This is a genomic window from Salegentibacter holothuriorum (genome assembly GCF_900168045.1).
GTDB lineage: Bacteria > Bacteroidota > Bacteroidia > Flavobacteriales > Flavobacteriaceae > Salegentibacter > Salegentibacter holothuriorum.
The window spans coordinates 1-435,703 of record NZ_FUYY01000003.1 but is presented as its reverse complement, the minus strand read 5'-3'; the positions used below and the strand labels follow the sequence as shown (position 1 = coordinate 435,703).

At 36.3% G+C, this 435,703-nt stretch carries 381 protein-coding genes, 11 tRNA genes, 1 other RNA gene and 1 pseudogene; 141 read left to right on the top strand and 253 right to left on the bottom strand.

The features are described from left to right. Positions 1-784 precede the first annotated feature (784 nt). The 4 genes from thrS to rplT all read left to right on the top strand — a co-directional run bounded on the left by thrS (position 785) and on the right by rplT (position 4,027). Positions 785-2,731 (top strand): threonine--tRNA ligase, encoded by a 1,947-nt coding sequence (gene thrS, locus B5X51_RS10480; protein WP_079721116.1) that lies wholly within the window; start codon positions 785-787, stop codon positions 2,729-2,731. A gap of 23 nt (positions 2,732-2,754) precedes the next feature. Continuing rightward, entirely contained in the window at positions 2,755-3,306 is a 552-nt protein-coding gene (gene infC / locus B5X51_RS10475) for a translation initiation factor IF-3 (RefSeq protein ID WP_079721115.1), read from the top strand. A 36-nt stretch (positions 3,307-3,342) separates the two neighbouring features. Next, positions 3,343-3,540, top strand: a complete 198-nt coding sequence (gene rpmI, locus B5X51_RS10470; protein WP_079714698.1) for a 50S ribosomal protein L35 — start codon at positions 3,343-3,345, stop codon at positions 3,538-3,540. 142 nt (positions 3,541-3,682) lie between these two features. Then, on the top strand, positions 3,683-4,027 hold the full coding sequence (gene rplT / locus B5X51_RS10465; RefSeq protein ID WP_079721114.1) for a 50S ribosomal protein L20: 345 nt from the start codon (positions 3,683-3,685) through the stop codon (positions 4,025-4,027). A 254-nt stretch (positions 4,028-4,281) separates the two neighbouring features. Here the strand turns inward: rplT and B5X51_RS10460 are convergent, their stop codons facing one another. From B5X51_RS10460 to tgt, 6 genes are all read right to left on the bottom strand, one after another. After that, positions 4,282-4,704: a secondary thiamine-phosphate synthase enzyme YjbQ gene (locus B5X51_RS10460; protein WP_079721113.1), complete on the bottom strand. Its 423-nt coding sequence runs from the start codon at positions 4,702-4,704 to the stop codon at positions 4,282-4,284. A gap of 183 nt (positions 4,705-4,887) precedes the next feature. Further along, a complete protein-coding gene (locus B5X51_RS10455; RefSeq protein WP_079721138.1) occupies positions 4,888-6,180 on the bottom strand; it encodes an asparagine synthetase B in 1,293 nt (430 codons plus the stop codon). 37 nt (positions 6,181-6,217) lie between these two features. After that, positions 6,218-7,783, bottom strand: coding sequence for a replicative DNA helicase (gene dnaB / locus B5X51_RS10450; protein WP_079721112.1), 1,566 nt, complete (start codon positions 7,781-7,783; stop codon positions 6,218-6,220). Positions 7,784-7,950: 167 nt separating this feature from the next. After that, on the bottom strand, positions 7,951-8,904 hold the full coding sequence (locus B5X51_RS10445) for an acetyl-CoA carboxylase carboxyltransferase subunit alpha (protein ID WP_079721111.1): 954 nt from the start codon (positions 8,902-8,904) through the stop codon (positions 7,951-7,953). A 101-nt stretch (positions 8,905-9,005) separates the two neighbouring features. Beyond that, a complete protein-coding gene (locus B5X51_RS10440) occupies positions 9,006-10,082 on the bottom strand; it encodes an LptF/LptG family permease (RefSeq protein ID WP_079721110.1) in 1,077 nt (358 codons plus the stop codon). A 3-nt stretch (positions 10,083-10,085) separates the two neighbouring features. After that, entirely contained in the window at positions 10,086-11,216 is a 1,131-nt protein-coding gene (gene tgt / locus B5X51_RS10435) for a tRNA guanosine(34) transglycosylase Tgt (protein ID WP_079721109.1), read from the bottom strand. A 320-nt stretch (positions 11,217-11,536) separates the two neighbouring features. Here tgt and B5X51_RS10430 point away from each other — a divergent pair, with 320 nt between their 5' ends. The 3 genes from B5X51_RS10430 to B5X51_RS10420 all read left to right on the top strand — a co-directional run bounded on the left by B5X51_RS10430 (position 11,537) and on the right by B5X51_RS10420 (position 14,361). Further along, positions 11,537-12,385, top strand: a complete 849-nt coding sequence (locus tag B5X51_RS10430; RefSeq protein WP_079721108.1) for a transketolase — start codon at positions 11,537-11,539, stop codon at positions 12,383-12,385. Between the two features lie 107 nt (positions 12,386-12,492). Further along, on the top strand, positions 12,493-13,446 hold the full coding sequence (locus B5X51_RS10425) for a transketolase family protein (RefSeq protein ID WP_079721107.1): 954 nt from the start codon (positions 12,493-12,495) through the stop codon (positions 13,444-13,446). A 312-nt stretch (positions 13,447-13,758) separates the two neighbouring features. Then, positions 13,759-14,361: an outer membrane beta-barrel protein gene (locus tag B5X51_RS10420; protein ID WP_079721106.1), complete on the top strand. Its 603-nt coding sequence runs from the start codon at positions 13,759-13,761 to the stop codon at positions 14,359-14,361. Between the two features lie 91 nt (positions 14,362-14,452). Here the strand turns inward: B5X51_RS10420 and B5X51_RS10415 are convergent, their stop codons facing one another. Continuing rightward, on the bottom strand, positions 14,453-15,358 hold the full coding sequence (locus tag B5X51_RS10415) for an FKBP-type peptidyl-prolyl cis-trans isomerase (RefSeq protein WP_079721105.1): 906 nt from the start codon (positions 15,356-15,358) through the stop codon (positions 14,453-14,455). 80 nt (positions 15,359-15,438) lie between these two features. Here B5X51_RS10415 and B5X51_RS10410 point away from each other — a divergent pair, with 80 nt between their 5' ends. The 3 genes from B5X51_RS10410 to B5X51_RS10400 all read left to right on the top strand — a co-directional run bounded on the left by B5X51_RS10410 (position 15,439) and on the right by B5X51_RS10400 (position 16,998). Then, a complete protein-coding gene (locus B5X51_RS10410; protein WP_079721104.1) occupies positions 15,439-15,834 on the top strand; it encodes an RNA-binding S4 domain-containing protein in 396 nt (131 codons plus the stop codon). Beyond that, positions 15,818-16,417: a methyltransferase domain-containing protein gene (locus B5X51_RS10405; protein WP_079721103.1), complete on the top strand. Its 600-nt coding sequence runs from the start codon at positions 15,818-15,820 to the stop codon at positions 16,415-16,417. The genes B5X51_RS10410 and B5X51_RS10405 overlap by 17 nt, the downstream gene beginning before the upstream one ends. A gap of 80 nt (positions 16,418-16,497) precedes the next feature. Further along, entirely contained in the window at positions 16,498-16,998 is a 501-nt protein-coding gene (locus tag B5X51_RS10400) for a phosphoribosyltransferase family protein (RefSeq protein ID WP_079721102.1), read from the top strand. On the opposite strand, the gene B5X51_RS10395 is transcribed toward B5X51_RS10400, so the two are convergent. Continuing rightward, positions 16,993-17,511: a shikimate kinase gene (locus B5X51_RS10395; protein WP_079721101.1), complete on the bottom strand. Its 519-nt coding sequence runs from the start codon at positions 17,509-17,511 to the stop codon at positions 16,993-16,995. The genes B5X51_RS10400 and B5X51_RS10395 overlap by 6 nt on opposite strands. Positions 17,512-17,636: 125 nt before the next feature. Between B5X51_RS10395 and B5X51_RS10390 the strand changes: the two genes are divergently transcribed. From B5X51_RS10390 to B5X51_RS10380, 3 genes are all read left to right on the top strand, one after another. After that, positions 17,637-17,709: transfer RNA gene (locus tag B5X51_RS10390), tRNA-Lys, on the top strand. Positions 17,710-17,827: 118 nt separating this feature from the next. Next, a tRNA-Lys gene (locus tag B5X51_RS10385) sits at positions 17,828-17,900 on the top strand. 170 nt (positions 17,901-18,070) lie between these two features. Continuing rightward, a tRNA-Leu gene (locus B5X51_RS10380) sits at positions 18,071-18,154 on the top strand. A 12-nt stretch (positions 18,155-18,166) separates the two neighbouring features. Here the strand turns inward: B5X51_RS10380 and B5X51_RS10375 are convergent. Together B5X51_RS10375 and B5X51_RS10370 are read right to left on the bottom strand one after the other, a co-directional pair. Beyond that, positions 18,167-19,543: an aldehyde dehydrogenase gene (locus B5X51_RS10375; protein WP_079721137.1), complete on the bottom strand. Its 1,377-nt coding sequence runs from the start codon at positions 19,541-19,543 to the stop codon at positions 18,167-18,169. Positions 19,544-19,547: 4 nt separating this feature from the next. After that, on the bottom strand, positions 19,548-20,351 hold the full coding sequence (locus tag B5X51_RS10370) for an SDR family oxidoreductase (RefSeq protein WP_079721100.1): 804 nt from the start codon (positions 20,349-20,351) through the stop codon (positions 19,548-19,550). Positions 20,352-20,455: 104 nt separating this feature from the next. Between B5X51_RS10370 and B5X51_RS10365 the strand changes: the two genes are divergently transcribed. Genes B5X51_RS10365 through B5X51_RS10345 form a run of 5 tightly spaced genes read left to right on the top strand, consistent with a single transcriptional unit; the run spans position 20,456 to position 25,274 of the window. After that, positions 20,456-21,349 carry a MerR family transcriptional regulator gene (locus tag B5X51_RS10365; RefSeq protein WP_079721099.1) on the top strand — a complete coding sequence of 298 codons (894 nt, stop codon included), beginning with the start codon at positions 20,456-20,458 and terminating at the stop codon, positions 21,347-21,349. A 7-nt stretch (positions 21,350-21,356) separates the two neighbouring features. Continuing rightward, the gene (locus tag B5X51_RS10360; RefSeq protein ID WP_079721098.1) at positions 21,357-22,817 is read left to right on the top strand and encodes a phytoene desaturase family protein; all 1,461 of its coding nucleotides are present in this window, start codon (positions 21,357-21,359) and stop codon (positions 22,815-22,817) included. A 3-nt stretch (positions 22,818-22,820) separates the two neighbouring features. Then, positions 22,821-23,660: a phytoene/squalene synthase family protein gene (locus B5X51_RS10355; protein WP_079721097.1), complete on the top strand. Its 840-nt coding sequence runs from the start codon at positions 22,821-22,823 to the stop codon at positions 23,658-23,660. A 1-nt stretch (position 23,661) separates the two neighbouring features. Continuing rightward, positions 23,662-24,111 carry a sterol desaturase family protein gene (locus B5X51_RS10350; RefSeq protein WP_079721096.1) on the top strand — a complete coding sequence of 150 codons (450 nt, stop codon included), beginning with the start codon at positions 23,662-23,664 and terminating at the stop codon, positions 24,109-24,111. A 26-nt stretch (positions 24,112-24,137) separates the two neighbouring features. Beyond that, positions 24,138-25,274, top strand: coding sequence for a lycopene cyclase family protein (locus B5X51_RS10345; protein ID WP_079721095.1), 1,137 nt, complete (start codon positions 24,138-24,140; stop codon positions 25,272-25,274). Positions 25,275-25,276: 2 nt separating this feature from the next. Here B5X51_RS10345 and B5X51_RS10340 read toward each other — a convergent pair whose 3' ends face one another. The 5 genes from B5X51_RS10340 to B5X51_RS10320 all read right to left on the bottom strand — a co-directional run bounded on the left by B5X51_RS10340 (position 25,277) and on the right by B5X51_RS10320 (position 32,076). After that, complete coding sequence (locus B5X51_RS10340; RefSeq protein ID WP_079721094.1) at positions 25,277-25,840, bottom strand: TlpA family protein disulfide reductase; 564 nt, start codon at positions 25,838-25,840, stop codon at positions 25,277-25,279. Between the two features lie 214 nt (positions 25,841-26,054). Further along, entirely contained in the window at positions 26,055-28,322 is a 2,268-nt protein-coding gene (locus B5X51_RS10335) for an aconitate hydratase (RefSeq protein ID WP_079721093.1), read from the bottom strand. A 491-nt stretch (positions 28,323-28,813) separates the two neighbouring features. Beyond that, positions 28,814-29,779: an AAA family ATPase gene (locus B5X51_RS10330; protein ID WP_079721092.1), complete on the bottom strand. Its 966-nt coding sequence runs from the start codon at positions 29,777-29,779 to the stop codon at positions 28,814-28,816. A 10-nt stretch (positions 29,780-29,789) separates the two neighbouring features. Continuing rightward, the gene (locus B5X51_RS10325; protein WP_079721091.1) at positions 29,790-31,247 is read right to left on the bottom strand and encodes a peptidylprolyl isomerase; all 1,458 of its coding nucleotides are present in this window, start codon (positions 31,245-31,247) and stop codon (positions 29,790-29,792) included. Continuing rightward, entirely contained in the window at positions 31,210-32,076 is an 867-nt protein-coding gene (locus B5X51_RS10320) for a peptidyl-prolyl cis-trans isomerase (RefSeq protein ID WP_394331564.1), read from the bottom strand. Before B5X51_RS10320 ends, B5X51_RS10325 begins: the two co-directional genes overlap by 38 nt. Before the next feature lie 214 nt (positions 32,077-32,290). On the opposite strand from B5X51_RS10320, the gene B5X51_RS10315 reads away from it, so the two are divergent. Together B5X51_RS10315 and B5X51_RS10310 are read left to right on the top strand one after the other, a co-directional pair. Further along, positions 32,291-32,746 carry an SRPBCC family protein gene (locus B5X51_RS10315; RefSeq protein ID WP_079721135.1) on the top strand — a complete coding sequence of 152 codons (456 nt, stop codon included), beginning with the start codon at positions 32,291-32,293 and terminating at the stop codon, positions 32,744-32,746. Between the two features lie 61 nt (positions 32,747-32,807). Then, the gene (locus B5X51_RS10310; protein WP_079721090.1) at positions 32,808-33,332 is read left to right on the top strand and encodes an OmpH/Skp family outer membrane protein; all 525 of its coding nucleotides are present in this window, start codon (positions 32,808-32,810) and stop codon (positions 33,330-33,332) included. 86 nt (positions 33,333-33,418) lie between these two features. Here the strand turns inward: B5X51_RS10310 and guaB are convergent, their stop codons facing one another. The 13 genes from guaB to ggt all read right to left on the bottom strand — a co-directional run bounded on the left by guaB (position 33,419) and on the right by ggt (position 49,877). Further along, positions 33,419-34,891, bottom strand: coding sequence for an IMP dehydrogenase (gene guaB / locus B5X51_RS10305; protein WP_079721134.1), 1,473 nt, complete (start codon positions 34,889-34,891; stop codon positions 33,419-33,421). 95 nt (positions 34,892-34,986) lie between these two features. Further along, positions 34,987-35,973, bottom strand: coding sequence for an ABC transporter ATP-binding protein (locus tag B5X51_RS10300; protein ID WP_079721089.1), 987 nt, complete (start codon positions 35,971-35,973; stop codon positions 34,987-34,989). Between the two features lies 1 nt (position 35,974). Then, on the bottom strand, positions 35,975-37,639 hold the full coding sequence (locus tag B5X51_RS10295; protein ID WP_079721088.1) for an ABC transporter permease: 1,665 nt from the start codon (positions 37,637-37,639) through the stop codon (positions 35,975-35,977). After that, positions 37,620-38,663 carry a Fe(3+) ABC transporter substrate-binding protein gene (locus B5X51_RS10290; RefSeq protein WP_079721087.1) on the bottom strand — a complete coding sequence of 348 codons (1,044 nt, stop codon included), beginning with the start codon at positions 38,661-38,663 and terminating at the stop codon, positions 37,620-37,622. The genes B5X51_RS10295 and B5X51_RS10290 overlap by 20 nt, the downstream gene beginning before the upstream one ends. A 151-nt stretch (positions 38,664-38,814) precedes the next feature. Next, on the bottom strand, positions 38,815-41,247 hold the full coding sequence (locus B5X51_RS10285) for a TonB-dependent receptor (protein ID WP_079721086.1): 2,433 nt from the start codon (positions 41,245-41,247) through the stop codon (positions 38,815-38,817). Next, positions 41,228-42,592: an HTTM domain-containing protein gene (locus tag B5X51_RS10280; protein ID WP_079721085.1), complete on the bottom strand. Its 1,365-nt coding sequence runs from the start codon at positions 42,590-42,592 to the stop codon at positions 41,228-41,230. The genes B5X51_RS10285 and B5X51_RS10280 overlap by 20 nt, the downstream gene beginning before the upstream one ends. A gap of 7 nt (positions 42,593-42,599) precedes the next feature. Continuing rightward, complete coding sequence (locus tag B5X51_RS10275; RefSeq protein WP_079721084.1) at positions 42,600-43,712, bottom strand: imelysin family protein; 1,113 nt, start codon at positions 43,710-43,712, stop codon at positions 42,600-42,602. Positions 43,713-43,769: 57 nt separating this feature from the next. Continuing rightward, the gene (locus tag B5X51_RS10270; RefSeq protein ID WP_079721083.1) at positions 43,770-44,972 is read right to left on the bottom strand and encodes a DUF4856 domain-containing protein; all 1,203 of its coding nucleotides are present in this window, start codon (positions 44,970-44,972) and stop codon (positions 43,770-43,772) included. A 129-nt stretch (positions 44,973-45,101) separates the two neighbouring features. Continuing rightward, a complete protein-coding gene (locus B5X51_RS10265; protein ID WP_079721082.1) occupies positions 45,102-45,965 on the bottom strand; it encodes a hydroxymethylglutaryl-CoA lyase in 864 nt (287 codons plus the stop codon). A gap of 86 nt (positions 45,966-46,051) precedes the next feature. After that, the gene (locus B5X51_RS10260) at positions 46,052-46,669 is read right to left on the bottom strand and encodes a LysE family translocator (RefSeq protein ID WP_079721081.1); all 618 of its coding nucleotides are present in this window, start codon (positions 46,667-46,669) and stop codon (positions 46,052-46,054) included. Positions 46,670-46,672: 3 nt separating this feature from the next. After that, positions 46,673-46,921 (bottom strand): hypothetical protein, encoded by a 249-nt coding sequence (locus B5X51_RS10255; protein ID WP_217699540.1) that lies wholly within the window; start codon positions 46,919-46,921, stop codon positions 46,673-46,675. Then, complete coding sequence (locus B5X51_RS10250; RefSeq protein ID WP_079721080.1) at positions 46,922-47,941, bottom strand: quinone-dependent dihydroorotate dehydrogenase; 1,020 nt, start codon at positions 47,939-47,941, stop codon at positions 46,922-46,924. A gap of 235 nt (positions 47,942-48,176) precedes the next feature. Continuing rightward, complete coding sequence (ggt, locus tag B5X51_RS10245) at positions 48,177-49,877, bottom strand: gamma-glutamyltransferase (protein ID WP_079721079.1); 1,701 nt, start codon at positions 49,875-49,877, stop codon at positions 48,177-48,179. A gap of 98 nt (positions 49,878-49,975) precedes the next feature. Here ggt and pepT point away from each other — a divergent pair, with 98 nt between their 5' ends. Next, complete coding sequence (gene pepT, locus B5X51_RS10240) at positions 49,976-51,217, top strand: peptidase T (RefSeq protein ID WP_079721078.1); 1,242 nt, start codon at positions 49,976-49,978, stop codon at positions 51,215-51,217. A 25-nt stretch (positions 51,218-51,242) separates the two neighbouring features. Next, positions 51,243-51,836: a YdeI/OmpD-associated family protein gene (locus tag B5X51_RS10235; protein WP_079721077.1), complete on the top strand. Its 594-nt coding sequence runs from the start codon at positions 51,243-51,245 to the stop codon at positions 51,834-51,836. 180 nt (positions 51,837-52,016) lie between these two features. Here B5X51_RS10235 and yajC read toward each other — a convergent pair whose 3' ends face one another. From yajC to B5X51_RS10215, 4 genes are all read right to left on the bottom strand, one after another. Next, on the bottom strand, positions 52,017-52,343 hold the full coding sequence (yajC, locus tag B5X51_RS10230; protein ID WP_070053409.1) for a preprotein translocase subunit YajC: 327 nt from the start codon (positions 52,341-52,343) through the stop codon (positions 52,017-52,019). 3 nt (positions 52,344-52,346) lie between these two features. Then, entirely contained in the window at positions 52,347-52,811 is a 465-nt protein-coding gene (locus B5X51_RS10225; RefSeq protein ID WP_079721076.1) for a DUF1573 domain-containing protein, read from the bottom strand. 48 nt (positions 52,812-52,859) lie between these two features. Continuing rightward, positions 52,860-53,804: a transcription antitermination factor NusB gene (gene nusB / locus B5X51_RS10220; RefSeq protein ID WP_079721075.1), complete on the bottom strand. Its 945-nt coding sequence runs from the start codon at positions 53,802-53,804 to the stop codon at positions 52,860-52,862. 82 nt (positions 53,805-53,886) lie between these two features. Then, positions 53,887-54,990, bottom strand: a complete 1,104-nt coding sequence (locus B5X51_RS10215; protein ID WP_079721074.1) for a Glu/Leu/Phe/Val family dehydrogenase — start codon at positions 54,988-54,990, stop codon at positions 53,887-53,889. A gap of 136 nt (positions 54,991-55,126) precedes the next feature. On the opposite strand from B5X51_RS10215, the gene B5X51_RS10210 reads away from it, so the two are divergent. The 4 genes from B5X51_RS10210 to B5X51_RS10195 all read left to right on the top strand — a co-directional run bounded on the left by B5X51_RS10210 (position 55,127) and on the right by B5X51_RS10195 (position 60,409). Next, positions 55,127-56,884, top strand: coding sequence for an ABC transporter ATP-binding protein (locus tag B5X51_RS10210; RefSeq protein ID WP_079721073.1), 1,758 nt, complete (start codon positions 55,127-55,129; stop codon positions 56,882-56,884). Between the two features lie 75 nt (positions 56,885-56,959). Beyond that, positions 56,960-57,340, top strand: a complete 381-nt coding sequence (locus tag B5X51_RS10205; protein WP_079721072.1) for a PUR family DNA/RNA-binding protein — start codon at positions 56,960-56,962, stop codon at positions 57,338-57,340. 80 nt (positions 57,341-57,420) lie between these two features. Then, positions 57,421-59,943, top strand: coding sequence for a M14 family metallopeptidase (locus B5X51_RS10200; RefSeq protein ID WP_079721071.1), 2,523 nt, complete (start codon positions 57,421-57,423; stop codon positions 59,941-59,943). A 70-nt stretch (positions 59,944-60,013) separates the two neighbouring features. After that, positions 60,014-60,409 carry a hypothetical protein gene (locus tag B5X51_RS10195; protein ID WP_079721070.1) on the top strand — a complete coding sequence of 132 codons (396 nt, stop codon included), beginning with the start codon at positions 60,014-60,016 and terminating at the stop codon, positions 60,407-60,409. Between the two features lie 3 nt (positions 60,410-60,412). Here B5X51_RS10195 and B5X51_RS10190 read toward each other — a convergent pair whose 3' ends face one another. Beyond that, positions 60,413-60,748 carry a tRNA-binding protein gene (locus B5X51_RS10190; protein ID WP_079721069.1) on the bottom strand — a complete coding sequence of 112 codons (336 nt, stop codon included), beginning with the start codon at positions 60,746-60,748 and terminating at the stop codon, positions 60,413-60,415. Between the two features lie 160 nt (positions 60,749-60,908). On the opposite strand from B5X51_RS10190, the gene B5X51_RS10185 reads away from it, so the two are divergent. Together B5X51_RS10185 and B5X51_RS10180 are read left to right on the top strand one after the other, a co-directional pair. Then, entirely contained in the window at positions 60,909-61,478 is a 570-nt protein-coding gene (locus B5X51_RS10185) for a thioredoxin family protein (RefSeq protein WP_079721068.1), read from the top strand. Positions 61,479-61,608: 130 nt separating this feature from the next. Further along, on the top strand, positions 61,609-62,250 hold the full coding sequence (locus B5X51_RS10180) for a peroxiredoxin (RefSeq protein WP_079721067.1): 642 nt from the start codon (positions 61,609-61,611) through the stop codon (positions 62,248-62,250). Positions 62,251-62,472: 222 nt separating this feature from the next. Here B5X51_RS10180 and B5X51_RS10175 read toward each other — a convergent pair whose 3' ends face one another. The 5 genes from B5X51_RS10175 to B5X51_RS10155 all read right to left on the bottom strand — a co-directional run bounded on the left by B5X51_RS10175 (position 62,473) and on the right by B5X51_RS10155 (position 71,439). Then, the gene (locus B5X51_RS10175; RefSeq protein WP_079721066.1) at positions 62,473-63,405 is read right to left on the bottom strand and encodes a peptidylprolyl isomerase; all 933 of its coding nucleotides are present in this window, start codon (positions 63,403-63,405) and stop codon (positions 62,473-62,475) included. Between the two features lie 51 nt (positions 63,406-63,456). Then, positions 63,457-65,085: an amidohydrolase gene (locus tag B5X51_RS10170; RefSeq protein WP_079721132.1), complete on the bottom strand. Its 1,629-nt coding sequence runs from the start codon at positions 65,083-65,085 to the stop codon at positions 63,457-63,459. Between the two features lie 177 nt (positions 65,086-65,262). Then, positions 65,263-66,390 carry a hypothetical protein gene (locus B5X51_RS10165; protein ID WP_079721065.1) on the bottom strand — a complete coding sequence of 376 codons (1,128 nt, stop codon included), beginning with the start codon at positions 66,388-66,390 and terminating at the stop codon, positions 65,263-65,265. 266 nt (positions 66,391-66,656) lie between these two features. Next, positions 66,657-68,387: a TonB-dependent receptor gene (locus B5X51_RS10160; RefSeq protein WP_079721064.1), complete on the bottom strand. Its 1,731-nt coding sequence runs from the start codon at positions 68,385-68,387 to the stop codon at positions 66,657-66,659. Between the two features lie 34 nt (positions 68,388-68,421). Then, positions 68,422-71,439, bottom strand: coding sequence for a tetratricopeptide repeat protein (locus B5X51_RS10155; protein ID WP_079721063.1), 3,018 nt, complete (start codon positions 71,437-71,439; stop codon positions 68,422-68,424). Positions 71,440-71,599: 160 nt separating this feature from the next. Here B5X51_RS10155 and B5X51_RS10150 point away from each other — a divergent pair, with 160 nt between their 5' ends. After that, the gene (locus B5X51_RS10150; protein ID WP_079721062.1) at positions 71,600-72,283 is read left to right on the top strand and encodes a cell division ATP-binding protein FtsE; all 684 of its coding nucleotides are present in this window, start codon (positions 71,600-71,602) and stop codon (positions 72,281-72,283) included. 140 nt (positions 72,284-72,423) lie between these two features. Here the strand turns inward: B5X51_RS10150 and B5X51_RS10145 are convergent, their stop codons facing one another. The 5 genes from B5X51_RS10145 to B5X51_RS10125 form a co-directional block, all read right to left on the bottom strand. Next, complete coding sequence (locus tag B5X51_RS10145; protein WP_079721061.1) at positions 72,424-73,617, bottom strand: IS4 family transposase; 1,194 nt, start codon at positions 73,615-73,617, stop codon at positions 72,424-72,426. A gap of 439 nt (positions 73,618-74,056) precedes the next feature. Beyond that, complete coding sequence (locus tag B5X51_RS10140) at positions 74,057-74,317, bottom strand: YgjV family protein (RefSeq protein ID WP_079721060.1); 261 nt, start codon at positions 74,315-74,317, stop codon at positions 74,057-74,059. 139 nt (positions 74,318-74,456) lie between these two features. Then, on the bottom strand, positions 74,457-76,256 hold the full coding sequence (gene typA, locus B5X51_RS10135) for a translational GTPase TypA (protein WP_079721059.1): 1,800 nt from the start codon (positions 76,254-76,256) through the stop codon (positions 74,457-74,459). 143 nt (positions 76,257-76,399) lie between these two features. Further along, entirely contained in the window at positions 76,400-76,597 is a 198-nt protein-coding gene (locus B5X51_RS10130; RefSeq protein ID WP_079721058.1) for a hypothetical protein, read from the bottom strand. A gap of 43 nt (positions 76,598-76,640) precedes the next feature. Further along, positions 76,641-77,126, bottom strand: coding sequence for a DinB family protein (locus B5X51_RS10125; RefSeq protein WP_079721057.1), 486 nt, complete (start codon positions 77,124-77,126; stop codon positions 76,641-76,643). A 194-nt stretch (positions 77,127-77,320) separates the two neighbouring features. Between B5X51_RS10125 and kdsA the strand changes: the two genes are divergently transcribed. The 4 genes from kdsA (at position 77,321) to B5X51_RS10105 (ending at position 82,078) form a co-directional block, all read left to right on the top strand. Next, entirely contained in the window at positions 77,321-78,139 is an 819-nt protein-coding gene (gene kdsA, locus B5X51_RS10120) for a 3-deoxy-8-phosphooctulonate synthase (RefSeq protein WP_079721056.1), read from the top strand. 265 nt (positions 78,140-78,404) lie between these two features. After that, on the top strand, positions 78,405-79,559 hold the full coding sequence (locus B5X51_RS10115; RefSeq protein WP_079721055.1) for a hypothetical protein: 1,155 nt from the start codon (positions 78,405-78,407) through the stop codon (positions 79,557-79,559). Positions 79,560-79,582: 23 nt separating this feature from the next. Continuing rightward, positions 79,583-81,208, top strand: a complete 1,626-nt coding sequence (locus tag B5X51_RS10110) for a BCCT family transporter (protein WP_079721054.1) — start codon at positions 79,583-79,585, stop codon at positions 81,206-81,208. 9 nt (positions 81,209-81,217) lie between these two features. After that, a complete protein-coding gene (locus B5X51_RS10105; RefSeq protein ID WP_245828737.1) occupies positions 81,218-82,078 on the top strand; it encodes a universal stress protein in 861 nt (286 codons plus the stop codon). Between the two features lie 130 nt (positions 82,079-82,208). Here the strand turns inward: B5X51_RS10105 and B5X51_RS10100 are convergent, their stop codons facing one another. Together B5X51_RS10100 and B5X51_RS10095 are read right to left on the bottom strand one after the other, a co-directional pair. Then, the gene (locus tag B5X51_RS10100; protein WP_079721052.1) at positions 82,209-83,039 is read right to left on the bottom strand and encodes an endonuclease/exonuclease/phosphatase family protein; all 831 of its coding nucleotides are present in this window, start codon (positions 83,037-83,039) and stop codon (positions 82,209-82,211) included. Continuing rightward, the gene (locus tag B5X51_RS10095) at positions 83,032-84,258 is read right to left on the bottom strand and encodes an NAD(P)-dependent oxidoreductase (protein ID WP_079721131.1); all 1,227 of its coding nucleotides are present in this window, start codon (positions 84,256-84,258) and stop codon (positions 83,032-83,034) included. The genes B5X51_RS10100 and B5X51_RS10095 overlap by 8 nt, the downstream gene beginning before the upstream one ends. 120 nt (positions 84,259-84,378) lie before the next feature. Here B5X51_RS10095 and ssrA point away from each other — a divergent pair. Continuing rightward, positions 84,379-84,781, top strand: a transfer-messenger RNA (tmRNA) gene (ssrA, locus tag B5X51_RS10090). Positions 84,782-84,982: 201 nt separating this feature from the next. Here ssrA and B5X51_RS10085 read toward each other — a convergent pair. The 6 genes from B5X51_RS10085 to B5X51_RS10065 form a co-directional block, all read right to left on the bottom strand. Next, positions 84,983-85,396, bottom strand: coding sequence for a hypothetical protein (locus B5X51_RS10085; RefSeq protein WP_079721051.1), 414 nt, complete (start codon positions 85,394-85,396; stop codon positions 84,983-84,985). A 12-nt stretch (positions 85,397-85,408) separates the two neighbouring features. Then, positions 85,409-85,816 carry a GreA/GreB family elongation factor gene (locus B5X51_RS10080; protein ID WP_079721050.1) on the bottom strand — a complete coding sequence of 136 codons (408 nt, stop codon included), beginning with the start codon at positions 85,814-85,816 and terminating at the stop codon, positions 85,409-85,411. An 18-nt stretch (positions 85,817-85,834) separates the two neighbouring features. Continuing rightward, positions 85,835-87,112: a Glu/Leu/Phe/Val family dehydrogenase gene (locus B5X51_RS10075; protein ID WP_079721049.1), complete on the bottom strand. Its 1,278-nt coding sequence runs from the start codon at positions 87,110-87,112 to the stop codon at positions 85,835-85,837. A gap of 10 nt (positions 87,113-87,122) precedes the next feature. Further along, complete coding sequence (locus tag B5X51_RS15925) at positions 87,123-87,287, bottom strand: hypothetical protein (RefSeq protein WP_176132753.1); 165 nt, start codon at positions 87,285-87,287, stop codon at positions 87,123-87,125. Positions 87,288-87,457: 170 nt separating this feature from the next. After that, positions 87,458-88,780, bottom strand: coding sequence for a sigma-54-dependent transcriptional regulator (locus tag B5X51_RS10070; RefSeq protein ID WP_079721048.1), 1,323 nt, complete (start codon positions 88,778-88,780; stop codon positions 87,458-87,460). A 1-nt stretch (position 88,781) separates the two neighbouring features. Continuing rightward, positions 88,782-89,885: a sensor histidine kinase gene (locus B5X51_RS10065; protein WP_139374864.1), complete on the bottom strand. Its 1,104-nt coding sequence runs from the start codon at positions 89,883-89,885 to the stop codon at positions 88,782-88,784. A 589-nt stretch (positions 89,886-90,474) separates the two neighbouring features. On the opposite strand from B5X51_RS10065, the gene B5X51_RS10060 reads away from it, so the two are divergent. From B5X51_RS10060 to B5X51_RS10030, 7 genes are all read left to right on the top strand, one after another. Next, positions 90,475-91,080 (top strand): RNA polymerase sigma factor, encoded by a 606-nt coding sequence (locus B5X51_RS10060; protein WP_079721046.1) that lies wholly within the window; start codon positions 90,475-90,477, stop codon positions 91,078-91,080. 307 nt (positions 91,081-91,387) lie between these two features. Beyond that, the gene (locus tag B5X51_RS10055; RefSeq protein WP_176132752.1) at positions 91,388-92,599 is read left to right on the top strand and encodes a FecR family protein; all 1,212 of its coding nucleotides are present in this window, start codon (positions 91,388-91,390) and stop codon (positions 92,597-92,599) included. Between the two features lie 149 nt (positions 92,600-92,748). Beyond that, entirely contained in the window at positions 92,749-96,234 is a 3,486-nt protein-coding gene (locus B5X51_RS10050) for a TonB-dependent receptor (protein WP_079721130.1), read from the top strand. A 17-nt stretch (positions 96,235-96,251) separates the two neighbouring features. Then, complete coding sequence (locus tag B5X51_RS10045; RefSeq protein WP_079721044.1) at positions 96,252-98,024, top strand: RagB/SusD family nutrient uptake outer membrane protein; 1,773 nt, start codon at positions 96,252-96,254, stop codon at positions 98,022-98,024. A 151-nt stretch (positions 98,025-98,175) separates the two neighbouring features. Beyond that, positions 98,176-99,522 (top strand): Gfo/Idh/MocA family protein, encoded by a 1,347-nt coding sequence (locus B5X51_RS10040; protein ID WP_079721043.1) that lies wholly within the window; start codon positions 98,176-98,178, stop codon positions 99,520-99,522. Positions 99,523-99,620: 98 nt separating this feature from the next. Next, entirely contained in the window at positions 99,621-100,430 is an 810-nt protein-coding gene (locus B5X51_RS10035; RefSeq protein ID WP_079721042.1) for a DUF1080 domain-containing protein, read from the top strand. A gap of 55 nt (positions 100,431-100,485) precedes the next feature. Next, positions 100,486-101,079, top strand: coding sequence for a 3-keto-disaccharide hydrolase (locus B5X51_RS10030; RefSeq protein ID WP_079721041.1), 594 nt, complete (start codon positions 100,486-100,488; stop codon positions 101,077-101,079). A 401-nt stretch (positions 101,080-101,480) separates the two neighbouring features. Here the strand turns inward: B5X51_RS10030 and B5X51_RS10025 are convergent, their stop codons facing one another. From B5X51_RS10025 to B5X51_RS10000, 6 genes are all read right to left on the bottom strand, one after another. Further along, positions 101,481-102,179, bottom strand: coding sequence for a TVP38/TMEM64 family protein (locus tag B5X51_RS10025; protein ID WP_079721040.1), 699 nt, complete (start codon positions 102,177-102,179; stop codon positions 101,481-101,483). A 4-nt stretch (positions 102,180-102,183) separates the two neighbouring features. After that, complete coding sequence (locus tag B5X51_RS10020) at positions 102,184-103,041, bottom strand: SdiA-regulated domain-containing protein (protein WP_079721039.1); 858 nt, start codon at positions 103,039-103,041, stop codon at positions 102,184-102,186. An 18-nt stretch (positions 103,042-103,059) separates the two neighbouring features. Then, positions 103,060-103,503, bottom strand: coding sequence for a PepSY-like domain-containing protein (locus B5X51_RS10015; protein WP_079721038.1), 444 nt, complete (start codon positions 103,501-103,503; stop codon positions 103,060-103,062). Between the two features lie 95 nt (positions 103,504-103,598). Further along, a complete protein-coding gene (locus tag B5X51_RS10010) occupies positions 103,599-104,861 on the bottom strand; it encodes a sensor histidine kinase (RefSeq protein ID WP_176132751.1) in 1,263 nt (420 codons plus the stop codon). Continuing rightward, positions 104,858-105,535, bottom strand: coding sequence for a response regulator transcription factor (locus B5X51_RS10005; protein WP_079721037.1), 678 nt, complete (start codon positions 105,533-105,535; stop codon positions 104,858-104,860). Before B5X51_RS10005 ends, B5X51_RS10010 begins: the two co-directional genes overlap by 4 nt. A gap of 95 nt (positions 105,536-105,630) precedes the next feature. Continuing rightward, the gene (locus tag B5X51_RS10000; RefSeq protein ID WP_079721036.1) at positions 105,631-106,833 is read right to left on the bottom strand and encodes a porin; all 1,203 of its coding nucleotides are present in this window, start codon (positions 106,831-106,833) and stop codon (positions 105,631-105,633) included. 360 nt (positions 106,834-107,193) lie between these two features. Here B5X51_RS10000 and B5X51_RS09995 point away from each other — a divergent pair, with 360 nt between their 5' ends. Next, positions 107,194-107,625 carry a PepSY-like domain-containing protein gene (locus tag B5X51_RS09995; protein ID WP_079721035.1) on the top strand — a complete coding sequence of 144 codons (432 nt, stop codon included), beginning with the start codon at positions 107,194-107,196 and terminating at the stop codon, positions 107,623-107,625. Between the two features lie 188 nt (positions 107,626-107,813). Here the strand turns inward: B5X51_RS09995 and B5X51_RS09990 are convergent, their stop codons facing one another. Then, the gene (locus tag B5X51_RS09990; protein ID WP_079721034.1) at positions 107,814-108,254 is read right to left on the bottom strand and encodes a universal stress protein; all 441 of its coding nucleotides are present in this window, start codon (positions 108,252-108,254) and stop codon (positions 107,814-107,816) included. Between the two features lie 490 nt (positions 108,255-108,744). Here B5X51_RS09990 and B5X51_RS09985 point away from each other — a divergent pair, with 490 nt between their 5' ends. The 6 genes from B5X51_RS09985 to B5X51_RS09960 all read left to right on the top strand — a co-directional run bounded on the left by B5X51_RS09985 (position 108,745) and on the right by B5X51_RS09960 (position 113,171). Next, the gene (locus B5X51_RS09985; protein WP_079721128.1) at positions 108,745-109,491 is read left to right on the top strand and encodes a LytR/AlgR family response regulator transcription factor; all 747 of its coding nucleotides are present in this window, start codon (positions 108,745-108,747) and stop codon (positions 109,489-109,491) included. Between the two features lie 117 nt (positions 109,492-109,608). Then, complete coding sequence (locus tag B5X51_RS09980; protein ID WP_079721033.1) at positions 109,609-110,370, top strand: hypothetical protein; 762 nt, start codon at positions 109,609-109,611, stop codon at positions 110,368-110,370. A 124-nt stretch (positions 110,371-110,494) separates the two neighbouring features. After that, positions 110,495-110,794: a hypothetical protein gene (locus tag B5X51_RS09975; RefSeq protein ID WP_079721032.1), complete on the top strand. Its 300-nt coding sequence runs from the start codon at positions 110,495-110,497 to the stop codon at positions 110,792-110,794. 17 nt (positions 110,795-110,811) lie between these two features. Then, entirely contained in the window at positions 110,812-111,336 is a 525-nt protein-coding gene (locus B5X51_RS09970; RefSeq protein ID WP_079721031.1) for a nuclear transport factor 2-like protein, read from the top strand. Positions 111,337-111,371: 35 nt separating this feature from the next. Continuing rightward, a complete protein-coding gene (locus tag B5X51_RS09965) occupies positions 111,372-112,322 on the top strand; it encodes an NAD-dependent epimerase/dehydratase family protein (protein WP_317042110.1) in 951 nt (316 codons plus the stop codon). A gap of 66 nt (positions 112,323-112,388) precedes the next feature. Beyond that, complete coding sequence (locus tag B5X51_RS09960; protein ID WP_079721029.1) at positions 112,389-113,171, top strand: hypothetical protein; 783 nt, start codon at positions 112,389-112,391, stop codon at positions 113,169-113,171. A 114-nt stretch (positions 113,172-113,285) separates the two neighbouring features. Here B5X51_RS09960 and B5X51_RS09955 read toward each other — a convergent pair whose 3' ends face one another. After that, positions 113,286-115,220, bottom strand: a complete 1,935-nt coding sequence (locus B5X51_RS09955; protein WP_245828736.1) for a tetratricopeptide repeat-containing sensor histidine kinase — start codon at positions 115,218-115,220, stop codon at positions 113,286-113,288. Positions 115,221-115,461: 241 nt separating this feature from the next. On the opposite strand from B5X51_RS09955, the gene B5X51_RS09950 reads away from it, so the two are divergent. Further along, positions 115,462-117,447: a S9 family peptidase gene (locus B5X51_RS09950; RefSeq protein WP_079721027.1), complete on the top strand. Its 1,986-nt coding sequence runs from the start codon at positions 115,462-115,464 to the stop codon at positions 117,445-117,447. 112 nt (positions 117,448-117,559) lie between these two features. Here B5X51_RS09950 and B5X51_RS09945 read toward each other — a convergent pair whose 3' ends face one another. Beyond that, complete coding sequence (locus B5X51_RS09945) at positions 117,560-118,453, bottom strand: DUF808 domain-containing protein (RefSeq protein WP_079721026.1); 894 nt, start codon at positions 118,451-118,453, stop codon at positions 117,560-117,562. 358 nt (positions 118,454-118,811) lie between these two features. On the opposite strand from B5X51_RS09945, the gene B5X51_RS09940 reads away from it, so the two are divergent. From B5X51_RS09940 to B5X51_RS09920, 5 genes are all read left to right on the top strand, one after another. Next, positions 118,812-119,270 carry a hypothetical protein gene (locus B5X51_RS09940; RefSeq protein WP_079721025.1) on the top strand — a complete coding sequence of 153 codons (459 nt, stop codon included), beginning with the start codon at positions 118,812-118,814 and terminating at the stop codon, positions 119,268-119,270. A gap of 281 nt (positions 119,271-119,551) precedes the next feature. After that, entirely contained in the window at positions 119,552-121,807 is a 2,256-nt protein-coding gene (gene katG, locus B5X51_RS09935) for a catalase/peroxidase HPI (protein ID WP_079721024.1), read from the top strand. 318 nt (positions 121,808-122,125) lie between these two features. Continuing rightward, positions 122,126-122,626, top strand: a complete 501-nt coding sequence (locus B5X51_RS09930) for a hypothetical protein (protein WP_139374863.1) — start codon at positions 122,126-122,128, stop codon at positions 122,624-122,626. 236 nt (positions 122,627-122,862) lie between these two features. Then, complete coding sequence (locus B5X51_RS09925; RefSeq protein ID WP_079721022.1) at positions 122,863-123,741, top strand: glycoside hydrolase family 16 protein; 879 nt, start codon at positions 122,863-122,865, stop codon at positions 123,739-123,741. Between the two features lie 365 nt (positions 123,742-124,106). Continuing rightward, on the top strand, positions 124,107-125,330 hold the full coding sequence (locus B5X51_RS09920) for a right-handed parallel beta-helix repeat-containing protein (RefSeq protein WP_079721021.1): 1,224 nt from the start codon (positions 124,107-124,109) through the stop codon (positions 125,328-125,330). Between the two features lie 412 nt (positions 125,331-125,742). Here B5X51_RS09920 and B5X51_RS09915 read toward each other — a convergent pair whose 3' ends face one another. Continuing rightward, a complete protein-coding gene (locus B5X51_RS09915) occupies positions 125,743-125,922 on the bottom strand; it encodes a hypothetical protein (RefSeq protein WP_079721020.1) in 180 nt (59 codons plus the stop codon). 354 nt (positions 125,923-126,276) lie between these two features. Between B5X51_RS09915 and B5X51_RS09910 the strand changes: the two genes are divergently transcribed. After that, on the top strand, positions 126,277-127,656 hold the full coding sequence (locus B5X51_RS09910; RefSeq protein WP_079721019.1) for a DUF4377 domain-containing protein: 1,380 nt from the start codon (positions 126,277-126,279) through the stop codon (positions 127,654-127,656). A 402-nt stretch (positions 127,657-128,058) separates the two neighbouring features. Here the strand turns inward: B5X51_RS09910 and B5X51_RS09905 are convergent, their stop codons facing one another. The 20 genes from B5X51_RS09905 to B5X51_RS09815 all read right to left on the bottom strand — a co-directional run bounded on the left by B5X51_RS09905 (position 128,059) and on the right by B5X51_RS09815 (position 151,280). Continuing rightward, positions 128,059-128,787: a WecB/TagA/CpsF family glycosyltransferase gene (locus B5X51_RS09905; RefSeq protein WP_079721018.1), complete on the bottom strand. Its 729-nt coding sequence runs from the start codon at positions 128,785-128,787 to the stop codon at positions 128,059-128,061. Between the two features lie 57 nt (positions 128,788-128,844). Further along, positions 128,845-129,021 carry a hypothetical protein gene (locus B5X51_RS15920; protein ID WP_176132750.1) on the bottom strand — a complete coding sequence of 59 codons (177 nt, stop codon included), beginning with the start codon at positions 129,019-129,021 and terminating at the stop codon, positions 128,845-128,847. A gap of 199 nt (positions 129,022-129,220) precedes the next feature. After that, complete coding sequence (locus B5X51_RS09900; RefSeq protein ID WP_079721017.1) at positions 129,221-130,408, bottom strand: glycosyltransferase family 4 protein; 1,188 nt, start codon at positions 130,406-130,408, stop codon at positions 129,221-129,223. A 363-nt stretch (positions 130,409-130,771) separates the two neighbouring features. After that, positions 130,772-131,980, bottom strand: coding sequence for a glycosyltransferase family 4 protein (locus B5X51_RS09895; protein ID WP_079721016.1), 1,209 nt, complete (start codon positions 131,978-131,980; stop codon positions 130,772-130,774). A 30-nt stretch (positions 131,981-132,010) separates the two neighbouring features. Further along, on the bottom strand, positions 132,011-133,168 hold the full coding sequence (locus B5X51_RS09890) for a glycosyltransferase family 61 protein (RefSeq protein WP_079721015.1): 1,158 nt from the start codon (positions 133,166-133,168) through the stop codon (positions 132,011-132,013). Positions 133,169-133,350: 182 nt separating this feature from the next. Continuing rightward, complete coding sequence (locus B5X51_RS09885) at positions 133,351-134,274, bottom strand: glycosyltransferase family 2 protein (RefSeq protein ID WP_079721014.1); 924 nt, start codon at positions 134,272-134,274, stop codon at positions 133,351-133,353. Positions 134,275-134,281: 7 nt separating this feature from the next. Continuing rightward, on the bottom strand, positions 134,282-135,613 hold the full coding sequence (locus B5X51_RS09880; RefSeq protein ID WP_079721013.1) for a glycosyltransferase: 1,332 nt from the start codon (positions 135,611-135,613) through the stop codon (positions 134,282-134,284). A gap of 2 nt (positions 135,614-135,615) precedes the next feature. Continuing rightward, positions 135,616-136,740, bottom strand: coding sequence for a hypothetical protein (locus B5X51_RS09875; RefSeq protein WP_139374862.1), 1,125 nt, complete (start codon positions 136,738-136,740; stop codon positions 135,616-135,618). Positions 136,741-136,911: 171 nt separating this feature from the next. Further along, complete coding sequence (locus B5X51_RS09870; RefSeq protein WP_079721011.1) at positions 136,912-138,129, bottom strand: glycosyltransferase; 1,218 nt, start codon at positions 138,127-138,129, stop codon at positions 136,912-136,914. Between the two features lie 17 nt (positions 138,130-138,146). Continuing rightward, entirely contained in the window at positions 138,147-139,145 is a 999-nt protein-coding gene (locus tag B5X51_RS09865) for a polysaccharide deacetylase family protein (protein ID WP_079721010.1), read from the bottom strand. Positions 139,146-139,170: 25 nt separating this feature from the next. Then, complete coding sequence (locus B5X51_RS09860; protein WP_139374861.1) at positions 139,171-139,848, bottom strand: methyltransferase domain-containing protein; 678 nt, start codon at positions 139,846-139,848, stop codon at positions 139,171-139,173. A gap of 15 nt (positions 139,849-139,863) precedes the next feature. Next, entirely contained in the window at positions 139,864-141,246 is a 1,383-nt protein-coding gene (locus tag B5X51_RS09855) for an MATE family efflux transporter (protein WP_079721008.1), read from the bottom strand. Positions 141,247-141,433: 187 nt separating this feature from the next. Continuing rightward, complete coding sequence (locus tag B5X51_RS09850; protein WP_079721007.1) at positions 141,434-142,549, bottom strand: GDP-L-fucose synthase family protein; 1,116 nt, start codon at positions 142,547-142,549, stop codon at positions 141,434-141,436. 49 nt (positions 142,550-142,598) lie between these two features. Continuing rightward, positions 142,599-143,711 (bottom strand): GDP-mannose 4,6-dehydratase, encoded by a 1,113-nt coding sequence (gmd, locus tag B5X51_RS09845; RefSeq protein WP_079721006.1) that lies wholly within the window; start codon positions 143,709-143,711, stop codon positions 142,599-142,601. A gap of 223 nt (positions 143,712-143,934) precedes the next feature. Continuing rightward, positions 143,935-146,250: a GumC family protein gene (locus B5X51_RS09840; RefSeq protein ID WP_079721005.1), complete on the bottom strand. Its 2,316-nt coding sequence runs from the start codon at positions 146,248-146,250 to the stop codon at positions 143,935-143,937. 15 nt (positions 146,251-146,265) lie between these two features. Then, entirely contained in the window at positions 146,266-147,090 is an 825-nt protein-coding gene (locus B5X51_RS09835; RefSeq protein WP_217699539.1) for a polysaccharide biosynthesis/export family protein, read from the bottom strand. A 37-nt stretch (positions 147,091-147,127) separates the two neighbouring features. Next, positions 147,128-148,474: an exopolysaccharide biosynthesis polyprenyl glycosylphosphotransferase gene (locus B5X51_RS09830; RefSeq protein WP_079721004.1), complete on the bottom strand. Its 1,347-nt coding sequence runs from the start codon at positions 148,472-148,474 to the stop codon at positions 147,128-147,130. 605 nt (positions 148,475-149,079) lie between these two features. Then, a complete protein-coding gene (locus B5X51_RS09825) occupies positions 149,080-149,766 on the bottom strand; it encodes an MCP four helix bundle domain-containing protein (protein WP_079721003.1) in 687 nt (228 codons plus the stop codon). 139 nt (positions 149,767-149,905) lie between these two features. Then, entirely contained in the window at positions 149,906-150,595 is a 690-nt protein-coding gene (locus tag B5X51_RS09820) for an outer membrane beta-barrel protein (protein WP_079721002.1), read from the bottom strand. A 241-nt stretch (positions 150,596-150,836) separates the two neighbouring features. After that, complete coding sequence (locus tag B5X51_RS09815) at positions 150,837-151,280, bottom strand: Hsp20/alpha crystallin family protein (protein WP_079721001.1); 444 nt, start codon at positions 151,278-151,280, stop codon at positions 150,837-150,839. Positions 151,281-151,451: 171 nt separating this feature from the next. Here B5X51_RS09815 and B5X51_RS09810 point away from each other — a divergent pair, with 171 nt between their 5' ends. Together B5X51_RS09810 and B5X51_RS09805 are read left to right on the top strand one after the other, a co-directional pair. After that, a complete protein-coding gene (locus B5X51_RS09810) occupies positions 151,452-152,741 on the top strand; it encodes a DUF2254 domain-containing protein (protein WP_079721000.1) in 1,290 nt (429 codons plus the stop codon). A gap of 33 nt (positions 152,742-152,774) precedes the next feature. Beyond that, positions 152,775-153,032, top strand: coding sequence for a DUF1456 family protein (locus tag B5X51_RS09805; RefSeq protein ID WP_079720999.1), 258 nt, complete (start codon positions 152,775-152,777; stop codon positions 153,030-153,032). Between the two features lie 121 nt (positions 153,033-153,153). Here B5X51_RS09805 and ettA read toward each other — a convergent pair whose 3' ends face one another. From ettA to B5X51_RS09790, 3 genes are all read right to left on the bottom strand, one after another. Next, on the bottom strand, positions 153,154-154,845 hold the full coding sequence (gene ettA, locus B5X51_RS09800; RefSeq protein WP_079720998.1) for an energy-dependent translational throttle protein EttA: 1,692 nt from the start codon (positions 154,843-154,845) through the stop codon (positions 153,154-153,156). Between the two features lie 61 nt (positions 154,846-154,906). Continuing rightward, positions 154,907-155,380: a DinB family protein gene (locus B5X51_RS09795; protein ID WP_079720997.1), complete on the bottom strand. Its 474-nt coding sequence runs from the start codon at positions 155,378-155,380 to the stop codon at positions 154,907-154,909. A gap of 21 nt (positions 155,381-155,401) precedes the next feature. Then, positions 155,402-155,581 (bottom strand): CAL67264 family membrane protein, encoded by a 180-nt coding sequence (locus tag B5X51_RS09790; RefSeq protein WP_057481994.1) that lies wholly within the window; start codon positions 155,579-155,581, stop codon positions 155,402-155,404. Between the two features lie 178 nt (positions 155,582-155,759). On the opposite strand from B5X51_RS09790, the gene B5X51_RS09785 reads away from it, so the two are divergent. From B5X51_RS09785 to B5X51_RS09775, 3 genes are all read left to right on the top strand, one after another. Further along, positions 155,760-157,388 carry an acyl-CoA carboxylase subunit beta gene (locus B5X51_RS09785; protein WP_079720995.1) on the top strand — a complete coding sequence of 543 codons (1,629 nt, stop codon included), beginning with the start codon at positions 155,760-155,762 and terminating at the stop codon, positions 157,386-157,388. Between the two features lie 268 nt (positions 157,389-157,656). Further along, positions 157,657-159,291 carry a M1 family metallopeptidase gene (locus tag B5X51_RS09780; protein ID WP_079720994.1) on the top strand — a complete coding sequence of 545 codons (1,635 nt, stop codon included), beginning with the start codon at positions 157,657-157,659 and terminating at the stop codon, positions 159,289-159,291. A gap of 177 nt (positions 159,292-159,468) precedes the next feature. Then, positions 159,469-159,891 (top strand): DoxX family protein, encoded by a 423-nt coding sequence (locus tag B5X51_RS09775; protein ID WP_079720993.1) that lies wholly within the window; start codon positions 159,469-159,471, stop codon positions 159,889-159,891. 36 nt (positions 159,892-159,927) lie between these two features. On the opposite strand, the gene B5X51_RS09770 is transcribed toward B5X51_RS09775, so the two are convergent. From B5X51_RS09770 to holA, 6 genes are all read right to left on the bottom strand, one after another. Continuing rightward, complete coding sequence (locus tag B5X51_RS09770) at positions 159,928-161,025, bottom strand: AMP-binding protein (protein ID WP_079720992.1); 1,098 nt, start codon at positions 161,023-161,025, stop codon at positions 159,928-159,930. 60 nt (positions 161,026-161,085) lie between these two features. Beyond that, entirely contained in the window at positions 161,086-162,027 is a 942-nt protein-coding gene (locus B5X51_RS09765; protein ID WP_079720991.1) for a CPBP family intramembrane glutamic endopeptidase, read from the bottom strand. Between the two features lie 3 nt (positions 162,028-162,030). Continuing rightward, positions 162,031-163,065, bottom strand: coding sequence for an o-succinylbenzoate synthase (locus B5X51_RS09760; protein WP_079720990.1), 1,035 nt, complete (start codon positions 163,063-163,065; stop codon positions 162,031-162,033). Positions 163,066-163,093: 28 nt separating this feature from the next. Then, a complete protein-coding gene (locus tag B5X51_RS09755) occupies positions 163,094-163,774 on the bottom strand; it encodes a metal-dependent hydrolase (protein ID WP_079720989.1) in 681 nt (226 codons plus the stop codon). 175 nt (positions 163,775-163,949) lie between these two features. After that, positions 163,950-164,855, bottom strand: coding sequence for a 1,4-dihydroxy-2-naphthoate polyprenyltransferase (locus tag B5X51_RS09750; protein ID WP_079720988.1), 906 nt, complete (start codon positions 164,853-164,855; stop codon positions 163,950-163,952). A gap of 1 nt (position 164,856) precedes the next feature. Continuing rightward, positions 164,857-165,861, bottom strand: a complete 1,005-nt coding sequence (gene holA / locus B5X51_RS09745) for a DNA polymerase III subunit delta (RefSeq protein WP_079720987.1) — start codon at positions 165,859-165,861, stop codon at positions 164,857-164,859. Between the two features lie 75 nt (positions 165,862-165,936). Here holA and B5X51_RS09740 point away from each other — a divergent pair, with 75 nt between their 5' ends. The 3 genes from B5X51_RS09740 to B5X51_RS09730 all read left to right on the top strand — a co-directional run bounded on the left by B5X51_RS09740 (position 165,937) and on the right by B5X51_RS09730 (position 168,321). After that, the gene (locus B5X51_RS09740) at positions 165,937-166,401 is read left to right on the top strand and encodes a type I restriction enzyme HsdR N-terminal domain-containing protein (protein WP_079721126.1); all 465 of its coding nucleotides are present in this window, start codon (positions 165,937-165,939) and stop codon (positions 166,399-166,401) included. Next, on the top strand, positions 166,401-167,396 hold the full coding sequence (locus B5X51_RS09735) for a glycosyltransferase family 2 protein (RefSeq protein ID WP_079720986.1): 996 nt from the start codon (positions 166,401-166,403) through the stop codon (positions 167,394-167,396). Before B5X51_RS09740 ends, B5X51_RS09735 begins: the two co-directional genes overlap by 1 nt. A 91-nt stretch (positions 167,397-167,487) precedes the next feature. Further along, positions 167,488-168,321, top strand: a complete 834-nt coding sequence (locus B5X51_RS09730) for an OmpA/MotB family protein (protein WP_079720985.1) — start codon at positions 167,488-167,490, stop codon at positions 168,319-168,321. A 74-nt stretch (positions 168,322-168,395) separates the two neighbouring features. Here the strand turns inward: B5X51_RS09730 and B5X51_RS09725 are convergent, their stop codons facing one another. From B5X51_RS09725 to B5X51_RS09705, 5 genes are all read right to left on the bottom strand, one after another. After that, a complete protein-coding gene (locus B5X51_RS09725) occupies positions 168,396-169,232 on the bottom strand; it encodes an alpha/beta fold hydrolase (RefSeq protein ID WP_079720984.1) in 837 nt (278 codons plus the stop codon). Between the two features lie 100 nt (positions 169,233-169,332). Then, positions 169,333-169,953, bottom strand: a complete 621-nt coding sequence (locus B5X51_RS09720) for an L-threonylcarbamoyladenylate synthase (protein WP_079720983.1) — start codon at positions 169,951-169,953, stop codon at positions 169,333-169,335. Between the two features lie 65 nt (positions 169,954-170,018). Next, positions 170,019-170,231, bottom strand: a complete 213-nt coding sequence (locus B5X51_RS09715) for a hypervirulence associated TUDOR domain-containing protein (RefSeq protein WP_079720982.1) — start codon at positions 170,229-170,231, stop codon at positions 170,019-170,021. A 221-nt stretch (positions 170,232-170,452) separates the two neighbouring features. Next, complete coding sequence (locus B5X51_RS09710) at positions 170,453-171,067, bottom strand: potassium channel family protein (RefSeq protein ID WP_079720981.1); 615 nt, start codon at positions 171,065-171,067, stop codon at positions 170,453-170,455. 3 nt (positions 171,068-171,070) lie between these two features. Next, positions 171,071-173,392 (bottom strand): ATP-dependent helicase, encoded by a 2,322-nt coding sequence (locus B5X51_RS09705; RefSeq protein ID WP_079720980.1) that lies wholly within the window; start codon positions 173,390-173,392, stop codon positions 171,071-171,073. 315 nt (positions 173,393-173,707) lie between these two features. Between B5X51_RS09705 and B5X51_RS09700 the strand changes: the two genes are divergently transcribed. Together B5X51_RS09700 and B5X51_RS09695 are read left to right on the top strand one after the other, a co-directional pair. Beyond that, a complete protein-coding gene (locus B5X51_RS09700; RefSeq protein WP_079720979.1) occupies positions 173,708-175,330 on the top strand; it encodes an FMN-binding glutamate synthase family protein in 1,623 nt (540 codons plus the stop codon). Next, positions 175,327-175,848: a DUF7935 family protein gene (locus tag B5X51_RS09695; RefSeq protein ID WP_079720978.1), complete on the top strand. Its 522-nt coding sequence runs from the start codon at positions 175,327-175,329 to the stop codon at positions 175,846-175,848. The genes B5X51_RS09700 and B5X51_RS09695 overlap by 4 nt, the downstream gene beginning before the upstream one ends. Here the strand turns inward: B5X51_RS09695 and B5X51_RS09690 are convergent. The 3 genes from B5X51_RS09690 to B5X51_RS09680 are packed head-to-tail and all read right to left on the bottom strand — an operon-like array spanning position 175,845 to position 179,788. Then, a complete protein-coding gene (locus B5X51_RS09690) occupies positions 175,845-176,768 on the bottom strand; it encodes a patatin-like phospholipase family protein (protein ID WP_079720977.1) in 924 nt (307 codons plus the stop codon). The two genes, B5X51_RS09695 and B5X51_RS09690, sit on opposite strands and share 4 nt — an antisense overlap. Next, positions 176,768-177,670: a patatin-like phospholipase family protein gene (locus B5X51_RS09685; RefSeq protein ID WP_079720976.1), complete on the bottom strand. Its 903-nt coding sequence runs from the start codon at positions 177,668-177,670 to the stop codon at positions 176,768-176,770. Before B5X51_RS09685 ends, B5X51_RS09690 begins: the two co-directional genes overlap by 1 nt. Positions 177,671-177,673: 3 nt before the next feature. Continuing rightward, on the bottom strand, positions 177,674-179,788 hold the full coding sequence (locus B5X51_RS09680; RefSeq protein WP_079720975.1) for a M1 family metallopeptidase: 2,115 nt from the start codon (positions 179,786-179,788) through the stop codon (positions 177,674-177,676). 119 nt (positions 179,789-179,907) lie between these two features. On the opposite strand from B5X51_RS09680, the gene recG reads away from it, so the two are divergent. From recG to pheT, 3 genes are all read left to right on the top strand, one after another. After that, positions 179,908-182,007, top strand: a complete 2,100-nt coding sequence (gene recG / locus B5X51_RS09675) for an ATP-dependent DNA helicase RecG (RefSeq protein ID WP_079720974.1) — start codon at positions 179,908-179,910, stop codon at positions 182,005-182,007. Positions 182,008-182,233: 226 nt separating this feature from the next. Beyond that, positions 182,234-183,148, top strand: a complete 915-nt coding sequence (locus B5X51_RS09670; RefSeq protein WP_079720973.1) for a tetratricopeptide repeat protein — start codon at positions 182,234-182,236, stop codon at positions 183,146-183,148. A gap of 248 nt (positions 183,149-183,396) precedes the next feature. Beyond that, positions 183,397-185,823 carry a phenylalanine--tRNA ligase subunit beta gene (gene pheT / locus B5X51_RS09665; protein WP_079720972.1) on the top strand — a complete coding sequence of 809 codons (2,427 nt, stop codon included), beginning with the start codon at positions 183,397-183,399 and terminating at the stop codon, positions 185,821-185,823. A 163-nt stretch (positions 185,824-185,986) separates the two neighbouring features. On the opposite strand, the gene B5X51_RS09660 is transcribed toward pheT, so the two are convergent. Together B5X51_RS09660 and B5X51_RS09655 are read right to left on the bottom strand one after the other, a co-directional pair. Then, positions 185,987-186,574, bottom strand: a complete 588-nt coding sequence (locus tag B5X51_RS09660; RefSeq protein ID WP_079720971.1) for a DUF4136 domain-containing protein — start codon at positions 186,572-186,574, stop codon at positions 185,987-185,989. 131 nt (positions 186,575-186,705) lie between these two features. Continuing rightward, positions 186,706-187,260 (bottom strand): fasciclin domain-containing protein, encoded by a 555-nt coding sequence (locus B5X51_RS09655; RefSeq protein WP_079720970.1) that lies wholly within the window; start codon positions 187,258-187,260, stop codon positions 186,706-186,708. A 253-nt stretch (positions 187,261-187,513) separates the two neighbouring features. Here B5X51_RS09655 and B5X51_RS09650 point away from each other — a divergent pair, with 253 nt between their 5' ends. The 3 genes from B5X51_RS09650 (at position 187,514) to B5X51_RS09640 (ending at position 188,749) form a co-directional block, all read left to right on the top strand. After that, the gene (locus tag B5X51_RS09650; RefSeq protein WP_245828734.1) at positions 187,514-188,242 is read left to right on the top strand and encodes a hypothetical protein; all 729 of its coding nucleotides are present in this window, start codon (positions 187,514-187,516) and stop codon (positions 188,240-188,242) included. 77 nt (positions 188,243-188,319) lie between these two features. After that, entirely contained in the window at positions 188,320-188,565 is a 246-nt protein-coding gene (locus tag B5X51_RS09645; RefSeq protein WP_079720968.1) for a putative signal transducing protein, read from the top strand. Further along, positions 188,558-188,749 carry a hypothetical protein gene (locus B5X51_RS09640; protein ID WP_079720967.1) on the top strand — a complete coding sequence of 64 codons (192 nt, stop codon included), beginning with the start codon at positions 188,558-188,560 and terminating at the stop codon, positions 188,747-188,749. Before B5X51_RS09645 ends, B5X51_RS09640 begins: the two co-directional genes overlap by 8 nt. An 86-nt stretch (positions 188,750-188,835) precedes the next feature. Here the strand turns inward: B5X51_RS09640 and B5X51_RS09635 are convergent, their stop codons facing one another. After that, a complete protein-coding gene (locus tag B5X51_RS09635; RefSeq protein ID WP_079720966.1) occupies positions 188,836-189,846 on the bottom strand; it encodes a 3-oxoacyl-ACP synthase III family protein in 1,011 nt (336 codons plus the stop codon). Positions 189,847-189,975: 129 nt separating this feature from the next. On the opposite strand from B5X51_RS09635, the gene B5X51_RS09630 reads away from it, so the two are divergent. Then, entirely contained in the window at positions 189,976-192,435 is a 2,460-nt protein-coding gene (locus B5X51_RS09630) for a S9 family peptidase (RefSeq protein ID WP_079720965.1), read from the top strand. Positions 192,436-192,717: 282 nt separating this feature from the next. On the opposite strand, the gene B5X51_RS09625 is transcribed toward B5X51_RS09630, so the two are convergent. Beyond that, entirely contained in the window at positions 192,718-194,028 is a 1,311-nt protein-coding gene (locus tag B5X51_RS09625) for an ABC1 kinase family protein (protein ID WP_079720964.1), read from the bottom strand. Positions 194,029-194,049: 21 nt separating this feature from the next. Next, positions 194,050-194,718 carry a TetR family transcriptional regulator C-terminal domain-containing protein gene (locus tag B5X51_RS09620; protein WP_079720963.1) on the bottom strand — a complete coding sequence of 223 codons (669 nt, stop codon included), beginning with the start codon at positions 194,716-194,718 and terminating at the stop codon, positions 194,050-194,052. Positions 194,719-194,939: 221 nt separating this feature from the next. On the opposite strand from B5X51_RS09620, the gene htpG reads away from it, so the two are divergent. Beyond that, positions 194,940-196,826, top strand: coding sequence for a molecular chaperone HtpG (gene htpG / locus B5X51_RS09615; RefSeq protein ID WP_079720962.1), 1,887 nt, complete (start codon positions 194,940-194,942; stop codon positions 196,824-196,826). 185 nt (positions 196,827-197,011) lie between these two features. On the opposite strand, the gene B5X51_RS09610 is transcribed toward htpG, so the two are convergent. Further along, the gene (locus B5X51_RS09610; RefSeq protein ID WP_079720961.1) at positions 197,012-199,225 is read right to left on the bottom strand and encodes a tetratricopeptide repeat-containing hybrid sensor histidine kinase/response regulator; all 2,214 of its coding nucleotides are present in this window, start codon (positions 199,223-199,225) and stop codon (positions 197,012-197,014) included. 135 nt (positions 199,226-199,360) lie between these two features. Between B5X51_RS09610 and B5X51_RS09605 the strand changes: the two genes are divergently transcribed. Both B5X51_RS09605 and B5X51_RS09600 read left to right on the top strand, forming a co-directional pair. After that, a complete protein-coding gene (locus B5X51_RS09605) occupies positions 199,361-199,720 on the top strand; it encodes a DoxX family protein (protein WP_079720960.1) in 360 nt (119 codons plus the stop codon). Positions 199,721-199,885: 165 nt separating this feature from the next. Further along, positions 199,886-200,470, top strand: a complete 585-nt coding sequence (locus B5X51_RS09600) for an alpha-ketoglutarate-dependent dioxygenase AlkB family protein (RefSeq protein WP_079720959.1) — start codon at positions 199,886-199,888, stop codon at positions 200,468-200,470. A 58-nt stretch (positions 200,471-200,528) separates the two neighbouring features. On the opposite strand, the gene B5X51_RS09595 is transcribed toward B5X51_RS09600, so the two are convergent. Then, positions 200,529-201,311, bottom strand: coding sequence for a S1/P1 nuclease (locus B5X51_RS09595; protein WP_079720958.1), 783 nt, complete (start codon positions 201,309-201,311; stop codon positions 200,529-200,531). Positions 201,312-201,472: 161 nt separating this feature from the next. Here B5X51_RS09595 and B5X51_RS09590 point away from each other — a divergent pair, with 161 nt between their 5' ends. From B5X51_RS09590 to B5X51_RS09560, 7 genes are all read left to right on the top strand, one after another. Further along, positions 201,473-202,333: an SPFH domain-containing protein gene (locus B5X51_RS09590; protein WP_079720957.1), complete on the top strand. Its 861-nt coding sequence runs from the start codon at positions 201,473-201,475 to the stop codon at positions 202,331-202,333. Between the two features lie 11 nt (positions 202,334-202,344). After that, positions 202,345-203,286 (top strand): alpha/beta hydrolase family protein, encoded by a 942-nt coding sequence (locus B5X51_RS09585; protein ID WP_079720956.1) that lies wholly within the window; start codon positions 202,345-202,347, stop codon positions 203,284-203,286. 1 nt (position 203,287) lies between these two features. Continuing rightward, the gene (locus B5X51_RS09580) at positions 203,288-203,455 is read left to right on the top strand and encodes a type II toxin-antitoxin system antitoxin (protein WP_070053311.1); all 168 of its coding nucleotides are present in this window, start codon (positions 203,288-203,290) and stop codon (positions 203,453-203,455) included. Continuing rightward, positions 203,455-204,276 (top strand): Cof-type HAD-IIB family hydrolase, encoded by an 822-nt coding sequence (locus B5X51_RS09575; RefSeq protein ID WP_079720955.1) that lies wholly within the window; start codon positions 203,455-203,457, stop codon positions 204,274-204,276. Before B5X51_RS09580 ends, B5X51_RS09575 begins: the two co-directional genes overlap by 1 nt. A gap of 61 nt (positions 204,277-204,337) precedes the next feature. Beyond that, a complete protein-coding gene (locus B5X51_RS09570; protein WP_079720954.1) occupies positions 204,338-205,603 on the top strand; it encodes a DUF819 family protein in 1,266 nt (421 codons plus the stop codon). 101 nt (positions 205,604-205,704) lie between these two features. Continuing rightward, the gene (locus tag B5X51_RS09565) at positions 205,705-206,466 is read left to right on the top strand and encodes a DUF4369 domain-containing protein (RefSeq protein WP_079720953.1); all 762 of its coding nucleotides are present in this window, start codon (positions 205,705-205,707) and stop codon (positions 206,464-206,466) included. Between the two features lie 169 nt (positions 206,467-206,635). Further along, the gene (locus B5X51_RS09560; RefSeq protein ID WP_079720952.1) at positions 206,636-207,910 is read left to right on the top strand and encodes an L-lactate MFS transporter; all 1,275 of its coding nucleotides are present in this window, start codon (positions 206,636-206,638) and stop codon (positions 207,908-207,910) included. A 227-nt stretch (positions 207,911-208,137) separates the two neighbouring features. Here the strand turns inward: B5X51_RS09560 and B5X51_RS09555 are convergent. From B5X51_RS09555 to B5X51_RS09530, 6 genes are all read right to left on the bottom strand, one after another. After that, positions 208,138-208,211: transfer RNA gene (locus tag B5X51_RS09555), tRNA-Thr, on the bottom strand. A gap of 9 nt (positions 208,212-208,220) precedes the next feature. Further along, on the bottom strand, positions 208,221-208,484 hold the full coding sequence (locus tag B5X51_RS09550) for a hypothetical protein (protein WP_079720951.1): 264 nt from the start codon (positions 208,482-208,484) through the stop codon (positions 208,221-208,223). 64 nt (positions 208,485-208,548) lie between these two features. Further along, positions 208,549-209,007 carry a peroxiredoxin gene (locus tag B5X51_RS09545; RefSeq protein ID WP_079720950.1) on the bottom strand — a complete coding sequence of 153 codons (459 nt, stop codon included), beginning with the start codon at positions 209,005-209,007 and terminating at the stop codon, positions 208,549-208,551. Then, positions 209,008-209,418, bottom strand: coding sequence for a 6-pyruvoyl trahydropterin synthase family protein (locus B5X51_RS09540; protein ID WP_079720949.1), 411 nt, complete (start codon positions 209,416-209,418; stop codon positions 209,008-209,010). Next, complete coding sequence (idi, locus tag B5X51_RS09535; protein ID WP_079720948.1) at positions 209,415-209,933, bottom strand: isopentenyl-diphosphate Delta-isomerase; 519 nt, start codon at positions 209,931-209,933, stop codon at positions 209,415-209,417. Before idi ends, B5X51_RS09540 begins: the two co-directional genes overlap by 4 nt. 195 nt (positions 209,934-210,128) lie before the next feature. Continuing rightward, positions 210,129-211,727 (bottom strand): OmpA family protein, encoded by a 1,599-nt coding sequence (locus B5X51_RS09530; protein WP_079720947.1) that lies wholly within the window; start codon positions 211,725-211,727, stop codon positions 210,129-210,131. A gap of 230 nt (positions 211,728-211,957) precedes the next feature. Between B5X51_RS09530 and B5X51_RS09525 the strand changes: the two genes are divergently transcribed. Further along, a complete protein-coding gene (locus tag B5X51_RS09525) occupies positions 211,958-213,547 on the top strand; it encodes a peptide chain release factor 3 (protein ID WP_079720946.1) in 1,590 nt (529 codons plus the stop codon). Positions 213,548-213,650: 103 nt separating this feature from the next. Further along, complete coding sequence (locus tag B5X51_RS09520) at positions 213,651-215,021, top strand: alanine/glycine:cation symporter family protein (RefSeq protein ID WP_079720945.1); 1,371 nt, start codon at positions 213,651-213,653, stop codon at positions 215,019-215,021. A 3-nt stretch (positions 215,022-215,024) separates the two neighbouring features. Here the strand turns inward: B5X51_RS09520 and B5X51_RS09515 are convergent, their stop codons facing one another. From B5X51_RS09515 to B5X51_RS09395, 25 genes are all read right to left on the bottom strand, one after another. Then, complete coding sequence (locus B5X51_RS09515; RefSeq protein ID WP_079720944.1) at positions 215,025-216,605, bottom strand: Ppx/GppA phosphatase family protein; 1,581 nt, start codon at positions 216,603-216,605, stop codon at positions 215,025-215,027. 228 nt (positions 216,606-216,833) lie between these two features. Beyond that, positions 216,834-217,151, bottom strand: a complete 318-nt coding sequence (locus tag B5X51_RS09510) for a DUF3467 domain-containing protein (protein ID WP_079720943.1) — start codon at positions 217,149-217,151, stop codon at positions 216,834-216,836. A 156-nt stretch (positions 217,152-217,307) separates the two neighbouring features. Then, the gene (gene rpoC, locus B5X51_RS09505) at positions 217,308-221,609 is read right to left on the bottom strand and encodes a DNA-directed RNA polymerase subunit beta' (RefSeq protein WP_079720942.1); all 4,302 of its coding nucleotides are present in this window, start codon (positions 221,607-221,609) and stop codon (positions 217,308-217,310) included. A 74-nt stretch (positions 221,610-221,683) separates the two neighbouring features. Further along, positions 221,684-225,496 (bottom strand): DNA-directed RNA polymerase subunit beta, encoded by a 3,813-nt coding sequence (rpoB, locus tag B5X51_RS09500; RefSeq protein WP_079720941.1) that lies wholly within the window; start codon positions 225,494-225,496, stop codon positions 221,684-221,686. A 128-nt stretch (positions 225,497-225,624) separates the two neighbouring features. After that, complete coding sequence (gene rplL / locus B5X51_RS09495) at positions 225,625-226,002, bottom strand: 50S ribosomal protein L7/L12 (RefSeq protein ID WP_079720940.1); 378 nt, start codon at positions 226,000-226,002, stop codon at positions 225,625-225,627. A gap of 57 nt (positions 226,003-226,059) precedes the next feature. Beyond that, positions 226,060-226,581 (bottom strand): 50S ribosomal protein L10, encoded by a 522-nt coding sequence (rplJ, locus tag B5X51_RS09490; protein WP_079720939.1) that lies wholly within the window; start codon positions 226,579-226,581, stop codon positions 226,060-226,062. 11 nt (positions 226,582-226,592) lie between these two features. Then, complete coding sequence (rplA, locus tag B5X51_RS09485) at positions 226,593-227,291, bottom strand: 50S ribosomal protein L1 (protein ID WP_079720938.1); 699 nt, start codon at positions 227,289-227,291, stop codon at positions 226,593-226,595. Positions 227,292-227,309: 18 nt separating this feature from the next. After that, positions 227,310-227,747 (bottom strand): 50S ribosomal protein L11, encoded by a 438-nt coding sequence (gene rplK, locus B5X51_RS09480; RefSeq protein ID WP_057482053.1) that lies wholly within the window; start codon positions 227,745-227,747, stop codon positions 227,310-227,312. Between the two features lie 76 nt (positions 227,748-227,823). Then, a complete protein-coding gene (gene nusG, locus B5X51_RS09475) occupies positions 227,824-228,375 on the bottom strand; it encodes a transcription termination/antitermination protein NusG (protein WP_057482054.1) in 552 nt (183 codons plus the stop codon). A gap of 11 nt (positions 228,376-228,386) precedes the next feature. After that, positions 228,387-228,584, bottom strand: a complete 198-nt coding sequence (gene secE, locus B5X51_RS09470) for a preprotein translocase subunit SecE (protein ID WP_079720937.1) — start codon at positions 228,582-228,584, stop codon at positions 228,387-228,389. A 19-nt stretch (positions 228,585-228,603) separates the two neighbouring features. After that, positions 228,604-228,676 (bottom strand) — tRNA-Trp (locus B5X51_RS09465). Positions 228,677-228,738: 62 nt separating this feature from the next. After that, entirely contained in the window at positions 228,739-229,926 is a 1,188-nt protein-coding gene (gene tuf / locus B5X51_RS09460; RefSeq protein ID WP_079720936.1) for an elongation factor Tu, read from the bottom strand. Between the two features lie 56 nt (positions 229,927-229,982). Continuing rightward, a tRNA-Thr gene (locus B5X51_RS09455) sits at positions 229,983-230,054 on the bottom strand. A gap of 147 nt (positions 230,055-230,201) precedes the next feature. Continuing rightward, positions 230,202-230,274 (bottom strand) — tRNA-Gly (locus tag B5X51_RS09450). A gap of 82 nt (positions 230,275-230,356) precedes the next feature. Next, a tRNA-Tyr gene (locus tag B5X51_RS09445) sits at positions 230,357-230,438 on the bottom strand. Positions 230,439-230,639: 201 nt separating this feature from the next. Further along, positions 230,640-230,713, bottom strand: a tRNA-Thr gene (locus B5X51_RS09440). Between the two features lie 99 nt (positions 230,714-230,812). Then, complete coding sequence (hpf, locus tag B5X51_RS09435) at positions 230,813-231,115, bottom strand: ribosome hibernation-promoting factor, HPF/YfiA family (protein WP_079720935.1); 303 nt, start codon at positions 231,113-231,115, stop codon at positions 230,813-230,815. Positions 231,116-231,144: 29 nt separating this feature from the next. Beyond that, on the bottom strand, positions 231,145-232,038 hold the full coding sequence (locus tag B5X51_RS09430) for a tyrosine-type recombinase/integrase (RefSeq protein ID WP_079720934.1): 894 nt from the start codon (positions 232,036-232,038) through the stop codon (positions 231,145-231,147). 95 nt (positions 232,039-232,133) lie between these two features. Beyond that, positions 232,134-232,328, bottom strand: a complete 195-nt coding sequence (rpsU, locus tag B5X51_RS09425; protein ID WP_070055026.1) for a 30S ribosomal protein S21 — start codon at positions 232,326-232,328, stop codon at positions 232,134-232,136. Between the two features lie 164 nt (positions 232,329-232,492). Continuing rightward, entirely contained in the window at positions 232,493-233,662 is a 1,170-nt protein-coding gene (locus tag B5X51_RS09420) for an acyl-CoA dehydrogenase family protein (protein WP_079720933.1), read from the bottom strand. Positions 233,663-233,780: 118 nt separating this feature from the next. Next, entirely contained in the window at positions 233,781-234,647 is an 867-nt protein-coding gene (locus tag B5X51_RS09415) for a ComEA family DNA-binding protein (RefSeq protein ID WP_079720932.1), read from the bottom strand. 12 nt (positions 234,648-234,659) lie between these two features. Beyond that, entirely contained in the window at positions 234,660-236,738 is a 2,079-nt protein-coding gene (locus B5X51_RS09410) for an amino acid carrier protein (RefSeq protein ID WP_079720931.1), read from the bottom strand. Positions 236,739-236,896: 158 nt separating this feature from the next. Continuing rightward, a complete protein-coding gene (locus tag B5X51_RS09405) occupies positions 236,897-237,127 on the bottom strand; it encodes a PspC family transcriptional regulator (protein ID WP_079720930.1) in 231 nt (76 codons plus the stop codon). Between the two features lie 18 nt (positions 237,128-237,145). Further along, positions 237,146-238,426, bottom strand: coding sequence for a DUF2851 family protein (locus B5X51_RS09400; protein WP_079720929.1), 1,281 nt, complete (start codon positions 238,424-238,426; stop codon positions 237,146-237,148). Between the two features lie 43 nt (positions 238,427-238,469). Further along, positions 238,470-239,174 (bottom strand): SGNH/GDSL hydrolase family protein, encoded by a 705-nt coding sequence (locus tag B5X51_RS09395; protein ID WP_079720928.1) that lies wholly within the window; start codon positions 239,172-239,174, stop codon positions 238,470-238,472. Positions 239,175-239,242: 68 nt separating this feature from the next. Between B5X51_RS09395 and B5X51_RS09390 the strand changes: the two genes are divergently transcribed. The 3 genes from B5X51_RS09390 to B5X51_RS15820 all read left to right on the top strand — a co-directional run bounded on the left by B5X51_RS09390 (position 239,243) and on the right by B5X51_RS15820 (position 240,437). Continuing rightward, positions 239,243-239,800, top strand: a complete 558-nt coding sequence (locus B5X51_RS09390) for a hypothetical protein (protein WP_079720927.1) — start codon at positions 239,243-239,245, stop codon at positions 239,798-239,800. A 104-nt stretch (positions 239,801-239,904) separates the two neighbouring features. Beyond that, positions 239,905-240,093 carry a hypothetical protein gene (locus B5X51_RS09385; protein ID WP_079720926.1) on the top strand — a complete coding sequence of 63 codons (189 nt, stop codon included), beginning with the start codon at positions 239,905-239,907 and terminating at the stop codon, positions 240,091-240,093. A gap of 119 nt (positions 240,094-240,212) precedes the next feature. Continuing rightward, positions 240,213-240,437: a hypothetical protein gene (locus B5X51_RS15820; RefSeq protein ID WP_139374860.1), complete on the top strand. Its 225-nt coding sequence runs from the start codon at positions 240,213-240,215 to the stop codon at positions 240,435-240,437. Between the two features lie 51 nt (positions 240,438-240,488). Here the strand turns inward: B5X51_RS15820 and B5X51_RS09375 are convergent, their stop codons facing one another. From B5X51_RS09375 to B5X51_RS09365, 3 genes are all read right to left on the bottom strand, one after another. Beyond that, on the bottom strand, positions 240,489-242,594 hold the full coding sequence (locus B5X51_RS09375; protein WP_079720924.1) for an alanine/glycine:cation symporter family protein: 2,106 nt from the start codon (positions 242,592-242,594) through the stop codon (positions 240,489-240,491). Positions 242,595-242,706: 112 nt separating this feature from the next. After that, positions 242,707-243,687 carry a PLP-dependent cysteine synthase family protein gene (locus B5X51_RS09370; protein ID WP_079720923.1) on the bottom strand — a complete coding sequence of 327 codons (981 nt, stop codon included), beginning with the start codon at positions 243,685-243,687 and terminating at the stop codon, positions 242,707-242,709. A gap of 80 nt (positions 243,688-243,767) precedes the next feature. Next, the gene (locus B5X51_RS09365; RefSeq protein ID WP_079720922.1) at positions 243,768-245,000 is read right to left on the bottom strand and encodes an ABC transporter permease; all 1,233 of its coding nucleotides are present in this window, start codon (positions 244,998-245,000) and stop codon (positions 243,768-243,770) included. A 9-nt stretch (positions 245,001-245,009) separates the two neighbouring features. On the opposite strand from B5X51_RS09365, the gene B5X51_RS09360 reads away from it, so the two are divergent. Beyond that, entirely contained in the window at positions 245,010-246,239 is a 1,230-nt protein-coding gene (locus B5X51_RS09360; RefSeq protein WP_079720921.1) for an exo-beta-N-acetylmuramidase NamZ family protein, read from the top strand. Between the two features lie 96 nt (positions 246,240-246,335). Further along, positions 246,336-246,707 (top strand): four helix bundle protein, encoded by a 372-nt coding sequence (locus B5X51_RS09355; protein ID WP_079720920.1) that lies wholly within the window; start codon positions 246,336-246,338, stop codon positions 246,705-246,707. A 230-nt stretch (positions 246,708-246,937) separates the two neighbouring features. On the opposite strand, the gene B5X51_RS09350 is transcribed toward B5X51_RS09355, so the two are convergent. Continuing rightward, positions 246,938-247,432: a YkgJ family cysteine cluster protein gene (locus B5X51_RS09350; protein ID WP_079720919.1), complete on the bottom strand. Its 495-nt coding sequence runs from the start codon at positions 247,430-247,432 to the stop codon at positions 246,938-246,940. 35 nt (positions 247,433-247,467) lie between these two features. On the opposite strand from B5X51_RS09350, the gene B5X51_RS09345 reads away from it, so the two are divergent. Both B5X51_RS09345 and B5X51_RS09340 read left to right on the top strand, forming a co-directional pair. Next, entirely contained in the window at positions 247,468-248,202 is a 735-nt protein-coding gene (locus B5X51_RS09345) for a class I SAM-dependent methyltransferase (protein ID WP_079720918.1), read from the top strand. A 29-nt stretch (positions 248,203-248,231) separates the two neighbouring features. Continuing rightward, a complete protein-coding gene (locus tag B5X51_RS09340; protein ID WP_079720917.1) occupies positions 248,232-249,014 on the top strand; it encodes a hypothetical protein in 783 nt (260 codons plus the stop codon). A gap of 150 nt (positions 249,015-249,164) precedes the next feature. Here the strand turns inward: B5X51_RS09340 and recQ are convergent, their stop codons facing one another. Further along, positions 249,165-251,360 carry a DNA helicase RecQ gene (recQ, locus tag B5X51_RS09335; RefSeq protein ID WP_079720916.1) on the bottom strand — a complete coding sequence of 732 codons (2,196 nt, stop codon included), beginning with the start codon at positions 251,358-251,360 and terminating at the stop codon, positions 249,165-249,167. Between the two features lie 84 nt (positions 251,361-251,444). Here recQ and B5X51_RS09330 point away from each other — a divergent pair, with 84 nt between their 5' ends. From B5X51_RS09330 to lptB, 4 genes are read left to right on the top strand one after another with little or no spacing between them, the layout of a single operon-like run. After that, entirely contained in the window at positions 251,445-252,410 is a 966-nt protein-coding gene (locus B5X51_RS09330; RefSeq protein ID WP_079720915.1) for a KpsF/GutQ family sugar-phosphate isomerase, read from the top strand. Continuing rightward, positions 252,410-253,237, top strand: coding sequence for a twin-arginine translocase subunit TatC (gene tatC / locus B5X51_RS09325; RefSeq protein WP_079720914.1), 828 nt, complete (start codon positions 252,410-252,412; stop codon positions 253,235-253,237). Before B5X51_RS09330 ends, tatC begins: the two co-directional genes overlap by 1 nt. A gap of 2 nt (positions 253,238-253,239) precedes the next feature. Further along, positions 253,240-253,593 (top strand): carboxymuconolactone decarboxylase family protein, encoded by a 354-nt coding sequence (locus B5X51_RS09320; RefSeq protein WP_079720913.1) that lies wholly within the window; start codon positions 253,240-253,242, stop codon positions 253,591-253,593. A 43-nt stretch (positions 253,594-253,636) separates the two neighbouring features. Continuing rightward, positions 253,637-254,377 (top strand): LPS export ABC transporter ATP-binding protein, encoded by a 741-nt coding sequence (lptB, locus tag B5X51_RS09315; RefSeq protein ID WP_079720912.1) that lies wholly within the window; start codon positions 253,637-253,639, stop codon positions 254,375-254,377. 192 nt (positions 254,378-254,569) lie between these two features. On the opposite strand, the gene B5X51_RS09310 is transcribed toward lptB, so the two are convergent. Further along, positions 254,570-255,328, bottom strand: coding sequence for a CDP-alcohol phosphatidyltransferase family protein (locus B5X51_RS09310; RefSeq protein ID WP_079720911.1), 759 nt, complete (start codon positions 255,326-255,328; stop codon positions 254,570-254,572). 159 nt (positions 255,329-255,487) lie between these two features. Between B5X51_RS09310 and lnt the strand changes: the two genes are divergently transcribed. Beyond that, on the top strand, positions 255,488-257,080 hold the full coding sequence (lnt, locus tag B5X51_RS09305; RefSeq protein WP_079720910.1) for an apolipoprotein N-acyltransferase: 1,593 nt from the start codon (positions 255,488-255,490) through the stop codon (positions 257,078-257,080). Positions 257,081-257,370: 290 nt separating this feature from the next. Here the strand turns inward: lnt and B5X51_RS09300 are convergent, their stop codons facing one another. The 35 genes from B5X51_RS09300 to B5X51_RS09125 form a co-directional block, all read right to left on the bottom strand. Then, on the bottom strand, positions 257,371-258,765 hold the full coding sequence (locus B5X51_RS09300; RefSeq protein ID WP_079720909.1) for an exopolysaccharide biosynthesis polyprenyl glycosylphosphotransferase: 1,395 nt from the start codon (positions 258,763-258,765) through the stop codon (positions 257,371-257,373). 950 nt (positions 258,766-259,715) lie between these two features. Next, positions 259,716-260,729 (bottom strand): glycosyltransferase family 4 protein, encoded by a 1,014-nt coding sequence (locus B5X51_RS09295; protein WP_079720908.1) that lies wholly within the window; start codon positions 260,727-260,729, stop codon positions 259,716-259,718. Beyond that, on the bottom strand, positions 260,726-261,742 hold the full coding sequence (locus B5X51_RS09290) for a glycosyltransferase family 4 protein (RefSeq protein ID WP_079720907.1): 1,017 nt from the start codon (positions 261,740-261,742) through the stop codon (positions 260,726-260,728). The genes B5X51_RS09295 and B5X51_RS09290 overlap by 4 nt, the downstream gene beginning before the upstream one ends. Then, the gene (locus tag B5X51_RS09285) at positions 261,699-263,000 is read right to left on the bottom strand and encodes an O-antigen ligase family protein (protein WP_245828733.1); all 1,302 of its coding nucleotides are present in this window, start codon (positions 262,998-263,000) and stop codon (positions 261,699-261,701) included. The genes B5X51_RS09290 and B5X51_RS09285 overlap by 44 nt, the downstream gene beginning before the upstream one ends. A gap of 43 nt (positions 263,001-263,043) precedes the next feature. Beyond that, positions 263,044-264,807, bottom strand: coding sequence for a glycosyltransferase (locus B5X51_RS15915; protein WP_079720905.1), 1,764 nt, complete (start codon positions 264,805-264,807; stop codon positions 263,044-263,046). Positions 264,808-264,968: 161 nt separating this feature from the next. Then, positions 264,969-266,225: a glycosyltransferase family 4 protein gene (locus B5X51_RS09275; RefSeq protein ID WP_079720904.1), complete on the bottom strand. Its 1,257-nt coding sequence runs from the start codon at positions 266,223-266,225 to the stop codon at positions 264,969-264,971. Then, on the bottom strand, positions 266,225-267,031 hold the full coding sequence (locus tag B5X51_RS09270) for a class I SAM-dependent methyltransferase (protein ID WP_079720903.1): 807 nt from the start codon (positions 267,029-267,031) through the stop codon (positions 266,225-266,227). The genes B5X51_RS09275 and B5X51_RS09270 overlap by 1 nt, the downstream gene beginning before the upstream one ends. Positions 267,032-267,044: 13 nt before the next feature. Then, on the bottom strand, positions 267,045-268,112 hold the full coding sequence (locus tag B5X51_RS09265; protein ID WP_079720902.1) for a glycosyltransferase family 4 protein: 1,068 nt from the start codon (positions 268,110-268,112) through the stop codon (positions 267,045-267,047). Positions 268,113-268,139: 27 nt separating this feature from the next. Next, positions 268,140-268,874 (bottom strand): hypothetical protein, encoded by a 735-nt coding sequence (locus B5X51_RS09260; RefSeq protein ID WP_079720901.1) that lies wholly within the window; start codon positions 268,872-268,874, stop codon positions 268,140-268,142. Positions 268,875-268,916: 42 nt separating this feature from the next. Beyond that, positions 268,917-269,894, bottom strand: coding sequence for a glycosyltransferase family 2 protein (locus B5X51_RS09255; RefSeq protein ID WP_079720900.1), 978 nt, complete (start codon positions 269,892-269,894; stop codon positions 268,917-268,919). Next, a complete protein-coding gene (locus tag B5X51_RS09250) occupies positions 269,884-271,731 on the bottom strand; it encodes an asparagine synthetase B family protein (protein ID WP_079720899.1) in 1,848 nt (615 codons plus the stop codon). The genes B5X51_RS09255 and B5X51_RS09250 overlap by 11 nt, the downstream gene beginning before the upstream one ends. A 7-nt stretch (positions 271,732-271,738) precedes the next feature. Then, positions 271,739-273,274 (bottom strand): glycosyltransferase family 2 protein, encoded by a 1,536-nt coding sequence (locus B5X51_RS09245; RefSeq protein WP_079720898.1) that lies wholly within the window; start codon positions 273,272-273,274, stop codon positions 271,739-271,741. Positions 273,275-273,533: 259 nt separating this feature from the next. Further along, entirely contained in the window at positions 273,534-274,538 is a 1,005-nt protein-coding gene (locus tag B5X51_RS09240; RefSeq protein WP_079720897.1) for an N-acetylneuraminate synthase family protein, read from the bottom strand. A gap of 930 nt (positions 274,539-275,468) precedes the next feature. Beyond that, a complete protein-coding gene (locus tag B5X51_RS09235) occupies positions 275,469-276,338 on the bottom strand; it encodes a methyltransferase domain-containing protein (protein WP_079720896.1) in 870 nt (289 codons plus the stop codon). Positions 276,339-276,398: 60 nt separating this feature from the next. Next, positions 276,399-277,019, bottom strand: coding sequence for a class I SAM-dependent methyltransferase (locus tag B5X51_RS09230; RefSeq protein WP_079720895.1), 621 nt, complete (start codon positions 277,017-277,019; stop codon positions 276,399-276,401). Then, entirely contained in the window at positions 277,016-278,104 is a 1,089-nt protein-coding gene (locus tag B5X51_RS09225) for a glycosyltransferase family 2 protein (protein ID WP_079720894.1), read from the bottom strand. The genes B5X51_RS09230 and B5X51_RS09225 overlap by 4 nt, the downstream gene beginning before the upstream one ends. Next, positions 278,104-279,249, bottom strand: a complete 1,146-nt coding sequence (locus B5X51_RS09220) for a glycosyltransferase family 4 protein (protein ID WP_245828732.1) — start codon at positions 279,247-279,249, stop codon at positions 278,104-278,106. Before B5X51_RS09220 ends, B5X51_RS09225 begins: the two co-directional genes overlap by 1 nt. Then, the gene (locus B5X51_RS09215; protein WP_079720893.1) at positions 279,250-280,500 is read right to left on the bottom strand and encodes a glycosyltransferase family protein; all 1,251 of its coding nucleotides are present in this window, start codon (positions 280,498-280,500) and stop codon (positions 279,250-279,252) included. Between the two features lie 159 nt (positions 280,501-280,659). Next, positions 280,660-281,646: a glycosyltransferase family protein gene (locus B5X51_RS09210; protein ID WP_079720892.1), complete on the bottom strand. Its 987-nt coding sequence runs from the start codon at positions 281,644-281,646 to the stop codon at positions 280,660-280,662. Positions 281,647-281,853: 207 nt separating this feature from the next. Further along, positions 281,854-282,960: a non-hydrolyzing UDP-N-acetylglucosamine 2-epimerase gene (wecB, locus tag B5X51_RS09200; RefSeq protein ID WP_176132748.1), complete on the bottom strand. Its 1,107-nt coding sequence runs from the start codon at positions 282,958-282,960 to the stop codon at positions 281,854-281,856. Next, on the bottom strand, positions 282,957-283,883 hold the full coding sequence (locus B5X51_RS09195; protein WP_245828731.1) for a glycosyltransferase family 2 protein: 927 nt from the start codon (positions 283,881-283,883) through the stop codon (positions 282,957-282,959). Before B5X51_RS09195 ends, wecB begins: the two co-directional genes overlap by 4 nt. Beyond that, positions 283,883-284,722 carry a glycosyltransferase family 2 protein gene (locus B5X51_RS09190; RefSeq protein ID WP_079720888.1) on the bottom strand — a complete coding sequence of 280 codons (840 nt, stop codon included), beginning with the start codon at positions 284,720-284,722 and terminating at the stop codon, positions 283,883-283,885. The genes B5X51_RS09195 and B5X51_RS09190 overlap by 1 nt, the downstream gene beginning before the upstream one ends. A gap of 35 nt (positions 284,723-284,757) precedes the next feature. Further along, positions 284,758-285,918 carry a glycosyltransferase family 4 protein gene (locus tag B5X51_RS09185; protein ID WP_139374858.1) on the bottom strand — a complete coding sequence of 387 codons (1,161 nt, stop codon included), beginning with the start codon at positions 285,916-285,918 and terminating at the stop codon, positions 284,758-284,760. 120 nt (positions 285,919-286,038) lie between these two features. Then, a complete protein-coding gene (locus B5X51_RS09180) occupies positions 286,039-286,863 on the bottom strand; it encodes a glycosyltransferase family 2 protein (protein ID WP_079720886.1) in 825 nt (274 codons plus the stop codon). A gap of 41 nt (positions 286,864-286,904) precedes the next feature. Next, entirely contained in the window at positions 286,905-288,182 is a 1,278-nt protein-coding gene (locus B5X51_RS09175; protein ID WP_176132747.1) for a glycosyltransferase, read from the bottom strand. Between the two features lies 1 nt (position 288,183). Continuing rightward, positions 288,184-289,818, bottom strand: a complete 1,635-nt coding sequence (locus tag B5X51_RS09170) for an FkbM family methyltransferase (RefSeq protein WP_176132746.1) — start codon at positions 289,816-289,818, stop codon at positions 288,184-288,186. A 97-nt stretch (positions 289,819-289,915) separates the two neighbouring features. Next, positions 289,916-290,578 (bottom strand): hypothetical protein, encoded by a 663-nt coding sequence (locus tag B5X51_RS09165; RefSeq protein WP_176132745.1) that lies wholly within the window; start codon positions 290,576-290,578, stop codon positions 289,916-289,918. A gap of 104 nt (positions 290,579-290,682) precedes the next feature. Next, positions 290,683-291,972 carry an ABC transporter ATP-binding protein gene (locus B5X51_RS09160; RefSeq protein WP_079720882.1) on the bottom strand — a complete coding sequence of 430 codons (1,290 nt, stop codon included), beginning with the start codon at positions 291,970-291,972 and terminating at the stop codon, positions 290,683-290,685. 160 nt (positions 291,973-292,132) lie between these two features. Continuing rightward, entirely contained in the window at positions 292,133-293,098 is a 966-nt protein-coding gene (locus B5X51_RS09155; RefSeq protein WP_079720881.1) for a glycosyltransferase family 2 protein, read from the bottom strand. Positions 293,099-293,146: 48 nt separating this feature from the next. Beyond that, complete coding sequence (locus B5X51_RS09150) at positions 293,147-294,076, bottom strand: sulfotransferase family protein (protein ID WP_079720880.1); 930 nt, start codon at positions 294,074-294,076, stop codon at positions 293,147-293,149. 134 nt (positions 294,077-294,210) lie between these two features. Continuing rightward, positions 294,211-294,339, bottom strand: coding sequence for a glycosyltransferase (locus B5X51_RS16095; protein WP_394331563.1), 129 nt, complete (start codon positions 294,337-294,339; stop codon positions 294,211-294,213). A 21-nt stretch (positions 294,340-294,360) separates the two neighbouring features. Beyond that, positions 294,361-295,098: a class I SAM-dependent methyltransferase gene (locus B5X51_RS09145; RefSeq protein ID WP_139374856.1), complete on the bottom strand. Its 738-nt coding sequence runs from the start codon at positions 295,096-295,098 to the stop codon at positions 294,361-294,363. A 4-nt stretch (positions 295,099-295,102) separates the two neighbouring features. Beyond that, positions 295,103-295,426 (bottom strand): hypothetical protein, encoded by a 324-nt coding sequence (locus tag B5X51_RS09140; RefSeq protein ID WP_079720878.1) that lies wholly within the window; start codon positions 295,424-295,426, stop codon positions 295,103-295,105. A 572-nt stretch (positions 295,427-295,998) separates the two neighbouring features. Next, positions 295,999-296,859: an ABC transporter permease gene (locus tag B5X51_RS09130; protein WP_079720876.1), complete on the bottom strand. Its 861-nt coding sequence runs from the start codon at positions 296,857-296,859 to the stop codon at positions 295,999-296,001. A gap of 42 nt (positions 296,860-296,901) precedes the next feature. Continuing rightward, positions 296,902-297,591 (bottom strand): class I SAM-dependent methyltransferase, encoded by a 690-nt coding sequence (locus B5X51_RS09125; protein WP_079720875.1) that lies wholly within the window; start codon positions 297,589-297,591, stop codon positions 296,902-296,904. A 204-nt stretch (positions 297,592-297,795) separates the two neighbouring features. Here B5X51_RS09125 and B5X51_RS09120 point away from each other — a divergent pair, with 204 nt between their 5' ends. The 3 genes from B5X51_RS09120 to B5X51_RS09110 are packed head-to-tail and all read left to right on the top strand — an operon-like array spanning position 297,796 to position 300,542. Beyond that, positions 297,796-298,509, top strand: coding sequence for a glycosyltransferase family 2 protein (locus B5X51_RS09120; RefSeq protein ID WP_079720874.1), 714 nt, complete (start codon positions 297,796-297,798; stop codon positions 298,507-298,509). Further along, entirely contained in the window at positions 298,506-299,234 is a 729-nt protein-coding gene (locus B5X51_RS09115) for a class I SAM-dependent methyltransferase (RefSeq protein ID WP_079720873.1), read from the top strand. Before B5X51_RS09120 ends, B5X51_RS09115 begins: the two co-directional genes overlap by 4 nt. Before the next feature lie 6 nt (positions 299,235-299,240). After that, positions 299,241-300,542, top strand: a complete 1,302-nt coding sequence (locus B5X51_RS09110; RefSeq protein ID WP_079720872.1) for an ArnT family glycosyltransferase — start codon at positions 299,241-299,243, stop codon at positions 300,540-300,542. Between the two features lie 324 nt (positions 300,543-300,866). On the opposite strand, the pseudogene B5X51_RS09105 reads toward B5X51_RS09110, so the two are convergent. Together B5X51_RS09105 and gmd (B5X51_RS09100) are read right to left on the bottom strand one after the other, a co-directional pair. Then, positions 300,867-301,786, bottom strand: a pseudogene (locus B5X51_RS09105) (GDP-L-fucose synthase family protein). Next, the gene (gene gmd / locus B5X51_RS09100; RefSeq protein WP_079720871.1) at positions 301,786-302,898 is read right to left on the bottom strand and encodes a GDP-mannose 4,6-dehydratase; all 1,113 of its coding nucleotides are present in this window, start codon (positions 302,896-302,898) and stop codon (positions 301,786-301,788) included. Before gmd (B5X51_RS09100) ends, B5X51_RS09105 begins: the two are co-directional and overlap by 1 nt. A 626-nt stretch (positions 302,899-303,524) precedes the next feature. Between gmd (B5X51_RS09100) and B5X51_RS09095 the strand changes: the two genes are divergently transcribed. From B5X51_RS09095 to B5X51_RS09085, 3 genes are all read left to right on the top strand, one after another. Beyond that, positions 303,525-304,823 (top strand): glycosyltransferase family 28 protein, encoded by a 1,299-nt coding sequence (locus tag B5X51_RS09095; RefSeq protein ID WP_245828730.1) that lies wholly within the window; start codon positions 303,525-303,527, stop codon positions 304,821-304,823. Between the two features lie 117 nt (positions 304,824-304,940). After that, a complete protein-coding gene (locus B5X51_RS09090) occupies positions 304,941-305,903 on the top strand; it encodes a class I SAM-dependent methyltransferase (protein ID WP_176132744.1) in 963 nt (320 codons plus the stop codon). After that, positions 305,904-307,034 (top strand): glycosyltransferase family 4 protein, encoded by a 1,131-nt coding sequence (locus B5X51_RS09085; RefSeq protein WP_079720868.1) that lies wholly within the window; start codon positions 305,904-305,906, stop codon positions 307,032-307,034. A 113-nt stretch (positions 307,035-307,147) separates the two neighbouring features. Here B5X51_RS09085 and B5X51_RS09080 read toward each other — a convergent pair whose 3' ends face one another. Next, the gene (locus B5X51_RS09080; protein ID WP_245828729.1) at positions 307,148-307,987 is read right to left on the bottom strand and encodes a polysaccharide pyruvyl transferase family protein; all 840 of its coding nucleotides are present in this window, start codon (positions 307,985-307,987) and stop codon (positions 307,148-307,150) included. An 875-nt stretch (positions 307,988-308,862) separates the two neighbouring features. Here B5X51_RS09080 and neuC point away from each other — a divergent pair. The 3 genes from neuC to asnB all read left to right on the top strand — a co-directional run bounded on the left by neuC (position 308,863) and on the right by asnB (position 312,716). Further along, a complete protein-coding gene (neuC, locus tag B5X51_RS09075) occupies positions 308,863-310,020 on the top strand; it encodes a UDP-N-acetylglucosamine 2-epimerase (RefSeq protein WP_079720867.1) in 1,158 nt (385 codons plus the stop codon). A gap of 21 nt (positions 310,021-310,041) precedes the next feature. Beyond that, on the top strand, positions 310,042-310,734 hold the full coding sequence (locus B5X51_RS09070) for an acylneuraminate cytidylyltransferase family protein (protein ID WP_079720866.1): 693 nt from the start codon (positions 310,042-310,044) through the stop codon (positions 310,732-310,734). Positions 310,735-310,988: 254 nt separating this feature from the next. Further along, positions 310,989-312,716, top strand: coding sequence for an asparagine synthase (glutamine-hydrolyzing) (gene asnB / locus B5X51_RS09065; RefSeq protein WP_079720865.1), 1,728 nt, complete (start codon positions 310,989-310,991; stop codon positions 312,714-312,716). 712 nt (positions 312,717-313,428) lie between these two features. On the opposite strand, the gene B5X51_RS09060 is transcribed toward asnB, so the two are convergent. Together B5X51_RS09060 and B5X51_RS09055 are read right to left on the bottom strand one after the other, a co-directional pair. Continuing rightward, positions 313,429-315,900, bottom strand: coding sequence for a polysaccharide biosynthesis tyrosine autokinase (locus tag B5X51_RS09060; RefSeq protein WP_079720864.1), 2,472 nt, complete (start codon positions 315,898-315,900; stop codon positions 313,429-313,431). Continuing rightward, on the bottom strand, positions 315,901-316,698 hold the full coding sequence (locus B5X51_RS09055) for a polysaccharide biosynthesis/export family protein (RefSeq protein WP_079721123.1): 798 nt from the start codon (positions 316,696-316,698) through the stop codon (positions 315,901-315,903). A 163-nt stretch (positions 316,699-316,861) separates the two neighbouring features. Between B5X51_RS09055 and B5X51_RS09050 the strand changes: the two genes are divergently transcribed. From B5X51_RS09050 to B5X51_RS09035, 4 genes are all read left to right on the top strand, one after another. Next, a complete protein-coding gene (locus B5X51_RS09050; RefSeq protein WP_079720863.1) occupies positions 316,862-318,727 on the top strand; it encodes an ABC-F family ATP-binding cassette domain-containing protein in 1,866 nt (621 codons plus the stop codon). 429 nt (positions 318,728-319,156) lie between these two features. Continuing rightward, a complete protein-coding gene (locus B5X51_RS09045; protein WP_317042109.1) occupies positions 319,157-319,873 on the top strand; it encodes an O-methyltransferase in 717 nt (238 codons plus the stop codon). A gap of 45 nt (positions 319,874-319,918) precedes the next feature. Continuing rightward, the gene (locus B5X51_RS09040) at positions 319,919-320,617 is read left to right on the top strand and encodes an ABC transporter ATP-binding protein (protein WP_079720861.1); all 699 of its coding nucleotides are present in this window, start codon (positions 319,919-319,921) and stop codon (positions 320,615-320,617) included. A gap of 207 nt (positions 320,618-320,824) precedes the next feature. After that, positions 320,825-322,873, top strand: coding sequence for a dipeptidyl-peptidase 3 family protein (locus tag B5X51_RS09035; RefSeq protein ID WP_079720860.1), 2,049 nt, complete (start codon positions 320,825-320,827; stop codon positions 322,871-322,873). Between the two features lie 146 nt (positions 322,874-323,019). Here B5X51_RS09035 and B5X51_RS09030 read toward each other — a convergent pair whose 3' ends face one another. The 12 genes from B5X51_RS09030 to ruvC all read right to left on the bottom strand — a co-directional run bounded on the left by B5X51_RS09030 (position 323,020) and on the right by ruvC (position 334,000). Continuing rightward, the gene (locus B5X51_RS09030) at positions 323,020-323,601 is read right to left on the bottom strand and encodes a PhnA domain-containing protein (RefSeq protein WP_079720859.1); all 582 of its coding nucleotides are present in this window, start codon (positions 323,599-323,601) and stop codon (positions 323,020-323,022) included. 81 nt (positions 323,602-323,682) lie between these two features. Continuing rightward, the gene (locus B5X51_RS09025) at positions 323,683-323,988 is read right to left on the bottom strand and encodes a type II toxin-antitoxin system RelE/ParE family toxin (protein ID WP_079720858.1); all 306 of its coding nucleotides are present in this window, start codon (positions 323,986-323,988) and stop codon (positions 323,683-323,685) included. Then, positions 323,973-324,209, bottom strand: a complete 237-nt coding sequence (locus B5X51_RS09020; RefSeq protein ID WP_079720857.1) for a hypothetical protein — start codon at positions 324,207-324,209, stop codon at positions 323,973-323,975. Before B5X51_RS09020 ends, B5X51_RS09025 begins: the two co-directional genes overlap by 16 nt. Before the next feature lie 155 nt (positions 324,210-324,364). After that, positions 324,365-326,071, bottom strand: coding sequence for a DUF885 domain-containing protein (locus B5X51_RS09015; RefSeq protein WP_079720856.1), 1,707 nt, complete (start codon positions 326,069-326,071; stop codon positions 324,365-324,367). 655 nt (positions 326,072-326,726) lie between these two features. Continuing rightward, complete coding sequence (locus tag B5X51_RS09010) at positions 326,727-327,734, bottom strand: metal-dependent hydrolase (RefSeq protein ID WP_079720855.1); 1,008 nt, start codon at positions 327,732-327,734, stop codon at positions 326,727-326,729. Between the two features lie 222 nt (positions 327,735-327,956). Then, positions 327,957-329,735 carry a MutS-related protein gene (locus tag B5X51_RS09005; protein WP_079720854.1) on the bottom strand — a complete coding sequence of 593 codons (1,779 nt, stop codon included), beginning with the start codon at positions 329,733-329,735 and terminating at the stop codon, positions 327,957-327,959. After that, positions 329,728-330,093, bottom strand: a complete 366-nt coding sequence (locus B5X51_RS09000; RefSeq protein ID WP_079720853.1) for an MmcQ/YjbR family DNA-binding protein — start codon at positions 330,091-330,093, stop codon at positions 329,728-329,730. Before B5X51_RS09000 ends, B5X51_RS09005 begins: the two co-directional genes overlap by 8 nt. A 142-nt stretch (positions 330,094-330,235) precedes the next feature. Continuing rightward, entirely contained in the window at positions 330,236-330,850 is a 615-nt protein-coding gene (locus B5X51_RS08995) for a DUF4230 domain-containing protein (protein ID WP_079720852.1), read from the bottom strand. Between the two features lies 1 nt (position 330,851). Beyond that, positions 330,852-331,202, bottom strand: coding sequence for a DUF4260 domain-containing protein (locus B5X51_RS08990; protein WP_079720851.1), 351 nt, complete (start codon positions 331,200-331,202; stop codon positions 330,852-330,854). Further along, positions 331,199-331,945: a cyclase family protein gene (locus B5X51_RS08985; RefSeq protein WP_079720850.1), complete on the bottom strand. Its 747-nt coding sequence runs from the start codon at positions 331,943-331,945 to the stop codon at positions 331,199-331,201. The genes B5X51_RS08990 and B5X51_RS08985 overlap by 4 nt, the downstream gene beginning before the upstream one ends. Before the next feature lie 211 nt (positions 331,946-332,156). Beyond that, positions 332,157-333,365 carry a radical SAM family heme chaperone HemW gene (gene hemW, locus B5X51_RS08980; protein ID WP_079720849.1) on the bottom strand — a complete coding sequence of 403 codons (1,209 nt, stop codon included), beginning with the start codon at positions 333,363-333,365 and terminating at the stop codon, positions 332,157-332,159. A 35-nt stretch (positions 333,366-333,400) separates the two neighbouring features. Beyond that, positions 333,401-334,000: a crossover junction endodeoxyribonuclease RuvC gene (ruvC, locus tag B5X51_RS08975; RefSeq protein ID WP_079720848.1), complete on the bottom strand. Its 600-nt coding sequence runs from the start codon at positions 333,998-334,000 to the stop codon at positions 333,401-333,403. A 187-nt stretch (positions 334,001-334,187) separates the two neighbouring features. Here ruvC and B5X51_RS08970 point away from each other — a divergent pair, with 187 nt between their 5' ends. Together B5X51_RS08970 and B5X51_RS08965 are read left to right on the top strand one after the other, a co-directional pair. Further along, positions 334,188-335,342 carry a glycosyltransferase family 2 protein gene (locus B5X51_RS08970; protein WP_079720847.1) on the top strand — a complete coding sequence of 385 codons (1,155 nt, stop codon included), beginning with the start codon at positions 334,188-334,190 and terminating at the stop codon, positions 335,340-335,342. Then, positions 335,339-335,614 (top strand): YciI-like protein, encoded by a 276-nt coding sequence (locus B5X51_RS08965; RefSeq protein ID WP_079720846.1) that lies wholly within the window; start codon positions 335,339-335,341, stop codon positions 335,612-335,614. Before B5X51_RS08970 ends, B5X51_RS08965 begins: the two co-directional genes overlap by 4 nt. A gap of 281 nt (positions 335,615-335,895) precedes the next feature. Here the strand turns inward: B5X51_RS08965 and B5X51_RS08960 are convergent, their stop codons facing one another. The 5 genes from B5X51_RS08960 to B5X51_RS08940 form a co-directional block, all read right to left on the bottom strand. Then, a complete protein-coding gene (locus B5X51_RS08960; RefSeq protein ID WP_245828728.1) occupies positions 335,896-336,462 on the bottom strand; it encodes a hypothetical protein in 567 nt (188 codons plus the stop codon). Positions 336,463-336,530: 68 nt separating this feature from the next. Further along, positions 336,531-336,926 carry an ExbD/TolR family protein gene (locus B5X51_RS08955; protein ID WP_079720845.1) on the bottom strand — a complete coding sequence of 132 codons (396 nt, stop codon included), beginning with the start codon at positions 336,924-336,926 and terminating at the stop codon, positions 336,531-336,533. A gap of 145 nt (positions 336,927-337,071) precedes the next feature. Further along, on the bottom strand, positions 337,072-338,151 hold the full coding sequence (locus B5X51_RS08950; protein WP_245828727.1) for a tetratricopeptide repeat protein: 1,080 nt from the start codon (positions 338,149-338,151) through the stop codon (positions 337,072-337,074). A gap of 58 nt (positions 338,152-338,209) precedes the next feature. After that, positions 338,210-339,673: a M56 family metallopeptidase gene (locus tag B5X51_RS08945; protein ID WP_079720843.1), complete on the bottom strand. Its 1,464-nt coding sequence runs from the start codon at positions 339,671-339,673 to the stop codon at positions 338,210-338,212. Continuing rightward, entirely contained in the window at positions 339,673-340,035 is a 363-nt protein-coding gene (locus tag B5X51_RS08940) for a BlaI/MecI/CopY family transcriptional regulator (RefSeq protein WP_079720842.1), read from the bottom strand. The genes B5X51_RS08945 and B5X51_RS08940 overlap by 1 nt, the downstream gene beginning before the upstream one ends. Before the next feature lie 313 nt (positions 340,036-340,348). On the opposite strand from B5X51_RS08940, the gene B5X51_RS08935 reads away from it, so the two are divergent. Beyond that, positions 340,349-340,846: a DUF456 domain-containing protein gene (locus B5X51_RS08935; RefSeq protein ID WP_079720841.1), complete on the top strand. Its 498-nt coding sequence runs from the start codon at positions 340,349-340,351 to the stop codon at positions 340,844-340,846. A gap of 104 nt (positions 340,847-340,950) precedes the next feature. On the opposite strand, the gene B5X51_RS08930 is transcribed toward B5X51_RS08935, so the two are convergent. From B5X51_RS08930 to B5X51_RS08910, 5 genes are all read right to left on the bottom strand, one after another. Beyond that, a complete protein-coding gene (locus B5X51_RS08930) occupies positions 340,951-341,250 on the bottom strand; it encodes an HPF/RaiA family ribosome-associated protein (RefSeq protein WP_079720840.1) in 300 nt (99 codons plus the stop codon). Between the two features lie 96 nt (positions 341,251-341,346). Continuing rightward, positions 341,347-341,787 carry a hypothetical protein gene (locus tag B5X51_RS08925; protein WP_079720839.1) on the bottom strand — a complete coding sequence of 147 codons (441 nt, stop codon included), beginning with the start codon at positions 341,785-341,787 and terminating at the stop codon, positions 341,347-341,349. Between the two features lie 79 nt (positions 341,788-341,866). Further along, a complete protein-coding gene (locus B5X51_RS08920) occupies positions 341,867-344,494 on the bottom strand; it encodes a cation-translocating P-type ATPase (RefSeq protein ID WP_079720838.1) in 2,628 nt (875 codons plus the stop codon). 106 nt (positions 344,495-344,600) lie between these two features. Next, entirely contained in the window at positions 344,601-346,967 is a 2,367-nt protein-coding gene (ppsA, locus tag B5X51_RS08915; RefSeq protein WP_079720837.1) for a phosphoenolpyruvate synthase, read from the bottom strand. Positions 346,968-346,979: 12 nt separating this feature from the next. After that, a complete protein-coding gene (locus B5X51_RS08910) occupies positions 346,980-347,366 on the bottom strand; it encodes a hypothetical protein (RefSeq protein WP_079720836.1) in 387 nt (128 codons plus the stop codon). Between the two features lie 167 nt (positions 347,367-347,533). Between B5X51_RS08910 and B5X51_RS08905 the strand changes: the two genes are divergently transcribed. Then, complete coding sequence (locus B5X51_RS08905) at positions 347,534-348,805, top strand: cation:proton antiporter (RefSeq protein ID WP_079720835.1); 1,272 nt, start codon at positions 347,534-347,536, stop codon at positions 348,803-348,805. Here B5X51_RS08905 and B5X51_RS08900 read toward each other — a convergent pair. From B5X51_RS08900 to B5X51_RS08890, 3 genes are read right to left on the bottom strand one after another with little or no spacing between them, the layout of a single operon-like run. Continuing rightward, a complete protein-coding gene (locus B5X51_RS08900) occupies positions 348,782-349,486 on the bottom strand; it encodes an LrgB family protein (RefSeq protein ID WP_079720834.1) in 705 nt (234 codons plus the stop codon). The genes B5X51_RS08905 and B5X51_RS08900 overlap by 24 nt on opposite strands. Beyond that, on the bottom strand, positions 349,486-349,818 hold the full coding sequence (locus tag B5X51_RS08895) for a CidA/LrgA family protein (RefSeq protein WP_079720833.1): 333 nt from the start codon (positions 349,816-349,818) through the stop codon (positions 349,486-349,488). The genes B5X51_RS08900 and B5X51_RS08895 overlap by 1 nt, the downstream gene beginning before the upstream one ends. Positions 349,819-349,833: 15 nt before the next feature. Continuing rightward, positions 349,834-350,607, bottom strand: a complete 774-nt coding sequence (locus B5X51_RS08890) for a creatininase family protein (protein ID WP_079720832.1) — start codon at positions 350,605-350,607, stop codon at positions 349,834-349,836. 93 nt (positions 350,608-350,700) lie between these two features. Here B5X51_RS08890 and B5X51_RS08885 point away from each other — a divergent pair, with 93 nt between their 5' ends. Further along, complete coding sequence (locus B5X51_RS08885) at positions 350,701-351,753, top strand: flavin-containing monooxygenase (RefSeq protein ID WP_079720831.1); 1,053 nt, start codon at positions 350,701-350,703, stop codon at positions 351,751-351,753. Between the two features lie 201 nt (positions 351,754-351,954). Here B5X51_RS08885 and B5X51_RS08880 read toward each other — a convergent pair. The 8 genes from B5X51_RS08880 to B5X51_RS08845 form a co-directional block, all read right to left on the bottom strand. After that, positions 351,955-352,029 (bottom strand) — tRNA-Val (locus B5X51_RS08880). 95 nt (positions 352,030-352,124) lie between these two features. Further along, positions 352,125-352,199: transfer RNA gene (locus B5X51_RS08875), tRNA-Val, on the bottom strand. A gap of 66 nt (positions 352,200-352,265) precedes the next feature. Beyond that, complete coding sequence (locus B5X51_RS08870) at positions 352,266-353,456, bottom strand: bifunctional folylpolyglutamate synthase/dihydrofolate synthase (protein WP_079721121.1); 1,191 nt, start codon at positions 353,454-353,456, stop codon at positions 352,266-352,268. 30 nt (positions 353,457-353,486) lie between these two features. Then, positions 353,487-354,305: an energy transducer TonB gene (locus tag B5X51_RS08865; RefSeq protein ID WP_079720830.1), complete on the bottom strand. Its 819-nt coding sequence runs from the start codon at positions 354,303-354,305 to the stop codon at positions 353,487-353,489. An 8-nt stretch (positions 354,306-354,313) separates the two neighbouring features. After that, positions 354,314-354,706 carry an ExbD/TolR family protein gene (locus B5X51_RS08860; RefSeq protein ID WP_079720829.1) on the bottom strand — a complete coding sequence of 131 codons (393 nt, stop codon included), beginning with the start codon at positions 354,704-354,706 and terminating at the stop codon, positions 354,314-354,316. 1 nt (position 354,707) lies between these two features. Then, positions 354,708-355,409 (bottom strand): MotA/TolQ/ExbB proton channel family protein, encoded by a 702-nt coding sequence (locus tag B5X51_RS08855; protein WP_079720828.1) that lies wholly within the window; start codon positions 355,407-355,409, stop codon positions 354,708-354,710. 221 nt (positions 355,410-355,630) lie between these two features. Further along, the gene (locus tag B5X51_RS08850; RefSeq protein ID WP_079720827.1) at positions 355,631-356,857 is read right to left on the bottom strand and encodes a Glu/Leu/Phe/Val dehydrogenase dimerization domain-containing protein; all 1,227 of its coding nucleotides are present in this window, start codon (positions 356,855-356,857) and stop codon (positions 355,631-355,633) included. Positions 356,858-356,922: 65 nt separating this feature from the next. Beyond that, positions 356,923-357,987 (bottom strand): anhydro-N-acetylmuramic acid kinase, encoded by a 1,065-nt coding sequence (locus B5X51_RS08845; RefSeq protein WP_079720826.1) that lies wholly within the window; start codon positions 357,985-357,987, stop codon positions 356,923-356,925. A 93-nt stretch (positions 357,988-358,080) separates the two neighbouring features. Between B5X51_RS08845 and B5X51_RS08840 the strand changes: the two genes are divergently transcribed. From B5X51_RS08840 to B5X51_RS08830, 3 genes are all read left to right on the top strand, one after another. Further along, positions 358,081-359,223: an acyl-CoA dehydrogenase gene (locus B5X51_RS08840; protein WP_079720825.1), complete on the top strand. Its 1,143-nt coding sequence runs from the start codon at positions 358,081-358,083 to the stop codon at positions 359,221-359,223. Between the two features lie 239 nt (positions 359,224-359,462). Beyond that, on the top strand, positions 359,463-363,986 hold the full coding sequence (gene gltB, locus B5X51_RS08835) for a glutamate synthase large subunit (RefSeq protein WP_079720824.1): 4,524 nt from the start codon (positions 359,463-359,465) through the stop codon (positions 363,984-363,986). A 2-nt stretch (positions 363,987-363,988) separates the two neighbouring features. Beyond that, complete coding sequence (locus B5X51_RS08830; protein ID WP_079720823.1) at positions 363,989-365,449, top strand: glutamate synthase subunit beta; 1,461 nt, start codon at positions 363,989-363,991, stop codon at positions 365,447-365,449. 244 nt (positions 365,450-365,693) lie between these two features. On the opposite strand, the gene B5X51_RS08825 is transcribed toward B5X51_RS08830, so the two are convergent. Then, positions 365,694-367,517, bottom strand: a complete 1,824-nt coding sequence (locus B5X51_RS08825; RefSeq protein WP_079720822.1) for a T9SS type B sorting domain-containing protein — start codon at positions 367,515-367,517, stop codon at positions 365,694-365,696. A gap of 131 nt (positions 367,518-367,648) precedes the next feature. Here B5X51_RS08825 and folE point away from each other — a divergent pair, with 131 nt between their 5' ends. The 5 genes from folE (at position 367,649) to B5X51_RS08800 (ending at position 371,564) form a co-directional block, all read left to right on the top strand. Continuing rightward, a complete protein-coding gene (folE, locus tag B5X51_RS08820) occupies positions 367,649-368,326 on the top strand; it encodes a GTP cyclohydrolase I FolE (RefSeq protein WP_079720821.1) in 678 nt (225 codons plus the stop codon). 38 nt (positions 368,327-368,364) lie between these two features. Continuing rightward, positions 368,365-369,855 (top strand): cysteine--tRNA ligase, encoded by a 1,491-nt coding sequence (gene cysS, locus B5X51_RS08815; protein WP_079720820.1) that lies wholly within the window; start codon positions 368,365-368,367, stop codon positions 369,853-369,855. A 102-nt stretch (positions 369,856-369,957) separates the two neighbouring features. Then, positions 369,958-370,203, top strand: coding sequence for a membrane protein insertion efficiency factor YidD (yidD, locus tag B5X51_RS08810; protein ID WP_079720819.1), 246 nt, complete (start codon positions 369,958-369,960; stop codon positions 370,201-370,203). Positions 370,204-370,251: 48 nt separating this feature from the next. After that, positions 370,252-371,073 (top strand): prolipoprotein diacylglyceryl transferase, encoded by an 822-nt coding sequence (gene lgt, locus B5X51_RS08805; RefSeq protein ID WP_079720818.1) that lies wholly within the window; start codon positions 370,252-370,254, stop codon positions 371,071-371,073. Beyond that, positions 371,070-371,564: a DUF192 domain-containing protein gene (locus B5X51_RS08800; RefSeq protein ID WP_079720817.1), complete on the top strand. Its 495-nt coding sequence runs from the start codon at positions 371,070-371,072 to the stop codon at positions 371,562-371,564. The genes lgt and B5X51_RS08800 overlap by 4 nt, the downstream gene beginning before the upstream one ends. Before the next feature lie 208 nt (positions 371,565-371,772). On the opposite strand, the gene B5X51_RS08795 is transcribed toward B5X51_RS08800, so the two are convergent. The 6 genes from B5X51_RS08795 to gyrB all read right to left on the bottom strand — a co-directional run bounded on the left by B5X51_RS08795 (position 371,773) and on the right by gyrB (position 382,259). Then, complete coding sequence (locus tag B5X51_RS08795; protein WP_079720816.1) at positions 371,773-372,408, bottom strand: hypothetical protein; 636 nt, start codon at positions 372,406-372,408, stop codon at positions 371,773-371,775. Positions 372,409-372,410: 2 nt separating this feature from the next. Then, complete coding sequence (locus B5X51_RS08790; protein ID WP_079720815.1) at positions 372,411-374,732, bottom strand: N-6 DNA methylase; 2,322 nt, start codon at positions 374,730-374,732, stop codon at positions 372,411-372,413. A gap of 247 nt (positions 374,733-374,979) precedes the next feature. Next, positions 374,980-377,988, bottom strand: coding sequence for a protein translocase subunit SecDF (gene secDF, locus B5X51_RS08785; RefSeq protein WP_079720814.1), 3,009 nt, complete (start codon positions 377,986-377,988; stop codon positions 374,980-374,982). Between the two features lie 164 nt (positions 377,989-378,152). Further along, the gene (locus tag B5X51_RS08780; RefSeq protein WP_079720813.1) at positions 378,153-379,079 is read right to left on the bottom strand and encodes a malate dehydrogenase; all 927 of its coding nucleotides are present in this window, start codon (positions 379,077-379,079) and stop codon (positions 378,153-378,155) included. A gap of 91 nt (positions 379,080-379,170) precedes the next feature. Continuing rightward, on the bottom strand, positions 379,171-380,193 hold the full coding sequence (locus B5X51_RS08775) for a DUF6588 family protein (RefSeq protein WP_079720812.1): 1,023 nt from the start codon (positions 380,191-380,193) through the stop codon (positions 379,171-379,173). Between the two features lie 125 nt (positions 380,194-380,318). After that, on the bottom strand, positions 380,319-382,259 hold the full coding sequence (gene gyrB / locus B5X51_RS08770; RefSeq protein WP_079720811.1) for a DNA topoisomerase (ATP-hydrolyzing) subunit B: 1,941 nt from the start codon (positions 382,257-382,259) through the stop codon (positions 380,319-380,321). Between the two features lie 892 nt (positions 382,260-383,151). Between gyrB and B5X51_RS08765 the strand changes: the two genes are divergently transcribed. Beyond that, a complete protein-coding gene (locus B5X51_RS08765) occupies positions 383,152-383,727 on the top strand; it encodes a DUF2911 domain-containing protein (protein WP_079720810.1) in 576 nt (191 codons plus the stop codon). Between the two features lie 236 nt (positions 383,728-383,963). Here B5X51_RS08765 and B5X51_RS08760 read toward each other — a convergent pair whose 3' ends face one another. The 5 genes from B5X51_RS08760 to B5X51_RS08740 form a co-directional block, all read right to left on the bottom strand. Next, positions 383,964-384,596, bottom strand: coding sequence for a 7-carboxy-7-deazaguanine synthase QueE (locus B5X51_RS08760; protein WP_079720809.1), 633 nt, complete (start codon positions 384,594-384,596; stop codon positions 383,964-383,966). Positions 384,597-384,656: 60 nt separating this feature from the next. Continuing rightward, complete coding sequence (locus B5X51_RS08755; protein ID WP_079720808.1) at positions 384,657-386,114, bottom strand: M14 family metallopeptidase; 1,458 nt, start codon at positions 386,112-386,114, stop codon at positions 384,657-384,659. Beyond that, positions 386,111-386,782, bottom strand: coding sequence for an N-acetylmuramoyl-L-alanine amidase (locus tag B5X51_RS08750; RefSeq protein ID WP_079720807.1), 672 nt, complete (start codon positions 386,780-386,782; stop codon positions 386,111-386,113). Before B5X51_RS08750 ends, B5X51_RS08755 begins: the two co-directional genes overlap by 4 nt. 74 nt (positions 386,783-386,856) lie before the next feature. Continuing rightward, positions 386,857-388,269, bottom strand: a complete 1,413-nt coding sequence (locus B5X51_RS08745; protein ID WP_079720806.1) for a SusD/RagB family nutrient-binding outer membrane lipoprotein — start codon at positions 388,267-388,269, stop codon at positions 386,857-386,859. 17 nt (positions 388,270-388,286) lie between these two features. After that, positions 388,287-391,373 carry a SusC/RagA family TonB-linked outer membrane protein gene (locus B5X51_RS08740; RefSeq protein ID WP_079720805.1) on the bottom strand — a complete coding sequence of 1,029 codons (3,087 nt, stop codon included), beginning with the start codon at positions 391,371-391,373 and terminating at the stop codon, positions 388,287-388,289. Between the two features lie 164 nt (positions 391,374-391,537). Between B5X51_RS08740 and dacB the strand changes: the two genes are divergently transcribed. From dacB to B5X51_RS08710, 6 genes are all read left to right on the top strand, one after another. Then, positions 391,538-392,875 (top strand): D-alanyl-D-alanine carboxypeptidase/D-alanyl-D-alanine endopeptidase, encoded by a 1,338-nt coding sequence (dacB, locus tag B5X51_RS08735; RefSeq protein ID WP_079720804.1) that lies wholly within the window; start codon positions 391,538-391,540, stop codon positions 392,873-392,875. Positions 392,876-392,899: 24 nt separating this feature from the next. Continuing rightward, positions 392,900-393,952 (top strand): S66 peptidase family protein, encoded by a 1,053-nt coding sequence (locus B5X51_RS08730; protein WP_079720803.1) that lies wholly within the window; start codon positions 392,900-392,902, stop codon positions 393,950-393,952. A gap of 76 nt (positions 393,953-394,028) precedes the next feature. Continuing rightward, on the top strand, positions 394,029-395,558 hold the full coding sequence (locus B5X51_RS08725; RefSeq protein ID WP_079720802.1) for a helicase HerA-like domain-containing protein: 1,530 nt from the start codon (positions 394,029-394,031) through the stop codon (positions 395,556-395,558). A gap of 25 nt (positions 395,559-395,583) precedes the next feature. After that, positions 395,584-396,141, top strand: coding sequence for a hypothetical protein (locus B5X51_RS08720; protein WP_079720801.1), 558 nt, complete (start codon positions 395,584-395,586; stop codon positions 396,139-396,141). A 10-nt stretch (positions 396,142-396,151) separates the two neighbouring features. Continuing rightward, the gene (locus B5X51_RS08715) at positions 396,152-396,757 is read left to right on the top strand and encodes an inorganic diphosphatase (RefSeq protein ID WP_079720800.1); all 606 of its coding nucleotides are present in this window, start codon (positions 396,152-396,154) and stop codon (positions 396,755-396,757) included. Positions 396,758-396,846: 89 nt separating this feature from the next. Further along, on the top strand, positions 396,847-397,050 hold the full coding sequence (locus B5X51_RS08710) for a hypothetical protein (RefSeq protein WP_079720799.1): 204 nt from the start codon (positions 396,847-396,849) through the stop codon (positions 397,048-397,050). Between the two features lie 82 nt (positions 397,051-397,132). On the opposite strand, the gene ftsZ is transcribed toward B5X51_RS08710, so the two are convergent. The 13 genes from ftsZ to mraZ all read right to left on the bottom strand — a co-directional run bounded on the left by ftsZ (position 397,133) and on the right by mraZ (position 413,197). Next, on the bottom strand, positions 397,133-399,166 hold the full coding sequence (ftsZ, locus tag B5X51_RS08705) for a cell division protein FtsZ (protein ID WP_079720798.1): 2,034 nt from the start codon (positions 399,164-399,166) through the stop codon (positions 397,133-397,135). Between the two features lie 121 nt (positions 399,167-399,287). Further along, on the bottom strand, positions 399,288-400,655 hold the full coding sequence (ftsA, locus tag B5X51_RS08700) for a cell division protein FtsA (RefSeq protein ID WP_079720797.1): 1,368 nt from the start codon (positions 400,653-400,655) through the stop codon (positions 399,288-399,290). Positions 400,656-400,658: 3 nt separating this feature from the next. Beyond that, a complete protein-coding gene (locus tag B5X51_RS08695) occupies positions 400,659-401,375 on the bottom strand; it encodes a cell division protein FtsQ/DivIB (protein ID WP_079720796.1) in 717 nt (238 codons plus the stop codon). Beyond that, on the bottom strand, positions 401,365-402,720 hold the full coding sequence (murC, locus tag B5X51_RS08690) for a UDP-N-acetylmuramate--L-alanine ligase (RefSeq protein WP_079720795.1): 1,356 nt from the start codon (positions 402,718-402,720) through the stop codon (positions 401,365-401,367). The genes B5X51_RS08695 and murC overlap by 11 nt, the downstream gene beginning before the upstream one ends. Positions 402,721-402,816: 96 nt before the next feature. After that, positions 402,817-403,908: an undecaprenyldiphospho-muramoylpentapeptide beta-N-acetylglucosaminyltransferase gene (gene murG / locus B5X51_RS08685; RefSeq protein WP_079720794.1), complete on the bottom strand. Its 1,092-nt coding sequence runs from the start codon at positions 403,906-403,908 to the stop codon at positions 402,817-402,819. Positions 403,909-403,963: 55 nt separating this feature from the next. Then, complete coding sequence (locus B5X51_RS08680) at positions 403,964-405,172, bottom strand: FtsW/RodA/SpoVE family cell cycle protein (RefSeq protein ID WP_079720793.1); 1,209 nt, start codon at positions 405,170-405,172, stop codon at positions 403,964-403,966. Positions 405,173-405,319: 147 nt separating this feature from the next. Continuing rightward, the gene (murD, locus tag B5X51_RS08675; RefSeq protein ID WP_245828726.1) at positions 405,320-406,687 is read right to left on the bottom strand and encodes a UDP-N-acetylmuramoyl-L-alanine--D-glutamate ligase; all 1,368 of its coding nucleotides are present in this window, start codon (positions 406,685-406,687) and stop codon (positions 405,320-405,322) included. 6 nt (positions 406,688-406,693) lie between these two features. Next, positions 406,694-407,932, bottom strand: coding sequence for a phospho-N-acetylmuramoyl-pentapeptide-transferase (mraY, locus tag B5X51_RS08670; RefSeq protein ID WP_079720792.1), 1,239 nt, complete (start codon positions 407,930-407,932; stop codon positions 406,694-406,696). Between the two features lie 36 nt (positions 407,933-407,968). Further along, positions 407,969-409,435, bottom strand: a complete 1,467-nt coding sequence (locus B5X51_RS08665; protein ID WP_079720791.1) for a UDP-N-acetylmuramoyl-L-alanyl-D-glutamate--2,6-diaminopimelate ligase — start codon at positions 409,433-409,435, stop codon at positions 407,969-407,971. Then, positions 409,432-411,423 (bottom strand): penicillin-binding protein, encoded by a 1,992-nt coding sequence (locus B5X51_RS08660; protein WP_079720790.1) that lies wholly within the window; start codon positions 411,421-411,423, stop codon positions 409,432-409,434. Before B5X51_RS08660 ends, B5X51_RS08665 begins: the two co-directional genes overlap by 4 nt. Further along, complete coding sequence (locus tag B5X51_RS08655; RefSeq protein WP_079720789.1) at positions 411,424-411,741, bottom strand: FtsL-like putative cell division protein; 318 nt, start codon at positions 411,739-411,741, stop codon at positions 411,424-411,426. Between the two features lie 105 nt (positions 411,742-411,846). Beyond that, positions 411,847-412,743, bottom strand: coding sequence for a 16S rRNA (cytosine(1402)-N(4))-methyltransferase RsmH (gene rsmH / locus B5X51_RS08650; RefSeq protein WP_079720788.1), 897 nt, complete (start codon positions 412,741-412,743; stop codon positions 411,847-411,849). Continuing rightward, positions 412,730-413,197, bottom strand: coding sequence for a division/cell wall cluster transcriptional repressor MraZ (gene mraZ, locus B5X51_RS08645; RefSeq protein ID WP_079720787.1), 468 nt, complete (start codon positions 413,195-413,197; stop codon positions 412,730-412,732). The genes rsmH and mraZ overlap by 14 nt, the downstream gene beginning before the upstream one ends. 280 nt (positions 413,198-413,477) lie before the next feature. Between mraZ and B5X51_RS08640 the strand changes: the two genes are divergently transcribed. Both B5X51_RS08640 and yihA read left to right on the top strand, forming a co-directional pair. Next, positions 413,478-414,242 carry an alpha/beta fold hydrolase gene (locus B5X51_RS08640; protein ID WP_079720786.1) on the top strand — a complete coding sequence of 255 codons (765 nt, stop codon included), beginning with the start codon at positions 413,478-413,480 and terminating at the stop codon, positions 414,240-414,242. 69 nt (positions 414,243-414,311) lie between these two features. Then, positions 414,312-414,929 (top strand): ribosome biogenesis GTP-binding protein YihA/YsxC, encoded by a 618-nt coding sequence (gene yihA / locus B5X51_RS08635; RefSeq protein WP_079720785.1) that lies wholly within the window; start codon positions 414,312-414,314, stop codon positions 414,927-414,929. A gap of 343 nt (positions 414,930-415,272) precedes the next feature. Here the strand turns inward: yihA and B5X51_RS08630 are convergent, their stop codons facing one another. The 3 genes from B5X51_RS08630 to gldB all read right to left on the bottom strand — a co-directional run bounded on the left by B5X51_RS08630 (position 415,273) and on the right by gldB (position 417,006). Continuing rightward, positions 415,273-415,632 (bottom strand): GTPase, encoded by a 360-nt coding sequence (locus tag B5X51_RS08630; RefSeq protein ID WP_079720784.1) that lies wholly within the window; start codon positions 415,630-415,632, stop codon positions 415,273-415,275. A gap of 76 nt (positions 415,633-415,708) precedes the next feature. Continuing rightward, positions 415,709-416,047 carry a gliding motility protein GldC gene (gene gldC / locus B5X51_RS08625; RefSeq protein WP_057482192.1) on the bottom strand — a complete coding sequence of 113 codons (339 nt, stop codon included), beginning with the start codon at positions 416,045-416,047 and terminating at the stop codon, positions 415,709-415,711. Further along, positions 416,047-417,006 (bottom strand): gliding motility lipoprotein GldB, encoded by a 960-nt coding sequence (gene gldB, locus B5X51_RS08620; RefSeq protein WP_079720783.1) that lies wholly within the window; start codon positions 417,004-417,006, stop codon positions 416,047-416,049. Before gldB ends, gldC begins: the two co-directional genes overlap by 1 nt. Before the next feature lie 105 nt (positions 417,007-417,111). Between gldB and nadE the strand changes: the two genes are divergently transcribed. Beyond that, positions 417,112-417,903 carry an NAD(+) synthase gene (gene nadE, locus B5X51_RS08615; protein WP_079720782.1) on the top strand — a complete coding sequence of 264 codons (792 nt, stop codon included), beginning with the start codon at positions 417,112-417,114 and terminating at the stop codon, positions 417,901-417,903. Between the two features lie 114 nt (positions 417,904-418,017). Further along, the gene (locus B5X51_RS08610; protein ID WP_079720781.1) at positions 418,018-418,656 is read left to right on the top strand and encodes a response regulator; all 639 of its coding nucleotides are present in this window, start codon (positions 418,018-418,020) and stop codon (positions 418,654-418,656) included. Here B5X51_RS08610 and dnaG read toward each other — a convergent pair. The 4 genes from dnaG to B5X51_RS08590 all read right to left on the bottom strand — a co-directional run bounded on the left by dnaG (position 418,649) and on the right by B5X51_RS08590 (position 423,411). Continuing rightward, the gene (gene dnaG / locus B5X51_RS08605; protein WP_079720780.1) at positions 418,649-420,613 is read right to left on the bottom strand and encodes a DNA primase; all 1,965 of its coding nucleotides are present in this window, start codon (positions 420,611-420,613) and stop codon (positions 418,649-418,651) included. The genes B5X51_RS08610 and dnaG overlap by 8 nt on opposite strands. A gap of 294 nt (positions 420,614-420,907) precedes the next feature. Beyond that, positions 420,908-421,960: a YbaB/EbfC family nucleoid-associated protein gene (locus B5X51_RS08600; protein ID WP_079720779.1), complete on the bottom strand. Its 1,053-nt coding sequence runs from the start codon at positions 421,958-421,960 to the stop codon at positions 420,908-420,910. A 55-nt stretch (positions 421,961-422,015) separates the two neighbouring features. Next, a complete protein-coding gene (locus B5X51_RS08595) occupies positions 422,016-422,864 on the bottom strand; it encodes a hypothetical protein (protein ID WP_079720778.1) in 849 nt (282 codons plus the stop codon). Then, complete coding sequence (locus B5X51_RS08590; RefSeq protein WP_079720777.1) at positions 422,842-423,411, bottom strand: RNA polymerase sigma factor; 570 nt, start codon at positions 423,409-423,411, stop codon at positions 422,842-422,844. Before B5X51_RS08590 ends, B5X51_RS08595 begins: the two co-directional genes overlap by 23 nt. A gap of 134 nt (positions 423,412-423,545) precedes the next feature. On the opposite strand from B5X51_RS08590, the gene rluF reads away from it, so the two are divergent. The 4 genes from rluF (at position 423,546) to B5X51_RS08570 (ending at position 426,321) form a co-directional block, all read left to right on the top strand. Continuing rightward, on the top strand, positions 423,546-424,340 hold the full coding sequence (gene rluF, locus B5X51_RS08585; RefSeq protein WP_079720776.1) for a 23S rRNA pseudouridine(2604) synthase RluF: 795 nt from the start codon (positions 423,546-423,548) through the stop codon (positions 424,338-424,340). Positions 424,341-424,428: 88 nt separating this feature from the next. Continuing rightward, the gene (locus B5X51_RS08580; protein ID WP_079720775.1) at positions 424,429-424,851 is read left to right on the top strand and encodes a VOC family protein; all 423 of its coding nucleotides are present in this window, start codon (positions 424,429-424,431) and stop codon (positions 424,849-424,851) included. Positions 424,852-424,869: 18 nt separating this feature from the next. Beyond that, positions 424,870-425,889: an AI-2E family transporter gene (locus B5X51_RS08575; protein WP_079720774.1), complete on the top strand. Its 1,020-nt coding sequence runs from the start codon at positions 424,870-424,872 to the stop codon at positions 425,887-425,889. 30 nt (positions 425,890-425,919) lie between these two features. After that, a complete protein-coding gene (locus tag B5X51_RS08570) occupies positions 425,920-426,321 on the top strand; it encodes a YkvA family protein (protein WP_317042107.1) in 402 nt (133 codons plus the stop codon). Positions 426,322-426,418: 97 nt separating this feature from the next. Here B5X51_RS08570 and B5X51_RS08565 read toward each other — a convergent pair whose 3' ends face one another. The 4 genes from B5X51_RS08565 to argS form a co-directional block, all read right to left on the bottom strand. Further along, positions 426,419-427,327, bottom strand: coding sequence for a bifunctional 5,10-methylenetetrahydrofolate dehydrogenase/5,10-methenyltetrahydrofolate cyclohydrolase (locus B5X51_RS08565; RefSeq protein ID WP_079720773.1), 909 nt, complete (start codon positions 427,325-427,327; stop codon positions 426,419-426,421). A gap of 34 nt (positions 427,328-427,361) precedes the next feature. Further along, positions 427,362-427,730: a four helix bundle protein gene (locus B5X51_RS08560; RefSeq protein WP_079720772.1), complete on the bottom strand. Its 369-nt coding sequence runs from the start codon at positions 427,728-427,730 to the stop codon at positions 427,362-427,364. A gap of 34 nt (positions 427,731-427,764) precedes the next feature. Continuing rightward, on the bottom strand, positions 427,765-429,093 hold the full coding sequence (gene ffh / locus B5X51_RS08555; protein WP_079720771.1) for a signal recognition particle protein: 1,329 nt from the start codon (positions 429,091-429,093) through the stop codon (positions 427,765-427,767). A 268-nt stretch (positions 429,094-429,361) separates the two neighbouring features. Further along, complete coding sequence (gene argS / locus B5X51_RS08550; RefSeq protein WP_079720770.1) at positions 429,362-431,491, bottom strand: arginine--tRNA ligase; 2,130 nt, start codon at positions 431,489-431,491, stop codon at positions 429,362-429,364. 181 nt (positions 431,492-431,672) lie between these two features. Here argS and B5X51_RS08545 point away from each other — a divergent pair, with 181 nt between their 5' ends. Together B5X51_RS08545 and B5X51_RS08540 are read left to right on the top strand one after the other, a co-directional pair. Next, a complete protein-coding gene (locus B5X51_RS08545) occupies positions 431,673-432,098 on the top strand; it encodes a hypothetical protein (RefSeq protein WP_079720769.1) in 426 nt (141 codons plus the stop codon). A gap of 109 nt (positions 432,099-432,207) precedes the next feature. Next, a complete protein-coding gene (locus B5X51_RS08540; protein ID WP_079720768.1) occupies positions 432,208-432,840 on the top strand; it encodes a MarC family protein in 633 nt (210 codons plus the stop codon). Positions 432,841-432,842: 2 nt separating this feature from the next. On the opposite strand, the gene B5X51_RS08535 is transcribed toward B5X51_RS08540, so the two are convergent. Then, positions 432,843-433,046 carry a hypothetical protein gene (locus tag B5X51_RS08535; RefSeq protein ID WP_079720767.1) on the bottom strand — a complete coding sequence of 68 codons (204 nt, stop codon included), beginning with the start codon at positions 433,044-433,046 and terminating at the stop codon, positions 432,843-432,845. A gap of 69 nt (positions 433,047-433,115) precedes the next feature. Between B5X51_RS08535 and B5X51_RS08530 the strand changes: the two genes are divergently transcribed. Beyond that, positions 433,116-434,561: an SDR family oxidoreductase gene (locus B5X51_RS08530; protein WP_079720766.1), complete on the top strand. Its 1,446-nt coding sequence runs from the start codon at positions 433,116-433,118 to the stop codon at positions 434,559-434,561. Positions 434,562-434,632: 71 nt separating this feature from the next. Beyond that, positions 434,633-435,412 (top strand): BCCT family transporter, encoded by a 780-nt coding sequence (locus B5X51_RS08525; RefSeq protein WP_245828725.1) that lies wholly within the window; start codon positions 434,633-434,635, stop codon positions 435,410-435,412. An 18-nt stretch (positions 435,413-435,430) separates the two neighbouring features. Here the strand turns inward: B5X51_RS08525 and tnpA are convergent. Beyond that, the coding region (tnpA, locus tag B5X51_RS08520) for an IS200/IS605 family transposase (protein WP_139374855.1) at positions 435,431-435,703 on the bottom strand (273 nt) is incomplete at its 5' end.

Below are 435,703 nucleotides of genomic sequence, written 5' to 3'. Positions count from 1 at the left end.
TCTGTACTCAAAGATGACTTATCTAGTCTTAATTCTAAATTATTTGTATCATTTTTCCGAAGAAAAATGTACGCGCTGTCAATTCAATAAATCAATGAACTTCCCCGATATTACTCGGGATATTCTTGTTGAAACTAAAGGAGTCGAACCTCTCTATTCTCACACCCACCCGGGATTTCTTTTCAGTATTTTTGGGAACTTGTTTCCGCTGTAAGCGGCTGCAAATATACAATGCTTTTTCTTTATCTGCCAAATGTTTTTCGAAAAAAATTTTGACTTATTTTTAAAAGCAATACCATTTAAAAGAACTTCAAAACAACACCGCTTTTTAAAGCAGAACACTCGTTGTTTTTGCGGCTGCAAATATACAACCTCTTTTGATTCTGGCAAGCAAAAAATAAAGTTTTTTTGCTTTTATTTTTTCAAGCTTTCTCAAGCCTAAAAAAACACCGTATCCCAATATGTAATGAACTTCCCGCCTTATCTTTCAACCCTCGTTGTGTCGCAAAGCGGGTGCAAATATACTGCTGTTTTATTCCCTCGCAAGCATCAAATAACTTTTTTTTAAAGAAAACTTAAAACTAAATTATAACTCGCTCTAAAAAAGGAACTTGTAAGATAAAAAATTTTAAAGAAATATTAAGAAGACAAAAGTTAATGTTTCAGAATAAGAAAAACTACTCCTTATATATTATTTCAGCAATAAATATCCTCCTTTATATATAAGTATATTGCGTAGGCAAAATCAACCTATTATCTTTGCACTCATTAAAACTACATATACATGATTAAGGTAAGCTTGCCCGATGGCAGTATAAAAGAATTTGAAAAAGGTGCCACTCCAATGGATGTTGCTAATAGTATTAGCTCTGGACTGGCCCGAAACGTAATTTCAGCAAAATTCAACAATAATATTGTAGAAGTTTCTACACCATTAACTACAGATGGCAGTTTAACCTTATTTACCTGGAAAGATGATGAAGGTAAAAAAGCCTTTTGGCATTCTACTTCACACGTGATGGCTCAGGCAATAGAAGAAATGTATCCCGGGTCTAAATTAACCATTGGGCCGGCTATTGAAAATGGGTTCTATTATGATGTAGATTTTGGTGAACATAAGATTTCTGAAAACGATTTTAAGAAGATTGAAGAACGAATGCTTCAGATTGCTCGCGAAAAACATGATTTCAAACTTCGCGAAGTTTCTAAAGCTGATGCACTCTCCTATTATAAGGAACAAAACAATCAGTTTAAAGTTGAATTAATAGAGAACCTGGAAGATGGTGAGATCACTTTCTGCGATCACTCCAACTTTACAGATCTTTGCCGAGGAGGCCATATTCCAAACACCGGCTTTATTAAAGCGGTTAAATTAATGAGTGTTGCCGGAGCTTACTGGCGCGGTGATGAAAACAATCCGCAGTTAACCAGGGTTTATGGGATTTCGTTTCCGAAGCAAAAAGAATTAAAAGAATACTTAGCACTTCTTGAAGAGGCTAAAAAAAGAGATCATCGTAAGCTTGGTAAAGAGCTTCAACTATTTACTTTTTCACAAAAAGTTGGGCAAGGCCTTCCTTTATGGCTACCTAAAGGTGCAGCTTTAAGAGAAAGACTGGAAGATTTCTTGAAAAAGGCGCAAAAGAAAGCTGGTTATGAAATGGTGGTAAGTCCGCATATTGGCCAAAAAGAACTTTATGTGACTTCTGGACACTATGCCAAATATGGCGAAGATAGTTTTCAGCCCATTCATACCCCCAACGAAGGAGAAGAGTTTTTATTAAAACCCATGAATTGTCCTCATCATTGTGAAATTTATAACTCCCAATCCTGGAGCTATCGAGATCTTCCAAAACGTTTTGCTGAATTTGGTACCGTTTATCGTTACGAACAAAGTGGGGAATTACACGGATTAACCCGTGTGAGAGGATTTACACAAGATGATGCACATATTTTTTGTACTCCAGATCAATTAGATGAAGAATTCAAAAAAGTAATAGACCTTACCTTATATGTATTCGATTCTTTAGGATTTGAAAACTTTACCGCACAGGTTTCCTTAAGAGATCCAGAGAACAAAGAAAAATATATTGGGTCTGACGATGTTTGGGAAAAAGCTGAAACTGCCATTATTAATGCAGCAAAAGAAAAAGGTCTTAACTATGTTGTTGAAACCGGGGAAGCTGCATTTTATGGACCTAAATTAGATTTTATGGTTAAAGATGCGCTTGGCAGAAGCTGGCAACTTGGCACCATTCAGGTAGATTACAACCTGCCAGAAAGATTTGAACTTACCTATAAAGGAAGTGACAATGAGACACATCGCCCAGTAATGATTCACCGCGCCCCATTTGGTAGTATGGAACGCTTTATCGCTATATTACTGGAACATACAGCAGGTAACTTCCCATTATGGTTAATGCCAGAACAGGCTATGGTGCTCTCAATCAGCGAGAAATATGAAAAATACGCCGAAAAAGTTTTAACTTTGCTGGAAAATAACGAAATTCGCGCCTTGGCAGACAACCGAAACGAAACCATTGGTAAGAAAATTAGGGAAGCCGAAATGAATAAATTCCCATATATGTTGATTATAGGGGAACAGGAAAAAGAAGATGGTACGGTTTCTGTACGAAAAAGAGGAGAAGGCGATATAGGCACTATGCCTGTGGAAGACTTTGCCGAGATAATAAATAATGAAATCAAAAAAACGTTAAAGACGTTTAAAGTTTAACCAAAAATAGATCAGCCATAGCAATACGTAGAAAAAAATCGAAAAGACCGCTTAGAGCAGTTAAAGAGGATCAACACCGGATTAACCAAAAAATCAGGGCAGAAGAAGTTCGTCTTGTAGGTGATAATGTAGAAATGGGCGTTTACCCAACTAAACAAGCATTATCTATAGCCGAAGAATTAGGCTTAGATTTGGTAGAAATATCTCCAGACGCTAAACCCCCAGTGGTAAAAGCAATGGATTACAAAAAGTTTCTCTACGAACAAAAGAAGCGCGAAAAGGTTATGAAAGCCAAAGCGAGCAAAGTTGTTGTAAAAGAAATTCGTTTTGGTCCAAATACCGATGATCACGATTACGAATTTAAAAAGCGTAACGCAGAGAAATTTTTAAAAGATGGAGCAAAGTTAAAAGCTTTCGTATTTTTTAAAGGCCGCTCTATCGTATTTAAGGATAAAGGAGAAATTCTACTGCTTAGATTAGCGCAAGATCTTGAAGAACTTGGAAAAGTAGAACAAATGCCAAAACTGGAAGGAAAACGTATGACTATGTTTTTATCTCCCAGAAAAGCGAAATAGTATAATAAGAGAGTTATAATATAAAAAGAGGATAACATGCCTAAAATGAAAACAAAATCTAGTGCTAAAAAGCGTTTTAAGCTTACAGGTACTGGGAAAATAAAAAGAAAGCACGCGTTTAAAAGTCACATCTTAACAAAGAAGTCTAAAAAACGTAAGCTTGCTCTTACACATAGTACATTAGTGCACGATGCAGACAAGAGTAATGTTAAACTTATGTTGCGTTTAAAGTAACAATAAGCTCTTAACGGTTTAATTAATTTAAAAACCCTGGAGTTGGGCAAGATTTTAAATTAGATTTCAAGTGCAAATTTGTAATCTTTTCTAATTTTAAAAGTGCAGTTATGCTGCCGCCTGCTACAAAATACATAAAAATATGCCAAGATCAGTAAATTCAGTTGCAAAGAGAGCCAGAAGAAAAAAGGTTCTTAAGCAAGCAAAAGGTTACTTCGGACGTCGTAAAAACGTTTGGACAGTAGCAAAAAATGCGGTTGAGAAAGCAATGCTTTACTCATACAGAGACCGTAAAGTAAAGAAACGTAATTTCCGTTCACTATGGATTATGCGTATTAACGCTGCAGCCCGTGAACACGGTATGTCTTATTCTCAATTTATGGGAGCTGCAAAAGCCGGTGGAATAGGTTTAAACCGTAAGGTACTTGCCGATTTGGCAATGAACCACCCACAAGCTTTTAAAGCAATTGTAGATAAAGTAAAGTAATTAAAAATTAGTTATACTCTCTTATTTAAAAATCCGGTTCTTTATTGAACCGGATTTTTTTTACACTTTTTTTCTTCAGAGACAGAATTATCGAACACTTTTCAATAACTTTTTTTTGAAAAATGACCTTCAAGTTTTTTTGCCACCAATACACAAATATTTTTTTTAAGATTTATTGATCAATTCTTGGCTCCTCAGATATTTTACTTCAATCTCATTCTCCTATCAACCATATCGTAAATAAACTAATAAATTTAAACTCCGTATAGATTTAAAACCAATTTTCGCGAACCTCCATGGTTTCTATGCTCTGCCAAGTAAATACCCTGCCATGTTCCCATATTTAATTTTCCTTTGGTTACAGGAATCTGAAGTGAATTTCCCAATAACGAAGCTTTAATATGTGCCGGCATATCATCTGGACCTTCTAAGGTGTGTTTATAATACGGCATATTTTCCGGAACCATTTCATTAAAGTGACTTTCGAAATCTTCCCGCACCGTAGGATCGGCGTTTTCGTTGATGGTTATTCCTGCTGATGTATGTTTTATAAATACATTTAATATTCCGGAATTGATTTCTTTTAATTCCTCCAGTTGACTTTCCACTTCTTCGGTTATTAAATGAAAACCTCTGGATCTAGCTTTTAACTTTATTTCCTTCTGAAAAAATTTCATAGTCAATTCTTATTATTTTCTTTTAGATAAATTCCTCTTGCAGTTAAAATTCCGACTGAAATTAATAATATTCCATATACTGAAGAAGGCTACGTAATTAGACTAGTCAAATTTAACATGAAAAATAACTCGAAAATTAAGTTGACCACACTTAGTATTTTCAACAAACGATTTAGTTTCATTTTAAGTTTTTTGAGGCTTTTTCTTCGCCGCCGGGAAAAGTACATTATTTAAAATTAGCCGGTAACCCGGTGAGGTTGGGTGCAAATCAAGCTCGGTCTTTGGATCCCCTACTCTATGCTGATAATCCTCAGGATCGTGCCCTCCGTAAAAAGTAAAAAAGCCTTTTCCTTTTATTCCGTGAATATATCTGGCTTCTCCATTTAATTTACTCTCTCCCATCACCAAAACATTAGCCTTGATATTATTGGGATTGTATGCCGTAGTTTGCCCCATAAATCCTTTCACCAATCTCGTATGATTTTGAGTTAACATAGTAGGTACAACATCCCATTTAGCTGAAAAATCCATTAAGGTAAAATAATCAGTTTCCTTCGGAATATTTCTTTTTGCAGTCATATCTATAGAGGAAAACTCATAGACCATCGGGCTACGCTCCAGGTTGAAATCAGTAAACGCAAAAGTATTACTGAAATCCAATTTAGATTGATAACCAGGTTCACTTGGATCGCCATCGAACATAGTTTCGGCAATATCTACCCCTTTTGCAGCCAGGGCAATATCGAAACTATCGGTAGCGCTGCACATCGCAAACATAAAGCCGCCGCCAACAACATAATCTCTAATTTTTAAAGCAACATCCCGCTTTTCTTCGGAAACCTTATTATATCCCAACTTCTCTGCTAAGGCTTCAGCTTCTTCTTTTTCCTGAATATACCAGGGCGTAGTTCTAAATGTTCTATAGAATTTCCCATACTGGCCGGTAAAATCTTCGTGATGTAGGTGTAACCAATCATATAAAATAAGCGCATCATTTAATACAGCTTCATCATAGATGGTTTCATAAGGAATTTCAGCGTAAGTAAGCGCCATTGTAACCGCATCGTCCCAGGGTTTATTTCCCTGTGGAGAATACACCGCAATTTTTGGAGCTTTCTCTAACACCACAGTCTCCATATTCTGAGAAGGACTACTAATTTCTTCTAAAATCGACTGTGTTTTATCATCACTTATTACTTCAAAAGAAACTCCACGTATTTGGCATTCTTTACGTAATTCTTCGGTATCTGAAATTAAAAAGGAACCACCGCGATAATTCAGCAACCACCTCACTTCTAAGTCTTCTTCTAAAGCAAAATAGGTTATTCCGTAGGCTTTTAAATGATTCTTCTGAGAGTCTCCGTCCATAGGAATAAGCAATTGTGACGCTGAAACCCTGAAACCACTTAAAAATAGTAAAACAAAAAAGACCAGAAGAACGGTAAATTTCCCGCTTTTCTGGTCATTTAAAAACATATTATTTAAGGTATTTTTTCTTATTTTATTAGAAATTTTAAAATGGCACTTCGTCATCGTCATCATTATTAAACCCACTGTTCATAGAGCTGCCAAAAGCTTCGTTCGCACTTGGGTTAGGCAGGTTTGGCGAGCCAAACTCATTCTCTTCATTCTCGCCGGTATTCATTTTAGAATGATATTCAAATGGCGAATCGAACTCTTCTAAGTTATCAAATTTACCTAAATGACCAATAAATTTAAGACGTATATTTTCCAGTCCACCGTTCCTGTGCTTGGCTACAATAAATTCACCCTGCCCATCGGTTGGCGTTCGTTCTTCATCATCCCATTCTTCAATTTTATAATATTCGGGACGATAAATAAAGGATACAATATCAGCATCCTGCTCAATCGCTCCAGATTCCCTAAGGTCAGAAAGCAATGGTCGCTTGCTTCCTCCCCTGGTTTCCACGGCACGTGATAACTGGGAAAGTGCAATTACGGGGATGTTTAATTCTTTGGCAAGTGCTTTAAGGTTACGCGAAATTGTAGAAATTTCCTGCTCCCTGTTTCCGCCACCTTTTTGGCTTCCACCGGCCGTCATTAACTGCAAGTAATCAATTACAATAAGTTTAATTCCGTGCTGGGAAGCCAATCTTCTCGCTTTCGCCCTAAGGTCAAAAATAGAAAGTGAAGGCGTATCATCTATAAATAAAGGCGCATTTTCAAGATCCTTTACCTTTACGTTAAGCTGCTCCCATTCGTGCTTTTCAAGATTTCCGGTTCTTAATTTCTCTGAAGAAAGACCGGTCTCTGAAGAAATTAATCGAGTAATTAACTGTACTGCTGACATCTCCAATGAGAAAAACGCCACCGGCATATTTTGACCGACTGCAATATTTCGAGCCATAGACAAAGTCAGGGCTGTTTTACCCATACCGGGACGCGCAGCAACAATAATAAGATCACTGGGCTGCCAACCGGAAGTTAACTGGTCTAACTTATCAAATCCTGACGGAACACCACTTAAACCTTCTTTATTCGAGATTTCCTCAATCCTATTCTTTGCCTGGATCACCAAACTTTGCGCGGTTTCTGTAGATTTTTGAATATTCCCCTGGGTTACTTCATACAATTTGGCTTCCGCACTATCCAAAAGATCAAAAACATCGGTAGATTCATCGTAAGCTTCTTCAATAATTTCGTTGGAGATTTTAATAAGGCTACGCTGAATATATTTCTGGAGAATAATACGCGCGTGAAACTCAATATGCGCAGAAGATGATACTTTTTGAGTTAATTGAATCAGGTAATAATCGCCACCTGACTTTTCAAAATTACCATCTTTTTTTAATTGGTTAGAAACGGTTAATAAGTCAATCGCCTCTGTATTTTCAAAGAGCTTATGTATTGCTTCAAAAATTAGTCTATGGGAGTTTTTATAGAAAGCATCAGGGCTAAGGATATCGATTATTTCATCTACTCCTTTTTTATCTATCATCATCGCTCCCAACACAACTTCTTCTAAATCAACTGCTTGCGGGGGGAGTTTTCCTTTTTCAAGGCTAATAACATTACTTTTTTTTGCTGAAAATTGCTGCGGGGCGGTCATTTTATCCATATTACTAAAGTATAAAATTTGTTAAGAGCATCTTAATATTAGGTCGGTTACTTAATTAACCGGTAATCAACAATTCACCTGTTGAAAACTTAAAAATAGTGTTGATAAGTGCAAAAAAAACCGAAACCATGGTTTCGGAAATTTAATAGGTTATGATATGTAAGGTCTTAGCCTTTATAGACTCCCATATCTAAATACTTATCCATCCTCTTATTTACTAAATCTGTTGGTGATAAGTTTTTAAATTCATCATACGCCCCTAAAATTGAATTTTTTACCGTATCAAAAGTCTCTTCTCTATTGCTATGAGCGCCTCCAATTGGTTCTTTTATAATCTCATCTATAAGCTTCTGCTTTTTCATATCCTTAGCGGTAAGCTTTAAAGCATCTGCCGCTTGTTCTTTATATTCCCAGCTTCTCCAAAGGATAGAAGAACAGGATTCAGGAGAAATTACCGAATACCAGGTATTTTCAAGCATCATCACCTTATCTCCAACACCAATTCCTAAAGCTCCACCACTTGCACCTTCTCCAATAATAACAACAATTACCGGCACTTTTAGCCTTGTCATTTCAAGAATATTTCGGGCAATAGCTTCACCTTGTCCTCGCTCTTCAGCTTCAAGACCGGGATAAGCTCCAGGAGTATCAATAAGCGTTACCACAGGAAGACCAAACTTCTCTGCAGATTTCATTAAACGTAAAGCTTTGCGGTAACCTTCAGGATTTGCCATCCCAAAATTTCTATACTGTCTTGTTTTAGTATTATAGCCTTTTTGTTGACCAATAAACATAAAACTCTGATCTTCTATTTTACCAAGACCACCGATCATCGCTTTATCATCTTTTACATTTCTATCACCGTGAAGCTCTAAAAATGTATCTCCACAAATAGCATTAATGTAATCTAAAGTATAGGGACGGTTAGGATGCCTGGAAAGTTGAACCCGTTGCCAGGCTGTTAAATTCTTATATATATCCTTTCGGGTAGCCTTTAATTTCTTTTCAATTTGCCTACAGGTAGCCGTAACATCTACATCGCTCTCTTCTCCTATGTTACAAGCTTTATTGTACTGCTCTTCCAACTCTTTAATGGGTAATTCAAATTCTAAATATTCCATAAGTTGTTATGGTTTGTTTTTTTATTAGCATACAAATATAACAAACTTTAAAAGGAAGAATTATGCAGAAAGGCCATTAATTTTCGACAAAATTTCGACACCTATCTTTTAGCCCGGTAAAGTAGAAAAATAGCTAGAAGGCCAAAAGTAATATTTGGGAACCATACGGCTATTAATGGTGAAAAGGTAGATTGCTCTGCCATAGTTCCAAAAACTTTATCGAAAAATATAAATATAAAAGCCAGGGTAATACCAACGGCAAGGTTAACGCCCATTCCGCCACGGCGCTTCATAGAAGATACTGCTACAGCAATAATTGTTAAAATAAATGCAGACACCGGAATACTCCATCTTTTATAAGCCACAACCAGATATCTATTAATATTTCCAGACCCTCTACGCCGTTCCTGTTCTATAAATTCGTTGAGCTCTGTATAATTTAAAGTTTCTGCAATATAAGTTTCAGGGGTTAGTTCATCAAATTCAAAGGGAAGAATGGTATCTAATTTATTTTGATGTAAAATAGAATCGCCCTCTACTCCTATTATTCGCTTATTTACATTGGTTAGCGAATAGGTAGTATCTTCTTCATTAAACCTTAAACTGGATGCACTAATCTTAAACTTCAGTTCGTTCCCTTCAAAATGCTCTAAAGTAAAATTACGTGCCGATTTACCAAGCGGTTGAAAGTGACTGGCATAAATAAACTCATTGTCATTTATTTGCCGGTAAACATCCCTGGTCTCCTGAGTTGCTACGTTTTTCTTTAAATATTCATATTTAAATTCATTAAAACCTTTACTGGCTTTTGGAGCCAGGAACATTGCAAGAATTAAGGCCAGAATGCAAACAAAGGTGGCACCAATTAAATAAGGCCTTAAAAACCTCCAAAACGAAACACCACTACTTAAAAAGGCAATAATTTCAGTATTATTAGCAAGTTTAGAAGTAAACCAAATCACTGATAAAAAAAGAAATAATGGGAATAACAAATTGGCAAAGTAGATCGTAAAATCTACATAATAAAGGGCTACTTCTATAAAAGGCACTTCATTATCCAATATTTTACCTATTTTTTCAGCAAGGTTTACGGTAATCCCAATTGGTATAAATAGTAAAAGCATCAGGAAAAATGTTCCCAGATAGCGCTTCAATATGTACCAATCTAAAATTTTCAAAGTCTATAGTCTTTTATCCATTTGTTTCACCATCATACTCTTCCAGCTGGCAAAATCTCCGGCTAAGATATGTTTTCTGGCTTCACGCACCAACCACATATAAAAACCGAGGTTATGAATAGTAGCAATTTGCTTGCCTAAAAGCTCATTTACACTAAATAAGTGCCTAACATAAGCTTTACTATATTCTGTATCTACAAAAGTGATTCCCATTTCATCTATTGGAGAGAAATCGTCTTCCCACTTTTTATTCTTAATATTAATAGTACCGTGAGCCGTAAAAAGCATACCATTACGCGCATTTCGGGTAGGCATCACACAATCAAACATGTCTACTCCCAGTGCAATATTTTCCAGGATATTAATAGGAGTTCCCACGCCCATTAAATATCGCGGTTTATCCTCCGGAAGAATTTCGGTCACAACTTCTGTCATGGCGTACATTTCTTCAGCGGGTTCACCAACTGAAAGTCCTCCAATCGCATTTCCTTCTGCTCCAACTGAAGCGATATATTCTGCAGATTGCTTTCTTAAATCTTTATAAGTACTCCCCTGAACAATTGGAAACAAGGTTTGATCAAACCCATACAAAGGATCTACTTTATCCAAATGATTTACACATCTATCCAACCACCTATGCGTCATGTGCATAGAGCGTTTCGCATATTTATAGTCACAGGGATAAGGCGTGCATTCATCAAAAGCCATGATAATATCTGCCCCAATAGCCCGTTGAATTTCCATTACGTTTTCTGGAGTAAAAGTATGGTAAGAACCGTCTATATGAGATTTAAACTTTACCCCTTCCTCTTTAATTTTTCTTCTGGCAGAAAGCGAATATACCTGGTAGCCGCCACTATCGGTTAAAATATTTCTATCCCAGTTCATAAACTTATGTAAACCACCGGCCTTTTTAAGAATTTCGGTTTTGGGGCGTAAATAAAGATGATATGTATTTCCTAATATTATATCGGGATTAATCTCTTCTTTAAGTTCCCGTTGGTGAACTCCTTTTACAGAAGCCACGGTACCAACAGGCATAAAAATAGGGGTTTCAATCTTACCGTGATCGGTTGTAATAGTCCCGGCACGGGCTTTACTACCGGCATCGGTACTCAGCAAATCAAATTTCATAGTGCTTTTTAAGTGAGTGCAAAGATACTCAAGTAAACTTCCTTTAGGCAAACCCACAAGGTATTTTTTTGCTTTCCAGGCATCCCGATTTCCAAGAACAAAGCATTTAAATCTCGATTGTCGAGTAAATATCAATTAAACTATCTCGAGGCAAGCCCCGGGGTATTATACCCTTTGGCGGTGCCAATAAAAGAAGTTAAAAACAGGAAATTGTTAGTTACTTCATTAGTTTTCTTAATAACTGACTCGCAAGCACTTTGACAAAGCCTTATAAAAACCTATTTTTGTGGCTATTATTTTAACAACACAATTTTACTTTAATGTCAAAAATCAAAGAATTAGAAGATTTTGCCACCCAGGTTCGCCGGGATATTTTAAGGCAGGTTCACAAGGTGAATTCGGGACACCCGGGAGGTTCACTTGGTTGTACAGAATTTTTCACCGCTTTGTACCAGGGCGGGATTATGGAACACAACCCCGAATTTAATATGGATGGAAAAGAAGAAGATCTTTTCTTTCTTTCTAACGGCCATATTTCCCCGGTATTCTATAGTACTTTAGCTCGTAGCGGTTATTTTCCTGTAGATGAACTTAATACTTTTCGCCTAATCAATTCAAGGTTACAGGGGCACCCTACAACACACGAAGGCCTACCGGGAATTCGCGTAGCCTCAGGATCTTTAGGCCAGGGGATGTCTGTAGCCCTTGGAGCTGCTCAAGCTAAAAAGCTTAATAAGGATAACCATTTGGTATTTGCACTTCTAGGTGATGGTGAACTTCAGGAAGGTCAAAACTGGGAAGCCATTATGTATGCTGCAGGAAATAAGGTAGATAATCTTATTGCCACAGTAGACCTCAACGGTCAGCAAATTGATGGTAGCACAGAGACTGTTTTACCTATGGGTAATATGAAAGCGAAATTTGAAGCTTTTGGCTGGGATGTGATAGAGTTAGAAGATGGTAATAATATGCAACAGGTACTTGACGGTCTAAACGAGGCAAAATCTCGTACCGGAAAAGGAAAGCCCGTTTGCGTACTTATGACAACTGTGATGGGTAATGGCGTAGATTTTATGATGCATACACACGCATGGCACGGAAAAGCGCCTAATGATGAGCAATTAGAAACCGGACTTGCCCAAAACCCTGAAACTTTAGGAGATTATTAAGAGCCCCATCTAGAGCTTCTCTCAAAGAGGAGAAATATAAAAATTAGGGGAATGGATATACAATAATATAGATTTCCGTCTAAACGGAAATGACAAAGAATTAAAGAATGAAAACATATATAGACACAGGAAAGAAGGATACGCGTTCTGGTTTTGGGGAAGGTCTTACCGAACTTGGCAGAACTAACCCTAACGTAGTAGCACTTTGCGCAGACCTTATAGGATCACTTAAAATGCAGGATTTTATTGATGAAAATCCAGAGCGTTTTTTCCAAACAGGAATTGCTGAAGCCAATATGATGGGAATGGCTGCCGGATTAACCATTGGTGGTAAAATTCCTTTTGCCGGAACTTTTGCAAATTTCGCGACCGGCAGAGTTTACGATCAAATTCGTCAATCTATTGCTTATTCAGGAAAAAATGTAAAGATTTGTGCTTCTCACTCTGGAGTTACCTTAGGAGAAGATGGTGCTACACACCAAATCCTGGAAGACATTGGACTTATGAAAATGTTACCAGGAATGACGGTAATAAACACTTGCGATTTTAACCAAACAAAAGCAGCAACCATAGCCATTGCAGAACATGACGGGCCTGTTTATCTTCGTTTTGGAAGGCCAAAAGTAGCGAATTTCACTGCTGAAGACCAAAAGTTTGAAATTGGAAAAGCAGTTCATTTATATGAAGGAAGAGATGTTACTATTATTGCTACCGGCCATTTAGTTTGGGAAGCAATACAAGCTGCTCAAAAACTTTCAGAAAAAGGTATTAGTGCTGATGTAATAAATATTCACACCATTAAGCCTTTAGACGAAAAAGCAATTATAGATTCAGTTAAGAAAACCGGATGTGTGGTTACTGCCGAAGAACACAACTTCCTTGGCGGACTTGGAGAAAGCGTTGCCAGAACTTTAGCCGAACATAATCCTGCACCACAAGAATTTGTGGCTACTCAGGATACTTTTGGAGAAAGTGGTACTCCAGATCAATTAATGGAAAAATATGGCCTTAATGCAGAAGCAATTATTAAGGCTACCGAAAAAGTATTAAAGAGAAAGTAAATAAACTATTGGCAAGCCAACGAGCTAATAATTATTTTCTTTTTGGATTTTTTGGTAAACCATAGATCATTAAATCTCGATTATCGAGTAAAAATTCTTTTTAATTGTATTTAAGAGGCTATTTTAAAAGTTATTAAAATCGTCATCCTGAATTAATTTCAGGATATAATATGTTTATTTTCAAAACATGTTAGAAGCTGAAACAAGTTCAGCTTGACGAGATAAGACTTTTTAAATAGCCTCTATTTTATTTTCACAGAATAACAGGCACTATTTGTGCGTTATCAAAACCTAACAATAAAACAATCTACTATGAAGAAATTAATGTTTATCGCTGTTTTTTTGTGTTCCTCTGCAGGACTTATGGCACAAGAAGCAGATTTTGGAATTAAAGGCGGTTTCAATTATGGAGCTACAGGAGATTACGAAAGCGTTGGTGAAGGAGCTGACGATTTCACCCAAATTATAGAAGGAAAAGAAAAATCGGGGTATCATATAGGAGTTTTCAGCCGATTTGAAATTGTGGGTATTTTTCTTCAACCAGAATTAATGTTCACCCGTTTAAATACCGAATATGAAACTTTCAATTATAAAATTGATAAAATTGACGCTCCCATTTTACTGGGTGTAAATGTTTTTGGTCCCCTTAACATAAAAGCAGGTCCTTCATTTCAATATATTATAAATAATGAACTTGAGGATACCACGCTTAAAATTGGAGATGTTGAAAAGGATATCACGGTAGGTTACCAGGTTGGTGCAGGCATCAATCTTGGGCGTTTAGGCTTTGATGTAAGATACGAAGGTGCGTTTACAGAAAACACTGCTTTTGGAGCTACTGAAACTGCTGATGAGAATTTCACCATAGATTCAAGACCATCCCAATGGATTTTGAGTCTATCTTATGCTTTTTAAGTTAGATTAGACGAAACTGTACAAAATAAAAAAAGGCTGTTCGAAAAGTTTAATTTCGTACAGCCTTTTCTCTTATAATAATTTAACCTACCTATTGAAAAGTATCAGGATCTAAATAATCTGGAGTCCCATTTCCGTTAGCATCCGGAAATTCTAAACTACCATCTTCATTGATAATTATTTCGTCTTTGGTTGGTGTTCCATCACCATCATCATCTGGATCAGCAAAATTTGGAGTTTCATCCCCATCGCTATCATCGTCTAGCACCTCATTATTTTCATTTAGATCTTCCATCCAGCTAGGAATACCATCGCGATCATGATCGGCCTCATTTACCCGCAATAATTGCACATTAAAAATTAACGGACTATAAGGTGGAATACTAGGTTGTGAACTTGAGAAGTATCCTAAACCTGAAGGAAAAATAAGAGCTCCTATTCCGTAATCGTCATTGAAGTCTACGGTGTTATCGGGATTAGCGGTATAACCCGTAGCTCCTTTAAATTCAACAATTCCTTTAGAAAAACCTTTAATCAAGGAAGGAAGATCAAACCATACTGGTGTACTGGCATTGTCAAATGCATTAAGATTTAATAATTCACCGCGGTAATTAACCAGGGTAGAATCAGTGAATTTTGGCTGTTGCCCTTCCCCTTCTCTTACTTTAAGCACATACATAATATATTCTACATCGTTATTCACCACCGTTTTCATCTCTAGGTTTTCTTCTTCAGAAAGTGGTGTCTTATCGGCATTATCACCGGCTATAGTATCTAAACGAACCATATAATCAAAATCATCAGAAGGGTTTTCAAACTCCTCATAATTGTAAAAATGGCTTTCCAGGAAGTTATTAATAGAATCTTCATCAGCTATAGCCTGTTCTTCAGGGTCCCTTTCTTCAAATTCAGGAGCATTTCCATTATCATCTTCATTGCAGGAAATTAAAGTTAAAGCTGAAATAAAGCTTAGAATAAAAAATTTGTTTAATTGCATTGTCGTTATTTTTGGCGCGCAAGATACAATATTCTTGTATTTTTGTTTAAGGATTAACGCAGTTTTAAAGGAGAGATTTTATGAGAGTAGACAAGTTCTTATGGTGCGTAAGATATTTTAAAACCCGAAGCATTGCAACCAATGCATGCAAGCAAGGAAAAGTAAAAATGGATGGCACCAATGTAAAGCCATCTAAAGAAGTTTTTCCAAACGATAAACTTACAGTACGCAAAAACCAAATAGATTATCAAATTGAAGTTTTAGACCTTCCCCCCAGTCGTGTGGGTGCTAAACTGGTAAATCTTTATCTTGTAGACGTCACCCCAAAAGAGGCCTTTGAAAAACTGGAACTTTTAAAATATTCTAAAGATTATTATCGCAAAAAAGGCACCGGAAGACCTACCAAAAAAGATCGTAGAGATATAGACGATTGGTTTGAAAACACAGATCCCAATCCAGATGACGTCAAATCGTAGTTTTTCTAATGAATTCTGGTCTCAGCGCTATGAGCAGAATAAAACAGGTTGGGATCTTGGTGAAATTTCCAGACCACTAAAAGCTTATATAGATCAGCTTGAGGATAAAGAGCTCAAAATTTTAATTCCGGGAGCCGGAAACGCTTACGAAGCAGAATATTTATTTAAGCAAGGCTTTAAAAATGTTTATGTAGCCGATATTAGTAAAAAACCGCTTCAAAATTTAAAATCTCGTGTACCCACCTTTCCTAAAGATCAATTACTGCATATAAATTTCTTTGAAATTAAAGACCAATTTGACCTTATTCTAGAGCAGACGTTTTTTTGTGCTCTCCCGGTAAATTCCAGAAAAGATTATGTAAAAAAAACTGCTGAAATTTTAAAGAAAGATGGGGTGTTAAGCGGATTGCTTTTTAGTTTCCCACTTACCGAAAACGGACCACCATTTGGGGGAAGTAAACAAGAATATTTAACGTATTTTAGTCCGTATTTTGAGATTGAAATTCTAGAGGACTGCTATAATTCTATCAAACCAAGACAGGGAAACGAATTGTTCTTGAAGTTTAGAAAGAAGCGGATATAATACCAGATAAAAATGGTATAAACTGGCAAGAATATTAAAACCTGAAATAAATACCCAGAAGGGAATAAAATTATAACAAAATGAAAGAACGTGTACTAATTTTAAATCACGCCGAAATTCAACATAAAATAAAAAGAATAGCCTACCAGGTTTATGAAAGTAATATTAATGAAAAAGAAATTATCCTGGCAGGTATCGCTAAAAAAGGCTATCAATTAGCTACACTTTTAAAAGAAGCCTTAGAGCGTATTTCCCCGCTTAAGATAAAGCTTTGTAAAGTCCAGGTAAATAAGAAAAATCCGCTGGAAGAGATTACTACGTCCCTTGAGGCCAAAGCCTATCAAGACCAATCGGTTATCCTTGTAGACGACGTATTAAACTCAGGAACCACCTTAATTTACGGAGTGAGACACTTTTTAAATGTTCCGCTTAAACAATTCAAAACTGCTGTTTTGGTAGATAGAAATCATAAAAAATACCCGGTAAAGGCAGATTTTAAAGGAATTTCCCTTTCTACCTCTTTAAACGAAATGGTTGAAGTTTCTTTTGAGCCAGGTAAATTTCAAGCAGAACTTTTATAGTTTCTCTATAATTTGCGCTACAATAGTTTCAGGCGTTTTTTCATCCACAGCAATACTTAAATCTGACTGGTTATAGTAGTAAGCACGCTCAAAAAGATGTTTTCTTATAAATTCTTCTAAAGCTTCCCTGGTTTCTAAATGACTAATCACCGGACGATGAATTTTTTCAATAAAAAGTCGGGCCAGTAAAGTTTCAACAGAAGCTTTTAAATAAATACTCAAACTATCTTTTTGGGCAGAAATTCTCTCAAGATTATTTCCGTAACAAGGTGTTCCTCCTCCTAAAGAAATAATCATATTGGAATTATTTTCCAGAATATCGTCTAAAATTTGCGCTTCCAGCTTTCTAAAATATAACTCACCTTTATCCTCAAAAATAGCGTTGATACTTTTCCCTTGTATCAATTCTATTTGGTCATCAAGATCTACATATTTGTAATTCAGCTTTTTAGCAAGAATTCTACCTATTACCGATTTACCAGAGCCCATATAGCCCGTCAAAAAAATTTTCATTGTTAAAGTACTTATTATTAGGAGGATCCAAAACTAATATAAATTTATCTCAATTTAGGCTTGAAAAATAAATTAATGAATGTATATTTGCACCCGCAATCGCAAAAAGATGATTGCGTTTTATTGATCTGGTAGCTCAGTTGGTAGAGCATCTCCCTTTTAAGGAGAGGGTCCTGGGTTCGAGCCCCAGCCAGATCACATTTTTAAGTTCAGATTTTGTTGGGCGAGAAGTTTATTCCGATTTAAGCGATAGCGAAATATCGGAAAGCCCCAGCCAGATCACATTTTTAAGTTCAGAATTAAAATATTGAAAAACGATCTGGTAGCTCAGTTGGTAGAGCATCTCCCTTTTAAGGAGAGGGTCCTGGGTTCGAGCCCCAGCCAGATCACATTTTTAAGTTCAGATTTTGTTGGGCGAGAAGTTTATTCCGATTTAAGCGATAGCGAAATACCGGAAAGCCCCAGCCAGATCACATTTTTAAATTCAGAATTCTTAACTCGAAGAATTCGATTTCTTGCTACAGCCCTTGGAAATTTACTTTTTCCAGACTTGTTTTAAGCCCGGGTGCTGGAACTGGTAGACAGGCATGGTTGAGGGCCATGTGTCCATTAGGGCGTGCGGGTTCGACTCCCGCTCCGGGCACTTTCTAATCACTTATCCTATTATTTTCTTAATTAGACCAAAAAACTTATAAGGCGGATACTTTAGAGGTATATCCAATTTTGTTGTAGAATTCACCACTCCCCTTTCGTGAGTAAAAGCCAGGAAACTTTCTTTGCCGTGATATTTCCCCATGCCGCTATTTCCTACCCCGCCAAATGGCAATTTATGATTCGCCACGTGTATAAGCGTATCATTTATACAGGCACCACCAGAGCTCGTTTCCTGTAGCACCTTTTTTGCAGTTTTATCTTTTCCGAAATAATAAAGCGCAAGAGGTTTTTCATTACCATTAATATAGGATAAAGCTTCTGTTAGCTCTTCAAATTCCATTACCGGCAAAATAGGCCCAAAAATCTCTTCTTGCATAATTTCATCTTCAGGCGTTACATTATCTAAAATTGTAGGTGAGATGTATTTTTCTTCTAAATCTATTTTTCCACCGTAATAAACATCGCCTTTCAAGTATTTCTTTAAACGATTCATAGCAGCAGAATTTACAATACGACCGTAATAATTACTGTTTTCTATATTATCACCCAGCATTTCTTCAAAAGCCACAGAGATCTCAGCTAAAAGATCTTGCTTAATCGCTTTATGCACCAACAAATAATCTGGAGCAATACAGGTTTGCCCGGCATTCATAATTTTACCCCAGGCAATGCGCTTTCCTGCGGTCTTTAAATTTGCATCTTTATTTACAATACAGGGACTTTTGCCCCCCAGTTCCAGTACCACTCTACTCAAATGTTCAGCTGCAGCTTTCATCACTATTTTACCAACGCCTGGGCTTCCGGTAAAAAACATAACATCAAAAGGAAATTTAAATAACTCCTGGTTTGCTTCCTTTCCACCCTGAACTACCGTGATATATTCCGTCGGAAAATTTTCTAATATCAATTCCTCAATTACCAATGCAACATTGGGAGTATCTGGCGAAGGTTTTAAAACCGCACAACAGCCGGCAGAAATTGCACCAATTAAAGGATTAAGTGTAAGTTGAAATGGATAATTCCAGGGCGCTATTACTAAACCAACCCCCAAAGGCTCATAAAGAATTTTTGATCTCGAAGGCTTAATTTGCAAAGGACTACCTACTTTCTTCGGCTTCGCCCAGCTTTTTAAATTTTTAATATGATAGTTTAGCTCTTCTATAAGCAGACTTATCTCTGTAAGAAAAGCTTCTTCTTTAGATTTATGCAGATCTTTCCATAGCGCCTCATTTACTTTGTCTTCATATTGCAGAATAGCTTTCTTGAGTTTCTTTAACTGCTGAAGCCTAAAGTCTATACTTTTTGTTTCCTGAGAACTGAAAAACGCTCTTTGTGCTTTATAAATTTTGGCTATCTCTTTTGCTGAAGTTTCTTCCATGCTATTATTTTTTTCGACCTTTAAATTCATCCATTGTTTTATACACCCCAATTATCCTTCCCACAAACCAATCATAAAACCAAATGGGAAAAAGTCCCTGGGAAAATCTCACAAAACGCATACTCCAGGGCATACTTAAATAAATCCTATTGCTTTCTATGGCTTTAATTATCTTTTTAGCCACTTTGTTTTGATCCAGGATAGGAATAATAGATTTCACCCCATCAAACATTCCTGTATTTATATAATATGGAGTCACAGTGGTCACTCTAACTCCTGACTTAAGCTGCTTCATCTCCAAACGCAAACTATCAGACCAACCGGTAGCAGCCCATTTGCTGCCCGCATAGACAGCCATTTTAGGGTTAGAAACCAGGCCTGCAGATGAAGTAATATTACAAATATGCCCGTGCTTCCTTTTCATCATTCCAGATAAAAAAGTTCGTGTAAGTTGCATGGGAGCAATAGCATTAACATTCATGACCTTTTCTATATTTTCTGAAGAATTCTCGTAAAAATAACCTCCAAACACTATTCCCGCATTATTAATCAAAATATCAACGGGTCCTATCTCCTCTTCTACTTGTTTAGCAATTTCCTGAATCCAGATTGTATTGGTAATATCCACGGTATACCCATAAACTTCGCCAAAATCTTCAAACTCTTTTAAGGTTTGCTGCAAATTAAGTTTATTTATATCCCAGATTACCAATTTGCCATTTCTCTTTAACACTTCGCGCCCCATAAGCTTACCAATGCCAGATGCACCACCGGTAATAAGCACAATTTTAGAGGAAAACTTCGTCATAAAATTTACTGTTTAACTTTTTAACTAAACTATTAAACATTTTAACACTTCCATAAAGTGTTTAATGTTCAAATTTAACTAGATTTGATCATCTTAATAATACTATGGAACTAATAAAACAAAATTTCAGCATAAAAGACCTTGAAAATTTAAGCGGAATTAAGGCGCATACCATAAGAATTTGGGAAAAAAGATACAATATCTTAAACCCCGATCGTACTTCTACAAATATAAGAACGTATGATAGTTCTAATTTGCAAAAGATTTTAAACGTCGCTTTCTTAAATGAACATGGTTACAAAATCTCAAGGATCTCTAAGTTGAGTGAAGAAGAGATTTCTAAAATGGTACGAAGTATTTCAGCGAGTTCCAGTAAAGAAAATCGCGCTCAAAATTCATTCAAACTTTCTATGATGAATTTTGATGAAGATCTCTTTAATAGTACGTACCAATCACTACAAAAAGATAAAAGTTTTAGAGAGATTTTTAACCAGGTATTCCTTCCACTATTAGAGCAAATTGGAATGCTTTGGCAAACTGATACTATAAAACCAATTCATGAACACTACATTGTAGATCTCATTAAACAAAAACTCTATTTTAATCTTGCAGAAATTAAAAAAGAGCTCAAGCCTACTTCAGATAATTTATATGTGCTTTTTCTTCCGGAAAATGAAATTCACGATATAGGAATTATTTACTTATATTATGAACTTTTATATCACGGCAATAAGGCCATCTATCTAGGACCAAGCCTACCTCTAAGTGATCTTGATTACTTATTGGAGCGACATAACAAAATTAGTTTTGTTAGCTACTTCACCACCGCCCCGGGGGATGTAGAAGATTTCATCAATGAGTTTAAAGACCAAGTTTGCGAAAAGGAAACTTACGAATTATTACTTTTTGGACATAAAATAAGAGAAATACAACATAAAGAATTACCATCTTTCGTGAAAACCCATACTAGTTTAAACCAATTTATAGAAAAGCTTTAAGATAAATATGAAAAATAAAATTGCTATTATTGGTTCGGGATTCGCTTCTTTGGCGGCTGCTTGCTATCTGGCTAAAGATGGATATAAAGTAGAAATTTTTGAAAAAAATGAAAATATTGGTGGACGCGCACGCCAGTTAAAAAAAGACGGATTTTGCTTTGATATAGGCCCTACCTGGTATTGGATGCCTGATGTTTTTGAAAGATTTTTTGCAGACTTCGGGAAAAAACCCTCAGATTACTACAAACTGGAAAAACTAAGCCCTGCCTACAAGGTTTTCTTTGGAAAAGAAGATAGTATCACCATAGAAGACAGCTTAGATAAAATTTGCGCCGCTTTTGAAGCAGAAGAACCGGGAAGTTCAAAAAAACTGAAACAGTTTATTGAGGAAGCTAAAAACAACTATGATATTGCAATTAAAGATCTTGTATACCGCCCGGGTGTTTCTCCCTTAGAATTGGTGACTCCCACTACCGCTGGAAAAATAGGCCAGTTTTTTAGCACAATTTCTAAAGAAGTAAGAAAAGAGTTTAGCAACACCAAATTGGTTCAAATCCTAGAATTCCCGGTTTTATTCCTTGGTGCTAAAGCCAGTAATACCCCGGCCTTCTACAGCTTTATGAATTATGCAGATTTTGGCCTGGGAACCTGGCATCCAAAAGGTGGGATGTATAAGGTTATTGAAGCTATGGAAAGCCTTGCAACATCACTGGAGGTGAAAATTAATACTAATTCCCCTGTTTCTAAAATCTATATTGAAAATGATACGGCAACCGGAATACAGGTAAACGATAAAAAAATTAAAGCAGATTATATTCTTAGTGGAGCCGATTATCATCATACCGAAACCTTATTACCAGAATACAAAAGGCAGTACAAGGAATCTTATTGGCAAAAAAAGACCTTTGCCCCTTCAGCCCTATTATTCTTTGCCGGGTTTAATAAAAAATTGAAAAATGTAACGCATCATACGTTGTTTTTTGATACCGATTTTGAAAAACACGCCAAAGCAATCTATGATGATGCTGAGTGGCCCGAAGAACCGTTATTCTACGCTAGTTTCCCTTCCATTACAGATGATGCCGCTGCACCAAAAGATAAAGAAGCAGGAATATTTTTAGTACCCCTAGCACCAGATGTAGAAGATACTCCTGAAATTAGAGAAAAATATTTCAAAAAAATTATAACACGTTTTGAAAGTTTAACCAATCAAAATGTTACCGATCATCTTCTTTTTAAAGAATCTTTTTGCGTAAACGACTTTAAAGAAGAATATAACTCATATAAAGGGAACGCCTACGGTTTAGCTAATACCCTTTTCCAAACTGCATTTTTAAGACCTAAATTAAAAAGTAAAAAAGTGCATAAATTATTTTTTACCGGGCAGTTGAGTGTTCCCGGACCCGGTGTACCGCCTTCCCTAATTTCGGGAAAGTTAGCCGCCGGTTTAATTCAAAAAGAAAATTAAATTATGAAAGCCATTTTTGACAATGTTTCACGGGCTTGTAGTAAAACTGTTACGCATCAATACAGCACCTCATTTTCTACAGCAACCAGGATGTTGGCCCCCTCAATTCGTCAGGATATTTATAATATCTATGGCTTTGTGCGCTTTGCCGACGAAATTGTTGATACTTTTCACGATTACGATAAAGAAAGACTTTTTAACGATTTTGAAGTAGATCTTTATAAAGCTATTGAAGATAAAATTAGTTTAAATCCAATTTTAAACGCATTCCAGGAAACCGTACATAAATATGAAATAGATGAATCACTTTACCGTGCATTTATGAAAAGTATGCGGCTTGATTTGCATAAATCTGATTATCTTAGTGTAGCCGAATACAAAGAATATATCTATGGTAGTGCAGATGTTGTTGGACTAATGTGTTTGAAGGTTTTTGTAGATGGAGATCAAAAAAAATATGAATCCTTAAAGGAGTCAGCGATGAGTTTGGGTTCCGCTTTTCAAAAAGTGAATTTCCTAAGAGACTTAAAAGCTGATTTTGAAGATTTAGCCAGAAGTTATTTTCCGGGTACCAATCTTGCACAATTAGACGAAGAAAGTAAACAAAGAATTATTGAAGAAATTGAAGAAGATTTTAAGCACGGCTTAAGCGGAATTTCGCATTTACCGGTAGAAGCTAAATTTGGTGTTTATACCGCTTATATTTATTATAGAAAATTATTACATAAACTAAAGAAAGTCCCATCTTTGGAGATTAGAAATAGTAGAATTAGAGTTCCAGATTACCAAAAAGCAGGTTTGCTGGCTAAATCTTATATTTCTTACAGATTAAAACTTATATAGTATGAATATTTTATTATGGATCTTAGTTTTTCTAGGCACTTTCGCCGCTATGGAAGGAATGGCCTGGTTTACTCATAAATATATTATGCACGGTATTTTATGGAAATTACACAAAGATCACCATCATAAAGACCATAGCCATTGGTGGGAAAGAAACGATCTCTTCTTTATATTTTACGCATTAGTTAGTATAGGTTTTTTCCTGCTGTGGCGATATGAAGATGTTTGGGTTGGCTTACCAATTGGTTTAGGCATTCTAGCCTATGGAATCACCTATTTCACAGTTCACGATATTTTTATACATCAGCGCTTTAAAATGTTCAGAAATGCAAATAATCCCTATGCCAAAGGAATAAGAAGAGCTCACAAAATGCACCACAAACATCTTGGAAAAGATGATGGGGAATGTTTCGGGATGTTATTCGTACCCTTCAAATATTTTAATAAATAAAATTATAATATAGTTTCTATAAACCTATGCTAGGTCCCAGGTATTTTTATGTAATTATTGGCGGAGGACTCGCAGGCCTACAACTCGCCCGGCAACTTAGCCGGGATGTTTTTTTTAAAGGAAAAAAGATAGCAATAATAGATTCAGATTTTGCTATGCCGGTTAAAACCTGGTGTTTTTGGGAAGAAGGCAAAGGCAAATGGGACGAACTAGTTACTAAATCCTGGAAAGAAGGTCAATTTATTTCTTCTGAAGCAAATATAAATTTAAAGTTATCTCCTTATTCCTATAAGATGATAAAAGCTGCAGACTATCATCAAAAGCTACAGGATGAAATAGAAAAGTCTGGTGACTTTGAATTTATTACTGATGAAATTCATAAAATAGATCCTGTAACAATGAAGGCCATGGGCCGAAAAAAGTCTTACAGCGCAACACATTTCTTTGACAGCAGGGTTGATCCTTCTTACCTGGAAAGTAAAAAGCATACCACCATTTTTCAACATTTTAAAGGTTGGGAGGTAGAAACAGAAGAACCGATGTTTACGCCTGATTCTTTTACGATGATGGATTACCGAATTAAATATCCTGATGCTACTGCGTTTACTTATATTCTTCCGTTTACAGAGAAAAAAGCTTTAGTTGAATATACCTTTTTCTCTCCTTTTTTAACTGAAGATAAAGTATATGACGAAATGCTTCGGCAATATTTTGAAAAGATTTTAAAGACAAAAGATTACAAAATTAAAAGCACGGAAACAGGTGTTATCCCAATGACCGATTTCCCTTTTGACAAAGCAAATACAAAGCAAATAACAAAAATTGGTACTGGTGGCGGTTGGGTAAAACCATCAACCGGTTATTCCTTTAAAAATACCGAAAAACGTATTGCAAAAATTATTGAGAACATAAAAAACGGAAAAAAACCCGGTGAGAATTTAATCAATAATAAATTCAGACGGTATGATGCTATATTTTTAGATGTGCTGGCGCAGAATAACCAAAAGGGAGAAGATATTTTTACTAAATTCTATACTAAGAATTCTCCCCAGGATATTTTTAGATATTTAGACGAAGAAACTTCGGTTTCAGAAGATCTAAAAATTATGTTGTCTCTCTATAGCTTAGATTTTATTGTATCTTTTTTCAGAAAAGCTTTTTAATATTATTCAGCTAAAAGCTGATTCAACAAATTTCTGAAATTTTGACTATTCCAATCGGCTGCTCCTTTTTTATCTACTACCACAGTGCCCTTCTTATCAATTACATAAGTAGAAGGCAACGTATAGCCATCTAAAGGCTTTGGATCTTTAGAAAGCATACGATAACTAGAAAAACGATAGCCTTTGCGCTTCAGAAAATTATTAGTGGTTTCGTGATCTTCTCCAGAAATAAAATAAAATTCCACTTTATCATTATAATCAGTATATAGCTCCTGGAAACTTGGCATTTCAGCAATACAGGGTGGGCACCAGGTGGCCCAGTAATTCACAATGATCACTTTCCCTTTAGATTCAGCGAAATCCACTCTTTTACCAGATTCAGTCTCTAATGTCCAATTATAGGTTTCAAGCTCCTTTCTATCTTCCTCATCGGTCGCAGAAGGACTGAATGCAAATAGCTTATTTACTACAATTTGAATGGGTTTACGAGTTTGAGGAATAATCATCGCCAGGATGATTACAATAAAAATAATATTACTCCATTGGTTCTTGAAAAGCTTTTTCATTGTAGATTTTTAATACTTAGACGTAAAAAGCAAAGGTACTTAACATCTCAATTCTGGGCATAAAAAAGAGGCTGATTAATAATGATTTCTCACCACGTCACCCTGAACTTGTTTCAGGGTCTAACTCCTAAGAATATTAGATTCTGAAACGAGTTCAGAATGACGAAACGATCAAATATTAATCAGCCTCTCTATAAAATATAAGCTTAACTAATTAAGCTGCGTTTTGCTTCTTAATTAAATTAAGGGCAGAACCATGCTTATACCACTCAATTTGCGGTTTGTTATAAGTATGGTTTGTTTTAATAGTGTCTTTACTACCATCGGCATGTACGATTTCTATCGTAATTTGCTTGTCTGGAGCAAAGTCTTCAAGATCTATAAAGTTAAAGGTATCGTCTTCCTGAATAAGATCGTAATCGGCCTCATTCGCAAAAGTCAATCCTAACATCCCTTGTTTTTTAAGGTTTGTTTCGTGAATACGGGCAAAAGATTTAACCAGTACCACTTTCACTCCAAGGTGACGAGGTTCCATAGCCGCGTGTTCTCTAGAAGAACCTTCACCATAGTTATGATCTCCTACAACTACCGTTGGAACACCTTCTTTTTTGTACTCTCTTTGTACCGCTGGAACACCATCATACTCTCCGTTAAGTTGGTTTTTTACAAAGTTTGTCTTTTTATTGTAAGCATTAATAGCTCCAATAAGACAGTTGTTAGAAATATTATCTAAATGCCCTCTGTAACGCAACCACGGTCCAGCCATAGAAATATGGTCGGTAGTACATTTTCCAAAAGCTTTAATTAGCAATTTAGCACCGGTAAGGTTTTTACCATCCCAAGGTTCAAATGGAGTTAACAATTGAAGTCTTTCACTATCTTCAGCTACTTTTACTTCAACAGAACTTCCATCATCGTTTGGTGCAATGTATCCTGCATCTTCTACTGCAAAACCTTTGGTTGGCAATTCAATTCCTGTTGGCTCATCTAACATTACTTCTTCGCCATCTTCATTCATCAATTTATCACGAGTAGGATCAAAATCTAAGCGCCCTGAAATTGCGATTGCAGCAACCATCTCTGGAGAACCTACAAAAGCGTGGGTGTTTGGATTACCATCTGCACGTTTAGAGAAGTTCCGGTTAAAAGAATGCACAATAGTATTCTTTTCTTCACCTTTTCTATCGCTACGATCCCACTGCCCAATACAAGGTCCACAGGCATTTGTAAATATCGTTGCATCTAGATCTTCAAATATTTGAAGTAAACCATCACGCTCTGCTGTAAATCGAATTTGCTCAGATCCCGGGTTAATACCAAAATCAGATTTCGCTTTCACCTTTTTATCTACTGCTTGTTTGGCGATAGATGCTGCACGGGTAAGATCTTCGTAAGAAGAGTTAGTACAAGAACCTATTAATCCCCAATCTACATTAATTGGCCAGTCGTTTTCTTTAGCTTTAACACCCATTTCTGAGATAGGAGTTGCTAAATCTGGTGTAAATGGCCCGTTAAGGTGTGGCTTTAATTCTGAAAGGTTGATCTCTATCAATTCATCAAAATACTGCTCAGGGTTTGCATAAACTTCATCATCACCGGTTAAGTGCTCGGCCACGCCATTTGCTGCATCTGCAACATCGGCACGGTTGGTAGCACGCAGGTAACGGTCCATAGACTCATCGTAACCAAAAGTTGAAGTGGTTGCACCTACTTCAGCTCCCATATTACAGATGGTTCCTTTTCCGGTAGCTGATAAAGAGCGAGCTCCTTCTCCGAAATATTCTATAATTGCGCCGGTTCCACCTTTAACGGTAAGGATTCCAGCAACCTTTAAAATCACATCTTTAGATGAAGTCCATCCTGAAAGTTTTCCAGTTAGTTTAACTCCAATAAGTTTAGGGAATTTAAGCTCCCATGGCATTCCGGCCATTACATCTACTGCATCAGCACCACCAACACCTATGGCAACCATTCCAAGTCCACCGGCATTTACCGTGTGTGAATCTGTACCAATCATCATTCCTCCAGGGAAAGCATAATTTTCCAATACAACCTGGTGAATAATTCCAGCTCCCGGTTTCCAAAATCCTATTCCATATTTATTAGAAACAGATTCCAGAAAATCAAAAACTTCACTACTGGATTTATTAGCAGCTTGCAAATCTATTGCAGCTCCCATTTTAGCCTGGATAAGGTGATCACAATGCACTGTAGTAGGTACTGCAACTTGCTTTTTCCCGGCTTGCATAAATTGCAGTAAAGCCATTTGAGCAGTTGCATCCTGGCAGGCAATCCTGTCTGGCGCAAATTCTACATAGTCTTTTCCTCTTTGGTAGGCCTCTTTGGCCGCACCATCCCATAAATGCGAATAAAGAATTTTTTCTGAAAGCGTTAAAGGTTTTCCAACCACCTCACGTGCAGTATTCACACGTTCGGCCATTTGGCTGTACACCTTTTTGATCATATCAATATCGTATGCCATATTATTATGTTTTTAGTTCTAAAAAAGTCTAGCAAATTTAGGGATTTCGAGTGGATTTTGAAAATAAGAAGTGATTATCAAAATTTAATGAAAATAATTTTACATTTCATAATTAATGATAGTTTAAATTCAACTAAACATAATAATGAGATTGAAAATTATGAATTTCATAAATTAACCTTGTAAGATTAGAAAAATTCTAATCTAAAGTCTGGAAGAAAATAGAATTTAAACCCATTCTTGATAAGATGTATTCAGTTGGCAGTTATAAGTTTTCGGTTCAAAACTGTTAAATACAAATAAAAAACTATGAACAAGAGATCGCCACGTTGGTCGTACTCGCGATGGCACTTTAAAACTTACACCTAAGAAACGTCAAATTAACAATTGATAACCGATAACTGAAGGTCAAAGTAAACTACTTCGGAGCAAGCTCACGAAGCATTAATATTGAAAAATATAATTTGATTTCGAGGTGAGCCTCGGAGCATTCAATCTCGATTATCGAGTAAATCTCGAATTATTTTTTCTTCGGAAATTCCTTCGGCTTCAGCTTTATAATTTTTAATAATTCTATGGCGCAAAATTCCAATGGCCACAGCTTGCACGTCTTCAATATCTGGCGAGAATTTTCCATTAACCGCTGCGTGAGATTTAGCGGCAAGAATAAGATTTTGAGAGGCCCTTGGCCCTGCGCCCCAATCAAGATAATTTTTCACAAATTCCGGTGCTTCAGTAGAACCTGGCCTGGTTTTCCCTACCAGTTTTACGGCATATTCTACCACATTATCTGCTACAGGAATTCTACGAATTAATTGCTGAATTCCCACGATTTCTTCCGCAGAAAACAAAGCATTAATCTTTTGAGTTTTATCTGAAGTAGTACTTTTTACAACGTCTACTTCTTCCTGAAAACTTGGATACTCCAGCAGAATAGAAAACATAAACCTGTCTAATTGCGCTTCAGGCAATGGATAGGTTCCTTCCTGCTCTATTGGATTTTGAGTAGCCAATACAAAATAAGGATTTGCAAGTCGGTAATGATGCCCGGCGACTGTTACAGATCTTTCCTGCATAGCTTCCAGTAAAGCCGCCTGTGTTTTTGGAGGAGTTCGGTTAATTTCATCTGCCAGCACTATATTAGAAAAAACCGGGCCTTTAATAAATTTGAATGTTCTATTCTCGTCCAGGATTTCGGCACCAAGAATATCACTGGGCATTAAATCTGGCGTGAATTGAATTCTTTTAAAATCTAAGCCTAAAGCCTGGGAAATGGTATTTACCATTAAAGTTTTTGCCAAACCGGGAACACCAACAAGCAAAGAATGCCCTCCCGAAAAAACCGAAAGCAGGATTTGGTTTACAACCACATCCTGCCCTACTATAATTTTGGCAATTTCCTTTTTTAAATCCCGGTGTTTAATCACCAGTTTTTCTACAAGAGCAACATCTGACATTAATAAAAGACTATTTTTTTAACCAGTTACTACTATACTCACAATCTTTAAATTTTCCGTTCACCTTAATGTAAGTATCTCCAATTTTTTCTTTTTGCCATTCTTCAATAGCTTCAAGCTGTTTATCACGTAGTGCCAATTCTTTTATTTTAGAGAAATCTGTTGCATAATTAGCTTCGTGTTCTGCAATTCTTTTATCTACTTTTATAAGTTTAAAAAACGGTCGGCCTGTTCTGTCCTGATCGCGCATCCTTAAAGAAAGTTCGCCTTCTTGCAAATCTCCAACTTCATCATACAATTTGGGATCTACCTTAGATAGTTCAAAACGAGTATCGCCAGTTCTTGGATTAATAAGCTTCCCTCCATCTGCTTTTGTTTCATCTTCATCAGAAAATTCACGAGCGGCTTCGGCAAAATCCAAAACACCTTCGTCTACTCTTTTTCTTATGCTATCTATTTTTGCTTTAGCTTCTTCAATAGAGGCATTCGTTACATCTGGAATAAGCAATATATGTCTTAAATCTACATTTTGACCTCTAATTCTATCTACCTGGATAATATGATATCCAAATTCAGTCTCAAAAGGTTCACTTACTTCACCTTGCTGTAGGCTAAAAGCCACATCTTTAAATTCCTTTACAAAATTATCTTTTCTGGCAAGTGAAATTCTACCACCATCCCGGGCACTTCCAGGGTCTTGTGAGTACAAAACTGCTTTAGTAGCAAAACTGGCATCATTATCTAGAACATCTGCTCTAAAATCATTTAGACGATCTATTACTTTTTGCTTTTCACTTTCCGGAATTTCCGGTTCTATAATAATTTGAGAAAACTCTATTTCTTCCCCAAAAACAGGACGTTCGTCTTCTGGAATACCTTCATAATAAGCTCTTACCTCTTCAGGAGTAATTTCTACCGTTTCAATAATTCTTTGTTGCATACGGCTGGCTAATTGACGTTCTTTATTAAGGTCGAACAACTCGGTTCTAAATTCAGCTTCATTTTCTTTGTTGTAGAACTCAAGTACTTTTTCCATTGAACCTACCTGGCGCACCATTTCAGAAATCTGTTGATCTATATAGTTATTAACTTCAGCATCCATAATAATAATACTATCCTGGATGGCGTGATGTGCATAAAGTTTGTTTTCCATTAAAGAACCTGCAAGTTGGCAATCGGTCACATCAGCGGTAGACATTCCCTGGCTTTGCATATCTTTATACATCATATCTACATCACTGTCAAGAATAATATAGTCCCCAATTACTGCCGCAATTCCATCTACTTTTCTGCGCTCTGAGTTATTTTCTTCAGCAACTGTATTTTTTACAATCTCATCTTCAGGCTGGATAGCAGTACTATCGGTCACAATCACATCTTGAGAGTAACCGTTAAACCCAAGTAAAATGGCTAAAAGAAAGCCGGTGGTTTTAATTATAGATTTCAAATTCTTCATTTTTAATTGCATCTTTTGTAATATCTTTTTCAAGTTCTTTTATCAAGTTTAATTTTCGCTTGTTAAGCAAAATCTTTTCTATGGTTGGTTCGGCGTATTCAAATGGGGCATCCTCCCCACGCTCCAAAACATCTCTTATATAGATCAAATATACATCTAATGAATCTTCTACCTGAATAAAATTAGATTTGTTTAAGAGTTTATCCCTATGGTCTATGCTTAGCGCAGGAATTTTATTATAAACCGTTTTCAGTTTCACCCAAACCGAATCGTTTAAAGAATAATTTTTAAATTGAAGGGAGATCTTTTCAAGCGCTTCTTTATCCTCCTCTTGAAAGCTGGTTAAATAAGACTTTATCTCATCTATATTGGTATTATTTTCAGCCAGGCTTACATATCTTAGTTTTAACAGATCCTCCGCAAGCTTAAAATTACCTTTGTTTTCTTCAAAATAAGCTTCTTTTTTCTCGATGGGCAGTGTACTATCCAATTCCCTGCTTACTACCGCATCTTTGTAAGCACTGGTATAAAGCTCATTTTTATAATTTTCTATAAGATCCTTAAATTCTCTTAGTTGACTCTCTGGAAGGTTTAATTGCGCTCTATCTATAAGTAATTGCTGGGTAGCCCAACGGTTTATATAATTAGAAACGATAATCGCACTATCTTCCGGGGAAGTATTCTCATTAATTAAAGCATTAATATCCTCTTCATACAAATAAGCATCATTAACCCTTACTATAACCTCGCGGTCTTCATTCTTATCAAGATAAGAACACCCCATTAAGGTAAAACAGGCCAGTAAAAAAAATGTATAAACAGGTGATATCTTCAAAATCATCAATTATTGAACTAGCAATATACATACCATTTTCAAATGTCTCAATGCCTGTAAATTGCCGGTAGGCAAAAATAAGAATTCATTTAGGTTCTACAAGCTTATGTTTAAACGATTACAAGTAGGTGAAAATTATAAGTTCAGAATTAGTTTATCTTAAGTATCTTTAAAGGAAGTCTTAATGTTATTTATTTTAATTCTGAAAAATTCCCTTGATATGAAATATACCACCGAAATTAAAATAATAAGGCCCCGTCAAGAGGTTATAGCGAAATTTAGTAATCCCGATAATATGAAACATTGGCAACGCGGATTTATTTCTATAGAACCTATTAGTGGAAAATTAGGGGAAGAAGGTTCAAAGAATATACTAAAATATAAAATGGGAAAGCGAGAGATTGTTATGGAAGAAAAAATTATCAAAAATGATCTTCCCACGCAATTTCATGCAAATTATTTGGCAAAAGGTGTCTACAATATCCAGGGAAACTTTTTTGAGGAAACTCCAGAAGACCATACGCTTTGGATTTCACACAATGAATTTAGGTTTAGTGGTTTTATGAAATTAATGGGCATTTTTATGCCGGGAGCTTTTAGAAAACAGTCTTATCAATATATGAAAGATTTTAAGTCTTTTGTAGAAAACAACCAAAGTGTTTTAAACAAGAAATAGTTTTAAATTTTAATATGAATAATTAAAAGCTGCTATTATATTTGCTAAAAACAATTTTATCATGATACGAAGCAGTTTAATAATTGCATTTTTAACTTTCAGTATTTTTTCAAGTGCACAAACCAAAGTAGGAACCATAGACACCGATTACATTCTTGCACAAATGCCAGAAATGGAAGAGGTGAATAAAGGATTAGATGCCTATGACAAGCAATTACAACAAGATTTCCAGGTTAATATTAAGCAATATGACACCCTGGTAAAAACGTATCAGGCCAATGCCGAAAGCCTTGCTGCAGAAGCTCGGCAGGAAAGTGAGTCTAAAATTATTGAACTTGAGAACCAAATCAAGCAATTTAGACAAAGAGCACAGCTAATGATGCAAATGCGAAAAAATGAACTTACCAGTCCACTTTATGAAAAAATTGACGCCGCAATGCGCCAGGTAATTAAAGAAGAAGAATTTACTCAAATTCTACACGCCGGTGGAAACAGCCTTGCTTTTTCTGCAGAAGAATATGATATTACCGAAAGAGTGATGGCTAGAATGGGAATAGAAATTCCTGCTCCTGCTGAAGAAGAATAGTTTTTATAGAATTACTAAATGACTGAAATAAAAAGGCCTCAGAGATTTTGAAATCCGTGAGGCCTTTTTACTTTTAAACAATGAAACTACCTGCTATAATTAGGCGATTCGTTGGTAATAGTAACATCATGTGGATGACTTTCATGAATTCCAGAAGCAGTAATTTTTACAAATTTTGCTGTTTCTTTTAGGGTTTCTACATCTTTTGCGCCGCAATAACCCATACCGGCTTTTAGACCTCCAACAAATTGGTGAATACTTTCTTCAAGCTCACCTTTGTATGGTACACGTCCCACAATACCTTCAGGTACCAGCTTTTTAATATCGTCTTCTACATCCTGGAAATAACGATCTTTAGAACCTTTTTGCATAGCTTCTACTGAACCCATTCCGCGGTATGATTTAAATTTTCTTCCTTCATAAATAATGGTTTCTCCCGGAGATTCTTTGGTTCCGGCAAGTAAAGAACCTAGCATCACACAATCGGCTCCTGCGGCTAATGCTTTTGGAATATCCCCTGTATAACGAATTCCGCCATCGGCAATAACAGGAACACCACTACCTTTTAGTGCTGCAGCTACTTCAAGCACAGCCGAAAATTGTGGAAATCCAACTCCGGCAACCACTCTGGTAGTACAAATAGAACCTGGACCAATCCCAACCTTAACAGCATCTGCGCCAGCTTCAACTAAGTATTTGGCAGCTTCGCCGGTAGCTATATTACCTACAACCACTTGTAAGTCTGGAAATTTAGATTTTACATCCTTTAGTACCGTTACCACACCCCTGGTATGGCCGTGTGCAGTATCTATAATTATTGCGTCTACGCCAGCGTTTACTAGAGCTTCAACCCGCTCAACTGCATCAGCAGTTACTCCTACCGCAGCTGCCACGCGAAGCCTTCCAAAGCTATCTTTATTTGCATTAGGCTTAAGGGTAAGTTTGGTGATATCCCTAAAAGTTATAAGCCCAACTAGCTTATAATTATCATTAACTACCGGGAGTTTTTCTATCTTATATTCCTGTAAAATATCCTCTGCCTGATCCAGGGAAGTTCCCTCTGCAACAGTGACCAAATTTTCTGAAGTCATTACCTCAGCAATTGGACGCTTAAGATTTTTCTCGAAACGTAAATCCCTGTTAGTTACAATTCCCAACAGTTTTCCCTCTTCATCTACAATTGGAATTCCGCCGATACTATGTTCGCGCATACTGGCTTTTGCATCGCTCACATTGGCTGTGATTGGCAAGGTAACGGGATCTATAATCATTCCGCTTTCTGCTCTTTTAACTTTTCGCACTTTTAGCGCTTGTTGTTCGGCCGTCATATTCTTATGCAGAACACCAATTCCACCTTCACGTGCCATAGCAATAGCCATTCTGGATTCGGTTACGGTATCCATAGCTGCCGAAACAATAGGAACGTTTATAGAAATGTTTTTGGTGAATTTTGTGCGGATGCTTACTTCCCGTGGTAGTACTTCAGAGTAAGCGGGAACAAGCAATACATCGTCGTAAGTAAGGCCTTCTCCTAAAATTTTGGATTCGTGTGCGATCATAGCAATTAAAGATTTAATTGCGTGCAAATATACGTTTTTTATAGAAAAAAAAGGTTTAAAACTTATTAGTTATCAGAAAATTACTTCGGGTAGCATTATCCCCCAAATTCAAGGACATCGGTAGAATTAAAACCAATCTTTATCCTATCGGCAACATTGGTATCCTTCGTAATCACGGAAACCTGATGCCCATTATCTAATTTTAATAACAATTGAGTAGCATTGCCCATAAAGGTTTTCTTCAATACCCTGGCGTGAGTTATATATTCACACTCCTCATTAATACTAAGGTTTTCGTTGCGAATGGCGTGGTTACAATTAGGATTTAACGGGCAATTAAATGCCGTTTGTAATTCCTTATTAAGCTGAATGGTATTTCCAAAAAGCGAAGCAACATAAACCGAATTAGGCTTTATATATAGGTTTGATGCCTGGTCTTTTTGAATCACTTTTCCATGTTGAAGAATAAGAATTTCATCGGCCACAGAAAGTGCATCCTGCGTATCATGGGTTACAAAAATAGCAGTAACACCGGTTTTCTTGATAATTTCAAAAACCTGGCTGCGCAACTGCATTCTTAGCATCGCATCCAGATTACTAAAAGGTTCATCCAAAATTAATAGCGATGGATTTGGAGCTAATGCCCTTGCCAGAGCAACACGTTGCTGCTGCCCTCCTGAAAGTTGATGCGGATATCGTTTTTCTAAGCCAGTAAGCCCTACCAATTCCAACATCTCCAGGGCGCGTTCTTTTTTATTTTTAAGTTTAGAGATTCCGTAGGTTACATTTTTTAATAGATCAAAATGTGGAAATAAGGCATACTCCTGAAATACCAGTCCTATTTTTCGCTTTTCTGGTGGAACAAGTTTATTTACTGAAGAAAGTTCTTTATCATTTAAAACAATACTTCCATGATCTGGACGCTCTAAACCAGCAATAAGACGAACCAGCGTTGTTTTTCCACTTCCGCTTTCTCCCACAATAGCACAAACATTTCCCTTCTTTAAATTAAAAGAAACTTCTTTTAGGGCAAAATTTCTGCCTCTATCAAAGCTTTTGGAAATAGAATTTACGCTTAGCATACTAGTCTTTTATCAATAATTTATTTAAAAATATCACGGGAATTGTTGCTGTGAAGATAATAAATAATGAAGGAATTGCGGCCTCCATAACCATTTCGTCACTTGCGTATTCAAAAGCCTTCACTGCAAGGGTGTTAATATGAAAAGGTTTTAAAATTAAAGTTAGCGGTAATTCTTTCAACACATCAATAAAAACCAATATCATCGCACTCAAAATTCCGGTTTTAATAAGTGGAAACTCTATTTTAAAAAAAGTTTTAAAGTTCCCAACACCTAGCATCTTAGACGAATCTGGTATACTATTACTTACTTTTAAAGCGGTAGATTCTATTGGATTATGAGCTACAGCCATAAACCTTACACTATAAGCATAGACTAGTGCCACCAGGGTACCATTGAATAAAAATCCGGTTTTAACTTCAAAAACCGAATCCATAACCCCTATAAACCACTTATCAAAAGCAAGGGTTGGAATCATAACACCAATAGCGACAACCGCACCGGGAATTGCATAGCCCAATACTCCAAATTTGGATAAACTTTTAATCCCGCTAGTATTGCTCCATTTTGCGAAATAAATAAGCAAGGTCGCAAAAAGTACAGTAACTAAAGATGTGATTAAAGCTATCCCAAAACTTTGTAGTGATAGCAGAATAAAATCAAGATCAAATACTTTTTCAGCAGTTAAAAATGCCCAGTAGGTTAATTGAGCTACCGGAATAAAAAAACCTAAAATTACAGGAATCAAAACCAGTATAAACTTTAAGTTCTGCATCAGTTTAGTGCCTGTTTTTCTATGTATGTGCCTGGAAGCCTTATTTCCGGTAACCTGAATACTTTTTCGCTGCCATTTTTCAATCAAAATTAGGGCAAAAACGATAAAAATAAGCAATGCAGAAAGGTAAACCGCAGTTTCCGGCTCTTCTAAAGAAAACCAGGCTCTAAAGATTCCGGTAGTAAACGTATTTACCCCAAAATACTGTGCTGCTCCATAATCATTCAACACCTCCATAAGTACTAAAATGAGTCCCGCAATAATTGCCGGTCTTGCCAGGGGTAACATGAGCTTAAAAAAGGATTTAAACTCCCCTACACCAAGCATTGTTGAAGCTTCCAGCAAATTACCCGCCTGGTTTAAAAAAAATGCACGGGAACTTACATATACATAAGGAAAAAGTGAAATACTAAGTACATAGGCCAGACCGAATTTATTCATAATATCTATTCGAATAAATTCAAGATCTAAAAACCTAAAAATAAGGTTGAGGCTTCCACCATAATCAAAAACCCCGGCATAAGCATAGGCTACTATATAAGATGGAATTGCCAGCGGCAGTATAAGCAACCACTCCAATTGTTTTCTAAAAGGAAATTCAAACCGAGCGACTAACCAGGCTGTGCCAACCCCTGTAATAAGCACTAATAAGCTGCAGGCAACAATTAAAAAAAAAGAATTTCCAATATAATCCAGCAGTAAATTATCTACAAGATGCCACCAGGTTTCTCCCGGCCCTTCCAGTAGTTTTACTGCAATTGCAATTACCGGTAGGGTTATAAAAAGAACGATGGCCAATGTAAATATAGACCATCGATTTGTATCTCTTTTAACTCGCCTTAACCTGGATTTTATTGAGAATATGTCACTATTATTTCCAGCCTGCTTCATCAAATAGCATTACTGCCTTTTTATTATTCTCACCCAACTTAGACAGGTTAAGTGTATCTTCTTTAAATTCTCCCCACTCTTGCAATAAAGCTGCAGGAGCTACCGCATTATTCACAGGATATTCATAATTTGAATGTGCAAATACTTTTTGAGCTTTTTCAGAAATCAAAAACTCTATAAATTTAATTGCGTTATCTTTATTAGGAGCATATTTTGCCACTCCGGCCCCGCTTACATTAATATGTGTACCACGACCATTCTGATTTGGGAAGAAAAGTTCAATACTTTCACCGGCTTTCACTTCTTCAGGATCTTCAGAATTTAAAAGCTTACCAATATAATAGGTGTTTACAACAGCAAGATCACCTTCTCCCGCAACCACAGCTTTAACCTGGTCACGATCATTTCCTTTAGGAGCTCTTGCCATATTCTCTACTACAGCTTCTGCCCACTTTTTTGCTTCTTCTTCTCCATTATGAACCATAATAGATGCCATTAGTGATTGGTTATATATATTCCCGGAAGAACGTATCAATAACTTATCATTCCATTTATTTGAAGCTAAATCTTCATAAGTAGACAACTCACTCTCATCTACCCTATCTTTAGCGTAAGCAATAACCCGCGCTCTTTTAGTTAATCCAAACCAATAATTATCGGCATCTTTAAGATGAGAAGGTATAGTATTTTCCAGTGTTTCTGAAGATACAGCTTGCAAAAGATCACCACTTTTGGCTCTTTCCAATCTACCTGCATCTACCGTAATAAGAACATCTGCCGGAGATTGCTCCCCCTCCATACTCATCTTTTGAATAAGCTCATCGGCATTAGCATTAATTACATTTACGGTAATTCCCGTTTCTTCTTCAAATTGTTTAAACAGCTCCTGATCAGATTCATAATGTCTATGGGTATAAACATTTACTTCTTGCTTTTCATTTTCAGCATCTTTATTTTTTTCTTCCGAATTTTTACAGGAGAAAAGTAAAGTTAAACTCAAAAGACCTATTAGGAATTTATTCATTTTTCTGATTTTTTATTTTTTCAAATATAATTATTTAGAATAAGTTTAAATAAAAAACAGCTGATTTTTTAAAGAAATTGACATTTGTTTAATGCTTCTAGAAAAATATTTTTCATTGAGCTTCCAAGCTCCCCCTCCCCCGCTGAAACTCTTAAAATCTAAACTGAAGACTGCTATACCATGTTATAGGCTGCGCAGGAATAATTCCGGGACCGGGATAACCTGTAGCTCGTCTGGTAAAATAGGAATTATCTAATAAATTATTAATCCCCGATTCTAGCTTAAACTTCCCAAAACTATAAGAAGCCGAAAAATCTAAAATGCCGTAAGCCGGAATACTGCCTTCTATTCCACGTTGATTATCATTAGTGTCCTGAGGAGCATTGGTCGCATCTGTATACTGCTTTGAAAGGTAGGTATATTGAAAACCGGCTAAAAAATTAGCATATCCAAAATTCAAGCCTGTTTTTAGATTTACATAAGGTATAAATTCAACCTGATTTCCTTCCACATTAGTTTCTTCTGAAGCGGTATATTCAGAATTTGTAAAAGCAGTGTTTACAAAAAGATTCAAACGGTAATTCTCAGCTTGTTCAAAAAAGGTATTTCGAATATTCCAATCGGCGAAAGTTTCCAGCCCATAGATAAAAGCATCTCCTATATTACCGCGCTTTCTTACTATAAAGCCATCTTCAACTCCCAAAACTTCCCCTATTCTATCCTGATACCATAAACCAAAGACACTAACATCGTAAGACAGGTAATTCTTTAATTTTCCTCTAATTCCAAAATCGGAGGTAAAGCCTGTTTCTTCAGAAATATTTGGATCTACCACAAAACTGGGGTTTACTATCCTAATATCACTAAAAGTCACCGACCTGTAATTTTGAGAAAAATTCCCATATAATTCATTAGAAGAATCCAGGTTATAACTAGCTCCAACTCCTAATAATGCAAAGCTTCTTTCCAGGTCTTTTTCTTCTTCCCTGGTTTCATTAATTAAAGGATTATTAGCAAGGTCAAGAACTATTTCTTTATAAGAACCATTTGCCTTTGTATTAATATACTCTATTCTAAAACCTGGAGTAATAGAAAGCTTATTCGTGAGATTAAAAATATTTTCCCCAAAGAACGCCAGGTTTTTATTCGGGAAATTATATTCTGATTGCCTTGGATAATTCGGGAATTGATTGTTTGTAAATGTAAATTCCGGTTTAGCCGAAATAGTTCCCGGCCCTTGTTTCTGAAAATTATTGGCATCGTAATATTTACTCCCAATCAATAAAACCGATTCTTCATCAAACAAACTATACCTGGTTAGCAACCTTGCTTCTGCGCCCCAATTAGAGAAGTCATCTACCAATAATTCCCGTGGTGCAGAAAGATCGTCTGCTTGTGAAACTCTATTTTCCCTAAAACCAACCGCTTTTCGCGAAGCATCTAAACCAAAAACATTCAGGCTAAAATCTGTTCTATCAGAAAAACGATGCTTAAACTTTAATGCATATAAATTCCAATTTACATCAAACCAGTTTCGCTCTCTGTTGCTGAAATCGGGGTTTTCATAAAATTGTGCATCGGTAAGACCACCGGGTTGTTGTGCCAGGTAATCTAAGTAAGTGTACTCAAAACTCAGTTTAGTTCTATCGTTAAAATCCCAGGCTAGATGAGAAAAAAAGTTATTAGAAGTATAATCTGAATTAGGTCTAAAACCTTCTCCTGTTTTGTAATTATAATAGGTATAATAACTAAATTTCCCGATAGTCCCGGCCAAACTATTAAAACTGGTAAACAGGTTATAAGAACCTACCGACTGCCTTGAGACAATCTCTATTTTTTTATCGCGTGGAGGTTCTTTAAATTTAAAATTAATAAGTCCGCCAAACTGTGTACCATATTGTAATGACGCAGCGCCACGAACCACCTGAATTTCTCTTAGTGCTTCCGGTGGTGGAGTATAATAACTTTCGGGATATCCAAGTACATCTGCCGAGATGTCATAACCATTCTGTCGGGTGTTGAAATTCTGAGTTCTGTTAGGATCAAGGCCTCGCCCACCAATATTTAATTGAAGTCCTGCATCACCATTATCATAAATATTTAAACCAACCACCTGACTATAAATCTCCCGGGCATTATTAGCAGCAAGATTTCCAGAGACCTTATCCATAACTACCACTTCACTTTTTTTCCCGGCGTAAATAGCAGTTCCTTCCACTTTTCTAAGTTTTCTTAAAGCGAAAAGTTGCTCCCTTCTGTTGGTGATCATCACCTCGCTCAAACTTTCGGCTAAAGGCGAGAGGCTAAATTCCATTTTAAGATTTCCATTGATGGTTAATTGCTTTTCCAGGATAGCGTATTCGTAACTAAAAACAGCAAAATTATAAGTTCCTGAGCCAATGTCTGTGATTTCAAAATCACCATTTTTATCGGTAATCGCCACATCAGATGTTGTTTTATTCCAAACTTCAGCATTTGGGATTGGCTCCCCTGTTTCTGCAGAAATCACCTTTCCGCTCAAGCTATGCTGAGCATACATGAACGATCCTAAAAAGAATAATATACTAAAGACCTTTAATCTCATCTTGAAATGGTAAAATGAATGTTTTATGTTTAAAAGAGTCCGCGAAATTAAGCAAATTAACCTGCGGGTCTATGTAGGGAGTGCTCTTTCTTCCATTGAGCGCCACATAATTCTCTACATAGATCTCAATATTTTCGTGACCATCTTTTTCAAAGTGATCGGCTAAAAAATGAGCATATTGAATAATAAAACCTGGTTGAAAGGACATTTGTTTCTCCTGAAAAGGAGTAAGGAAATCTGAATTGTCTACATAAAACCGATTTCCAGTCTCAGCGTTTACTACCTTGAACTGGGCATATCCGGCTTTTTCCATAAGCATTACCCGCCAGGAAAACCTAAACCCCTCTTCGGTCCAAAACAATTCTCCCGGATATAATAAATATCTCCACGGAAATAAAAGCTGAACAATAAAAAAGACTGAAAGAATACCAATACTTAGGTTTTTCTTAATTCCCGAAAATTGATAAGTTCTTAAATTATCAAATCTTTGTTTTGATATACTGAACCATTTCGATATTAAACCTATTATACCTTGATGGATTTTAGGGCTAAAAAAGATCAATGCACTAACAATCATGATAAAAGGAAACATTCCTATTGGGAAAAGCACACGGGTAAGCACGTGAAAAACTATAACCATTAAGAACGCAACAAAACGAGTTCTCTTCCAAAGTAGCAGAAAAGGGATAAAAAGATCGTAGAGCATACCATTCCAACTAAATGCATAATGCACCCATTCCTGTTGCATAAGGTCACCCAGTAAAGGAAGATCGTATTTTGAAGGCAACCATATTTTTAACGGCATAGCCCTAAAAAGCCAATCTGAATTAATTTTTGCAAGTCCGGCATAGAAATATACAATTCCCAGCAATAGTTTTATAGCATCTATACACCATTGTGGTATTTTTTGAAAAGCCCTGGTTGGATTTCGCCAGGCATCTATAGAAAAATAAGCATTAGCGGGTAAAAATATCATTAGAAAACTAAGAATACTAATGAAGTAATAATGATTAAGGTAAGTTGTTTTATCCATCAGCTCGATATAGGTAAAACTGAGGAAAAATAAGATAATAGCCAGGCGGTATTTATAACCTGCAGCCACCATTAAAGCCGCAATACCACAAAGAATAAAAAGTAAATAAGTGAAATCGCCCAAAGGTTTCACCCATTCAAAGCCATAATAGGAAAAGAAGAATTTTGGTGTGATATATAATTTTTCAATCCACCCGTTAAGCCAGAAACGCAATATACTAGCAAACATCATAAGCCCAAAAAACAAACGAAAAACCGCCAGGGGGGCGGCTTCCGTAGTCTTTTTTAGATATTTGCTTAGAGAAAGTTGCATCAACTAATTAATCTCCGTCAGAATCTACATAATCTACGCTAATAGAAAGCGTTTGCATCATATCTACTTTTAAGAGAATTACTAGCTTTTGAAGCTCATCGTGAGCAGCCAACATCTTAGAATTATCTGTTTCAACCTGTGATTTCAGGTTATCATCCAGGTCTGAGCTTTGGTTTCTAATTGCCAAAAATTGATCTGATATAGAAGCAGTTAAACTTTCTGAGTCTGTTTTATCATCCATATAATCCAAATACTGGAAGTAACTTAGCCCATTTTCTTCCCCATTAATTTTCACTCCATAATAAAAATCTTCAAAACTATCCAGAGCCTGCAAGTATAAATTCTTTGAGATACCACCAGCATAAAGCCCTTCTACATTTCCAGGAGAAGGAGACCCCGTAAAGGCACCGGCAGGATAACCAATTTTTCCAGACCTAAGAATCTTTTCATAATACATCACATAATCATTGGTAAACCTATCTACAGAACCTGTACTGGAAGAACTGGTATTATTTACAAAAGTATTCCTGTAATCACCTTCCCAGGAAGCTGTAACCTCAGCAGTTAATGCATTGATTCGCTCAGTGATTGCCACGGTGTAATTAATATATTCTGGGTTTGAATTAAAAACTTCCAAGGTTTCTTCTGTTGATCCATAAGAATACAGTAAATAATCTAAAGCTGGAAAACCTTGTTCTGCAAAATTTGATGGCAACTCGAGGTTATAATTCCCGGAAGCTATTTGAGATTCAATATTTTCGGTATTAGTAGGATACGTATTGAGAAAACTTCTATAATTTAATTCTTCTGCTTTTCCAATCTGGAACATTTCAACGGTTTGAAATTCCTGGTAAGCTGCCTTGTATTGCGCCCTAAGTACACTCAATTCTGTAACACCAGGGTTGTCGGCAAAAGCTTTAGCGATATCTTCTAACTTCTGAGTTTCTTCCTTAAAGGCTACAAAAGAAGGCACAATAATATTATCTGCCCAATTAGCCAGCATTTCACCCCTGTCAAAATTGTCGCCATTAGAATCACCTCCATCATCGCCATCGTCCCCTGTGGAACAGGAAGCAAACATTAAAGTTGCAATCAATAAAAATTTAGAAAACTTAATCATAGCTATAAATATTAAAAGCCGGAGTAGACAAAATCTAACTCCGGCGAATTTTTTCAATTATATATCTGCCACAGTAAAATCAAAACCGGCAGCAATTTCATCAGAAATAGTATCCAGGGTTTCTGGAGTCACCTCCCAAAAACCATTTCCATCCATTAGCTGATTCAAATAATTATCAACATTATCGGCAGAAACATAAGGAGCCTCAATCTCTGGGTTATGCGTAAACCTAAGACTATAGATAAATCCATAACCTTCAGATAGTGAATGAAAAGCAGCTCCATTTTCTCCATCAGCCAATTGTTTTTTGCCGGCCTGTAGGTAATATATCGCCCTAACAGCGATAATCGTAGAAATATTCTCACGAATAATTTTCACCTGCTCATCACGGGTTTCATAATCTCCGGCAACGATAGCAGCTCTACCAGTTTTAAAAGCTTCAAAGGTTTCTTCTGCAATACCTTCAAAATCACTATCATCATTTACACTACCCATATAGTTAAACAATAGCGCATCATCACTTTCATTTAAAACAGTATTAGGATCTTCTGTTGGTATAGAGGGATCTCCATATAGATACCCATAAGCTTCATCCCATTTATGCTCCATAGTGGTATAAGACTTTCCTTCTTCAACTATACCTGCATCATTATTAGCACGGTTATCAGCTTCATCCAAAACTTCCTGAGCCAGGTAGTTATTTAGAATTTGATCTGCCAGCAAACCACCGATTAAACCTTTTGCAAAAGCCTGGTTCATTTCCAAACCTTTTCCATTTACATACCTAACCTTGGTTCCCTGGGCTATTTGACCAGGCTTACCAGCCTCAGCCAATTGTTCCTTATTAGCCTTTACCGCAGTAAACTGTTCAGTAATATAGGAATCAAAGTCACTTTTAATTTCAGCACTTTCAACAGTATTTGCTGAAAAATATAATTTAGAAGCCGCTACCTTAGATTTTACGCTTTTAGAAGATTCGTTTAAACTAGCGTTTTCAAAAGGAGCATTTTCATTGGCAAACATATTTAGCAAAAGATCTTCACTTCCATTTTCAAAATCTGTGAAATTAGAAAGTATTTCCGAAGTCATTTGAAGTCTTGTGGTTTGTCCAGAATAGCTTATGGTAGAGTTACCATCTCTTTCAAAATTATAAGTTACTGGAATTTCCAATTCCGGATTATCTGGAGTAACATCATCGTCTGATGTACAAGAGGCAAGTGTTAGCCCGCCTAAGATTGCTGAGAAAAACAGCTTTTTCATATTGCTTTATTTAGACTGATTAAAATTATTGAGCAGCAAATATAAAAACAGATTTTCTTTAGGGCAAGTTTATTTAGATTAATTTTAAATAGCTTTTCCTAATGGTACTTAAAATTAAAATAAAGGCCATTAATGATAGGCGTTAAAAATTTTAGAAGCTTCGTTGTAAGCTGACTCGAAACTGGTCATTTTAATATGGGAATCTGCCTTTTTGGAATTGAAATAGGAAAGCATCTTTTCTGAAGGCATATTTCCGGTAAGTTCATCTTTAGCCATTGGGCATCCGCCAAAGCCCTGTATAGCTCCGTCAAATCTTCTGCAGCCCGCTTTGTAGGCGGCATCAATTTTCTCATGCCATTTTGAAGGCGTGGTATGGAGGTGAGCTCCAAATTCAATTTCAGGATATTTCGGGATTAAATTTGAAAATAGATATTCAATTATTTCCGGAGTAGAACTTCCAATAGTATCTGATAAAGAAAGGATTTTTACTCCCATTGCCGACAATTTTTTGGTCCACTCCCCTACAATTTCCACATCCCATGGATCGCCATAAGGATTGCCAAAACCCATAGAGAGATAAGCTACTACATTTTTATTCGATTTTTCAGCTATTTCAAGAATTTCACTTAAAATCTCAACAGATTCTGCTATGGTTTTATGCGTGTTACGCATTTGGAAGTTTTCTGAAATAGAAAAAGGGTACCCCAAATAATCAATTTCAGGATGCACTGAAGCATCTTGCGCCCCACGCGTGTTTGCAACGATGGCGAGCAACTTACTTTTTGTTGTAGAAAGATCTAATTTAGATAAAACTTCAGCAGTATCTACCATTTGTGGAATTGCCTTTGGGGAAACAAAACTTCCAAAATCTATGGTATCAAATCCGCAACGCAATAAAGACTGAATATACTGTACTTTTTTTTCAGTAGGAATAAAGGTTTTTATTCCCTGCATTGCGTCTCGGGGACACTCAATAAGCTTGATTTTATCCATATCACCAAAGATAGTAAAAGCCCCCTAACCCCCAAAGGGGGAACAACAGCCTCAAACAGATTAAGAAAGTTTTATTAAAAATGTTTTTATGGGATTAATATAAATACCGCAATTCCCAGGAAAACAATTATTTGCAGCCATTTTAAAACCAAACCTGAGTGTGTATGTTTTTTTAAATAAGTAGAGATTTTCCCGGCCAACAAAGCTACACTTCCAAAGATAAGAATTGTGATACCCATAAAAAGCAGGCCTAAAATATAGAATTGCACCACGGTATTTCCCTCTGGCTCCCACAGAAAACCGGGAAAAAAAGCGAGAAAAAATATAGTTACTTTTGGGTTTAGCACATTCATTATAAAACCCTGCTTAAAGAGAGAAAACAAGGATTTCTTTTTTATTCCTTTTGCCGAATAAGCGATCTCAGGCTCACTTTTAAAAACCTGCCAGGCAAGATATAGCAGATAAATTGCACCAAGTAGTTTGATAGTAAAAAAGAGCGAATCAGAATTTTTGATTATGGCTGAAACCCCAAATGCCACCAAACTAGTATGAATTATAATCCCGGTTGCAAGACCAAGAGCGGTAATAAAGCCATGCTTTTTACCATTGGCCATTCCCTGAACCATCACATAAATAATATCTGGTCCCGGGGAGATCGTTAGAATCGCTGAAGCAGTTAAAAAAGGAATAAGTTGCTCTAACAAAATTTAGCGTCTTTCAGATTTCTTTCTTGTTAACACAAAATAAAGCACATAAAACCAACTAAAAATTCCGTGAATAATCATCCATAAAACCGACCTATTACGAGTCCAGGAGGTAATTGCAGCAATCACAGTACCAAGGCTAATTCCATTACTGATAACCGAGCGTTGAACTTCAGAGGTATTATCAGAAAAGCTATAAGCATCAAAACTAATCAAGATTAGTAATAAAAAAATATAGTAAAATCTCTTCATTTACTTTCTTTTTAAAATAGCCTCATTTATATTTTTAATCAAGCCCGGACCTTCATAAATAAATCCGGTGTACAATTGCACTAAGCTAGCACCTGCGTCAAGTTTTTCCAGGGCATCTTCTGCAGTATGTATTCCTCCAACCCCAATAATTGGAAAAGCCTCATTACTTTTTTCGGAAAGAAAACGAATCACTTCAGTAGCACGATTCTTTAAAGGCTTACCGCTAAGTCCGCCGGTTTCTTTCTTATTTTCTGACTGCAAACCTTCACGGGAAATTGTTGTGTTGGTTGCAATTACACCGGCAATCTTGGTTTCCTTTACTATATCTATAATGTCTAATAGTTGTGCATCGGTAAGATCGGGAGCTATTTTGAGTAAGATCGGTTTCTGCATCGGCTTTTTATCATTCAAGCTTTGCAAGGTATTCAACAAATTAGTAAGTGGTTCTTTGTCCTGCAACTCACGTAAATTTGGGGTATTTGGAGAACTCACATTCACAACAAAATAATCTACATGATCATAAAGTGCATCAAAAGATATTTTATAATCTTCTACCGCATTTTCGTTTGGCGTAATCTTGTTCTTCCCTATATTTCCGCCAATAAGTACATTTTTATTCTTTTTTAACCGCTCCACGGCAGCTTCTACCCCATCGTTATTAAAACCCATTCGGTTTATAATCGCGTTGTCTTCTTTTAATCTGAAAAGTCGCTTTTTTTCATTTCCGGGTTGTGGTTTTGGAGTAACAGTTCCAATTTCAACAAAACCGAAGCCAAGATCTGAAAGTTCCTGAAAAAGCTTCGCATCTTTATCGAATCCTGCAGCAAGACCTACCGGATTTTTAAACTTTAACCCGAAAACTTCTCGTTCTAAACGAGGATCTTCTACCTGAAATTTATTTCTTACTATATTTTTAAAAGTAGCAGTTTTACCGACTTTTTTGAGGGTTTTAAAAATGAAGTGATGAACCCATTCCGGATCAAATTTGAAAAGCAAAGGGCGTATAAGCGTTTTGTACATTGTAGGTTGGTTTTCACAAAAATAGATTAATTTACAAAGCCGGAAAACCAGAAACCAATTATTTTAGTAATCCTAGCTTAATTAATTTCCCTGTTATTTTTTGGAAAAAGGAGTTTTCTTACATAAAATTAATTGCTAAGAAAAAACAGAAAAGATCAGGAACTTCCTGTACAATATAACAGTGTTAGTCAACGATATTACAATTCAACAGCCAGTAATTTTAAATGTCTGAAAATCAATAACCTTTTGCAGAATCATCTCCTCTTCTATCAGCACCACCTTCTAAACGTCCATCGGGTAATATTCTTATAGCATCTACTTTTCCTATAATTCTAGATTCGTTTTGATCTATATGATAGCCTTTCAATTTTAAGGAATCCAATAAGCGCGCATCAAAAGCATTTGGCTCTAACAAGACTTCATCTGGCAGCCATTGATGATGAAAACGAGGTGCATCTACAGCTTCCTGCATACTCATTCCAAACTCTTCTACATTAAGAATGGTTTGTAAAACAGAAGTAATAATGGTAGAACCACCCGGTGAACCTAAAGTCATCCATAATTCATCATTTTTTTCAACTATTGTAGGAGTCATGGAACTTAGCATTTTCTTTCCTGCCACTATGGAATTCGCTTCGGCGCCTACAAGGCCAAACATATCGGGAACCCCTGGCTTAGCACTAAAATCGTTCATTTCATTATTCAGAAAAAACCCAAGTTCTTCTATATACATTTTAGAACCATAGGCTCCATTTAAAGTAGTGGTTACCGCCACAGCATTTCCATATTTATCTACTATTGAATAATGTGTGGTTTCATCACTCTCGTAAATAGGGATTTCGCCATAACTTATACTGGAAGAAGGAGTGGCTTTTTCAAAACTAAAATTATCCATTCGGCCAGAAAGGTACGCGTCACTTAACAAAGTTTCTACCGGAATAGCTACAAAATCTGGATCTCCCAGGTAAAAACTTCTATCAGCATAAGCTCTTCGCTCAGCTTCGGTTAAAACCTGGATACTTTTTAAAGAATTATGGCCAAATTCATCCAGAGGATAAGGCTCCAGCATCTTTAAGATTTGTCCCAATACAATTCCACCACTTGAAGGTGGTGGCATAGAAATTATGTTTAGACCTTTATATTTTACTGTTATGGGATCACGCCAGTGAGTTTGGTATTTAAGTAAATCTTCCATACTCATAATACCATCTCTTTCCTGAAGATAAGCTATCAATTTCTTTCCGGTTTCTCCACCGTAAAATTCTTCTTTTCCATTTTGTACAATACGCTCTAATGTCTTTGCAAGCTGCAAGTTTTTAATGGTATCACCTGCCTGATATGATTTTGCAAACAAAATAGTATCTCTATTTTCCCGCAAAAACAATTTTCGATAATTTGCCAGGGTTTTGCTTTGTTTCTGGGTAACTATAAAACCTCTTCTTGCCAAGTCGATTACCGGCTCTAAAATTTCTGCTATGGGCATAGATCCCATTTTTTTATGAGTAGCAAAAATACCGGCCACAGTGCCGGGAACCCCAACTGCAAGCGACCCATACATACTTTTTTCTGGCATAACATTTCCCTCTTCATCCTGATACATTTTTTTATAAGCTGCCAGAGGTGCTTTCTCCCTGTAATCTAAAGATCCGGTTTCGCCATTTGCTTTTCGATAAACCATAAAGCCACCGCCGCCTAAATTTCCGGCAAAGGGATAGGTAACCGCCAGAGCCATTTCGGTAGCGATCATGGCATCAAAAGCATTTCCTCCTTTTTTTAGGATATCAAGTCCAATACTGGAAGCTTCTTCCCGGGCAGAAACCACCATAGCGCTATCGGCCGTAGGACCTAATTTAGAGAGACTCTTATTAATTGGGTTTTCAGAATTCTTACAAGCGGCAAGAATCAAAATAACGAAAAGAAGTAATAGTTTTTTCATAAGTGCAAGGAATAGCTATTCGCGTTAATTATATTTGCTTAGACTACTTTGTTTTACAAAATAGTCTTTAAATTCTGAATAATTAAAGTTGAAAACAAATGATTAACAAACAGCGGATTATAGATAGATTTATTAGTTATATAACTATAGATACTCAAAGTGATCCCGAAAGCCAAACTACACCCAGTACCCAAAAGCAATGGGTTTTAGCTAAAAAGCTGGCAAATGAATTGCAGGAAATGGGAATGACAGAAGTTAGCATAGACGATCACGCTTATGTGATGGCTACGCTGCCGGCAAACGTGGCGCACCAGGTTCCGGTTATTGGTTTTATTTCTCATTTTGATACTTCTCCAGATTTTAATGCTACCGATATTAAACCGCAAATTATTGAGGATTATGACGGAAATGATATTGTTTTAAATAAAGAAAAAAATATTATTCTCTCTTCTGAATATTTTAATGACCTAAAACAATATAAAGGGCAAACCATAATCACTACCGATGGCACAAGTCTCTTAAGTGCCGATGATAAAGCCGGAATTACCGAAATTATGACAGCGATGCAATATTTGCTGGATAACCCTGAAATTCCACATGGAAAGATTCGCATAGGTTTTACTCCAGATGAAGAAATTGGTCGTGGGGCGCATAAATTTGATGTGGAAAAATTTGGCGCAGAATGGGCTTATACTATGGATGGTAGCCAAATTGGAGAACTTGAGTTTGAAAACTTTAATGCCGCTAAAGCTATTGTTAAGGTACGCGGAAAAGGTGTGCATCCCGGCTATGCGAAAGATAAAATGGTAAATAGTCAATACATTGCAGTAGATTTCATAAACTCATTACCCAGGTTAGAAACACCTGAGCACACCGAGGACCGGCAGGGATTTTTTCATCTTAGTAATATGAAAGGTGATGTGGAAGAAACCCAGCTGGAATATATAATTAGGGACCACGATTTAGGACATTTTAATGCCAGAAAGGAAATGATGGAGAACCTGGCTTCAGAGATTTGCTCGCAATACGAAAATGATTGTATTTCGGTAGAGATTACCGACCAATATTCGAATATGCGAGAAAAAATTGAGCCGGTAATGCATATTGTTGAAATAGCCAAAGAAGCTATGAAAGCAGTAAATATTGAACCACTTTTAAAACCAATTCGTGGTGGCACCGATGGGGCACAACTAAGCTATATGGGGCTTCCCTGTCCTAATATTTTTGCCGGCGGTCACAATTTTCATGGAAAATACGAATACGTACCAGTAGAAAGTATGCAAAAAGCTACTGAAGTAATTGTAAAAATCGCTGAATTGACTTCAGAGAAAAGTAAATAAAACTCTTTTTTAAAAGGCTAAAAAGATGGCTGTGAATTCTGTAGAGCAATATATTGAAACCCATCCTTACTGGGGAAAAGAATTACAATCTTTAAGAACAGTAATGCAAAATACTGAGCTGGAAGAATGCATAAAATGGGGCGCACCTGTTTATACTCTGGAAGGTAAAAATGTTGCAGGCATCGCAGCTTTTAAAAATCATTGTGCCCTTTGGTTTTTTAATGGTGCTTTATTGAAAGAAAACACGATTTTACTCCACAACGCCCAGGAAGGGAAAACCAAAGCACTAAGACAAATAAGGTTTGAGAAAGGAGATAAAATAAAACCTGAAATTCTTCAGAAATATTTAGCTGAAGCCATCCAAAATCAAAGGAAAGGCAAAGAAATAAAACCGGTAACTTCAAAAGAATTAGTGGTTCCTTCAGAATTAAAAGATGCTCTGAAAGAAGATAATGATTTGGAGAAAGCCTTTCAGCAACTAACAAAAGGCAAACAAAGGGAATACGCCAATTATATTTCTCAGGCAAAAAGGGAAGCAACAAAACTATCACGACTGGAGAAAATCAAACCAATGATTAAGAATAACGAAGGTCTTCATGACAAATACAAAAATTGCTAATAGAAAGAGAATATTTAAAAAATTCATTTTTACGTCAACCTGAACTTGTTTCAGGTTCTAAAATATTAGATTCTGAAACAAGTTCAGAATGACGTTTTAAAAATTTAAATCTTCTAAAAAAAATAAAAATCCCCTGGCGTTAGCACTGGGGATTTTAGATACTATATAAAAGCAGAAAGACTATTTCTTTTCTTTAATGGCTTTTGCCTTACTTTCTTTTTCTGGCTTGGCCGGCTCGTTGAGTTTTTTACTCATTTCCATAGAGATGGAAGAACGATCAAAAGTTATTTTTCCTGCTCCGGTTTCTATAATTACTGCATTATTTTTTTCGCTAAAGTCAACGATTTTTCCGTGCATACCACTTTTGGTTACCACACGATCTCCGCGTTTTAATTCGGAAGCAAAATTACGTTCCTGTTTAGCTTTTTTCATTTGTGGGCGTATCATAAAAAAGTACACTACCACAAACATTAATATTATTGGGGCAAACTGAGTTAATTGATCCATTTATTAGCTAGCGTTTTCTTCGGTTTCTACAAAGGCTTTAATTCTAAGACGCTCTGAACCGGTTTCTGTATTGGCACTTACCGTAACTGTTTTAGTCACCTGCCCATTTCCAGATCCATTAAATTTCACCAACATCTCGCCGGTTTCTCCCGGTTGAATTGGTTCTTTAGTATAAGATGGAACTGTACAACCACAAGTACTTCTTGCGTTTGTAATTACCAATGGCGCCTGTCCGGTATTGGTAAAAGTAAAAGTATGCTCTACATTTTTACCTTTTGGAATATTACCAAAATCATGTTCTGATTCTTCAAACTCCATTTTTGGATAAACAGTGGCCTGGGCATCACGCTCTGCAGCGCTTTCTACATTCTCTGCTTTTACTTTTTCTGAGGCGTTATTGTTGTTGTCCTTACAAGAAGTAAAAAGCAGCGCCCCCACTGCAGCCAACATTAAGATTCCATTTTTCATAATTATGAACTTTATAATTTAATTTTTAAAATTAAGAAATTTTATTCATTACATAAGGCCTCGCCCTATTTTATTTAACTTATTATCCTCCTTATATTCTTTGGATAACTTATCTAAAACTCCATTTATAAAAATACTACTCTTTGGAGTGCTGTATTCCTTTGCCAGTTCCAGGTATTCGTTGATGGTTACCTTCACCGGTATTGAAGGAAATTTCAAGAATTCACAAATTGCCATTTTCATAAGAATCATATCAATCTCTGCAATTCGGTCTTTATCCCAGTTTGGTGTTTTACCCAGCATTTCTTTTGCCAGCACATCATCATTTAGATAAGTTTTTCTGAATAAATCTTTCGCAAAATCTTTGTCATCATCATTTTTGTAGAGATTCCCAAGCTTCATATTTTCAGCAGAATTCGGCTTTAATTTCTGAAGAAATTTTAAAACCGCAGTATTTACAATGGGAAGATCGTCTATCCAGGTAAGTTTTGCATCTTCCAGGTAATCGTAGAGTTTTTCGTTAGGAGCAATAACTTCTTTAAAAATAGCGATTATAAACTCTTTGTCTTCTTTAAAACTAGATTCGCGGGTTTCCATATAACGCTCATAGATCTCGCTTTTCTTTAATGATTCCCAGATAATTTGCACATAATCATCGTCCCTTTTCCAGTGGGTTATTTTTCTTGACTCCAGGGCATCTTGTAAACTCTCGTTATGTTGGAAAATATTAAAAATAGCATTAGAAATAAATTTCTTATTAGGATTTTTTTCCTCGCTGGTAGCAAGATGCTTTTGTTGAGATATTTCTAAAAAGTTTTCGGCCTGGCCTTTTAACTCTTCGATTAGGCTTAACTGAACCAGAAAAAGATCGTACATCTCTTCCATACTTTTAAGCAGGAATTTTTCCTCGGTTCCCAGGTTGTCATTTTGGCTTTGGTTAAAGGCGTAAAGTGATTGCATTACTTTAACCCGAATATGTCTTCTTGTCAACATAAGTGTAAAAGAACTTTTTAGAATTAGAAAAGGCGAAAGAATATTCTTTCGCCTTGCAAAAATACCAAACTTTTGAAATTGACTACTTCAAATTGTGATTTTTTCTATCATCAATTCGTTGTTGTGCAATTTTAAGCGCAGCGAAGTGTGAAGTCATATCATCCTTATCTGCTTTGCTTAGAATTTCTAAAGTTGTGTTATAAATATTTTCTGTTTTACGCATAATCTCCTGCTTTCCGTAATTTTCAAGCTCTGCGTAAACATTTATAATTCCGCCGGCATTAATCAAGAAATCGGGAGCGTAAACAATCCCTCTTTCTCTAAGAATTTTGCCGTGAGTAAGTTCGTCGGCTAACTGGTTATTAGCAGCACCAGCGATTACTTTTGCGTTAATACGTTTTACCGTATCATCGTTTATAGTTGCTCCAAGAGCGCAAGGTGCATAAATATCTACATCTGCACCGTATACATCAGATCCTTCAAAAATTGTAGCCCCGTATTTATTTTTTACAGCTTCAAGTCGTTCCCGGTTAATATCACTAATAAAAACTTTAGCACCGTCCTGGGTTAAATGCTCTACAAGAGTTTCACCAACGTGTCCAATTCCCTGAACCAATACCGATTTCCCTTCAAGATCGTCACTTCCAAATTTATGTTTTACTGCTGCCTTTAAGCCCATAAAAACACCGTAAGCAGTGATTGGAGATGGGTTACCCGCACCACCTTTATCTTCAGAAATTCCAGTTACATATTTAGTAACTTCACGCACAGTGTCCATATCGGCAGTTTCCATTCCAACATCTTCTGCAGTGATATATTTTCCGCTAAGAGAATCTACAAAACGTCCAAAACTTTTCATGAGTTCAGGAGTTTTTTGAGTTTTAGCGTCGCCAATAATCACAGCCTTTCCGCCACCAAGGTTAAGTCCTGTAATCGCACTTTTAAAAGTCATTCCGCGAGAAAGACGTAAAACATCGTTTAATGCCTCCCACTCGCTGCTATAGTTCCACATTCTAGTTCCACCTAGCGCAGGTCCTAAAACCGTATTATGGATACCAATAATTGCCTTTAAACCTGTATCTTTGTCGTTGCAAAAAACTACTTGCTCGTGGTTGTCAAAAGAGAGCTGACCAAATACTGGCGCAGACTTTTTTAGTTCATTTGCATTTAGAACATCAACTTGCATAACTTGTTACATTTTTTAATTTAGCGTTTTCATTTTTCTGAAAATCACTATGCAAAAATAAAGAATATTTCAATAAAGAGGTTTTTAAAACGTGTTAAAATAACATATCCTCAAAAATTAGCTTTTTTATCTTTAAATGAAGAATCTTAAACACCTAAATAAATATTTTCTAAAATATAAGTGGAAACTATTAATTGGTCTCGTGATTACTATAGTTGCCCGTATTTTCGCGCTGTATTATATTCCTTTAATCGGGGATTCTACTGATGCGATAGAGCAATATATTAATGGTGAAATAAGTACTCTGGATGTACTTAAAACCGAACTCGCGGTGAATATCGCACTTATTATAGGAGCTACATTAATTGCTGCATTCCTTACCTTTTTAATGCGCCAAACTTTTATTGTGGTCTCCAGGGATATTGAATTTGATCTAAAAAACGAAATCTATAAGCATTACCAGGAACTCTCGCTTAATTTCTATAAAAAGAACCGTACCGGAGATTTAATGAACCGTATTAGCGAAGATGTTAGTAAAGTGAGATTATATCTAGGGCCCGCAATTATGTATACGGTAACCACTTTTACCTCTACCGTAGTTGTTTTAATTTTTATGATCCAGGCAGCACCAGAGCTTACTTTATATACTGTAGCTCCACTTCCTGTTTTGGCATTTTCAATCTATAAAATCAGCGTGGCTATTAATAAACGAAGTACCGTTGTCCAGCAATATCTTTCTAAGCTAAATACTTTTACGCAAGAAAGTTTTAGCGGAATCGCTGTTATAAAATCTTATGGAATGGAAAAGCAAATCAACCATAATTTTGTAGATCTGTCCAATGGGAGTCGAGATAAAAACATAGACCTGGTTAAGGTACAGGCTTTCTTTTTTCCGCTTATGGTTCTGTTAATAGGGATAAGCAATGTGTTAGTTATTTATGTTGGCGGAAATCAATACATAAGTGGCGAAATTGAAAATATTGGAGTGATTGTAGAATTCCTCTTATATGTAAATATGCTTACCTGGCCCATTGCCTCTATTGGATGGGTAACTTCACTTGTGCAACAAGCTGAAGCTTCCCAGGAACGCATCAACGAGTTTTTAAAGGAAAAACCGGAAATAACCAATAAAAAGGAGACGCCAGACGAAATTCATGGTAGCATTGCCTTTAAAAATGTAAGTTTCACCTATGACGATACGAACATCACCGCTCTTAAAAACGTTTCATTTGAAGTAAATAGCGGTGAAACTCTTGCAATAATTGGCAAAACAGGTGCAGGGAAATCTACCATCCTGGAACTTATTGGGAGGTTATATGATGTCCCTAAGGGAGAAATTTCCATAGATGGCAAGAATATACAAAATCTTAACCTGGACAGTTTAAGAAACAGTATTGGTTACGTGCCACAAGATGCATTTTTGTTTAGTGATTCTATTAAAAGTAATATCAAATTCGGAAAGACCAATGCTAGTGACGAGGAGATATTCGAAGCCGCTAAAAATGCCTCAGTACATAAAAACATCCTTGGTTTCAGTAAAGGTTATGACACTGTTTTAGGTGAACGTGGAATAACACTTTCTGGCGGTCAAAAACAAAGAGTTTCCATTGCAAGAGCAATTATTCACGATCCTAAGATCTTATTGTTTGACGACTGCCTTTCAGCAGTAGATACCGAAACTGAAGAAGCAATTTTAAACAACCTCTTTAAAATATCAAAAGAGAAAACCACCATCATTGTAAGCCACAGGATTTCTTCTGCAAAAAATGCCGATAAAATAATTATTCTGGAAGACGGCGCTATAGTACAACAAGGCACTCATTCCCAATTATTAAACCAGCAAGGTTATTATAAAGAATTATACGCAAAACAGTTAAATGAAAAAGAAATGTGAAAATTTTTTGCTAGATGTTAAAAATTTTTAGATTTTTGAGCAGTACTAAACCAAAATATTTAAAGAATCTATTTTATGAGTGACAAGGGAATGATGGAGAAAGAAGAAATATTCTCTAAAGTGCTGAGAGCCGGAAGAAGAACTTACTTTTTTGATGTTAGGGCAACTCGTGCAGATGATTACTACCTAACCATTACTGAAAGTAAAAAGTTTACTAACGATGATGGCTCTTTCTTCTACAAGAAACACAAGATTTATCTTTACAAAGAGGATTTTGCCGGTTTCCACGAAATTCTGCAAGAAATGACAGATTTTATCCTCAATGAAAAAGGAGAAGAGGTAATTAGCGAGCGGCATCAAAAAGACTTCAAAAAGGAGTATGAAACTTCTGAAAATGAAATCTCAGAAAACGCTACACCAGAGAAGTTCACAGATGTGAGTTTTGAAGACATTTAAGCTATCGGCTTTAAGATTATATAAACCGTCCCGAGATATTCAGGACGGTTTTTTTATATTTATATCCCAAATAAAAAAACATGCAAAAATTTCTACCTTTTCTAATTTTCTGTATCTATTTTAACTCGTTTGCACAGCAAGAAAATCAAGAGCTTAGTTTGGAATATTACCTCCCTCAGGATGTAAGCTATAACGAGGGAATTCCAAAACCACAAGATGTGATTGGTTATATTCCGGGAGAATGGCACGTTACCCACGATCTACTTCTAAATTATATGCGAGAACTCGCTAAGGTTTCTCCGAGAATAAGTATAGAAAACCGGGGGAAGACCTATGAGGGACGGCCGCTTATATTACTCACTATTACTTCAGAAAAAAACCATGAGAATTTAGAAGAAATCCGTAAAAACCACCTGGCATTAACTCAAGAGAATGCCTCTTCCATAAATGTAGCAGAGATGCCTATTGTAGTAAACCAGGGTTTTTCTATTCACGGAAACGAAGCCAGCGGCTCTAACGCAGCACTTTTAGAAGCTTATTACCTGGCTGCGGCTGAAGGTGAGGAGATAGAAGAACTATTAGAAAATACCATAATTCTTTTTGACCCTGTATTTAATCCAGATGGCTTACAGCGTTTTGCCTATTGGGCTAATACCAATAAAAGCGAAAATATAAATCCCGACCCTCAAGACCGCGAATACAGCGAAGTTTGGCCGGGAGGTAGAACCAATCATTATTGGTTTGATATGAACCGGGACTGGCTGCCGGTACAACTACCGGAATCTCAGGCTCGCCTTGAAACTTTCCATAAATGGATGCCGAATATTTTGACAGATCATCACGAGATGGGATCTAATTCCAGCTTTTTTTTTCAGCCGGGAATTCCATCAAGAACGCACCCATTAACGCCAGATCTTAACCAGGAACTTACCAAGGAAATAGGAACCTACCACGCCGAAGCTTTTGATGAACTAGGCTCCTTCTATTATACCGAAGAAAACTACGACGATTTTTACTACGGAAAAGGTTCTACTTTCCCAGATATCAACGGAAGTATTGGAATCCTTTTTGAACAGGGAAGTTCAAGAGGCCACGCCCAGGAAACCGACAATGGTATATTAACCTTTCCATTCACTATTAGAAACCAGTTTACGGCGGCCCTTTCCACCCTGGAAGCCGCTAAAAATATGCGTGAAGAAATCCTGAATTATCAACGTAATTTCTATAACAACGCTCGCAATTCAGCTGAAAACGGAGCCTATATTTTTGGAAGTGAAAAAGATGCTTCATCTGCTTATGAACTGGCAAAAATCCTTGAAACACACAAAGTAGAAATCCACAAATTAGGGGAAGATTTAAAAACCAACGGGGAGACTTTTAAAAATAATACTGCTTATGTAGTTCCTAAAGATCAACGCCAACACCGACTTGTAAAAGCGATGTTTGAACGCCGTACTGAATTTGAAGATAGTTTGTTTTACGATATTTCGGCCTGGACGCTCCCGTTAGCCTTCAACCTGGATTTTGCAGAAGATATTAAAATAAAGAATGCAGGAGAGAAAATAGAAAAGCTCTCAAAACCTGAAATTCAGCCCCTGGAAAAAAGCAGCTATGCTTATGTAATGCAATGGCATGATTACTATTCGCCTAAAGCTTTAAACATGATCCTGGAAAAAGGACTTCGTACAAAAGTTGGAATGCAACCTTTTACTTTGGCGAATACATCATATGATTACGGAACAATTCTTATCCCGGTTCAAAATCAAAAATTAGATGGAGATAGCATGTTTAAGTTTCTACAAAAAGTAAGCGAAAAATCTAATGTGCAAATTGACGCCATAAACACAGGATTAACCCAGGGAGTTAACCTTGGAAGTAACCAGTTTAAATCACTTGAACCCGCTAAAGTAGCTTTAATTGTTGGCGAAGGAATAACCCCTTACGACGCCGGGGAGATCTGGCATTTATTTGATCAACGCTACGATATGAAGATCACAAAATTAGACACGAGAAGATTTTCCCGTACAGATCTAAGTCGATATACAGACATTATTCTGCCAAACTCCTGGGGGAGTGCTCTAGAAAAAAGTGATATAGAAAAACTTAAAGAATGGGTTCGTGAAGGCGGAACTTTAATTGGTTATCGCAATGCAGCGCGCTTCTTTGAAAAAGAAGATTTTATGGATATGGAAATTAAAAAAGATAGCCTGGTAGCCGAAAATATTAGTTTTGAAGAACAAAGAGATTTTAGAGGTGCCCAGGGCATTGGCGGCGCTATCTTTGAAGCCAATATAGATCGTTCACATCCGGTAAACTTTGGTTATACAAACCAAACTATTCCGCTTTTTAGAAACACTACAATCTTTATAGAAGCCGATAAGCAAAGCTATAATAACCCTATTCAATACACCGAAAAACCTTTATTGAGCGGCTACATAAGCGCACCAAGATTAGAAGCTATTGCAGGTACAGTTCCATTTAAACATACAGGGATGGGCCGTGGAAATGTAATTCTATTTACCGATAACACCAATTTCAGGGCTTTCTGGTACGGAACCAATAAACTGTTAATGAATGCCATCTTTTTTGGTGATGAAATGTAATTAGAATAAAACCAACGCAACCATTTTAGCATTCTTTCATCTTTAAAGTATACCATATAAACTTTAAAAGATGAGAAACTTATTACTATTAGTATCAATTGCAATAATAACAAGCTGCGCTAAGAGTTCTTTAGAATTGAATACAAAAGAAATTTCCGGGAAATGGCAGTTAGCAGAAATCCTTGCCGACCCCGGTGATGGAAGTGGCACCTGGAAAACTGTGGAAAACGGCAAAACCCTGAAATTTGATGAAGATGGAATGGTATATTCTTCTACAAGTTTCTGTTACGGTGAAGAAATTAACGAAGCTTCTTACGATGCCTCAAAGAAAATGATTAGCTCGAATTGTGCAGACAGAAATGTTGAACTAAGCTACGAGTTGAAAGAAGGTAACTTATTTGTTTATCCACATAATCCAAGATGCATTGAAACCTGTGGGAGTAAATACAAGAAAATGGAAGATTAGCCTTTATCCTACTCGCAGTCCATTTTCCACGCTAAAATCGGGGTTTAGTAGCACGATATCATTTTCTTCCCCTACTGCCCCCAAAACCAGGCACTCACTCATAATATTTGCAATTTGTTTTTTGGGAAAATTAACCACCGCTACGATTTGACGACCTAATAATTCTTCCTTTTTATAGCGTTTGGTAATTTGAGCTGAAGTTTTTCTTTTGCCAACGTCTTCTCCAAAATCTATAAGCATTTTATAAGCAGGATTTTTAGCTTCAGGAAAATCTGAAACTTCAGTAATAGTTCCAATTCGCATTTCTACTTTTTCAAAGTCTTTCCAGGAAATTTCCATATTCTATTTTTAATCGAAATTAGAAAAAAACTTCATATTCCGAAGTGAATTCGTAAATTACCTATGGCAAGCCAATAAGACATAAATATGGAACAATATTTCAAAGCAAGCCCCGGAAAATTTAAATCCAGATTATCAAGTAAATTCATAAGAAGAAACTATGGCAAGAACTGCTTCAAATATGATCGCTTTGGGAACCCAGGCACCAGATTTTAACCTGGTAGATGTAATTACAAGCAATAAATACACTCTTAAAGATATTAAGGGCGTAAAGGGCACCTTAATTATGTTTATAAGCAACCATTGTCCCTTTGTAAAACATGTAAACGAAGAAATAGTGAGACTTGCCGGAGATTACCGTGTTTTAGGTTTCGGGTTTGCTGCAATTATGAGCAACGATGTAGAAAACTATCCTGCAGACCATCCAGATAATATGAACGAAGTTGCGAGAAAACACCAATACTCTTTTCCATATCTCTACGACGAATCCCAGGAAGTAGCACGAGCCTATAAAGCTTCCTGCACACCAGATTTTTATCTTTTTGATGATGAATTAAAGTTAATCTTTCGCGGGCAATTAGACGATTCCCGTCCCGGAAATGGGATTCCGGTTAATGGCAGGCATCTTCGAGATGCTATGGACGCCGTTCTTGCCAATAAAAAAGTGCCCCAAAATCAGAAACCCAGCATTGGCTGCAACATTAAATGGAAGTATGCACCGGAATCTTAAATCACAATTCACGCTAAAAAAGTATTATCAGTTAATCTTATCTTAAACCAAGTAAATCCTATTGGCTTAATAGGTTTTACTGAATATTATTCTTTAATTTTATACATCGAATCACTAAAAATACAATATTATGAGCGAGTTAAAATTAGGAGATAAAGCACCAAATTTTGATGCTGAAACTTCAGAAGGAAAAATTAATTTTTATGATTATTTAGGAGATAGCTGGGGAATTTTGTTTTCACATCCTGCAGATTACACCCCGGTTTGCACCACAGAATTAGGAACAGTAGCGAAATACAAAGATAAATTTGAGGCTCGTAATACCAAAGTAATGGCTTTAAGTGTAGATGGCGTTGAATCTCATAAAGGCTGGATAGATGATATAAATGAAACCCAAAACACCACTGTAAATTTTCCAATTATCGCAGATGAAGATAAGAAGGTTTCTAATCTCTACGGGATGATTCATCCAAAAGCCGACGACACGCTTACGGTACGTTCGGTGTATGTTATTGGACCAGATAAAAGCATTAAATTAATGATCACCTACCCGGCCAGTACCGGTAGAAATTTTGATGAGTTATTACGAGTTATAGACTCCTTACAACTTACTGCCTACCAAAAGGTAGCCACACCGGCTAACTGGAAACAGGGAGAAGATGTAGTAATTAGTCCATCGGTTTCTAACGAAGATGCAAAAGAGATGTTCCCTAAAGGTTTTAAAGAGGTAAAACCATATCTTAGAATGACACCGCAACCGGATTCTAAGTAAAAATTATGAAAGAACTTGGGAATGTTTTTCAACTCGTCATCCTGAACTTGTTTCAGGATCTAAGATGTTGATAATCTATTCATGTTAGAAGCTGAAATAAATTCAGCTTGACGAAAACAAGACTTTTCAGACTTGTTCTTTTAAAAAAAGACCTCACAGGTTATTAAAACTTGTGAGGTTTTTTTATTATTTAAGTTCCCCGTCGGGGCGGCTAGGTGGCTTTTATTTTACCGCAACCAGCTCCACATCAAAAACCAGTGCTGCATTTGGTGGGATTACGCCACCGGCGCCACGTTCTCCATAAGCTAAATGTGAAGGAATCACGAAACGAGCCTGATCTCCTACATTTAAAAGTAAGATACCTTCATCCCAACCACTAATTACATGGCCTACGCCTACCGGAAATTCCAACGGCTGATTTCTTTTATAAGAAGAGTCAAAGACACTGCCATCGGTTAGCATTCCTTTGTAGTGTACAGAAACGGTTTGCCCCTTTTCAGGTTTTGTCCCGTCGCCTTTCTTTTCAATTTTATATCGAAGTCCGCTTTCTGTGGTTTGAAAACCTTCAGAAAGTTTTCCCAGTAATTCATCTTCTCTCTTTTTGGCTGCTTCTTCCCTTTTGGCTTTAGCACCGTCAAATTGTCTAAAAGACTCTACAGCATTAAAATTTTCGGCTTTTTCACCAGATCTAATAATCTCAAGTTTTTCAATTTCATCGCCTTGCTGAATACTATCTACAATATCCTGACCCTGAATTACGCTACCAAAAACAGTATGTTTCCCGTCTAACCAGGCAGTCTCGGTATGAGTAATAAAAAACTGACTTCCATTAGTTCCGGGACCAGCATTAGCCATAGATAATTTTCCAGGGGTATCGTGTTTCAAATCCGGGTGAATTTCATCCTCAAATTTATAACCGGGACCTCCCACTCCTGTTCCTTGCGGGTCACCACCCTGAACCATAAAATTAGGAATCACCCTATGAAATTTAAGACCGTTATAATAAGGTTTCCCCTGAGGAAATGCATCATTTTCAAGTTCACCTTCGGCAAGTCCAACGAAGTTCCCAACAGTTCCGGGGACTTTTTCGTATTCTAATTCTACTAAAATCTGTCCTTTAGTAGTATAAAATTTAGCGTATAATCCGTCGTTCATTTTCTTATATTTTTTTGATATGCAAAGATATCTTTTTTTAGTGTAATGGCTTTAATATACCTTTTCTCCATTTACATAAGTTTCCAAAACTTCAATTTCAGGAATTTCTGATTTATCAACTTTCATAATATCCTTATCCAGAATTATAAAATCGGCAAATTTCCCGGCTTCTATACTTCCTTTCTCTTCTTCTTCAAAATTTGCATAAGCCGCCCAAATGGTCATCCCTTTTAAGGTTTCTTCACGAGACAAAGCCTGTTCTTTCATAAAGCCATCTTCTGGATAATTATCTGTATCCTGCCTGGCTACCGCAGCATAAAAAGTTAAAAAAGGACTCACCTCTTCTACAGGAAAATCGGTACCTAAAGCAATAATACCGGCTTCATCTAATAACTTCTTATAGGCATAGGCACCCTGCACTCTTTCTTCCCCTAAACGATCTTTGGCCCAGTACATATCGCTGGTTGCGTGTGTAGGCTGAACTGAAGGAATAATATTTTTACTGAAATATTTAAAATCCTCTTCATCTATTACCTGTGCATGTTCCACTCTCCATCTGCGGTCTTCATCATTGGCTAAAAGTTTATCATAAGTTTCTAAAACCATATAGTTTGCTGAATCTCCAATGGCATGCGTGTTCAGCTGAAACTTTGAAGCGGCAACACGTTCTGCCGTTTCTTTAAAATCTTCAACAGGTGAAAGCAAAGCTCCAAAATGGCCGGCACGATCGCTATATTCTTCTTTTAAGGCAGCACCTCTTGATCCAAGAGCCCCATCGCCATAAAACTTTACCGAACGCACATTTAATCTTTCGGTTTTAATAGGATCTTTATCTAAATAATGATCCAGGTTTTCGGGAGTATTACTAATCATTGCATAGAGCCTTATTTTTAGGCTTCCATCTTTATGAAGGCTATCCATAAGCTCTATAGTTTGTTTATCTATCCCGGCGTCTACAACGGTAGTTAACCCATATTTAAAAGAAAGTTTTTGAGCATCCAATAAAGCGTTAATCTGTTCTTTGGTAGATGGCGCAGGTTGAGCATTGGTAACAAGCCCCATAGGGTTGTCTATAATAATACCTGTTAATTCTCCATTTTTTTGTTCAATATCACCACCACTAAATGAAGTCCTGGTAGTAATCCCAGCTTTATCTAAAGCCGCCTGATTGGCCAAAAGTGCATGCCCGTCTATTCTGGTTAGTGCAATTGGGGTGTCGGGAAATAGCTGATCTAAAGTATCTTTATTAGGAAACTCTTTCTTTTCCCAATCATTTTGATCCCATCCCCTACCGGTTATGAATTCTACATTTCGTTTGTTTTGAAAATCAACAATACGCTGCACCACCTCTTCAAAACTCTTAGTGCCGGCAAGGTCTACACGTTGCTGTTGCAATCCAAGTCCGTAAAAATGGGCGTGCCCGTCAATAAAACCGGGAAAGACACTTTTGCCGCCGGCATCAAGTGTTTCAGCGATATTATATTTTGTTTGAAGCTCCTCAGCATTGCCTATCTCAAGAAATCTCCCATCCTTAGTAACAAAAGCTTCGGCTGTATTAAAATTATCATCTACCGTGTAAATTTCAGCATTAAAAACCAATAGATCTGCTTCCGCTTTATCTTCAGAATTACAGGAAATAAAGGCAATGCTTAGCAAGCAAACAAGTAATATTTTTTTCATCTCTATTATAATTTTATATAAAAATAAAAAATGCGCCCGGTAAAGGCGCATTTTATTGAATTATTTACTGTATTAAGTAAACTACTTCGGAGCAAGCTCACGAAGCATTAATATTGAAAAATATAATTTGATTTCGAGGCAAGCCTCGGAGCATTCAATCTCGATTATCGAGTAAACTTAGAATATTGCATTAATAATTTGATCACGTATACTTTTATTAGCTGCTGCTGCAAGCGCTACCGAAACGAATAGCCCAATCATAGCGTAAGCAAAATCTTTAAAGATCATCTTACCGGCCTTTTTGCGGTGTTTTTTGCCTTTTTTGTTTCTAGCCAAACTTATCGCTATTTCCCTACCTCCAATAATACCAAGGAATACCCAGGTAGTACTCATAGGTACTGTACTAATAAACAATTTATATATAAGTAGAATTACATAAGTTAAATCTACTAAAGTTGCTGCACGAATATCTGAAATCCTGGATTTCTCACTAACTACTTCCTGAATTTTATCTCCTCTTAGGTAAAACAAGAGTCCCAAACCTGCAAAAATGGTAAGTGCGAACACCACAAACTGGAAACCATCTAAACTTCTTGGTAGGAATACCGCTATATTAGCACCATCCTGCATTACCCAAACTCCCCAAAGCGTACCACTTACAAGCCACTGAACAGCCGTCCAGCTATTATTGAATTTACGGCTTTTAAAGTATTTTTTAATAAAATTATAAGAGAGGTACCATACTAAGAATGACAGTACAAAGGCCATAATATAACCCGTCCAACTCTTCCAGACTACTGAAGTTATTCCCGAAGTATCAGCACTAAATACACTTAAAATAAGGAAGGTGGTAGATACCGGCATTTTAAGCCTGGTTAAAATAAGCAGAACCAGTGGCGCTATAATTTGAAAAAAGCTAAAGGATTCTGGGTGTGGGTAGGGTGAGCTTCCATCTGGCTTTAAGAGTCGCTGGTAGGTTACATCTCCATCGAAATAAAACCAACTAAAGCTTACAACGCCAAGAAAAATGACACCCACATAAAGCCACAAAATCCACCAACGTTTGGCTTTATTACTTTCAATAAATGTCCCAAGTGATTGAATACTATCATTAGCTACCGTTGCATAGGCAGCAAAGAAAAAACCAAGCCACATTGCTGCGGTTTTGTTACCGGTAAATATTCCGGCCATAATAATACCCACAATTACAATTGCAAGGAAAGCCTTTTCCTGAACCATAAAGTCCAGAATATTCAAATATGGACGGGACCGGTCACTTCGTTGAAACTTTTTGCCTTTTGCCATTAAGTAGTTCTTTTAATTTTTTTAAATAATTTAGATTTTAAGGACTAATATAGTCTTCCTTAAAATTGGGTACAATATTAATTAGTTCTATTTGTAATTCTGAATTTTCAATGTTGTGTTATTGTTAAGGAATCTTTAATAAAATAAAACATCAACAAACTGAACTATAACTACTTAGAATATTTTACGCAACAAATCATATTAATATTAACACAAAAAAGCACCTTAAAAAGGTGCTTTTCGAGATTTTATAAGGATTCTATTCATTAAAAATCAAATTTATAAGTAGCTCCTGCAAGCAATTGTAATCCCTGAACCCTAAAATTAGTCCAACGTTGATAATCGTTATTTAACAAATTACTTCCTTTAGCAAATATCGAAAGTCTATCATTAAACCGGTAACCCAAATTTGCATTTACATCAAAATAACTATCCAGTCTAACCTTATTTAGAGCTGGAGTTCCGGTGGTTATCGCCACTACTCTTTCCTGGTCTAAGCGTTCCCCAACATAAAACAAATTGGCACCTGCAAACCAATTCTCACTAATTTGATAATCGGCATTTAATGAGGCTTTAAAGTCTGGAAGGTTCCAGGCTTCAGCTTCATTTGTTGTGTTATAATTAAAGTATTCAGCATTAATTCCTAATCTGAAATTTTGATTTACATCAACATTAAGTTCTCCGGCAACCGATAGCGTTTTTAAATCATCATAAACCACTTCAAAAGAATTTCCGTAGGCATAATTCTCGTTCATTAGATCGTTAGCCTGGGCATTGCGTTTAAACATTGCTCTATTAAACTGTGACTCATATCCGGTTTTAAAATTATAAGAAACCGCATTACTTAATTTTCCTTTTGCACCTACATAAGCATTGTACTCATTATCGGTAGGTTTAATTTGCAAACTTGGCGACACATAAGGATTTTGCTGAACAAACTTAAAGTATGTATTTTGTTGCAAACCACCTTCTAGCCCTGCATAAGGTGTAAAATAATCACCAGCCAGTCTATAACTTGCAGTTACTTTTGGATAGATATAAAAATTACCATCACTATTTTCTACGTCCTGACTATAGAAAAAAGCTACACCCAGATTAAGAGTAAGATCCTCTCTTAAAATCAGTAAACTTGGGTTGATTCCAAAATTCATAAAGGTATAATCATAGTTTTCTGGTGCCAGATACTGCTCACCCATTTGCCCCTGAACAATATCGGCATATATATTTGTGGTAATTAACTCATCGGCAATATTAACCTCAAAAGTACCCTGCGCATCTAAATGATTTTCTGAAGTTGAATAGGAATCACCAGTATGCCTGAATTTTGCCCTGGCATTATCAAAAAACGAATCGTAAAGTTCAATTTCTCCTCCGGCATAAACTGAAAAGTAATTCTGAGAAGGATCTATGGCATTTAATTCATCGTTACTAAAATTTTCGTTTTGCGGTAAACCATACCAATTAAAAAGTTGATGCTGAGCACCAATTTCAGTTTTCCAACCTAAATCTCGGTTTTTAGAATTATAACTTAAATTTAGCTCGGTATCATAGAATTTATCATCTAAGATAACATCATCAATTCCACCTTGCGATGAGTTATGGCTTAAATAAACCCCAAAATTATCACTTCTATTTACTTCCAGGTTACTGTAAAATTCGGCTAAAAGATTCCCGTAATTACCAAAGCCAAGGCTTGCATAATTATCATATATTTTTACCCGTCTTTCTCTTTCTAAAGTGGTAGCACGACCTTTTGCCGGGGTAAAAGTAGAAGCCACGGGTACTGAAAATATGCTGTACTTTACCGGCCGTTTTTTAGTTCTAACAGAATCTGACTGGCTAGGGGTTTGTTTTATTTTATTAGCATCCTTTACCGTGGGCGTATATGGTTTCACCACAGTTACAGTTTCACTATCTATAGGATCTTGAGCAAAAAGAACCCCGCCAATTAAAAATATACTTAAAAAAAGGCTCTTTTTTATTGAAAACATTTGCATATAGAAATTCTTAAATGTTAGATTGAAAGTTGAATTAATTGTTTGCTTCTACTGAAGAATTGGTTTTTGCAGCTTCCGTCTTTATTCTTGAAAGCTCCTGCTTTGCCGCCTGCACAATTTCAGGATAGTTTTGGAAGTTTTTAATTACATTTTCCAAAATATAAGTGGCCTGGTAGGTATCTTCTAACTCATAGAAATTATCTGCCATTAGCACCAAACCTTTAGCTCCCCAACGTTTATAGCCGGAAAAATCTTTTGCCAGGATTTGAATCGCTGCATTGGAAGCTTCATAATTTCCGCTTTCATTTTTAAAATAAGCGTCATAATATAAAGCCTCAGCAGCCAATTCTCCTTTAGCAGTTTTTTGCACTTCTGAATATGCACTTTTTGCTTTACTCATATTCCCTGAAGCAAAAGCTGCACGAGCTACAATTACACGGGCATCATTACGAGCTTCTGAATTTGAAGCTGAATTAGCCAAAACCTTATCGGCATAATTAGCTGCCTTTTCTGGTTGATCTAACTCCAGGTAAGATTTCATAAGATTAGATTGCGCAAAAATTATATTCTGCTCAGAACTGGCTTGTTTTTCAAGTTTCTCTAAATAACCCACCGCCTCACGGTAGTTTTTATTTTCCAGCAAAATTTCAGATAATCTTGAAAGTGCCTGCTCAGTAAATTCATTTTTAGGTTTATCGGCTACATAGCGATAATTCGATGCTGCTTCCGCTTTATTTCCATTTCGGAAATATAACTGACCTAAATAGAAATTAGCATTTATGGAGTGTATTCCATTTGGAAAACGTTGCAGGTAATCTTCAAATCCGGTTATTGCCCGGTCATATTGATTATTGAAGTATTGATTTTCAGCCGATTCATAAGTGGTGTTATCTAAATCAGCATCAGTTACTTCAACGAAATCTATATTTTGTACCCAGTTTGCATACTCATCTGTACGGCCCAGATCTACATATACCATTCTGGCTGTAGAAACTGCTTGCATCGCTTCAGGTGTATTTGGGTACTCATTAACTACTTTTTTCAATCTTTCTAAAGCACGGTTTCCATTATCGGCATTGTAATGAATTAACGCCTGGCGCAACATTGCTTTAGGTACAAATGCGCTTTTTGGCACTTCTCTAATCAACCTATCGTAAGCAGATAAAGCTTCGCCGGTATTATTTGCAGAAACATAAGTATTTCCTAATTCATACATAGCATCGTCCCTAAAAGAAGAACGTGAATATTGATTTATAAAGCTTTTAAGCTCAGATATTTTAGTGTCTCTTCTATCTATAAAACCATAGCTCATCGCCTTTTGAAATGCAGCATAATCGTTATCACCGCTAAGTGAAAGTGCTTTATTATAAGCTTCAATTGCCGGCCAATACTGGCTACTTACAAAATAGGTGTCGCCCAGGCGCAATAACGCATCATTTCTACGGGCAACTCCATTGGAGCTATTTTCAGAATAACGTTTAAAAAATTCTATAGCACGAGCATATTCATTCTTTTTAAAGTATGCATAACCAAGGTTATAGTCCAGATTCTCCAACTCTTCTGTACCTCTTGCCGCACTCATTCCTGAAAATTCGCGGTACCCAAGAATCGCATCGTCAATTCTATTGATATTGTATTCACTTTCGGCCTTCCAAAAGGTAGCTTTAGCTGTTATTTCCTGGTCTCTAGGCTCAGAAAGTGCTTTTTCAAAATTAGTGATCGCCTTTTCATAATCGCTCTCTTCATAAAGCTGAAGTCCGTAATAGTATGCTACTTTTTGGTAAGCTTGCTTATCGCTAAAATTTCGGTTATTCTCCAACAAACGCATAGCTTCTTCAAAATTACCCGAAGTAAGGAAAGAATCTATTAACAAACTTTCCATAGCCGCTCTATTCTCTGAATCTGGATATTTCTCGATAAAATTAATCAACACCTGCGACGGACTTTCATAACTATTCCCAATCTCATAACTCAGTATTGCATAATTCATATACGCATCTTCCTGAATTTTTGGATTAAAATTCATCTCACTGGCATTTTTAAAAGCATTTAAAGCCTGCTGCTTTTGATTGGATTCTAAGTAAGATTGCGCCAAATGATAATAAGCGTTTTGGGCAATCTGATTTTTTCCGTCTATAATTTTATTGAATTCAGAGATCGCATTTTCATAGTCTCCCTGTTTATAATAAGCGTAACCCAGTTGGTAATAATCGGTATTATTCCATCTTCCACGCTCTCCATCATATTCTTTTAAGTACGGCAAAGCTTCGTTATATTGCTCTAAGTTGAAATAACTTTCGCCAATAATTTTATTTAATTGAGACCGCTCTAACCTATTAGCACTTTGTAATTGCGCTTTGGCCAATTTAATAGCTTCCTCAAATTTGCCTAACTTAAAGTTCATATCGGCCTGGAAATAAGAAAGATCTTCGCTATAGCGATTGTTACCGCTTACCGCTTCAAAATTCTCATTGGCTTCCTCATAATCATCGCCTTCATAGGCCATATAACCAATATAATATTTAGCCTGGGAACCAAATTCTTTAGAGTCACGAACCCTCTCTAAATATTTACGAGCCTGGTCATATTGTTTTGCTCTAAAATAAGCGTATCCATTATTAAAATAAAAGCGTTGCTTTTCTGCCCGGCTCATACTGTTTTCATCAACTTTATCGTACCATTTGCGCGCTAAGGAATATTTACCGGTTTGAAAATAATAATCGGCTACATCGCGATAAGCTGAATTGGTTTTAGTACTGGTAGGATATCTACTTACAAAACGCTCCATTAACCTATCAGCGCCCGGTTGGTTTAATCTTACCGCGGCGTTGGCAATATAATAAGCACAATCCCCTTCAATCTTTTCGTCTTCGGTTTGCTCTTTAACTTCATCAAACAAATTTTGGGCAGCCAAAAATTGTTGATTGTTATAGAGTTCCAGGGCTTTATTAAATTCGGCAAGATCGTGTGTATAGTTGGCCGATCGCTGGGAAATTCCGTTAAAAGAAAAGAATATTAAAACAACAAACAGTAAAATTTTGTTAGGTGCCATTTATAGATTTTTAAGTTGATGATTCAAAGATAATTTAAACCTTCCTTTAATAACGACCATATAAAGTGATAATTATGTTAATGTAAAAAAAAGTAAACCAACGACTTTTGAAAAATGTATATTTACCTATATTTTTATCCCAAATAAAGCCTAAACATTTATGTCCAACACCGTCCTGGAATTGAAAAATGCTGCTATTTATCAGCGTGAAAGCCTAATTTTATCTGAAGTTGATGTTGAGATCAATAAAGGTGATTTTGTTTATCTTATTGGTAAAACCGGCACCGGAAAAAGTAGCTTTATGAAAACACTTTACGGAGATTTACCACTTACCGAAGGCGAAGGAAGCATTGTAGATTTTAACTTACGAACGCTTAAAGAAAAAGACATTCCTTATTTGAGGAGAAAACTAGGCGTAGTTTTTCAGGATTTTAAGCTTTTAACCGATAGAAATATAAAAGACAACCTCCTTTTTGTCTTAAAAGCTACTGGCTGGAAAGACAAAAAAGCAATGGATCATAAAATAGATGAAGTATTGGATAAAGTAGGGATGAAATCTAAAGGATTTAAATATCCTTATCAATTATCTGGCGGGGAGCAGCAACGGGTGGCTATTGCACGTGCGCTTTTAAATGATCCTGAGCTTATTCTTGCCGATGAACCTACCGGAAACCTGGACCCTCAAACTTCTGTTGAAGTGATGGAAGTACTTCAGGAAATAAGCAAAAACGGAAACACTATTCTAATGGCTACGCATGATTATGCTTTATTACTAAAATATCCTTCAAAAACTTTAAAATGTGATGGACAACGTGTTTTTGAAGTAGTTCAAAAATCGGTATAAATACTCCCCTAGCCCGTGAAACCGGAAAATTTACTGATTTTTATCATTAGTGTCCGGTGAAAATACGGATTTAGATTAAATGGCTTATTGGGCTCAATAAAGCCGTCTATTTTTACTTCTACTCCAATAGCATGGTGGTACTAGAAGAATGAAAGCTGAATATCTGGCGGTTTTGTGGTGAGATAGTCCCATTTTCGGGTTGGATTTTCCAAAAAACTGAACAGGTTGATATAACTCATCAGATGTAGGCGCACCATAGAGATCATATTGGAATAGGCCCAGGTTTTCTTAATTCTTTTTTGTACCACCAGCATTAGCAGTTGTACAATCAGTCCACACCAAATTTGAATTTCAATAGCATTTGGGCTATCTCCCAGAAAATATTTAAGCGGAAAATTTTGTTTGAGCCGCTTAAACATAGTCTCGATCTGCCATCGGTGTTTATAAATATCGCATATCTTCTCTGGGCTGAGAAGGAAATTATTGGAGATAAACTCATACACTCTCTGGTTCTTTTCATCCCAGTAAGCTATGCGCCTCAAGGTTATTTCTAAACCTTTTTTTTGAACGGATATAACTTCGTCCTTAAGTACATTGTCTGAGGTAGCGTCTTCCAGATTAAACTCTTTTAGACTTTTGTATACTGCATTCCCCTTTTGCCTGGTCACAAAATAGATATCCTGATTGATCCACTCAAAATATTGCCGGTAATCATTATAGGCTTTATCAAATACAACGAAGGAGCCCTTTTTAAGTTCCAGTTCTTTTAAAAATGTGTGATCATGGGTGGCGGCATTGCTAAAGGGAACACGGCAAGGGACGTCCTCCATCGCATTGATTACCGTATGCATCTTGATACCGCCCTTCTTCTTACCGTTTATCGGATTACGTCCAACTCCCTTTAGAATATCACTAAAGAGACTAATAGTGGTGGAATCCACAATTTTTAGGTGCTTTACAGGAAGTCGCAGGGAACTGCTGTCCGATAAAAACCTGGCATATTTATCTAAAAGGGCATAATAAATACTGGCAAAGACCTCACAGGAACGATTGGTATTGGCGTCCGAGAGCGTGCTGCGTTTAGGGAAATTGGTCAGACCAAGATGACTTAACTTCCCCTCACAAGCTAGCATTACAGTGGAGAGTTCACGTAAAGAGCTCACTCCGCTAATAGAGGTATAGAGCATGGAGACCAAATGTTCCTGGGTCTTGCACGTTTTATAGTAGCGATCACTATCAAAGGTTTTGACTGTCCGGTTAATAATGTGGCCGGGAATTAAATTAAGCAGTTGCTTGATTATGGGATGTCCGCTAAAGTGAGTACTTTTATTCATAGTAATTGTTTTTGTGGTAAAAACCAATTTACTATAAAGCGGGAAATTCTTCTAAGGAAATCCCGCTTTTAAATATTTAACCGGACACTAATGGATTTTTATATAAAATGTGGTTTGGAAATTATATTTTTTTAAGGAAAAAAAGCCGCTAGTTATAAAAGAAAAAAGAATATTTTGAAATAAGTGAATAGCAAAATTCAAAAATAAGAGTCTTCAAATTAAGCTATTATAAGAAGTTTTCTGTAAAAGTACGCTTTGAATAACGAAAATTTCCCGAATTACTATTTTCCTATTACACGATAATCGAGATTAAATGCTCAGAAGCTTATCTCGAAATTAAATTTTCTAATAATAATGCTTCGTGAACTTGCTTCGATATTGTTCACCTAACCAAACCAACAAAAACATTCAAACTCCCCCTTTGGGGGGTCGGGGGGCTTTAAGGCTTAACCTCGTCAGCTTTTAGCTTTTGCTGCTTTTTATTGATAAAGAGATAATAGAAATTCACAAATACAATTATTCCATTGGCAATAATTACAGGCCAGGAATCTATTAAAATCCCATAGATAACAAATAAAATACAGCCCAGGGTATTTATGATTCTAAGCTTTACGATATTCCTCATAAAGAAAGAAATCGCTATAAAAAAAGAGGAAAGATAACCTATCCATTCGGTAAGACTGATTCCTAGAAATTCCATATAAAAAAAGAGATTGTTTGAAAAGTCTCTTTTAAACATCAACCTGAACTTGTTTCAGGTTCTAAGTTATTAGATTCTGAAATAAATTCAGAATGACGCCCTTTGAAAATTTCCAAACAACCTCTTTTGAGTTGAGTGATTAAACTATTTTATTTCTTTTTCTTTCGTTCTCTGTAAGATAAATTTTACGTAATCTTAAGTGCGCCGGAGTAACTTCTACATATTCATCTTTCTGAATATATTCCAGAGCTTCTTCTAAAGAAAACTTAAGTGCAGGAACAATCTTTGCTTTATCATCTGCACCAGAAGAACGAACGTTAGAAAGCTTTTTGGTTTTAGTGATATTCACTGCCATATCATCCTGGCGTGAATTCTCACCAATTACCTGACCTTCATAAATTTCTTCTCCCGGATCTACGAAAAACTTACCTCTGTCCTGAAGTTTATCTATAGAATAAGGAATTGCTTTTCCACGCTCCATAGAAATCAAAGAACCGTTTTGACGCTGTGGAATCCCACCTTTTAGTGGCTGATATTCTTTAAAGCGGTGTGCCATAATAGCTTCACCTGCAGTAGCAGTAAGTAATTGGTTACGTAAACCTATAATTCCTCTGGAAGGAATCATAAACTGAATAATCATTCGCTCACCACGGGTTTCCATGCTTAACATTTCACCTTTTCTCATAGTCACCATTTCTACAGCTTTCCCTGAAACTTCTTCAGGTAAGTCTATAGTTAGCTCTTCTACCGGCTCACATTTCTCACCATCAATCTCCTTAATAATAACCTGTGGCTGACCAATTTGAAGTTCGTATCCTTCTCTTCTCATAGTTTCTATAAGAACAGAAAGGTGCATTACACCACGACCATAAACTAAAAACTTATCGGCACTATCAGTTTCCTGAACTCGTAGGGCAAGATTCTTTTCTAATTCTTTGTTTAGTCTTTCCTTAATATGCCTTGAAGTCACAAATTTCCCATCTTTTCCAAAGAAAGGAGAATCGTTAATTGTGAAAAGCATACTCATTGTAGGTTCATCTATAGCGATAGTTTTTAGACCTTCGGGATTTTCAATATCGGCAACAGTATCACCAATTTCAAAACCTTCAAGACCAACAATCGCGCAAATATCACCCGGTTGAACTTCTTCTACTTTTTTACGGCCTAAACCTTCAAAAATAAAGAGTTCTTTAATTCTTGTCCTTTTAATACTACCGTCACGTTTCACTAAAGAAACCTGCATATTTTCTTTTAAATGCCCACGTTGTACTCTTCCAATAGCAATTCTTCCGGTAAAAGAAGAGAAATCTAAAGAAGTAATAAGCATTTGTGGCGAACCTTCCTGTACTTTAGGAGATGGAATGTGTTCTAAAACCATATCCAATAGTGGCTCTATGTTTTCTGTTTTATCAGCAGGATCATTACTCATCCAATTGTTTAGGGCAGAACCATAAACCGTTGGAAAATCGAGTTGCCATTCTTCAGCACCTAATTCAAACATAAGGTCAAAAACCTTTTCATGAACTTCATCTGGAGTACAATTAGGTTTATCTACCTTATTTACCACCACACAAGGTTTTAGACCAAGATCTATAGCTTTTTGCAACACAAAACGAGTTTGTGGCATTGGGCCTTCAAAGGCATCTACCAAAAGTAAAACCCCATCGGCCATATTCAATACTCGCTCAACCTCTCCACCAAAATCGGCGTGACCAGGAGTATCAATAATATTAATTTTGGTATCTTTATAGACTACCGATACATTTTTTGAAGTAATAGTAATACCACGTTCCCGTTCCTGGTCGTTGTTATCCAGAATAAGATCTCCAGTGTTCTGGTTATCTCTAAACAAACGGCAGTGATACATAATTTTGTCTACCAGGGTAGTTTTACCATGGTCTACGTGCGCGATAATCGCGATGTTTTTAATAGCTGTCATATAAGCTCCTAATTTTTAAGGCTGCAAATGTACGGCTAATTTTAAAGATACAAGTAGCTAATGTTACTTATTCAAAATAAAATTTTTAAAACCAAAGTACCTGTAAATCAAAAGCTTAATTTAAGCGAAGGTATTTTGTAACTTCAGGAATTTGCTTTTAGCTTTCTATAAACGAAAAAACCAAAATAAATTACGGCAATAGTTGCAAAACCAATTCCCAACAAAGGTTCTTCAGGCCTTTGATAGATAAAGAATATAGTAGCAGCCGTCATTATTAGTGCATTTACCAGTAAACGCCTGGCGGTATAATAATTTCTAAACTGATCTTTAATACTAGCCATAGCTTTTATTTTTTTTTCAAAGCTATGGATTTAAAAGCAATATTTAATTCTCATCTGCGGAAGGACCATAAGTTGCCGGCACAGGAATATCTAATAGCCGAAAATAAACACCTAATTGTGCTCGGTGATGTGGCAACTGATTAAACACCATCATTCTTAGCACACTATATTTTGGCATATCCATTAAAACCTTCCCATCCTGAATCATTTTCCAGTTCTTTTTATATGCTTTATCAGGCTTTCTTAAAGCAGCTTCAGCTTCTGCGGTATTATTTCGTAAAACTTCAAGAATTTCTTCAACACTAGCAAAATCTGGAGCCTTATAACCAGCCATATCCATATCATCCATTTCCATAGTCCCAGTTATCCAGCTAGGAATTTCAGCGAGGTGATTAGCCAATTGTCTTATGCTCATAGATTTTTTATGTGGGCGCCAATTCAGTTTATCTGCAGGAATTCTCTTTAGAAATTTTTCAGTAAGTACTACTTCATGCTGAAGCTCTGATATTAAAATGTTTTGCAGTTCCATAGTTTTAAAATTGACTTAGTAAATTACTTTGCGGCAGGCCACTGAGCATTTAAATCTCGATTATTGAGTAAATTACAATATAAACCTAGCATTACTTAAGATTTTAAGTGCAAAAATGCCTCGGGGAAACACGTATTTTTTGAATTGCTCCTACCGCTTAATTCTATTATATTTGCACAACCAATTCCCCTTTTATGAAACTTGAAAGAATTCCCCAGTTAAAACATATAGATTCCAACAATTTCTTCTTACTTGCCGGTCCTTGCGCTATAGAAGGCGAAGAAATGGCGCTAAGAATTGCCGAAAAAGTTGTGGAAATCACCAATAAACTAGAAATCCCCTATGTTTTTAAGGGATCTTTTAAAAAAGCTAATCGCAGCCGAATTGATAGTTTTACTGGAATTGGAGATGAAAAAGCTTTAAAAATTCTTAGAAAAGTTTCTGAAACTTTCGAAATCCCTACTATTACCGATATTCACGAAGTGAGCGATGCAAAATTAGCTGCTGAATATGTAGATATTCTACAAATCCCTGCTTTTTTGGTAAGGCAAACAGATCTGGTAGTGGCCGCCGCAGAAACCGGAAAAGTGGTAAATTTAAAAAAAGGACAATTTATGAGTCCTGAAAGTATGAAACATGCGGTAACCAAAGTAACCGATTGTAATAATGAGCAGGTTATGGTTACTGATCGCGGTACGATGTTTGGCTACCAGGATATGATTGTAGATTTTAGGGGAATTCCTACAATGCGCGAATTTGCACCTACGGTTTTAGATGTTACCCACTCCCTGCAGCAGCCAAACCAAAGTAGTGGTGTTACCGGCGGAAGACCAGATATGATAGAAACCATTGCACGTGCAGGCGTGGTAAATAAAGTTGACGGCCTATTTATTGAAACCCATTTTGATCCGGCAAATGCCAAAAGTGATGGTGCTAATATGCTAGATCTTAATTACCTCGAGAAATTATTAAGTAATTTAGTTGCAATAAGAAAAACCGTGAATAGCTTCTAATCCAAAGTTTAAATTTAATTACAACCTATCTCTGGAAATCCAGCGAAAAAATCCGTGGTGGATATTTTGGAATGGACATTAAATTTAATAGGTGATTTCCTCCAGCTAATATAGCGCTAAAGCTGTTTTTCTAAGGGTAAACAAAACCTATAACACTCTTAACAGGCTTTTTATTCAATTAAATAAAAGTTAATCTAATTGATTATTAAGAGTTTTCGTTTTAAATTAAGTTAATTTGAAGCTCAACCAAGCAAAAATAACCTTAATGAGAACCCAGCGAATGTTAGGGAGCATCTTCTCTTACAATTCATTTATAGCTATTTTCTGCCTTTTTATTATAGCTCCTTTATCCGCTCAGGAAGAACCCGAAGTTTCTGTAGGTGGTGCACTCAGGTATAATTATAATTTATCTTCCTGGAAAGATGGACAAAAAAACCGGGGCGGAGATTTTGGATATGATATCTTTAGAATAAACTTTAACGCCAAATACAAAGGAGTTTATCTAAATGCAGAATATCGTTTATACTCAGATGCTTTTGGAGGTGGCGTAATGAAACAAGGCTGGATGGGTTATAAATTTAACGATTTAGATGAAATACAAATTGGGCTAACCCAGGTTCCATTTGGTATTCAGCAATATAATTCTCACAATTGGTTTTTTAACCTCACCTATTACGTGGGCCTTGAAGATGATCACGATATGGGAGTAAAATATATCCACGCCGGTGAAAAATATGAATACCACTTAGCATTCTTTAAGGGCGCGGAGGAATTACAATTTGGAAATAATACTGAATCTTCAACCAGCCGTTATTCTTATGATGTTGTAGGAAGAAATAAGGAAATAAACCAATTTAATGGAAAATTCGTCTATAAATTTGGCGATAAAGCAGCTAATAGACTTGGAATTTCAGGGCAATATGGTGGGCTTTATAATTTAGACACTAAAGAAACGGGAGACCATTACGCGCTCGCCGCACATTACGAGATTACTCAAAATCGTTGGAATTTAAAAGCGCAGGCTCTTACAGCTTCCCATAACCCCATTAATGCTGAAGGAGAAAGCAGAGAGGCAGTGGCATTTGGGGCTTATGGCGCTCCCTATCAGGTTGCTGCAGATTTTAATCTATATTCCCTAGCAATTTCAAGAAATGTACCAGTTAAGCTGGGACCTATCTCAAACCTGGAATTCTACAATGATTTTGGCTATATGCAAAAACATAATAAGAATTTTACAGATTCTTACATGAACGTTACTGGAGTTTTAGTTACCGCCGGGCAGGTTTATACTTATATAGATTATGCAGCAGGATATAACCACTCCTGGCTTGGAGGTGATTTTGTAGATGATTTTGCTGCGGGTATTCCTAATGCAAAATGGGAAGCAAGATTCAATATAAACATAGGCTACTATTTTTAATTTAATTTCTGAAAAACAATTATATGGCAAAGAAAGTTACAAGAAGTGATGAGAAAAAGTCAATCTTTGGATTGGAAGTAAACGGACCCGTTTTCTTCATTTCCTCATTTATCATCATTGTAAGCATAGTCTTAACCCTAATATTTGAAAAAAAAGCTGAAAGTGCTTTCACAAGTATTCAAAATGCCGTGGCTAATAACGCCGACTGGTTTTTTATAATGTGTGTAAATATATTCCTGGTTTTCCTGGTCTATCTTGCTCTGGGTCCATTTGGCAAAATGCGCATAGGTGGCCCAAAAGCCAAATCAGAGTTTAAAACCCTCTCATGGTTTGCGATGCTATTTAGTGCCGGAATGGGAATTGGACTATTATTTTTTAGTGTTGGAGAACCTGTTATGCATTTTAGCGCGCCTCCTACCGCAGAAGCAGGAACTGCTGCCGCAGCAAAGGAAGCAATGAACTTCACTTTTTTACACTGGGGCTTTCACGCCTGGGGAGTTTATGCTTTAGTTGGTTTGGCACTTTCTTATTTCACTTATACCAGAGGGTTACCACTCACTATACGGTCTATTTTCTATCCCTTTTTGGGTGATAGAATCTATGGCAAAATTGGAGACGCCATAGATATTTTTGCAGTTTTAGCAACCTTATTTGGATTGGCTACTTCTCTAGGCTTTGGAGTACAACAAATTGCTTCAGGACTTGACCATGTATTTAATATTCCAAGCGGAATCACCACTCAAGTAATATTAATTGCCGGAATTACCCTGGTTGCCACCATTTCTGTAGTGCTTGGAGTAGATAAAGGAGTTAAGTTTTTAAGTGAATGGAATATGCGTATAGCTTTGCTTTTACTAGGGCTTGCCCTTGTATTAGGTCCTACTATCTTTATTTTTAGATCTTTCGTAGAAAACACCGGAAGTTACTTATTTAATTTTCTTGAGATTTCCACCTGGAGTGAGACCTTTACCGGCGGCTCGTGGCAGAACGACTGGACCGTATTTTACTGGGGCTGGTGGATTGGCTGGTCTCCATTTGTAGGGATGTTTATTGCACGTATTTCTAAAGGACGAACAATTAGAGAGTTTATACTGGGAGTACTACTAGTTCCTTCCCTGGTAACCTTCTTTTGGATGTCTGCCTTTGGAAGTGTTTCAATTCAATCTGCACTTGGCGGAGATATGAGTATAATAAACGCAGTAAACGATGATATTGCCACAGCCCTATTTGTTTTCTTTGAAGACTATCCGCTTTCTATGGTGATAAATGTAGTAGCCGTAATTCTTATTGCAGGTTTCTTTATTACCTCTTCAGATTCAGGTTCCTTGGTAATTGATAGTTTAACTTCTGGAGGAAAAATTGATGCACCAAAGGGACAACGAATATTTTGGGCCGTGACAGAGGGAACTGTGGCTGCCGTTTTACTTATTGGTGGTGGTTTGCAAGCACTACAAACAGCTACTATTGTAACCGGCCTACCATTTGCCGTCATACTTCTCATTATGTGTTATTCTCTCTATAAAGGCTTAAAAGAAGATCATTTAGAACTTAAAGATAAGAAAGAGCAAAAAGAGATGGAAAACTACGAGGAGATCGTAAATGACATCGTTAAGAAAAGAAACATTGAAAAAAATAAAGAACAACAATAAAAATTAGGGATGATGGAGAAATTCAATAATATTCTGGTTGCCTTAGACCTTTCAGACATAGACAACACCCTTATAGATTACGCCTCTTTTTTGGCTGACACATTAAATTTAGAAAAGGTTTACTTTGTCCATAACATCAAGAAATATGAAATTTCATCGCTTTTCGATGAGCAATTGAAAGGCATAAATTTAGATGAAGTTATAGGTGATGAATTAAACGAAAAAGTAGAAAGCCAGTTTAAGGGAAAAGCAGAATGGGAAGTCCTTATTTCAGAAGACCCTTATACGGAATCCCTTATTAATTATATTACCAATAAATACTATATAGACCTGGTGGTTATGGGTAATAAGAAAAGACATAAGGGAACCGGGGTAGTAAGCAACAAATTGCTAAGATTATTAAAATGCGATATCCTCTCTGTTCCAAGAGATTTTACGCCGCAAATAAAAAATATCTGGGCTGGAACCGATTTTTCCCGTGAATCACGAAAAATTTTCAACGTAGCCCAAATGTTACAAAAAGCAACTTCGGCACCGGTTACCGCAGCCTACGTATACTCGGTTCCTGTGCAATTTTCACCTTATGTACCTAAAGAAGCGATGGCACCTAAGATCGAGAAACATGCGAAACAAAAAAGTGAAAAGTTTTTAAGTAAACTTGATTATGATGGGGAAGTAACAACACTAATTATTCCCGGAAGAGATTCCAGTGTGGCCAGTAATTTACTGGAACATGCCAAGAAAAATAAGGTAGACATTTTAATTGTAGCCGATAAAGGCGCTAACAATATTTCAAACCTCTTAGTGGGAAGCGTAACTGAAGAACTTTTTGGAGAAAAACCCGAATTACCTTTATGGATTTCTAAATAAATCCTAAAAATTTATAAAAATAGGCTATCTAAAAATTTATTCCATCCATAGCTTTTAAGAACAATAGAAACTATATCCTGAAACAAGTTTAGGATGACGGTGTTATTTTTAGACGGGCTATTCTTCTAATTTAATTGAGCTTCAGCTCCACAAAAACAGGAAGATGATCTGATGGATATTTTAAATTTTTAGAATCACTTAAAACAGCATATTTATTTACTTCAATATTCTTTGAAGTAAAAATATAATCAATTCTACTGCTTACCGGTTTGTTAAAATTGTAACCATTAAAAGTACCTTCAGGACCGAAAGTATGTTCCGCTACTTTTTTAGAATCATTCAGTTTCTCTGACAAAAATTGAATAGCAGTGGTTTGGGGCTCAAGATTAAGATCACCCATTAAAATTACAGGTAGATTTTCTTTGTTTAAATCTGAAATCTTTTTCCAGATAAGTTTCGCACTATTTTCTCTTGCTTTTTCTCCAATATGGTCAAAATGTGCATTAAAAACCCAAAAGACTTTACCTGAATTTACCTCTTCAAACTTAGCAAAAGTACAAATACGCTCCATCGCAGCATCCCAGCCCACGGAAATCTCCTTAGGTGTTTCTGAGAGCCAAAAAGTATTATCTTCCAGTACTTCAAACTCTTCAGCATTATAAAAAATAGCACTAAATTCTCCAGCTTCTTTTCCGTCGTCGCGACCTACTCCAACATATTTATAATTTTCTATTTCAGACTGAAAGTGTTTTAACTGACTAACCAGAGCTTCCTGAACTCCAAGAATTCCCGGTTTATAGAACTTAATCTGGTTGGTAATATGTTCTTTTCGTTTAGACCAGGAGTTTTCGCCATCATTCTCGTTGGCGTATTTAATGTTGTAACTCATCACCTCTATCTGTGCGTTCGCGGTAAAAACCAGAAAGAAAGTAAAAACTATAACTAAACTATTCCTAAGCATACTCGTTTGATTTTAAATCACCGTCTACAAAATCCTGTAAATAGCTAAATCTTGATGTTAACTTACCGCTTTGAGTCATTTTTGCACGTTCTAAAACACCACCTTTATCGTTGTTAAAAAAAGCCGGAATCACGTGTTCCATAAACATTTCCCCAAAACCTTCGCTGGCATCTTTAGGTAATTCACAGGGTAAATTATCTACGGCCATAACCAAAATACTGTCTTTCTCACGGAAATCTACTTCGCCTTCACTTTCAGGATCATAACCATAAAAAGGCTCTGCAATGGTTGACGGGCGAATGGTGCTGGCAATAGGCTCATTGATATCACAAGAGATATCTGCTATATATTTTATGCGGAAATCTTTTGATTTTGCATCTTCTGCAGTAAAAAATACAGGTGCTCCATCTCCATAAAAATGCCCGGAAATAAAGAAATCACTACTTTTTGCAAAACGCATAAAATAAGACTCGTACCTGGAAGGATTTTTAAAGAATTCCACCTGACTGCCGGTTGAACCATCCTTTCTTCTATTATAATCCAGAACATCTATATTACAATAAACCGGTTTCTTTCCTTCAAACTGAAGAAATTCATCTACATCCAGTCTCTTGATATTTAAATGATCTAAAACTTCTTTTGCACCGCGAGCCACTTTCCCGGCACCGGTCAACAATATTTTGATTGGGGGAACTTTGATTTTATCAAGTTCTGCCAACATGGCATCAAGATCTGGCAGAGACTCTACTTTAGGTAAATTATACAAGTTTTCTTTTAAACCAATCCCCCTAAATCCATTATAAGTACCAACAAGACCGGCATATCTACCAAAACCAATAAGCCTGTGGTTTTTATGATTTACAATTACTTCGTGGTCATATAATTCAATATTATTATTAAGGATTTCTCTAAGCAAATCGCGGTTATAGGCCTGCTTTTTAATCGTATGGGAAAAGAAGAAATATTTTTTATTCGGAATTAAAGCCGGCAACGGAACCTCTTTTACACCGAGTAAGACATCACAATCTGATATATCTTCAGCAACTTCAAAACCAGCGTCTTGATACTCCTGATCGGTAAATATTCGAATATCAGAACTTTGCACTTTAAAGCTTGCTTCAGGAAACTTTTTTACAAGTTCTTTAAGTTTATTTGGGGAAAAAACAACGCGTCTATCTGGCGGTGTTTTTTCTTCTTTAATCAGTGCAAATTTTATCATTTCTGGTATGGGTTTTGTTCCTTTGTATGTGTAATCCAAAGATATGAATTTAAAATTGTATCTTTGCAGGCCTTAAGCTTGGTTATGCTTAAGTTTTAATTGACAAAGTTCTTTACATATGGGGTCGACTTGGTTTTGACAGCGAGTCTAATTGAGTTGTAAGCACGTCGAGCGCTGGGATATAGCTCGTAAATCTCATATTTCACACTTTTTTAAACGGCGAAGATAACTACGCCTTGGCTGCATAATCCGAATCACAGTAGGATTGCTTAGTCCCTACAAGGTAGGGAGCCAAGATGTCCCGCGAAGGCCTTGATTTACGGCATTCGCACTAGGGGCACCGATAAAGTAAATATAGGAACTGCAGGACCTTGATGCAGTTCTAAAATCTAATTGAGGATACGGAAGAAGTTAGGTAGTTTTCGGCCAGACTTTTTCCCGACAATTTAAGTGAAAACTAAGCGTGTAGAAGGCAATTTAATTGCTTGTTTGGACGAGGGTTCGAACCCCTCCGACTCCACTTTTTGAGTACAAACTCAAACAAAAGGCCCGTAAATCCCAGGATTTACGGGCTTTTTATATTTAGGCTACGAGAGCGCCAGGCTGCTACTTGTTTTATGAGTTTTTGCTTCAATATTATTTCTCAATAGATTTTTTAAACACAAAAAAAGGGCGGTTAAAAACCGCCCCAAATTAGTCAACCAAACACAGTCAAATTTAAAAATCAGTTGAAACTAACTTTTAAGAATTTAAAGATTAAAACCTTCAACTTTCGAAAGTCTTTAAAATGCTTACGAAGTGAATTTTTAAAAATCAAATGATCTTTTAAATAAAAATTTTCACACTGTACATCATCACATTCTTTTAAACCTTCAAGCTTATTTTTATAGTCAAAGAATGTAGTTAAGTGAATCTCATTTGCTTTATTTAACAACTCAAGTTGTTCTTTTAAGTAAGAGGCATCTTCAGTATTTATTTCTACATTAACGCTTCTCTTTCCTGATTCTAAAATGTTTCCAAAGAAATTAATTTCCTCACTTATAAAAATTAAGTTCTCCTCCCAATCTTCTGCTTCAGATTGTATGCTTAAAATTTGTATTTCTTCTTCACCATAGTGCTCCTGAAACTTTTCATTCATTTTCAGCTATTTTTATATTTTTATTGCTTTCGGAATTTGTTCCACTCCTATAATCTTAATGGAATTCTTACCGGTAGGAAACTCCCACTCTACCTCATCTCCCTGGGCATAACCAAATAGTGCTAATCCCATAGGTGCGAGAATAGAAACCTTATTTTCTTTAATATTACTTTGATCTGGAGTAACTATTTGATAGGTTTTATTTACACTGAACGGAGTAGCGATCTCCACTTTAGAATTAAAACGTACCACATCTTTAGGCATCTTCTTTTCACTCACAATTTTTGCAAGATCAAGCTCGTTCCTTAGTTTCTCTATAGATGCACGATATGTGCTATCCTTATAGTAATGCGCCATTGAAACAATTCGTTTTAAAAGCTCATACTCTACCTTCTCAATTATAATAACATCATATTTCATTTTCTCAGCTACAATTAATTAAGGAAATATACCACGTTGGTTATAAGCGGTCTCAATTCTGGAAATTGCCAAAATATAAGCAGCCGTACGCCAATCGGTATTTCGTTCTTCAACCTCTCTTTGAACTTTGTTAAACACCTGAAGCAATTTTTTCTCTAATTTCTGCATCACTTCATCCAGTTCCCAAAGCTCACCGTTTCTATTCTGTAACCATTCAAAATAACTACCTATCACTCCTCCAGAATTACATAGAATATCTGGAATAATCGTGATTCCTTTTTCCAACAAAATTGCTTCTCCTTCTTCATTTGTAGGACCGTTAGCCCCTTCAGCAACTATAGAAGCCTTTATTTTGAATGCATTCTCTCCTGTGATTTGGTTTCCAAGAGCAGCAGGAATTAAAATATCACAATCTAATCCAAAGAAATCAGCCGGGTCAATTTCCTCTGCTTTTGTAAATCCTTGAATTGAGCCTTTTCTAGGGCTTGAATGCTCAAATAAACTTTCTACAGAAATACCTTCCTCATTAAACAAAGTAGCGTGCGCATCTTGTACAGCTATCATTTTTGCTCCATCAGCTATTAAAAATTTTGAAGCCCAATAGCCCACATTTCCAAATCCCTGTACGATAAATGTTTTATCTTTTAGTGATTCCCCGCGAGATTTAACAAGCTCTTTAGTGGTTAAGTAAACGCCGAAACCAGTAGCGCGATCACGACCTTCCAAACCTCCAGAACCTACGGGCTTTCCTGTTACCACGTGTTGATTTTGAGAACGTTCTGAGGTTGATATTGTAGACATATAGGTGTCTGCAATCCAGGCCATTGTTTGAGCATTGGTATTTACATCGGGCGCAGGAATATCATGTTCCGGTCCAATATTTTCTCCTAAGGCATAGGTAAACCTACGAGTTATTCTTTCTAATTCGGCATCAGAATAATTTCTGGGGTCTAATTGAATTCCTCCTTTTGCTCCACCATAAGGTAAACCAGCCAAAGAAGTTTTCCAGGTCATCCACATAGCAAGTGCCTTTGCTGCATCTACATCTACTGTAGGATGGTAACGTAAACCTCCTTTATAAGGTCCTAATGCATTATTATGCTGAACCCTGTATCCGGTAAAAACCTCTACCTTACCATTATCCATTTTTACAGGAAAATGAACCACAATCTCATTGTTGGTTATTTCCAGTATCTTTTTGATATTAGGATTTAAATCGATGATACCGGCAGTTTTATTAAACTGTTTAATAACCGTATCATACATACTCTGTTTATTTTTTTTTGTAGCAATCATATTTATAATTTTATTGGAAATGTTCACAATACATCTTTCTGTTTTCTTTCCAGGTACACTGGTGCCTTAAATCGCAATTAAAACAAAGCGTTTTAAAGAGCTCACTACCTGCCCGCTGTATCTCTTTTTCACTTTCTTCCAAAATTGCTGGTCTTTCCATTTCAGCTATATGCATAGAATCTGTATTTTGGAAAGTACTAAGCTAAAGCTATGCCCAAATAATTAAAAAACAAAAAATATACGCATAACACACTGTACATAAGCGTGTTATATATTTAAAAAGAATTCACTTTATTTTTTCTGCTGAAAAGAAATTACCCGGTTGGGAGATAACTACCCAGAGCTTTATTTGATCTTTTCCCGTAAAGTTTTACGGTCTATTTGAAGAATTTCTGCAGCCTTGGATTTATTCTGATCTACCGCCGCAAGTACTTTTAAAATATGTTTTTTTTCCACCTCTTTTAATGCAACTAATTCCTCGTCTACCGTGGGGATTTTGTATTTTACTGAAGCTGGTAAATCCTGCGGAAGAATTTCGTCTTCACACATAATTATGGCTCGTTGTATTACATTCTCTAATTCCCTAATGTTGCCGGGCCAATTGTAACGATTTAAAATTTCAATCGCTTTTTCTGATAACTTTAGATTACTTTTTCCGTAATCCCGCTGATACTTTTCCAGGAAGGTTTTAGCAAGCGCTATAATATCTTCTTTTCTTTCTCGCAAAGGCGGGGTAAGTATATCTACCACGTTAAGTCTATAATATAAATCTTCTCTAAAGCTTCCCTTCTCTACCATTTCACGCAAATTGCTATTTGTAGCCGCAATAACTCTTACCTGGAGTTTTTCTGATTTCTTATCCCCAAGTTTTCTCACTTCTTTTTCCTGTAGCACACGTAACAACCTTACCTGTACAGCCAAAGAAGCTGTACCTATTTCATCTAAAAAAATGGTTCCTCCATTGGCCGCCTGAAAATAACCTTCACGCGTTTCTGAAGCCCCGGTATAAGCTCCTTTTGTAGATCCAAATAATTCTGATTCTAACAAATTTTCTGGTATCGCACCGCAATTAACAGCTATAAAAGGGTTTTTAGCAAAAGAGCCTTTGTAATGAATAGCCCTTGCAACCAGTTCTTTCCCGGTACCACTTTCCCCTTTTATTAAAATAGTGGCACGATTATTTTTTACTCTCTCAATAATATCAACCAGTTCCTCGAATTTTGCCGAGGTTCCAATCATCCCGGCATAATTATTTCTCAATTCACCTGCTATGCTGGATTTTTGAGCTTTTGAAGCACGGTTAAGAAGTGAATTCTTTACCGAAGTAAGTAATTCGTTTTTGGTAAAAGGTTTAGGCAAATATTCTAAAGCGCCAGATTTAATAGCGGTAAGTGCATTATCAATAGAAGGAAATCCGGTAATTACCAATTTAGGGATTTCGGTATAGTGGTCATCTACATATTTCACCAGTTCCATTCCATTCATTCCCGGCATTTGTAAATCGGTTATCAGTAGATCAATCTCGCTATGCTTTAAAATATCTATAGCTTCCAACACTGAACCTGCCTTATAGGTATGGTAATTTTCCTGCTCGAGATGACGGTCAAGTATCTCAAGCATATCGTAATCGTCATCAACTATTAATAAGTTTTCTTTCCGTATAGACATATTAGAACTTCAAGGGTAATTGAACTTTAAAAATCGTCCCATTTGGAACATTATCGGCAATACTAATTTCACCCCTATGACTTTTTATAATCCCATGTACCACACTTAAACCAAGTCCTGAACCTTCTCCAAGGGGTTTAGTAGTATAAAAAGGTTCAAATATTTTATCTTTCACTTCGGGATCTATTCCTTTTCCTTTATCGGCAATTTCAATAGTATAATGTGTTTTATTATTACTGATAGAAATAATAATTTTTGAATTTTCAGGAGAATAATAAATCGCATTAATCACCAGATTAAAAAATACCTGGGTTAATTGTATGGGATCTACCTGAGCCTTTAGACCAGGATCCTGTATAAGAAATTCAAAACTAATATTTGCCTTTTTAAAATTAGGCTTTAATAGGGATAATGCCTGAGTTATTATAGGTTTAACTTCAATTTTTTTAATGTCCTGTGGCATATCGCAGGAAAAAAACATTAATTTTTTTACCACCTCCCTGGAATACATGGCCGATTTTATAATTTTTTGAGCATCTCTTTTTATTTGTGGCTCTTGATTTTTTTCTGCTATAAATTCAGCAAAACCAAGAATATTTCCAAGGGGAGTGTTTAGTTCATGGGCTATCCCTGCGGTAATCTCTCCTAAAATAGATAACCTATCGTTTCTTTGAGCTGTCTTTTTTAAAAGTTCCTCCTGGGTTTTTATAGTTTGACGTTCAAAAAATAGGGCAATCTCATACGCCACCTTATCCAGTAAGCGTTGTTCCTCTACTAAAAAATGAGCTTTAGATAAATCTGAAGCCGGATAATGAACTTTAATAAAGCCCATTTGCTTTTCGGAAATTTGAATAATACTTTTTTGGGAATAAGCTTGCGAAGGAATTGGGTTTGAGGTTAAATGATAATTTTCACACTGAATTTCTACAGTAGCAAGTTCTGGAAATCGCCATGCATTTTTTAGAATTTGTACAATAGATTCTAAGGTATTTTCATTAGAACCATCATATTCTCTAATAGCCGTAGAAACTTCATAAAGGCAAGAAAGCTCTTTTATGCGCTCATTTAATTTTTCCTCTATAGAAATACTTTCCTGTATCATCATAAAACGGTTTCAATAAGCAAAGATAAGTAGAAACTAATAGTTATCTATTGATACCAAAAAAACTAGCTCTAAGCAAATTTTAATTTCAGCTGCAGTTTTATTTTCCGGCTCTAGTAATTTAGCTCAAAGCAAGCCCAAGAGACATTAAATGGATTTTTTTATATCTAGAGAAAAGTCTCAAAAAAAAAAATCAATTTTGATTATCAAGTAATGATTTAGAAAAAAAAATCTTCCTAGCAGCTCCAGTCTATACCTTTTAAATAATAATTAAGTGGCTCTTCCTAATACCTTAACTAATCAAATTAATACAGTAGACCTTTAGAAGTATCTCCCAAAAAAAATTAAAACTTGAACATAGATCTCCATTAATCTATTGTTAAACAACATGATAAGATTTCAACCTATAGTATAAATTTTCGCCTATATTCATTATACCTTTTATAATTTTTTATAAAAAGATTATCATTATATAAAATATTTACTTTAATTTAATCTATATTTAAAAAATTATCTGATATACTGCCGAAATCGCTAATTAAGTATCATTAAAATGTATTAATGTTAAAACATAACCACCTTGGGCGCAAATATGTTTAAAATTGAAAATAATAATGACCTCATTTTAGTAGAGCATCTAAAAAATGGGGACGAAGCCTCTTTTCAGATTCTTTTTAATAAGTATCAGGAAGATATATATTATTATGCCAAAAGTTTAGTGAAAATAGAGGTGCAAGCAGAAGAAATTGTACAGGATGTGTTTATTAAAGTATGGGTAAACAGGCATCTATTAGAACCTGAAAAATCTTTTAAAGCGTTTATTTTTACTATAACCCGTAACCTGGCATTCAATTTTTTAAAGAAGGCAGCCAATGATCGTGAACTTATTAGCAGGGTTTTTTATGAAAGTCAGAAATCCTACAAACCAACGGACATTAATCTCACTGAAGACGAATATAAAAAACTAAGTCAACGCGCAGTAACCTCCTTACCTCCACGCTGCCAATTAATTTTTAAAATGTCTAGAGAAGAAGGAAAAAGTTATGAAGAAATAAGCAATGAATTAAATATTTCGGCGAATACTGTAAAAAATCAGATGACAAAAGCTTTAGGAAATATCAGGGAATTTCTAAGCCTGCATGGAGATATTGTTTTTTCTCTATCCCTGTTATATAACAGTTACAAGCCGTTCTTATAATTACACCTTCACTTAGATTATGCTCATCTCAGCAAAAAACCTTTCTTATCCTAATTAAATTACGAAAAATACAATTTACAATAATTGGACAAGCATATGTTTTTTAAGCATACTTTTAAACATAAACCTTCACATACTCAATAAAATTCTATTAGTTCTTAAATTTTAACATTTCAATAAAAGTCCCGCCATATTTGGGATGCCCACCTTTTTTCTTAATTATTTCAAAAGAAAATCAAAAATAATTCACAACTCGCATGGTAGTCGGCAGCTTTTCAATTGTATTATAACCACATCCTGCATAATAATGAACCGAAAAGATCACATAAAAGGCTTGCTTCTAAAATTTTCACGAAATCGTTGTAGTGAAGATGAAATAAAGCAAATAGTAAGCTATTTCCGAAACAATCCAAATGAACAGGCACTTCCTGAAGCACAAGAGGCGTTACAGCATATTATTTTAGAAGATAATGGGCAGCGCAAATCAGAAAATGAGGTCTATGCGGAAATTAAAAACAAAATTCAGTATAAAAAATCATTAAACATCAATGATAAAAATAAAAACCAGAAACTTTGGCTTACATCAATAGCAGCCATTTTTATTACTATTCTAAGTAGCTCCTTATTTCTATACCTCACAAAGCCAAAACAAGTTGAACAGGTTTCTGTTGCAAAAGACTCTATAATTCTAGAGAGAGAAGATGGTACTGTTAAAGCTTTATCAGAACAAGGTGAATTTCAATTAAAGAAGCGTGATGGGCAAGTAATAGGTGGGCAAAAAGGAAACTTACTAATATATAGAAAGTGCCAACAGGCTTCTACAAAAACTGAATACAACATTTTACGCGTTCCCAACGGTAAACGCTTTAAAATACAACTATCAGATGGTAGTATAGTTTTTATGAATGCAGGATCTTCTTTAAAATATCCCGTAAACTTCCCTAAAAAAGACAATCGCCAGGTATTTTTAACAGGAGAAGCTTTTTTTAAGATAGCGAAAGACGAAAATCGGCCTTTTAAAGTGATAGCTCAAAATCTTGAGATTGGAGTTTTAGGAACCGAATTTAATGTTTCTGCATACCCAGAAGATATGGCTACTAATGTAGTGTTAGTAGAAGGTGCTGTGCAGTTAAAGACAGGGCAACACCCTAAAGCAAAAGCAATTCTAAAACCAGGTCAACTGGCCTCTTCCAATAGATCTACCAACAATTTAGAAATCAACGAAGTAGACACCTCCATTTACACGGCCTGGATGGAAGGAGAAATGGTATTTAGAAACATTAGTTTTGAGAATATCCTAAAGAAAATGGAGCGCCATTTTGGGGTAACAATCATAAATAAAAACACCACTATCGCCAAAGAAAAATTTAATGCCAGTTTTGGGGAGGAGTCCTTATTTAATATCCTGGAATACTTTAGAAAAACCTATGGATTGGATTACACTCAACAAAGTGACAGGCAAATTATTATTAACCCAAAAACAAATAAAATGAATCAAGATTTAGAAAAAGAGAACTAGCCATAAAAACGGGGAATGCTCCAACATTCCCCGCTACAATACATGGCCGATTAAAAACGAGTATCAACCAATATTTAAGATTTAAAAGTATGAAAAAATCACCTCATGGACTATCAAAGCAGTTTGCTTTGTTTAAATTTAATTTGAAAATGAAACTCACCTTATTGTGTTTCCTTGTAAGTCTTTTTGGATTGCACGCCAATAACTCTTACTCCCAAAAAACCGTCACGCTAAAACTAGATGACGTAGAAATGTCGCAGTTACTGGATCTTATTGAAAACCAGACCGAATATCATTTTGTTTATAAAATTAAAGATGTTGATCTATCCCGAAAAATACAGATTACTGTAAATAAGGAAAGAGTGCCCGCTGTATTAGAAAAAATTTTTAAAGGCACATCCACCAAATATGAAATCTATGGGAAACAGATTTTTTTAACTAATAACCCAACAACAAAATCTTCTTCAACAAGCTCTAAGAGTGTTCAGGAGACCATTACGGTTAGCGGTACAATCACAGAGACAAAAACCGGGATGCCTATTCCCGCTGCAAATATTTTAGAAAAAGGCACTTCTAATGGTGTTATGAGTGATTTTGATGGAAATTTCTCTATTGAAGTAGCTGAAGATGCAGTTTTACAGGTTAGTTATGTAGGTTACGCCACCAAAGAAATAAATGTTAACGGCCGTAACGAAATCGATATTGTTTTAGAAACAGATGCCGCAGCTTTAGATGAAGTTGTTGTGGTTGGTTACGGTACACAGCGTAAACAAGATTTAACAGGAGCTGTATCTGTTGTGAAAGTAGACGAGATGGTACAACAACCCAATGCCCAGGTAACAAACCAACTACAAGGTAGGGTTTCTGGAGTTAGCATTACTGGTGGAGGCCAACCGGGTGAAGCACCACAAGTTAAAATTCGTGGAGCTAACACCTTTGGGAATAACACGCCACTATATGTAATAGACGGTATCCCAACTGACAACATAGGAAATATCAATCCAAATGATATTGAAAGTATGCAAGTACTTAAAGATGCTGCTTCTGCTTCTATTTATGGTTCCAGAGCAGCCAATGGAGTGATTATTATTACCACTAAAAAAGGTAAAGGTAAACTCTCTGTAAACTACGATGCCTATTACGGAACTCAAATGGTTCAAAAAGGTAATCCATGGGATATCCTCTCTTCTCAGGAGATGGCAGATCTTACTTTTAGAGCTATAAGGAATACAAATCCAGGTGCTGCTATTGACCACCCGCAATATGGGGATGGCGCACAACCTGTTTTGCCAAACTATATTGCTCCGGTAGGCGCAAACACGGTTGATGAGTCTCTTTACAATGTAGATCCATACTATACTGACCCCGCTCAACTAAATGATTTTTATCGAATTGTTGAAGCAAACAAGCGAGGAACCAATTGGTTTCAGGAGATTTTTAATTCGGCTCCAATTACCAGTCATAATCTTTCCGTAAGCAATGGTAGTGAAAAGGGAAGTTTCTTATTTTCTCTTAATTATTTTGACCAAAAAGGAACCCTTGATAATACCTATTTAAAACGCTATACCATGCGTGTAAATAGCGTGTTTAATATTACAGATAATATTAGGGTTGGTGAAAACTTAAGTTTTGCCATTCGTGAAAACCCACAAATTGGGGCACTTTCTGAAGGAAGTGCTATAGGAATGGCCTTTAGGCAACAGCCAATTATCCCGGTACGTGATATTAGAGGCAACTATGCAGGGTCTTTTGGCCAGGGCTTGGGTAACGCTTTTAATCCCGTGGCCATGTTAGATAGATTAAGAAATGACCGGGGAGTTTCCAACAAACTATTTGGTAATATTTTTGCTGAAATCGACTTCTTAGAAAGTCTTACTTTCAAGACTACTTTTGGAGGACAGTATTTTTCAAATAGCTTTAATTCCTTTGCTTTTCCTGCATACGAGAATGCAGAAAATAACTCGGTAAACTCTTATACTGAAGGTGCTGAAACCAACTTTAACTGGACCTGGACCAATACTTTAACCTATAAAAATACTTTTGCTGATATTCATAACTTAACGGTAATATTGGGTACAGAAGCTTATCAAAATAAAGGACGTGAAGTAGGTGGTTCTACACAATCTTATTTTTCTTTTGATCCAGATTACGTAACCCTGGATACCGGTTCTGGAACTCAAACTAATTACAGTTTTAAATATGCCGATGCGCTTTCTTCTGTTTTTGGAAGGGTAGATTACAACTTTGATGACCGTTACCTATTTGGTGCCACGATAAGAAGAGATGGTTCTTCCCGTTTCCTCAATGAACAGTATGGATGGTTTCCTGCTGCCAGTGCCGGTTGGAATGTAAGTAATGAAAGTTTCTTTGAATCTAGCTGGATAAACGACTTAAAAGTACGTGCCGGATATGGAGTAATGGGTAACCAAATAAATGTAGATCCTGCTAACTCATTTACCACCTTTGGCGGTAATAATCAAACCTCCTTTTATGCAATTTCCGGAAGTAATTCAAGTACTTCTGAAGGTTTTCAACAGTCCAGAATTGGAAATCCAGACGCAAAATGGGAGAAGAATATTAATGCCAACTTTGGTATAGATGCAACATTATTTAATAATACTGTACAACTTACTGCCGATTACTATCGCAAGGATATAAACGATCTTTTATACAACCCAAACCTTCCTGCAACCGTTGGATCGGCCACAGTTCCTTATGTTAATGTTGGGCAAATGACTAATAGTGGTATTGATTTAGACCTTTCCACTTATTTTACCCTTGCTGAAGATTTACAGTTTAATACCTCAGTTACTTTTACTAGTTACAATAATGAAATTGTTAAAATTGCCGATGGCTTAAACTATTTCGATTTGGAAGGTCGCCGGTTTAATGGTAGTTCTATAATTAGAAATGCTGAAGGTGGTTCTGTTAGTCAGTTTTTTGGGTATCAAGTAGATGGATTCTGGGATTCGCAAGAAGAAATAGACCAGGCAAATGCGGCAGCTAGAGAAAGTACCGGTAACCAAAATACTACCTATCAATCTGATGTAGCAGTAGGACGTTTCCGTTATGCCGATGTTAATGGAGATAACCAAATAACCGCTGATGACCGTACCTATATTGGCGATCCAAATCCAGACTTTACCTACGGGCTAAACCTGGAACTTATGTACAAGAATTGGGACTTTAGTATGTTCTTATACGGTTCTCAAGGAAATGATATTTGGAATAACGTAAAATGGTTTACCGATTTTTATAGCTCTTTTAATGGAGCAAAGAGTTCTACTGCACTTTATGATTCCTGGACACCAGATAACATGAATGCAAGTGCTCCTATTCAACAAACCGTTGGTTCTTTTAGTCTGGCAGATGTTCCCAACTCCTATTTTGTTGAAGATGGTTCTTACTTAAGAGCAAAACAAATTCAACTAGGATATACCTTGCCTAATTCTGTATTAGATGCCATTAATATTTCTAAGCTAAGATTTTATGTACAAATGGCTAATGCATTTACAATTACTGGCTATTCTGGTATTGATCCAGAAATCTCTGGAGATTCGGTGAATTTTGGAATAGATGAAGGTGCGTATCCTAATCAAAGACAGTTGATATTTGGACTTAACGCTAGTTTATAATGATAAAAACAATAACAATGAAAAAACATAGAATTTTAAGTATCTTATTTTTAGCGGCTATGGTTTCGCTAAGTTTAGGATCTTGTAGTGACGATTTTTTAGACCAACCTGCATTGGGTTCCTTAAGTGAAGATGTGGTAGCCAATAAGCAAGGTGTAGAGAAATTATTAATTGGTGCATACGCTGCCTTAGACGGTCAAGGCCTGGGTGGAGGAAACCCTTGGGAATCTGCATCAGATAATTGGGTATATGGCGCAGTTGCCGGTGGTTTGGCCAGTAAAGGAAGCTTTGGAGGTGACCAGCCCGCTATAGACCAAATTGTAAAATTTATTTCTAATCCGTCAAATGGATTTTATAACACCAAATGGATAGCTGCCTATGAAGGAGTTGCCCGTACCAATAACACACTTAGGGTATTGGCGAACGTAGAAGACATTAGTGAAGCCGAAAGAAGTAATATAGCGGGACAAGCAAGATTCTTGCGAGGGCACTATTACTTCGAGTTAAAAAAGATGTTTAATATGGTGCCCTGGATAGATGAAAATACTGAGAATCCAAAGCAACCAAATGATACTGATATTTGGCCAAATATTGAAGCTGATTTTCAATTTGCATTCGACAACCTACCTGGCACTCAATCTGAATTTGGACGCGCCAATAAATGGGCGGCTGGAGCTTATCTTGGAAAAACATATCTATATCAGGAAAAATTCCCTGAAGCTTCCACAATATTCACACAAGTGATTGAATCGGGTACAAATTCAGCCGGAGAAAAGTATGATCTTATCGCAGAATTTGAAGACAATTTTGATGCCGAAACAGAGAATAATGCTGAAACAGTTTTTGATGTACAAATGGTAGCTAATGATGGGACCAGTACTATTGCAAACTCTAACCAGGGCGGGATGCTTAATTTCCCCTATAATAGTCCGTTTAGATGTTGCGGTTTTTATCAACCAACTCAAAACTTAGTAAACTCTTATAAAACCCAGCCGGGAAATGGTTTGCCATATTTAGAGAATTACAATCAAGATCCTGTAAAAAGTGATATGGGTATTGCAGCAGATGATTCATTTGCTCCATACGCCGGTTCGTTAGATCCGCGTTTAGACTGGACGGTAGGCCGTCGTGGTATACCCTATCATGATTGGGGGCATCACCCGGGTGCTACCTGGATAAGAGACCAATCTTACGGTGGGCCTTATGCCCCAAAAAAGAATATTTACTGGCAGTCTACACAAGACTTGTATAGTGACCAAAGTTCCTGGGCTCCAGGTACCGCCATTAATGTTCATATTATTCGCTTTGCCGATGTTTTATTGATGGCTGCTGAAGCTGAAGCGCAAACCGGAAACTTAGGACTTGCCATGCAGTACGTAAACCGGGTGCGTGAGCGAGCTTCAAATCCACAAGGATTCTTAAAAAAATATATTGATGAGAATAGTCCGTTAACGGGGTTTAACGATGCAGAGAATGCGGCTAATTATAATATCGGCCTATATACCGATTCAGAATTTTCTTCTAAAGAAAATGCTCTGGAAGCTATTTACTTTGAGCGTAAACTTGAATTAGCCATGGAAGGACACCGCTTTTTTGACCTGGTACGTTGGGGGATTGCAGAAGAGACCTTAAACGATTATTTTGACTATCAGGGAAAAATAACGACCGATGTTAGGGGAGGTAAATTTATTCCGGGTAAAAGCGAATATTACCCTATTCCACAAGCACAAATAGACCTTAGTTTGAACAGTGCCGGAGAAGCTACTTTAACTCAAAACCCAGGTTACTAAACTAATTACAAAGTTTGTTAGCTATTTGAAAAGTTTAGCAGCAGGCAATAACAAACAAGTTATTGGCCTGTTGCTTTTATAGAAAAAGTATAGTTAAGACCAACATAAGCATTTTTAATTTTACTCATTAAAATAAAACGAAAATTTAATTATGATAAAAAAAGACAGACGTTCCTTTATAAAAAATCTAGGAATTGCAGGTGCAACAGCAGCCATTTTGCCCTCTACTTTTGCTGCAGAAACGCAAAATGTTAGTATTCTAAAGCGAAAAATGGCAAAAGCCAATAATAAAACCTTAAAAATTGCTTTAATAGGTGCAGGAGGAATGGGGGTTGCCGATACCAATACGGCATTAGAGCACGATAATATAGAACTTGTAGCGGTTTGCGATTTATACGATGGCCGTTTAGAAGATGCTAAACAACGCTGGGGTAGCAGTTTGTTTCTTACTAAAGATTATAAAGACGTACTAAAACGCAGTGATATTGATGCGGTTATTATTGGCACCCCCGATTTTTGGCATAAAAAAATAAGTGTTGATGCCCTAAATGCAGACAAGCATGTGTACTGTGAAAAACCTTTGATTCACAATATTGATGAAGGGCAGGATATTATTAAAGCCTGGAAGAAATCAGGGAAGATTTTTATGGTAGGAAGTCAGGGGATGTCTTCTTTAGGTAATGAAAAAGCTAAAGAACTTCTGGCTGCCGGTGCTATAGGAACACTTAATTATGCTGAAGGATTTTGGGCCAGAAATTCGGCACTTGGTGCCTGGCAATATCCTATACCCAATGATGCATCTACCCAAACTGTAGATTGGGAGAAATATATTTCTATAAGCGAAGATAAACCGTTTGACCCGCTGAAATTCTTTAGATGGCGAAACTATCTTGATTACGGAACAGGAATGGCAGGTGATCTATTTGTACATTTATTTTCCAGCCTTCATTTTATCACCAACTCTTACGGTCCTAATAAAATTGCGGCCAGCGGTGGATTACGTCACTGGAATGATGGGCGGGAAGTACCAGATGTGCTTTTAGGTATGTTTGATTATCCAGATTCGCAACAACACCCTGCATTTAATCTATCCCTACGTTGCAATTTTGTAGATGGAACAAGTGGCAGTACTTATTTAAAACTTGTGGGCAGTAAAGGCTCTATGGACGTAGAATGGGACCGTGTAACCTTAAAACGTAATGCAGGAGGAAATAGTGATGATCCATTTTTAGCCGAAAAAGCGAAAAATGAATCAAGTAGACCTAATAGAAAAAAGATGCTGCCACCTTTAACGACAGTATATGATGCTCAAGATGGCTACAAAGGTGCTCACTATGATCATTTTGCAAATTTCTTTACAGCAATCCGTGAAAATGGCTCGGTAGCAGAAGACCCTGTTTTTGGATTCCGTGCAGCGGCACCGGCTTTATTATGCAACGAAAGTTATAAAAAGAATGAATTTATAAACTGGGATCCGGAAAAAATGAAATTAGGTTAAACCAATAACACTAATTAAAGTGGAATAAAATAGTTTTAAAAACGGGTAGTAGAACCTTAAAAGTATCCCCTACCCGGTTTCAACTTAAAAAATACCAAATGAAAAAAATAATGATATGCATGCTGTTGGCCGCTTCAACCATAGCCTGCAAAAATTCAGATAAAAAACAGGAGCAATCCGAAACTAAGAATCAGGAAAATACTGCTGAAGTTCAGCAAAAAGATAAAGATTGGCAGTATTTATTTGACGGTAGCAGCCTGGATGGCTGGAGAGGTTATGGTGAAGAAGAAATGCCCCCGGGTTGGGTAATAGAAGACAGTGTATTAACCTACAAAACCAAGCTAGGCAAGGAAGAAGACTACACAGGAGGACGTGATATTATTTATGGTGCCGAAGAGTTTGATAACTTTGAACTTTACCTGGAGTGGAAACTTCCCGAAGGAGGCAATAGCGGGATTTTTTATCACGTAAAAGAAGGCTATGCAAATCCTGCAAAAGTAGCCCCGGAATACCAGCTTATAGACGACGAAAACTATGAGGAAATCCATGATCTAACCAGCTATAATAAGAGTTTGGGCCACACCGAAAATCTTTCAGAATTAAAACCACTTAACAAAACAGCAGCCGATTATGCCATGTACGCACCAGATACCGATAAAAAACAGTTAAATCCTGTGGGTGAATGGAATACCAGCAAAATTGTATATACCCCAGAACGGGTAGAACATTGGCTAAATGGAGAAATGATGCTTTCTTTTAATCCGCAGTCTCAAGACTGGCAAGAAAAAAGAGATTCGGGAAAATGGAAAGACAGTCCCGATTATGCAAAGTTTAAATCTGGCTATATAGGTTTACAGGACCACGCCAGCCCTATTTGGTTTAAGAATATTAAAATTAAAAAATTATAAACCTTATTTAGGCCATGGATTAGTTGGCTAAATAATATTAAAAACAATTTAGAACATGAAAAAAATTAGTTTAGTTGCTATTTTACTTAGCATCGCATTTACCAGTTGCCAATCTGGAAAAGAACTTTTTAATGGAGAAAATCTTGACGGATGGAAAATACACGGTACCGAAAAATGGTATGTTGAAGATGGTTTGTTAATCTCTGAAAGTGGTCCTGATGAAGCGTATGGATATCTTGCTACAGATGAAAATTACAAGAATTTTGAGCTGAATTTAGAGTTTAAACAGGAGGCAGATGGAAATAGTGGTGTATTTATACGCTCTGAAATTGACGGTACCAAAATAACCGGATGGCAGGTAGAAGTAGCTCCACCTAACCTTCACACCGGTGGTATTTATGAATCTTACGGACGTGGTTGGTTGATTAAACCAGACCCTGAAAAAGAAGACGCCCTTAAATATGGAGAATGGAACAAGTTAAAAATAAAAGTAGAAGGCAACAAGGTGACCAGCTGGCTAAACGGCGTGGAAATGGTTGATTTTTCTGATGAAAAAATTGGAGCTGCTAATGGAAAAATAGCACTACAGATTCACGATGGAGGCGGAATTAAAGTTTACTGGAGAAATATTAAAGTTCAAGAGCTTTAAACCAATAAAGCCTGAAAATTTTTAAATCTCAATTATCAAGTAAACTACTTCGGAGCAAGCACACGAAGCATTAATATTGAAAAATATAATTTGATTTCGAGGCAAGCCTCAGAGCATTCAATCTCGATTATCGAGTAAAAAATAGCGGGGATTAATCTCCGCTATTTTCTTTTCAACATTGTAAACTTTCCTCAGTTTAAAACGATAAAATAGCCTGGCAAACTTTTAGTTTTTTATCTTTTTAATACTTTGCATTAGGTTTGTCTCGCAAGGCAACTAAAAAAAATTTGAACTAAAATGGTCACGTCAAGCGTAATCAAGCCGTTTTTGTTTAACCTTTCGAGTAAGCTCAAGGTGACAAAAACTAAGCTTAGGTATTTAAACGGACAATCATCTTTGCATTAACGCTTCCTTTTATCCCAATAAATATATAAGATAAAAAGTACTAAACTAACCAGGGAACCCCATAATAGACCCGATTTTAATTGCTGGGTGCTATCTCCTATTAGTGCTATAAAAACAGTAAGCGGACTTATTCCCACTAATGTTGCACCAATAAACCTCCAATAGCCTATTTTCAAAATTCCGCCAACAAAACTAATAGCATCATTGCTTAAAAATGGATTAATCCTGGTTACAATTACTGCCCAAAAACCATAATCATCTAAAAAGTCACTTATTTTATTTTCAGTTTTGGGTCCTAAAAGTTTTTGAACGATTACGGGGCCAAAATAACGCCCAATAAAATACCCTACAGAAGATGCACAATAAATAGCTGCAAAAACAATTAAGCTCCCTCCTATTGGCCCATAAGCCAATATAGAAACTATCATTAATGCCACCGATGGAATTACCAAAAGAAACATTTGTGCGATCATAGCTATAATTAATACTAGTGGACCTATCCATCCAAAATCTGAAACCCAGGCCTCTATTTTTTGCTTGTCATTACTGGTAAGAACCGCCCAGGCTTCATTAAAAAACTCATTCAAGGAAGGTATAAAAAAGTAACCTCCAACAAGAATTACAATTACAATGGTAGAAAATATTAAAGGCAGCTTACTCTTTTTTACGCTGGTACTTTCTTCTTTTTTCTGCATATCTCTATTTAAAAACCACCTCAAGAATGTTCGCCTTTCCACCTTTCCCTTCATTAGAAATAAACAACCTTCCGTCTTTGCTAAACGTAAGCCCTTCAGCCTGCTCAAAATCTTCTTCACGCAATGCAAAGCGTTTTTTCATTTTCATATTGCCATCGGCAATTATTAATTGTGGGGTTCTATCATCTAGAATATAAAAATTGTTGTTTACAGGATGTATCGCCAGCGCAGAAGGTTCTAATTTTTTACGAGGTTTAGCCTTTCTGTCTTTTAGAAGTTCATCTTCCATATAAAGACGGTACTCAGGCTTTTTCTGTAATTCTTTAGTGCTCAAAGAAAATTTATAAACACCCTTATAAGTATCATCTCCAGGCTCTCTATCTTTTATAGCAAGCAACAAACTATTGTTCTTTTTATCCCACGCCAGGCTTTCCAGGTTATGATCTTCGGTTAAAAAATTAGCGTAACTAATAGTTTTTGGGGTTTCAGATAAAAAACCTTTTACCTCAAAAATTTCCCCATCACTTCGCAGAACATAAGCGGTATTCCCTACTATACGTATATCTTCATAATCTCCGGAGCCGGCAAATGTTATACTTTGTTCCACTTTTGAGGTTTCCAGGTTGAATATAAAAATCACACCATCTTCATCCTGTATGCAAGCGATTTTATTATCCCCTATCCAATCTATGCCAGATACCTCATCAAGAATTTCTGGTAGCTGCCATTTATTAATAATTTTATAAGCTACAGATTTATCCTGAAGCTCATCTATAGTTACAAACTCATTATAACTATAGAGTATTATGCTTGCAAGACCTAGTACTCCTGCTACGATTAAGATTGCAATTTTGTTTAGCATTTGCTTTATTTTTAGTTATTACCAGGGAGCAACATCATTAGCAGTCTCTCCAGATTTTTCAAAAATTATCTTGTTATCATTAGGTTCTGCATCAAATTCAACCTGATAATAGCTCATTTCAGAAATTTGAATTAATTCTATGTCATCAATTTTTGTGCTATCATAATCTGCGGTAATTGATGCTTGAACTGCTTGCGGAAGCGCATCATAGGAAATAGTGTATTTATACTTCACAATAGTTCCGTCTAAATTTAAAATAGCATTATATTCTACACGATCTACTTCAAATTCTGCTTCAAATACATCTGCCATTTTCTCCCATTCCACATTAGTAGCTTTAGTGAATTTTTCAGTAAATCCATTAAGTACTACAGATGGAATATCTGAATTTCGCAAATCATCGTCCTCACAAGCGGTAAAAACCATAGCTATAGCCAGTACCAGAAAAGTTATCTTTTTCATTTTTATTGTTTTTAAATTTTAAACAAAGATGAATTACAAAACTGGAATAAACCTGGAATTAATAAATGGTAGTATTTATTTACTAGTGAAACCTTTTATTTATAAAGATGAAAATTATGTTCCTGGGTAAAAGTATAATCTAGTTGAAGTTGGTACTTTTTGGCTATGGTTTTTGCAATAGCCAATCCAATTCCGGTAGAATTCTTAGACCCCGGATTTTTCTGAAATCGGGAAAATACCCTGGTAGTATCTAAAGCACCATGTTTGGAAGAATTACTTATTCTAAAGCTATTTACTGAAATCATTACATTAATTTCGGTTCCTTTTTCGCCGTGTATAATCGCATTTTTAAGTAAATTAGAAAGTAAAATTCTTGCCAGGCCTTTATTCATAGTATATTTTAATACTGAAGTGCTCTCAATTTTAATTTCCATTTGTTTGTGACCGGCCAGGTCTTTATAATCGTGCTTCAGGTTCGTTATAAGATCATTGAAATCTATCTCTTGCTCATCTGGGAATTGCTGGTTTTCTATTTTGGAAAGCAACAATAAAGAATTGTTCATTCGGGTTAATCCTTCCAAATTATTTAAAACCGAAGCCACTAATTCAATTTGTTGCTCATTAAGCTCCTCATGCTCTACGAGAAGTTCTAGTTTATTGATACTAATTGCCAAAGGAGTTTGCAATTCGTGAGCCGCATTTTCAATAAATTGTTTCTGGCTATTATAACTTGAAATAGATTTATCAAGCATTTGTTCTATTCGTGTATTTAGCAAATTGAATTCATCTATATTTGAAGAAACAGTATTGATTTTCTGATCTTTTTCCAGCCTAAAGTTTTTTAGTTGGTGTAGAAGGCTATAAAACGGATTCCATATTTTTTTAAGGATTAAGTTGTTGAGCAAAACAATACTTAAAATTAAACCTAAATAAAGTAGGATTAGAGAAAATAATAGGTCTTCTATTAAATCGTCTTCCTCTACCATAGAAGTGATAATTTTCAACTTATAAAATTTATCACCTTCTTTAAATACAGTCTCCAATAATCTAACCGGTTCAAAATCATTTTCATTATGCATATACATAAGTGTATCGCGGTAAGAGTCTTTAAAAGTTATCGCTTGCGAATTACTTATTGACCTAACGGTATAACTCCCGTCTTGAAAATCTAAGCGCTTTAGATTTTCGGGATTGTTTTTAGCCCGATTAATAATTAACGTTTTCTGATTACCGAGACCATCATCCAGGCTGTCGTAAATTTCATCTAGCATTTCGACATAAAATATCACTGCCCATATTCCTAAAAGAAGGAATAATATTGCAGCAAAATAACTGGTAGTATAATTTAATAATTTCACGCTTCTACCAATTTATAACCAATCCCATAAACCGCTTTAATTTCGATTTCAGCACCGGCATCTTTTAGTTTTTTTCTAAGATTTTTAATTTGGGAATAGATGAATTCAAAATTATCGGCCTGGTCTATATGATCACCCCATACATGTTCTGCAAGGGCAGATTTATTGACAAGCCTATTTTGGTTAGAAACAAAAAATAATAGAATTTCAAATTCCTTTCTATTTAAATTAAGGGGTGTTTGGTCAATATCAACTTTATGCTCGTCAATATCAACACATAAGTTTCCAAGCTTAATTTTGTTGTTTCCTTTAAAATGACTTCTCCTTAATACAGCTTTTACCCGCGCATTTAGTTCTGACATATGAAAGGGTTTCGCCAAATAGTCATCGGCTCCAAGGTTAAGTCCCTCAAGTTTATCATCCAGGGAATTTCTTGCTGAAACAATAATAACCCCATCCTCTATATTCTTTTTTTTGAGATCTTCTAAAAGACTAAACCCGCTCCCATCTTTTAAATTAATATCCAGCAAAATACAATCGTAGGAATACACCCCAATTTTATTCTGAGCTTGCAATATGCTATTGGCCGTTTCTACAATAAAATTTTCTTTTTCCAGAAAATCTTTCATATTCTGCAACATATCCTGTTCATCCTCAATAATTAAAATTTTCATAATCTATTGTCATTAATATTGGAGATTAAAACAATCAAAAAATAAGATCTATATAATAGCTTTCTAAATCTTACACCGGTTAAATAAACTTAAGCTTATAGATGTAAGTCTATTTGCAGTCTATATACAATATTGTTCATTGCCGGTTCTGGGTTATCATTAAAACTTACGTCTGTTTGGACTTTAAGCTTATGTTTTGATATATATTTAGAAATACCAAGCGTATATTGATTTTGATTAGGAAAACGTGCACCCGGTATATCTTCATTAACATTGGTAAACCTTCCTACAAATTCAATATTGTTATCTAACAAATAGCCTCCCTGCAGGTTAATTGCATTACCAACATTTACAATTGCCCCGGTTGGCGTTCCATCTTCTTCTACTGCAATTGGCTTATCTGCATCTCTATGAGCAAACTCCCCTAGTATAGATAAAGCTTTATATTTAAACATAAAATCGGCGAAAAAAGTGGTAATATCGGTACGATGAAGCCCATTCTCGGTAAACATATATCCCCCCATATTAGAGCGGGTTTTTACAGCTTCATCATTATAATCATAGGTGACTCCAATGGCCAATTTAGGAGTTTGATACCTTTCAAGTGAAGCCTCGCTATAGTCTTTAAATTCCCCAAAAGGCAAAACTTCTAAACGGCCGGTATATTGGTAACCGCCTAAATTTCCTGTAACCACATTTCTTCCTTCTCCCTGGGAAAGTGCGAAGGCTTCTTTCACTACTACCTGGTTTCCAAGATTTATTTTATGATGTAGTTGCACACCAAGGTCCCGGTCTATATTGAATTGACTATTCAATAATGATCTATCTACAAACTGAAGATTCCCCGAAGAAACCACACGTTCGCGGTTACCCGGCAGTTTTGCCTGTCCTGCCCAGAGCACAAAATTCTCAAAGAAATTCCACTTTAAAACAGCATCAAGTACATACCTGGGTGCGCCACTTGTGAATTCTGAAGCTCCTGAGATGTCCCTGTTAGACAGGCCCAACTCAATTTTATATTCCAACTTTGGAGAGTAAGCAAAGCCGTTAAATTTTAACCGGGCACGACGAATAAGGAAATTAGAACTTTCAGATTTAAAACCTTCAAATTCAGAATTTCGCCAATTACTTATATATAAAGATTGAAACCTAGCTCCAAATTTTATACTAAAAGAACTATCTTTTGCTACTGAATTAATTATTCCATTCCCAAAACTATTGGTGGTTACATCTTGCGCACTAGCCTTAAAAAAGGAAATTAGTAATATACAAGTAAAAAGTAAATATTGAATCTTCATTGTTTTAGTTATCAGTTTAAAGAGATAAGACATATAAAAATGGGCTATAATTTATAAGCTTCAAAATTGCGGCTTTTTTGGCAATTCTCCATATAATACAAATATGAATAACAAAACTGAAAAGAAATGGGAAACATTATTTAAAAAAAAGACTTCATTTACAATTAAAAAAAATCACAAATCTGCTATTGAATTATCTGAATAAAGTCTCTAGAATCCATTGTTTTAAAATCTTAACTGTAGAATGAAAGATCTATTTTTAAATTAAAATTGAGAAAATTTTAGGATTTAATCCCGATTAATTCCTAATTCTTTCCAGTTTTACGAGTTTACTTCGCATAGAATTTTAAAACAAATTTTATGAAAAAAGTAATTTTATCAGGATTTTTCGCAATAAGTTCTTTGGGAATGTTTGCACAGGCAAATACTAAAAATCTACCTGCTACTGCTAAGGATTTTATTCAACAGAATTTTTCCTCAAATACTATACAAGAAGTTGAAGAAAATGCTAACTGGAAAATATGGGAAGACGAAAAATATGAGGTAAAACTCTCTAACGGAGTTGAATTAGATTTTGACGAAAATGGAAACATCATTGAAATGGAAAGTCAAAATGATACAATTATACCTTTATCAGCTTTACCTGCTAATATCACTTCTTACCTACAAGAAAATTACCCTAACATACAAGTAGTTGGATGGGAAAAACAAAAAAAGGAACAGGAAGTTGAATTAGCAGATGGTATAGAACTAGAATTTGATGCCGAAGGGAATTTTAGAAAAATAGACTAAGATTTGCTAAATCATTTTTCTTTAAAGTAAGCTAAATTAGAATGTCCTCAAAACAGTTAAGATTTTGAGGACATTTTAATTATAACCAATAAAAAAGGACATTTTGAAATCTATTTAAATTAGGCTGTACATATAAAAATAGGCCGTCCCTAATTTGGTCTATGAATTTAATAGCCTTTAAAATTAGATTATGACAAAGGAATTGCCATCAAAGGAATTTTCAAATCGTCTATAAGGTCTTTTTTCTTATTTGCTGTAAATAGCCCGTAAAGTAAATTCTTCTTTTTATGCCCTGCCAGAACTAAGTCTATATTGCGCTCTTCTACAATATTTTTTATAGATTTTATTACCTCGCCCTGTATTAAAAGACCTTCTATTTCTATACTATATTTCTCTTTTACTTCTTCAACCCAACTTTGGATTTCCTCACTGGCATTTTTACGCTCTTTGGCTCTTTTCTCATAAACATATTGCGGCCCAGCTTCCCTGGCTAAAAAATCATCTGGATCTGCCTCCATAACGTGCATAATCCAAATTTTGGCATCTGTAAGTTTTGCCATTTTTATAGCATGTGTAATTAACTCTTCAGCATCTTTACGTCGGTCTATAGCTACAAGTAAGTTCTTCATAAATATTTAGGTTTTAGTAAACTACCTCAAAGTTAGCCCACGAGGCATTCGTTGTAAACAAATTTTTAATTTCGAGGCAAGCCTCGGGGTATTACACCCTTTGGCGGTACCAATAAAATGAAATTACACAAAAGATAAGCATTTATCAACCAAACACTCACTTTTTTAATTCATACTGCCTTCAGTAATATTTTATTCTCTTCAGTTTAACCAAAAAAACAAAAATATGACACCAAAACTCAACCTGCTATGTTCTTAGAGAGAGTGCTTTGTAAATTTTCATTTAGGATTAACAGCAACACTAAAGAAATTTTTTATTAAATTAGAATATTGTAATTGTTTCTGCAAAAAGCTTCTGTAAGAAACATCTTAACAAATTATCGTTCTCCCCAGGAACTCTTTCTTAATCTACATCGTAAGCTTTCTTAAAAAGAGAACTTGCCCCATTCATTTTTTGACCGATATAGTTTTAATTAAATATAAATTCCCAATGGCCCAACCTGTACAGATATTAATAGTTGAGGATGAAATGCTTATTGCCGCAAATATTTCCCTTCAGCTTACAGAAATGGGTTATGGAGTTTCAGGTATTATCCCCAGAGGGGAAGACGCTTTAATACATATAAGACATAACCTTCCAGATATTGTATTGATTGACATTCAACTTAAAGGTGAATTAGATGGAATTGAGACCGCACATAAAATGTTGGAAATCCATAGTAATTTAGCCATTATATACCTTACCGCCAATGCAGATGAAGCCAATTTCAACCGGGCAAAATCTACCCATCCGTATGCATTTATTTCCAAACCATTTAAAAAACTGGATTTACAGCGCAGCATAGAGCTTACCATAAACCAGTTAAGGTGTATTATCGCTACTCCAAAAACTGAATCCAACAACGAAAACTCAACCTTTGTTTTAAAGGAGTGTCTTTTTATACGCCACCAGGAAACCATGGTGAAAGTAGATATTAAAGCCATTAGATATATAGAGGCCGATCGCAATTACTGCCGTGTATTTTCTACCGATAGGGAATATTTATTGGTTACCACGCTTAAGGATATGGATAAAAAACTGCCTCAAAGGCATTTTTTCAGGATCCATAGATCCTATATCATTAATCTCTCCAGAATAGATGAAATAGCCGGCACACACGTGGTTATTGCCAAAAAAGCAATTCCAATGGCAAAGGGTATGCGATCTGAACTTCTAAAAAAACTACAAACCATTTAAGCCTTGGTAAAGATAATGTCTATTAGGACACTATTTAAGGTGATTCATCCTATCTCACTTGTTTTCAGAAGTTTCCTAAAGTAATTTGTAGTATAATTATTTAAAAAACAGGAAATTATGAAAAATTTAAAAATCGTTGCTTTGGTTTTCGCAATTGTAGTATTGCAAACCAATAATCTTTTTTCTCAAAATGACAATCAGGCTTTTTGGGTGCACGAAGACCAGGTTAAACCTTCTATGCAAAAAGAATATGAAGCCGTTACCAAAGATTTTATTGAAGCTTGTAAAGAACACAATCTACAAGATGCAGATTGGGCTACTGCAAGCATTAATGATGGGACTTATTTAAGTATTTCGCCTATTAATAATATGGCAGATTTAGACAAAAACCCCATGGCACCTTTAGCTGAAAAAATGGGAGAAGAAAAATTCAGGGAGCTGTTCAGCCGTTTTGATCAATGCTATAATGTACACCGTAATTATATAGTTCATTTAATAGAAAATATGTCTTATATGCCCGGTGGCCTTACCACAAATACTGTAGGGGAAGAGTACAGAAAATGGCATTTCTTTTATGTTACACCAGAAAATGTTGCCAATTTAAGGGAGAAGATAAAAGAGGTTAAATCTCTTTATGAGCAAAAAGGTGCTAAGCAAAATTTTAGAATCTATCGTAATGGTTTTGGAAGTTCAGGAGACTATTACCTTGCAGTAATTTCAGCAAAAGACGCACTATCCTATGCGAAAACATCTGAAGAAACAGACAAACTTCTGGGGGAAGAAGGCGAGAAATTATTCGATGAAATGATGGATTATGTGTATAAATACGAATCCAAAACCGGCCGTATGCGTCCTGATTTAGGTTATACCTCAAATTAAAACTACACCTATAAAAACTTTACACCTATATTTCATCCCATTGTTTGTTATGCTGTTTATTCCAAACTCTCTACACAGCCAAAACACGAGCAATTAGTTTATTGTTGAAATCATATATGAAGTTTTGCGAATTAAGGATGCAACTTCCGCTGAAGTTTCTCTGTTAACAGAGTCCATAAATTGGGATGAAATTTTAAGTGTAAAAAAAGCTAACAATGACAGTATTTTTCTTAGCGCCATTATAAATATGGAATGGCAAAGTATTTCATTTAAGGATCTTAAATTTCAGTCATCCGAAAAAAATGAAGTATTAGTCACCGGAATAGTAAAAGGACACAAGTCATCAGAATGTGAATATATCTCTACGAGATTCAAGCATTACTGGTCTTTAAAAGATGGTGAAATAATAAGTTTTACAGAATAATTGAAAAAATAAAGGTCATGAAAGAATTAATGTCATTAGGACTTGCAGTAGTCATATTTATAGCCTGTAACCAACAACGCAAACGCTACACACAGCAATCACAGGAAATAGAAACTTACAAGCAGGTACTGGAAGATTATGAAGATAGGGATTGGGAGGCTATGATAGCCCATTACAGCGATTCTGCTAAAATAATGAACAATGTACCGGAAGAAAAAGGGAAAAACCTAACACAATTCTTAGCTGAAAACAAAAAGGATGCAGCTCAATTTTCTACCTGGAATTTTGTAGATGAGCAATCTGAATATGAAATGATTGTAAATGATAAAGGAGAAACCTGGATAAACTTTTGGGGAATTTGGGAGGGCACATTTAAAGCAAATAACAAAGTGTATAAAATTCCTACCCATATTACTGCCCAATTTGTAAATGGAAAAATAGTGCAGGAATTTGGTTACTGGGATGTTTCAAAAATAACAAGAGATATCCAAAAGACAAAGATCGGTGAATTAAGTCCTTTAGAAAAAAGGACAGGGAAATAGCTGTTAATACAGCAATGACTTTCTAAAATGTGATGATGATGGAAACAGTAGGAATTATAGGCGGTTCAGGCTTTATTGGAAGCTACATAACCAGGAAATTTTTGGAAGAAGGCTACGAGGTAAAAGTCTCGGTAACCAATATTCATAAAAGCGAAAAATATCAGCATCTTTTTGACCTTAAAAATTCAGAAAATCTCAACATCAGGGCATTTAAGTTAGAAGATCTAGACCCTTTAAAAGATTTTATAGAAGACTGTGGTATTGTTATTCATAGTGGCACTCCTTTTCAATTGGATGTAAAAGATCCACAAGCTGAACTTTTTAATCCTACCATACAGGGAACACAAAATTTTCTTGAAGCTATTAACAAATCTTCGAATATTAAAAAAGTGGTATTTATAGCATCTGTAGCAGCCTGGAACACCAATTTCCCTATGCCTGCAGGCGGGAAAAGCTTTACCGATACTTTTGATGAAAAAGAAGTTAGGTACACCAGTAAGGATAGCCATCCATACTCGCAAGCCAAATTTATTGCCAATCAGGTAGTGGAAAAGTTCATCTCAGATAATCCAGAACTACCCTTTGAAATTTGTTCTGTTTCCCCTGTAATGGTTATGGGTAAATCTTTATCAAATAGAGAAGACTCTACCTCTACCGGCTTACAGTTTCTTATTAAAAACAAAATAGCTCCAGATGAATTTATCCAAAGGCTCTACGATAATAATGTGCCTTTTGCCGTAGTAGATGTTGAAGATGTGGCTATTGCAACTTATAAAGCGGCTACAACAAAAGGCTTGCACTCCAAAGATTACCTCCTAACGAGTGAAACCTATAAAGTATGGGATATTCATCAAATGTTGAATCATAGGGAGCCCCAGGAAAAAGCGAAAGTTATCTATAAAAACGATCTCGCCAAAATGGATTTAGAAATTCAATTTAAGCCTGTAAAAGAAACTCTAAGAAGTTATTCTGAGGAAATTACCTAGCGGCAAGTTTCGAGCATTTAAATCTTGATTATCAAGTAAAAAGAATCAAATTAAAAGATACTAACCATGAAAAAATTACTAATTATTATGGCATTAATACTGGTAAGCAATACCGGTACAGCCCAGGACAAACTCTACCTAATTTTTGAATTTATGAAAGTAGATAATGAGCAGGAACAAGCCTATATGGAAACCGAAGCCTTCTGGAAAGAAATTCACGTACAACGCGTTAAAAATGGAGATATCTTGGGCTGGGACCTTTGGAGTTTACAGCCTGGTGGTGAAGATCAGGGGTATCAATACTTAACCGTTACTATTTATAACGACCCGTTAAAAATGATGACCAGTGCCGGAGATTTTGAAGCCGCTTTAAAGGCCGCTTATCCAGATATGCCGGAAGATGATTTAAATGAAAAATTTTATAACACCGGTAAATCAAGAGATTTGGCAAAGCGCATATATCTTGAACAAATAGCAGTAACAAAAGGTGATTTTGAAATGCCGCTGGGAACAGTTGCTGCAATTAACATAATGAAAGTTTCTCAGGAAGATTACAGTACTTATGAGCAAAATGAATCAGAACTTTTTATGCCTATGCATCAAAAAGAAGTTGACGATGGGTTTATGGGAAATTGGAATTTATTGCGTTATATATTACCTACCGGAAGTGATGTTTATGCAACCCATATCACTGCAGATATGTATAAAGATTACGATCAACTTTTTAAATCCTGGGCTAATGAAAGACCAGCTTTGTCTGAAGACGAAATTAGAAAAATTGAGGATGCTTTAAAGACGCGAGATCTAAAGTATAGATATATGGCAACCCTTTTAAGAAAGGTGAGATAAATGAAATTTGGGATTCTAATAAATGAGAAAGTTTGATTATTTACCGCCCTGAAATGCTATGGTTCAGGGCTTTTTTTGGTAGTTACAGAAAGTATTTACACAATATTCTAAAGTTCATGTAAGTCGGTTTACTTTAAAATTGAATAAATATTGTGTGCCACAGGTATAAATCACCTGCATTGTCCCATCCAATTGCCGGTTAAGCAAGTCTATTAGTTTTTTCCCAAAACCGGTTCCTTTTACAGGTTCTCCTTCGGTTTGCCCAATTCCATTGTCCTTAACTAAAAGTTCTATTTCATAAGCAGACTTTTTCTCCAAATTTATAATAATCTCTCCCATTCTTTTATTCGGAAAAGCATATTTAAGGCTGTTCGTTAATAATTCATTCACTATTAAGCCTAAAGGAACAGCCGTATCTACATCCAGATGTAATTCTGGCATTTTGTAGATGATTTTAATGCGCGTTTTTTCTCCAAAAGAATCTAAAATATGATTGCCAAGGTTTATAAAATAATCTTTCATCTCTATAGAAGAGAGGTATTCACTTTGGTATAAACGTTTATGAATTATACTCATAGAGTACACTCTATTCTGACTCTCCTTCATCGCACTGGCTACCTTTGGATCTTTTATTTGCGCTGTTTGCAAGGCCAAGAGGCTAGAAACCACCTCTAAATTGTTTTTCACTCTATGATGAATCTCTTTCAATAGAAATTCTTTTTCATCATTTTTTTTCCTTAAAAGTATATTCTTTCTTCTGTTATTATTAAAACTAATAAAAAGTACGGTTAAAATTAAAAATAGAAATACGGCAATTAGACCAATAAAGTTTTGATTGGTTTGTTGCTGTAAGAGTTTGGTTTTCTGAAGTTTAATAGTATTCTCCTTTTGAGCAACATTAAATTCTGTTTGAAGTTGCGAGATACGTTGATCTGCTTCTGCAGTAAAGACAATTTTATTTAAAGAATCATATTGGGTAAATGCCCTATATGCCTCCTGGTATTGTTCATTTTCAGCATAAGCATTTCCCAGGCTATTATAGGCCTTGCTTAAAAAGAAACCATCACCAAAATTTGGAGTAGCCACCGCTATAGATTTCTGTATATTTTCTATTGCAGCAAGATGCTCACCGTTTTGGCTTTGCAACTCCCCAACGGCAAGGTATGAACGCATAAGCATAAATGCATTATCTAAAAGATAGGCGTATTTTATTGCATTTTTTCCGGCCGCTTCGGCTTTACTAAATTGATTTCGGTAAGCATAAAGGTCTACCAGAGAAATATAGACATCACTTAAATTGTTGTAAAACCCATAGCGTTCCCCTATTTCTATAGAACGCTCATAATATTGCTTAGCCTTCTCGTATTGTTTAAGTCTTAGATAATTATTTCCAACCACATAGAGTGTAAAATCATAATCAAGGTCAATTATATTTCTTTCCTCAAAAAATAAAAGTGATTTTAAGCCATATTCCAGGCCCTCCTCATATTTACCTTGCTTCCAAAGTAAATTACTAAGATCGCTATAAGCAATTCCCTTTGCTTTTTTGTCATTTAATTTGTCGCCAAGACTTAAAGATTTCAAGGCAAAATCTGCTGCTTTAGCTAACTGCCCGCGTCGTTCATAGATATATCCTAATTGTGTATTTAGAAATGCAAGATCTTCTTCTCTTACCTTTGTTTCAGCCTCTTTAAGAACTATTTTGGCTGCATCTAATTTTTCCTGGCGTAATAATATTGCTCCCTTGGTAATTTGAAACCTTCCGTTCCAAACCAAATTATTTTTTCCTGAAGTAAGCTCCAGTCCTTTTTCGGTATATTTTAGGGCTATGCTAAGATTTCTGGTATGCCAGTAATAAGCTAGGTCATTTAGAACTTCAAACTTTATGGTGTCTATCTTAATACTGCTCAAAGCACCCTCCAACTCGTTTAAATAAGAAGCATCAAAGTTATCTGTTTCTACAAATATCTTTTTATACGGGTTAGGTTTATCAAAATCAAAGATTTGTCCATAAGCTAAAGGACTTAAAAACGCTAGTACAAAAAGCACCAGAATTATTTTTTTACCTGAGATCAAGGAGTTACAAATTAAGATAGCCTTCTAAAGGTACTACTAAATAACTATTTATAAGCAACTTAACAACTGGAAGCTATAAAAGTTTAAACAAATATACAAGAGCTATTATGCCCGTATTAAGCATGCCGCAAACCTACTAATTCAACAAAGTATACTTGTGCAATTTGCCATTTTACAATATCTTTAAAAATCAATTTTTCAAAATTAAATTTAAATGAAAAGATCTATTACACTTCTGTTATTTTTTGTGTTCCAGGGGCTGTTTGCACAGCAAAATGGGCTTAGTCCCGAAGATGTAGCAAACATCAAACAAATCTCCAATGCAGTCATTTCAGCAGACGGAGAACATATAGCCTACCAACTCCTGGTGCCGGCAGATCCTAAAGAGGAAAATGTACCTGCAACCACACATCTCTATGTTTACAACACGAGCAATAAAACGGCTACACCTTATATAACCGGTTATAGCGCTTCTAATATTAAATGGAGACCTGAGCATAATAGCATTAGCTTTACCACTAAAAAAGAAAACGATAAGGCTACTGCTTTATACGAAATTAGCCTTCAGGGTGGAGAAGCACAGAAGCTCTATGAATTTGAAGGAAACATTTCTTCTTACGATTGGCAGGCAAACGGAACTCAATTGGCTTTTGTTTCAGCAATAAAAGATAAAGAAGATAATTCACTTCCTTACCAACCCGAGATCTATGAAACCAATTTGCAACAGGCATCTGCATATATCGTAGATCTTAATGATGCGAGCCCTAAAAAATTAGAAGTTGATGGCCATGTAACGTCGGTACAATGGAGTCCAAATGCTACCAACCTTATGGTGAGCGCTGCTCCTTCTTCATTGGTAGACGACTTTTACACCAATCAGAAAATTTATTTTGTAGATGCAAGTACGTCGAAAATTACTGCTGAAGTTGAGCATAAAGGGAAATTAGGAGCTATAGATTGGAGTCCCGATGGTAAACAAATAGCTTTTATAGCCGGTGAAGATAAACACGACCCTATTGATGGTCGTATTTTTATTGCTGAAACCACAGGTGAAAGCCCCCAAATTCTTCAAAAAGATTTTCAGGGACAATTTCACGAGCTTAGCTGGAAAGATAATAAAAACCTCACTGTACTTGGAAGTGAAGGAGTTTATAGTAGCTTGTTCAACTTGAATATTAATGATAAAATCAGCAAGGTTTTTACATCCCCAAACCTAAATATTACCGGATTTTCTGTCGCTACAAATAAGCATATCGCTTTTACAGGAAATGCAGCCGAACATCCAAGAGAGCTTTTTGTTTTGAATACCAAAAACTCATCATTTAATAAGGTTACAGACTCTAATCCCTGGTTAAAAAACAAGAAATTAGGGAAACAGGAAGTGGTTAGCTACAAGGCTAAAGATGGTCTTGAACTACAGGGAATTTTAATTCATCCTTTAGAAAAATCGGGAAAAACTCCCCTAATCACAGTAGTACACGGAGGTCCTGAAGCTCATTACGATAATGGTTGGCTTACCGCCTACAGCATGCCTGGGCAGGTTGGTGCTGCAAATGGCTACGCAGTATTTTACCCTAACTATAGAGGAAGTACAGGTAGAGGCGCCGAGTTCGCTAAATCTAGCCAGGGTGATCCTGCAGGAAAAGAATTTGATGATATTATTGATGGGGTAGATTACCTTATTGCAAATTATAATATAGATAAAGATAAGGTAGGAGTTACCGGAGGCTCTTATGGTGGTTACGCTACAGCATGGATGGCTACCAGACATACCAAAAGATTTGCTGCGGGTGTAATGTCTGTAGGCATTAGTAACAATATTTCAAAATGGGGCACCAGCGATATTCCAGAAGAGATGTTTCTTGTGCATAGTCGCCAACGTATTTGGGACGATTACCAGTTCTACCTGGAACGCAGCCCTATTTTTTACGCAGACCAGGGTGAGACCCCGCTTCTTATACTACACGGAAAGGAAGATACCCGTGTAGATCCGGGACAGTCTTTTGAGCTTTACCGTCATCTTAAAACCAGAACCGAGACTCCAGTTAGGCTGGTACTTTATCCCGGGGAAGGCCACGGAAACAGAAAAGCTACCGCCAGGTACGACTTTATGCTGAGAATGATGCGTTGGTTTGACACTTACCTCACAGAGGAAGCAATGGAAATTCCGGAAACACAACTGGAACTTCAGAGCAAATAATACGAAACACTTAGGTACTTAAAAGCCGGTTTGCAATTCTTGTAAACCGGCTTTTATTATTAGGGCTTTTATTGATTTAATATAGAATAATTCAAAAATCTAGATTAACTTATTACTGGCTGTACTTAGCCGAAAATTTCTTATAGGTTTTTACCGCTAAATTTATAATTAACAGCACAATAAAGCCAACTATCAGGCCAGTTAAAAATTCTACAATAATACCAGGAACAGGTATATTTTCTATTAAATCGTGATAAAAATGAATATTATGTACAAAAATACCTCCCGAAACTAAAAGCAAGGCTATAGTCCCAATAATAGATAAACCTTTAATCACCTTAGGCAATGCATTTACCAAAAACTGGCCAACTTTATCTGAAAAACTATTTTCTTCATCATTTAGATTTATAAGTTTAGCCCCAAATTCATCCATTCGTACAATTAAAGCAACAATTCCATAAACTCCAACAGTGGCCACAATAGCAATAACTGTAACCACAAGGATTTTGGTTAACAATGGTTCTTCTCCTACAGCTCCTAATGCAATTATAATAATCTCTACTGAAAGTATGAAATCGGTTAAAATTGCCGATTTTATCTTTTCTCTCTCAAGGCTTAAGACTTCTTCTTCAGAGAGTTTTTCCAGTTTAGGCTTTTCTTTTTTGTGCGAATGCGGAAAAAGATATTCATGTATTTTTTCAGCACCTTCATAGGCCAGATAAAGTCCCCCTATAATCAAAATAATGGTGATCGCTGAAGGTAAAAACGCACTTAGCAAGAAGGCCAGTGGTAAAATAATAAGCTTATTTAAAAAGGAACCTTTCGTAATTGCCCACAGCACTGGCAACTCTCTGGCAGACATAAATCCTGAAGCTTTTTCGGCATTAACGGCTAGATCGTCTCCTAATAACCCGGCTGTTTTCTTCCCTGCCACTTTACTCATTACCGCTACATCGTCCATCAAAGTTGCAATATCATCTAAAAGGGCAAATATTCCTGAAGCCATAGTTTAATTTTTATTAAGCCAAGATAAGTGTAATTCATAAACTGAAATTAAAATAATTTCGTAAAATTTCTATGAAATTGGTAGCGGTACTTCTTGCAACATTCACAAAATCCTTACGTCATTTTATAAAATCCCGTTTATAATTCAGTTAAATAATAAGTCTATCATGCAAACTAACCATGTGCGAAAATTTACTTTTTTCTTGAGTCTTCTAATTATTACTGCACTTTCCTATCTATTTATATCTTTTGAATTCATTCTAATAGCAATCATGTTAATAATTTCTATTTTCTTAATCCTCCTCTGCTTAGTCCATCTTTTTAAAAGGCTAAAAGCATTTTATTTTAAAATTCCTTCATTGATTTTGCTGATTTGCATCTCTGGAATCATGATTTCTCTTATTAGACCTTATGATAAAGCCATAATAACAAAAGGAACCATAAGTGAAAAATTAAAATATGCATACGAAAGTGACCAGAAAGATAGAAGGCAGCTCAGGTCTTTTCTGGGTTATTTTAGTGATTTAGAGGATAGAGATTTCAAAAGATTAAACCAGATAAAAACTATTAGAAAAAGTAATAATTTAAAAAAACCACGTGATAAATTCTATGCTGCGTTTATTTATCACCATGGCGATACTAGTATAGACTATAAAATAGCTTCAAAATTAGCAGCAGAGGCTGCTCAAGATGAGTTCCTAAAAGATGACTTTGAGGTGCAGTGGTTAAGAAAGGCTACCTATGATCGTTATTTATTATCTGTAGGAAAACAAGAAAAGTATAATACTCAAAATAGGTGGAGTTTTAATATAGAATAAACTACTTCATTCTCAATAAAGTTCTGTTCTATAAATAGGTAATCTCCCTAATTAAAAGTTTGCTTTTCAATCCAAATTACTGCAAGTATGCCTTCAAATAAACAATAAGGTTTAGTATATTGATTACTTATGTAAAGAACTTAGTTAAGGTGATAAATTACAATCACCTTAACTTACTATAGTTTTCACTTAACCACTATAGTTATTTAATATATAAAAAAAATAACGATAAGAAAAAATTATAGTATTTTTAAATTATTAAACATTAAACTTTCTCAATTATGGAAAACAATCAATCAAAAAACCCTGATAATCATAAGGTTTGGGACGTAAACGAATCCAGTAAATGCCCATTTATGGGAGGAGCAGTAGAAAAAACTGCTGGGATGGGGCCAAGCAATAGAGATTGGTGGCCAAACGCTTTAAACCTGAAGATATTAAAGCAGCATTCCAATTTATCTAATCCCATGGATGAAGATTTTAATTATGCTGAAGCTTTTAAAAGTCTTGATCTTGCAGCAGTAAAAAAAGACTTAAATGACCTTATGACCGATAGCCAGGAATGGTGGCCAGCAGATTATGGTCACTATGGTCCTTTCTTTATTCGCATGGCCTGGCATAGCGCTGGTACTTATCGAATTGGAGATGGCCGTGGTGGGGCAAGCTCTGGTTCACAAAGATTTGCTCCTCTAAACTCCTGGCCAGATAATGCCAATCTGGACAAGGCTAGACTTTTACTATGGCCTATTAAACAAAAATATGGCAATAAAATATCCTGGGCCGATTTAATGATCCTTGCGGGGAACGTTTCCCTTGAATCTATGGGGCTTGAAACTTTTGGTTTTGCCGGTGGCCGTGAAGATATTTGGGAGCCGGAAGAAGATATCTACTGGGGTTCTGAAGGCGAATGGTTAGGAAATAAAGAACGGTACCAAAAAGAAGGTGACCTGGAAAATCCACTGGGTGCATCTCATATGGGATTAATTTATGTAAATCCTGAAGGGCCTAATGGGGAGCCAGATCCTATTGGTGCAGCCAAAGATATTCGGGAAACTTTTGGCCGTATGGCGATGAACGATTACGAAACGGTAGCACTAATTGCCGGCGGACATACCTTCGGAAAAACACACGGTGCTGCTGATGCTAATGAATATGTAGCTGCAGAACCGGCGGGAGCAGGAATTGAAGAAATGGGGCTCGGTTGGAAGAACAGTTTTGGAAGCGGAAATGCGGAAAATACAATAACCAGTGGAATTGAAGGTGCCTGGACGCAAACACCCACAAAATGGAGTAATAGCTTTTTTGATAACTTATTTGGATTTGACTGGGAATGTCATAAAGGTCCCGGAGGTGCATACCAATGGAGACCAAAACACGGTGCCGGTGCAGGAACTGTACCAGATGCGCACGATCCTTCAAAAAAACACGCGCCATTTATGTTAACAACAGATCTGGCTTTAAAAGAGGATCCTGAGTATTTAAAAATTTCAAAGCATTTTCACGAAAATCCAGAAGAATTTGCCGATGCTTTTTCCAGAGCGTGGTATAAACTTACACATCGCGATATGGGGCCACTTTCCCGCTATTTAGGACCAGAAATCCCATCAGAAGAACTTATTTGGCAGGACCCGATACCTGAAGTTGATCACGAATTAGTAAATGAAAAGGACATAGCTGAGCTTAAGGAAATGATTTTAAACTCAGAATTATCGGTTTCCCAGCTAGTTTCTACTGCCTGGGCTTCGGCTTCTACTTTTAGAGGTTCAGATAAACGTGGTGGTGCCAATGGTGCTCGTATTCGTTTAGAACCACAAAGAAGCTGGGAAGTTAACAACCCGCCGCAATTGCAGAAGATATTAACCAACCTAGAAAATATTCAACAGGAATTCAATAATAAGCAATCTGGAAATAAAAAAGTTTCTCTGGCAGATCTTATTGTACTTGGAGGTTGCGTTGGGGTTAAAAAAGCTGCTGCAGATGCTGGCCATGAAATAGGCGTAGCATTTACACCGGGACGCTCAGATGCCACCGCAGAGCAAACAGACGCAGAAGCTTTTGAACCTTTGGAGCCCAATGCTGATGGTTTCCGTAATTATGTAAAAAATAAGGATAATATGTCTACCTCTGCCGAAGAAATGCTTGTAGATAGAGCTCAATTACTCACTTTAACTCCTCCAGAAATGACAGTTCTAGTAGGTGGTATGCGAGTGTTAAACACAAATTTTGATGGATCTAACCACGGTTTTTTTACAGATAGACCGGGACAGCTTACCAACGATTTCTTCAAGAATATTCTTGATATGAAAACTACCTGGAAAGCAACTTCAGATTCTCAAACGGAATTTGAAGGAAGCGATCGCTCTACAGATAAAGTAAAGTGGATAGGAACCCGTGCCGATCTTATTTTTGGATCGAATTCAGAACTTAGGGCTTTAGCTGAAGTTTATGGAACTCTAGATTCAGAAGAAAAATTTGTTAAAGATTTTGTAAAAGCCTGGGAGAAAGTAATGAACCTGGATAGGTTTGATTTAGAATAAAAAAAGGAAATCTAGTTTATTAAAGAGGATGTTTAAAAGGTACTAAAATCGTTAAGCTGTTTCGAAAATTCGGAACAGTTTAACGAAAATAGGCTTTTCAAACAGCCTCTTTTCTTTTATCCCTATTAGGATTAAATTTAACTTGATTAATATTATAGTTGAAATGTGCGTTCTAAATTCGAGCTGGATGATAGTTTTCAGTAATTATTTAATCCCAAACAAGAGATGGATTGTATAAATAGCAATTTAATATTGTAAAAAAAGCATAATCTTGTACTTTTTTTATATATTAAATATCTATAACAGAGAATGGTTACAATGAAAAACAACTCTTATCTGATAAATGAGCCTTCGCCCCACTCATATTCATTTAAAGATGAAAATTTGCTTTTAGAAAGTAAAAAAGAAGAAGAGCACAAAAATCTATTCCAGGAAAGTAAAAGTAAAAAATCTCGAATTTTCAACTTTATAAATAATTTTTGGAACCGATTAGTGGCTTACCCAACAAATTTTTCTCAATCGGCAAATTCTAAAATAATCAACATACTGGAAACTGAAAAGGTGATATTAGCGGATAATAAAATTAAATCTGTATTAGCCAAAATATTAGGATTACCAATAGATTCCAAAAGCCTTCAAAAAGCTGTAGCAAATACTAATAAAATCTTCCATGAAGATTATCCATTTGACTTCATATTGGAATATCAAGGTAAAAGATTAGGGATAATGCTATTAGACGTATGTCGCGACCTTAATAATAAAGAAGAGATAGTCTATAAGTTTAATCCCGAAATTAAAAGTTTTAAAGGCTTATTTTAATTGCTTTTTAGCATTCCTTTTTTCTCTAATTTTCTTCCTATCTTATAAAGGTATTCTTTTAACTAAATAACCTATCACGATACAGCTTTAACTGTAAGCGGCGCTTCAAATGTTTGGTAAACGGTTAAACTGGTGGTTCAAAAGAGATTGGAAACGATGAAGTTTATGCCGGTGGTATAATATGAAAAACGGCCAACAATTCTTATATTGTATTATAATTAAATATTTAGGATAATATGAAGAAAATTAAAACTTATTTTAATGAGATCGCGGTAGTTTTAATTCTATTATTCTCTCTACTAGGATGCGACTCTAACGACGATTCCAATGATTCGGAAACCGATGAAAAAAGAACCATTATAGAAATGGACACTCCCGTAAATAGTGATATTAATTGGAAGGATGTGAAAATGGTGTGGAATGAAGAATTTCAGGAGGCAACAAGCTTGGAGGATACTTGGAATTATGAAACAATGGATTTCATCACTCCTGATAATACAGACGGACTACAGATTTACCGCAAAGAAAATGCGGAGGTTAGCGGGGGAACATTAAAGATTCATGCGAAAGAAAATGATGGGGTTTATACTTCTGCCAGATTAAGCAGTAAACCTGCCTTTAAATACGGTCGCGTTGAAATTGGCGTAAAACTTCCCGAGGAGGGAATAAATGGTATTTGGGCATCAATAGGCTTACTTGGAGTTAATATTGAAGAAGTAGGATGGCCTCAATGTGGGGAGATTGATATTATGGAGTATTTTAGTAACAGCCCTAATAAAATCTTCAATTACATACACAGCAGCACAAACAATACTGAAAATGGTACATTGTTGAGTGCAAGCTATCCTATTGAATCTGCAGAAGAGGAAATTCACGCCTATGGCCTATTATGGACTGATAAATATCTCAAATTCTATGTTGACGATCCAGATAACATCACCTATACTTTTCTGCGACCCTCTTCGCCTACTGAAGAAAACTGGCCTTTTAATCAGCCCCTTTTCTTATTGACTGGATTGGTAATAGGCGGATCGTATGGAGGAGAAGGCGTTGATGCCTCCTTATTCCCAGCTAGTATGGAAATAGATTACATTAGGGTGTACCATCCAAATTAAATATGGTGCGCAATAAGATATGAGAATGTTGATCTTCAAATCCCATAAATCTATTGAATATTAATGATTTACGACACTTTTTGATTCTTTATAAGAACCTTGAGAAGAACAAAGTCTGTATAACAGAAATTAATGTATTATTTATTGGTAGTAAAATACCTCGGGGCAAGCCCACGAGGTATTCGTTGGAAACAAATTTTTAATTTCGAAGCAAGCGTCGGGATATTACACCCTTTGGCGGTGCCAATAAATCCACAAGATTATCTAAGCAAATACTGCATTGAGAAGGGATATGTTTTTTTATATACTGGAAGGTTCCATTGCAAAAATTAACACCTACCATTTTTTATATTGCACTCATTATAATGAAATATTTAATCTATATATTACTTTTTTCAACCTCGGCATTCTCTCAAAACTATTACTATGCCTTGGAAGAAACACAGAATCAAACTACCACAATTCCCGAAAACGCAACAGAGATTAGTAATGTAACGGAACTAATTGCTGGATTGAAATCTGAGCGTAATTTGTATTTAAAACCTGGAAATTATGTTTTACCCAACCGGCTTATTTTTCAAAACAATATTTCTAATCTACAGGTGATTGGTGCAGATGGGGCAGAAATCACAGGAGATTTTAAAACACTGATGTGGTTTCAGGGAACCGCTAAGAATATTAAATTTAATAATATAAAATTTAGTGCCTATGCAGGTCCCGGCACAGCAGATTACGGTGCAGGGCTCGTTGATTTCAGTAATAGTTCGGAAGATATTTTTTTCGAAAATTGCACGTTTACCAATCCCAATGTAAGTACCAACGGAATAAAATTCGTGAGTGAAGGGACAGCACGTTCTAAAAATATCAATATCCTAAATTGTACATTCGTGGATATTGGACGTATGGCGATTGAATTACAAAACCATACTCATGATGGTATCCTTAGGTTCGATGGCGTTACAATTAAAAATAATGAATTTAAAAGCCTGGGGTTACAATCTCAATATGGTATGGCAATAAGCCTTAGTGGTGCTGGTAAAAATGCTGTGCTTGCAAACAACAATATAATTGATGCAAAAGACCGCGGGATTGAGATTTTAGGATATGGGGAACTAACAATTGCCGATAATACATTCTCCGCACCCAATACGGCTTATAATCTAATTACTCTAGAAAAAGACGGGGTAGGCGAAGAGTATACCAAAAATGTTTTAATTACTGGTAATTCAGGTACTGTGCAAGGAGACGAACCTCACTTAATAGAAATTCGCCAAACAGATGGTTTGGTATATACCAATAATTCCTTTTATGCAGATGCGCTTCATGTAAGTGATGTGAAAAACTCTTCCTTTACAGATAGTTTTCACTCATCAGACGGAGGTATTGGGCTCTATGTAGATGATGGAAGTATAAATAACACCTTTAGCAGTAGTACTTTTATTACCACCGCTGATAATTCTTCCACAGTGACCTTTTACTCGGGTTCCACCGGCAACACTTTAAGCAATAACACTTTAAGAAACGAAGGGCAAGGGGGAACTATCTTCAATGATATTGACGGAGGTAATACAAATTTAGATAGCAATTAATCTTAATTTAACCATAGTTTCCGCCAAAAGTCAGGAAAAATTAATTTTTCTGCAAGACTATCCAATAAAGAGTGTAAATAAAAAATAACAGGGGTCACGAGCCCTGTTATTTTTACCTAATTTTAAATTTTACACATTGTGAAAAAGAAGATTTATTTTGCGATGTATTTTCAAAACAGTTTAAAAGCGTTGACACGTGAATGGCTTTTTAAAACAACTTCAAAAATTTGACATTGAGAAAATACCCAAATGGGAAATCCATGGCCCTTTAGGCAATTATAAAAGCCAGAAGTCTGAGAACCCAAAGATCATCTCTGGGATGTCATTTTAGTATATAGAGGAGATCGATTAGGTATGTTGATTCTAGATTACTATGGTCATTCAAACAATGATTTTGATCCAGAATACAAATTTAGCTCTCGCCTAAAGAGCTTTCCGGAATCATTGTAATTTCTCTATTACAATATTGTAAGTTTTTACTTTCACAAATAGTTTTTATCGATAAATCTTTTTTTTGAATTAAAAATTTTTTGTTTTTAGCATTTTTACGTTTAGTTATTTTTTTCAATTCATTTTTGTGGAAATCATCCACAATTTAGGTTTAATTATCTACGCATTTCTAGCCAATTCATTTCTTCTTTTACTTTCCAAATAAAAAAATATAACACGGTTTAAGCTGTATTCATTATCAAGAAAAATTAATTCTCGAAGCCAGATTTTTTTGGCATAATAATAGCTTTTTTTCGACGCTTAATTTCCTAAGAATATTCTGACAACACACATGTAAGAAACTGACTACAAACCATTTAAATGGCTTTTTATCGATGATTTTACTTTTTATATCGATATAAGTTTTTAGTTTTGCGCCAAATTAATTTAAAAACTAAAAATAGGATAATGCCCCTATTTCAAAAAAATCAGTAACAAATCTTAACCTAAATTATTTATGAAAAATCTGTTTTATATATTGCTATTTACAATATCTGCATGTTCGCCGGATACTGACTATCAGCTTTTAGAAGAATCCACTTCTACCGAGGCCGAGGATTCCATGGATTTAGAAGCGGAGTCTAATTTAAATCAAGATACTGCTTCTAACGAGATTAATATGATGGTAAACAGTTCTACTGTAAATTGCAGTGGAGAAATGGAAGGTACTTGCCTGCTCGTGCAAGAAGGTGATATGATAGGTACAGAAAATTGGGAAAATTTCTATTATTATGACAGAATTGAAGGTTTCAATTATGAAGCTGGTTTTGTTTATGAGCTCATAGTAAAAAAGACAAACGTAGAAACTCCTCTAGGAGGTGGTTCGTCTATTAAGTACGAGCTAGTGAAGATTGTCTCCAAAGAACTCCCGGAGACAACAGTACCTGAAAACGCAACAGAGATTAGTAATGTAACGGAACTAATTGCTGGATTGAAATCTGACCGTAATTTATATTTAAAACCTGGGAAATATATTTTACCTAACCGTCTTATTTTTCAAAACAACATTTCCAATCTTCAAGTGACTGGTGCCGATGGGGCAGAAATCACAGGAGATTCTAAAACACTAATGTGGTTTCAGGGGACCGCTAAAAATATTAAATTCAATAATATAAAATTTAGCGCCTATGCAGGTCCCGGCACAGCAGATTATGGTGCAGGGCTCGTTGATTTCAGTAATAGTGCAGAAGATATTTTTTTCGAAAATTGTACGTTTACCAATCCTGAGGTAAGTACCAACGGAATAAAATTCGTAAGTGAAGGAACAGCACGTTCTAAAAATATCAATATCCAAAATTGCACATTCGTGGATATAGGACGTATGGCGATTGAATTACAAAACCACACGCATGATGGTATCCTTAGATTCGACGGGGTTACAATTCAAAATAATGAATTTAAAAGCCTGGGGTTACAATCTCAATATGGTATGGCAATAAGCCTTAGTGGTGCTGGTAAAAATGCTGTGCTTTCAAACAACAATATAATTGATGCAAAAGACCGCGGAATTGAGATTTTAGGATATGGGGAACTAACAATTGCCGATAATACATTCTCCGCACCCAATACGGCTTATAATGTAATCACTTTAGAAAAAGACGGGGTAGGCGAAGAGTATACCAAAAATGTTTTAATTACTGGAAATTCAGGTACTGTGCAAGGAGACGAACCTCACTTAATAGAAATTCGCCAAACAGATGGTTTGGTATATATTGTCCAGTACACCTTTTACTCGGGATCTACCGGTAACACTTTAAGAAATAACACTCTAAGAAACGAAGGACAAGGAGGAAATATCTACAATGATATTGACGGAGGTAATACTAATTTAGATTAAAAAAATACTTCGGAGCTAGCAACTCGCGAGATTTACATAGATAAATAATATTTCATTATCGAGTTATACTCCTCGAAATCACATATGAAAATATAAAAAATCGGAAAGCCTTGTAGAATGTTTATTCACAAGCTTTCCGATTTTTTTTAATGGCTGTTCGGTGAAGATTTTTTCAGTTTTTTTGTTTTCTGAAGTATTTCAACTTTTCTCAAAACAGACTCCAGTTGAAGGGTAAAACCAAAAAGCTACGAGTTAGCAATTTTAGAGTAATTTTGCTTTGAGGTATTCTAGCTGCCCTTATTAGAAAAACAAATTTAACTTTGAAATGATTTGCGTAAAGAGTTATTTAGCTCAAATTAAAAATCTACATTCAGCAAAATCATATTATGTCATAAATATTACTTAGTTCTTCCTTTTAGAAAAGACATAATATAAAAATATAGGGCCATAATATAGATAACGTTTCCACATCCTTTTTGGCTCTTGTAACATTCGTCCTAACCATTCCAATCCTAGGCTTCTCCAAATTTTACTAGGTCGTTTTACCGTTCCTGCATAAAAATCAAATACAGCACCAATAGAGCAAATAACCTTGGCGTTTAATTCTTTTTTATGTTCAAAGACCCATTTTTCCTGTTTAGGAGCTGTCATTCCAACAAATAACACTTCTGAATTGAAAGAATTAGCTGCTTTAATCATTTTCTGATTATCACTTAATGAAAATTCTGCACTAAACGGTGGTGAATAGCCCTTCATTTTTATATTCGGAAATTCTTTATGTAGCCTTTTTTCAATTTTGTCGATAGTTGTTTGGGATGATCCTAAATAAAAACAGCTACCACCTCTTTTGTTCATTTCAGTTAACAAATGTAAATGTAGGTCTGCACCGGCAATCTTTCTTATTTTTTTTCTTTCTAGAACTTTTGCTGCGGCAACTATTCCAATGCCATCAGGCAAAAGAATATCAGCATTTTTCAAAGAATTTTTAAATTGTTCATCCTGTTCGGCTATGCAATAAGAATATTGGTTCAAGGTATCTACAACAATTTTCTCTGAACAAAATAAATCATTCAAATCACCATGATAAATGGAGTAGCCTAAACAGAAAACAGTTGAATTAGTATATTTCATGATCTAATAAAGTAAAGCTCATCTTAGAAAATTGACGAAGAAATTTTAAAATTGATATTAAAACAGTCCATATTTAAATTTACGATATGGAATTGCGAGTATTTTCTTTTGAACCACTTCAGTTGTGATCATGTTTCCTCTTCCCATTCCAAATTTCACTCCTCCCATTATTACTAAAACATTCTCAACCGGTACGCCAACTTGAATTTTAGCTGATAATATTAATCTTTCCAATTATAAAGCGTCAAACAATCCAGACTCTATAGCGTTGGATACTAGAAGGCTTGAATTAAAATATGGTTCATATATTTCTTAGGTCTTATATTTTTAAAAAGGTTGCACATTACACAAGAAGAACTATAAAGATTTAGAGTGGCATTTTCGGTTATTTTTGAGGTTAAACATCCAAAATCACCAACTTATATTATCTTATTTAGTTACTGAAGTTCATTAATTGATATAAAGAACCAGTAAGTTTATCCAAAGTGTATTCTTCATCGGCCACTTTATATGCCGCGCCAATCATCTGATCTAGTTCTTCAGGGTTTCTCTGGATTCTTAGAATTTCTGATATTAATTCTTCGAAGCTATTTTTCTCTATAAAATGTAAACCTTCTTGAAAATTGCAAGGGGTAATAGCTCCTTTAATTGCAATTATAGCCGTTTTTGAGAGTGCAGCTTCTATTACTTTTAATTTAAAACCACCACCAAGCCTTTCAGGTATAATAGCTATACCTGCTTTTTGATAGTAAGGAGTAAGACTGGGAATAGCTCCCGTCATATAAACACCTTTATAACGGTTATTTATTTTTTCTACAAATTTATGTTGAGCCTTCCCTGCTATAATAAGTTCAATTCCAGCTTCATAAAGTTTGTGGAAATTTGATGAGTTTAAAAACATTAAAAGGTTTTCTTTTTTAGGATCCCATTCAAAACTTCCACCTATTATTATTCTATTAAATTTCTTTTTTTGAGGAAAACCATTGATGTTAACCATGTTTATAATTGGTCGAAGCACTTTTATTCTTTTTACTTTGTAAGCGTTTTTGAAATACAATGCATCATGCTCAGATATTGCGCTTACTGCATCAAAGTGTTTAATCCATTTATTTTCGTATCTCTTTGTTTTTATTGCATCTTGCCAGTAAAGTATTTTTTTGAAAATAGACTTGTTATAAATTGACAGGTTCTTGCTCAGAAGATATTCAACATTGTGTGAGATATACACCAGTTTGGCATCTTTACGACCCTTCAATATGCTAGGTAAAGTGAAAAACATCTTCATGTGGTTAATGAAGATATAGCTGTAAGTTTCACCACGTAACATTTTACTCACTTTTGTAGAAAATTTTTTGGAAATGCGATTTTCAATCATTCCAGGATTGGCTGAGAATATAAATTGGAGAGGACTCTTTTTTCTGAAATTTACTATTTCTGTCTTTTCGAAGTATTTTAGGTTTAAGTGGTCCACCAAAGGCTCTTTATCATTAGAATCATAATAAACCATGTGTAATTGATAGGGCAATTTAGACAAAGCCTCCAAAATATTACAGGTATAAATGCTATCGCCAGAATTTCTGGTAAAGGGATTTTCATAAGTGATGAAAAGAATTTTACTCATAATATGATATTTGAAAATCTACTGTCTTAATGATCCCAGAGTGTCAGTATTTTTCTTTAAAAAATGTTATGACAATAATTAGTGACTTAGATCTTAACTAATAATTATAACTCCTTTTTATTACTGGATTCCTCGATTCGAATAGTTGGGCCAACGCCCATTTAGACTCGCTCGACAATCCAGACCGAAGCCGAAGGCTCTTGAAGAAAACCAATCATATTTCAATTGCAATGACCTCCAAACCGTGGTAATAGGACAGTAACATATAAGCTTTAACCCAACTTAAGTCCTGCACTTCATCTTTCAAAACACGATTATACACTAAGCTCCTTCGTGAAAATAATTACACCTAAAATTTATTTTTTAAACATAACTTTGGTCTACCACCTTATCAATTTTTTGGCTCCAGGTTTGTTGAAGGGCAAATTTGTGAGCAGCTAAACTCATGCTACTAAGCAAATCAGGATTATAGTAAAGTTTTAAAATTGCATTGACCAGAGCGTCAATAGTTTCAGCCGGATCTTTACAAGGACATCTAAAACCAGTTTCATCATTAATTATGACCGATTGACCGTGTAGATTTATTGATACCACAGGCATTCCGAAAGCCATTGCCTCCACAAGCTGCGAACCACCTGAATCACGTAAGGAAGTAAAGAAAAATACATCATTACTAGCGTAAAATTTTTTCACTTCTTTATAAGGCACTTTTCCGTTAAATATAACAGTAGCATCTAACTCCTTAATCTTTACCGCTTCTAGAATCTTTTCTCTTTGTTCTCCGTCTCCAACCATAGTAAGAACGATTCCTGGGTATTCTTTCAATTTTTCCATTACGTCTAGTAATAACATGACACCTTTTCGGGGCATCAATCTTCCTACCCATAATAGTTTTAAACTTCCCTGCTTTTGTTTTTTAGGTTCAAAATTTATTGGATAAAAATCTTCTGGCAGTGCTATATCGAGAGTATGTTTTACTTCCTTAAATCGTATTTTTTTAACGAGATCTGCAGTATCCCTATTAGAAACCCAAACTGCTGATGCCCGTTTTAACATTTTTCTGCAGGCTGGGTTGTATTTTAATAGAAAAGCTGAAACTTTGTTTCTTTTTTCTTCCATATTCCAGCTTTTCCCAAAGTAATTCTTAAAGGCTATTGGAGAAATTTGTCCACCTCCGGCAGGCCCAAATACAAACGAAATATTCAATTTATAAATAAAAGAACCTAATTGCACACTCCCCCATGTGACATGATGAGCAATACTAAAATTAAGTTTTTTATTTAAAGATCGCGCTTTCCTAAAGGCTAATAATTGCCAAAGTAGATAATACAAATACATCCCAGACCTTGAACTAGAGTATAGTTTCTCTAATCCCATCGGTAATTTTATATAATGAAAATAAAGATTTTCTGGTTTTTTCATTTCATCAATAGCAGACTTTCCAATTTGTCTCGTTAAACAATGAACTTCAAAACCCTTATTAGCTAAACCCAAAGACCAATTCCAGCCATTTCCTTCTTCTGATCCCATTTTGGGATTACAGGCAAATGCGGAAAGTAAAATCTTTTTCATAAGAAAATATCATAATTTTTATAACCCCTATCAACTTTTATTATTAAGCACTGACGGGCATTCTACTTTATGTCTGGAAAATATCCTACTCAATGAACTGCGCAATACTTTCGGGGAGATACTAAAATTTTTATATGAATAAGCCTCATCATTAGTTCGCACTTCCTTTTCAAAAATGGCATAATATTTCAATTTTAAAACATTGGCTAAATACTTAAAAAAGGGAGGGTAATATCGATTTGAAAACATTTCGATTAATATTGTATTTGGCCTACACCATAAAATATTGGCAAATGAAGCCCCGTGCGGTCCTATAATAACATCTGCACTGGAATAAATTTCCATTTGTTCTTTAACTGTTCTGGTTTTATCTTCAATGATTTTGAAATCAAACTCTTTTAAAACCTGAATTATTTCTTCCTCATTTCTTAATTTCCTTCTAATCTTTCTAGATATATAGATACGTTTGTATTCAGGAAATTTCTTGATGGACACAGACAATGGAAGTTTAATTAAGTTTTTAATATCCCTAGTATTGGGGAAAAACCAATTTTCATTATTGGCGAAATAATATTTCTCTGCCGCTACTATATTACTCCTGACATCAAGGACTTGATTTTCTTCTAATCCTGCAATTTTCCAAAATTCTTTTTCAAATTTTTTTCCAAATATGGGGCATAAAACAACAGATCGTTGATACTCCTCTTCCCCTATCACCTCCCTAATTCTCAGAAGTTTAGCATATATATAAAAAAGAAAGTCGTAATAGCCTCCACCCCATTTGTGCGACCATAAAACAATACAATTTTTACTATAATTTATATCTCTTTTACTGAGACTAAAGCAGCTACGCAAAAACTCTGAGGATCCAAAATCTAAATCCAAAACCTTTGATCTTACCTGAATTCCACCATAAGGCAATATTTTTACAGCTTTACCACTAAGACAATAAACGGCACTGTAAGATGATTTTATTATATCTCCTTTATCCAAACCCTTAATTGTACCTCCAAATGTTTCAACTGGTAATAATTGCACCGAATTTTGACGATGAAAATTTATTTCAGCACTCTTTAAAAATTTAAGAGTTTGATCTTTATTTAAAAGTTTTACCCCTAAAACTCTTGCCGCCAGCGGTATCAGACTCTTCACCCATAATCTTACTATATTTTTTAGTTTTAAAAACATTTCCCAAACTGTTTACATAGTAATTTTTAATGATTTAGTATTCCATTAAAACCTTCAAAATCCTCTGAATGCTTCAGAAAACCTGCTAATAATTATTTCTGTCACCAATTCTTTTCCTCCTTCAACTCGGCAAAATGTTCTATTCGTATTGAAGGCAGTTATAAATAAAACAGTACATACTATTATCTATTCTCTTTAGAATATTCATTATATCTTATTTTTAACAATCCGGAAAATCCTCCTAAACTTTCTGCGATTTTTATAAGTCCGATATACCTATATTTAAATTTGAAAGGAAGTAAGAGTAAACAAACAACGCCTAAATTAAAATAGACAAAACTTATTAATAGTTTTTTTAAAATACCCATGATTTTTTTTTCCAATACTAGTATATACACAAACGAATTTGCGCCCCTATATTTTCGTTGCAATATCCATTTAAGGGTTCCCCTTTTTTTAGAAATGTACTCGTAGGCTAGTGCTTTTGCAGCATAATAAATAGTCCCATTTTTTTTTAAGACGCAAATTCCGAAATAGATATCTTCGGCTCCCGTTGTGTTAAACCTTTTATCAAATTGCAGTTGATTGTCTTTTAAAAATTCAACACGCATAATGAGATTACCGGTCATTATAAAATTCAACTGCTTATTATTTTCAAATTGAGGAAGAAAAAACCATTTTGAAATGGCCTTTGATACCTTTACTTCAAATGCCGGGACTACTGGTCCCATTACCATATCACCTTTATTTTTTACAGTTGTATATATCAATTCATTGAGCCAATGCTCGGTTACATACTGGTCATCATCAATAAATACTACAAAATCTGGATCAAATAAAAGTGCCTTTTTTATTATTTCATTTCTTACATTGGAAAGGCCTTTTATCGGGTAATTATGATAATGAAGCTTAAACTTGGGAGAGTCGCTAGATTTATGCTGTAAAATAATTTCTTCTGCAGTTTTGTCTCTATCATTATCTACAATTAAAATTTCTACCGTTGAAATAAATTTCCTATCTATAGAGCATTTATAAATACTATTGATCAATTTCTCCAACATTAGTGGCCTTTTATATGTTGGAATGCCAATAACTAAATGGTTCATGAAAATATTATTTATAAATAATTGTTTTTTCGGCCGTTTTTAAAATCATTTGTTGAAATTCCTGCGCAACAAGATCGGAATCATGACGAGTTTCAGCCACATTTTTAGCTGTTGTAGCAATTTCTTTTCGAAGAGGCATATCAAGAATTAAGTTCTTCAGTTTTTCCATTAGAACAGTTGTATTGCTTTCTGTCACAACTTCTGCCCAATTATATTCTTCAGCATATTTAACCAAGGCAGTGTCTTGTGGTGCGTAAATAATTATTGGTGTTCCACTTGCCATATATTCTGGAGCTTTTGTGGGCATAGAGTATTTGATATAACTTCGGGATTCTGAACTAAAATCATAAGGCAAAATCAAAATATCGGCCTGGGCAAAAACGTTAGGAAGTTCTTCATAGGCCACAAATTCCTGGTGTTTAACATTCTTATAATTACTAATCCAATTGGGAACTTTATTAGTTTGGATTTTAAATTTAATATCGGCATTAAGTTCTTTATTAATCATTTTTATCGCTTCAGCTATATTTCGCAAAGAATCATCGATACCTAGACCAATCCTTCCGGCATATAATACTGTTGGATTTTTGGCAAGGTGATAATTGTTTCTTTGTGCTTTTTTCCAAAAATTTAAATTTATTGGATTATGAAAAGTGACAAAATTCCTTCCATAACGATTTTTATATTCTTCACACATATAATCACTAATCCCCATCAGTAAATCAGCTTTATTCAGAAGATGTCTGAACTCTTTATCTATTTTTTGTTCCCAATATTTTTTCAAGGGACCTTTTACTCCTATTAAAGAAGGCCAATCATCCATCATATGAAAAATAACAGGGCGTTTTTTGTATTTAATAATCTCGGTACAAAAAAGAACACTTTCTCTTGTTTCGGCCTGTATGTAATATACATCGGGGTCAAGATCATCCAACCACTTACAAAAACCGGGAGACAAACTAGTTTTGGCCTGAAAATGGGAAATTCCGATGTAATTAAAAAGTGGGACTATAAAGTCAAGAATCAATTTTACCCGAAATTTTGATCTTTTTCCAACCACCTTCTGTTTATTATTTGACCTATCTCCAATATTTATTGGTCCCGAATAATATTTCCGGCCGAAAAGATTTAATGGGAAAATCCATTTCCGTTCTTTTGAACCCAACTGATAATAATTATTGCAAGGGGTCGGATCCATCTTTTGGGTAAGCAAATAGCCCAGGCAGGCGACTGCCAATTTCTTTCTTTCCCAGTTACAAAAGAGATTTGATAGGGTAACTCCACCTCCCGTATTTTTATTAAAGGGTTGATTGATTATTAAAACTTTAGGTAGTGACATAGCTATAGGTTAACTGTTGGCTGTTTTAAATCAGAATTAGCCTCCTCCTTAAAATAGCTTATAAGCGTTTCATTTGGAATATTCCTTATGTTTTTAGAATAGCAAATACCTACTGATATCCATAATAAAATATACGGCATAGTGAAGGTATGAATGGTAGAGGGATACATATTTAATAATATCCATATAATCCAAAGAGCGGCAGCTTTGCTTAGCAAATTGGTTGAATAGAAGAGTCCTTTAAAAATAGCGGGGATAGTTATCAACAAAAAAAGTGATAGAGACATAAGTCCTCCTTTTAAGATTATTTGAAGATAATCAGTTTCTATGGTACTGCGATAGCCAGTTACATCGTCTTGATCTATGCCTGGACAAAAATATTCACCTAACATTCCTTTACCTATTATCCAGTCTTTAAAGCTTAAATCTTGAAAAAAGCAGATTTCTACTGTAGAGCGGGTATCTTCCAATCCACGATCTGTAATATGATCAAAAATGCTATGTTTTTGATAAGAAAAAAATTCTAATCCGAAAATAAATAATATCCCTCCACATATAATTGTAAGCAATACTAAAAAAAATTTATTCCTGGTTTGAGATAGGAAAAGTAAATAAGAAAAAACAGCTGTGAGGCCACACATAAAAAGTAAACCACGGCGAGCCCTTACCAGAGCGAAAAAAATGGTTACTAATAATATAATGATAAGAAAAAATTTCTTTCTATTAGAATGATAAGTGTAGACCATTAACAGAAAGAAAGCCGGCACAGCAAGCGTTTTTGAAAAGTATTCTACAATGTTCAAACTGGTAAGACTTGCTCCCTGGCTTAAAAGATCTTTTAAAAAAAAAACATCATAAATCAAATAAGCAATGGCTAGTAAGAATATAGTTTGAAAAAGCTTTTTTAAATAAAAAAGTTTAAGAGGCAGTAATATAAATAACGGACTTAGATATAGAATCCCACCAAACCAAGCATCAAAAAGCATGAATTTTAATTGATCAAAATTGCTGGGGAAATCTCTTATAACAATAAATATTATCCAGATTATATACAAGGAAAAAAATACTTGTAAATAAGTATTTACAAGTCTAAATTTTATCAGGTTGAAAAATAAAGGGATAAACAACACAAGACCTACAATTTGTATAAACTGACAAATAACGTAATTTACATAGGTGGTAGTTGATAAGGTATAACTTAGTATATAAAGCAGAAAACCAATCCACATTAGATTTACCAATTCGCGTTCCCTGTAAGTTGTTTGCAAAAATGGTTTCAAAATTTTCTCCACGAAGTCTTAATTTAGAACACTTTTAATCAATTCCCGATGTTTGTTCATTACAGTTACCGGATTAAATTCCATTAAACGATGGCCCGAAATACTTTCTTTTAGACAGAAAGCAATTCCCCGAGCTAGATCTTCAGCATTTTTGTACTCTGCTAAATAGCCGTTTTTTTTATGATCAATTAATTCTGGTATTCCACCTACCTTAAATGCAACTACTGGAGTTCCACAGGATAATGACTCTAAAATAGTGTAAGGTAAATTATCGGCGAGAGAAGGGGCTACAAAAACATTTGCCGCATTATAAATAATGGATGTCGCATATTCGTTATCTACAAATCCCATAAACCTGGTCTCGAAAGGAATAGAATCTAAAATTTCGGGATTAGGACTGCTTCCAAAGACAACAATTTGTATTTCCTTATTTTCTAATTCATACAATATATTAAGGGCTGTTTTTAAATACTCCCAGCCTTTATAAGGACTGTTAATTGCCATCGCCCCAAATGCAATAATATGTTTGTTACTATCTATATTCAAAATCTGCCTGGCAACGTTCCTACTAAATGGTTTAAACAGCGATTTATCGATAATATTAGGAATATGAAATAAAGGTTTAGAACCTAATAAAGCCGATTTCTGGGAACAGTCAAATAACCATTTACTTGGAGAAACGAAATATAAATTTTGATATTTGGAATAAAAAAGCAGCTTCCTATTAAAGCCTTTATATGAAAGATCTTTAATCTTTTTATTATCAAAAACCTGACAATTTTCACATTGAATTGTATATTTATTACAGTCAAAACTATGATGGCACCCCCCGGTAATAGTCCACATATCGTGCATCACGAAAATAAGCGGTTTTCTCAACCTGGCCAGTTTTTCCAAACTTTGTATACTTAAAAACCCGTTTAATATCCAGTGTACGTAAATTACATCGGCTTGTATTACTTCTTGTTTTTTAGAAATATCGGAGCCTATAACTGGATAAGAAAATTTCCCGTACTTGGAAAGCATATCCTTTGTGAGGTAGGCTTCTACCGTATTGTTAATCCTTGACAACAACCGAGCCTTCTTCCCCATTACCGAAATATCCTCATTTTCATTCTTATCTGGATATAGCACCAGAATACCAGATTCAATTTTTGCTTCCAGGAAAGCTTGATGTAATCGGTTTGCAGGGCTTGCCGAAGAAAATCCGTATTGTAGTTGTAGAACTTTAGTCATTTATGGAAAAACCACTTCTAAATTAAGTTTTTAATCTTCTTCTTGAAATTATGGTACAGCAAATCTCCCTGGTATCCCAACCTTGAAAAACTACCATATTCGTTAATATTTACCGCCTTTGCCATATAACGGTTTAACATGATTACATTAGCCGTTTTTAGTGGTAGCCTGTTAATATAACTGTTAGTAGTGAATACATATTGAAATCCAACTTTATTAGCCAATTCTATTAGACTACTGGAATAATTCCCGTTAGGAAACGCCAGTATATTAGGCTTGTAGCCTATAATTTCCGTTAAAATCTCGTTTGATTTTTTAAACTCTTCAATAATTTCGGCCTTGGTATAATTTGTAAGAATAACATGATTGTGAGTATGATTCCCTATTGTTACCAAATCGTGTTCGGCAAATATCTTGAGTTCTTCAATAGACATTGGACGGTCTACATCACTCCAGGGTTCAAAGCAAGTATTGCCAAAATTATGAAGCAAATATTGATCAATCTCGAAATATTTAAATCTTTTTAGATATTCTTGTTCTTGTTGTACCATTTTTAATGAAACTCCCTCCTTGGTCCTATATTTATAAATTACATCCCACCAATAGGAAGAATTTGACACCAAATTGTTGGTCGTTATAAAATAAGTTGCCGGAACCTGAAACTCTTCCAGTATAGGAAGAGAGTAAAAATTATTGTAATAACCATCATCAAAAGTGATCATCACATACGAATTGTCTTTTTCCAAACCTTTTTTTAAATCTTCTGGAGCTATGAACTTATAATCGTTCTCAAGAAAATATTCTACAAATTCTGATAATTGTTCTTTGGTAACATTATTCTGAGGCGATACATGACTTTGTTCTTTCTGCTTTAAAGACTCATAAACCCCATGAAAGTAGAATATTAATAATTGATTTTTCTCATTCTTAAACTTGAGAAAAAAGGGATTAAAGATATCTCCCATTTTATCAATCATTAATGGTATACTAAAATCCACTTTCTGTTTTATATTCATAATTAATCAAACTTAAAGTGAATATTTAAGGGGTCCGTTTTATGGCTTTTACCACAATGGTCATTTGATAATTGGGATCTTTATAGAAAAGTTCATCCTTTTTTAGATCCTCTGCACATAATCCTTGAAGGAATGCAATACTAGAAAGAACATTTCCATAGAAATCTACCTGGACATTTCCCTTTCCGAAAACCTCTTCAAAAGACTTTTCTATAGACAAGGTTGTAAACCTCCAATAATCTCCCCATCTTGACATATCATAGGATGATACTTGTGATATTCCCGCTACTGTTGCAAGCACTACGCCACCTTCTTTTAAAAGATGTTTGGTGCCAACAATAGCATCTTTGAAGTTATAAATAAAATTAAGGGTTTGAGTACATATAAAACAATCTATTCTATTCTCCGGAAGAGTTAAAATATCTGTAAGGTCTCCAATAACCGTTGCCTGGTCATTATCTGGCGTGGCATGCAATATTTCAAATTTTTCTATATCATTGCCAAATTTCCTGGAATAGAAATCATCTGCTATTTCCATTGTTCTCCCTTTAATAAATTCAGAATTTTTCTTCAAAAAATCTTCAATATATATTCTGTCGATGGGGGTTCCCCTATCCAATCCAAAGCTTTCGGAGACTGGAGTAAGAGCCCGTAAGTTATACCAGTTAGGTCTTTTCAATAATCTTTTTAGATACTTATTCATATTTTCTTATGTAATTTATCTAATCCAAATTCCCCGTTTATTTTTAACAACAATCATATAATATTGAAGGGGAGCTAGTATAAGACCATTGAAATTAGCTATTATTGAAGCCAAAAACAGTGAATATACCCCCATTTGATAGTGTTTGATAAAAAGAAAGACAAGTGCAATAAATAGAAAAGGACTAATTAGACTGGACCAGAATTGAAGTCTTAAAGCACTAATACCATTTAAAAAATTCACATACTTTGATTCGAACATTAGGCTACAGAAATAAAAAAAACCCCATAAAGATAACACAAAGCTTATATTTACCGTTTCTTTCCCAAGCCATAGAGTATATATAGTTTCAGAAAATAGCAGCATAATTAGACCTGCTATTATAAAAAGGATATTTAGCATATTATATTTTTTAATACTGTTCCTAATCCATGCTATATCTCCTTTTAAAAAAGCTTCAGTAGAAGCTGACCAAAACGGACTTATAAATATCATAAAGCCCATATTAAGTATACCAAAATACCTATAAACAATATTATAATCAGTAACATGGACGGGGCCAAAATTCCTTGAAATAATAATATTTGCAGATTCAAATTGCACTAAACTAGCAACTTGAATGACGAAAAAAATCCCTCCTAGATTAAACAAGCTTTTAGCGTGTGAAAATCTCACTTTTTTAAATGAGGGTTTATATGCTTTATATTTACCTGAAAAGAAAAAAAAATTTGCTCCGGCCAAGGCAAGAATAGGCGCTATGCAAAGAGCCAAACCCAAATAGATTAAAGAACCCTGTGTTGTTAACACGAGTCCCACAATTAACAACAAAGCTACTCCCTGGCCAATTAAATCTATTAAAGATGCCTTTGCAGGTTCTTGATCTGCGGTAATAATCGTTGTTAAAACCCTTAATACAAACTGCAGACAGAAGTAGGTAAATACAATTAAAGCCAATATAGAAATCTCATTGGAAAATTCTTCTGAAACATTCAGGATATCGCTCCATTCTAAAAATGGATTTATCAAAAGAAAAATTAACCAAATGGTAGTGAAAATAATACCCAGAATTGCATAAGTTGTACTAACATAAACCTGTGCACTTTCATCATCTCCCTCGGCTATAGCTATAGCGAACTTATTTCTTAATCCCTGAGTAAGCCCTATATCAAAAAAACTAAACCATGCGACTATTGAACTTATGGTTAACCATATACCATATCTCTCGGGGTTCACATAATTGATCGTAAGTGGCACAAGAAGAAGACTTATTGCTATACTTCCCCCTTTTAACCCTATAGAAGTAATAATGTTTTTCTTTGCTTTTATGCTACGTTCATGGCCTTTATTTAAGAAGGTTTGAAAAAAAGAAAATAAGGGAATGAGATATTTTTTTAACATTATTTATAGGTACAAGATGTTTAAGAATAAAATACCTTTGGCATTCGCTATTTTGAACTTAAACAGCTCTAACCACAATTTAAGCTATTATTTAAAGGGAATATATTCCCGAACTATCAGGATCTTCAGATTATAGATTATTTCAAATTAAATTTTCTCCAGATAAGGGGTAAATAATCTTTTGTTTTTATGCTACGGGTACTTCTGATTTTCTAAGGTTGGCATACAATCTTTCTATCCCCTCATTTAAAGAAACAGTATGTGTCCATCCCAGTTCATGTAATCTTGAGATGTCTGTAACCTTCCTCATGGTACCCTCTGGCTTTTCAGTATTAAAGAAAAATTCTCCTTGAAATTTTATAATCTTTTTAATTAAATATGCCAATTGCTTTATTGACAATTCATTACCTGTTCCTATGTTAATATGGGAATTACGTATTTCTGTAAAATCTTCATTATTCAGGAATTGGTCTACAATATTGCGAAAACTAATATTCTTCATTAAAAATACACAAGCATCGGCCATATCTTCACTCCATAGAAATTCCCGCATCGGTTCTCCACTACCCCAAATTTCCACTACAACTCGTTGACCGGTTTTATAAATGCCATATTTTTTTAAAATTTCAAGTATTTTTTCATTTCCTGCCTCACCATCTATTTGCTCAATTGGGCGAGTATTCAGATCATTTTTAATAGCTTTCCAATTACCCATTTCTAAAGACTTTCCTAAATAAATTTTTCTTAATAAAGCTGGGAGTACATGGGAAGTTTCAAGATTAAAATTATCGTTAGGTCCATACAAATTTGTAGGCATTACTGAAATAAAATCTGTTTTATACTGAAGATTATAGCTTTCACACATTTTCATCCCTGCAATTTTAGCTATTGCATAAGGTTCATTAGTGTATTCTAAACTATTACTTAACAGATATTCCTCTTTTATTGGCTGAGGGCAATTCTTAGGATACACACAAGTACTTCCCAGAAATAGGAGCTTTTTTACATTATGTATATAACTTTGATGTATCACATGATTTTGAATCATCAAATTTTGGTAAATAAAATCTGCTCTATAATTATTATTAGCCAGGATACCTCCAACTTTAGCTGCTGCTAAAAAAACATATTCTGGCTTTTCTTTCTCAAAAAAAGTAGCAACTGCAGGTTCACTTGTAAGGTCAAGATTTTTATGAGATCGGGTTATTAAGTTGAAATAACCATTGTCTTTCAAATTTTTTAAGATAGCACTACCCACGAGTCCACGATGACCGGCGATATAAATTCTAGAATCTTTTTGCATAAAATCAATTTGTTATAAAAAACCGTTCTTCTTCTAAAAAAAGAGCCTCTTATTCGTAATAGTTAAAAGTTTGATACCCTCCCTTTTGCAATAAACAATCCTTCTGCATATGTTTCACATCACTTTCCATCATTTCCTTAACCAGATTTTGTAAATTATATTCTGGAATCCATCCTAGTTTTGTTTTAGCCTTTGTGGCATCACCTATTAAAAGGTCAACCTCTGTAGGACGAAAATATTTAGGGTCTATCGCCAGTACCTCCAGACCTTTCTCTAATTGAAATTCTGGCTTTGAACACGAAGCAATGTAACCTTTCTCATCAACTCCTTTACCTTTAAATTCAATTTCAATCCCCACCTCATTGAAGGCCAGCCTTACAAATTCCCTAACAGTGGTGGCAACCCCAGTTGCTATAACCCAATCTTCTGGTTCATCTGCCTGCAAGATCATCCACATCATACGAACATAATCCTTGGCATGACCCCAATCTCGACGGGCATCCAAATTTCCCAAATAAAGTTTACTCTGCAAACCCAAGGCTATCCTTGCTGCCGCACGAGTGATTTTTCGAGTTACAAAGGTCTCCCCTCTTTTAGGAGATTCATGATTGAACAAGATACCATTACAAGCATACATTCCATAAGCCTCCCTATAATTAACTGTAATCCAGTAGGCATATAATTTCGCAATGGCGTAGGGGCTTCTTGGATAAAAGGGAGTTATTTCTGTTTGTGGAACTTCCTGAACCTTACCATATAACTCTGAAGTAGATGCTTGATAAATTTTTGTTTTCTTTTCCCGCCCTAACAACCTTACAGCCTCCAAAATGCGTAAAGTTCCTATACCATCGGCATTACCAGTATATTCAGGTATTTCAAAGGATACTTGCACATGGCTCATCGCGGCTAAATTATATATTTCATCTGGTCGTATTTCCTGAATTAAACGAATAAGATTAGTACTATCAGTCATATCCCCATAATGAAGTATAAAATTTCTATTTTTTTCATGAGGATCTTGGTATAAATGATCTACTCTTTCTGTATTAAAAAGTGAAGTTCTTCTTTTTAAACCGTGAACTTCATAACCTTTACTTAATAAAAGTTCGCTTAAATAAGCTCCATCCTGTCCAGTTACTCCTGTAATTAATGCTATTTTCATTCTATGATTTTTTTATTTATATAATTATTATTCTCTTTTAAATCTTAAAAATTGCATTAATACTCTTTAGATTATGTATTAAATTAGTATTCTTCTGATATGGGGAAATAGCTATGGAATTTTTGCAAAAATCAGTTTTGAATCTTTGCTTCACAAAATTGGTTTAGGCGATTATAAACCAGATTGAAAAAATTTAATTTTAGATATTAATTATTGTTAAGGCTTAAGTTTTTTGATTAGCATAAGACATTACATGTTTTAAGTCGTAACCATAGCCATAATCTGTAAGCACCATACCCCTAACTTTCAATCCATTAAAAACAATAGAAACATTTTTAAGCGATTGTAAACCTGCTGATTCATCAAGTCTTTTAAGAGACTCCTTTGAAGTATAACCGTGTCTTACAACGAATAAAGTTTTTTCACTAAACTCTGCTATGAGGTTTACTTCAGCTAAAATATTTACTGGAGCGGTATCAATTATAATATACTCAAAATCATCTGACAGCGAATCCATTAGGAATTCTAACTTCCCATTTAATAGCGTTTCAGTATAATCATCTGCCCTGGCACCAGTACCTATTACAAATAAATTTGAGTTTACTTCAGATGGATGAATAATTTCATCGTAAGTTACTTCTCCCTTTAATAAACCTATAATACCTTTCGAGTTGGAGAGATTAAACAATTCTGAAGTATTATGTTTTCTGAAATCCATGTCTACAAGAACTACTCTCTTTCCTGTTTGTGCTAAACTAAAGGCAAGGTTGGAGCTTACAAAACTTTTTCCTTCACCAGAAATTCCAGAAGTGACTAATATTCTCTTATTTTGAATATCCTGCCTATATAAACCAAGTCTCGCACCTAATTGCCTAAACTGCTCAATTAAAACAAAGTCCTGTGGTTTTTTAAATTTCTTATTCTTTGATTTCTTTGCGTAAAATAGTTCGGCAATCACAGGAATATCCGTAAGACCCTCAATATCATCTCTATATAAAACCATACCACTAAGAACTTCCTTTCCTACCACATAACCAGTCCCAATTCCAACAGCAAGTAAAATAGCTATTAAGTATATAAAAAGTGGTTTGGGGCTTACTGGATAAATTGACGCCTCAGCTTTATCAATCATCGCACTATTTTCATTTGTAGGCACATTTGCCAGGGCTGCTTCCTCTCTTTTTTGAAGAAGATAAGAGAACAAGTTATTTTTAATTGTTTTTCGCCTATTTATTTCAAGGAGTGTCCTTTCCTTTCCTGGAATGTTTCTCAAAGTAGAGTTAAACCTCCTGTTATTAGAGTTCAAACTACTTAATCTTGATTGTAAATTCTGCCTTTGGCTTTTTACATTTTCTAATATACTTGGTCTAATTTTAGAAATTTGATTGGAAATAGAAGTTAAAATTGGATTGTTTTCGCCGGTAGTTTTCTTTAACCTCTCATAGTCTACTTCAAGATTATATAGCTTCTCAATAAGCTGTGATAAAATTGGATCACTAATTCCAAGTGTTGAAGGAACCATACCTCCAGCGCTACCTTTTGAAATTACATAATTTTCAACATTATTTAATACAGCTAGCTGAAGTTCAAGTTCCGAAATTTGTTTGTCGTTCTCACCAACATCCTGAAGATATAACCTACCTTGTTCACTCAAATCTACCACACCTTCATTAGACTTATATTGTTGAATTTTATATTCAAGTTCATCTAACTCTTCTTCTACATTTTCAATTCTTTCATCAATAAAAGTCATAGTACTTAAGGCAAGTTCATTTTGATCCTTAATTATTTTTTGGTTGTACTGGTAAATTAAGCGGTTAAGAATATTTTCAGCTCTTTCTGGTACCTCGTCCTTAATACTTAAATTAACTACCGATGAAAGCTTATTAGAAGTACTTATATCTAATTCATCTAATAAACTAGTAGAAATTATCTTGGGGTTCAATAAATAAAAAAACAATGGATTACTTGCTTTCTTATTTACATTATCATTCTTTACAAACATAATTGTTTGTCCATTTGAAATCTCAAACCACTTATTTAGTGAATATTCCTTACCAGAGAAAACAACATTTTCTTCGTTAAAATTATAATTGAAAAAATGCTTTTCTGGTTCTTCATTTGAGATACTAATCCTATTTGGTTCTTTAACTATCACCTTGATTGGACTTGAAGTATAAGCTGAAATAGCTTTAATCCTGCCATCTTCATAGATGGGAGCGTAAAGATCCAAGTCTCTAACAACCGATTTCATTAAATCTCTGGACTTTAGAACTTCAATTTCATTCTCTACAATTTTTTTTGAATCAAAGGGATTTATACTTTCCATAATTCTAGAATTATCCACTCCCTTTTCCTCATCTTTTATCATAATTGAAGCTGAGGCCTCATAAATTGGAGTAACGTATTTTAGATATCCCCAGGCTCCTAAAACACAAACCACGACAAGCACCAAGAATAGTGGCCAAAAAGGAAAAAATGTCTTTATGATATACCTGAAAAGATTATCCTCTTTTCCGGTGTTAGAATTGTATTTCATGTCTTTTCTATTTAGTTACAGGAACCTGTCTAAGGCAATGACAGCTAGAGAAAGAGAACTAATAATAATAGGCAACCATTGATTGACCCTGCTTGTAGAGGCTACTTTAGACTTATTAGCTTCAACATAAATAATATCATTAGACTTAAGATTATAATATGGCGAGGTAAATATTTCTTCTGAAGTTAAATCAAGCCTAATCAGTTTTTTTACATTTCCTTCTTCCCTTATTAATAGAATATTATCACGTTTTGCATACACTGTAAGGTCCCCGGCTAAACCTAAAGCTTCTAATAAAGTTACTTTTTCACTAGGAATGGTCAATACTGAAGGATCCTTTACTTCGCCAAGCACAGAAACCCTATAATTCAAATATCTAATGTCTACTATGGGCTCTAGCAAAAGCTTGCGATCTATCAGTTCTTTTGTAATTTCTTCCCTTAATTGCTGTTTAGTTTTCCCCGCTGCTTTTATGGTACCTAAAAAGGGAAACCTAATAAAGCCTTCGTGATCTACCAGATAACCAGAAGCCTGAGTAGTAGTTCCTGTGGCAGTTGAGGTTTGTGTCACAGAAACATTGGAAGCATTAAAAACTTCTGTAGCTTCTGGGTTTAAACTGCTAACCGATATACTTAGCAAATCATTCTCCTTGATTACAGGTTCCATATTTTGAAATCTGGATTTAAATTCTGTATCAGGAATTTCATTAAAATAAGTTGCTTTCTTAACATTCACACAAGAGCTTAAAGAAATCACTGAGATGAAAACTAAAATTATAAATCGATTTTTTTTAAGACTTCCCTTTGAAGAAAGCATTAAAGGTGTAGTTGAATTTTTCATAGGAGGTGACTAATTTTATAAAAAGGGTTAACAAATACTAATAGGCTTTTCCTTCGCCGTAAATGCAGTTATGAATCGTTTGATAAATAATTTTCAGATCTAGCAGTGCTGTCCATTTTTCCAGATAAAAAATGTCCATCCGAGTTCTATTAATAATATCTGATTTTCTTATAATCTCACCACGATAACCCCTTACCTGGGCTAGCCCCGTTATTCCGGGTTTAGCGAAATGCCTCACCAGGTATTTATCTATATTATTTTCATATTTCATAGTATGGAGTTCCATATGCGGCCTGGGTCCAACCACACTCATATCGCCCAGAAATACGTTTATAAATTGCGGTAATTCATCAATACTGGTTTTTCTAATGAATTTTCCAATTTTTGTTACTCTTAGATCATTACGAGTACACATTTTACTATTGGCTTCTGGATTTACTCCCATAGATCTAAATTTATAGCACCAAAAGATTTTTTTGTCTTTTCCGTGACGTAATTGTTTAAAAATAACCGGGCCTTTAGATTCAAAAAAGTTCAGTATAAAAAGTAGTGGTATCAACCAGGAAAGTATAACTACAATCACTAATGATGAAAAAACAATATCAAAAATACGCTTACCATATTTTGCATAATTTTTATCAAGTGGAGATTTCCTAAGATTGAGAATAGGTAAGTTTTCAAAAATTTCAAATTCCATTGAACTTGAATAAACCCCCTTATTATCTGGAATTAGTTTTAATTTCGCTAGATGATTATCAGAAAAAGCCCTAATTCTTAGTAACTCTGATTTAGTAAATTGACTAACGGAACAATAAATTTCATCGACTTCCTGTTCTGTTATAAAACGGAAACAATCTTCAAAATCACCAAGATGTTTACCCATAGTATGTTTTTCTTTTTTACCATGGAAATAACCAAGATATCTATAGCCATAATCTGGATCATTAAAGATATTTTCGAGCCGTATTAAATTTTTATCATTGCCTAAGATTATCACTTTTAAAGAGTTACCTCCACCTTGACGATAGTATTTTCTGGTCTCAAAAAAAAGCCACCTGTAAAACAACAGAAAAAACAATAATGACAATAAAACCAAAATCTGCTTTTGAGGATTGAATTCAATCTTTAGGAAAGCTAATACACTAAAATAAGAAAGTACAAAAACAAAAAAGTGCCGTAAAAATTTATGAAATTTATGTGTGAATTTTTCCTTCCTATCAATACTATAGAAATTAAGTCCAATACCTATCACTAACCAGGATATATTAACACTTAAAGCTAAAGTTTTAGTATAGGTCTCAGGTGTAAGAAAATAAAGACTCAGGTTGATTATCATTAAATGAATAACAACTGACAATGGAATAATAAAATACGACCCCTTCACAATTCAAGTGATTAGATTAATAATTTAAACTTTCGGATTACACACATTTGAAAAAAAAATCAATAAAATGTAGTTTGTAAATCCTTTATTGGGGGGTGTAATATTTTTAAATACGAACTATAAATTTTTCATGACTTCGTCACAGTGAGTCCCATTATCTAATTACGGGAGGCTTCACTTTGTTTTAGAAAAATTATTTCTACTCTCAAATAAAATAGAAAAGGGGCTTCTATATTTTAAGTAATGGCGCACTTATGCAACCATTTTTTGGGATATTCAATTTTAGACTTCCAAAGTTAAAGGTGATTGGGGGGAATAGAACTAGAAGGTAGAGGCATCTAATTCTTATTTAAATTTACATATTAATAGCACGCATCTAAATATTTTTCGATATAATGCTTAAAATTTTGTTAATCAGCATAATCACCTATATGATTTTTAGGCTTTCACTAAACAAACAGCAATATAAACTATAGAATGATATATTTTATTAATTAAAAAGTAAGTATTTTAAGTAAAAGGTAATAAGAGCCTAAAATTAGAAAAGCTTATTCTTTTTGAAAACTAAAGAAAATTCTTACAATCATCCTTACGAGATTGAATAACTAATTTAATTCAAATTTTTGCTTTGGACGCCGAATTAATTGCTCTAGACCAAGAAGTCGCAGAACAAACACACCTATAAGAATGGTAAGGGCTATTTTGAAGTAATACAATAAAGATGTCATCCCGGAGCTTGATTTATAATGAGCCATAAGTTCCTCTCCTACTTCGGGCTGGATACCGGCAATATTATGCAAATTAAGGTTTAGGATCTTAAAATAATCAATAGCATTTTCACTAATAAGATAATTAGCAGTACTAAAATCTTCTTCCTGTAAATTCTCAAGAATAGTATTCTCCAGTATCAAATACTCGTGATAATGCTTATTAAATTCTTCAAAATAGACTTTCTCCCTATTTACCAAATAGGTTTTCCCATAATCTTTTAGAACTTGATCAATTTGAGTGTTATAAGCCTTAATCTCTTTTAAATTTAATTCTGCAATAAACTCACCATCGTCCTTTATATCCTCGAAGAACATCCTTTTTTGGTGCAATAATCCCGAAAGCTCATACATTTGAGCTGCCGGTAATAATCGATCCTGATAAAGTGAAGAAAAATCCTGATCTATACTTTTTAAGCTCTTTTTTTCAATAAATTCTGTAATTAATAAAAGAACAAAGAAGACACTTAAAATCAAAATAAGGCGTTTGCGTTTTTCAGGTTTTATTGAATAGAGATCTTTCATCTTGTTGAAATTTAACCGTGCAAATACACGCTATCAATTTAATGATTTTAAGATGTTTATTTAAGAAAACCATTAATAAAAAAAGCCTTAATTGAAAAATTAACAATTAAGGCTTTTTAATAATTTAAAACATGTATTGTTAGAAGTAACAACCTCTTCCTCTTCTTCGGCCTGGATTAGATTCGCTGTCGCCTATCTTAAAGCTAAGGCTGAGTAGAAATTGGTTTACTCTTAAATCATCATATTCTGTAAGGTTAATACCATATTGACCATTATTAAAATCCAGCCCTTGGGATTCCTGACTGGCCATAGATCTATCATATCTTAAACCCAATTCAAATCTCCCTAAACTCACTTTTGCTCCAGCTTGTATAGCTAGTGGTGTATTTTGAACAACTATTGTTTGGTTAACCGGCTCAGTACCTTCTATGGTCGCATTCATAATGTTTTGATAAGCAGGCCCCGCATAAACATCTATTGGCCCCCAAATATTATAACCAAACAATAAAGGAATGCTTAGTTTTTCAACTGAATAAATTGAATTTTGCGCTGGAAATTCGAATTCCATTTCCATAGAATTATATATTACCTCTGGACGAACAAAAAATTTCCCAAAATTCAATTCAAAAAATACACCTGCATGAAAACCTACCTTAGGTTGGCCTTCAACAACTCCATCAAAAAACCCTGCACCTCCAGAAGAACTACCGTCAATTTCTCCGGTCATAGAGTAATTGGCTCCTCCCTTTATTCCAAAACTATATTCCTGGGCCTGCGAGCCCGAGACACAAAATATGCTAATAAAAATCAGTAGAAAATATCTGTTCATAAAAATAGATTTAGTAGGTCTTATTCTTGTGGGTAAATATATCAATTATATAAAATAATCATAGAGTTCCCTGTTTCTTTTTAACGTATAAAAATTCAATTGCGTATATATTTTCGAGATAAACCTCTAATCTCAGTTGTATTTAAATAAAACTGAGTATCCGAACACGTAAAAAATGAGTATAAAAAAACGTCCGCTTAGGGACGTTTTTTTTTAAAACTAACTAAATTAACTTTCTAAATTACGAAATATCAATCATTCGTTTAGCCTGTACTTTGGCTTCTTCCCGTTTTGGTAATGCTATAGTAAGTACTCCGTCTTTATAAGAAGCTGAAATTTTCTCACTATCTACAGAATCTGGTAAACTGAATGCTCTTTTAAAAGTGCTATAGCTAAATTCCTTTCTGGTATACCTTCCACTTTTCTCTGAAGTTTCATTTTTTTGTTTCTCTTCAGAAGAAATGGTTAATACATCGTTGTTCAGCTCAATATTAAAATCTTCTTTAGTTTTGCCCGGTGCAGCAACTTCTACACTAAAGTTGTCTTCGGTTTCCTGAATGTTTACAGCGGGAATACTGGTTCCAATACTGTTTACATTTGTAGTTCCTCCTAACCAATCGGTTTTAAACATATCGTCAAAAACTGATGGCAGCCAATTAGCCTCATTTCTTTTAATTAAACTCATAACTATTGTTTTTTAGATTATTTTTTTTCTAAAAAAATATTAGCAAATAAAAGTCCAATTTCACAAATATGCCTTTTTGACACCATATTGCTTAATATTCATGTCATTTTGGCAATTTTAAAAATGAAGTAGATTTTTAGGTAGATTTGGGTAACTTTCTAATAAAATTAAATGAAGTATTTTTTTAACCGTATTTACATTCTATTAACCAACCTTCAGAGTAAAATTGCCTTTTACCCCAGTGTATTGGCATTTTTTGGATTTCTCATAGCTTTTACACTTATCTATTTCGAAAATCAGGGCGCTTCCAAATATCTACTAGAACATATACCAATGTTAGTGGTAAACAATGGAGACACTGCTTTAAGTATTTTAACCGTCTGTATAACCGGACTAATTTCAATGATGGTTTTCAGCTTTTCTATGGTGATGGTTTTACTTAATCAGGCTGCCAGTAATTATTCCCCAAGATTGTTACCCGGACTAATTTCTGATAAAAATCATCAGTTCATTTTAGGTACTTATTTAGCTACTATTATTTACTGCATTTTTGTAGCAGTTTCCATTCAACCAGAAGGCGGCTCATACCAAACTCCGGGTTTTTCGGTATTAGTAGGAATCATTCTCACCGTATTTTGTATTGGAGCTTTCATATATTTTATTCATAACATTTCACAAAGTATCCAGATAAATAATATTCTAGACAACACCTTCAGTACGGCTAAAACACGTCTAAAATTTTTACTGAAGAATGAAAAAACCAAGCAAGAAAGCTTTCCTGAAACAGATAACTGGTATGAATATCATTCAGAAAAAAGCGGTTATTTTCAAAATTTATCTGAAGATAACTTATTGGATATATGCAAAAAAGAAGAAACAAAAATTGAAATCTTACCGGTAAAAGGAATCTTTATTTTAAATGGAATCCCTCTTTTTAAATCAAAAAAAGAATTAGACGAAGCTACAGTAAAAAAAGTCCTTTCTAATTTTAGCCTAGCACGCGGCGAGTTGGTAAATACCAATTATGTACTTGCTTTTAAACAAATTACCGAAGTTATTCTTAAAGCAATGTCTCCAGGTATAAATGACCCCGGCACTGCATTAAATGCAATTGATTATTTGACAGAATTATTTGCACTAAGAATGCAAAAACAGGATACACAATATATAAAAACCAAAGGCGAAGTATTTATAAAAATGGCTAGTGTAGATTTCGAAGAATTACTATACCAGGTGCTAGCCCCAATAAGAGCTTATTGCAAGCATGATATTATAATTGTTCAACAAATGGGTATGCTTTTTTATTACCTAAAAACCCAGGAATCTATTAGCGAAACATATTATAAAGCAATAGATAAGGAAGCCAGGAACTTTCTTGCAGATGCAAAATCAACCATAAAGAACGAAGCTGATATTGACCGAATAAATGCTATTGAAAGACAATTAAACCTGAAAAGTTAAAAGCAAAACTCAGAAAAAAACTATTTTCGCACTATGGGATTAACAAATAACGATGTTTTCAAAAAATTAAGGGTCGCTCATAAATTAAGAGACGACGATATTGTAAAGATTTGCGGTTTGGTAGATTTTAAAGTCACCAAAAGTGAATTAGGTGCAATTTTTAGAGCCGAAGATCACCCGAAATACGTAGAATGTGGCGATCAATTTCTTCGGAATTTCTTAAACGGACTCATAATTCACCTCCGTGGTCCAATGCCTCCAAAGAAAGACAAGAAACCAAAAAAAGAATAGCATAAAAAAACCTCACAATTTGTGAGGTTTTTATTTACGTCAACCTGAACTAGTTTCAGGTTCTAACTTGAATGAAAATTAAATATCTTAGTTTCTGAAATAAATTCAGAATGAAGTTTATTTATCTTACTAGCTTCTTATACTTAATACGTTTCGGCATAATATCTCCACCTAAACGTTTTTTCTTATTCTCTTCATAATCAGAGAAACTTCCTTCAAAGAAATAAACTTGAGAATCTCCTTCAAAAGCTAGAATATGCGTACAAATTCTGTCAAGGAACCAACGGTCGTGAGAAATAACTACTCCACAGCCGGCAAAATTCTCTAAACCTTCTTCCAGCGCTCTTAGTGTATTTACATCTAAATCGTTAGTAGGCTCATCCAGAAGCAATACGTTACCTTCTTCTTTAAGCGTCATCGCTAAATGAAGTCGGTTTCTTTCACCACCAGAAAGCATATTTACTTTCTTATTTTGTTCGCTTCCGCTAAAATTAAATCTACTTAAGTAGGCTCTAGAATTCACCTGGCGTCCACCCATCATCACCATCTCCTGTTCGTCGCTAAAATTCTGCCAGATGGTTTTTTCAGGATCAATATTAGAATGCGCCTGGTCTACATAAGCGATTTTTGCTGTTTCACCAACTTCAAAACTACCTTTATCAGGCTCCTCTTCACCCATAATCATTTTAAAAATTGTGGTTTTACCGGCTCCGTTGGGGCCAATAACACCTACAATTCCGGCTTGCGGAAGTTTGAAATTTAAATCTTCATATAGCAATTTATCACCAAAAGCTTTACTCACGCCATTGGCTTCAATCACATTCGTACCAAGCCTTGGACCATTTGGAATATAAATTTCCAGTTGCTCGTCCATTTGTTTCTGGTCCTGGCTCATTAACTTATCGTAATTTTTAAGCCTGGCTTTTTGTTTACTTTGGCGACCTTTAGGGTTCATTTTCGCCCATTCTAACTCACGTTCGAGTGTTTTTTGGCGTTTGCTGGCTTGTTTTTGTTCCTGAGCCATTCGTTTAGACTTTTGGTCTAACCAGGAAGAGTAATTTCCTTTCCACGGAATTCCTTCACCTCTATCCAATTCTAAAATCCAACCGGCAACGTTATCAAGAAAATAACGGTCGTGAGTTACGGCGATTACCGTCCCTTTATATTGAGCCAAATGATGCTCTAACCAATGCACAGATTCAGCATCCAGGTGGTTGGTAGGCTCATCTAATAGTAAAATCTCCGGTTCCTGGAGCAAAAGCCTACAAAGGGCTACACGCCTTCTTTCCCCTCCAGAAAGGACTGAGATCTTTTTATCGGCCTCGGGAGTTCTTAACGCATCCATTGCAATTTCCAACTTGGTATCAAGCTCCCAGGCGTTTGAAGAATCAATTTTATCTTGAAGTGCCGCCTGCTTATCCATGAGCTTCTGCATCTTATCAGCATCCTCATAAACTTCAGGCAAACCAAACTGGTCGTTAATTTTATTATATTCATCAAGAATAGCTACCGTTTCGGCCACACCTTCTTTTACGACTTCAAGAACGGTTTTATCTTCATCCAATTTTGGTTCCTGTTCAAGATAACCAACAGAATATCCCGGAGAAAAAACTACATCGCCCTGGTAATTTTTATCTTCACCAGCTATAATTCTAAGCAAAGTAGATTTACCAGATCCGTTTAAACCTAAAATTCCAATTTTTGCACCATAGAAAAAACTAAGGTATATATTTTTCAAAACGGGGGTATTCGCATTTTTAAAAGTTTTGGTTACCCCAGACATTGAAAAAATTACTTTCTTATCATCTGCCATATACTATATTTTAAATCTGTTTAAGTTTGCAAATATCTAAAATAAAACTCACACCACCCCACTATTTATAAAGTCCCAGTAGACGTACAACAATAAGCATTTGGCCCGTGTGATAAGCCGTATGTTCTATAACCAGTAGCACCTCCCGAAGCAGCGTATGATGTTCAGAATTTCTAACCGGAATATTTAGATCGTTTTTAGGATCTAACAAAAAGTTTTCCAACACATTTCTATCGTCAACATAATCTTTTTTCAGCTTTTCCCAGTCTTCTGAAGTGTTAGGAGCCGACTCTTTTGGCCAGTAATCATCGGGCCAGTTAGCGGCTTTATAATCACCAGAAATAGCGTATTCTATAATATCTTTTTGTGCGAAAACCACATGGTAAAAAAGTTCGTAGAATGAATACGGTAATTGGTGAGGTCGCTCTCCCAGTTTCTCAAAAGGAATTTCATTTATAAAACTCTCTAAAGAGGCAAAAGCTTCTCCGCCTTTTAAATGTTTAAGAAGTTGTTCTTTTTGATCTTTTAATGCCATAATTAATTATGATTTTCAGCTTTAAATCCTGCCTTTGAGTGCATTGAATGCCCAGGAGATTGCGAAAAACCCAATTCCTACAACTGAGAATCCAATTGCATATTCCCGATATTTTAGCACCCCCAATAAAATTATGGCGGCACCAATTATAAACAAAGCAAAAGAAGCCCAGGCGAAGATGGTATTTTTATTCATTCCCATAATAAAAGGTTTTGTACAAATATCGAACATTTTAGCCTTAAAATCCACTTTAAGAATAAAGCCTATTTTGTATTTTAGCCAAAAGACAACTCAATTTTCGCTTTTTGCTGAAAATTTGATAAAATTTTTGCAGTATTGAAATTTATCTAATAACAATAAAGTTCGAAACCTACAATATATGAATATGAAATTCAATAAAAATGAAGACCACAATAAACTTTTGGTTTCCTCATTAAATCATAAACTCAAACGCGTAAAACTGGGCGGTGGTGAAAAACGCATCGAAAAACACCACGCTAAAGGAAAAATGACTGCTCGTGAGCGTATTGACTTTCTACTTGATGACAAATCGAATTCTTTAGAAATTGGAGCTTTTGCAGGTGAAGGCATGTACGAGGAACACGGTGGCTGCCCTTCTGGTGGCGTGGTTGTTAAGATAGGCTATGTTTCAGGGAAGCAATGTATTGTTGTTGCTAATGATGCTACCGTAAAAGCAGGTGCCTGGTTTCCTATTACCGGAAAGAAAAACCTGCGAGCACAAGAAATCGCTATAGAAAACAGACTTCCTATTATCTATTTAGTAGACAGCGCAGGGGTGTATTTACCTATGCAGGACGAAATTTTCCCCGGCAAAGAGCACTTTGGAAGAATTTTTAGAAATAACGCGGTAATGAGCAGTATGGGAATTACCCAAATTGCAGCAGTGATGGGCAGTTGTGTAGCCGGTGGTGCTTACCTCCCAATTATGAGCGATGAAGCGCTTATCGTAGAAAAAACTGGAAGTATCTTCCTCGCCGGAAGCTACCTGGTAAAAGCTGCGATTGGAGAATCTGTAGATAACGAAACTCTGGGTGGCGCCACTACACATAGTGAGATTAGTGGAGTAACAGATTATAAAGCGAAAGACGATAAAGACGCGCTTACCCGCATAAAAAATATTATGGATAAAATGGGCGACTTCGACAAAGCCGGATTTAACCATAAAAAAGCAGTAAAACCTAAAGATAAACAGGAAGATATCTACGGTATTCTTCCCAAGAAACGAAGCGATCAATACGATGTTCGGGAAATTATTTCCCGCCTGGTAGATGGTTCTGAATTTGAGGAATATAAAGAAGGATATGGGCAAACTATTATTACCGGATACGCCCGGATAGATGGTTGGGCAGTTGGTATTGTTGCCAATCAGCGTAAAATTGTAAAGACCAAAAAAGGAGAAATGCAGTTTGGCGGAGTGATCTATTCAGATTCTGCCGATAAGGCCACTCGTTTTATTGCAAACTGTAACCAGAAAAAAATTCCGTTGGTTTTTCTTCAGGATGTTACCGGGTTTATGGTAGGCAGTAAAAGTGAACACGGCGGCATTATTAAAGACGGCGCAAAAATGGTTAGCGCAGTTAGCAATTCGGTAGTGCCTAAATTCACTATTATTATGGGTAATTCTTATGGCGCGGGAAATTATGCGATGTGCGGAAAAGCTTATGACCCAAGACTTATCGCAGCCTGGCCAAGTGCCGAACTTGCCGTAATGGGTGGTACACAAGCCGCCAAGGTTTTAGCACAAATTGAAACCGCCTCTATGGAGAAAAAAGGTGAAAAAGTTGACGAGGAAAAAGAAAAAGAAGTTTTTGAGGCGATAAAATCCCGATATGACGAACAAACCTCACCCTATTATGCCGCTGCCCGCATGTGGACAGACGCTGTAATAGATCCTTTAGACACCAGAAAATGGATCTCTATGGGGATTGAAGCCGCCAACCATGCGCCTATTGAAAAAGATTTTAATTTAGGAGTGATCCAAACATAAAGCCCCCTATCCCCCAAGGTGGGATTAAACTACCTCGGGGCAAGCCCACGAGGCATTCGTTGGAAACAAATTTTTAATTTCGAGGCAAGCCTCGGGGTATTACACCCTTTGGCGGTGCCAATAAATTTCTAGATGAAATAAAAAGGATATAAGTCAAAAATTCTTTTAAAAGCTGAATCATACAAAGTTATTGAGAAAGCTGGCAATAAATAATCAGCTAAAATTCTGAAGACTTTTGCTATAAAGAGCTATACCATAAAAATATATAATGAAAATAAAACTTTTAACTCTTATACTTTTCACCCTTGCACTTGGTTTAAATGCCCAGGTTTTAAGCAAAAAAGACGGAAATTATACCGAAGCCGATTCACTTAGAGGATCGCTAAGGCCAGAGCGTGCTTTTGATGTCCAGAAATATCATTTAAAACTTAAGGTAGAACCCGAAAAACAATTTATTTCAGGCTCAAATACTATTAATTTTATCGCTGAAGAAGATATTTCTACCATTCAGATAGACCTTTTCGAAAATATGAAGGTGGATTCTATTCTTCAGAATAATGAGGTTTTAGCTTTTAAACGCAAACACAATGCGGTTTTTATCGAATTGGATGATTCAATAAAAGCTGATGAGCAAGGAGAAATTCAGTTTTATTATTCCGGAGAGCCAATTGTTGCAAAAAATGCACCCTGGGATGGCGGTTTTGTGTGGGACAAAGATAAAAATGGCAATCCCTGGATTGGCGTAGCCGTACAGGGAACCGGGGCAAGCCTTTGGTACCCCAATAAAGATCATCAAAGTGACGAGCCGGAAGAAGTGCAACTGGATATAGCTGTTCCAAACGGACTAATGAATGTCTCTAACGGGCAATTTTTAGGCGAAAAAGATTTAGGCAACGGTTTTACCCAGTGGAGCTGGAAAACCGTGAATCCAATCAATAATTATAACGTAATGATCAACATCGCAAATTATGAGCATTTCTCTGATTCGTATGGCGATCTTGATCTGGATTATTATGTATTACCCTACAACCTGGAAAAAGCTAAAAAGCAATTCAAAGAAGTTAAGCCTATGATGGATTGCTTCTACGAAAAATTTGGAGAATATCCTTTTGTAGAAGATGGCTTTAAACTAATTGAAACCCCCTACCTGGGAATGGAACACCAAAGTGCTGTAGCCTATGGAAATGAATATAAAATGGGCTATAAAGGCAACGATCTTTCGGGTACCGGGATTGGTCTAAAATGGGATTTTATTATTATTCACGAATCGGGTCACGAATGGTACGGCAACAGCATTACCGCTAAAGATATTGCCGATATGTGGATTCACGAAGGCTTCACCTCTTATTCTGAAGCTGTTTATATAGAGTGCCGCTGGGGCAAGCAAGAAGCTTTAGAATACCTAAAAGGAACTCGTAGCGGACTTGGAAACAATGCGAAAATTATTGGTGATTACGGTGTAAATAGCGAAGGCTCTGGAGACATGTATTTTAAAGGCGCCAATTTGCTAAATACCATTCGTAGTATTTATGATAATGATGAATTATGGTGGAAAACCTTAAAGGATTACACTGAAACCTACAAACACCAGATCATTGATACTCAAACCACTGAAAATTTCTTTAATGAAGCAACTGAAGTAGATTTACAACCAATATTTGACCAATATCTAAGACACGCTGATCTTCCCCAATTGCAATTCAGAAAAGAGAATGGAAAAACACAGGTTAAATGGATAGCTGATGTTGATGATTTTAAAATGCCGGTAGATATTTTTATCGATGGGAAAGAGGTAAGAATAACACCTACTAATCAATGGCAAAACTTAAAGCAGAATGTTGAGCCAGATAAAATAAAAGTAAACGAACTGGAATTTTATATTCAAACCAGTTTTAAGAAATAAAGAAGTTAGAGCCTTATAATATGGCTGTTTAGGAAGTAATTAAATTCAAAAATTGATACTAATCTCTTCTTAATCAGCCATTTTTTTGTGCCTAAAAATAAAAGAATAACAAATAATTAAAACAACAATGGTTTAATTTTCAGTAACTTATAGCTATATAACCATAAAACTAAAGTTATGATAAGCGTAAAATCCCTCAATAAGTGGGCAAATGCACACACTTATTATTTCATTGATGTTTTAAGAATTGCTTTGGGTGTTTTCTTGTTTATAAAAGGAATCAATTTTATTGCACAAACAGAAACTCTTATAGAACTCATAAAGCCACTTGAAGGCTATGGAGGTACTATGCTCACAGTTCATTATGTTGCCTTTGCCCATTTAGTTGGTGGAGTTCTAATAGCCGTTGGGTTACTTACACGTTGGGCAATATTGGTTCAACTTCCAATTATTTTTGGAGCGATTCTAATAAATTTTATAGGAGTGATGCAACCCGGTAGGTTATTTGAGGCTAGTATCGTGCTAATTTTAAGTTTGTTCTTTTTATTCTATGGTTCCGGAAAGAATTCTATGGACTACTCTATGAAAATGCAACAATGATGAAGTTTTAATCTGTATTTCTTACAGTTATTGTGCTTAGTTTATCTTACTCTTAAAGGTATTTTCTCTATGAATTTTTCCGGTGTGCGTTTCTTCAAATTTCTCTATGAAATATATCTTTTTTGGGCGCTCGTACTTGTCAAGACTTTTTAGTTCTTGAATCTCTTTCTGTAATTGTTCAAGAAGTTCTTCTGAAAATTCATTTTCAACAAACAATACTAATTTTTCACCCAGGGAATCATCTGGCATCCCCGTTACAAATAACCGTTGATCTATAATTTTGGAAAGCTTTTTTTCTATTTGTTCAGGATGAAGTTTTATCCCTCCAGAATTAATCACATTATCCAACCTGCCTTTCCATTTAAATTTTTTGTAGGTAAGAATCTCAACCACATCATTGGTGGTGATAATTTCATCTGAAAGTTTAGGTGCTTTAATTACTAAGCAATTTCTATCGTCCTGGGAAATATTGATATTTGGAAGCACCTTAAATACTCGTGATTTTTTCTTGTTTTTTGACGGATTTAATCTTTTTGCAGCAATATGGGTAACCGTCTCGGTCATTCCATAAGTCTCATAAACCTTAGTACTTACTTCTTTTACCATCTTCTGAAGTCTTGGCGAAACTGCCCCACCCCCAACGATTAGTTTTTTTATAAGGTGCAATCGCCCAACCGAATTATCCAGCTGAAAAGGAGTCATTGCGCAAAAATCATAACGTTTAAAGACCTGATCTAAGGGATTGGAAGATGGCGGCACCATATCTAATTGCCAACCTAAAACCATAGCGCGAACCAGCATCATTTTCCCGGCAATATAGGTAGCCGGTAAACATAATAAGGCAGTAGTTTTTTCGGGTAAGTCAAAAAATCTGGAAGTTGCTATGGCCGAATTGATCATAAGCTCCTTTTTGATTCTTATAACTTTTGGGGTACCGGTAGAACCAGAAGTTTTCACCTCTACATACTTAGAAGGTTTGATCCATTCTAATAAGAAACTTCCAACTTTTTCCTCAAATGCTTCACCTTCTTTTATAAAGTTATAAGCAATTAAATGTAGTTCGGCATTTGTGAAATGTCGTTTATTCAGTCTGAAATCTGGATGAGTTTCCGGTACTTTATAGTTATCTGCCATATTTAAACCAAATATGTTACATTTCTTTATACTTAAAGTTAATAAATTGTAATGATAAATTTAAATTTCTTCGATATGTTTTATGTCTTCTGGCTTCTCTACTTTTCCAAAGAGTTTATTTTTCCAATCTTTCCAACCATATTTCTTGGCCATAATAAATAGGAAAAGAGGATAAATTATAAACACGGGAACCAGAACATCCAGTCCAGCTGTTGGATCTGAAATATCTTTAAAAATAGATTCGGTTTGGAACGCTGTCCAATCGGCAGTAACCAGCAGAGCGGCAGTAAGGTTGTTCCCCGCGTGAAAGCCTAAAGCCAATTCCATACCTTCATCCATTAATGTCATTATTCCCAGTAAAAATCCTGTGCCTATATAATAAATCATAATCAGGTTTCCCATCTGGGTTACTTCCGGATTAAAAAAATGTAAGCCACCAAAACAAACTGAAGTCACTATTAAAGGTATCCAACGGTTTTTAACTAGTACACCCAGGCCTTGCATAAAATATCCACGGAACAAGTATTCTTCAAAACTGGTTTGTAGCGGAATCATTACTATCGCAATTCCTACCAAAATAGCGAAGGGAACCGGTTGAAAATTCACTAAAAAATCTTCGGGGTTCACCATATATTCTATGAAAGTAACGCTAACAGTAAAAGCAGCCACAAGACCAAAACCAAACCAAATGCGTCCCCAATCAACTTTTTTACGGCTGGTGGTAAGCGATCTTAAAGATTGATTATGCAATAATTTTACTACTAATAATAATACCCCCAATCCAGCAGCAAAAGTTAAAAGAATTAGGAAAAATGTGAAGTTAGAATCTAATACCTGCATTAGTTCTCCTTCAGTCATCGACGCCATATCCATTCCCCGTTCCAGAAAAACAGCTACACCTAAAGGTATTTGACCTATAATAACACCAACAACAACTAATATAGTTCCAATAATATACCTCCAAAAATCGTGGCGATATTTAAAAGCTTCTGCTATATACATTTACTAAAAATTAAAGTCCCAACTTTTTGCGGGATTATATTGAATATTTCCTTTCGTCACTTCTAACGGACTCGCTATATTATTAGTATACAAACTTCCGGTGCCCAGTCCCTGAGGCATTTTACTGTATTTAGTATAAGTAAATTGCGAAATTGCGCTGAGCCCCACGTTGCTTTCTAAGGCACTGGTTATCCACCAACCAATATTGTACTTCTCAGCAAGTTCAATCCACTCTTGAGTACCTCTAAACCCACCTATTAAGCTCGGCTTTAAAATAATATATTGTGGCCTTACTGTTTGTAACAAATCTTTCTTCTTCGTTCCATCAAAAACACCAATTAATTCTTCGTCTAAAGCTATAGGAAGCGGAGTCTCCTCGCATAATTGAGCCATTTCTTCCATTTGTCCCTGTTTAATGGGCTGTTCTATACTGTGTAATTGAAATTCGCTTAAACGTTCCAGTTTCTCTAAAGCTTCAGTAGGCTTAAAGGCACCATTTGCATCTACGCGTAATTCAATTTCTTCGGAAGAAAATTCGGTTCTTATATATTTTAAAAGCTCTAATTCAGTCTCAAAATCTATGGCGCCAATCTTCATTTTAATACAATCAAAACCGGCTTCAATTTTCTCCTGAATCTGAGTTTTCATAAAAGCTTTTTCTCCCATCCATATCAATCCGTTAATTGGTATTGCTGCCTTTCCACTGGTAAATTCAGAAGGAAATATTTCAAAAGGATCTGGAGCATTCAATGACTTAAAAGCCATTTCTATCCCAATTTGAATGCTTGGAAATTCTTTTAATTCTTCCCAAAGCATAGCTTCACCCAGATTAATATTATTGCAAACCCATTGCAATTTTTCTTCATAATCTGGCCTGTCGTCTATACTAAGGCTTCTAAGAATTCCACATTCACCATAGCCTATCTTGTCACCATCGGTGATTTTAAGAAACCAGGTTTCTTTAGTAGTAAGAACGCCCCGCGAAGTTCCGCTGGGGCGTTTAAAATTTAAGACATACTTTTTATAATCTGCCTGCATATATTTCTATTATTTAGCTAAGTCAAAACTAAAGTTCAAGACTTTCTCCAATTTCAAGGAGCATAAGGTCTTTACCCTCGTCAAAAAACTTTCTTTTGGCTTCTTCATGATCAATTTCAATGTAGCCAAAGGTATCATAATGGCAACCCAAAACTTTATCACATTCAACAAAATCACTGGCAATAATAGCATCTTCTACACCCATAGTAAAATTGTCTCCAATAGGAAGAATTGCCAAATCTAACGTGGTGCGTTGCGGAATTAACTGCATATCCATAGTTAGCGCAGTATCGCCGGCAATATAGATATTTTTATGTTCTCCTTCTATCACAAAACCGCCGGGCTGTCCACCATATTTACCATCTGGAAAAGAACTGGTATGTACGGCATTTACGTACTTCACTTTTCCAAATTCAAACTCCCAGTTTCCTCCGTGATTCATAGGATGAACTTCTATGCCTTTTTCTTCATAATGATTAGCGATTTCAAAATTACTTACAATTACCGCCCCTGTATTTTTGGCAATTTCCTCAGCATCTAAGGTGTGATCCTGGTGTGCGTGGGTTAATAAAATATAATCGGCTTTTATGTCTTTAATATTGATTTTATCTTTAGCAAGATCGTTCCCGGTTATAAATGGATCTACCAAAACATTGATATCCCCTATTTTAATTCCAAGGCAACTTTGTCCGTAAAAAGTGATTTTCATAACTTAATTTTTATGGTTTCTCCTAATTTAAGAATTCGATAAAAGAAGCTTCAAATTACCGAATATATAATTTTGTTAAACTTACTCGATAATCGAGATTAAATGCTCGCAGGCTTGCCTCCAAATCAAATGATGTTTTCTAATAATAATTCTTCTTGAACCTGCTCCATGTGGTTTACTGCCAGATTTGCCCCAGGCCAAAAAGAATTGCGGTGGCAAAGGTAGAAAGTGCCAGAATCTTTAGTTCTGGATCAAGCAGTATAGCATTTTCATTTTCTACCACTCTTTTAAGGTGTAGGACTAAAGGAATAAAAGCAGGTAGATAAATAAAATCGTTTATACTCTCTAACGAAAGTATTGTAAATAACACCAGGCAAAAAATAGCGCCTAGAATAAGCGAATAATGATAGTTTTTAGCCTTCTTAGCACCAAGTTTCACCACTAAGGTAATTTTACCTGCCTTCTCGTCTGAAGCCCTGTCTCGCATATTATTAAGGTTTAAAACCCCGATACTTAAAAAACCTATACTAAAAGCCGGCAGCAAGACCAACCAGTTCCATTGGTGTTCATATAAAAAATAAGATCCATATACTGCCACCAGGCCAAAGAAAATAAAAACAAAAACATCTCCAAGCCCCCGGTAACCGTAGGCCGATTTACCAACTGTGTATTTTATGGCAGCAATAATTGCAGCAATTCCCAGCAAAAAAAAGAATAGCGCGTATCCCAAATTTTCTTTTCCGAAAGCTGCATAAATAAGTAGAATAGCAAAAAGTAAGGTAACAATAGCAGTAATTATAATCCCCTGAAGCATTTCCTTCTGAGTAATTAATCCGCTTTGTAAAGCGCGCTCTGGCCCTACCCTATCCTCGTTATCTGTTCCCTTAACACCATCTCCATAATCGTTAGCGAAATTTGAAAGCACCTGTAAACCTAAAGTGGTTGCTAGCGCAAGACTAAAAATGACAATGCTAAAAACACCTTCGCTAACAGCAATAGTGGTTCCTACTATGATCCCTGAAATAGATAATGGCAATGTTCTTAGCCTGGCGGCGCTTATCCACGTATTTATTTTACTCATATTAATTTAAGATCTTAACCATTAATTCTTTGAGTAAATCGCCGTGAGAAATATTCACCGCGCCCACACCTTTTCCTTTAACATCGCTTTCGTGCAAAAGACCAATTACCTGACTCACTTTCTTCATGGGGTAATTTTTTGCCGCAGCTATATAATCCCCAACAAAATACGGATGTACTTTAAGCTGCCTGGCCACATTAGCTTTAGATTTATCAGGAAGGCCATGATACTGCATAATTTGCGAGAAATAGGAAAACAATAGTGAAATGGTCACTACCATAGGATTGTCTTTAGGATTCTGGGCAAAATAATTTACAATGCGATGCGCTTTAAGGGAATCTCGCATCCCAATGGCTTTGCGTAATTCAAAATTATTAAAGTCTTTGCTTATTCCTATATTCTGCTCTATAAGCTCTGGAGTGATTTGAGTACCCTCCGGGGTTATAAGTTGAAGTTTATTTAGCTCATTATCTATTTTCCCAAGATCAATTCCTAAAAACTCAACCAGCATTTGTGCTGCTTTGGGAGAAATGGTATAATTTCTCGCCTTAAGGGTTTTCATAATCCAGTCTGCCACCTGGTTTTCATATAGGCGTTTGCTTTCAAACAAAACCCCATTTTTCTTTAAAACCTTAGAAAGTTTCTTACGCTTATCAAGGCTTTTATATTTATAACAAAAAACTAAAGTGGTTGTAGGCTGCGGATTTTCGGCATAATCTACCAGTTTCTCTATGCTTCGGGAAAGATCTTGTGCTTCTTTTACAATAATCACTTGTCTTTCGGCCATCATGGGATAGCGCTTGGCATTGCTCACAATTTCATCTATATTGGTGTCGCGGCCATACATAATGATCTGATTAAAACCTTTTTCTTCTTCCGCAAGTAAATTTTGCGCTATAAAGTCTGAGATTCTATCAATATAATAAGGTTCCTCACCCATTAAAAAGTAAAGTGGTGACACACTACCTTTTTGAATATTATTTACAATCTCTTTTGCTTCTTCCATTAAGATGAAGGATTTTTGAATTTTAAATTAAACTGAAGCTTGCTGCGCTGTGGTTTTCTTTTTTACTTTTGGCCTATGTTAGCGCTCAATTTTCCAAAATACTCGTTCCGGTTCAAAAATAGTGAAAATAAAATAGCCGTTTTTGATGAACTCCGGAAAAAATTTGTGGTTTTAACTCCCGAAGAATGGGTAAGACAACACGTAGTGAAGTTCCTAACTTTAGATAAAAAATATCCTAAAAACCATATTAATGTTGAAAAGCAACTTAAACTGGGAAAGCTTACCAAACGCTATGACGCCGTAGTTTTTTATCCTGATGGAAAAATAAAAGTGGTAGTAGAATGCAAAGCACCGCATATAAAAATAACCCAGGAAGTTTTTGACCAGATCGCCAGATATAATTTGAGTTTAAAAGCCGATTATTTAATGCTCACTAACGGCCTGCAGCATTACTTCTGCAAATTGGATTACAAAGAAGAGAAATATCATTTCCTACCCGAAATTCCTGATTATTTAACTGCGGAAAAAACCAAACAATAATGAAAACAGCTGTAGTAATTTTAAACTGGAATGGGCGCGATTTATTAGAACAGTTTCTGCCTTCGGTAATTCGTTTTTCTGAGGAAGCCAATATTTATGTGGCCGATAATGCTTCTACCGATGATTCTGTAGAATTTGTACAGGAAAATTTTCCGCAGGTAAAAATTATTCAGAATAAAGAGAACGGCGGATTTGCCAAAGGTTATAACGATGCACTTTCTGGCTTAACCGAAGAGATTTTTGTTTTGCTAAATAGCGATGTAGAAGTAACCAGGGATTGGCTGAAACCAATTATAGAAATTTTTAAAAATCAACCCGAAACAGCTGCAGTTCAACCTAAAATTCTCGATTTTAAAAGGAGAAACTACTTTGAATATGCCGGGGCTGCCGGCGGCTATATGGATAAATATGGATACCCCTTTTGCCGCGGTAGAATTTTTGAAACTTTAGAAGAAGACCATGGGCAGTATAATGACGATGTTCCAATTTTTTGGGCAAGTGGAGCCTGTTTAATTATTAGAAAAAACGTTTATTGGGAAGCCGGTGCATTAGATGAAGATTTTTTTGCACACCAGGAAGAAATAGATTTATGCTGGCGTATCCATAATTTAGGCTATCAAATAAAATTTTGCGGGAATTCTAGCGTTTACCACGTGGGTGGCGCTACTTTAGATAGTATGAATCCCAGGAAAACTTTTTTCAATTTTAGAAATAGCTTATATATGCTTTTAAAGAATGCACCGGCACCAAATGTTTATGGTATTTTATTTATAAGAATGGTCCTTGATGGGGTGGCGGGAATCAAATTTATTGCCGAAGGTAAATTTTCTCATTTATATGCTATTCTCCAGGCTCATACTGCATTTTACAGCAACTTTAAAAAAATTAAATTAAAGCGAAAAAGCCTTCTAAAAAACATCCAATATTTCCAGTTAAAATCTATTATTTGGTCTTATTTTTGTTTAAGTAGAAAAGAATTTTCTAAATTAAAATAAAAGGATTCAAACTTATGCTAAAGCTTCTTTTCCCGCTTTACATTTTTTTGATACTTTTGAAACATCTAACATTAATAACAATTACAAGATTATGAAACGAATTATGCTTTTATCGGCTACTGCCGTTCTTTTGTTCTCCTCTTGCGTATCTAACAAAAAATATGCAGAGCTTGAAGAAAAACAAAAACAAACTCAGGATGAATTAAACACTGCTACGATTAAGCTAAATGCGTGTTTAGAAGACAAACAAGACCTTAACCAACAAATTTCAAGACTTAACAATACCAATGCGGCATTGCTTAACAACGTTGGTGATCTTGCTACCCTTTCTAAGAAAGAAGCTGAGAACCTTGAACGCTCTTTAGAAAGCATCAAAGAAAAAGATTTGGCTATCCAATCTATGCGTGATGCAATTAGCAAAAAAGACTCAGTAACTTTAGCTCTTGTAACAAGCTTGAAAGGTGCCCTGGGTAACATAAATGATGAAGACATTGAAATTAATGTTGAGAAAGGTGTAGTTTACGTTTCTATTTCAGATAAACTTCTATTTGATAGTGGTAGATACAATGTAACCAACCGTGCTAAAGAAGTACTTGGTAAAGTTGCTACTGTAGTTAAAAACAAGCCAGACATCGAGTTTATGGTAGAAGGTCATACTGACGATCAGTCTATTAAAACTTCAATGTTTGAAGACAACTGGGATCTTAGTGTAAAAAGAGCTACTTCTGTAGTTAGAATTCTTCAGGACGAGTTTGGTGTAGAGCCAGCAAGAATGACTGCCGCTGGTAGAAGTTACTACGTTCCTGTTGCTACAAATGAAACTGCTGAAGGCCGTGCTAAAAACAGAAGAACAAGAATTGTAGTTCTTCCTAAATTAGACCAATTTTACGGAATGATTGAAGAAGGAATGAAGTCTGCTAAATAAGCCGAACTACATTCTAATTATTATAAGAAAACCCCGCTTTTGCGGGGTTTTTTACTTGCTAATAAAAAGACCTATTACTTCTTTAAAAAGCGCAATAAGATCTCATTAAATTCTTTTTTATGCGTCATTATCAATCCATGTGGTGCGCCTTCAATTACTTCAAAAGTATTATCCTTAACCAGGTCTTTACTTTTCTTCCCAGAAATAGCTATTGGTACAATTTCATCATCATCTCCATGAACTATTAACGTTGGCACATCAAACTGTTTTAGGTCTTCTCTAAAATCTGTTAATCCAAAAGAATCTACACAATCCAGTGTTGCTTTTGATGAAGCTTTGCAGGCAATACTCCAATCGTAATGTTTCTGATCTTTACTTATACGATCTTTGTTTTTATCATAATTGTAAAACTTATCACCAAATCCGGCTAAGAAACCTGCGCGGTCTTTTCGAATCTCCTCTTTAAATCCTTCAAAAACTTCTTTCTCAAGCCCATCAGGATTATCATTGGTTTTCAGCATAAATGGTGGCACCGCAGAGATCAATGCAGCTTTAGATATATTAGCGGTTCCATATTTCCCTATAAAACGGGCAACTTCTCCTCCACCCATAGAGAAACCTACAATTATGGTGTTTGAGAGACCAAGTGCAGTTATAACATCGTTTAAGTCTGAAGCTAAAGTATCATAATCGTAGCCTTCCCAGGGTTTATCACTATCACCAAACCCGCGGCGATCATAACTTATACATCTAAACCCGGCATCTACGATTTTCTCTACCTGGTATTCCCACATTTTGTGACTTAAAGGCCAGCCGTGAATTAATATAACCGGTTGCCCTTCGCCATAATCTTCGTAAAATAGTTTTATCTTATTACCGTTTTCTTCGTTTTTAGTTTCAATATAATTCATTGCTTATTTTTTTATTAAGTTATGGAGTATATGGCGCTATAAAAAAACAAAGCCTGCATTTAGCAGGCTTTTAACGTGTTATCAAAAATTTTATTTAAAACTACAAATTTTCGGTACTACCTTTCCCTTCTCTTATCACTTCTGGTTGGGAAGTAGTTAGATCTACAACTGTAGAGGGAATATTATCTCCATAACCTCCATCAATAACAATATCTACTAAATGGTCCCACTTCTCTTTTATCAATTCGGGGTCTGTAGTGTATTCCAGTACCTCATCTTCATCGTAAATTGAAGTAGAAACAATAGGATTCCCTAAAGTAGCAACTATACTTTTGCAAATAGCATTATCTGGCACTCTAATCCCCACCGTTTTCTTCTTTTTAAACACATTTGGCAGGTTATTGTTCCCGGGAAGAATAAATGTAAAAGGACCTGGAAGATTTCTCTTAAGCACCTTAAAGGTGGCAGAATCTATTTGCTTCACATAGTCTGAAAGATTGCTTAAATCTTCACAAACAAATGAAAAATTAGCCTTTTCAAGTTTCACCCCTTTAATTTGAGCAATTTTTTCTAATGCCGTGGTGTTGGTAATATCACAACCTAAACCATAGACGGTATCTGTTGGGTAAATAATAAGTCCGCCATTTCTTAAAGTCTCTACTACTTTATTAATATGTTTCTGACTTGGATTTTCATCATAAATTCTAAGTAATTCGGCCATAGTTATAAATTTTAATGCTCGAGAATTTACAAATTTTCGAACAAATAGTTTTTAAATTAGTTTAATTAATCTGATTTAGAAACCTCACTTTCCAGCTTCAGCACTTTACTACCATCTTCCTGTTCTATAAAAAGTGCCTTATTGCCTTCTTCCCCTTTTCGGGTGATTTCGCTTCCATCTATGGTTTTTGTAACTTCTTTAGCATAAGTTTTGGTTACTTTCCCTTTTGCTTCTCCATTACCCCATTTCCAACGGACATTACTACCTTCCTTAATCATATTTTTTTATTTTGAAGATAAAAAGAAAGCCGCTTGGAGCGGCTTTATATAACAGAAGTTTAACGAGTATATTAGCTACCGTCGTAATCTTGAGCATCTATAATCCTGAATCATTTTAGTGAGAACAATCTGGAAAAAAAGGATAATATGGTAGTATTTGGGAAGCTTGCGTCTATAGAATTTATGAAGCAACATTTCTTCAACTAAAAATTAAAAAAGATTTAATCTTTAAATGAAACGGCTATCCTATTCACGTAAGAAATAACCGCACCAAAGGAGGCTATCCCACAAAATATAAGCAAGGAAGCCAAAAGTTTACCACTATTGGTCACAGGATAATAATCCCCATAACCAACGGTAGTAATGGTTACAAAGCTCCACCAGAGTGCATCTTCGGCAGTTTTTATATTTCCTACATCCTGCTCTAAATATAAAACCGCAGTTGTAGTAAACACTAAGGTAGTAAAGGCGGTAAAAACAATAAATCCATACAGGGATGTTGCTTTATTCCTCCTAATAAAAGCAATAAGCAGGCGGGTAGATTTTATTATTCTAAGTACTCTAAAGACCCTAAAAACCCTAATAAACCTAAATTCATTTACAACAGGGATAGAAGAAAGCAAATCTAACCAACCTATGGTATAGAAATATTTCCATTTATTCTCTGCTCTAGAGAGTTGTGTAAAAAAATCTATTAAAAAAATAAAGCACAGAATAAAATCGAAATAACTTATCAACTGATAAATCTCAGATTCGGGTGAAATAAAAAAAGTAAGCGATAACAGAAAAATGCTAAAAATTGAAAGCAGGCTTATTATAATATTGGAAACACTCATAAGCTAGCTAAGCATTTTCAGTTTAGCAAACCTTAATAGTAACTTTTTAATTCCTCCATTCTCAAAATCTATTTCAGCTTTTTTATCCTGGCCAACACCATCTATGGCCAGTACTTTTCCTTTTCCAAACCGCATATGCTCCACTACATTACCGGCCTCCAGTTTAATTCCATTTGTAGCCTTTTCAGGCTCGGGGCTGGCGGGTTTCAATTTCCGAAGCTTTCTTAATTGAGACTCGCTTGGTTTATGTGCCGGTGGCGGAGTTCCTTTTTTAGGTTTGCTTTGGCGTAATTTACTTTTATCAATATCATCACCAAAAATATCGGTATCAATAAGTGGTTTGTATTTATAATCATCCTGCGGAATCAAATAATCCATATACTGCTCGTCTACCTCTTCAATAAACCTACTGGGCTCTGCATCTACAAGTTTTCCCCAGCGATATCTGGATTGCGTATAAGTTAGATAAGCCTGTTTTTCGGCTCTCGTAAGTGCTACATAGAATAAGCGACGTTCTTCTTCCAGTTCGCTTCGGGTATTCATACTCATTCCTGAAGGAAAAAGATCTTCTTCTAACCCAACAATATATACATAAGGGAATTCCAAACCTTTTGCCAGGTGAATGGTCATTAAAGCAACCCGATCATCATCACCGGTATCTTTATCCATATCTGTAGCAAGTGCTACATCTTCCAGGAATTCTGCCAGAGAACCATCAGCATCTGCCAGTTCTTTTTGCCCTTCCACAAAATCTTTGATCCCGTTTAATAATTCTTCAATATTTTCTATACGCGCAATCCCTTCCGGGGTACCATCCTTCTTTAATTCCTGAACCAAACCGGTTTTTTTGGTCACGGTATCGGCCACGGTAAACGCATCGGCATTTTCAGCAAGAATCGTGAAGCTTTTTATCATGTTCACGAAATTATCAAGCTTGGTACGCGTACTCTTATTGATCTTTAAATCAAGATGATCTATATTCTCAATAATTTCAAAAATGGTCTTGCCATATTGATTTCCCGCAATGCTCAATTTATCCATTGTAGTTTGCCCAATTCCACGGGCAGGATAATTGATTATTCGCTTAAGTGCTTCCTCGTCTTTGGGATTTATAAGAAGTCGTAAATAAGACAACACATCTTTAATCTCTTTTCGCTGGTAAAATGAAAGTCCGCCGTAAATTCTATACGGAATTTCCTTTTTCCTGAGTGCATCCTCCATCGCCCTACTTTGAGCGTTGGTACGATAAAGAATAGCAAAATCACCATTACTCATTTGGTTTTGCATTCTATTTTCAAAAATAGAACCCGCAACAAAACGGCCTTCTTCCCCATCGGTAAGCAGACGATTTACTACAATTTTTGGCCCTTCATCATTGGCCGTCCAAACTACCTTTTCAAGCTTGGTTTTATTCTTTTCAATTATTGAGTTGGCTGCATTTACAATGTTTTTGGTAGAACGGTAATTTTGCTCCAGCCTATACATTTGCACATTCTCGTAATCTTTCTGGAAATTCAGAATATTATTAATATTCGCTCCGCGGAAAGCATAAATACTCTGCGCATCATCTCCCACCACACATATATTTTGAAACTTATCGGAAAGTGCTTTTACAATCAAATATTGGGAATGGTTTGTATCCTGATACTCGTCTACCAAAATATATCTGAAACGGTTTTGATATTTCTGCAGTACTTCAGGAAATCTATTTAAAAGCTCGTTTGTTTTCAGCAATAAATCATCAAAGTCCATCGCACCGGCTTTAAAGCAACGCTCTACATACTCCTGGTAGATTTCACCCAAACGTGGTTTTTTAGACATCGCATCAGCTTCCTTCAATTCCGGGTTCTGGAAATAAGCCTTTACGGTTATTAAACTGTTTTTATAGGAAGAAATTCTGCTATAAACCTGCTTGTATTTATATACGTCTTTATCCAGACGCATATCTTTTATAATAGCTCTAATTACACTTTGCGAATCTTGAGTGTCATAAATAGTGAAGTTTGAAGGGTAGCCCAATTTATCGGCTTCAAAGCGCAGAATCTTAGCAAAAATAGAATGGAAAGTTCCCATCCAAAGATTTTTTGCTTCGCTATTACCAACAATTTTAGCAATACGGGTTTTCATTTCCCGTGCAGCTTTATTGGTAAAAGTTAAAGACAAAATATTAAAAGGATCTACACCAAGGCTCATCAAGTAAGCAATACGGTAGGTAAGCACCCGGGTTTTTCCAGATCCTGCTCCTGCAATCACAATCATAGCACCATCCTTTTGCAATACAGGTGCGCGTTGTGCGTCATTTAATTCGGCTAAATAAGCTTCCAATCTCTTCAGTTTTTTAAATGCGTGAAATTAACCAAAATGAGACAATTTATAAACCCGAAAGCTACTTTGTTTTAAACAAACTAAGATTGGTGGGGAGCAATTGTCTAAGTTTTTAATATCTTTAAAATTCTGCAAAACGGCTTCAGCACTAAATAAAACTTATGGAAATAATTATTCTCAGCCTGCTTGGGCTTTTCAGTTTTACTTTAGCGGTTCAGGAAATTGAGCCGCAGACTAATACTTCGGCAGAAAAAATAAAAGAATAGAGATAAAAACGATGTCTCAATTAACAATAGATTATTTAAACAAATAAGCATGGAAAATATTTTAAGCTTTTTAAGTGCAATCCCGTGGTGGGGCTGGGTTCTTATTTTTTTCGCTATAATAGCAATTAGGGATATATTTTTTAATCGGGAACATACTATTAAGCATAACTTTCCTGTTATAGGGCACTTTAGATATATTCTTGAAGGAATTGGGCCCGAGTTAAGACAATATATTGTGGCCAGTAATCGCGATGAATTACCTTTTAACCGTAGCGAGCGTGGTTGGATCTATGCTTCAGCAAAAAATGAAAACAATTATGAAGGCTTTGGTACAGATCAGGATATATTTTCTACCCACTATATCTTTATTAATAATGCCATGCTACCCTTAAAACTTAAAGAGGATCATCCAAACAACCTGGATCCGGGTTTTATTGCATGTGCCAAGGTTATGGGAGAATTCAATAATAGAAAAAGACCCTTTAGGCCGGCCTCTATCATTAATGTTTCGGCAATGAGTTTTGGCTCCTTATCGGCTAGAGCTATTGCATCACTAAACGAGGGCTGTAAAGAAGCAGGCGCATATCATAATACTGGTGAAGGCGGGCTCTCCCCTTATCACCAAAAAGGAGCTGATGTAGTATTTCATTTTGGAACCGGTTATTTTGGAGTTAGAGATAATGATGGTAATTTTTCTATGGAGAAAATGGTGGAGTTAGTGAATGAAAACAAACAGATTCGTGCCATAGAAATTAAATTGTCACAGGGAGCTAAACCCGGGAAGGGTGGTGTTTTACCCGCTTCAAAAATTACTAAAGAAATAGCAGAAATAAGAAATGTACCAATTGGTAAAGATGTGTTGTCACCACCAAGCCATTCTGCTTTTAACGATATGCCTGAATTGGTAGATTTTATTGAAGAAATAGCAGAAGCCACAGGACTTCCCGTAGGCATAAAATCGGCAGTAGGAAAACTCGATCAATGGAAAGAATTGGCTTCTATTATGGCCCAAACAAAGAGAGGTCCCGATTTTATTACTATAGATGGCGGCGAAGGAGGCACCGGGGCTGCTCCGCCAAGTTTTGCTGATCACGTTTCCCTGCCGTGGATTTATGCTTTCACAGATGTTTACCAGGTCTTTTTAAACCACGGAATTACGGATAGGATCGTTTTTATTGGTAGTGGAAAACTTGGTTTCCCTGGACAGGCGGCTATGGCTTTTGCCCTTGGCGCAGATTGTATAAATGTAGCCCGGGAAGCGATGATGAGTATTGGCTGCATCCAGGCGCAATCCTGCCACAACAACACCTGCCCCACCGGTGTAGCAACCCAAAATAAATGGCTACAAGCAGGTATAAATATTAAGGAAAAATCCAGGCGTGTCAACTTTTATTTTACAAAGTTTAGGAAAGAATTATTAGAAATGACACATGCTTGCGGTTACGAACATCCCTGTCAATTTACTATGGATGATGTAGAAATAAATCTTAGTGATCAAAACCTGGCAAAAAGCCTGGCAGGTACTTTTTCGTATCATAAAGAAAAAGTACCTTTCGAGGGTGTTCATATTCACAAAAACGATCCCAATTTGGGAGCTATATATAAAAGAAAAGAAGTAATTACAAAAGAGGCGGAAACAGAGAAAACTACGCCCCATAATAAAAATCAATGAATCAAATAGAACTCTCACAAATCTTATTAGCCATTCTTCCAGCCTTGATAGTTGGAATAGTAGCATTTTATTTTTTCAGTTCATATAATAAAAATGAACAAAACAGAAGGAATTTCCTATTACACCGAGAAACACAAAAAACAGCACTCCCTCTTAAATTACAGGCTTATGAACGGATGACGCTATTTTTAGAAAGAATTTCTCCCGGAAAACTTTTATTTAGAATAAAACCTAATTCTAATGATAAAGAAGCCTACGAGCGATTATTGATTAATACTATTGAACAGGAATTTGAGCACAATCTTGCCCAGCAAATCTATCTTTCTACGGAGACCTGGGATTATATAAAGACGGCGAAAAATGCCACAATAGGCATTATTAGAAAAGCGAATCAACAGGAAAGTGTAACCGACGCGGATAAACTAAGAGAAATAATCCTAAAAAACCTTATGGAAAAACAATCCCCGACCGAAGCTGCGCTCGCTTATCTAAAAAATGAAGTAAAACGCTTTATTTAAAACAAGCCGAAAAAACCTTTTCTTTTGGTAGCCAGGTATTGCAAATGCTTTTCTTTAGCGTGATCGTAACCTTGCTGCCACCATTCTCCCATTAACTTCTTATTAAATACCAGAGAGTTTTCAGTTAGCTTGGTGGGGGTATAATAAGTATTTAATTTCACTTTCTTATTTAAAGCGGCAAGTTTTCCCTCTACGATATCGTGATATTCTACCTGGTCTAACAGAAAACCAAAAAGGTTGATCATTAAAGAAAAAGGGTTTTTACCCAAAACCTTGTTGTATTCCATGTTTTCGGCTTCCAGGATAATAGCGTCAACTTCTGTAGCTCCACGCTTTATTGCTTCCCGAATTGGAACTACACAGCCCAGGCCGCCATCGGCATATTCAAAGCCATTCTTTTTGGCCAAACTCATAAACGGAATGTAATTACAACTTATCCAGATCCAATCACAAAAATCGTCGTAAGTGAAGTCGTTAATCGATTTATATTCTACGCGATTTTTAGACAAATTAGAAACCGTTACCACTACATCTTCCACCTGGCTTTTAAGCTCATTGAAATTTTCTTCAGAAAAATTACGTTTTATATGCTTTCTAAGATTTAGACTTTCTCCAAATGTTCTTTTTTTCCGAACAAACTGCCAGAACATATTAAAATAATTAATCGTCACATACTCCCTACCTTCTTTTCGCTTTACCACAAAAGGATTTACATTAAAGATTTTGCGCTGGTTTACATTGGTGTACATTTCGTAAACCTTATCAATATTCCCCATAGCAAGATGCGGAATTAATAAACTTCCGGTAGAAGTGCCCAGAAATAAATCGTACTTCTTGCCTTCTTCCTGAATTAAATATTGAGCAACGCCGCCTGCAAAAGCGCCTTTACTGCCCCCGCCCGATATTACCAGTGCACGCATTAAGGTTCAATTTGGTTTATTTCCTCGCTTTTTTCTTTGGCATAAGTATAGCCAGTTTTCCACCAGGTTTTCATTTGTTTCTCATCAAAAATAAGGGAATTGGTAGTTAATACCGTAGGTGTGTAGTAAAAATTTATGGTCGCATTTTTATTTGCTGCCGCAAATTTTCCAATTTGAATATTTTGTTTTTCTATTCTATCCAACATAAACCGAAACAAATTAGTAATGAGTCCAAACACGTTTTTGGAGGGCATTCTATTATAAAAAGTGGCTTCGGTTTGTAGAATAACTGCATCTATATGCGTTGCTCCTCTTTTAATAGCCTCTTCTATGGGTACCATAGTCCCCAAACCACCATCGGCGTATTCGCAACCGTCTTTTTGCACCAGGCTCATAAAAGGAGTATAATTACAGGAAATCCAAATCCATTCACAGAATTCTTCATATTCAAAATCCTTAATAGATTTATACTCCACCATATTTAGCGAAATATTAGAAACAGTAACTACAATATCCTTTTTACTGGATTTTAAACTTAAAAACTCCTCTTTGGTTAAGGTATTAGCAATGAGTTTTTTCAAGTTTTTACTTTCACCAAAAGTTTTCTTCCCCTGAATAAAATTACGGATCACGCTAAAATGATTAATACTTATCTGATCATAACCGTGACGCTTTTTAATAAGAAAAGGACGATTATTAAAAATACTGTCCTGGTTTACCGAAGTATAAATATCCTTTATCTTCTCGCATTTATTTAAAGCCAGGTGAGAAATTAGTAAGCTCCCGGTGGAAGTTCCCAAATAAAGATCGTAATCCCGTTTTAATTCTTCAATTAAATATTGGGCAACACCGCCGGCAAAAGCGCCTTTGCTTCCTCCTCCAGATATTACCAATGCCCGCATTAATTAAAGTTTAGTTTCCAAATAATCCAGCTCTTTTTGAGAAAGACGATCATCTAAAGCTAAGAATTTTTGTCGATATTCCTCTTTCTTTATCAAAGCAGCCAGCAATTGCCTGCTATAGTCTCTAAACCTATAAGTATGATGCTGTGTTCCCTGCAATAGATCCAGCAAATTCTGAGTAGTAAAGCTATTTATTTGGTATAAATAACCAAAAGCGTTTTCCCTTATTTCTATTGGATAGTAGGTTGCCGTATACCCTGAAAGTTCCTGGTAAGCTTCCTGTTGTTTTTCAGGCTCATAACCTGGTGTAATAAGGTTTAAGGTTAACCAGAGCATTCGCACGTTTTTATTAGTAAAACCGGTGATTCCCCTAGTTTTATCTAAATAAGTCGAAACTTCCTTCGGAAAATTCATCCATAATTTTAGTAACGCTACTTCCTTTGTAAGGTAGGATTCATCGTCCAACAAAGACTCAAAATCGCTTTTAAGTTGCTTCGGAATTCTCTGTATACTACTAGCAATAGCCTGCCGAACATAAACATTATTGGTTTCAAATGCTTTTTTATAAAGGTATAGGGCTGTTTCTGAATTTTCATCTGCCAATTGATAAACCACTTCCTGACCGGTATAATCACTTACCGGAAAATCTAAAGCTGCACTTAATAAAGCTTCTTTTTTCTCCAGCGGAGTTTCTCTTAGGGCAAGGATTTCTAAATGCTTCTTTATAAATTCAGAATTCTTTAAAGAATTTAGGGCCGCAAACCCTTGAAAGGCGGTTTGGTTTAACCACTTCGCCATAAAATCGGACAAATCTACATTCGCAGCTGCTTCAACTTCGGCTATAAAATTACTGGTAGTGGCTGTTTTAAATTTATATCGTTCCAGGTAATTCTTTACTGCTGTGTTAAAAGCTTCTTTGCCTACTTTTTCTCTCAAAATATGCAAAGCCCAGGCTCCTTTTTGATAATAGGTAAGCGAGCTTGCCCTGGGTTTGGTTACAGCTTCGCCTTTACCCTGATCGCTTAATTCCTTTAATTGCTCGGCAGATTGGTAGAGCTTCCAGTAATAATAATCGTCTCCAAAAATTTCCCGTTCTGCCAATAAAGCGTAAAAAGTGGCAAAACCTTCGTGTAACCAATGATCGTTTGCGGTTTCTGCGGTCACCAAATTTCCAAACCATTGGTGAGCCATTTCGTGTGCATTTACGCTTACATAATTTCGATCTTTAAAAGCTATAGAATCAGTAATAAAAGCATGGTCAAAGATAGTCGCGCTAGTATTTTCCATCCCGGAATACAGAAAATCACGTACTGGTGCCTGTTTATAGTTTTGCCATGGATACGCAACACCGATTTCACTTTCCAGGAAATTAAAAATCTGTTTGGTATGACGATAAGTAGGCTCTAATTTACTTTCCTCTGAAACCGGCATATAATATTGTAAAGTAACTCCTGAAGAAGATTCGGTTTCCTCCATTAAATAATTTCCCGCAGCAAAAGCCAGCAAATAGCTACTCATAGGCCGCTGCATGTCAAAACTCCATTTTTTTAGAGAATCGGTTATAGAAGTCGCAGTGAGTTCTCCATTCGCCATCACTTCCAGCCTTTGGGGAAATTGATACGAAACATCGAACTCAACTTTTTCCCGCTGATCGTCAAAAGAAGGCAACCAATTGGAAGTGTATCTTCCCTGCCCTTGTGTCCAGACTTGTTTAGGTGCATTTATAGAATCGGCAATCTCCCAGTTGACAAAATAAACGGCTTGCTTTGGTGCTACTGAATATTTAAGTTGAAGTGAATTGTTTTCCGAAGGTGATAATTCATTCTTTATCCAAATGCGCTGCCCGGTGTTTCTGGGTTTTACGGGCTCGTCGTTCAGCAGAACCTCATCAAAGTTCATATTCCTGGCATCTACGTAAAACGAATCGATACTTTTTAGCGTTTCAAAACTATATTTTATGGTACCTGAAACGCGCTTTTCCTTTGGAAGAACCCGGATTTCAGCTTCCGCTTTTTTAAAATCTATACTATTAATTTGATTTAGCGAATCTGCTATGGGTGTCTGGCTATAAGCATTCCAACAGAAACAAAAAAAGAGGGTGATAAGGGGATATTTCATAATAAAAATCTACCCTTGCAAATTACAAAAACTTGACAAAAGTATGGCTTCAGAAAAAATCAGGTTTATTTTTATAGGAAATTCAACCTAAAAAACCTGATTTTAATATCTTCGTTTTTATGAACGCTAATATTCTGCAAACGCCCATAGATTACCTAAAAGGAGTTGGCCCAAATCGCGCCGATCTACTCCGGAAAGAGCTTGGCATTCATACCTACCAGGATCTAGTTAATTTCTTCCCTAACCGATATCTGGATAAAACCCGGTTTTATAAAATAAATGAATTACAACGAAATTCAGCTGAAGTACAGGTGGTGGGGAAAATCACCCATATAAAAAGTGTTGATCAGAAACGAGGTAAGCGTTTGGTGGCCGATTTTATTGACGACACCGGAAAAATGGAACTCGTTTGGTTTCGGGGCCAAAAATGGATTAGGGAGAATTTAAAGATCAACACCCCTTATGTGATCTTTGGAAAGACCAATTGGTTTAATGGCCTTTTTAGTATGCCACATCCAGAAATGGAATCGGTGGAAGAATATAAAAAACAACTGCGCACTGCGATGCAGCCTATTTATCCTTCTACCGAAAAATTAGCCAAATCTGGAATTACCAATAGGGTAATCAATAAATTGATGCAACAGCTTTTTATTGAAACCAAAGGTAAATTCTATGATACGCTTTCTGAGGAAATCACTACCGAATTAAAATTGATCCCAAAAGTAGAAGCAGTATTCAATATTCATTTTCCGCAGAGCCAGGAATTATTGGCAAAAGCTCAGTTTCGATTAAAATTTGAGGAACTGTTTTACATTCAGCTGCAATTGCTCATCAAAAACATGCTACAAAAGCAGAAAATAAAAGGTTTTGTTTTTGAAGAAATTGGGCAAAATTTTAGTGAATTCTATAGTAATCACCTTCCTTTTGAACTTACCGGTGCACAAAAAAGAGTTATTAAAGAAATTAGAGCAGATCTGGGAAGCGGTGCGCAAATGAACCGTTTACTACAGGGAGATGTTGGTTCAGGAAAAACAATTGTGGCGCTAATGTCTATGTTTATTGCTTTAGACAATGGTTTCCAGGCTTGCTTAATGGCACCAACTGAAATTCTTGCAATTCAGCATTATAATGGTCTTGTAGAACTATGTAAGGATCTGGACACCAGTATTTACTTGCTTACCGGTTCATCTAAAACAAAAGCGCGGCGGGAAATTCACGAAAAGCTGGAGAATGGAGAAATAGATATTCTTATTGGCACTCATGCTTTGCTGGAAGATAAGGTGAAGTTCAAAAATTTAGGACTGGCCGTTATAGATGAACAACACCGATTTGGGGTGGCACAACGGGCAAAATTATGGCGAAAGAACAAAGTACCTCCACATATTTTGGTAATGACGGCAACGCCAATTCCGCGAACCCTGGCAATGAGTCTTTATGGCGATTTGGATATCTCGGTAATAGATGAATTACCACCCGGCAGAAAGCCAATAAAAACAGTTCATCGCTATGATAGCAACCGACTTAAAGTCTTTGCTTTTATAAAAGATGAAATAAAAAAAGGGCGCCAAATCTATGTGGTTTATCCATTGATTCAGGAATCGGAAAAAATGGACTATAAAGATTTAATGGACGGCTATGAAAGTATTGCTCGTGAATTTCCAGATGAACAAATTTCTATAGTTCACGGCCAGATGAAATCTGACGCTAAAGATTATGAAATGGATCGTTTTGTGCGCGGTGAAACCCAAATTATGGTCGCAACCACCGTAATTGAAGTTGGCGTGAATGTTCCAAATGCCAGTGTAATGATTATTGAAAGTGCCGAGCGATTTGGCCTTTCACAACTTCACCAACTTAGGGGGCGTGTAGGCCGTGGCGCTGAACAGAGCTTTTGTATTTTAATGACGGGACACAAATTATCTAACGATAGTAAAACCAGGCTGGAAACCATGACTGCTACTAACGACGGTTTTGAAATTGCTGAAGTTGATTTGAAATTACGAGGCCCCGGAGATATTATGGGTACCCAACAAAGCGGCGTTTTAAACCTAAAAATTGCCGATATTGTAAAAGATAATGACATTCTAAAATTGGCACGTTACCATGCGATGCAAATTCTAAAAGAAGACCCCAGCCTCTCTCTTGAAAAAAATAAGGTGTTGCGTTTTACCTATGCTCAACTGGCAAAACATAAAAATATCTGGAACTATATTAGCTAGGAATCAATTTTGCTTCAGAAAAACCCTACTGAGTTTCCCTTGATTTTAACCATAATTAATATTATCGCTTCAAATTTTTTAAATCCTATCTCTCTAGTTAAACCAAGGCTTCCCAACAACAAGCAAGCAAACAGATAACTGATTTACAACATCTAACAAGATTTCATGAGATTTTTTTCGCCGCATTATTGCGTAAATTTAGGTGATAACCAAAACACCTAATATTATGAAAAAAGGAATAATTTTAAAAAAGCTGCTGAGCTTAATCCTTATTTTATTCGGTAGCTTACTGTTTGCTCAGGAAGACAACAAAACAACCCTGGAAGAGAAATTATATCAAGAATATAAAAGCAATGGTCTTGATGAGGCGATGAAAATGTATGAAGAGCATAAAACTGCAGAATACGAAGGTTTACAGGAACCTTTAAATTTACTTGGGTATAAATTGATGATGGAGGATAATGACCTGGAAACTGCAGAGCATGTTTTTAAAGCTCAAATTGAGGAATATCCAGAACAAGCTAACCCTTATGATTCTTATGGCGACCTATTATTGGAAAAAGGAGAGAATGAGAAGGCCAAAGAACATTTTAAAAAAGCGGCAAAATTAGCGGAAAACATAGAGGATGAAGCAGAAAAAACCGAAATGAAACAAGCTTCGCTTTCAAAATTAGCTCGTTTAGAAAATAAGCATCGAAAGCTAGATTTTCTAGCAGGAGACTGGGAAATAACACAAACCGGCTACAGAGATGGCCAGGCAATGGATATACCCAAAAGCACACAAAATATTACTTACTTACCTGGGGAATCAGTTTTAAGAATAACGCATACCAAAGAAGGTAATGTTGCTTGCTGCGAGAGAATAGTAGCCTACGATGCTATGGATGACACTTACCAAATGGCTTATGTTAATGCAGTAAACCCAAATGGAATTCAGGTTTCTGATTTATCTATAACCGATAAAGGTAATGGAGAATTTGAGTTCATGGAAGATTACATACAAAACAATGAAGAAAAACAAGCCAAACACGTAATCTTAAAAAAAGATAAAGACCATATAGAATGGCATGTTTATCTACCAAAAGAAGGAAGCCAGGATTGGGAACTTGTAAATAAAATGGAGTTTAAAAGAGAAGCTTAATTATTAGTTTAAGTTTAATTAGCGTTTAAAAGGAGCACCTTAGGGAGCTCCTTTTTTTTTCATGAATTTCCCTGAATTAATCCATTAAAAACCCCGGCCAGTGTTCCTTAGGTTTTAATCAAAAAATCATTTTTTTAATCGAAGTAACCTACAAAGGATATAAATCTCGATTATCGAGTAAAATTAAAATTTCAAATTATGTCAAAACTATTCGTAATACTATCTTTGCGAACTGAAAATATTAAGACATGAAAATTTCATATAACTGGCTTAAACAATTCATTAAACTTCCTGAAGCTGAAGAAGCAACCGGAGAACTACTCACTGATCTTGGACTTGAGGTGGAAGGCCTGGATAGTTTTCAAAGTATTAAAGGTGGACTTGAAGGAATTGTAGTTGGTCACGTTCTAGAATGTAAAAGTCATCCTAATGCCGATAAATTACAACTTACCAACATAGATCTTGGTAATGGAGAACAGGTACAAATTGTTTGCGGAGCACCAAATATTGCAGCGGGACAAAAAGTTCCGGTTGCTACAATTGGTACTACACTTTATGATGAAAATGGAGAAGCCTGGCCTATTAAAAAAGGGAAGATTAGGGGTGAAGCCAGTTTTGGAATGATTTGTTCTGAAAAAGAACTTGGTCTTGGCCAAAGCCACGAAGGGATTATGGTGATGAAAGATGACCTTATTCCCGGAACTCCCGTAGCCGAAATTTTTGAAGTAGAAAACGACCAGGTTTTTGAAATTGGCCTAACGCCAAACCGTGCTGATGCCATGAGCCACTGGGGTGTTGCCAGAGATCTTAAAGCCGGTTATACCCAACAGGGGAAAAACCTGGAACTTATTACTCCCTCAGTTAGTAGTTTTCATGTAGATAATAGAAGTCTTAAAATACAAATACAGGTTGAAGATTCGGCGCTTGCTCCAAGATATTGCGGAGTGACAATTTCGGGACTTAAGGTTGAAGAATCACCAAAATGGCTTCAGAATAGGTTAAAGGCCATAGGTCTTGGTCCAAAGAATAATATTGTAGATGCTACTAATTATGTAATGCATGAGCTTGGGCAACCTTTACACGCTTTTGATGCCGGAAAAATAGCCGGAAATGAAATCAACGTTAAAACTTTAGATAAAGGCACTAAATTCACCACCTTAGATGAGGTAGAGCGCGAACTTCACGAAGAAGATCTTATGATCTGTGATGCCAATAAACCGCTTTGTATCGCTGGTGTATTTGGAGGAGCTACAAGCGGGGTAACCTCAACTACCACACAAATCTTCCTGGAAAGTGCTTATTTTAATCCGGTGAGCGTTAGGAAAACCGCTAAAAGACATGGCTTAAATACCGATGCTTCATTTAGGTTTGAAAGAGGAATTGATCCTAACATTACCGAATATGCTTTAAAACGTGCCGTACTTTTAATTACCGAAATTGCCGGTGGTGAGGTAACCAGTGATATTGACGATCTTTATCCGAAGAAAATAGAAGATTTCCAGGTTTTTCTAACCTTTGATAAGGTAAACAAGCTTATTGGGGAGAATCTTCAGCAGGAAACCATTAAATCTATACTCGCTTCTCTGGAAATTCGCGTGAATAATGTTACCGAAACCGGAATGGGCCTTACAATTCCATCTTACCGGGTAGATGTGCAGCGTGAAGCCGATGTGATTGAAGAGATTTTAAGAGTTTATGGGTACAACAATATTAAGTTTGGCGAAAAATTAAATGCTTCAGTAGCCAATTCTTCTAAGTTTGAAGATTACCGGCTTCAGAATTTAATTGCTAATCAGCTAGTGGGACAGGGTTTTTACGAAACAATGGCCAACTCATTAACATCCCCATCTTATACTGAATTGAGTGAGCAATTGAACGCTTCTCATAATGTAAAGATGCTAAATCCTTTAAGTCAGGATTTATCTGTATTACGCCAATCTATGCTGTATTCAGGTTTAGAATCTGTGAGTTATAATATTAACAGAAAACGCAGCGATTTAAAATTATTTGAATTCGGGAAAACCTATCACGATTTTAACGGTAGTCGAGTAGAAAATAAACACCTTTCTATTTTTATTAGTGGAAACCGAAATGCAGAACGATGGAATTCAACTTCAGGAAGAACCGATTTCTTTCTATTGAAAGGGGTTATCGAATCTATTTTTCAAAGATTAGGAATTCAAAATTTAAAACCTTCTGCAGTAAAATCTGATGTATTTTCGGAAGGACTTATATTTTCTTCAGCAAAAAACAATCTAGTTTCATTTGGAGTAATTCGTAAAAAAGTATTGAAGCATTTTGATATTGACCAGGAAGTATTATACGCCGACTTTAACTGGGACGCCTTATTGGAAGTGATCAAAACCAGAAAGACAAGTTTTAACGCTATTCCAAAATATCCTACGGTAAGACGTGATTTTGCTCTGCTATTGAATAATAATGTTTCTTATGAAGAAATTGAGCAAATCGCCCTAAAAACAGAGAAAAAACTGCTTAAGGAAGTAGATCTTTTTGATGTTTACCAGGGAAAAAATCTTCCGGAAGGGAAGAAAAGTTACGCGGTAAGTTTTAAGTTTCAGGATGATAATAAAACCCTTACCGATAAGCAGGTAGATAAAATGATGAAAAAACTTCAGCAAAGATTTGAAGAAGAACTTCAAGCTGAATTAAGATAATACTATATAAAATTGGCTGCTTAAATTTCCATCTTTACGTCAACCTGAATTTATTTCAGGTTCTAACTTGAACTAAGTTTCAATTTAGCTTAGACTCTGAAACAAGTTCAGAGTGACGTTAGGAACTTTTAAACAGCCAATTTTTATTATCTGCTAAAGAAAATTATGGAAATTCTTTAAAAATTTCATCTACGTAATCTCTTATATCTCTTTCTAATCTTTTTAAACCAATTTCCTCATCGGCAGTGCCACGCCATAAAATTTGATTTGTTCTTCTGTCAATTAGATCTATAACAATTGATTTTTCTTTATAAGGAAGTTGTTTAACCTTCTCTGCCGCGGTAATTCGCTGTACAGTAAAATAGTTGTCATAAGTATAATCTTCATAATATGGCCCTATGTAAAGCCCAGGACGATAGTATGAAAAATTAGTATAAACAGGATTTGCATTTACATCAACTATTCTTTCATCAAACATCGTGTGAACATACACTAAAACATCTGGCCTGCTATTATCTATAGCATAGCCTTCGCTAGACATATTATTGTTTATGGTAGCTATAATAACTTCGTGAATGCGATCATTATCATAATCAGTATCTTTAATAGTATCCTTATTAGGTAAATAAGAATACGTATTGTACTTCTTTATTTTTTTGGCCGAGTCTTTAGAAATATTGCTTCCAGAGCCGCAAGACATCATAAAGGCTCCGGCCATAATTAACGTAATAAATAGTTTTACTTTTTTCATAAACTTCAATTTTCACTCAAAATAAGCCTTCCTTAAGAACTAGGAAAAGTATATAACTTATTTGATATTTAATTAACAAAATAAGAGCGGCCATATAGACCGCTCTTTAATTCTTCTTTTTCTATAGCAATTTATTTCCCTGGCAATACTACTGTATCAATAACGTGAACAACCCCATTTGATTGATTTACATCTGCAACGGTTACGGTAGCTACATTACCTGAAGCGTCTTTAAGCTTTACTTTACCATCTTCCATCATCGCGTAAAGTTTTCCACCTTGCACGGTTTCAAAAGTAGCTTTTCCGTCGCCATTTTTAATAGCGGCTACAACATCTTTTGCTTTAAAATCACCCGCAATTACGTGGTAAGTAAGAACAGCCTGCAATTTCTCTTTGTTCTCTGGCTTTAAAAGTGTTTCTACCGTTCCTGCTGGTAGCTTTTCGAAAGCGGCATTTGTTGGTGCAAATACAGTAAAAGGACCTTCGCTTTGTAAGGTTTCTACTAATCCAGCAGCTTTTACTGCAGCTACTAAAGTAGTGTGATCATTAGATTGCGAAGCATTTTCTACAATATTCTTGCTGGGATACATTTCTGCACCGCCAACCATAGTAGATCCGTTTTGGGCCATTAAAGTCCCGCCAATAAATAGGAAACAAAAAATTCCTAATAGTTTTAAATTTCTCATAACAATAATTTTTAAATGGTTTATTAAATAAACGAGATTAGAAGTGCTTCGGTTTTTATTTTTATTCGATTTAGCATTTCATTAAGAATTCGTTCATTTTAATTTTTGTCTAATTTAATCTTAAATTAGTTAAACATTATTTAAAATTATCTAATTAGTATAGTTTTAACACCAGGACAGTAAGACTAAAAATTATGATTGCAAGAATCATCTTAATTACTTAATTTAGTGATAGATGCTAAAGAAAAAGAAAATGAAGTTGAACTTAAATTTACCTCGCACCAATTTAAAAATACAGTTGTATAAGTCTAGAGAAAAAAGGATTTCTACAGCAAACATTTTACAACAGGTACAGGAGATATTTGAAAATGAAGCAAGAAAGGACGATGAAATTCTAAAGGAAATTCATAATGGAGATGCCGGAGTTAATAATTTTAACCTGGACCTATTAGAAAGCAATAGAATTTTTCACCTTTCTGATATTGAAAAACTTTGTATTGATTATCGTTTGCGTTTTTTAGACAGTATTTATTTTAAAGGAGAAATTCCTTACGAAACACTCTCTAAAATTAAAGCTTTAGAAAAGGAGCAGCAAATGACTTTAAAAGGTTTCAAAATTGTTGCGCCTTCTAAACTTTTTAAACTTGAAAACGCCGATGATCCTTTACTTTTTGCTCCCATGGGCAACAATTATTTTTATCTAATACACAAATGGGGCAATGATCTTCATCCTTTACGAAAGTTGATGATGTGGCCTTTTAAGTATTTAGAAAATTTCACCCTTGTGTTACTTGCTGGAAGTTTTTTACTTGCGCTACTAATTCCAGATGGACTTTTTTCTCCACAACAAACCACCACACAGTTTTTAATGATATTTTTCTTTGTATTTAAGTGGATTGCTGGTCTATCTATTTTTTATGGTTTTAAAAAAGGGAAGAATTTTAGCTCGGCTATTTGGCGAAGTAAATACTATAATGCCTAGAACGTTAAACTCTATATAAAATAGTCCTTAAGCTATATTATACTTCGTATTTTAGTTAGTAATAAAAACTATAAATTATGAGTTCAGACGAATCTTACAAACGAGTATATACAGGTTCTGACACCAATGTCCAATACTTACAGGAACTTTTTGGTAAAGCGGGGATTTCTTCGCGGGTGAGAAACGATTTTGATTCAGGCCTGCGTGCCGGCTTTGGAGGTGGTTTACCGGGACAGGTTCAACTTTTTGTAGTAAATAATCATTTTGATGAAGCCTTAAAAATTGCTAAAACAACCTTCCCAAAAGATTATAAAGATGAATAACCTCAAAGGAGGAAAACGCAACAAATGGTATTTAATACTGGGAATTCTTTTTCTTGTATATGGTACCTACAGGCTCTACACCCACTTAACTGCAGCCGAAACAGATAATTTTGGATCCATTCTGGCAGTAGGCTTTATAGTTTTCGGAATCTATGATCTATTTAGATATTTTAGAAAAGTCTAGAAAATACAATTTACTAAACCCATAAAAATAAAAAAGGTCATTTCTTTTATAGAATGACCTTTTTATTTTTATGGGTTTAGTTATTATTACCAACTTAACACGGCACTTGCCCAGGTAAATCCGCTACCAAAGGCGGCTAATACCACAACATCTTCATCTTTAATTTTTCCTTTCTCCCAGGCTTCACATAAAGCAATAGGAATAGATGCTGCTGTAGTGTTTCCGTATTTCTGAATATTATTATAAATCTGGTCGTCGCTTAATTTAAATTTCTGCTGAACATATTGTGAAATTCTCAAATTTGCCTGATGCGGAATTAACATATCAATATCCTTAACTTCCAATCCATTGGCTTTTAAACCTTCCATGATCACTTCAGAAAAACGCTGAATCGCATTTTTAAACACAAATTGACCATTCATATAAGGATAATATGGAATATCGTCTCCCTGCGGATTTTCAGCAATAATCTCTGGAACCCAGTGATTTGTACTTGGCCCTTTTAGAGAAAGTTCTAAGGCATGTTTTCCCTCAGCATGTAAATGAGTAGAGAGAATTCCCTCTCCGTTATGATCGCTTCTGGTTAAAACCACTGCTCCTGCTCCATCTCCAAAAATCACAGAAACCGAACGCCCACGAGTGCTAAAATCGAGTCCGCCACTATGGTTTTCGCTACCAATAACCAGCACATTCTTGTACATCCCGGTTTTTATAAATTGATCGGCAGTTGAAAGTGCATAGATAAATCCGCTACACTGGTTTCTTACATCTAAAGCCGGGCAGGTATTTATAGCTAACATTTCCTGTACCTGCACCCCACAACCAGGAAAGTAATAATCTGGACTTAGGGTGGCAAAAACAATTAGATCTATATCGTCTTTGTCAATCTTAGCACGCTCAATAGCTATTTTGGCTGCTTTCACGCCCATTATAGCAGTAGAATTACCGTCTCCTTTCTTGATATGTCTACGTTCTTTGATACCCGTCCTCTCCTGAATCCACTCATCATTAGTATCCATTATTTTCGCCAAATCATCGTTAGTAACAACATTCTCTGGAACATAACTTCCAACTCCGGCTATTTTAGATTGATACATATTCTATTGTTTAGTATATTTAGACATTAGTCAATTTAAATTTAATAAAAATGTAATACGCAATATAGTAAAGATAACTATTACTACGATTATGGCACATTTTTATTTAATTTCAAAAACCACACTTTTATGAGAAAAATTATTTTAAGTATTTTTAGTTTAATGCTGAGTTTCCCTGCGCTATTTGCCCAGGAAGATCTCACCTATCAAAAACCGCCCAGTGAAATCCTTGAGCTGGTAGATGTGCCATTAGCGCCTTCTACAATTTTAGATAGTGACGGAGAAATGATGGTGTTTCTATATCGCGATCAATATAAATCTATCGCTGAACTTAGCGAAGAAGAATTAAGACTTGGAGGATTAAGAATTAATCCTGTAACTAATATTAGCAGCCGCGCCAGGTATTATAATAACCTGGAAGTTAAACCTATTGATGCCGAAACTCCAACCCAGGTAAAAGGTTTACCCGAAAATGCACGTTTAGCGAATTTTAGTTGGTCTCCAGATGAAACAAAAATTGCTTTTACCCACACTACAAATAAGGGGGTAGAACTTTGGGTTATGGATCTTGAAAATGCCCAGGCCAAAAAATTAACCGAAGCTAATCTTAACGCAAATATGCGCGATGTGATTAACTGGTTTAAAGATAATTCATCGGTTTTAGTTAAAATGCTTCCTGAAGATCGTAAGGATTTAATTAATACCGAAACTGCTATTCCAACGGGACCTACTGTTTCAGTAAGTGATGGAAAAGAAGCGCAAAACCGTACCTACCAGGATTTGCTTAAAAACCCTAACGACGAATATAACTTTGAGCAATTAGCCCGTTCAGAATTAGTAAAAGTAAATCTAGATGGTACTTCACAAAAATGGATGGACGCTAAAATGTACAGTAACGTTTCTTTCTCTCCAAACGGTGAGTATGTAATGGTTAATCACATAAAAAAACCCTTTTCTTATTTGGTTCCATATTATAGATTTCCTTCAGAAACAAATATTTACTCGGCAAACGGGGAAATGGTAAACCAGGTAAATGACGAACCCCTATTGGAAGATCTGCCTAAAGGATTTATGTCTACCCAAACTGGAAGAAGAAATTTACAATGGCGCAGCGATAAACCTTCTACACTGGTTTATGTAAAAGCTTTAGATGAGGGCGACCCTGAAATTGAAGTAGATTTTAGGGATGAAGTTTTTGTTTTAGAAGCACCGTTTAGTGGTGAAGGAAATGCTATCCTAAAAACAAAAGATCGTTTTTCAGGAATAACCTGGGGAAATGATGAGATTGCCATAGCTAATGATTATTGGTGGAATACTCGGAATACAAGAACCTATGTATTTAACCCGTCTGACGCTTCTGAAGAACCTGAAGTGATCTTTGACAGGAATTATCAGGATCGTTACAGCGACCCCGGAAGTTTTGTTACTACAAAAAATGATTTTGGCCAGAGTATTCTAAAACTTGATGATGAAGATGCTTTTCTACTTGGAGCCGGTTATAGCGAGGAAGGGCAATTTCCTTTTGTAGATAAAATCGACCTGGAAGATGGTGAAACCGAACGTCTATACCAATCTGAATACAACGATAAGAAAGAAACTCTTGTAGAAGCTTTAGATATTGAAGACGGAGAAATCCTGGTAAGAATAGAATCGGCTACCGAATATCCTAATTATTATATTAGAGACATAGATGATAAAGAAGACCTAACACAAATTACTTCTTTTGAAAATCCTTTTAAAAGTCTTGAAAACGTAAGTAAAGAAGTAATTACTTACGAGCGAGAAGATGGATTGGAATTAAACGGAACACTTTATCTACCTGCAGGATTTGACAAAGAAAACCCTGAAGAACATCCTATGATCGTTTGGGCTTACCCAAGAGAATACAAGGATAAAAATTCGGCTTCACAGAATACTTCAAATGCCAACGATTTCACTTATCCTTATTATGGTTCTCCAATTTATTGGGTAAATCGTGGTTATGTGGTATTAGACGATGCTTCTTTCCCAATTATTGGAGAAGGTGAAGAAGAACCAAATGACAGCTTTAGAAAACAACTGGTTGCAAATGGAAAAGCAGCTATAGACGCGGTTGCCGAAATGGGTTATATAGATCGTGACCGAGTTGCAGTAGGTGGCCATAGTTATGGTGCCTTTATGACGGCAAACCTACTATCACATTCTAATCTTTTTGCTGCAGGTATTGCCCGAAGTGGTGCCTATAACAGAACGCTAACTCCTTTTGGTTTCCAAAGTGAAGAGAGAAGCTATTGGGAAGCTCCAGAAGTTTATTACAATATGTCTCCATTTATGCATGTCGATAAAATGAAAACTCCTCTTTTATTGATTCACGGGGAAGCAGATAATAATTCCGGAACTTACCCTATGCAAAGTGAACGTTATTTTAATGCCTTAAAAGGACTGGGCGCTACTGCTCGTTTGGTAATGTTACCAAAGGAAAGTCACGGCTACAGCGCTAAAGAATCTGTTCTACACGTGCTTTGGGAGCAAGACCAATGGTTAGAACAATACGTGAAGAATAAAGAAGAAGCCGGAAATATTGAAACTTCAGAAGAAATGAAGGATTAACTTTTAGGTTTTATACTTCAATTAGGCTGTTTGAGAAGCTCTCCTTCCGTCAAGCTGAACTTGTTTCAGCTTCTAACATCTTAGATCCTGAAACAAGTTCAGGATGACGATTTTAAGTCTTCTCAAACAGCCTTTTTTATTTCAGAGTTTTCGGAGAAAATTCATCCTGAGATCTCACTTTAAAATTCTTACTTAAAGACCAAAAATAGGAAAAGCGCCATTACCATTATAGGGACGGTAACAACGCTCTTCCACAACCTAACCAATAAATAAAACCAATAATTAAGACATATAATTCTTATATCTATTAACCTCGATCTTCGCCTGGAGATCGTGCAACAAATTGTATAAGCCAAAAAACGTACGATTAATATATAGGAAGTGTTTGCTTCCCCGGTTACCATTCATTTTTCGCAGTTCTGTATCTTTACTATATTTTTCGCTGAGTGCTGTAATTGAATTCCAAAAACTTTCATCGGCAAAATCAAAAGTCTCTTCGTGAAACGGACCCGTGAATAAGCTCAGCATTTCATAAAATAACTCTGAAAAATATTCGATTTCTCTTTCTGAGTCGTCTTCCCTTAGAATTTCCAATTGAAAAAGTTTTTCATTGAAAAATTCAGGATTATTGATATTTTCTCTGTTAGCCAATTCGAAGTAGGGGACATAGAAATCATCTGGCACCTGTTTAATGCAGCCAAAATCTATAGCGATAAGATTAGCATCTTCATCAATAAGGAAGTTACCCGGGTGAGGATCGGCATGTACTTCTTTTAAACAATGCATTTGGTACATATAAAAATCCCACAGCGCCTGGCCTACTTTATTAGCTTTTTCCTGATCGGTATTTTCCTTTGCAAATTCGCTTAAATGTTTCCCGGTCATCCAGTCCATCGTGATAATTCGCTCACTGGATAAGTCTTCATAATATTTAGGAAACTTTAAATTTGGAATGTGTGCGCAGGCTTCAGAAATTTCTTTACTCTGCTTTACTTCCAGGATATAATCGGTTTCCTCGAGTAATTTCCCTTCAACTTCCTTAAAATATTTTGCGGAATCTTTACCCTGAAGGTTGAACATTCGGGTAGCAATAGGTTTCACCATTGCCAAATCTGAACTTATACTATCTGCAACGCCGGGATATTGAATTTTCACAGCAAGTTTTCTCCCATCTTTTTCGGCTCTATGAACCTGACCAATACTGGCAGCATTCACAGATTTAGTCGCAAATTTGTCGTATAATTCTTCAGGGTAAGCTCCGTTGTACTTCTTAAATGTTTTTCTAACTAAAGGTGCAGAGAGCGGTGGCACACTAAATTGCGCCAAGCTAAATTTCTCTACATAGGCATTTGGCAAAAGGCTCTTTTCCATGGAAAGCATTTGCGCTACTTTAAGCGCGCTTCCTTTTAAGCTTTTAAGGCTATCATAAATATCATCTGCATTGCTTTGGTCTAGCTCATCTCTTGTAAATTCAGAATTGAAAGCTTTTTTGCTATAATATTTAAGGTAATTGCCTCCCACTTTCACTCCGGTTTGCACCAGTTTTGAAGTTCGGCCAATTTTGCCAGTTGGTATGTTATCTATTGTTTTCATTGTAGTTTGAGATAGACTTTATTAAGCCATTTTTTCTTTCCATAGAAATTTTCCTAAATCTATAACCCGTTCTAATGGGGTATTATCGAACACATCAAAAACGGTGTTTACAGACTTTTCTATCGCTACATCTGTACTCTCAAATTGAGGAGAATTATCTTCCATCCAAAATTTTATGAGAAACATTAGCTGTACCCAGGCTGCTTCTGAAAATATTTTCTCTGATTGCTGCAAAGCTTGAATTGCCTTGTCTGCGTTACCATCCTGAATAAGATCTCCCGCAAAAGATTTTACTCTTTTTCTTAAACCTTTTAATTGCTGAAGGTTTTTCATTTGGCTTTCGTGTTCTTTCAACGAGAATAGCACATAACTTCTATTTGCAGTTAGCATTTCAAAAAAGGTATAATAGAAAGTGAGCATTTTTTCACGGTTGGTGAAAGTCTCAAATTCGGGACTTTTGTGAAGCACTGTAATAGTATGCTCATAAAATCGTTCCCAAATTCCTTTTTGCAATCCTTCAAAACTTCCGTAGAAATTGTAGAATTCATCTTCCTTGATCTTGTTCTCCTTACAAAATTTATAAACCGTTTTAGGACGTCTCTCTTCTTCCAATACATAATCCATATACATTGAAATAAGCTTGTCTTTATCTAAAACTTTCTTGGTTGTTGTTTTTTTAGCTGTAGCCATAATTGTTATTTCTTTCTCAAAGATACATTTTGTTTAAGTTTTAATTCATAATATTAAACAAAATGTTTGTTAAAAATATTCAGTGGTTAAATTGTGGTTTAGAAATTTAGACGCTATTCTACATTTTACATTACAGCCTATGTCAGTTTGTCAGCGGAGTTTTAATGGTATTTTTTTTGACTATAAAAAAGCAACGTAAAATATTATTAAAACAAACATATATGGCAACCGGAAAAATTAATGTCTCTGTAGAGAACATTTTCCCACTGATAAAGAAGTTTCTTTACAGTGACCACGAAATCTTTTTAAGAGAGTTAATCTCTAATGCAACAGATGCTACCTTAAAATTAAAACACCTTACCGATATTGGCGAAACCGATGTAAAATACGGCAACCCTGTAATTGAGGTGAAGATTGACAAAGAAGGCAAAAAACTTCACGTTATAGACCAGGGAATTGGAATGACGAAAGAAGAAGTTGAGAAGTACATTAATGAAGTAGCTTTCTCTGGCGCTGAAGAATTCCTGGAAAAATATAAAGATTCAGCTAAAGACAGCGGAATTATTGGCCATTTTGGTCTTGGTTTCTATTCTGCCTTTATGGTGGCCAACAAGGTAGAAATCATTACCAAGTCTTACCAAGATGACCAGGCTGCACATTGGGTTTGTGAAGGTACTACTGATTTCACCATTGAAGATGCCGATAAAAAAGAGCGTGGAACAGAGATCATTCTTCATATAAATGAAGAGGACGAAGAGTTTTTAGAAGAAAATAGGATCCAGGAATTATTGGTGAAGTATAACAAGTTTATGCCCATTCCAATTAAGTTTGGAACCAAGGAAGAAACTTTACCATTACCGGAAGACGCTCCTGAAGATGCTGAAGCAGAAACCAAAACGGTAGATAATATTATTAATAATCCTGAACCGGCGTGGACCAAACAACCAACCGATTTAGAAGATAAAGATTACAAAAGTTTTTACCGCGAGTTGTATCCAATGCAGTTCGAGGAACCTTTATTCCACATTCACCTTAATGTAGATTATCCTTTTAATCTTACCGGGATTCTTTATTTCCCAAAGATGACGCAGGATATGAATATTCAGAAGGATAAAATTCAGCTTTATCAAAACCAGGTTTTTGTAACCGATAATGTTGAAGGAATTGTTCCGGAATTCTTAACCATGCTTCGCGGGGTTATAGATTCTCCAGATATCCCATTGAACGTTTCCCGTTCTTATCTTCAGGCAGATGGTGCTGTTAAAAAGATCTCCAGCTACATTACCCGTAAAGTAGCCGATAAGCTAAAATCTCTTTTCAATAATAATCGTGAAGATTTTGAACAAAAATGGAACGATATTAAGATCGTTATTGAATACGGAATGCTTTCAGAAGATAAATTCTACGAAAAAGCGCAGAAGTTTGCGCTTTACCCAACGGTAGATAACGAGTATTATACTTTTGATGAACTTCAGGAAAAATTAAAGGATAACCAAACCGATAAAGACGGGAACCTGGTTGTACTTTACGCTTCCAATCAAGACGAACAGCATAGTTATATTGATGCGGCTAAAGCCAAAGGTTATAAAGTTTTACTATTAGATTCTCCAATTATCTCTCACCTACTTCAAAAAATGGAAGGTGAAAAAGAGAAAATTTCTTTTGTACGTGTAGATTCAGATCAGGTAGACAACCTCATCAAAAAAGACGAAGAGAAAATTTCAAAACTTTCTGAAGAAGAAAAAGAGAAACTAAAAGGAGACTTTGAAAAAGTAATTCCGAAGGAAAAATATACCGTACAAATGGAAGCGATGGATAGCGATGCAGCACCATTGCTAATCACGCAGCCAGAATTTATGCGCCGAATGAAGGAAATGCAGCAAACCGGTGGCGGTGGAATGTTTGGAATGGGCAATATGCCAGAAATGTATAACCTGGTGGTAAATACCAATCACCCATTAATTTCTGAAATTCTAAATACCAAAACCGAGAAGAAACAAGAACGCTTAATTAAGCATTCTTTAGACCTGGCGAGATTATCTCAAAACCTGCTTAAAGGAGAAGAGTTAACTAATTTCGTAAAACGTAGTTTTGATATGGTAAAGTAATTTCTTCTTAGGAGGAAATTTTAGAAAAGGCCTGGAAAGTCTTGTTATCGTCAAGCTGAACTTGTTTCAGCTTCTAACATCTTAGATCCTGAAACAAGTTCAGGATGACGAAAGAAACAGCTTTCCAGGCCTTTTTATTTTATATAAACTAGAAGTTCGAGAAGATATGTTGTAAATAAAACAGCTTAATTCTTAGAGACAGATTCAATCCCTGCACTTAAATTCAGCTTTATAATTTGATAAAAGCGTTCTACATCATAAGGTTTCACAATAATATCGTTCATACCAGATGCATAAATCTCATTTCTAACCTCCTCTATTTCTACTGCAGTTAGTGCAACTATAGGCACGTGTTTATTAAATTCTCTTATGCGTTTTGTAGTTTCCATACCGTTAATTCCCGGCATATTTAAATCCATTAGAATAAGGTCAAAATTTTCAGAAGATGCTTTTTCAATAGCCTCTACACCATTAGATGCCACAACGCATTCAAAATTTTGTTTCTCCAGTATTCTACGCGTTACCACTTGATTTATTCTATTGTCATCTACAACAAGAATTTTCTGGGATTCCTTTAAATTATCCAAATAAACCTCGTGAGCAAAGCCTGCTTTCTTAGAAGGAGAATTGTCTTCTTTAAGACTAAGGCTAAAACAAAATAACGAACCTTCGCCTTCTCTACTTTTTAAATGAATTTGAGAGTCAAACAATTCAAGCAAGCGTTTAACAATTGGCAATCCAAGGCCGGTGCCCTGGTAATTATAGTTAGCAGCTTTAAGTTGCGAAAACTCTTCAAAAATTAATTTCTGCTTATTTTTTGGTATCCCAATTCCATCATCTTTCACTTCAAAATAAATTACCGATCTATCTTCAACCCGAGCTTGTAATTTTATATTGATAAAAATATTTCCATTCTCGGTAAATTTTACAGCATTCCCTACCAGGTTCATTAGTATTTGAGACAAACGTACAGGATCACCAATTAAATCTACCGGTATATCTTCATCTATATTATAATATACCTTGTTTTTATTCTGAAGGCGGGTAAACTCGAACGTGTTTACAATACTTAGCACTAATTCCTTAATATTAAACGGAATATTCTCCAGTTTCACCTGGTTAGATTCCATTTTATTCATTTGTAGTACATCATTAATAAGTGCTAGAAGATAATCTGCAGAGAATTTTAAGGATTTTAGATCACTTTCATGCTTTTTAAGGCTTTTATCGTCTAATAACAAAGAAGTAAGCCCTACCACGCCATATAATGGTGTTCGTAACTCATGACTAACAGTAGAGAGGAATTCTGTTTTTAATTTAGAAAGACGTTCTGCATTATCACGCGAATCTACCAGCTGGTTATTTTTTTCTTTGAGTTTATAAATAAGCTCTTTTCTGTCCTGGTTAATTTTGTTTAGAATTAAAAGGGTTATAATAAGTATAAGGGAAGCTACCACCATAATTAGGATTTTCTCGGTAGATTTACTTATTAATTCATCCTGATAGGCTTGTTCCTTTTTCGATATCTCCAGGTTACGGCGATATTCGTTTACATCAAAACGAGCATTGGCAGCTTCAATTTGAGCCAGTTTATCTTTTTCAAAAAGCTGGGAATTATAATCATCGTATTTCTCAAGGAATTTATATGCAGCTTCAAATTCGCCCTTTTGAAACAACATAGCCGCATAGTTTTTACAAATTATAGAGGCCGGCAGAATTAATGAATCTTTTTCGGCCAATTTCAAACCTTTAGTAAAATAGTATTCAGCAGAATCCAGGTGATTTGTTTTATGATGATATTTCCCCAATAACATATAAAGCTGAGAGCGTGCGTTATTATTTTCCTGATTTTTCAAAAGCTTGAGAGCCTCATTAAGATAAGGATATGCCAGTGAATATTTCTTCCCATCCATATACGTCCAACCTATATTCACGGTAGAGATCAACTTCTGTTTTGGGATTTTTAAACTGTCGGCCAAATCAATTACCTTATTATAATAATCAATTCCTTTTTGCTCGTTCCCTTTCTCTTCAGAATAAATGTTACCCAGGTTGTTATATATATACAACAATAACGTATCGTTTTCTATATTTTGGGCAATATCCAGCGCCTTTAAATAACTAGATTTCGCTCGGGAAACATCTTTTAATTCGTTATAAGCTGTGCCTAAATAATTATGCGCGTGAAACTTATAATAGTTATCCTCTAGAGTTTCGGCGTGTTTAAGCAGAAGGATTGCACTCTCCACACCATCTTTATAATTATATTTAGTTAAATATTCTTTGGTGTTTTCGGTTAGCTGTTCAAGGCTATCTTTAGAAACAGGTGTGTTCTTTTGCGCAAAGAGCAAATTGAAACCTATTAAATAAAAAAGAATTGGGAGGTAATTATGTTTCAATATTGCAGCAAGTTAGGTTGTAGAAGGGGGTATAAAAATACTTTAATTTTAGGAAATACACAAGATTTTGATAATTAGACAGATAATAATATAAAAATACAGGAACTGTTTCAGATATATTTTTATCTTTAAAACATGCAATACCCCTGGCACCTTTATCTCATGGGCGCGATGTATATCGTAGCCGGAATAATTCACTTTCTAAAACCTAAAATGTATATGCGTATCATGCCGCGTTATTTACCGGCGCATAAATCTTTGGTATTCTTAAGTGGAATAGCCGAGATCTCTCTTGGCCTAATGCTATTTTTCCCTATAACTAAAGATCTTGCGATCTATGGAATTATTCTCATGTTACTGGCTTTTCTCCAGGTACATTTCTATATGCTTTCCTCAAAAAAAGCCGGCGCCGGCATTCCCCAATGGGCTTTATTGCTAAGAATACCGCTACAGTTTTTTCTAATGTATTGGGCCTGGTTCTATTTACAATTTTAGAACCAAATTATAAATATAATGCCGCAATCAAACTCGTTCATTTTTCGCTCTATTTCCTTGCTCATAATTTCCATAGCTATGGCTATGCAAACGAATCGCAGCATCATAGAACAAAAAAGCAACTTCGCTTTCTGTGCGACTTTACAAATTAAATTGGTATAAAAGATGAAGTCAGAAGTTTTTAGTTTACCCGATGCAGAGCTAGAGTATTTCCCAAATTTTCTTCTTAAAGCTGAAGCAGATTTTTTATTAAAAAAAATACTAAAGGAAGTCCACTGGCAACAACAAAATATTAAACTCTTTGGAAAACAGATCCCCCAGCCGCGCCTAACAGCATTTTATGCCGAAAAGGGAATTTCCTATACTTATTCCGGATTACAATTAAAACCAGATAGTTTTTCAACTGAATTATGGGATTTAAAACAAAAAACAGAAGAATTAACGGGCTTTAATTTCAATACCTGTCTTGCAAATCTATATCGCCATGGAAAAGACAGTATGGGTTGGCATGCTGATGATGAAAAGGTTTTAGGTAAAAATCCCGTTATTGCTTCAATAAGTCTGGGTGGTATTAGGCGGTTTCAATTTAAACATAAAACCAATAAAGATTTAAAAGAAAGCATCGAACTACAACACGGCAGCCTGCTTATAATGAAGGGCAGTATGCAGCACTTTTGGAAACATCAACTTCCAAAAACCAAGAAAGAAGTCTCCCCAAGAATCAATCTTACATACAGGAAAATAAATTAAAAAAGCCGTAATGAACAGTGTCAATACGGCTTTTCTAAGACAAATATTAGGTTAAAACTTAACCATAAATCTCATTGAGTATTTTCGCTAAGCGTATCCCACCTTTTTGGAGTTGCTGCAGCACGGTTGGCAAATATTTATACATATACTCGTAACCTAGCTTCTCGCCTATTTCCACAGAATCGTAAAGCTCATCTGCCATTGCGCGAGACTCATATAACCAATCTATAACCGCTCCTTTCTCTATAGCCTTTATTTGTAATCTACTCAATTTACGACTATTTTCTGCAAGCTCGGTATAACTCATCTGATAAGAGTCTATCATTTGGCTATCCCAAACCCTATGAATATTTGTTCCCTTATTGTACCAGCGCACTTGTATATCATTTCCGCCTTTATCTGCCCCTCTTCCCACGTGAAAAGGCTGGTGCAAATCCCCAACAAAGTGCACCAACATCTTAAGGTAAAATTGTTTTTCTTCCTTAGCGGCATTTTCGTCTTTTAAAACCGCTTTACACTTTAGAATAGCCTGATACAAATCACCTTTAGGGTTTGCAGTTTCTTCGTTATACTCTTCCTCATCAGGCGCAAGATTTACATAATGCCAGGGACCATATTTTCTGAAATTGGGATCACTCTTAATATCATCGCCAAAATTTGCTACAAAGGCCAGGCCCTGTCCGTTTAAAATTTTGTCTATCGCTTTTTTAGCTTTTTTACTTAAATAGGTTTCAGCTATTTCTCCTGTAGCACGGTGACCTGTTTTCCCCCAATCATTATCATTGGCATAACCCAAATTCATAATAAACACTACAAAAACTAGCAATAATATATTTTTCATTTATAGATTTTTATGGAAATGAACCCGAATACAAGGCCATCTCTATTAATTTTTACAAATATAATGAAGCTCGTATTTTTTATATGTTAATTTTTTCTGAGTATCGAACTAATATAATATATTTATGATATCAATTTAATATCAACCAATTTTCAAATATTATGACTCAGGAAAAAAATCTTACAGCATCAAACGGCTATATTATGCTGTTTGTTTTTCTATTTCTATTCTTCGGAAGCATTATCGGTTTTATTGTCCTCAGTAATGCCTGGTTTATTCTGGGCATAGTTGTCGCGTTATTTATTCTACCCGGACTTATTCTGGTTAATCCAAACGGCTCCAGGGTTCTTTTACTTTTTGGAGATTATAAGGGTACTGTAAAAAAGAACGGACTTTTTTGGGTCAACCCATTTTATACCAAAAAGAAAGTTTCTTTACGAGCCCGAAATTTTGACAGTGAGCGCCTAAAAGTGAACGATAAATTAGGAAATCCGGTGATGATAAGCACTATTCTGGTTTGGCGCGTGCGCGACACCTATAAAGCCTCTTTTGATGTAGATAATTTTGAAAACTTTGTGGTGGTACAAACAGATGCCGCCGTGAGAAAGCTTGCCAGTCTTTATCCTTATGATAATTTTGCCGACGAAGGTTTAGATGAAGATATTACGTTGCGTTCCAGCGTAAATGAAGTTAGCGATGCTCTTGAAAAAGAGTTGGAAGAGCGCTTAAATATTGCCGGAATTGAAGTTTTAGAAGCTAGAATTGGTTACCTGGCATACGCCAATGAGATTGCCAGCGCAATGTTAAAACGTCAGCAAGCAACAGCAATTGTTGCTGCCCGGCATAAAATTGTTGAAGGAGCGGTGAGCATGGTAGAAATGGCTTTACATCAGCTTAACGAAAAAGAATTAGTAGACCTTGATGCCGAAAGTCGCGCAGCAATGGTTAGCAATTTAATGGTTGTACTTTGTAGTGATAAAGACGCAACGCCGGTGGTGAATGCCGGAACTTTAAATCATTAATAGAAAATGCAATGAGAAATTTAAGGCTCAGCTTATTCTTAATTTTCTTCGGAAGTTTTCTGACTTCTTCTCAAAATCGGGTTTTTACCCAAGAAGAGATTAGTATTGATAAATTCACCGATGGAACTCTTACCCTACCCAAGAATGTTGAAAATTCTTCGTTGGTAATTTTTATACAGGGTTCGGGGCCTACAAATCGAGACGGAAATCAAATTGGAATGCAAAGTGATTTTTCCAAAAAAATCACCCATCAATTAGCGAAAAATGGAATTGCCAGTTTTAGGTTTGATAAACGCAGTATTAAAGCCAAAGAATTAAATCTCAAACAAATTTCGTTTGATGATTTTGTAACTGATGTAGAAAATATCTTAGGTTATTTTAAACATGAGGAGAAATTCAATACTATAATTATAGCAGGACACAGCCAGGGTTCCTTAATAGGCATTTTAACGGCAAAAGCAAATGCTGATGCTTTTATTTCTTTTGCAGGGGCAGGAGAAAATATAAACCATATTTTTGCCGCGCAACTTTCAGCTCATTTACCTCAGTTTGAAGATGAAATAAAGAAAAGCCTTAAGGAAATTAAAGAAACCGGAAGTAGTGATGCATATCCCAAAATATTAGGTTCAATTTTTAACGCCCAAAATCAAATTTTTCTAAATACATGGATGAAGTATGACCCTTGCCGGGAGATTGCAAAACTAGAGATTCCCATCTTAATTATAAACGGTACAAATGATGCACAGGTAAAAGAAGAGCAGGCAGAAATGCTTCATAAAGCAGCTATTAATTCAGAGTTAGTGCTACTGGAGAATATGAACCACGTTTTTAGAGAAATAGTCTCTGAAGACCTTACAAAAAACTATCAGTCATATAATAACCCTGAATTACCTTTGCATCCTGAATTAATTCCGGTTTTAACCGATTTTATTAAAAATCTGGAAATCAAATAAAATGAGTAATAAAAAAGCATTCGCCCTTAGAGTTGATGAAAAGATGCTGAAAGCCATTGAAAAATGGGCTGCTGATGAATTTAGGAGCACCAATGGGCAAATTGAGTGGATGCTAAACAAAGCACTTAAAGAAGCAAATCGCCACCCTAAAAATAAAAAAGAAGAATAATGCAATATAAAATAGTTTTCTCAGACATTGATGGGACATTACTAAACCACGACAGGGTTTTATCTCCTGCTACCATTTCAACAATAAAGAACTTAAAAGATAAGCTGCCTTTTATACTTATTTCTGCAAGAATGCCAGCGGCAATGAGACATCTTCAGGGAGATCTTGATATTAACGAACAACCAATAATTTGTTATAATGGAGGCTTAATCCTGGTGAATGGAAAAGCGGTGAGTTCTACTGAAATTCCAATAAACACACTGGAAAAGCTTTGTGATTTTAATAAAACCATGAATTGTCACTTAAGTCTTTACCATAGTGATGAATGGTATGTTCCACAATATGATCAATGGGCTGCGCGTGAAGAAAACAATACCAAAGTAAAACCAGAAATTAAATCGAATACTGATATACTTTCTTCCTGGAAAAAAGATAATAAAGGAGCACACAAGATTATGGCTATGGGCGATGAAGCACATATAGATGAAATTAAAAACTTTCTATCCCAAAACTTCCCAGATCAATTACATTTATACCGTTCTAAATCTACTTATCTTGAAATTGCCAATAAGGAGGTTTCAAAACTTACTGCTATTAAATTTTTACTTAAAAATCATTTCAATTTAAGTCCGGAAGAAAGTGTTGCTTTTGGAGACAACTATAATGATGTAGAAATGATAAAAGGTGTTGGTATGGGTGTAGCCGTTGGAAATGCCAGAAAAGAAGTTTTGGAAGTTGCCAATATAGTAACTCAAAGTGGTAAAGAAGATGGCGTTGCAAATAGCCTAAAGGAATTGTTTAAAATCAATATACAGGATTAGTGATAATCCCTAAGAAGAGTTTAATAAAAATTGTATTTTGGCGCCGTTTAAAACTTTTCTAATGGAAGATACTCCTGTTTTTACCAATGATGCAATAGTATTTGGACTTTTAATGCTCGCTCTGGGTTTTGTGTTTGTCACATCATCCAGGAAAGAGGGTTTTTGGAAAAAATTCTACGCTGTTGTTCCTGCACTTTTAATGTGTTATTTAATTCCTGCAATTTTTAATTCGCTAGGATTAATAGACGACAGCACCTCTCAACTTTATTTCGTGGCCAGCCGATACCTTCTACCCGCTTCCCTGGTTTTAATGACGCTTAGTATAGACTTAAAAGCGATTTTTAACCTTGGGCCAAAAGCGCTAATTATGTTTTTTGCAGGTACCGTTGGAATTATCGTTGGTGGCCCGCTTGCCATTTTAATCGTTTCAGCCATTTCTCCTGAAACCGTTGGTGGCGTTGGCCCAGATGCTATTTGGCGTGGTCTTTCTACTATTGCAGGTAGCTGGATTGGCGGTGGAGCCAACCAGGCAGCAATGCTCGAAATTTATGAATATAACCCAGAACTATACGGTGGGATGGTGCTGGTAGATATTGTAGTCGCTAATTTGCTTATGGCAGGTTTGCTGATGGGAATTGGAAAGAGTGAAAAAATTGATAAATGGTTAAAAGCTGATAATTCAGCAATAACCGAGCTTAAAAATAAGGTCTCTAATTATGCTGATAGCGTTACCCGAAATCCCAGCCTGCCAGATTATATGGTAATGCTAGCCCTTGCTTTTGTGGCTGTTGGAATTGCACATTGGGGAGCCGATGAAATATCAGCCTACTTATTATCTAATTTTGAGATTTTCAATAACAGTAAAAGTGCACTCTCTTCCTTTTCTTCTTCATTTTTCTGGATGATCACTATTGCTACAGCCATTGGAATTGCACTTTCTTTTACAAGGTTAAAAACCTACGAAGGTGCCGGAGCCAGTAAATTGGGAAGCATTTTCATTTATATTCTTGTAGCCACTATTGGGATGAAAATGGACCTGGGCATGGTTTTCGACAATCCGGGTCTCATCGGCATCGGACTTATTTGGATGTCTATTCACGTGATTTTTCTTATTGGCACCGCAAAACTTATTAAAGCCCCCTACTTTTTCCTTGCGGTAGGCAGCCAGGCCAATGTTGGAGGCGCAGCATCAGCACCTGTAGTGGCGGCAGCATTTCATCCTTCCCTTGCTACTGTTGGTGTATTACTTGCAGTTTTTGGATACGTAGTAGGTACCTATGGAGCAATTCTAACTACTATTTTAATGCAAATCGCAGCGGGGAGTTAGTTTAGAATAGAAATTTATAAGATATTTGCCGCCCGAAGAAAAGCATAAACCAATATATCTGCTTAGAAAAAATTCCCACATCCAAAGAAAATTATAAAAAGATGAAAAAACTTAGCATTCTTTTACTGGCTATTACAGCCCTTAGTTCTTGTAACAATAAAGAAAGCAACCTTATTGTAAATGCCAATATTGAGGGCCTTAAGAAAGGAACCGTTTATCTTCAGAAAATAGAAGATACGCTTATGGTAGATGTAGATTCTGTAGCCGTAAACGGTAATGCTAATATTAGCCTGGAAGCTTTTATTGAAAGCCCACAGGTAATGTATCTTTATCTCAAAAAGTTGGACAACTCACAATACGACGATCGCATTGACTTCTTTGCTGAAGAAGGAGAAGTGACCATTAATACCACTTTAGAAAAGTTTGTAACTGATGCAGAGATAATCGGCGCAAAAAACCAGGAAAAACTGGAAGAGTATCGTAAAATGATGAGCCGTTTCAATGATAAAAACCTGGAATTAATCAAAGAAAATTTTGAAGCGCAGAAGGAAGAAAATGAAGAAAAATTAATTGAGGTAAATAAGCAATATGAAAGCTTGCTTAAAAGAAAATACCTCTACACTGTTAATTTCGCGATTAACAACAAAGACCTCGAAGTAGCTCCTTATCTAGCTCTTTCTGAAGTTTTTGATGCAAACATTAAATACCTGGATACCATTTATAATTCTTTGGAGCCAAAGGTGAAAAAATCTATGTACGGGAAAGAATTAAAAGACTTCCTAAAAGAACGAAAAGAAGAACAAAAAGAAATAGAAAACATAAAAACTGAAGAGACTAACAATAATGGAGAAAGTGTGAGTTAATTCAGCATTTATTTTTGAAAACTAAAAAGCCTGTAATTAAAAATTACAGGCTTTTTTTATTCCTTAATTCGCAGTATTTAAATTAATTTATATGAATTTCAGCAATAAAAACTTATACTTGTTACACATCCAATACCATGGTGTGATAATTTTAAAAAATCCCTTATAAATGAACGATTCCACAAAAAACCGATGGTTCATTGCAGCATCAGCAGTTTTTATTCATATTTCTATTGGTGCGGCTTATGCTTACAGCGTCTATACGCAACCTCTGGTTGAAACTAAAGGCTGGTCTATGGCTTCGGTTACCACCGCATTTACAATTATGATGGTTCTCGGTGGAGGTTCCGCAGCATTATTCGGAAAATTTGTAGAGAGAAGTGGCCCAAGAAAATCGGCAATGCTTGCAGCTGCTCTATTTAGCCTGGGACAGGCAGGTTCAGGTTTCGCTATTTCGATGGATTCCTTAACAGGATTTCTATTATCATACGGTCTATTGAGTGGACTCGGGCTGGGAATTGGTTATATAGCTCCGGTTTCTACATTAGTAAAATGGTTTCCAGATAAACGTGGCCTGGCAACAGGAATGGCTGTACTTGGTTTTGGTACCGGCGCTTTAATAACCGCACCTGTAGCAGCAAGTTTAATAGAATCTATAGGTATAAGCTATACCTTTTATATTCTGGGAGCCTCCTATTTTATTCTTATGATACTTGGCGCATCTTATATCGCACCGCCACCAAAAGATTGGATGCCTGCCAGAATGAAGGAAGCTGTAAAAGCCGGAACCAGGAAAATTAAAAAAGATTTAACCCAGGCAACTTCAGGAGAAGCAGTTAAGACCAAACATTTTTGGATGCTATGGACTATGATGCTTATAAACACCAGCGCGGGCATTATGATGATCTCGGTAGCTTCACCAATGGCACAAAACATTGTAGGCTTATCGGCCGGGGCAGCTGCTACTATGGTAGGACTTATGGGTGTATTTAATGGTGGAGGTAGATTGGGCTGGGCTGCAGCTTCAGATTATATTTCGCGACCTAAGGTCTTTATTATTTTCTTTATTATTCAGCTAGCTGCATTCATTACACTGCCAATTATCACAAGTGCATTTATCTTCCAAATTTTTATCTTTCTAGTGGTAAGTTGCTACGGTGGCGGATTTTCTAATCTGCCGGCTTTTATAGGCGACCTCTTCGGAACTAAAGAACTTGGTGCCATTCACGGTTATCTATTAACTACCTGGTCTTTAGGCGGACTTATTGGCCCCACCCTGGTTTCCCAAATTTATACAAGAACAGGAAGTTATATTCCGGTATTTTATGTATTCACCGCACTCATCATTATAGCTCTTATTATTAGTATATTATTAAACAGAAGCATTCAAAAAGCTAAATCAAAGGTGGAAAAACTTCAATATGAGGCCTCAACTTCAGAATAATCTGTGTTTTCGCTGATTTCCTGAATTCTGGAACTTTAATATATTGGCTGATATTGATTTTATGCTTTTCCAAGTTTGAAAAAAACTTCTAAAAGAATGAGAAATTTCAATTAATAGTTCATATAGAGACTCCCTACTCCTATTATAATTGCCCGTCAGGACAAGCTTCTCGCCCCTCATTATAATGCATAAAAAAACCTCTCAAAAAATGAGAGGTTTCAATTAAGAGCCGATGGAGGGACTCGAACCCACGACCTGCTGATTACAAATCAGCTGCTCTAGCCAGCTGAGCTACATCGGCCAGTAATTTTTATAGCGCGTTGATCTTCGCGATAAGAGCTTCAGCCTTTACTTCCAACTCTTTTTCTATTGCTTTAAAATGTTGTTTTTTATTCTCAACATCTTTTTGGTTGATCTTAGTGATCAATTCGTCAAAATTTGAAATAGCTTCATCTACAATCGCTTCAGTTTTAGATGCGTCTTCAGGGTTAGCCATTTGATGTATGTATGCGGCATCAATAATGTCTCCCATTACATAATTCACATCTCTTTTTAATAATCTTTTACTTGCCATATCGCTTAAATTTCGGCTGCGAATTTAGGTTATTTTTCAATACAAATAACCTCATTCCTAAAAATTATTTTTCCTGAATTTTCTTTAAGGAATTAAGTGCTTCGGGAATGTGCTGTGAAGCCCCCATACTATTGAATCTATGAATTAATTTCTTATCCTTATCAAATACAAATGTTTCTCTTCCCGGAAGCAAACCAAGTAAACCCGGTTTTACACCAAAAGCTTTTCGAGCTCGTTTTTCCTTATCAGATAGTAAAATAAAGGGAAGCTTATATTTTGAAGCAAACTTTTTATGAGAATTTTCATTATCGGTACTTATTCCAATTACCTCAGCTCCCAAATCCTGAAATTCTTCATAGTGATCTCTAAAACTACAAGCTTCTTTAGTACAGCCTGGAGTAAAATCTTTGGGATAGAAAAATATAACCAACGCCTTATCTTCAAGTCTGGAAAAATGATAGTTCTCTCCCTCCTGATCCTTCAAAGTCAATCTCGGTAATTTGTCGCCAATTTTAAGTGCCATCTATTCTCCTTTATAGGTTACGTAATTTCTTGGAGTCTCGTATAATGTGATTTCCAAATCAAGTTCAGGCCTTAATTTTGCCCTAATTTTATTCCAAATCACTACGGTAATATTTTCGGCAGTAGGATTAAGTTCATCAAAAGGAGCCACCTCTTCGTTTAGGTTCTTATGGTCAAAAGGCACTTCCACTTCTTCGTAAATAAGATCTTTAAGTCGCTTTAAGTCCATTACAAAACCGGTTTCAGGATCTATTTCACCGGTCACGGTTACTATTAAATCGTAGTTATGCCCGTGATAATGAGGATTGCTACATTTCCCAAAAACTTCCAGGTTTTTTTCATCGCTCCAATCTTTACGGTAAAGACGATGCGCCGCATTAAAATGAGCCTTTCTATGTACACTTAACCTCATTTTTGAATACTTGTATAATATTTATCGAAAATAATCTTAAACCATTCAGTATAGACCCCTGGGTTTACCTCCATATCAGATTTTATTTCACCCAGGCTCATCCATTTCCAGTTGGCCACTTCATCAGGATTGGGCTTAGGGTCATCTTCGTAGTTTCCAATTAGAATATAATCGAATTCATGTTCTGTAAGTCCGTTATCAAAAGGAGCTTTATAAATAAAATTCATCACCTCCTTTAATTCGGTACTAAAGCCCATTTCTTCGTGAAGCCTCCTTTTCCCGGCAGCAACATTGCTTTCTCCTTCCCGCTGGTGACTGCAACAAGTATTGGTCCATAAACCTGGAGAATGATATTTAGAATGCGCTCGCTGCTGGATCATCAACTCATTTTTTTCATTAAAAACAAAGACTGAAAATGCCAGGTGCAACAAAGCTTTTTCATGTGCCTCTATCTTTTCCATTAGGCCAATTTGCTCGCCTTTCTCGTTAACTAATACTACGTTATCTGTTCCCATTTTTTTCTTTGATTGCCAAATGTACGAAATGAAATGTGGGTTATACAAATCCACATTTCCTAAAATTATGTTGCAATTACAGTAAAAAACTTCGGAGCAAGCTCACGAAGCATTGTTATTGGAAAATATAATCTGATTTCGAGGCAAGCCTCGGAGCATTTAATCTCGATTATCGAGTAAAACTATAAAAATTAACTAAAACCTTTTTTGAGAATATATATCACAATCTATGCTTAAAATAAATTCTGATCGCCTGTTTTTCTTATGCTCTGTTTCAGTGCATCCGGTATTATTTCCACAGGGATTAGTCAATTCTGTTTCGCCATAACCTCTTCCCGTAATACGCGAACCGGAAACGCCTTGTTCAATTAAATATTCAGTGGTAGTCTTAACCCTCCTTTCAGAAAGTTTTAAGTTATATGCATCATTCGCCCTGCTATCGGTGTGTGATCTTATATCCAGCAAGAGAGCAGGATAATCTTTCATAAAATTGGCAATACTATCTAAAGCCGGTTTGTCATTAATTCTAATTTCAGCTTTATCAAGATCAAAATGGATGGGGCTTAATTTTAAGGCCGCAGTAAGATCGTCCCCAACTTTAGTATCAACTATTGGCACACCTCTTCTATCTCTAAATTCCAATGCATTTTCTCTTCTTTTTACTTCTGTCGCATAGAAACTCCAGTTAAAAAAGGCTCTTATAGCTGCAATATTCTCAGGGTTTCTACCGTAAATACTATGTCCTGACTGGTACATCACCAGACCGTTTTTGGTATTTCCATAAGCGTGTCCATAAGCTGTAATGACTGCAGTATCTTCAGAAATTTCAGGAATATCTGGCGCATCAGCATCTATTACTATTTTCTTTGTTCCCCTGCGCCACCTGTTTATTTTCTTCGGAAGAAAAATTCTTTCAGAACCATTTAAGTGCGCTTTATCTGGGCTACCAATATACTGGGCAACCGGATCTGCCGGTAGTGAATTTTGAAAAGGTGGTGTCCCGTGACTATGCTCTCTATACGGAATTAAACCGGCACTTTGAGCTCCCGGAAACCCGGCACTTAAAAAATTTAACTGAATAAATGAAGTGCTATCACTATCTTCAAGTTTTATTTTCCCGGTAAGATTTTCTAAGATACTAACTGCATGGCAACCTGCCCAAATTGCTCCTTTATATTTACGATTCCAAACATAAAGGTTTTTATGAGAATTAAATCCGGGATCTGCATGGGGCATCACAAAAATATCATCACACACCCCAAGATCTTCAGGTCTTTTCCACTTCTCTCTATTACTTCCGCCATAAGCCTTCGCAGGGATTCCAGCAGCTTTAAAAAAAGGCAAAGCAATATAGCCATTTTCCCTATCTAAGGTCCATTGAGGGGCTATAGACAAATTGGTAAAAACTGGAACTAGAATAGATTCCTCTATATACAATCCAACAACTCCTTTTTCTTCCCATGCAGCAATTAATTTCTTTACATCAGTAGTTATATAAGAAACCGGAATAATAAATGTGCCTCCCCTAAAAGCAGTATCACGGTAGGTGAAATCTGCCCCGTCTTTTATTTTATCAGTTTTAATGATCCATTTAACTTCAATCTTCTCATATTTCAACAAGCTATAGATCAACCCATAAGCCTGTAAAGAGTTTTCTGCGGTTTGTGGGCTAACCCCCATATTAATCACGTAAGCACCCTTAGCTATTTGATGCTTCCCAGACTGACCATAAAAAGTTAAACCCATTAATGAAATGGCCCAAAAAACCATTATTCTTTTAAGAAATTGCCCCATAATGTAAAAATAATGAATGTTTTCAAAGCTTAAAGTTTTTAAGATTTTTTTGATAACCCCTTCAGGTGTTTTATAAAAGGCGCTTTTAAATAATCCTTAATTTTCCTCAAAATAATAGTACTTTTGCAGCTCTGAATTATTTGGAGTAAACTCCGGTAATTAGCATTTACCATAAAGGTTTTCTAAGCTTTACTATACAGTAAACAGGAGGCCCGTTAATATTTTTATAGATGAAGAGTTTTCAAAAAGAACTAAAACGAAGAAGAACCTTTGGAATTATTTCCCACCCCGACGCGGGTAAAACCACGCTTACCGAAAAATTGCTGCTTTTTGGTGGTGCAATTCAAGAAGCGGGTGCGGTAAAATCTAATAAAATCAAAAAAGGCGCGACCAGTGACTTTATGGAAATTGAACGCCAAAGGGGAATTTCGGTAGCGACTTCGGTTTTAGCTTTTGAATATAGAGATATAAAAATCAATATCCTGGATACCCCGGGACACAAGGACTTTGCTGAAGATACTTTTAGAACTTTAACCGCTGTTGATAGTGTGATTGTGGTGATAGATGTTGCTAAAGGTGTAGAGGAACAAACTGAAAAACTCGTGGAAGTTTGTAGAATGCGAAACATCCCAATGATTGTTTTTATCAATAAAATGGACAGGGAAGGTAAAGATGCATTTGAATTACTTGATGAGATTGAACAAAAATTAAATCTTACCGTCACTCCACTAAGCTACCCAATTGGAATGGGCTACGACTTTAAGGGAATCTATAATATTTGGGAAAAGAATGTAAACCTATTTACCGGTGATCCTAAAAAGGATATAGAAGATACTATTGAAATTTCTGATTTAACTTCTAATGAATTAGATGAATTAATTGGAGATGATGCTGCTGAAAATTTAAGAGAAGAATTGGAACTTGCTCAAGGTGTTTATCCTGAATTTGATAAAGAAGCTTATTTGGAAGGTCGCTTGCAACCCGTGTTTTTTGGTTCAGCTTTAAATAATTTTGGGGTTCGGGAATTGTTAGATTGCTTTATTAATATTGCACCTACTCCAAGACCCAAAGAAAGTGAAGAACGCCTGGTAAAACCAGATGAAGAAAAGTTTACCGGTTTCGTTTTTAAGATTCACGCAAATATGGATCCTAAACACCGCGACAGATTAGCCTTTATAAAAATTGTTTCCGGAAAGTTTGAGCGAAATAAAGCTTATCTGCACGTAAGACATAATAAAAACCTTAAGTTTTCCAGCCCTAATGCCTTCTTTGCTGAAAGAAAAGAAATTGTAGACGTTTCGTTTCCGGGAGACATTGTTGGATTGCATGATACCGGAAATTTTAAAATTGGTGACACACTTACGGAAGGTGAAAATTTAAATTACCGCGGAATTCCAAGTTTCTCTCCGGAGCATTTTAGATATATCAACAACGCCGACCCTATGAAATCAAAACAGCTCGCTAAAGGAGTTGACCAGTTGATGGATGAAGGGGTTGCTCAACTTTTTACGCTGGAGTTAAACGGAAGAAAAATTATTGGAACCGTTGGGGCGCTTCAGTTTGAAGTTATTCAATATAGGTTAGAACACGAATACGGTGCTAAATGTACTTACGAAAATCTAAATGTTTACAAAGCCACCTGGATTGAAGCCGAAGACGAAAAAAGCGAAGAATTTAAAGATTTCAAAAGGTTAAAATCAAAATATCTGGCCAAAGATAAAAAAGGACAATTGGTATTTTTAGCAGACTCTCAATTTTCCTTGCAAATGACCCGCGATAAATATCCGAATATTAAATTTCATTTTACTTCAGAATTCTAAGCGTCTGATTCTAAAACAATAAGCAATAAGCGAAAAGAAACCTATTAATGTGCTGTGTTAGATAGGACTTAATTTCATATATTTTCGGCGTAATTAAGGTTTTATGGATGCATTAGATGAACTCATTTCCCAATTCGCATCAGCGGTTTGGGGACTTCCTTTGGTAATTTTATTAATTGGCGGCGGATTTTACTTGCTTATTTTATCTAATTTCCTTCCGTTTAGATACCTGGGGCATTCATTAGACCTGCTTCGAGGAAAATTTAACAACCCCAATGATCCAGGGGAAATAAATCATTTTCAATCACTTTCTACCGCCCTTTCCTCTACCGTAGGCATGGGAAATATTGCCGGCGTAGCTGTAGCTATAGCTCTGGGCGGGCCGGGTGCTATTTTTTGGCTTTGGGTTAGTGCAGTGGTTGGGATGGCCACAAAATTTTTTACCAATACCCTGGCTGTTATGTACCGAGGTAAGGATACACAAGGGAATATTCAAGGCGGGGTAATGTATTTTATTGAAGAAGGCCTTGGAAAAAAATGGAAGTTTATGGCCATTTTTTTTAGTGTAGCGGGACTTATTGGTGCTTTACCCGTATTCAACGTAAATCAGCTCACACAGGCAATAAATTACATTCTATTAGAACCCAATAATATTCCTACCGGTTTTGGCACCAACCTTATTATCGGGATTATTCTGGTTATTCTTACTTCGGTAGTGATCCTTGGTGGATTACAACGAATAAGCAAAACCGTTTCTAAACTGGTGCCGGCAATGGTGGCGCTTTATTTTATTTCAGTAATTATTATTTTAATTGTGAATTTTGATGTTGTGCCTTATTATTTCTCATCAATATTTACAGATGCTTTTGCTGCGGAAAATTATAAAGGTGAACCAATGCTTGGCGGCGTGCTGGGTGGTTTAATTATTCTTGGAGTAAGAAGAGGAGCTTTTTCTAATGAAGCCGGTATAGGAACCGCTACAATGGCTCATGGAGCCAGCAAAACTTCAGAACCGGTACGAGAAGGACTTGTAGCAATGCTGGGACCGGCTATAGATACTTTAATAGTATGCACGCTTACCGCACTTGCTATTCTAGTAACGGGAATTTGGCAAACTACAGATGTGAATGGTGTAAGCCTTACTGCAGCTGCTTTTGAAGATGCCATTCCTTATGTTGGAGATTACCTTTTATTACTTTGTATTTCAGCATTTAGTATTTCGTCATTATTTTCTTTTTCATACTACGGAACAAAATGTCTCTCCTATTTGGCCGGTGCAGAAAATAAACATTATTATAATTATTTCTACATTATAAGTATTCTCTTGGGAGCCACTACTTCTTTAAGTATGATGATTAATCTCATCGATGGTTTCTTTGCCCTTATGGCAATTCCAACAATGATCTCGACACTAATTTTAGCTCCAAGGGTTATGAAAGCCGCAAGAATATATTTTAAGAAACTTAAAGAATAGTTCTTATTTCTTATCGAAAACCTGAAAAACCTTTAGCTTTTTTCCGGTTAGTTTTTCTAACAGATCGCCCTTTCGCAAAGTACCCCAAATTTCAAGTTCGGGATCACTATGGGTGGTTATTAATAATTCAATAGTTTCTTCTTTATTATTTATTTCCAGCTTTTGTACGTTTTGGTAGTGACTGCGATCTAAGCCATCGGCAACCCTTAAGATAGCCGAAAGCTTTTTCACTCTTTTTCGTAACTTTTTATTCAACTGTTTGTATGGCTTATGGCGCTTATGTGGCGTAGACTTTCTATGATATCTGCTTACATTAGCCATAATATTGATCTCATCTTCTTTAAAGCCGAGTAAATCTGAATATTTAATAAGATATAAAGCGTGTTTATGGTGTTTTCGATAAGAGATGTAATAACCTATATCGTGCATTAAGCTGGCGTATTCCAGCAATTCCCTGTCAGACTCTTTTAAACTCAATTCTTCTTTAAATTCATCAAAAAACTGTAGTGAAAAATTAGTCACATGCCGGGAATGAGCTTCAGGCCAATTGGTTTTTCGCAGTAATTCGTAAATACTTCTACGTCGTGGATCTTTAAAATGTGCTACAAGATCCAGGTTGAGCTGATCTTTTTTATTTTTAATATAATTCAGGATCATTCCTTCCCGAAGTGCGCCTTCAGAAATTTTAATACTTTCAATGCTCAATTTATCAATTAGGAAATTCACTAAAACCATCCCAGAATTAATAATATCGATCCTTTTTTCTTCAAGACCTTTTTCATTTTCACGCTGCTTTCTATCGAGTTTTATAAAACCTGAATATAGATCATTAAAATTGTTCGCGCTAAATTCCAGTTCATTAAGACTCCTCTCGGCGGTTAGGGATTTTCTACTGGCGACCATCTGGCCAATATTCTCCATAGTTCCGGAAGAACCGATAATAGTTTTCACATTATGTTTTTTAGCTAATTTGATTATTTCATTGAGTTCTTTTTTAAAGTGATTTTGCAGCTTTTTAATATCCTCTTCCTTAATAGGATCTGAGTCTATAAATGTGGCAGTCATTCTGGCAACTCCCAGTTTTAAACTATTGTAATAAATAAATTCTTTGTTGTTACCAATAATAAATTCTACACTTCCGCCACCAATATCTGCCATTAGCACCATCTCTTCACTTAAAACAATGCCATGCTTTATCGCCAAGCCAATCATTTCCGCTTCCATTTTTCCAGAAATAGCACGCACCCTTATTCCAACATTCTCACCTACTTCTTTAATAAAATCACCTCCATTTTCAGCTTCACGAATAGCACTGGTAGCAAAAGCAAGAATGTTTTCTACCTTATGGCTATCACATAAAAACTTAATTCGCTTTAGTGCCTCCATTCCCCTATCCATTGCTTCCCTGCTCAATCTATCTTCCAGGCCTTTTTCGGCGAGACTAACCATTTCTTTTAGTTTATTCACTGTACGAAAACTACCATCAGGGTAAATATCCACCAAAACAGCGTGAAAAGAATTAGTACCAAGATCTATTGCGGCTATTCGTTTTGTGGCTTCAGATTTAGAAATATTATCGGTCATTGTTTGCGGTATTTAGCTATACTTCTAAGTTAAGTATTATTTGATAAAAAACTTTTCAAGCTTTTACCATAGTTTTTTAAACAACAAAAGCCCCATAGAATCCATGAGGCTTTTAAAATATATTTTAGGCAAACTACCTCGGAGCAAGCTCACGAGAAATTTATAGCAAATAATATTTTTAATTTCGAGGCAAGCTTCGGAGTACCAAATCTCGATTATCGAGTAAAATTAGGCCTGACCGGTTGGTCCAAAATTTAATGGCATTGGTGCCTTTTCATAATCTCTAATTTCGCCGTGAGCTTTTTCAAAACGTTGAATATTATCGTTCAAAGCTTTTAACAAACGCTTTGCATGTTGTGGGGTTAAAATAATTCTTGATTTAACTTTACTCTTAGGCCTGCCTGGCATAATATTCACAAAATCTACCACAAATTCTGAAACTGAATGATTAATAATAGCTAAATTAGAATAAGTTCCTTCTGCTACAGCTTCATCAAGTTCTATATTTATTTGACCTTTCTTAGGTTTCTTACTTTCTTCACTCATAATATTAAATTGAATTTTATTTAAAAGATTCCGAAGAAAACATCGGAGCGCTCTGTTTATCGCGTAATATAAAAGTACAAAAAATCCCGACTTTAGATCGGGATTCCTCATTTTATAAAAAGAAAAGAGCCGCGTTTGCGGCTCTTTTTATAGCTATTAGTTATAATTAACTTCTTGCTTGTGTTCCATCATTTCGTCAAATTCTTCTTTAGAACCAACAATAATGCTATCGTACTTGCGCATACCTGTACCTGCAGGGATTCTATGCCCTACAATTACATTTTCTTTTAATCCTTCAAGCTTATCGATTTTACCGCTTACGGCAGCCTCGTTCAATACTTTGGTAGTTTCCTGGAAGGAAGCCGCAGATATAAACGATTTTGTTTGTAGCGATGCTCGAGTAATACCCTGAAGAACCGGTGTAGCGGTTGCAGCGGTTACATCTCTTGCAGTTGCAAGGTTTTTGTCTTCACGTCTTAACAAAGAATTCTCATCTCTAAGCTCTCTTGGTGAAACGATTTGACCTGGTTTTAAGTTCTCAGAATCACCTGCATCTTCAACCACTTTCATTCCGAAGACTTTATCGTTCTCTTCAATGAAATCTGATTTATGAACAAGTTGGTTTTCAAGGAAAATAGTATCTCCCGGATCCTGAATTCTAACCTTACGCATCATTTGTCTTACTACAACCTCAAAGTGCTTATCATTAATTTTCACACCCTGTAGTCGGTAAACTTCCTGAACTTCGTTTACAAGATATTGTTGTACTGCGTTCGGTCCTTTGATATTAAGTATATCTTCTGGAGTAACAGAACCATCAGAAAGTGGCATACCTGCACGAACATAATCGTTTTCCTGAACAAGGATCTGGTTAGATAACTTCACTAAGTATTTCTTAACCTCTCCCAATTTAGATTCAACAATAATTTCCCGGTTACCTCTCTTTATTTTTCCGAAGGAAACAACACCATCAATCTCACTAACTACAGCTGGATTAGATGGGTTACGAGCTTCAAATAACTCGGTTACCCTTGGAAGACCACCGGTAATATCACCTGCTTTAGATGATTTACGAGGAATCTTAACCAAAATCTTACCAACTCCAATTTTCTCTTCGTTGTCTACCATAAGGTGAGCCCCTACAGGAAGGTTATAAGAACGAATTACTTCGTCTTTTTTACCTAAAATATGTAAAGTTGGAATAAGCTTTTTATTACGAGATTCAGAAATTACTTTTTCCTGGAATCCTGTTTGCTCATCGATTTCTACCTGGTAAGTAACACCCTGCTCAACGTTCTCATACTTAATTTTACCGGCAAATTCTGAAATAATTACACCGTTATATGGATCCCATTGGCAAACCACATCACCTTTAGATACCTTAGCACCGTTATCAATAAAGATTTGAGAACCGTATGGAATATTATTGTTACTCAATACCACTCCGGTTTTTGAATCCTTTATTTTAAGCTCGGCTGTTCTTGAAATAACAATCTCAGCCTGGCTGCCATCAGGAGCTTCCCCTTTTACAACTTTAAGGTCTTCAATTTCTGCAATACCGTCAAATTTAGCCTCAAGTTTGTTATCTTCTGAAATGTTACCTGCAATACCTCCCACGTGGAAAGTACGTAGCGTTAACTGTGTACCGGGCTCTCCAATAGATTGCGCAGCAACAACACCTACAGCTTCACCTCTTTGTACCAGTTTATTGGTAGAAAGGTTTCTTCCGTAACAATTTACACAAATTCCTTTTTTAGCTTCACAGGTTAGTGGTGATCTTACTTCTACACTCTCTATTGGAGCATTTTCAATCTTGGTAACAATTTCTGAAGTAATTTCTTCGCCTGAAGCTACTAAAAGTTCATTATTAGAAGGGTTAAGAACATCATGGAGAGAAATACGTCCTAAAATACGTTCTCCAAGAGATTCTACAATTTCTTCGTTCTTCTTAAGTGGTTTAACTTCTACACCTCTTAAAGTTCCACAATCTTCTTCATTTACAATAACATCTTGCGAAACATCAACCAATCTACGTGTTAAGTAACCCGCATCGGCAGTTTTAAGTGCGGTATCGGCAAGACCTTTACGTGCACCGTGAGTAGAGATAAAGTATTCAAGAATTGAAAGCCCTTCTTTAAAGTTAGAAAGAATTGGGTTTTCAATAATTTCACCTCCACCAGAGTTAGATTTCTTAGGCTTGGCCATAAGACCACGCATACCTGTAAGCTGACGAATCTGTTCTTTAGACCCACGAGCACCAGAGTCAAGCATCATAAACACAGAGTTGAAACCTTGCTTATCTTCACGAATACGTTTCATTGCCAATTCGGTTAGACCGGCATTGGTAGATGTCCAGATATCAATCACCTGGTTGTAACGCTCGTTATTGGTAATAAGCCCCATATTATAGTTTCCTACAATACCTTCAACCTGTTCGTTAGCCTCATCAATCATAGTTTGTTTCTCAGCAGGGATAATAATATCACCTAAACTAAAAGAAAGTCCACCACGGAATGCGTATCCATAACCCATTTCCTTAATTGCATCAAGGAATTCTCCGGTTTCAGGAACGCTAGTTTTAGCTAATACTTCACCAATAATATCCCTAAGGTTTTTCTTGGTTAATACAGTATTCACATAACCTACTTTCTCTGGTACAGCTTGATTAAACAATACTCTACCAACTGTAGTTTCTATGATTTGGTAAGTTAACTCACCTACTTCATTAAAATCTTTTGCGCGGATCTTAATTTCGGCATTAAGATCTACTCTCTTCTGGTTGTAAGCGATTACCACTTCTTCATCAGAATAGAAAGTAAGCCCTTCACCTTTAACCTTAACCTCGTCTGTAGATTTTCTAGACTTGGTCATATAATAAAGACCAAGAATCATATCCTGAGACGGCACTGTAATTGGTGAACCATTTGCCGGGTTAAGAATATTGTTAGAAGCAAGCATTAATAACTGAGCTTCTAAAATAGCCTCGGGCCCAAGCGGTAAATGCACCGCCATCTGGTCACCATCAAAATCGGCATTAAATGCCGTACAGGCTAATGGGTGTAATTGTATCGCTTTACCTTCAATAAGTTTTGGCTGGAATGCCTGGATACCTAAACGGTGAAGCGTAGGAGCACGGTTAAGTAATACCGGGTGTCCTTTAAGAACATTCTCAAGGATATCCCAAACTACCGGCTCTTTTTTGTCTATTATTTTCTTGGCAGATTTAACTGTTTTTACAATTCCTCTTTCAATTAATTTTCTAATTACGAAAGGCTTGTAAAGCTCAGCAGCCATATTCTTTGGAAGACCACATTCGTGCATTTTCAATTCTGGCCCAACAACAATTACCGAACGCGCTGAATAATCTACACGTTTACCAAGTAAGTTTTGACGGAAACGCCCCTGCTTACCTTTAAGAGAATCTGAAAGCGATTTTAACGGACGGTTAGAGTCTGTTTTCACCGCTGAAGATTTTCTGGTATTGTCAAACAATGAATCTACAGATTCCTGAAGCATACGTTTTTCGTTACGTAAAATCACTTCAGGAGCTTTGATCTCCATTAATCTTTTTAGACGGTTGTTACGAATAATAACCCTTCTATAAAGATCATTTAAATCTGAAGTCGCGAAACGTCCACCATCAAGAGGTACAAGAGGTCGTAATTCTGGTGGAATTACAGGAACCACTTTCATAATCATCCATTCCGGAAGATTCTCGCGATTGTTATTGGCATCACGGAAAGCTTCTACAACCTGAAGACGCTTAAGCGCTTCAGTTTTACGTTGTTTTGAAGTTTCGTTATTTGCCTTATGTCTTAACTCGTAAGAAAGTTCGTTAAGATCTATTCTTCTTAATATTTCAATAAGACATTCGGCTCCCATTTTAGCGATAAACTTATTTGGGTCGCTGTCTTCTAAGTACATATTTTCCTGCGGAAGGCTATCTAAAACGTTTAGATATTCTTCTTCAGTAAGGAAGTCCATTTTCTTTAATGGTTCACCTTCTTCGTTTTTAGCAATACCAGCCTGAATTACCACGTAACGTTCGTAGTAAATAATCATATCTAATTTCTTAGATGGAAGACCAAGCAAGTATCCAATTTTGTTAGGTAAAGAACGGAAATACCAGATATGTGCTACAGGAACTACCAAATTAATGTGCCCAACACGGTCTCTACGTACTTGTTTTTCGGTTACTTCTACCCCACAACGGTCACAAACAATTCCTTTGTAACGTATTCTTTTATATTTACCGCAGGCACATTCGTAATCCTTTACAGGACCAAAAATACGCTCACAAAACAAACCGTCACGCTCAGGTTTGTGCGTACGATAATTGATAGTTTCCGGTTTTAGAACTTCACCACGAGATTCTGCGAGGATAGATTCCGGGGAAGCCAAACCGATAGAGATTTTATCAAATCTCTTTACTGTATTCTTATCATTATTTCTAGCCATAATAACTCTGCTGCTATAATTATTGTGAAAAACCTGTTTTCAGGGATGCCGTAACACCCCTTTAAAACAGTATTTTATTCTTCTAATTTAATATCCAAACCAAGACCTTTCAATTCGTGCATAAGTACGTTGAAAGATTCCGGCAGGCCGGGTTCTGGCATAGGCTCTCCTTTTACGATAGACTCGTAAGTTTTAGCCCTTCCTATCACGTCATCTGACTTCACTGTTAAGATTTCACGCAGGGTGCTTGATGCTCCATAAGCCTCAAGTGCCCAAACCTCCATCTCACCAAAACGCTGTCCACCAAATTGTGCCTTACCACCAAGTGGTTGCTGTGTAATAAGCGAGTATGGTCCAATAGATCTGGCGTGCATCTTATCTTCAATCATATGTCCTAGTTTCAACATATAGATTACCCCTACTGTTGCAGGTTGGTCAAAACGATCTCCTGTTCCACCGTCGTAAAGATAGGTGTGCCCATATCTTGGAATTCCGGCTTCGTCGGTAAGCTCGTTAATCTGGTCTATGGTAGCTCCATCAAAAATTGGAGTTGCATATTTATTACCAAGCTTTTGTCCTGCCCATCCAAGTACAGTTTCGTAAATCTGACCAATGTTCATACGTGAAGGTACCCCAAGTGGGTTCAACACGATATCAACCGGTGTACCATCATCAAGGAATGGCATATCTTCCTGGCGAACAATTCTTGCAACAATACCTTTGTTACCGTGACGTCCCGCCATTTTATCACCTACTTTTAGTTTACGTTTCTTAGCGATGTAAACCTTAGCAAGTTTAAGGATACCAGAAGGAAGCTCATCTCCTACAGAGATCGTAAATTTCTCTCTTCTTAAGTTACCCTGAAGATCGTTTTCCTTGATCTTATAGTTGTGAATAAGGTCTGCTACTAAAGTGTTCAAATGATCATCTGTAGTCCAGGTACCGTGAGTTAAGTGTGTATAATCGTCTACTGAATTAAGCATTTTCAACGTATACTTCTTACCTTTTGGCATTACCTCTTCGCCAAGATCATTCTGAACTCCCTGAGCAGTTTTTCCACCTATAATAGTAAACAACTTATCTACAAGTTCCGCCTTTAAATTAGCGAATTTAGCATCGTACTTTTTCTCAAGTGCTGCAACATCTTCCTTATCCTGTGCTCTTTTACGCTTATCCTTAATAGCACGAGCAAAGAGTTTCTTCTCTATTACCACACCATTTAAAGATGGAGAAGCTTTAAGCGATGCATCTTTAACATCACCGGCTTTATCTCCAAAGATAGCACGAAGTAATTTTTCTTCTGGTGTTGGGTCACTTTCTCCTTTTGGAGTAATCTTACCAATAAGAATATCTCCAGGTTTAACCTCTGCACCAATTCTAATCATCCCGTGTTCATCAAGGTCTTTTGTAGCCTCTTCAGAAACGTTGGGAATATCATTAGTTAATTCTTCGTTACCTAATTTAGTATCACGAACTTCAAGAGAATACTCATCTACGTGGATAGAAGTGAAAATATCTTCTCTTACCACTTTTTCTGAGATTACAATCGCATCCTCAAAGTTGTAACCTTTCCAGGGCATAAAAGCAACCTTCATATTACGACCAAGAGCAAGTTCCCCTGCTTCGGTAGCATATCCCTGACATAAAACCTGTCCTTTGGTAACTCTATCGCCAACCCTAACAATTGGTTTAAGGTTAATAGAAGATCCCTGGTTGGTTTTACGGAATTTTATAAGATTATAGCTCTTTGAATCACTATCAAAGCTCACCATTCTATCTTCTTCAGTCCTATCGTACTTAATGATAATCTTTCTGGCATCTACATATTCTACTTCTCCTTCTCCTTCAGCATTAATCAATACTCGAGAATCTGTAGCTACCTGGCGCTCAAGACCGGTTCCCACAATTGGAGAATCTGCCTGAAGTAATGGTAGTGCCTGGCGCATCATGTTAGATCCCATCAAGGCACGGTTCGCATCATCGTGTTCCAGGAACGGAATTAACGAAGCCGAAATAGACGAAATCTGGTTTGGCGCAACATCAGTATAATGTATCTCCTTAGGATCTACTACCGGGAAGTCACCTTCCATTCGCGCAATTACCCTATCTGAATCTATAGTACCATCTTCTTTAAGTGGAATGTTAGCCTGGGCAATTTTCTTATCCTCTTCCTCCTCAGCACTTAAATAAATAGGTTCTTCAGAAAGATTTAATCTTCCATCTTCAACTTTACGGTAAGGTGTTTCAATGAATCCCATTCCGTTCACTTTAGCATAAACTGAAAGTGAAGAGATAAGTCCAATGTTTGGACCTTCAGGAGTTTCAATAGGGCAAAGTCTTCCGTAGTGAGTATAGTGAACATCACGTACCTCAAACCCTGCTCTTTCTCTCGATAAACCACCTGGCCCAAGTGCAGAAAGCCTACGCTTATGCGTAATTTCTGCTAGCGGGTTAGTTTGATCCATAAACTGAGACAACTGGTTGGTACCAAAGAAAGAGTTGATCACAGAAGAAAGTGTCTTCGCATTAATCAAATCAATCGGGGTAAATACCTCGTTGTCACGAACGTTCATTCTTTCACGAATGGTACGAGCCATACGAGCAAGCCCAACTCCAAACTGCTGAGATAATTGCTCACCTACAGTTCTAACACGACGGTTAGACAAGTGATCAATATCATCAATCTCAGCTTTAGAATTAATAAGCTCGATCAAATATTTAATAATGGTGATGATGTCTTCTTTGGTAAGCACTTGCTTATCCATAGCCACATCAAGACCTAATTTTTTATTCATTCTATATCGACCTACTTCTCCAAGGCTATAACGCTGATCTGAGAAGAATAATTTATCGATAATTCCACGAGCAGTTTCCTCATCTGGCGGTTCTGCATTACGAAGTTGACGATAAATATGCTCTACCGCTTCTTTTTCAGAGTTGGTAGGGTCTTTTTGTAATGTATTATGAATAATGGCATAATCACCGGTTTGGTTATCTTCTTTATGAAGAAGAATAGTTTTACTTCCGGTTTCAAGAATTTCTTCTATATGCTCTTTTTCAAGTTCTGTATCACGATCTAAAACGATCTCATTACGTTCTATTGAAACTACCTCTCCTGTATCTTCATCTACAAAATCTTCATACCAGGTATTCAATACACGGGCCGCTAGTTTACGACCTAATACTTTTTTAAGTCCTGTTTTTGAAACTTTAACCTCTTCAGCAAGGTCAAAAATCTCTAAAATATCTTTATCGCGCTCAAAACCAATAGCACGGAAAAGTGTAGTAACAGGTAATTTTTTCTTTCTATCGATATAAGCGTACATCACACTGTTAATATCGGTAGCAAATTCTATCCATGAACCTTTAAAAGGAATTACACGGGCAGAATAAAGTTTTGTTCCATTTGCGTGGAATGATTGTCCAAAGAAAACTCCGGGAGAACGGTGAAGCTGAGAAACTACTACACGCTCTGCCCCATTGATACAAAAAGTACCGCTGGGAGTCATGTAAGGAATAGTTCCCAAATATACGTCCTGTACGATGGTTTCAAAATCTTCGTGTTCAGGGTCAGTACAATATAGTTTTAATCTAGCCTTTAGTGGCACACTATACGTTAGACCACGCTCTATACACTCCTGAATGGAATATCTTGGCGGGTCCACAAAATAATCTAAAAATTCTAGTACAAATTGATTACGGGTGTCCGTAATTGGGAAGTTTTCCAGGAAGGTATTATAGAGACCTTCATTTCCCCGCTCTTCTGATTTGGTTTCTAATTGAAAGAAGTCCTGAAAAGACTTGATCTGGATATCCAGGAAGTCCGGGTAATCAGGTCTGTTCTTTACAGAAGAGAAACTCACTCTTTCAGTTTGCTTTGCTAACATCAATGGACGGATTATAATTTATAAAAAAACGGGCGCGCTATAGGTTATCCTCTATATACGCAAAAGGGTTTAGACCTTCAGGAGCGAATCCTGAGGTCTAAACCTAAATAATATTGCTTTCGTCAAGCTTATTTAAGCTCAACCTCGGCTCCTGCTTCTTCTAGCTGTGATTTAAGTGCTTCAGCTTCGTCTTTAGCAACTCCTTCTTTTACTGGAGCTGGAGCGCCATCTACTAATGCTTTAGCGTCTTTAAGACCAAGACCGGTAAGCTCTTTTACAAGCTTAACAACCGCTAGTTTAGATCCACCTGGAGCAGTAAGAATTACATCAAATTCTGTTTGCTCTTCAGCTTCTTCACCTCCACCAGCAGCAGCACCACCAGCAACAGCTACTGCAGCAGCTGCAGGCTCGATACCATATTCTTCTTTTAAAATATCAGCTAACTCGTTTACTTCTTTTACGGTTAAGTTAACCAATTGTTCTGCGAAATCTTTTAAATCTGCCATTTTCTATCGTTTTTAAAAAGTTCTTTAATTTATATTTGTTAAAAAGTGCGTACTAAACTATCCTTCCTTTTCAGAAAGTGTTTTAAGAATTCCAGAGATTTTACCTCCACCAGATTTAAGTGCTGAAATAACATTCTTAGCAGGTGATTGTAATAATCCAACGATATCTCCAATAACTTCTTCTTTAGACTTAATGTTAACCAAGGTATCCAGGTAATCATCACCTACATATATTCCTTCATCAACAAAAGCACCTTTAAGAAGTGGCTTTTCGTTTTTCTTTCTGAATTCTTTAATTACTTTAGCTGGTGCATTACCAACTTCAGAAAACATTATGGATGTATTGCCTTTTAAAACTGAAGGAAGTTCTCCAAATTCTTTATCTGAAGCCTCCATAGCTTTAGCAAGCAATGTATTCTTAACTACCGCCAGCTTTACGTTAGCTTTAAAACAAGCTCTACGCAAGTTAGAAGTTGTTCCGGCATCAAGGCCAGATATATCTGCTAAATAAACTACAGAATTACCTGTTAACTGGGCAGTTAAATCTTCAATTACTATTGATTTTTCTTCTCTTGTCATAATCTATACTATTATTGCTCAGTGAACCTTTTAGTATCAACCTGAACGCTCGGGCTCATTGTAGAAGACATGTAGATACTTTTGATATACACACCTTTAGATGCCTGAGGTTTCAACTTCACTAAAGTAGTTAATAATTCTCTTGCGTTTCCAGCAAGTTTTTCAGCGTCAAAAGATGCTTTCCCAATTCCAGCGTGAACTATACCGGTTTTATCAACTTTAAAGTCAATCTTACCAGCTTTAACATCAGATACTGCCTTAGCAACATCCATAGTTACAGTTCCTGTTTTTGGGTTAGGCATCAGGCCTCTTGGTCCAAGCACTCGTCCCAATGGTCCTAATTTACCCATTACGCTAGGCATAGTGATAATTACATCAACATCTGTCCATCCACCTTTTATCTTGTCAAGATATTCATCAAGACCAACATAATCAGCTCCGGCTTCTTTAGCCTCTTCCTCCTTATCTGGAGTTACTAATGCAAGAACTTTAACATCTTTACCAGTACCGTGTGGAAGGGTTACTACACCTCTTACCATTTGGTTAGCTTTTCTAGGATCTACGTTCAAACGAACCGCTAAATCCACAGATGCATCAAAGTTTTCGTTAGCAACGTCTTTAATTAAAGCAGAAGCATCTGCAACCGAGTATGCTTTATTGCTCTCGATCTTAGATTGGGCTTCTTTTTGCTTTTTAGTCAATTTTGCCATTTTTAATTTCTTTTTGGATTAAAACGGTGCATCACCTTTTACAGTTATTCCCATTGAACGCGCTGTTCCAGCAACCATTTTCATTGCAGATTCTACGGTGAAGGCATTTAAATCCTGCATCTTATCTTCTGCAATAGTTCTAACCTGATCCCAAGAAACACTTGCTATTTTCTTTCTGTTTGGTTCTCCTGAACCTTTTTTGTTCTTAGATGCTTCCAACAATTGTACCGCAGCTGGAGGAGTTTTAATCACAAAGTCAAAAGACTTATCTGAATAAACCGTAATCGCAACCGGCAATACTTTACCTTGTTTATCCTGGGTTCTACCATTGAATTGCTTACAGAATTCCATGATATTTACCCCGGCAGCACCTAAAGCAGGTCCAACTGGTGGTGATGGGTTAGCAGCACCTCCACGAACTTGTAGTTTTACAACTTTACTTACTTCTTTTGCCATTTTCTAAATTTTTAAGGTGATAGTTTATTAGAGTGGAAGCTTTAAAAAACCATCAAAAAATATGTAACTAAAAATATTATACTTTTTCTACTTGCATATAGCTCAACTCCAATGGTGTTTTTCTTCCGAAAATCTTTACCATTACCTCAAGCTTACGCTTTTCTTCATTAATCTTTTCTACTGTACCATTAAAGCCATTAAACGGACCGTCTATAACTTTTATGGTTTCTCCAATAGTAAAAGGTATCGCAACATTATCGGTTTTTACTGAAAGTTCATCTACTTTACCAAGCATTCTATTCACTTCAGATTTTCTAAGCGGAACAGGATCTCCTCCTTTTGTTTCACCTAAAAAGCCAATAACACCGTTAATATTTTTTATCACGTGCGGCATCTCACCATCGAGACTAGCCTGAATCATTACGTAACCAGGGAAGTAAACACGTTCCTTATTTACTTTCTTACCATTTCTAATTTGAATTACTTTTTCGGTAGGAACTAAAACCTGATCAAGATAATCTTCCATCCCAAGATGGTTAACCTCTTTCTCAATATAGTCTTTAACCTTATTTTCCTGACCGCTAACGGCACGAACTACATACCATTTTTTTTCCTTTCCCTCTGCCATTGTAATATTTTTTAAGATTTAATCCATTCGAAATATTGCTCAATAGCCGAGCTAAAAACGGTATCAATTCCCCAAATAGCCAGAGAAAAAATTATAGAAAAAACCGCTACCAATATGGTTAACCTTTGCGCTTCGGGCCAACTTGTCCAGGTAACGTGGTTTGTTAATTCGTTGTAAGATTCTGATATATAATTGCCAATTCCTGCCATGTGATTCTTAAGGTATTTGCACGGGTTGAGAGGCTCGAACTCCCGACACCTGGTTTTGGAGACCAGTGCTCTACCAACTGAGCTAAACCCGTAAATATATTATAAAGGAAGGTTTCCCGCCCTCGCGGGAAACCTATTTATATATAAACTGTAATTAGTCTAAAATTTCAGTAACCTGTCCAGCACCTACTGTTCTACCACCTTCACGAATAGCGAAACGTAGACCAACATTCATTGCGATTGTCTGAAGCAGCTCAACAGTAATGGTAAGGTTATCACCAGGCATTACCATCTCAACACCATCAGGAAGACTAATTGTTCCTGTTACATCAGTTGTACGTACGTAAAACTGAGGACGGTAGTTATTGTGGAATGGAGTGTGACGTCCACCTTCTTCTTTTTTAAGGATATAAACCTCTGCTTTAAACTTAGCGTGAGGAGTTACAGATCCAGGCTTAGTTATCACCATACCTCTAGAAATCTGAGACTTCTCAATACCTCTTAACAAGATACCTACGTTATCTCCAGCTTCACCTCTATCAAGGATTTTACGGAACATCTCAACCCCAGTAATAGTAGAGGTAAGTTTTTCAGCTCCCATACCAATAATCTCAACAGGATCTCCAGTGTTAGCTACACCAGTCTCAATACGACCGGTTGCAACAGTACCACGTCCAGTAATAGAGAATACATCTTCAATAGGCATCAAGAAATCCTTATCAACATCACGCTGAGGAAGTTCAATCCACTCATCTACTGCTTCCATAAGATCAAGAACAGTCTTAGACCATTTCTCATCACCTTCTAAAGCTCCAAGCGCAGATCCAGAAATTACAGGACCATTATCTCCATCATACTCATAGAAAGAAAGAAGATCTCTTACTTCCATTTCAACAAGCTCCAAAAGCTCCTCATCATCAACAAGGTCAACTTTATTTAAAAACACAACAATTCTTGGGATACCAACCTGGCGTCCTAGAAGGATGTGCTCACGAGTTTGCGGCATAGGCCCATCAGTTGCAGCAACCACAAGAATAGCACCGTCCATTTGAGCAGCACCAGTAACCATGTTCTTCACATAATCGGCGTGACCAGGACAGTCAACGTGAGCGTAGTGACGGTTAGCAGTTTGATACTCTACGTGAGAAGAGTTAATTGTAATACCTCTTTCTTTTTCTTCAGGAGCATTATCAATTTGATCAAAAGCACTAGCTTCTGAATATCCAGCATCAGCCATCACTTTAGTAATCGCTGCTGTTAAAGTCGTTTTTCCGTGATCTACGTGTCCAATTGTACCTATGTTAAGGTGCGGTTTGGAACGATCATAAGTTTCCTTTGCCATAATTAATACTTATTTAATCTTAGTTATATATTAGTGTTCAATTTAATACAATCTAGAGCCAACGACGAGAATTGAACTCGTGACCTCTTCCTTACCAAGGAAACGCTCTACCCCTGAGCTACGTCGGCAAGCCGAAAGTTCCACTTTCAAGGTTCACCGGTTCAAACAAGAAAAACCATAAACCAATACTGGCTTACGGATACCCTATTTTTTCTCAAACCGGAAAAATAAATCAAAAACAACAAGAAGCCGTACTTCCTGTTATTTAAATTAAGAGCGGGAGACCGGGTTCGAACCGGCGACATTCAGCTTGGAAGGCTGACGCTCTACCAACTGAGCTACTCCCGCATTGTTTGATCCAAATAATTATTATTTAAAGCTTAACATCAAAAACATCTAAACCTTAAAATCCAAAACCGAATCAATTAAGTGGGGAGAGCAGGATTCGAACCTGCGAAGTTGAAAACAGCAGATTTACAGTCTGCCCTCGTTGGCCGCTTGAGTATCTCCCCAATTTATTTTTCCAATATTTCATAGAACCATAGCTGTAAACCAGCTAAGCTTTATGACGGTTTGTTTTTTTAACGGCTGCAAATAAAGGTAATTTAACAGCACCGTCCAAAGCATTTTTAAAAAATTTTTCTATAAAATTTTTAGCAGCTTAATTTTCAACAAATTAAACTTAAAAAAAATACTTATTTCAAAATTTCAAGAGCCGATGGAGGGACTCGAACCCACGACCTGCTGATTACAAATCAGCTGCTCTAGCCAGCTGAGCTACATCGGCCTTTACGCTACTTTTCAGCATAAAAAAGCCCGCTATTTCTAACGGACTGCAAATGTATATAAATTATTCTTTTCTCAAAACATTTTTTGAAAAAAATATCTAAACATGTGTACTTAATTTTTCTTTACGCTTAATCAACTGTCTTTGCAAGGAGGAAGCACACTCGTCTACACATTCTTCAAACTTCTTGCAGGTTTTTTTAACCATAATGTCTCCACCGGGAATACTCAGCAAAATCTCAGTAATCTTATTATCCTTTCCACTAGTATTTTGAACTTTTAAAAAGACATCTGCATAGATAACTTTATCGTAGTAATTTTCGAGCCTATCCAATTTGCGTTGAATAAAATCAATTAATTTTTGATCGGCGTTGAAGTTAACAGATTGCACATTTACTTTCATATTCTGTAGAATTTAATTAAACAATTATTTTAATTGACCTTTTTATTCCGAGGATGTGCCATTTGATGCACCTTGCTAAGTTCTGAAATGCTATTATGAGTATATACCTGCGTAGCAGCAAGACTCGAATGACCAAGCAATTCTTTTACAGCGTTAAGGTTGGCACCCTGGTTTAATAAATGTGTTGCAAATGAGTGTCGCAGAATATGCGGACTCTTTTTTATTTTACCAGATACCTTACTAAAATAATTATTTATAATTCTATAAACAAGACTTTCGTATAATTTAATACCTTTTTGGGAGACAAAGAGATAAGCCTCCTCCCTTCCAGCCATTATATCTGCACGCTTATTTAAATAACTCTGCAAATTAGAAATCACTCCAGGTAGAAGCGGAATAATTCTTTCCTTTTGTCTTTTCCCCAACACTTTTAAGTGTTTTCCTACAAGGTTAAGATCCTGAAGTTTAATTTCAATTAATTCTATACGTCGCACACCGGTGGTATAGAAAAGTTCTACAATTAACCTATCGCGCAAACCTTCAAAATCTGAAGTATCAATTTGGTCTAATACTTTCTTTATTTCAGTTTCAGAAAAAGGAACCTGAACCTTAGAAGCCGTTTTTAATGCTTTATGTTTTGCAAGCGGTGAAAATTCTATATCTCCTGTTTTTTGCAAAAACCGATAATAAGATTTTAATGAAGAAATTTTACGATTTACACTTCGGTTAGAGACTCCTTCATCTACCAAAAAAATAATCCAGTTTCTAATTTGCGCGTAATGTAGTTTACTCAAATCTTTTTCCTCAAATTCATAAAAAATAAATTCTGAAAAAGATTTTAAATCAGCTTTATAGGCAGTTAGGGTATTGGGAGAATATTTTTTCTCTAATTGAAGATAATCTATAAACTGGGAAAAGGGCATAAAAAAACTGTTGATAAACAAAGTTAGCAAACTTTAATCTATCAACAGTTATATTTTATTTCCGAATAGCTTCGGAAAAATTCGATTATACCTTACTAGATATCTTCCTGATCTCTCAAATGCTGGATATACTCGGCTTTTTGATGCTGAGCTCTCTTCGCAACAGAAGGTTTCGTGAAATGCTGGCGGCTTCTCAGCTGGCGCATTGTTCCGGTTTTATCGAATTTTCTCTTAAAACGCTTCAGCGCTCTATCAATATTTTCTCCGTCTTTTACTGGTATTATTAACATAGTGTCATCACCCCCTTTCTTTAGAAATAGGCTGCAAAGATAATTTAAATCTAAGAACCCACAACCAATTTTTAATTTATTTCACTGCAGGCTTGTATTCTTTTTTATCGATCACCATTTTTGCGATAAAAGTGGAATTTTCACAAAAATGTTAATCTAAAAGATTACTTCGCCGCTGGCTTGTATTCTTTTTTATCGATCACCATTTTTGCGATAATCTCTCTTAAGATTTCTGAAGTTCCACCACCGATAGGGCCTAGGCGGCTATCGCGAAACATTCTTGCTAGGGGATAATCTTCCATATAACCATAACCTCCCAACAATTGTAGACAATCATAAATAACCTTATCGGCCATTTTAGTAGAAAGCAGTTTAGACATACTCGCTTCTTTCACCACATATTGCCCGTCATTTAGGCGTTTAGCGATAGAGTAATTAAATTCTTTATTCATTTCTACTTCACTGGCCATATCTGCAACCGAATGCCTTAAAGCTTGAAATTTATCTATAGTAGTCCCAAAGGCTTCTCTCTCTGCCATATAACCTAAAGTATAATCCAGGGCATATTCGGCACGAGCGTGGGCATTGATTCCCATAATAAGACGTTCTAAAGCGAAATGCTGCATAATATAAGAGAAGCCTTTACCTTCTTCTCCCATAAGATTTTCAGCAGGAATCTCTACATTATCAAAAGCAAGTTCAGCTGTGTCTGAAGCTCTCCAACCCAATTTATCCAATTTTGAAGCCGAAATCCCAGCAGTATCCCTATCTACAATAAAAATACTCATTCCCTTATTTCCCTTATCAGGATCTGTTTTAGCAGCTACTACCAAATAATCGGAATACACTCCGTTAGTAATAAAAGTCTTAGAACCGTTTAAGATATACTTATCTCCTTTTTTAATGGCGGTGCTACGCATTCCCGCAACATCAGACCCTCCAAAAGGTTCAGTGATGCAAAGACAACCAATTTTATCACCTTCTATACTGGGTGTCAGGTATTTTTTCTTAATCGCAACATCTCCTTCTTTATTTACGTGCGTCATGGCCAAGTATGCATGAGCCCACATAGCGGCTGCGAAACCACCGCTGTTTATCTTTTGAAGTTCTTCCAGAAAGATAACGGTGTAAAAAATATCAAGATCCATCCCACCATATTCTTCCGGCTGATTAAGACCAAAATATCCCATCTCACCAAATTTCTTCCAGATAAAACGTTCTATAGTCCCCGATTTCTCCCATTTATCAATATGCGGCACCACTTCTTTCTGCAAAAAGTCTTTAAAACTCTTTCTAAAAAGTTCGTGTTCCTCGGTAAAATACATTGTATTCATACTAAATTATTTTTTCTTTTAATCCAAAGCAAGGCTATCGACTTACAAATCAACCAATAGCATTTTTTATAAAACTATTCGGCAAACTAAAATCCTAAAAGATCAATATTCCGAATACTCAATCTAAGCTCAAATATAATTGAATTCTATCAATTTTATCGGAAGGAAAACTTTCTATTTTTGATAATTCAGCAAAAGATTTGATTCCTTCGTGCAACTGACGATAATCTATAATTTCTCTGGCTAACTCATATTTGATATATGGAACCGCAACAAGGTCTAAAACTTTCGCCTCATTAATATTGATTAAACTGAATTTTTGATCTCCAAGAACACGAAACCGTCTTTGAAGTGCTTCCCGCGTTTCATAGTTTAAGCCATAAATATCCTTTAACTGAATCTCACTTCTAAAACCACCAATTTTATTTCTGTAATCAACTATTCTGTTTGCCAACACCTCACCTACCCCATTTACTCTTTGCAGCTCTTCAGCCTTGACATTATTTAAATCTGAAACAGAAATTACCCGGTTTGTACTTATCTTTTCTTTTTCCTTCTGAGCCTTAATTACCCAATCTGGAAATTTAAAATAGGGAGAAATTGAAGCGAGTAAAGAATCTGAAACACCTGTTACTTCTTGAAAATCTTCTGCAGAATTAACCCATTTATTCTCATCTCTAAATCGATGTAGTTTATCTATTTCTGTTGCACTCATACCCAAGGTATAGCCTTTAAAATCTGTTATATAATTTGGATTAAAAGGAAAGACCTTCACAGAGTCTGCTTCAGCCCTGGCTAATTTAATAGAATCTATCTGAGCCTGAAAACGCTCTACCTCTTCAGGTGTTAAACCTACATCTGAATCTTCAGGTGAAAAATCTGAAAAGTAATAAATTCCCTGAAATATAATTATAATGCATAACAAAAGAAAAATCCCATTTTGCTGGCTCCTGGTGAACGCAAAATGGGATCTTATCGGTTTCATAATTTTACAAGATTAGCTGGCTTTTGCCTCTCGTTGTTTCTTGAATAATTCTCCTGCTTTTAGCTTTCTGGAATATTCATTAAGATCTCTTCTAACTTCGCTAGACATAATATAAAGCCCAATAATATTAGGGAAAGACATTGCCAATATCATCATATCAGAGAAGTCAAGTACTGCGCCAAGACTAATAGAAGCTCCTACTACCACAAATACAAGGAATAATATTTTATATGCCAATTCTGTTTTTTTACTCTTTCCAAATAAATAGGTCCAGGAACGCATCCCGTAATAAGACCAGGAAATCATGGTAGAAAATGCAAAAAGGAATACAGCTGCAGACAATACATAGGGGAACCAGGAAATTACACTTGCAAAAGCTTCTGAGGTTAATTGTACTCCACCTATTCCTTCTTCTTCATGCATTCCGGTAAAGATCAATACTAAAGCGGTTAACGTACAAACCACTACGGTATCTATAAAAGGTTCTAATAAAGCTACAAAACCTTCAGATGGCGGATGATTTGTTTTTGCTGCCGAGTGGGCAATCGCTGCCGATCCAACACCAGCTTCGTTAGAGAATGCTGCACGTTGAAAACCAACAATTAGCACCCCGATAAATCCACCTTTCAATGCGGTGGCGTTAAATGCACCATCGTATATAGCTCCAAATGCCGGAACAACATTTTCTATATTTATAATTATTACTGTTAAAGCACCAAGAACGTAAACTGCAGCCATAAAAGGCACAACTTTACCGGTTACCTTAGCAATACTTTGAATTCCCCCAATAATTACAATTCCTACAAGAATTGCAATCACTAAGCCGAACCAGAAACCATTACCGATTAAGAACGAAAATTGCCCGGAAAGGATTTCAAAAGATTGATTGGCCTGGAACATATTTCCACCCCCAAAAGATGCCCCGATACCTAAAATAGCGAAAAAGGCAGCAAGGAATTTACCCAGACCGCGCATATTTCTTTTTTCAAGTCCGTAGCGCAAATAGTTCATTGGCCCTCCAAAGATTCTGCCTTCAGAGTTTATAAAACGATATTTCACACCAAGGGTACATTCCACAAATTTTGATGCCATACCCAATAAACCGGCAATAATCATCCAAAAAGTTGCTCCTGCTCCACCAAGGGAAATTGCAACAGCAACACCTGCGATATTACCAAGACCTACTGTAGCAGAAACTGCGGTAGCCAGCGCCTGAAAGTGGGTAATACTACCCGGCGCGTTAGGCTCGTCATATTTCCCTCTTGCAAGGTCTATAGAGTGTCTAAATCCTTTAAAGTTGATGAAGCCCATTTTTACCGTAAAGAATGCGGCACCAAAAATTAACCAGACTACAATAAAAGGAATATTATGTTTCTGTGGAGTTCCGTTAGGATTAGTTAAAATCTGCGGTTCATCATATTGAATTTGAGCCAACATGTGGGCGTTGGTTTCAATAAGATCTGCACTGTTTTGATAATCCCATATGGTTTCACCTTCTTCTACCAGGTAAGCTACCGTTCCGGTAGCATTAGCCTCAACTTGTAAATCTCCACTATTTTGAGAGCTCACCAAAGCAATAAGATCACCTTCTTCTACATGTGTTCCTTCTTCTACCAGCCACTCTTTTAAGGTAAATTTATCTTCTGCATCAGCACTCCAATCTGGTGTAGGAACATTCCTTAATTCAGCATAAACTTTAGGATCATAGACACCTATTGCGGTAAATGGATCCCAAAAAAGCACGGCCGTCATCGCTTCTACAACTGGAACAAAAGTTCCGTTAAAATGCTCAGTAATGGCTTTGGCTTCTATTTCAAAACTTTTAGTTACCGTATTGTTTTGACTATCTGTTACAGTAACTTCGTAAGGAACACCTTCGGTTAAACCTTCAGCGCGAGAGGATTGTAGAGAAGTTTCAGGGTCTGACCATTTGTACTGATAAGGAGGCGCTCCTCCTGTTACTTCAAGGTCAATAAACCCATTATTAATAATATTTGACGGATTGCCAACTTTGGCTTTTACATCCAGTTCTTGTGCATTAATTGCCAAAATTGAAAACAAAAAGAACATTGAAAGTAGATACTTTCTCATATAGTATATTGGTTGTTTAATTTAGAATTAATATTTCCGCGAAGCAAGATGCTAAAAAATTAGGCTTTTTCAAATTTTTGGGAGTTAAATTGTAAAGAAATTGTTAAATAATAATTCAATTAAATTTAGTTAATTGACATTTTCATTAAAAAAACTACCTAAAGATCAAAAACTGAAGTTCTTTTGGTATACACCAGATCTTTAAGTTTTAGCCAAAAAGCCAGGACTAAATAAACTACAAACCAGGAACCAAGGGTAAAGAAAGAGGCGTAAATAAAAAACAAACGAATGCTTTTAGCACGCATACCTAATTTATCGGCTACCCGTGAAGACACATAGAAGCCGTGTCTTTCAAAATAATATCGAATATTATGCACCATTTTTGTCATCGACACAAATATAACATTTTAAGCTTTTCCATGTAGTAATTTTACACCAATAGCACAATCCAGACATTTATTGGCTTCGCAATAGTTCTTTTTTAACTGTACCATTGCCTGGGAATGCATTGAATTTTCTACGCAGTTTTTTTTTAGCTTTTTAAAATTCTGAATAATTTTATTATTCTCAGGAGATAGTTGTTGCATTAGGGATAGCAGCTCCTCTACCTCATCATTGCCCATTGCCTGGGAATAGCAAAATCGTAAAGGGATAATGGTATTAATAAGCAACAAATCTTTATAGGCTATGCTTAAAGCTTTTTCACGCTTTTTATGTTTCTTCTGAAATGTAAAATGCGTTTTCCAAAATAATGAGGTTTCTACACTCAAAATACTGTAAACCGCTTCTAAAGATTTTGAGACAATTAATTCTGAAAATAATTTTCTATGCCGAGTATAAAGGGAAGCTAGCTGAGACAACCTGATGTTAGGGAAATTATCTGGTCTAAGCCTAAAATATTTAGGCCTTATCACTCCAGCATTTGAAAGCTTGTATTTATAGCTCAAATAGGCATATTCCTTTTTAAGCTCCAGGTAATAGGGAATATTAAGCGGCCTTTCCAACAAACCACATTGACCAAACAGTAAAGCTTCCATCTGTAAATTATCTTGAGAAGCTTTTTGTATAATCGGAAATTCTAAACTTTGCGCCATACTTAAAAACGCATCTCCATTGAGGTTAAGCCCAAAGTTTTTAGCTAACATCTGGAATAAAACCAATTCCCAATTATTACCGGATTTCTTTAATAAATCTTGAATAAGCTCCGATTTTTCTTCTAAACGCTCTATATATAAGCGTTCTTGCCAGTGTCGCAAGGTGAAATTGGTTATAGATTGAAAGCTTTTCTCACAATTAATCCAGTTTTGGGATGAAGCAAAAAGCTTTTGGTAGTCATTAATTAAACTGCTATCTACTAAGCTTTTTAAACTCAAAGCAGGAATTGAGCTCTTATTCTGCCTTTTCACTTCTACATCATCTTCCCAAACCACATGTAAAATTACATTATCGTAATTTCTATCTTTTTCGTGTTGGTGAAAATACCAATCAGAAGCTTTGGTATGCAGTTCAACATTTCCTGCCCATATTTGATTACCTATTTTTAACCTGGCGTTAAAAAAATCTGGACCGGAATTAAAATTATGAATTCCACTATCTATAAGAAGTAGCTTTTCCCCTTGCGTTGTTTTTGCATTGGTGAAATCGAATTTCTTGTATTTCCATAGATAATGTAGAAAGTCCTCTCGCATCTTTTAAAATTAAAAAAATGCGATTCAAAATATAGCTTTTAGTCTATTGCGGTAACATTTGGGGGATTTCATCTATAATTTCATCGACCCAATACCTATACATCAATCCGCTGGGATGCAACCCATCTTTAGCAATAAGCGCATCATCCCTTGCAGCTTCTCTAGAAATTGGAGTAATATTATAAAAATCAACTTCAAATTCTGCTGAGACTCTTCTAAAAACTGCATTAAACTCATCTATTTCCTCACCAATGCTTTCGGCATTTTCTTTACCAAAAGGAGTTACACCATAATCTGGTATACTCAAAGCAAATACTCCCTTCTCTCTTTGTTTGGAATGATTAAGGGCTAGCTTGAAAATCTCACGTAATTCTTCTTCATAATCTTCTATACTTTTCCCCTGGTATTGATTATTTACACCAATTAGGATAGAAACCAGATCAAATTTTCTGGTGTAATTAAGTTCAGATCGCATAGCACTTAGAAGATTTCCTGTAGTCCATCCTGTTTTGGCAATAATTTTAGGTGGCGCAACTTTATAACCCTCCTTTTTTAATCTGGCTACAAGTTGAACGGGCCAACGTTCACTTTCAGTAACACTTTCTCCTATAGTATAAGAATCCCCCAGGGCTAAATAACTGTAATCCATTCCAGAAGAGCTATTGATTTCTGAGGTATTAGTTGCAGAATTTGAGGTGCCACAGCTAATTATTATAAAAGCGAAAAATATGAAGTAGAAATTTTTCATAAGAAATATTTTTGAGACTTAAAAAAATGTATTTTGCAGCAATTTAAAACATTTACATCAGTTGTAATATGAAATTATCTACCATTTTATTCCTTCTAAGTTTTACGGTATTGGCACAAGAAACCCCGGCAGAAAACTTTTGGAAGCAACTTCAAGAACATTGCGGAAATAGTTACGAAGGTATTATCACAAAAGACCTGGGGAATGATGATTTTGCTAATAAGAAATTACTAATGCACGTAAGAGCTTGTAACGAAAATGAAATTAAAATTCCATTTTTTGTAGGAGAAAATAAATCCCGAACCTGGATTTTAAGCTTTAAGAATGATAGAATTCAGCTAAAACACGATCATCGCAAACCCGATGGAAGTGAAGATAAAATCACTCAATATGGTGGTACTGCTCCAAATACGGGCTTATCAAATGTTCAGGTTTTCCCTGCAGATCCAGAAACCGCTGCACTACTTCCTGCTGCAGCAACCAATGTTTGGTGGATAAGTTTAGATGAAGATTTTTTCACCTATAACCTTAAGCGAATGGGAAGGGAAGGCCATTTCACCGTGAAGTTTGATCTTTCAAATCCGGTAGCAACGCCTGTTGCTCCCTGGGGTTGGAAAGCAAAATAATTTTAAGTTTATTTAAGAAGTGAACTACTTTACAGCTTTCCTTTTAAGCTAAGCCCATAGCATTAGTATATTAATTATAAAAAAAGTTGAAGCCTAATTCTACTATGAAATCAGCCCGGGAAAATAAAACAGATACTGCTAAAAACACCAAGACTTCTTCTCCAGTAGCGGAAGAGAATAAACCTAAAAATACGTTTGCAAAATTCTTTTCCAAAGTAGGTTATTCCATTTGGATGGTAGTTATGATCGTGGGCGGAGTAATCGCATTCCTAGTTTCCCTCTTCTTGCTATGAAAAGCTTAAAATTAGTGTTTTTTCTATATTGCATTCTTTTCGCAATACTTCAGGTCCTTTATTTTTTAGACTATCCTCTTCCCAATTTTATTAGATTTTACCTGGCAGATTTTCTTTGCATGCCTATTGTTTTAAGCATTTGCCTTTTAGTTGTACAACACCTTAAAAAAGATAAAAGCCTGCGATTAAATATCACCAGCATATCATCGGTATTTTTAATGTATACTGTTTATTTTGAAATTATACTTCCGCCCATACATTGGCGCTACACCGCCGATTTTAGAGATGTTTTACTGTATTTAGCCGGAAGTATAATTTTCTATTTTCTACAAAAAGCACCTTGAAAATAATTTTTAAAGAGAGAAAACAAGAAACCTTTTTTCTCTCTTTAAAAATTACCCTTCGGCTTTTCTAAATTTCTCATTAACATATAGACCACCGGCTTTAAGTCGGTCCCAATAAACCGCCATATCTTCCCTTACTTCAGAAGACATAATATATAGTCCTATAATATTTGGAAAGGACATTGCCAGAATCATCATATCTGAAAAACTAAGCACGGCACCAAGACTTGTAGAAGCTCCCAGCACTACGAATAATAGGAACATAACTTTATAAACCATTTCTGATTTTACACTTTTTCCAAATAAATAGGTCCAGGATCTCATCCCGTAGTATGACCAGGAAACCATAGTAGAAAAAGCAAATAAGAATACTGCAAACGCGAGAACAGAAGGGAACCAGGAAATCACGCTACCAAAAGCATCTGAAGTGAGTTCTACACCACCAAGACCATTAACTTCATGCATCCCTGTAAAAATAAGCACTAAAGCTGTCATGGTACATACCACCATGGTATCAATAAAAGGTTCTACAAGAGAGGTGAAACCATCTGCAATAGGATTATTAGTTTTAGAGGCACTATGTGCAATAGCAGCAGAACCTACCCCTGCCTCACTAGAGAAGGCAGCTCTTTGCAGACCAATAATCAACACTCCTATAAAACCGCCTTTAAGAGCATCAGCAGAAAGGGCTCCATTGTAAATAGCAGAAAAAGCACCTCCAATGTTTTCTATATGAGTTCCAATAACAATAGAACAGCCAATAATATACACTATAGCCATAAATGGCACCACTTTTCCGGTAACTTTAGCAATACTATTAATACCGCCAATAATTACTACCCCTACCAGGATAGCAAAACCAACGCCAAACCAAAACCCGTGACCTTGTAAAAAAGGTATTTGTTCTGATACAATTTTAAAAGCCTGATTAGATTGCAGCATATTTCCGCCACCAAAAGAAGCTCCCACACCTAATACTGCAAAAAGGCTGGCAAGGAATTTCCCAAGGTTTTTCATATTTCTTTTTTCCAGACCATACCTTAAATAATTCATTGGTCCCCCAAAAATGCGGCCTTCGCTATTTATAAATCGGTATTTCACACCAAGGGTACATTCTACGAACTTTAAAGACATCGCAAAGAAACCAGCCATAAACATCCAAAAAGTTGCCCCGGCACCACCAAGGGAAATAGCTACTGCTACTCCGGCGATATTCCCAAGACCAACAGTTGCAGAAACGGCAGTTGCCATAGCTTGAAAGTGGGTAATGGTTCCCGGTGCATTTGGATCGTCGTACTTTCCTCTGGCTAAATCTATAGAATGTCCAAATCCGCGAATATTTACAAAACCTAACCTAAATGTAAAAAAGATACTTCCTACAATTAACCACATCACAATAAACGGAATCGCATTCTTCTTTTTATCTCCGTTAGGATGCAATAATGGCTGTGGTTCAGCATAGATTATTTCTGCAAACATGTGTGCATCCTGTTCTATAACGTCGCTGGTGCTGTTAGGATCAAAGATTACCTGTCCTTCTTTTACAAGATAATTTAATCTACCCTTAACCGGAGAAATAACAGTTATTTCTTCTCCCGCATCACTTTGAATAATCGCAATTTTATCTCCTACGGCAACTTCGTTCTCTTGGTTAACCAGCCACTTTTTTAGGGTATAAGCTTTTTCACTGGTAGCATCCCATTGAGGAATAGGCACCTGTTTACTGGGGGTATAAACTATTGGATCAAAAAGCCCCATTGAGGCAAATGGATCCCAGAATAAAATTCCGCCTAAAAAATCTACTGCAGGCTGAACATTGCTATTAAAAATCTCGGTTATAGACTCTGCAGGAATAGTAAAAGAAGTAGAAACAGTATTGTTATTGGCATCGGTAACTTTAACGGTATGCTCCATACCTTCTATGAGACCTGTAGACTTTCTGGCATCTAATGCGGTAGATTGGTTAGTCCATTTATATTGGTAGGGTTCTTCCCCTCCCTGGACTTTAACTTCAGCAATACCATTATTGATCTCTCGGGAAGGATTTTCTAAAATCACCTCAATTTGTAGTCCCGAATTATTTTTTGCTTTTTCCTGTCCGCTGATAATGGCTGTTAGTATTAAAAATATACTTGTAAAAAGCCATAAATTCCTCATAAACTAAATCTGTTATATTAATACTTAATTTTAAAAAATATTCTTCCAAACTAAAACTTGTGATTTGATAATTTAGACGTTCTAAATTCCCAAAAATTGATTCAGTTATAGATTAATCTAAAAATCCTTGTTTCTTCATCCAATCATCATTAAACATCTTCCCAACATAACGGCTTCCATGGTCATGAAACAATACCACCACTACGTCGTCCTTAGTAAAATGTTCTTTTAATTGAAGTAAACCTTTTGCAGCAGCTCCAGCCGAATTTCCTAAGAAAAAGCCTTCCTCTTCAGCTAGCTTCCTGGTATAAACAGCTGCATCTTTATCGGTTACTTTGGTGAAGCCATCAATGACACTAAAATCTACATTTTTAGGCAAGATATCTTCTCCAATTCCTTCTGTTATATAAGGATAGATCTCTTTTTCATCAAATTCGCCGGTTTCATGGTATTTTTTAAAAACCGAACCATAGGTGTCAATTCCCCATACTTTAATATTCGGGTTTTTCTCTTTTAAATATTTACCAACCCCAGAAATAGTTCCGCCGGTACCTACACCTACCACAAAATGAGTTACTTTTCCATCTGTTTGTTCCCAAATTTCAGGTCCGGTACTTTCATAATGTGCTTTGGTATTCGCTAAATTATCATATTGGTTAACATACCAGGAATTTGGTGTTTCTTCGGCCATTCTTTTAGAAGTTGAATAATAAGACCTTGGATCATCCGGGGCAACTTCGGTAGGGCAAACTACTACTTCACAACCTACAGCTTTTAAAATATCTATTTTTTCTTTGCTTTGTTTATCAGAAAGTACACAAATCATCTTATAGCCTTTCACTATAGCCGCAAGCGCGAGCCCCATTCCCGTATTCCCTGAAGTTCCTTCAATAATAGTTCCTCCTGGTTTTAGTTTTCCACTAGCTTCAGCTTCTTCTACCATTTTTACGGCCATACGATCTTTAACCGAATTCCCCGGATTAAACGTCTCATATTTAGCCAAAACAAGAGCATCAATATCTTTTGTTATCCTATTCATCTTCACCATTGGCGTATTCCCAATAGTCCCCAATATATTTTCTACGTAATCCATGTCTTTATTTTTGAAGTTGCAAAGGTAAAAAATTGAATCTACTTCAACAGAAATAGCAAAATCTCTTGATTTTTTAAACTTTATTCAAATTTAATTGCTCGCGACGGAGAAATCTTCGAAATAATTACTGAAGGAATTATGAGCATCAACATACATAAAATTAATGTTCCAAGATTTACTGCGAGAATATAATCCCAGTTAAGATATACGGGAACTTCAGTAACATAATAAGTTTCTGGGTTTAGTGGAATAAGCTTAAAATATTTCTGAATTAACAAAAGTCCGAGCCCGATTAAATTCCCCCAAAAAAGCCCTTTAATAATAAGGTAACCGGCATTATAAAGAAAGATTTTTCTAATGCTCCAATCGTTCCCACCCAGTGCTTTTAGAATTCCAATCATTTGGGTGCGTTCAAGGATTAAAACCAACAAAGCAGTAATCATATTTATCCCCGCCACAAGAATCATAATTCCAATTATTAGCGCGATGTTAAAATCGAAAAGTGCCAACCATTCAAAAATAGAGTAATAATTTTGGGTTATGGTTTGCGTATCTAAAAACGAGCCGGTATTCTCATAAACCTCCTGACCTTTTGCATCAATTTCTTCAAAATCGTTTAGAAAAACCTCAAAATTCCCAACTTCATTATCTTCCCAGCGATTAAGGCGCTGGATATGCCGAATATCGGCCAGCATATAAAGTTTATCAAACTCCATAAAACCAGAATCGTAAATTCCGGTGATTTCAAAACCACGGGTTAATGGTCTATCACTGCCGTCTCTTAGAAAATAAGTGGGCACTTTGTCACCAACATTTAATTGAAGCCTATTGGCCAGGTAAGCTGAAATTAGGACTTCATCATTTAATTTATCATCTACATTTGGGAGCTCACCTTTAATAAGAAAATCCTTAAAATAACTCCAGTTATAATCGGTTCCCACACCTTTTACCACCACCCCTTCAAAATCGCTTTCGGTTCTTATAATCCCAAACTTGGTAGCTACCGCCTGTACGTGAGCAACACCATCTACCGTATTAAATTCAGGATAAAATTCCTGGTTTTTATCTACGGGTGTAAGCGTAACCTGCGAACTATTATTATCGTAATTAGAGATATTAATATGCCCATTAAAGGCCGCAATCTTATCCCTTATCTTTTCCTGTAAACCAAGTCCCGTAGCAAAAGAAACTAGCATCATAACCACTCCAATAGCAATTGCCGCAATCGCTATTTTTATAATAGGTGCAGAAATGCTACTTTTATGGCTCTTACCGCCTATTAGGCGTTTAACAACAAAAAATTCAAAATTCAAACTATCACGATGCTTAAAAGGTTATTCAAAAGTACATTTTTATTCGCTTTTATAGGTATTCTTTCCTGCGGAAACCAAAATAAGAAAGAGCAAAATTCAGAAGATATTGCGTTAAATAGCAAGGAAGCTGCAGTTGAAGAAATTATTCTGGCGGCAAATCGTACCGAGGCCTATCTTCCCTTGTTAAAAGGAAAGAAGGTAGGAATTGTTGGAAATCAAACTTCTATTATGAAGAATAAAGCCGGGGGCTATACTCACGTTGTAGATTCTTTAATAGCTTTAGAAGTAAACCTGGTAAGAGGTTTTGCTCCTGAGCACGGTTTTCGTGGCACAGCTGATGCCGGTGAAGCCGTAGAAGATGGGAAAGATGCACAAACCGGCTTACCGGTAATTTCCCTTTACGGAGATAATAAAAAGCCTAAAGCAGAACAACTGGAAGGCCTTGATGTCCTAATTTTTGATTTACAGGATGTGGGCACCAGATTTTACACCTATATCTCGTCTTTGCATTATGTAATGGAAGCCTGCGCTGAAAATGATGTAGAGCTTATTGTTTTTGATCGCCCTAATCCAAACGGCCATTATATAGATGGACCAATCCTGGAAACCGAATTTAAAAGTTTTGTGGGGATGCATCCAATCCCTACAGTTCATGGACTAACAATGGGAGAATATGCAAAAATGATCAATGGGGAGAAATGGTTAAAAAACGGTATTCAAAGTGATTTAAAAGTCATTAATATGAAAAACTACGAGCATTCCAAAGCCTACGATCTTCCGGTTAAACCATCTCCAAATTTACCTAATGCTCAGGCCATAAACTTATATCCAAGTTTATGCTTTTTTGAAGGAACTAATGTAAATGCAGGTCGCGGATCAGATAAACAATTCCAGGTATTTGGTTCACCATTTTTAGATAATGAGTATTTTGATTTCACTTACACCCCAGAATCTAAAGCCGGAGCAAAAAGCCCTAAACATTCAGGTGTAGAATGTTACGGAAGAGATCTTAGTAAAATAGCCCGAATAGATCAAATAAATTTAGAGTGGTTAATTGAAGCTTATCAAAACACAGAGGATAAAGATGAATTCTTTAATGCGTTTTTCACAAAACTAGCAGGTACCAAAGATTTGCAATCTCAAATAGAGGAAGGATTATCTGCGGAAGAGATTAGGCAAGGTTGGCAGGAAGGTTTGGAAGAGTTTGAAGCTAAGAGAAATCAATATTTGCTTTATTAGTAGGTTGCGGGTTGCGGGTTGCGGGTTGCGGGTTGCGGGTTGCGGGTTAAATATTAAAAAATTCCTACATAGAAACTCAACATAAATACAAATAAAATGAGCACGAACTACCGCGACCTTGAAATTTATAATTCTTCTTTGAATTTATTCTTTAAAGTCCACTCTCTAAGTTTAAAACTTCCAAAGTACGAATTGTATGAATTAGGAAGTCAGATAAGAAGATCCTCAGATTCTGTGGTTACAAATATTGTAGAGGGCTACGGAAGAAAAAGATACAAGGCTGATTTCATCAAATTCCTAACCTATTCCCACGCTAGTAACGATGAAACCATCTTACATTTCAATAAATTACTGCACTTATATCCACCAATAATAGTACCTCACCAGAATCTTATTAACGAATATGAAACTTTAGGGGCTAAATTGAACAAGTTCATCCAATATGTAGAACTGAATTGGAAAACCTGATACTCGTAACCCGCAACTCCTAAATTTTGATTATTTAAAACAGAAACCCTTGAATTAAACTGAAAAATGAATTTAAAAAAAACGCGCATCTCGCAACCCGAAACACGTCACAACTACTAAGAAAACCACAGCTAAGAACAACTCGCAACTCGTAACCCGCAACAATACCAATAACTAACCCAATAAATTACTACAATCTAATTAAACCCATAACCTAAAACGCAAAAATTCTATCCCTTCACCCTACTCTTCATCTCCTCAACAATATTATAAGCAGCAGGACAAATTGCGGTATTTTTTATGGTGATATTAGATATTTTATGGAAATCCTTGCGATCGGTATGGGGAAATTCCCGGCAGGCTTTTGGTCTCACATCATAAATTAGACAATAATTATCTGCCGCCAGAAAAGTACAGGGTACTTGCTGCAATACATAATCTTTATCTTCATCAATTCGCAAATATTGTTCGATAAACTGTTGAGGCTTTAGCTTTAAATGCTTGCTTATGCGCTCAATATCTTTATTGGTAAAAAGCGGCCCGGTAGTTTTACAACAATTTGCACAATCAAGGCAATTGGTTCGGGAAAACTCTTCTTCGTGCATTTCCTGCATCTGCCTATCAAGATCCTTAGGTGGCTTTTTTCTTAGCTTTGCAAAAAACTTCTTATTCTCCTTATGCTTATCTTTGGCTTTTTCGGGGAGATTTTTCAGGATTTCTTCCATTAGGCAAAGATATAAAACGAACCTACACCGCATCAATGAATCAGCAAACTTCAGTAAAAGACATTTTTGGAAAAGCAATTTCAGCCTATTACCACCAAAAAGATAAAACCGATATTACGGTACACTCTCCAGATTTTGACGACGATGTAATTCCTGTTCCCTATTTGTTCCGGGATTATGCTGAAATGCCCCCTTTAGAACAAAAGGCTTTACAACTATGTGCCGGCCATGTTTTAGACGTAGGATGTGGCGCCGGAAGCCATTCACTTTATCTGCAGCAGGAGAAAAAACTTGAAATTACAGCTATTGATACTTCTGCAGGTGCTGTAGAAATTTCCCGTCTTCGCGGAATTAAAGAGGTACGTAACATTGATTTTTTCGAATTAAAAGATGAAAAATTCGATACCATATTAATGCTTATGAATGGTAGCGGAATCATTGGGAAGCTTAAAAACCTTGATAAATTCTTTAAAAAGGCAAAGGAGCTCCTTAACACTAATGGAAAAATACTCCTGGATTCTTCAGATCTTAGTTATTTATTTGATCGAGACGAAGATGGTGGAATTTGGGTAGATTCTGAAGCGGCCTATTATGGCGAATTAGAGTTTAAAGTAACTTACAAAGGTGAAAGTTCAGATTATTTTGACTGGCTTTATATAGATTTCCAGACACTTAAATTCGCAGCAGAAACCAATAATTTTAGTTGCAAACTTATAAAAGAAGGAAAGCACTTCGATTATTTAGCTGAATTACAGCCTTTAAATCAATAAATTTCTATTTTTACAAAAAATGCTTCTCAATGTTCAAATATAAGTACGCACTCCTTCTCTTCTTTGTATCTCTATTAACAGTTTCGTGTTCTACAGACAACGCTCAAGATGATGATAGTGTTCCCGGAATAGATAAAACAGCTAATTTACAGGGACTTGGGGATTCTGCTTCACATCTTTTAAGTGATGCCGAATTTACTTCTATGAACATAGAGATTGTATATGTAAATGGTTTTCAGCCTAACCAGGCAGCCCTTGCCAATTTCAAAACTTTCCTTGAGGAGCGCACTTTTAAGCCTGATGGAATTAATATAAGTTTAAGAGCCGTTGCCTCTTCAGGTAAAGCGCCGTTTTCTATAGAAGAAATTGTAGAAATTGAAGACGAAACACGTACTATTTATAACGCAGGAGATGAAATTGCGGTATATATTTATATCGCTGATGGAAAGAGCGAAAAAGACGAAGAAAACAAACTTACCCTTGGCTCTGCATTTAGAAATACTTCTATGGTATTATATGGAAAAACCATAGAAGACTTTGCTTCAAGACCAAATGCACCTATTGAAAGTGACATTGAAGCCGCTGTTTTAAATCACGAGTTCGGCCATTTATTCGGTCTGGTTGATATTGGTACCGAGCCGCAATCAGATCATAAAGACGATGATAACAAAGGGCATTGTAATGTTGAAGATTGCCTGATGCAGGCTTCTATTGAATTTGGAAGCGGAATAATTGATGAAATTGAAGGTGGCCGTATCCCAGAATTAGGAGAACATTGCATTAGAGATCTTCAAGCTGCCGGTGGAAGATAATTTCACCTTCCTTACCTTCTCCTTACCTTCTCGTCAAGCTGAACTTGTTTCAGCTTCTAACGTGTTTAGAACTACAAGTGTCTTAGATCCTGAAACAAGTTCAGGATGACGATTCTAAAAATTAATAGAACGCTTCTGTACCTTCACCCTCTAATTCGCCACTTCACTTATAAATTTAATTCTATATAACCGAAGCTCTTCATCGTCATAATCTCCATCAAATTCTTTAATGGCTTCGTCAATTTTATCGTTTTCAGCCTCCAAAAAATATTCGTGAATTTCTTCCTGTTGATCTTCATCCAACAAATCATCTATCCAATAACTAATATTCAACTTGGTTCCGCTATAAACAATGGCTTCCATTTCTTTAATAAATTCGGGCATTTCCATTCCCTTGGCAGATGCGATATCATTCAAAGGTAGTTTACGATCTACATTCTGAATGATATATAATTTTAAAGCCGAATTGGCCCCGGTAGATTTAACCACCAAATCATCTGGTCTAACAATATCATTTTCTTCAACATAACGTTGAATTAATGCCACGAACTCTTTTCCAAACTTTTTCGCTTTAGTCTCTCCTACACCATAAATATTAGTAAGTTCTTCTATAGACACCGGATATTTAATAGCCATATCTTCCAGAGAAGGATCCTGAAACACTACAAATGGAGGGACTTCACTTTTAACAGCAACTTTTTTCCGTAGGTCCTTAAGCATTTTCACCAGCGTTTTATCTATTCCCCCGCCAGACTGACTGGCTGTAGGAACAGCTTCAGTAGTACTGTCAAAGATATGATCGTCTGTCATCATAAAAGATCCCGGGTTTTTTAAAAAATCTTCGCCCTTGGCGGTAAGTTTTATCACGCCGTAGGTTTCAATATCTTTCTTTAAATAGCCAGCTACTAAAACCTGCCTAATTAAAGCCATCCAGTACTTTCCATCCCTATGCTTTCCCTTTCCAAATAAAGGATGCGCATCGGTTTTATGTGATAGGATAACGGCATTAGATTTCCCAATTAGTGTTTTTACCACTTCTTTAGACTTATAAAGTTGCTTGGTTTCCTTTACCGTTTTTAGAAGCAATTCTACTTCCTCCCCGGCTTCGTGTTGTTTTTTAGGGTTCCTAACATTATCGTCCATAGACGCACCTTCCCCGGTTTCTCCGTCAAATTCCTCCCCAAAATAATGAAGAATAAATTTTCTACGGGAAATTGAAGTCTCAGCATAAGCCACCACTTCCTGCAATAGGGCGTGACCTATTTCCTGTTCGGCAACAGGCTTCCCGCTCATAAATTTTTCGAGCTTTTCTATATCTTTATAAGAATAAAAAGCCAGGCAATGCCCTTCTCCACCATCCCTGCCCGCACGGCCGGTTTCCTGATAATAACTTTCTATACTTTTTGGAATATCATGATGAATTACAAAGCGCACATCGGGCTTATCTATTCCCATTCCAAAAGCAATAGTAGCAACAACTACATCAATATCTTCCATAAGAAACTGATCCTGGTGTTTACTTCGTTTTTTTGCATCCAGCCCAGCGTGGTATGGCACGGCGTTTATTCCATTTACCTGTAAAGTTTGGGCAAGTTCTTCTACTTTTTTTCTACTTAAACAATAGATAATCCCAGATTTCCCACTATTCTGTTTTATAAACCGAATAATATCAGCATCAACGTTTTTTGTTTTGGGTCTTACCTCATAGTATAAATTAGGCCGGTTAAAGCTAGCCTTAAAGGTATTTGCATCTGGAATACCCAGGTTCTTTAAAATATCCTCCTGCACTTTTGGCGTTGCTGTAGCGGTTAGTGCTATAATTGGTATATTATCTCCAATACGCTTTATAATGCTTCGCAAATTCCTGTATTCAGGTCTAAAATCGTGTCCCCACTCACTAATACAATGAGCCTCATCTATAGCCAGAAAAGATATTTTTTGGTGTTTTAAAAACTCAACGTGATCTTCTTTAGTTAATGATTCCGGAGCCACATAGAGCAATTTACAAATACCGTTTTCAATGTCGGCTTTCACCTGTCTCACCTCGGTTTTGTTTAGGGAAGAATTGAGAACATGGGCTACGCCATGCTCTTCAGAAATACTACGAATAGCATCTACCTGGTTTTTCATTAAAGCAATAAGCGGCGAAACAACAATTGCCGTCCCTTCTTCAATCAACGCAGGGAGTTGGTAACATAGGGATTTCCCTCCTCCGGTAGGCATTACAACAAAAGAATTGTTTCTTTTTACAATACTCGTAATCACCTCTTCCTGAAGCCCTTTAAACTGGCTAAATCCAAAGTACTTCTTTAGCTGTTGGTGTAAATCAATTTCCGTCAAACTCATTCAATTGTGTTACAATTTTACATACATTTGCATAACTAAAGATACATATTTCTTTAAACTCACAATCCTTAATTTTATCAAAATTTGAAACTGAAGGAAAAAATTCTTACCGCAGCTAAAGAAACCATTTCCATTGAGGCCAAAGCAATTGCAAACCTGGAAAATTTCATTGACAATGAGTTTGCAGAAGCCGTAGAAGAAATATACAAATCTAAGGGAAGGGTAATCCTTACAGGTATAGGAAAAAGTGCAGTTATTGCCACAAAAATAGTAGCTACATTAAATTCTACAGGCACACCCGCAATATTTATGCACGCGGCAGACGCTATTCACGGAGATCTTGGAACCATACAAAAAGATGATGTAGTAATTTGTATTTCCAAAAGCGGAAACAGTCCTGAAATTAAAGTACTCGTACCTTATATTAAAGACTTTAAAAACCTGCTAATAGGGATTACTGGAGATAGAGATTCTTTTCTTGGTAAAGAATCTGATTTTGTTTTAAATTCTTTTGTTGAAAAAGAAGCCTGCCCAAATAACCTTGCCCCTACCACAAGTACTACTGCACAAATGGTTATAGGCGATGCTCTGGCTATTTGTCTTTTAAAACTAAAAGGATTTTCGAGGAAAGATTTTGCAAAATACCATCCCGGTGGTTCACTTGGCAAAAAACTATATTTAAGAGTCAGCGACATTACGGCTCAAAATATGAAACCCCAGGTGGCTCCAGAAACTTCGGTTACCGATGCCATTATTGAAATTTCAGAAAAAATGCTCGGGGTAACAGCAGTTATTGAGGACAATAAAATTATAGGTATAATAACCGATGGTGATATTAGACGAATGCTTAAAAATAACACCAATTTTAAAGCTCTTACGGCACGAGATATTATGAGCCCGGCTCCAAAAACCATAGACCAGGATGCCATGGCGGTAGACGCTTTAGAAATGTTGGAAGAGAATAAAATCTCCCAATTACTGGCACTGGAAAACCAAACTTACGCAGGTGTCGTACATATCCATAACCTAATTAGAGAAGGAATTTTATAATGAAGCAAATTGGCACCCCTGAACCAGAGATGTCCTTTTTGGACCATTTAGAAGATTTGAGATGGCACTTAATACGGGCGGTTATCGCAATAGTTGTGGCTGGCTCTATTGCATTTCTTTTAAAGGGATTCATCTTTGACGTATTACTTTTTGGCCCAAGTAGAGGCGATTTCTTTTCTTACGATATGCTATGTAGAATTTCTACTTCGCTTGGCCTCGATGCCGGATTTTGTTTTGACGAAATGCCTTTTAGAATTCAAAGTAGAACTATGGGCGGGCAATTTTCTGCCCACGTTTGGACTTCTATAACGGCCGGTTTTATCATTGCATTTCCCTATGTAATTTACCAGTTTTGGCAATTTGTAGCTCCTGCAATGCATGATAACGAGCGCAAACATGCCAGAGGGTTTATTTTTATAACCTCCCTATTATTTTTTATAGGAGTAGTTTTTGGATACTATGTAGTAACCCCATTATCTATAAATTTCCTCGGAAAATACCAGGTTAGTGAAGCCGTTTTTAACGATTTTGACCTGAGTAGTTATATTGGACTGGTTAGAGCCTCTGTGCTTGCCAGCGGACTTATTTTTGAATTGCCTATCGTGATTTATTTCCTCACCAGGGTTGGTGTGGTAACTCCGCAATTCTTAAAAAAATATCGAAAATATGCGTTAGTAATTGTGCTCATTCTATCAGCTATAATAACGCCACCGGACATTGTTAGTCAGATAATTGTGGCAATTCCGGTACTGATACTTTATGAGGTAAGTATTCTTATTTCAAAAGTGATCTATAAACAAGAACAAAGAAAAATTAATAAAAAATAGTTATGATCAACAAAGTTGACGAATTCAATGCTTACCGTCAGCAGATGAATGATAAAATTCTTGGTGAGAACAATAAAGTTCTTAAAAGGATTTTTAATTTAGACACCAACGCCTTTTCTGAAGGTGCTGTAGATAAAAAAACAAAAGAATTACTTGGCCTTGTAGCCTCATTGGTTTTACGTTGCGATGATTGCGTAAAATACCATCTTGAATCTAGCTTCAAAGAAGGTTTAACCCGGGACCAGGTTATGGAAACCCTAAGTATTGGTACTTTAATTGGAGGCACCATTGTTATCCCTCATCTTAGACGAGCTCACGAATATTGGGATGCACTGGAAGCTAAAAACCAGGAATAGGCTGGCATAAAAAATGTAACTTAGCTTTAAAACGCTCTTGTAAATGAAATTACGCGCCGAAAATTTAGTTAAAGCCTACAAAGGAAAAAAAGTTGTAAAAGGAATCTCTCTGGAAGTAAACCAGGGAGAGATCGTTGGGTTACTGGGTCCAAATGGTGCCGGTAAAACCACCTCCTTTTATATGATTGTGGGGCTTATTAAACCAAATTCGGGAAAGATTGTTTTAGACAAAGCAAATATTACCAAATATCCAATGTACAAAAGGGCTCAGCACGGTATTGGATATCTTGCACAGGAAGCTTCGGTTTTTAGAAAACTTAGTATTGAAGACAATATTATGAGCGTTTTGGAGCTCACCGACCTTTCTAAAGAAGAACGCCATGAGAAAATGGAAACGCTTATTGAAGAATTTGGCCTAAGCCATATTCGAAAAAATCGCGGCGATCTTTTAAGTGGTGGAGAAAGAAGACGTACCGAAATTGCACGTGCACTCGCTACCGATCCTAATTTTATTCTTCTGGATGAACCTTTTGCCGGAGTAGACCCAGTAGCGGTAGAAGATATTCAAAGAATTGTAGCGCAATTGAAAGATAAAAACATCGGTATTCTTATTACGGATCACAACGTACAGGAGACCCTTGCTATTACCGATAGAACTTACCTAATGTTTGAAGGAAGCATTCTAAAACACGGTCAGCCCGAAGAACTTGCCGAAGACGAAATGGTAAGAAAAGTTTACCTGGGACAAAACTTTGAGTTAAGGAAAAAGAAATTGTTTAAATGATAAACGGCGGAAGAGAACGTCATGCTGAACTTGTTTCAGCATCTATTTAATTTCAACTTAGACCCTGAAACCAGTTCAGGGTGACGACACAAACTGCATCAAGAATAAATTGTAAGAACTATACCTTCTTTTAATAAAGATAATAATCCTCAACCTCACAGATTTTGAAAACCTGTGAGGTTGTTATTTTTATCATACCGCCTCTTTCTTCGGAAAAACTACAGACAACAACACATAGCTTAAAATAATAAGCGGCACAGCTACAAATTGGAATACCAGGATAAGCACCAGGCATAAAAGCAAAAAGAAGTAACGTAATTTGTTATCGGCTAGACCCCAATTAGAAAATTTAAGGGCAAATAGTTTTATTTCTGCATTTAAAAGATAACAGCTTAAAAAAGTGAGTGCAATTAAAAACCATTCATTTAAAATCAAGCCGGTGATAAAACTATCGGGTTGGAAAGTTAAAATAAGCGGAAAGCTTAAGATTAAAAGTGCATTGGCCGGAGTAGGCACTCCTATAAATGAATCGGTTTGACGATCGTCTACATTAAATTTTGCCAACCTGTAAGCTGAGGCTAAACTTATTAATAAGCCAATTAAAGCAAGCGTATTAAAATTCCAATCCCACCAGCCCGGGCTAACTTCCCAACCGGTATTTTCAACACCCGAATTTCCCGGAAGTGCATTGTCTAATAACTGGTACATCACAATTCCCGGTACTACGCCACTGGTCACCACATCTGCAAGTGAATCTAACTGCAAGCCGAGCTCCCCGGCTACGTTTAGGCTTCTAGCAGCGAGCCCATCAAAGAAGTCGAAAAAAATACCGGCCGCAACAAAAATTGCCGCCATAATAAGGCTTCCCTGTACGGCAAAAATAACCGCAATAGTTCCGCAGAGTAAATTTAAAAGCGTTATTAAATTCGGAATATGTTTTTTTATAGTCATAGATTGGTTTTGTAAAATACTAAACTAAGCAATTGCAACCTGTTTTTACAAGTTTTTTCAATTTCTGAAATAACAATTACAAAAGCTTTAACTTCAAAGAAGTTATCGAAACCTCTTTAAAAGAGAATAGTTTGCTATTTTTGAGGAGAATTTCCTTTTATGAAAAATCTTACTTACGCAGTATCAAGCGGAATTTTATTAGCACTGGCCTGGCCCACTTACGGTTTTCCTTTACTTCTATTTTTTGCTTTTGTGCCACTGCTATATGCAGAATTTAAAGTTAGAAATTCTGAAAAGAAATATATAAAATGGAGGGTCTTTGGACTGGCATATCTAAGCTTTCTCCTTTGGAACGTCATCACAACTTACTGGCTCTATTTTTCTACCGCTTTTGGTGGCGCCTTTGCCGTACTGGTAAATTCCCTGTTAATGACGCTGGTATTCCTGCTCTATCATATTGTAGCAAAACGCACCGGATTTAGCGCAGCTTCAGCCTTTTTAATAAGTATATGGATGGTTTTTGAAAAAATACATCTCGCCTGGGAATTTTCCTGGCCATGGCTAAACCTTGGCAATGCCTTTTCTGAATTTCAAAACTGGGTGCAGTGGTATGAATACACCGGCACCTTTGGCGGAACACTTTGGGTGTGGCTTGGTAATATCGCGGTTTTTAAAGCTTTACTGCTTTACAAGGAGTTTAAAGATAAAACCTTAATCTATCGCGGAATTTTTAAAATGAGTTTACTCGTTTTAATTCCGATAGGCATCTCTTACCTCCTATTAAGCCAGGTGGAGGAAAAAGGAGATACCATGGAAGTGGTAATTCTACAACCTAATATTAATCCTTACACCGAAAAATATAACACCACTGACACCCGAATTGGAGAATTATTACTGAAATTAAGTGAAGAAAAAGTATCCAAAAACACTCAACTAATCGTAGCTCCGGAAACCGTTTTTGCTGACGGCACCATATTATCAAATTTTGAACAATCTGAAGCGGCTTTCTTCTCCAGACAAATTATTAACAAATACCCGAAGGTTGATTTCCTTAGCGGAATATCTTTTTACGAAAGGTTCAATGATCCAGGCAAAGTTAGAGCGCAAAGCAATCAAATAGGCCCTATGGATTGGTACGACGATTATAATTCGGCTTTTTTAATGAATGCTGAAGATATTCCGCAGCTATATCACAAATCTAAACTTGTGGTTGGTGTAGAAAACTTTCCGTACCAGGAGATACTAAAACCTATCCTGGGAGATGTAATGATTGATCTTGGCGGCACTGTAGCGATGAAAACCACGCAAGAAGAGCGCGAAGCTTTTGCTTTAAATAACCAATCGTTTACAGGCCCCATTATTTGTTATGAATCTGTTTACGGAGAATATGTAACGGGTTATGTAGCGAATGGTTCTAATTTTCTCAGCATAATTACGAATGATGCCTGGTGGGGAAATACTCAGGGCCACCAGCAACATCTTAGTTATGCAAAACTACGCGCCATTGAAACAAGGCGGGATGTTGTGCGTAGTGCTAATACAGGCATTTCGGCATTTATAAATCAAAAAGGTGAAGTAACTAAAAAATTGGGCTATGAAAAGCGGGGAAGCATCAAGTCTAATATTCATCTAAATTCAGAGAAAACCTTTTATGTAAAACACGGAGATTATTTAGCAAGAGTTGCGCAATTTCTGGCCTTATTTATTTTCTTATTTGCAGTGGTAAAGTATAAAAGGAATAGACCTGGTTAAAGTACGTAGGTAAAAGCCAGAACCCAAAAAGCAGATTGCCGGGCTCCTGTATCACTCGCGAAAACTAGAACAAATCAGGCGTCATTGCGATCCCGATTTTTATCGGGAGAAGCAATCTCTCTATCAAACAACGAATTAACCAATCCTTAATTTAGAACCAACCAAGCACAAATCAACCACAGATTGCCACGTCGCTGCGCTCCTCAATGACTTTTTGATTTTATCAAACCGAGAACGGACAACTGAGAACTGAGAACTAAAAAACTACCCACTGAAGACTGGATACTGGATCACTGTCCCCGGAAGAAAATTACGGTACTAAAGGTTTTCAATAAAATACTGAGATCCAAAAAAATGCCCCGGTGCTTTATGTAATAAAGATCATATTGAAGTTTCACTAGACTATCGGCCTGGTCCTTGCCATAATCGGCTTTTACCTGTGCCCAACCTGTTAAGCCGGGTTTTATGACGTGGCGGGTTTCATAAAAAGGAATCGCTTGAGACAATTCCTTGACAAAAATAGGTCTTTCGGGTCTTGGACCTATAAGGCTCATCTCCCCTTTTAAAACATTATAAAACTGCGGAATTTCATCAATCCTGGATCTTCTTAGAAATTTACCAAAACGAGTAGTTCGTAAATCATTCTTTTCAGCATATTGCGGGCCGTTGGATTCGGCATCTTTGACCATAGTCCGTAATTTCAAAATCCTGAAAACTTCACCATATTTACCAATTCTTTCCTGCCGATAGAAAAGCGAACCACGGTTACCCAATAAATTTGCGATTAAAAGTAAAGGAAGAATCAGGATAAAAAACGCTAATCCCACCAAGGCGATAATAACATCAAATATTCTAAAGAAAACCTGATAAAATTTATTTTGATTACTTCTACTAAAAGGAAAATACCTGTAAAAATCTTTATCTACATGCTGCACCGGAATTCTTTGGGTAACTTCTTCATAAACCTGGGTATAGTCTTTAATAGGAAAACCTGCTTTAAGCAAGTAGCTTAGCTGATTATAAAGAGACAGCATTAAACCCTCTTTATACCCGCTGGCTACCACTATTTCATTAATATGATGTTCTTTTATAGCCTCCTTAATATCTTTAATTTCAAATCTTATCAAGTTGTCTTCATTAATTTCTGATTGTATTCGATCTTCCGTTTTAATATAGCCCACAACCACGTAATTAGGATCAGATTTTTGAAGATCGGAGCTAATCAGATTTATATCAAAAGAATTCCCTACTACCAATACACGTTTATAAAAGCGTGGGGAAGAAATTAAAGTGATGTAGACAAAGCGCCATAAAAGTAAGGGAACTAAAATAGCCAGAAAGAAAAAGAGAATTTGCAACCGATTCTCAGGAAGGCTTGGTGTTAAAAGAGGTGTAAGCATATAGAATCCCACAGTAGTCGCAGAGCATAATATGGAATTTTGCAGAACACTATCAAACTTTGAAGCCTTTTGCAGATCGTAGAGTTCAAAAATACTGGCAAAAAAATTAAAATAAAGGAGTAATACCAGGGTCCAATACCAATTTTGAGAATTAATTCTAAAATAATCAAAATCAAAGATGATTCCTATCAGGCTAAGGCTGGTGAGAACACAAAGCGAGTCTAACAAACGCAGTAATACCTTGCGCTCAGAGATTTCAAAATGTACAAGTGGCCTTTGAGACATGAATTACCTGCTTACGGGATAAAGATAGAGTTTTTTTGATTTCTATCTCTTTCAATTAGGGAAAATGAAACAAGGGGCAGGATTAAAAGCAAAGAACCTTAGATATGATTTAAAAAAGATAATGCAATCGTCATTCTGAATTTATTTCAGAATCTAAGTTGTTAAATATTAGAACTCAAAAGTAAGTTCGAGATAACTTAATAGAAGCAGATTTTAAAAAATTCAGGTCACGGTACACAAATATTTAAAGACCTTTTACCGAAACAACGAACCCCTCCGACTTTCACGCTACCGCGCTAAAGCCACCTCCTCTTGAAAAAAGTGGAGGAGCTTTTAGAAATCACTCTTTAAAAATAATACAAACGTCATTCTGAATTTATTTCAGAATCTAAGTTGTTAAATATTAGAACTCAAAAGTAAGTTCGAGATAACTTTATAGAAGCAGATCTTAAAAAACTCAGGGCACCAATACACAAATATTTCAAGACCTTTTACCAAAACAACGAACTCCTCCGACTTTCACGCTATCGCGCAAAAGCCACCTCCCCTTAATAAGAGGAGGAGCTTTTAGAAATGACTCTTTAAAGATAATGCAAACCTCATTCTGAATTTATTTCAGAATCTAAGTTGTCAAATGTTAAAACTCCAAAGTAAATTCGAGATAACTTAATATAAGCAGATCTTAAAAAAACTCAGGCCACGAATTCATCTATATCTCTGCACCTATTCCTTAAACAATAAACCCCTCCGACTTTCACGCTACCGCGCAAAAGCCACCTCCCCTCGAAAAAAGTGGAGGAGCTTTTAGAAATGACTCTTAAAAGATAATGCAAACGTCATTGCGAAGACGGTACGTCTGAAGCAATCTTTTCAACTGAGGAACTTCGCATTAAAAAGATTACCGCGCTCCAATGTCGCTCGTAATGACGAGTAAAAATGAAAATCACAAATTAAGCCAGTAAAACTTCCTTCCACTCTTCTTTCACTATTTCCCAATCAAATTTTTCTGCCTGGTTGCGAGCATTTTGGCTTAAACTTTCAGCTAAATGCGGATTTTCTAATAAGTTGCTAATTGCATCGACCATTGCAGATTTGTTTTTAGGCGGAACTAGCAGACCGGTTTCTTGATCCTGTAGCAGATAAGGAATTCCCCCAACATTTGTGGAAATAATTGGGAAGCCCAAAGCCATTGCTTCAATTAAACTTACCGGAGTATTATCAACATTCGTTGTATTAAGAAAAATATCATATTCCTTTGAAAGTTTGGACCATTCAGATTTGGTTAGTTTTCCGGCAAATTTAACCCGCAACTTATTTTTTTCAGCGTAATTACCACATTTCTTGTAAGATTCATCTTTTTCAGGACCAACCATACAAAGTTCTGCTTCGGGATATTTTTTTAATAATTCTTCTAGAACCTTTATCGCTAAGATTGGATTGTAAATTTCAGCAAATGCCCTTACCCAAAGTAATTTAGGTTTTAAAATCTTTCTTTTTTTAAAAGGATAATCTTCGAGAAAAATGGAATTCGGGATATATTTAAGATTCCTAAATCCTGCTTGCTGGAATTCCCTAAAAAGATAAAGCGAAGGAGCTATATTCAGTTTTGCTTTTTTAAATAAAGACGCTGATAATTTGGGATTATTTTTTAATCTCTCAGGGAGATCTCCCCCATGAAGCAGGAGAATATAATCCAGATTCAATTTACTGCAAAGTTCTGCCGTGAGTACAGCATACCAGAAATTCCGGGTACTATAGGTATCGATGAGCACAACATCTACCCATGATTTATTCCTAATTATAGCAGTCATCATTTCAAATAACCTCAGGAACTGATTTTTTTTAGCAGATGAAGTTTTCACCTCGAAACCTTCTTTCCTAAATAGTGGAGTTAATTGATCTATAGAGGTGGGAGAACCTCCTCGAAGTTCCAGTTCATTACCTATATAAAGCAGGTTTTTCATGAGTTTAAAACTCCATTCCAATCGGCTTTAACCTTTTCCCATGCGAAATCTTCTACTTTATCGCGGGCATTTTTAGTAATCACTTGCGCTTCTTCCGGCTTCCTAATCAGTTTGTTAATTTCTGAAGCCATTGCTTTAGCATCATTAACCGGCACTAATATCCCGTCTATTTTATCCTCAATAAGCATTGGCATCCCACCTACATTGGTAGAAACCACCGCTAATCCAAGGCTCATTGCTTCAATTACGCTAATTGGAGTATTGTCTATATTAGTGGTATTGATAAAGAAATCGTAGTTTTTAGAAAGTTTAGCCCAATCTTTTTTCTTTAATTTACCTGTAAATTTTAAATTAAGCTGATGCTTTTTTGCAAACCTTTTACAGGTTCTCATAGTCCCGTCCTTATCGGGGCCTACCATACATAATTCAGCATTCGGGTAATCTTTCTTCAGCAACAGCAGAACTTCTAAAGCCATCACCGGATTATAGCGTTTTTGAAATCGTCTTACCCATAATAATTTAGGCGCAAAATTTTCCCGCTTTTTAAACGGATAATTATCCATTTGAATCGCATTGGGAATAATCTGGGTATTATAAAAGCCTTCAGCTTTAAAAATATCATATAAAAACTTAGAAGGTGCTATATTGATTTTCGCCTTTCCAAAGAGACTTTCACTATATTTTCTGGAAGCAATTAGACGTTCCGGAAGGTTCCCGCCATGTAGAATTGGTATATATTCTAAATTATAAGCCTGGCAGGTTTTAGCCACCAGGTAGGCGTAGTAAAAATTCATCGCCCCATAAGTATCGATAAGCACTACATCTGTAGTTTTATGATAGCGCACAATAAGTCCAAGCATTTCAATTAACCGCAGGCCTTTGTTACTTCGGGTAGAAGCTGTTTTCACCTTATAACCTTCCTTTCGCAACATTTTACTAAAGAAAGAGATATAGGTTGCCGTAAAGCTGTTAATCTGTAAGTCGTTCCCTATGTACAGGATGCTTTTTGTCATCTACTATATATAATAAGGCCAATCCATAAACAAAGCCCGGTAAGGCAATTCGCATCGCCGAATGATTAATGGTTAAAAACCAAAATGCTAAGAACGCCAAAAAATAATAATTGTTCTTAAACTTTGTCCAGAAAATTATAGGAACTAAGATAAGAATTAGAATCGCAACCAGCCCCAAAAGGCCATGTTCTGATAACATTCTGCTAATCTCATTATGAGTGGCAATTGATATACCCTGGTTCTCTAGTCTGTACTCATATCCCTTTCCAACACCTATACCAGTAACCGGATGATTAATAAAGGCCTGTAATTCGGTTTCTACCAGTTCAGCCCTGCCGGTGGTTATATCTTTTTTCAATTGACCTGCTGCATTCCGGTTAGTATAGCGATTACCTAATAAGCCTCCAGTTTGGGCTAAAGAAAATAGCCATATTATCAAGCCTGCACTTCCAAGGAGTAAGATTTTAAAGTTTAAACGATTTTTTTCCCGAGCACCTTTTTTGTAATACAGGAAAACAAGAAATGCGGTGACACAAATAATAGCTGTAAACACGCCTCCGCGGGAAAAAGTGATCAAGGCTCGATACCCCATCATTCCCAATAAAACAAGATCTATAAGATTTATAAGTTTATGTTTAACAATAAATAATCGCATAGCCAATAAAACAGCGCCAAAGCCAAAAACCGTAGAAATCTGATTGGGGCCGTAGCCACCTGTAGCGACATAATTTGCTTGAAGATTGATCCCAACATCGATCATATTAGGCGTATAGAGATATAAATAAAACATATGTGCAATTAGAGGCATCAATAATAAAGAAATCACTGCTTGAAAATCCTTTTCCCTAATCTTTTTGTAATAACAATAAATCGCCGTAACCCCTAAAGCAACAGGACCACTTAGGTTAAATGCAACTAATTTTCTAATTTCAGCTTCATAACTCATAGTGATAGATGCCATCACTATTCCGGGGATAAGTATTAAAAGGTAGGTCCAATAAGGTGCAGTGCGAGATGAGGTCCCTTTAAAAAACATGCCTATCAGCAGGAAAACAATTACCATATATTTCCCGGTTTCATAAAAAAACATGGCATCAGTTTGCCTGAAAAACACTTCCCCTCCTGCGATATAAGCAGCCCCCATAAGAGCTTCATTGTTCTTGTTATCGTTTACAATGGTTAAAAACAGAAAATAAGTAATAACCCCTAGCAGGATAAAAGGGGATGAAGGCCGAAAAAAATATACGGCCAACGCCATCCCTATATGAATGAGAAGTAACTCTATATAATTAAATTGGTATCTACTTATGCCGGCCATTATCTATTATCAAGTTATTATAAAATTTTAGTAATAATGGAAGAGTTTCTTCTTTTGAATATAACTTTTTGATTCTGTTCTGTAGGCATCTCGCATCCTGTTTTCTAACTTCACTATTCAAATAATATTTTTTAATAGCTGCAGCAAGAGCATCAGAATTATCGGCCGGTACTCCTAGAGCATTGCCAGCCGTAACCTCTTTACACTGGCCAACATCGGTATAAACCACAGGTAATCCGGCTAAAGCATATTCCAAGAGGGCTAGTGGCAGCCCCTCAGAACGTGAACTCAACACCCCAAGATGAGCCTCTCGAAGTGGCCTCGACACCTGGAAAAAATTGTCGTAATAATAAATTTCCTTTTCCGATTTCTTGATTTCTTCCCTAACTTTTTTTGAATAAACCGTATCCGGATCTGCTCCAATAAGATGCAGACTAACGCCTTTTATGTTAAGTTTTTCAAATGCTTCCAGCAAGTTCAAATGGTCTTTCTGCGCACGTAGATTAGCGACACAGACTATTTTAAAATCGGAGGAGCTTCCTTTTAAAACTTCTCTGGAATTCCCACTATAGGAAACCATAATAAAATTGTTCAGTTGTATCACAGCCCGGCACTTTAATCTTTTTACAGCCCAGGCTTTAAGATCATTGTTTACTGAAATTATTCCGTCAAAATATCGGGAAAGAGGTTTCAATAATCTAATATTTCTTTGTTCCAAATATTCAGATTCTCCGTAATGATCATGCCAGACCAGCTTTATTTTTAATCCGGATAATTTTAAAAGCACTCCCCAAAACCAGGAAGTCCCATGAGCGTGAACTAGTTCTATATCTTCTTTTTTTAAAAAGCCTTTTAACTTCAAAAATGCCTGCAGATCCAAGCTATTTTTCTTGTTTAAAAATAAATATCCTACTCCTTCTCCCAGCTCCTTTTTTAATAAGCCTTCGTCACGGGTACAACATAAATATGAAGTTTCTTTCTCTGCTACTAATGAATTCGCAAGATTTACCGCCATCCTTTCCGCTCCGCCGGGCTTTAGGGTATCGATTAGTTGTAATACGCGGAGCTGTTTGTTGTTGTCGGTTGTCAGTTCTGAGTTTTCAGTTGTCAGTGGTTGGTTGTGGGTTTTCGGTTGTGGGTTGTCAGTTCTGGGTTTGTTGTTTGGGGTTTGTTGTTTGGTGCTATCAGTTGTCAGTTGTGGGTTGTCGGTTTTCAGTTGTGAGTTTTCGGTTCTCGGTTCTCGGTTCTCGGTTGTGAGTTGTGGGTTTGCAGTAACCGGTTTATTGTTTGGAGTTTGTTGTTTGGGGTTATCGGTTGCCGGTTGTGAGTTCTCGGTTGTGAGTTCTGGGTTGTGGATTTTCGGTTCTCGGCTCTCGGTTCTCGGTTCTCCGTTGTGGGTTGTGGACGGGCTGGCCGAAGCTCTAGTGAACGCGTGTTGTGGTTTGAAGATTCTAATTCGTGAATTATCAGGTGCTAATGCCCCGTAGTCTGGCTTTTTTTCTTTGAAATACTTTGATATTTTGACTGAACCGAGCGAAGCGATTTTTTTATCCCGTTTGTAAGTGTAGCACATCGGCACCGTAAAAAATTTTTGAAACCATGGAAAAAATTTAGGTACCGATGGGCGATTTTTTGGCCCTGTTGCCAAAAAAACACCTCTACATAGGGCACCCTTTTTTGTTTCGTTTTTTGGGCGAGCAAAAAATGAAAGGATAAGCAATTCCTGAAAGGCTAAAAATTCCCTCATAAATAATTTAAATGAAAATCATAATCATATATAAACCCAGCTGCCAAACCTCCAGATTTTCAAAATGGTCAACCTTTGCCATCTTATAAATATTTATATTCAAAAATAATGTATAGCAAAGTAAGCATTTACGTTGAACTCTAAACGTGAAACCTTAAACCCTAAATCATTTCCTTTATTGCCTTTTCAAATTTTTCCAAAGTGTATTGTTGACTCCATTCCTGTGCAGCCAAAGACATTTCATTTAGTTTTTCAGGGTTTTCTATTAGGCTAATTATTCCTGCCAAATCTCTTTCAGAAAAACCTGTTCTCGATATATCCCCACTCCCGTCAGAACCCTCGAACTGACAGTTTCTCAGGAAATTTTCTTTATCATCTCTTCTCTCTTCTCTTTTTTCTATATTCTCTCTTCTCTTCTCTTTTATCGCTTCTCTTTTTTCTATATCCGGAACTATTATACCACGCTCCCCGTAATTTAACATCCACGGCACACAACTAACTCGCGTAGCTACGGGAACACAACCATACCACATGCCTTCCGCCAGGGCTTTGGGCCAACCTTCGCTTTTTGAAAGCAAAACTACAAAGTGCGCATTTTTATAAGCTTTCCTCAATTCTTCGAGGCTTTTTCGTCCCATTAACTTAACAAAGGTCTGTAACTCTTTCTTTTTTATATAATCAACAAGTGAAGACTCCAAAACCCCATCTCCATAAATTTCGAGTACTGCTTCTTCCCCAACTGCTCTTAAGGCATCAATAAGGTTTACTGCATCAAAAACTCCTTTCCCTTCTACAAGATTACCAGTAAAAATAAACTTATAAGGCTGTTTAAAGCTTTTTATTACAGGCTCTCTTTCTCTCTCCGAAAAACTCGCCGTAAAAAAAGAAACTATATTGTCTGACTGATTCGGCCAGTTCCCATAGACCAGGACTTTAATGTTCCTGCTCAACAACCTATTGCTTAAAATCCATTTCTGAAACCTGTAAGTCCATGGCTGTTTGGCTTTGGGATCCCAGTTTCCTGCGTATTTGACCGACTTAGATTTCTTCGGAAAAAAGATCTGGGCAATGGCTGCAAGCAAGCCAATATTCCCCGGACACCGTAAATGCAAATGATCTGCTCTATGCATAGCACCCAGAATTCTAAAAAAAATAAATGGAATCTTTATAATCGAATCTAAAACCGCCTGGAAATTCAGTAAATGAAAAGATGGAATTTTAATAAAGCTAATACGAGAGTGCTTATAAGACTCATCAAAAAAAAACTCCTTCTTTGGGGGTTGGGGAGCCGGGGCCACAACTTCAACTTCCTCTGCATTTTTAAGCCACAAATTCATTTCGCGCACATAGGGACTGTAAGCATAAAATTCACCTTCCTCTTCCCTATGGATTACGTGGGTAAAAATGGTGAAGCGCATCAGCTTTGTCTTTTTTTCATTCGCATACTCAGGTGCATACAGCTAAACATATGTTCATCGGAAATTAGAGAACTCTCCCAGTCTTCCCTGTGCCAGGTTTTAGCCCTTTTCAATTTCTTCTCATCAGAAAGCGGTAGAACCCCAATAAGAGCATTCCACTTAGCCTTGCCCAACACACCTCTTCGCTCTTTTACATCAAAAGCCTTTTCGAACTTATAATATGTTTTTTTGGAAAAAGGCCACTCCCAATCGCGGTCGCTTTGGAAAGGTCGGTAGATATTTCTTAAGAACTTTATGGGCTTGCTGGTTTGAAGGGGGTCATAACTAATAATTTCACCCCCGGGTGCCAGTTTTTCCAGCAATTTACTTATTAACTCATCTACATCCTTAAAATGATGTAAAACCCCGTAAGCATAAATCAGGTCAAAATCCTTTTCTTTGAATTCTTCTGAGAGAAAATCCATCACCTCAGCGCTAGCTCCATCGACGTTTTCGAGTCTTCGGTTAAAGATGGCTATACCTTTAGGGCTAAGATCTATCCCCAGGTACTTCTTCGAGTGCTGGGCGAGATCCATACTCAAAACGTTCCCGGCATAACACCCAAGATCAAGTACTTTTTTTTGTGAAAGATCTCCAAACCAGCTTTGATGTAAATTATAGATATCTTTTTCTACACCAATTTGTTTCTTAAGACTATTCAAAGCCTTATTTCTAAAATAAGACCAGACCTTACTGGGCAAATTTTTATCAAAATTTTGATAAAAATCTCTTTGCCTTTTATTTATTTCCTCCCTTTCTCTGTTCATTTAACCAAAAACCTTATTTAAAGATAATAGATTGCCCAACAAAATCACCTATTACCCGGTTTAATTCGTACTTCTTCAAGAACTGCTCATAAGCCTTTTCTGAAAGTTCATCCCTAAATTGTGGCTGTGCTAATAATCTATTTATTTGCGATGCCAATTCCCTATGGTTTCCGGGTTCAAACAATAAGCCACTTGCTTCATTTTGTATAATTTCTGCTATCCCTGTAGTATTAGATCCTATTACCGGCGTATGCACCGAAAAACTCTCAATTACAACATATCCAAAAGCTTCAAAATAAGAAGGAACAATACTGCAATAGGCTGTTGAAAAAGCCTGTAGTACATAATCTTTTTGGCGGCTACCGGCAAACCGAACATTTTCCTCTAATTTTAATTTCTTTGAAAGCTGCAGTAGTTCGCTCATCATTCCTGGTTCATCCTCCCCACCTATAACCTCCAATATTATATCCGGATATTTTTCCTTAACAATTTCCAGGGCCTTTAAAAGCACTTTAACCCCTTTTATACTATGTAACCTTCCTGCATAAACGAGTGTACACCTATTTGTTTCAGCAGTAATACAAGGATTATTTACGGCATTCGAAATAACTTCTACTTTATTTTTATTAATACCAAAGGCCTTTTTCACATCTAATCCTGCAGATGCTGAGTTGGCTATTATCCGTGTTGCAAATTTATAAATAGCTTTTTTTCTCCAAAAAAGCAGGTGCTTAAATTCTAACTGACTGGTTAGGGTATGGTACCAGGCCACCCGGTGTTTCACCCTTAATAGAAAACCTGCGAGCATAAACAGATTTACCGCTCCAAAGCTGGCAATTAAAGTTTTGGGCTTATATTCTCTCATATTTTTCACTAAAAACCGGAAATCCACAAGTTTTGTAGGTCTTTTGGAAGGCCACTCCAGAACTTTTATAGAACTATCCAGAGTTAAATCATGAGCTTCGGTAGCATATGTAAAAATAAATACCCTATGCGTTTTTGATAGTTTATTTGCCAGGCTCACAAAAAATTCGGCCACCGAAGAATTCTTTAAGGTAAAAGCTATAAAAACGGTTTGCATTAGTTAATCATTAGTCATTTTAACCACTTATTTTAAAATTTCCGAATAGGTATAAAGGTTCAGATAGTGCTTTAACCTTTTAGCAAAAATCATCAAAGCGCCATGTTTATATGGCATTCCAAAGCCACCGCTAATGCCTTTAATCCTCAAAGGTTGAGAAAATTGTCTATATGTTCCCCTGCCTTTATTTTTAAAGTCTATAATTGCCTTCCATAAAGCTTTTTCAAATGAAAAATCTACATTAATTACCTTTCCATTTTCTTTAAGGTAGGGCCAGAAATCTATAGAAAACAAAAAACATCTCGAGTCCATTTTTTGTCTTTTGTAAATATTGGAAAGTATTAATCCATTATTTGAATAATCTATATTATTAGTAGAACCAACTAACTTCTTAATATTTAAAACCTTCAACCTTCCCGTTATTTTAATAATTAAACTGGCATTCTTAATAAACCTTGAATTTTTAATGGCATAATCCATAATTTCTAATTCTTTATAACCTTTCCCTCTATCCGGGGAAATTTTTGGGGAATAAAAGCTTATAAACTCCAATCTATCAGACTCCGGAAAATCGTTGGCTAAGGAATTTCCCGAGTTTTCAGCAAAAATAATTTTAAAAGATGTATGATTTAAATAGAACGAAATAGCATCCAGGTATTGTTGCGTTCTTATCCCTGGATCCTTCACTGCGAGAACATCTGAAGAGTTTCTCTCAATAGTACCCGTTAGTAATAAAATAATTTCTGTTTTTTTAATACTCATTGAATTACGGTAAATAAGTTCTAATTTTTATCATGGAATACATTAACTTTTAATCATTGCTATAAGACTTTTAAATCTTCCCCTGGCATCATCAAACCCACTTTTATCTCTATTAAATCCATTAACAAATCTAATCAACAACAACAAAATATGGATTGTCCAAAATTTAATGACGGCTTTACCTGAGGGTTTTGGATTTTTTAATTTCCAAACATAGCAGCCATTTTTAACCACCATTTCTCCATATTTATGATGATTAGGCCTACCAGCCTCATCGTGTAAGTGTGCTACTCTAGCTGCTGTATTTACATATAGTTGGCCTAATCGCGAAGCTCGTAAACAAAAGTCCATGTCTTCATATAGACCATATCCTATAAACTTTTCTGAAAAATTTATTTCTGAAAAAAGTTGATGTTTATAAGAGGCCACCCCACCCATAAAGAATTCTACCGGATATATTTCTCCTGAAGGCGGTAAAAAGCCTGTGGAAAAACCATGGGAGAAATCCGGCATAAAACCCGGAGGTTTATCAGAAAGTAACCCCAAGCTTTTTCTAAGCACATTTCTTTGTCCCAGGGGCCTTACATAATTATCAATAACAAATTCTTTAAATTGAGCTTTATAATTCGTCGGCACTTTTCTCCAATTAACATCATCCTTTATTTGCCCTCCAACTCCAATGGCATCAGGATATTGTTTGTAGCTTGCAATTAATTTCTCAAAATAATTAGGTTCCAGCACTATATCATCATCAAGAAAACAAAGCACATCCATAGCCTTACTAGAATGTTTTATTCCATAATTGCGCTGCCGGGTTAAGCCACTGTTTTCCTTTCCTACCTTAAAATACTTTAAAGCCGAATACTTCTTTACCTCCAATAGCTTTTTAGTTAAATCGTTTGGAGAAGCATCAATCACAAGAATCTCATCGGGATATAAAGTTTGCTCTTTTACCGATTGCATTAACCGCTCTATTGCTTTACTTCGCCGGTATGTACAAACAATTAAGTTAAATTTCATTCTTTGTAAGAAGTTTTATCAGGGCTAATTCTTCATTTAATGCTGCTGCATTAATTATATTGGTATTACTAAGGGGCCATTGCTTTAGGTTTTTTCTCGCCAAAGCCCCGGCAGTTATAGCATTGGTATATTCTTCCCCTAAATAAGACTTTTTAAAATAAGATCGCAATCTTGTTTCCATTTGGGGCTGCTGATACACCTTTACCCAATTAAAGGATTTTAACAAGCGATATCTTTTCTTTGGGTTGGCAGACTTCATTAACCGCTTAATAAGAAAATCGTCTATTTCAGATCTTAAAAACCAAATTGGCAACTTGAATATTTCCGGCGATTTAAAAGCTACAAATGGTATTTGGGCTGTAGGCATCCTCGCCCCAGGCCTTAATTCTGCTACCGAAGTAAACAAAGATTTTATATACCTGCCCCCTACCCTTAAACCCGGATGTATATTACTAGTTAAACGAAGTATTTGAATAGACATAGGTACACAATAGGCTTTAAACTTAGAATTTAAGATAAGTATTTGTTTCCCCATAGGAATCCGGGAATGTGTAAACCAGGAAAATAGTTCGGTAACAAGTTCCATATAAGCAAGGTTATGGGCTTCTATCCTATCTATTAGCTTTTCTAAATCCTTTATAATTTCGTCTTTAAGATTTCTCTCCGAAATATTTAAATTTAGTCTATCAATGTGCTTTTGGAAAGCCAAACCGGTATATTTCTCTATTATAGTTCTTTTCCAGTCTTCAAATTTTCCCCTGGTATTCCCGGTTAACGAATACTCCTTGCGTCCAAGATAATACTGATTAAAATTTTTCCAGTTTTTTTTCATCGGCAAGTTTCTTCCCTGTAAAGACTCTGTCATATCCCCTACCAGAATACTTTCCTTTTTCTTTAGATCTTGCTCTTCTAAAATTTCAAGCCAATTATTTATATAGACGGCTTCTGTTTCAATTGTATATTTTTCAAGAATTTTTTTCTCCGGAAAATTTAATTGTGGCTGGGAATAATTCTTAAAATCAGCGTCGTAAACCTCGGCGATGCGTTTGGCAATACGCGTCTCATAAAAATCTTTATCACCATAGGTATGACAAAAGACTTTTTTACTCTTCGAAACGCCACCAATTAGCAACCTACTATCCATTCCTCCGCTAAGGGCTATATGAAGGTTCTTCTCTTCTGCTAAACAATAAGACAGCTCCTTTTTAAAAGCTTGCCAGTAATTTGAAGGCGAAATATTTTTAGAAAGTTCCCGGTATAATTCATTATCGTATTTTTTTTCCAGGAAGCTCCCCAACTTACCAAACCTAATCCATTCGCCGGGTAAAAGGCGCTTTACATCTTTTAAGATTGTCCTGGATCCAATATTTGCAAACTCAGGACAATAAGCGCGTTGAAATAAACCCACTTCATCTCCGGCAGTTTCCGATATTGCTCCTAACCAGGTCAGGCTATTAGAAATATAAAAACCTTTCTCCCCGGTTAAATAATATAGCGGATACACGCCAATGGCATCATTACAAATAATAAGCTCCCCACTGCTTTCTTGTATAATCGCAGCAGAGAAAGAACCACTTATTGAGTTGGGAACGGGCCATTGTTTGCTAATTAAGTCAACAGCACTTTGAATTTGAGGTCCCAGCTGCGAACAGGAAACATTAAAATCCCGTATATACCCATCTATAAAAGCTTTACATTCGCTTTCATCATATACTTCGGTTTCTTTTTCTTTCAAAATGTTGTAGGGGCCAATTGCTATTTCCTGAACCTTATATTTTTGCTCCAGTTTCTGGAAATCATTTTCGGTAAAGGCTCTCTGACTTATTAAAAACTTCATTCCAAAGTTATTTTAGCATTAGTTTTTTAGCCCAGCTCTCGCTTTTAAGCCAACGCAGTTGCATATTCCTCCAATATTTTATCGGATTAAGGTTTTTGCTTAGACTATAATTACGTAGAAAAAGTTCTGTCTTAAAACCTTTTTTCTGTATAGAAGTATAATATTTTTCCGTAAACAACATGATGGTAGGTGCCGGTTTTGGGTCATCTTCTTTCCAGGGCGGCAACGAAACTTCCCGAAACCCACCCCTGGGAGCTTTTAAATGAACAATTTTTATATCCGGATGATAAATAATATCACAACCGGCATTTCGCAGTTGCATACCATATTCCATATCTTCGCCGTAGCCATAGTTAAAAGCCCGATCAAACCTTATCCTTTTTGCAAATGTACCTTTAACTATACTATTTCCTGCGCCAAAGGTTCCCCATTGTTTTATTTTATTAAAAAATAAAGTTTCCCCGGGTTGAATATAATTAAGGGTTAAACAATTAATATTATATACCTCTAATTCAATTAAAGATTTTTCCAGAACATCACTTTCCATCCTGTTATCATCATCGGCAAAAAAGACCCAATCGGCATCTACTTCTTCCAGAGCCATATTCCTGGCTGTACAGGCACCTGTTTTGTGTATAAAATGATGTATCAGTTTAAACGGCCATTCCTCAGCAGTAAGTTCCGGCAAATCTGTTTGAGAATTAGGATCGGGATTTTGCTCTACGACGATTACTTTTTTCGGTAATACACTTTGTTTTTTCAAATCGTCTAAAACCTGCAATAAATATTCTCTTCGTCCCAGGGTTGGTATAATCACATCCAGACTATAAGGCTTTACTGTCTTTTCTATTTTTTTCACCCCTCCCTGTCCAAAATCAATTTCCTTTAGAAAAACTTTTTTTCTAAACAATGATCGCAAAAGGGAAAATATAGGAAAAGAGCCTTCAAACTTTACAAAACACCAAAACAATAACCAAAGTCTTGCTGTTTTATAATGAACATATACAAAAGAAAATAGCTCTGAAACGCCTGCTACAGGCCGCAGATTATAGTCTTTCTTCAGTTTGGAAGTAAAAAAACGAGGGTCTGAATAACTGAATAGCCCATTGTGTTGTCCAGATTTAGCAATAGCATTTAATAAAAACCCAAAATCCTGTATGTTTCCAAATGTTTGCTGAAATTCAGACAAGGTGCCACCCTTTATACCACCGGCATCTGTACTCATCCTCCAGGTACCATAAGGCACTTCAGGATTAATATTTATAGATGGATGTTGATCGATATACCCAATCTGGTCGGAAAAATAAGAGTGCTCCAAAGTATAGGAGGCCATAATAAGATCGTGGGCAAATATTTCCTTTAAAGAACTTTCGTCAAACTCCTGGGCATAGGTTCCTTCACACCAGCAAATCAATTCATCGGGATAGTTTTCGGCTAAAACCCAAAAAGCCTTACAAAGATTCGTTTCTTCAATCTCCAAAGGCGTTCCGTTATAATTTACACAGATAATCTTTTCAGCACGCTGGTGAACAATTTGAAGCATAAGTGATTTTCAGGTTCAAACAAAAGTAAATAAATTAGTCGGTAGTCGGTAGTCTGGAGACTTTAGTTTTTGGCTTTAGAGAAAAGGGTGGAGAGCGTGGAGAATAGTTAATTCGGGATTCGTTAATTGGTGACTAACTCCCTTCATCCGACCTACCGGTCATATGAAGGGGATTAGCCTGACAATGGCTAATATTATAAAAGATTTTTATCCAAAACGCGGTGTCATACCTGAAACTCAAAAAACTACCGTCTAAAGATTACAGGCTAACCCCAACATCTTCCCTATTTAAAAACTCCCATTGCTTCATTTCTCTCTTTAACTCCTGCCCTATTAGCTGTTCGGATTTTGAAGCATCAATGCCAACGCCTTTAGGCTTTTTCGCTTCGAGATCATTGAAAGTCAATTTGTGGCCTGCAGGCAGGTCTTTATTTACGGCTAAAGATTTTTCAAAAATATCCTTTAGCTCTTTATACCGGGAATTGTCTGTTTTATCAACCGGGTGTTCAAGAGAAATTTCAATATTTCTTACCGCCTGCACCAGGTTTTTGATCTCATCGATCTCCAGGGAAGACGTGGCATCCGGACCAAAGCTGCGGCGGTCGAAGACTGCGTGAAACTCAAGGATCTCAGCACCCAGAGCAGTTGCTGCAATGCAGGTTTCTATTTTTGCAGAATGATCGGAATAACCTATGGGAACGCCGTAGCGCTCCTTAAGCTCTCCGATAATATTAAGTCCGTATTCTTTAGATTTAGTGGGATAAGCAGTGGTGCATTGGAGGATGGAGAATCCCACTTGTCTTTTTCTTAGAAAATTAACAGATTGGTCCATTTCTTCAAAAGAGCTCATTCCTGAAGAGAGAATCACCGGTTTCCCGGTTTGGGCTACTCTTTCCAAAAGAAGGAAATTACTAACCTCTCCCGATCCGATCTTATATCTCTTCGCGCCCAGATCTTCCAGAAGATCCACTGCCGCATTGCTAAAAGGGGAAGCCAGAAATTCCACGTCCTTTTGCTCACATCTAGTCTTTATTTTTTTCCAATCCTCAGGGGAAAACTCCATCCGCTTCCAGTAATCGAAACGAGTTTTGTCCTGCTCGCTAAACTTTACCCGGAAAGGTTCAAATTCACTGCTTTCGGCCACTGCAATATGCATCTGGAATTTAACGGCGTCTACCCCGGTTTCTGCGAGTGCATCTATGTAGGATAAAGCCATTCCAAGACTTCCTTCGTGGGCCTGCCCAATTTCAGCGATTATAAACATAAGTAGTTTTCAGATTTTAGAAGCAAGTTAATTAATTTGGTTGGTTATTTAGTTAACTAGTTAATTGGTGATTGGTGATTGGTTGATTGGTTAGTTCGGGATTCGTCAATTCGTAAATTAGAGATTAGGCTTAGGCTTCCCTGGAGGGCTGGGTTATCAAATTCCATCAAAACGGGGTGTCACACTGAGCCGGCTGCGAAGGAATCGATGTGCCTGTCCTAAGCGCAGCTTTAGCTGAGCCCAAGAGCTTGCCCTGAGCGTGGACGAAGGGATCGAAGTGCTTGGTAGTTGGTAGGGGGTCTTGTTTGGAAGAATAAATCATTTCTTAGAGACAAATTCCTGAATTAAAACAACAGATTACTTCGTCGGCTGTAGCCTTCTCGTAATGACGGTAAACGGGAAATAGTTGTTAGGGAACGAAGTAAAATAAATATAAAGGCTAGCATTGACAGAGATAGTTTTTATTTAATAGAACGTTACGTAGTTATAAAGACTAAGTTGAAAATTAAGTGGCCTATCGAAAATTGATCGTGAAATTTGAAGTGAGATGTCGTTGAAATTTTCTGCTGTTTGAGCGACACATCTTTTTCTCCTTACTCAGGTTTTTCCCACGAGTTCAGAAAATTTAGACATCGAACGAAAAATTTAGATCAATTTTCGTAAGCCTAGATTTTTTGGTTCTTTTTCATCAATGGAAAAAAGAACAGATCACGATTTTATTTAAGCCTTTATAAATTCAGTAATATCTATTTTATCTGTCATCCCCCTCCGCTAAAAATTTTATCTCAGATCTCAGCCTGACTTGCTTTTACCCTTCGACTGCTATGCGAAAAGAACTGTCCTTTCACTGTTAAGAAGTAACCTCATGGACCTAAGTTTTTCACTTTTAAAAAAAAAATAAATTAGGAGAGTCGGGGTTTCCTACTCCCTTTACACCCTCAAAACCACATTAATAGAACCTGCCGTCAACTCTTCATCAGTAAAGTCCTTAAAATCCTCGTGTATTGGTACAGACTTGAACTTCTTATATGAATCTGCACCGGGTTGATCATACTCAATATGCAACAGCTCCAATCCCGCAGCTTTAAAAATAGCTTCATATTGAGGAAGCCTTAACCGGTTATGATAATCAAACCTGGTTTGTTTCTTTTGCCACTGGGCTTCGCTGTATTGCAAGAAGTCCTGCAGACTCAAATTCTTATCCACATAAGCACGGTGATCGCTTGGGGAAATTAGATGTACTATTATGCTTCCCGGTTTTAAATCGGTTTTAAATTTTTGGTGCATCAACCGAAGATCTTCCGGCTTTACGTGTTCCAGAACAAACCGGGAAAAAACCAGGTCTGTTTCCGGTAAATCTATATTTATTAGGTTAGTATTGGGATAATACGCAATCTTTTTTGGCAAATGCCATTCACTTTTAGGTGCGACACTAACATTAATACCATATTCCGATAGAAAAACCTCGTTCAATTCGCGAATCCGTTTCCTGCTAAAATGCCGGTTCAGGTCGAAACTGGAAACCGATTTTGCTTTTCCCTTGTAAAGCATCAGGTAAGGCATAACAGGTGCCCATCCCGAACCGATTTCTAAAACATTTTTCCCCTCTAAGGATAGCTTATTTTCCTGTAACAATCTTTGCAAACCACGAAAACTGAATGTATTGGTTTTTAGCCGGTCTAACATATTCTGCCTGTTAGCGAGGTTTTGAATTGTATGGTAAGCATAATAGCCCTGTTTCTCGGGCAACAGCTCCATTAGGTGAAATAAGCTTTCTTTAAGTTTTAACTTGAGGGACATATTCAATTGGTTATTCTAAGATTTAAAATCTTAACTCCGTTTTTAAAAATTTACGAAACCTCATTTTCTAAAATAATATTTCAGTTTAGTTTTAAATTTTTCTTTTCCCCACCATATTAACTGATTAAAACCAGGGTCTACAAAAATAATCTTCACCCCCCCTTGCCAATGTGCTTGTGAAAATGGACTGTAAATAGCATTCCTTTTATTACTTATTGCGTGAACAAATTTATGAGCCGGAATATACTTTTTAAGTAGCCTTTGCTGTGGAAGCCTGTCGCCTTCTATAACAATAATTCCCGATGAGTTTAGTAAGTGTTTAATTTTTGATAGCTCAGGGTCTTTTCCGTCGATTATGATCAAATCATAATTACTTATAGGTACTTCCGAAAGTTCATAGAAAACCTTTAAATTCTGAAATTTTGTGCCAAGATTTTTTTTTAAAGCCGCAAGACAAAACTCATTATTCTCCGTTCCGGCATAGATTAAATTTCTATCGACTGATAAAATACTACCAGCAATTGCACCAATACCTAAACCTATTTCCAAAATACTTTTAATATCAAATTTTTCTATTAATTCCTGTATTTTCAAAACAGCAAATTCACTGGCTATATGCTCGTTGCCCTCAGCCTGACAAAACTTTTTATAGGATTTAAGAACTAAATTTTTCTGGTTCATGATTCAAGGCAAAATATAATATTTTTCAATTCTTTATCTACTCGAAAAGAATAATTATGATCTCTATAACTATATAAAATCTCTTTTAAAATCATATCATTCACTTGCTTTATAGAGATATAGGGCTGTGTTTGTTTCCCCAATCTTAGCTTTAATTTGTATTTGGCAGACTTATAGTAATCCTCCTCAAAAAATACAGCCTTTACCACCTCTCCTTTTCGGGAAGGCAGCTCTTCTCTTAAAAAATGCTCTACCCTGGCAAGTATGTTGGGAATTTCAAGTACTATATCTGGATTATTTAAAACTGCAGATCTTTTGGGAGTTTTAAATTTCCCTATTTTTTCCTGCCGTAAAGGTTTTATTATGCCACGATCTCTATTACGTTGAAAATGCCTTTGATTAATACGCATAATATTTTTTACCCGTGGATTCCCTGTAAGCAGCTTATCTTCTGAGCCTGAAAAACTTTGATGCCAATTGTGGTAAACATATGCTTCCTTTCTTAGTTCTCTTAGATAGCCCGCATTTTCCAATCGGGCAAATAAATCTTCATCTTCAGACCCATAGAAATGAAAAAATTCATCCAAACCGTTTACCCCCAGAAGGCTTTCGCGGGAAGTTAAGATCATGCCGTTTACAGTTCCTGTTCTGCCCGGTTTTAAAGCATCAAACTCATAATTCCCAAAAAGTTTTTCTGATTCTTCTTTTTCTAAATATCCCAACTGAAACAAATAAAACCTATCGGAATTCAATAGCTTATTCCATAAAGCAGTTGTTTGCCGATGAAAAACAAGATCGATATCGGCGATAAAGACATAATCTCCTTTTGCCTTTAAAATTCCATAGTTAAGGGCTTTACTTTTATTCCATAAAAGCTGGGGTACAGGCAAATGAAAAAAACGAACAAACGGAAATTCGGCGGCAAGCATTTTCAGTTCCTCTGCAAGTGTATTATCGCTTCCATAATCTACAAAGATCACTTCAAAATTTTGCAACTCCTGCCTTTGCAAAGACTCAAAAGATATTTTTATTCTTTTGGTGTCGCGGTTACGATGGACATATAGAATTGAAATTAATGGCTCCATTACAGATCTTTTTCTATTGAATCATAAGCTTTTAAAACCCGGGCCTTAATCTTTTCCCTCACTAGCTCAGGTTTGATATTTTCTGAATTCCAGCAAACGGCCTTTTTTCTTAATTCATAATTATTTAAAGCCTCCAGCAACAAGCTACTGATTTCCTGTGAATCCTCAGGTTCTTCAATTAAAAGTCCATTTTCTTTATGCTGAATTATCTCTGCTGTGGCTCCTCCGGGATTGGATTGGATTGGAAAAGCTTCCATAATAATTGCCTCCAGGAGGGTATTAGGCATTCCGTCAGAACTACTGTTTCCTATGTAAATTAAAGTCCGTCCCATTAATTTCATAAGATCCTGGTAGTTTAATTTTCCATATATCTCCAGATTACCAAATTCTTTCAAAGAAGAAGTCTCCACAAATTTAAATACTTCTATAGCTGCTCCAAATACAATTATCCGGTAATCTTTTAACTGCATTTCTAATTTTTGAAGCGCCACTAATACATCAATACATTTACCATGCAAACCCTGGTAGCCTTTTATTAGAATAATATTTCTGTTTTTCTTATCCCTAATAAAAGGATCCAAACTTCCGAAATTAAAACCACCTCCCCCGGGAAAAACTCCTAAAAACCTACCCTCAAAGCCATGTTCCCTTGCAATGTTATAATCTCTCTGGCAATCGGCGAACATATAGTCAATATGGGCTAAGGCTTTTTTCATTCCTGCAAGATATTCAGTTTGCTGTTGATAATAATACATATCACTGCCCCAGGCGGTAAAGGCCCATTTAAGGTCGGGAAACTTTTTCATCACCGGTAAGGCAGGTACACCTCCAAGATACATCACAAAACTATGGACCACATCCGGTTCTATTCTTCTAATTTCCTTTTCCAGTTGTTTCTGGAAATTTCTTTCATTAAAAATATTAATAAGACGGGTTATACCAGGAGCTTTACTTTTAAGAAAATACCTTCCGGGATAATCCCATTTATATCGCCATCCAGTGATCTGCTCAACAAAATCTATCTGCTTAACTTTGGTATTGGAGTCATATATATCCAACCAATATACCTCATGACCAGAATCTCTCAACTGTTCGGTCCAGTTAAAAAAATGTGGTGCGAAGATAGAGAGCATTAAGATTTTCATTTATAAATCTGAAATTTGAGCGCTTAAATAATCTTCTGAGAGGTATGTTTTCAAGCTGTTGTAATTGTAATCCACCTGGTTATCATTTGACTTCCAATTATTGTAAAGGTCTTTTATAATTTTCAGTATTTCATCCTCATCATCTATTTCACTCCACCAGGGATAATCTTCACCAAGTAATCTCCTGGACTCGCTATAATAAGGTCCTAAGAGTAAAATAGGCTTCTTTGCCTGAATACAATGTGGAAATTTCCCGGGAAGAAAAGGACTTATAGAACTTTTTGCTTCCAAAATAACATTCACTGCTGCATTTTTTTGGATGGCCAGTACTGTAGAAAATGGGATATAATCTTCACTACTATAAAACTGCGGTAAAGTTTTTTTTATCTCTTGAAATTCTTTTGAGTATTTTGACTTTCTCCCTATAAAAATTAACTGACTGTTCTCTTCTGCCTTCGGATTTTCGAGAATAAACTTCCTGTAAGCCTCAATTAGACTAAGAGGATTTCGTGGACCAAGCAATGTTCCAGCATGTACTATAGTGAATGCATCTTTTTTAAAATACTCAGGCAATTCCATTGGCTCAGCATCGGTTTCATATATTTGGTGGGGAATAATGATTCTTTTGCCTCTCATTGGAGAATAATAGCTTTCCATCAATTCGGCCAGTAATTGACTGGGATAGGACACATACTTAGCTTTAGCCCCTACTTTTAAAAAGAATTTTCTTTTTTGATGATATCCTGGCTCAACCCAATCATAAGGCCTGGGATAGCAAGCAAAAGGATAGGGATCATGAACATAGGCTATCCATTTAGAATACCATTTTGGTAGTTTTATAATTGCTTGATGCGGTCTAAAACTGGTTCCTTTACTTAGAGTTAATACCAAATCGGGCTCGAAATCATTGATTTTTTTTAAAGCGGCTACAATACTGTTGCAATCGTTGAAAAGCGTAAAGGAAAACCCAAAAATTTGCTCGATGGGTTTAGATAACTTTAAATTGAACCAATACCGTAAATAACGTTCTGTCCTGCTTAAAAAAAACAGCAAACTTCTTCGGTTCTCTTTAATCGCATAGCAGGGAATGTCCTCTAGCTCAATGTTCTTTCGTGTATAATGATATACCTGCAGTTTAAAGCCGGCTTTATATAAATTCTTTATAAGGGCTACGTTGGCTTTGGAACCGCTACTGTCCTCCACATCAATCGACTCTACTACAACCAGTATTTTTTTTATCGGGTCAGGCATTTTCTCTTTTTATAATTCCATAATCTTTTGGGCTACACGACCATCTTCATATCGGCTTATAACTCTTATAAAATCCGAGGGACTCTCAAAGATATCCTCCAAATCCTATAATTTTCCTCTTGAAGATCCAGCATTAATATCCTTGTTTAACATTATATTCTATAGGCTACTGATCCTTTTGATAATTGATTTAGCCCTGGCAATGTCTGTATGGTGTTTACAAATGTGTTGGTATCCAGCAGATGCTATTTTTTCTCTAACGCTTTCATTCACCAGATAATAATCTATTTTTTCATAAAGATCTGAAAAATCATCTTCGAAGTAAGCTATATTCATTTCATCTGTGAAATCATCTGGAATCACTATACTGGGTTTTTGAGATAACATGAACGTACCAAGAGCAGGCGCTTCCCAAAATCGTAAAGTATCCCATCCCATACCTCTTACATTTAGAACTATTTTACATCTTTTAAGTTCCTCAAAATAAAAATTCCCTCTCCTATTGAAGGATCCAAAAGAACATTCCCTGGAAGTTCCATTCTCTTCACAATCATATTTTCCTTTGAGTAAAGAGAATATTTTCGTTCTTGAGATATGTGATTCATTTGCCCAAAAAGAAACATCATATTTTTTTGCCGTAACCTTTTTAGTATTTTTAATCCTATCCATATTGAAAGCGAAAGGACAAGGATAAACATTTGATGGATAATCAACATTTTTAAGCATTTCTCTCTTAAAAATCAGGTCAAAAGGCCTTTTTTTTATGGTGTTTTGGTAAAGATTAGGATAACCTAATCTAGCTAAATCACCTCCTATTTCAGCCCAATCTCCCCCATCCAGAAACGCTATAGGACAGGAATCTGGTATTATATCCAGAATTTTGGAATAGAAATCAAAAGATTGATGTTTTGTTGAAGAAACTATTACACAATCATATTTAAAACTTAAAAATCTATTTTTCAAATAGGCAAAGAAACCACCCTTGCAGTAACCTATATTTTTAGGGTATTTTCTTAAATTAAAATAATATGAATGATTGAAAGGGAATGGATGCACATTATTGGCCCCGAGCACTTTAACCAGCCCCCCATAAATAATATCTTGCAGATAATCCCTTAGATTAGCATTGATATAGAGAATTTTCATAACAAATTAAAATAGGACGAGTAAAGTCTAAATATTTTTCTATATAAAAACACTAGAGAAAACAAATTTAGTTTTAAAAGATTTATCACTTGATTTATAGTTTTACTGAATAGTTTTCCACCTATCGTAAATAGCGTTCCATCCGGTGGAACCGCTGCTGTCATCCACATCATCGACTCAGTTACGACCAAGATTCTTTTTATAGCTTCAGGCATTTTGTTTTTTTATGATTTCTACAATCTTTTGGGCTCCAGTGCCATCTCCATAGGGGTTCTGAACTCCTGTAAAATCCGGAGGATTCTCCAGGAGTTCCTCTAATTTCTTTAAGAGCATTTCTTCGGAAGCCCCTACCACAGTTGAAAATCCGGCAATTACCGCTTCCTCCCGCTCGGTAAATTCCCTGGTCACCAAAACGGGTTTCTTTAGAGATGGGGCCTCTTCCTGTATGCCACCCGAATCTGAAATAATGGTGCTTGCCTGCATCATCAACCATACAAAACTGGGATAGCTCACAGGGTCGATAAGATGAATATTCGGATGCTTGCCTAAAATCTCAAAAACCTTTCTACGAACCTGGGGATTTAAATGCACAGGGAAGATAATTTGCACATCCTTCCTTTCGGCAAACTTCCGTAGACCTTTACATACCTCCTCCAATCCGCCCCCGAAACTCTCCCTGCGATGCCCGGTAACTAAAAGTAATTTCTTGTTTTTATTTAGCAGGCCTTTGAGTTTTTTTAGTTCATCATTTTCATACCCGCTTTTAAGTTTCTCCTCCGCCATTCTTAAAGCATCAATTACAGTATTCCCAGTGGTGAAAATTTTGTTTGCAGATATTCCCTCCCTCAAAAGATTGTTCCGATTAAAATCGGTAGGAACAAAATAAAAATCAGTTATCCTACTAATTAATTGTCGGTTGGCTTCTTCAGGAAAAGGAGAATGCAAATTCTGTGTACGTAAACCCGCTTCGATATGTCCTATTTTTATCCCGCGATTAAAAGCAGCCAGGGCAGCAATGAATGCAGTAGTAGTATCTCCCTGTACCAGGATAAGGTCAGGTTTAGCTTCCTGTAGAATTACATCTGCTTTTTCAAGAATTAAGGCACTTAGGGAGTTTAAGCCTTGTTCCTTCTGCATAAGCTTTAAATCAAAATCTGGTTTTATTTCAAAGAAATCCAGCACCTGGTCCAGCATCTCCCGGTGTTGCCCGGTAACACAAACCGAGTATTCCAGATGATTGTTTTTTAATGCTGAAATTACCGGAGCCATTTTTATAGCTTCCGGGCGGGTACCAAAACAGAGGAGAATTTTCAAGATTTTAGAATTTTGGCCTTAAGATAAAAAATGGGTTTCAAAACCGGGTATATCTGGAAACCTATTTTATATTTCCATTTTTCCATTACTCCGGCATTAGCTGCTTTTAAACTCAACTTTATTATATTAAAAGATTTTAACTCAAACCCCATTCTCAGGAAAAAAAATTTTAAGGTTTCACTAAAGAGTTTTTTAGAAGCAAGATTATTTATCACTAAGCTTGCGGCCTGTATTTGAGAACTCAGTCTTATAGGTTCTTTTCTATAGAATTCCCCTGTATTGGAGTTGGGATGCTTTCTTCCAAAATATAATTCTTTATTGATTGAATTCCCTTCTAATCCCGTACTTAAAATTCGAGTATAAAACTCCCACTCCTCTGCATACATAAGGTTTTCATCAAAACGGCTCTTACCAATACTCGATTTTCTCCACATTATCTGGCAGGAGTTAAATGGGAGGTCATTCATAATAACAGCTTCCAATTTTTTTTGGCCAATTTTTTTTGTAGAATAACTCTCAACAAGTATAAATTCCTTTGAAAACCGCCCCATAAATGTACTCCTAAGATATCTGCAAAAATCATGATCAGATTTTTTCAATTCAGCTACTGTAAGCTGCAATAATTGGGGATGGGGGATATCGTCATCATCAAAAAAGACAATGAATTCTCCTTTTGCCAGATCCAATCCTTGATTTCTACATCCGGGTAATCCTTTTTTATATTCCCGGGTTCTTTGCAGGTAAGAAAAACGTGGATCCTTAGATGTGAATTTTTCAACAACCTTGGCGGTATCATCATTACTACCATCATCTATAATAAGACATTCCCAATTCTTCAAACTCTGATTTAAAATACTTTCCAAAGTTTCTGAAATTAAATGGGCACGGTTAAAGGTTCCCATTATTATTGTAACAATAGCCATTATTTTTTTGATTTTTTAAATACTCCCAAAGCTCTAAAAGGTTTCAATATTTTATTTCCGATTTTATAATCCAGGCTATCCATTACTTGTTTTTTAAATGCTTCACTTTTTCTATTAGTTTTCAACCATTCATGAATGAATAAAGAGAAATGTTCTTTATATAGGTCCGAATGTTTGTTATATATATATTCCAGGATATCAAATTTTTTAAGGTTCGCCTTTTTATTTCTGGAATTTTGCTTATTTCTGTAATTAAAGAGGACTTCGGGAATTATCGAAGCATGACCTCCGCTTTTTAGCAGCCTTATATAAAATTCCCAATCTTCATAGCCACTTTCCATATTCTCATCATATCCCCCAGTAAGAATAAAATCCTTCTTTTTAAAAATTACATTAAGAACACAATTCTTTACAAGAAAATCTTCCACCTTGCCTCCAAGTGGTTTAAATAACCTGAAACCTTTTTTGTCAAACCAATTTGCATAACAACTTACCAATTTAACCTCCGGTTTTTTGTCAAATATCTCAATTGCTTTTTCGCAGAACTCTTTTTCATAGTAATCATCACTATCCAATATCATTATAAATTCCCCGCTGGCGATTGCTATTCCCCTATTTCTAGCCGCACTCACTCCTTTATTTTCTTGGGTAATTAACAGGTCAATTTTTGGTTCTAAACTTTTAAGTACTTGTTTGGTTTTTTGGTCCGAACCGTCATCAATTACTATAATTTCCTTACTCTGCCAGGTTTGTGACAAAGCAGAATTTATAGCTTTTTCTATATATAAATAATCATTATAACAGGGAATAATAATGGAAACCTTTCCTTGGGGCTGCATCTTTTTTTATTTCTTGCTAAAATAAGGAACTACTTTTAACCATAGGTTTCCCGCCATTTTTTTCTTACAGAGATCTCTGAATATTCTTGTTCGATAAAGTCTCTTGCTATTATTCCCATTTTCACTCTTAAATGGTGATCTTTAATAAGAAATTCAAGCTTAGTGGCAAAATCATCCAAATCTTTTTCTTTACACAAAAATCCGGTTTCACCATTTATAAGAGTGTATTTCACTCCTCCTGTATCGAAGGCAACCACCGGCAATCCACAAGCCTGCGCCTCTGCGGTCACCAGTCCCTGACTTTCCTCCATCCCGGCTTTGTTTATCACGGAAGTCATTAGAAAAATATCTGAGGCTTGCAATATAGTGCATACTCTTTTCTGATCAAGATTCCCTACAAAGAAGACAAATTTATCGAGCTCCAATTCTTTTACAAGCCCTTTTAATCTTCTTTCATATATACCGCCACCGGCAAGAAAATATTCTATCCCCATACCTTTCCTAATCAGACGATTTACTACTCTTATTCCATATTCCTGTCCCTTAAGTTCATCCATCCTACCAACGGTTACTAATCTAATTTTCTTATCAACATCCTTTTTAAAAACGGGTTTAAAATACTGAGTGTTCACTGCCACGGGAATTGCTTTTATTTTTTCTGCCGGTGCTCCTAAATCAAGCAATTTTTCTTTTAGAAAAGGGGTGTTGGCTATCAAAGAATCAGCGGTTTCAAACAACAAATCATAATAACCGTCATTGGGAATTCGGTTATTAATCGGAAAATAGAGATCATGACCGTGGAAACTGGCTATAATCCTACTTTTTAAAAACCCGGTCTTCTTTAATATATCAACCGGATTCTTGTTAGTTCCAAACTGGATATGAATGATATCATAATCCCTGAGCTTTTTGTAAAAAAAGAACTGAAAAACAGCAAAGAAACCTTTTCTCTGACTCTTTCTATAGAACCTTAACAAAGAAGCTAAAAGATCAGGTCTTTTAAAAATCAACCCTGTGACCTTAAGTGCCCGTCTAAATTTTGTTTTTGGTATTTTATAGTCTTCTAGGATCAGCTTATCCTCAAGCTTATATTCCCTGAAGAGTTCTTGGTTGGCATTTTTAGGTATATCACAAACTTCTTCCGTTAGTATCCTTACCTCATAACCAAGTTTAATGGCCAAAATTACCTGATTCACTATAAAGGTTTCCGAGAGTTTCGGAAATTTCCATATTTTAAAAAGGATCGATTTCAAATTAATATTAAATATAAGCTTAGATGTATTTTTATAATCCCGTGCATTAACCCGGTTCTTAGATTATTTTGAGACAAAAAGTTTAAAAATTATTGAATGCAATTTTCTAGATATTTTTTTTTGGTCGGTAATCTCAAATTTTTGATATCTTTTATCTTCTAATCTTTTTTTAATTTTCTGCAGTTTTAAAAAATCCTTCAAAATTGGAGTAGGCACTTCCTTATTCAAAACCTGATCTCTTTCCCTCTCTATTTGACCATAATTATTACTACTGATACCAGTAACATCAAAATAAGAAAAGGGTTGATTAATATAAGACACTTTAGCGTTGTTTAAACCTAATGCGATTAGAAAGAATTTCCAATCTGAAACGATTTGTAGATTTTCATCGTACAGTCCATATTTATCAAATAAATGCTTGCCTATAAAACTACTAGGATGATTTAAACTTCCATTCCCAAATGTCTCCAAAGTAATTTCTTCACCATTGGTGCCTTTATCCAATATCTCTCTTCCATCAGGAAAAACTTTAATAATATTACCATAAAAAACATCACAGCTATCAAGTTTTTCAGCAGCAATATTTAAAACCTTTTCATCATATAACCAATCCCCAGAATTCAAAAACAGTAAATATTCTCCATTAGCCCTTTTAATTCCTTTATTCATTCCATTAAAAATCCCTTTATCAGGTTCACTTACCCAATGGTCTATTTTATCGCTATTCGATTCAATATATTCTTTGCTCCCATCGGTAGAACCGCCATCTATAATAATATATTCAAATTCCTGCCAGCTTTGTTCAAAAACACTTTTCATAGTCTTTCTTAAACCTCCCAGGTTATTGAGGTTTATAGTAATGATTGATATTAAATGTGATTTGGACATAATTAGGATTAACCTACAATTTAAGTAGTAATAATTTAAAATTAAGCTTTTAAAATTTCGTTGAATAATTCCATATATTTTTTTGCCTGAACCTTTCCCTTATATTTCTCTTTAGCTGCCCTTCTAATTTCCTTTCTGTCAAACACTTCAGGATTATCCAAAAATTCCTTTAAAATTTTAACCAGAGATTTTACACTGATCTCTTCAGCTAACAAACCATTTTTACCGTGGTCAATCATATCTGGTATTCCTCCTACAGGGAAACCAATAACCGGGGTCCCACACATAATAGATTCAAGCACCGTATTGGGAAGATTATCAATTAAAGAAGGAATCACAAAAACGTCAGCGGCTGAATACACTACACTCATTAGTCGATCATCCTTAATCTCACCTAGTTCTATTAAATTATCATTAGACCGCAATTTTACATTACTCCCAACGGCACATAGTAAAATTTTTTCAGTTTGGAATTCTTCTAAAGTCTTTTCAAGATAACTAAAACCTTTTCTATTATTTACAACTGAATCTGCAACAAAAAGAATGATCTTTTTATCTAAAGGAAGATTTAAAATTTCCCTAGAGGTTTTTTGATCTCTGGGAGCAAATACTATATCGTCCAATCCATAAGGAATCACTTTTACATTTCTACCCTTGAAAGCTTCGCTTTTAGATGCTTCTGCAGCCAGCCACCTTGAGGGGGTAATAACTGTAAGGTTTTCAATTTGCTCGATACAATCTTTTTTTAAATCTGCGAAATCTCTGTTTATCTTAGACTCCTCCTTAGAAATACTTCTTGATATCGGCTCTCCATGCGTATCCATCCCAATATATTTTTCAGCATAATGATCTATTCCAAGGAAAGGATTCATATCATGCAGCGTCCAGACTACCGGTTTAGTGTTTTTTAGAAAAAAAGATTTGTAATCGAGAAAATTCGCTACCCAGTGAAGATTGATAATATCAGCTTGTTGGTATAAAGGAGATTGAGTAATGTCATAATTTGAATGGGGGAAACTATACATTTCAAGTTTTTCTGATCGCTTTTGAAGAAAAGGAATTCCTGGCTTTTGTTTTTCTGGCTTTATTGGATAAAGTTTTACTCCTTTTAAAATCCTTATAACTTTTGTCTTTAGTTTTTCATTTAAAGAAGGAGGAGTACTCTTAGGAGGCAAAATAAAAGATTGAGACCAGTTATTCTGCTTATTCTTCAGTAGAACTTTAGACTCTACTCCTGCCTCTAACAAGCCAAGATGCAATCTTTTACAGGCATTAGCAGCGCCGCCTCTATCAAACGTATTTACAATTAAAACTTTCACATTACTCCTCTTTAAAGCCATAAATATTCAACTGCATATCCATATTATTATAGGTATTCAGCTTAACAAAAGGGGATTGACTAGATAATCCCGGAGCATTTATATGAAGCCTAAATCCAGCCTCAATTAAAATCCTTAATATTTCATCTATACTTTGAGGTTGATTGACAAACGAATGATACTCTACAAATATCCGCTTGATCTTACCCAAATTAGGCTGGATATCTTTTAATACTACTGTTTCAGCTCCTTCTATATCCAGTTTTAAAAAATCCACCTGACAAGTTAAATAGTCATTCAAGGAAGTGGTTTCTATCTTTGTTGTTGTCTTTTTAGAGTCTTTCTTTTCTATGATTAAACCTGCATCTGCACCCTCGGACCAGAACTCTAATTCTTTCTTTACATTCCATAGCCCCTTATTAACTAACTCTATATTCTGGAAATTAAATTTTCTAATATTTTTTTTAAGTATTTCAAAAATACTCGGGTCGGGTTCAAACCCTATTATCTTAGAATTAGGAAATAGTTTTTTAAAATAAATAGTTGAAAGACCAATATTAGCACCTCCATCTATGATGTAGGGAGATAATTCATGAGTTGAAAATTTATAAACTTCATTTTCAAAGATCTCCTTTTTCATAAAATTAAAGGATGCAACATCAGGCACTATTATTTCCTGATCTTCAAATTGAATTATTTTTCTTGTGTAACGCGGTGAAGTTTTATCTATATCTAAAGAATTATCTCTTTTCAATTTACGCCTGGCATATTGAATTAATTCAGGTGGCAAAATATTCTTTAAGGTTGTTTTAAAGCCACTATTTTTAGAAACTGAACTATTGTAAGTACCTTTCATAGATAAATCCACATTTTTTTTATTCCATTTCACTTTTTTATTCTGAACAGGAATTAAAGAATTTATTTCTTTTGGGTCACGATAGTGTTTTGATGGATTGCTGCCAGAATGAATTCCTGTGCCATCGAAACCTATATTACGAAGTAAGGATTTATTAGGATATAGAAATAGTCCATTCTTTAAATACATAGAAACATAAAATCGGACAGCCCATGAATTATTTAAATTATCAACCTGATCTTTCAACATTTTCAGATAATTAATACTTCCAAAATTCAGCTTATTCCCTATTTTTTTATTTTCTACAATTTCTAGTAATTCCTCACCATTAAAATTAATTTGACTCCATCTATCAGCCCATGTTGCATACCCCCAGGAACTCATAATGGGTAAAAAATAAGTCGATTCCTTTATTTCTTTCGAAGGGGTAAATTGATAACCACTTACACCAAAAACTCTTTTTTTAAATTTATAAAGTTCTAAGGCCTCATTTATAAAATTCAGAAAATACTTTCCGACAATAATGTCGTCTTCCAGAACTATAACTCGTCCATATTCTTCTATCAACTCTGTTACTCCCAGAATCACTGATTCTGCCAATCCTAAATTTTCCGTACGCTCAATGATTTTTACTGCCCCACACCATTTTTCCTCCTTAACGAGATTTCTTATCTCTTTAACCTTATTTAATTCTTCCTCGGTGGAATTCTCCTTAGGCCCGTCACTAAATATAATTAGTCTGCTATTTGCGGCCAGTTCATTTTGCTTAAGAGCTTCCAAAGTTCGCCGGGTATGCCAGGGCCGGTTATAAATAAATAACACAATGGGAGCTAGATCTCTATTCATTCAATTAAATACTTAGAATGTATTCTTTTAATTAAAAATTCTGAACATTTTTATATTTCTTGGATCCTATAACCAAGACACTTTTTAGACCTGTATATACAGCCGTATAAAATTCAATCTTTTTTTTCTGAAATTCAGATCGGATTAAATTAACCGTATCTTTTTCACCTTCCCTTTCAAAATCATCAATTAATAAAATGAAATTATCTTCTGGATTAAATTGTTTAGCAATTTTAAATGCATCGTACCTGGAATATTTGCTACTTCCATTTGGACCATCAATCAGATAGAAATCAAATTTTTGACTTAACACCTTATTTAATGAAGAGTAGACTTTTACTTCATTGTCTTTAACATATTCCATTTTTAAAGGTGAAATAAATATTTCCGCATTGTCAGAAAGCTCAAAATCTTTGATAAAATTATTTTTCCAGACTTCGTCCTGTTCAATTATGAGGTGGTTTGATTTTTTTGAGTAAGCTTGGTTAAAAACTGATATAAATTTACTGGATTCTCCCAGGCCCAATTCTAATATTCTTTCTGGTCGAAAATCGTTCAGAATCCTGTAAAGCACATAGAATAGAGTATAATTACCGGCCCATCGCCCGACGAATAACGGAAGGTTTTCTAGAACTGGTTTGCCTTTAATCGAATCATGAAATATTTGAGCCCAAATGATTTCTTTATTTTGCAATATAATTTCTCTGTTCTGTTCTAATATCCTATTATTTTGAGCTTGATTAAAATTAATCAGAGCTTTTAATTGACTCAATATCATATTCTAAAGTATAATTTGGATTATTTTGAGTTCACAGAAAATTTATGTTGTGTTAGAAAATTTCCTTGGCTAGACTTAACTACTTTACCAGTATTAAAATAATCTCCAAACTCCACTTCAAACTCACCGGCATTTATTACCCAATCTGCAATATTATCATTTTCACTAGCAAATAATGTGAAATAATATTGCCCCCCTTGCAAAGGTAAATTAGGTATTGCTATTTTGATTTGCCGAGTTTCTATAGGTTCAAATTGAATATTAACATTGGTCAATGTATTATCCAATAAAGTAATTCTTCTGGACTGGTTATCATCTATTCCTACCGAAATTCTTATGTTATTTATTTTTCTTTCGGATGTATTTATGATCTCGAGAATCATTTTACAATTCATACCAGATTGCAAGGAATTTGTTTGATTACCATTTTTATTCTCAAACCAATATCTCAAAAATTTAAGTTGACCATTACCTTTTCTATCTAATCTATTCTCCAATTCCTTAGAGACAAAAGTATTCCTGAATTTTTCTAAATAATAATCAACGACTTCATCGGTAAATCCTATTTTTTCATTTTGACCATTATTCATAAGCATCACTCTTGTACATAAGTTTTGAATACTCGCCATATTATGACTCACAAAAATTACGGTTCTCCCTTCTCCTGTGGAAAGATCCTGCATCTTGCCAATCGCTTTCTTTTGAAATTCGGCATCGCCTACGGCCAGCACCTCATCTACCACAAGGATTTCAGGTTCCAGGTGAGCCGCTACGGCAAAACCTAATCTTACGGTCATCCCACTGCTGTAACGTTTAACAGGAGTATCTATATACATTTCACAACCGGAGAAAGCTATAATCTCATCCAGTTTATTCTTAATCTCGGCCCTTGTCATGCCCAACACCGCCCCGTTCATAAAGATATTTTCACGGCCGGTAAGCTCCGGGTGAAACCCGGTACCTATTTCCAGCAGGCTGGCAATACGCCCTTTGGTTTTAATACTTCCGGTAGTGGGGGAAGTTACCCGCGAAAGCAATTTAAGCAAAGTAGATTTCCCTGCCCCATTCTTTCCTATAATACCTAAAACTTCTCCCTGCTTTACTTCAAAATTAATATCTCGCAAGCCCCAGATATAATCTTCGGTGGCTTTAGCACTTCTGTCGTTTACACCACCTACTTTCAAAAAAGGATCTTCTTTGCCACGAACACTATACCACCAGCGTTTCAGGTCGTCCCCTAAAGTCCCTGTACCCACCGTCCCCAGGCGGTATTGTTTAGAAATATTTTCGGCTTTTAGGATAATACTCATAATTCAATTGGTGGTATGTGAAAAGACAGTTTTTAGTAGTCGATTTATGGCTGAAAAGTAATAAAAATTTATGGGTTTGCATCTGATTCCAATGCTAAGTCAAATACATTTTAGTTCGACAAGAGTTCTAGCTTTTAATTTCCAGATTACAATTCCTGTTTCAAATTTTTAAATAGCTTCTGAATCGCGTATCTCCTCCATTTAGCGCAGTAAACAGTTTAAAAAAGACACCCACCCTTAGTAATCGCGCCCGATAAGGGAAAGGCAATAAATTCCGGTATTTATAACAAAAGTTCAGGCAGCTTCGGGCTTCGGCAAAAGCTTTTTTGGCCATACTCCATCTCATGGCCCAAAGTACATCTTTAATAATATATACGACAATGGTTTTATTGCAGGGGCTACGTGTAATCAGCCTTTCTTTTACTTTTAAAAACGATGGTACATCAAGCTTAAAGCTGGAATTAACTGTGCTTATAGATTCATTATTCCTTCTTATATAAATTAGATTTTTATTGATTATTCCCAACCGATTGTTTTCAAATATTATACGGGAAAAAAGATCTAGATCCTGAAACTGCTCCAGGCTTTCATCATATAACTTCCCGGGTGTAAACAGCCCTCTTCTCCAAAGTGGATTAACATTTAAAATAGAGAGGCGGCCGGTTATGTATGCGGTATAAAGCTCTTTTTCCGGTTTTAAATCTCCATGCTGATACGTAAAATTATCATCCTTAAAATTCCCTTCAAACCTGACTATTTTACCTATACAAAAATCTAAATCCTTATTGGTGATTAAATAATTTACTTTGTCCAGGAGATTATCCCTCGACATGAGATCATCACTGTCAAACCAATGGATGAACTCTCCTTTGCTTAGCTCAAAACCGAAATTCCTGCAGGCATTGGCTCCCTTAGGACGATTTTTAGGCCGGGAATGGAATTGAAACCTGTAATCTTTCTCACAGTAAAATCCCAGTAACTCAGCCGTGTAATCTGTTGAGCCGTCATCTACAATGATGCACTCCCAATTGGTATAGGTTTGGGCGACAATTGAATCCAGGGTCTCCCCGAGTACATGCGCCCGGTTGAAGGTTGGGATTATAATACTTATCAAGGTTTGAATCATAAATATGACGTTGCAATATTATAACTAAGCTCCTTTAGTAATGAATTATTAAAAACTTTTTTCTGGCATAGGATTGGATTTTGAGTAGTTTTTAACTTCAAAATAATCCAGAACTGCCCCCATTCTATCCAACTGCGAACTATTAAAATATTTTTCCCAGTTTGCCAGTCTCTCGGTTACTAAAGCAGGACTATCCGGTTTTGTTGTTGCACTATTCCTTCTAAAATCAATAGATGAAACGTCATAATTACATTTCCAGGATTTCAAGATCCTATTGATGGAGTCTTCTGGTTTTAAGACTAATTCCTCATAATTAATTGTTATCCAACTTCTATTATTTTCAGGATGCTTTAAAGGAATAGAATTCGACAAACACCAATTTGCAACTAAAGCTTCTTCTTTTGTTTTTATGGTTTTCAAAAAAGCCTCGTGTTCTAAATAATGCTGGTTATATGGTGTTTGAGGTATTTCAAAGGAATTAAAAGAATATTCCCAGGCTCCATGACGCAATTGTGAACTTACAACGGCAAATGGATGTCTAATCAAATAAATTGGTTTATAATGGAAATTATAATTTTGAGTTAGCCAGGGCAACAAAGCATGCCCCCTACATATCTTAAAAAGAAAACTTTCAGATCTTAGCAATTTAAGTAAAGTTTTAAATTTTAGCGTATTCTCTGCATAAATTTCTCCGGAAAAAAGCCTGTCGAAAGCTTGTTTTGCTTCCTCCCATTCGGCATCTTCCGGAATATACTGTCTCCAGCCAAAGTTTAGCTTTTTAAATGGACTATTTTTAAGTTTTAAATATAAGGGTTCCCATATTACAGGTTCTTTTTTAATAGTTTGGATTATCTCCATTAACCATGTGCTCCCCCCTCTCGGATCAGCGAAAACATAGTGATTTTTGTTTTCGGAATATCCTTTAACTTTTAAGATTTGTCTGGCAAGTTGTTGACTACATATTGTTTTTACCTTCATATTTTTTATTTATCAAAACCAATAGTCTTGCTCAAATTACAACTTTAAACCTTAACGGAAATTCACACTTTTGGAGATGGTTTAATTCCGGGTATCTTCACTACAGTTATATCCCATCAAATCAGAGGTATAAACTATAGCACTGTTATCTGGCCTATGTACTCCCAGCTTTGATAAGTTTTCACCATGATTGAATCCAGGGTCTCCCCGATTAAATGAGCCCGGTTGAAGGTGGGGATGATTATGGAGATTAGGGGCTGCACTAAAAAGATTAATTTAAAATTTTATAAAGGTAAATTTGTCAATTGGAATGGGGTGGCTTCAAAATTTGTTTCTGATGTTATTATTGCATATCGATCAAAATATTTAACTTTTTTATTTAAAGATGTGCTCCATTGGTTTATTATTTCCCTCTCTTGGCTCCTGTTTACATCATCTAAAAATATTGAATAGCTTTCAGTTAATTTTTTTCGCAAAAATGGAATAGCTGAATATCTGGCATAAGGTGTACTTCCTCCAAACGGTCCATCTACAACCACGAGATCAACATTCTCTATATCGTGCATATATTTATCTAAAATCTTAATATCATACCATATTTTCTGCTCATTGTAAGCAAGTTTAGGCTGAATCTCATTCAATGGAGCATAAATAATTTTCACATAATTTTCTAGTTGATATAATTCCAGTTGTCTTTGAATTTCAGCTGCCCACTTTTCATCAGATTCAACAGAAAAGAAGACAGAATTGAATTTCAGAACCTTTATTAATTTTGCAATGTAGAAAGTAGATGCACCCGCTCCAAATTCTATTATATTTTGTCTCTGGTTAATTGTAATATCATTAAGAATATGTAAAATTGTATTCGGTGAAATAGACCAAGTTGAAAAAGGTATAAAACTTTCCTCATTAAAAAGATTTGAGAATAGATTATAATTGAAGTTGGTTTGTTGATTTTTTAGTTCTTGATCTTTAATCAACTTAACCCTTCCATCCACAAATCCCTTTATCTTTTTTTTCAATTTTTTAATCATTTTTATAATACCTTATATTAAAATGAGATTCTATTTTTAGAAGTGCTTGTGCTACCTGCTCATATTCAGTGTTTTTTTGAAAATAACTCGAACTACGGTTAGCAATTATATTTGAAAATTTAAATTCAGATTCTACTCCAAATTTTTCTTTTATATTTTTATTCATAACAGCATTTAACTGTTCCAATTTAATTGTTTCGACACGTAATTTATTTAATTCCTTTTCAATATATGTATTAACATAAATCCAGTACCAAGTACACTTTTCAACTCTAGAAAAGCTATTCCATTTTTCTGAAGATATTACTCCTATCATATCCCCCTGTAATCTATATTTACCATAAATATTATTCTCGCCATTTAAATCATTTTCAGTATACCACCCTCTTAGTAAAATGAATGAACTGAATCATAAGGGTTTCACATTAAGTGAATAAAACTGGAGTTTGGAAAATAATTTGCTAAAAACTCGATTAAATTCCACATCCGATGATCTGAATGAACTATAATCCGTCTTTTTTTACCCTCCCATATTCTTTTCTGAAATAAGACTGTTATTTCACCATAGATTTGATCTTTGAGCTAAGGGTTTTCGGCCAGTTTAGTACTTAACTCTATTAATTCCGGAAAATCTTCATGGTATGCTAAAAACCCTGAATGCTGGTTAATCATTTTTGTTATACTCGTTGAACCGCAACGGTCAGTACTCACTACAAAAATTATTTTTCGATTACGCGCATTTTTGTACTTAAACCCAAATTTTCTATATAGCTCTTTTTTTAATGAATATAGCATTTCGATTTTTTTAATCCCATTCAAAAACTGATATAAAATCCTTGACGATTAACTGCTAATATATACCAAAAAAACTATCGACTAACTACTAATCTAAACCGTATCAATAAAATTCTTTTCAGTTCTATTAAAAACTATAAGCCCAATTAAAAACAGGCCTATAGAAAAGACCAGGGTATAGAAAAGGCCGCTCCAGCTAAACATCCCTGTATCCAGTAGCATATATCTAAAGCCTTCAATAATTTGTGCCAGGGGATTGTAATTCACCAACCAGGCCAACTCCGGAATCTTTTCAGACACTTGGCTCAAGGGATAAGGTACCGCCGAGATATACATTAACAAAGATGTCGCAAAACCCACTAAAACCGTAAGATCGCGATATTTTGTGGTAAAGGAAGAGATCGTCATCCCTGCTCCCAAACCTAAAAGAGCCATCATCAAAACATAAATTGGAAAGAGGAACAGGTTGGTATTAGGCTGTAACTCATACCCCTGAAAAAGAAAATAAATATAAAAAATAACCAAAATACTTAATTGGATCCCAAATTTAAACAAGCCTGAAATCACCGTTTTTAGGGGCATAATCACCCTGGGAAAATACACCTTTCCAAAGATACCAGCATTAGACCTAAAGGTGCTGGAAGTTTGTGTAAGGCTCTGGTTAAAATAATTCCATGCAGTGATCCCGGCGAGGTTAAAAAGAAAGGGAGGAACATTCCCAGTGGGGATATTAGCGATATTATTAAAAACCAGCGTAAAGATCACCGAGGTAAATAATGGTTGAATAAAAAACCACAGTGGCCCCAGGATGGTTTGCTTATATACTGTGACAATATCCCGCTTTACAAACAAAATGAGCAAATCCCGATAATCCCAGATTTCCTTATAATTGAGATCTATAAACTTTCGCTTGGGGGTTATTTCGTAAAGCCAGTCATTTTTAGGTTTTTCCAATGAGATTTACTTTTTTATCATATTTATGCATTGTAACAAACATTATCTAAAATCCTTTGGTTTTAAGTTCAAGATATTTTTGTAATCCTTTTTTAAAAATTGGAAATCTTTGGTATTGATTTCCTGAAATAAATTAAAATCTATTTCTAAGTCCATTTTAGAATCTAAAGGTTTAACTACACCCAGGCCGTAATCTTCATCCACTGTAAAAACGTCCAAAGAATTAGGATATTTTTGTTTTAAATAAACAATGGTCTTCCAAACGTCTCCACACCATTGTCCGGTCCATTTATTATCACGCTTTTTATATGCGTCTTCATACGATTCTGCTGGAGCAGCTGCAGCTTCGTGTGGTGGTAAACAATCATGCAAAATTATAGTTCCTCCTTCCTTAAGTATACTCAAAGTATTCAGAGTATCTTTAAGACTAGCTTTAAATGTATGTAAACCATCTATAAACGCAATATCAATTTTATTATCCAAAAATCTTTTCTTTTTCAAAGTAAAAAAATCAATGCTGCTCATTTCATAATAGGAATTCCAAATATTACAATTATTCCTGGCTATCCAATATAATTTTCTCTTTTTAGAAAAAAGAAAATGAGGATCGACAGCAATTTTCTTTTTACATTTAATCGGAAAGAGTGAGCCACCTTTAAAAGTACCTATTTCAAGATATCTTGAATAAGCATTATCATTTATATAATTTTGAATTAATTCTACTCGAAACATAAAATTTAGTTTATTCCTTTTACCTCTTTTTAAAAATAAATATAGGAGTAATTCTTAATACTAAGAAAACAAAGTGATTTTGACCTTTTTTTTGGGGAAATTAAGGAAATAATACATAACTGAAGAGTGATTTAAGGTTACCCTGAAAACAATTAAAACTTTATTTATATAAAAAATATATATTTGACCTAAACTTAGCCTCACTTGAAAAAACTATCCATACTTATCCCGGCTTATAATGAGGAAAAAACCATTATTCCCATTCTAGAGGAACTAGAAAATTTAGCCCTGAATTTTCCCCTGGAAAAAGAGATAATTATTATCGATGACCATTCCACAGATCGTACGGCTGAATTAGTGGGTATTTTTAGTAGTTCAAGCCCAGACCTAAACATTCATTATCACAAGCAGGAAGTTAACCAGGGTAAAGGAGCAGCCTTGCATAAGGGAATACATCTTGCCACCGGGGATTATATCGTTATCCAGGATGCCGACCTGGAATATGACCCAAATGAATATAATTATTTGCTAAGGCCGGTACTTGAAGGTAAAGCAGATGTCGTGTATGGCTCCCGTTTTATGGGAGGCAACCCGCACCGCATTCTATTTTTCTGGCACTCCATTGGAAATAAATTTCTCACTTTTCTAAGCAATGCTTTTACCAACCTTAATTTAACCGATATGGAAACCTGCTATAAACTTTTTAGGGCCGATGTGCTAAAATCACTGGAGCTGAAAGAAAAAAGGTTTGGTTTTGAACCCGAAGTGACTGCAAAAATAAGCAGAATTCCAGGCATACGAATCTACGAAGTAGGCATCTCGTATTACGGGCGTACCTATGCAGATGGTAAAAAAATAAACTGGAAAGATGCGATGAGGGCGATGTACTGCATTTTTAAATACAATATTTTCAGATGAAAATTGAAGCTATTTCTGATAAAAAAGGTAAAGAAACCCTTGATATTATTGGTGAAGCTGATAATTTCAACCAATGGATGTTTAAAACTATTTTTCCTTTTACAAAAGGTAAGATTTTGGAAATTGGTAGCGGACTGGGAAATATCTCTAATTTCTTTCTTAAAGAAGGATCTGAAATTATGCTAACCGATTTTCGAAGTGAATACTGTTCGGTTTTAAAGGAAAAATTTAAAATGTACCCTAATTTATTAGGGGTAGATACAATAGATTTAGTGCATCCTGATTTCGATAATGAGTATAAACAATATTTAAATTATTTTGATTCTGTTTTTGCTCTTAACGTTATTGAGCATATAGAGAACGACCGCCTTGCAATCGAAAATTGTAAAAAACTATTAAAGCAAGGTGGTAAATTAATTATTTTGGTTCCTTCTTATAACAGCCTTTATAATAAATTTGATGAAGAACTGGGGCATTTTCGTAGGTACACTAAACAGTCTTTATCTAAATTGTTTATCGATAATAATCTAAAAATCTCACATTCACGATATTTTAATTTAATTGGCATTACAGGTTGGTTTTTTAGTGGCAAGATTTTAAAAAAAGATATGATTCCAGCTTCACAAATGAAGATTTACAACAAATTGGTTCCTCTCTGGAAGATTCTGGATAAACTAAGCCTGAACCTGTTTGGCTTATCTACTATAATAATAGGACGAAAATAAACCGGCTTGACGTTTCAACCCATTCATATAAGAAATTTTAAAATCATATGCGGAATTCTCCTCTTTGTTATTCTAATATATAATTTCAAAGTTTCAAACTCTTTAAAATATGAAGCAAATGGTGATGCTTTTGATTACATTCACCTGGCAACAAGCCTTGGAAAAACGGGAGTATATGGGCATACTTCATTTAACCGGGGGGAGCTTTTAGAGCTGTTTAAAACAAACAAAATAGAACATCTTAAAGTAAATGAAGCCAAACCCACAGCCTTTCGACCTCCTGTTTGGCCTTTTTTAATAGCCGGCATATTTATTTTATTCGGTTACAATCTCACCTATATTCTTATTTTTAAATTCCTACTCCATTTATTGGGGATTTTTATCTTCTATAAAACGCTAAAACTTTTAAAGTTAAAGGAGGTTCTTATCATTTTTGGTTGCTTCCTATATGCCATTCATCCCGCCTGGCAATTATATTCCCGGGTCTTCCTGTCTGAACCAATAACCTTCTTTTTTATGAGTTTGTGGGTTTATTTGCTGGTAAGGTATATACAACAAAAAGAAGGTTTTTTTATCCAATCTTTGGTTGCGGGAATTATGATCCTTTCGCATCCCTATTATTTATTTTTACCCTTTTCAGTTTGGCTCGTCCTCTTTATTTACAAGCAATTCAGTTTTAAAAAATTATTTATAAGTGCTATTATTTGCATTTCTGTAGTATCTGTATGGTTTATTAGAAATTATATAGTCTTGGACGCAAACCAGGTTGTACTTACCACTTCTTCTGGGGCAGTAATGGCCAAAGGCTGGAATAAGGATGTTCCACGCCTGCATAGCAATACAAAAGGTGACCTTGCCGATGAAACCTTAGTATTAAAGGATTATGGTTTTGATGAAAAAAAATCCCGCAATGAAGTAGCAAGAATGAATTTATACAAAGATGCTACCTTAGATTTTATAAAAAACAACCCCGATCTTATTTTACCAATTATTGGAAAAAAATTAATGAGTGCTTTTAATCCATTTCCCGAAACGGCCCGGCCCGGTTTTTTGGAAACAGGTCGTGTTATTTTCCAGGTTTTGGCACTTTTTACGCTAATCTTTTATGTATTCTTTTCAAAAAATAAATACTTGCGATCTTTTGCCATAGCCCTGGTATTCTCTACCATTGCAATTAGCGTGGTCACCTATTCCGGTTTTCGGTTTCGAATGCCACAAGCAAGTTTAGAGCTTTTATTGATGCTTGCCATGTTGGGAGAGATCTTTTCTGCATTAAAAACTAAGCTACAGAAAGGGGGGCAACTCTAGTAGCTTACTATCAAACACTTCGACTTTCGACTCCGAAGTCGTCGGCTCAGTGTGACAACCCGTTTTAATAATTAGAGGAATGTCAGGCTGAGCCTGATTAAACGACCGGGAGGACGATTATTCAGAAAGTCGAGCCGCCTTTTTTAACTTTAAACTCTAGCAACCCACTACCAAACACTTCGACTTTCGACTCCAAAGTCGTCGGCTAAGTGTGACAACTCGTTTTAATAATAGCTTTTTCACAAACCAGAATTGTCAGGCTGAGCCTGAATAAAAGACCGGGAGGACGATTATTCAGAAAGTCGAAGCCGGCTTTTTTAAAAACTACAAAAACGTATCTTTATAAACCTGCTCAATCCCTTTTTGAAGCGAAATTTTAGCTTCCCAGCCCAACTTATTGATTTCAGATACATCAAGAAGCTTTCTGGGAGTACCGTCGGGCTTACCAAGATCATGTACAATCTTTCCTTTATAACCCGTAAGTTTTTTAATGAGTTCGGCAAGTTCTAAAATACTGATATCCTTCCCGGTTCCTATATTCAGGGCAGTTTTAACAGACGCTCGCTGCATTAAAAAAAGCAGGCTTCAGCCAGGTCATCTACGTGCAGAAACTCTCTCTTGGGCTCACCACTACCCCAAATTGTTACCTTAGTGTTTCCATTTTGTTTAGCCTCGTGAAATTTACGTAATAAAGCAGGCAACACGTGGGAATTTTCGGGATCATAATTATCTCCCGGACCATATAAATTAGTAGGCATTACCGAAATAAAATTGCAGCCGTTCTCTTTTGTATACGCCTCACACAGTTTTAACCCCGCTATTTTCGCCAAAGCATAAGCCTCATTTGTGGGTTCTAAAGCCCCAGTCAATAAATATTCCTCCTTAATAGGTTGCGGTGCGTGTTTTGGATAAATGCAGGAAGAGCCCAAAAACAATAACTTTTTCACCCCTGACACATAGCTCTGATGGATTATATTATTCTGAATCATCAGGTTTTCATACATAAAGCCGGCAGGATGATTTTGATTGGCAACTATCCCACCTACCCTGGCTGCAGCAAGAAAAACATAATCGGGTCTTTCCCTCTGAAAAAAATCTGCCACGACCTGCTGTTGAGTGAGATCCATCTTTTGTCGGGTCTCAAGGAGAAGATTGTTAAAGCCTTCCGCCTTTAGTTTTCTCACCAAAGCCGAGCCCACCATTCCCCTGTGTCCCGCTATATAAATTTTCGCGTCTTTTCGCATCATTCATGGTAATTTAAACCTTTAAACCCATTATCGCCCAGATGTTTTTCCCTTCTAAAAAACCCAAGGTCGGCATTCACCATTTCTTTGATTAGCATTTTAATATCATATTCCGGTTCCCAGCCCAATTTCGTTTTAGCTTTTTCGGCATTCCCACATAATAAATCTACCTCTGTAGGCCTATGATAATCGGGGTCGATTCTGATAATTATTCTTCCTTTTTCTAATTGAAATTCAGGATTTGAACAGCTAACAACTTTTCCAACTTCTTCTGTACCTTTTCCTGCAAAACCTATTTCGATCCCCACTTCTGCAAGAGCCATTTTCGCAAAATCCCTTACACTGGTAGTGATTCCTGTAGCCAGAACATAATCATCGGGCTCATCTTGCTGCAGCATTAGCCACATGGCCCGCACGTAATCTTTAGCATGACCCCAATCTCTTTTGGCATCTAAATTCCCGAGATACAAACAATCTTGAAGCCCCAGGGAAAGTTGGGCTACGGCTCGGGTAATCTTTCGGGTTACAAAGGTTTCCCCTCTTCTTGGTGATTCATGATTAAAAAGGATTCCATTACAGGCGAAAATATTATATGCTTCCCTGTAGTTTACAGTAATCCAATAGGCATAAAGTTTGGCCACTCCATAGGGGCTACGCGGATAAAATGCAGTTTTTTCATCTTGCGGAGATTCCTTTATCTTCCCATACAACTCTGAAGTTGATGCCTGGTAAATACGGGTCTGTTCACTAAGACCTAAAAGACGAATCGCCTCTAAAATTCGTAAAGTTCCCATTCCATCAACATTAGCGGTATATTCTGGAATGTCAAAACTCACTTTAACGTGCGACATGGCTCCCAGGTTGTAAATCTCGTCAGGCTTTACCTCCTGGATAATTCGGGTAAGGTTCATAGAATCACAAAGATCTCCATAATGCAGTTTAAACCGAATATCCTTCTCATGAGGGTCCTGATATAAATGATCTATCCGCTCGGTATTGAACAGGGAAGAACGCCTTTTTATACCATGAACCTCATAACCTTTATCGAGAAGCAATTCGGCAAGATATGCCCCATCCTGACCGGTAATGCCTGTTATTAATGCTTTTTTCATCAGATTCTTTGAAAGACCAAGATATAAAAGTTTGGACTATTATTAGATGTTTCCCAATAGAGAAGAATACTTATTTTGGAACAATAGCGTCCTAAATATTTAAATAGCTCATTTTTTCCATTGATGAAAAAACGAACCAAAAAAATCTAGTCTTACGAAACTTTATCTAAATTTATCGTTCAATCCCTAAATTTTAGGAACTCGCATTTAGAATCAGTGCATTAGAAATTATTTCAGCCGGCTCAATCAGCCTAAAATTTTAAGTGATCTTCACTTCAAATTTTACGATAAATTTTCGTTAGGCCGAAAAAAACGATCGTTCCAAAAAGAGACTATTAAACATCAAAAAACTTTTGCCAATCAATTATAATAAGGGTTTGCTGGTCATCACGAAAAACGTTGAGGACATTAATTATTTTGGAACAAATTGAATCGGATGGATGGCACTACTATACTTTTATCAATTTATGGATTCTAAAAACACTCCTTAACAAAAAATCCTATATTTGAATTCAAGCTAACGATCAACTACGCTGAAACCTAAGAAGAAAATACTTATCCTCCTACCCGACGGGGTTGGCCTGCGCAACTTCGCCTTTACTTCATTCGTTGAACTGGGAGAACAAATGGGTTGGGAAGTGATCTTCTGGAATCACACTCCATTTGACCTTAAGGAACTGGGGTATAAGGAGATCAAAATTCAGGGCAGCGCCAGAGCACAAACCGATTTGCTAAAAAGAGCCAAGATCGAAGCTGAACTCGATCATTTTACCGATAAGTTCAAGGATCCCGTTTATCAAAGCTATAAATTCCCATTTTCAGCTAAACGTGTAAAAGACCGCATAAAGAATGGAATAGTCACGTCTTTGGTAAAAATCCATAAAGAAGAAAAAGGTTTGCAAAGACTTCGGCAAAAAATGAAGGTGTCTGAGAGAAAAAGTGATTTCTATAAAAACTGCAAAAATATTCTGAAAAAAGAAAATCCCGATCTTGTATTCTGCACCAATCAACGACCGGTTAATGCCATTGCGCCCTTAACGGCTGCACAAGACCTGGGAATTCCCACGGCTACTTTCATCTTCTCCTGGGATAATCTTCCCAAGGCAACTATGGTGGTGGAACCCGATCATTATTTCGTGTGGAGTGAGTTTATGGAGGAGGAATTACGAAAGTACTATCCCTTTATTACCGAATCACAGATACACGTAACAGGCAGTCCACAGTTCGAACCGCATTATGAAGAAAGTTATAAAATTTCAAATGAGGAGTTCTACACTTTGCACAAATTAGACAATAAAAAAAAGTACCTATGTTTTTCCGGTGATGACGTTACCACTTCTCCCCATGATGAGCTTTATCTCCAGGATGTTGCAAAAGCCGTGAAAGAATTAAATACAAAGGGAGAAAAAATTGGTGTTCTTTTTAGAAGAAGTCCTGCCGATTTTTCAAACAGATATGATTCTATAATAGAAAAATACAAAGACATTATTGTCCCCTTAGTTCCACTATGGGAAGGACAGGGAAAAGATTGGACCCATTTGCTTCCAACAAAAGCCGATTTAAAGCTCCAATCGCAAATAATTCAGCATACCTTTATGGTAATAAATGTTGGCTCCTCAATGGTATTTGACTACATCATCTATCAAAAACCTTGTGCCTATATATATTATAACCCTAAAAACATCAGGATTAAAAAAGACATCGCAGAAATTTACAACTACGTACATTTTAGATCAATGCCTTCAAAAAACTCTGTATTTTGGATCAATGATGAAAAAGAAATAAAGGAAAAAATTTCACAGGTTCTTAATGGGGATGTAAGCCAGATCATAAATGATGCTAATAAATGGTTTCAACGAATAAATTCTTCTCCAGCTGAGAATGCATCTCAAAGAATTTGGGGATTTTTAGATAAAATATCCTGAAAAATAGAATTATAAAGTTACTTTAAAACCTTTATGGAATAGAGTTGCTTTCTGACTTTCTATTCCTTGTTCAAAAAGTATGAATTCAGAATGAGCTATACCCATTTAATACCTCTAATGAAAAAAAAAGGATGTGTTTTAACTCCTGAACAGTTCCAGGAGAGGCTAAACATTGTCTTTCACGATCATGAATCGGTTATCTATGACGAGATCCATTCCGACCTACAAGAAAGTCTCCAGGAACAAATAGACCTTTTGATATCAGACCTATTTAAATATAAAAATTTCGTTCCAAAAAAAATAAATATCTTAGATATCGGCTGCGGTACCGGATTAAGCACGGAATATTTAATAAATTCTAAGCTAGAGCCTTTTGTTGAGCATATAACTATGTTGGACAGCTCCAAACAAATGCTCAATAAGGCGAAAGCCAGAGCGGCAAAATGGAACAAACCCACCAGGCTTGTAAACGGATATGTAAAGGACCTACAGGAAAAATTCGATTTGATTATTGTGTGTTCGGTATTACATCATATTCCGGATTTAAAAGATTTTTTGAGCCAGATTGACCAAATAATGAAACCTAATGGAGTACTGATACATCTGCAAGATCCGAACGCAGATTATTTAGATGATAAAATTTATAAGGAACGTCTTTCGTTTTTTAAAAACAGGCTTAGCTCCAGTTCTCAAAAAAGTAAAAGCCTAAAAGATTTCATTCCAAAACCGGCTAGACGTTCTTTAAACAGATTAAGAGGTAGAAAAGATTATATAGATTTAATAAATGACCAGTTATTGGAGGAAAAAGTGATCACTAAAAGAATGAATGCTGATGAAATTTGGAGTGTCACTGATATTCATGTTCAAAACGAAGCTAATTTATCTTCAAAAGGAATCTCATTGAATTTTCTAAAAAAGCATTTAAAAACTTTCAATCTTATCAATCAAAGATCTTATGGTTTTTTTGGAAAATTGAAAAGCGATCTTGATGATGAATTAAAACAAAAAGAAGAGAAACTTATCCGTAAGAATCAATTAAACGGCAGGAACCTTTCCTGTATTTGGATGAAAGAAATATAAATGCACATAGCCTATTTAACCCCCGAATACCCTCATTCCAACTCCAGCCCTTCCGGTGGACTTGGAACCAGTATTAAAAATCTGGCGGAGCAGCTGGTAAAAAAAGATCATAAGATTAGTGTTTTTATATATGGGCAGGAAAAAGACCTGGTTTTTGAGGAAGAAGGCATCAAATTTCATTTTATCAAACAATTAAACTTTGACTTCTTTGGCTGGTACCGCTACCGGAAATACCTGGAGTTCTACATAAACAAAGTAATCCAGGAAGAGCAGATCGACATCCTGGAAGCTCCTGACTGGACAGGGATAACCGCTTTTATGAAGCTTAAGTGTCCTCTGGTGATAAAAATGCATGGCAGCGATTCCTATTTCTGCAGGCTGGAAGGGCGGCCACAGAAAAAGAAGAATTTTTGGTTTGAGAAGCTGGCTTTAAAAAAAGCAGATCATTTGCTCTCTGTGAGCAGATTTACAGCCAATAAAACCAGGAAGATTTTCAAGTTAAAGAAAGAGATCAAGGTTATTCACAACTCGGTAGATGTAGAGACTTTCACTCCTTCTGGAGAGGAACCAGTGCCTGATACCATCCTGTATTTTGGGAGCATCATCCGGAAAAAGGGGGTGTTGGAGTTGGCGGAGATCTTTAATATAATCAACAAAAAAAATCCCAATGCCCGCCTGATAATGGCAGGTCGGGATGTACCCGATATAAGAACCGGCCAATCTACCCGGGCTCTTTTTGAAGAAATACTTGAGAAGAAGTCACTGGAAAATGTTAGTTGGCTAGGAAGCCTGCCCTACGAAAAAATAAAGGCAGAAATATCAAAAGCCTCAGTGATCGTACTCCCAAGCTTTGCCGAAGCGCTACCTATGACCTGGCTGGAAGCAATGGCCATGGAAAAGGCGATGGTCACTTCCGATATCGGCTGGGCGAAAGAGATGATGATTGCTGGCAAGACCGGTTTTACAGTATATCCTAAAAAACATGCTGCCTATGCAGAGAAAGTTCTAAAGCTGCTCAGCAACCGGGAATTGGCTGAACAGATGGGATTAGCAGCAAGGAAGCGTGTGCTTGAAAACTTTTCTACTGGCGTTATTGTAGATGAACATGTTAGGTTTTATAAGGAGATTTAGGCAATAAGCTGGTTTAGATTTGGGAAGGCTCGCTCTTCGTTCATGGTTTGGGACTACTGGTTTCAAGTTGCCACGAATTTACTTATAAAACCAGGATAACCTCATCATTAATTTTATAGAAAAGGGCAACTATTCAGTAAACCCTCCTGTACTTTTTCCAACTGATCAACTTCCGGTAAAAGAGTTTTTCTCTGCATTAATTGCAGTAATTCTTCAACCGACTTTTCAGCTTGTATAAAGTCGGCTTTATAATACGGAAGCTTTAAAGATTCGAAGTAATCCTGATATTTTATCCCATTTCCGAAGATCTTATCAGAAAATTCAACCCATAGCGCGGGAATTTTATAAGCATGGGCTACAATAAGTCCGTGCAGAGAGGAAGAAATGATATTCTCACAGCTTAGGATTTCCCTGGTAGTTTCTTCCACATCCATAGTAAGAAGATCAATTACTTTTATGTCGGGTGCATCCTGAAAAAGCTCTCTCGCTATTTTATAATCATGATAATGCGGAACAATCCCAATTTTATATTTTTTTGCTACTTCCGGATGGTAATATTTGGGTAGTAGAAGCGCCGGATCTCCATATATTTCGGGACAGTTATAACCGAGTTTCAATAAGAAATCCCTGGTTTTCGGCCCTCGTACCGCCCTGAAATCGGCTTCAGCGATTTCCTGCTCGTGATCAATAATTCCGCTACCCCAAACAATACTATGTTTATCTGCATGATGTAAAATACTTCCTACCGCCAGAAAATTTGTTTTATTCCATTTATACCAAGGCTGTTTCTTAGGCTGAACAAATTTCACTGGTTTGTCGCTTATTTTTTCTACCAGATACTTTGATAGCAAATCCCCATAATTTTCTTTTTCTCTAAAAATAAATTTGATCTCACTCCAATAGAATAAAGGAATTTCTTTTCCTCGGAAAGAAGTTTGTTGGTAATTTTTCAAAATATAACACTGTAAATTTTAAGTAGTACTCCCGGGACCGGGACTTCAAATATATTGAAAATATGTTTACTGGGCAGTTCTTAGACTTTAGTCTTTAGTCCTTAGTTTTTAGTCGGTAGTTTTATTTTTCAAATTTACAAATATCATTAAAAGGTTACCGCGCTCTTGCTTAGTCGGTAGACCTTAGTCTTTGGTCGAAAGTTTTTTCTAACGTCTAATGACTGCAAACTAAAGAAGGAGTTAATTCGTGTATTCGTTGCGGAAATCCCCCCATCATTGCGATGGAGGAATGACTGAAGCAATCTCCTCAAACGAAAACTAAGATTACACCGCTCGATTAGTCTGTAGACTTTAGTCTTTAGGCGATAGGTTTATAGTTCTAACGACTAATGACTAAAGTCTAAAGACTAAATCAATTCGTGTATTCGTTGCGGAAATCCCATTTCGATGGAGGAATGACTGAAGCAAACTGTTCAACCGAAAAACAAGATTATCACGCTCGATTAGTCTGTAGACCTTAGTCTTTGGGCGAAAGTTTTTTCTAACGCCTAATGACTAAGGTCTACAGACTATTGTTTGCTTCCCCTCATTGCGATGGAGGAACGACTGAAGCAATCTCTTCTACTTTACAAATCTCATCAAAAGATTACCGCGCTCCTTCGTCGCTCGTAATGACGAAGAGAAACAAGAAGCAAGAATAAAAAGAAAATATTCTTGCATTCGTTTATTCAGTTTCCAGTGTGGCGACCCCAGTGGTAAAAACAAAAACAATAAAATGACATTTCCCAACAGATTTGCTACTTTAGCGATACAGCCTTCCAACCAAATGAAGGATTTCAAGAAATTAACTGATAACCCACAACTGACAACCGAAAATGCCCAAAAGAAAAATTTGCGTTGTTGTTACCGCCAGGCCTTCTTACAGCCGGGTGAAAACTGCACTTACAGCAATAAAAGAGCATCCTGAGCTGGAGCTTCAATTGGTAATTGCAGGATCGGCTTTATTAGATCGCTATGGAAATGCGGTAGATTTTATTGAAAAAGATGGTTTTGAAATCGCTGCGAAAGTATTTATGGTACTGGAAGGAGAAAATCCTACTACCATGGCCAAAACAACAGGGCTGGGAGTTATGGAACTTACCAATGTTTTTTATAACCTAAAGCCCGACGCCGTACTTACCATTGCCGATAGGTTTGAGACCATAGCAACTTCTATCGCCGCAGCTTATCAAAATATTCCACTGGTACATATCCAGGGAGGTGAGGTTACAGGAAGCATTGATGAAAAAGTAAGACATGCTAACACCAAATTAGCTGATATCCACCTGGTAGCTTCGAAAGATGCCCGGGAACGTGTTATAAAACTGGGAGAAATTCCTGAAAAGGTGATCAACACCGGCTGCCCTTCTATAGATTTAGCAAAAGAAATATTGGAAAGTCCCAAACTGGATTTTGATCCTATCGAAAAATATGGAGGCGTAGGCTCTAAACTTGACTGGAAAACAGGTTATATTGTAGTTATGCAGCATCCGGTTACTACCGAGTATCAAGAGGCAAAAGCGCATATAACCGAAACTTTAAAAGCCATAAAAAAATTAGACCTACCAACTTTCTGGTTTTGGCCTAATGTAGACGCCGGGTCAGACGGCACCTCAAATGGAATAAGAACTTTTAGGGAAATTGAAAAACCGAAAAACATCCATTTCTTCAAGAATATGGAGCCTAAAGATTTTTTAAGACTTTTAAAAAACTCGAAAGCCCTGGTAGGGAATTCCAGTGTGGGTTTAAGAGAATGTGCTTATTTAGGTGTACCAGTTGTAAACATTGGGAACAGACAATTTAGGCGTATACGTGCAAAGAATGTTACCGATGTAAATTATAATTTAAATGAAATTTTAAAAGCAACCGAAAAATCGATTACTACTAATCATTTTGAGTCTTCAGAGATCTACGGAAAAGGAAATTCCGGAAAATATATAGCTGAAATTTTAGCGACTTCAGAGCTCACTTATAGTAAAACAATTACCTACTAAATTTCAAAAATCTGCTTCATTATGAAAACTCTAGGTCTTATTCCCGCCCGCGGTGGCAGCAAAGGTATTCCGGGTAAAAACATTAGACCTCTGGGAGGAAAACCATTATTGCAGTATACTTTTGAAGCCGCAACAAATTCAAAACTTTTAAATAAGGTTATCCTCAGCTCAGATGATGAGGAAATTATTGAAATTGCAAAACAGCTTGAACTCGAGGTTCCTTTTAAGAGACCCATTAACCTGGCTGAAGATTCGAGTTCCAGCCTGGAAGTTGTTCAGCACGCCTTAAATTACTACCTGAAGCAGGGAATTAATTTTGATGCTGTATGTTTATTGCAGCCCACTACTCCATTTAGAAAAGCTGGTTTTATAGATGAATGCATACTTAAATTTAAAGATGGTAATTTTGATTCTTTAGTTTCGGTGCGAAAAGTACCCAAAGAATATAATCCGCATTGGGTATTTGAGGAAAATCAGGGAGCGCTTAAAATCGCTACCGGCGAAAAAGAGATAATAAGCAGAAGACAGGATTTACCAAAAGCTTACCATAGGGATGGCGCAATTTACCTAACTAAAACAGAAGTGCTTTTGAATGAAAACTCACTTTTTGGAAAAAATATTGGTTTTGTAGATACGAGTGCTTATCCTTATATAAATATTGACACACGAGAAGATTGGAAAAGAGCGGAAGAGATTTTGGATAATAAAAGTTGAAAGAGAGGCTGACGAACTTTAAGTCGTCAAGCTGAACTTGTTTCAGCTTCTAACATGAGCTAAATATCAATAACTTAGATCCTGAAACAAGTTCAGGATGACTGTTGAAAATTTCAGATAGTATTGGACTTTTATCAATAACTTAGATTCTGAAATAAATTCAGAATGACGATAAATTGTATTTTCAATAAGCTCAGATCCAGAAGTATTTGCATAGATCTTATTTAAAAATACAAGCAAAATATAATTAAAGCATGTGCGGAATCGCAGGGATAATTTCAGCAAAACATAACATCGGAAATCTTCAGGAGATGCTAAAACTTCAGCAGCATCGCGGGCCTGATCATACCGGGGAATATGTTGATCCCGGATATTGTGCCCTGGGTCATAACCGACTTTCCATTATTGATCTTTCTGCAAAGGCCAATCAACCCTTTACGGATAATTCCGGGCGATATCACCTTACATTTAATGGTGAAATATATAATTATATAGAATTAAAACAGAAGTTAAAGGCCTACTATAATTTCAAAACAGAATCTGATACCGAAGTTTTACTGGCCGCATTTATAGTTTGGGGGAAATCCTGTTTAAATCAGCTCAACGGTATGTTTGCTTTTGCTATTTGGGATAATTATGAGAAAAAACTATTTGCTGCACGTGATAGATTTGGCGTGAAACCTTTCTTTTATTCCATAGAAGATAAAGAATTCTATTTCAGCAGTGAGATTAAAGCTATAAAAAGCCTTTTAAAGTCTAATTCACCTCATGAACAGGTATGGGCTAATTATTTTGCCTATGGTTCTTATGGAATGCCCGGAGAGACTTTTCACCAAAATATACAGCAACTTCCTGGAGGACATTTCTTAGAATATCACGGTGAAAATTTAAAACTTAACAAGTGGTATAATTTTGAAGATAGCCTGGAATCCTATTCTCATATTTTATCCTTTGAGGAAGCAAAGAAATCATATTTGGAAATTTTAAATGATAGCATTTCCCTGAGGTTTAGAGCTGATGTGCCTATTGGTTTTAATATTAGTGGCGGGGTTGATAGCTCACTTTTATTGGCTTTGGTAAATCGGCATCACAATAACAAAAATATTCAAGCTTATACATTCTATACCGGGAATGAAAATTATGACGAATTAGCCTGGGTAGAAAAGATGATTGAGACTACCCAGAATCCACTAAAAAAAGTCAAAATTCAGCCGACTGATGTTATAGAAAATGCACAATTCCTAAGTAATATTCAGAACGAGCCATATGCCGGTTTACCTACTTTAGCTTATGCTACTTTGTTTGAAGCAGCAAAAAAAGACGGAATAAAAGTACTTCTGGACGGCCAGGGAATGGACGAGCAATGGGCTGGTTATGATTACTATCAAAAATCTGGAAGTAGCACTACCATCCAGGGAACGGGAAAGGTAAATCCATTTCGAGCAAATGTTTTAAAGAAAGATTTTAGACAGCTGGCTGAAAAACCAGTCTACCCTACCCCTTTTAACAACGAATTACAAAACCTGCAATATCGCGATCTTTTTTATACAAAAATTCCACGAGCATTAAGATTCAACGACCGAATTTCTATGGCTTATAGCACAGAATTGCGAGAACCATTTCTGGATTACAGAATGGTAGAATTTGCTTTTTCGCAGCCTAAAGAATACAAGATTGCTAATGGGTTTCAAAAATTTCTGATCAGGGAAATACTTAAAGAAATAGCTCCAAAAGATCTAAGCTATGCACCCAAACGTCCGTTGCAAACACCACAAAGAGAATGGCTGGGCAACGAGCTAAAAGACTTTACAGAAGAAAATTTAGAAAAAATCAGATATTCCAAAGCATCACATTGGTTCAATTTTGAGGAAATCCAAAAGGAATGGAGAAATTATCAAAACGGAGACAACCAAAGCAGTTTTCATATCTGGCAGTGGATTAATACAGGCCTGCTAATGGGGGAGGTAGTTGATAGACTTTAGCTTTTAGACGGTGTCTTTTAGTTCTAACATCTATCGACTACAAACTATAGATTGTTTAAATGCTTTACGAAAAAAAGTCGGTAGGCTTTAGTCTTTAGGCGGTAGGTTTTCTTAAACTTCTAATGTCTATTGTCAAAAACTAAGGACTGATTATAATCGTAGCAAAATAGTTGGTAGACCTTAGTCTTTAGATGAGAGGTTTTTTCTAATGTCTAATGACTACAGATTATTGACTAATCTATTCAAAAGATTACCACGCTCCTGCGTCGCTCGTAATGACGAAGAGAAACAAAGGAAAAAACTGAACTTAGAGAATAGAAAAAAGAGACAAGAATAGAGACAAAATATTCGTGTATTCGTGGCGAAATTTTAGAAAAGCGTCATTGCGATGGAGGAACGACTGAAGCAATCTCTTCAAGCTAAAACTCCTATCAAAAGATTACCACGCTCCTGTGTCGCTCGTAATGACGACGAGAAACAAAGGAAAAACTGAACTTAGAGAATAGAATAAAGACAAAATATCCGTGTATTCGTGGCGAAATTTTAGAAAAGCGTCATTGCGAAGGAGGAACGACCGAAGAAATCTCTTCAAGCTAAAACTCATAACAAAAGATTACCACGCTCCTGCGTCGCTCGTAATGACGACGAGAAACAAGAAGCAAATATTCAAGTATTCGTGGCTAAGTATTCTACAGACTTACGACTATAAAACCTACTCAAAATTCCGCATTGCTTTTTTCCACCAGCGTTTGAATTTTCGGGTGGGATCAGATTTTTCTACGTAGCCTTTGGAGTAACGGTTGTAACCATAGCCGTAACCATAGCCGTATCCGTAGCCATAGCCGTATCCATAACCATATTTTGCTCTATGTACAAAATGGTTTAATACAAAGCTGATGTTCTTTATTTCCCCTTTACCGTATTTCTCGTTGATAGACTCCAACATTCCGCGCTTTGTATAATCCTGGCGTACCAGGTAAATTGTAGCATCTGCGTGTTTTACCAGGTTTAAAGCATCGGCTACCATCCCAATTGGCGGGGTATCCAGGATAATATAATCGTATTTCTGCTTTAATTCTTCCATCAACTTATCCATTTGCTCGTTGATAAGCAATTCTGAAGGATTCGGAGGCACCGGCCCGGCGGTGATCACATCAAGATAAGGAATCTTACTTGGCTGGATAATCTCATCGCTACTCGCCTGGTCTATCAAATAATTTACAACTCCAATATCATTATTTAATTGGAAATCATCGAAGATCTTCGGCTTTCTTAAATCGACCCCTACCAGCACCGTTTTTCGTTCACTTAGGGCAAAAACCGTTGCCAGGTTCATCGCACAAAAAGTTTTACCTTCCCCTGAAACTGAAGAAGTAATCAGCAAGGTTTTTGAACCGGTAACGCCCTGTTTTTTATACATAAACTGGAGACTGGATCGCAAGCCCCGAAATCCTTCAGCAATAGAAGATTTAGGATTGCTAAAAACCACCAAATTAGAATCCATCTTACTTTTTCCAATCATACCCAAAATAGGGATTGGCGACAAGCGCGTCACTTCCTGTGCGTTATGAATATTGGTATTCAGGAAAACTAACAAAAACACAAAAGTTAAGGGAATTACGCCTCCAACCAGGACAGCCATTACGTAGTTAAGCTGGGTATTGGGGCCAATTTGACCTCCACCAGTATCTTTAGCCGAATCGATCACCATCACATCACTTACGTTTGCAGCTTTTATTAGTCCTGCCTCGCTCCTCTTTTCCAGGAACATATTGTAAGATTTCTCATTAAGGCTATAACGACGCTCAATTTTTAGTAAATCCTGTTCTTCCTGCGGAAGTTTGCTAATCTCAGATTCCAGTTGTGCGATTTGCCGATTAATATCCTGCTGTTCTTGCTGCAATAGCCCCTTAGAAGAACTGATGTTCTCCAGCAAAATAGATTTAACCGAATTTATTTGTCGGTCTATATCATCAAAAACCGGGGAGTTTTCTTTAAGTGAATACTGGTAATTACTCCTTTCTTCTGCTAGAGCAATGATTCGGGACACGCCACCGGCGATGCTTCCTTCTGAAATCCCGGCTACAGAAGGTGCAGGAACATTGGAATAGTCATTTCGGGTTTCCAGGTAATTTCTTAAAGTTTCATAATAAGAAATTTGTCTCCTTATCTCTTCTTTTCTAAGGTCTAAAGTTGAAAGCTTATTAGAGAGCTGGGAGCTTTCTGCAGAAATATCCATTATAGCATTCTCATTGCGGAATTGATTCAGCTCTGCTTCTACCAATTTTAAGGCTTCAGATTGTACTGCCAAACTAGAGTCTATAAACCGAATGGTTTTGGTAGCAAAAAGGTTTTTCCGCGCCAGCATATTTTCACTAAGCACTCTTACGGTCCCATTTAAATAATCAACAAGCCTGGCTTTATTTCCGCCGGTTTGATTCATTCTTAGCACCGAAGAACCCTGAGATTCCGGACTCACATTTACATTACGATACCTCCCTACAGCTGAGTCAAAATTCATAAAACTCACGTAAAAAGGGATGCCGGCTTGTAAAGGCTGATCTACCCTAAGTATAGTCCCCTGAAAGAAAGGAAGTCGAACTTGCTCTCCCGATTTGTAATTCTTACTAAACTCTTTAGCATCAACCTCCCGGTATGTTTTTTCTTTAGTTTTATAATTCTGAAGGCTTAAACTTGCAGGAACATTCGCTTTTAAATTGTAGGTTACCGAATCTATAAAGGTAATCGTCATCGTTACATTTGTAGCCTGGGCTTTTGCGGTATCTGCAACTACTGTGAACGGAGTGCTTCCATAAGCATCTATACGTTGATATTCGCCGTCTTTTAAATATTGGGTATAAAACTGAAGTTCCTCTACCACCTCTTCGTTATGCGACCGCGATCGCAGGATGGTCATAGCCGTATTTACTTTATCTGAAGTTCCTCCCCAGTTAAAAGTTAAACTGGTATTACTAGTAAAAAATGGGTTTTGATCATCTTTTATAGAAATGGAATTTCCCAAGTTATACACCGGTAATTTCCTAACGTTATTGTAATAAGCAACCGCCAAACTAATCCCTACCGAAAGCAAAATAAGCTTCCAGTAACTTATAACTTTTAGCACAAAACCTTTAAAATCGAAGGTTGAGCCAACATCTGATATGTGATCGTCTTCGTGCGCCATTTAAATTCTGCTAAATAATAAGATGGTTGTGGTCACAAAAGATAAAATGGTGACTCCTGTTCTAAATATTTCCAAGCCTGTTGTTCCCAATCCCAGTGCCTTCTGAGGCAAAGCATTTACCAAAATAAGGTCGTTAGGTTGTATATAATAATATTCACTTTTGGTTGCATCAATATCGGTTAGGTCTATTTTGTGAACTTCTTCTCCATATGGATACTGCCTTATAATCTTTACATTTTCCATATCGCCATATTCAGAAATTCCGCCGGCATTGGCCACGGCCTCCATGATGGTTACTTTTTCTTTATAGATTACCTGGCTACCGGTTCCTATCTCGCCAAGAGTGGTATATCGTATTCCTGCCAGTTTTACAGTAACAAAAAGATTGGCTTCCTTTCTAAAATAATTTTCCAGCAATAAGTTTTCTATTTTCTCTCTTATTTCCTTTTCGGTATAGCCTAAAACATTTACCTCTCCAAGGGTAGGCACTCGAATATTCCCGTGCTCGTCTACCGTAAAACCATCAAAATAAACAGCTTCTTCTGTAGTGGCATTCGGATTTGCCTCTCCAACTGGATTAAACATTCCTACTAACTCCTGGTCCAGGGCTTTTACCCGAATACTTAAAAGATCTCCGGTTTGAATACGGTAGGGCTTTTTTAGTTGTTGAATTTGAATAACACTATCCAATTTCCCCTCATTATCTTGAAGATAGGTAGTTTTTTTAGTAGAAATACAAGACGAGAAACTTAAAAACCCCGCCAGTAAGATTAAAATGAGAGTGTATCTTTTCAGCATTTTGCTATTGATTCGGGACATCAAGATGATTTAAATCGACCAACACCATTTTCGCTGGAAAACCATCATCTTAATTTAGATAGTTTTAACAAATATAGTTTTTGTAGGCTAATAATAAAATTAAGTCGCAATTTTCCTTTTATTTTGCACAAAACTCAAGCCTGTGAATTATTTAAGTGTAGAAAATATTGCTAAAGCCTACGGGGAACGCGTGTTATTCGAAGATATTTCTTTCGGAATCAATGAAGGACAAAAAGTAGGATTTATAGCTAAAAACGGAACCGGAAAAACTTCCCTTCTAAATATCCTGGCAGGATTTGATTCGCCAGATGCCGGTAAGGTGGTATACAGAAAGGATATTACAACCGCATTTCTTCCGCAGGAGCCTAATTTAGATCCAAATTTAACGGTTGAAGAAACTATATTTTCTTCAGATAATGAAATTCTGAATATTATAAACCGCTACGAAAAAGCGCTTAAAAATCCTGATGATGCTGAAGCTTATCAAAAGGCTTTTGAGGAAATGGACGCTGCACAAGCCTGGGATTTTGAAACCCAGTACAAGCAAATTTTGTTTAAACTAAAACTGGACGATCTTTCTAAAGAAGTGAAACACCTTTCGGGCGGACAAAAAAAGCGATTAGCCCTTACTGTAATGCTATTGCAGAAACCAAATTTCATCATAATGGATGAGCCTACCAACCACCTGGATCTGGATATGATCGAGTGGCTGGAGGAATATTTTAAAAAGGAGAACTTTACCATTTTTATGGTCACTCACGATAGGTATTTCCTGGAGCGGGTTTGTAATGAGATCGTTGAGCTTGATCACGGTAATCTTTACACCTACAAAGGGAATTACGGCTATTACCTGGATAAAAAAGATGCCAGGATGGCCCAGGAAGCCACCAACACCGAAAAAGCCAAACAGCTTTACAAAAAAGAATTGGACTGGATGCGACGCCAACCTAAAGCGCGTACCACAAAATCTAAATCCAGGATAGACGATTTTCAGGATATTAAAGACCGGGCTCATAAACGCCGCCAGGATCACGAGGTGCAGCTCGAATTAAATATGGAACGTCTGGGCAGCAAAATTGTGGAACTCCATAATATTGGGAAATCTTTCCAGGATAAACAATTGCTGGAAAATTTTAGCTATAATTTTAAACGAGGGGAACGCATTGGCATTATTGGAAAAAACGGTACCGGAAAATCAACTTTCCTAAATATTCTAACCGGAGGAGTCAAACCCGATACAGGGAAAGTAGTGATTGGGGAAACCATAAAATTCGGTTATTACACCCAGGCGGGAATTAATATTAAACCCGGCCAGAAAGTTATTGAAGTAATTCGGGAGTTTGGTGATTATATTCCATTGAAAAAAGGGCGACAAATTTCGGCACAGCAACTTTTAGAGCGATTTTTATTCGATCGCAAAAAACAATACGATTTTGTTGAAAAGCTAAGTGGTGGTGAACGCAAACGACTTTACCTCTGCACGGTGCTTATTCAAAATCCAAATTTCCTGATTCTCGATGAACCTACTAACGATCTTGATATCGTTACGCTTAACGTACTGGAAAGCTTCCTGCTGGACTTTCCGGGTTGTTTATTAGTGGTTTCCCACGACAGGTATTTTATGGATAAGATCGTCGATCACCTTTTCGTTTTTCAAGGAAATACAGAAGTTCAGGATTTTCCAGGGAATTACACCGATTATCGTGCCTATGAAGATAGTGCTACGGCAGAAGCCAGAGAAGAAACTTCACAAAACGACAACAATAAAAAAGATTGGAAAAAGACCAGTTCCGGTTCTAAACTGAATTATAATGAACAAAAGGAGTTTGGAAAACTGGAAAAAGAAATCGCAAAATTAGAAAAGAAAAAAGAGAAACTTCAGCAAAAATTCCTGGAAGACTTAGATCCCGATGAAATTAAAGAAAACTCAATAAAACTGCAGGAAATAGATGATGCCATAAAAACTAAAACCGAACGCTGGTTTGAGCTTGGCGCGAAGGTGGAATAGATTCAGTTGTGAGTTTTTAGTGAGCAGTAAGCAGTATTAAACTAAAAAATTATGAACAGTTTGAAATGAAATTTTGTTTGTATAAATTATCTAATAGTTTAAAAAATCGTCAAGCTGAATTTATTTCAGCTTCTAACTTGATAGAATTATCCTCATCTTAGATCCTGAAATAAATTCAGGATGACGAAAATATCTCTTTTCGAACTGTTCAATATAAAATATAGTAATTTAAGCAAACTACCTCATGGCAAGTCCTAGATGTATTTTTGAGAAATATAATTTGATTTCGAGACAAGCTTCTGAGCATTTAAATCTCGATTATCGAACAAAATAAAACCACAAACTACTCTGCGTCTAAAATCCTACATAAAATTCCTTCTAAAATCCCAAAATCAACACGGATTACATTCGCCGTTTGTATACGATTTGGTGACGAATTGCTTTTATGATAAAAGGAGATATGAAGAATATAAGCTTCTAAACGAATACCGAAAAGATCTTTTAAAGAATGATAAAACAATTCAGGTGACCGATTTTGGTGCCGGAAGTAGGGTGTTTACCTCCGATGAACGTACAATTTCAGCTATCGCAAAAAATGTAGGGATTCCGAAGAAAAGGGCCAGATTTCTATTTCGGTTAGCTAATTATCTAAACTGCAAGAATATTTTGGAGCTAGGCACTTCCCTGGGAATTGGAACCTCAGCCCTTGCAGTGAATACTAAAAGCGCAGTAACTAGTATCGAAGGCTGCCCACAAACGGCCGATGTGGCCAGAAATCAGTTGAAAAAATTCGGGTTAAGTAATGTGAAACTTAAAGTTGGTGAGTTTGAAGAAATTCTTTCAAAATTTATAGTATTTTCTAATAAAACCACAAACAATAAACAACAAACCCAGTACGACTTAATTTATTTTGATGGCCACCACACAAAAGAAGCAACCTTAAAATATTTTAAACTACTGCTTCCAGCAGCCCATAATAATTCGGTTTTTATTTTTGATGATATCCACTGGTCTCCCGGAATGGAAGCTGCCTGGGAAGAGATTAAAACGCATCCTGAGGTAAGGGTAAGCATTGATACATTTTTTCTCGGACTTGTATTTTTTAGACAAGAGCAGGCAAAACAGCATTTCACAATAAGATTGTAACAAAAAGTGGAAAGCAGCGTCCTATAAACACAAAATTATTTCCGCATGAGTAAAGTCATTGAGATTAGGCAAATTACCCGAGATTTTCCACTTGGAAATGAAGTGGTGAAAGTTTTAAAAGGTATAGACCTGGATATTGATAGGGGTGAATATGTTGCTATTATGGGTCCTTCCGGATCCGGAAAATCTACTTTAATGAACTTACTGGGCTGCCTGGATACACCAACTTCCGGGACTTATATTCTAAATGGAAAAGATGCAAGTCAAATGGGTGACGATGAACTTGCCGAAATCAGGAATAAAGAGATCGGATTTGTTTTTCAAACCTTTAACCTGCTACCCAGGACTACCGCTTTAGAGAATGTTGCTTTACCAATGATCTATGCCGGCTACAGCAAACCAGACCGTAAAAAACGTGCGGAAGAGGTTTTAACCAACGTAGGACTTGGAGATAGAATGGATCATAAACCCAATCAACTTTCGGGAGGACAACGTCAAAGAGTTGCCGTAGGAAGGGCTTTGGTTAACAAACCTTCTATAATTCTCGCCGATGAACCTACCGGAAACCTGGATTCAAAAACTTCATTGGAGATTATGAATCTTTTTGATGAAATTCACGCTGCAGGAAATACCGTGATTTTGGTTACTCACGAAGAAGAAGTTGCCCTCCACGCACACCGAATTATTCGCCTTCGCGATGGAATGGTAGAAAGTGATGAGCGCAAAGAAGTAATTAGCCAATAAGTAATTATCCGGATAAATTTCTTCCCGAAATTTAATCGCACTTAGTTTATTTTATTTCTTAAAACGGTTTTTTATATAAGCCGGGCTTCTGCATATTTCTAAAATTCCCAAAGTATCTCCTAAAATTGAAATGAGGGCTGATTTCCACATTGGGAAGCCTCGCATAAAGGGGATTATTCTTAACTTTGAAATCTAAATAATCACACAATGACACATAAATTTGGAATTTTGCTGCTTGCGTTGGCAAGCATTTTTATTTCCTGTAACGACCAGGAAAAAGAGTCGGATACTAATCAGGAACAAACCGAAAACACTGAGAATAACTCTATTAAAGTAGATGAATTTGCAGATATTAAAATCCTTAGGTACGAAATACCCGGATGGGAAAATCTGGATCTCAAAGAGCAAAAATTAGTTTATTATCTTACCCAGGCAGGCCTTGCCGGGCGAGATATTATTTGGGCTCAAAACTACAAACACAATCTAAAGATTAGAAAAGCTTTAGAGAATGTGTATACCAATTACGAAGGCGATAAAAATTCTGAAGATTGGAAAGCTTTTGAAACCTACCTGAAACGAATTTGGTTTTCCAACGGTATTCATCATCATTATTCTAATAATAAGATCAAACCAGATTTTGATAAAGAATACCTGCAATCATTATTATCGGAAACCAATACAGAATTTAGTGGAGCGCCTTTAGAAGTTATTTTTAACGATAAGGATGCTAAAAAAGTAAACTTAGATGAAGCACAAGGTTTACTTTCGGGATCTGCCACCAATTTTTACGGAGCAGATGTCACCGCTGATGAAGTTGAAGAATTTTATTCAAATAAAAAATCGCCTAATCCCGAGAAACCGCTTTCTTTCGGTCTCAATTCTAAACTTGTCAAGGAAAACGGGCAATTAAAGGAACAGGTATATAAAGTTGATGGCCTATATGGCGATGCAATTTCTGAAATTATCAAATGGCTAGAAAAAGCTGAAGCGGTTGCCGAAAACGAAAAACAAGCTAATGCTTTAGGACTTCTCATAGAATATTATAAAACCGGAGACCTTGAAATTTGGGACGATTATAATGTTGCATGGGTTGAAGCCACAGAAGGAGATATTGATTATATCAACGGATTTATCGAAGTCTATAATGACCCATTAGGCTACCGTGGTTCTTATGAGAATATTGTGCAGATAAAAGATTTCGATATGTCTCAAAAAATGAAAGTTTTGGAAGATAATGTGCAATGGTTCGAAGACAATGCCCCTATCATGGATGAGCACAAAAAAGAAGAAGTAGTTGGCGTAACCTACAAAACCGTTATTGTTGCCGGGGAAGCAGGAGATGCTTCACCCAGTACGCCTATTGGTGTAAATCTTCCTAATGCAAACTGGATAAGACAGGAACACGGAAGTAAATCTGTTTCTCTGGGAAATATTATTAACGCTTATAGCAAAGCTGGCGGAAGCGAAAAACTAAAAGAGTTTTCTCACGATGAGGAAGAGATTGAGCTGAGTGAGCAGTACGGCGAACAGGCCGATAAATTACATACTGCACTCCACGAAGTAGTGGGCCACGCATCGGGTAAAATCAACGAGGGAGTTGGCCAGACCAAAGAAACCTTAAAAAGTTATGCCTCTACTATGGAAGAGGGTCGTGCTGATTTAGTGGGACTTTATTACCTCATGGATCCAAAATTAGAAGAATTAGGATTAACTGATGATCATATGGAGCTGGGGAAAGCGGCTTATAACGATTATATCAGGAATGGAATGCTGGGTCAATTAACCAGGATCGAGATAGGCGAAAACATTGAGGAATCTCACATGAGAAACAGGATGTGGGTAAGTTCCTGGGTTATTGAAGAAGGAAAGGAAGATGGAGTGATCGAAAAAGTTCAAAAAGACGGAAAGACTTATTACGACATTAAGGATTACAAAAAACTTAGAGAACTTTTTGGAGAGTTATTACGTGAAACTCAAAGAATCAAATCTGAAGGTGATTACGAAGCTGCCAAAAACCTGGTAGAAAATTATGGTGTAAAAGTAGATCAGGAAATTCACAAAGAAGTCTTAGAACGAAATGCGGTCTTTAAGTCAGCGCCTTACAGCGGATTTGTAAATCCTGAGCTAGTAACCGAAACGGACGAAAACGGTGAAATCACAACTATTAAGGTAACTCAGCCGGAAAGCTTTGAAGGCCAAATGCTGGAGTATTCAAAGAAATATAACTTTTTAAAGGAAGACGCCGGAGCGGAATAAAAGATTATTAAGAAGCGAAAATCATGAAATTTCCTTCTTCAATTTTTCTGTAAAATCTAAAGCCACGAATACAGTTTGTATTCGTGGCTTTTTTATTTAAAAATGTGAACAGCGATTATTGGAAATAGCTGTTCCAAAAATTCAACTTATACTTTCTTTACAAATTTGGTCAAAATAACAATTTGCTGGCCTTCAACCTTTCCTTCAATTTGTTCTGCATTGTCGTGTACTAAAGAAACCCGGCGCACAGCAGTTCCGCGTTTAGCGGTTAAACTACTGCCTTTCACATTTAAATCTTTAATAAGCACTACGGTATCACCGGCTTCGATTACTGCACCATTGCTATCTTTATGGGTAACTTCAGCCGTAGTGTTTTCTTCGGAAACCAACTGGGATTTGGCAAAAGCTTTCAGCTCGTCTTCCATATACATCATATCCAGCAAATCCTGCGGCCAACCTTCGGCTTTTAATTTTGTCAGCATTTGAAAAGCAGTTACCTGAACAGCAGGAACTGTACTCCACATACTATCGTTTAAACAACGCCAGTGATTTACCTCAACTTTATCAAAATCTTCCAACTGCTCAGTGCAAACCTCGCAAGCCATAAAACTTCCATCGGTAGCTTCCCCGGGGAAATTCTCAAGGCTATAAACCTGTAAATTATCTGTGGCACTGCAAAGTTCGCAGGTACTATCGCTGCGCTCCCTTAATTCTTGTTCTAAACTCATTCTTAATTTTTGAAGTTGCGAAGATAAGATATAAAACTAAAAAACACCTCGCTATGATTCAATAGATAACCACTGTGTAGCTCATTTTTCGAGTTGTTTTTCTAGTTTTTCGGGATTCTGCCTACTGTCCCAAATAGTCAATATAAAAATTTGGTTCTTCTTTATTTCATAAATGAGTAAGTAATCCCTAACAACTTTAATTCGAACGTTCTTGCTATCTGTAGGTTTTCCTATTTCGGGATAATTAGTAATTAGTTTTTCGGCTTGCCTGAATAATTTTGCTAGTTTTCTGCTGTAAACTTTGGATTTATTTCTTTTTATCCAGTATTCCAGGATTTCTTTTCTATCATTCTGAGCTCTTAAAGACCAAATTACCTTTTTAGCCATTCGTCAATTTCTTGATTGGCTTCCTCACTAGTCAAATAATCTCCGTTATTGATCTGTTCCCTCGCTTCTTCTATTGCAAGCTTTTGTTCATCACTCAAATTATAGGTTTTCTGAGTTTTATTCTCTCGGTCTAAGTAACGGTAGAGTTCTTCAAGCAAATTTTTATTATCGGATGAATTTATCTCCCGGATTAACTTTTCTCGTATTTCAGCAGTTTTCATAGCGGTAAATTTCACTCCTTTAAGTTAAGAAATTCTGAGTAAACTACCTCGGGGCAAGCCCACGAGGCATTCGTTGGAAACAAATTTTTAATTTCGAGGCAAGCCTCGGGGTATCACACCCTTTGGCGGTGCCAATAAATTGAACTGATAGGTTTTTATTTCACCTTTTCAATATACTTCTTAACCCGTTCTTCCAAAATAGGAAGCGTAACCACACCCTGCTCTAAAATCACTTCGTGGAAATCGCGAATATCAAAATCTGGTCCTAAAGTTTCTTCTGCTTTTTTACGTAATTCCCTGATTTTGATCTCTCCAATCTTATAGGAAACTGCCTGGCCAGGCCAGGAAATATAACGATCTACTTCGGTATTAATATTATGCATTGAAAGCGCGGTATTCTTTTCAAAATATTCCACGGCTTCTTCCCTGCTCCAACCCATCGCGTGAATTCCTGTATCAATTACCAACCGGCAGGCACGCCATTGTTCATAGGTAAGTTTTCCAAACAGCTCATAAGGCGTTGTATAAATCCCCATATCTTCAGCTAAAAATTCGGAATACAAGCCCCAGCCTTCTCCGTAAGCAGATAAATACATATTTCTTCGGAATTTTGGAATACTGTCGCCCAATTCGGCATTTAAAGCATTTTGTAAATGATGTCCCGGCACCGCTTCGTGGGCGGTTAAAGAAGGCAAAACGTACAAAGGACGATTAGGCAAATTATAAGTATTTACCCAATAATAACCCGGCTGGGTTTCATTGGAAGCGCCAATATAGCGCCCAGTAGTATATTTGGGTGCAATAGCATCAGGGACTTTGGCTACTCCGTATGGCTTTCTTGGTAATGTCTTAAAATAAGCGGAGAGTTTGGCATCAATACGTTTAGCAATATCACGTGCTTCTTTTAGTAATTCTTCGCCGGTCTTAGCATAGAATTGCTCATCTGTCCTTAAAAAATGAATAAATTCTTCAAAACTGCCATCAAATTCCACTTCAGCAATTATTTTTTTCATTTCTGAATTAATCCGCGCTACTTCGTCTAAACCAATTTGGTGGATTTCTGTTGCCGTTAAATCTAAAGTAGTATAATAATCCAGCCTGTTTTGATAATATTCCCGTCCATTTGGAATTTCTGAAACGCCCAAACTTTTTCGGGTATTGGGTAGATATTCGGTTTCAAAAAATGTTTTTATTCTCTTAAACTGCGGAATCACATTATTGGCAATCGCATTTTCAGCCGCCATTAAAACAGAATCCTTTTGTGTTTCAGAAAGCGTTTTTGGAAGGTTTTCAAAAGGTTCATAAAAATAGCTTTCTTTTGGATCTTCTAAAATCTGGTCACTATACGTAGATTCATAACCTTCAAAAATTACACGGGGCTGAGTATTTCCTTTCTTTAAACCTTCACGTAATAAAGCGAAATGCTGATCTACATAGGTGGGAATAGCATTTAATTTATTCAAATAAGCTTTCACCTGCTCATAATTATTTAAATCTCTAACCTGGTAAGCAAGGCTTAAATGAAATCCAGAATCAGAAAGCAGCGGATTTAGATAAGCTTCGTATGTATAACGATCTACGGTTTCCTGAAGTTTAAACTTCAGCATTTCTAACGAAATTGCTTCGGTTTCACTTAAAGAATCGCCCTTTATTTCTTCGAGTTCCTCCAACTGCTTTTCGGCAAATTCCGCTTCTTTTTTATAATATTCTTCGGTAAACAATCCCAACGGAAATTCTTGGCGATCGTAAGCTTTGTAGTCTTCTATTTTACTTATGATGGAGTCTAATTTTTCTGAAGCTTCCTGTGCAGAAAAAATGGAAATACATAAAAAAGCGAGGGCAATGCTAAACAGTTTTTTCATAAAAAAGTAGAATTTTCAATAAAGATAAGGTTTCTGATGAAATTTGTATGGAATTTGGTTTGCCACCAATACATGAAGCTCCTATAGTATCTTATATTGATCGATTATTGTTCCTACTCGTCATTACGAGCGACCAAGGAGCGTGGTAATCTTTTTATTTAGAAGTTTTTCCCAAGATCTGAAAAGATTGCTTCAGTCGTTCCTTCTTCGCAATGACAACAATTTTGACAGAATAGGTATTTTCTTCCAAGCATTATGAATCTCCTATATTATCTTATAATATTCGATCATCGTTTCTACTCGTTATTACGAGCGGCCAAGAAGCGTGGTAATCTTTTATTTAGAAGTTTTTCCCAAGATCTGAAAAGATTGCTTCAGTCGTTCCTTCTTCGCAATGACAACAATTTTGACAGAATAGGTATTTTCTTCCAAGCATTATGAATCTCCTATATTATCTTATAATATTCGATTATTGTTTCTACTCGTCATTACGAGCGACGAAGGAGCGTGGTAATCTTTTATTTAGAAGTTTTTCTCAAGATTTGAAAAGATTGCTTCAGTCGTTCCTCCTTCGCAATGACGCGCGTCTGGATGATGCTTTAAGAATATACAATTTTTTTATTAAAACAATCGTGAAATCCTGATTTTGAATAATTTAATTCCCTAAAATCCTATTCCCTAGCTGCGACAACAATTCCTTTGCATCTCCTCGCGTTTTTTCAGTTTCTATGGCTTTAATTTCTCCATTTTCTTCAACCAGTTTATAGCTAAAAGCAAAGTCGGCATCTACCCTGGCTATTGGGCTTAAAGTTCCAAAACGAAGATCATTAAAATAGATTTCTCCATCTCTTTTTGAAATGGTATACCAACCTTCTGAAATATCAATAAGCCGTTTTACATTTCGCTTTTCGATCCAATCACCTAACAAATGATGGTTTTTAGGATGTTTAACAAAATCTATTGGTTGTGTATCAAAAATTGAATAGTTGCCTATTAAATATGCATCATCAACCTCCACATTAGCCGACCATAAAACAGCATTTAATGGGGACGGTTTGGTTTCAATTTTATAATAGGCAATCTCCTGATTTTCTAAAGCTTCCGTAAACTTATTAAACGTGTAAAGTTTTAAGGCCGGGGTAATAACCAATAAATAAATACTACTTATTAAGAGGCCAAGATTATTTAGTTTTCTCCTTTTTTTAGTTCCTCTCTCTTGTCGCATCGCCAGGATTAAGAACAGCAAAAATGGCAGCGTGTATAAAGGGTCTATTACAAAAATGTTCTTATATGCCAGGCGGACCTCCAAAGGCCAGAATAACTGAGTGCCCCAGGTGGTATGAGAATCTAGCAGCGGATGCGTAAAAAAGCCCCAAAACATCAACCAGGACCAATTTTGCCAGCTAGCAATAGCTTTCTTTTCTATTTTTGAAATCAGCCATCCAAAAATGGGTGCAAAAAGTATGGAAAATACAATGGAGTGTGTAAAGCCACGGTGAATTTCAATCGCGGTAATAGTATCGGTAAAGGCGCTTGCAAAGGTATCAAGATCGGGAATAGTGCCGGCAATAGCTCCGTAAAGCATCGCTTTGTTTCCTACTTTTTTGCCTAGAACCGCTTCGCCAACCGCTGCACCTAAGACTATTTGTGTTAGTGAATCCATTTATGACTTTTTTCTTCTCTGATTTGTAACTTCTACTTTTTCAAAAGAAAAACTAGATAGTAATAAAGTTTTTAATCACGTCATCCTGAACTTGTTTCAGGATCTAATGCATTGATAAGATCATGTTAGAAGCTGAAACAAGTTCAGCTTGACGAAAATAAGACATTCCATATAATCTCAACTAAAGCTTAGAAAAGGTTCCAAAATCCTTAATTCTAGCATTTAATCATCAACAATCTCCATCTTCCTTAGAAGAAATGAGGCATTCATATTCTGGCAAATTCCGTCTTTAAATTTATAATCAAAATGTAACTCATCGTTAATAATTTCCGCATCAAAATAATGGTTTTTCACCTGGTCTAATTCTGAAGTAATTTCGCATAGACTCAAATCGTGCGTAGCGATAATTCCGGTAGAATTAGAGTTCACCAATTTCCTGATAAACTTTTTAGAACCTATAGCTTTATCGCTACTATTGGTTCCTTTTAAAATTTCATCCAGAATAATAAAATAACGGTCGGTTTTAATTTCGTCTACAATAAATTTTAGTCGCTTTAATTCAGAAAAGAAATAGGATTCGTCGTCACTTAACGAATCGCTGGTGCGCATACTGGTAATAAGCTTAATTGGTGAATAAGCACAAGCTTCAGCACAAACCGGAAGCCCAATATTACTCATTAAAATTTGAAGGGAAACCGTTCTTAAAAACGTACTTTTCCCGGCCATATTGGCCCCGGTAATAATAAAGAACTCTTCATTCCCGATAGAAAAATCGTTCGCAATCCTTTTATCAGGATCCAAAAGCGGATGTGCCAATTTTGTTGCTGAAATTCCTCTTTTTTCTTTTATGATCTCGGGGAAAACATATGCCGGATGATTAAACACAAAATTCCCGAGTGAATTATAAGCATCGGTAAATTCGATTACTTCAAACCAATTTTTTACGTGTTGGCGATACGCCGAAATCCATTTTTCCAGTTTATAGCATTGTCTAAGGTCCCAAAGTAAAAAACCGTTGGCGAAAATTCCAAAAAGCATATTATTTCGCTGGTCTAAGGAATCAATGGCTTTAGAAAATTCTTTAAAAATGGCAGAAGCCTTTTTCTTTTCTGAATGAATAAGCGCCTGGTTATTTTTTAAAATTTCTGAAGAAAATTTTTCCTGTTCCAGGAGTCCCAGTAAAAAATGATATTGATGGAAAGTATCCTGAACTTTACTCACGCTACCCGAAAGTAGATTGATTTTTTTAAGGTAAATCCCGGTAAAGAGTATTCCTGCCAAAAACCACAGAAAAAGATGAATCCCCTTTAAATAATCAAATGAATAACCAGCAATCACTAAAATGGAAATTGCCGAAAACACAGTAGGCAACCATTTTATATAATTCGGAACAAAATTCCTATAATTTTTAAACCATTTAATTACCGTTTTAGATGGAGTTTCTGTCTTTACCAATTCCGCTAAGGCTGTAAACTCCTGTCGCCATTCGGGTTTTGCTGCCAGTTCTTTAACCGCTTCCTGTTTCAGCGGAATATTTTCTATGCTGTTTTCGGTGAAAATGCCGGCCAGTTTTTTGGTGCCTTCGTAGAGTGAGGTTCGATTTGCATATTGAAAAAACGAGCCATGCCCAAATAAATCAATATCCTGACTGTAAGGATGTGTAGGATTTTTAAATTCGCTTCCTTCCGGTAAATCCTGGAAATTTCGGGTTTTTAAAATATCAATCTCCAGTTCATTCAGCTTGATAATTTCCTTTTGTTTATCACTTGCATCTTTTAGATTGCTATGCCGGGAAACCAAAAACAGAAAAAGTGCAATCCCGCCAATAATTACCGGCACGATCACGTTCATATTTCCGAAGAAATAATAGATCGCAAAACATATTATGAGAAAAATGCAAAGCCTGATTAAACTGGAGACCAGCAGTTTTTTAGAGATCTTGCTTAATTCCTGTTGGTGTATTCCTTTCTGCTTTATATAAAATTCTAATGGGTTATTCATCTAAATCTTTAAGTTCTTGTTGTTGTTTTTTGCTTAATCCTGCCTTTACCAATTCATAAGAATCTTCTATTAATTGAAAAATAAAGTCAGGTTTTAAGTGACCATCCAGGATTACGGTGTTCCAATGCTGCTTGTTCATATGGTAACCGGGCAAAATATTATTTTCGTACGCTTCCCGAAAGCTAATGGCTTTTTCAGGATCACATTTTAAATTTACACTAAGCGGAATCGCATCAAGCCCAGCCAAAGCAAACATTTTGCCCATAACTTTAAAAACAAGGGTATCTGGGCCAAAAGGCAAACCTTCGGTCACGCCTTTTTTGCTGATGCAATAATTTCTTAGCGTTTCTATATCCATATGCAATATTGTCATTTCCGCGCAGGCGGAAATCTTAAAAATGTTCTGGTATGTATTAAGATGAAAAAACAATAATCATCTTAGATTCTGACTTCTCGACTCCGCTCGAAGTGACAAGTTCAGAATGACGTACTCCCACAAGCTATTTTTCAATTTTCGCCTGGTTTTTATCTTCTAAAGTCAGCGCGGTATAATCCAGTTTCCAACCAATGGTTTCCACTATTTTTTCCATCAACAAAATAGTGTCCAGCGCCTCTTTTCTGGCCTGATCTAAAAGTCCGCTTTGCGGAATTTTATCTACAATATAGTTTTTGGCGTCCCGGTTAATATCGGTAAGATCAGAGGTGGTAAAAGGATTTGCCCAACCTTCGCGCTTATCGTAATATTTAAAATCTGTCTCTACAGTAAGCAATTCGGGCTGCGGAAAATTGGTGAGCACAATGGTTTTCTTTTCGTTTTCGCTATTCATTCGCACTTTACTAAGATCAAAACCCACGTGCGCTTTGGCATTAACCAAAACAATAGCTTTTTTCTTTCCCAGAAGTAAACTCAGATATTTTTCCTTTAAATTCTCATAATGATAGACTTCAGAAAAATCGCCTTCAACGGTTATAAATTTACAAACACTCCTTATTTTATCCATAATCACCAACGACTGCTCGTTGGTTTTAAGCTTTGATTTCTCACTATTAAACCTGGCAAAAATAAAATAAGCCACAACCGCTCCCACGGCCAACCCGATAAATAAAAACTCCATATTAATTTCCTATTTCTCCCAAATGAGTGAATTTAAAGCCTTTTTCATACTTGAGCCCGTAGCCTAAAATACGATCAAAAGCCGCGTGTGAAAACAAAATTACACCTATTAATTGAAAAACTTCATTTTGCAGGTAAAATCCCAGGAACCATATTAAAATTGCAAGACCTTTATGATGAAAAAGATTATAAATAAAAGCTCCTATTTCATTATTGAAAAGATATCCCAGCATTCCAAAATCTGGTGTAAAAAACAAGACTAAAAACCACCACCAGGCAAAATCTAATTGACTAAATGCGAAAATTCCAAGCACTAGCATGGCCAATTCTTCCAGTTTGAGTGTGATTTTCATAAGAATTTATATAAAACAGGTTTTGAGGGACTGGCATCGTTTTCAAAAGAAGCTATTTGCAGGTTTAACAAGTAATTGGCATCCTCAATAGAATTAGGAACATAAACCAGTTCGGTAATGGTAGCATCAAACCGGGTTTTTTTCGGATAATCCCAAAAGGCCTTGTGCGCCAATAGTTTCCCGCCGTCTTTTTCTTTATCTACAGAGGGCAAATCTATAAGCAGATGTTTTATGCCACAATTCCTAAGGTAAATTGCAGCTTCTTCGCTAAGATAAGGCCAATTTGTATGCGAATATTTTTTAGTTTGTTTTTCCCTAAAATTGGGCAGCGTTCGTATAATTAAAGCTTCAGTTTCGTTAGGCTGAATTTTTTCTTTTAAAACTGCCTCGGAAATCACTTTATCTTCTCCTCTTATTTCAGGCTCTACCGAAATCAATTTAGAAAGAAAGAAGAAAGTTTTCAGCGTTTGATTGATGCTGTAAAATTCCCTGGAAATATGTCCCACACATTCGGTATGCGTCCCGTGAGCGTGCGGATTAAACTGAATATCATTAAAATTAACCGAAGCTCCTTCTGAAACTTTCCCGATGAAATCGCCGTCTTTCACCGGATTTATTTTAGGAGCATCTAAATACCACGCTATCGGATTTTTTTCATCGCCCCTTAGTCCAATGGAAATATCCAAGGGTTTGGAGAGATCGGTTTGGTATGTTTTCTTGTTGAGTTCTATACTTGTTTTCACAAGCTAAATGTATTAAAAACTTTTTGCTCTAACCTATGATGGAAATAGAATAAGATGAGGTTTTCTGGAACCTTATGAAATGGTCATCCTGAACTTGTTTCAGGATCTAAGTTGTTCGTAACTAAAACATGTTAGAAGCTGAAACAAGTTCAGCTTGACGATTATATTTTTTTGAATACATTCTAAATTCTAAGTCAAAAACAAGCTTTTCTTATTCCAGGAAAAACAAATCTGCAGCAATCCCGTCACTTAAAAATTTCCCTTTAGAAGTGATATGATAGATCCCATTTTTTTCCTGAAGTAAATTTCCCTTTTGCAACGGCTTTGCAAGTTCTACAAAGTGAGCTTTGTAATCTTCTCCAAATTTACTGGAAACCTCAGCAAGCTCTACCCCAAATTTTGTTCGAAGCCTTGTCATCACATATTCGTTATACTTATCTGAAAGCGATAAGGTCTCAGTTTCCTGTGGGATTTTATCTTTTTCGAGTGCTTTTATGTAAAGTGGGTTATTGGAAATGTTCCATTTCCTCGAATTTCCATCATAAGAATGTGCGGCAGGGCCAATTCCTAAATAAGGTTTCCCAAGCCAATATGCAGTGTTGTTTTCTGAAAAATAGCCGGGCTTACCAAAATTGGAAAACTCGTAATGTTCAAAACCATTTCCAGTAAGGGTTTCCACCAGGATTTCAAAATGAAATTTAGCGGCTTCATCATCTACCTGTTTTATTTTTCCTTTTTCAATAAATTTCTGAAGCGCGGTATTTGGTTCTACGGTAAGTGCATAACTGGAAATATGAGGCACGCCAAGTTCAAGTGAAATTTCTATATTTCGTTGCCATCGTTCCGCACTCATTCCAGGGATTCCGTAAATAAGGTCTATAGAAATATTATCGAAATATGATTTAGCTAGTTTTATACTTTTTAATGCTTCCTCGGAGTTATGCGCTCGGTTCATCAACTTAAGATCATCTTCAAAAAAAGATTGAACTCCAATACTCAAGCGGTTAATTTCAGAAGCCTTAAGCATTTTCAACTTTTCTTGGGTTAAGTCATCGGGATTTGCTTCCAGGGTGATTTCAGGATTTTCAGCAATCTTATAATTCGCATAAATGGTCTCAAAAATTTGTTGAAGTTCATCCGCTTCCAACAAACTAGGTGTACCACCACCAAAATAGATTGTCTGGATTTCAGGAGAATTGAGTTCATTTTTCCGGAGCACTAATTCCCTACATAACATTTCCACAAGCTTTCCTTTCTTTTTTAAAGAGGTAGAAAAATGAAAATCACAGTAATGACAAGCCTGCTTACAGAAAGGAATATGAATGTATAAGCCTGCAGCCCCTCCCGGCCTCCCCGAAGGGGAGGAGTTATCAGCAATTCCGTATAACAAGTTTTCGCTCAAAATTTTAATCTCTTTCATTAATTCATAAACACCCTTCTTCTAGACTGGGGATTTCATTTTTTCTTTGGGAGCCCAGAGGCTTTCCCCCTTTGGGGGTTAGGGGGCTGAACTCGTGGCTCATTTTGCTTTACAAATGCAGCCCAACCGGAATAGTTTTTTCCCACTTCGGTTCTACCCGAATTGTAAAAATGACAAACCGCGGCTGCAAGCCCATCGGTTGAGTCGAGATTTTTTGGTAATGATTTCAAACCAAGCAAACTTTGAAGCATTTTTGCCACCTGTTCTTTACTGGCATTTCCATTCCCCGTAATTGCCATTTTAATTTTCTTGGGTAAATATTCAGTAATTGGTATTTCTCTTGAAAGTCCTGCGGCCATTGCCACGCCCTGTGCCCTACCCAGCTTAAGCATAGATTGTACGTTTTTACCAAAAAAAGGCGCTTCAATCGCAATTTCATCTGGATGATAAGTGTCTATCAACTCTATGGTACGTTCAAAAATCAATTTAAGTTTCACATAATGATCGCTGTATTTACTAAGCTGTAATTCATTCAGCTGCATAAATTTCATTTGTTTATTTTCCACTTTTATGAGTCCGAAGCCCATAATGGTGGTGCCGGGATCAATTCCTAAAATGATTTTTTCACTCTTCAAAATAAATGTTTCAAATTAAAGCTTACCTAATTTCACGTAGCTTCGCAAAGCTAAGCAATTTCATTTCCTTACTCGCTAAGCCAGATTTCAAATACTCCACAGTTTAGGTATTTTCTCTTTCTACTGTTCTTGAATTTACAGTGATTTGATTTACTTTACAGGGAAATTAAGAATTAAAAAACCGAATATGTTCATCTTTATTATCATCTGTATTTGTTATTCGGTTTTAATGCTAATGCTGCTTTACGGCTGGAAAAAAATTCCTGAATTCTCTTCGGAAAATTCACCTGCGGAAATTCGGTTTTCTATTATTGTTCCTTTTAGAAATGAGGCTAAAAATTTATCGGACTTATTGAATTCCCTGGCCAGGGTAAATTATCCCAAATCTAAGTATGAAATTATCCTGGTGAATGATGAATCTGATGATAATTCTGTGGAGATTATCCAAGAATTTCAGCAGAATCATTCAGGATTAAATATAACACTTTTAGAAAACCAACGCTCTTCAAATTCGCCAAAAAAAGATGCGATTAATACTGCGATTGATTCTGCTAAATTTGAATATATTATAACTATCGATGCCGACTGCCAGGTTCCTGTAAACTGGTTAAAAAGCTATAATGATTTTATCCTTAAAACCGGAAACAAACTTATTGCAGGACCGGTGGCTTTAATTACTTCTACTCCAGAAAACACAAATAATAAGCGCAAAAATATTTTAAGGAATTTTGAGGAGTTAGATATTTTAAGTCTTCAGGCATCTACTGCCGGAGCATTCGGTATCGGGAAAGCCTTTATGTGCAATGGCGCCAATTTATGTTATGAGAAAGATGCCTTTTTAGAAGTTTCAGGGTTTACCGGAAATGATAACATTGCAAGCGGTGATGATGTTTTTCTACTTCAAAAATTTCAACAGGAGAATTATAAAATCGGGTTTTTAAAAAGTAAGGAAGCCATTGTTTATACCCAACCTCAACAAAGTTTTGGCGATTTGGTTTTACAACGAATTCGTTGGGCTTCTAAAGCACCGGCTTACAAAAGTTTATTTGCCAAATTCACCGGAATAAGCGTGCTGTTAATGAACCTAAGTCTTGTGATCGCTGCCTTTTTAGTGTTTTTTCAACTCTTATCTTACGAACCTATTTTGATTATTTTTTTAGTGAAATTTAACCTGGATTTTATACTAATCTACAGCTCAGCTAAATTTTTTCAGCGAGAAACAGTATTGCGAAGTTATTTTTGGAGCAGTATCTTTTATCCTTTCTTTAGCACTTATATAGCAGTGAAATCCCTATTTTCGGACTTTTCCTGGAAAGGAAGACAATTTGAAAAGCAAAGATGAATTATTATATTTTAGATTATACCACCGCTGAAAATTACCTGGAGGAAAGAGAAAAATACCGAAAAGAACACTTAAATCACGCCACCGAATATTTTAATGAAGACTATCTAATACTTGGAGGCGCCATCGATTCGGCAAACGAAGCAGTATTGGTTTTTAAAGCCGACAGTGAGAAAATTGTGGAAGCTTTTGCTCAAAATGATCCCTATGTAAAAAACGGACTTATTAAAAGTTGGTCGGTAAAAAAGTGGAATGTGGTGATCGGGAATTAAATTGATACTGAAAAAAGATCTTCACCTAATTCGTGAATCGCTTTACTCCGCCAGGGAGATTTTGAGTGCTTCCCCAATAAGTCCCGTCCTCTGTCTTTTCAACATATACCTCTACCTTTTTCATAACAGTTTATTTAATTTCGGCCTGTTTTAAACAGGAACTAAAACTATTCAGAGGTAATAGTATTAGTAAAATACATATATAACAAAAACCTAGAAATGACCTGAATAAACAGTCAAAATAAGATTTTGAAATTCCCCCTTCGGGGGTTAGGGGGCTTTTACTCAGCTTTAATAACAATTGGCATTTTAAAAACGGTAGAAACCGGCACACCGCGTTTACTAGCCGGATAAATTTTTGGAAGAGAATCTATACTTTGGTTTAACCACAATCGTAACTCAGGTAATTGGTTGTTTAAGGTAGAATCTATTTTAACCGAATCTATCTCGGGACGCCCAGAACTATTTATTTCCAGGTAAAGATAAAGCGTATCGTCTATAGACTCTGTAACTACCGGCTGCTGTTTAGAAAGATAAGCGTAGATATTTTCAGCGACTTCCCGCTCAAAACATTCCCGCGCCGCCAAAAGTTCAGTTTCGTCCTGGCAGTCTTCAAAAGCCGGGTATTCGTCTACCTCTTTCCAATTAAGCGTTTGGGATTCCAGCTCCAGCACTTCTTCTGAAGAAATTTTCTTGGTCTCAAAATTACAGGAGAAAATTACTAAAACAGCAATTGCAAGTAAACCACGCCGAAACAAATTCAAGAGATTATTATAGAAATAAGGCTTAAATCTAAAAACAGATATTAGAGCATTTAAATCTCGATTATCGAGTAAAGCTTTTTTCATTGGCAAATGCGCTTGGACTTTAAGCAAAAGTAAGGAAAATTAGGAGAAAGCTTAGTGTAATTAAAAACCTAATCTTCTATTGCTTCCAGTTTTAAAGCCTTTATCTCTAACTGCCACGCAGCCTCATCAAGATCCAGACTTTCATACTCCAAATGATATTTATTCGTTTTTGATTTCAAACCTTCCACGGCTCGTAAAAGTTGATGATTTATATCCATAATAAAACCGTGTTTCAGGTTTTTGTCTGCATAAATATTATATACAAGCCGGTTATATTTCATCGCCGACTGTTTATAAACCAAAGCTTTTGTTTCTTCTAAAAGTTCGCTCATGCTCAGCTTTTGCTCTTCCAAATAGATATTTTTATCGGCGTCTACAAAAACATTAATATCAAAAACTTCTTGTGCAAATGCCGAAACAGAAACTAAAAGACTCAAGAAAAATATAGTAATTTTAAATTTCATAGGTGTTAATTTAAAGTGTTTTCAAATGAAGAGATTACTTCACTTTGTTCGTAATGACGTTGAAATAAAGCGAGATATCCAAATTGAAAGAGTTTGAATAAGCCTGTATTGAATAATTCCAAATGCTCTATGTTGGAAAATTAAATTAATTCTCAGCTAAGTGTATTTTTTCTTTTAGATCACTAATCCTGGTTTTTGCCCGATAAAGCATCCCATCGTTTCCTATATTCTCATATTTATTAAAATAGGCCTGGTAATATCTTATCGCGGTTTCATCATTGGCCATATAGTTATCGGCAGCTACGGCGCGCTCATACAAAGCTCTTTCGTGATCGGGATTTTCATCCAAAGCTTTATTAAAGTATTCCAGTGCGTTTTTATATTTTTCCTGCATTTTGTAGGTAAGGCCAAGACTAAAAAACTCGGCATCTACAGGTTGTTTTTTAATAAGAATTGACATCAATAAGTGAGTTTCAGACTTATCTAGATCCCCGATTAAAACATATAATTTCCCGAGCGTGTAATGTGTAGCCGAATTTCGGTCTTCAAAATTCAAAGCTGCTTTATACATCGCTATGGCTTTTCTATATTCACCAAGTCTGTAATATGCAAAACCTAGTTTATTATAGATGAATTCGGTATCCTCTCCCAGTTCAATAATTTTCTCATAATGTGGAATCGCTTCTTTATACAATTTTAAAGATGAATAGGTTTGGGCCAGGATAGAAAGCAAAGAAGCATTATTCGCATTGGCACGAAGCCCTTGCTTACTAAAATGTTCCGCCATGGTATACTGCCTATTTCTCAATTTATCTTTTGCCAGTTTATAAAGTGCTCCCTGGTGCGTGGTATCCAGTATCATCGTATGCATAAAATACCCCATTGCAGTACTCTCTTTTAATTTCTCTTTAATTAAACCTTGCTGAAATTTAAAACTGGCATTTTTAGGATATTTTTCAGATAAATCTTTAAAAAGACTGTCTGCTGCTCCCAGCTTCCCGGTTTTTACCAGTAACTCACCATAATCTACCGCGGTTAAAACGCGATCGGGATTTTGACTTAAAACTTTTTTATAGTTTTTCAGGGCGATTTCGGGTTGCCTGCTGGCCGCATAATTTTTAGCCAGATTTAAGTAGGTTTTTTCTGTTTGAGAAGTTATTTCCTGAAGTTTATTAATAGCCTCAGCATATTCTCCCACGGCATATAAACTGTCTGAAACAGCCAAAGCCGAAGTTTGAGCTTCGGCTTTAAAGGCTAAGATTAATATAATTATGAAACTAACTCTATTCACTGCTACCTACTTGAAAAACTATGGGAAGAGAATACATAACACTTATGTCCTTACCATCTTGTTTTCCCGGCTGCATCTGTGGAATTTCAGAAATTACCCGAATGGCTTCTTCTTGTAAAGCTGGATGTGAAGCTCGCGCTTTTACATCTACTACTTTTCCGGTTTCATCTATTCTAAATTGGGTAATGATGCGGTTTACACCTTTTAGGTTTAATTCTTTACCTAAATTGGTATTAAAATTCATATTTACAAATTGTGAAATCTGGCGACTCATACAATCTTTTCTTTCTTCGTTAGAACTTAAGTCCTCACAACCAGCAAATACCGGCACCTCTTCGATTACTGCAAAAGGAACAGCCTTCGAATTATCTCCTAATTCTGCTGATTTTTCAAAAGGTGGTAATGGAGGTGACGGTGGCGTTGAGCCTTTTTCATTTTGAACCATCGCATCCACAATTTCAAATAATTGTTGCTTTTCAGTATCAGATAATTTCTTACCATCCTCAATAGCCATTTTAATTTCTGCTAATTGTTCAGAAATTGACTGATTATCGTCTATTCCTTCTCTATTTTCAGAACACGACACATAAGTCAGCATTATAAAAAGTAAGGGGAGCACTAGTAAGTACTTGAATTTCGCAATTGTTTTTGATCTTGATTTTTGTAACATAATAATTCGTTTTTTGATTAATGAATGATTAAAAAATTGATTGATGAATGAAATGTTCTGCGTGTTAAACGCGGTGTTTAGCAACTGTTCATAATAGCTGCGTTTGGTTGTAGTTTGAACCACGTTTGCATCGGCGATGAACTCGTGCAAAGCGGCAATTCTACTTTGGTAGATGTATACCAAAGGATTAAACCAAAATAAGATCTTTAAGGCTTCAAAAAACACCAGGTCCAGGCTGTGTTTTTGCTTGACGTGAACCAACTCGTGAGATAAAATCTGTTGTTTTTCGGCTTCAGATAATTTATCGCCTAAAAACACGGTTTTATAAAAGGTACAGGCAATTTTAGAGTTAGGAACCTCAATAATTCGAAGCTCTTTATCTTCAGAAATTCTTCGGAAACGAAATAAGTGATTTAAGTTTTGATATTTTTTCAGCAATAAAACCAGGCTAAGTATCACACCCGCAACATAGGTAACCAACCACCAGTTTATTTGTAATCCCTGCTCCTGCACTACATTTACAGCAGGTAATTGCTGAATATTCTCCGGTTGACCGCCAATATAAACTTCGGGGAGCAAAACCTGTGAAAGTGCAGAAATAGATTCTGCCGGCACCAGAGCCGATAAACTTTCAATTTTCAATAAAGGCAGCAATAGTGAAATTAGCGGTGTTACTAATAAATACAGCCGATTTATCGTAAAAAACGTCTCTTTTTTTAGCAGTAGTTCATACATCAGCAAAAAACCGAGTTGGAACAATACCGCCTGAATTATATACTGTAACATTATTGCTCTTTTTTATTGATTTCCTTTAAAATCGCTTCCAGGTCTTTAGTGTTCATATCGTTCTTTTTCATAAAAAAGGAAACCATACTTTTAAAGGAGCCGTTAAAATAATTGTTCATCAGTTTATTGATGCTTTGATTGCTATAAGTTTCACGCGCCAAAAGCGGAAAATATAAATAACCCTTTCCCTTTTTTTCGTGATCTACAAAACCTTTATCCTCCAATATTCTCACAATGGTAGAAACCGTATTATAAGCCGGTTTAGGCTCGGGCATTTCCTCGATAACAGAAGCGACATTAGCTTTCTCCAATTTCCAGAGAATTTGCATAATCTCTTCTTCAGCTTTGGTTAGTTGTTTCATAGTTAATGTTTGTCATTTCCGTCCCTCTAGAAATCGGGATAAACTCTGGCGGAAATCTCTTATTATATTCATTTGTCATTCCCCAGCAGGCGGGAATCTATATCCAAATCTTTAATTCTTATTACACGTCAAGCTGAATTCATTTCAGCTTCTAGGATGAATTGCAACTAGATCCTGAAACAAGTTCAGGATGACGTAAAATTCAAATTCAACACTGCTAATATAAACTAACATTTTAGTTTAACCTAATCTTTTAGTTGAAAAATTCTTTAAAATTCATCTATATTTGAACATCAAACTATATAAATGCACTATGGATCTACTATTATTTGGAGTTGGAGCGGTTTTAATGATCCTGGGGATCCTGGGAAGCTTTTTACCGGTATTGCCCGGGGTACCGCTTAGTTGGCTAGGGTTACTACTACTTTATTTAGCACCATCAGTGCCAATAAATTACTGGGTTTTGGGAATCGCTTTTATTCTTGCTGCAATAATTTATGCCTTACAGCTTATTATTCCGGCAATGGGAACTAAAAGGTACGGTGGTAGTAAAATGGGAATGTGGGGAGCTACTATTGGTTTGGTAATAGGGATTTTCGTCCCAATTCCGCTAGGAATAATAATAGGAGCATTTGCCGGAGCATTTATTGGAGAAATAATTAATAAATCTGATTCTAAATCGGCTTTGCGGGCAGCCTACGGATCTTTTATTGGCTTACTTGCTTCTACCTTTATGGAATTGGTAGTAGCGGTAGGTTTTTTAATCTTCTTTAGCTATAAAGCCTGGGAGTTTAGGAATTTGATCTTTTAAAAAAGAGAGACTGTTTAAAATAATTAAACTTCAACTTGGGGGTATTGAAATTTACCCAAAAGAATGATAAAATTCCTAATTTTCAAACAGTCTCCGCAAGCATCCTAATGGGCTACAAAAACAGCTTTACGTTTTTTAAGTTGCTGTTCCAGTTCGAAGATGGTCTTTTTGATGGCTAATTCAAAACTTTCTTCTGTAGAGGAAGCAAAAATTCTTGGTCCTGGAGCACTTAGCTCTATTTCGCAAATTTTCGACTTTCCTGTAGGATCATTTTCTTCTTTAAAATAAACTTCGGCTCTAATAAGCCATTCATATTTTTCTGATAATTTATCTAGATGTTCTGATACAAATTCAGTTAAATCCTGGTTTCCTTTTGTTTTTATAAATTGAATGTTGATGAGCATATTAGTAGTAGTTTTAAGTTAAAGCAAAGGTAAGTTCAAGGCTGTTTTTAAAATATGACAACGGTCACTTTGCCTTGTTTAATATCCCCAGTTCTCTTAGGAAATCTCGGGAAGCTTATCGGTGTCTTTTATATATTCCGTTATTTTAAAAAGTTCTAATCGGTTTAATCTAAAAGCTTTTACAAAACTGGCAATCTCGTCTTCCAAGTCTTCGTGCTCTTGTCTAAAAACCTGGGAGTCATCTACTTTCTCCAAAATCATTTTTCCTATTTGCTGTCTGTGCTTATGGGTTCTATCTAAAAGATCTTCGCCATGCGTTCTAAGTTTTAACAATGCATTCTTCATTTTTGCAGCTATTCTATAGTTTTCGTCTTTATCTATCCAAATAAAGTAGCTATCTAAAAGTTTATGCAGAAAATTGATATCGTCTTTAAAGAAATACAAATCTGAATTCCAATGTTTGGTAAGCGCATAGAGCTGCTCCATATTGGCCTCTGCAATAAAATCGCCTTTAGGCCTTTTCCTGATGCTTTCCATCTTTTTAAAATTTTAAGTTCCATTGAAATTAACATATACTGAACTAAAAAAATATGATTTCCGTCAGTCCCCAACAATATCAGTTGGCTAGTTTTAAATGCTTCAGTATTTGCGAAATCACTAGCGAAGCGGTACCAAAAACAATTACTACTAAAAAATGGTTTACAGAAAGAGGCACAAGAGATAAGACTTCAGCCATCACAGGAATATGGTAGACTATTACCATAACTAAGACTGAAAAAGCCGAAGCTGCCCAAACCCATGGGTTGGTGGTCACCTCATTTTTTAGAAAAGATACTTTTCTTCCCGGAAGGTTAAAAACATTAAGTAATTGCGCTAAAATAAGCGTATAAAAAGCAATATTATTCACCTGAATCGCACTTAGCCCCATCTCAAAATGGGTATAAGCCACCACACCAATCACAGCAGTTGTAATACTTAAGCCGTAAAGAACTGTGGCTCTCCAGAGTTTTTTGGTTAAGATAGGTTCTTGAGGATCCCTGGGAGGGTCTTTCATAACATTTGGATCTCCTTTCCCTACGCCAAGTGCCAATGCCGGAAAAACATCAGTTATAAGATTTAGAAAAAGAATTTGGAGCGGCAGTAAAGGCATGGGTAAATTACTCAAAGAAGCCAGCGCTACCGAGATTATTTCTGCCAGGTTACATGAAAGTAAAAAGATTACAAATTGCCTGATATTTTCAAAAATGGTGCGGCCCTGCCGTATGGCAAGTTCTGTAGAAGTAAACTTATCGTCCATTAAAATCACATCAGCAACTTCTTTAGCGGCTTCTGTTCCTCTAATTCCCATAGCAATACCAATATCGGCTTTTTTTAGAGCGGGTGCGTCATTTACACCATCGCCAAGCATCCCCACAATTGCTTTATTTTTTTGATAGAATTCTACCAAATCCAGTTTTTGACCCGGAACCATCCTGGCAAAAATTCCCGCTTCCATTAAAGTTTTTTGCCGGTATTCTGTTAATGTTTTTATATCTTCTAGCTCAGAGCCTTTTATCACCATTTCAGCAGGTGCATCTTCAGGAATAAGCCCTACTTCCTCTCCTATTTTTCTTGCCGTATCTGGGTGGTCTCCAGTAATCATTACCACTCTAATTCCGGCGTTTTTATAAGTTTCAATAGCTTGTTTAATATCCTTTCGAGGTGGATCTAAAAACCCCAGAATCCCAACAAATGTGAGATTTTCCATTAAAGTTTCCTTATCTGGGTCTTCTTTACTTTCTTTATAGGCAAAAGCCAAAACCCGCATCCCTTCAGCAGCAATTAATTTCGCCTGTTTTTCCCACTTTTCTTTATCTTGAAACTCTTTAGGCCCTTCTTTCGTTAAAACTAAATCGCAAGATTCCAGCAAAGCTTCCAGTGCGCCTTTTACACATACCAAAAAGTTATCTTCACCGCGATGAACTGTGGCCATCTTTTTGATTTCAGCATCAAAAGGAACTTCCTGTATCCTGGGTTTTTTTTGCTGAATTTTTTTATAATCAAACCCCATTTCAGCAGCAAATTCTACCAGAGCGATCTCTACTGCGTCTCCGGCCATTTTGCCATTTTTTACTTTTGAATTATTGCAGAGACAACCAATATCAATCAACTTTTGAAAAGCTGGGTCTTTTTTGAAATTTTCAGCTTCGGTAGCAGGGAATTCTGAAGAACCAAGTACTAAATGATGAACGCTAATTTTGTTTTCGGTAAGTGTACCGGTCTTATCGGTGCAAATTATCCCTGTTTCACCTAAAGTTTGAACGGCCTCCAGTTTTTTAATTATCACGTTCCGTTTAGAGAGCCGAAGCATGCCTCTAGCCAGCGCGATAGTTGCTACAATAGGCAAACCTTCTGGAATCGCTGCCACTGCTAAGGCGATCCCGGTTTCTATCATCAACATTAGATCTTTACCTTGAAAATAGCCGGTAACTATAATAATTAAGGCGAGAAATAAGGTAAGCCAGATGAGCCATCTGCTCAATCTTTTTAGTTTTTTCTCTAAAGGTGTACTTTCTTTTTTAGCACCACTGGTTAGTTCACTAATGCGCCCTATTTCGGTTTTGAGGCCTGTGGCCACCACAATTGCTTTCGCATTTCCCCTAACCGCAATAGTACCTTTATAAAGCATATTTTTACGATCTGCCAGCGCAACTTTACCCGAAAGGCCCTCTATACTTTTTTCAATCTGATTGCTCTCACCCGTAAGAATGGCTTCTTTTACCGCGAAACTTTCAGTTTCCAGCATTCGGCAATCGCCGGGAATAACATCGCCACTTTCCAGAATTACAATATCGCCGGGAACCAATCCTGCCGCCTTGATTTGTTCTTCTTTTCCATCGCGCAAAACATTGGCATGCGTTTCTACCATTTTCTGTAAAGCCTCTACCGAGCGAAGCGCTTGCCATTCCATAAAAAAGCCAATTAAGGCGGTAATAAGAATAACTATTAAGACAGCGGTACCTTCTAACCATTCGCCAAAGAAATAAGCCAATGCCATTGCAGCAGCCAAAATATAAATTATGGGATCAAGAAATTGCTCTAAAAATATAAGCCCGATATTTTTAGATTTTCTCTTTTTTAAACGATTATAACCGTGTTCTTCTAATCTTGATTTAACTTCAGAACTAGCTAATCCTTTATTGGGATCTACATTAAATTCCGACAGGATTTTTTCAACAGAGAGCGTGTGCAGATCTTTAGACATTTCATAGTACTTTACTCGATAATCGAGATTAAATGATCCGGGGCTTGCCTAGAAATCAGATTATATTTTCCAATATCAATGCGTCTTGAGCTTACTCCAAAGTTGTTTACTGCACGGCCTCGGCCTTATTAATATTTTCTATTCCTTTTAAAAGCGCATCAGGATTAAATGAAATACTATTTATTTGTTCTTTTATCAGAAATGAAGCGAACTCCGGAAAATCACTTGGTGCCTGCCCGCAGAGTCCTATTTTCTTCCCGACTTTACGGGCTTTTTGTATCGCTGTGGCAACCATTTCTTTTGCAGCAGCATTATTTTCATCAAAAACACTTAGCATTAATTCTGAATCGCGATCAACGCCAAGCGTTAGTTGTGTTAGATCGTTAGATCCTATGGAAAATCCGTCAAAGTGTTCCGCAAACTCCTCCAGGAGAATTACGTTAGAGGGAATTTCAACCATCATATAAATTTCAAGAGAATTCTTTCCGCGTACTAATCCGAATTCTTTCATGAGCTCGATTACGGTTTTCGCTTCTTTTATCGTTCTGCAAAAAGGAATCATCACTTTTAAATTATCAAGACCCATTTCTTCCCTCACTCTTTTTATTGCTTTGCACTCAAGCTTAAAAGCTTCTTTATAATTAGGGTGGGAATAACGTGCCGCACCTCTCAAACCAAGCATAGGGTTTTCTTCTAAAGGTTCAAATTGACGACCTCCTATTAAGTTTGCATATTCGTTACTTTTAAAATCGCTAAGTCTAACAATCACTTCTTTTGGGTAAAAAGCTGCAGCCATTACGGCTATTTCCCGGGATAATTCTTCAATAAAAAAATCACGCTTATCTTTATACTGCCAGGTTAGTTCTTCAATAGTTTTTCTTGCTGTTTGCTCCTTAACCTCATCATATTTTACCAAAGCCATAGGATGGATTTTTATTTTATGGGTAATTATAAATTCCATTCGCAGCAAACCAATTCCCATATTTGGATAAAAAGAGAGCTGAAAAGCCCTGTCTGGATCTGATAGAATAAATTTTGCTTCTGTTTTTGGGAGAGATATTTTCTCAAAATCAATTTCCTTAGTATCAAATTGCAGCGCACCTTTATACACAAACCCGGTTTTACCTTCACAGGAAACAGTAATCATTTCGCCGTTTTTAATTTTTGTAGTAGCATCGTTTGTTCCCACTATTGCCGGCACACCAAGTTCCCGCGCTACAATTGCCGCGTGACTGGTTCTACCGCCTCTATCGGTTACTACTGCGGCTGCCAATTTTAATAGCGGGTCCCAATCTGGGCTGGTGTTATTAGTAATTAAAATCTCACCAGGATTTAATTTATGTCCTTCTTCCGGCGACTTTAAAAATCGTGCTTTACCAGCAGCAATACTGGAACCAATAGCACTTCCGCTGGTTAAAATTTCGCCTTTTTGCTTTAGGTGGTATTCAATATAAAAACGTTTATCTTTCTCTTTATGTACTGTTTCTGGCCGGGCCTGAGTAATAAAAAGTTTATTGGTTATACCGTCTTTTGCCCACTCCACATCCATTGGGCGATTGTAATGCTTTTCTATTAATAAAATCCATCGGGAAAGTTCAATCACCTCATCATCATTTAACACAAAACTATCCTGTTTGTCAAGGGGCGTTTCAATATTTACGGTTGAAGAATGGCCGCTAGATTCGGCGTAAACCATAGAAAGCTCTTTGTGTCCCAGTTTCTTCTGAATAATAGGATTTTCAGCTTTATCAATAGTTGGTTTAAATACATGAAATTCATCAGGGTTCACCAGTCCCTGCACAATATTTTCCCCCAAACCCCAAACTCCAGATATATGAATAATATTCCTAAAACCAGATTCGGGTTCGAGACTGAAACCAATTCCAGAGCAACCAATATCAGATCGCACCATTTTTTGTACCCCTACCGAGAGTGCTATATTGTGATGCAAAAAGCCCTGATCTTCCCGGTATTTAATAGCCCTATTGGTAAAAAGGGAAGCAAAACATTTCTTAACCGCATCAAGTAAAGCTTCGTTTCCTTTAATGTTTAGAAAACTTTCATGCTGGCCGGCAAAACTCGCACCGGGTAAATCTTCAGCCGTGGCACTGCTTCTTACAGCAACTTGAATATTTTCTCCTTCTCCCAACTCTTTATATGCTGAAACAATTTCTTCAGAAAATTCTTCGGAAAACTTTCCAGCTAGAATTAGTCCCCGGGCTTCAGAGCCAATATTACCAAGATTTGTATAATTCTCCGTGTCAAGTTTTTTCAACAGGTTTTTTATATCCTCTTCAATATTATTCGACCTTATAAATGCCCAAAAACCTTCAGCAGTAGTGGCGAAACCATTGGGCACCAAAACACCCTCTGAAGATAACTCGTTGTACATTTCGCCCAGGGAAGCGTTTTTACCACCTACCTTAATTACATCTTTTATAGAGATTTCCTTAAATTTTTTAATGAATTTCATAAGCTTATTATTTTAGTGTAGCACAAGTTCATAGCCCATATTCAGTAGGAAAATCCCCAATAGAAAAAGCAATACATAAATGGTCTGTACAAATTTGAGGTTAAGTACAGTAAGTTTACGTGTAGTAGGTTCAGGAAAGACAAAGAGGCCAAGACCTATAAAAAGTGAGGTCCATCCCAGGATAGTAATTATAAATTTCCAGCTAAGCTCCCAGATATTGTGAAAAAGAATATTTAGTAAACCAATAAGTATAGCAGCAAAAGCTGCCAATATCAAGAACTTTTGATCTTTTAAATCTTCAAAGATCTGTTGTATTCGCCTGGGATTAAAGCTCAGTACAAAAAAGAAGATAAGGAGATACCAACCCCAGAATTTAGCAAGAAATAAGGAAGTTTCCATTTTTTACAAGCATTGGTTATTCTCTCAAAGTTAACCTGTAAAAAGGAATTTTAATATGATAAATATCAGCTGATTAAGCAATAATCCATCTCGTTTGAACTGTTAGATTTTTGTGAAAAATATAAGTGTTTTAAGAAGGATCAATTAAAAAAGTTAATTTTAAATATATGAAAGAACACTACTGGATCTTAGCGGGAATAGGTTTCACTACGCTTATTATGGCCTGGTTGCCATCAATTTCAAAACGAATAAAAATTAGCGGACCAATAATCTTACTCCTTATTGGATTTTTACTATTTACTCTAGGATTACCAATAGACTGGCCAGATCCTTTATGGGCCGACAAAGGTCTTATGTATTTCTCTGAAATGATCGTAATTATCTCCCTGATGGGCGCCGGTTTAAAAATTGGTAATAATTACAGCTTTAAAGCCTGGAAAAGACCTTTTTTATTGGTTTTTCTAACTATGCCGCTTTGTATAATTTCGGCATATTTTCTAGGGCAAAATTTCCTATATTTAAGTGTTCCTTCTTCTTTGTTACTTGCAGCCGTTTTAGCTCCCACCGATCCTGTTCTAGCTGCTGAAACACAACTTGACGATCCCGAAAGGGAAAAAGAATATAAAGGGAAAATAAGATTTGCGCTCACCGCAGAGGCCGGTTTAAATGATGGGCTTGCTTTCCCTTTTACCTATATGGCGGTCTTGGTAGCCCAGGCGGGTAGTTGGGCAGCATTTGATTTTTCTGACTGGATGCTGGATAAATTCTTTTTAAAAATTATAATTGGCACTATAGCCGGTTTTGCCATTGGCCGATCTATAGGATTTTTACTGGATAGAGTTCATAAATACACCGGCATTAAAACTTTTGATGGTTTTCTTGCACTTTCCATCACACTATTTAGTTATGGAGCCACAGAGCTTATACACGGTTACGGCTTCCTGGCGGTATTCTTTACAGGCTTAAGCCTGCGTCACTACGAGAAAGTTAGTGGAGATTATAAAACAAAAATGCACGATTTTATTCACGAAGTAGAACGTTTGCTCCTGGTTGTTTGGATCATTCTCTTTGGAGCTTCTATTATGAACGGTATGCTTAGCCTTACCGATTGGCGAGGCATTGTTTTTGCTTTCGCTTTTATATTAATTATTAGACCCGTTGCCGGAATAATAAGTATGATTGGGATAAAAGATAGTTTTAAAAATAAGCTTGCAATTAGTTTCCTTGGAATTAAAGGAATTGGTTCGGTTTTCTATCTTTCCTGGGCTTTTGTAGAATTTGAAGGCTTTGAGCATAAAAATGATCTCTACGCTATTACCGCTTATATTATTTTAATTTCTGTAGTTCTCCACGGACTTACCGCTCCATCAATTATTCAATATTTTAAGCGGAAAACTGAAAAAGGCGAAAACGAATCAGGTGAAATTCCCCAGAAATAATGCCAGCAAATATGGAGTAAGAAGTGCAGTGATAATTCCGTTTACGCACATTGCAAGTCCGCTGTAAACACCTGCCAGTTTACTTTCCTCAAAAGCTCGGGCGGTGCCTATACCATGAGCTGCAGTACCAAGTGCAGTACCAATAGCAATTTTACTTTTTACCCCTAATTTCTTCAGAATAAAGGGTCCAAAGGCGTTACCAAAAATGCCGACCGCAATTACGATTCCCGCAGTGATTTCCGGAATTCCGCCTGCAAGCTTAGTAATTTCAATAGCAATTGGTGTCGTAACCGATTTTGCTGCGAGCGATTCGATAATAAACCCGGGAACTTTTAAAAGCATAAGGAAGATAATAACTGTTACAATTCCGCTTATTCCGCCAACTGCAACTGATAGCAAAAAGACTTTTAAATTCTGTTTTACTTCTTCATATTTCTCATAAAAGAAAACTCCAAGTGCAACCACCGAAGGTCCCAGAAAGAAACTAATAAACTTACCGCCCCGATTATAATCTTCAAAATCAATATTGAAAATCAATAAAAATGAAATGATAAATAAAATAGCTAACAAGACCGGATTCAAGAGTACATAGTCAAACTTTTGGCGAATTTGACGGCCGCCAGCAAAAGCAATAATACTTATAAAAACTCCAAAAACCGGCAATTGAAAAAATTCTTGCATTATCGCTCCAGTTTTTCAATAATAATTGCGGAAATATAAAGAGTGATCACGGTGCTGGCGATTACTGCTATTGAAATTGGCATCCAATAATCTGCAACAATTTCAAAATAAACCATTAACCCTACACCGTAAGGGATAAAGAAAAGGACCAGGTACTTTATAAGTTTATCTGAAGCGGGTTTTACATCCTGAAGTTTTATTATTTTAAGCCGTAGTGCTATAAAAATCAAGAACATTCCCAAAATATTTCCTGCAATTGGAATTTCAAAGAAATAGGTGATTAATTCACCCAAAAGTAAAAACCCAAAAATATAAGCTAAGGCTTTAAGCATTGATTTGTCAAATAATTAGTGATACATATCCTCTAGATTAGCCGAGTGTAATTCTACAAAGAATTCAGCGATCATATCGGTGGTTTTTTCAAAGAAAATTTCTCCTTTTTCAGCAGTTGCAGCTTTTGGATTTCCCACCCCTGTATCTTTGGTCACGCTAGTCCATTCCCGCTGTGCACTTGCCCAACCTTCTTTTAAAGCTTTAATCTTAAAAGTTTTGGCGCTTCCATCTCCTGCTTCCTCAAGTGGCAAAACCAACTCGGGCCGTAAATGCATAACTGCTGCGGTTTCCAATTCTCCGGCGTGATCTCCAGGTTCATTAAAATAAGGAGTTGCATCTGTGGTTTGCCACCAATTTACCGAGCAAGCAAATAACTTAGGATATTCAAGACTTAATTCCCTAATCATTTGCTTAAAATTATTTCCGCCGTGAGCGTTTAAAATTACCAGTTTATTAATCTTATGCTTTTGTAGAACCTGAGCTACATCTTTTAGGATAGCATATTGGGTGCTGGGATTAAGGTTTACACATAATTTCACATCCATTTGCCCGGTATTTACTCCAAAAGGTATTGTAGGCAGAACCACTGGCTTGGCTTTCTTTCCCCATGCTTTTCCCGCAGCATTTATCGCAGCTTCTTCGGCAAGAATATTATCGGTAGCATACGGCAAATGATAGTTATGTGCTTCAGTAGCACCCCATGGTAAAATTGCCACACTAAAATCTTCATCTTTTACATGCTTCCAGTTTGTTTCGGCAAGAACATAAGGCCTGATTTTTTTTTCCATGCGCTAAATTTGATTTAAAATTAGCAATTCTGTTTCTTTTAAACCTATATAACAGATAGAAATTAAAACTTACCTTTGCGAAAAACCCGATAAATGTTAGATTTTGTAATTGTTGGCGGAGCTCAAGCCGGACTTTCCATAGCTTATTATCTCAATCAACTTGGCAAAAGTTATACAATTTTAGATAAGGAAGAAGAAGTAGGTGCTTCATGGTTAAACCGTTGGGATTCTTTAAAACTCTTTACACCATCAGAATTCAATAATTTACCGGGGATGGCTTTTCCTGCAAAAAAGGGCTACTACCCTACTAAAGAAAATGTAGCTGAATACTTTAAAAACTATGTAGCTGATTTTAACATTGAAGTTCGTTTAAATACATTAGTGGAAAAGGTTGCCAAAGAAGATAACCACTTTATTCTGAAACATAAGAATGGTGAAATTAAATCCCGGAATGTAGTTATCGCTACCGGGCCGTTTCATATACCCTATACGCCTTCTTTTTCAAAAAAAATATCTAAAAAAGTGTTTCAGATTCATAGTAACTATTATAAAAATCCCAGTCAATTGCAGGAAGGGCCTGCGATGGTTGTAGGAGCTGGAGATTCTGGTTTTCAAATTTTAGATGAAGTCTCCCAAACGAACAGAACCACCTATTTTTCTGGAGCTACAGATGTGCGCGTACTTCCGCAGGAAATTTTAGGAAAAACCTTATGGTGGTGGTTTACCAAAATAGGATTTCTAAGTTTTAGCCGAAAAACCTGGCTGGGTAAAAAGCTGAGTAAGTCTAAACAACCTATTATTGGTACAGATGTTAAGGGCATTTTAAAAAGAGATAACGTGATACCTGTAGGGAAAACCAAAAATGCTAAAGATGAAATTATCGTTACCGAAAACCGTAAAATTGAAGAATTAAAAAATATAGTTTGGGCCACCGGCTATAGACCAAATTTTAGCTGGATTGAAGGTCTTGAGCTTACTAAAGACGGTTACCCAAAACATCATCGGGGCATAAGCAATATTGAAGGGCTTTATTTTATAGGTCTTCCCTGGCTACATACACGAGGCTCAGCAACTTTAGGCGGAATTAAAAAAGACGCACAATATCTTGCTAATTATATTGAAGCCGAAGAAAAAACGCTTGCCTAACAAAACCTCACAGGTTTTCAAAACCTGTGAGGTTTCTTTTTTAATATTTTGACTACAATTTTTGCTTAAACACAACAATTAGGCTTGATCCCAATTTTTGCTTAGTCCCCAACAATCATGCTTGATCCAAGTATATAAACGTAAAATTTCGGCATAAAAAATTCCCTAAAGTAGGTAAACTTTGGGATTTGGGAATAAAAGTGGGCGCGAAGGGATTCGAACCCCTGACCCCTTGGGTGTAAACCAAGTGCTCTGAACCAACTGAGCTACGCGCCCTTAATACTTTCAATAAAAATTAGTTTCTATAAAAAACTAAAAACTTTAGTAAGCTAAAAAAAGGCTCCGTTTTATAGAAACCTTTTGAATAGTAGTGGGCGCGAAGGGATTCGAACCCCTGACCCCTTGGGTGTAAACCAAGTGCTCTGAACCAACTGAGCTACGCGCCCTATTCTTGAATGCGGATGCAAATATAGACTAGTTTTTAATCTACACCAAGAAAAAAATTAAAAAAATTAAATTATTTCTGCAACGGTAAATGTGCTTCCACCTACATACACCAAGTCCTGATCTAAAGCTGCGTTTACGGCAGCAGCATAGGCTTCTGAAACAGAATTAAATACCTTCCCTTCCAACTCAAATTTGGAAGCTTTTTCCCGTAAAGTTTCGGCTTCCAATCCACGAGGGACTGCTGGTTTCGAAAAATAATAAGTCGCTGATTTTGGGAATAGTGTTAAGATATTTTCCAGATCTTTATCGTTTACCATTCCCAGAACTATATGTAAATGCTGAAATTTCTCATTTTTGAGTTGTTGAAACACCAGCTTTAAGCCTTCTGTATTATGTGCGGTATCGCAAATCACCCTGGGTTTCTCCTGTAATATATCCCAACGGCCTTGCAGAGATGTATGCAACTTCACACTATTAAGTCCGTTTTTAAGGCATTCTTCAGGAATATTCCAACCTTTTTCCCTTAAAACCTTTACAGCGGCGATTGCAGTCTTCATATTCTTATTTTGATAATCTCCTTTAAGATCGGTATGATAGGTGGGTATTTCTAAGTCCTGGGCAAAATATATAGTAGAGTTATGCTTTAGCGCTTCTTCTTTAAAAACACCGGTAGTTTCTTTTTGTGTTTCGCCAATTATTACCGGAATATTATCCTTTATAATTCCTGCTTTTTCCCGGGCTATTTCAGGAATTGAATCGCCTAAAAATGCCGTATGATCTAATCCTATATTGGTAATAACAGAAACATCTGGTGTAATAATGTTTGTAGAATCTAAACGACCGCCCAAACCTACTTCTATAATAGCAATATCTACTTTTACTCTGGAAAAATAATCGAAAGCCATTCCTACGGTCATTTCAAAAAAAGAAAGCTTATTTTCGATTATAAAATCTTTGTTTGCATTGATAAAGCTTACTACAGATTTCTTCGGAATAAATTTCCCGTTGACCTTAATTCGTTCACGGAAATCTTTTAAATGCGGTGAGGTATACAAACCCACCTTATAACCGGCTTCCTGAAATACCGAAGCCAACATATGGCTGGTAGAACCTTTGCCATTGGTGCCGGCAATATGAACCGATTTAAAATTTTTATGCGGATTATTTAAATATTCTGCAAGTTTAACGGTACGCGAAAGATCTTTTTTGAATGCCTGCGCACCTACTCTTTGGTACATAGGCAACTGTTGAAACATCCATTCAACAGTTTCGGTATATACATCCACTTATTCCGAGAGTTTAAAGTTATAAATAATAGTTCCAACCTGGCGTGAAGGTGCATTACTGTCACTGTTAAAGCGAGTAGCCATCGCCGCTCTTCTTGCGGGATCTGTCAAACAGGCTGCGCTGTTTGTGGTTCCTTTTACACCGGGCGTGGCGTTAATTACCTGCCCATTTTGATTAACTTCTATACGAACTACCACAATTCCAGACTCATTACAATCCTGAACAAATTTTTCTTTATTTAAAGCCCTTCTTCCACCTAAACGGTAATTACCGTCTCCATCCAGGCCAGAACCACTTCCGTAGTAAGAGCTGGCATTGGGATCACCATCTGGATCTCCTTTATCCCCGGCCTGACTATCGTTGCCTTCCCCTCCACTTTCGGTTCCCGATCTTTCGGGGCCGTTTAAAATGCTACTCATAGCATCGGTAGTAGATTGATCTGGCTTTGGTTCTGGCTTTTTAGCCGGTGGTTGTTCTTTAGGCTCTTCCGGTTTCTTCTCTTCTACCGGTTTCGGTTCTTTCTTTTCTTCAATAACAGGAGCTTCTTCTATTTCCTGGGTAACCACTTCCTCTTCAATTACAGGTTCCGGTTGCGTTTGTGTTTCAGGAACGGTAGTTTGCTGAGGAGCAGATTTTACCGGCTCGGTAGGTTGTTCATTTCCTGAGCCAACTTCTGAAGTTCCAAAATTTATAGCAATGCCACTCTCTGGTGGCGGATCTAAATATTTAAAGCCTAACAGAAATAATAATGCAATTAACAGCACGTGTAAAATGACCGTGATGGTAAAAGATTTTTTTTCGTGCCTGGTGTCTAACATAATTAGATTTATTCGGGTTTAACCGCTAAAACGATTTTATAACTATTTCGGTTAGCTATATCCATAACATTTACTGCCTTCTCTATAGGCACACCTTCTTCTGCCCTTAAAATAATGGTTGGCTTTTCTTTGCCTGCCAGTTTAGTTTTTAAAGTACTTTCTAATGCTGACTGCGTGATACGCTGATCGTCCACATAGAATTGAAGGTCTTTGGTTATACTCACCGATACATTTTGAACGCTGGTAGTTTTTCCTTTTGCCTTTGGAAGTATTAGATCTAAAGCTTCTGGAGTAATTACCGGCGAGGTGAGCATAAAAAAGATCAACAACAGAAAAACAATATCTGTCATTGAGCTCATACTGAACTCGGGGCTTACTTTATTTCTTCCTCTTAAATTCATATTAAGCGGGCTCGTTTAACAGGTCAAGGAAATCTACCGCGGTAGCTTCCATTTGATGCACTACTTTATCGGTTTTCACCACTAAATGGTTATAACCTATATAAGCGATAATACCTACAATAAGTCCGGCAACGGTTGTGGTCATTGCAGTATAAATACCTTCTGCAAGCGCTCCCATTTGAGCCTGGCCACTACTGGTTGCCAATTCATGAAAAGCAATTACCATACCTATTACTGTACCCAAAAAACCAATCATTGGTGCTGCACCTGCAATAGTCGCTAAGATACTAACGTTTTTTTCCAGCTTATACACTTCTAATCTACCTGCATTTTCTATGGCTGTATTGATGTCTTCTAGCGGGCTTCCAATTCTGGAAATACCCTTTTCAGTTAAACGGGCTACAGGAGAATCACTTTGTGCACATCGCATTTTAGCCGATTCTATATTTCCGTTTAAAACATTGTCCTTTATTTGAAGCATAAAATTCTTATCTACCTGGCTGGCCGATTTTATAGCAAAAAGCCTTTCAAAATAAATATACACTGCCGCAAATAGCAGAATAAAAAGAATAAGGATAATAATTTGGCCTCCAAGGCCTCCACTAAGCATTAAATCGAATAAAGACAGGGTTTTTTCTTCTACTATTGGCTCTGCCTCCTGGGCGGCCTCGGCAACGCCGTCCTGCTGAAAAAAGTATAGCATAGGTTTCTATTAGGGTTTTTAATGTAACGTGATAAACCAGATTTAATTGTGAATCAAATTTAGTAAAATAATCAGCAGTGCAAACTGGTTTATCCCAATTGGGAATTATTTATTTTTTGAAGATGAATTTCATTAAAACCTATGCATAAAAAAATCCCGCTCGAAAGCAGGATTTTCAGGAATAATCTTAATCAACTAAAATTACAAGATTAATCAAAAACTTAAACCAATTGCTTCAGCGCTACTTCAAAGGCTGTTTTGCTGATATTGGTTTTGCCACTATTATTATCGTAAGTATTTTGAATAGCATTTTTAATGGTCATTGAAGTGTCATTAAAAATGGACTCATCGGTCATTTGTACTCTTCTTTCCATAAAATAAGCAAAAACTCTCGCCATCCCGCAGTTTGCAATAAAATCTGGGATTAGGCTAACTTTCTCATCGGTAGACTCCATAATAGAGCCAAAGAAGATTTCCTTATCGGCAAAAGGCACATTGGCGCCACTGCTAATCACCTCTAATTTTCTCTCAATAAGGCCATTAATTTGATCCTGGGTAATTAACCTGGAAGCGGCACAAGGTGCAAAAATTTCGGCATCAAGTTCCCAAATCTTCTTATTAATTTCTTCAAAAGGAATTAAATTATCGTGCTTAATGGTATTTCCCTCCTTATTAAGAAAAAGCTCCTTAATTTCTTCAAAAGTAAATCCATCTTCATTAATTAAACCACCAACACGGTCTATTATACCTACTACCTTAACACCCATTTGTGCCAGGTAATAAGCCGCGGCAGAACCTACATTTCCAAAGCCCTGCACAATGGCTCTTTTTTCTGTTACATCACCACCATAAATATTATAATAATGCTTAACCGATTCGGCTACTCCGTAACCGGTAATCATATCTGCAACAGTGTACTTTCGGGTTACATCTGGAGAAAAATGAGTGTTTTCCAACACCTTAATCACCCCCTGGCGCAACTGGCCAATTCTATTAATTTTATCGGCCTCACTAGGTTTAAAGTGCCCATTAAAAACACCTTCTTGTGGATGCCATACTCCGCAATCTTCGGTAATAGGAATTACTTCATTAATTTCATCTACATTTAAATCGCCACCGGTACCGTAATAACTCTTTAATAAAGGAGAAACCGCTTTATACCAGCGTTCCAGAACACCTTTCTTACGCGGATCTTTAGGATCGAAATTTATACCCGATTTAGCTCCTCCTATAGGCGGGCCAGAAACGGTAAATTTCACTTCCATAGTTTTAGCTAGCGAAAGCACTTCATTTTGATCCAAACCTTCACGCATTCTTGTACCACCACCGGCAGCACCACCACGTAAAGAATTGATTACCGTCCAACCCTCAGCTTCCGTTTCAGAATCCTTCCAGTTGAAAACGATTTCGGGTTCTTTATTTTCGTATAATTTTAATAATTCCTTCATTTATACTCTAATTTTTCGCAAATATATAAACTAATCGATATATTTTTATTTTTTCGGCAAAAATATCAAATTTCGTAAATCACTCCCGATGAATGATCTTTTTTAGCACCGGTAACCGATTTTAATACATTTACCTCATCACGAAGTTTTAAAACTCCCAGCAGACCAAAAATTAAGGCTTCCTTATAATTAATAATCTCTTCGGAAGGAATTGTGAAATGACAGTTGGATTCACTTTTTAAAAGACGCATTAAAAAGTTATTAAATGTACCACCACCTGTCATTAACACCTTAGATTCAGGGTTATCGTCCAGGGATTTTGCAATTTGTTGAGCAACATGTAGTGTATAGGTATAAAGAATATCGGGAATGATATCTTCATATTTCTTAAGGATTGGAAAAACTGTAGACTTCACCCACTCTATTCCTAAAGATTTAGGTGGTTGTTGTGCATAGAAAGAAAGTTTGCTCAATTCTTCCAGTAAAGTTTCATTTAGCTCACCGGTAGCGGCTAATTTTCCACCTTCATCAAATTCCTTCCCCAGTTTTTTGGAATAGTAGTTTAACACGGTATTTACAGCACAAATATCATAGGCCAGACGTTGGCCATTTCTATCGGTAGAAATATTTGCGAATCCGCCTAAATTCGCACAATACTTATAATCTGAAAAAAGTAATTGATCTCCAATAGGAACAAGCGGCGCTCCTTGCCCTCCAAGCATTACATCCTGAACCCTAAAGTCACATATTACAGTTTGCCCGGAGAGATAAGAGATTTCAGGTAAATTCCCAATTTGCAGGGTGTAATTGTTTTCAGGTTCATGCTTAATAGTATGACCATGACTACAAATTACATCTATATCTTTTATTTGATGAGTTTCAATAAAGCGCGAAATAATACCTGCCAAAAAATTAGTGTATTTTTTATTAAGCTCACCTAAGTGCTCTTCTGAATAATTAATGGCTTCAGCTAAAGTTTCCTGCCAATTTAACGGATAAGGAACTGTTTCAGCTTCTAGAATCTTATAATTCCAGGATTTTTTAAAATCAAAATTAACATACACCAAATCGATACCATCCAGGGAAGTTCCAGACATAACCCCAATAACTTTGTAGTCTACTTTTTTCATATTCGTAAAATTTATTAAACTAAATTGAAAATTACACACCAAAACTTTATCTTTGATGATCAAAATTAGATTTTTCTAAATTAAAATAATAATATGGATTTCAAACTTACAGAAGAACATATAATGATTCGCGATGCCGCGCGGGATTTTGCTAAAAACGAATTACTGCCCGGCGTGATAGAAAGAGACGAAAAACAAGAGTTTCCTTCAGAGCAAATTAAAAAGATGGGAGAGCTTGGTTTTCTTGGCATGATGGCTTCTCCTGAATTTGGCGGTGGCGGTATGGATACCATTTCTTACATTCTTGCAATGGAAGAAATTTCTAAAATAGACGCTTCTGCATCGGTAGTGATGTCGGTAAATAATTCTTTAGTTTGTTGGGGGCTTGACACCTATGGAAACCAGGAACAAAAAGAAAAATACCTTACTAAACTCACCACTGGGGAAAAACTTGGGGCATTTTGTCTTTCTGAACCCGAAGCCGGCAGTGATGCCACTTCACAGCGCACTACCGCTATAGATAAAGGTGACCATTACCTATTAAATGGAACAAAAAACTGGATTACCAATGGAAATTCGGCCGACTATTATATTGTAATTGCTCAAACCGACCGTGAGAAAAAACATAAAGGCATTAATGCATTTATTGTAGAAAAAGGAGTGGAAGGTTTTGAAATTGGGCCTAAAGAACAAAAAATGGGAATTCGCGGAAGCGATACGCATTCATTAAATTTCAATGATGTAAAAGTTCCCAAAGAAAACAGAATTGGCGAAGATGGCTTCGGTTTTAAATTCGCTATGAAAACACTTTCTGGAGGAAGAATTGGCATTGCAGCCCAGGCTCTTGGAATTGCTTCCGGTGCCTACGAGCTGGCTTTAGATTATTCTAAACAACGTAAAGCCTTTGGTACCGAAATTTGCAACCATCAGGCTATTGCTTTTAAACTAGCCGACATGTACACCTCTATTGAAGCCTCTAGACATCTGGTAATGAAAGCTGCCTGGGAAAAAGATCAGGGAGCAAACTACGACCTTACCGGCGCAATGGCTAAAGTATATGCTTCAAAAACAGCTATGGATGTCACTACCGAAGCAGTACAGGTACACGGTGGTAACGGTTATGTAAAAGAATACCACGTAGAACGCTTAATGCGTGATGCGAAGATTACCCAAATCTATGAAGGAACATCAGAAATTCAAAAAATTGTAATTTCCAGAGGTATTTTAAAAGACTAGTTCCTTACAATATCTCCTATAAAAAAGCCCGATTTTTATAAAATTGGGCTTTTTTATGCTTCATACATAGCTGCCTTATTTGTAAAATTTCTAATATAAAAGGGGGCAAATTATATAATTATCATTTATAACCATATTATTTGGTTTTACTGAATTTCTTCACACTTTACGCCACAAAAGCTTCATATTTTTTACCTAATTAGGTAATTTTGAAACGATAACTTAAGGACGAAAAGGACATGAAATTAAAAAAACAGGGGCTCTATTCACCCGAATTTGAGCATGATAATTGTGGCGCAGGGTTTATTTGTAATCTAAAAGGCAAAAGAACAAATGATATAATTCATAAAGCCTTAGACATTCTCATTCGGCTGGAACACAGAGGCGCAGTAAGTGCCGATGGAAAGACGGGTGATGGTGCTGGTATTCTAATAGAAAAACCTCACGATTTTTTCAAAAAAACCTGTGAATTCAAGCTTCCAGATTTTAAAGAATATGCAGTTGGAATGGTTTTTCTTCCGCAGTCTAAAAATCAGCGTAAAATTTGCCGTGAAATACTTGAAGAAGAAATTATAAGACAGGGCCTTAACCTTATTGGTTGGCGTGAAGTACCCGTAAATCGTGCTTGTTTAGGAAGTATCGCTTCCTTATCTGAACCAAATGTGCAGCAAATATTTATAGGTAAAGGAGACGATGTCTCAGCCGAAAGTTTTAACGCTAAGTTATTTGCTGCCAGAAAAATCGCTGAACATAGAATAGAAAATTCAGAACTTTCTGAATCAGAATATTTTTACCTTCCAAGTTTATCAACCAATACCATTATATATAAAGGTTTGTTGATGCCACAGGATATTAATGTCTACTATCGTGACCTAAATGAACCAGAGGTAGTTACAAAGCTGGCATTGGTTCACCAGCGTTTCTCCACCAACACTTTCCCAACGTGGGATTTAGCACAACCTTTCCGTTATATGTGCCATAATGGAGAAATAAATACGCTACGCGGAAACCTAAGTAGAATGAAAGCCCGGGAAGAGCTTTTTGAAAGTGAGAAATTTGGAGAGGACCTAAAGGAGATTGTACCTATTGTTTCTAATGGGAAATCAGATTCTGCTTCTATGGATACTGTTCTGGAATTACTATTGCAAACTGGACGTTCCTTACCTGAAGCTATTATGATGATGGTGCCAGAAGCCTGGGAGAAAAATCCTTCTATGCAAGATGAGAAAAAGGCATTCTACGAATACAACTCCTGTATTATGGAGCCCTGGGATGGCCCCGCTTCTATTCCATTTACCGATGGAAATTATATTGGTGCACTTTTAGACCGTAATGGCCTAAGACCATCCCGATACACCTTAACCAAAGATGGTTATGTAATTATGTCTTCAGAAACCGGTGTATTGGAAATTCAACCTGATAACGTAGAACGCCACGGAAGATTAGAGCCGGGAAGAATGTTTTTGGTAGACATGAACGAGGGTCGAATTATTGAAGACCAGGAAGTTAAACAAAAAATAATTTCAGAAAGACCTTACCGTAAATGGTTAAACGAAAACCTGCTAAACTTATCTGAAGTTCCCTACACCGGGAATAAAACCCCCGTTGAGAAAATTGATATTCATAGCCGCCAAAAACTATTCGGCTATACCCAGGAAGATATTAAAACTATAATTACCCCAATGGCCACGCAGGGAAAAGAGGCAATTGGCTCTATGGGCGCAGATATTCCCCTGGCAGTTCTTTCAGATAAATCACAGTTGTTATTCAACTATTTTAAACAACTATTTGCCCAGGTAACCAATCCGCCTCTAGATGGAATTAGAGAAGAGATAGTTACCGATATTAGCCTTTCTATTGGAGAAGATCGAAATTTATTTGATATTCTACCCGAGCAGTCCAAGAAGCTAAGAATTCAAAATCCTGTTATTTCTAACGAGGACTTAGATAAAATAAAATATATAGAGCATCCCGATTTTAAGACTGCATCTATCTCAATTTTATATGAAGCCGAAAAAGGCCTTAATGGTCTTGAAACTCGTTTAGATGAAATTATTCACGAAATAAATGATGCTGTAGACGATGGTTGCAATGTGATTATCCTTACAGATAGAAATGCAGATCCTAAGTTGGCGCCAATTCCTTCACTTTTGGCTTGCTCATTTGTGCATCATCGTGTTAAAAAATACAACCGAAGATCTTCTTTTGGTATCGTAATAGAATCAGCCGAACCAAGAGAACCGCATCATTTTGCATTATTATTTGGTTACGGTGCCAGCGCGATTAACCCATATATGGTTAATGAAATTATTTACAACCTGGTTGAAGAAAAAGAAATTGAGATTGATGATCCTGAGGTTGCCGTAGAGAATTTTAATGTAGCCATTGGAAAAGGAATTGTGAAGATTATGAACAAGATTGGTATATCTACCCTTCACTCCTACCGTGGTGCTCAAATTTTTGAGATCCTGGGATTAAACCAAAAATTTGTAGATAAATATTTCACCAATACTCCAACCCGAATTGAAGGTATTGGATTATATGAAGTAGAAAAAGAAATTCAAAAACGTTTTGAAAACGCATTTAACACCAAGAAAACAGATACTAATCTTGATTTAGAAATTGGAGGAGATTATCGTTGGAGAAGAACAGGCGAAAGACATATGTTTAACCCCGCCAGTGTTGCTAAACTCCAGCAAGCCGTAAAACAAAACAGTACAAAAGCTTACGAAGAATATTCAAAATTAATAAATGACCAAAGCGAACGTTTAATGACGCTACGCGGAATGTTTAAATTCCGTGACTTAAATCCTATTTCTATTGATGAGGTAGAGCCCTGGACAGAGATAGTAAAACGTTTTAAAACCGGAGCGATGTCTTTTGGCTCCATAAGCAAAGAAGCTCACGAAAACCTTGCTGTTGCCATGAACCGTATGCAGGGAAAAAGTAACTCGGGAGAAGGTGGTGAAGACCCACAGCGTTTTCATAAAGATCTTGACGGAAACTGGAGAAACTCTGCCATTAAACAGGTAGCTTCGGGGAGATTTGGGGTTTCTATTAACTATTTAAGCAATGCGCAAGAAATTCAGATTAAAATGGCCCAGGGTGCAAAGCCCGGGGAAGGTGGACAATTACCGGGACCAAAAGTAAATCCCGATATTGCCAAAACCAGAAATTCCACTCCTTATGTAGGATTAATCTCACCACCGCCACACCACGATATTTATTCTATTGAAGATTTAGCGCAGCTGATATTTGACCTTAAAAATGCGAATCGTGAAGCTAGGATCAACGTAAAACTGGTTTCTAAAGTTGGCGTTGGAACTATTGCCGCCGGTGTTGCAAAAGCAAAAGCCGATGTGGTTTTAATTTCAGGATATGATGGTGGTACCGGAGCCTCTCCCCTAACCTCACTGCGTCACGCAGGTTTACCATGGGAACTTGGGATTGCCGAAGCTCAACAAACACTACTCATCAATAATCTTAGAAATAGAATTGTGGTAGAGTGTGACGGCCAGTTAAAAACCGGTCGGGATGTGGCTATCGCTGCTTTGCTAGGAGCCGAAGAATTTGGTTTCTCTACCGCCCCACTTGTAGCTTCTGGTTGTATTATGATGCGTGCCTGTCATTTAAATACCTGTCCCGTGGGAATTGCTACACAAGACCCTGAACTTCGTAAGAAATTTAAAGGTACCCCTGAAGATGTGATCAACTTTATGTATTTCATCGCACAGGAATTAAGACAAATAATGGCAGATCTTGGTTATAGAAGCATCAACGAAATGGTTGGTCAAAGTCAAAAGTTAGATATGAACCGGGCAATAGAACATTATAAAGCTCAGGGATTAGATCTTTCGAATATTCTCTATAAACCAAAGATAGATGAGGATATGCCGCTTTATAATACCGAAACCCAGGATCATAATCTTGACAATGTTTTGGATTTTGAAATTCTAAAACAAGCGCATCCGGCAATTTACCGAAAAGAAAAAATGAGCCTGGAATTCCCAATTAGTAATATTAATCGTACCACGGGCGCAATATTAAGTAACGAAATTTCAAAAATTCACGGAGCAAAAGGTTTGCCTAAAGGCACACTTACTTTAAATTTCACAGGTTCTGGCGGACAAAGTTTTGGAGCTTTTGCCACTAAAGGACTTACGATGAATATTAAAGGAAATTCTAACGATTATTTAGGGAAAGGACTTTCTGGAGCAACTTTAAGTGTTAGAAAACCAAAAGAAGCATCTTTCAAGTCTAACGAGAATGTGATTATTGGAAATGTTGCCCTTTATGGAGCTACAGACGGGGAAGCTTATATCAATGGAATTGGAGGTGAACGTTTTTGCGTTAGAAACTCTGGCGCAAAAGCAGTTGTTGAAGGAATTGGTGACCACGGTTGTGAATATATGACCGGTGGAATTGCTGTGATTTTAGGAACAATAGGAAGAAATTTTGCTGCTGGAATGAGCGGAGGAATTGCTTATATCTATAACCCCGATAACAGCCTGGATAATCATAATTTTAATATGGAAATGATTGGCTTAGAAGATCCTTCCGAAGAAAATAAAGAAGAACTAAAAGAGCTTATTGAAAATCATTATCGTTATACCGAAAGCGATGTCGCCAAAGAAATTCTTGAAAACTGGAAGGAGAATTCAGGAAAATTCATAAAAGTTATGCCTACAGAATTTAAAAGGGCGTTACAGAAAATGGAAGAAGAGAAAATGAAAAAAGAACAAAAAGAACTCAAAACAGCATAATTATGGGCAAGATAAGAGGTTTTATGGAATACGACCGTAAGGAGGAAGATACAGTAGCTGTTGAAAAACGAGTTAAAGATTATAAAGAGTTTACTAAAGAAATGTCGCCGGCAGAACTTGGCGATCAGGGAGCGCGTTGTATGGATTGCGGGATTCCGTTTTGTCACAGTGGCTGCCCCGTAGGAAATTTAATCCCGGATTTTAACCACGCGGTTTATAAAAACGATTGGAAAAAAGCGCTTACTATTTTACATGGAACGAATAATTTTCCAGAATTTACCGGGAGATTATGCCCCGCCCCTTGTGAATCTGCCTGCGTATTAGGAATTACAGATCCACCGGTTGCAATAGAACTTATTGAAAAATATATTGTAGAACGAGGATTTAAAGAAGGATGGATCACTCCAGAACCTCCAAACACCAGAACCGGAAAAACTGTAGTAGTTGTAGGATCTGGCCCTGCCGGGCTTGCAGCAGCACAACAGCTTAATCGTGCAGGCCACGAAGTAACCGTTTTTGAACGCGATAATAAAGTTGGCGGACTATTACGTTACGGAATACCCGATTTTAAAATGGAAAAACATGTGATTGACCGTCGTGTTAATGTCATGAAAGAAGAAGGAATTAAATTTGAAACCGGGGTTCACGTAGGTGAGAATTATGAAGCTGAAAAACTTAAAGAATTTGATGCTGTTGTACTTTGCGGTGGTGCTACCAAACGCAGAAACCTCCCTATTGAAGGAGCTGAAGGCGGAGGTATTATGCAGGCTATGGATTTTCTAAAAAACAACAACGAAGTTGTAGACGGTCTAAAAGATCTAACTGAAAATTATTCAGCTGAAGGTAAAAATGTAATAGTAATTGGTGGCGGTGATACCGGTTCTGACTGTGTAGGCACTTCAAATCGCCACGGAGCAAATTCGGTTACCAATTTTGAAATTATGCCGGTTCCCGGAGAACATAGAGACAAAGAAAATCCCTGGCCTTATTGGCCTTTCACCCTAAAAACCACTTCTTCTCACGAAGAAGGCGTGGAGCGTAATTGGAGCATTAACACCAAAGAATTTATTAGGGATAAAGAAGGGAATTTAAAAGCTTTAAAAACCGTAAATATAGAATGGGTAAAAGGTAAAAATGGAAGACCACAACTTAAGGAAGTTGAAGGCTCAGAAAAAGAGTGGCCTTGTGAGCTTGTACTCTTAGCTTTAGGTTTTACCGGCCCGGAAAAAACTTTAAGTGAGCAATTAGGTCTTGAGCTGGATAGCAGGACTAATATTAAAGGTGATACAGGTTACCAAACCAACGTACCAAACATTTTTACTGCTGGAGATATGCGCCGGGGACAATCTTTAATTGTTTGGGCAATTTCTGAAGGTCGTGAAGCCGCTTATCACGTAGATAAATATTTAATGGGAAAATCTATGTTACCAAGAAAAGGAGAAGGTGATCTACCCGCTGCTTAATTTGATTTTTAAATAAATTGTGTGAAAAAGGCTGTTTTAAAGTTTTATTACGTCAAGCTGAACTTGTTTCAGCTTCTAACAAGTTGAATTACTAACTATTTAGATCCTGAAACAAGTTCAGGAAGACGATTTTAGAAAACTTTAAAAACAGCCTTTTATCTTTTTTAAGAAAATAACCCCTCCGGCCTGCGGCCACCTCCCCTTAAAAAAAGGTGAGGAGCTCTGTTGATTTTCTATCAATTTATTATCTTTTTAATGTAAAATTAGCCCCAAAATGATCACGAGTTCCATCCAACATTTCAAACTCTACTCTAAACCAATAATCATCTGCGGGTAGGGACCGGCCGTTATAAGTACCATCCCAGCCCTGGCCACCCGGCGACAATTCCTTTAATAGTTTTCCATAACGATCAAAAATATAAAGTTTTAAGATTTTAATCTCAGCGGTATCAGCAATACTCCAGGTATCATTATATCCATCGGCATTCGGGGTAAAAAATCTTGGATAACCTACCAGGAAAAACTTTTCAGAAGTTGTAATTCCGCAGCCATTTATCTCACGGGCACTAAGAGTATGATAACCGGGATTTAGGTTTCTAAAAACCGGATTTTTTCGCCAGCGCCCTTCATCTAAACGATATTCATAAGTAGTTCCCTCACCGGGACCGGGTATGGCTTCCGCAGTAACCACATAACCTCCTGTAAAATCGGTTCCTTCAATTTCAAACAGTACACTTTCGGGCTTGGAATAGACAGTAAGAACTGTTTGAAAGCTTACTTTGCAACCCGACTTAGAATTTGCAACAATAAGCTCTATAGATTTTGCTTCGGGAACTTCAGTTAGCTCGAGCACCGCGTTAGTACTAATCAAGTTACCTTCTTCAAACCATTGATAAGTATAATTACCCCCTAAATCTTCCCCTATTTTAGTTTGTCTGGCAATATCGCCATTAAGATCTACGCAAACTATAGTTTCTTCTGGAAGGTAGTTTTCAGGAAGCAGTTCTATCTCTGCATTAAATGAAACAGGTTCTGAAAGGCAACTACTCTCAACTCCCTCTACCTGAGCAAAAAATTCAGTGTTAGTATCCAACGGAAATGCTGTGGGATTTCCAATAGGATTTTCGGCTCCAAACTCCTCTAAAGATGTATAAAAGCTCACTCTATAATTTTCTTCGGAAGTATTTCCAGCCAATATTTCTTTTGAAGCCAACGTAAGATCTATAGTAGTTTGATTGGGATCACATACATATAAATCTGTTGGAGTATTTGCTATAGGTTCAGGCTTAAATTCTACGCTTACAAAATCTTCGGTAATATTAGCTAAGTTATCGGTAACAATTACTTTATACTCACCTTCTTCATCTACCTCCAAATATGCTTCATTTTCTCCTTCTAAGACTTTAAATTCACCTTCAACTTTTTTAAACCATTTATAGCTTTCGGCAAACAGTATAGTGCCGTCAAGAATTATGGTTTCACCCTGGCAGGCAAAAACTTCATCCTCCAGGCCGTTTGTAAAACAATCTGTTGCCCCGGCTCCGGTCTCATTAATATTTTCTTGTTCCAGTTTAATATAACCGGGATCTCCTCTAAAATTTGTAATAATTACCACATAAATTTCCCCAACTTCGGCAGCCTCTAACTGTAAGGTCTCAACAGCTTTATTAGAATAAGAACTGCTTACTAAGTTTTCCTCACTAAGCATATTATAATCACAAATATCATCACCTTGAGAAAAAGGTCCCCAAACAACATAATCCACATCAAGCTCAACTCCGCTTCCATCTGCATTTTCTGTTTGAGAGATTACAAAATCAAGATTACCGGCCTGGCCTATTTGGAGAAAATACCAACTTGGATAAGGTTGCGCAAGAAGCTCACCATAATAAGGTCCGGCTTCTGCTTCGGTCACAGCGCTATTAGCTGTATTACTATTTTCAAAAACCAACTCATCTCCAGCACAAAAAGGCTCAATTTGACTGCATACTTCTCCCTGGGCGAAAATCACCTCCACACTTCCGTAAACAAGGAATAGCAAAAAAAGAAGAAGTGATTTTTGTTTCATAAGAGCTATTAGAAATTACAAAATAACAAATATCCCTTTAATCCCTGGCCCCTAAGATTACATAAAAACCTATTAAATACGTATCTTTGCAAGCCAAACAATCTGTTTACGACTATTATTGTAAAAACGGTATGAAAATAGACAAAATTTTGAATGAAATTGATGAGCAGGGAGATGCCCATGCGGGAAGCAGTGCAGAAAATCCTATTCGTGAAGATGCTTTTGAACTGAGTGATATTGAAAAAGTAGCGCTCATCAATAAAGATGTAAAAAAAATCATGGAGACTTTAGGACTTGACCTCACTGATGATAGCCTAAAAGGAACTCCACAACGTGTTGCAAAAATGTTTGTGAATGAAATTTTTGCAGGATTAAATCCGGATAAAAAGCCCATTGCATCAACCTTTGAAAATAAATATAAATATGGTGAAATGTTGGTAGAAAAGAATATCACTGTATATTCTACCTGCGAGCATCATTTACTTCCAATAGTTGGAAAAGCACACGTGGCCTACATTTCTAAAGGTCGTGTAATTGGTCTTTCTAAAATGAACCGTATTGTAGATTATTTCGCAAAAAGACCACAGGTACAGGAGCGAATGACGATGCAAATTGTTCAGGAATTACAAAAAGCCCTGGGCACTCCAGATGTTGCTTGCGTGGTAGATGCCAAGCACCTTTGTGTGAACAGCCGCGGAATTAGAGATATAGACAGTAGCACCGTAACCAGTGAATTTGGCGGGGCTTTCAAGGAGCAATCTGTAAAAAGAGAATTTCTTGACTATATAAAACTAGACACTACTTTTTAAATAATTTCTATTTCTTAACAATCAACAACTAACTATCTATGGCGCTTTACCAGGAACAAAGCTTAAAAATGTACAATTCTATGAGCGGGGAAAAAGAGATTTTTAAACCGCTAAACGAAGGAAATGTTGGAATGTATGTTTGCGGCCCAACCGTATATAGTAATGTTCATTTAGGTAATTGCCGAACTTTTATCTCTTTTGATCTTGTGTTTCGTTACTTAAAGCATTTGGGATATAAAGTAAGATATGTAAGAAATATTACCGATGCCGGCCACCTTGAAAATGATGCCGATAGCGGGGAAGATAGAATAGCCAAAAAAGCACGTTTAGAACAAATAGAACCTATGGAAGTGGTGCAACGCTACACTATAGATTTTCATAATATCTTACAGAAATTCAACAATTTACCGCCAAGCATAGAGCCTACGGCTACCGGCCATATTGTAGAGCAAATTGAGATCATTAAAACCATCATTGAAAAGGGTTTTGCCTACGAGGTAAATGGATCGGTTTATTTTGATGTAAAGAAATTCAATGAAACCAACCATTATGGCAAGCTAAGCGGGAGGGATATAGAAAATATGATCGCTAATACCCGTGAACTTGCCGCACAAAGTGATAAGAAAAATCCGCAGGATTTTGCACTTTGGAAAAAAGCCGAACCACAGCATATTATGCGCTGGCCTTCGCCGTGGAGTGATGGTTTTCCAGGTTGGCATTTAGAGTGTACGGTAATGAGTACAAAATATTTGGGTGAAGAATTTGATATTCACGGTGGCGGAATGGATCTTAAATTTCCACACCATGAATGTGAAATTGCCCAGGGAGAAGCAGCTACCGGTAAAAACCCGGTGCATTACTGGCTGCACGCCAATATGCTTACCTTAAACGGCAAGAAAATGGCAAAAAGCACCGGAAATAATATTCTTCCGGAAGAAATTTTTTCTGGAAACAATGATATTTTAGACAAAGCATTTTCACCCAATGTGACCCGATTTTTCATGCTTCAGGCGAATTATCGAAGCATTCTGGATTTTTCAGACGAAGCATTAAAAGCAAGCGAAAAAGGATTTAACCGATTAATGGATGCCTACCACGCGATAGATGAGCTTCCCGTTTCAGATAAATCCAGCGTAGATATTAAAAGCTGGAAACAGTCTTGCTACGATGCGATGAACGATGATTTTAACAGCCCGATTTTAATCGCTAAGCTTTTTGATGCGGTTAAAATGATCAACAATATCAAGGAAGAAGCAGCCACAATTACTACTGAAGATAAAGACGAATTGCAAAAAACAATGTCGGCTTTTATGTTTGACGTTTTAGGCCTTTTAGACAAAGTTTCTGAAAATAATGATACTTCAGATAAGCTTTCTTCAACTATTGAATTGCTGATAAAACTCCGAGCCGAAGCAAGAAACAATAAAGATTTTGCTTTAAGTGATCAAATTAGAGATCAATTGCAGGAAATGGGTATTCAGCTTAAAGACGGTAAAGAAGGCACTACTTTCAGCATAACACCGGCATGATACTGGACGCAAAAATGGCAAGAATTAGAGGGGTAATTAAAAGGCTATACTGAGTCCCCAGTTTTATGCCAAAACTATAAAATTATAAAAACAGGGAAAACAATGCTTAAAAAATGGTTGGCATATCCTTTTATCCTGTTAGTGAGATTTTACCAGAATTTTATTTCCCCACTTACACCTGCCACCTGCCGTTATACCCCAACCTGCTCACAATACAGTTTGATAGCTTTAAAGCGTTTTGGTGTTTTTAAAGGCGGTTGGCTTAGTTTAAAACGTATTTTTAGCTGTAACCCCTGGGGCGGCAAAGGTTACGACCCGGTTCCTGAAAAAACAAAAACCAAAATATAGGGCAGCTACTTGCAAATATGTATCTTTACCCTTCTAATTAATTATTATATGCTTTTTAACGCGATCACCTGGAGTCCTTCAGAAGGTTTAGATTTAGGATTTTTCACCCTTCATTATTACAGTCTAATGTTTTTAATAGCCTTTGGCCTGGGCTGGTATATAATGAAAAGCATTTTTGTGAGGGAAAAGGTCTCGATAGAGAAATTGGATTCCCTTTTTATTTATACGGTTTTAGCAACACTTATAGGTGCAAGGTTAGGACACGTGATTTTTTATGATTGGGACTACTTTCAAAATCATTTATTAGAAATATTCTTACCGGTTCGCTTTGAGCCAGAATTTGAATTCACCGGTTTCAGAGGTTTGGCCAGTCACGGTGCTGCGATTGGGATTATCATCGCAATGTACCTGTACCGAAAAAGAGTCCTGGACAAACCCGTACTTTGGGTTTTAGACCGCATTGTAATTCCTGTAGCTAGTGGTGCCATTTTCGTAAGAATAGGGAATTTTATGAATTCTGAAATAATAGGAAAACCTACCAACTCAGATTACGGAGTGATTTTCGAAAATTTAGGGGAAACATTTCCGAGGCATCCAGCCCAGTTATATGAATCATTTTGTTATTTACTTCTCTTTATTTTATTATGGTTTTTATACTGGAAAACCGAAAAACGCCATAAAGTAGGTTATTTATTTGGCCTTTTCCTGGTTTTGCTCTGGACCATAAGGTTCTTTATTGAATTTGTAAAAGAAGCGCAAGTAGAAGAACGTACCACCTGGTTATTAAATACCGGGCAATGGCTTAGTATTCCGTTTATAATTGCTGGTTTATACTTTATGTATCGCCCCAACAAACCAAGAACTGTATGATACGTAAATCCATAATTTTCGCGGCTGTTTTAACGGCTTCCCTATTGTTTTCCTGTAAAGACGACAATACTACGGAAACAACTATAGAAACCGAAGAAATCACCTTCACCAAAGAAGGGGAAGCCACTTTGCTTAAGCCTAACGGCGATACTATAAAACAAATTGACATTGAAATTGCCGATAACTCCTATGAGCGCGAGACTGGTTTAATGTACCGCGAGAGTATGGAAGACGAGCAGGGAATGCTTTTTATTTATAATAATGAAGCGCCCAGGGCTTTTTATATGAAAAACACGTATATAGCCTTAGATATTATTTATTTCGCTTCAGATAGTACTGCGGTGAGTTTCCAAAAGAATGCTCAGCCCCAGGATGAAACTTCATTACCCTCTGGAGAACCGGCTCAATTTATACTTGAAATAAATGCAGGGCTTGCAGACGACTGGAATATTGAAGTTGGTGATAAAATAGATTTTGAACGGATAGATTAGGTTTTAAACTTCTCTATATTTTATTTACTAAATTAGAACAGCAGGAGCCTCTATAGGCTTTGATATTTTGATCTGGCATTCAATGGTTCTGGTTATGAACAAGTATCGGGATTAGGGACGCGGTTTTGTCGGTTAACTCTTTTCTTTCTTAGGATTCTAAAATTACACTTAATCTGCTTTGCCTGTTATTTGGATGTTGTGCGCTGTTTTATTGTTCTAATTCAACTCTAATATGTTTTAAAACCCCTTGTAACCATTTTGTGATTTTATCAATATCATCTAATTTATGAATGTGTGATTCATCATTTTGCCAATTACCATTCATGGCAAAATGAATGTTTTTGACATCAAAAAGTTTTTCTTTTTCTTCTTCTAATAATGCAAGGAAGTCACCATTATCAAAGCTGTTTGAATATTCAGTAAATGTTTTTTCTAATGCTTGATGTGAAGTAATATGCCAATGAGGTTGTGAATGTTTTTCATTCGGATTTTGATAATCATCCCATTCAGCTCTAAATAATTGATTTTTGATATCATCTGTTTCTTCACCTTCGAAAATCGAAAGTGATATATATATGTGTATTTGTTTTACTTTTTTTCTTTCAACAATTAGTTCTTGATAGATAAATTTAACTTCTAGAAATACCCAAAAGTTGTCGAACCAATTTAACACCTTTACTGGTTCGAAAGGTATTTCAAATCTATTTAAGGCATTTGCGGTACCCTGAATTCTATAAACTGAAATATTATAGTGTCCTGTTGATGGAATTAAATAAAACTTGTTGTAAAACAAGTTTTTACATTTTTTATTTATCGAATGAATTAAATCTTCAGGTCTTAGCATAATTATTTTCTTGGATAGAAATAATTAACTAGAACATCATCAATAACTTCCTTAACGAACGTATTACCTTCTGTAAGTTCTTTACCAAGTTCTACTAATTTTAGATATGCTTCAGATTCTTTTGTATTTTTTAGTTTTATATTTGGTACAGGAATATCCTTGATTTGAATCCTTCCTAAATCAAATCCTGACATAATTGGCTTTGAATAAATTGACAATAATAGATCAAACGTTTTACTAGTAAAACAAGATAAATAAAAATAATAATCGTTATTAGATAATTCTTTTTTAGGAAGAAAAGCATTTCCTTCTTCTATAATACAATCTCCATTTATATCAAAAGCGAAAGAATTTGAATTACCAAATCTCGTCGAGTATAATCTTTTCTTTTGAACGTATTGCCAAGTTCTAGGCCTAGTTAACGACCACCATTTGCTAATACCATTTCTCTTTTCTAAAAGTGCTCTATTTTTTTTCAGTACATTTTCGGCAAAACTAATAGAAGCTAATTCCTCCTCGCTATTAATTGTCAATCCATTTTTATCATAAGGATACCAAACATATTCGAAAATTATTAGTTTTCCAGTTTTAATAGAACTATTTGTAATAACAGGTCTAAAATGCTTTTTCTCATCTTTTTTAAGTGCTTCATATTCATCAATTGAAATTTTAAATATGTTCTTAACACCTAATAATGCACCTTGTTTTATATTAAAAATTTCACCAATAGTTGTTAAATTACCTGCAATAGCAAAGCGTTCAATATCTCTTATAAAATCATTTTCTTCTAATGAAATAATTCTCCAACTATTTTTAACAACCGGAAAATAGCTCGGGGTATAAATACTAAAATTTTTCTGCTGCACCGCTTGTTGGGAGGTAGAATTAATCTTTCTTAAATTTCTTAAAGCTTCCTGAACATTACCCTTTTCATTTTTGGTCCAAACTACTTTTACTGAATTGGGAGATTTTGGCTTTTTACCTATAAAAAAGCTTACATCGGTAAGTGCATCTTCGAAAACAAAGTTTCCTAACTTTGCTATAATATTAATAGATAATTTTTCTTCGATAACATTTCTTAGCTTATTATAGGAATTATAAGAAAAAATCGAAGATGGCAAAACACATCCTAACACCCCACCTTCACTGAGAGATTCAGAGGCTTTGTAGAAAAAAGCACTAGCTTGATTTGGTCTACCTCCATTAAAGACCTCTTTCAATGTATCTCGTATCGCTTCTTTATTAATTTTATTTTTTAAAAGTTCCCAAGAAACAAATGGTGGATTCATTACGATTAAATCGTTATCTGTACCCCATTCTTCTAATAAAGAATCTTCAATAAGTTTAATTTGAATTTCTAATTTGTTATTCCATTGGGTTCGATTCTCATATTTCAAAAGAAAATTAGATGTATTGATTGCAGTTTGGGATGAATCCCATCCTTTAACTATTATTTTACCCTTATAATTTAAATTCTTTAGTTGTTTTAGTACTTCAATTAGGAATTCAGATGAACCACAAGAAGGATCCAGTATTTTTAAGTTCTTTTTGTTTAAATCAAGATTTCCAATAGAATTTTCAACAATACTTCTGGCCAAATATTGAGGTGTATAATGTATACTAGAATATGCCTGTTTTTTTGTAATAAGTTCACTAGAAACCCCACCAAATAAATCTCGTTGTGGGTTAAAATATATTACCTCTCTGTGTGCTTCTTGAAATAAAGTTCCTGACGTATGCCTAAGCAATAAATCTAAATTTGGACTTATTGAGTTAATACCATTATTAATAATTTCAGAAAAATATTCAAAATTTGATGGAAGCTTGGAATCGTGTACACCCCATTTCTTAAAATCTATATTAGTTTTTCTTTCTTCTATACTTATTAATAAAAGAAATAAGGTGTTAATTGCTTCTACTGGATTTTCTTTTTCAAATGTTACATTTCTAAGCTTTTTAAAAATATTCAATATAAATGGAATTATATCGTCTTGTGTTTTAAAAGATTTTGATGTTATATATTTATAAAATTTCTCAATATTTGGTTCGATTCTTTTCTTAGGTATAATCTCACTCTTTTTCTCGAACCAGTTATTGATTATTACATTGTCGTCATTTATTACAATATAATTTTTAGTATTTGTTGACCAAGAATCTTCAAAATACTTTTCTAAATCTTCTTTCTCTTGAGATGTCTGCAAACAAAAATCACCATTTCCTCCATTTAGCATAAGATATTTCTCCTCATTTAAAATCGGATTCAAGTGCATCGGTAAAAGTCCAAACTCTTTTTTCCAGTAATCAATATTTAATAATTTACCCATGGTTCAAAAATAGAAATTATAATGAGGTGTATCTAAGAATTTTTCAAATTATATAAAACTACGAAAAACTCGTTACACCCAACCAAATATAAAGATTTAACCTAAAAACTAAGCAGGTTAAACGAAGGTTTCCTAATTTCAATATCTAGCATATATACATTCCTAAAACCTGATTTCAATAAAACCAAGCCATAAAAAAAGCGCCCCAATTGGAGCGCTTTTTATCTTTTATATTTTAGAAGAAATCTTAAACCGTCGTGGCTTCAGAATCTTCTTCAATTTTCTTTTTCTTTTCAATCTTAGATTTATCGGTTACACTATCAAACATAACAGGAGTTGCGATAAATAAAGAGGAATAAGTACCCACAATGACACCAATAATCAAGGCAAACATAAAGCCTCTAATACTTTCTCCACCAAAGATAAAGATAGCAAGTAATACAATTAAGGTAGTAAGCGAGGTATTAAGCGTACGGCTAATAGTACTATCTAAAGCGCTATTCACAGTTTTACCTAATGGCCAGCTGGTATGCTCGTTTACAAACTCTCTAATTCTATCAAATACAACCACGGTATCGTTTAAGGAGTAACCAATTACCGTAAGTATGGCAGCAATAAATGCCTGGTTAATCTCCATACTAAAAGGCATCACTTTGTATAGTAAAGAGAAGATACCCAATACAATAATAACATCGTGTGCTACTGCAGCAACGGCACCAATACTAAATTGCCATTTTCTAAATCGCAATAAGATATAAAGGAATATTACAACAAGCGATCCTAAGATAGCCCAGAAAGAGTCGTTCTTAATATCATCGGCAATAGTTGGGCCTACTTTCATAGACTGCATAATACCAATATCTTTCCCGGCTCCACCTGTAGTAAATTCATCGAAAGTAAGATCTTGCGGCAGGTAAGTTTGTAAAGCATCAAACATAGATTGTTGAATCTCGTTATCTACGGCTGTACTTTCTTCTTCAACTTTGTATTTAGTAGTTATTTTAAGCTGGTTATTTGGTCCAAAAGTTTTGGCTTCGGCACTTCCAAATTCAGCGATAAGATCCTGTTCAACATCGGTTGGATTCACATCCTGATCAAAACGTACGGTATAAGTTCTACCTCCTACAAAATCAACCCCCTGGTTTAGCCCCTGTACTAACAAAGAACCAACACTTATAATAATTAAAATTCCAGAGATTACGTAAGCAATTTTACGTTTTCCAAGCCAATCTACTTTTACATTTCTGAAAAGGTTTTTGGTTGCGCCTGTTGAGAAATCAAGTGACTTTCCGTTTTTACCATATCCATCTATAAACAACCTGGTGATGAAAATTGCGGTAAATAAAGAAGTTGCAATACCTATTAATAAAGTAGTAGCAAAACCTTTAATTGGGCCTGTACCTAAGATCAATAAGATAAAACCAGTTAAACCGGTAGTAATGTTCGCATCTAAAATTGAAGAAAGTGCGTTATTAAATCCGTCTTTAATAGCATCTTTCTGTATTTTTCCTTTAGCAAGTTCTTCACGGATCCTTTCAAAGATAAGTACGTTAGCATCTACCGAAATACCAATGGTTAATACAATACCGGCAATACCAGGTAATGTTAACACAGCTCCTAAGCCTGCAAGGATTCCGAAGATGAAAAGAATGTTTACTGCCAGGGCAACATCGGCAAAAAGACCGGCTTTACCATAATAGAAAACCATCCATAACAATACAAAAACAAGGGCGATACCAAAAGACCATATCCCACTATCTATTGCTTCCTGACCTAAACTTGGCCCTACAATCTCACTCTGAATAATATCTGCGGAAGCAGGAAGTTTACCAGCTCTAAGAACATTGGCTAAATCCTGACCTTCTGTAATACTAAAATCCCCACTTATTTCACTTCTTCCACCTGAGATAGGTCCCGTAGAAACTCCCGGAGCAGAATAAACAGTATTATCTAAAACAATAGCAATATTGCTTTGTTGTGTAGAAGCCTGGCCGGTCATTTCTTCCCATATTTTAGCTCCTCTTCCATCCATTTGCATAGAAACCGCAACACGCCCCATTTGGTCATAAGTTTGTTGCGCATCTGTAATCACATCACCACTAAGAGGTGGCTCCATATTACGATTACCTTTTAAAGCATAAAGACCAACTACACCTTCTTCATCCTGTGGAATTCCCCAGGCAAATTTAGCGTAACGTTGCGATGCCGGAAGTAAAGATCTTACCTCTGGCATGGCAAGATATTCATTTATTCTGGCAGTATCTTTCTCAGAGAAATATGCCAAAACCGGCCCTCCCTGGAATCCAGGTCCCTGGATAAGTTCAAATAAAGGATTATTTCCTGTGCTTACTTCATCTGTAGATTCTTCACTTTCAGCAAGTAATTCATCTATGTCGCTATCGCTTTCAGCAGCAGTAGTATCAGTTTGAGCTTCTGTTTCTTCACTCTCTTTATTTACTACATCCTTAAGTACGTTATTAGCCTGAGCTAAGAAGTTACCTAACTCATTATTTTTATAAACGTGCCAAAACTCTAATTGCGCAGTACTCTGCAGCAATCCTTTTACACGGTTAATATCTTTGGCTCCGGGTAATTCTACAAGAATCCTCCCAGAATTACCAAGACGCTGAATATTTGGTTGGGTTACCCCAAATTTATCGATACGTTTTCTTAAAACTTCAAAAGCTGAAGTAATAGACTCATCAACCTTTCTTCTAATTACTGTTTCAACATCAGCATTAGTCATCTCGAAGTTAATCTCATCACTTAGTGTTTTATTGGCAAACACATCTGGAGATGCTAGTTTAGCATCAGGAATACTGTTGAAAGCTTCAAAGAAAAGATCTATATAATCATCCTGGCTATCTTTAGAAGCTTCATCAGCTTCAGCTATCGCTTGATTAAAAGCAGGGTCATCTGTATTATTCGCTAAACCGGCAAGAATATCTTTAACCGAAATTTGAAGAATTACGTTAATTCCCCCTTTAAGGTCAAGCCCTTTATTTAGCTCTTTGTCTTTGGCGTCACTGTACGTAATACCTGCAATAATCTCTTCATTCGCAACGGAATCGAGATATCTCTGCTGTTCAACATCTCTCAATGCTGAATAGTTTTCTACATTTTCGCTAATTTTTTGCCTGGCAAAATCTTCAGCTTCACTTTCTACATTATTGGTAATAAAAGTAAAAGACAACTGATATATACATACCAGTCCAAATAAAATTGCAAAAACCTTAATCAGTCCTTTGTTCTGCATTATTCCTTAAGTTATAATTAATTAGGTCGATTTTAAAAACGGACAAATATAGGGTTTCAAAAATGAAATCCCAACAATTTTTTTTTGAATAATTTAACTTTTAAACATAAAAAAGGCCGCAAGTTTCGCGACCTTTTTTAACATATATTCAAGCTTAAAACTATTTATAGTTCTAATAGAGCATTAGTTTTACTTACACCTTCTGCACTCTCTTTGATCTTTTTAGATTCTGCATCATCGAGCTCAATTTCAACAATTTTTTCCAGCCCATCTTTACCTATAATTGCAGGTACTCCAATGCAAATATCATTTAATCCATATTCCCCTTCAAGCATAGCCGAGCAAGGGAACATCTTCTTCTGGTTGCAGGCAATGGCCTGTACCAAAGCTGAAACTGCTGCACCAGGCGCATACCAGGCACTGGTTCCTAATAATTTGGTAAGTGTTGCCCCACCAACTTTAGTATCTTCTGAAACCTGGTTTAAACGATCTTCAGATAAGAACGCTGAAACAGGTATAGAATTTCTGGTAGCCAATCTTGTTAGCGGCACCATACCTGTATCACTATGGCCTCCAATTACCATCCCATTAACATCTGATGGAGGGCATTCCAGGGCTTCACTCAATCTAAATTTAAAACGTGCGCTATCTAATGCTCCACCCATTCCAATAATTTTATTTTTTGGAAGACCGGTAGTTTTATGCACAAGGTATGTCATAGTATCCATTGGGTTACTAACCACAATTAGCGTAACATTTGGGGAGTGCTTAATAAGGTTTGAAGAAACTTCTTTTACAATTCCGGCATTTATTCCAATTAACTCTTCACGAGTCATTCCTGGCTTACGAGGAATACCGCTGGTTATTACGGCAACATCACTGCCTGCGGTTTTAGAGTAATCGTTGGTTGTTCCGGTAATTTGAGTATCAAAACTGTTTAGGGTTGCAGTTTGCATTAAGTCCATTGCTTTCCCTTCGGCTACTCCTTCTTTAATATCGAGTAAAACCACTTCTGAAGCAAAATCCTTAATTGCAACATACTCTGCACAACTAGCGCCAACGGCACCTGCTCCTACTATAGTAACTTTCATCTTATATTTATTTAAATCGGTTAATATTCAATATCAAAAATACGAATATTGCTAAAGTATAACTAGAAGATATGATTAAAAATGGCGCATATTATATTCTAAAATGCAACCCGGCATTTATATGAAAAAATTTACCTGCGGTGGCCATAGTGCTAATTTTAAAACGATTGAAATAAATATTAAAACCTAAATCGGCTTTAAATTGTGCCTGGCTTTGATCCAGACGCCCAAGAGCATTATTAATTGGAGCTAAAGCAATCCCAGATCCTCCCATAGCGTAACTAAAATTAGAGTTTGTTGCACCTAAAGCACCAAAAATCTCAAAACTATCGCCATATTTTTTAGACCCTAATACCGAAGCCATCCATAGATTAGAATTCACATTTACCAGGGTTAAGTTTCCAAAAGAACTTCCCTCTGATGATAAATTAACAGGATCAACGAATTCATATTCGGCATCAAACTTATTAAATGCAATTATTGCCGAAGCCTGAAAATCGTCTTCATTATTAAATCTAAAATATTGTGTGAAATTATGTTTTACTGCTGCACCATAAGTAGTAAATGCCACTCCGTCTACAGTTAACTGCGGAAGGATTCTGGCAGAGAATTCTGTCTCATAAGGCAATCCAACTGTAGCTTGCACAAAAGGATATGCAATAACGTTTTTATTAATCCCTTCTATGGCCTGAAATCTAATAGGCACATTATTGCCTGCAAAATTAACATTACCTACAAAATAGGCTTCTGTTTCTCCACCAAAGGCGGTTGGCACCACCGCATTACTGCCTTCCCCTTCAATGCTTAAAATTGGATCGCCATTTGGGTGCACCCCGGCAAAATCATTATTCGAAATTGTAAAACTTTGCCGATTAGAGGGTACAATTAATGCATTCCCCTGAAAAGAAATCTCAACTTTCCATGGCTTTAAAGCAGTAGCAGAAGTAAACCAACCTGCACCAGCCTGATATGCTGCTCCTTCGGCTGCCGGTCCTGCAAATTCATCTGCGATATACAGCATCTCATTTGCGAATTTCGTAACATCGTCTTCTTGTGCGTAGGAATTAATTGAGAATAAAATAAATAAAATGAGGTATTTAGCTTGAAATTTCAAAATTAGTAGGTGTTAAGTTAGGAGGTAAAAATAACAAAAAAAGTATTCTAAATGCAATCTTAGCGCATGGCATAAAAAAAACCCGTAAGACAACTTACGGGTTTAATAATTATAACTTTTACGCACTAAGCATCAATATTAGCATACTTAGCGTTTTTCTCAATGAATTCACGTCTAGGCGGCACCTCATCTCCCATAAGCATAGAGAAAATTCTATCGGCTTCACCACTATTATCTATATTTACCTGTCTTAGTTTTCGTCTTTCAGGATCCATAGTGGTATCCCAAAGCTGCTCAGCATTCATTTCCCCTAAACCTTTATAACGTTGAATTTGAACACCACCGCTGTAACTTTCAGCAATTTCATCGCGCTCTTCTTCACTCCAGGCATAGCGTTTTCTACTTCCTTTTTTCACTAAATATAAAGGCGGAGTTGCAATAAAAATATGGCCTCCTTCTATTAATTCTTTCATATATCTATAGAAGAACGTCAAGATTAGTGTTTCAATGTGACTACCATCTACATCGGCATCACACATTATCACTACTTTATGATATCTTAATTTATCGGTATTTAAAGCTTTACTGTCTTCTTCTGTACCAATAGTCACCCCAAGGGCAGTGTAAATATTTTTTATCTCTTCATTATCGAAAACACGATGAGTCATCGCTTTTTCAACATTCAAAATTTTACCTCTTAACGGAAGAATAGCTTGAAATCTACGATCTCTACCTTGCTTGGCAGTACCACCTGCCGAGTCACCCTCTACAAGAAATACTTCACTTTGAACCGGATCCTGCTCAGAACAGTCTGATAATTTTCCAGGTAAACCGCCAATACTCATCGCCGTTTTACGTTGAACCATATCACGGGCTTTTTTAGCCGCGTTTCTAGCCTGTGCAGCAAGAATCACCTTCTGAATAATAGTTTTAGCATCATTCGGATTTTCTTCCAGGTAGTTTTCAAGCATTTCTGAAACTGCCTGTGAAACAGCTGAAGTCACCTCCCTGTTCCCTAGTTTGGTCTTTGTTTGCCCTTCAAATTGAGGTTCGGCAACTTTTACTGAAATAATTGCAGTTAACCCCTCACGGAAATCATCTCCAACAATCTCAAATTTCAGCTTATCCAGCATACCCGAAGCATCGGCGTATTTTTTAAGCGTGGTAGTTAAACCACGTCTAAAACCAGATAAATGTGTTCCCCCTTCGTGGGTATTAATATTATTAACGTAAGAGTGTAGATTTTCGTTAAACGAGGTATTGTAAACCATCGCCACCTCAACAGGAATATCGTTCTTTTCGCCTTCCATTGCAATCACATCAGCAATAATAGGTTCACGATTTCCATCAAGGAATTTTATAAATTCTTTTAATCCTTCTTCAGAATAAAATCTTTCAGAAAGATATTCTCCTTTTTCATTTACCTCACGTTTATCGGTAAGTGTAATTTGAATTCCTTTATTCAAATAAGCCAACTCTCGCATTCTACTAGACAAAGTTTCGTAGCTATAATCTACACTTTGCTGAAAAATACTTGAATCTGGCTTAAAGGTAATCACCGTCCCATTTAAATCGGTTTCACCAACAGGTTTAACGGGATAAAGTGGTTTTCCAATCTCATATTCCTGTTCCCAAATTTGGCCATCTCTGTAAACCGTAGCTTTAAGAGCGGTAGAAAGTGCGTTAACACAACTCACCCCTACCCCGTGCAAACCACCGGAAACTTTATAAGAATCTTTATCGAATTTACCACCGGCACCAATCTTGGTCATTACAACTTGCAGGGCAGAAACACCTTCTTTTTTATGAAGGTCTATCGGGATTCCCCTTCCGTTGTCTTCGGTAGTTACCGAGCCATCTTCATTTATGGTTACTTTTATTGTATCACAATGGCCGGCCATAGCCTCATCTATAGAGTTATCTACCACCTCATACACCAAATGATGTAAACCACGCACACCGGTATCGCCAATATACATAGAGGGACGCAAGCGCACATGCTCCATTCCTTCTAAAGCCTGAATACTATCGGCCGAGTAACTGTGTTTTTTGGCTTCTTCGCTCATATATCTCGCTAATTAAATTCGTCTATTTTGAATAACGAACAAATATAACAAAACCCTTATTTTTAATGACACCACTAAGTCTTCGAGAGCTTTAAGTTATTAACAATTTGTGCAAAAAAAGCCCAAAATACAGCTAATTTAATGCTGTATTCCGGGCATAACAAACCACACGATTGTTTACTCTAAAATTTGGCTAATTCTTAAAATTCATTTTTGGCATTTGTAGCAATTTGGGAAGTATTCGCTCTTCCCCCTGGATACAAATCTTCATGCCATTTTGGGATTCATCTTTTTATTGTTTTCACTACTATTTTATGGAAAATAACCTTCAAATATTTCGCCATAGAAACAAGCTTCCTTAGTCACAGGAGTGTTGTTTTAAATATTTACTCGATAATCGAGATTGAATGCTCTGAGGCTTGTCTCGAAATCAAATTATATTTTTCAATATTAATGCTTCGTGAGCTTGCTCCGAATTAGTTTACTTACCCAAATTTCCAATAAATAATCTTTCGTAATTTAGCACACAACCATCTTCGGGTAAGTGTACATCACTTTCGTCTGGACCGCGGTACGATATTCTTTTTAATAGCCCGCTAATCTTTTATTCTGGCAATCGTTTTCCGATTGCTAAAATTCCACACGAGAAATTTGCTTTTTTATTCCCATACAAATATGCAACAGAAATTACATTTATTATACACAAATATTATTATTGGTTTAAAATGAAAAACGAATACATGAAATTAAAATCAAGAAGTAAGCAAATAGGTTACAAAAAGCTAATATCTCTTACATCTGTAAATATTCAATATTTTAACAGCAACTAAATAAATCTTTAACACCATAGGAAATAGTAGTAGACTATCTTTAACCTTAAAAATCAAACACAATGAGAAAAATACTTTTAACAGCCGTATGTTTAATAGGATTTATTGGATTCCAGGATGTACTGGCTCAGGAAACAGAGCAAACTAGTGAACCTAATTTTCCTAAATTAGACACTAGCCCCCTTGATATGATTATACACCGTGATCAAAAAGACGAAGTGATTATGCGTGTAATTTACAGCCGTCCGCAAACTCGGGATCGGGAAATTTTCGGAAAACTGGTTCCTTACGGGGAAGTTTGGAGAACTGGAGCAAACGAAGCTACCGAGATCACTTTTTACAATGATATGAGTATTGGTGGCGAAACCGTAGATGCAGGAACTTACACTCTTTACACTATTCCAAATGAAAAAGAATGGACTGTAATCCTGAATAAATCAGTTCATACCTGGGGTGCTTATGAATACACCGATGAACGAGATTATATAAGGATTAAAGTGCCTGTTAGAAATGCGAGTCATAATATTGAGAATTTCTCTATGGCTATAGAGCAAAAAGAAGATGAAGCCGGTGCTAACCTGTTGATGGGGTGGGCCGATAAGTATGTAAAAGTGCCTTTTTCTCCAGCAGCACAATAAAAAATTTCAGTTATAAAAAAAACGGCTGTTTCTTCCAGGAGCAGCCGTTTTTTTTATAAGGTATTGAGATATTTAGGATGTAGCTGAAGAAAAATTATTAGACAAATCTTCATCCTGAATTTATTCCAAAGCCTGCCCCGATTTTGATCGGGGATCTAAGTATATTAATAATCAAAACAAGTTAGAAGCCGAAACCAGTTCAGCTTGACGGATTCCACTTTTGATTCCATTTATTTTTATGGAATATTGAGATATTTATGAGTTTGCAGCGAAACCTTCCATTTTGGATTTTTCATTACAAAATCTACAATTAAGGGCATCATTTTGTCTCTATTGCTCCATTCGGGCTGTAGATAAAGTATACAGTTTTCACTAACCTTTTCAGCCTGCTCTTCAGCAAACTTAAAATCGTGCTTATTAAAAATAATCACCTTTAACTCGTGGGCAAGCGGATAAATTTCCTCGGTAGGTAATTTTATTTTCTTTGGTGATAAACAAATCCAATCCCACTGTCCGGTTAATTTATATGCTCCAGAGGTTTCAATATGAATATCGCAACCCTTGGCTTTTAATGCACCGGTAAGCCTCGTCATGTCCCAGGTTAGCGGCTCTCCCCCGGTAATCACAATAGTTTTACTATTGGACACTGCTTTTTCTACTATCTCACCAATATGTGTAGGTGGATGAATGGATGGATCCCAACTCTCTTTAACATCGCACCAATGGCATCCTACATCGCAGCCTCCAATTCTTATAAAATATGCGGCGGTTCCTTTATGAAATCCTTCCCCCTGGATGGTATAAAACTCTTCCATTAATGGAAGCATTATTCCATCATCTACCAATGCCTTAGTTTCTTCTGTAATCATAGCCTGCAAAGATACGGAATCTACTTTTTTTAGAAGCCGTGCTTCAGGCGTAATTACTCTTCAATCTAAAATAAGCGCATTTTTAACATCAAAATTTTCCTTTGAAAGAACTATTAAAAATCCATTAATTACTGCATACTCGAAGTTCCCTTCCTTTTTAAGGAAGAAATTAGGCTGTAAATTTTCAGGAATCTCAAAATCTTCAGTTACAAGATTAATAGGCAGTTTAGTAATATCTTTATCCGGTAATTCTTTTAAAGCCACATAAGCATAGCCTTCTTTTAGCATTCCTGAAATATTTTCTTGCGGAAGTTCCGCTAAGTTCTCAAAAATATCAGGGTAAATTTTCCCCTCTTCCAATTTATAGCCTGAAGCGTCAAATTCTTCATAACCGTAGTAGGTAGAAAGATCCCCCCGATCTGAAATATAGGAGGCGTAAAAATAATTTAGATTTTCATCCTGAACTTCATTATGGTTAATCCCTAAATCTAAAATATAGTCCTCTCCTAATAATTTATAAGTAAGACCCGTAATTTTTAAATCAAACAGCTTCCTGTCGTTATTGGGAATCTCTTCGTATTTAGAAATTTCAGCGTTCTTATAATCCTTATCGGCAATAGAAAATATAGCAGCAAGAATAGAAACAAAATTCAACTTTCTAATTTCTTGTTTTTCCGGATCGTTTGGGTAGCCTCCAGATTCAATTAAAATAGTGCTTGTACCCCATTTTTGAATATTATCTCCAAAAGCACGCGGCTCAAAGTCGTCATTATAACGCCCAACCTGGCCGGGAGCGTATTCCTGTAGAATATTATTCATTTGTACAATTACCTGCATCGCTGCACCACGCACTTCATTTATAGATTTTTCATAATTATAGGCAGGTGCTAAATAAGAGATGGTTGCAGGCTTTGGAGTTCTTTCAGCATTGTAATAAGTACTCTGGTCGTGCAGATTAAAACCAAAATCGGCCTCCAGGCTATCACGTACATTTTTCAAAGTTTTACTTTCCGGAGACTGCAATCTTAGAGCATCACGGTTAATATCTACCCCCAGTAAATTTCTGCGCTGAAAACGCGCTGCACCATCTGGATTCAACATGGGCAAAAAATGAAGTTTCACCTCCTTCAACATTTCTTCTTTTTCTTCTGAAAATACTTCGGAATCTAAAAAATTAAGAATGTCAAAAATTGCCATAGTAGCCGTAGATTCATCGCCGTGCATTTGCGACCACAGAAAAACATCTATATCACCTTCACCTACAGAAATTAATTGAAGTGGTCTCCCCTCTATAGACTCTCCAACCTTGGTGACTTTAAAATTCTCCTTTTGATCGAAATCATTGATTAAAGGCTGAATTTTGGACTGGGTAAATCGGCGTTTTTCAATAGATTTTTCTTTAAAATCTTCGTAAGAATTATATAGTTCTCTATAGAGTTGCTTATCCTGAGCTGAGCTACTTGAAAGGGTGAAAAACGCGCATATAAAAAGCAGGAAACTTAGTTTTTTAAAATTCATCTAGCATCTTTTTTAGGAACAGGCTTAAAATTAAGGCTTTTAGTTTTTTTCCGGACTTTTCTCATAAATTCTTTTCCGGGATCGGTCTTTTGAGTTCGATAAGACTCATCTTTCTCTAACCATAATTCGTGGCCTTCAAACTGCGGATATTCATAATGCCCCAGCAAATATTCTATAGTATATTTTTCACTTAAATATTTCACTAAATTAATGTTGGCCTTGAGCTGTGCTTTAGTAAGCGGAGTTTCTTTTGTACCCCCAACATTTTCGACTCCAATCGCGGCATGGTTTAATCCAATTACGTGCCTTGCCATAGTTGTTTCGGGCATTAATCTATAGATTGTTCCATCGCGATCTACCAGGAAATGAGCAGATACATTTAAAGCACCTGCTTTTTGAATATCTTCTCTGGCTCCAGGTAAATTAACCGGATTAAATGTACTAAATGAACTTTCCAAATCCGGGATTGCCGTCCAGTGTAACACAATCATTTTTGGAGTAATTTCAGGAGAAGATTTTTCTAAACCGTAACGTACCTCCAAATAATCCAGGCTAAGTTGATTTCGCTCTTCAGTAAAATTTATAGGACGGTCTATAATTCTATCGGAAATGTCGGAGCTTTTACACCCTATGAACAAGAAACTTAATACTAAAAATATATTCTTCATTTTTAAAATGTTTTTAAACTAAAATCTCCCGGAAAAGCCGGGAGATTTTAAATCGTTATGAATATTAATCAGTTCTAATTATCCCAAAAAATCTTATCGGTAAGACTTACATCAGGAACGTTACTCCCATTTCTACTCACTTCGGAATCTGGATACGCCAATCTGCTAATAAACTCACCATTAAGATCTGGGTTTACATTTGCAGGCAAATCAAAATCCTCGTAAGAATAGTCATATCTACGCGCATCAACCCAGGCTTCAGGATGAAGGAACATTGCTATCCATTTTTCTTTAAAGATCTCGTCCATAGTAAATGCTGATTCCCCCATACTTACTTCGGGATTAGTGATATAAGCATCAATTTCAGCAGGCTCAACCCCTAACTTTGTCATATGAGCTCTAATTGCTGTTAAATAAGCCTGGTAAGACCTGCTTTTATCTATATTAAATGCTGCTTCGGCCTCAATGAATTTCTGTTCAAAATAAGTAGCTATCAGAATTGGGGACTGTTCCCCGGTATAAAAATCATCCGGTTCAAGCACAGAACGAGCTCCTTGTTCCGGAGCGTTTCCTCTACCAGCTCCATTCTCTACACCAATATACTCACCATCATCTGTAGCTCCAACCATATAAGGCAATCGTGGATCCTGAACTCCATACAGGGTTCCATCCATACTTTCTATAAATTGTTCTGAAATCCATCCCCCTAAGAGTAAATCGGCATTATCTATAGCCACATCAGCCCATGGATTAAACTCTTCTGGAAAATATTCTACCTGAGCATCATCTTCATTAGATTCCATTCCGTCATCTAAAGCAGCAAGTACAGCAGTAGGATCATAAGAATCTGTTTCACTGTAATGGTTAAGATATCTTGCTTTAAGCATATTACCCAGTTTCATCCATTTACTAATATCGCCCTCATAGATAAAATCATCTTCACCAACCGAAATCTCGGTAGTATTAGATAGATTTACAAGTCCTTCATCCAGCAATCTCAAAATTTCCTGGTATAATTCAATATCACCATCATAAGATGGTGTAATAGTTTGAAAATCTAAGCCATCGCTATAAGGAATACTTCCCCAGGCATCTACTGTCATCCCAAGATTTAGGGCCATTAAAATTTGCCCTATTCCCTGGTAGTGATTGGCACCTGTTTCTGAAGCCTGATTTATTAAGTCACTTAAATCGGTCATTACATTATACATATTAGACCAGGTACCGCTGTAACTTACCGGGTCCATAACATCAGAAGCACTGGCAGGGTTAGGTGAAGCCAGGTGTTGCACATAATTGGTAGTAATATTTCCCATTCTAAATGTATTCTGAGCCGTTTCAAAAGTGGAATTCACAGTTAAGGCAGAAATTGGTGCTTCTGTGGGGTTATTCGGATCGTCGTTAATATCCAGGTAATCTTCGCAAGACGAAAACATAAATAATCCGGATATAACAAGATATGTGTATTTATTCTTTAGAAAATTCATATTCGTTATCTTTTAAATTATAGTCCTAAATTAAGCGTGAAAAAAAAGCTTTGTACTCCGGGGTAACCCAAGCCGGTAAAACCAACTGCGTTTCCTCCGGCACCGGCACTAAAAGATTCGGGATCAAAACCATCCCAGGGAGTATATAGAATAATATTATTTGCTGCCACCGAAACCCGTGCAGAGTTAAAAGGCAAAACTTTTAATATATTTTCCTGGAAATTATAACCAAGTGAAATATTTCTCAGTTTTATAAATGAGGCATCACTAACAAAATTTTCACTTACCGTTCTATAGGTGTTCCTATAGAAGCCGGCACCATAATCCCTACCATCGGGACCTTCGCCCTGGCCTAACCACACTTCCTGGGTATTTGGAGAACCATCTGCCAGTACCCCGTTAAAAACCCGTGTATCATTTCTTGCAAGGGTATATTCAGCAATACCAAAGGCTGCAAAGAAATTATCGTATTGGCTATATTGCTCCAAGCCGGTTCTAAAATCTATTAAAAAAGATAAATCGAAGCCTTTGTAAGAAAAGTCATTTTTAAGACCACCAATCCATTTAGGGGTTGTATTCCCTAAAACAAGCTGCGCGCCATTTCTAACAGGGAAACCATTTTCTCCAATTACAATTGGCAAGCCTTCATTTAGAAAGATGCTATTTTCATCTGCACCAAATCTCTCATAACTACTACCAAAAATATTACCGTAAGCTTCTCCTTCTATAAGCTTCATAGTCACCCTACTTCCGGCATATCCAAATTGGCTTCCCACTACAATTTCGTCTATTCCTTCCCTAATATTCACCACCTCATTTTTATTATAAGCAGCATTTAAAGAAACATCCCAGGTAAAATCTTCGGTTCTCACCGGAGTTCCCCTTACAATAAACTCAACACCTTTGTTTTTAATCTCCCCTGCATTGGTAACGAAAGTTGAAAAACCTACACTTTCTGAAACCGGAACCGGAATAATCTGGTCTTTACTATTAGACTTGTACCAGGTAAAATCTATTCCTAAACGGTTTTCAAAAAGCCTAAGATCTGTACCAAACTCAATAGAAGTGGTTTCTTCCGGCTTTAACAATGGATCCCCAAACCTGCTAAACCGGGTAAAACCAACCTGGCCATTTAAGGGGTAAACGTCGGGAGATGTATAGGTTTGCCCAATTAAATAGGGATCTGTATCCTTACCTACCTGCGCCCAGGAAGCCCTTATTTTACCAAAGTTTAGAAACTCTGGTGTTTCAATAACCTCACTAAAAACCCAACCAACATTTACCGAAGGGTAGAAAAACGAATTATTACCTATTGGAAGCGTTGAAGTCCAATCGTTTCTGGCAGTTATATTTAAAAATAACATATCGTCATAACTAAGCATCAAATCTCCATACAAACCAACAAGTCTCTTCTTGCGTTTATCCTGTGAATTTGATATTTGATTGGTATAACTCAAATCATAAAACTGAGGAATCACGAAATCAGTTCCGGAGGCATCAAATCTCTCATAATTTCTTTCAAAAACATCATTCCCTATTCTTAATGTACTTCCAAACTTTTCTGTCCAGTCTTTAGAGAGTGTAATAAAGAAGTTTGAGTTAATATCCCGACTTTCAATACTTGTTTCTGAAATAGAACCGGTACTACTTAATGGTACTTCACCATCTATTCCTAAAGGACCAGGTGTTATTTCGGTTCTACTTTCACTATAATAGTCGGTACCTATAAGGTAATTTATATCCAACCAATCAAAAGGGCTGTAGGTAAATTTAAAATTACCAATCGTCCTGTTAACCTCATCCTCAAAAGTACTAAAGCGTGCATCGTATAATGGATTGGTATTACTATAAGTTTTCATGGTGCCATCGGGATTTATATAATCTGTGACATCATGATTTGGCGCCCAGTACATCATACGTTCCATAAATCTATCGTGTGGAACACGATTTCCACCCGAAATAGTATAATTTAAATTTCCCGAAAATGTGAATTTTTCGCTAAACTTGACTTGTCCATTTAATCTGGCCGAGGTCCTATTCCAATCACTAAAAGGCATAATACCTTCATGACTTAAATTTCCTAACGAACCATAGAAGGTTGCCTTTTCATTTCCTCCAGAAATACTTAAAGAATTATCTATTTGAACCCCTGTATCAAATGCGTCACGCCAAATATCATAAAACCGAACATCTGGATCTATAGCATTAATCTCTTCCATAGAAGGTCCCCAATTGGGCCAAAAAGAATCTGGATTGTACTCTCCAGAGAATCCCTGTCCATAAACTTCCTGAAACTTGGGATATCTATTAATATCCTCAAAACCTATTGAACTATTAAGGTTAATTCTAACCTGCCCCTCCTTACCCTTTTTTGTAGTTATAATAACTGCTCCATTCGCAGCTCTAACTCCGTACAAAGCGGTAGCCGCAGCTCCTTTTAATACGTTCAAAGATTCAATATCGTTAGGATTAATATCTGCCGCCCTATTGGTTAGCCCACGAGGTGTACCCTCAGATTCTGTAGTTGAGTTATCAATAGGCACACCATCTACCACAAATAAGGGCTGGTTATCAGCATTAGGATCTAAAGAGTTGACACCTCTTATAATAATCCTCGCACTCTGCCCGGGAGCTCCACCAGAATTGGTAATTTGCACACCTGCGGCCTGCCCCTGTAATGCACTTACCACATTCTGTTGTTTTGTTTTGGTAATTTCTTCTGCATTAATTTCCTGCACCGAATATCCCAGCGATTTCTTTTCCTGTTCAATACCAAAAGAGGTAACTACCACCTCATCAAGACCTTCAAGATTCTCAACAAGTGTAACATTAACCATACTCCTACCATTCACCGCTTGCTCCTGCCGCTCAAAACCCAGAGAAGAAAATACCAAAACAGCATCCTCTTCTACTTCAATAGCGTATTTACCTTCCATATCGGTAACAGTACCTTCATTGGTTCCCTTTACCAGAACATTTACCCCCGGCAAAGGCATTCCATCATTGGCCACAGTAACCGTACCGGTTACTTCCTGCTGCTGAGCAAACATTCCGGTAAATTGGAAAAACGCCAGCAATACCATAATTGTAATTTTGTTTCTCATTACTTTTTGTGTTAAATTTTTACGAATAGTCAACTAAATATAGCCAAGTTATCTTAGAATAGACAAATAAGTACGCTTAAAAATTAAACTTTCGTTAACTTCTTATTTATTCCTATAACTTTGTATTGATTTTTAAAAACAACCAACCTGTTTTAAGTTTTACTATGGTGCACATTCTTTCCCCCAATAAAGCTGCTATTAAAAGTATTAGTCTTTTGCTGCTTATTATATTATTTAGCTCCTGTTCAGCAACTAGAAAAATAAGTAAGCCTCTAGACAAAATTTTTAACGAATCCCCGGTTTTCGAACAGGGCTTCGCAGGTTTTATGGTAATTGATCCTGAAAATAATAAAACGCTTTACAGCCATAACGAAGAAAAATATTTCACCCCGGCTTCAAACACCAAACTCTTTACTTTTTATGCAGGCCTAAAAATATTAGGTGATTCTATTCCTGCGCTTCAATACAGAATTCAAAACGATACGCTTTATTTTAAAGCCACCGGAGATCCATCATTTTTAAATGAAAACTTACCAGGTTCTGGAGTTTTTGAATTTTTAAAAAATAACTCAAAACACCTGGCTTACATTTTACCAACCTATACCGAAAAACACCAGGGTCCAGGTTGGACCTGGGACGATTATAACGCCTATTATTCCGCCGAGATCACTCCCTTTCCAATTTATGGGAATATGGTAGGATTTCAGTTTGAAAAAAATAAGGAGTTCCCCTTGGTTTCACCTAAGATTTTTAAAGACTCATTGGTAAGCTCAAAAAACAGCTTAATTTCCGCAAGGTTGAAGCGTGATATACATAGAAACCATTTTGTATTTAACAATGAAAAAAAGAATTCAGATTTTTCTCAAGTTGTCCCAATTAAATATTCATCAGAAATTGTCGTAAAGCTTTTAAGCGATACCCTTAAGAAACCGATTACGCTCATTAAGAATTCCACATTAAATAAAAAGCTAAATAATACAGTATACAGTATTTCAGGGGACAGCCTTTATAAAAGAATGCTGAAGGTGAGCGATAATTTTATAGCTGAACAAATTTTACTAATGGCGGCAAATAAAGTTTCGGACACCTTGAAATCTGATATTGCCATAGACTATATGAAAGAAAATCATCTAAAAGATCTACCAGATGAACCTATGTGGTATGATGGTTCCGGTCTATCGCGTTACAATCTTTTTACCCCGCGAAGTATGATAAAATTGCTTCAAAAAATTAAAGAGGAAGTTCCACAGGAAGAATTATTAGATATGTTGCCTGCCGGCGGACACTCTGGAACGATAAAAAATTACTATAAAGCTGATATGCCTTACGTTTTCGCCAAAACCGGTACCTTAAAAAACAATCACAGTCTTAGCGGGTATCTAAAAACCAAAAGCGGAAAGTTTCTAATTTTTAGCTTTATGAATAGCAACTACACGATTCCCACTTCACTTTTAAAAGCTGAAATGGAAAAGGTACTGCTCCAAATTCGGGATAATTACTAACTTTAAACTTACAAAATCATCCAAATGCAACGTAGAAAATTCATACAAAATATAGGAATTGGAAGTTTAGCTTTTCCGTTAGCTAGTTTTACCGAAATTGATAAAATCGCTCCTATTAATAATTCGGTGACAATTCCGCAGGGATTAAAAGAAGGTGATACGGTGGGCGTGGTAAGTCCGTCTAGCGCTATTTTTGAAACCGAACCCTACGAAATTGCAAAAGAAAATCTGGAAGCTATGGGTTTGAAGGTGAAATTCGGAGATTTTGTAAAAGGGCGTTACGGGCATCTGGCAGGAACCGATGAGGAACGTGCCGGGGAACTTAATGAAATGTTTCGCGACGATAATATTAAGGCTGTAATGGCACTTCGTGGAGGATCTGGTGCAGCGAGAATTCTGGATAAATTAGATTACAAGGCAATTAAAAACAACCCGAAGATCTTTATAGGTTATAGCGATATTACCGCCCTACACCTGGCAATCTACGAAAAAACCGGACTGGTAACTTTTCACGGCCCTTTAGCGGTTTCTACCTGGAATTCTTTCAGTTTTGATTATTTTAAACGCTTGTTGTTTGATAATGAAAAAATTACGTTCACCAATCCTACCGATAAAGGCGATAATCTTACACAAATAGAAAATAGGATAAGGACCATTAGGAAAGGTGAAGCTACAGGCAGGTTAATTGGAGGAAACCTCTCAGTGCTAACCGGCATTATGGGATCGGAATATTTCCCAACAAACTGGGAAGGCAATATCCTTTATTTGGAAGATGTAGGCGAACAAATTTATGCGGTAGATAGAATGATGAGTCAGTTGCAATTAGGCGGTGTGCTGGATAAAATTAGCGGATTTGTCTTCGGGAAATGTACCAGCTGCAATCCCGGCGGCTCAGGTTACGGATCTTTAACAATGGAAGAAGTTATAGATCATTATATAAAACCTCTAAATATTCCGGCATTTTCAGGGGCGATGATTGGACATATAGATGACAATGTCACAATTCCTAACGGACTGAAAGCGAAGATAAATGCATCAAAAGGAAGTATAGAACTTCTGGAAAACGCCGTCAAATAATTATTTTCTAAAAAGTAAATTCGCTTAAATTCGGCAATTATTCCCAACAATTCTTATTTTTAAGAAATTTTGAAGCGTGGATAAAACACAAGAATTTGTAGAACATATTAGCCAGGCCTATAATCCTAAAGGAGATTATATCCATTTGGGAGCCGCAATGCTAGAAGGCGAAACTTTTGCAGATGCTGCTGTAAAAATTCCGTTGAAAACAATGAGCCGCCACGGACTTATAGCAGGGGCTACCGGAACGGGGAAATCTAAAACACTGCAAATTTTAGCCGAAAATCTTTCTCAAAAAGGAGTTCCGGTTTTGCTAATGGACGTAAAAGGAGATCTTAGTGGTATTGCAAAACCATCTGCTGGAGAAGAATTCTTACACGAACGCCATAAAAAACTTGGCTTTCCTTTTGAATCTTCAAAATCACCGGTTGAATTTCTTACTATTTCTGAACAGAATGGTGTTCGCTTAAGAGCAACGGTTAGCGAATTTGGGCCAATTCTTTTATCCCGAATTTTAGACGTTACTCCAACCCAGGAAGGGATTCTAGCCATCATTTTTAAATACTGTGACGATCATCATTTACCTCTTTTGGATCTTAAGGATCTAAAAAAGATGCTTCAATATGTCACAAATGAAGGGCGCGAAACTATAGAAAATGAATATGGAAGAATTTCCAGCGCCTCAACGGGTGCAATTCTTAGAAAGATTGTAGCCCTGGAGCAGCAAGGAGCTGAACGTTTTTTTGGCGAACGCTCTTTTGAAGTAACCGATCTTACCAGGAAAGACGAAAAAGGACACGGTTATGTAAATATCATGCGGCTTACCGATATCCAGGATAAACCAAAATTGTTTTCAACGTTTATGCTTAGCCTATTGGCTGAAATTTACACCACTTTTCCTGAAGAAGGTGATAGCGACAAACCTAAACTAGTATTATTTATAGATGAAGCCCATCTTATTTTTAAAGAAGCTTCAGATGCATTATTAGATCAAATTGAAAGTATTGTAAAACTGATTCGGTCTAAAGGGGTGGGACTTTATTTTGTAACGCAAAACCCAACCGATGTTCCTTCAGAAGTATTGGGGCAGCTAGGATTAAAAATTCAGCATGCGCTTAGGGCATTTACAGCCAAAGACAGAAAAGCAATAAAATTATCGGCAGAAAATTATCCAATCTCTAAATATTACGATACCAAAAATGAGCTCACTTCGTTAGGTATTGGAGAAGCTTTGGTTTCTGCTTTAGATGAAAAAGGAAGACCTTCGGCACTTGCCGCAACGATGCTAAGAGCACCAATGAGCAGAATGGATATTCTAACCGACAGGGAACTTGAAGAACTCATTTTTCAGTCTAAATTGAGATCAAAATATAATGAAGAAATTGATCGCGAAAGCGCCTATGAGCTTCTGAATAAAAAAATTGAAGAAGCCGAAGCCAGGGAGGCCAAAGAAAAGGCTGAAGCCGAAGCTTTAGAAAGGAAAAAGGCTGTTACTACAACTAACAGGCGTAACTCTGGGAAAACCCAGGGCGCAATCATTAAAGTACTTACCAGCGCCACTTTTATAAGGGGTGTTATGGGCGTACTCAATAAATTATTAAAATAATTATCATCAATATTCAATCTAAGAAATGAAAAAATCTTTGCTACTTATTCTAGGCTTAACTTTAGGACTAACTTCATGTCAAAAAGATGAAGACAATCCTTTTTTAATTAGTGCTAACCAGGTTGGCCCAGTAAACCGGGATATTAAAATCAATAAATTAGATTCCTTATTTGCCGAAGATTCCCTGGTAAAAGAAAAAAGCGGCGCAAGAGAGTTTCGCGCAGTTAATGAAATTAAGGTATATGAAAAAGGAGGGAAACCATTAATGATTTTAGAACCGCTTCAAGAGTTTGATTCTACCAGCACCATTGGCTATATACGTGTTTTAGACCCTCGCTACAAGACCAAAACCGGATTAAACACCCAAAGTACTTTTAAAGATATTATAGAAGCTTATAATATTTCAAGAATAGAAAACACCCTAAATGCCGCGGTTGTTTTTCTTGATGAAATAAACGCTTATATCACCATAGATAAAAAAGAACTTCCAGCCGATCTAAGGTATGATACCGATTCTAAAATTAGGGCTTCACAAATTCCTGATGATGCTAAAATTAAATATTTTATGATCTATTGGGACTAATTCTCTAGAGATGAAAACCTTGTTAACTTATTTAAGCCTGGTATTTTTATTACTTTTTTCTGCCTGTAAAACTTCAAAAGATTTAAGTCAGTTACCAGTAAAAACTAAGAGAGGAAACTACCGCGCGGTGATAGAAATTCCTGCAGGAACCAATAAAAAGATAGAATATAATAAGGACAAAAAGAAGTTTGTAGTAGACCAAAGAGACGGAAAAGACAGAATTATCAACTTTCTTCCTTATCCCGGCAATTATGGTTTTATTCCTTCTACTTTTTCTAACCCTAAATTAGGTGGTGATGGTGATGCCGCAGATGTATTAGTGTTGGGCGAAAGCCTAAAAACCGGTAGTATTATAGAGATTATCCCTATTGCCGTTTTAAAACTAATAGATGAAAAAGAACTGGATTATAAAATCATTGCAATTCCTGCGGAATTAAAAGACCAAATTATGGATGCGCAAAATTACCAAGGCTTTTATTCAAATTATCCCGAAGTGATTAAGATTCTGGAGAGCTGGTTCACTTACTATGACAAATCCCAGGTTTTAGAAATTGAAGGTTGGGGTGATGAAACTGAAGCAATTCTAGAAATTGAAAAATGGAGTTCCGGCCTCTAAAATTGCATAATTTCTTTAAAAAATGTTAATCGAGCTTTGATTTTCTAACATTTAGCTACCTTTATTTTCCTAACCAAAACACTTTAATTATGATTAAAATCTTAGGAATTATTTTAACCGTTGGTGGTGCTATTGCGCTGGTAATGGGAATTCTTGGAATTTTTGGAAGCATTGCCCTTATGCTAAGCCCATGGGCATTGGCTATTATTGGTTTTATTTTCTTTATTTCGGGTATTTCTCTTATTAAAAGGAGAAAAGACACTGAAGATATTGAAGCAGAAAAGAAAGCTTAAAATAAGTTTTTTATACAACAAAAAAGGTGCCCATCGCGAGGCACCTTTTTTTATGAACAGTAATATATAATAAAGATTGGTGTTAGTCTACATTATCGTGTAAAAAGGAATTATTTCTTCTAAAATAAAGGTCATCATTATCGTTCTGCCCCAGGCTAGTTCGGGATAACTTTCCTTCTCCTTTATCGCTTTTATCCAAATCTACTCCCTGTCTTTTATAAGCAGGTTGCTTTTCAATTTCCTCAATTTGAGCTGCATTACTTCTAAACTTGTAATTAAACTCTTTCATTTTAGCCCTACGTTCTGCTGCACGCTCTATGAGTACTTCAGATATAGGATTGTTAAACGGATCTTCTTCCCCGTGTTCGTCTTGCCTTTTCTCCGGGTTTTGAGGTTCTGGTTTTAGGGTTTTCTTTTCAAAAGCAATAGTTTCATCTTTTGGCTCCTCTTTATTTTTAGAATGTGATTTTGAGCTATCCAAAGATTGTTCAAACTCCATATAATCATCAAGGCTATAGCGCTTAACTCCGCGAGTAGAACTCTCGGTTACCGGAACAACTTCTACTGGTTCGTTCACCTCTATATTTTTCGGCTCGTCGTCTTCCAATTGATGCCTAATTTCCTGCCTTTGATCCTGTTTTGGTTGCTGTTGCTGCGGCTGTACCTGTTGCCTTGGTTGTTCGTCTTTAGGTGCTTCTTTTTTCTCCTGATTTATAGGAAAATCAAAAGTGAACATAAATTGGTCTTCATTTTCATTTTGAACATCTTCAGGCTCATCTACATCCATCGCGTTTACTTCTTCTGAAGTATCGTTGATAATAAAATCGTTAGGATTTATTTCTTCATAAGAAACCTCCATATTCCTAGCCGAAGGTGGCGTATGCAACAACTGGTCTTGCTTATTCTGAATATTACCCAATGCATCTACTTCCTCTACACTATCATCTAATGTATGAACAATAGTATTTTTAGGTTCCTGCGCTTTTGGCTCTTTTGTAGTAGGCTCTTCAACCTTCTGATTTAACTCTGGATAAGAACGGCTTTTCTTCGGATTCAGATTCTGTTCCGCTTTCTGGTCGTCCTCCAGCGTGTGGATTATTTTTTTGGTTTCGGTGTTTACAATTTCGTTTTGCTGTTCTACGTTAAATCCCGTAGCAATAATTGTAACAGAGATCGCTTCATCCAAATCTTCATCTTCACCAACACCCATAATAATATTGGCGCTATGTCCCGCTTCGGCCTGAATATGATCGTTAATTTCCCCTATTTCATCAATAGTAATTTCCTCAGAACCCGAAACGATTAGCAGTAATACGTTTTGAGCACCGGTAATCTTATTATCGTTCAATAAAGGAGAATCCAGAGCCTTACTAATAGCATCCTGCGCCCTGGTAGCACCAGTAGCCTGGGCAGAGCCCATTATTGCAGTCCCACTATTGCTTAATACTGTTTTAGCATCCCTAAGGTCAATGTTTTGCGTGTAGTGATGGGTTATTACTTCAGCAATACCTCTTGAAGCGGTAGCCAAAACCTCATCGGCTTTAGAGAAACCGGCTTTAAAACCAAGGTTACCGTAAACCTCACGCAGTTTATTGTTATTGATTACAATTAAGGAATCAACATGGCTTCTTAAATTTTCAACTCCATGCTGAGCTTGCTCGTTTCGCATTTTCCCTTCAAATTGAAAAGGAATGGTCACGATCCCAACGGTAAGGATGCCCATATCTTTTGCTTGTTTGGCGATAACCGGGGCTGCACCTGTACCGGTACCACCACCCATACCTGCGGTAATAAATACCATTTTGGTATTAACATCAAGCATTTGTTTAATCTCGTCAAAACTTTCTACCGCTGCCTGTTCTCCAATATGAGGGTTGGCTCCGGCTCCCAGTCCTTCTGTTAAACTAACACCTAATTGTATTTTATTGGGAACTGTGCTGTTATCAAGGGCTTGCGCATCGGTATTGCAAACCACAAAATCTACTCCCTTTATCCCTAATTGGAACATGTGGTTTATGGCATTGCTGCCTCCACCACCTACACCAATAACTTTAATGACGTTCGATTGATTCTTTGGCAAATCGAATGCAATGCTGTCGAATTCTGTACTGCTCATAAATTCTGTTTTACTGGTTCTATCTTTTACTCACTAAGTGAGTTTTAATATGCTTCGACACTTGTGCCGAAGTGTTTCTATAGTTATAATTCCACACCTTTTCAGCTTTCCTGAAAGTGCTTTACTCTGCGTTATCTAAAAAATCTTTAAACTTCTCTGCCCATTTATCAAAAATGCTCTTTTTGGGCGGTCTTTTTGGAGCTTCGGGATCTTCTCTAAAATCTTCCCCTTGCGGTGGATTTTGTTCAAAATCTTCCTGTAACTCTGCTTCTTCTTTTTCTCTTTCTTCCTTGCTCTTTAGCACTACTTCTTCCTGAAACTTCTTTTCTCCATGCTCCAGGCTATTCATTACCAGACCTACTGCGGTAGCGTAAACCGGACTTGTAGTTTCAGTATCGTTATTTCCGGCTAAATGTTCGTTTGGATAACCAATTCTTGTATCCATTCCGGTGATATATTCGGCTAGTTGTTTAATGTGCTGCAACTGAGCTCCACCTCCGGTTAAAACCATTCCCGCAATCAATTTCTTCTTTTGTTCTTCGTGCCCATAGTTCTTAATTTCCAGGTAAACCTGTTCAATAATCTCCACTACACGGGCGTGGATTATCTTTGAAAGATTCTTTAAGGTGATCTCCTTAGGTTCTCTTCCACGTAAACCTGGAATAGAAACAATTTCATTGTCTTTGTTTTCTCCAGGCCAGGCAGATCCAAATTTAATTTTCAGCAATTCGGCCTGTTTCTCTATAATTGAACAGCCTTCTTTAATGTCTTCAGTAATCACATTTCCGCCAAAAGGAATTACCGCTGTATGCCTAATTATTCCGTCTTTAAAAATCGCTAAATCGGTAGTTCCACCACCAATATCTATAAGCGCAACCCCGGCTTCTTTTTCTTCCTGACTCAATACTGCATTAGCCGAAGCCAATGGTTCTAAGGTTACTGCAGAAAGTTCTAAACCGGCACTTTTCACGCACCTTCCAATATTTCTAATGGAAGAAACCTGCCCAACTACCACATGGAAATTAGCTTCCAGTCTCCCACCGTACATGCCAATTGGTTCTTTTATCTCTGCCTGGCCATCTACCTTAAACTCCTGGGGTAAAACGTGAATAATTTCCTCTCCCGGCAACATTACCAGTTTATGAACCTGGTTGCAAAGACTGTGAATATCATCAGCATCAATAACCTCTTCGGGGTTTGTTCTGGTTATATAATCGCTATGTTGCAAGCTTCTTATATGTTGTCCTGCAATTCCCACTACAACATCACTTATTTTTAACCCCGAATCTCCTTCGGCTTCTTGAATAGCCTGCTGTATAGATTGAATAGTTTGCGTAATATTATTTACCACTCCACGGTGAACACCAAGGCTCTTGGATTTCCCAATACCTACGATTTCTACTTTTCCATATTCGTTCTTACGCCCAATCATGGCCACAATCTTTGTGGTCCCTATATCTAATCCTACGGCTATGTCGTTGTGTTCCATAATTTATTTTTTAGTGCAAACAACCTGATCCCCAAATTGTAAATTCACTTTTTTGTAGGTCTCTAATTTCTCGTCTTGCAAAGCCTTTTTATAAAATGCTTTAAAATTGTTGAATTTCAGTACTATATTCTCGGCTTTACCGAAATAAACCTTAAAATCCAGTTTTCTTATTTGTAATTCAAATTTATTACCGGCCAAATGTTTTACGCTAGTAACATGTTGAGTTAAAAAATCATCTTGCTGAATATATGCAACCAGCGGATATGCTTTCTTTATAGCACTCGAATCTACATCTAACAATAATGGCACACGAGCTGAATAGTATGGGGATAAAGGCATTTTAAGTCCATTTTTATCTAAATAATATGAAGACCTCCCAACTATTCTGCCAATAGGTTTACGCTGACTTATCTTAGCTTGAAGTTTTCCATCCAAACTTAGAAAGGCTTCAGCATTTTCTATCATGTCATGATTGTTCAAAAGGCTCTCTACCCTATTCAAATCTAAAATTTCTTTATCTATGCCCGCCGATGCTACATCATTTTGTATCAACAAGTTATTAACCGCTTCCTCAGTAACATAAAGGTTCTCACCCGCTATAAATTGCACCTTAACTTCACTTACTTTTCTCGCATTATTTCGCTTTTCAGCAAAACCGAAAAGAAAAGCTACTAAAATTAGCAGAACAGGTAGTTTTATGCATTTAAGTTTATGCTTCATCTTGCAAGGCGTTTTTTACAGATTCCACTTCTTCTCCAATACTCCCGGCACCCATAAGCACTACAACTTCCGGCTTTGATCTTTTTATTTCTGCAATAATATTTTCTTTCTGAATTAACTTCTTTGAATTACTATCTACCTTTTCCAGAAGCCAACTGGAAGTCACCCCTTCAATTGGTATTTCCCGAGCCGGATAAATATCCAGCAACAGTAACTCATCAAACAAAGCCAGGCTTTCAGCAAAATCATCCACAAAATCTCTAGTTCTACTGAATAAATGCGGCTGAAAAACTGCCAAAACCTTCTTACCGGGATGCATTTCCCTTACGGCCTGGTTTACTGCAGCAATCTCTGCCGGATGATGTGCATAATCGTCTATAAGCACCAACTTATCTGACTTAATTTTATAAGAAAATCTACGCTTAACACCTTTAAAACTATATAGCGCCCTGGCTAGCTTGGGGATTGGGGATTCATATTGGATAGCCATCGCCAGGGCGGTTATAGCATTTAGCAAATTATGTTTGCCGGGTAGATTAAATATAAAATCTTCAATAACTCCGGTGGGAGTTTTTAGATCAAAATGGTAGCTACCATTTTCAATCTTTATATTTTGCGCCGAATAATCGGCGTTGTCTTCTATTCCAAAAGTTTTTCCTACTATTGGCAGGCCGTTTTTCACGAATAAGGTTCCATTTTCGGGAACGAGCTTAGCGAATTGCCTAAAGGTGTCTTCCAATTCTTCTTTCTTTCCGTAAATATCCAAATGATCGGCATCCATAGAGGTTATAGCCGCAATATTTGGAGCAAGATGAAGGAAAGAACGGTCAAATTCATCGGCTTCAACTACAATAACTTCTTCTCCCTTAAGAATCAAATTACTTTGAATATCTTCACTAATTCCGCCTAGAAATCCAGTGACTTTTGCATCGGTTTCTTTAAGTAAATGACCTAAAATTGCCGTAGTCGTGGTTTTTCCGTGAGTTCCCGCTACAGCTAAAGTGGTTATTCCTTTAGAAATCAATCCAAGTAAAGCAGCCCTTTTCTTAAGTTCAAATTCATTTTCCTTAAAATGAACCAATTGCTGATGAGCTTCCGGAACAGCCGGTGTGTAAACTATAAGGGTGTTTTCTTTTTTCAAAAATTCAGCAGGAACTGCAGTTAATTTTTCATCATAAACCACAACAATATTTTCGGCTTCCAGCATTCTGCTAAGGGAGGTTGAAGTTTTATCGTAACCGGCTACATTTTTCCCCTGGGATTTAAAGTAACGCGCCAACGCACTCATCCCAATACCGCCAATGCCGATAAAATAAATGTTTTGTATGTGGTTTAATTCCTGCATTTATAATTTTTAATCTCACGTCATTCTGAATTTATTTCAGAATCTAATATCTTCTAAACTTTAAAAAAAATTAAAACCTGTGAGGTCTTAGGATTTTTATTTAATTAATTTTTCTATTTCATCTACAATCCTGGCAGTTGCATTTGGCAAAGCCAGTTTTTTTATATTTTCTCCCAGTTCTTTCTGCTTCTCTTCAGAAGCCATTAAACCAAAAAACTCATTTTCAAATTTCTCATCCAGCTCATTTTCCTTCAACATCATCGCGGCATTTTTCTTTACTACTGCCATTGCATTTTTAGCCTGGTGGTCTTCAGCCACATTTGGAGATGGAACAAAAAGCACCGGTTTTCCCACAATACTCAATTCTGAAACCGTGCCCGCTCCGGCCCTTGAAATAATAACATCTGCAGCGCCGTAAGCCAGGTTCATTTCATTCAGAAATAAATGCGTTTGCACCATACCCGAATTATACTTTTTATATTCTTCGAAATACAGCTTCCCCGTTTGCCAGATAAGCTGAATATCTTCTTTTTTAAACTTTTCTAAATTGGATTCTACCAATTGATTAATTCTTCTGGCACCAAGGCTTCCGCCTAACACCAAAACCACTTTTTTATCCTTTTTAAGCCCAAAGTGTTCAAGTGCCTTCTCCCTATTTGCATCAATCTTCAACAAACCCTGTCTTACCGGGTTTCCCGTGATCACTGTTTTTTCAGCAGGAAAAAACCTTTTCACTTCTTCATAAGCGGCACAAATCTTATCAACTTGTTTTGCTAAAAGTTTATTGGTTATACCGGGAAACGAATTCTGTTCCTGTATTAGGCTCGGAATTCCTTTAGAGCTTGCCACTTTAAGTAAAGGTCCGCTGGCAAAGCCGCCGGTGCCAATCACTACATCTGGCTTAAACTCCTTAATTATTCTTCTAGATTTAGCCAAACTACTTAACAACTTAAAAAGAAACATCAAATTGCTTACTGTTAGCTTTCGCTGAATTCCACTAATCCAAAGACCTTCTATTCTATAACCGGCCTGTGGCACCTTCTCCATCTCCATTCTATCACTGGCACCTACAAACAATATTTTCACATTAGGAAAACGTGTTTTTATCTCATTGGCAATAGCTATAGCCGGGTAAATGTGCCCGCCTGTACCGCCTCCAGATAATATTACACGTAAATCCTTTTTCATCTTTTATAATTATATTCCTATATCAAAAATACTTTTGTCCAGTATAGTTCTGGACCTAAATCGCTTCACTTAAAATATCTAAAGGATTTTCATCATCCAATTCCTTTTCAGCTTCATCGCGTTCTTTCATTTCCTCGCGTTTGGCGCTAACACTTAAAATAATACCAAGTGCCATACATGTCATCCAAATAGAAGTACCCCCACTACTAATTAATGGTAAGGTTTGCCCAGTAACCGGGAACAATTCTACTGCAACTCCCATATTGATTAAAGCCTGAAAAATTATTGGTAAACCAACGCCTATTACCAGTAATTTTCCAAAAACCGTATTGGCCTTAGTAGCAACAATTACAATTCTAAACAACAATAACAAATAGGCTCCCATAACGCCAAAAGCACCAATTAATCCCATTTCTTCTACTATTATCGCGTAGATAAAATCTGAGGAAGATTGTGGCAAAAAATTTCTTTGAACGCTTTTTCCAATTCCCGTACCAGCAATACCTCCACTTGCAATAGCAATCTTCGCCTTCTCTATTTGATAATCTGCTTCTGTATCTTCATCATCAGAAAAACTCTCAATTCTACTAGCCCAGGTATCTACCCTATTGGGTAAAAGTCCTGGAAATGCTTTAGCCGTTAAAATGAACATTGTCAATAAAAGCAAACCGGCAGCAACTATAATTCCAAGGTATTTTACCGGGTATCCACCCAAAAACATGAGTACCAACACCATAGAGAAAATAATGGCAGTTGTAGAGAAATTGGCCGGCAAAATTAATAATAATACCAGTCCTACAGGCACCCAAAGCGGTAAAATTGACTCTTTAAAAGTGAGATTATCATTGGTTTTTTTGGAGAGATAACGAGCCACATAGATCATTAAAACTACCGATGCCAACGTAGATGACTGAAACGAAACACCTAAGCCCGGAATTTGGATCCATCTACTTGCATAAGCCCCATCAATCATTGTTCCCTGTGCCACGGTATAAACCAATAAAACAACAACAACCGGCAAAAATAATATTGATAAGCCCCGGAAATAGTGATAAGGAATTTTATGTACTGCAAAAAGCAAGCAAAAGCCTAAAAGCAAATGGAAGAAATGCACTACCACATATTGGAAAGTGCTCCCATCTCCATATAAATACGCAAGATTACTACTGGCACTATAGACCGGCAAAAACGAAAATATTGCCAACAGCCCGGCCGTAGCCCAGATAACCTTATCGCCTTTAAGATTTGAAAAAATGCTGCTCATTTAATTTTTAATAATATTCTTTTTAATCAGCCAAACTCTTTAACGTCATCCTGAACTTGTTTCAGGATCTAACTTGTTAGTTTCAAAACATGCTAGAAGCTGAAACAAGTTCAGCTTGACGAAAGCCTAGCTCTAAAACCTTTAATTTTAAAGATTTCTCACTGCTTCTTTAAACTGGCGACCTCTGTCTTCGTAATTCTCAAAGAGGTCAAAACTTGCACAAGCCGGTGAAAGCAATACAGAATTTCCTTTTTCAGCAAGACTATACGCCATTCTTACAGCTTCTTTCATAGACTGAGTTTCTACCATTGTATCTACGCAGTTCCCAAAGTTTTGCATTAGCTTATGGTTATCTACACCCAGGCAAATTATAGCTTTCACTTTTTCATTTACCAATGGTAAAAGATCGTCGTAAATATTTCCTTTATCCACCCCACCAACAATCCAAATGGTCTCGCTTTCCATACTCTCTAAAGCATAAAAAGTAGCGTTTACATTAGTTGCCTTAGAATCGTTGATGTACTGCACATTATTTATTTTCAGCACTTTTTCAAGTCGGTGTTCCACACCTTGAAAACTCTCCATACTCTCACGTATAGTCTCTTTTCTAATTCTTAATAGTTGGGAAACAGTGGCCGCAGCCATGGCATTTTTGGTATTATGCTTACCCTGTAAACCTAATTTTGTTGTTGGCATATTAAATTGGTTGTTTTTTATATTGACAATAATATTTTGATTCTCTATGTATGATCCGTTCTCTACTTTTTCCTCTAAAGAAAACGGTAAGTTTTGTGCTTTCACCGGGTTTTTATCTAACCAACCGGTGATGATCTCATCGTCTAAATCATAGATGAAGAAATCTTCTTCTGTTTGATTTTCGGTAATTCTAAATTTTGAAAACACATAATTTTCAAGTTTATACGCGTATCTATCTAAATGATCTGGTGTGATATTGGTCAACACCGAAATATCTGGTCTAAAATCTTTAATTCCGTCTAATTGAAAACTGCTTAATTCCAGCACAAACCAGTCGGGAGTAGTTTCAGCGACCTGTTTAGCAAAACTATCCCCAACATTCCCGGCCATTCCCACTTTTATACCCGCATTTTTCAAAATATGATGCACAAATTTGGTGGTGGTGGTTTTCCCGTTACTCCCTGTAATTCCAATGATTTTTGCCGCAGTAAAAGCTGCAGCAAATTCTATTTCTGAAATTACCGGAATACCTTTTTCCTCAAGTTGCTTAACAATAGTAACAGCATCTGGAATTCCAGGACTTTTCATTACTATCTCAGCATTTAAAATTTTAGCTTCGGTATGTTTTTTTTCTTCCCAATCGATCTTCAAATTTTCAAAAACCGATTTATATTTTTCTTTTATTTTTCCTTTGTCTGAAACAAAAACTTCAAAACCTTCTTTCACCCCTAAGATGGCAGTTCCCGCACCGCTTTCGCCGCCGCCGAGAATCACCAGTCTTTTACCGGAATTATTAATATTTTGAGTTTCAGTTTTCAATATTTCTTATCTTACTTTTAGTGTGATTATAGTTACAATGGCCAGGAAAATTCCAATGATCCAAAATCGCACTACTATTTTACTTTCGTGATATCCTTTTTTTTGATAATGATGATGCAAAGGAGACATTAGGAAAATTCTTCGGCCTTCGCCATATTTTCGTTTGGTGATCTTAAACCAGGCTACCTGCAACACCACCGACAGGTTTTCCATTAAAAATATTCCGCATAAAACGGGGATCAATAATTCTTTCCTTGTAGCAACAGCGAGCACGGCTATAATTCCGCCAATAGTTAAGCTACCGGTATCTCCCATAAAAACCTGAGCCGGATAGGTATTATACCATAGAAAACCTACCAAAGCTCCCGCAAAGGCACTTATAAAAATGGTCATCTCACCAGATCGCGGGATGTACATAATATTCAAATAATCAGAAAAAATAATGTTACCCGAAACCCAGGCGAAAATTCCCAGCGTGAGCACAATTATTGCCGAAGAACCGGCAGCGAGGCCATCTATTCCATCGGTTAAATTAGCGCCGTTGGAAACCGCTGTTACAATAAATATAACGATGGGTATAAATATTAACCAGGCATAATTCTTTAAAGCAGGGTCTATCCAACTTATTAAACTAGAATAATCGAATTCGTTATTTTTCACAAAAGGAATTGTAGTGGTAGTAGTTTTAAGTTCCGGCCCCATTTCCCGAATATTTTGAAAACTATCTACCAGTTCCTGCTGCTGCGGAGCAGGTTCGTTGGTTTCTTCTTTTACGGTAACTCCCGGATGAAAATACAAAGTACTACCTACAATAATCCCCAGGCCTACCTGACCTAAAACCTTAAACTTACCTTGTAGGCCTTCCTTATCCTTTTTAAAGGTTTTAATATAATCGTCTATAAAACCAATAGCCCCCATCCAAAGGGTTGTTATAATAAGTAGGATTACATAAATATTTTCAAGTTTCGCAAAAAGCAAAACGGGCACGAGAGTAGCAAAGATGATAATTAAACCACCCATTGTTGGTGTTCCTGCTTTTTCGCTTTGGCCTCTTAAACCAAGATCGCGCACACTTTCTCCTACTTGTTTAGCTAACAAATAGCTAATAATTCTCTTTCCGTAAATGGTAGAAATTGCCAAAGAAAGAATAATGGCCATGGCAGATCTAAATGAGATATACTCAAATAACCGCGCCCCGGGCACCTGGTATTCTGCTTCTAAATATTGAAATAAGTAGTATAACATAAATTCTAATTACTCTTTCCTGGTAAAGTTTTGGACTTACTTATTTAACTGTTTCAAAAATTCGGTTACTATCTTAAGATCATCAAAGTCCTTACGCTCTCCATTTACCTCCTGGTAGGTCTCGTGACCTTTTCCTGCAATTAAGATGATATCATTCTCTCCTGCGATCTGGCAGGCCGTTTTTATAGCCTGTCTCCTATTGGTTACAGCCATTACTTTTTTAAAATTCTGAGGTTCCACTCCCGCTTCAACATCTTCAATAATCATTTCCGGATCTTCAGTTCTTGGGTTATCACTGGTAAAAATCACCTTAGTACTTAAAGCCGAAGCGATATGTCCCATTTTTGGTCTTTTGGTGGTATCACGATCTCCGCCACAACCCACTACAGTAATAAGCTCTTCGTTTTTTGTGCGGATGCTGTTTATAGTTTCCAACACATTTTTTAAAGCATCTGGTGTATGTGCGTAATCTACGATCGCGGTAATTTTTTCCTCTTTAGAAATGATATATTGAAATCTTCCGTTAACCGAATTTAGCTCACTGATAATCTTCAAACTTTCCAAGTTTTCAAGGCCTAAAAGTTCTGCAGTAGCATAAATAGCCAAAACATTATAAGCGTTAAAGCTTCCAATTAGGCGGGTCCACAATTCCTGATCATTTACTTTTAGCAATAATCCGGTGAAAGAATTTTCAAGGATCTGCGCTTTATAATCGGAGTAAGATTTTAAGGCGTAGGTATATTTCTGTGCTTTTGTGTTCTGAAGCATTACCTGCCCGTTCTTATCATCTGTATTCGTTAATGCAAATGCCGAAGCCGGTAATTCATCAAAAAAGCGTTTTTTGACATCGCGGTATTCAGCAAAACTCTTGTGATAATCTAAATGATCGTGGCTTAGATTGGTGAAAATCCCACCGGCAAATTCCAAACCTGTGGTTCTATGCTGATCTATCCCGTGAGAACTCACTTCCATAAAGCAAAACTCAACGCCTTCATCATTCATCTGCTTTAGATAATCGTTAATAGTGATAGAATCTGGCGTGGTTCTCACCGCATCAAAAGCATTTTCTGCAACCATTACTTTTACGGTAGAAAGTAAACCGACTTTAAAGCCCGCTTTTGTAAATAAATTATATAAAAGCGTGGCAATAGTAGTTTTCCCGTTGGTTCCGGTAACCCCTACCAGTTTTAATCTCTCTGAAGGATTATCGTAATAATTAGCCGCCATAAAAGCTAAAGCCTCCTGGGCATTTCCAACTTTTATATAAGTAACCCCATTTACAATTTCTTGCGGAAGTTCTTCGGAAATTACTGCGAGCGCTCCTTTTTCTATTGCCTGATTTATATACTCATGACCATCTGAAATACTCCCTCTAATGGCCACAAAAGCATCATTCAAGGCTACTTTTCTAGAGTCAAATTGAAGTTTATTAATAGTTACCGAGGTATTTCCTACCACGGCATCGATTTCCACTTTATATAATATGTCTTTTAAGACTCTCAACCTATATTTAATTTTACTTGTTGATTAGTTTTTATTTTTTGTCCAGCCGATATTGATTGTGCCCTAACTTTTCCTACACCGCTAAAATTCACTTTTAAGCCAAGGTTTTCTAAAAGAGAAACAGCATCCATTGCAGGCATACCGGTAACATCTGGCATTATTAGTTTTTCATTTTCAAAACTTGCATAATAAGCTTCAAAATCATCCACTACCTTATCATTCTTCACTTCAAGTGAAGGCAGGGTATCCATAACCGGCGTATCTGTATAAATTTTTTGAGCAATTTGCTTAAAAACAGGAGCTGCAACAATATTCCCATAATAACCTATTCTCCTGTTTGGTTTATGAATAATTACAATGCACGAATACTTAGGATTTTCAGCAGGAAAATATCCAGCGAAAGAGGAAATGTATCTTCCAGGCTCTATCCAATATTCTACCTGGCAGGTTCCTGTTTTTCCGGCCATAGAGAAATTAGGAGTATGAATGTTTGCCGCAGTACCTTTTTCAACGGTATGCTTCATCATATTTTGAAGTTTTTTAGCAGTCTCAGGAGAGCAAATTCTTGGATTCATTACCTCTCGTTCAACTTTTAAAATACTTTTATCCCATTCTTTTACTTCCTTTATAAATCTAGGCTTCACCATTTCGCCATTATTGGCTATCGCGTTATAAAAATTAAGCGTTTGCAATGGTGTTAGGGAAACTCCGTAACCAAAAGCCATCCAGGGAAGACTTAACCCGTTCCAATTTTTATCTTTTGGATGCGGAATTCTTGGAGAACCCTCTCCTTTTATATCCAGGCCTATTTTTTCATTAAGCCCCATATCGTATAAACGATCCACGAATTTGGCAGGGTTATCTTTATAACCTTCGGTAATGATTTTAGTAAAAGCGGTATTAGAAGAAACCTCGAAAGCGCGTGCTGCCGTAATCTCACCATAACCTCCACGGCGGGAATCCCTAACCGGCCTTCCGTAATATCTCACCACACCATTTTCGGTATCTATAACCGAACTGGTATCTATCACATTATCTTCCAGCGCAGCGGTCATCGCCATTAATTTGAAGGTTGAACCCGGCTCACTCGATTCGTAAACAGCGTAGTTTCGCTTTTCAAAATAAGTTCCTGCTTCTGTACGGCCAAGATTAGACATAGCTTTGATCTCACCGGTTTTGGTTTCCATAACCACCACAGTACCGTGGTCTGCTTCAAAATGCTCCAATTGTTTTAAAAGAGCATGATGCGCAATATCCTGGATATTCACATCTATGGTAGAAACCACGTCATAACCATCTTTAGGCTCTACCTCGTTATTATCACTAATTGGTTTCCACTGGCCTTTGGCTATTTTTTGTTTTAGTCGGCGACCATCGGTTCCTCTTAAATAAGAACTAAAAGCACCTTCAAGACCAACACGGGTAAAATAACCGTTTTCGTCCTGGCGTTCGTAACCAACCGTTCTTTCTCCCATTTTCCCTAGCGGATGCTCCCTAACGGTTCTCTGCTCTACAATAATTCCACCTCTATAAGCCCCCAAATTAAACATAGGAAAACTTTTTACTTTCATGTACTCTGAATAGCCTAGATTTTGCGCAATAGACAAATAGCGTTGGCCATTTGCCCTTGCCTGTCTTAAGCGTTGAGACCAATATGCAGCAGATTTGCCAAACATCTCGGTTAGATTATTGGAAAGCGGCACTATATTCTCCTGAAAGTTTTTATCTGAAACGGTAACCGCATCAAATCTTATATCGTATTTAGGAACTGAAGTTGCTAAAAGATTACCGTTGGTATCATATAAATTTCCGCGGCTGGCAGGTATTTTAAAACTTCTAACAGTACGCTCTTCAGCAAGGTCCCGATAATAATCTCCTTCTACAAACTGAATATCAAGCAGCTTGACACCTACGCCAATAGCAAAAAGCACCATACAGGCCGCAACCACGTACAATCTATTTAATATGCCTTTTTCTGATGTAGCCATTTACTCCTTTATCTTCACTTTAATTTTATACGGCGGATTTTCGGAAGGAAGAATTCCACGGTCTTTCATTTTTTGAGTAATTGTAGATTCCATTTTAATTCGCATTAAGGCTGAACGGCGATCTACAAATTCACTTTTTAATTCCCTTACTTCTGTATGAAGTTTTGCAATTTTATGCACTTTACGCTCTGCACTATGAGAACTCGCAATCATAATTATTGCTAGCAGGGTACAAAAAACTATAAAGCACCAGTTGTTTACTGCATCTCTGCTAATAAGAAAATTAGCACGTAGTAAGTTGTAAAAACCTTCTCTCATCTCCTTTAAATTTTCAACCCCACTTTAAAAACCCACAACAGGACTTTCAATCAATTCACTATACTTTGATTTTTATACTTCCAGTATATTACTGGCTTCCAAAAACTATAATTTCTTTGCCACCCTCAACTTAGCACTCCTAGCTCTATTATTTTCTTTAATCTCTTCTGCAGAAGGCACTATAAGACCCCCCACTTTTTTAAAGGGGACCGAAATATTTCCGTAAAAATCTTTTTCGGGCTCACCTTTAAACAAACCACTCCTTATATATCGCTTCACCAATCTGTCTTCAAGCGAGTGATAGGAAATAAGACTAATCCTCCCATTTTTTACCACCAAGCCTTCGGTTTGTCTTAAAAAATCTTTTAAAACCTCGATTTCCTGGTTCACTTCAATTCTAATTGCCTGATAGATCTGCGCCAGTACTTTATTCTCTTTACCTTTAAACAAATGCGGTTTTAGCAAATCGTTTAATTGCTCACTACTTTCTATTGGCTTTTCCTTTCTTGCTTCTACAATTAGCCTGGCCAGCTTTGGCGCATTTTTCAAATCGGCATACTCGTAAAACAACTTTTTAAGCTGCTCTTCTTCGTATTCATTAATCACCTCATAAGCACTCAGGTTACTCCCCTGATTCATTCGCATATCCAGACGTGCGTCAAAACGGGTAGAAAACCCTCGTTCTGCTTCGTTGAATTGATGCGAGGAAACCCCAAAATCACCTAAAATTCCATCGACTTTCTTAATCCCATAGAACCTTAAAAATCGCTTTACGAATTTGAAATTTTCGTGAATTAGCGTAAAACGCGAATCTTCAATGGTATTCTGTAAAGCATCTTTATCCTGATCAAAACCAAAAAGCTTCCCATTAGGACCAAGCCTGCTTAAAATTTCCCGGGAATGACCACCACCACCAAACGTAACATCCACATACACGCCATCCTCCTTAATATTAAGGCCGTCTACAGACTCTTTTAATAAAACCGGATTATGATATTGCATCTAAATCATCGTTTCCCATTACTTCTTCAGCGAGTTCAGCGAAATCATCTGAAGTTTCATCAATGGTGTTTTCGTATTTATCTTTATCCCAGATCTCTATAATATTTACTGCAGAAGAAAGCACGATCTCCTTATTAATTCCCGCAAATCCAACAAGATCTTTAGGAATTAAAAGTCTACCGTTAGAATCTACCTCCACCATCTTCACACCAGCAGTAAACCTTCTTATAAAATCGTTATTCTTCTTTTTGAAGCGGTTGAGCCCGTTAATTTTCTGCATTAAAACATTCCACTCTTGCATAGGATACAACTCCAAACAAGGCTGAAAAACCGAACGCTTTAACACAAAACCCTCTTGCAACATAGGCGCAAGCTGCTTCTTTAATGCTGAAGGAACCATTAACCGGCCCTTGGCATCTGCTTTACATTCGTATGTTCCAATGAGGTTTACCACTTCTATACTTTATAGAGTCAAATATATTGAAAAAATTACCACATTTTACCACTTTCTACCACTTTGTTAATAAGTTTATCAACTGTATTTAGCTGAAACACTATCAAGTAGGGCTATTCATTTAGGTTTCAGAGGCTTGGTTTTTATTGTGATTTTGTTGTTAAAAATTTTAAAAATGATAGAAGAAATGCATTACATAAATGGCTTTGCTATTTCTTAAAAATGATTATACTTGTAATGAAATCGCTATATTTGCGATTGCGAACCGCAAAGCCAATCAATGAAGAATAATTTAAGGCAAGAGGGAAAGTTTACGTACCTGGAGCAAGGAGAAGGAACCCCAATAGTTATTTTACACGGACTTATGGGCGGTTTAAGTAATTTTGATGGGGTTACCGAATATTTTCCGAAGCATGGTTATAAAGTTGTTATTCCAGAACTTCCTTTGTATTCCATGTCGCTGCTTAAAACCAGTGTACAGACTTTTGCTAAATATTTAAAAGAATTTGTAGATTTTAAAGGTTACGACAAAGTGATACTTCTTGGCAACTCGCTTGGGGGGCATATTGCTTTATTGGCCACAAAATTATACCCCGAAATGGTAGAGGCCCTGGTCATAACAGGGAGTTCAGGACTTTACGAAAATTCTATGGGCGAAAGCTATCCCAGACGAGGTGATTATGAATTTATCAAGAAAAAAGCACAGGATGTTTTTTACGATCCAGAAGTAGCCACCAAAGAAATAGTAGACGAAGTTTATGAAACGGTAAGTGATCGTAATAAACTGGTAAAGACCCTTGCTATTGCCAAAAGTGCCATTAGACATAATATGGCTAAAGATTTACCAAAGATGAAAACTCCAACCTGTATTATTTGGGGAAAAGACGATCATGTAACACCGCCTGAAGTTGCTGAAGATTTTCAGCGTTTACTTCCAGATGCCGATCTTTACTGGGTAGATAAATGTGGCCACGCCGCTATGATGGAACATCCAATAGAATTTAACGAGCTACTTCATGCCTGGTTAAAAAAGCGAAATTTCTAAGCCATAGAAGTTTAGATTTGCTGCTGCTGGCACTTACATTAAATAAGATTACTTTCAAAAAAGATTAAAATGAAAATCAAGTCGGCTGAATTCGTGATAAGCAACTCACGTGTAGACAAATGTCCGAACAGCAAACTCCCGGAATACGCTTTTATTGGCCGCAGTAACGTAGGAAAGTCTTCTCTCATTAATATGCTTACAGGCAGAAAAACACTGGCAAAAACCTCGGCCAAACCTGGAAAAACACAGCTTATTAATCATTTTTTGATTAATAAAAACTGGCATTTAGTAGACTTACCCGGTTATGGATATGCTAAAGTCTCTAAATCTACAAAGCGTACTTTCCAAAAATTTATTACCGCTTATTTCGACAAACGCAAACAAATGATTTGCGCATTTGTACTTATAGACAGCAGGCACGAGCCGCAACCTATAGATATGGAGTTTATGCAGTGGCTTGGGGAGAACAATGTTCCTTTTTGCATCATTTTCACCAAAGCCGATAAAATGAAACCAAAGGCCCTGGAAAGAAATATCAATAATTACCAGGATAAAATGCTGGAAATCTGGGAAGAGATGCCAGAGTTTTTTGTAAGCTCGGCAACCGCTAAGCTAGGGCAGGATGAAATCCTGGACTATATTGATGCTATTAATGACGAATTGAATTCTGCAAATTCTTCAATTTGAATCAATCTTATACTAAAAATTTAAATTATTCATTTTTTCCATTGATGAAAAAACGAATCAAAAAAATCTAGGCTTACGAAAATTTATCTAAATTTTTCGCTCTTTCCCTAAATTTTAGGAACTCGCCTTTAGAGACCGTGTTTTTGAGGCTGTTTAAGCTGGCTCAAACAGCCTAAAATTTTACGGGAACTTCACTTCAAATTTTACGATAAATTTACGATAGGCCAAAGTAAGACTTCATATGAAACAATTCTAAAGATTAAAAATTCTCCCCAAATTCCTTCGAATAAACGTTATTAGGGCATTTCATTAAATTATTTAGGAATCTATTATTCTAAAATATTTAAAGCCGCTCTTCAATAAGCAAAATTAAAGCACCAGTATTTTCTACCTGTTCCAATTCTTCACTAGTTATAAAAATACCCATTTCAGCTTCATCTTCCCACAATACGATCGGGAAGGTATATTTATAGCTAAACTTAGAAGCATACTTCTTTCGGAATTCATCTATATGTAGAAAATCCATTTCTACTTTAGACTTTTGCCGAAATTCTTTCCACTGTGAATTTTCAGAAAAAGTTCCATAGGTAACCTTGCAAAGATTGCAAGCATAAGATTTTGGACTTACAATTTTATGCAGCGCATCCAGAACAGCATTATGTGTTCCGGAAAATGCGTTATAAACAAAGATGAGTTTTTCCACTCGATAATCCAGATTTAATATTCCGTTTTTAAATTAAAATATTCCCAGGTATGTCCCGTGAACTCACTCAAGGTAGTTATTTTTGAGTGATTTCTAATTTTTCAGCAAAATAATCGCAGAAATCTTTCATCGTGGCGGTCATTTTCTCGTCCTGTGTGGCACGGTTAAAAGTATCGCTCATAGAAACAAGCGTTTGGTGAAAGAATTTCTTCATTTCATCTACCGGCATATCTTTAGTCCAAAGATCTATGCGCAAGGTTTCTTGAGATTTGCTATCCCAAACAGAAAGCATTAAAGCCTTTGCATCTTCCTTATAAACATTTCCGTCTTCCGCACTCCAGGTAATTTCTTCTGGCACTCGATTTTCATCGGTAACCACTTCTATATTTATCTCTGACTTTTTAAATTCTGACATTACTTTCTTGGTTTAAAATTGGCTTTATTAAATATTGTTTCGGCATCTGTTGCTATCATTTCTTCTAAAGATGCAGCGGTTTTATCCATATAACTGCGCACAATTTCCCATCCTATATATTGCCCCAGCATAGCAGGAGAATCGGCGTCTAACTGCAGGTAGAATTTTGAAAAAGGCGCAGGATATAGAAACCGCGAATAAAGTTCGGTATCGGTATCAAAAAACAGTTCGTTCTCTACAAAATACCGCCATATTTGCGCTTCGTTATTTTGTGCCCAGACGTATTCATCTTCGGTATAACCTATCTTTTCTGCATCAGCTATTTCAGGAATAAACCTATCTTTTAAGTACAGTAATTTTCCGTAATAAATCATATGCGCCAGGAAAGTTCTTGATTCGGGTCTTTCTACATATTTTTCAGCATAGGCATTGGCAACATCCGGAAGTATCTGCTCCTTCTTAAAATTCTTCTTTAAGAATTCCTGAATTCCAATATAGAAATGATGATCCTCTCCCAAATAAGTATCCAGGGAAATGAATAAATAATCATCCTGAAGAATCACCTTGTTTTTATAATCAACTTCAGAAGTTACCGTAAATACTTTTGGCGCTTCAAATTGCGGGAAATAATATTTTATATGCTGAAAAAGACTGTGAAGTTCTGCTTCTTTATTTTCAAAAGAAGGAAAAGCTTTGCCAACCTCTTTATCTATTTCCTGCTGAATGGTATCATTTAGTTTCGCTATCCAAACACTATCTGAAAATTGCTGCGGAAACAAAAATGGATATTCCTTCTTTAGCTCCGGAATTTCTTCTGGTTTAGCTTCGGCAAATTGTTTATCAAAACGCAGCAATTCAAAATCTACCGGCACTTCTGCGATCTCCTTTTCAATTTCGGCTTCCTCGTTGCAGGAAACAAAAGCGATGATACAGAATAGGAAAATTATTTTCTTACACATAGGGATTCTTTATGAAGGCTTTAACGCCCTGCCCTTTTAATAATTATGTTTAAATAGTAGATTTGTGTGCAAAGGTATTATTTACAAACTTAATCACCCAAAATTATGCAAACTGAAAAAGTGGTAGACCATATAGTTAACTGGTTAAAAGATTACGCTACAAATGCAGGAATGAACGGTTTTGTGCTTGGCATTAGTGGCGGAATTGACTCTGCAGTTACTTCTACACTTTGTGCTAAAACAGGTTTGCGTACACTTTGTCTTGAGATGCCAATTCACCAGCAAACAGATCAGGTAACCAGGGCGCAACAACATATTAGCTGGCTAAAAACACATTATGCAAACGTGAGCAACCTGGAAGTTAACTTAAGCCCGGTCTTCGATAATTTTAAAAAGGTAATTCCAAACGTTGAATCTTCTGAGGCTTTAGATCTTACTTTAGCAAATACAAGGGCGAGATTAAGAATGTCTACGCTATATTATTTTGCCGGTTTGCATAGTTACCTTGTAGCCGGCACCGGGAATAAAGTAGAAGATTTTGGCGTGGGATTTTATACTAAGTATGGAGATGGCGGCGTAGACTTAAGTCCAATTGCCGACCTTATGAAAACCGAAGTCTATGAAATCGCCAAATTTCTTGGAATAACCAATGAAATTATAGAAGCCGTACCAACAGACGGACTTTATGGCGATAGCCGTAGTGACGAGGATCAAATTGGCGCATCTTATCCAGAGTTGGAATGGGCCATGAAAGAAACAGAAAAAGGTAAAACTGCTGAAGACTTTGAAGGAAGAAAACAAGAAGTTTTCAATATTTACAAAAGTCGAAATAGATCTAACTCCCACAAAATGAATCCGATACCGGTTTGCAAAATACCCGTTAATCTTAAAAAATAATCTTTTTATCGAATAAAGTATTCAGAAAACGGAATGAAAGATTAATTCTGTTAAATTTAGTAGTATAAATGCGCTTGCCCTACCCTGGCGTATTTTTCAAGCAAACTAAAAATTATGAATACAGTATTAATTGCAGATCATCACCCTGTGGTGCATCAGGGTATTCGCCATATTCTGAAAAATAATCCGGCTCTGGAAGTTGTGGGTAGTGTACATAGCGGAATGGAATTATATGGTTTTTTAAGTGAACGCCAACCCGATGTCTTGATTATAGAAATAGATCTTCCTGAAATAAATGGAATAAATGCACTTCGCACCATAAAAACCGACTATACCAAAACAAAAATCCTGGTTTGCACCGGGCATCCAGAAGAAGTTTATGCGCTAAGCGCTATCAAGGCCGGGGCAGCTGGCTATATTTCTAAAATGGCAAAACCTGAAGAACTTGAAAAAGCTATTTACCAGGTAGCACGAGGTGGAATTTACCTTAACAAAAAAATTACAGAGAAGCTAAATGCAGGAATATCTCCCGGAAGAAATTTAATCGCAAAATTTAAAAAACTTTCTACAAGAGAGTCTGAAGTTTTAAACCTCATTTCTGCAGGTAAGCGAAATAAAGATATTGCAGAAGCCCTTTCCATAAACGAAAAAACGGTAAGTACTTACAAAACAAGATTGCTTAAAAAACTACAGGTAGATAATGTTGCTGATCTAATTACCCGTTCTCGCTTATTACAAATAAGCACTACATAACCCGATTCAGTTTTTCTGAAAGTACTTTCTTTAGCGTCAAATAATCTTTTACATCTTCCAATACATACTGGGTTTCCTGCCCTTCATCAGGAGTTTTTACTTTTTCCGAAAGCTCATTAATTTTTTGATTTATTAAAAACCTACGCAAAGAAAGAATGGTTTCACTAACGTGCCGCGAAATTGTTTCGGTTTTTGCTTTTACAAAAATGTTTTGTCTATCCCATTCGTGCAATTTGTATTGCTCTTCTTCCATTAAAATTGAAGTGATCTCTGAAGCCTGATCTGGATTAATATCGTTGATGAAATTCTTTACTTCAAATTTCTCTTCACTATTTAAACGAGCCATTAATTCGGTATAAATATCCCTGAATTTAGGATTCGCAAAAGCAATTTCATCTTCCTGAAGATCTAAAAATATCTTTTCAAAAACCCTGGTTTTTTGCACTTCTTTTTCCAGGCCAAATTCCCCATCCTCTTTTTCTTTAAGCACAAGATCCTCAAATTCTTCCTCTACAGTACCATATTGCAGCAAAAGACTTATAATTTTTTTCTCCAGCTCGTATTGTTCGTCTACTTTAGCAGTTTTAGGTTGCGGTTCTTCTTTAACCACATCAAAAGACTTTTTCTGCTGTTGTTGCTGCGGGGAAGTTCTTCCACTTTTTGCATTTAATTGTGCTAGACTGGAAAACAGCACATTTTCAGAAATATCCATTATTCTGGAACATTCCTGTAAATAAACTTCCTGCTGAATTGTATCTGGAATCTTTGAAATACTGTTTACAATATCACGAATTAATTCTGCCTTTTTAACCGGGTCTTTTTTAGCTTCTTCCATAAGTAAAGAAGCTTTGTAGCTAATAAAATCCTGGGCATTTTCTTTTAAATATTCAGCCAAAGCTTCGTCTGAATTATTTCTTGCAAAACTATCAGGATCTTCTCCTTCCGGAAAAGTACATACCCTAACATTCATACCCTGTTCCAGGATTAAATCTATTCCGCGAAGCGAAGCTCTTATTCCGGCGGCATCACCATCAAACAGAACGGTAATATTTTTAGTTAGCCTATTAATTAACCTAATTTGCTCTGGTGTTAAGGCAGTACCTGAGGAGGATACCACATTTTCAATCCCGCTTTGGTGAAACTGAATCACATCGGTATAACCTTCAACCAGAAAACAATTATCTTCTTTGGCGATTGCCTGTTTCGCAAAATTTATCCCGTATAAAACCTTACTCTTATGGTAAATATCACTTTCAGGGGAATTCAGGTATTTTGCGGCCTTTTTTTCGTTAGTAAGAATTCTTCCGCCAAATCCCAAAACCCTACCAGACATAGAATGAATGGGAAACATCACTCTTCCCTTAAAGCGATCAAACTGCTTTTCGCCTTTTACTATGGTGAGTCCTGTTTTTTCCAGGTATTCCAGTTTGTAAGCTTCAGCAAGGGCTTCTTTAGTGAAATCGTCCCATTCGTCTAAAGAATAACCTAGCTCAAACTTTTTGATGGTTTCTAAGGTAAAGCCTCGTTCCTTAAAATAGCTTAACCCAATAGCTTTCCCTAAATCGGTTTTATGCAGGTTTTTCTGAAAATGCTTATTGGCAAATTCTGAAACCAGGTACATACTTTCCCGCTCGTCGGCTTGCTGTTTTTGCTCGTCGCTTTGCTGGGTTTCTTCGATCTCAATTCCGTATTTTTTGGCAAGGTATTTTATGGCTTCAGGATAGGTAAAATGTTCGTGCTCCATTAAAAAGGCTACTACATTCCCTCCTTTTCCACTCGAGAAATCTTTCCAAATTTGTTTTACAGGAGAAACCATAAAACTAGGCGTACGTTCATCACTAAACGGACTCAAACCTTTAAAGTTTGACCCCGATTTTTTAAGCTGAACAAAATCCCCAATAACCTCCTCTACGCGAGCGGTTTCAAATACATTGTCTATGGTAGATTTTGAGATCAAATTCTTTGTGGTTTAAGCATTTAATGAGGAAGTCTGAAAAGTCTAGTTCCGTCAAACTTGTTTCAGCTTCTAACATGATATAATTATCAATATTTTAGATCCTGAAATAAATTCAGGATGACGATTTTAAACACTTTTCAGACCACCTCTTTGCTAGGCGAGCAAAATTACTAAATAAAAAGCGGCTAATTCTAATGTTTTATTAAGTAAAATTAGATTTGATCCCGCTCTTCAGCGGGATAATTCAACCAACCATATTTTAGACGCCAATGGCTTTAAAATATGATGTTTCATTTAATCGACATCAAACCTAAGTCCTAAAGAAAAGTTGTGTAATTCTCTATTTGGATCCTGAAATATTGGATTTAGATCATATTTCCCGTAGAGCGTGGCGCCACCCCAGCCCAGGTAGGCACTTAATCCGTAAACTAAATCGTTGGTATTATAATTATTTTTAAGCTTCTCCTTCACTTTATCCCCATCATCCTTATATTTTAATTTTTGACGTTCCCCAATATTGAAACCGGCATAACCACCAAATCCAATTTTTAGCATTTTATAGGTTGAAAAATGTAAACGGCTTTCAGTTTCTGTTTTCTTAGACGGGCCAATTTCAAAATGAACAGGAACAACCAGGTTATCCATTCTAAATTTAGATTTATCCAGATCTATCGCAAATTCCTGGAGATAGGTTTCATTTCCATCTTCTACAAAAATGCGATTATCGGTAGGCTTTAAACCGTTGAATTGAAATGAAAGTCCGTAACGAACTCGAAGCCAGTTTGTTTCTTTAAAAACCCGTGTTTTCCACGCCCAACCAATTTCAAAGAAACGGCTTCCTGCCAGTTTAAAATCTGAATTATTCAAAGACTGCCCTTTTTCTAAGGCGTTATTGAAACCGGCGGCAATTACTAGATCGCTTGTTGTACGCTTATCATATTTTTTCTTGGTATTTATATTAATATCCAGGACTTTTCCTTTACCGCCAATCGCGATATAATTTCCTGAAGAATCGGCATTCCTATCGCGTAATTCCATTTCGTTTTCCAAAATGGCAATTTTATTTTCAATATTTTTGGCGTGCTTTTCAGCCAATTCTTTTTTTTCTTTTTCCGCCTCTTCTTTCGTGATTTCACCTCTTTCCAGCTCTCCATTTATACGCTCTATCTGGTATTTGAGCTTTTCTTTTTCCTTAGCAACAATTGCTGCTTTTTCCTTTTCAAAAAATTCTTTCGCCTTTTCTTCTGAAGAAAGCTCAACTTCTTTTAAAGCAATTTCCTGTGCACTAACTTCCTGTAATCCTACACTAAACAACGAAAGTGTGATATAAAAAATAATGGTTTTCATGATAATTGATTTTAAAGTTTGATGAATGACCCGTTTGTGGGGTTTTTGATGATTATTAATAATTTCTGTTGGCAACCGCCGTTTTTGCTTTGAGGTAACCCTCCTTAAGAACCTCGAAAACTTTGGCTTTAAATGATTGGTAAATTTCGTCTTCTACTTCGGCTAAAAGTGCATTTGCATTAATCTCGCTGCCCGAAGTATATAACTGTGAATTTCTTTCTCTACTTAATTCTGATGCCGCTTCAGCCAATAAAACATCAACCTCATCCTCAGAAATTTCATCATTCTTAGCGGCTGCCGCAATTACTTCTTCCAGTTTGGACTGAATTAATTTTTCTTCGGAAACCGGTGGTTCCAGGCTAATTGTTTCCAGCGCAACTGCTTCTTCAATTTTAACTTCTTCCAAAACCGGTACTTCAGGAGCTTTTTCTGCTAATATTGAAGGTTTAGACTTACTGGCTACTTTATTTCTTATCTCCTTTTCAGCTGGTTTTTTTTCTCCCCCTACCTTTTCTTCCGAAGCGATTTGCACATTATTTCCAGGCTCATTGCCTTCTGGTTCCTCAAAAATCTCATTTACCGGTTCCTCTACAATTTGAGGAGTTTCCGAAGTATTTGGGTTCCAAAGAAAAGTTCCTGCGACTAGTAAAATGGCAACTGCTGCTGCAATATATTTCCAGGGTTTCCGGGAAGTTTTATTTTCTTCAGCACTTAGTTTTGCGTCTAACTTTTCCCAACTTCCGGCTGAAGGCTTAATTTGCCTTTGTTCCAGTTTTTTCTTTGCCTCTTTTTCGAATTCATTCCCAACAGTGGGTTTAATTTCTTTAGACTTACCCTTATTTTCAGAAGTATTTTGTGACTTAGATTTCCCGGACTTTTTTCTATATTCTTGATTCGATTCCATAATCCGATGTATTTTGTGTTTTTAACTGTTCCTGCAACATTTTTCTCGCCTTAGATAATTGCGATTTTGAAGTCCCTTCGGTAACCTTCAGCATTTTCGCAATTTCGGCGTGTTTATATCCTTCTACCGCATACATAACAAAAACCATCCTATAGCCTTCCGGCAAATTGTCTATGAGGTTTTGAATATGCGCAACATTAAGCTCCGTATTCATTTCAGCCGAAAAACCAGGATCTGCGATTTCTTCATCACTAAAAACAATTTTCTTTTGCGACCGAAGAAAAGAAATTGATTCCCTGACCATAATTTTACGTATCCAGCCTTCAAAACTTCCTTTAGATTCAAAATCTTTAAGGTGTGTAAAAACTTTTAGGAAACCGGTTAGCATCACTTCTTCGGCGTGGTGTATATCTTTAATATACTGCCGGCAAACGCTAAGCATTTTCCCTGAATGCAACTCATACAATTCGCGCTGCGCCTTACGGTCTTTTTTAGCCGCACGCTTTATTAGTTGAGTTTCGCTTTTAAAAAGTTGAATTACTTTCACCCGATTTATTTATTAAAAAGGCCTTCTATTTACATAGACGCATGAAAGTTACAAAAGGTTGCCTGTACCTTGATTATTTTTTAAAAAATTAGTTTCGCAGCGAATTCTTGTATCTTTGTAACACAATCTTTTTTATGTCTGAACAAAAGCTTACCCGAATAAATAAATACTTAAGTGAAATAGGTTACTGCTCACGCCGTGCTGCCGATAAACTCATAGACCAGGGCCGGGTAACCATTAATGGAACCGTACCCGAAATGGGAACCAAAATTGCGCCCGGTGATTTAGTAAAGGTTGACGGCAAAGCGGTATCAGAAGCAGAGAAAAAAGAGCCTAATGTTTACCTGGCTTTCAACAAACCTATAGGTATTGTTTGCACTACAGATACTCGCGTTGAAAAAGATAACATCATTGATTTTATAAAATATCCCAAAAGAATTTTTCCTATTGGCCGATTAGACAAGCCTAGTGAGGGACTTATTTTTCTCACTAACGATGGTGATATTGTTAATAAAATACTACGCGCAAAAAATAATCATGAAAAGGAGTATATCGTCTCGGTAAATAAACCAATTACTCCAGATTTTATTAGAAGAATGGGGAATGGCATTCCTATCTTAGGCACCACTACCAAAAAATGTGAAGTAGAAAAATTGGGAAGAAATGATTTTAGAATTGTACTCACCCAGGGATTAAATAGACAAATCCGTAGAATGTGCGAATTTTTAGGTTATGAAGTTACCGCGCTTAAACGTATTAGGATTATGAATGTAAGCCTGGATGTACCTGTAGGAACATACCGCGACCTTACTAAAGAAGAGCTTGCCACAATCAATGGCATGGTAGATGAATCCAGCAAAACAGCAGAAGCTTCAGCATTAAATAAAATTCGAGAAAAAGCTACGGGATCCCGAAAAAATAAATCTTAACACATTATTAGCGCAATGGCTTGCCGGCATGTTAGGATTACTTGTTAACTTTAATTGTGTATTAATTTACGTCAAAAAGTGACAATTTATGAAGGTACAGCCATTTCATCTAGCCATACCGGTTTCAGATTTACAAAAAGCCAGAAAGTTTTATAAAGAAATCCTCGGTTGCGGCGAAGGCCGTAGCAGTGATGACTGGGTAGATTTTAATTTTTTCGGTCATCAACTGGTTATTCATTATAAACCAGTAGAAGAAACCGAAAAAGCACATAGTAATCCCGTAGATGGCAAAGATGTACCGATACCACATTTTGGCGTAGTCCTGGAATGGGATGTATTTCAGGAATTTTCTAATTTACTAAGGTCAAAAAATATTGAATTTGAAATTGAGGCTTATATTCGTTTTAAAGGGCAGGTTGGCGAACAGGCTACCATGTTCTTTAAAGACCCTTGCGGAAATGCTCTAGAATTCAAAGCCTTTAAAAATAAAGAACAACTATTTGCAAAATAACCAACCAACTATAAAAATATGAATAGATTAAAACCGGCTTTAGTACGGCAAATTTTCGTACTAATGCTCATCCTATTTTTAACGGTTTTAATTTTTAAAGAAATTATACCTTACCTCACAGGGGTTTTAGGAGCAATAACCCTATACGTTCTTTTACGGAACTGGATGAAGAAATTGATTACCCGAGGCTGGAAACCACCAGTAGCTGCAGCGCTTTTAATGGCCGGTTCCTTTGTGGGCATCCTGGTTCCTATCTCATTAATTGTGATTATGCTTTCTTCAAAAATCAGTAAAGCGGTAGCTAATTCAGAAAGGGTGATTAGGGCAGTAAAAGATCAACTTGCGGAAGCTGAAACTTATATTGGCTATAGCTTAAGTGATTCTATAGATACAGCCTCTGTTACCAACTGGATGTCCGGAAATCTACAGAGTTTGGCAGGCGGCACTTTCAATGCATTTATCGCAATTGGGATTATGTACTTTATGCTTTATTACATGCTTGTAAGACGGGATTCTATGAAAACTTCCCTTATTTCTTATATCCCATTAGGAAATGAAAATCTGCAAATAATAGGTAAGGAAAGCGATCAATTAGTAAGATCTAATGCACTGGGAATACCATTGGTAGCAATTTTTCAGGGAATTATAGCGCTTATTGGTTATTTAATTTTAGGTGTGCCAGATCCTTTCTTTTGGTTTGTAATTACCGCTATAGGATCTATGATCCCATTTATAGGTACAGCTATTGGAATTATTCCTGTGGTCATACTTTTAATAGCCCAGGGCGATAATTGGCAGGCTATTGCAATGCTGATCTATGGATTCGTGGTTGTTGGCTCTACAGATAATTTAATTAGGCTTTATATTTTAGACCGACTGGCCGCTGTACACCCCCTTATCACTCTATTTGGTGTTATTGTAGGCGTACAGCTTTTTGGTTTTATTGGATTAATTTTTGGGCCTTTGCTCATTTCCTTGTTTTTATTAATTCTAAAAATTTATAAGAAGGAATACGGAAATGCCCACGACCGACTTTAAAATAATTAATAATCAACAAAATGAAGAATTATGAATATGTTCAGTAAAAAGAAGCAAGAGATTGATGAGGAATATCTAAAAAAAGGTGTTGCGAAAGTAAAAGATGGAGATGTAGAAATTGCGGCAAAAAATCAGGAAAAGATAGAGGATAAAATTGTAAATGCCAGCACACTTAGAAAGTACACCGAACTTGGAAAATTAATGTTTGGGATGCTTCAAGACTATAGAAAGGGCGTTTACCATAGTGTACCCTGGTTTACCATTGCCTCAATAGTTTTTGCGCTTTTATATGTTTTAAATCCCTTAGATTTAATGCCAGACTTTATCCCGGGACTTGGTTATGTAGATGATTTTGCCATTTTAACCGTAACTCTAAGGTTTATTGAAACCGATCTTCATAAATATCTAGATTGGAAACTTGAAGAAAATTAAGCTTATTATATTTCTAAATTAGAAACATAAAAAAATCCTATCAATTCCTAAAAGTAATTAGGTTGATAGGATTTTTTTTAAGCTAAACTCCAGAAGGCTATTTATCAGCTTTACTTCTTTCCTTTGCTCTCTTTTTATGGCGCTCTGTGGCCAACAATGTATTTTTAAGCAACATAGAAACCGTCATTGGCCCTACCCCGCCCGGTACAGGCGTAATATATGAAGCACGCTTGCTTACATTATCAAAATCCACATCTCCCTTAAGTACATAACCTTTTTCCGTATCATCATTTGGCACCCTGGTAATTCCAACATCAATAATAACGGCATCATCCTTAATCATTTCTGCCTTTAAAAAATCTGGAATTCCAACGGCGATAATGATGATATCTGCCTGGGAAGTGATTTGTGTAATATTTTTAGTAAATTCATGAGTTAAGGTTACGGTTGAGTTTCCAGGGAAACCACTTCTACCCATCAAAATACTCATTGGCCTACCTACAATGTAACTTCTACCAATTACCACGGTGTGCTTTCCTTTAGTAGGAATATCATAACGCTCCAGTAATTCTAAAATCCCAAATGGTGTAGCTGGTATAAAAGACGTCATGTCCAAAGCCATTTTTCCAAAATTTGTAGGGTGAAAACCATCTACATCTTTATCTGGATCTACGGCATTTAACACCTTTTGAGTGTCAATTTGCGGCGGTAAAGGAAGCTGAACAATAAATCCGTCTATATCGTCATTCTGATTTAGCTCTTCGATCTTATCAAGCAGTTCCAATTCACTTACCGTATTTGGTAATCTATAAAGAGAAGATTCAAACCCAACGCGTTTGCAAGACTTCACTTTTGCATTTACATAGGTCAAGCTGGCACCATCGTTCCCGACTATAATTGCAGCTAAATGAGGCACCTTTTCACCTCTTTCTTTAATTTTCTGAACTTCAGCAGCAATCTCATCTTTAATATCGTTGCTGGTTTTTTTTCCGTCTAAAATGATCATCTCAGTTAGCAGTACTTTAGTTGGCAGTTAGCAGTCAGATTTTGACTCCAAATTTACCAGGGTTATTTTTCATATAATTTATTAATTTCCCAACCTCTTCACTTTGAGATTGTAAAATTATCTTATTTTCTGCCGGCAAATATTCACAGGCTTCTGCAAAATCGAGCCATAATTGAGTTTCAGCATTCTCAGAATCAGCATCTGTGAGTTTATTCGTGAAATATTTAGGGTATTCTCTTTTTCGATAAGCCTCAGCGATGGCAGAACAAACACTTCTTGAAGATCGAATAATTTGATTGCTTAAAGCAAATCTTTCTTCAACAGGAAAAGTCTTTGAAAGTTTAAAAACTTCCATAGCAAGGTCAAAAGCTTTTTGATATGCGTATAAGGTCTTAAAACTCATTTTACTGCTAACTGCCTACTGAAAAACTGCCTACTTACTTCATTCCCTTCATCATTTGCATCATCTTCTGGCCGCCGCCGCCTTGCATCATCTTCATCATTTTACCCATCTGGTTAAACTGTTTCAACAATTGGTTTACCTCCTGTACCGATGTTCCCGAACCTTTACTAATTCGCTTCTTTCTGCTTGAATTTATCACTTTTGGGTTGCTTCGTTCCTCCGGAGTCATCGAGTGAATTATCGCTTCAATACCTTTAAAGGCATCATCATCAATATCTACATCTTTCAGCATCTTTCCGGCTCCCGGGATCATTCCCATAAGGTCTTTCATAGACCCCATTTTCTTGATTTGCTGTAATTGCTTCAGGAAATCGTCAAAACCAAACTGATTCTTAGCAATTTTCTTCTGAAGTTTTCTTGCTTCTTCTTCATCATATTGTTCCTGGGCACGTTCCACAAGGGAAACAACATCTCCCATCCCCAAGATCCTATCGGCCATACGGTCTGGATAGAACACATCTAATGCGTCCATTTTCTCACCGGTACCAATAAATTTAATGGGTTTATTAACTACAGATTTAATGGAGATGGCTGCACCACCACGAGTATCACCATCTAATTTTGTAAGAATTACGCCGTCAAAATTTAATCTTTCATTAAAGGTCTTTGCTGTATTCACCGCATCCTGACCCGTCATAGAATCTACCACAAATAAAGTCTCGTGCGGTTGGATTGCTTCATGGATATTAGAAATCTCGGTCATCATCGCTTCATCTACCGCTAAACGACCGGCGGTATCTATAATTACCACATTATGGCCGTTTTGCTTGGCGTGAGCAATTGCAGCTTTAGAAATAGCCACAGGATCCTGATTGCCTTCATCTGAAAACACCTCAACACCAACTTGCTCTCCAACTACATGCAACTGATTGATTGCCGCAGGACGATAAACATCACAAGCTACCAAAAGTGGTTTTTTAGTCTTTTTATTTTTAAGGAAGTTTGCCAATTTCCCAGAGAATGTGGTTTTACCACTACCCTGTAATCCAGACATTAGAATTACCGAAGGATCGCCAGAAAGGTTGATACCTTCTGCTTCGCCACCCATTAATTGAGTAAGCTCATCTTTAACCAATTTCACCATCATCTGGCCTGGCTTAAGAGCGGTTAATACATCCTGCCCTAATGCCTTCTCCTTTACTGTATTGGTAAAGTCTTTGGCAATTTTATAGTTCACATCGGCATCCACCAAAGCACGTCTTACTTCTTTTAAAGTTTCGGCTACGTTTACCTCGGTAATTTGCCCGTGGCCTTTTAAAACGTGTAAGGCATTATCTAACTTATCACTTAAACTATCAAACATAATTTTTCCTATGGTTTAATTTCCCATAAAGGGTATAATTCTGCCGAGGCTTGCCCCGATATTTCGAAAACTTTTTTCAATTTAAACCTTCAGTATCTAACCCGAGGTTTTTATATCGTTTTTCAACGAATTGCAAATTTAATGATTTGAGCCTGAAGTGAAAACTTTTTATTTCAGTTCTCAGTTGTCGACTATCTGTTTCCCGTTCTGTTCAAATCTAAAATTAAAATCTTAGCTTTGATACCCCCTTCGGGGCCTAGGGGGCTTTCTACATTCTTTCTGGCACTTGAATTCCTAATAAGCCAAACGAAGACTTAATAACATTCCCTACACTGTTCGCTAATTGCACCCTTAAACTTTTCTCGGTAGCATCTTCGGTTCCCAATATGGTTACATTTTGATAAAATGAATTGAATTCTTTTACCAGATCATAAGTGTAATTAGCGATTAATGCCGGACTATGATTTTCTGCCGCAAGCTGAATTGTTTCCGGATACAACTGGAGCTGCTTGATTAACGAACGTTCTTTTTCGTGGAACTTATAGCTTTCCTCAACCGATTTAAATTCGAAATCGGCTTTCCTAATTATAGATTGAATTCTCGCATAAGTATATTGAATAAACGGACCGGTATTTCCTTGAAAATCTACCGATTCTTCAGGATTAAAAAGAATTCTTTTTTTAGGATCTACTTTTAAAATATAATATTTTAAAGCACCTAAACCTATAATTCGGTAAAGTTCTTCTTTTTCAACATTGGTATAACCGTCTAATTTCCCTAATTCTTCAGAAATATTTCGGGCAGTTTCGGTCATTTCAGCAATAAGATCATCGGCATCTACAACGGTTCCTTCCCTACTTTTCATTTTTCCGCTTGGTAAATCTACCATTCCATAGCTTAAATGATATAGGTAATCTGCCCAATCAAATCCGAGTTTTTTCAGAATTAAAAATAAAACTTTAAAGTGATAGTCCTGTTCGTTACCCACGGTATAAACCATCCCGCTAATATCAAAATCTTTTACACGCTGAATAGCAGTACCAATATCCTGTGTCATATAAACAGCGGTGCCATCGCTTCTTAAAACGATTTTTTCATCCAAACCTTCATCGGTTAGGTCTATCCAAACACTACCATCTTCTTTTTTATAAAAAATCCCTTTCTCAAGCCCCTGGTTAACTACATCTTTCCCTAACAAATAGGTCTCACTTTCATAATAATTTTTATCAAAATCTACTCCTAAAGCATCGTAGGTTTTCTCAAAACCATCATAAACCCATTGATTCATTTTCTCCCAAAGCGCAACCACTTCAGGATCACCAGCCTCCCATTTTAGCAACATTTGCTTGGCATCTTGAAGAATTTTAATATTATTAATAATTTCCGGTTTACCCTCAATTTTTATTAAAATAGAGTTAATCCCGTTTTTCAAATAATGGGCAATTAATTCATCTTCTTCTGATTCAATATTACCTACACTTAAAAAGGTATTTCTGTTTAAAAATGCTATAAATTTTCCTTTAAATAAAAGAATCGCTTGATCTTGCTTATTATTTTTGTCTAGAATAAAATCTGAACGATAAAAAACCTTTTTATCAATTATCTCAGTATCTAAGTCAGTTTTTTCATAAATATATCTTCTAAGAACCTTTTCATATTCTGATTCTACAATTTTGAGAAAAGGCTCATCTACTGAAGAAAGGTTTTCCCATTGATTTTTTAAATTGGCCTTTTCTATTCTGGCTTTCAACTCATTTTCTGCAACTTTACGCAACTCCTTTTTATATTCCTGGTCAAACTTCACATAATAATTCCCAACCAGTTTATCTCCTTTTAAGCCCGTAGATTTTGGGGTTTCGCCATTTCCGAAACGTTCCCAGGCCAACATAGATTTACAAATATGGATTCCACGATCGTTAACAATCTGGGTTTTATAAGATTTATTTCCAGCAGCGCTTAAAATTTCAGCCACAGAAAATCCTAAAAGAATATTTCTAATATGCCCTAAATGCAAAGGTTTATTGGTATTTGGTGATGAATATTCCACCATAATCCCTTTAGCATCTTCAGCTGCAGGGAGTATCCCAAAATCTTTTCTATCTTTAATTTCATTGAAAAAATCCAGAAAATAGGCATCGCTTAGCACAATGTTCAAAAAGCCTTTAACCACATTAAATCCAGAAACCTCAGATACGTTTTCGGCTAGATAATTTCCAATTTCCTCCCCCAATTTCACAGGATTGGTTTTTAAGGTCTTTAGCATAGGAAATGTCACCAAAGTAATATCGCCTTCAAAATCCTTACGTGTAGGCTGAAATTCTAAATTTTCAATTTCAACATCATAAATCTTTTTAACAGCATCTTTTACGTGGGCAATGAGGGTACTTTGGAGTTCCATTTCTTACTTCTATTTATTGTTTTAAGCGCTGCAAAGATAACAGAAAATAGGCTTTTGCCTATAATTTACTCGATAATCGAGATTAAATGCACCGAGACTTATCTCGAAATTGTAAATTATTTTTTCTTAATGCTTCATGAGCATGTCCCGAAGTAATTTACTTATCTTTAAACAAAAAGCTATGTTATTAAATATCTCTTATAACCGAAATAAAACCAAAGAGAAAATTGATAAGGAAGTTGGCAAGCCTTTTACGCTGCTGGCGCGTATGAAATTAAATGGCACAGGCTCACCAAAACTACATATTACCGATACCAGTATTGATATTCACAATCTCCTGGTTTTAGATAATAATGCCAATACCTGCAATGTAGAAATGAGGCCCAACGGAATTATTGTAATGTTTAGGTCTTTACTGGAAACTTACGCGCTTGTTATACCGTATTACAAACTTCATCTTTATAAAGGCAAAGCCGAAGAATATTCTATTTATAAAGACCATTCTAAAATTAAGGTAAAGGCAGACACTCCTGCTATACATAAGTATTTTAAAAAGATTTTAGATCATAAAGCAGACAATGCACCTACCCAAATCCAGGATCTTTAACTGTAATTTTACACGTTGCATCCCGGCTCATCTAATTTTAATAATACAATATTAATCCAGACATAATTTTTAATTGGCACTTCTAATGCAATTTTGCCAAAAAAAATTAATGGAATTATTTGTTTATGTATTCGCAGCCCTATTTTCTGTAATAAACCCTTTGGGAACAGTGCCTATTTTTGTGGGATTAACACAAGAACATTCCGCTTTAGAACGTTCTAAAACATCCTTATTAACAGCAATAAATATTTTTGTAATTCTATTGATTTCATTTTTTACAGGAAGATTTATTCTACAATTCTTCGGAATCAGTATTGAATCGCTAAGAATTGCAGGCGGACTAATAATCATAACTTCAGGATTCGCTTTACTTACAGGTTCTTTTTCTAAGCACAAGGGCATGGAAAAAGAAAGGGTAAAAAATGATGTTTTTCAAAGAGACAGTGTGTCCCTAACACCGCTGGCTATACCAATGTTAGCAGGGCCGGGATCAATATCAATGCTCATTGGAATGTATGAAGATTATACAGTAATTTCGGAAAAGATCACTACAATTCTAGCTATTCTTGGTGTGTGTATAGCTACTTTCCTTGTTTTAAAAAGTGCGCACTATATCGTAAAAATGCTAGGGGCTTCAGGAATTAATGCTATTTCCCGAATTATTGGTTTTATTGTAATAGCCATCGGAATTGAATATATCAGCTCTTCTGTGGTAATCGTCTTGAGTAATGTTTTCAAATAGAGTTAACGTTTCCCAAAGGCCAGTCCACCTATAAGAGCCAATACACCAAAGCCAATCATCGCGTAAGATTGCGTATTATCACCGTGAGCTTCAATTTGCAATGGGCCGGCATCAATAGCAAATTCGGGTGTTATTAGTCTATATACTCCATACCCAATCATTCCAACCCCAATTACCAGAAGCACTATTTTAAGTACGTTATTCATTTTATAAAGTTTTACTAATCCAGGTGAAAAGTACTAATTTAATTGGTATTTTAAGCTTAAAATTTTTCTATGAGAATTCTTCTTACAGGTGCCAATGGTTATATTGGAATGCGATTGCTCCCTGAACTTTTGGAACAAGGTCACGAGGTAATTTGTGCGGTTCGAAACAAAAACCGATTTACTTCTAATGAAGAGCTACTGAAAAGAATAGAGGTCGTAGAACTTGATTTCCTTAAAGATGAAGAAGCGCCTGAAAAAATAAAAAATATCGATGTTGCTTACTACCTAATTCATTCTATGAGTGGATCTACCAAAGATTTTGATAGCCAGGAAGCAGAAGCGGCCAGAAATTTCAACAAGGTAATGAGCGGCACTTCGGTGAAGCAGGTTATTTACTTAAGCGGTATAATTAACACAGAGGAACTTTCTAAGCACCTTAAATCCAGAAAAAAAGTTGAGGAAATTCTTTATAATGGTAGTTTTAAACTCACCGTTTTAAGAGCGGCAATAATTGTAGGCTCTGGGAGTTCTTCCTTTGAAATTATAAGAGATCTCTGTGAGAAATTACCGGTAATGGTGACACCAAAATGGGTTGACACAAAATGCCAGCCTATTTCTATTCGTGATATTATTAAATTTCTCACCGGAGTAATTGGGAAAGAAGAATGTTATAACCAATCTTTTGATGTTGGTGGTCCAGATGTACTCACATACAAGGAAATGATGTTGAAATATGCCGAAGTTAGAAATCTAAAACTTTGGATCCTTAGCGTACCGGTAATGTCCCCAAAGCTTTCCTCCTACTGGCTTTATTTTGTAACCTCAACTTCATACAAACTTGCCCAAAATCTCGTAGATAGTATGAGTGTAGAAGTAATTACCAACGACACTCGTCTACAGGACATTCTAAATATTGAACCTATTGCTTATACCGAAGCTATAGAACTTGCTTTTTATAAAATTGAGCAAAACCAGGTAATTTCCAGCTGGAAAGATTCTCTAAGCAGCGGCCGTTTTAATAAAGAATTGAACAAATATATACAGGTTCCAAAATACGGATGCCTTCTGGATAAGCAATCGGCCAAAGTAGAAAATCCTGATGAAGTCCTGGAACGTATCTGGGCTATTGGCGGTTTAACCGGTTGGTATTATGGTAACTGGTTATGGAAATTTCGGGGATATATAGATAAGTTTTTTGGCGGTGTAGGATTGCGACGAGGCAGAACACACCCCAACAAAATAGCTTCTGGAGATTCTTTAGATTTCTGGCGTGTACTTTTAGCCGATAAAGAAGAAAAAAGACTCTTGCTTTTTGCTGAAATGAAAGTTCCAGGCGAGGCCTGGTTAGAATTCTGTATAGACAAAGAAAATGTGCTACATCAAACTGCTACGTTTAGGCCAAAAGGTATTTGGGGACGCCTGTACTGGTATGCCATGTATCCCTTTCACTACTTTATTTTTGAAGGAATGCTGAATAAAATTGCCAAAGGTGTATCAAAGAAGCAAATAGCTTAATTCCCTCTGAATTCTTTAAATTTGAAAACCACTTATTGAAGAGGTTAATATAAACTGAATAGCAGCGAATTTTGACGCAAATTTTCCGGGCATTTTCTAAAAATCCATTGCTTTATCTTGCATCAGGCATCCTATTTTTTCTCGCGCTCTTTATCTTTTTCTTTACCGATTTTTTCTATGAGCTTATAGAAATTGGCTCTATTTGGGTACGCGAACTCTTTGGAGGATTTTACCTATGGCTTGGTTTATTATGCGTTTTGTTTCTCATTTATATCGCTTTTTCAAGATTTGGAAAGATAAAGTTGGGGAATTCTCCACCAGAATTTAACCGACTTTCATGGATTGCTATGCTTTACAGTGCCGGAATGGGTTCAGGGATTCTATTGAGAGCCGTTCAGGAACCGGTTTTTATGTTTTTAAATCCGCCTATAGAAACTAGCTCGACTTCTGAAGTAATTGCCCTGGAATATACCTTTTACCAATGGGGTTTCACCGCATGGGCATTCTATGGAATATTCGCATTACTTATCGCATACTCCCTATTTGTTAGAAAATCTGATATTCTTTTAGGAACCAGTCTACCTCAGCTTAAAAGAATAAAATATCTACCCGAGGGAGTAAATTTACTTACTATTCTTACTACCGTTTTTGGGCTGGTTGCGGCAATTGGTTTGGGGACCACGCAAATTGAAGGCGGCATTAGCCACCTTACTTCCACACATGCGGGAACGCTATGGGTTATAGTTTTATTGGTTTTTATAATTTGTTTCGTAGCATTTATTTCGGCTTTCGCCGGAATAAAAAAAGGACTAAACCACTCTGCACTCCAAGTGCAGAGGTTTTTTTACTAGGGACTGAAAGTCCCCAAGCTATTCCAATATGAAATTGGAATTATCATTCGTATCTCGACGATGATGTTCCAAATATTCATTAACCATCCCATCAGTGATATTTCCTGTACTCCAAACTCCATAACCACTTGCCCAAAAATGTTGTCCCCAATACCGCTCCTTCAGTTTGGGAAATTCTTGTTGAAGTTTTCTGGAAGTTCTACCTTTTAACTTCTTTAAGATGGTGCTTACATTTAATTTCGGAGCATATTCAATATGCATGTGGACATGATCAGAACTAACGACTCCTTT

What these genes read in the sequence shown, in the direction of transcription:
- thrS (WP_079721116.1), top strand. Translation starts at nt 785, where the DNA reads ATGATTAAGGTAAGCTTGCCCGATGGCAGTATAAAAGAATTTGAAAAA.
- rpmI (WP_079714698.1), top strand. Translation starts at nt 3,343, where the DNA reads ATGCCTAAAATGAAAACAAAATCTAGTGCTAAAAAGCGTTTTAAGCTT.
- rplT (WP_079721114.1), top strand. Translation starts at nt 3,683, where the DNA reads ATGCCAAGATCAGTAAATTCAGTTGCAAAGAGAGCCAGAAGAAAAAAG.
- B5X51_RS10460 (WP_079721113.1), bottom strand. Translation starts at nt 4,704, where the DNA reads ATGAAATTTTTTCAGAAGGAAATAAAGTTAAAAGCTAGATCCAGAGGT.
- B5X51_RS10455 (WP_079721138.1), bottom strand. Translation starts at nt 6,180, where the DNA reads ATGTTTTTAAATGACCAGAAAAGCGGGAAATTTACCGTTCTTCTGGTC.
- dnaB (WP_079721112.1), bottom strand. Translation starts at nt 7,783, where the DNA reads ATGGATAAAATGACCGCCCCGCAGCAATTTTCAGCAAAAAAAAGTAAT.
- B5X51_RS10445 (WP_079721111.1), bottom strand. Translation starts at nt 8,904, where the DNA reads ATGGAATATTTAGAATTTGAATTACCCATTAAAGAGTTGGAAGAGCAG.
- tgt (WP_079721109.1), bottom strand. Translation starts at nt 11,216, where the DNA reads ATGAAATTTGATTTGCTGAGTACCGATGCCGGTAGTAAAGCCCGTGCC.
- B5X51_RS10430 (WP_079721108.1), top strand. Translation starts at nt 11,537, where the DNA reads ATGTCAAAAATCAAAGAATTAGAAGATTTTGCCACCCAGGTTCGCCGG.
- B5X51_RS10425 (WP_079721107.1), top strand. Translation starts at nt 12,493, where the DNA reads ATGAAAACATATATAGACACAGGAAAGAAGGATACGCGTTCTGGTTTT.
- B5X51_RS10420 (WP_079721106.1), top strand. Translation starts at nt 13,759, where the DNA reads ATGAAGAAATTAATGTTTATCGCTGTTTTTTTGTGTTCCTCTGCAGGA.
- B5X51_RS10415 (WP_079721105.1), bottom strand. Translation starts at nt 15,358, where the DNA reads ATGCAATTAAACAAATTTTTTATTCTAAGCTTTATTTCAGCTTTAACT.
- B5X51_RS10410 (WP_079721104.1), top strand. Translation starts at nt 15,439, where the DNA reads ATGAGAGTAGACAAGTTCTTATGGTGCGTAAGATATTTTAAAACCCGA.
- B5X51_RS10405 (WP_079721103.1), top strand. Translation starts at nt 15,818, where the DNA reads ATGACGTCAAATCGTAGTTTTTCTAATGAATTCTGGTCTCAGCGCTAT.
- B5X51_RS10400 (WP_079721102.1), top strand. Translation starts at nt 16,498, where the DNA reads ATGAAAGAACGTGTACTAATTTTAAATCACGCCGAAATTCAACATAAA.
- B5X51_RS10395 (WP_079721101.1), bottom strand. Translation starts at nt 17,511, where the DNA reads ATGAAAATTTTTTTGACGGGCTATATGGGCTCTGGTAAATCGGTAATA.
- B5X51_RS10375 (WP_079721137.1), bottom strand. Translation starts at nt 19,543, where the DNA reads ATGGAAGAAACTTCAGCAAAAGAGATAGCCAAAATTTATAAAGCACAA.
- B5X51_RS10370 (WP_079721100.1), bottom strand. Translation starts at nt 20,351, where the DNA reads ATGACGAAGTTTTCCTCTAAAATTGTGCTTATTACCGGTGGTGCATCT.
- B5X51_RS10365 (WP_079721099.1), top strand. Translation starts at nt 20,456, where the DNA reads ATGGAACTAATAAAACAAAATTTCAGCATAAAAGACCTTGAAAATTTA.
- B5X51_RS10360 (WP_079721098.1), top strand. Translation starts at nt 21,357, where the DNA reads ATGAAAAATAAAATTGCTATTATTGGTTCGGGATTCGCTTCTTTGGCG.
- B5X51_RS10355 (WP_079721097.1), top strand. Translation starts at nt 22,821, where the DNA reads ATGAAAGCCATTTTTGACAATGTTTCACGGGCTTGTAGTAAAACTGTT.
- B5X51_RS10350 (WP_079721096.1), top strand. Translation starts at nt 23,662, where the DNA reads ATGAATATTTTATTATGGATCTTAGTTTTTCTAGGCACTTTCGCCGCT.
- B5X51_RS10345 (WP_079721095.1), top strand. Translation starts at nt 24,138, where the DNA reads ATGCTAGGTCCCAGGTATTTTTATGTAATTATTGGCGGAGGACTCGCA.
- B5X51_RS10340 (WP_079721094.1), bottom strand. Translation starts at nt 25,840, where the DNA reads ATGAAAAAGCTTTTCAAGAACCAATGGAGTAATATTATTTTTATTGTA.
- B5X51_RS10335 (WP_079721093.1), bottom strand. Translation starts at nt 28,322, where the DNA reads ATGGCATACGATATTGATATGATCAAAAAGGTGTACAGCCAAATGGCC.
- B5X51_RS10330 (WP_079721092.1), bottom strand. Translation starts at nt 29,779, where the DNA reads ATGTCAGATGTTGCTCTTGTAGAAAAACTGGTGATTAAACACCGGGAT.
- B5X51_RS10325 (WP_079721091.1), bottom strand. Translation starts at nt 31,247, where the DNA reads ATGCAATTAAAAATGAAGAATTTGAAATCTATAATTAAAACCACCGGC.
- B5X51_RS10320 (WP_394331564.1), bottom strand. Translation starts at nt 32,076, where the DNA reads ATGATTTTGAAGATATCACCTGTTTATACATTTTTTTTACTGGCCTGT.
- B5X51_RS10315 (WP_079721135.1), top strand. Translation starts at nt 32,291, where the DNA reads ATGAAATATACCACCGAAATTAAAATAATAAGGCCCCGTCAAGAGGTT.
- B5X51_RS10310 (WP_079721090.1), top strand. Translation starts at nt 32,808, where the DNA reads ATGATACGAAGCAGTTTAATAATTGCATTTTTAACTTTCAGTATTTTT.
- guaB (WP_079721134.1), bottom strand. Translation starts at nt 34,891, where the DNA reads ATGATCGCACACGAATCCAAAATTTTAGGAGAAGGCCTTACTTACGAC.
- B5X51_RS10300 (WP_079721089.1), bottom strand. Translation starts at nt 35,973, where the DNA reads ATGCTAAGCGTAAATTCTATTTCCAAAAGCTTTGATAGAGGCAGAAAT.
- B5X51_RS10295 (WP_079721088.1), bottom strand. Translation starts at nt 37,639, where the DNA reads ATGAAGCAGGCTGGAAATAATAGTGACATATTCTCAATAAAATCCAGG.
- B5X51_RS10290 (WP_079721087.1), bottom strand. Translation starts at nt 38,663, where the DNA reads ATGAATAAATTCCTAATAGGTCTTTTGAGTTTAACTTTACTTTTCTCC.
- B5X51_RS10285 (WP_079721086.1), bottom strand. Translation starts at nt 41,247, where the DNA reads ATGAGATTAAAGGTCTTTAGTATATTATTCTTTTTAGGATCGTTCATG.
- B5X51_RS10280 (WP_079721085.1), bottom strand. Translation starts at nt 42,592, where the DNA reads ATGCAACTTTCTCTAAGCAAATATCTAAAAAAGACTACGGAAGCCGCC.
- B5X51_RS10275 (WP_079721084.1), bottom strand. Translation starts at nt 43,712, where the DNA reads ATGATTAAGTTTTCTAAATTTTTATTGATTGCAACTTTAATGTTTGCT.
- B5X51_RS10270 (WP_079721083.1), bottom strand. Translation starts at nt 44,972, where the DNA reads ATGAAAAAGCTGTTTTTCTCAGCAATCTTAGGCGGGCTAACACTTGCC.
- B5X51_RS10265 (WP_079721082.1), bottom strand. Translation starts at nt 45,965, where the DNA reads ATGGATAAAATCAAGCTTATTGAGTGTCCCCGAGACGCAATGCAGGGA.
- B5X51_RS10255 (WP_217699540.1), bottom strand. Translation starts at nt 46,921, where the DNA reads ATGAAGAGATTTTACTATATTTTTTTATTACTAATCTTGATTAGTTTT.
- B5X51_RS10250 (WP_079721080.1), bottom strand. Translation starts at nt 47,941, where the DNA reads ATGTACAAAACGCTTATACGCCCTTTGCTTTTCAAATTTGATCCGGAA.
- ggt (WP_079721079.1), bottom strand. Translation starts at nt 49,877, where the DNA reads ATGAAAAAACTATTACTTCTTTTCGTTATTTTGATTCTTGCCGCTTGT.
- pepT (WP_079721078.1), top strand. Translation starts at nt 49,976, where the DNA reads ATGATTAACAAACAGCGGATTATAGATAGATTTATTAGTTATATAACT.
- B5X51_RS10235 (WP_079721077.1), top strand. Translation starts at nt 51,243, where the DNA reads ATGGCTGTGAATTCTGTAGAGCAATATATTGAAACCCATCCTTACTGG.
- yajC (WP_070053409.1), bottom strand. Translation starts at nt 52,343, where the DNA reads ATGGATCAATTAACTCAGTTTGCCCCAATAATATTAATGTTTGTGGTA.
- B5X51_RS10225 (WP_079721076.1), bottom strand. Translation starts at nt 52,811, where the DNA reads ATGAAAAATGGAATCTTAATGTTGGCTGCAGTGGGGGCGCTGCTTTTT.
- nusB (WP_079721075.1), bottom strand. Translation starts at nt 53,804, where the DNA reads ATGTTGACAAGAAGACATATTCGGGTTAAAGTAATGCAATCACTTTAC.
- B5X51_RS10215 (WP_079721074.1), bottom strand. Translation starts at nt 54,990, where the DNA reads ATGCAAGTTGATGTTCTAAATGCAAATGAACTAAAAAAGTCTGCGCCA.
- B5X51_RS10210 (WP_079721073.1), top strand. Translation starts at nt 55,127, where the DNA reads ATGAAGAATCTTAAACACCTAAATAAATATTTTCTAAAATATAAGTGG.
- B5X51_RS10205 (WP_079721072.1), top strand. Translation starts at nt 56,960, where the DNA reads ATGAGTGACAAGGGAATGATGGAGAAAGAAGAAATATTCTCTAAAGTG.
- B5X51_RS10200 (WP_079721071.1), top strand. Translation starts at nt 57,421, where the DNA reads ATGCAAAAATTTCTACCTTTTCTAATTTTCTGTATCTATTTTAACTCG.
- B5X51_RS10195 (WP_079721070.1), top strand. Translation starts at nt 60,014, where the DNA reads ATGAGAAACTTATTACTATTAGTATCAATTGCAATAATAACAAGCTGC.
- B5X51_RS10190 (WP_079721069.1), bottom strand. Translation starts at nt 60,748, where the DNA reads ATGGAAATTTCCTGGAAAGACTTTGAAAAAGTAGAAATGCGAATTGGA.
- B5X51_RS10185 (WP_079721068.1), top strand. Translation starts at nt 60,909, where the DNA reads ATGGCAAGAACTGCTTCAAATATGATCGCTTTGGGAACCCAGGCACCA.
- B5X51_RS10180 (WP_079721067.1), top strand. Translation starts at nt 61,609, where the DNA reads ATGAGCGAGTTAAAATTAGGAGATAAAGCACCAAATTTTGATGCTGAA.
- B5X51_RS10175 (WP_079721066.1), bottom strand. Translation starts at nt 63,405, where the DNA reads ATGAACGACGGATTATACGCTAAATTTTATACTACTAAAGGACAGATT.
- B5X51_RS10170 (WP_079721132.1), bottom strand. Translation starts at nt 65,085, where the DNA reads ATGAAAAAAATATTACTTGTTTGCTTGCTAAGCATTGCCTTTATTTCC.
- B5X51_RS10165 (WP_079721065.1), bottom strand. Translation starts at nt 66,390, where the DNA reads ATGGCAAAAGGCAAAAAGTTTCAACGAAGTGACCGGTCCCGTCCATAT.
- B5X51_RS10160 (WP_079721064.1), bottom strand. Translation starts at nt 68,387, where the DNA reads ATGCAAATGTTTTCAATAAAAAAGAGCCTTTTTTTAAGTATATTTTTA.
- B5X51_RS10155 (WP_079721063.1), bottom strand. Translation starts at nt 71,439, where the DNA reads ATGGCACCTAACAAAATTTTACTGTTTGTTGTTTTAATATTCTTTTCT.
- B5X51_RS10150 (WP_079721062.1), top strand. Translation starts at nt 71,600, where the DNA reads ATGTCCAACACCGTCCTGGAATTGAAAAATGCTGCTATTTATCAGCGT.
- B5X51_RS10145 (WP_079721061.1), bottom strand. Translation starts at nt 73,617, where the DNA reads ATGAATAAAAGTACTCACTTTAGCGGACATCCCATAATCAAGCAACTG.
- B5X51_RS10140 (WP_079721060.1), bottom strand. Translation starts at nt 74,317, where the DNA reads ATGGAATTTCTAGGAATCAGTCTTACCGAATGGATAGGTTATCTTTCC.
- typA (WP_079721059.1), bottom strand. Translation starts at nt 76,256, where the DNA reads ATGACAGCTATTAAAAACATCGCGATTATCGCGCACGTAGACCATGGT.
- B5X51_RS10130 (WP_079721058.1), bottom strand. Translation starts at nt 76,597, where the DNA reads ATGGCTAGTATTAAAGATCAGTTTAGAAATTATTATACCGCCAGGCGT.
- B5X51_RS10125 (WP_079721057.1), bottom strand. Translation starts at nt 77,126, where the DNA reads ATGGAACTGCAAAACATTTTAATATCAGAGCTTCAGCATGAAGTAGTA.
- kdsA (WP_079721056.1), top strand. Translation starts at nt 77,321, where the DNA reads ATGAAACTTGAAAGAATTCCCCAGTTAAAACATATAGATTCCAACAAT.
- B5X51_RS10115 (WP_079721055.1), top strand. Translation starts at nt 78,405, where the DNA reads ATGAGAACCCAGCGAATGTTAGGGAGCATCTTCTCTTACAATTCATTT.
- B5X51_RS10110 (WP_079721054.1), top strand. Translation starts at nt 79,583, where the DNA reads ATGGCAAAGAAAGTTACAAGAAGTGATGAGAAAAAGTCAATCTTTGGA.
- B5X51_RS10105 (WP_245828737.1), top strand. Translation starts at nt 81,218, where the DNA reads ATGATGGAGAAATTCAATAATATTCTGGTTGCCTTAGACCTTTCAGAC.
- B5X51_RS10100 (WP_079721052.1), bottom strand. Translation starts at nt 83,039, where the DNA reads ATGCTTAGGAATAGTTTAGTTATAGTTTTTACTTTCTTTCTGGTTTTT.
- B5X51_RS10095 (WP_079721131.1), bottom strand. Translation starts at nt 84,258, where the DNA reads ATGATAAAATTTGCACTGATTAAAGAAGAAAAAACACCGCCAGATAGA.
- B5X51_RS10085 (WP_079721051.1), bottom strand. Translation starts at nt 85,396, where the DNA reads ATGAATGAAAAGTTTCAGGAGCACTATGGTGAAGAAGAAATACAAATT.
- B5X51_RS10080 (WP_079721050.1), bottom strand. Translation starts at nt 85,816, where the DNA reads ATGAAATATGATGTTATTATAATTGAGAAGGTAGAGTATGAGCTTTTA.
- B5X51_RS10075 (WP_079721049.1), bottom strand. Translation starts at nt 87,112, where the DNA reads ATGATTGCTACAAAAAAAAATAAACAGAGTATGTATGATACGGTTATT.
- B5X51_RS15925 (WP_176132753.1), bottom strand. Translation starts at nt 87,287, where the DNA reads ATGCATATAGCTGAAATGGAAAGACCAGCAATTTTGGAAGAAAGTGAA.
- B5X51_RS10070 (WP_079721048.1), bottom strand. Translation starts at nt 88,780, where the DNA reads ATGTCTATACGGAAAGAAAACTTATTAATAGTTGATGACGATTACGAT.
- B5X51_RS10065 (WP_139374864.1), bottom strand. Translation starts at nt 89,885, where the DNA reads ATGATGATACAGGAAAGTATTTCTATAGAGGAAAAATTAAATGAGCGC.
- B5X51_RS10060 (WP_079721046.1), top strand. Translation starts at nt 90,475, where the DNA reads ATGTTTAAAATTGAAAATAATAATGACCTCATTTTAGTAGAGCATCTA.
- B5X51_RS10055 (WP_176132752.1), top strand. Translation starts at nt 91,388, where the DNA reads ATGAACCGAAAAGATCACATAAAAGGCTTGCTTCTAAAATTTTCACGA.
- B5X51_RS10050 (WP_079721130.1), top strand. Translation starts at nt 92,749, where the DNA reads ATGAAACTCACCTTATTGTGTTTCCTTGTAAGTCTTTTTGGATTGCAC.
- B5X51_RS10045 (WP_079721044.1), top strand. Translation starts at nt 96,252, where the DNA reads ATGAAAAAACATAGAATTTTAAGTATCTTATTTTTAGCGGCTATGGTT.
- B5X51_RS10040 (WP_079721043.1), top strand. Translation starts at nt 98,176, where the DNA reads ATGATAAAAAAAGACAGACGTTCCTTTATAAAAAATCTAGGAATTGCA.
- B5X51_RS10035 (WP_079721042.1), top strand. Translation starts at nt 99,621, where the DNA reads ATGAAAAAAATAATGATATGCATGCTGTTGGCCGCTTCAACCATAGCC.
- B5X51_RS10030 (WP_079721041.1), top strand. Translation starts at nt 100,486, where the DNA reads ATGAAAAAAATTAGTTTAGTTGCTATTTTACTTAGCATCGCATTTACC.
- B5X51_RS10025 (WP_079721040.1), bottom strand. Translation starts at nt 102,179, where the DNA reads ATGCAGAAAAAAGAAGAAAGTACCAGCGTAAAAAAGAGTAAGCTGCCT.
- B5X51_RS10020 (WP_079721039.1), bottom strand. Translation starts at nt 103,041, where the DNA reads ATGCTAAACAAAATTGCAATCTTAATCGTAGCAGGAGTACTAGGTCTT.
- B5X51_RS10015 (WP_079721038.1), bottom strand. Translation starts at nt 103,503, where the DNA reads ATGAAAAAGATAACTTTTCTGGTACTGGCTATAGCTATGGTTTTTACC.
- B5X51_RS10005 (WP_079721037.1), bottom strand. Translation starts at nt 105,535, where the DNA reads ATGAAAATTTTAATTATTGAGGATGAACAGGATATGTTGCAGAATATG.
- B5X51_RS10000 (WP_079721036.1), bottom strand. Translation starts at nt 106,833, where the DNA reads ATGAAGATTCAATATTTACTTTTTACTTGTATATTACTAATTTCCTTT.
- B5X51_RS09995 (WP_079721035.1), top strand. Translation starts at nt 107,194, where the DNA reads ATGAAAAAAGTAATTTTATCAGGATTTTTCGCAATAAGTTCTTTGGGA.
- B5X51_RS09990 (WP_079721034.1), bottom strand. Translation starts at nt 108,254, where the DNA reads ATGAAGAACTTACTTGTAGCTATAGACCGACGTAAAGATGCTGAAGAG.
- B5X51_RS09985 (WP_079721128.1), top strand. Translation starts at nt 108,745, where the DNA reads ATGGCCCAACCTGTACAGATATTAATAGTTGAGGATGAAATGCTTATT.
- B5X51_RS09980 (WP_079721033.1), top strand. Translation starts at nt 109,609, where the DNA reads ATGAAAAATTTAAAAATCGTTGCTTTGGTTTTCGCAATTGTAGTATTG.
- B5X51_RS09970 (WP_079721031.1), top strand. Translation starts at nt 110,812, where the DNA reads ATGAAAGAATTAATGTCATTAGGACTTGCAGTAGTCATATTTATAGCC.
- B5X51_RS09965 (WP_317042110.1), top strand. Translation starts at nt 111,372, where the DNA reads ATGATGGAAACAGTAGGAATTATAGGCGGTTCAGGCTTTATTGGAAGC.
- B5X51_RS09960 (WP_079721029.1), top strand. Translation starts at nt 112,389, where the DNA reads ATGAAAAAATTACTAATTATTATGGCATTAATACTGGTAAGCAATACC.
- B5X51_RS09950 (WP_079721027.1), top strand. Translation starts at nt 115,462, where the DNA reads ATGAAAAGATCTATTACACTTCTGTTATTTTTTGTGTTCCAGGGGCTG.
- B5X51_RS09945 (WP_079721026.1), bottom strand. Translation starts at nt 118,453, where the DNA reads ATGGCTTCAGGAATATTTGCCCTTTTAGATGATATTGCAACTTTGATG.
- katG (WP_079721024.1), top strand. Translation starts at nt 119,552, where the DNA reads ATGGAAAACAATCAATCAAAAAACCCTGATAATCATAAGGTTTGGGAC.
- B5X51_RS09930 (WP_139374863.1), top strand. Translation starts at nt 122,126, where the DNA reads ATGAAAAACAACTCTTATCTGATAAATGAGCCTTCGCCCCACTCATAT.
- B5X51_RS09925 (WP_079721022.1), top strand. Translation starts at nt 122,863, where the DNA reads ATGAAGAAAATTAAAACTTATTTTAATGAGATCGCGGTAGTTTTAATT.
- B5X51_RS09920 (WP_079721021.1), top strand. Translation starts at nt 124,107, where the DNA reads ATGAAATATTTAATCTATATATTACTTTTTTCAACCTCGGCATTCTCT.
- B5X51_RS09910 (WP_079721019.1), top strand. Translation starts at nt 126,277, where the DNA reads ATGAAAAATCTGTTTTATATATTGCTATTTACAATATCTGCATGTTCG.
- B5X51_RS09905 (WP_079721018.1), bottom strand. Translation starts at nt 128,787, where the DNA reads ATGAAATATACTAATTCAACTGTTTTCTGTTTAGGCTACTCCATTTAT.
- B5X51_RS09900 (WP_079721017.1), bottom strand. Translation starts at nt 130,408, where the DNA reads ATGAGTAAAATTCTTTTCATCACTTATGAAAATCCCTTTACCAGAAAT.
- B5X51_RS09895 (WP_079721016.1), bottom strand. Translation starts at nt 131,980, where the DNA reads ATGAAAAAGATTTTACTTTCCGCATTTGCCTGTAATCCCAAAATGGGA.
- B5X51_RS09890 (WP_079721015.1), bottom strand. Translation starts at nt 133,168, where the DNA reads ATGTTTTTAAAACTAAAAAATATAGTAAGATTATGGGTGAAGAGTCTG.
- B5X51_RS09885 (WP_079721014.1), bottom strand. Translation starts at nt 134,274, where the DNA reads ATGAACCATTTAGTTATTGGCATTCCAACATATAAAAGGCCACTAATG.
- B5X51_RS09880 (WP_079721013.1), bottom strand. Translation starts at nt 135,613, where the DNA reads ATGTCACTACCTAAAGTTTTAATAATCAATCAACCCTTTAATAAAAAT.
- B5X51_RS09870 (WP_079721011.1), bottom strand. Translation starts at nt 138,129, where the DNA reads ATGACTAAAGTTCTACAACTACAATACGGATTTTCTTCGGCAAGCCCT.
- B5X51_RS09865 (WP_079721010.1), bottom strand. Translation starts at nt 139,145, where the DNA reads ATGAATATAAAACAGAAAGTGGATTTTAGTATACCATTAATGATTGAT.
- B5X51_RS09860 (WP_139374861.1), bottom strand. Translation starts at nt 139,848, where the DNA reads ATGAATAAGTATCTAAAAAGATTATTGAAAAGACCTAACTGGTATAAC.
- B5X51_RS09855 (WP_079721008.1), bottom strand. Translation starts at nt 141,246, where the DNA reads ATGTTAAAAAAATATCTCATTCCCTTATTTTCTTTTTTTCAAACCTTC.
- B5X51_RS09850 (WP_079721007.1), bottom strand. Translation starts at nt 142,549, where the DNA reads ATGCAAAAAGATTCTAGAATTTATATCGCCGGTCATCGTGGACTCGTG.
- gmd (WP_079721006.1), bottom strand. Translation starts at nt 143,711, where the DNA reads ATGAAAATAGCATTAATTACAGGAGTAACTGGACAGGATGGAGCTTAT.
- B5X51_RS09840 (WP_079721005.1), bottom strand. Translation starts at nt 146,250, where the DNA reads ATGAAATACAATTCTAACACCGGAAAAGAGGATAATCTTTTCAGGTAT.
- B5X51_RS09835 (WP_217699539.1), bottom strand. Translation starts at nt 147,090, where the DNA reads ATGAAAAATTCAACTACACCTTTAATGCTTTCTTCAAAGGGAAGTCTT.
- B5X51_RS09825 (WP_079721003.1), bottom strand. Translation starts at nt 149,766, where the DNA reads ATGAAAGATCTCTATTCAATAAAACCTGAAAAACGCAAACGCCTTATT.
- B5X51_RS09820 (WP_079721002.1), bottom strand. Translation starts at nt 150,595, where the DNA reads ATGAACAGATATTTTCTACTGATTTTTATTAGCATATTTTGTGTCTCG.
- B5X51_RS09815 (WP_079721001.1), bottom strand. Translation starts at nt 151,280, where the DNA reads ATGAGTTTAATTAAAAGAAATGAGGCTAATTGGCTGCCATCAGTTTTT.
- B5X51_RS09810 (WP_079721000.1), top strand. Translation starts at nt 151,452, where the DNA reads ATGAAGTATTTTTTTAACCGTATTTACATTCTATTAACCAACCTTCAG.
- B5X51_RS09805 (WP_079720999.1), top strand. Translation starts at nt 152,775, where the DNA reads ATGGGATTAACAAATAACGATGTTTTCAAAAAATTAAGGGTCGCTCAT.
- ettA (WP_079720998.1), bottom strand. Translation starts at nt 154,845, where the DNA reads ATGGCAGATGATAAGAAAGTAATTTTTTCAATGTCTGGGGTAACCAAA.
- B5X51_RS09795 (WP_079720997.1), bottom strand. Translation starts at nt 155,380, where the DNA reads ATGGCATTAAAAGATCAAAAAGAACAACTTCTTAAACATTTAAAAGGC.
- B5X51_RS09790 (WP_057481994.1), bottom strand. Translation starts at nt 155,581, where the DNA reads ATGGGAATGAATAAAAATACCATCTTCGCCTGGGCTTCTTTTGCTTTG.
- B5X51_RS09785 (WP_079720995.1), top strand. Translation starts at nt 155,760, where the DNA reads ATGAATATGAAATTCAATAAAAATGAAGACCACAATAAACTTTTGGTT.
- B5X51_RS09780 (WP_079720994.1), top strand. Translation starts at nt 157,657, where the DNA reads ATGAAAATAAAACTTTTAACTCTTATACTTTTCACCCTTGCACTTGGT.
- B5X51_RS09775 (WP_079720993.1), top strand. Translation starts at nt 159,469, where the DNA reads ATGATAAGCGTAAAATCCCTCAATAAGTGGGCAAATGCACACACTTAT.
- B5X51_RS09770 (WP_079720992.1), bottom strand. Translation starts at nt 161,025, where the DNA reads ATGGCAGATAACTATAAAGTACCGGAAACTCATCCAGATTTCAGACTG.
- B5X51_RS09765 (WP_079720991.1), bottom strand. Translation starts at nt 162,027, where the DNA reads ATGTATATAGCAGAAGCTTTTAAATATCGCCACGATTTTTGGAGGTAT.
- B5X51_RS09760 (WP_079720990.1), bottom strand. Translation starts at nt 163,065, where the DNA reads ATGCAGGCAGATTATAAAAAGTATGTCTTAAATTTTAAACGCCCCAGC.
- B5X51_RS09755 (WP_079720989.1), bottom strand. Translation starts at nt 163,774, where the DNA reads ATGAAAATCACTTTTTACGGACAAAGTTGCCTTGGAATTAAAATAGGG.
- B5X51_RS09750 (WP_079720988.1), bottom strand. Translation starts at nt 164,855, where the DNA reads ATGAGTAAAATAAATACGTGGATAAGCGCCGCCAGGCTAAGAACATTG.
- holA (WP_079720987.1), bottom strand. Translation starts at nt 165,861, where the DNA reads ATGGAAGAAGCAAAAGAGATTGTAAATAATATTCAAAAAGGTAGTGTG.
- B5X51_RS09740 (WP_079721126.1), top strand. Translation starts at nt 165,937, where the DNA reads ATGTTAGCGCTCAATTTTCCAAAATACTCGTTCCGGTTCAAAAATAGT.
- B5X51_RS09735 (WP_079720986.1), top strand. Translation starts at nt 166,401, where the DNA reads ATGAAAACAGCTGTAGTAATTTTAAACTGGAATGGGCGCGATTTATTA.
- B5X51_RS09730 (WP_079720985.1), top strand. Translation starts at nt 167,488, where the DNA reads ATGAAACGAATTATGCTTTTATCGGCTACTGCCGTTCTTTTGTTCTCC.
- B5X51_RS09725 (WP_079720984.1), bottom strand. Translation starts at nt 169,232, where the DNA reads ATGAATTATATTGAAACTAAAAACGAAGAAAACGGTAATAAGATAAAA.
- B5X51_RS09720 (WP_079720983.1), bottom strand. Translation starts at nt 169,953, where the DNA reads ATGGCCGAATTACTTAGAATTTATGATGAAAATCCAAGTCAGAAACAT.
- B5X51_RS09715 (WP_079720982.1), bottom strand. Translation starts at nt 170,231, where the DNA reads ATGATTAAGGAAGGTAGTAATGTCCGTTGGAAATGGGGTAATGGAGAA.
- B5X51_RS09710 (WP_079720981.1), bottom strand. Translation starts at nt 171,067, where the DNA reads ATGAGTGTTTCCAATATTATAATAAGCCTGCTTTCAATTTTTAGCATT.
- B5X51_RS09700 (WP_079720979.1), top strand. Translation starts at nt 173,708, where the DNA reads ATGGAAAATATTTTAAGCTTTTTAAGTGCAATCCCGTGGTGGGGCTGG.
- B5X51_RS09695 (WP_079720978.1), top strand. Translation starts at nt 175,327, where the DNA reads ATGAATCAAATAGAACTCTCACAAATCTTATTAGCCATTCTTCCAGCC.
- B5X51_RS09690 (WP_079720977.1), bottom strand. Translation starts at nt 176,768, where the DNA reads ATGCGTGCACTGGTAATATCGGGCGGGGGCAGTAAAGGCGCTTTTGCA.
- B5X51_RS09685 (WP_079720976.1), bottom strand. Translation starts at nt 177,670, where the DNA reads ATGCGGGCATTGGTAATATCTGGAGGAGGAAGCAAAGGCGCTTTTGCC.
- B5X51_RS09680 (WP_079720975.1), bottom strand. Translation starts at nt 179,788, where the DNA reads ATGAAATATCCCCTTATCACCCTCTTTTTTTGTTTCTGTTGGAATGCT.
- recG (WP_079720974.1), top strand. Translation starts at nt 179,908, where the DNA reads ATGAACGCTAATATTCTGCAAACGCCCATAGATTACCTAAAAGGAGTT.
- B5X51_RS09670 (WP_079720973.1), top strand. Translation starts at nt 182,234, where the DNA reads ATGAAAAAAGGAATAATTTTAAAAAAGCTGCTGAGCTTAATCCTTATT.
- pheT (WP_079720972.1), top strand. Translation starts at nt 183,397, where the DNA reads ATGAAAATTTCATATAACTGGCTTAAACAATTCATTAAACTTCCTGAA.
- B5X51_RS09660 (WP_079720971.1), bottom strand. Translation starts at nt 186,574, where the DNA reads ATGAAAAAAGTAAAACTATTTATTACGTTAATTATGGCCGGAGCCTTT.
- B5X51_RS09655 (WP_079720970.1), bottom strand. Translation starts at nt 187,260, where the DNA reads ATGAGAAATTTAAAACTATTAGGAATTTTTTGTTTCCTATTTATTGGC.
- B5X51_RS09650 (WP_245828734.1), top strand. Translation starts at nt 187,514, where the DNA reads ATGAAGTTGAACTTAAATTTACCTCGCACCAATTTAAAAATACAGTTG.
- B5X51_RS09645 (WP_079720968.1), top strand. Translation starts at nt 188,320, where the DNA reads ATGAGTTCAGACGAATCTTACAAACGAGTATATACAGGTTCTGACACC.
- B5X51_RS09640 (WP_079720967.1), top strand. Translation starts at nt 188,558, where the DNA reads ATGAATAACCTCAAAGGAGGAAAACGCAACAAATGGTATTTAATACTG.
- B5X51_RS09635 (WP_079720966.1), bottom strand. Translation starts at nt 189,846, where the DNA reads ATGTATCAATCTAAAATAGCCGGAGTTGGAAGTTATGTTCCAGAGAAT.
- B5X51_RS09630 (WP_079720965.1), top strand. Translation starts at nt 189,976, where the DNA reads ATGAGAAAAATTATTTTAAGTATTTTTAGTTTAATGCTGAGTTTCCCT.
- B5X51_RS09625 (WP_079720964.1), bottom strand. Translation starts at nt 194,028, where the DNA reads ATGAAAACAATAGATAACATACCAACTGGCAAAATTGGCCGAACTTCA.
- B5X51_RS09620 (WP_079720963.1), bottom strand. Translation starts at nt 194,718, where the DNA reads ATGGCTACAGCTAAAAAAACAACAACCAAGAAAGTTTTAGATAAAGAC.
- htpG (WP_079720962.1), top strand. Translation starts at nt 194,940, where the DNA reads ATGGCAACCGGAAAAATTAATGTCTCTGTAGAGAACATTTTCCCACTG.
- B5X51_RS09605 (WP_079720960.1), top strand. Translation starts at nt 199,361, where the DNA reads ATGCAATACCCCTGGCACCTTTATCTCATGGGCGCGATGTATATCGTA.
- B5X51_RS09600 (WP_079720959.1), top strand. Translation starts at nt 199,886, where the DNA reads ATGAAGTCAGAAGTTTTTAGTTTACCCGATGCAGAGCTAGAGTATTTC.
- B5X51_RS09595 (WP_079720958.1), bottom strand. Translation starts at nt 201,311, where the DNA reads ATGAAAAATATATTATTGCTAGTTTTTGTAGTGTTTATTATGAATTTG.
- B5X51_RS09590 (WP_079720957.1), top strand. Translation starts at nt 201,473, where the DNA reads ATGACTCAGGAAAAAAATCTTACAGCATCAAACGGCTATATTATGCTG.
- B5X51_RS09585 (WP_079720956.1), top strand. Translation starts at nt 202,345, where the DNA reads ATGAGAAATTTAAGGCTCAGCTTATTCTTAATTTTCTTCGGAAGTTTT.
- B5X51_RS09580 (WP_070053311.1), top strand. Translation starts at nt 203,288, where the DNA reads ATGAGTAATAAAAAAGCATTCGCCCTTAGAGTTGATGAAAAGATGCTG.
- B5X51_RS09575 (WP_079720955.1), top strand. Translation starts at nt 203,455, where the DNA reads ATGCAATATAAAATAGTTTTCTCAGACATTGATGGGACATTACTAAAC.
- B5X51_RS09570 (WP_079720954.1), top strand. Translation starts at nt 204,338, where the DNA reads ATGGAAGATACTCCTGTTTTTACCAATGATGCAATAGTATTTGGACTT.
- B5X51_RS09565 (WP_079720953.1), top strand. Translation starts at nt 205,705, where the DNA reads ATGAAAAAACTTAGCATTCTTTTACTGGCTATTACAGCCCTTAGTTCT.
- B5X51_RS09560 (WP_079720952.1), top strand. Translation starts at nt 206,636, where the DNA reads ATGAACGATTCCACAAAAAACCGATGGTTCATTGCAGCATCAGCAGTT.
- B5X51_RS09550 (WP_079720951.1), bottom strand. Translation starts at nt 208,484, where the DNA reads ATGGCAAGTAAAAGATTATTAAAAAGAGATGTGAATTATGTAATGGGA.
- B5X51_RS09545 (WP_079720950.1), bottom strand. Translation starts at nt 209,007, where the DNA reads ATGGCACTTAAAATTGGCGACAAATTACCGAGATTGACTTTGAAGGAT.
- B5X51_RS09540 (WP_079720949.1), bottom strand. Translation starts at nt 209,418, where the DNA reads ATGAGGTTAAGTGTACATAGAAAGGCTCATTTTAATGCGGCGCATCGT.
- idi (WP_079720948.1), bottom strand. Translation starts at nt 209,933, where the DNA reads ATGGGAACAGATAACGTAGTATTAGTTAACGAGAAAGGCGAGCAAATT.
- B5X51_RS09530 (WP_079720947.1), bottom strand. Translation starts at nt 211,727, where the DNA reads ATGGGGCAATTTCTTAAAAGAATAATGGTTTTTTGGGCCATTTCATTA.
- B5X51_RS09525 (WP_079720946.1), top strand. Translation starts at nt 211,958, where the DNA reads ATGAAGAGTTTTCAAAAAGAACTAAAACGAAGAAGAACCTTTGGAATT.
- B5X51_RS09520 (WP_079720945.1), top strand. Translation starts at nt 213,651, where the DNA reads ATGGATGCATTAGATGAACTCATTTCCCAATTCGCATCAGCGGTTTGG.
- B5X51_RS09515 (WP_079720944.1), bottom strand. Translation starts at nt 216,605, where the DNA reads ATGACCGATAATATTTCTAAATCTGAAGCCACAAAACGAATAGCCGCA.
- B5X51_RS09510 (WP_079720943.1), bottom strand. Translation starts at nt 217,151, where the DNA reads ATGAGTGAAGAAAGTAAGAAACCTAAGAAAGGTCAAATAAATATAGAA.
- rpoC (WP_079720942.1), bottom strand. Translation starts at nt 221,609, where the DNA reads ATGGCTAGAAATAATGATAAGAATACAGTAAAGAGATTTGATAAAATC.
- rpoB (WP_079720941.1), bottom strand. Translation starts at nt 225,496, where the DNA reads ATGTTAGCAAAGCAAACTGAAAGAGTGAGTTTCTCTTCTGTAAAGAAC.
- rplL (WP_079720940.1), bottom strand. Translation starts at nt 226,002, where the DNA reads ATGGCAGATTTAAAAGATTTCGCAGAACAATTGGTTAACTTAACCGTA.
- rplJ (WP_079720939.1), bottom strand. Translation starts at nt 226,581, where the DNA reads ATGACAAGAGAAGAAAAATCAATAGTAATTGAAGATTTAACTGCCCAG.
- rplA (WP_079720938.1), bottom strand. Translation starts at nt 227,291, where the DNA reads ATGGCAAAATTGACTAAAAAGCAAAAAGAAGCCCAATCTAAGATCGAG.
- rplK (WP_057482053.1), bottom strand. Translation starts at nt 227,747, where the DNA reads ATGGCAAAAGAAGTAAGTAAAGTTGTAAAACTACAAGTTCGTGGAGGT.
- nusG (WP_057482054.1), bottom strand. Translation starts at nt 228,375, where the DNA reads ATGGCAGAGGGAAAGGAAAAAAAATGGTATGTAGTTCGTGCCGTTAGC.
- secE (WP_079720937.1), bottom strand. Translation starts at nt 228,584, where the DNA reads ATGGCAGGAATTGGCAATTATATATCAGAATCTTACAACGAATTAACA.
- tuf (WP_079720936.1), bottom strand. Translation starts at nt 229,926, where the DNA reads ATGGCAAAGGAAACTTATGATCGTTCCAAACCGCACCTTAACATAGGT.
- hpf (WP_079720935.1), bottom strand. Translation starts at nt 231,115, where the DNA reads ATGAAAGTAAATGTGCAATCTGTTAACTTCAACGCCGATCAAAAATTA.
- B5X51_RS09430 (WP_079720934.1), bottom strand. Translation starts at nt 232,038, where the DNA reads ATGCCCTTTTCCCAGTTTATAGATTATCTTCAATTAGAGAAAAAATAT.
- rpsU (WP_070055026.1), bottom strand. Translation starts at nt 232,328, where the DNA reads ATGTTAATAATACCAGTAAAAGACGGAGAAAATATTGATAGAGCGCTG.
- B5X51_RS09420 (WP_079720933.1), bottom strand. Translation starts at nt 233,662, where the DNA reads ATGAATACAATGTATTTTACCGAGGAACACGAACTTTTTAGAAAGAGT.
- B5X51_RS09415 (WP_079720932.1), bottom strand. Translation starts at nt 234,647, where the DNA reads ATGAAACCGATAAGATCCCATTTTGCGTTCACCAGGAGCCAGCAAAAT.
- B5X51_RS09410 (WP_079720931.1), bottom strand. Translation starts at nt 236,738, where the DNA reads ATGAGAAAGTATCTACTTTCAATGTTCTTTTTGTTTTCAATTTTGGCA.
- B5X51_RS09405 (WP_079720930.1), bottom strand. Translation starts at nt 237,127, where the DNA reads ATGACAAAAATGGTGCATAATATTCGATATTATTTTGAAAGACACGGC.
- B5X51_RS09400 (WP_079720929.1), bottom strand. Translation starts at nt 238,426, where the DNA reads ATGCGAGAGGACTTTCTACATTATCTATGGAAATACAAGAAATTCGAT.
- B5X51_RS09395 (WP_079720928.1), bottom strand. Translation starts at nt 239,174, where the DNA reads ATGAAAAATTTCTACTTCATATTTTTCGCTTTTATAATAATTAGCTGT.
- B5X51_RS09390 (WP_079720927.1), top strand. Translation starts at nt 239,243, where the DNA reads ATGAAATTATCTACCATTTTATTCCTTCTAAGTTTTACGGTATTGGCA.
- B5X51_RS09385 (WP_079720926.1), top strand. Translation starts at nt 239,905, where the DNA reads ATGAAATCAGCCCGGGAAAATAAAACAGATACTGCTAAAAACACCAAG.
- B5X51_RS15820 (WP_139374860.1), top strand. Translation starts at nt 240,213, where the DNA reads ATGCCTATTGTTTTAAGCATTTGCCTTTTAGTTGTACAACACCTTAAA.
- B5X51_RS09375 (WP_079720924.1), bottom strand. Translation starts at nt 242,594, where the DNA reads ATGAGGAATTTATGGCTTTTTACAAGTATATTTTTAATACTAACAGCC.
- B5X51_RS09370 (WP_079720923.1), bottom strand. Translation starts at nt 243,687, where the DNA reads ATGGATTACGTAGAAAATATATTGGGGACTATTGGGAATACGCCAATG.
- B5X51_RS09360 (WP_079720921.1), top strand. Translation starts at nt 245,010, where the DNA reads ATGCTTAAAAGGTTATTCAAAAGTACATTTTTATTCGCTTTTATAGGT.
- B5X51_RS09355 (WP_079720920.1), top strand. Translation starts at nt 246,336, where the DNA reads ATGAGCACGAACTACCGCGACCTTGAAATTTATAATTCTTCTTTGAAT.
- B5X51_RS09350 (WP_079720919.1), bottom strand. Translation starts at nt 247,432, where the DNA reads ATGGAAGAAATCCTGAAAAATCTCCCCGAAAAAGCCAAAGATAAGCAT.
- B5X51_RS09345 (WP_079720918.1), top strand. Translation starts at nt 247,468, where the DNA reads ATGAATCAGCAAACTTCAGTAAAAGACATTTTTGGAAAAGCAATTTCA.
- B5X51_RS09340 (WP_079720917.1), top strand. Translation starts at nt 248,232, where the DNA reads ATGTTCAAATATAAGTACGCACTCCTTCTCTTCTTTGTATCTCTATTA.
- recQ (WP_079720916.1), bottom strand. Translation starts at nt 251,360, where the DNA reads ATGAGTTTGACGGAAATTGATTTACACCAACAGCTAAAGAAGTACTTT.
- tatC (WP_079720914.1), top strand. Translation starts at nt 252,410, where the DNA reads ATGAAGCAAATTGGCACCCCTGAACCAGAGATGTCCTTTTTGGACCAT.
- B5X51_RS09320 (WP_079720913.1), top strand. Translation starts at nt 253,240, where the DNA reads ATGATCAACAAAGTTGACGAATTCAATGCTTACCGTCAGCAGATGAAT.
- lptB (WP_079720912.1), top strand. Translation starts at nt 253,637, where the DNA reads ATGAAATTACGCGCCGAAAATTTAGTTAAAGCCTACAAAGGAAAAAAA.
- B5X51_RS09310 (WP_079720911.1), bottom strand. Translation starts at nt 255,328, where the DNA reads ATGACTATAAAAAAACATATTCCGAATTTAATAACGCTTTTAAATTTA.
- lnt (WP_079720910.1), top strand. Translation starts at nt 255,488, where the DNA reads ATGAAAAATCTTACTTACGCAGTATCAAGCGGAATTTTATTAGCACTG.
- B5X51_RS09300 (WP_079720909.1), bottom strand. Translation starts at nt 258,765, where the DNA reads ATGTCTCAAAGGCCACTTGTACATTTTGAAATCTCTGAGCGCAAGGTA.
- B5X51_RS09295 (WP_079720908.1), bottom strand. Translation starts at nt 260,729, where the DNA reads ATGAAAAACCTGCTTTATATAGGTAATGAACTGGAACTTCGAGGAGGT.
- B5X51_RS09290 (WP_079720907.1), bottom strand. Translation starts at nt 261,742, where the DNA reads ATGACAAAAAGCATCCTGTACATAGGGAACGACTTACAGATTAACAGC.
- B5X51_RS09285 (WP_245828733.1), bottom strand. Translation starts at nt 263,000, where the DNA reads ATGGCGTTGGCCGTATATTTTTTTCGGCCTTCATCCCCTTTTATCCTG.
- B5X51_RS15915 (WP_079720905.1), bottom strand. Translation starts at nt 264,807, where the DNA reads ATGAGGGAATTTTTAGCCTTTCAGGAATTGCTTATCCTTTCATTTTTT.
- B5X51_RS09275 (WP_079720904.1), bottom strand. Translation starts at nt 266,225, where the DNA reads ATGCGCTTCACCATTTTTACCCACGTAATCCATAGGGAAGAGGAAGGT.
- B5X51_RS09270 (WP_079720903.1), bottom strand. Translation starts at nt 267,031, where the DNA reads ATGAACAGAGAAAGGGAGGAAATAAATAAAAGGCAAAGAGATTTTTAT.
- B5X51_RS09265 (WP_079720902.1), bottom strand. Translation starts at nt 268,112, where the DNA reads ATGCAAACCGTTTTTATAGCTTTTACCTTAAAGAATTCTTCGGTGGCC.
- B5X51_RS09260 (WP_079720901.1), bottom strand. Translation starts at nt 268,874, where the DNA reads ATGAGTATTAAAAAAACAGAAATTATTTTATTACTAACGGGTACTATT.
- B5X51_RS09255 (WP_079720900.1), bottom strand. Translation starts at nt 269,894, where the DNA reads ATGAAATTTAACTTAATTGTTTGTACATACCGGCGAAGTAAAGCAATA.
- B5X51_RS09250 (WP_079720899.1), bottom strand. Translation starts at nt 271,731, where the DNA reads ATGAAGTTTTTAATAAGTCAGAGAGCCTTTACCGAAAATGATTTCCAG.
- B5X51_RS09245 (WP_079720898.1), bottom strand. Translation starts at nt 273,274, where the DNA reads ATGCTTCAAATTGTTCACCAGCGTGCTGAAAAGATTATCTGTGTAAAT.
- B5X51_RS09240 (WP_079720897.1), bottom strand. Translation starts at nt 274,538, where the DNA reads ATGTTTATAATCGCTGAAATTGGGCAGGCCCACGAAGGAAGTCTTGGA.
- B5X51_RS09235 (WP_079720896.1), bottom strand. Translation starts at nt 276,338, where the DNA reads ATGTCCCTCAAGTTAAAACTTAAAGAAAGCTTATTTCACCTAATGGAG.
- B5X51_RS09230 (WP_079720895.1), bottom strand. Translation starts at nt 277,019, where the DNA reads ATGAACCAGAAAAATTTAGTTCTTAAATCCTATAAAAAGTTTTGTCAG.
- B5X51_RS09225 (WP_079720894.1), bottom strand. Translation starts at nt 278,104, where the DNA reads ATGGAGCCATTAATTTCAATTCTATATGTCCATCGTAACCGCGACACC.
- B5X51_RS09220 (WP_245828732.1), bottom strand. Translation starts at nt 279,249, where the DNA reads ATGAAAATCTTAATGCTCTCTATCTTCGCACCACATTTTTTTAACTGG.
- B5X51_RS09215 (WP_079720893.1), bottom strand. Translation starts at nt 280,500, where the DNA reads ATGCCTGACCCGATAAAAAAAATACTGGTTGTAGTAGAGTCGATTGAT.
- B5X51_RS09210 (WP_079720892.1), bottom strand. Translation starts at nt 281,646, where the DNA reads ATGAAAATTCTCTATATCAATGCTAATCTAAGGGATTATCTGCAAGAT.
- B5X51_RS09195 (WP_245828731.1), bottom strand. Translation starts at nt 283,883, where the DNA reads ATGGCTATTGTTACAATAATAATGGGAACCTTTAACCGTGCCCATTTA.
- B5X51_RS09190 (WP_079720888.1), bottom strand. Translation starts at nt 284,722, where the DNA reads ATGCAGCCCCAAGGAAAGGTTTCCATTATTATTCCCTGTTATAATGAT.
- B5X51_RS09180 (WP_079720886.1), bottom strand. Translation starts at nt 286,863, where the DNA reads ATGTCCAAATCACATTTAATATCAATCATTACTATAAACCTCAATAAC.
- B5X51_RS09160 (WP_079720882.1), bottom strand. Translation starts at nt 291,972, where the DNA reads ATGAGTATTATCCTAAAAGCCGAAAATATTTCTAAACAATACCGCCTG.
- B5X51_RS09155 (WP_079720881.1), bottom strand. Translation starts at nt 293,098, where the DNA reads ATGATTCAAACCTTGATAAGTATTATAATCCCAACCTTCAACCGGGCG.
- B5X51_RS09150 (WP_079720880.1), bottom strand. Translation starts at nt 294,076, where the DNA reads ATGAAGGTAAAAACAATATGTAGTCAACAACTTGCCAGACAAATCTTA.
- B5X51_RS09140 (WP_079720878.1), bottom strand. Translation starts at nt 295,426, where the DNA reads ATGATAGGAGTAATATCTTCAGAAAAATGGAATAGCTTTTCTAGAGTT.
- B5X51_RS09125 (WP_079720875.1), bottom strand. Translation starts at nt 297,591, where the DNA reads ATGTTTCGAGTAGAATTAATTCAAAATTATATAAATGATAATGCTTAT.
- B5X51_RS09115 (WP_079720873.1), top strand. Translation starts at nt 298,506, where the DNA reads ATGAAAATTGAAGCTATTTCTGATAAAAAAGGTAAAGAAACCCTTGAT.
- gmd (WP_079720871.1), bottom strand. Translation starts at nt 302,898, where the DNA reads ATGAAAAAAGCATTAATAACAGGCATTACCGGTCAGGATGGGGCATAT.
- B5X51_RS09095 (WP_245828730.1), top strand. Translation starts at nt 303,525, where the DNA reads ATGGGTTGGGAAGTGATCTTCTGGAATCACACTCCATTTGACCTTAAG.
- B5X51_RS09090 (WP_176132744.1), top strand. Translation starts at nt 304,941, where the DNA reads ATGAAAAAAAAAGGATGTGTTTTAACTCCTGAACAGTTCCAGGAGAGG.
- B5X51_RS09085 (WP_079720868.1), top strand. Translation starts at nt 305,904, where the DNA reads ATGCACATAGCCTATTTAACCCCCGAATACCCTCATTCCAACTCCAGC.
- neuC (WP_079720867.1), top strand. Translation starts at nt 308,863, where the DNA reads ATGCCCAAAAGAAAAATTTGCGTTGTTGTTACCGCCAGGCCTTCTTAC.
- B5X51_RS09070 (WP_079720866.1), top strand. Translation starts at nt 310,042, where the DNA reads ATGAAAACTCTAGGTCTTATTCCCGCCCGCGGTGGCAGCAAAGGTATT.
- asnB (WP_079720865.1), top strand. Translation starts at nt 310,989, where the DNA reads ATGTGCGGAATCGCAGGGATAATTTCAGCAAAACATAACATCGGAAAT.
- B5X51_RS09060 (WP_079720864.1), bottom strand. Translation starts at nt 315,900, where the DNA reads ATGGCGCACGAAGACGATCACATATCAGATGTTGGCTCAACCTTCGAT.
- B5X51_RS09055 (WP_079721123.1), bottom strand. Translation starts at nt 316,698, where the DNA reads ATGCTGAAAAGATACACTCTCATTTTAATCTTACTGGCGGGGTTTTTA.
- B5X51_RS09040 (WP_079720861.1), top strand. Translation starts at nt 319,919, where the DNA reads ATGAGTAAAGTCATTGAGATTAGGCAAATTACCCGAGATTTTCCACTT.
- B5X51_RS09035 (WP_079720860.1), top strand. Translation starts at nt 320,825, where the DNA reads ATGACACATAAATTTGGAATTTTGCTGCTTGCGTTGGCAAGCATTTTT.
- B5X51_RS09030 (WP_079720859.1), bottom strand. Translation starts at nt 323,601, where the DNA reads ATGAGTTTAGAACAAGAATTAAGGGAGCGCAGCGATAGTACCTGCGAA.
- B5X51_RS09025 (WP_079720858.1), bottom strand. Translation starts at nt 323,988, where the DNA reads ATGGCTAAAAAGGTAATTTGGTCTTTAAGAGCTCAGAATGATAGAAAA.
- B5X51_RS09020 (WP_079720857.1), bottom strand. Translation starts at nt 324,209, where the DNA reads ATGAAAACTGCTGAAATACGAGAAAAGTTAATCCGGGAGATAAATTCA.
- B5X51_RS09015 (WP_079720856.1), bottom strand. Translation starts at nt 326,071, where the DNA reads ATGAAAAAACTGTTTAGCATTGCCCTCGCTTTTTTATGTATTTCCATT.
- B5X51_RS09010 (WP_079720855.1), bottom strand. Translation starts at nt 327,734, where the DNA reads ATGGATTCACTAACACAAATAGTCTTAGGTGCAGCGGTTGGCGAAGCG.
- B5X51_RS09005 (WP_079720854.1), bottom strand. Translation starts at nt 329,735, where the DNA reads ATGAATAACCCATTAGAATTTTATATAAAGCAGAAAGGAATACACCAA.
- B5X51_RS09000 (WP_079720853.1), bottom strand. Translation starts at nt 330,093, where the DNA reads ATGGATATAGAAACGCTAAGAAATTATTGCATCAGCAAAAAAGGCGTG.
- B5X51_RS08995 (WP_079720852.1), bottom strand. Translation starts at nt 330,850, where the DNA reads ATGGAGTTTTTATTTATCGGGTTGGCCGTGGGAGCGGTTGTGGCTTAT.
- B5X51_RS08990 (WP_079720851.1), bottom strand. Translation starts at nt 331,202, where the DNA reads ATGAAAATCACACTCAAACTGGAAGAATTGGCCATGCTAGTGCTTGGA.
- hemW (WP_079720849.1), bottom strand. Translation starts at nt 333,365, where the DNA reads ATGAAAGAGATTAAAATTTTGAGCGAAAACTTGTTATACGGAATTGCT.
- B5X51_RS08970 (WP_079720847.1), top strand. Translation starts at nt 334,188, where the DNA reads ATGTTCATCTTTATTATCATCTGTATTTGTTATTCGGTTTTAATGCTA.
- B5X51_RS08965 (WP_079720846.1), top strand. Translation starts at nt 335,339, where the DNA reads ATGAATTATTATATTTTAGATTATACCACCGCTGAAAATTACCTGGAG.
- B5X51_RS08960 (WP_245828728.1), bottom strand. Translation starts at nt 336,462, where the DNA reads ATGAAAAAAGCTTTACTCGATAATCGAGATTTAAATGCTCTAATATCT.
- B5X51_RS08955 (WP_079720845.1), bottom strand. Translation starts at nt 336,926, where the DNA reads ATGAAATTTAAAATTACTATATTTTTCTTGAGTCTTTTAGTTTCTGTT.
- B5X51_RS08945 (WP_079720843.1), bottom strand. Translation starts at nt 339,673, where the DNA reads ATGTTACAGTATATAATTCAGGCGGTATTGTTCCAACTCGGTTTTTTG.
- B5X51_RS08940 (WP_079720842.1), bottom strand. Translation starts at nt 340,035, where the DNA reads ATGAAACAACTAACCAAAGCTGAAGAAGAGATTATGCAAATTCTCTGG.
- B5X51_RS08935 (WP_079720841.1), top strand. Translation starts at nt 340,349, where the DNA reads ATGGATCTACTATTATTTGGAGTTGGAGCGGTTTTAATGATCCTGGGG.
- B5X51_RS08930 (WP_079720840.1), bottom strand. Translation starts at nt 341,250, where the DNA reads ATGCTCATCAACATTCAATTTATAAAAACAAAAGGAAACCAGGATTTA.
- B5X51_RS08925 (WP_079720839.1), bottom strand. Translation starts at nt 341,787, where the DNA reads ATGGAAAGCATCAGGAAAAGGCCTAAAGGCGATTTTATTGCAGAGGCC.
- B5X51_RS08920 (WP_079720838.1), bottom strand. Translation starts at nt 344,494, where the DNA reads ATGTCTAAAGATCTGCACACGCTCTCTGTTGAAAAAATCCTGTCGGAA.
- ppsA (WP_079720837.1), bottom strand. Translation starts at nt 346,967, where the DNA reads ATGAAATTCATTAAAAAATTTAAGGAAATCTCTATAAAAGATGTAATT.
- B5X51_RS08910 (WP_079720836.1), bottom strand. Translation starts at nt 347,366, where the DNA reads ATGGAAACTTCCTTATTTCTTGCTAAATTCTGGGGTTGGTATCTCCTT.
- B5X51_RS08905 (WP_079720835.1), top strand. Translation starts at nt 347,534, where the DNA reads ATGAAAGAACACTACTGGATCTTAGCGGGAATAGGTTTCACTACGCTT.
- B5X51_RS08900 (WP_079720834.1), bottom strand. Translation starts at nt 349,486, where the DNA reads ATGCAAGAATTTTTTCAATTGCCGGTTTTTGGAGTTTTTATAAGTATT.
- B5X51_RS08895 (WP_079720833.1), bottom strand. Translation starts at nt 349,818, where the DNA reads ATGCTTAAAGCCTTAGCTTATATTTTTGGGTTTTTACTTTTGGGTGAA.
- B5X51_RS08890 (WP_079720832.1), bottom strand. Translation starts at nt 350,607, where the DNA reads ATGGAAAAAAAAATCAGGCCTTATGTTCTTGCCGAAACAAACTGGAAG.
- B5X51_RS08885 (WP_079720831.1), top strand. Translation starts at nt 350,701, where the DNA reads ATGTTAGATTTTGTAATTGTTGGCGGAGCTCAAGCCGGACTTTCCATA.
- B5X51_RS08870 (WP_079721121.1), bottom strand. Translation starts at nt 353,456, where the DNA reads ATGTTTCAACAGTTGCCTATGTACCAAAGAGTAGGTGCGCAGGCATTC.
- B5X51_RS08865 (WP_079720830.1), bottom strand. Translation starts at nt 354,305, where the DNA reads ATGTTAGACACCAGGCACGAAAAAAAATCTTTTACCATCACGGTCATT.
- B5X51_RS08860 (WP_079720829.1), bottom strand. Translation starts at nt 354,706, where the DNA reads ATGAATTTAAGAGGAAGAAATAAAGTAAGCCCCGAGTTCAGTATGAGC.
- B5X51_RS08855 (WP_079720828.1), bottom strand. Translation starts at nt 355,409, where the DNA reads ATGCTATACTTTTTTCAGCAGGACGGCGTTGCCGAGGCCGCCCAGGAG.
- B5X51_RS08850 (WP_079720827.1), bottom strand. Translation starts at nt 356,857, where the DNA reads ATGAAGGAATTATTAAAATTATACGAAAATAAAGAACCCGAAATCGTT.
- B5X51_RS08845 (WP_079720826.1), bottom strand. Translation starts at nt 357,987, where the DNA reads ATGAAAAAAGTAGACTACAAAGTTATTGGGGTTATGTCTGGAACTTCC.
- B5X51_RS08840 (WP_079720825.1), top strand. Translation starts at nt 358,081, where the DNA reads ATGGATTTCAAACTTACAGAAGAACATATAATGATTCGCGATGCCGCG.
- gltB (WP_079720824.1), top strand. Translation starts at nt 359,463, where the DNA reads ATGAAATTAAAAAAACAGGGGCTCTATTCACCCGAATTTGAGCATGAT.
- B5X51_RS08830 (WP_079720823.1), top strand. Translation starts at nt 363,989, where the DNA reads ATGGGCAAGATAAGAGGTTTTATGGAATACGACCGTAAGGAGGAAGAT.
- B5X51_RS08825 (WP_079720822.1), bottom strand. Translation starts at nt 367,517, where the DNA reads ATGAAACAAAAATCACTTCTTCTTTTTTTGCTATTCCTTGTTTACGGA.
- folE (WP_079720821.1), top strand. Translation starts at nt 367,649, where the DNA reads ATGAAAATAGACAAAATTTTGAATGAAATTGATGAGCAGGGAGATGCC.
- cysS (WP_079720820.1), top strand. Translation starts at nt 368,365, where the DNA reads ATGGCGCTTTACCAGGAACAAAGCTTAAAAATGTACAATTCTATGAGC.
- yidD (WP_079720819.1), top strand. Translation starts at nt 369,958, where the DNA reads ATGCTTAAAAAATGGTTGGCATATCCTTTTATCCTGTTAGTGAGATTT.
- lgt (WP_079720818.1), top strand. Translation starts at nt 370,252, where the DNA reads ATGCTTTTTAACGCGATCACCTGGAGTCCTTCAGAAGGTTTAGATTTA.
- B5X51_RS08800 (WP_079720817.1), top strand. Translation starts at nt 371,070, where the DNA reads ATGATACGTAAATCCATAATTTTCGCGGCTGTTTTAACGGCTTCCCTA.
- B5X51_RS08795 (WP_079720816.1), bottom strand. Translation starts at nt 372,408, where the DNA reads ATGCTAAGACCTGAAGATTTAATTCATTCGATAAATAAAAAATGTAAA.
- B5X51_RS08790 (WP_079720815.1), bottom strand. Translation starts at nt 374,732, where the DNA reads ATGGGTAAATTATTAAATATTGATTACTGGAAAAAAGAGTTTGGACTT.
- secDF (WP_079720814.1), bottom strand. Translation starts at nt 377,988, where the DNA reads ATGCAGAACAAAGGACTGATTAAGGTTTTTGCAATTTTATTTGGACTG.
- B5X51_RS08780 (WP_079720813.1), bottom strand. Translation starts at nt 379,079, where the DNA reads ATGAAAGTTACTATAGTAGGAGCAGGTGCCGTTGGCGCTAGTTGTGCA.
- gyrB (WP_079720811.1), bottom strand. Translation starts at nt 382,259, where the DNA reads ATGAGCGAAGAAGCCAAAAAACACAGTTACTCGGCCGATAGTATTCAG.
- B5X51_RS08765 (WP_079720810.1), top strand. Translation starts at nt 383,152, where the DNA reads ATGAGAAAAATACTTTTAACAGCCGTATGTTTAATAGGATTTATTGGA.
- B5X51_RS08760 (WP_079720809.1), bottom strand. Translation starts at nt 384,596, where the DNA reads ATGATTACAGAAGAAACTAAGGCATTGGTAGATGATGGAATAATGCTT.
- B5X51_RS08755 (WP_079720808.1), bottom strand. Translation starts at nt 386,114, where the DNA reads ATGAATTTTAAAAAACTAAGTTTCCTGCTTTTTATATGCGCGTTTTTC.
- B5X51_RS08750 (WP_079720807.1), bottom strand. Translation starts at nt 386,782, where the DNA reads ATGAAGAATATATTTTTAGTATTAAGTTTCTTGTTCATAGGGTGTAAA.
- B5X51_RS08745 (WP_079720806.1), bottom strand. Translation starts at nt 388,269, where the DNA reads ATGAATTTTCTAAAGAATAAATACACATATCTTGTTATATCCGGATTA.
- B5X51_RS08740 (WP_079720805.1), bottom strand. Translation starts at nt 391,373, where the DNA reads ATGAGAAACAAAATTACAATTATGGTATTGCTGGCGTTTTTCCAATTT.
- dacB (WP_079720804.1), top strand. Translation starts at nt 391,538, where the DNA reads ATGGTGCACATTCTTTCCCCCAATAAAGCTGCTATTAAAAGTATTAGT.
- B5X51_RS08730 (WP_079720803.1), top strand. Translation starts at nt 392,900, where the DNA reads ATGCAACGTAGAAAATTCATACAAAATATAGGAATTGGAAGTTTAGCT.
- B5X51_RS08720 (WP_079720801.1), top strand. Translation starts at nt 395,584, where the DNA reads ATGAAAAAATCTTTGCTACTTATTCTAGGCTTAACTTTAGGACTAACT.
- B5X51_RS08715 (WP_079720800.1), top strand. Translation starts at nt 396,152, where the DNA reads ATGAAAACCTTGTTAACTTATTTAAGCCTGGTATTTTTATTACTTTTT.
- B5X51_RS08710 (WP_079720799.1), top strand. Translation starts at nt 396,847, where the DNA reads ATGATTAAAATCTTAGGAATTATTTTAACCGTTGGTGGTGCTATTGCG.
- ftsZ (WP_079720798.1), bottom strand. Translation starts at nt 399,166, where the DNA reads ATGAGCAGTACAGAATTCGACAGCATTGCATTCGATTTGCCAAAGAAT.
- ftsA (WP_079720797.1), bottom strand. Translation starts at nt 400,655, where the DNA reads ATGGAACACAACGACATAGCCGTAGGATTAGATATAGGGACCACAAAG.
- B5X51_RS08695 (WP_079720796.1), bottom strand. Translation starts at nt 401,375, where the DNA reads ATGAAGCATAAACTTAAATGCATAAAACTACCTGTTCTGCTAATTTTA.
- murC (WP_079720795.1), bottom strand. Translation starts at nt 402,720, where the DNA reads ATGCAGGAATTAAACCACATACAAAACATTTATTTTATCGGCATTGGC.
- murG (WP_079720794.1), bottom strand. Translation starts at nt 403,908, where the DNA reads ATGAAAAAGGATTTACGTGTAATATTATCTGGAGGCGGTACAGGCGGG.
- B5X51_RS08680 (WP_079720793.1), bottom strand. Translation starts at nt 405,172, where the DNA reads ATGAGCAGCATTTTTTCAAATCTTAAAGGCGATAAGGTTATCTGGGCT.
- mraY (WP_079720792.1), bottom strand. Translation starts at nt 407,932, where the DNA reads ATGTTATACTACTTATTTCAATATTTAGAAGCAGAATACCAGGTGCCC.
- B5X51_RS08660 (WP_079720790.1), bottom strand. Translation starts at nt 411,423, where the DNA reads ATGGCTACATCAGAAAAAGGCATATTAAATAGATTGTACGTGGTTGCG.
- B5X51_RS08655 (WP_079720789.1), bottom strand. Translation starts at nt 411,741, where the DNA reads ATGAGAGAAGGTTTTTACAACTTACTACGTGCTAATTTTCTTATTAGC.
- rsmH (WP_079720788.1), bottom strand. Translation starts at nt 412,743, where the DNA reads ATGCAATATCATAATCCGGTTTTATTAAAAGAGTCTGTAGACGGCCTT.
- B5X51_RS08640 (WP_079720786.1), top strand. Translation starts at nt 413,478, where the DNA reads ATGAAGAATAATTTAAGGCAAGAGGGAAAGTTTACGTACCTGGAGCAA.
- yihA (WP_079720785.1), top strand. Translation starts at nt 414,312, where the DNA reads ATGAAAATCAAGTCGGCTGAATTCGTGATAAGCAACTCACGTGTAGAC.
- gldC (WP_057482192.1), bottom strand. Translation starts at nt 416,047, where the DNA reads ATGTCAGAATTTAAAAAGTCAGAGATAAATATAGAAGTGGTTACCGAT.
- gldB (WP_079720783.1), bottom strand. Translation starts at nt 417,006, where the DNA reads ATGTGTAAGAAAATAATTTTCCTATTCTGTATCATCGCTTTTGTTTCC.
- nadE (WP_079720782.1), top strand. Translation starts at nt 417,112, where the DNA reads ATGCAAACTGAAAAAGTGGTAGACCATATAGTTAACTGGTTAAAAGAT.
- B5X51_RS08610 (WP_079720781.1), top strand. Translation starts at nt 418,018, where the DNA reads ATGAATACAGTATTAATTGCAGATCATCACCCTGTGGTGCATCAGGGT.
- B5X51_RS08600 (WP_079720779.1), bottom strand. Translation starts at nt 421,960, where the DNA reads ATGAAAACCATTATTTTTTATATCACACTTTCGTTGTTTAGTGTAGGA.
- B5X51_RS08595 (WP_079720778.1), bottom strand. Translation starts at nt 422,864, where the DNA reads ATGGAATCGAATCAAGAATATAGAAAAAAGTCCGGGAAATCTAAGTCA.
- rluF (WP_079720776.1), top strand. Translation starts at nt 423,546, where the DNA reads ATGTCTGAACAAAAGCTTACCCGAATAAATAAATACTTAAGTGAAATA.
- B5X51_RS08580 (WP_079720775.1), top strand. Translation starts at nt 424,429, where the DNA reads ATGAAGGTACAGCCATTTCATCTAGCCATACCGGTTTCAGATTTACAA.
- B5X51_RS08575 (WP_079720774.1), top strand. Translation starts at nt 424,870, where the DNA reads ATGAATAGATTAAAACCGGCTTTAGTACGGCAAATTTTCGTACTAATG.
- B5X51_RS08570 (WP_317042107.1), top strand. Translation starts at nt 425,920, where the DNA reads ATGAATATGTTCAGTAAAAAGAAGCAAGAGATTGATGAGGAATATCTA.
- B5X51_RS08565 (WP_079720773.1), bottom strand. Translation starts at nt 427,327, where the DNA reads ATGATCATTTTAGACGGAAAAAAAACCAGCAACGATATTAAAGATGAG.
- B5X51_RS08560 (WP_079720772.1), bottom strand. Translation starts at nt 427,730, where the DNA reads ATGAGTTTTAAGACCTTATACGCATATCAAAAAGCTTTTGACCTTGCT.
- ffh (WP_079720771.1), bottom strand. Translation starts at nt 429,093, where the DNA reads ATGTTTGATAGTTTAAGTGATAAGTTAGATAATGCCTTACACGTTTTA.
- argS (WP_079720770.1), bottom strand. Translation starts at nt 431,491, where the DNA reads ATGGAACTCCAAAGTACCCTCATTGCCCACGTAAAAGATGCTGTTAAA.
- B5X51_RS08545 (WP_079720769.1), top strand. Translation starts at nt 431,673, where the DNA reads ATGTTATTAAATATCTCTTATAACCGAAATAAAACCAAAGAGAAAATT.
- B5X51_RS08540 (WP_079720768.1), top strand. Translation starts at nt 432,208, where the DNA reads ATGGAATTATTTGTTTATGTATTCGCAGCCCTATTTTCTGTAATAAAC.
- B5X51_RS08535 (WP_079720767.1), bottom strand. Translation starts at nt 433,046, where the DNA reads ATGAATAACGTACTTAAAATAGTGCTTCTGGTAATTGGGGTTGGAATG.
- B5X51_RS08530 (WP_079720766.1), top strand. Translation starts at nt 433,116, where the DNA reads ATGAGAATTCTTCTTACAGGTGCCAATGGTTATATTGGAATGCGATTG.